Genomic DNA, 461373 nt, shown 5'->3' with positions numbered 1-461373 from the left:
GATAATGACCACCTGCAGGATTTCATTAACAAAGTAGCTGCTATTGAGGGAGTGCACCAGACCAAAACTGCTATTTATTTTAAGGTGTACAAATATGCCCAGCCGGATGTAGGCCTGGTGCATGGCGATGAATAGGCACTGTTTTACCAACCGGGCGCAGGCCGCGTGACCGCGAATAAAGTCCCATTTTTAACAAGGTGTAAACAGCCCATTCCGTAACTTGTCATTCATGGCACCGGACAACAAATCTCCACATATCCTCAATACTTCCGCGAACCTGCTGGGGTTTTGCCTGATTGTGCTCACGTCCATCAAAGTGGCCAAGTTTAACCAGGCCACTATCATTGATGACCTTACCGGCGTGGCCTCCCTCCTGCTGATAGCCAGTTGCCTGCTGTCCTTTCTTTCCATGCGCGCCTCCAAGCGGGAAAATGCCCGGAAAATGGAGCTGGTGGCGGAATACATCTTTCTCGTGGCGCTGGTGTGCCTGGGTATTACCATTGCACTGGTGTCATTTAATTTGCTGGCATAAGCCCGATACGCGCTACAGGAGATAACACCCGGGCCTCCCGCAATTTCACGAAGCGCAAATATTAATTGACGGAATATCGCGGTCCTCCAAAAGCCTTATCCTCACCAAACCAGCTATGGTAGCGGATCTGCCTTTCCGGCACACCATTGGTCCTGCATTGGCAAAACCATTTTATGCTACAAACCAGCAAACGCCTGCTGCAGACAGGCTGCCTGATCTGCGTATTCCTGCTCGGCACCCGGGCCGCTACTTTTGCCCAGGTGGCCGCTCCTTCCAATGGCCAGTTACGGCTTACCCCCACGGAACTTACCGCCCTGCATAGCAAAGGCGCACTGGCACCAGGGTCCAGCAATCATGCGGGCATCGAGGAGATCGTCCTGTATGGCGATCCGGCTAAGCCAGGGCTCTACACCATTCTCCTCAAAATTGGCCCCAACACAAAGATCGCCGCCCACCTGCACCCGGACTTCCGTACGGCCACGGTAGTTTCCGGCACCTGGTACTTCGGGTACGGCGATAAGTTTGATGCAGCAAAGCTGAAGCAATTGCCCACGGGTAGCGTGTACACGGAAGTAGCCGGGCAAAATCATTTTGCCATGACCAAAGGGCCGGTAATGGTGGAGATCACGGGCTATGGCCCCTCCGGTGTAACGTATGTGAATGCAACGGATGATCCTACCCGGAAATAAAGGGTGGTGATAAATGAACAGCACCGGGCTGTTCCCCTGCAAATGCATGGATCATATGAAAGAACAGCTGCTGCTTAAACCAGGACTTCCGGCGGCAACCTGGCAGCTACAGCACTTCGCCCGTAAAAATGTGCTAGTCTTCCCCACTTTTGTGCAAACAACCAGCCTGCACGCGGCGGTAAATTTGTGTTGTCAAAACAAACGACGCACAATTATGTCAAAAACAATTCTCATTACCGGTGCATCCCGCGGCTTCGGTAAGTTATGGGCAGATGCTTTTCTGCAACGCGGTGATAAGGTGATTGCCACGGCACGCAACCTCAAAGACCTGCAAGACCTTTCCGACAAATATGGACAAGCCCTGCTGCCCCTGCAGCTGGATGTAAACGACCGCGCCGCCGTATTTGCCGCGGTACAAAAAGCGCAGCAACATACCGGCCGCATTGATGTGCTGATCAACAACGCCGGCTATGGCCTCTTTGGCGCCGTGGAAGAAACTACGGAACAGGAAGCCCGTGCACAAATGGAAACCAACTTCTTTGGCCTGCTCTGGGCATCGCAGGCAGTACTGCCCATTATGCGGGCACAAGGCGGCGGGCACATTATCCAGGTATCCAGCATCCTTGGCCTGGTAACCCTGCCGGTGCTCGGCCTTTACAACGCCTCTAAATTCGCCGTGGAAGGTCTCAGCGAAACACTGGCCACGGAAGTAAAACAGTTCGGCATCCATGTAACCATGATAGAGCCAAATGGCTTCACCACGGACTGGGCAGGCGCTTCCGCCGCCAGCACTACGCCTATGGAAGAATACGCAGGCTTGCGCAAGGCCTTCAGCGACTCCGCCACGCCGGATAGTTTTGGAAATCCTGCGGCTACTACGCCGGCAATCCTTAAATTAGTGGACAGTGCGCAACCACCACTGCGCCTGCTACTGGGCAAAGTAGCCCTCCCCTTTGCAAAAAGTGTGTATGAAGCACGCCTGGCCGAATGGGACCAATGGCAGGAAGTGGCCCACGCCGCACATGGATGATATCCTTTACATTTTTAACCGGTACGTATGAGACATTATAAAAGCCTGGCAGTCCTTCACGAGGAAAACGGCTTCCCGCCTGTGGAAAGCCCGCTGGTAAGCCTGTACCGCTGCGACAACAGCTGTACAATGGGCAACCGGGAGTTTACCAGTGAATTTTACATGGTAGCTTTCAAGAAGCTCAAATCCGGCGTAATCCGTTATGGGCGTACGCGCTTTGATCATAGTGCCGGTTCCATGATATTCCTGCGCCCCCACCAGGTCATTGAAATGAAAGAGCTGGAACTGGAAGAAGACGGCTTTATGCTGTTCTTCCACGAGGACTTCCTCACCGGGCACCCCTTGCATGAGGCTATCCGCAAGTACCACTATTTTGATTATGAGACCAACGAGGCCCTGCATCTCTCTGCCAAAGAAGAAGAACTGGTATGGGATATCTTCAGCAAGCTGGAAACGGAGTATCATAACAACGTGGATGAATACAGCCGCGAGATCATGCTGGCCAATATTGACACCCTGTTGAAATATGCCCAGCGTTTCTATAAACGCCAGTTCATTAACCGCACCGAAATAGCCGGCAAAACAGCTACCCGCTTTAATGAAGCACTCGCCAGTTACTTCACCAGTGGGGATTTCCAGGAAAAGGGATTGCCTTCCGTACATCACCTGGCCGCGCAACTTCACCTCTCGCCCCGTTATCTCAGTGATATATTAAAACAGGAAAGTGGTAAAACAGCCCTGGAGCTGATCCACATGTACCTGGTATCTGAAGCAAAGAACCTGCTGAAGAGCAAAGATCAATCCGTGGCGGAGATAGCCTACGCGCTGGGGTTTGAGAACCTATCTTATTTCTCCCGCCTGTTCAAGCGGGAAGTAGGACTAAGCCCGGTGCAATTCAAGAAACAATTACTCAACTGATCTTCACAAGCATCATGAGATCATGGCCTGCTGCTTTTGCGGCAGGCCTTTTTTTGTAACCCGTTTTTAAAATTTGCAACATCGTGTCCTTTACTTTTTGTTTAAAGAAGATGGCTTCCGGATTTAAAATTGCAATTGCAAAGTCATTCCATTTATAGAATCATAAAACAAAAACGACCTTCTATTGCAAAACCGCTAATCCATCTATTTTACCGTTTAAATGCATATTTACCTATTCATCCCTGTTTTTGACCGTTTGTAAGACCTGGGGGCCGTCCTCTCGATTTTTAAACCGCTGGTCCCACCTGCTGTGAATGGAATGTTAAAAGCGCTCTATCTTTACATGGTCAAACAAAAAAAGGAGCTAGTCTCCAAAGCAAAATGAAAAACGTATTCAGCGTTTATATTAAGGCCCACCTCACCTGACTCCCAAGTCCCAGTACTCAAGCCCGAAAGAAACTTTCTGTTACTTAACCAGCATTTTCATTACACATGAAATCTATGCAGATGGATTACGCACCGCGTAATTCAATGGAAGCTTTGCGCCAACCACCGTGGTGATGAAGCTTGCTGTGCAGCCAGTCCGCAAAGCTGCTATTCCTTACACAGACTGACAACGCAAAAAGCAACTGAAAAGGTTGTCCTGGCGGAGCTATGCCCGCAGGTCAACGATCACTCACATACTAAAACACAACGCCATGGCCTCATTTGGTAAAAAGCTCCTTTCTGCCTTCGTAGAAATGGAAGACAAACCGCAAGACGGACCGCTGCCGGATCTGCAACCCGGCACCGCCCCCGCTGTACCTGCCGCACCCAGGCGGGCTACACAAGATGTTGCAACGGGAGCGCCGGTACGCAAACAAGTAACGGGTGAAGCGGCCCAAAAGTACCAGGAGCACTTTAACCGCCTCTTTGCGGAAGCGCGCCTGCCCGGCCCGGGCTACCTGGAGTTTTCCAGGATGACCGCCGCCATGCAGTCCATCGCTGACGAGAAAGCCCGCTTCTGCGCTGCATTTGCAGGTCTGCAGGTACAGGGGCTGGACAAGGAAAAGCTACTCAGTTCCGCCCAGGACTACCTGCAACTACTGGCATCAGACGCGGTGTCTTTTCACCAAACTATTGATGCCGCGCTGGATGAAAAGGTAAAAAGCAGGAAGGCGGCCATTGAAGATGGCAAAGCCCGCATCCAGCAGCTCTCCCGGGAGATCATGCAGTTGCAGCAACAACTGCAGCAACAGGAACAGGAAGTAGCCGAAAGTGAAGCAAAGCTGGATACCAGCGCCGCCGGCTACAATGCCGCCCTGCTGGCAGAGAAAGATGCATTGATGAAAAACATTGAAAAAATTAATCAACACATCCTTTAAAACAACTACGATCATGAAAGCACTTACCGAAAAAGTAGTGAAAACAAACTGGCTCTCCGAGCCTAAAAATGTGGCGACAGCGATGGTCGGCATTGCACTGCTGGCGGGCCTCACGTACGGGTTTACCCTCTATGTACTACCCTGGCTGATCACCGTTACCTGGAACCTGGTGAACCTGCTGATAGGCGGGGTGGTGCTCACCTTTTTGCTGATGCTGTTTTCCAGCAAAGGCTTCTGGCGGGCGCTCCGCTACTTATCCTCCTTCATTGCAGACTACACACTGGGGCTGGTGATAGAGCTCAATCCCTTTGCCATCCTGCAGGCTAAAATTGAACAGGGTTATGAAGACCGTAACACGCTGTTCAAACAAACGGCACGGCTGAAAGGCAAGCAGAGCGAGTTGATGGACAAACTCAGTGAAAAGGAAAAAGAACTGCAACTCAACATCCAGAAGGTGAAGATCCTGCAGCAGGAAAACCCGCACAACAACCAGGTGCATCTCTACGCCAACAACGTAACCCGCTGCAAGGAATACATCGACAACGTAACGCCCATCGTGGGTGACCTGAACAAGCTGGTAACCTTTGCAGATGCGGCTTACGAAGAAAGCGGCATCATGCTGGAAGACGCGAAGCTGGACCTGGAGGCCAAGAAAGACCTCTACTACTCCGTGACCACCGGCCTGCACGCCGTAAGCAGTGCCATGAAAGCCTTCAAGGGCGATGATGGCCTGAACCAGGATGCGGAAAAAGCCCTGGCCCTGCTGAAGGTGCGTATTGGTGAAAAGATAGGCCACATCAGGTCTGCCATTGCAGTGACCAGTCACTTCATGGACGACAAGGTACTGGAAGACAAAGCCAAGTCTGCACAGGCCATTGCACTGATCAATGGTTTTGATATGCAGTCCGACTTTAACTACACCCGGCAATCGCTTAATAAGAATGCGGATGGCGGGCACCTGAAAGGGGTGTCTGTACCGGACCGGTACAAAGGACTGCTGGACTAACGGGAACGGATATACAAAAACAATGTCCAACACCAGGGAAATTATACACTCAAAAAACACTTAAACGCTCACTTATTAAATCAAACTCACTATGTCACTTAAATTAAAACCTGCCGGTAAATTACTCATCATTATCACCGTAGTAGCCACGGGCGTCCTGGGCGTAAGATGGTACCAGGGCCGGCCCAAAGCGGTAGGCAACGCCGTGGAAGTGGGCAAGGTAACCCTGCCCGATGCCCCGGAAGCCTCCCTGGGCAGCAATGCCCAACAACTGCCCCTGCCAGATGATAATCCCGCCTCCAATGGCGGCACACAGATCACCTGGTTGCGCATGGCGTGGAACAGCCAGTTCTCTGCCATGTATGCTAACGGTGGCGTACATACGACAAAGCATTCGCTCTTTGACCAGGCCAAACTGAATGTTACTTATGTCCGCCAGGATGACTGTAACAAACAGATGGCAGACCTGGTGAAGTTTGCACAGGCATATAAAAGCGATCCTAACACGCCCGGTGTACTGATCACCTTCATGGGCGACGGTATGCCTGCCTTCATGACCTCATTGTCTAAAGAGCTGGAACCGCTGGGCGCCGAATACCAGCCGGTGATCATCCCGGTATCGCATGGCAAGTCCTTCGGGGAAGACCAGGTGATGGGCCCCCAGGGCTGGAAACAGGACCCGAAGAATGCGATCGGTAAATGCGTGGCCGGTGTGCTCCGCGACGGTGACGTGAACATCCTGCTGAAATGGGCCGGTGACAACGGCATCAAAGTAAACCCGGATGAAACCACCTACGATGCTACAGCCATCAACCTGATCGCTGCAAACGACTTCCTGGATGCGCCCAACAAGTACATTGCCGGGTATACCGAAAACCGCAAGATCGTGGTGAATGGTAAGACCACCGGCCGCGATACCACCGTGGGCGTGGATGGGGTAGCCACCTGGACGCCCGGCGACGTGAACGTGGCCCAGAAAAAAGGTGGCCTGGTCACCATTGCCAGCACCCGCCAGTATGCATCGCAGATGAGTAACCAGACCATCGCGATCAGGAAGTGGGCCAACGACCACCGCACGGATGTTGAGAACATGATCATTGCCCTGGCCCAGGCCGGAGACCAGGTGCGCTCTTACACGCAGGCCCGCGAGTTTGCCGCAAAGGTGAGCGCCGCCGTGTACAATGAACAGACGCCGGACTACTGGCTGAAATACTTCAACGGCGTGGAAGAAAAAGATATGCAGGGACTGAAAGTGAACCTGGGTGGCTCTGCGGTATTTAACCTGCAGGATATGGCCAATACCTATGGCCTTGGCACCGACAAGATAGACCGCTACAAAGCTGTGTACAATACGTTTGGTAGCCTGATGGTGAAGATGTACCCCCAGCTCATGCCGGCTTACCTGCCGTATGAAAAGGCCGTGGACAAATCTTTCCTGTTCTCCGTGATCAGCAATCACCCGGAACTGCTGGAAGGTAAAGCCATCGAAACAAAATATGCCAGTGAGATCACGGACAAAGTGTCTTCAAAATCTTACCACATCGAGTTTCAGACCGGATCCGCCGTTATTAGTCCTGCTTCTTACAAGCTGCTGGATGAGATCTTCCAGTCGGCGGTAGTAGCAGAAGGTTTGAAGGTGGGCGTGTATGGCCACACGGATAACGTGGGTACCGACGCCACCAATCTTCCCCTGTCTGAAAAACGTGCCGGTGCGGTGAGAGATTACCTGGTACAAAAAGGTATCACTACTGACCGCGTAGAGGCCAAAGGTTATGGTGCCAGCAAACCCGTAGCCAGCAACGCTACCGCGGAAGGTAAGGCCCAGAACAGGCGCGTGGAAATTGTATTGGGTGAGTAATGTTAAACTATATGAAAAAATTATTGCAACCCTTTGCGGTTATCAACAAACAAACCTTTGCCATCATGGTAGTGCTGCAGGTGGCTGCAGCACTCGCCATCTGGCAAACCAGTGCCACCGGCCTGCTTCCTGCGCCCAGCCACATTGGCGGCGCCCTGCTGAAACTCTCCACCAGTAAGCTGCTCATCGATAACGTGCTGGTGAGCCTGGGGCTTACAGTGCAGGCCATGTTCTATGCCATCGTGATCACGCTGCTTTTCTGCTACCTGTCTGTGCTGCCGTTCTTTAAGAGCATGGCCCAGTTCATTGTGGCATGCCGCTACCTCACGCTGGCGGGTCTCATCTTCGTATTCACCCTGCTCACCCACAACGGCAGCAGCCTGAAACTGTGGCTACTGATCTGCGGCATTGTGCCCTTCTTTGTCACATCTTTCCTGAGCGTGATCGTACACATCTCCCACGGGGAATATGACCTGTGCAAAACGCTGGGATACAGTAACTGGCGCACGCTCTATGAAGTGATCATCGTGGGCAAGGCGGATAAAGTGCTGGAGATCCTGCAGCAAAACTTTGCCATTGCGTGGCTGATGATCACCATGGTGGAAGGCCTGAACATGAGTGAAGGCGGCATTGGCGCACTGCTGATCAAATACAATAAATACAATGACCTGACCAATGTGCTGGCCCTGCAGGTGGTGATCTTTGGCATAGGCCTCCTGTTCGACTTCCTGCTGGCACACCTGCGCCTGTGGTTATTTCCTTACACCCGTTTAACTAAATAATGATGACTCCTCATAGTAAAGAACAAGTATTGCTGCGCGCAGAACATGTATGCCTGGATTACGACGGCTATCATGTATTACAGGACATCAACTTCAGCATCCGCAACATTGTGCGCCCCGGCGTGGAGCAAGGCCAGGTGGTATCGCTCCTGGGCCGCAGCGGGATGGGTAAAACCCAGCTTTTCCGCCTGCTGGCAGGTTTACAAAAACCTACATCCGGCACCATCAGAATAGAAAATGATAAAGAAGTAAAGGCCGGCGATATGGGCGTGGTGTTCCAGCACTACTACCTGTTTGAGTGGAAGACCATCTACCAGTCGCTGATGATGGCGGCCCTCCAGAACCCTGCACTGCGGGGCAATGAGCAAGACGCCATTGCCAGATGGGCCGGCGCCTTTGACATCACGGAGAGCCTGCAGAAGTACCCGCAACAGCTTTCCGGCGGCCAGCGCCAGCGCGCCAGCATCATCCAGCAGTTGCTCAAAGGCAGCAACTACCTGCTGATGGACGAGCCCTTTTCCGGGCTGGATGTATGTGTGCTGGACAAGGTGGTAGACATGCTGCTGCAGGTATCGGTGTCAAATGAGTTAAAAACCCTGATCATTGTATCTCACGACATTGAAACCTGCGTGGCTATCTCGGACACGGTGTATATCCTGGGCAAGACTGCCGAAGGGGAAGGCGCCACCATCAAGGGAGAGATAGACCTTATAGGACGGGACCTGGCCTGGAACACGGACATCCGTCGTCACCCTGCGTTCCGCGATACATTGGAAGAGATCAAAGCCGGCCTTTAACATCTGTTGTTTGTACCCTATGCTCCATAAACACCGCGCCCCGCTTCTTGCTGAAGCGGGGCGCTTTTATTAACCATTAATGGTTCAACTGTTCATTGATTCTCCGGTGCCTGGCGGAAAAGATTGAGGGTAAGGCCCACCTCAAAAGCGCCATCCACGTACGTTTTCATGCCGCCTGTCTGCGAGGTGTACATGGCGTGCACCATCACAGACTGTTTGATATTAAAACCAACGCCGGCCGTCACACTCTTGGAAGTGTGGTACAGGGCCATCATATTCACCACGTTATTCAGGAACACAAGGTTTACACCCGCGTCAAAGATAGGCTGGTAGCCCCTTACACCGCGGTAGGCTATTTTAGGTTCCAGGCTGTTTACCGCACCGCTTTCCGGCAGGAAGCGGTAAGACAATGCGGCATAGTACAGCGTGCCGCCATCCACGGTTTTATCATCGCCGGTAAAAAGGCTGCGCACGTTGGGCAGGGCCAGTTGTGCGCCCAGGTGCTCACTGGTGTACGCCACCCCAAACTCCCCTTCAAAATAGTTATCACGGCGGTTGTAACGGCTGATGGACGGATCATCCAGGTCTCCATTCAGCTTGGTTACATCCAGGTGTTGCAGGTCCAGCGCCAGGGACAGGCCAAAGCTCAGGTGCGTACCCTTCTCATCGAGCGGCAGGTGGTAGGCATAAGTAAGGCCTGCTTTGGTGCGGTCTATCAGGCCTGCCTGGTCACTCATGAGGTGGAAGCCAACGCCCACGCGGTCTGTAGCCCGGTAGTCGGCCGTAATGCTTTGCGTGACCGGGGCCCCTTGAATGCCGGCCCACTGCTTACGGTACGCCACATTTATATGCAGCCCTGTATCCAGGCCCGCCATGGCGGAATTGGCCAGGTACTGGTTCTGGAAATACTGGGTAGCGGAAGGCTCCAGCAGTGCTTCTGCTTTATTGAGCGACTGCGCCAGGGAGGCGCTGCCGCAAAAGGCGGCCAATAAAATGCCCAACAAGAGTGAACGGATAGAGAATTGCACGTCTTCTGGTTTTAATTATTTTTTGATATCCCGCACAATGGTAACAAACCCTTTTACCGGTTGCTGCCCCTGCACATTGATAACATAGTAATAGGTTCCTTCTGCCAGCGGGTCGCCATTAGCGGTACCACCCCAATCGTTGTTGTAATTGCGGGTATAGTACACGATGCGGCCGGCGCGGTCAAAGATGGTGATGTCGTAAGTGCCGTAGTTCTGCAGGTTCGTTACTATCCAGCGGTCATTGCGGCCATCCCCGTTCGGCGTCAGGAAGTTGGTAGCCGTGATCTTCGTATCGGGTGCGGGTTTCACACGCACGTTGTAAGACGCGCTGCTGGTGCAGCCATTGCCGGTGCTGGCTGTTACCATGTAGGTAGTATCCTCACTGGGCTGCACGTTCAGCTGGCGGCCTTCTGCGCCGGTGTTCCAGGCATATTGGCTGGCGCCCGGTGCATCGGCAGTAAGCGTGAGGGATTCACCCTGGTTGATCTCTCCCTCCTTGTCTGCGGAGATGCTTACATCCGGCAGCGCATTAATGGTGAGGGCAAAGGTGACACGCAGGCTATCCACACCACCATTGGCCGTACCGCCATCATCTTTCAACACTACCGTGAAGTTCACTTTACCGGTGGTATTGGGTTTCAGGGTGTAGGAGATCAACCCACTGTTATTGATGGTCAGCGCGGTAAAGAAGTCTTTATCTGCGCTGATGGTGTAGGTAAGCTGCTGGCCGGCTTCTACAGGCGAGCCGCCGGTGAGCTGGATACTTTGCTTGGCTGGCACCGCGCAGGTTTGTTTATCCGTCACTGCATCCAGTATGGGAGCCTGGTTCACTGCAGCGGGTGCAGGTGTTACACTGATATGTACTGTGGCCGGTGCGCTGGTGTTAAAGCCATCGCTTACCGTTACGGTGAGGGTTACGGTGCTGTACACTTTGGCATCCAGCAGGGTTACATCCTTCACGGTGATCTCACCGGTATTGGGATCGATCTGGAAGGCGCCGCCGGAATTATCGCTGGTGATGGTCCATTGCTGCAGGGTACCGGTGCTGGCCGTGGCGGTGAGCGTGCCCACAGCAGTGCCCACAGGGCTGTGCTCTACCGCCTGGAAAGCCGGTGGTGTATTGATCACCGGTGCCGGGCTACCCACGCTGATGCTCAGGGTATTGGAAGCGGTATTGCCATTGCCACCTGCGTTCTGGGCCATGTTTGCCGGCAGGTTAATAGTAATGGTACCGCCGCCGCCAGGTGTGATCAGCAAGGTGTAAGTTTTGTTATCCGTGGTTTGCAGGTTGCTGCCGGTTGCATTTACAATGGCAAAATCTGCCGCAGTAAGGCCGGTCACAGCTTCGCTGAAGGTGATGGTGATCGTGAACGGCGCACTGCCGGTGCCGGTACCGGTCAGCACCACGGAGGGGCGGATCGCATTCACAAAAATATTGCTGGTGCTGGCCGCGTTCTTCACGGTTACATCCGCATTATTGCTGTTTGCATCGGTAATGGTGCCACCATTCAGGTTCAGGGAGGTGGTAAGCGCTATACCATCCATATCATAATCACCATCCACCACGGTGTAATTAAAGGTGAGCACACCCGTGCCGGAGCCGGATACCAGTGTAGCCTGCGCGGTTTTGGCACCGATAATAATATCCAGTGAGGGTGTGCCCGTTACGTACACGCCTTTATTGAATGTAACGCTGAATGACAGTACATCACCGCTGTGGTAGGTATTGTCTGCAGGCACATTCACCTGCGTGATGTAAGGCGCGTTAAAGTCTACCATGGTGCTCACGGTATTGGAAGCCGTGTTGCCATTGTTGGCCGCGTTCATGGCCACATCTGCCGGGATGTCTATGCTCAGGGTACCTGCCGCGCCGGGTATTACCAGGGCTGTGTACACTTTGTTATCTGAAGTTTGCAGGTTGCTCACCGTGGCATTGGTCAGCACAAAATCGCTGCTGGTAAAGCCGGTCACCGCTTCGCTGAAGGTGATGGTGATAGAGAAGGGCGCGGTTACCGTGGGCGCCGGGGAAGAGATCACCACCGTGGGATGCGCGGTATTGACCAGCACATTGGCCGTGGAGGCAATATTGTTGAGCGTAAGCACGCCATCGTTGCTGATGCCATCCTTGATGCTGCCGCCATTCAGTATGAGTGCGGAGCCCAGGGCAATGCCATCCATATCCAGGTCGCCATTCTGCACCGTGTAGGTAAATACCAGCAGGTTGGTGCCGCTGCCACTTACGTAACTGGCCTGCACCGGCTGGGTGCCAATAATGATGGGCAGTTTAGGCGTGCCCGTTATCGCTACATTTTCGCTGTAATGCACGGTAAAGGTGAGGACACTACCGGCGTTGTAGATATTATCGGCCGGTACATCCACCTGGGTGATCACGGGCACCGCCAGGTCTGCGGTTACCGTAAGGATATTAGAAGCTTTGTTGCCGGCGGCCTGGGTGTTCACGGCCACGTTGGCAGGCAGTTGCAGGGTCAGGCTGCCGTCTGCTACCGGCGTTACGTCTACCGTGTATACAATACCGTCTGTAGTAGTAAGATTAGTGAGCGTGGCATTGCTTACCAGGAAGTCTGACAAGGTAAGGCCGGTCATGGCTTCACTGAAAGTAATAGTGGCAGTGAAGGAAGACGAGATGGTAGCAGGGCCACTGATCACCACCGTGGGGAGGTGGGTGTTTACCAGCACATTGGTAGTGGAGGCTACATTGTGCAGGGTAAAGTCTGCGTCACGCGCGGCCGCATCGCGGATCGTGGCGCCATTGGGCAGCAGGCTGGTTGCCAGGGAAATGCCGTCCAGGTCCATTTGTCCATCCAGCACGGTGTAGCTGAAAGTGAGTATGTCCGAGCCCGTTCCACTTACATAAGTGGCCAACACCGTTTGTGTGCCAATGGTAACGGGCAATGCCGGCGTACCGGTCACATTCACCACTTCACTGAAATGCACCGTGAACGTGAGATCCTGGCCGGTAGTATACGTGCCATTCACCGGCACATCCACCTGGGTGATCTCGGGCACCGGCAATGTTATATTCACCGAGAGTGTATTGGAAGCCTGGTTGCCACTGCCAATACTGTTCTGCGCCACATCGGCCGGGAGCATCAATGTAAGGCTGCCATCCGCCGCAGGCGTAACATCTACTGTATAGGTCACATCATCCGTAGTAACCAGGTTGGATAAGGTGCCGTTGGTCACTGCAAAATCAGACAACGTAACGCCAGTCATCACCGCGCTGAAAGTAACCGTGGCCGTGAAAGTGCCGCTGGCCGTAGCAGGTCCGGTGATCACTACCGTGGGATGGCTGGTGTTTACCAGCACGTTGTTAGTAGCGGCTACGTTATTGAGCGTAAGGTTTGCATTATTGGTGGCTGCATCCTGGATGGTGGCGCCATTGGGCAGCAGGCTGGCTGCCAGGGCTATGCCGTCCAGGTCCATCTGCCCATCCAGGATGGTGTAGGCAAAGGTGAGCGCAGTGGTACCAGCGCCGCCGGTGTAAGCGGCCAGTACGGTCTGTGTGCCAATGGTGATGGGCAAGGCGGGGTTGCCGGTCACATTCACCACTTCACTGAAATGTACGGTGAAGTTAAGCACCTGTCCTGTTTTGTAAGTGGCATTGGCCGGTACATCCACGCTGGTCACTGCGGGCGCGCTTACGTCCACGCTGGAGCTCAGGGTATTGGATGCGAGGTTGCCATTGTTGCCCACATTCACAGCAATGTTTGCCGGCAGGGAGATGGTCAGCGTACCATCAGCCGTGGGCGTTACCAATACCGTGTAGGTAATGCCGTCTGCAGATTGCAGGTTGCTGAAGGTAGCACCGTTGGGGGCGGAGAAATCCGTAACAGCCAGGCCGGTCACCACTTCACTGAACGTAGCCGTGATGGTAAAAGGCGTATGTGCGCTGGCCGGTGCACCGGAAAGCGTTACCGTGGGATGTGCGGTATTCACTTTTACCCCGGTGGTGTTGCCCACGTTATGCAGGGTCACATCCGCATCGTTGCCGGCGGCATCGCGGATAATGGAGGTACTGATGTCCAACGCAGTGCCCAGGGTAATGCCATCCATATCCTGGTCGCCATCCTGCACCAGGTAGGCAAAGCTCCACGTATCCGTGCCGGTACCACCGGTGTAGATAGCTTCGCGCGTTTGCCCCCCAATGTCGATGGGCAGCCCGGGTACATTGGTCACCACGGCGTTCTCACTGAAGTGCACCTGGAAGGTGAGCACCATGGAACTGTTGTACACCAGTGGTGCGGGCACGTCTACGCTGGTGATATAAGGTGCTGTAACATCTGCGGTGGTGGTAATGGTATTGGAAGCCGTGTTGCCGTTGTTGCCGGTATTGAAAGCGGCATTGGCCGGGATAGTCACAGACACGGTACCATCTGCCGCGGGCGTTACGGTGAAGGTGTAGGTTTTGCCGCCATCACTGCTCACCGGGGTGCCGGCGGTACCATTCACCAGGGTGACATCCGTGGCATCAAAGCCAGTCACTTTTTCACTGAAGGTAGCGGTTACGGTGAAAGGCCCTGTTACGCCGGGCGCCACGGGGCCCAGTGTTACCGAAGGTATGCGGGCATTTACCAGCACGCCGGTGGTAGCTGCCACGTTGTGCAGCGTAAGGCTGGCGTCGTTACCCAATGCATCCTGGAGAGTGCCTCCATTTGCAGCAAGGTCAGTACCGGTAGTTACACCGTCTGCATCATATTGATTGGGCAATACCGTGTAGCTGAAAACCAGCTGGGTGGTACCTGTACCGCTCACATAATCGGCCCACACGGTGCTGCTGCCAATGATGATGGGCAGCTGGGGCGTTCCGCCGGTTTGGTCCACGGTTACCGGTTCATTGAACGTAACAGTGAATTGCAGCTGCTCGCCTTGTCTATAGGTCTTATCAGCCGGGCCGCTTACGGCGGTCACCACGGGGCCTGCATTGTCCACGTTCACCGTGTACACATTGCTGGCCTGGTTATTATTGCCCACGGCGCTTTTTACTACATCCGCCGGTAAAGAGAGTGTAACCGTTCCCGTTACATTGGCCGGGAAGTTGAGGGTGCCGGTATAAGTGATATTGTCTAAGGTAGTCAGCCCTGTGAGCGAAGTGCCGGTCACGGTACCACCGAGGATGAACTTGCCGGCATCCACTGCACCCATTGCCTCGCTGAAGGTAATGGTCACATTTACGGAAGAAGCGGAAGTGGAGGGACCGGTAATGGTTACCGCGGGATGCTGTGTATTTACCAGCACGCCAGTAAGATCCGCTACCACAGCGGGATTTATCGTAAGGTCTGCATCATTGGTGGCAATGTCTTTGATGGTGCCGGTACCTGCATTGGCAGCTGTTACGCCTATGCCATCGGCATCATGGTTACCGTCTACTACCGTGTATTTGAAATAGAGCACGGAATCACCGGTGCCGGACTGGTATTGTGCCTGCACGGTGGTGCCGCCAATATTAAGGTCCAGGTAGGGCACGCCCGTTACATTTACTTTTTCGCTGAACACTACTTTGAAGGTGAGGTCCTGGCCGGCGATATAAGTTGCATTGGCAGGGCCTTCTATCACAGTGATGGCAGGCGCGGTGGGATCAAACTGGAGGGAGATGGTATTGGAAGCCAGGTTGCCGTTGTGACCAATGTTTTCTGCCTTGTCTGCGGGCAGGGTAATGCTTACCGGCTGGTCAGGTGTGGCGGGTACTACCTGGAAGGTGTACGTGATATTATCTGAAGTGGTGGGGGCATTAACGCTGCCGTTTACGATGGTAAAGTCAAACGCATCGAGGCCGCTTACCCACTCACTGAAGGTGGCGGTAACGTTAAAGGGCCCATTCACCACGGCGGGTGCGGCGGTGGTGAGGGTTACCGTGGGGTGGGTGGTGTTTACTTTTACGCCGGCGGTAGACGGCACGCCGTTCAGGGTGAGATTGGCGTTGTTATGGGTATCGTCCCCGATGGTGGCGGAGCCGTTGAGGCCAAGGCTATCTATGGTAATGCCGTCTGCATCTGCCTGTCCATCCAGGATGTGGTAAGAGAAGAGAAGTGCGCTGCTGCCGGTGCCGCTGGTGTAAGTAGCCTGTACGGGGGTGCCGCCAATGTTAAGGTATAGTACAGGCGTACCCGTTACAAATACATTTTCAGAAAAGTGTACCGTGAATTGCAGGGTGTTTGTGGCGTTATAATAATCATCAGGCGGTACATCCACACTTGTAATGGAAGGCGCAGTTTGATCTACGGTAGCAGTTAATACATTTGACGCAAAGTTGTAGTTGCTCTGAATGTTCGCCGCCATATTTGCGGGTATACTCACGGTCAGCGGGCCATCAGCAATGGGAGTTACTGATATGGCAAAAACTTTATGCTGGCCATCCACATTATCCTGGAAGGCACTAAGCGTGGCATTGGTCGCCGTAAATATACTTTGGGTAACCCCGATCATACTTTCCGGGGAAAAGGTAGCCGTAACGGTAAACGTACCGCTGACCTTAGCGGGCAAGGGATCAGGAGTAAGTACCACATGCGGAACTACACCGGAGACAAAATTACCCCAGGTATCGTCTGTTGCGCCGGCGGTGGACAAGTCCACCGGAGTGCCATCTGCCAGTGAGGTGATAGCCCCCGCAGGTGCCACCACTGCGGCTGCAAAAGGCAGGTTGCCACTATCCTGAAAATCACCATCCTGCACAGTATAATGCATCTCAAGCGACGTATTATCTGCAGGGTCCCTACCCACACAGACAAAGGTTCTTGAAGTGCCGTCTGACATACTTATATCAAGGGTAATGGGGCCCAGTCCCAGGTTGACGTTAATAGGTTCAGAAAACGTCACATACAACGGGATATCGGTTCCATAGTGGAAATTATCACCATAAACAGATACATCCGTTGTCGCAGGCGCCAGCAAGGCGTGGGGCTTTGCAGACGGCGCTGCCACATCATGCGGCATCACCGCATGCATCCAGCGTTGCAATGGATAAGGAGCAACAGCAAAAACATGTTGCACGCTCAAAAGCATGAACAATAGGAATAAAGGAAAATGCCGTGTAAAGGTTCTTTTCATAGGAACGGTACAAGGATTTAAAACTGAATACCGACATACAAGCGTACAGCCTATCAGGGGTGCATATTCATAGGATCATCATCACTTAAACATCTTTCTTCCGCGTTCACCTGGATAGTAAGCCCGGCCTTATCGCCTGTAGGGAGCGGTTCGGCATAGGATAGTCGGTTTTGCCTATCGTATTAACTTTTATAATAACTTGACAATGAATTAAATAGGGTAATTCCACGGGGGAATTGATTCTAAAGGTACTAGGAATTATTTAAAAAAGTAATAAGAATGAATGCCCGCCGGGCTCAAAAGGGCCTCAGGAACAGGGGGTTTTGGGCGAAATGTCCCTGTGGGCGCGGGATAGCAGGGATTGAAAAAATATTGAATATGTGGAAAACTTTTTCCGGATTTGTGGATAAGTCCCTAAGTGAATGGCTTGCAGTGCGATATCATGCAAAAAGGCCGCCGCCGGTGCGACAGCCTGGTGCATGGCAGGTTAAATGGTAAGAACTGTTTAAAAACGACAGGGCACATTGAAACGGTTACTGCATTTTGCCGCTGTTTTAAAAAGCATACAGAAGACCGGCGCAATGGCCGGTCTTGAACGGTTAGTATCGGGGTTATGATCAGTAGCCATGGTTTTGCACCAGCTTACCGTTGCTCAGCTGGATCTCTCTCAACGGAATAGGCAGGTAGTTATTTACACCATCTGTATAGCCCGGCAGCGTGGTGGCCGCCTTGCCGGTACGTACCAGTTCAAAGAAGCGCAGGTGATCGCCCAGGGCTGTTTCCACGCGCATTTCATGGTACACGTTGTCCAATGTTACGGTGGTGTAATCCGGCAGGATGCTCATATCCGTATTGCCGCCACTGGTGCGGGCGCGCAGCCTTACTTCATTCACCAGCTTTGTAGCGTGGGCCGCATCACCGTTGTGCAGGGCTGCTTCCGCCGTCCACAGCTTCACTACTTCCAGGCGGAAGATGCGTTCATTGGTAGGGCCGTCTGCCACGCTGCCACCAGCATTGAAAGGAATCTCGGCAGCAGGCAGCCAGTATTTTTTATTCCAGTACCCCGTCTGGCTGGTGGTGGTATTGGCCACCGAGCCATCAGAGAGCACATCACCGTTGGCGATCACGGTGGCTTTCAAACGGGGATCGCCTTTTTCAAAGGCATTCACCAGGTCCTGCGTAGGGGTTACAAAGCCGTACCCCCAGGTGTTGCGGGCGTTTTCCCACAGGTTAATGTTAGAGCCTACGCCCTTACCGGGAATGTTGGCCATATTGATCTCGAAGATAGAACCGGGATTGAATTCACCTGCGGTGGTGAACAGCTTTGCATAATCACCGGAAGGGGAATACTGGCCGGAAGTGATGATCGCATCCCCTGTCTGCTGGGCCTGCGTCCACTTCTTTTGCCACATGTAAGCATAGAGGAGCAGGGATTGTGCAGCACCGATGGTAGCCTTGCCCTGCTGGTCTGCCGTAAGGTCAGATGCTTTGGGCAGGAAGAGGATGGCGCTGTCTGCATCACTTTCTATCTGCGCCCACACCTTGTCGGGTGTTACCTGCAGTTGGTTATACTCGCCGGTTTCCAGGGGCTTGGTGATCAGCGGCACGTTGCCAAAAAGCTGCACCAGTTGCAGGTTAAAATAAGCGCGCAGGAAATAGGCCTGGGCCAGGATGTGCTGCTTTTCCTGCTGGTTCATGTCGATGGCCGGCACCTTGTCCAGCACCAGGTTTGCCAGGTAAACGCCGTGGTAATTGTATTGCCAGGCGCCTTGTACATAACTGTTATCCGGTTTCGTGGTGAAGAGCTTCAGCTGCTGCATCTCTGCTACATCGGAAGCGCCGCCACCGCCTTTTTCCGCGTCATCGCTCATGATATCGCCCACGGCAATGCGGGTATCCAGCGCAAAAAAGTTCTGCGGGCGCATGGCTGCGTACACTGCGTTCACCGCGGCCTCCGCATCGGCAGCAGTTTTATAGTAGGTGGAGGTGGAAAGATGCGCGGTAGGATCTTCATCCAGGAATTTAGAGCAGGAGGCTGCCGTAACAGCCAGTATGGAAAGTGCAAGTATTTTTTTCATGTCAGTAGTCTTTATAAGGTAATGTTTACACCGGCAGTGAGGATGCGGGGCTGCGGATAGTTCACGTTATCCTGGCCCAGGTTGAGGGTGCCGGCGTTACCGCCAAACGTAATACCGATCTCGGGATCGTAACCATTGTAGTGTGTAAATACAAACAGGTTCTGCGCAGATGCATACACGCGCAGTCCATTGATCTTCCACCGGTCCATCATCTTCTGCGGGAAGTTGTAACCCAGGGTCACATTGCGCAGGCGCAGGTAGTTACCGTTAGACAAATAATAACTGGATGCCCTTGCATTGTAGTTCGGATCTGCTGCGTTCAGGCGGGGAATGCGGTAGCTGGTACCTTCTCCATGCCACCTGCCCAGGGTTTCTTCTTCCATGTTGTAGTTGGAAATAAAAAAGCCGTTTGTATTGTACTTGTAAGACTGGTAGATCTTGCTGCCGGATACCCCAAAGAATGACAGGTTCAGGTCAAAGCCTTTAAAGCTGGCACCTGCGCTGAAGCCATACTGCAGGTCAGGCAGGGGACTACCCAGGAAGGTCTGGTCTTTATCATCGATCACCTTATCGCCATTGAGATCCTTGAAACGGATATCGCCGGGGGCAGCTTTGGGCTGGCCGGGATGCGCGTCTATCTCTCCCTGGTTCTGGAATACGCCATCTGCTACATAACCATAGAACTCCGCCACGCGGTGGCCGGCCATGGTCATATTGGGACTGCTGAAGATCTGTGCACCTTCGTTTTCCAGGCTCAGTACTTTATTATGCAGCGTAGCAAAGTTGCCGCCTGCATGCACATTAAAGCTGCCAAACGTGTGGTTCCAGTCCAGCTGGAACTCCAGGCCAGCGTTGGCCATGGAAGCCACGTTCGTGAGGGGGCCGGTGGAGTAGCCGCTTTCAAACAGGATGGGAATACGTAGCAGCATGTTATTCGTCTTCTTATCGTAGTAGTCCACGTAACCGCTGAAATCCTCCAGGAACTTGAAGTCCAGGCCCAGGTCAAACTGGCGCACCTGTTCCCATTTCAGGTTAGGATTACCCAGGCCTGCCGGTTCCGCGGTGAGCTGTGGATTGCTGCCAAAGGCGTAATAACCGTTATTGATATTGGATGCAAAATCGTAATAACCGGCGCTGGCCTGGTTGCCCACAATGCCCCAGCTGGCGCGCAGCATCAGGTTGTCGACGGCATGTGCATTGCGCAGGAAATTCTCTTTGCTCAGCGCCCAGCCTACGGATGCAGAGGGGAAATTACCGTACTTGTTGTTCTCTCCAAATTTGGAAGAGCCGTCGCGGCGGATGGTACCGGTGAGGAAATACTTCTGGCGGAAGTTATAATTCACGCGGCCCATGTAAGACAAAAGGCTCCAGCGCACCATGCTGCCGGCCACCGTGGGATTGGCCGTACCGGCATCCAGGTATTGCAGGTAAGCGGCATTGCCGGGCTGGCCCTGGTTAGCGCCTCTTACATAATCATAACTGTACTGCTGCGCGGAAATACCGGCCAGCACTTTTATTTCGTGATCTTCCGCAATGCGCTTTTCATACGTGGCGGTGTTATCCCAGGTCCAGCTATAACCTACCGCCTTTGATTGGGACAGGCTGGCAATAGGATTGTTCTGGGAGGCAGACACGTAGTAAGTAGGAGTGAAAGCCTTATCGTCTGCAAAGTTGAGATCAATGGCCAGGCTGGAACGCAGCGTGAGGTCCTTGACAGGCTTCACCTGCAGGTAGGTATTGCCTACCACAGACCAGTTGTTGTAAGGATGGTTTTTGGAAGTGTAGTTGATACTGGCCAGCGGGTTCTGAATATCAGAATAACGTGCGGGCAGGTAGTTGCCGGCAGTATCCTTTATGTGCACGGAAGGGTCCATGCTCAGGGCAGACAGGAGATCCACGCGGCTAGTAGCCCCTTCGCCCACCAGGATCTGTGTGCTCCTGGCCACAGAAATATTCTCCCCTACTTCCACTTTTTCTATGGGGCGGAAAGAAGAATTGAGTGTGAAGGAAGCACGCTTAAACGTAGAACCAGTGATGATACCATCCTGGCTGAAGTAGTTGCCGCTCATACGATAGGTAACCTTATCGCTGCCCCCACCAAAGGCCACATCGTAGCTCTGCACCGGCGCGGTCTGGAACATGGCATCCTGCCAGTTGGTGTTAGTGGTGTACTGCGCAGGATTGGTCCAGGGTGAGGCCTGGCCGGCATTCTTAAATGCTTCCGTGTTCAGCATGATAAAATCCTGGGTGTTCAGCAGCTTCAGTTTTTTCCTTACCTGCTGGGTGCCGGCGTAAGCATTCACATACACGTGGGAGTTATTGCGGCTGCCTTTCTTGGTTTCAATAAGTACCACACCGTTTGCACCGCGGGAGCCGTAGATGGCCTGGGAAGAAGCATCTTTGAGGATCTGCACGGAAGCAATGTTATCAGGATCAATGGCGTTGATGCCGTTGGCCGTGAGGGGTACGCCGTCCACCACGTACAGTACATCGGAATTGTTGATAGAGGTGAGGCCGCGCACGCGTACTTCCGCATTCTTACCGGGCGAGCCGGAGTTCTGCGTGATCTGTACGCCGGGTGTTTTGCCCTGCAGGGATTGCTGCAGGCTGGCAGCGGGTTGCTCTTTCATGGCATCTGCATCCACGGAAGAAATAGCGCCGGTCACCTCTCCCCTTTTCTGGGTACCGTAACCTACTACCACTACTTTTTCCAGGCTGGTGGCTGATACTTCCAGCTGTACGTTGATCTGGCGCTGGGCCCCTACGGGTATTTCTTTGCGGTTGTAACCAATGAAGGTGATCACCAGCACATCATTGGCGGATGCATTGATGGCAAAGTGGCCGGTGGCATCTGTTGTAGCGCCACGGGCGGGATTGGCCTTGAGTGACACGGTGGCACCGGGCAGGGGATGGCTGTTCTCATCCACGATGCGGCCGGTGATGGTGGAATCCCCGTAGAAGGCAGTACCAGTAAGGGTTCCGGCCTTAGTGGCGCCGGCAAGAACGAGCAGTAAAATGGCAAGTACATTAACCACCCGCAATACGGGGCGCAGGAAGTTGGCATAACGCCGGCGCTGTGAGGGCAGTAAGCCGGTTACATAGCAAGGATCGGTTGTGTGCATACAATTGCGATGTTTGATATAAAAAAACAGGTAGGAATAATGCGTGGACCTTTTCACTTCATAACATGATATGTGTATCTGCCTGCGCGCAACAGTGCGCATAGTGGGCAGGCATGGCTATTCCGGGCGGCAAAAAGCAAGGGCTTTCGCTGCAGTGCATAACGTGCGCGTTTGAATCAGTTTCGGCTGTTCCTATTGATAATGACACGGATAGGCGGAGGTTCCGCCATTGGGGAGGGAAAAAATTTCCAATCAACAATTTCCAACACCAGGGAAATCACCTGTTCCAAATTCGATTTTCCAGGAGGCGGGTTATCAGGCGGGATTAGCGTTGGGGCCGGAAATCATTGGATGTTGGAAATTGTTGATCGGGGAATTTGTTGATATGGGAAATTGTTTTTGGGGGACACCCCGCTACTGCGGGCAGTATTCCGCCAGGTAGGTCTTCAGTTCGCGGATCACCCGTTGATGTTTGTTAATGATGAGCACCAGCATGGCGGCCGCAAATACAAAGCTGATGCTGAATCCGGCCCACACAGATGGGTTGGTAAATGCGGCATGGTCATGCCTTGTTACCAGGGAAAGGACCATGATACCTATAAAAAACACCAGCACAAAACCCACTTCCAGGCGGAGGCTATGGCGGGCGTATTGCAGGAGTTGCTGCAGGCGCGGTTGTATGTCATCACTCAGTTCCAGCTGGTTTACATATTTAAATTTTTCCCAGTAAAAAATGATCAGCACCAGGTAAAGCGCCATGCATTTGGCAAACCCGGCGGCGGAATGCGGGTACGCAAAACCATCTGCGATAACGGGAAACACCATCACCAGCAGTAGCATGCTACCCAGCAGGATGGTGAGGATACGCTGGTACTTCATTCTCACCCGGCTGTGCAGGTCTGTGGTTTTGCTCTTTAGCAGCAGGGCTATGTATTCGGGGCTGTGTTGTTGCAGGGCATTGGTCTCAGTCTGCCAGCGGCCTTTTAAATCATCCAGTTCCATCATCAGGCGTTTAAAATGTTCTTTAATTGTTTTTTGATACGGTTGATCTTCACCCCTACGTTGCTTACAGCGATGCCAAGGATCTCTGCCATTTCCTGGTAAGTTTTCTCTTCCAGGTACAACAGCATGAGGGAGCGGTCAAACTTGTTGAGCGATTGTATAGCGGCTTGTAATTGCCGCCCGTACTGCACTTCCAGGCGGGATGCGTCTGTGGCCGGCAGTCCGGCAACTTCCGGTTTCAGCTCCTGCTGCAGCAGGGAGCGGCTTTGGCGGCGGAAGCCGGAGATGGCCGTATTAAGCGCCACCCGGTACATCCAGGTGCTTACACTGCTAGCCTGTTGAAAGCGGGGAAAAGACTTCCACAGTTGTAATATAATTTCCTGGTAGAGGTCCTCCGCATCGGCTGCACTCCTGGTGTACATCCTGCAGATCTTACCGATGAGGCCCTGGTGGGTATTGATAATCTCTATGAATTGCTTTTCCAAAAGTTAAATGCTTTTGTATAGTTAGTCGCCGGTGGGGAGGGTTTATTACAGGGGTGCCGGAATATTTTTATACATCGTCATAAAGATATTGACAAAAGCGCACCCAACCGTCCCTGGCGCCAGCTCTACGACGGGCTTTTAAAAAGCGGCTTCCCCGCAAAAGCCCTATATTTGACCCCTGTTTTACCACGCCGGCATGGCGTGCCTGAAAATGTGAAGATTATGCTCTGGTACCCGTACACGCAAATGAAGCAGGTGGACCGCCTGCCTAAAATGATAGCCGGCAATGGCGTGATCATGCAACTGGAAGATGGGCGCTCCCTGGTAGACGGTATCTCTTCCTGGTGGGCCGTGATCCACGGCTACAATCATCCCCGCCTGAATGCCGCCCTGGCTGCGCAAGCTGCCAGATTTGCCCACGTAATGCTGGGTGGCATGACCCACGGCCCCGCGCTGGAATGGGCCGCGGAACTGGTGCGCATTACCCGCCTTCCCGGGCAGGAAGCTGGCGAAGGCCTCCACCACGTCTTCTTTTCCGACAGCGGTTCCATCGGGGTGGAAGTAGCGCTGAAGATGGCCATTCAATACTGGAAAAACCTGGGCATACAAAATAAACACAAGATCCTATCCCTGCGGAATGGCTATCATGGTGATACTTTCAAAGCCATGGAAGTAGGCGACGACTCTGACTTTACCCGGGCATTTTCCGCGGTGCTCCACCGCGGCTATATGCTGGACATCCCCACCGGTGGTTTTGATGCCACGCCAGAACAGGTGCAGCCAGCCATAGACCAACTGGAAGCATTACTCAAAGAAAACCATGCCCACATTGCGGCCTTCATCGTGGAGCCTATTGTGCAGTGTGCGGGCGGCTTTCACATCTATTCTCCCCTGTACCTAAAGGCGGCACGGGCGCTCTGTACGCAATACGATGTGCTGTTGATATTTGACGAAGTGGCCACCGGCTTTGGGCGCACGGGAAAAATGTTTGCCGCGGAACACGCCGCCGTAACGCCGGATATTATGATCGTAGGCAAGGCGCTTACCGCAGGCTACATGGGCCATGCCGCCACACTCAGTACAGATGCGGTATTCAACAGCTTCCTGGGAAAAGATGATGAAAAAGCATTGATGCACGGCCCCACTTTTATGGGCAATGCACTGGCCTGCGCCGTGGGCCTGGAAAGCATCCGCATCATCGAATCAGAAAACTATCTGGAGAAGGTGGCACGGATCCATGCCATCATCCGCGAAGAACTGGATGCTGTCAACAGTCCCGCTATTGTAAGCAAACGCACGCTGGGCGCCATCGGGGTGCTGGAATTTGAGAACGCGGAACTGCTGGCGGGCTTCAAACCCTTTGCCATGGAAGAAGGGGTATGGTTGCGGCCTATTGGCAATATATTGTACCTGATGCCGCCTTATGTGATCAGTGAGGGGGAACTGCGCAAGGTAACGGGCGTAATGCGCAGGTGGGTAGAGAAGATTTCCGGGAAATAACTTTGTTATCTGCAATAATAATGGCCGTGCAGCATATCCGCTTGCACGGCCATTTAGCTTTACGGCGTTGTGATCTTCACTAATACTTTGCGCACCGTCACCGTATCACCTCCTACGCCAAAACTATCAGACCCACGTACGGAGAGCGTACCAAACCGCGCAAAGGCCCGTACATAGTAGGTTCCGGCGGGGAGGTCCGGCTGCCGGCATTTGCCTTGTGCGTCTGTATGCAATGCCGGCACAATGCTACCTGCACCGGTGGAATCGTCGGGGTTATTCCATAATGCTTTGTTGTTATACAGGTATACGTTGCAATTAGCCACCGGCGATTGATCCATATCTACCAGGTATACCTGCAGGCTGTTGGTCTTCACATTTGCATTTCCCAGCTGCAACACATCGCTTTTTATTCCGGCAGCTTCCAGCGTAAACGTGCCGGTACCGCTGAGGAGCTGGTTCTTACCCGCGGCAGTGGCATAGCTGTAATAGGTGCCGGGCGCCAGGTTCATTTTCAGCACGCGGCCAAACGCATCGGACTGCGCATGCCATACATTGCTGAGCGTATCCCTGTTATCGCGGGAAGCCTTGCTGGTAAAGAGGTATACATTGGCGCCGGCCAGGAAGGCGCCGGTACTGTCTACCGTCCGGTAAAATATGCCGTTCTGGTTATCCTGTGAGGGGTACAGCACCAGTGAATCGGATTGCCGGTCATGAATGCTGCTTACCGGGTAGTCTTTGCTGGCAGAGTAGTGCATCCCACTGCTGTCCATGGCGGCATACACGGTGTAGGCCTTTGCCGGATCTATGCCCTGGAAGCTGTACTGGCCGGCTGCATCAGCATTGACGGAGGTGAGGTAACCGGTATTATCGCTCGTATATTTCAGGTAGATGGTAAGCGGATGTACCTGCTGGTATGTGTAGTTACCGCGCAGGGTGTCGTAGACTAATACTTTCCCGCTCAGGGTAAATGGCCCTCCCAGGTCGCCCAGGTCTTCTGCGCCTTTCTTCACGCATGACAGCAGGACCATACCGGGTAAGAGTATCGTTAACAATAGCTTTCTCATATTACTTAAAGAAGGTTTTAATGATCTGCACAAACAGAATAGGATTTACCGTCACGGCGTAGAACGTACCGCCGCTGGCATAGCGGGTTTTGGTGTCTGTTACCTTGTTATTGGCCACTGTGTAGGCCATTTGTTTGTAATAGTTGTTACCCACGGTGAATGCCAGGCCGGGCACAATGTCGTAAGCGCCGCCCAGGTAAAAGTTGTTGAGTGGATGCAGCATATCAAACCCGCCAAACACACTGAGCCGCCGCAGGGGATAGCGGGGTATAATGCTGTTATCGCGGTTGTATGTTTTCAATGGGTACAGTTTGAAACCCACGATGGCGTTGGATGCATTGTCCGATGCGCTCACCCGGAAACCATTGCCGCTGGTGTCTATTGTGTTTGTAGAAACGGGTTTGCGGGCAATGGCAATACCCGCGGCAATCTGCGCATGGCGGAGTGCTCCGATCTTCAGGAAGGATTTGGCTACGTCTTTGGCGGCGGATGGTTTGGTAACGTCCTGTATGCTGATGCTATCGCGGAAGGGGGCTTCATATTTATCCAGGGCCGCTTGTTGTACGTAGGCGCTGTAATCTGTTGTGGTAGCGTCTTTGAGGGTAATGGGCTCCAGGTCATGGGGTAAAGCAAAACCATCTGCTTTTGCTGCCAGTAATACCAGCATATCCTGGGCAAGGCCGCCTACCGCACAATTTGCAGGCTTGCCACCGATAGGCCCTCCAAACACAGCCCCGGCACCACCTTTATTCGCCAGTGCCCGGGTAAATGCCTCCAACCCCGATACGCTGGTGGCAGACAAGGCGCTGGTAAAGTCCACCTTTGCCAGCAGTTCCGTAGCCAGTTTTGTAAATGCTTCCAGGTCATCAAAATCCTGTCTCTTTTCATCGATGTTCAACTTTACACTCGTGGGGGTGTTCTCCACCATCAACATCACTTTTTCATTCTCGGGCACCTCGGTCACCCTTTCCTTCGACCATTTGTTAACAATGAAGGTGTGCGCATTTTTATAGACAAGCCGGTATTTCACTGCGGCATCAAACTGCTTCATTACGGTAATGTTGCCCAGGGTGGAGGTATACAACATGCCGCTGTAAAGCTGGGGCACCCTGGCCAGCTTTGCCTGCAGCGTGGTGCTGGCAGCATATGCTTCATTTAAAGTGCTGAGCTTTGCAGAATCGTTCTTAATGCCCAGGCGCACGGTCCCGGCTTCCGCCTGCAGGCGGGACAGCGCGTCCAGGTTGTGCTCCCGGGCACGCAGTTGCGCAATACAGCTATCTATGAATTGCTCCCGTTCCTTTAACTGTGCCAGGTGAATGGTTCTTTCTTCAATCTTGTCTGCCAGCGTTGTCAGGGCATCTTCCGTGGGTACTGCAAATGGGTTCAGTGTCAGTACCCCTTTGGTGTACCACAACCAGCCCGTGAACCAGGCATTCAATTGCTGGAGTTTGCGCAAGCTGGTGTTGAAGACACTTGCACCGGGATCACCAATGTGAACCAGGCCGGAATTGATCTCCTCTGGGTCCACCTGCCGGATGCCTTCCAGCGTGCGTTTATACCAATCCACTACCGTTTCGTTGAAGGGATCATGCCGCTGCAATACGAATTTGTATTCATTCGCCGCGGTGGTGCTCTCTTCCAATTGCGCCTTGTAATCCAGTCCGCGGAAGGTTTTACCAGCATTGAAGTAAACATAATCGCCTGCACGGTATGCCCGTTTGAGATCGATGGCCACCAGCAGGGTGGCGCCATTGTATATTTTTACCTGGAACTGGCTATCCAGCATCCGCCGCACAAAATCGCCCGCCGGGATATATTTATTGGCATCCAGAACAGGCGCAGTCAGCTGCTGCTGCGACGTAACAAAATCTTTCGCCTCCATGGCGCTCACAATATCATCCAGGTCGCTTTTGTAGTTTGTGTATGCCGACCCTAACAGGCACGTATAAACGGTATTTACCGTGCCGTCTACTGTTTTTTGTGTTTGCTGCAGGTACTTCAGGAACTGGCTATTCTCTTTAACAAGATAGGCCATCGGCACCTTTACCTTAAATGCAACTTCTTTACGCTGTTTAAGCACCGCGGGGGGAAATGCAATGATCTTTCCTTCGCTGTCAAAAACGATCTGCATCTGCCCGCGGGGGGCCTTTTGCTGCGCTGCCAGCGGCTTGCAGCACCATAGGGACAGGAGGGTAATCAGGAAAATTTTTCTGGTCATGGGGTAAAAATGTAATGGGATAAAAATGATTAACCCTGGAGGACTCCGATATTGTTTGCCAGGTCGTTAAACGCGGTATCCGAGGGGCTTGTACCTTCCGCAGGCCTTATCCAGTCCGTTTTATTCAGGACCACATACGATTCATCATTATAGGCCAGGTAAAAATCCCAGCTCATGGTGATCTGTTGGCCAAGTGATATTGCAATAAAATAGTTTGGAAAATATCCTACAATGGCCACTGCATGCCCGCACCAGGAGCCGGGTGCAGCGTCGCCGGTGAGGGGGCCGGAAGGCCGCTCCCACTGCTGGTGGTCCTGTGCAAATTTGGGCAGTTGCAACCCTGCCAGGCAGCCGCCAAAATAGTGCACGCCCAGCTTTACCTTATCCACATCATTTGTAGTGATCTTAATGTAATCGTCTATGGATTCCCCGAAAAGCCCCGGTGACAGCCAGTTATCCAGGAACTTCCAGATCTTGCACCCTCCCCCGGCCTCCCTGGATTTATCATACGCCTTATTCACCGCATCCTGCGCGGGCGTTTTTAACTGCTGCTGTGCATTGGCTGTCCAGGAAGTAATGAGATGCGCTCCTGCAGCAGGCACGCAGAGCGGGGTGATTTCATTACCATAAGAAAGCCATCCATGCTGTGGCACTTTGCCCTGCCACATGGAAATAAGCGGCGGTGCAGGCAGCCCCGCCACGGCGGCATTAAACGCTACTTCCCGCTCCTCCCGGTTGTGACCATGCCCCGGTGGAGGATCTTCTGCCGGCAATTTGCCCAGGTTTCCCGGCACATTGCCTTGGGCATTGTCTGTTTTCAGCTTTTCTTTCAACAGGCTTTGCAACTGGTCTGCCAGCTTACCCGCATCCGGAGCCGGCGCAGGTGCCTGCGGCGCAGCAGGGGCGGGCTTTTCCGGCTGGGGCTTTGCCGCATCCTTTAGCGCTTTTAATTTTTGCTCCGCTGTTTCCAGGTCGGTTTGTTCTTTGAGATGGTTGATCTTAAAGTTGAAGAGCTGGGCGGGTATGGAGAAGATGGCTTTCAATACATTCACCGGGATAGCGGCAAATCCTTCCAGCTCACTGGGTTTGCTGATCGTGTTCTCTACCAGCATGCCGGCGTTGAACTTCGGCGCATACTGGTTCTTTACAAACGGCGCCCGCTTCACTGGCACACACAGGAAACTGGAATGATCCGGTACCTGTATATCGTATTTCACCAGCGGTTCGTCTGCAAATTCACCGCTTCCTTTTTCCTTTGTGGTTACGGAAAGGGTCACATTGCGCAAGGGCCGCACCAGCAGCCCGGTGTATTCCTTATTGGCAGCCACCTGCCGCTCCGGCACCTGGGGAATATCAAACCTCATGGAGGCATCTACAAACGCTTTGTCTGCATCCATGCCATCAATATGGATCATCCACTTTTTGATGTAAGTGGGCCCTCTCAGTTCACTGGAAAGGATCACAAACGTGTTGGTAAACTCCACGGTCTGGTCGGTGGATGCAGGGGGTGGTGCCTGTTCTTCCTCCTCCGCCCCTACCAGGTTTGCTTCCCGCTGCAATAGTTTGGCCGGCAGTTCGGTAAACATCCCGATGATATTGGAAATGCGCGCCTCCGCCGTTGCAGCTGCATTTTCCAGCAGCCCCTGCGCCGTAGCACTCATCTTTACCTCATCATTGGAAAACAAACTGGGTGCATAACATGCCAGCAGCCGCTGCCCGGTATCGGGTTGTATGATCACCGTGTTTTCCAGCTCCAGGGTGCCCAGCCATGTGTCCAGCACCGTGTTGTCGTCTGCCCTGCGCCGCACGATCACCTTTGCAGTGGCTTTCACCTGCAAAGCCGCCGTGGGCAGGAAATAGGGAAGATCTGCTGCTTCACCGCCTTCACTATCCGGGTCGCTTTTCTTTGTTTTAATAATGGCGCGTCCGGACCACCAGCTGCCGATCACATACCAGAGCAGTAAAATAACCGGGATAACGAGAACGAGGTACAAGATCGTTTGCGTGCTCATGAAACATAGTTTAGGGTTATGGTGTGGAATATTATGACAAGATCTCGGCGTATAAAGGCGGGTTCACCGTTTTCAATTGTTCAAAGATGGCGTTGAGTTGTACGCCCTTATTTACCCAGGCGGTTGTTTTGCCCTGGTACGACACATTATTTACCAGCTGGCTGGCTTTGTGCAACGCGATCACCTGCCAGTTGTCATTGAACACAGGCGAGCCGGAAGATCCCTTTTCTGTATCGGTGAAATACAACACATCGGGATATTCCTGTTTAAAAATATGATTGTTCCGGAAAGCTACTTTTTTGGAATACCCGAAAGGATGTTGGATGATATTGACCGGCCATGCACTGTCCGCCTGCAGCACCACGCGGTTCACATCCAGTTGCAGGGGTTTCCTGGTCACCGGTTGCTGCAGGCGCAGGATGGCATAGTCCAGTCCTGCATCTGCCGCGGCTATGGCGGCAATAGCCTGTGCTTCACTTGTTATTTCATCAGCATTATAGTCGAAGAACGCCTGGGTATGTGATCCCTGCAATTGAAAATCTTCCTTACCGGCCGTTGGTTCATTATCATTGCGTGCTTCTACCACGTGGTAATTGGTGATCAGCAAAGCGGGTGTAAGCAGCCAGCCGGTACCGGAATAAACAGCAGGATTGCCACCGGCAAGCACGGCAGGCTGCCCGTTGTCATAGCGGCGCACTTTCAGGCAGGCCACGCCCATGCCGGCATTCATCCCTGCTGCCAGCCATGCGTAAGAAAGCATTTCGTTACCGCTGATACTGCGCTCCTTTTCTATTTGCAGGATGGTGGATGTAGAAGGCGCCGGCAATACGGTAGCCGAACCAGCAGCCTTTGTACCCTGGCCTTCCAGCTTTGCAATGGCCCTGTCCACCGTGGCAGCAGCCGCTGGGAACAACCGTACATGACGGGCCGCCTGCTGCAACCATGCATAGAATGGAATGGTGCCATCCGTGAGGCGGGGTGTATCATTCAGCTGGATCACGTCCAGCTCCAGTTGCACCATCGAATGGTTGTGATCTGTGAATAACAACGCCCGGAAACCGGGATGCACTTCAGCCAGGAAGATCCTGCGGATACTGGCTTCATATCCAATTGTATTGTAGATAGCATCATTCAGGTCATTTCTTTCCTGCTGGTTGAGGTAAGGCATAAATGGGGTGCTTGACGGGTGTTATACTGAAAAAGATTGCATATCATCATCACGGTCCCTGGCCTTCACATCTATCCTGATCTGGAAATTGGGAGGGGGTGGGTTGGACGGCTCCGCCCCGGGAAAAAAGAGGCTGTCCGGGGGAAGCCCATAGGTAACTTTTGCCGCCTGCACTTCCGGCATCGTGGCAAAACGTTGCAGCTCTGCCGCCACCGAGGGATCATAATCATGGGCATAATATGATCCCAGCGCCTGTTTGGCCAGTGCCGCGGCTTCATCTTCGCGGCGCAACTGGTACAGCGCCCTTACCTTCAGCATGGTAAGCACTTCCGACCCTTTATCAAAAAGCGTATCTGGTAGTAGGTTCAAAGCACCTTCCGCGCGGCCGGCATTCAGCAGGTCTGCCACCTGCCTGGCGGTGTGGCGGTAACGGTCTTCCATATCCGCATTTTCCCAGATGGAAAGGTCTGCCCCTTCCATGCCGGCGCGCCCCAGCAGGTAGGCCTGCGCACGGGCAGGTAATTCATCCAGGTTGCTGAGCAGGAGGTTCTGTATGCCGTCCATCCACCGCGGTTCCAGGTCACGGGGCGATTCATCCAGTGAAAGCCGGTGGTAAAATTCTTCGGCCCTTTCCGCCAGGCCTTCTTTATCCTGGTAATATTGTACGGCGGCACGATGGATCACGGGCACCAGGTCTTTCTTCTCAGATTCCTGGATGAGTTGCAGCATCGCTTTGCGCACATCCGGCCGGTGGCGCAGCACATCCCGGTCTGATGGCATTACCAGCGATACTTCCTTTTTCAATTGGCGGAACAAGGTTTCCGCTGTTGCAAGGTCCGGCACCACAAGCCCGCAAGGTGCTGCCAGTACTTCGCGGATAACGGCCGGTGTAATGCGGCGCAGCACCATGCCGGGATACGCCAGTTTACGCACCTCCGGCACGTGGATATGATCCAGGATGCGGCGGTACAGCATACCCTGTAATTGTAGCGCTGCGATCTTCTTTACATCCCTGGTGGCAAATTGATCCCGGGCCTGTTTTACATCTTCTATTCCAAACTCTCGGGCCAGGCCGGCTGCCAGTTTCAGGGTAAGCGGGTTACCACCAATGATGGACACCAGGCGTTTGGCTTCCGCTTCATTGGCCACGCCGGCTTTTACCAGGTAGCCGGTGGCGGCTTCGTTATCCAGGGTATTCAGCTCCATCAGCAGCACATCCATATCTATAACAGGTGCACGGCCTGCGGCAATGGTCCTTACCAGCGGATGTTGTTCCCGCAGGCGTACCATAAAGTTGTAAAGCTGGCGCACATACTCCGCCCCGCGGTACTGGACTTCTTCAAAGGTATCCAGCACGATCACAAATGGCCTGGCTTCCAGCCTTGACATCTGCCGGGCCAGGGACAAAAATTCGGATTCAATACGGTCCAGGTCCAGCTCCTTTTGTACGGAAGCAGCCGCACTGCGCAGGTAGATGGCCTCTGATGAACCGGCCCCCACGCTTTCTGCCAGGGCTTCATTCCACGATCTATAAAATGCGGCAAACGCGCCCCCGATCTCCGGCACATCCTGGTACTGGATGGACAGCTGGCGGGCCGCTTCTATCAATAAAGTTTCCGGCTGCAAGGCATCCAGTTGCGGGCGGTCAAAGTCCAGGTATACAAACGGGAAACGGTCTTTGCGGTGGGCCTCCGCATGCTCCAGGATAAACTGGGCCAGCAGCGTGGACTTACCAATGCCGCCCATCCCGAATACCAGTAGGGGATTTTTACTGCTGGAAAAAAGATTGTCCCAGATGCGGCTCACTGTTTCCAACAGTCCTTTGGGCGGCGCCACCCCTACATATTTCCGCAGGTTGGCCAATTCTGTTTTTCTTCCGCGGAACAGGGACTGGAAGCTGCCATCCACATAAATACCGGTAAGATGTTTCAGCGGCGTAAGCATTTCGATGGTCTCTATCCGGTTGCGCACCGCGGCTATGGGCGGCAGGCGCAGTCCCGGCAAACCGGAAAGCCAGTCCGCTACCTTGCACAGGGCATGCAGGTCTTCCAGTTGCAGGGCGGTAAGCACGATCTCCTCTCCCAGCAGGCAACGCCGCAGCATGGATTGTAATTGTGCCCGGGTACCGGTGGGGTCAGATGGATTCAATGCCAGGGCGGCCTTTACTTTTTGTGCCTGCAGCAGCGATTGGAGCGCTGCTTTCCGGTAAGAGTCCTTCAGGGTAAAATATACTTTATAAACACGGGTGTTGCTTTCCATCACCGGTGCCGTTGCTTCATGCTGCAGGCCTTTATTCGCCACTGCGGAGGCTTCATACTGGCGGCTATCAGTGTACATATCACTATACGCTGCCAGGTACCGCAGGCAGGTATTGCGCAGTTCTGCTGTATCTGCCGCATCAGCTGTGCCAGGCAGGGGCCGGATGGTGGCGGGATCGTAGTAAGCGAGTACTGCCGCCGCCTGCACGTAACGTGGCAACGCCGCCGGTGGCGCGGGGGCTTCTTCCTTTCCGGGCGCAGGTGCCGCTGGCTGGCTTTGCAGGGCCGCCAGTCTTTTTTTTATCTCTTCCTGGCTAAGGTGTTCCGCCGCCTGGCCAGGTTCTTCCAATGTTTGCATACAACAGTGATATAAGGTCAGGAATTGATGATACCAATAGCAAAAGCAAGGGCTTTATCTGCCAGTTGCCGGGTGCGCGATGCATCATTGGGCACGTCCTGCAACACCGCATCCACCATATCTTCAATGCCGGCGGTGGCTATTGTTTTATTATAAAAACGGGCATAGTCTTCAAAATATTTCCGGATCTCATCCCGCTCTACCGGCTTGATCCTTTCCGTGCGCACGGTATTGAGATAATTCCTCACCGGGTGCTCAAACCCAAGCAGCACCAGGCGCATCATGTCCCTGCTTACTTCCGGGATGCTTTCTGTAGAGGCGATAGCTACCAGGCATGCGATCATCTCCAGTGTTTCCGCGGGGAGGAGTTGGACGCCGCCTCCCCCATCCAGGCCGTCCAGGATGATCACGCAGGTTTTGCCGGCCAGCGCCACCTGGTCTGCGATCACGCGGCACAGGTAATTGATCCAGCGGGAAGCCTGTTCTTCCTGTAGCTCCGGCAGCGTAATGCCATCAGCCACCCAGGAGGGATTCACCTGGTCCAGGATCAACCTGGCCAGGTCCAGCGGGCCAAAGCGGGTCACCGCCTGCGCTTTCAGGTCAATGTAAATACTGTTGAAATTAGCATGGTTCATGAACTGGCTGATATACTGCACATACAACACCGTAAAGGATTTCCCCGATCCTGCGGGGCCGGTGACCACCAGCACGCGGGTCACGCCTTCATAGTTGGGCTGGCGCAGCGGCCTGGAAAAACCTTCTACCGCCCTGCGGGTAATGCTGCGGTTCAGCAAAGGAAGATTGAGCCGTACCAGGATAGGGTCCCACACCTGGGGCGGAATATGGAACACCGGTGGTACCGCCGCGGTGATCCGTGCTATTGCATCATTAAAGATCTTCAGGTGCTGCCATTTGCGCATCAGTTGCACAATGAGGGCCGGATCTTCCATCCACGCCGATGCTTCACAATACGTGACAATAGACCATGCATACGTTTCCGGCAGGGGGTTCTGCACGATCTTCAGGCAATGTTGCTGCGGGATGACGGACATTAACGGTACGGGCCCGTTAAAAATAAGGGTCGCTACATTTTTGATCAGTTCAGTGCGCTCGTCAACGGTCAGAATACTATCTACCATGGCGGAAGGTATTTGAAGATTGGAGAGATGGGGTTTGTTGGGGTGTGTCTAACTGGTGTGAATATAGCGCTTTTTATGGAATACCAGCCGGTAAATCCGGCCCCTGTGCATAGCCATTTCTGGCTACACACGATGGGGTAGCTGCGTGAAAAACGGGACCGCTACGTTTCTATAAAGCGGGATCAGGCGAGTAATTTTTTGAGTGCCTGCTGGTACTGTTTTTTATTCGATTTCGTGATCATCACCGCATCGCACTGGTTAAAGCGTGCAAAGGCTTTGATGGCATCTGCCAGTTTACCCAGGGCTGCATCATCCAGTGGCACCGCTTCAAAGTGCAGGTTGTGGATAAGCAGGCAATGCTGCTTCCGGTCTGCCTTACTGTCCATGCGGGCTACAAAGGTATCACCTATCAGCACCGGCAGGGAAAAGTAGCCGTACTTGCGTTTGGCCGCGGGCACAAAACATTCTATCTGGTAATCAAAATCAAAAAAATCACGCAGGCGGTGGCGGAATACGTTCAGCACATCAAACGGCGATAAAATAAACGCATCGCCGGACAAGGTGATCTTCTTTCCTTTGTAGGCCGGCAGCATGTACAGGGGCGCGGTTTTCATACCTTCAATGGCCACGCGCAGCAACAGGCCTTCTGCCACCATTTTTTCCAGCTCCTGCTTTACCAGGTTGCCCTTCACGTGATGGGCCCTCCAGGCCAGTTCTTTGGCGTAGGCAATACCGAGGGCCTGCATTTCCCGCAGGATCACATGGCGGGCAAATGCCACAGGGTCTGGCAGGGTGGTGTCCGTATCCTGCGGCACCAGGTTGCGGGGCAGGTCATACAACCGGTGAAAATCAGCGTTGCGGGTCACCATCAATCTTCCATCCATGTAAAGCCGCTCCAGCGCTACTTTTGAAGGGCGCCAGTCCCACCAGCCGGAGCTTGCCTCACGGCGGTCGTTTTCAAAATCCTTCACCATCAGCGGGCCTTCCCGGCCTATGCGGTCCAGCACCTTTTGCATCAGATTTTCTTCCGCCGGTGTAAGCATCCCGCGGCTGGTGGCAAAGCCAGCCTTCACTGGCAGGGAAAAGCGGTAGTTGGCCATGGGCATATACCCCGCGTCCGATGTAAAAAATTCAAACACGCGCCCTTCCGCCAGCAGCCCTTCCAACCATGCCGGCTGGTAGTCCGGCACCCGGTTATAAATGGCATGGTGGTGGGCACGCTCCACCGTATAGTTCGTGTCTATCTGTACAAAACCCAGGTGCTCCAGGAGTTGGTACACCGCTTCCGGCCCCTTCCCAAAAGGAGCCTTGCGGGCCAGGCCTGCGGCATGCAGGATGATCTTCCGCGCCTGCGGCGGAGTAAGGAGAATGGTATCCATGATTTACCCCTGCATTTTAAGCAATTATCACCGGATAATAAAAGCGCTCGCTGGAAGAAACTTTATTAAATGTCACAAAAACACTTATTTTTAGGGCTATCAACTTTTGTTATGAGATCATTCCACGTACTTCCCTTATGTGCACTGGCACTGTTGTGTGCCGTATTGCCGGCGCAGTCCCAAATTAATTCCGTAGCACAAGTTCCGCCCATGGGATGGAACAGCTATAACTGTTTTGGCTCCGCGGTGCATGAAGACGAAGTAAAGGCCAATGCGGACTACATGGCGCAAAAGCTGAAACCTTACGGGTGGCAGTACATCGTGGTGGATTTTCTCTGGGCATATGATAATCCTCCCGGCAGCAACATTGGCAGCATTCCGCAGCGCCAGCTGGAAGACGGCTCCCTGGTGCCCTGGCTGGCCATGGATGCCTGGGGGCGCCTCCTCCCCCATGTCAATAAATTTCCTTCCGCCTTTGGTGGCAAAGGCTTTAGCCCGCTCAGCGCCTACGTGCATGGCCTGGGGCTGAAGTTCGGCATCCATATTATGCGGGGCATTCCCCGCCAGGCCGTATGGGCCAAAACACCGGTGCTGGGTGCGCCCGGCATTACCGCGGACATGATTGCCGACACCAGCTCCACCTGCACCTGGAACAATCATATGTATGGCCTGGATATGCGCAAACCCGGCGCCCAGCAATACCTCAATAGCCTGCTGGCGTTGTATGCACAGTGGGAAGTGGATTTCATAAAGGTAGATGACCTCTCCCGCCCATACAGTACTGCGGAAGTAGAAGGCTACCGCAAAGCCATTGATGCCTGCGGCAGGCCGGTGGTGTTCAGCCTTTCCCCCGGTGCCACACCGCTGGAGATGGCCGCGCACGTAAAGGCCCATGGCAATATGTGGCGCATGGCAGATGATTTCTGGGACAACTGGGCAGAAGTGCTGCACATGTTTGAACTGGGGGCGGCCTGGCAGGGCAAGGGCGATGCAGGCCACTGGCCGGATTGCGACATGCTGCAGATCGGGAAGCTTTCTAAACGCGGGCCTGTGGGGCCTGAGCGCTACAGCCGCTTTACAGACAATGAACTGTGCACACACATGACTTTCTGGAGCCTGTTCCGCTCCCCGCTGATGATGGGTGGCAACCTGCCGGAAAACCGGCCCATGGATGAAAAGCTGCTCACTAACCCCGAAGTGCTGGCGGTAAACCAAACCGGTGCGCACCCCCGGCAGTTACTCAAAACAGCGGATGTACTGGTGTGGGTGTCTGATGCAGCAGATGGTAAAAGTTATAATGTGGGCATCTTTAACCTGCGGGATAGTGATGCCAGCATAGCCGTGCCACTGGCGGCACTGGGCGTTAAAGGAAAAGCACTGCTGCGCGACCTGTGGCAGCACAAGGACCTGGGCGCCGTGAAACAATACCGCGTGCCGGTGGGCGCACATGGTGCAGTGTTATTAAAATGCACGCCTGCGGCGCCGTAAAGTCACCTATCCTACAAAAGAGAAGGGCGGCCTCAAATTGCTTCCCTGGACCACCCGCGCCAGTGGCAGCACACCACCACCCAGCCGGCCGGCGACTGGTATGGCACCGCAAAAATAGTACTGCTAAAGATGCTGTTAATTTGTTCATGTAGTTCCATTCACGTTTGGCCAGCCACTTTAGCAGAAATGTAATGCCAAAAATAACATGGGCATCCCCAATTTTGCCCCACCTGTATGTTTTTTCAAAAATTCGTTCTAAGTTGTAGGCACATTTACGGGATGTGCACCGCTTCCCGGAGGTCGCCGGCCGGCAGATGATTGTTGGCATGGCAACTACATTAAGTACCACGTCATGAACCACTACCAATCCCTCAACGACCAGGCGTTGGCCGGATTACTTCAAACCGGCGACCGGCAGGCCTTCACGGCCCTGTACAGCCGTTATTGGGAAAAGATGGTCATCGTGGCGTATGTAAAACTCCAGTCTACCCAGGATGCAGAGGAAGTAGTGCAGGACCTCTTTGTAGACATCTGGAACCGGCGGGGCAACCTCCAGCTCAGGAACAGCTTTCACACCTACATCAGCGGCGCCCTTAAATACAAGATCTATACTTTTATTGGCAGGAAGAACCAGGAACTGGCCCGCAGCGGCAGTCTTGCCATGGAAGACATTTGCCGCAATACCGAAGAATGGCTCTCCTACGAAGCCTTACGGGAAGACCTGGAAAAAGCGGTACTGGAGCTGCCGGAAAAATGCCGGCTGGTATTCCGCCTGAGCCGGGAAAACGGGCTCTCTAACCAGGACATTGCCAACACCCTTTCCATTGCCCCCAAAACCGTGGAGAAGCACCTCACCAAAGCGCTCTTACACCTGCGCACCGCCCTCAAAAGCTTCTTCTTCCTATTCCTTTAAATTTTTTTTCCGCACCACTACGGGTAACTGCCTGTTTTGCCAGACTATATTATAGCAGCCTGGATTTAATCCGTCCACGCATAAAAATGTAGTATGGATACGCAACCTTCACCGGAACAAATAAAAACCTGGGTAGAAAACTTTCTCGCGGGCACCATCAGCGAGGCAGACCGGCAATCGCTGGAAGCGTGGTTCAGGACCATGCCTGAAGGGCCTGTGGAATGGAAGGATGCGGCAACAGCCCGTGCCGGCCAGCTGGAACAGCGGATGTTGCACGCCATAGACGCCCGGATCAACCGGCAGGAACACCGCCTGCGCTACCGGCACCGAAGACGCGCCCTGCTGGCATCCGGCCTGCTGCTGGCCGTTGCTGCCGGTGGATGGCTGCTGATGCAGACCTGGCGCCATCCCGGGAAAACCGTGGCCCAAAAGGCTGCTATTGAGCATGATGTACAACCAGGTTCCACTGTTGCAACCTTGCTGTTGGCAGACGGCAAGGAAATAAAACTGGATAGCACACATACGGTAAACGTAACCACCATGCAAGGCCGGATCTGCCTGTTGAACCAACATGGCAATACCACCTACGTAGGGAACATTCCCGGCAAAGCTGCCGGGAACACGCTCACCACCCACCGCGGGGAGCAAGCCCCCGCAGTGACGCTACCGGATGGCACCAAAGTGTGGCTGAACGCCGCATCCACCCTGCATTTCCCGTCCACTTTTGCGGGCGGGGCGCGGGAAGTGGCCCTTTCCGGCGAGGCGTATTTTGAAGTAGCAAAAGATGCCGCGCACCCGTTTATTGTAAGCACTGCTTCCGACCGGGTGGAAGTACTGGGTACCCACTTTGACGTAATGGCCTATCCCGATGAACAGGTGCAAAAAGCCACCCTGCTGGAAGGCAGCATCCGGGTGCGCCGTGGTGGCAACAGCGCTTTGCTGCACCCCGGCCAGCAGGCCAGGACCAGCGCAGGCGATGCGATCAAAGTAAGCGAGGTGGACCCGGACGAATCCGTAGCCTGGATGTACGGGCGGCTGCCCCTGCGCAAGATGGACATTCCTTCTTTTATGCGCAGTGTATCCCGGTGGTACGATGTAAACGTGGCGTATGAAGGCCCGCTTCCTACGGCCACCTTCAGCGCCATGCTGATCAAGGACGTTCCTTTATCCCAGCTGCTGGTAGCGCTGGATGCCAATGGCGTGCATTGCCGCCTGCAGGGAAGAACGGTGATCGTAGGCCAGCATCCGTAATGAACATCAACACATTTAATATCATATTTGACTTAGTCCGGTAACCAATTTCGTTTCATTCACCGGTTACCGCTTCCACAGCGGTAACCGGCATCGTCCACTTTCATCCATACGGTATACATCAAACACGCTGCATACAACTGCCAGTTTCTTTCGTCCATGTAAGGAATCCTCGTAAACTGATATCCATCAACACACACGTTAAACGGACCACCACGCTTAGACGACCCTGTCTTTTGCTGCCAGCGCTATGCCCGCTGGGGTAAAGGATGTTACCACTGTTATGAAATTATTTTACGCTTTTAAAACCGCTGTTATGACCACGTAGAAAAACATCACTCCCGCTCTGAAACGAAAAAAACCGGTAACGGCTGGAACCCGCTACCGGCGTAATCGTATGGTTTATCACAAAGTATAATCAACGTCTCAAGCTGATTAGTAATCCCCTATTCAAAACCAAACTTTTCAAAAGTATGGAATATTTTCCTGTACGCAAATTCCTGACAGGTGCCGCCCGCTGGTACCCAAAAGTCTGTAAAGCAATGCGTTTAACGACATTCTTAATGCTGGTTTCCGTGCTACAGCTGCATGCAAAAACAGAAGCTCAAAACATCAGTTTCTCCGGTACGAATGTCTCAGTGGAAAAAGCACTGATGGACATAGAACGTCAGACCCACTATGGCTTTTTCTGGAACGACCAGCCCGTGGGCGCCGCGCCCCGCATCAGTGTGCACTTTTCCAACTACACCCTGCCCCAGGCCCTGGATGAGATCCTGAAAGGCCTGCCGCTTACTTACCGGATAGAGAACAAATTTGTATACATCGTGCCGCGCAACCCGGCACCGCCGCCAGTGCTGCCTGTGCCGGAATTCACCATCCACGGCACTGTTACAGACTCTGTGAAAGCGCCCATTCCCGGCGTTACCATCATGGTCAAAGGTACCTCCCGTGGTACGGCCACCGGTGTGGATGGCAGCTATACCCTGGTAGTAAAGAAGGGCGATGTGCTGCTCTTCAGCCACCTGGGTTACATTCCCAAGGAAGTGGTGGTAGGCCTGCAGGAAGTCATCGATGTGCAGCTTACGCCGCAGGCCAATTCCCTGAACGACATCGTGGTGATCGGGTATGGTACCCAGCAAAGGAAAGATGTAACCGGCGCCATTGCCGCCATTGGCCCCAAAGAGCTGAAACAAAGCCCCGTGGCCAATATCAGCAACGCACTGGCCGGCCGGCTGCCGGGCCTTATCACCGTGCAGAATAGCGGGGAGCCCGGCGCAGACGGATCTGCCCTGTATATCCGCGGCTTTGGTACCACCGGCAACAATTCACCCCTGGTGCTGGTGGATGGGATCCAGCGCGATTTTTCCAGCATCGATCCCAATGAAGTGGCCAACATCACCATCCTCAAAGACGCCGCCTCCACCGCCATTTACGGCATCCGTGGTGCCAATGGCGTGGTGCTGGTAACCACCCGCCGCGGCACCAATGCCAAGCCCAGTTTCAACATCACCGCGCAGAACGGCTGGCAATCCCCTACCCGCCTGCCGGAATACGCCAATGCCTATGATGCGCTGACCCTCTTCCGCGAAGGCCTGGTCAATGATGGGCTGAGCACCACGCAGTACACAGACGAGATCCTCAACCACTACAAAGACCGCAGCAAACCTGCGTATGAATACCTCTATCCCAGCGTGGACTGGCTGGGTACCATGCTGAAGCCTTACTCCACGCTCACCCAGGCCAACCTGAATGTAAAGGGCGGTAACGACTTTGCCCGCTACTTTGTATCCATGTCTTACCTGCGCCAGAATGGGCTGTACAATTTTGAGAACCAGATCAAGCAGTACGACATACAGGCGGTGACCAACAAGTATAACTTCCGCTCCAACATAGACCTGCAGATCTCCCGCGACCTCTCCATGGAACTGAACCTGGGCGCCATTGTAAGGGACCGGAACTACCCCGGCACCAGTGCGCAGGACCTCTTTACGGCCATGAAACAAACACCCTCCTGGTGGTACCCGCTAAAGAACCCTGATGGCTCTGTACCAGGTACGCCCAACCTGAGCGCCTCGCCTTACGCCCTGCTCGTGAACTCCGGCTACCAGCGCCTGTTTGAAACCACCCTGCAATCTACCGCGGGCTTCAAATGGGATATGCACCGCCTGGTGGAAGGCCTCAGCTCCCGTGTACGCCTTTCCTTCGATAACCTCAACTACCGCAACGTAGCCCGCTCCCTGAGTGGCTCCACGTACAAATACAACCTGCTGCCCGGCGTGGAGGCAGACACCGTGACCGACCTGGCGGCGAATGGAACATACCAGACCATCAACCAGGGTAATGGAACCCTGGACTACCAGGTAACCGCCAATGGCACCCGGCGCACCACGCTGGAACTGTTCCTGAACTACGACCGCAGCTTTGGCAAGCACAATGTGCATGCCGTGGCCGTTTACAACCAGTCCAGCTATTTCGCGGATGTATCCAGTGACCAGTCCAACGCGATTGCAGGCCTGCCCTACAAATACGATGGCCTGGTAGGCCGTGTGTCTTATAACTACGACAACCGCTACCTGGCGGAATTGAATGCGGGTTACAACGGTTCTGAAAACTTTGCAGCCGGTAAGCGCCTCGGCTTTTTCCCGGCAGTATCTGCCGGCTGGGTCATCTCCCAGGAACATTTTATCCGGGACAATGCTTCGTTCAATTTTATCAATAACCTGAAGCTGAGAGGCTCCTATGGCGTGGTGGGCAATGACCAGATAGGCGGTGCGCGCTTCCTCTATCTTACCGCGTGGACCATTACCAACGGCGGTTACCAGTTTGGTGTGAACCACGATGGTAATTCCAACAGTGGCGCCAATGAAACACAGATCGGCAACCCGGATATTACCTGGGAAAAATCGAGGAATGCAGATGTAGGCCTGGATATAGACCTGTGGAACGGAGGCTTGTCTATCAGTGCAGACTATTTCAAAAACCACCGCAGCAACATCCTGCTTACTTCACAGCTCATCTCCGCCACCCTGGGCCTTACCAACATTCCGCCTACCAATGGTGGTGTGATAGACAACCATGGCTATGAGATCTCCGTGGAGCACCGCAAGGAATTCCGGAAACAGGGTTACAGCATCCGCTTCAATGCGTCTTACGCCCGGAATAAGATCCTCTATTATGCAGAGCCCCCTTACACCGGCCGCGAATGGCAGGCCGTAACCGGCACGGAAGTGGGTAGCCAGTATGGGTACACTTCCCTGGGCCTTTACAGGAACGCGGACGATGTAGCTAAAAGCCCCGACCAGTCTTTCTTTGGCCAGGTGCAACCCGGTGATGTGAAATACAAGGACCTGAACGGGGATGGTGTGATCAACAGCCTGGACCAGGGTTACCTGCCGGGTAAAGTGAACACCCCGCGCAGCATTTTGGGCCTCAGCCTTTCTTATCACTATGGCCCGCTGGATGTGAGTGTGTTCATGCAGGCCGGCCTGGGTGGCACGGTGATGACCACCGGCGCCGGTATTTTCCCCTTCTCCCGCTTTGCCGGCGTGCTCCAGGACGTGATCAACAACCACTGGGTGGCCAGTGCTCCTGACAAGAACTACGAGTTTCCGCGCATCTCCTCGCAGGACAACGTGAACAACCAGCAGACCTCCACCTTCTGGCTGAAGTCCAGCGACTACCTGCGCCTTAAAACTTTTGAGATCGGGTATTCCTTTCCCAAATCCATGCTGCGCCGCATCGGCTTTGCAGATGCCCGCGTTTTTGCCAACGGCATCAACCTGATGACATGGGACAAGCTGAAGATCTTTGATCCCGAGATCGCCAACGGCGGCACCGGTACTTACCCGCAACAAAAAGTTGTAAATGCAGGCCTTACGTTCACCTTCTGATCCAGGTTCCTTTTACCTGCGCTACATGACTTGACTAAACTTTTTAAAGTATGAAACGCTTTACATATACTGCCCTTTTCATCCTGCTCGGCGCACTGGTCTTCTCCTCCTGTGAGAAGTACCTCAACGTGGTGCCGTCAGAAACCATTTCCAGTGCCGATGTGCTGGATAATATTGTGAATGCAGAAAAGATCTGGACCCGGCTGTATGCCACTACCCTGCAGGACTTTGGCCTTACAGAAACCGGTGGTTACAACGGGGTGCTGCTGGATGCCTGCACGGATGAATCCAAGAACCACTGGGAAAGCCCCGGGGAACTGGCATTCAACTCCGGCTCCTGGAGCCCGGTGAGCAACGCACTGGATAACTGGACCTCCGCTTATCAGACCGTGCGCCTTGCCAATATCTTGCTGGAAAACATTGACCAGGCAAAGATCCCGGCAGATAAGATCAGTTATTACCAGCCGCGCATTCCCGGTTATAAAGCAGATGCACGCTTTCTCCGCGCCATGCAATACTTTGAGCTGATGCGCCGTTATGGTGCGGTGCCCCTCATCACCCGTTCTTACAACGTGGCCGATGCCGCCGCGGCCAGCGGCCCCCGCACATCACTGGATTCCATTGTGGACTTCATCACTTCAGAATGCGATGCAGTGGCGGCCGTACTGCCCCTCACTTACAATGACCAGCCCAGTGAAGTAGGCCGCATCACCAAAGGAGCTGCCTTGTCACTTAAGGCCATCACCCTGTTATACGCAGCCAGCCCGCTGTTCAACGGCAACACCCTGTATGCAGGCATCAAGAACCCTGATGGCAGCCAGCTGTTCCCGCAGGCATATGACGTTAATAAGTGGAAACGTGCTGCAGATGCGGCTAAAGCGGTACTGGACCTGAACATTTATTCCCTCAACAATCCCAACCCGGCCAACCCGATCGATAACTACGCGCAACTGTTTTACTCCAGGGAATACAACGAGACCATCCTGCCTTTCATGCGCGGCAGTGACCGTAACACAGAACAGGTGTTCCTGCCCAACGGCCAGGATGCGCAGTCCTGCGGTGGCTACGGCAAGCTCAGTGTGTTCCAGACCATGGTGGATGCGTATGAGATGAAAAACGGCCTGCCCATCACCGATGCCGGTTCCGGTTATCAATCCACCGGCACCTTTAACGGCCCGCTGTGGGACGGCAAGGCTTACCGCCAGTGCAGCAATATTTCCAACATGTACAAGGACCGCGACCCGCGTTTCTATGCCACCATCTTTTTTCAATATGAGTACTGGGACTCTGCCAGCCATAGCCGCCCGCTGAAGTATGCCTATTTTGGTGGTGCAAACGGCGCCTGTGATGGCTGGCCCAAATCCGGCACCAACTGTGAAACCGGCTACGGCTGGCGGAAATGGATGAACCCCAACGTAAACCTGAGAAGCGGTAATGGTACTACCAACCGCAATTACCCGGTGATCCGCCTGCCGGAAATATTGCTGGCTTATGCAGAAGCGACCAATGAATTCCAGGCGGCACCTACCCAGGATGTTTATGATGCGGTGAATAAAATACGCGCCCGCGTATCCATGCCTGCATTGCCCATTACCGCGGAAGACCGCACCAAAGAAGGCATGCGCAAACGCATCCGCAACGAATGGCGCGTGGAATTTGCTTTTGAGAACCACCGCTTCTGGGATGTGCGCCGCTGGCTGATTGCCAAGCAGGTGGACAATGGCCCGATGTACGGGCTCAATGCACGCCCCAGCCAGGCGGAGTTACAGGCCACCGGGCTGGATGAGAACAGCGAAGCTGCCGGGGTAGCCGTGTTCTACAAACAAACGGTAAACCAGAACCGCGTGTTCACGGACAAACATTACCTCTTCCCGATCCCGCAGATCGAAGTGAATAAAAATCCTAACCTGGTACAGAACTACGGCTGGTAGAGCGCTTATCCAGTCTTACACAGGCCGCAGCCCGGGCAATGGGAGTTTCCCGGGTTTGCCGGCCGCTTCTTCCACAACACATGAAAAAAATGTTCTCCTGGCTGCCGCTGGCCATTTGCCTCGGTATGCCCCTGACAACCCGCGCCCAGTACCAACCCCTGGCAGCGGCAAAAGCCATCGTGCAGCCCGAAAAGCAGGTACGCTTTACCGTCCTGGCAGATGGTATGGTGCGCATGGAATGGGACAGCCTTGGCCACTTTACAGACCAGGCTTCCTTTGTAGTAGTGAACCGTAAATTACCGGTGCCCGCTTACACGCAGCAGCTACAAGGCGAATGGTACACCATCCACACCCCGCTGCTGACACTGCGTTACAAAAAAGGCTCCGGCCGTTTTAATGCAGACAACCTGGAAGTCACCTACGAGCAGGAAGGCCGCCGCCTGCAATGGCGCCCCGGCACCCCACAACTACAAAATCTCAAAGGCACGTACCGCACACTGGACCGCTACGATGGCAACCTGCTGGACGGCAAAACGCCCATGCAGCTGGAAGATGGCATACTGGCCCGCGATGGCTGGACGCTGATCGATGACAGCCGCAGCTTCCTGTTTGACAATGCGGCCTTTCCCTGGGTAGACACCACGGCCCGCCATAGTGGCCAGGACTGGTACCTGCTGATGTATGGCCATCATTACAAGACGGCATTGCAGAACTATGCCGCCATTGGCGGCAAGGTGCCGCTGCCACCACGCTATGCCTTTGGCTACTGGTGGTCGCGGTACTGGCGATATTCAGATGTGGAGCTTCGCCAGCTGGTGGACAATTTCCACCGCTACAACATTCCACTGGATGTACTGGTGATAGACATGGACTGGCACCAGCAGGGCTGGACCGGGTGGACGTGGGACAACAGCCTGTTCACCTCCCCGGAACGCTTCCTCGAATGGACCAACCAGCAGCACCTGAAAACCACACTGAACCTGCACCCCGCAGATGGTGTAGGGCCGCAGGAGCGCCAGTATGCTTCGTTTGCGAAGGCAAATAATTTTGATACCGCAGGGCATCATGCCATCCCCTACATGGGGTCCAACAAGCGCTTCATGCAAACGCTTTTTGATACCATTCTCCGTCCTTATGAAAAACAAGGCGTTGATTTCTGGTGGCTGGACTGGCAGCAGTGGCCGGACGATCCGCAGGTACATGGGCTTGACAATACCTGGTGGCTTAACTATGTGTTCTTTACAGAAAAAGAAAAATATGGCCAGCGCAGGCCTTTGCTCTACCACCGCTGGGGAGGATTGGGCAATCACCGCTACCAGACCGGCTTTTCCGGCGATGCCACTATCTCCTGGAGGTCACTGGCATTCCAGCCTTACTTTACCAGCACCGCATCCAATGTGCTGTATGATTACTGGAGCCACGACATAGGCGGGCACAATATGCCGGAAGGTTTTAAATCCCTGGATCCCGAGCTGTACACCCGGTGGATGCAATACGGTGCGCTGAGCCCCATCTTCAGAACACATTCTACTAAAAGTGCCTTGCTGAACAAAGAGATCTGGAACTTCAGCGGTGCGTATTTCAATGCGATCTACAACGCCATCCGCTTACGCTATACCCTGGCACCTTACATCTACACGATGGCACGCCAGACGTATGACTCCGCCCTGGCCATTTGCAGGCCTTTGTACTATGAACACCCGGATGACGACAGCGCTTACCACTTCACCAGCGAATACTATTTTGGAGATGATATGCTGGTAGCGCCCATTGGCAAACCAGCCGACAACGGCGTGTCCAAGGAAACCGTGTGGCTGCCTGCCGGTAATGACTGGTACGAATGGCATACCGGCACCCTGCTGCATGGCGGGCAAACCATGGCGCGGCAGTTTTCTATTGACGAATACCCGTTGTATGTAAAAGCAGGCGCCATTATTCCCATGAACCGGGATACGGTGAAACAACTGGATGGACAAACCGCCGCTATACAACTGGGCATCTTCCCTGGCGCCGCCGGGAAGGGCCGCCTGTATGAAGATGACGGGGACGACCAGCATTATGCATCCCAATATGCTGTTACCAATTACACCACCGGCATGGCCACCGGCGGAGCATTAAAACTGCAGATCCAACCGGTGAAAGGTCACTTTGCCGGCATGCGCACCATCCGCGATTATAAGCTGTGCTTTTATGGGCAGGCAATGCCCGAAGCCGTGGTAGTGGCGGGTAAGCGCTTACCTTATGCATCTACCGGCAACGGGGCACGCTGGTATTACAATGGCCAGCAACTCTGCGTAGAGGTATACCTGCCCGGTGTGAATGCATTGCAAGGGCAAACGGTATCACTGCTGCCAGGCAATACCCCCGCGCCAGACATCAACGGGCTGCCCGAAAAAATGAAACGGCTGTACCAGGCATCGGAAGCTTTAAAGTATACTAATGCCTACGTGGTAATACCGTACCAACTGGCACAAATGGAAGAACTGCCGCAGGCGCTGTCCTATTATCCCGGACGCTATGCACAATTGATCAATGACTTTAACCGCGGCTATGCCCAGCTGGATGCAATATTGGAGAAAGCGGGCGGCATCTCTGCCAATGAGAAGGCTGCATTTTTGCAGGCTGCAGGCAAGTGAAATGACGCTGTTAAACAATAGTAAAGGAGGGCGTTGGCCCTCCTTTATAGATTTTTGATCAGGAAACCTAGTCTACCCTGATCTGTCCGGAAAAATAGGCTGCCGCAGGACCATATCGCTGACACCAGCGCAACTGACATCCCACACCAGGGAGATAACTAAGCATTATATAATTGTTCATAGTATGGCCAACCGGTAGCTGCAGTTTTAAATGCAGGCTGGATTTTATATGCAGGCTCAAAAGAAAAGCTAATAATGAATATTGACTATTTTTTTTCCAATTCTGCAGGCATGGCGATTTTTGCAGGATCGATCTGGCCTGATAAAGAATTCAAAAAGGCAGTGATCTGCCTGGCCTGTTCGCTGGATAAATTCCTGTTTAACTGGGCCTTGCCCATGATCTTCACGGCGGAATCCAGGTCAGCTATGCTTCCATCATGGAAATAGGGAAATGTACCGGCCACACTGCGCAATTGAGGCACCTTAAAAATATCCTTATCCTGTTCCCGGTGTGTCACCTGCTTTCTTCCTTCGTCGGCCATCGGGCCCATTGTCAGGGTGCGGTAGTCGGTTACCAGTCCGAACTTTTGCATCATAGAACCACCAATGCCAACTCCGTTGTGGCAACTGGAGCATCCCGATTCAACAAACAGCCTGAGCCCTGATTTCTCCTCCGTGGTTAAAGCCCTCGTATCTCCTTCCATATAGCTGTCAAAGCGTGACGGAGTCAGAAGGGTTCGCTCAAAGGCGCCTATTGCCTTCTCCAGATTTTTGTACGTCACCGGTTTTTTCTCACCGGGAAATGCCGCTTGAAACAAATCCTGGTATAATTTAATTGAGCTTAGCCTGTTTATTAAAAAACCCTCGTGGGGAATAGCCATTTCTGCTGAATTTAATATCGGCATACCGGCTTGTTCTTCTACATCGGCAGCCCGGCCATCCCAAAACTGCATATTCTGCAACGCAGCATTAAAAACCGTTGGCGAATTCCTGTCCCCCTTCCCGCCGGCATCGCCCACCGATGAAGGCAGGTTGTCCACACCATAGGTTTGGAGGTTATGACAGGAATTGCAACTCTGGGTTCCTGTCTTGGAAAGCCGGGTATCGAAAAACAATACTTTTCCCAGCCTGATCTTTTCAGGCGTTAAAGAATTGGTTTTGCTTTCTGCGATAGTGGGTAATCTCCTGAAGGTATTACGTGCAAGCTGCATCAGGGAATCTTCGTACGGATCATTAGCGACCGGCTTTTGCTTTCCGGTGTGTTCCCCGCAGGAAAGCACAAGAACAATGGCCCCAATGCCCCAGATCAGTCCTTTCATGACGCTTGATTTTTAAAGAAGATACCGGGAAGAACACCTTGTCGTAATTCCATAATTGCCTTCTTCCGCTTAGCAGCATCTCCATCGCGCTTCGCCGGCAAATGCCTTATTCGCCAGGCTCCCTCACCTTCTTGTTGACAAATAATATTTCAAAGTTCAGACAATCCAGGCAAACCCGCGCTGCCTGCGACGGTTCGTATACGTAAAGGAAATTCCCAACTTTTCGGGAGATGCACAATGATCACAATCATCGGACAGGCTGACAGGTGGCCACATTGGGGACTGTATACATCATATCGTTTGCCGGTATGCAAGTCCCCATTTGGGTGCACAGCTCCCGTTAGGATATCTTTTTATCGAAGATGTATCCTACCAGTGCGGTAACAGCCATAGCACAGGTACCCCAAAAAGCAATCCGGAGAACGCCTTTCAGGATACTGGAGCCACCTGTTCTGGCTGAAATGGCGCCTAAAATCATGAGGAAAACAATTGCAAAACCATATTGGTAATAAACCATTGCGTCGATCGGCGCGAAAATGGCGACAAACAGCGGCAAAACCGCACCAGATAGAAAAGATGCGAAAGAAGCAAAGGCTGCCTGGATGGGCTTGGCTGCTGTAATTTCATTTATTCCAAGTTCGTCACGGGCATGGGCCTGTAAAGCGTCGTGCTGCATAAGTTCCGCAGCAACTTGAACCGCAAGATTTCTCGAAAGTCCCCTGTCCTGATAAATTTGAGTCAACTCTTCATGTTCAACTTCCGGCATTTCTTCCAGTTCCTCCTTTTCCCGCTCCAGGTCCGCCTTTTCTGTATCGGCCTGCGAGCTGACAGATACATACTCGCCGGCAGCCATTGACAGGGCACCTGCTGTTAACCCGGCAACAGCGGAAAGAATGACCGTTGTTCTCCCGATGCTGGCGGCAGCCACGCCAATAACAATACTGGTAGTAGACAATATGCCGTCATTGGCACCGAGAACGGCTGCCCGCAACCATCCCACCTTAGTTACATTGTGGCGTTCCATCTGCAGTTGTGCTGTCTTCATGAAAGTTAGATTTTGGATTCCGGGATATAGCTATTACAACGGTGCCTTCCATGCGGAAAAGGGAAGCCATACCCAACAGGAGTAGTAATTTAATAAATATTTTCTTTGCCAATCACTTTCTATAACCCATAAATTTCATCGCCATCTAAACAATGCCGGTCATAGCTCCTCCTGATGCCCATCATTGTTCTTAAAGCAGCAGGGACCTACTTTTAACATAGTTATGGACTTGGGGCAGGTCTTCCGTCAATTGGTAAGCATGATCAAGCATTGGCCGTGAGACAAGGGTCTGCATTCAGGGCCATCCGGGTTGGGAACCGAATTCATCAGCAAGGCAATGCTATACCATGACCGGCATTTATTAACCTGCCGGAATCATTTGATAATTACAATTAGCGCTATTTCCATCTTCATCAAATTACGGAGGGTAGTAACATGAAAAACTATATCATTCTCTCTTTCATCAGGAAAATCTATAGTGGAATTTTTCCTGTTCTATTATTTGCAGCGCCAATTCTTGCACAAACTAACGACAAGAAAGAAGACTGGCGGAACTACAACAGAACGTATGAAGGTGACCGGTATTCACCATTAAAGCAGATCACGCCAGCCAATGTGGGCAAACTTCGTTTGCTGCATACCTTTGATTTGGGAAAAGATGTAAGCAGCATGCAAACCGGCCCCGTGGTTATCGATGGAACAATGTATTTCACCACGGATACGGTTACATATGCCATTGATGCATCAACGGGAGATCTTATTTGGAGACGGGTAAGGCCGGTGCAAAATCCTGTTGGTTATGGCGCTAACCGGGGAGTTGCCTATTCGGATGGCAAGCTATTTCGTGGTGCCTCCGATGCGCATGTTTTTGCTTTGAATGCTAAAGACGGCGAAATTATTTGGGATGTACCCCTTGATGTTGCAGGCCCAGGTGTCTCCATTCCAATGGCCCCTCTGGCCTGGAACGGAATGCTATTCATAGGAAATGCCGGGGGAGATAATGCAGGTGTAACAGGCCATATGTATGCCCTGGATGTCAACGACGGCCATATGATTTGGGAGTTCAATACAGTGCCTGATAACGGGCCTGCCCGTGAAACCTGGCCGGCAGCCAACAATGGTGTCCCTGTAAGCGGCGGGGCAATTTGGACTTCCGTTTCTCTGGACACTAAAAACGGAGTGCTTTACATTCCTGCCGGCAATCCTGCACCCGACTTTGATATAGCGCTCCGCGAGAATGGAGAAGAACTTTATTCCAATTGTGTAATTGCACTGGATAGCAAGACCGGCCGGATGTTGGGTTATATCCAGTTGGTAAAAAAAGATAATCACGACTGGGACGTAAGTTCAGCCCCTGTGGTTATTGTTACAAAAGGGGGAAAACAAATTATAGCTTCGGCTAATAAAAATGGGTTATTATCTGTATTGGACCGGAGTGCCATTGCCCTTAATTCAGACGTGATTGACCCTTCCGGCACACTTAAATTGCTCTACGAAGTGCCAACTACAGTGCGTGAAAACACAGACATTCCGCTTTCCAGGGAAAAATTCGTTCGCTTCAAACCTGGCATTTTAGGTGGCTCTGAATGGAATGGCTCAGCTTATCATCCAGGCCTCGACTTAATTTATACCGGCACAAATGACTGGGCAACCGCAGTAAAACTTTTACCAACAGATTCTGCCCGAATGACACCCGCGCAAGGCGGATATTACTTTGGAGGTGCCATGCAATTTGATCCTCCTTCTGAAGCCAGGGGATGGGTAACCGCCTTTAACGCAAAAGACGGCAGTGAACGATGGAAATATCAATCCCCTGCGCCCATTCTTGCCGGTGTTACGCCAACAGCAGGTGGACTTGTTTTTACCGCCGCACAAAATGGTGATGTTTACGCGCTGGATGCACAAAACGGCAAGCTATTATGGCATGCATCAACCGACTTACCGAACGGCGGCGGTGTGATTTCTTACTCAGTAAAAGGAAAACAATACATAGCGGTGGCAGCTGGTATGAAAGCGCCATTGTGGCCCAAGCCTTCTAACGCAAGCAGAATTTTCATTTATGGCCTTTGACCTTTTTTCAGGATGATTCACAGCGATTTCCGCTGCAATGATCATTGAAAAAGGACTCAATATATCAGCATCGATTTAGTTACAGACGTCCCTTTTCTATTTCGTGTACACCCCGTTACTCTTTCCCCGCAGTGGAAAAAGAATACGGGAAATCTTTTGCAGTCGTGCCCTTATTATAATTGGGCACCGCGCTCATTTTAATGTCCAGGCACCCGCCTTGCCAGGTATACGCTGTAGTAGTACGGCTTCACCGTTTCCGCTTTGTGGGAAAACCAGCTGGCCCTTTCTTCTTCCCGGAACTCCGCGTGGCCCGTGACCGGCATCAGGGAAAACACGCCGTAATCATTCATCCAGGGCGAGGGCTGGTGGGTTTGTTTAAAACCCCTGATCTTGTCTGCATGATAGGTATACTGCCATCCATCCCCATCACGGCCGGTTTGGGGTGTCCACATGTTCATGCCCCAGGGCAGGCCAATGGCGGGATAGGTGTTCCCGTTAGACAATTCAAATTTGGAATCGGTGCCCATCAATGGGTTCACCAGGTCCGGCAGGTCTTCCTGCCCATTCTTCAGCTGTGCAAAACAGCCTGCGGACAGCAACAGGGCTGCACACAGGCTGTAGGCTTTTCGCATGGTCAATGCTTTCAAAATGTTTCCGTTGTTTGTGGGTTTAATAATACAGCAACACCCGCCATTCTTCCATCTGGAACTTCACACCGCCCCCGTTATTCTTGCTGATCAGCACGCGATATAGCTTGTGCGGCTGGTTGTCCGGCTGGTTAAGCTCAAATTTAACGGTTTGATAGCGGGCGGAGAATAAAAAATTACTGCGGTCGTCCAGGGTGACCCATGTTTTCCCGTCATCATCAGACCCCTGGAATTTCCAGGTGTTGGCATCCCTTTCCGGGGCGTCATTGCCGGAGGTTAGCGTGTAGGCGCTCACCACCTGCGGTGTTTCGTAAGCGAGCTGCATCCAGAAGCTGGTGGTATTGAACTTGTCCGTGTAGAACTTGGTGGTGTAATCGTTGTCCACCAAATGGGAAGAACCTTCTTTTGATGCAGCACCGGCGCTGTTTTCATTGCTCACGGAAAGCGTGCCGCCTGCTGTTACGTCGCGGGAGCGGATCTCCAGCGAGTCGATCCTGAAATAAGCGGTACGCAGCATTGTATCCACATTCCCGGAAGACACGCTGGCAATGCGGACAGGCAGCAAATATCCCGTGCTGGTTTTAAGTTTGGAAGGATCAATGGAGAGGGTCAGGGGTGCGGAGGCAGTCTGGCCTTTACTGATCGTGGCGGTCAGGCCGGATACCGTATAGGCGCCCCGGGGGAAAGCCACGAAGTGGTAATTCTGGTACGCATTATCACTGTTATACTGCGCAATCAGGCTGGTATCAATGACAAAGTTTACCGTAAGATCACTGCCGGCGCCATGGAAGCCACCCACTGCCGCACCAAACGTAGCGCTTTGTATGGAGTCCACTTTAAAAATAGTAAGCTGCGACCGGTCTGAATAAGCAGCTGGCATATACACTACGCCTTCACTGTTGGAATAAAGGGCGTCTGATTTAACACAGCCCGCCACCATGGCCGCCAGTGCCGCTACCGTCGTGTAGCAGCAGCTGGCGAAGGTTTTATTGTTAAATATGTTTCTCATTGCTGTTTTACTTTTTTGAATGTGGATACGTGGTCATTACCATCCGGGATTCTGTACCAGCTTTGCATCTTTCCGTACTTCGGAGCTGGGGATGGGCCACAGGTAATCGCGCTGCTGGAAGCGGATATTCTGTACCAGTGTGCGCTGGTAGAAATCATTGCCACTGCCGTAAGCGTTCATGCCGTACACCGGCTGGTTCAGGTAAGTGGAAGCCAGTTTCCACCTGCGGAGATCAAAGTAACGCACCTCTTCAAAGGCCAGTTCCACCTGTCTTTCATGCTGTATCAGTTCCCTTACGCCTTCCTGGCTGGTGGGAGGGGCAACCTGGCCGCTTTCCGTGCCATAGCCGGGCACACCAGCCCTTGCGCGCACCAGGTTCACGTATTTGAGAATGTCTGCATTGCCCGGGTCATATTCATTGAGCGCTTCTGCATAGTCCAGGTAGATCTGTGCCAGGCGCAGGTAACACCAGCCCCTGTTGCTGCGCGACTGTGTAATATTCTTGCGCACCAGGTAACCGGTGGCGGAAAAGTCGGTGCTGCTCTGTACGCGGCCGGATGAACCATTGTAGCTGAAATCAGATATTACTTCCGTGGCACTGCTGCCCTGGTCCAGCCACAGGCCTTTGTTGTAGGTCACTCCTACATAAAAACGCGGTTCCCGGTTCACCCATTGGTTGAACGTGCTGCGCGCCTTTACATCATACGGATTTTTGAAGTCGGTAAAGCCTGTCTGCTGGTAACCCGAGGTCGCATCCGTAATAGGGAGGCCATTCTTCATGAAGTAGGCATCCACCATGGATTGGTTCACGGAATAAAAACCCAGTCCTACCGTCACGTTCAGGTAGCCTACCAGTTTGGGGCTGGCCTGATTTACATAAGAGCCCACCGTAGTGCACATGGATTTACCAAAGATCCATTCGGAATTCCAGTCCGTGGTCACTACATCGCGGCAGGCCTTGTAGGCGGCATTGAATGCATTGGTATCAGTTACGGTATACAGGCTGTAAGTAGACGGCACAAATTCATCAATGAAACCCTTGGCCGCATCTGCTGCCAGTTTCCACTTCTGCTGGTCATAGGCCTGGTTGGTAAGCGGCGTACCATCCTGGTTCTTCAGGGTTGCCAGGGATGGGTTGCCATTGAACAGTGGGCTGGCGGCCAGCATGAGCACCTGTTCTTTGTACGCCTTGCAGATGCCGGTAGTGATCCTGCCGTATTCATTATTTAGCGGTCTTTCCGGCAGCTGTGTGGCGGTTTTGGAAGAGGTGATCTCCATGTAGGCTGTATCCAGCTGGCGCGAAATGTAATTAACGCAGCTGTCAAACGGCGTTCTTTCCTTAAACAGTTCCGCATCCGTAGCATCCGCCGGTATCACGTCCGGCAGGATCACCACCGGGCCGTATAACCGCAGTAACCAGAAATAGAAGATAGCGCGCATGCCCCTGGCTTCTCCTTTGTAGTGGGCTTTCAGGTAATCGCTCACCTGCGCAGGATTAGCACCGTCTATCTTGTTGATAAAATCAGTGGCCGTGCGCACGGGTTTGTAAAATTCCGGCCACAGGTACTCAAACGTAGTGAACGATGGCGAAAGGGTGCTGAACATAAAGTTCGTGGATGTAAATTCCGGATGGGAGAAATAGTTGGCATCATCGCAGATGTAGTTGAAATAGCCGCACCGTCCTGCATTGCCCGTCCGGTTGTTCACGTACGGATCGGGAATATTGGCATATACCTGCGCCAGGTAATCGTTTACGTTGGCAAGGTTGGCAAAGATAGAATCTGCTGGTAGGGAATCGTTCGGAATGTCGTTCAGGAACTTTTTGCAGGAGCCCAGGGCCAGCAAGAAAAACAGGCCTGCAAAAGCGGACAGGAAATAATTTTTTATGTTCATGATGATCATTTTAGAAGTGTGCCTGGAAACCGATGGAGAAATTTCTGGTGTTAGGATAGCTGTCGCCGGTACCGGTATTCAGCTCAGGGTCCCAGAGTTTGAAAGGGCTCCAATAAAACAGGTTGATCGCGGTGAAATAAAAGCGCGCATCCTGGACGCCTAATTTTTTAAATACCTTGCCCTTGGGAAGATTGTAACCCATGTCCAGTGTTTTAAAGCGCACCACGGAAATATCCTTTACCCACCAGGTGCTGTTCACGTTGTTATTGGCATTCGGTGAAGCGCCATAACCCAGCCGTGGGTAAAATGGGTGTGTAGCATGGTTATCTTCCGTCCAGCGGTCTTCCGCGTTGGCAAGCAGGTTGTTGTCTACCCCACCGGCAAAGGGCGAGCGGGCAATGCCGGACAGCATGCGCCTGGCGCCCTGGAGGGCCTGGAAAAAGGCGCTCAGGTAAAAGTTGGAATAGTTAAAGTTAAAACCCATGCCCACGGTGATCCTGGGCACATCTCCTGTATTGATCGTTGTCTGGTCATAGGCATTCACCACGCCATCGCCATTCAGGTCGCGGTATTGCAGGTCGCCGATGCGGGGCGTGCCGCCTATGCCGGATTGATCGGCATGGTTATCAATTGCTGCCTTCGACTGGAAGATGCCTTCTGCAATATAACCCTGGCTGGCATTGATGTTCTGGCCCCTCGGATCCAGGTAAGGCGCTTCGTAGGGAGCAGCGCCGTTTTCCAGCAGCTTATCCTTGTTGTAAGAAAAGGTGGCTCTCATGGAAAAGTTCAGTTTACGGGCAATCTCCATGGGCGCCAGTTCCAAGGTTCCGTCAATGCCCTTGTTGATCGTTACACCATAGTTGCCATCAGGATTGTACTGCAGGCCCGCAAAACCCGGGAAATTAGCCCTGGTAAGGAATACGCCGGTCCTGTATTTGCTGAACCAGTCCACCGTCAATGACAATTTATTGTTCAGGGTCTTCAGTTCAAGGCCCACATCCTGGTCGTGCGATTTGGCCCATCTTACATTAGCGCCATAGTGGCTGATGTTGATAGCGCTGGTATAACTGGAGCCGCTGTTGTTGCTCGGCGTACCAAACGTTATCCCATTGGCGCCGGTGGTGATGGTGGTGAGGTAGTCAAAGCGGGTACCGCCAATAGCGCCGGAATAGCCGTTGGAATAGCGGACCTTGAAGAAATTAAGCACCTGCGTTAAAGGCTGGAAGAAGGCTTCCCGCGACAGCACCCAGCCACCGCTGAAGGAAGGGAAAAACCCGTACCGGTTCTCCGGTGAAAACACCTGTGACCCGGTAAAGCCGCCGTCAAATTCCGCCAGGTACCGGTCGTCATAAGAATAGGTAACCCTGCCCGCGTAGTTCTGGGTGCGCACGGGGATCGCATCGGTGTAGGTAGTAGCCGTGGGGTCGGGGATGCTGCGCTGGTTATAAACGATAGTACCGCTTACATTATGCAAGCCAAAAGAACGCACGTACCCCAATTGCCCTTGCAGGCTGAAATTGCGGGACTGGTCGTTCGCCTGTGAATACACCAATGCGTCAGAGCGCAGCAATACCTGCTGCAGGTTCAACGAGCCATCATCCTTGTAAGGTATGCCCTGGTTGAGGTAATAAATGCTGCGCGACTGCAGCCGTTTTTGTGTATTGGTGTTGTCCACGTCAAAAGCAAAGAGGCCATTGACAGACAACCCTTTTGTAATAAACCCCAGGTCCTGGTCCAGCCCTACCGTGCTGGAGATCCTGGATTCAAAACTGTTCTGGTAGCCGCTTTGTGTAATATCCGCATATGGGTTGGGTGAGGGTGTGGTCCCCTCTGCAATGCCCGATACCAGGTTACCCGGGTACATCTTGGGATACATTACAGGATTGGCCCGCATGGCGTCTGTAAAAGCAGAAGTAGCGCCACTGCCCGGCTGGTTAAATTCAGCCACAAACCCATTAAGGCCCAGGTGGAATGTGGTGGTCTTGGTCCAGTTCATATCCACGTTCGAAACAAAATTATAGCGCTTATACTTGGTGGCTGCATCATAATTCTGCAGGCCGTCTGATTTCAGCAACGATGATTCCTCGTAGTAGGAAACAGACGTATAGTATTGTGTATTTTCCGAGCCACCCGTAGCACTGATGTTAAGCGTGCGGTTGTGGGCAATCTTGTTCAGGATGGATTTCATCCAGTCTACGTTCGGGTACACGTTGTGATCAGCACCCGGAGCAAGTGTACTGTCTATGTAATCCTGTGAATAGGCCGGTTGCAGGCTGGAAGCGGCCATCGCTTCGTTTCTCAGTTTCATATACGTACTTGCATCCGCCATCTTGGGCAACTTGGTAAAGGAGGTGACCCCTTCCATGTAATTGGCCATCAGCGTTCGCTTGCCCGGCTTTCCCCTTTTGGTAGTGATGATGATAACACCGTTGGCACCTTCCGCACCATACACCGCGGTGGCAGATGCGTCTTTCAGGATGGTAAAAGACGCGATGTCCTCTGCCACAAGATCATCCAGGCTGCGGCCCTTCACCCCGTCTACAATGATCAGTGGATGGGAGTCGTTACCGGTACCAAACGTGGAAATACCACGGATCCAGATATCAGCGGCATTGCTGCCCGGCAGGCCGGAACGCTGTACGCCTACCAACCCGGACACACGCCCGGCCAGCATGGTACTGAGGTTAGCCACCGGGTATTTCAGTTCTTCCGCATTGACAGTGGACTGCGCGCCGGTAAGGGTTATTTTCCTTTGCTTGCCATAACCCACCACCACTACGGCGTTCAGGCCTGTAGCGGTATCCCGGGCGATCATCTGTACCAATACAGAAGACCCGCCGGCTTTGATCAGCACATTCCTCATTTCATTGGGTTTGTAACCCAACGCTGTAAAATCCAGGGTGTACAAAGAATCCTGGTACAGGTTATTCACCTCGAAAATACCCAGGCTGTCGGACGCCGTGGACACTACCACATGGCCGTTGCCATTCCGTACATCCACGTTTATACCGGGGAGGTATTTACCAGCTTCACTGGTCACGATCCCTTTAAGCTTGCCCGTTTTCCGCTGGGCCTGCGCCGGCACAACGAATAAGCCAAACAGCAAACACATAAAAGCACCGGCACGGAGTCCTGTCTTTTTAGTTGCTTTTCCTTGAATAATAGCAATAGGCGGTCTGCCCGCTGAATGCAGGAATTTCATTTTCCGTTATGAATTTTTTAATTAGTGAATGATGATCGCATCTCCCTGGATTTCAAACTGGAGATTATTGGATATACAGATCAGTTTAATAGCATGCTCAATGTTCGGCTGGTTGGCCAGGTTACCGGTAAATAATTTGTCGTTGATAGCGTCGGACTTATAAATGATTTTTTTACCAAACCGTCCTTCCAGTGTTTTGAATACGCTGGCGAGGCTGGCATTCTGGAAATCCAGGTTGTAGCTGGCTTTACGCGCAGGCTGCGGTCCTGCTGGCTTAGTGGCCTTTTCCAGCTCCGTGATAACAAAGGTTTCATGCAGCTTATCCATGCTGAAAAGCTGGCCTGGTTGCATCACCACATCGTCATGCAAAGTACCCGGATGCGCTTTAAGGGAATGGATCAGCACCTTACCTTTTAACAATTTCACGTTTACCGTTCCCGGTTGGTCATGGATGTAAAAGATGGTGCCCAGGTCCCTTACTTCCAGTGGCCCTGCTACCACAGAGAATGGATGCACCGGATCGTTCTTTACGGTAAACGTAGCAGCGCCTTCCAGGTAAACTTTCTTGTTGTGTATAAAGTCGCGCTGGTAACTGACATAACTTCCCGGTTCCAGCGCCACTTCGCTCCCATCCGGAAAAAGCTGGTTTACCACATGGCTTTCCTGGTTAAACAAAGTGTCCATTGCAGCAGGGGCGTATACAGGGGCCTTTGCTACCATATTATTAGTATGCCGATAGTCAAGCAGCTTCCATAGTCCAAGCGATCCGCCACCGATCAATAACACGGCAGCCGCTACGCGGATCGTCCGTTTCCAGTTCCTGTGGGGCACCATGCGGATAGCCGGGTGCTGGCCGGTCCGTTCGAGCAATTGCTGGTAGGTGGCGGCTTGCTGTGCAGGATCTGCCGCGGGCATGCCTGTTGCAGACTGGAATTCCGTTTCCAGGTGCTGCAGTAAGGCGCTTTCATGCGCGGAAAGCAGATCAAGGATCCGCTGCTTTTCCTGGGGAGAAGTGGCCTCCTGCAAAGACTGTAATAACTTTTCTATTTCCGCTGTTGACAACATACTTACACCTTTAAATGCCTGGAATTGAAAAACTGGTACTACTTTCAATGTTAAGTAATTGTTAACAAGCTGATAAGCAATACCAAACGCTGTTTCCCGGGATTTCCCATAAAAAAAGATAGCATTTTACTTGCATTTATGCATGCTCCGCCAGTATATTGTGTGCTACATTAACCACGTTTTCTGTCATTGCCACCACTAATTTACCATTCCCGGCCGGGCAAAATTACCGGCACCAGTGTTCAAAATAATTAAATAGATATAAGTCCCAGGCAATGGGAAAGTGATGACTGCTTATTACGGGCTGCCAGCTTTGCACTGGAAAAAAAGCGCGCCGCGTGGTGGTTACATTTTGTTCATGAAAGGATAATACAACCAAAAATAACGGGTAAGAATAGATTTCTAATTTTACAATCTTAAACCGCAGGCAGGAAGTGAGGAAAATCGTCTTTACAGATAACGGAGCTTTACTGGAAGGTCTCAGATCCGGTAAGGAAGAGGTCTTCCGGTATCTATTTGACAAGTACTATTCCGCCATCAGCAGAAATATCCGCAAACTGGTTGCTGATGAAAGTGCCGCAGAAGACCTGCTCCAGGAATGCTTCATCACTTTATGGGAAAAAAGAAATGACCTGGCCGATGGCGTAGAACTGGGGGGATGGTTGTTCAATACCAGCTATTATAAATCGATGTCTTACCTGCGCAGCAACATCCGGCGCACAGTTGTGAACCAGGCTTCTTTTCCTGAAGATGCCGGCATAGAGGATGGTGAGCGGCAAATGGAAGCCACGCATGTTTACCAGCGGCGGATGACCCTTCTGAATAATGCGATTGCGGCTTTACCGCAGCAAAGACAAAAGGCGGTGATCCTGTGTAAGGTACAGGGAGAGCCGTATGAGAAGGTGGCGCAGGAAATGAATCTTTCCGAGGCTACGATCCGGCAGTATGTGAAGCTGTCGATGGCTGCATTGAGAGGATCACTGAATCATGAATAGCGGGCCTGTACTTCCGGGCAGGTAAATAAAGCACACTTTACGTAATAAAAACGGCCAGCAGGTAAGCCCTGCCGGCCGTTTCGGTGTCATATCTTTCACGGTACCAGTTACGCTGCGGGAGTCCACGCTGTCTTAGGCAGCCTGTATCCCTGCTGCCATACAAGGATTTACTCAAGTCTAACCGGCAGCCTTCTGGTCCAGCACAATCCACCTGTTGATGCTGTTATCAGCACCTTCGAGCACCACTTTATAAAACCTGGACGGCAGGTCCTTTACGTCAATACTGGCATGCTTTTGCTTTAATGGCCACTCACCCATTAGCTTGTATTGGTCTTCCCCACCTGTTTTCACATTATTGGTGGTGCTAACCCATATCTTCACTTTCGTATTCTCATTAGGGCTTAGTGGCACCCAGTTCACATCAATCTTGCCTTGTATATAGTTAGCATCCATGTGGATAAGGCTCACCTTTCCAATAAAAGGGATGCCATCCAGCTCCCGGTTCACGGCTACCGGTATGCTGATGCCCATGAACCTGGCAATTGTGGGGTATATGTCTACCACCCCCGGCATAAAATAGTTAGGATAAGCATTGATGGCAGGGTTGCTCGTTAATATCCAGGTAGTGCGCTGGCGTGGTGATTGTCCTCCATGTCCTTTACCGTTGGATTCGGTCCTCCCATGATCGGTGGTCATAATGATCATCCAGTCTTCCGGGTAATGCTTCTCCCGGTACTGAATAGCCTCCCACACTTTTCCCATTTGTTCATCAAACATCCGGACAGCTGCTGTGAGCTGGGGAGAATCACCATATTTATGGCCCATATCATCTGTGTACTCAAGGTATATCCAGGATAGGTCCGGCGCCTTTTGCAAAATGCCTTTTACAGCATCGGCGGTAACCTGCTCATCTATCCGGTGCATAAATGTCCGCCCCTCTTCATCATGTGGAAAACGGACGGTATCCAACTCATAACCATCCGCATGTTCATCCACATGGATCCCCCCGGTTTGCGCCAGGCCATCCCCTACCAGCAAAGTCCGGTTGTCGGTCCAGGTAGAATAAACGGCTATCTTTTTGGCCGGATACTGGTCCTTCAATAAGCGGAAAATAGTAGGATAATGATAATCAGGTGACTGGTTATAATTGTCCCAGACATTGTGCTTATTGGCCCAGGTGCCGGTAAGAAGGCTATTATAGCCCACTGCGGAAATGGTAGGCGTTTCTGAGTAAGCACCTTTTTCCCCACCTACATAGGCCCTCATATAGTGCCCGGCCTTTGAGATCTTATCCAGGTTAGGGGTCTGTACACTTTCCAGGAAGTCAGCGGGAACGCCATCCGTGATAACAAATACCACCTTTCTGGCACGCTGCGCATGGGTAGTAAGGGATAGGCCCGCCAGGCAAAAAAATAAAATGCAATACTTTTTCATGCTATGTTCTTAACTTTTGATCCGGTATAAACAGTTAACACAGCCGGGCCGGCACGAACTCCGGCCCGGGCTGCAAAACACTACCTCCTATTCATTCTTGAGCAGCCACATTACCCCGTTGATATCGTCTCCATTGGGAAATTGTGCTTTAACGGCTGCATTTACATTATCCCCGTTATTATTATATTCATCAGTGGGGTACATCCAACGGACCGGCACCTTCCCATCATTGAGCATGCCACTTCCCGCGGTCTCAAAAACGGGTATGCCCGTTCTCCTCTGATTGTAGAAAGCTTCCCAGCCTGTATTCATAAACAGGGCTATATACTTCTGCGTTACAATCTGGGAAATGGTCTTATCTCCCTGCAGCTGCACTACCGGTTGCTCCAGGTAATGCTGTATGTCTGCATCTGTGTACCCCGTTCCTTTGTAGTTGGAAAACTGCATAGCCGCCTGTACACCATTTTTATAATATGCATTGGCATCCCCATCGATCCATCCGCGGGCGGCGGCTTCCGCCAGTGTAAACTGCAGCTCAGCATAACCGATAGCCACAGAGGGTTCATTGACCGGATCATAGGCATAACGGCGGTTGATCTGTGATGCTTTACCGTCTGTCATCAGCTGTACGTTGGTAGACAACGGTGCGCTACCAGCCATTCCTGCATATGCATTAAAGTTTCCCGCCGGGAGGCCGGTAGCCGTTGCAGGCATCCCGTAAACGAACAAACGGGGATCATTGTATCGTTTCAGCATGCTTACAAAGGAACTATCCAGATAATAGTCCGTTTTCATGCTGTTGTTATTATAATAAGGATAGCGGTTATTGTTGATATCATAGAAGGGGAGTGCAAGGTTATCGCTGTTGGAGCCAAACAACGGGTACTTCGCAGGGTCTGCCACGATCTCCCGGAACCTTTGTTTAACCAGCAATTGTGTGTTACCCTCCTTCGCAGAAAGGCTTATTAGCACCCTTAAACTAAAGGCATTGATTGCTTTTTTCCATTTACTGATGTCTCCATTGTAAACAACATCGCCATTGATATCCCCGCCATCGACAGACAGAGAATCGCTTGCTATTTTCAGGTCGTTTAAAACCCCCAGGTAAATATCCTCCTGCTTATCGTAAGCCGGCCGTATGGCGTCCTGGGAGAGATCATCATTCATAGCCCGCATCATCTGGGAATAAGGCACATCTCCGAAAGTAAGGGTTAACCCGATGATATAATAAGACCGGAAGAACTTACCCAGGTAACGGTAGTTCTGCTTTCCTGTCCTGGCAGCTTCCTGTTCCATTTTTACCACCTGGCGGATACTTCCGTATGCATCAAACCCACTTCGCTGCCAGCCATAATACTGATTAAGATTAACGCTTTCTGTATAAGCCAGGTAGCGGGATGCAAGCCCCGCCTGCGGAGAAATGCTGGATAAGGCATTCTGTTCAATCGTGGTTAATAAAAGCGAGGGGTCTGCCTGCGTAGGCAGGTTAGGGTTTATCTGGTATGTTTCAAACCGCTTGCAGGAGACCTGACACAACAAGCCCGCTGCCACCAGGAGTGCAAAAAGTAAATATCTTTTATTCATAATGTCAGACATGATTGTTGTTAAAATTTCAGGTTCAGATTCACTCCCACACTTCTTAAGGAGGGAGTTTGCAGGTTATCGCCTTCTGCATCCGGATCAACATTGGGCAGCTTAGCAAACATCAGCAGGTTATTGCCAATGAGGGATGCGGACGCGGATGAGAATACCCGCGTTCTTTTAAGGAAGGCAGGAGAAATGTTATAGGTCAGCACCACCTCCCGTAATTTTATATAAGTACCACTATAATAGAAGTAATTATAAGCCGGCGCATCATTCGTGGAGGTCATGTAAGAAACATAGTTAACAGGCGTTTTATTCGGGGCATATGTCCGGGTATCCGACAGGATGTTGCCGTGGTTATCATACTGTACATTGCCGGATGTAACAACAACGCCTTTCCCCACATAGGTCTGTAATCCCTGGTAAGCCTCGTCTCTAAAATGATTGGCAGTGGCGGGCGAAGAACCACCCCAGATCATTTTCAGGTTGGTAGTGGAATAGATAAGTCCACCCAGCCGGCCATCCATCGAGCAGGTTAATGTAAACTGCTTATAGTTGAAGCTGTTTTGCCATCCGTAGATCCATTTGGGATCACCGTAACCAACAGCGCGTTGGTAGGCATCGCTCAGCGGCATCCCGTTCGAGCCGTAGATCACCTGTCCATCAGGGGTAGTCTGGTACACCCCGGTAAATATCTTATCACTTCTCTCGCCCACTTTCAGGTTATCCTTATACCCATCCAGGCTATAAGTGGCCTCCGTAAGCCACCTGTGGCTGTTGCTGACATTAAAGCCGGTCTGCCACTGGAATTGTGATGTCTTAACCGGCACCAGGCTAAGTACCATTTCCCAGCCCTTTCTTTTGTATTCATCCGCATTGACCAGTCTTGTTCCGTAGCCACTGGCCAGCGACATACCTACGCTGGCAAAATTATTGTACTCACGGTTCTGGAAATAGGTGAGGTCCAGGTTCACCCGGTTCTGCAGCAGTCCTATTACCAGGCCGGTCTCCCACGATTGGGTGGTAGACGGTATCAGGTGCGGGGAGATCAGCTCAGCGCCCCAGGAAAGGGCCGGCACGTTATTCCATTTGTTGGCAAGGGAATACGTTTGAATGGAGGCGTAAGGGTCATTAGCATCAATGGCGCCGCTATTTACCTGCGACCAGGATCCCCGTGCTTTAAGAAAGGACACAGCAGCAGGCAGTTTTAAAACATCTGACAACACCACTGCACCTGTTACAGAAGGATAGAAAAACGAATTATTCCGCACCGGCAAAGTAGACACCCAGTCGTTCCTTCCTGTAATACCTAGATAAATGAAATGATATAGCTCGGCGTCCACCATCCCGTATAAACTTTTGATCTGTTTCTCCTGCAGGGTATTCTCGCTGTACAATGGATTGGTTGAATTGCCAAGGCTATAAAACCCGGGAATAGTAAGGCCATCGGTGCGGGAAAACAGTCGCCGGTAGTTGCTATACTGGTTGGCACCACCTGCACGGGCAGACAGGCTAAAGTTCTGACTGAAATCGTGTTTATAACTGAGGATGAAGTCGGAAGTGATATCGAAATAGCCTTTCTTGGTATAAAAAAGATTTCCATTGGAGATGCTGCTGTAGCCAATATAGCTCTTGGGCTCCTGGGTAGTTTCATCTGTTCCATACTCATTTATGCCCGTACGCAACTTGGCACTGAATGAGGGCGAAATATCATAGTTGAGCGCAAAGGAACCAAACACATTGTCCTTACGGTAGCCCTGCAGGTACTGGTAAGCCACGAAATACGGGTTATTGTACCACGAATTGTTATAATTCTTCTGCTGCAGGCCTTCCTTGCCTTTCACCCAGTAATTTTTGAGGTCCCTTATATCTACGTCTGCACCGGTCCAGAGCACCAGATTATACAGAATATTATCCGGTCCGTAACCTGTGGTGGGGTAGTTATTGGAAAACTCCCTGTTATAGGAAAGCCGCCCGTCCACGTTCAGTCTTTTGGAAAGATTGTAGTTACCAGACACCGAAAAAGATGCATTGTTCATGCTGGTATTGGGCATCACCCCTTTCTGGAAGATCTCGCCAGCAGATACCCGGAAAGTACCTTTGTCGCCGCCCCAGGTGGCAGACAGGTTATTGGTAGAAAGCAGGCCAGTGCGGAAGAAGTTCTTGAGGTTATTCTTCCCCCTTGAAACCCAGGGAAGCGGCACCAGTTTCCCGGTTGCGGGATCAACGGGGCTGTTGTACTGCGGCGTTTCAAAATAGCCGCTGGGGGTGGTAGGATCTTTCTGATCCAGCTTGGGGCCCCATAGCCATCCGCCACCTTCTGTACCACCGCCGGATCCGTCTATGTAAGCATATTTGCCATAGTTACCATCCCCGTATTCCGTCTGTACTTTGGGAATACGAAGGTAGCCGGTCTGCAGGAGGGTGGAAGAATTGAGCTCTACCTTCACGTCACCTTTGCGCCCGCGCTTGGTGTTATACATAATGGCACCATTTTTCCCGATTGATCCATACAAGGCGGCAGCAGAAGTTCCTTTCAGGACTGAAACGCTTTCGATATCGTCCGCGTTGATCTTAAATGCATCTCCTTCCAGATCAGGTATCCCATCGATAACAATAAGCGGTTTTTGACCGCGGAGGGATACGGATGGTGCCTGGAAGAAGTCGGTTGTGTTGGCAATATTCAAACCGGCCACCTTGCCAGTGAGGCCACTCATGGCGGTAGGTGCCTTTACTTTTTCCAGCGTTTCACCGCTTACCTGTTGTACCGTGTAGCCCAGTGATTTCTTCTCCTTGCGGATACCCAGGGCTGTTACCACTACTTCATTCAGCTTACGGCTAGTATCGGCCTGTAATGTAATTTCATAGGAACGCTCATCATTTACCGTGAGCATTTTCTCCCGGTAGCCCGCCGCGATCACCAGTATGAGGTCTCCCTTTCTGGCCGGTACAACAAAAATGCCTTTGTCATTGGTAAATACGCTGTCAGAGCCGCTGTTCGGGTTAAAAACGCTTACCCCTGGTATGGCCTCACGGTGCTCATTCATCACCACCCCCTGCAACGGCGCACGCACAGTGGATGGCGCGCGATGGGTGGCGCCGGTGTTGTCCTTTACAACAATAGAACTGCCATTCACGGCAAAAGAAACCTGCGCCAGGCTCTCTATCTGCGTCAGGATAGCCCGGAGATTACTGTTGAGCAGGTTCAGGGAAACTTTCCTGTCCAAAATAGCGGTTTCACCAACACAAACAAAGTTGTAATCCGTTTGCATTTCAATAGCGTTGAATACATTCCTCAGCGGCTGGCCACTGGCCTTTACTGAGCAGTTGACCCTGGCTGTCTCTGTCACCCCGCTCTGGGCCAACACTGGTGAACAAAAAAATGCTAGCATGAGTGAAAGCATCGCACTGGTGCATCCTAACCATCTGCAATGAAGGTAAATTTTCTGGTGCATAAGAAAATACTATCTGTTATAAGTTATAGTGAAGAATACCGGTAGTTCCATGCAGGCAATATCCTCCCTGTTCATGCGCAATACATGAAAAAAAGAGATAGCTGGTTGTTACTTGTTTTTGTTCCTGTTGAAATTGTAAATAGCTCCCTTCTTTAAAGGCAATGCAATACCTGATCATGTCTTGCACATGAAAAAAGAGAACGTCGTCAATTTGCTGTTATGACTATTTTTTCGCCGAGATGTAAATAGAGTCCTTTCCTTTCAGCTGATATGCTACACCGGCCAGTTTGATCGTTTCCAGTACCTCGGGTAATGGCCGGTCACTGAACTTGCCCCATATCCTGCAATTTGCGGCGCGCTGGTTCTCAAACACCAGGTGCACGCCATAGACTGCCTGCAGCTGTTCCGCTGCTTCAGATAAAGTAATATCATTGAATACCAGCTCCCGGCTCATCCAGCCGGTAATATTATCGTTAATTCCAATCGGACGCACCTGTACCTGCTCCTTGTTTTTATCCAACACCAGCTCCATTCCCGGCTGCAGCATATGCTGCTGTCCATGGCCGCCACGCACATTTACCCGGCCCTCTACCAGGGCCACCGTTATTTTATCCCGGTCCGGAAAAGCTGCAATGGTAAAGGCAGTCCCCAGTACCTCGGTCAGCAACGTTCCGCTTACCACTGTAAAGGGCTGGTGGGGTCTCTTGCTTACTTTGAAAAAAGCCTGCCCATCCAGACGCACCGTACGATGCTGCTCATCAAAAACCTCCGGATAACTCAACCTGCTGCCTGGGGAAAGGCACACCATAGATCCATCACTTAATGTAAGCGTAGTCTTTTCCGCGGCTACAATCGTCTTCTCCCGTGATCCCGGCGTTATCTCAGGCCTGGCAATAAACATCCACAATAAGCTGGCTGCCACTGCGGCCCCGGCCAGGGAAAACCCGGCTATCTTAAATATCCTGGTGTTTTTGGTGCGGCGAAGGGGTGCTGGCACAGGGTCTTGTAAGAATTCCCTTTCCTCCTGCTGCAACCTGGATTTAAGTGATGCGAACGCTTTGCCCGTTTCTGCAGCGCCATTATGCTGGCGACCTGCCGAAAGCCAGACAGCCTTGACCTCTTCAAATAACTGCCTGTTATCTTTCGACGCCATGAGCCACGCTGCCAGCCACTCATCCTCTGCAATGGTTGTATTGAAAGATAAATGCCTGGTTATTAACAAATAAATTTCCGGCTCACTTAGCTGCATATAATATTTGAAAGATTAAGGAAAAGCCCTCGTCCTAAAAGACGAATTAAAAGAAAAGGATCATGACAGGGAAATCATAATTAACAATCTATTAACAAATCACATTAAGGATGGGAGGCGGTATATTGTTTCTTCAGGAACCGCAAAGCGCGGTACATTTGGGTTTTAACAGTATTCACAGATATTTCCAGTACCGATGCAATCTCTTCATAACTAAGCCCTTCATCCCGGTTCATCCGGAAAATGAGGCGGGCCTGGGTAGGCAGCAGTTCTATCAACGTGGCTATCTGCCGGTCAGTTTCTTTATAGTATAGATTCCTGTCAGCTATCTCGGTTCCGGCAAGAGGAAGGTCATCAAAACCGCCGCACAAGATTACAGGTGCCAGGTTTTGCTTCCGCAAGTTGTCTATTGTTTTGTTACGGACAGCGCTATACAGGTAGGCAGAGAGCGATCTTTTTATAGTGAACCGGGAACGGTTCAGCCAAAGATAAGCGAATACGTCCACCACAATATCCCTGGCATCTTCTTTCATATCAGGGATAAAACTTGCAGAGAACTGCACCAGGCTTTCGTAATGCTTTGTGAATAACGCTTCAAATGCTTTTTCATCACCTTCCTGGATGGCCCTAAAATATGATTGCTCTATGAAGGGCATATTGTACGGTTGATTTGCAAAGATATAGCCTCAATATTAACAGAGCATTATCAAATCGGATCAAACGTTTGATAACCCCCTTGAACACCGGCCGTCCCGGTCCCATTTTACTATTGGGCCCATGCCCCGGTCCAATCCGATATTACAACAACCAGTAAACGACTGATGATAACATCCTTGCCCTTCACAATATATATAAAATAATTATGCGAAAAGTTCACCATGGCGTTTAGCGGTATTTTGCCGAATATTATGAAATATGAAAAACAGAGATGAGAAACGAGGCGCCGAAATAACGAGACAGTATCTTGACCTCTTAGACCGACATATTGATGACGTTATTAGTGGCAGCGTGCCAGAGTTTATGAAACTCAATGAGATTGCCCGTGAACTTGCCATATCGCACAAGCATCTGACCCATATTGTTCAAAAAGAAAAGGGACATCATCCCTGCTATTTCTATGATGCCAAAATCATTGACAAAGCAAAATATCTGCTGGCAGGTACCGATATGGCGATCGCAAAAATTGCCACAACGCTGACATATGATGCTTCCAATTTTTCAAAATTCTTCAAGAAATGGACCGGGGAAACACCGGGTATGTTCAGAACGGCCGCCCAGAAAAAACAGTGAGGTTCACCCTAATGATTCCACTTCTAATGCCCATAAATCCGCATCTGCACCAGGTGGTCTTACTGATATTAAAGACATCGCACCATTAGTTAAATTCCTGGTTGCCGATGGTTGGTGGGTTACCGGCCAGGCCATCTTCGCAAATGGCGGCTATACAACAAGATAGTTGATGCAACGAGACGAAGCATGCTATCTCACTTCAGTCTGTAAAAAGCAATTCCGCTCCTGATAATTATTAATGGCTGTACTTATTAAGATATGCTATCTCCGGTCCATTGTCCACTGCTAAATATGAATGTTAGCATTTCCAACCTAAGAGCCGACCTTGTGCAAATTATTTCCCAATAATTTTCTTACGATGTACAATACCCCAATCCGAGAGGCTGCTGATAATATTCTGTAACGTATTGCCGTGCGCTGTCAACTCATATTGCACCGATATGGGTTGTGTATCTAAAATAGTCCGTTTAATCAACTGGTTCGTTTCCAGTTCTTTTAATTCTTTACTCAGCATCCGGTTGGACACCCCTTCCACATCATTCAAAATATCGGAAAATCTCCGTTTTCCATAACAGCAGATAGACGAGATAATAGCGATCTTCCACTTTCCATTAAGTGCATCCATCGCATCCTGAACAGACCTCATTCTCTTTTTTTGTTCCTCCTGGAACGCTGTGATTTTACAACCCATTGTTACTTAGTTACACCTGTTATACTATTACTTTTCGGCACAAAGTTACTAAAAATAACCTGCGGAATCTACCTTTGCTGCACAAACATTAGAACTATGGATAAATTAAAAAACAAAGTAGCAGTTATTACCGGTGGTAACAGTGGTATAGGATTTGGCATTGCCCAGGAATTTAAAAATGAAGGGGCTAAAGGAGTTATTGTGGGCAGAAACCCGGAAACCTTAGCCGGAGCTGCTGCTCGACTTGGGGCTGAATTTATAGCCATCAATGCGGATGTAACCAGCACCACCGGGCTGGATAGCATGTTTAAGGAAACAGCTGCAAAATTCGGTAAAATAGATGTGATCGTAGCCAACGCGGGTGGTGGAACTATAGGAACAGTGGCAGATATCAGCGAAGCTGACTATGACAAAACGATGGACCTGAACCTGAAAAGTGTATACTTCACTGTTCAGAAAGCCTTGCCTTATATGAATGATGGTGGTTCTATAATTCTTATCGGATCAAACGCAGCGCATCGCGCTTACACCTCATTCGGGCTGTATGGTGCTGCAAAAGCGGCGGTGATCTATTTGGCAAAAGCATTCTCAAACGATCTTTTAGATAGAAAGATCAGAGCAAATGTGATCACACCCGGTACAACAGATACGCCGGCATTTGACAAGTTTGTTCCCGCAGAACAAATTGAAGCTGTAAAAAAACACTATGCAGGTGTAATGCCGATAGGCAGGATCGGGCAACCGTCTGACATTGGTAAAATAGCGGTGTTCCTGGCATCCGATGACGCTTCATTCATGCTCGGTGCGGAACTCCTTGCTGATGGGGGCATGACCTATCTGGCTAAGTAATTGCCGCAACCACCGCACGGGTTTGCAGTGATACCATTTTATAATTAAATTAATTTTCAAGATGAGTAAGTTAGAAAATAAAGTAGCCATAATAACAGGTGCATCAAAAGGAATCGGCGCAGCCATTGCCAAACACTTTGCTGCCGCAGGTGCAAAGATTGTTGTTAATTATGCTTCCAGTAAAGAGGATGCAGATAAGGTCGTAAAAGCCATCACCGATAATGGTGGTACAGCCATCTCAGTACAAGCCGATGTATCAAAAGAAGCTGATGTGATCAGGCTGGCTGAAGAAACAAAAAAAGCCTTCGGCACCCTGGATATCCTGGTTAATAACGCGGTTGCACAGGGATACGCCCCTATAGAACAAATATCAGCAGACGCCTTTTACCAGAGTTACAGCGTTAATGTGCTAGGTCCTATACTCACTATACAAGCAGCATTGAAATTGTTTGGGGATAAAGGCGGCAACATTATCAATATCAGCTCGGGTGCAAGCAAATATCCTCTTCCAGGCGCCTCATTGTACTCATCAACTAAAGCGGCATTAGACGCCTTCACGATCGCTTTATCAAAGGAACTCGGTGGCAGGAACATTCGTATCAATTCCATATTGCCGGGTGCTACTGATACGGAGGGCGCCCGTAGTGCAGGGGTCACTGAAGGCAGCGACTATGAAAAAATGTTCATCGCCAACACGCCGCTTGGGCGCAGAGGCCGGCCTGAAGATATTGCCAAAGCTGCGGTATTTCTGGCTTCTGATGATGCAGGCTGGATCACCGGCGAGCAGATTTCCGTGTCTGGTGGTATGTATGGCTTCTAATAATTTATAGCAATGAACTAGCCGGTTTGTAAAATATAGCCGGTACATTATTGAAATTACAAGTGATAGTCGATTGCTATTTGAATAAAAAAAGCCGTCCTTTTTGAAGTGCCCCCAAAAGTGTCTAACTTTTTGGGGGCACTTCAAAAGTCACAACCGCTTTTCTTTTCGCATCATGCTAAGAAAAGCCGGCGTGATGCCCAGGTAAGTAGCAATGTGTTTTTGTGCAATGCGGCTTTCCAGCCCCGGGTAAAGTTTCCGGAATCCGAGGTAGCGTTCCTCCGCCGTTTGGGATAGGTTGGATGTGATGCGCTGCTGGTACAGGTCAAAGCCATTTTGTGAGAGGATACGGAAGAAGCGTTCAAATTTTGGCACCTCAAAAAACAGCTCTTCCAGCTGCGATAATGACATATAGTATACCTCGCTGTCTTCCAGTGCCTGTATGGCGTTAACTGCCGGCTTTTCCTTAAAGAAGCTCACGATATCACAGGCCCACCAGTTTTCGGGATAAAAACAGATGTTGTGCTCCATGCCTTCCTTGTCAGTATAAAACATGCGCAGGCAGCCCCGGTTTACAAAATAAATATGCCGGTCAATGCCCCCGGGTTGCAGCAGGAAGGTACGTTTGGACACCATTTTCTGCTGCAATAACGCAAGCACTTTCTCCTGTTCACCAGGAGAAAGTGCTATGTGCATACCAAAATTTGACAGAATTAACCGGTGCATAGGCCAAGATAAGCATTTATAGCTCAAACGGCGTGGTCATATACAAATGCAGGGTGTCTGTTGCTGCCAGGCGGTACGGATCGGCAATGTCGCGATAGACATCGCTTTCTGCAATTGTTTTAAATGCGCTGGCGCTGGGGTATTCTACCAGTAAAATTGCATCCCAGGCTTCGCTTTCCGGCGCGAGTATGCTGGCTGCTACGTTGCATGCCAACCTGATTTTCACATCATTAATGCCTAATTTTTCAGTAGCCTTCCGAAAGGCCGGAAGATATGTTTCAAAGTAATACTTCCGGTCTTTAAATTTCAGCATGTTGAGCATGAGTACAGGACCTTGCACTTCTTCAAATTCAGGTAATTTCATGGTGTTGTTTTATGATGATTAAAAAAGCCAATCATTCCTCCACATTTTCTATGTTTTCCATGCAGCAAAGGTCGCCGGCGGGCGCCGGAAAAAAGTTCAACTGGTTGAAGATTTTAAAATAGTAATTAAGAGAAGCGTCGTGTTTCTGGCAAACCAGTGTTCCTTCCAGGTGAGCGGAGGTTCTCCGGAGGGTGTGGTAGCAGAAGCGTAGCAAACACAGAACCATGTTTTCTTCGTACTGGAGAGTATCAATTTCAGCGGGGTCAATTGTTTCATGCGTCTGTTGCTGGTGAACCAACATCCCAACGAGGATTACCTGACAGGGCCCATATTGGTAAAATAGGATCCTTATGAGAGCAAATCCTATAATTTATATCCCTGCTATATTACTTCCTTTCCTGTTCTGGCCAGTGGTACGGAACGCGAGACCGTTTTGGTTTCCAGGGCCGCTAACATCAGGGATGAAAACATGATTACCCTGCATATAGGCGACAGGTTGGGAAAAATACAACTGGAGCTGCCCATTTCCGGTGTATTGTACAACCAGCAGCTAAATATTGAAAGAAGCGAAAAAGAGTAAACTGTGCTTAGCGGCAAAGCCTCACCAAAAATCGAAACCTGTGGCTCCGCCGTTTGTAACCTATCGTTTGTCCGTACCAGGCAAGCGGCTGCGGCCCATTATTGATGCAATGGCTAACTGGGCTTTCCAGGATATGAAAGCGGCGGCACGCCTGAAAAGTAAACAGGCTACCTGACTGGTACATACAGCCGGGCTGTTTTACTCCTTCAGTAATGTTTCAAAAAACTGGTCAATGCTTTCTATTGCACAACCAAGCAGATTGGCAGATTCACCCAACTCGGAAGAAACAATCTGTGCTTTTTCACGTATCTGGGTCATGCAATACGTATTAATTGCCTGCAACATGGGTATGGTAATATATTGCTTAGCTGCAGCAATTCTTCCTTCCAAAATAACCAACTCGGGGTTGAAAATTTGAATTAGCGTAGAAATGCCTTTACCCATACTGGAACCTATATTGGATAAGAGCCTGATGGCATACAGATCTCCCTTGTTTGCCGCTTCAACAATTAGTCTTGGTTCTATTTTATCAATCTCTTTGTTGCTCAATTCACTTAAAATAGAATGCTGTCCCGATTCAATGCCAACCTTTGCCATCTTTGCCAAAGCAATTCCGGACGCAACTGTTTCAAGGCATCCATGCTTGCCGCAATAACATAGGTCTCCATTATCGGCAAAGGGTATATGCCCTATTTCTCCTGAGAAGCCCGACGTTCCTTTCCTTACCTTGCCATCCATTATAATTCCAAGGCCTACACCCCAATCCATTAAAAGTACCAGCACATTTTTCTTCCCTTTTGCTTTGCCGCATCTTAATTCACTGAGTGCGGCAGTCTTTACATCATTTTCTATACTTACCGGTACACCAAAAAAAGATTTGCAATAATCTGCCAAAGCTTCCTGGTCGTTATTGCCAACCAGGTGACTAAGGTTTTCACCGGTTGCTGAATTAACCAGGCCAGGCATGCTTATACACACATGCACCAATTTGTTTTTGGGAATGCCGGTTGAAGCAATTAGTTTTTGGGCCTGTTTCAGAATATTTTCCAAATTTTCCCTGTTCTCGGGAAGTATATAGGGTATGGAAACCTTATTTCCCTGCAATGTCAATGTATTATCAAAGACGGCGATATGCGTCATAAACAATTCAATGTCTATGCATAGCACGAAGAATGATTTTGGCACCAGGCCAACCAAATCTGGTCTGCGGCCGCCAAATGAATCTCCTACACCTTTTTTTTCGATCCATCCGGCATTGGATAGCTCAGCTAATAGTTTCAATACAGTGGGAGCGCTTAAGCCCACTTCTTTACAAATATTGGGCGTAGAGGCCTTTTCCGATTCGAACAAATATTTTAAAATCTGGATTTTATTCAATCCATTTTTCCCTTCTCTTTTCAAGTTCTCCAGGGGCGGTTTGTTGTACGGACTTTGTTTGGGCATGAAGGATTCCGGTTTAGTTCAATGGCATAGTGCCACTTGCAGCGATAAACTTATAAAAATAAATAATTAAACAAAATCAAAGTTACATTAAAATTTTATAGAAGTTGGTTAATTGAAGCATTTTTTAATTGATTTATGATTTTTATTAAAAAATTAACTATGTTTATTTAGTTATTATAAAAAATACTAAAACTGCCGATGTATCTAAAACATTTTAGTTATCACCTATTCCACAGAATGTACTTGGAGCAGAAACCAAGCTGGAGCAAAACAAAGACTGGGACGGAACTTTTGACCCGACAATTCATTAATATTTTCAAACGATTTTATATATAAAAAAATCAAAAAAATGAATAAGGACTACTCCGCCCGTAGAGAATTTTTAAAAAAACTCGGGCTTTCTTCAGGTGCTTTAATCGCCGGAAAATATGCGGAAGCCTTTGCCCGCAGCAATAGCGACAGCTACATTATCCGGTTGGGCAAACAACAACGTATCTCTTCCGGCGACAATCTGCAAATTGCTTTAATCGGCGCAGGTGGAATGGGTTCAAGTGATACCGATACTGCGTTGCAGGTGCCAGGGGTAAAGCTGGTGGCTGTATGTGATTTGTACACAGGCAGGCTCGAAGCGGCAAAGAAAAAATGGGGGAACGATATCTTTACAACAAAACATTATAAAGACATTCTTGACCGTAAGGATATTGATGCAGTGATTATAGCTACTCCCGATCACTGGCATAAACAAATTTCAATCGATGCGCTTGGCGCGGGCAAGCATGTTTATTGTGAAAAGCCCATGGTTCATTCCGTAGATGAAGGTCCTGCTGTTATTGCAGCCCAAAAAAGTTCAGGAAAAATATTCCAGGTAGGCAGCCAGGGCGTATCATCGCTAGGCAATGAAAAAGCCAAACAATTGCTCAAGGAGGGCGCTATTGGCGAGCTCAATTATGCAGAGGGTTTCTGGGCAAGGCGCGATCCTGTTTCTGTTTGGCAGTACCCTATCCCGGATGATGCGTCTGAACAAACCGTTAGTTGGGAAACGTATATCAGCAATACTGTAAAAAGGCCTTTTGATAAAAATCGTTTCTTCCGCTGGCGCAATTATACCGATTATGGAACAGGCATGGCGGGAGATTTGTTTGTACATCTTTTCTCCAGCCTGCATTTTATTACAAGTTCGCTTGGGCCGGAACGCATTTACTCAACTGGCGGCCTACGTTTTTGGAATGATGGCCGTGAAGTTCCCGATGTATTGCTTGGCTCTTTCGATTATCCTAAAACGCCGGTACACCCCGCTTTCAACTTGTCATTGCGTTGCAACTTTGTAGATGGCACAAGCGGTACCACTTATTTAAAGATGGTTGGCAGTGAAGGCTCCATGGATATAACCTGGGACGATGTAGTATTAAAAAGAAACAGTGCTCATGAAGAAGATCCATTCTTAAAAACAAAAGGAAAACAGGGTGATGCAAGAAAAAAAATACTGCCGCCTAATTCGATTACTTACAAGGCGGAAGAAGGTTACAAGGGCGGCCCGTATGACCATATGTTCAATTTCTTTTCCGCTATCCGAAATAATGGGGAAGTAGTCGAAGACGCCGTATTCGGTTACCGGGCAGCTGCTCCCGCACTGCTTTGTAATGATAGCTATCATCAAAAAACGGCTATTTCCTGGAACCCGGAAGCAATGAAAAAAGTTTAGTTCGAAAGGATAGATGTCTCAAAATAAACTAAAAAGCACTTCAAAAAACTAAAATGAAAAAATCAATCTTAACGCTTGCAACGCTTGCATTTTGTTTCTCCCTTTCCTGTTCATTTGCCCAAAAAAGCGGGAAGGGGAAATGGATTACGCTTTTTGATGGCAAAACGCTACAGGGCTGGCATGGTTATAACAAGGGTGGTGACCCGGTAAAAAACTGGAAAATAATTGATGGGGCGCTTGTCTGCCTTGGCGCTGCACCGGACGCGTCAGGTGGCGACTTGGTAACAGATGGTCAGTACGACAATTTTATTTTAGAATGGGATTGGAAGGTAGATAAGGGAAGTAACAGTGGCGTAATGTACCATGTGGTGGAGAATAAAAAGTACCATGCCCCTTACGAAACCGGCCCTGAATACCAAATAATCGATGATGTTAATTTTCCTGAAAAGTTAGAAGAGTGGCAAAAGACCGGTGCCGATTACGCTATGCACCTTGCAGGAGCAAATAAAAAATTAAAACCTGTAGGTGAATGGAATTCAAGTAAAATTGTTTTTGACCATGGGCGTGTAGAACATTGGCTGAACGGAGAAAAAATTGTTGCTTTTACTGCATGGGATAAGGATTGGAACGATAAAAAATCAAACGGGAAATGGAAAGGTTACCCTGATTATGGTGTAGCTAAAAAAGGCTTTATTGCCCTGCAGGATCATGGAAACAAAGCCTATTATAAAAATATCAGGATAAAAGAATTATAGGTATCGTGTTATCCAATAAGCTCGCCAGGATTCAACCAATTTGCCTGGTTCGGGGCTGTCTCAGACTTCGAGACAGCCCTTTTTTATTTCAGGTACCTGATGGAGAAAATTTTCATACAGGCGATTCTCAGAGCCTTCATTTTACTTATGAGATTTCCCCGTCTACCGGTATGGAAGGGCGGCATATCTAATACTGTAAGATGACGTTATCATACATGCGTTCCAACATTTGGCTATTTGACGGGAGAAATCATGCGCTCTACCCGGCCCAGTTTTCCGTTTACATCCATACCTTCCACTACGATCCGGAAAACATGTGTAAAGTCGTTGTTAAAGAATTTAATCCGGATAGTTTTCTGACGGGCATTCGTCAGCACCACGGGCGCCCAATAAAGCGTAAGCCTGGTATCGGGATCCTTAGTCAACGTATCTGATTGTGTATAATCCGGTGCATAGAATTCCTTGAGATTGTCATAACCATGAACTGTCAAAAAAGGGAGGCTGTCAGTAGCTTGTTCTTCCAGCTCACTGCCTTTCTTGGTGTATATTACAATGGCCGACCCGTTCAACGGAGCGCCAACAAACGGAGCTGGAAAGGCTTTAATATAGGCAATATCCATCATAGGGACTCCTTCAGCGTCCGCGCCAGGCATTTCATCCACGAACAAGGTGGCGTAGTTGATAACCGTAGAGCGGTCGCGGGCAAAGTAGACACCACCGCCATCTGCAACCAGGCCGGGAATATGGGCCTGCAGATAGCTGAAAATATTCAGATAACCAATGGCGGACTTGTCGTGGCTTACATCCAGCGCATAGACATTCATGGCGCCGCTACCTTTAAAAAGCTGGTTCTTGACATAAAAGTCATCCATTTGCTCCAGTTTCGTTTTCTTGTGCGTCTTCACGGTAATGCCCGTTAACAAATGACCGGAGGCCATGCCGCTAGTCTTGAACAGTTGATAATCTGCTGCCAGCTGACCGTTAATATCGGCCGAAAAAGGAAAATGGCTTTGCAATAATTCCCCGATATCGCTGGCCTTCATCCGGGCATCTTCCGGTTGTGCCAAGACCAATGCTGTATTGGACTGGCTCTGTTTATTGCCGGGTATTTTATAATATAATTTCGTGCTGTCAAACAGAAATACCTGGGGTAGATTAAAGTGTCCTTGTTCATCCAATGGTACAAGCATAGATTGGGTAACCCCATCGATGTGCTTTAATACAAAGAAAATGCTTTTCAGGCCCTTTATGTGGCTTGCACGCAGTTGTTGCAAGCTGCCAGACAACGTCAAGTAGGTGCTGTCAATGTTATTTCCCGGATCTGCATGCCCCGCCGGATGTTTGTACCTTCGCCATCCGTGGGTAAGCATTACCAGATCCAGCCGGGCCGCGGATACCGCTGAATCACCCTGGAAATAGGATGCCGCATTATATACTGTTCCCCTGAGCTCTCCTGCCAGCAAAAGGTCTGAAAAAATACTGCAAGCGCGGGCGCTGTCCTGCCCCAAGGTCCCGTCTGTAATCGCAACGGACAAGTTGGCGACATTGCTGTCCGGAAGTGTCAGTAACATCTCGTTCATTCCCCGTTTTAAATAATTAGTTTGCTCCATCGCTAACTGAATAGCAAAGGTGTCTGCCGCCATGTGATCGATAAAACTTAATCGTTCAGCCAATGGCTGCCAACTGGCAGAATAAACGGTGATTACCATTCCTCCACTTCTAAGGTCTTCCGTTGGAATAAGCCCGGTAATGGCACTTCCGCCGCTCATACTTGCTGTGGCCTTATATATGACACCGCCCTGAAAGGTTGCTATCACATGTACAACCTGCAAATCCGATGGAATACTTAAGGAAGGTGTAATCGTAAAAGCTTTGCCATTTGCACTATCGAAAACATGTAGCCCGATGCCGATTGACTGAATTGCTGGTAAGGCTGTTACTAGCTCCGATCCATTAGGCGTATGCCAGACAGCCGTATAAGAAGCGCCCTCGTGAGGTGTAAACATAAAATCACCCATTCCTTGATGCTGCGTTTCAAAACGCGCCACCTGATCACCACTATCATTGCGGATGTAGCCGCTGCCAGCAAGCGGTATGCCGCCCTTACCGGTCGCTATAAAAGCAACCGTAGCTGGCACCCCGTTAATCATCTCTCCTCCTTCCGGGAAAAAATCAATCCGGGCCGGGCCGGTCAAAACCGAACGTTGTGCCGGAACATCCTCCTGCAAAATAGGGACGCTATGCTGATAACTTGAGGCTACGTCCTGATGCAGCAACCGTTTGGTATAAGCAATAACATGCAGCCCTCCATACCGATAAGCAGCCGGGATGCTGAAATGGCCGGCCGTTATGCCACTTTCTGATATCGGCAATATCAAATGCTTTATAACCGCGCCACTGTCATCTACCATTTCTACGTATAGGTTTCTGCTCAGGATGCGAGACCGTCCCTGTTGCCGTAGGTACACTTTAAACCACATCATTTCACCTGGGGCATAGACTGCCCTATCAAAGTGAAAATGTATGGCTTCCAATGGTTGGGCAGGTTGGGGCAACGTATCTACAGACTCGCCTTTTGCATATGTGGCAAAGCAAACATCACAACTGGACAAAAACAGTAAAATAAATACGATTTTATACATAGCTAGTGGCGCGGGTTTAAATTGGAAATTCGGACCTGCTGATTATTGCGGCGAGATTATCACCGACGTACAGTCAGAATGCGATGTAATGACCGCTCCAATTGGTATCGATCCAAGGCAATTACAGTTACCTAAGTCATCATTCCCACACTGGCCAACACCATTGCCTGTCTTGGTGGTAATGGACATTGGAGACGATGAAGTGTACTTATAAGTGCACAATACGCCTATGGCATCTGCAGGGCAACCCGTACCAGTGGCGGCCCCAGCTACAATTCTACGCAACTACTCTTTGGATAAGGCCTGAAAATCATCGAAATTTAGATTCAATTTTCTCATTGTATGAAATTTTGGGTGAAAAAGACTCGTTATTCGAGCAGGTACTTCAGGTCGGCGAGAACGTATGTCTCCGGAAGTTGGTGACCATTTAAAAAGAAAGTAGGGGTATGAGTTATCTTCATTGACTTGCACCACGCATTCATTTTCCTGATATTTTCATGCTGTAGCGCAGGATCGCTCTGTAGCGGAAACCTGGAGGCAAAATCTTTATACGCTTTGCGGGGATTTTGGTACCAGGTATGTAGTGCATCCTGTACCGTAGCGCTTTTGTAATCTGCTTGCAAAGCCAGGAAATGTGCCACCGGCGTGGTTTTAGGATCTTCCAACTCGCCACTGGCAGTAAATATTACCTGTAACGCGATATCTGGACATTCTGCCAACAGCGTTTCAACCTGGGGATGCACCTTTGCACAGGGATCACAATAAGGATTACACACTTTCAACAAAGTATGCTTAGCCGTTGCACTGCCCAGCCGGACACCCAAATTTCCCACACCGGCTATCACCGGCTTGCCGGCAGATAGTAATACATTAAAAACGGCAGTATTATATTTAAACGCTTTGTAACGCAACTTATAGTCCTGCAGCGCGCTTACCTGCTTCGAAAATGAGACGAAAATGCTGATGCTGACAAAGAACAAAAGGAATGGCGCAAATAGCCGCACCAACCACCCGGCATCAAAAGCGAATATCCAACTGATATCAAGCCATCCACCAATTAGCGCGTTTATAAAAAGCAATACCATGATCAACTGAACGGAAAGACACAATACACACCATTGCTTTATCACGCGTCCCTGGTAATATAGCGAATAAAAAACATACAACAGAGCGCAGGCATTGGAGCAACCCAGCATCGAAAGCTGCGTCTCAGCAGCTGAACCATATATCAATAACGTAACGAGGCCTCCCCAGTAGTAAGCCGCGCCAATCACGCTCCAATGTATCCCGAAAACTGTTGCACCTGCTTAATGTAGTACTGATGCACAGTTCATCTTTGTACCGTATGCGCACAGTTGTTCCAGCGTAGGGTTATCCCCATCTATTTGATGCAGTAGCAGCAAGGAACAAATAAAAGCGCCCATAGCATACAACACCACATATATTCCAAATGCAAGATTGTGGCGTCCTCCCCGGTACATCACAAAAACATCTACCAATAGGGCAGTTGACAACAACCCCATCCCAAGGAATAGCGCCAAACTACGCCCCGGCAGCGGGATGTGCGAGGTGGCGGCTGCAACTGCCTGCGGTTTATCTGCAGTTTCTATTAGTAGCGTAGCACCGTTCGTTCCCACCCAAAAAACGCTTGCGGGTACGGTGCGCTTCCGATGCGTAGTTGGATGTATGTAACTTACCTTGCCCTTATCATTTGCGATGACCAGCACAAATAAATCTCTATTCTCCACGCGTTGCAACATGATAAAAGGTGCCGGTAGCTGTCCCAGCTGCTCCTGCTTTACCACCAACCCTGTGGTGGCGATGCCCAATGCATTTAACACCTCGCTAACAGCCAGCATGCTGTCGGAATAAGGATGTTCATTCAGTACCTTTCTCACAAAATTTAAGGTAAATGGGACCTTCAGTGCCTCGCAAACGTGAACAACAATTGTTTCACAATTCTTCAATGGGTCAAGCAAATGCTTTAACGAATGAACAAGCTTCATCAAAGTTAGTTTTTGGGATATTCCAAACGGGGGAAGTTGTGCTATCTGGATCAGCACGTAACCAAATAAAAGTAGCGGTTAGACACATCACCTGCATCAGTCAAACGTTTGCGCAAAATTGTTAATTCCAGGATTGGCTAACATGACACACCGATTTAATGATGCTCTTCGCGAAATGACTATTTAAGTTAATAACTATCCTTAATGATATCGTTGTCGCCTAGAAGGCACGGTGCACACCCGTGATGGTATGTTCTCTTTAAATTTCCTATCTCTACAGCTATAATTGGAAAGATTGCCTTTTGTTCTTCGGAAATAGGACGATGTTGTCAATCAGCTAAAAACAATTAAACAGTTTCCGAGCGGCCTTTATACCTTCCGTGTATTCCAGGCCATAGTTATGCCGGTAAAGGTCCGCGCCACCTATAAAATGGGTCAGCTGATCGTTTGCAAAACAGTAATCCTGGATGAGATGCTTTTTCATAAGAAAGTGGTTTGAAGTGAGGAATAGTTTTCACCTCACTCCGGCCACTGGCGACCAAGGCCAATACTGACGGCATATAAATACGTGGCGGCCAACGCTGGCCCACCCCTACCATCAGTGCAGGATATCCCCCTGCCCACTTCCCGATGCTTTATGCTGCCGGCTTGTTGGCCGCCCAGAGCCTGGGGCCGAATTTTGTGTAAAACTGCGACTCCTCTGTAAGTCCCAAAGACCGTTTTTCACTACATCCGAAGAAAATAGATTGCTTCCTGGGGTTCTTTTATCGTTCATTTTAAGATAGCCGAAAACACCAATGCCAATAATAGCGGCAACTATGGTAATTGCAATCCAGCTTTTGTTCTTGCGGGTTTCTGGGTAAGGGGCGTATGTTTTGTTAAAGTATGCTTTAGTAATTCTGTTAAATCATCTGCGTATAGCCGTTATCAACATAGGCCAGACCTGTATAACACTGGAATAAGAAGACATTTTTCACAGCATCTAACCTTTCGTTGTCAAAAACTTTATTTTCAATTTTTGCCAATTCATTTTCAGTTAAGAAAATTGTCTGTGTAGCCTTTATGGTTATTTTATGCCCCATGAATGGATTATCCTCTATCCATTGGTTACTGATCGCAGAATTGATAATCCTTTTTAAATTTTTCACATACTTGGCAGCGCTGTTGTGGTTGCACTTGCGATAAGTTTTAAGATGGTGTTCAAAATCTATCAAAAATTTGTTTGATAGGTTGTAAATTAAGAAGTCATTTTGTGAGAGCTTTACTTGAAGAAACTCCTTAACTAAGTTTTCTAAGGTCAAAAAACGCTTATAGGTAGCCAAGGCATAGTCCTTTCCAATCAAATCATGCATCAGGGTATTGTGTTCTTTTATCATCCCCATTAGGTTTTTAAACTCCACATCATTGCCTAGCATCCTATTTTTCGACATTTCTGCGGAAAACTCGATTCCCTTTTCTAAACAGTCCTTTACGGTAGTATTAAAGGCAGTACTGTATTCATGAAGTTTTTAGATTGCCAACTTCATATTCAGGGTCCTTTTTGCCCTATTTCCTGCCGATTTGCCTGCCAGTTGACCGCCGAGATATAAATGCCAGTTGATAACTGAACTACGTCCTCCCCAATTGAAAGACGCATATAGATGGGCACTTTCCAGGTCTACAAACGAAAAAAGGGCTGCTGCATAGACGCAACAACCCTAATAAGGTGGTTATGAACAATTTTAAATATTCATAACTAGCTGAAAATAAGTATAAAGTGGAGCTGGCGGGAATCGAACCCGCGTCCAAACATATCCTCCAAAAGCTTTCTACATGCTTATTTCCGCATTAGTTTGTCGGAACCGTGCCAGGGGCAGAACAAACCAGCCCGGTCCTTATCCGTTTGAGTTTCAGCTTTCACTCACAGAAACCATGAAAACCTATCCTATTGTGGGTTTGATTCGGCGGCGGGAGACGCATAAGGCCACATCATCCGGCGGCTATAATGGGTACCTAATTTAATTAGGCAGCCATGGCAAAGTTAGATTCGCCATTTAGAGTTTGGGTATTCAGATTTACGTGCTAATTATCCAACGCACGGCATGCTTACACTTTCAAAGACCTATGCTGTCAAAACCAGGCAGCCCCAATTTTTTCAGGACACCAAAAATACGAAATATTCCCGTCATAACAAAGAAATGACCGGCATACCATCGTAAACGCTGAAAGACCCCTTGAAAGAAATGACCGGCATTCCGTCGTAAACGTTAAAAAGCCACCAAAAAGAAATGACCGCATACCACCAGCCATTCCCCACCATAAACGTTAAAAAGCTCAAAATACCCCCCTCACAAAAAGAAATGGCCGGCACACGGCCGGCCATTTCATCAATACGCTCCAAATTCCACCCTAATGCCGGGTGATCAGTTTATAAATATCATTACCATTCGCAAACAACAACAGCCCCAGCAGGATGATCATCCCCACGTATTGTGCATACTCCATGAACTTCTCCCCGGGCTTGCGGCCGGTGATCACTTCATACAACAGGAAAAGCACGTGCCCCCCATCCAGTGCCGGGATAGGCAAGATGTTCATAAACGCCAGGATAATGCTTAGGAAGGCCGTCATCTGCCAGAAAGAGGCCCAGTCCCACACCGGCGGGAACAGGCTGCCAATGGTCACAAAACCACCCACAGATTCTGTAGGTTTAATACCCTTGGCTACGAAGATCAGTTTCAGCTGCAACACATAATTGTTCAGCGAAGTACCCACCTTGCGCACACCGGCCGGCAGCGATTCAAAGAAAGAATAAGCAATATGTTTGGGCTGGAAGTACTCCTTCATCAACGTAGTATCCATGGGCGATGCAAAGCCAATGCCCATCTTGCCGGTGCTATCCAGCTGCACGGGCACCTGCAGGGCCTGGCCATTACGCAGCAAGCCCACGGTAACCGTTTCCGGTTTTTTATTATACAGCTTCATCGTATCCAGCAAATCACCCACAAATGCAGTGGTGGCACCATTTACAGACATTACACGATCGCCCACCTTCAGGCCGGCTGCCCTTGCGGGAGACTGCTCACCAAAGGTATCTATCACGGCGGGGGTACGGGGCAGCAGGATCGTGGCTTTGTTTGCCACCACCTGGCCCACAAAGGTGTCCGGTACGTTGATCTCTACCTGCTCACTGCCACGCTGTACCTGGATGGTCTTGGCCTGGTGCAGCACTACATATCCGCCCACGCGGCTAAAGTCTTCTATCACTTTATGATCCACGCTCAGGATCTGGTCCCCGTCGCGCAGGCCTATGCTGCGGGTCAGGGAATCCGTCTGGATGCCGAAAGTAACTTTATCATGTGGCAGCACATCTTCGCCCCAGTGCCACAGCATCATGGCGTAGATGAGGAAAGCCAGGATCACGTTCACCGTTACCCCGCCTATCATTACAATGAGGCGTTGCCAGGCCGGCTTGGAGCGGAACTCCCAGGGCTGGGGCGGCAAGGCCATCTGCTCCTTGTCCATGCTCTCATCTATCATACCGGCAATTTTCACATAGCCACCCAGGGGCAGCCAGCCAATGCCGTATTCCGTATCGCCTTTTTTGTATTTGAACAGGGAAAACCAGGGGTCAAAGAACAGGTAGAACTTCTCCACTTTGATCTTGAACAGCCGGGCAGGGATAAAGTGGCCCAACTCATGGAATACCACCAGGATAGACAAGGATAAGATTAACTGTCCAGCCTTAATTAAGATCTCTTGACTCATTTAATTGTTGCGGTTACTACGCGTTTTAAAGGTTTGGAACGGAAAAATATCCGTTTTTTCTTATATAACCGGGGATTGCCCCACAAATATATTGTTAAATTACGATTGCGCTTATCAGCTTGGTAGCGTGCTTGCGGGCAGCCTGGTCGCTCTCGTAGTAATCGTTCAGGGACGGCTTTTCAATGAAAGGCACCTTGGTCATCACCTCCTCTATCACTTCCGTCATCTGCAGGAAACCGATCCTGTTCTTCAGGAATGCCAGCACCACTTCTTCGTTGGCTGCGTTCATTACGCAGGCAGCATTCCCGCCGGCCTTCATCGCCTCTACGGCTATGGCCAGGTTGCGGAAGGTTTTGGTGTCTGGCTGCTCAAAGTTCAGCACCGGGTAGTTCTTGAAGTTAAAGCGCGGAAAATCATTCTCCAGGCGGTCGGGGAAGCCCAGCGCGTACTGGATGGGCAGCTTCATGGAGGGCAATCCCATCTGGGCTTTGATGGAGCCGTCGGTAAACTGCACCATGGAGTGGATGATGGACTGGGGATGAATGATCACCTCGATCTGCTCATCCTTCAGGGCAAACAGCCACTTGGCCTCGATCATTTCCAGGCCTTTGTTCATCAGCGTGGCAGAATCTATGGTGATCTTGGCACCCATGCTCCAGTTGGGATGCTGCAGGGCGTGGTCTTTCTTTACATTGATCAGGAAGTTCGGCTTCTTACCCAGGAAAGGCCCGCCGGATGCGGTAAGGATCACCTTTTCCACCTGGCGCAGGGGCTCGCCCAGCAGGCATTGGAAAATGGCGGAATGCTCAGAATCCACCGGCAGGATGGCCACATTCTTGCGGCGCGCCATCTCCATTACAATGTCGCCGGCTACTACCAGGGTCTCCTTATTGGCCAGGGCCACCGTAGTGCCCTGCTCTATGGCAGACAAGGTAGGTGCCAGGCCGGCAAAGCCCATAATGGCCGCCAGCATTACATCTATGGTATTCCAGGCAGCCACTTCCACCAGGGATTTGGCCCCGGCAAATACTTTAATGCCCTTGTCAAACAGGGCTGCCTTCACTTCTTCATATTTCTTCTCGTCCCCGATCACCACCGCATTGGGGTTGAACTTCAGGGCTTGCTCTATCAACAGGGTTGCATTTTGCTGGGCGGTCAGCACCTCCACGGTAAAGCGGTCCGGATGCGCGGCAATTACGTCCAGCGCCTGTATGCCCACAGAGCCGGTGGAACCGAAAATGGCAATGCGTTTCTTCATGGAAAAAAGTTAATGGTTAATAGTAAATGGTTCATCGCATGCGGGTGTTCCACAGGTAACCACCACCATTAACGTTCAATGATTTTACAAATGGACATGCCGGGAAAGGCCCCAGCACGTTTCTCAATTAAGTTTCAGTTTCTACGATCCAATGATCCGGCAATCTAACAATTAACGGCTAACATTCAACCATTAACGCACTACATATGCTTCCAGCTCATCTGCCAGTTTCCGGTCATTGCTCAGGCGGGGCACCTTGTTCTGGCCGCCCAGTTTGCCAATGGACTTCATATATTCAATAAAGCCCTGGCGACGCACCGGCCTTATTTTCAGGGGTTGCAGGATATTGCCCGTCAGCAGGTCGTCATAGTAAATATTCTTGCCGCGCATGTTCTCGTCCACCTTCCGGGCAAAGTCGGCCAGGTTTGCCGGGGCATTCTCAAACTCCACAAACCATTCGTGGTAAGGCAGTTCTCCATCCACCTGCACACGGGGCGCCACGGTAAATTCTGTGATGTGCACGCCTTCTTCCCTGGCGGCCTTCATGAGACTGTACTCCACTTCTTCCCCGATCACGTGCTCTCCAAAGGCGGAAATAAAGTGCTTGATACGGCCGGTCACAGCTATACGGTAGGGGTTGGTAGAAAGGAACTTCACCGTATCTCCAATATTATAGCCCCACAAGCCGGCGTTATTATTTATTATCAACGCATAATTCACCCCAACTTGTACATCTTTCAGGGAAATACGGGTGGGATTTTCGTTAAAGATCTCGTTGGCCGGGATAAATTCATAAAAAATGCCGGAATTGGTATTGAGCAGCAGGCCCTGGTGTTCCTGGGTGTCCTGGAAGGCAAAGAAGCCTTCAGAGGCCGGGTAGGTCTCAATAGTAGCGATGGGCTTGCCAATGGAGGCCATCAGCTTGGCCCGGTAGGGCTCAAAGTTTACCCCGCCGTAAACGATCACTTCCAGGTTCTTGAAAATATCCTTGATCAACTTGCCACCGCTTTTCTCGATCAGCCGGTCAAAGTACATCTGCATCCATGGTGGAATGCCACTGATCAGCGACATATCCTGGTGATAGGTCTCCTCCACGATGGCGGCCAGTTTGGTTTCCCAGTCTTCAATGCAATTGGTCTGGTAAGAAGGCAGCTGGTTGGTACGCAGGTAGCTGGGCACGTGATGGTTCACAATGCCACTCAGGCGGCCGGTAGGAATGCCTCCTACCCTTTCCAGTTCGGGCGACCCGGAGAGGAAGATCATTTTCCGGTCGGCAAAATCCGTACGGCCGGTCTCCGACATATAATTCAGCAGCGCATTGCGGGCTGTATCCATATGATTGGAGATAGAATCTTTAGAGATGGGAATGTACTTGATCCCACTGGTGGTACCGGAGGTCTTGGCCAGGTAAATGGGCTGCCCGGTCCATAAAATATTGTGTTTCCCTTCTTTTATCTTTTCGATATAGGGTTTAAACAGTTCATAATCCCGGATGGGCACTGCTTTTATAAAGTCGTCGTAGTTGCGGATATCATCGTAGTGATGGTCTTTCCCAAATTCGGTCTTCTTACCGGTTTTCACCAGCTCCTGCCAGATTGCTTCCTGGTCTTCTACCGCCCGGTGCATTTCCTTCCGGAGTTTGGCACTCACAATGGAAGCAAATGGTTTGGCCAGCAGTGATTTGAACTTCATGCCCGTTAATTTAGAATAATGTATACGGACCGGGCAACGCTCATGCCCGGGTACGTTTGTAGCTTTTATAATGGCCCTGGCCCGTTGGCAGGACCAAAAGCAAAAGTAAAAAAATTGCGATGCAACAGGGGCAAGATACTGCAATTTCTCCCGGATTACCAAGGCTTCGCGGGTAAGCTACTGGTATTCACGATGGTACGGCGCCTGGAGCAAGTTTTTATTTTCCGGGAAAGCTTGTATCTTTATGTTATCACCCCCGGGCATATACCTTCCACGCCCCGGACCCTTCTTTTTGGGGCCGAAAAAGTTTGTTATTTACAAACTATTCAATACCTTTGCAGGAAATTATTTTTGGATTACTATGTTTGCAGTTGTAAAAATCTCAGGTCAGCAATTCAAGGTTGAAAAAGACCAAGAAATATTTGTACAGCAACTTTCCGGCAAAATCGGCGATAAAGTTGAATTTGCGGAAGTTCTGCTGGTAGACAACGGCGGTAAGCTGACCGTTGGTACTGATGTAAAATCAGTGGTTAAAGCAGAGATCCTTGCCCATGTGCAGGGAGATAAGGTGATTGCCTTTAAGATGAAACGCCGTAAGGGTTTCCGTAAGAAAGTTGGTCACCGTACTCATTTTACCAAGATTAAGATCAGCGAAATCGCGTAAATTTATTTATACAAGTTTAAAAAAGTTATTTCCAGATGGCACATAAAAAAGGTGAAGGTAGCGTTAAGAACGGTCGTGATTCCCAGAGCAAAAGACTGGGTGTAAAGGTATTCGGTGGCCAGATCGCCGTTGCCGGTAACGTTATCATCCGCCAGCGTGGTACTGTTTATCATCCGGGTCAGAACGTAGGCATTGGTAAAGATTTTACCATTTTTGCCCTGACTGATGGTGTTGTTGAATTCAGAAAAGGTCGTGAAAACAGGACTTTCGTTTCCGTAAAATCATTTGACACCACTGCCCAGGCGGAAGCTTAGGAACAGTGTTTGCCATAAAGTTTTTTTTAATACCCAATTTTTTTACTAACCCAAATTCAAAAAACAATGGCAACAATTAAAAAAGCAGCTGCTAAAAAAGCTGCGCCTAAGAAAAAAGCTGCAGTGAAAAAAGCTGCTGCTCCCAAGAAAAAAGCCGCTGCTAAAAAAGCTGCTGCTCCCAAGAAAAAAGCTGCTGCTAAGAAAGCTGCTCCTAAAAAAGCCGCCGCTAAGAAAGCTGCTCCTAAGAAGAAAGCTGCTGCCAAGAAAGCCGCTGCTCCTAAAAAGAAAGCTGCTGCTAAGAAAGCCGCTCCTAAAAAGAAAGCCGCTGCTAAGAAAGCTGCTCCTAAAAAGAAAGCCGCCGCTAAGAAAGCTGCTGCTCCTAAAAAGAAAGCTGCTGCTAAGAAAGCCGCTCCCAAGAAGAAAGCTGCTCCTAAGAAGAAAGCTGCCGCCAAGAAAGCTGCTCCCTCAGTTGAATCTAACGGCAATTCCTCTAGCGAGTCTTCTTCTATGTAAGATCGATCTGCAACTCGTAATGATAAGCTTCCCGTCGCAAGATGGGAAGCTTTTTTGTTGGTATCTTGCACCCATGGATAATAGCACGATCGCCGACAGCTTTTCCCTGCTGTCTAAACTCATGGACATTCACGGGGAAAACTCCTTCAAAGCCAAATCCTTTGGCAGCGCCGCCTTCACCATCGACAAGCTGCCCCTGCCCCTCGAAGGCATGCCACTGGAAGAAATGAAAAAGATCAAAGGCATAGGAGAATCCCTGCTCAAAAATATACAGGAACTCCTGCTTAGCGGACGCCTGGCCCTCCTCGATAACTACATCGAGATCACCCCGCCCGGCATCATGGAAATGCTGAAAATCAAAGGCCTGGGCCCCAAAAAGATCGCTACCATCTGGAAAGAACTGGAAATAGAATCCCTCGGGGAACTGCTCTACGCCTGCAACGAAAACCGCCTCTCCCTGCTCAAAGGCTTTGGCGAAAAGACCCAGGAAAGCGTAAGGCAGGCCATTGAATTTTATATGGCAAACCGGGAACGCTTCCTCTATGCTCAGGTGGAAACCTTTGCACTGGACCTGGAAAAGCAACTCAGCAGCTTCTTTGCCCCTGCCGCCGTATCGCTCACCGGCCACTTCCGCCGCCAGGAGCCTATCATAGATGAAGTGGAACTGGTCATTGCCCTGCCGGTAGCCCGCCTGGAAGAAAGCCTGGTGTCCATGAAAGAATTTTCACTGGTAACCAGTACGGATGAGATGCTGGTGCTGCACCACGAGCAAAAGGTAAAAGTGAAGATCTTCTCCGCCACAGAGACCAACTTTGCCACTACCCTGTTCCATACCACCGCTACCCCGGCCTTCCTCGAAGAGTTCCGCGCCGCCGGTGGTGATACTGCTACTGATTGCCATACGGAAGAAGAAATCTTCAGCCGCTCCCATATCGCTTTCCTGCCGGCCGCCCTCCGCGAAGGCATGGGCGAATCGCACAAAGCCAAAGGCTTGTCCGCCTGGCCGGAACTTATCCAGCCCACGGACATTAAAGGCATCATCCACTCCCACAGCACCTGGAGCGATGGGCAGCACGACCTGGAGCAAATGGCCACCGCGGCCGCCCAGCAAGGGTTTGAGTACCTGGTGATCAGCGACCACTCCCGCACCGCGGTATATGCCAATGGCCTCTCCATAGAGCGCATCCAGGCACAGCATGCCCAGATAGAAGAACTGAACCAACGCCTGGCGCCTTTCCGCATTTTCAAAAGCGTGGAATCTGATATCCTCGGTGACGGAAACCTGGACTACCCCGATGAGGTGCTGGCCACCTTTGACCTGGTGATCGCGTCCGTACACGCCAACCTGAAAATGACGGAGGACAAGGCCATGGCCCGCCTCATCAAAGCCATCGAAAACCCTTACACCACCATCCTGGGCCACATGACCGGCCGCCTGTTGCTGAGCCGCAATGGCTACCCGGTAGACCACGACCGCATCATAGATGCCTGCAAGGCCAATAACGTGGTGATAGAGCTCAATGCCCACCCGCGCCGCCTGGACATAGACTGGCGCTACATTGCCAAAGCCCTGGACAAAGGCTGTCTCATTTCCATAGACCCCGACGCCCACAGCATAGACGGCTTTGCAGATGTACGCTACGGCGTACTGGCAGCCCAGAAAGGAGGCCTAACCAAACAACATAACCTGAGTAGCTTCAGCGCCCTGGAACTGGCTAAATGGTTAGATTAATAATTGACAATCCTAACAATATCATACAATGACCTTCATTTATATCGCTGACCCGATCTGTGGCTGGTGTTATGGCTTCACCCCTGTGGTGCAGCAGCTGCAGCAAAACCACCCCGACATGCAGTTTGACGTGCTCTCCGGCGGCATGATCACGGGCGACAACCGCTACCCTATTGAGCGTATGGAACAGTACATCCTCAAAGCGCACAAACAGGTGGAAAGCCTGACGGGTATTGAATTTGGAAAAGCCTTCCTGGACGGGCTGCTGCTCTCCAAGACCTACCTGCAGGACTCTGAAAAGCCCAGCACCGCCATTACAGTGTTTAAGCAGCTGAAGCCCGCCCAGGCAGTGGATTTTGTACATGATATACAGGTGGCCTTTAACTTTGATGGCAAAAGTCTCAACGATGATGCTACCTACCGGGAACTGGCCATCAAATACGGCCTCGATCCAGACGCCTTTGTAGCAGAGATGAACAGTGACGAAGTGCGCTATGCCACCAACCAGGAATTTGCCCAGGTGCAAAGCTGGGGCATCACCGGCTTCCCTGCCGCTGTGCTGGCCACAGACAAGCAATACTACCTGGTGGCAAAAGGCTTTACCCCACTGGAGGACATTGAAGCCCGCATACAGAACATTTTAAACGAAGAGGCCAACAGCTGATGAACTACCATATCGCCACCTTACAGGATATACCCACCATACAGGCCCTGGCCCATAAGATCTGGGCCCGCACCTATGCGGAAATCCTTTCCCCGGCGCAAATGACCTACATGCTGGATATGATGTACGGCACTCCTGCCCTTGCCGCACAGATAACGGACGATCATTATACCTTCCTCGTATTCCGGGAAGAAGACCAGCCCGCAGGCTATGCGGCGTTCAGCCCACATGCGGAGCAAGGCGTATACAAGCTGCACAAGATCTACCTGGATACAGACCTCCAGGGAAAGGGCCTTGGTAAAACCATGATGAACACCGTAAAAGATCTGGTGGCGGAAAAAGGCGCCCACACCCTGGAACTGGATGTAAACCGCCATAATAAAGCACTGTACTTTTACAAAAAGCAGGGCTTTGCAGTGGTAGGTGAAAAGGATACCCACATTGGCAATGATTATTATATGAATGACTACGTCATGCGCATCCCGTTATAACACGGGATTTTTTTGAAAGGGCCTAAAAAATAAAAGCCTGGTAGCGAATACCAGGCTCGTTTCCCAAGTTAACCATTAAAAGACACAACATCTTTAAGAATATCTCTCGAAAGCTTCTATTAATTATTTATGGTGGCCAAAAGCCAGTTAATCATTATTCCCGAAACAGACACATGACAATCTTTTCCGTTTCGCTTCTAATACATCTACGTCCCTGAAATCACTTTGGATTGCCCCTTCCCTAAATTTTTTTTAAACTTTTTCCTATTTGAATACCATGCCGGCTTGGGCTTATCACCCGTTTTTTTGTGGAGTTAATTGCTAATGTTTTGTTATTACCACAAAAATTAATACCGGGCTGCGGGCTAAAAAAAACCCGCACCTGGTAAGGCGCGGGATCTGATCTGCATGATTCAAGCAGGTGTATGTATAGCTTGACTTGCCTAAAAATAACGGGGGGCCACTACTTTAAACTTATTGAAAGAAAACCGGTAGTTCAGCATCAACTCATGCGATCCACCCTGCATGCCCAGCAGGTTGTTGGACAAGGGAAAATCATAGGCATATCCTACCTGCAGGTTTTTAGTAGCCTGCACCTGCATGATGGCATTCACGATCTTTTCTGAACGGTAAGAAGCGCCCGCCCATACGGTATTCTTAATGAGGAAATTTGCATTCAGGTCATACTGGAAGCCATTGCCGTACACCTGGCGCAGCATCGCATTGGGCTTAAACTTCAGGTCATCATTCACATCAAAAAGATAACCCGCCTGCAGGTACCAGCGGCGCTGGTAGATGGTGGTTTCCGCTTTCTTACTGTTGGCCAGCGACCGGAATGAAGGTGAAGAAAGGCCCACGTAAAAACGCTCTGTAAACAGCATGAACCCAAAGCCCACATCCGTGCGTGAATACGTGAGGTTCTTGGCATATACGGGGTCTGATGTATTGAACTGCTGGTCATTTTCATGAAACTGTGCCATGCCTACTTTGAGGCCCAGGGCCAGGTAGGTCTTATGGTTCAGCATTACCCTCTGGGATACATGCAGGTTCAGCGCCGTTTGCGTTACCGGCACCACGTTTTCTGTAAGGCCGGTAAAGCCCAGCGTGGTCCCGGATTGATGCACCGGGCTGTAAAAGCTGAACGCGGCCGTCTTGGGCGCCCCTTCTATACCTACCCACTGGTCCCTGGCTACCGCGGTCAGGTTGGTAGATTCATCCATGGAACCATAGGCAGGGTTGATCACAATGCCGTTGAACATATACTGTGCATATTGCGGGTCCTGTTGCTGCTGCGCACGCACCGGTTGTGCCCCGGCAGCCAGCAGCACCGCACCCATAACGGCAAGCAGGCATCTTTTCATTGGAATAGTTTGAAATTGATTGATACGCTTAAATATCTTCCCCATCATTACCTTCTTATCACTACAAAGCCGGTATAACGTTCCTGCTTGCCGTGGTCGTTAATAATGATGATATAGTAGTACGTTCCCTCCGGCACATTGCCGCTCCCATTCACATTGTAACGGCCGGCGAAGTTGTTGTCCAGGTTATCGTAGTTGCGCGTATGGAACACGGTGGCGCCCCAGCGGTTAAATACGGTCACCTCGTTTTCGGGGAACTTATTGATGTTCTCTACGTACATGGCGTCATTACCCACACCATCACCATTGGGTGAGAGGGCAGGATGTACGCGGATCTTGCGGGTAGTATCATCGGTCCAGCGGTTGGGGCCAATGATCGCCATCGCGGTATCCGGCACGCCGTTGTTATCGCGGATGAGAATGTCTGCAAAAGCGGCGGTATCACTGATGTTCCAGTTCACGGATTTCATCGCCGAACTTACCTGGTCCAACGTGAAGGTGGCCGTTACATCTTTGAACACATCATCATTCAGGATAGGTACTACGTTTACCACGGCTTCCGTTTCGAAGGCCGGTATCACCACGGTGCCGGGCAGCGCATGGTAATCAGCATCCGGGGCAGCATCGCCGGAAGCGGCGTAGCTTACCTGCACGTCCTTGGCCACGCTCACCCTTGCATCTGCAAAGCGTATGCGGAAAGCACCGTTGCTGGCGGGCTTGCGGGCATCACTGATCTTCTCTATCACTATTTTGCGGGCTTCTGCTTTAGGGCCGGTAGGCGCATTTTCATCATCTGTAATGGTCATCACCGCCGGTGTATTATCTACCAGGATGGTGCCGCTGGCGCTGGTGGCGGTTACCACGGTAGCGGTAAGTTCTCCATCACCCTGCAGGATGTAATCGTCCTTGATCACTACGGGCACGGTTATACTGCCGGCACCCGCGGGGATGGTTACCTGGGTGGGTGGTGTTACAAAATTGGCTGTGGCGCCGGTGTTGTCAATATTCAGCGTTACGGTAATATCAGCAGCAGCTACAGTGCCGGCAGGCAGTTGCACGGTGAATGCACCGTCTGTAGCCGGTTCTGCGGCATCCTTCGTTTTCACGATCTGCACCGTAAGCTGGATCACAGTGAGGATGTCTACCGTGTTACTATTAGTGATCGTATAGCCGGTGGCGTTACCTGCCAGCACCAGGGCTACAGTGGTTTCGTTTAGGTTGTTGTTCAGCGTTTGCAGGGTAAAGCTGGTGCTGCCGGCGCCTGCGGGCATTTGCAGGGCGGTGGGCAATGCATTGTAGTCGGTAGTGGCAGCGGTGGTGGCACCCGCTGCGCTTACCGCTATATTAAAGGCCTGTGCGGTAGTAATGCTGGTGTTTACAAAGCTGATGGTCACTTTGGTGCTGTGGCCTTTGATAATGCTGCTGCTGTCTATTGTGATCTGCAGGGCAGTATTGGCCGGGTCAAGATGGGTAGCGTCATCGATCTGCACGTCCGTACTGGTCACTGTGAGGCCGGTGCTGGTACCAATTATGCGCAGCAGCTCAGCAGGTTCCAGGATATTATCCATGTTGGCATCCAGGGTGATGCTGGCACTGCTGCTGCCGGCGGGGATGGTAATGCTGGCAGGCAGGCTGTAATCTGCGCTGCTGGCGGTGGAAGCGGCATTGGCCGCCAGGCTTATCACCACATCCTGCGTAGCAGTGACGCCGGTACCCAGGCTGGCCGTTAGTTGTACGCTATGGCCTTCCAGCACACCAGCCGCACTGCTGCCCAGGGTCACTTTACCACTTACCGGGTCGGCAGCGGTGGCATCTGCAATGTGCAGGGTGGCGCCACTCACCGTGAAGCCGGCGGCTGCCGCGGCAATGGTAATGTTTTCATTATTGCCAATCACCTTGTCGGTTGCTGCCTGTGGCAATGCAACGGTAACGCTATGATCTCCGTAAGCAAAATGTACGCTGTCTGTAGGCCATGCTATTACGTGCGCATGACTGGCCAGGTCACTCACCGCCTTGATGGCGAATGCCAGGTCCCTGCCGGCTTTCAGGCTACCCGGCAGGGCCAGGGTAAGCTTAGTAGCAGCGCCTCCTTCTGTAATGGTGCTGGCATCCAGGATAAGGGCCAGGCCGCCCAGGGTGGCATAGTTATTATCCGCAACATCCAGGTCTGCATTGCTCACGGTGTAACTGCTGAATACGGGATCCACCGCGCTGCCACTCACCTGCAGGTGCATGGTCTGCGGACCGTATACATAGTTATCCGTCAGGAGTTGCATGGTTACCACCGTATCATTACCACTGCCCAGGGTGATGGGCGCAGGCAGGGTGTAACTGGCCGCCGTAAGCTGGGAAGCCGCAGTGGGCGCGGTGTTCAGCACAATGGGCAACTCCGTGGTAACCCCGGCCGGCAGTGATACCGTGAGCGGGCGGCTGTCACCTTTGGTCCAGGTGGTGGGCGCAGCGGGCGTTAGGGTGATCACGGTATTGGCCGGGTTGTTATGGGTAAGGTCTGCAATTTTGAAGGGTACATCCGGAACGGTGATGGCTTGTCCGCTGGTCACCGTGCCTGCCAGCTTCATGTACTCATTGCCTTCCAGGATCAGGTCTGTATTGGCTTGCAGCACATCTGCAAAAGTGTGGCTGTCCTCACCCGCGGGGATGGTCACCATGGATTGCAACAACGTATAGTCGCCGGGGTGAGTGGTGCTGTCCACCGCGGTAAACCGGATGGTGAGCGGCTGCAGCAGGATCAGGTTGTTCTCTATCTGTACCCCGATCTGGCTCTTGCTGCCTTCATCCAGGCTATTGCTGGCGTAGAGGTGCAGGCTCATTGCGCTGCCAGATTGGTCCTGGATATGCAGGATGCCGTCGCTCACCGGGAATGCGCCAGTGGCGGAGAAAGTTACATCTTCATCGTTGCCTACGTACTTATCTACCGTGGTGCTTACATTGGCAATCGTAGCGGAGGAAGTCCCGGCCGTAATGGTCACCGGTGTGGCAGGTGCGGTAATCCCGTGTGTGCCCAAAGTAAGGCTGCCGGCTGCATTTACGGTAAAGCTCATGTCATGGCCCGCTACCAGGTTATCCGGCAGGGTAATGGTCATGGTACCTATGCCACCTTCCGCCACTGTATCATTACTGATCAGCACCGGGTGTTGCAGGGGATAATTATTATCTGTTTCATTCACCGTTACATTGTTGATGCTAAACGGCTTCACGGCGTCACTGGCGCTGGCGTTCAGTTTCAGTTGGTACGTCAGGGGCCAGAAGAGCACTTTATCACTTGGGAAATGGAGCGTGGTACTGGTACTGTTACCCGTTGCCAGCACAACCGGGTTACTGCCCAGGGTGTAGCCACTGCTGCTTACGGAAGAAGTAGCATCGTAACCAAGATTGATACGGATGGGCACCTCCGTGGTAATGCCGGTGGGCAGCGCAATGTTCAGCGCAGTGCCACTCCCCTTCTGCACTATGCCGGCGGCGGGAGTCACGGTCAGTACGGTATTGGCTGCATTGTTATGGGTAAGATCATGAATGGTAAGGTCCAGGTCAGCCACGGTAGCCGTGGGATAAGCAGGCAGGCTGCCTTTGATCTTCAGGGCTTCATCCGCCTCCAGCACCGCATCGCTGTTTGCCTGCAGCACCCCGGTAAAGGTTTTGCTGGTGCTACCGGCGGGCAGGGTAAGCGTGGATTGCAATAACGTATAATCGCTGGCGGTAGTGGTACCGCTGTTCACACCTGCCAGGTTAATGGTAAGTGGCTGCAGCAGGATAATACCATTGTTGATAGACACCGTTACATCCACCGGGCTGTTATCCTCATCCAGCGTGGTTTTAGCAGCAGTCAGTGTGATATCCAGGGAAGCACTGGTGGCATCCGTAATGTGCAGGGAGCCGTTATTCACCGGTGCCTCTGCAGGGGTGCCCAGGGAGCCATTGTACGCAGCGGTAAAGGTGATGTCTTCATCATTGCCAATAAAGGCATCCACCGGTGTACTGAGGGTGGCAACACCGGCAGTGCCGCTGCCCGTGGGGATCTTCACGGCCGCAGGTGCAGTAACAGTATGTTTACCAAGCGTGATCCCGTTTGTATAAGCAAGGCTGAAATCCAGGTCCCTGCCGGCTACCAGGTTATCCGGCAGCGCCAGCTGCAGGGTAGCCGCCGGGCCACCTTCTGTAATGGTGTCCTTGCTGAGCTGCAGGGGATGCGCCAGGGGCCAGTTGTTATCAATAATGGCCACCACCACATTGTTAATGGTGAAATTTTTCACATCGTCATGCGCATCTGTAAGCAGTTTTACGGAACGGGTGGCCGGGCCATACACGATCTTGTCCGCATTGGCCTGGAAGGTCACCGTAGTGCTATGACCGCTGGACAGCACCAAGGGGTTGGGAAGGTTCAGGGTATAGGCGTTACTGGCGGCGCTGGAGGCAGCATCATAATTAAAGTTGATGCTTACCGGCACCTCCGTGGTAACGCCTGTGGGCAGGCTGATGGTCAGGGTGGTGGTATTACCCTTGGCCAGGGCACTGGCGGCAGGGGCCACATTCAGTACTACGTTTGCAGCGGAATTGTGGGTAAGGTCATGGATGGTAAAGTGCATGTCAGACACCGTTGCGGCGGGCTGGCCCACCACGTTGGCGGTGATCAGTAATGGCTCTGTATCTTCCAGCACCAGGTCACTGTTTGCCTGCAACACGCCGGTAAAGGTCGTGGTGTTCGTGTTTGCCGGCAGTGTCAGCGTATCCTGCACCAGCGTAAAATCAGCCGCCGTGGTAGTGCCGCTCAATGCGGGTACCAGGGCTACCTTAATGGGTTGCACCAGCTTCCTGCCACCGCCCAGGGTAAGCGTTAAACCGGTGGGCGTGTTATTTTCTGAAAGTGCAGTGGTGGCAGGTACCAGGGTAATGTTCAGTGTTGCATCGGTGGCATCGCTGATGTGCAGGGTGCCACTGGTCACCGGTGCATCAGCGGGTGCGCCGGTACCGGTGTAGGTAGCTGCATAAGTTACATTTTCATCATTCCCCACGTACACATCCACCGGGGTGCTGATGCTGGCAATGTTTGCACTGCTGCTGCCACTGAGGATCTTCACGGCACCGGGTTGCGCCAGCAGGTGTGCACCAGTGCTGATGCCGTTGGTATTACTTACGTTAAAGTCCAGGTCCCGTCCGGCTACCAGGCCATCCGGCAGGGTAATGGTATTGGTATACGCGGCACCACCTTCCGTAATGCTGCCATTGCTGATCACCAGCGGGTGTACCAGCGGCCAGTTGTTATCACTAACGGTGACGGATATACTATTTATAGTCACGCTGCCGGCGGCATCAGTGGCTGTTGCATCCAGGTTCAGGCTGTGCAGGGAAGGGCCGTATACAATATTGTCAGTTTTTGCCGTGAGCGTTACGGTAGTGCTGCTGCCGCTGCTGATCACCACGGGATTGCTGCCCAGCGTGTAGGCATTGCTACCGGTAGTGGAAGTATTGTTCCAGGTAAAGGTGCTCTGGATAGGCGTTTCCGTTGTATAGGGCGATGCCAGTGCAATAGTGAGCGTAATGCTACCGCCCTTCTGCACATTGGTAGCGGAGGGCGTTACCGTGAGCTGTGTGGCGCCGGCTACGCTGTGTGTTTTATCCTTAATAATGAATGGCAGGTCTGCAATGCTTACTACCGGCCCGCTGGTCACCGTGGCGCTGAGCTTCAGGGTTTCATTGACCTCCAGTACATTGTCCGTCTTCGCGGTGAGCACGTTGCTGAAAGTCTTGCTGCTGGTGCCCGCGGGCAGGGTGAGCGTAGTGGTGTTCAGTGTAAAATCGCCATTGGTAAGCGTGCCCGCCAGTTGCGGGGTAAGCGTGATGGTGAGGGGTTGTAATAATTGCATGCCGCCGCCCAGGGTCACCGTTACATCGCTGCTTTGACCTTCATCCAGGCTGGACGTGCTGGCGGTAAGTGCAATAGTGAGCGCACTGGCGTTTGTAGCATCTTTAATATGTACGCCACCAGGGGTAACAGGTGCATCTGTTACATTACCGGTGCCATTGTATGCGCCGGTAAACGCAATGTCTTCATTATTGCCAATGATCACATCGGCAGGCACCGTAAAGTTGCCGATGCTGGCGGAAGTGCTGCCAGCGTTGATCTTCACGGTGGCGGGCACCGTGAGGGTGTGCTTACCGGTTGTAAGACTGTTGGTAGCCGTAATATTGAAACCCAGGTCCCGCCCGGCTTTCAGGCCATCTGGCAGGATAATGGTGGCGGCGTAAGTGCCGCTGCCTTCTGCAATGGTGTCTTTGTTGATCACCAGCGGATGCGCCAGGGGCCAGTTATTATCGGTAATGTCTGCCCGCACGCTGTCCATGGCAAAAGCGCCTGCAGGCAGGGCGCCATCCGTTACCGCACCGTCCAGGCGGAGGTGGCGGGTAAGCGGGCCATACACCTCCAGGTCCGTGTTAACATGCACGGAGAAAGAAACGCCGGTGGCACCGGAATCTATTTTCAGCGGCATGGCCGGCAGTACCAGGTTGCCGGCGCCTACTTCGGAAGTAGCATTGGGTGTAAGGCTGATGCTGATAGGCACTTGTGTGCTCACACCGGCAGGAAGGCTTACGGTCACCGTTTGGGTATTCCCCTTGGTCCATGCGGCTGGCATGGCAGGCGCGCTGATGATCAATGCCGTTTGTGCGGGGGTGAGGCGGGTCTTGTCCGTGATGGTGAGGGTATCTGCAACCACGTTCACCGTAGCCCCGGTGGCAGTGGCATTTACATAAAAGGTCTCATTGCCTTCAATGATCGCATCGGTATTGGCAGTAATGACGTTTGGAATGGTTACGTTATTAGTGCTTGCCGGCAGCGTGTAAGTAACGGTATTAAGCGTGGCATCGCCGGCAGAGGTAGTACCATTGGCCAGGCTGAAAGTCACGTTCAGTGCCTTGGTCAGCGTTTTGTTGTTGTCCAGTTCTATTTTGAGGCTGGTGGTTTGTCCTTCCTGTAATGCATTGCTTACCGCGGTGATAGTGAGGGTAGGCGGCGGACCGGCCACGGTTTTGTCTACGATGTTCAGCGTATTGCTTCCATTGTTTGCCACCGGCAGGTTATTCGCTGCCGCGGTGAAGGTCACGGTTTCATCATTGCCCACAATGCCGTCATCAACGGTGCTCACCACGGCAAAGCTATCCACGCTATGGCCGGTGGTGATGTGTACAGAATCCGCAGGCATACCGGTCAGGGTATGCTGGTCGCTGGTGAGGTTACTGCTGGTGCTGATGGCAAAGGCAAAATCGCGCCCTGCTACCAGGCCATCCGGCAGGCCCACCCACAGCGTGGAGGAACCGTTGCCTTCATCAATGGAAGCAGCGGTGCGGCCTGCTATGACCGGGTGGGCCATGGGCCAGTTCTTATCATTAATGCCCAGGTCTATGGCATTGAGCGTGGTGTAGATATTACCGGCACTGTCTTTCGCGGTAGCATTGAGCACCAGGTGTTTTACCAGCGGGCCGTATACAATGCTATCCAGGCGGGTGTTATAAGTTAGGGTGCCGGAGGCCTGGCCACTGTCTATGCGGAGCTGCAGCGGCATGGAATAGCTGCTGGGATCAGCGGTGGTGGCGGCATCCTGGCTAAGGGTAATGTTAATGGGGATGGCGGTGGTGATACCGGCAGGCAGGCTGGCGGTGATGGTCTGGCCGGTGAGGCCTTTATCCACGGTGGCAGATGCGGGCCCCAGCGTGAGTTGCATGTTTGCCGGGATGGTGTGGGTTTTGTCTTTCAGCATGAAGACGGCATCTGTGGTACTGGTGCCATTCTGCCCCATGATCTGGCCATCGGCGCTGATGTGCAGGGTGTCATCCCTTTCGATGATGTTATCTGTTACCGTGGTAAGTGTAAAATCCACATGGTCAGAGCCGCCTGGTATCACTACCGTGGGGGGGATGCTGAAGCCGGAAGTATGGGCCAGGGAATTAAGATGCAGGTTGATGGTAAGATCGGAACTGGCGGTAACACCGCTGGGCAGTGAAGCGCGCACCGTTGGGTTATCACCTTCCTGGATAGTGGTGTTCAGCGGGGTGAGGCTGATATCACGGGGCTCATCGTCTACGATCACCACGCGGCAGGTATCATGGCCTCCATCTACCTGCAGCATACCGTAGTTGGATTTTAGCTGCAGTTTTACCGCACGGTTGTACTGCAGGATATTATTGCCGGTGATAAAGAATGAATCCAACGGGATCTTGATCGTATCGGTTGGAGTGCTATTGCTAAAAGCCTTGATCAGTGTACCGTTTGACAACTTGTAATCTGCTGCGGTGCCAGCCTGGTTACCATCCAGGTTTGCCACCGGGATGGACACGCCATCTATTTCCAGCATGAGGTCTGCTGTCAATATTGCTGGCAATGCGGTGGCACTGGTGATGTAGAGCATATTGCCCGTGTATTGCACATCACCGCTATTCCCTTCTCCCACCTTGACCGTGGATTTAAGGAACCCTATCTTAGGAGGCTCGCTACCAAAGGTGGTAGGCGCATTCCCTACAGGTGTGGCATCAAAGTCATTGGGGGTGGTGCCGTAACCGGTAAGCATCCGGGTGCTGATACTGGGACGGTGGTAACCATCAGCGCTGGGATCGGTCCACTCCCATTTATTATCGCCCATAAAGTTGTCAAAAAACTTATTGGCGGAAATACCCACATAAGTACCGGCTGCTGGCGCAGACTGAATACTGTTAGGCAGTAGCTGGAGGATATTTTCCTGTAGCGTCATCCGGCCGGTCTCATTGCCTACGAAGTAACTGCGGAATCGCTGCTGGCTGCCATTATTGGACCCACCATTCATCTTAAGCACATGGCTGCGAGGAGCAGGTATACCGGCGCCACAGGAAGTGCTGCGGTAGGCGGCTACTACAGAGGGATTAGGGCCGTCGCCATCAGACTCAGAGGATTTATAACCTATTACACATTCGCTATTCGCCAGCGCGGTCAGGTCAGTCAGATCAGCACCCATCACCACGCGTTCTGTTTGGAAAATATAGATGTCAGAATCTACCAGGTCGCCGTTGGTAAAGTAAAGCAGGTAGTTGGTATAGAAGTAGTTATTGTTCTTAACATATTCCAGGATAATGGTATAGTAAAAATCTGTAGCCCCAGACCGGAAGTTGTCCTGGTGGGCCTTACCCATGATCTGTACCTTCCAGGGGTTACCTGCGGTGCCACTGCCATAAATGGGCGATACCCAGGAAGGCTGCAGGGCAATGAGGTTATTTTCATTAGGATCGGGAACACTGTTATAACCATCTGCAAGGGCAATATATGTCTGGGGGCCCCGTATGTTATGTGGAGTGGTCTCCCAGCTCATTTTATCACTCCCCTCATACGTTTCCCGCTTCCCGTCACGGTACACATGATAACTCCCATCCGCATACACCTCTATGCGCAGCCCCGGATCACCGGTACCGCCCCCCGTAGGATTAATAATGCGCACCGGCGCCTGCGCCGCAACCGGCACCGCACCCAGTAAACCGCATAACAGGAAAAGCAGGCCAAGGCCCCAAGCGTGTACAACGCTGCTGATAGCACATTTGCTTTTCATAGGATAGGTAAGGAGTAACATAATTTAATGCGTTAGCCACCCGGCACCCCCGCTATTTCTCCCCCTCACGCTCCTGCCCGGAATGGATTCCTGATCTGATAATTTCGGGTATAGGCCTATGCTTGCAGTCATATGCGGTCCCGTGACGCTAAAGTTGCAGGCTACTGTGCATAGTGAAAAACCAATCCTATACCGTGGAGTTTCTTCTTGTACGACCGATTATGAGCGGGCCCAATACCCCTTCCCGATGCTTCTTTGATAGCAGTATACGACTGAAAACAATTAAAGTTAATATTATATAATTTATTGTGCAAATATATAAATTATCACGAATTAACTGCAAAAATGTTAATAACGCATAATTATAAAATAATATTTTACTGAAAATCAATACATATGATCAACCGGCAGGGTTGTGCACATTTGTGGATAAGCCCGCCATAATGGTTGAAAAAATGGCGTACCTCCTAAAAACCTGGCAGGATTGATGACAAAAAAATAACGGAACAGGGGTGCATAACACCATTTTGGGATTATGATAACAAGGGGAATTAAGGTAGATTTGCACCAAATAAAATACGAATGTCTACAATAGCTAAACCAAACATTGATTTTAGCCTCCCCTACAAGGTTAAGGACATGTCCCTCGCTGCATGGGGACGTAAGGAAATAGAACTGGCAGAAGCAGAAATGCCAGGCCTGATGTCACTGCGCGAAGAATATGGTGCCAGCCAACCCCTGAAAGGCGCCCGTATCGCCGGCTGCCTGCACATGACCATCCAAACTGCTGTACTGATCGAGACACTGGTAGCCCTGGGCGCTGAAGTGCGCTGGAGCTCCTGCAATATCTTCTCTACCCAGGACCACGCCGCCGCTGCTATTGCCGCTGCCGGTATCCCGGTATTTGCCTGGAAAGGCCTCAATGAACAGGACTTCGACTGGTGCATTGAACAAACCCTGTTCTTCGGTGGCGAAGACCGCCCCCTGAACATGATCCTGGACGATGGAGGTGACCTCACCAACATGGTATTTGACAAATACCCCGAGCTGATCCAGCACGTGAAAGGCCTGAGCGAAGAAACCACTACCGGCGTACACCGCCTGTATGAGCGCATGAAGAACGGCTCCCTGCCCATTCCTGCCATCAACATCAACGACTCTGTAACCAAATCCAAATTCGATAACAAATATGGCTGCCGCGAATCCTGCGTAGATGCGATCCGTCGCGCTACAGACGTGATGATCGCTGGTAAAGTAGCTGTAGTAGCCGGTTTTGGCGACGTAGGTAAAGGTTCTGCCGAATCACTGGCAGGTGCCGGCGCCCGCGTGATCGTAACCGAAATAGACCCCATCTGCGCCCTGCAGGCTGCTATGGAAGGTTACGAAGTAAAGAAAATGGCAGACGCCGTGAAAGAAGCAGATATCATCGTAACCACCACCGGTTGCCGCGATATCATCACCGGCGCCCACTTCAAAACCATGAAGGACAAAGCCATCGTGTGCAACATCGGCCACTTCGATATCGAGATCGACGTAGCCTGGCTGAACACGAACTATGGCAACACCAAAGTAGAGATCAAACCGCAGGTAGATAAATACACCATTGATGGTAAAGACATCATCCTGCTGGCAGAAGGCCGCCTGGTAAACCTGGGTTGCGCTACCGGCCACCCCTCCTTCGTGATGAGCAACTCCTTCACCAACCAAACCCTGGCCCAGCTGGAACTCTGGCTGCACGCCGACAAGTACGAAAACAAAGTTTACGTACTGCCCAAACACCTGGATGAAAAAGTAGCCCGCCTGCACCTGAAAAAGATCGGTGTGGAACTGGACGAACTGACAAGCACCCAGGCAGAGTACCTCGGCCTGCCGAAGGAAGGTCCGTTTAAGCCGGATTATTACCGTTATTAAAATTGTCTTAGGTACCAGGTCTTAAGTATTAGGTACTAAGCTTTGATAACATATTTACTTTTAGCGCCGGTCTTATGGTCGGCGCTTTTTTATTTATGGCAATCCTATCGCCAGGCACACAATTGAGACAGCGCAAGTACCAGATGTGAGACTTGAGACTTCGGCCCCAAAATGCAGGACCTAAGACCTAGGACCTAGGACTTAAGACTTAAGACTTAAGACTTAAGACTTAAGCCCCCCAGGCCCAGGGCACCTAGTACAATTTCCCTTACCTTTGCACCATGACCAAGCTCAGTGTAAACATCAATAAGATCGCCACCCTGCGGAATGCCCGCGGTGGCAACCTCCCCGATGTGCTGAAAGTAGCACAGGATATTGAACGTTTTGGCGCAGACGGCATTACGGTGCACCCCCGCCCGGATGAACGCCACATCCGCTACAGTGACGTATACAATCTGAAACCACTCTTGAAAACGGAATTCAATATTGAAGGCTATCCCTCACGCGCTTTCATGAAAATGGTCATGGAAGTAAAGCCACATCAATGCACCCTGGTCCCCGATCCGCCAGATGCTATCACCTCTAACACCGGCTGGGATACCATCACTTACCAGGACCAGCTGCGCGATGTGATCGGTGAGCTGAAAAGCGCCGGCATCCGCGTATCTATCTTCCTCAACCCGGAAGTACGACTGGTGGAAGCCGCCAAATCTTCCGGGGCAGACCGCATAGAACTCTACACCGGCCCCTACGCAGAAGAATATACAAAAGCACGCACCCAGCCACAGAACCTGGCCCTGTTCAACGATTATAAGAACACCGCCAAAGAAGCTACCAGCTTGGGTTTGGGCATCAACGCCGGCCACGACCTGAACCTGGAGAACCTGCGCTTTTTTAAACTGCACATTCCCCAACTCGCTGAAGTCTCCATCGGCCATGCCCTCATTGCAGATGCGCTTTACTATGGACTGGAAAACACCATCCAGTTATACAAACGCCAGTTGCAGGACTAACGGTTACGGATATACGATATAACAAGATGCCCGCAAATGCTGATTTTGCGGGCGTTTTGTTGTTATGCACGTTACGTTTGTTATTCCCCGGTATTCATCTGCCCCTTTCCCCAGGTACGCATAGCGTCAATAATAGGTAATAATGAAGCGCCCAGCGGAGTAATATGATACTCCACCCGCGGCGGGCTACCGGCAAAGGTTTCACGGGTGATAATGCCATCCGCTTCCAGCTCCCGCAACTGGTTGGTAAGCGTTTGTTTACTGGCTTCCGGCATCCCTTTCTGCATCAGGCTATAGCGGTTTTGCCCATTGCGCAGCAGGTGGATGATCACCGGTTTCCACTTGCCCCCAATGATGTTCATACAATATGTTACCGCACAATTGGTAGGATTGAAATCTTTTAGCTTCCGTGCCATTGCTTTTGCCATTGGTCTAAAATTTTAGCCTATGCCTGCTTTGTAATACCTGGGCAATGTAGCTAGATTTGCAACGATCTCAAAAACATGACATGCAACCACGCTCCCAGCCCACGGGCCATATGAAGGTACATTTTGCAGACCTGGACCTCCTCGTTGTCACAGACGGCGCTGAACAGTATGCGCCGGAAGAATTTGCCCCCGGCGTTCCTCCGGAACAAGTGCAGGACCTCCTGCTGGAACTGGGTATAAGCCGCTACCAGTTTGTATTGCCCAGCAATATCCTGGTGCTGCGCCACGCCGGCCGCGTTATTTTGTTCGACGCCGGCAACGGCCAAATGAATGGCCCCCAGGCAGGCGTGCTGCCCGCAAACCTGGCAATGGCGGGTATCTCCACGGAAGATATTACAGATATCCTCATCTCTCACATGCATTCCGATCATACCGGTGGGTTGTTTGACAAAGCAGGTAACGCCGTATTTCCCAACGCCCGCATCCATGTATCCCAGCAGGAATACGATGGCTGGATGAGTGACACGCTGGACCTTTCCAAAAGCAGGAAACCGGATGCAGGTGCGTTGCAATCCATGCAGCACCGCATCCGCAACAGCTTTGCGCAGATGGGCAGCGCCTTGCAATGCTTCTCCCCCGGCACACCCCTGTTTGAATGCATTACGCCCATCCTGGCCGCAGGCCACACACCCGGCCATTGCATGTTCGAGATAAGCCGGCAGGGACAATCCTTCCTGCACCTCTGCGATATTGCACATGACGAAGCCCTGCTCTTTGCAAAGCCGGAATGGGGCACCATCTTCGATACGGATTTTGATATGGCGGCGCAAACAAGGCGCAGGGTACTCTCCATGCTGGGCCAAAGCAGGCAACCGGTATTCGGCTACCACCTCCCCTGGCCGGGCTTTGGCCATGTAAGCCGCCAGGAGCAAGGCTTTCGCTGGATGCCACTGCGCATACCCAGCCCGCAATGGCCGGTAATGTTATGAACTGCTATGGTAAGGAAATCACTTCGTAAAAGTGTTGAGCGCAATATTGATCCCCAAATGATTGAAGGCTGCGCTGCGCTGGTAGTAAGACCGGGCGTAGCGCAATTGTATTTTACGCGTTACCAGCGCGGCCCCAAAACTGAGTCCACTGGCGCCTTTGGCGTCTGTAAGCGCCAGCTCCTGGCGCCGCAGGTAGTTGTACGCCCCCGTAAGCTCCAGGTACTTGCCAATGTTCCATTGCACCGCAAACACGGCATGGCGCATGAGCTTATCCACCGCGTGCCCTGTTGCAGCACTGTCCTCCGCCGGATCTGCATAACGCACATCAAACTGGTAGAGATGATGCAGGGTAGCGGAGAGCTGCAGCGGCACATGCGCCAGTTGTTTTGAAATACCCAGCTGCAGGTCAAAGGGCAAAGGCTCCCCTTCCCCCGGCACGTAGCTTTTCAGCTGCCCGCCCATGTTGCGCGCCACCAGCCCTATTTGCAGCCCATGTATGCTGTCCTGGTAAGCCAGGCCCACATCCGCCAGCAGGCCGGATGCTGCATACGCCCCATAGCGCGAGCTTACAAAATGCAACGTAACGCCATAGTGCCACCGCTCCAGGTACTGGCGGGAGGCGCTTACCTGCGCATTCAGATCGCGCGCGGTAAAACTGCCCTGGATGGTGCCGGCAGCATCAGTTTGGGGCATGCTGCCGTAATTAAGATATTGAATGCCGGCGGCAAAAGTGGTCTGTAATTTTGAAGCATAATAACCGCCCATGGCATGCCCGTACTTCACATCGGCAAAATAGGCAGCGTAGCTGGCCGCCAGCTGGCTGGTCATCTCCGGCCGCAGTAGCGCAGGATTGAGCAGGGAAAGGGTAATGTCACTGTTATGCTGGCTTACATTCACATTGCCCAGCGCCGTGATCTGCGGCGATGCCGGCAGGTCCAGGAAGGCAAACGCGCTCTTCCCGCCCAGCACCTGTGCACGCACAACCACGCCCGGTCCGATAATAAGCAGCAATAAAACAATATGACGGTACATAGTGGGATACTTGGGGCCGGAAAATACAAAAATTGTACAATGTACAGCGTACAACGTACAACGTACTATCTAAGCGAATGATCGAAAAATTGTACAATGTACAGCGTACAACGTACAACGTACTATCTAAGCGAATGATCGATATGGACAATAATATACGCCATACGTTGTACGCTGTACGTTGTACGCTGTACGCTGTACGCTGTACGAAAAATAGCGAAGCCACTTCCTCCGGAAATGGCTTCGCTAAACCCTTAAAACAATCAACATGAATCCCGGGCACTTACTCCGGGTACCAGTTGCACCTTGCCGGCCAGCAACGGACGACAATGTTTTGCACTACTTCTTCTTTAATAACGCCAAATCTACCACTTGGTTCATTTGACGCACATAATGGAATTTCATGCCTTTGATATAGTCCGGGTTGATCTCTCTGATGTCTTTTTCATTTTGCCAGCAAAGGACCACTTCCTTGATGCCGGCCCTTTTGGCTGCCAGGATCTTTTCCTTGATACCACCTACCGGCAGCACCTGCCCGCGTAGCGTGATCTCGCCGGTCATGGCCAGGTAGGGCTTCACGCGGCGGCCGGTGAAGGCGCTGGTGATGGCCGTGAACATGGTGATGCCTGCACTGGGACCGTCTTTCGGTACCGCACCTTCCGGCACGTGGATGTGCACGGTCTTTTGCTGGAACAATTTAGGATCGATCTTATATTCTTCCGCATGGGCCTGCAGGTAACTGAGGGCCGTGCTGGCAGATTCCTTCATCACGTTACCCAGGTTACCGGTAAGCCGCAGCTCTCCTTTGCCGTCACTGAGACTGGTCTCTATGAAGAGGATATCGCCACCCACATAGGTCCAGGCCAGGCCCACCGCCACGCCGGCGGGGTTGCCCAGGGTATAGATCTCGTTAGAGTAACGGGGCTTGCCCAGGATGGTTTCAATGTGGCCTTCCGTCATGGTGTCCGGCACTTCTTCTTCCAGGGCCACATCCTTGGCCAGGCTGCGCATCAGCGATGCAAACACACGGTCCAGTTCCCGCACGCCGCTCTCGCGGGTATAGGATTGGATGGTCTTGTCCAGCAAGGCATTGCTGAATTTGATCTTCAGGTCTTTGAGCCCGTGTGCTTCCTTCTGCTTGGGCAGCAGGTGGCGCTTGGCTATCTCCACTTTTTCTTCAATGCTGTAACCACTCAGTTCTATCACTTCCAGGCGGTCGCGCAGGGCGGGGTGGATGGCGTTGATGTTATTGGCGGTAGCAATGAACAGCACCTTGCTCAGGTCATATTCCAGCTCCAGGTAGTTATCGTAAAAAGAGCTGTTCTGCTCAGGGTCCAGCACTTCCAGGAGGGCGGAGCTGGGGTCTCCACGGCCATCGTTCCCGATCTTGTCTATCTCGTCAAGGATCATCACGGGGTTGGAGCTTTTTACCTTGCGGATGCTTTGCAGCACGCGGCCGGGCATAGCGCCGATGTAAGTTTTGCGGTGGCCGCGGATCTCACTTTCATCATGCAGGCCGCCCAGGCTCAGGCGCACATACTTGCGGCCTATAGCGTTGGCAATGCTGCGGCCCAGGGAGGTTTTACCAATACCGGGAGGGCCTACAAAGCACAGGATGGGAGATTTCATGTCCCCCTTCAACTTCAGCACGGCCAGGTATTCCAGGATGCGCTCCTTGATCTTATCCATGCCGTAGTGGTCATTATCCAGTATCTTTTTTGCCTTTTTCAGGTCGTAACTATCAGCGGTATAATCTTCCCAGGGCAGGTCCAGCATGAGATCCAGGTGGTTGTATACCACGGAGTAATCCGGTGTGCTGGGGTGCATGCGTTCCAGCTTCTCTGCACCTTTCTTAAACAGGTCCTTGGCGGCGGCGGGCCATTTTTTTTGCTCCGCTTTACGCAGCAATTCTTTTACCTCGCGGTCGTTGCTGTCGCCCCCCAATTCTTCGCGGATGCTTTTCAACTGCTGTTGCAGGAAGTATTCGCGCTGCTGTTTGTCCAGGTCTGCCTTGGTTTTGTTCGTGATCTTATTTTTCAGTTCCGCCAGTTGCAGTTCTGTTTGCAGCAGCTTCAGGAGCAGTTCCGCGCGGGTGCGCAGGTTGTTGATCTCCAGCAATTGTTGCTTATCTCCCAGCTCTGAATTGAGGTTGCTGGACACGAAGTGCACCAGGAACGCGGTGTTCTCAATATTCTTCAGGATAATGCTGGCCTCTGAAGGCAGGTTGGGTGAGAGCTGGATGATCTGTCCCGCCAGGTCTTTGATGGAGGAAATGTAAACATCAAACTCTTCGTCTGCAGCAGCAGGCGGCTCATCCTGGAGAATGTCTATGCGGGCTTTGAAATATGGGTCATCAGCTGTGATCTGTTCAATGCGGAAGCGTTTGCGGCCCTGGATGATGATGGTAGTGCCGCCGTCCGGCATCTTGATCAGCTTTACAATGCGGGCCACGGTGCCTACCTGGCTCAGGTCTGCAACGGTGGGATCTTCAATGGTGCTGTCTTTCTGGGCCACCACCCCTATCAGCTTATCGGTTTTATATGCGTCGTTTACGGCTTTGATCGATTTATCACGGCCCACGGTGATGGGCAGTACCACACCGGGAAACAGTACGGTGTTCCGCAGCGGCAGGAGTGCCAGCTCATCGGGGATCTTCTCTTCTTCGGCTCCCTCTGTTTCTTCATTCAGCGGAATGATCGGCATGAATTCCATCTCCTCTTCCGAATTGCCTAAAAAAAAATTGTTCATCATATATGTTTAAAGCAGGCCGGACAAAGTGTCATAATGTTAGTAAAATCAGCCCTTCTTTCTATGTTTCCTGCTATTGGTCAAGTATAGTGCCAGAGGCAGATTGTCAGCCTGTGTTGGTGAGATGCTACTGGTTCCGGTATGCGTTGTCCGTGCTACAAGGTAAAGGCTGGGCGCCAATTCTACTAAGGTGTGCATAAAAAAGAGCATCCACGACAGATGCTCTTTTTCTGGAAATGGTCACTAAAAACTTACTAGAGGGTAACCCCCACACCCAGCTGGATGGACTGGTTGCGCCATTTAGACTGGTCTGTAGCCTCGCTGAAATTGTTCATATCAGACAGGCCTACACAGTAACGCGCGCTGATGTTGACGATGGGCAACTGGAACCAAAGACCGCCCACTACGCCAAAGTCGCCGGATTTAAACGCATCCTGTGATGCTTTGATCACGTTCTTGTTGCTCATTAAAATGCTGTACTGGGGGCCCAGTTGCAGCTTAACGCGGGGTGTGCCCAGCGGGATGTTCACCATGATGGGAATGCTCAGGTAATTGAGTTTGATCTTTTGCCCGTTGGCATCCGACTGGATGTTTTCCCCATTGTAAATCTCGCTGAAATTATCCACGGTACGGGTAGTGCTTTGCGAGAAAACCAACTCACCCTGTACACCAAAACCTTTTACTAAATTGATCTGTGCAAAACCACCTAAATGATAACCCAGTTTAAATGCATCGTCATAACCGGTACCATCCAGTTTACCCAGGTTTGCACCTCCTTTGATGCCCCACTTAAAGAAGCCTGTCTGTGCTTTTACGGCAGACAAAGAGGTAAGCGCCAGCACTGTCATGGCGAGAAACAGTTTTTTCATATCGGATTGTTTTTATGGTTACTAACACGCAGGCAAAATGTGTGCTAAAATTTTTGTTAAAAGATTGGGACAGGAGAAAGGTAAATACCGGTAAATGGAATTGATTGGAATGCTGTTGCTTAGCAAACATGTAAACCGGAGTGAAAACGGGAAAGCATGGTAATTATTGCAGTAAAGGGACATAAAGGCTGTAACACAATAACAAACAGGGGGCGGCGTTGCACTGTTTCCCGGCTATAAGGTTACAGCAACATGTGCCGTGAAGTAGCCGGAAATACCATTGTCCGTGGTGTTGGTAAGCAGTTTGAAAACCGTGTAAGAAGGTACAATGCTTACGCGGCCAATGATGTAAGTGAAATGCACACTTATATCCACTGCGCGGGCTTCAAACGCGGTGGCAATATCCCTGGACTCCTGCTTGGTAAGCGGCCCAGGTGGCGGGGCAATGGTCTTCCGCCCTTTTTCAGATTGCATAAGGTATTGAATGCTTTCCAGCTCACTGTAATAGTTAGCCGTACCGGCAATAAAGTTGAGCGAAGGGGTGATCAGCACCGCATCATTCCGTTTGGCAATATCCAGGAACATAAAATCGTGGCGCAGGGATGCAATGAAGTTCAGGTCCTGCCCGTGCGTAACACTGTAACGGTTGCGCAACAGCCGGTCTTTTTCAGTACCCCAGCCCAGGTCCGCGATGATGCCGGGTTGCAGCCACCATTGCTGGTATACGAAATAGGCAAACAATTCGTTAGTAATGGGAGTGGGCATGATATCCTCCCGCGATTTCGTGAACAGGTATTTGGTATAATTCACCCCTGTTACAAAGTTGCGGTTTTTCGTATAGTCGTAACCGGCACTGAGGTCCCATTCAAACCAGGGCTTATCATTTGCATTAAAAAGATAGTAAGTGGAAATGCCTGCATTGAGGCCGCTTTTGTGAAAGTAGGTCACCCCCGGCGAAAGGTAAGGTTTGAGCACCAGGTCTGTATAGGTATTGTTCTTCCGGTCGTAAGCGGGATTATTGCCGTAGCCAAGGCTGAATACCAGGTTGCTTTTTTCCGTGCGCCTGATCATGGAATCCAGGTCCTTTTCCAGTTCGGCCAGGGTTTGGCCGCACACGTGGACACTACAGAACATGCATAGTACAAGGAAACTACAATAGCGCATAGCAAAGTGGCGATCTTAGTTACCCGCAAGATAAGCAATCCCATAGCGCGGTAAGGCCTGCTAAGGGCTATATAATCGAATTTTAATGCCACTTTAAGGTTAATGAATTGATAGTCAACAGGTGCACCCGGGGAGCCATGCGGTAAACCGGATGAAAATTGCGGTAAAGCCGTTACACCAGCTCTATCACGGTGATCTCCGGCAGTATGCCTACCCGGCCCGGGTATCCTAAAAAGCCAAAGCCGCGGTTCACATAGATCTTCTGGCTACCTTCTTCATACAGGCCGGCCCATTCCTTATACACGTACTGGGCGGGGCTCCAGCGCAGACCGGGGATCTCCACGCCAAACTGGAAGCCATGGGTATGACCAGCCAGGGTAAGATCCACGTCGCCGTATTGCGGGCGCACTTCAGCGTCCCAGTGAGTGGGGTCGTGGGACATGAGGATCTTGAACGGCAGGTGCTCTGTGCCGGCATAGGCTTCCTTCATTTTTCCATATTTGGGAAAGTGGCCCAGGGCGCTCCAGTTCTCAATCCCCAGGAGGCCGATCTGCTGGCCCTGGCGCTCCAGCACCACGTGCTCGTTCATGAGCAGGCGCCAGCCCAGCTTTCCGTGGATGGCCTTTACATCCTCCAGGTTCTGCTCGCGCAGGGCACTGTAGCCGTTGGCATCGCGGTCCGGCCAGTCGTAATAGTCACCGTAATCGTGGTTGCCCAGGGTGGAATAGATGCCCATGGGGGCTTCCAGCCGGTTAAACACGTTCATGTAGTCCTGCATTTCCACCGCCCGGTCGTTTACCAGGTCGCCGGTGAAGAGGATGAGGTCTGCTTTTTGCGCCAGGATCATGTCTACCCCACGCTGCACCGCTTTTTTGTTGGTAAAGCTGCCGGAGTGGATATCAGACACCTGCACAATACGGAGGCCTTTGAAGGCGGAAGGCAGGTTGGGAAAAGACAGGCGGAGCCTCCGGAGCTGGTAGTCATAACGGTTGGAAAAACCATACACCAGGGTGCCAAAGAGGCCCCCGCCCAGCAACAGGCCCAGGCTGGTAAGGAACTTGCTGCGGGAAATGCCCTGGCCGGTGGTGGCCACCGGGGCGCTGGTACCCGCTTGCCGGAAATGGGCAATGACCCACACAATGCCACGGCGGATGTCGTCCGTCAGCAGGAAGATGGTGATGATGAGCTTGGCGATCACCAGCCCCAGGATCACGAAAGTGACCACGGAGCGCACCGCCGTGGGCCACTCCTGCAGGTTCACATAGGAACGCAGGCCCCAGGTCAGGACGCCGGCCAGTGAAATGATCCAGTAAATTACATACACGGTAATGCGCACACCGGCGGATGCATTGTTCAACAAGGCCTTAAACGCCTGAAACACATACAGATCAAGCGCCAGCATCATTACCAGTACCCAGGGAGAAATTCCACGCATAGCAGTCTTACAGTTTTTCTGAAAGCGAATTTATGGAGGGAAGACGAATGGGAAGGGATTTTATTGTAGGTTGTACATTGCAGCTTCCAATGTGCACATCCCCCACCCGGTTGTGTATAAATAATAATACCGCGCCGGCAAACATTTACCTATTCTCTGTATTTTTGTCCGACCGTGGATGTTATATAAAAATTTTTCTATATGAAGTTTACCTATTACGGTCACTCATCCTTTGCGGTGGAGATCAAAGGAAAGAAGATTGTTTTTGACCCGTTCATTTCCCACAACGAGCTGGCGAAGCACGTGGATGTGAACACCATTGAGGCAGATTATATTTTTGTAAGCCACGGGCACGAAGACCATGTAGCCGACCTGATAGCCCTGGCCAAACGGACCGACGCTACCGTGGTAGGTTCTTTTGAACTGGCAATGTGGGCCGCCAAGCAGGGGGTAAAGAAATACCATCCCATGAACACGGGTGGCAAGTGGAATTTTGATTTCGGGGCTGTAAAGTGTGTGGTAGCGCACCACTCCAGCGGCCTGCCGGACGGAGCGTATGGTGGCAGTCCCATGGGTTTTGTGTTCATCACAGACGAAGGTAATTTCTACTTTGCCGGCGATACCGCCCTTACCTTTGACATGGAGCTTATTCCCCGTTTTGCTACTTTGAACTTTGCTATATTGCCGATAGGTGACAACTTTACCATGGGTGTGGAAGATGCCATCATTGCATCAGAATTCATCCAGTGCGATAAGATCGTGGGGGTACATTACGACACCTTCGGCTTCATCAAAATAGACCACGAAAAAGCCAAAGCCGCCTTTACCACCGCAGGCCTGAACCTGCTGCTGCCGGCTATAGGAAGCACCATAGAGATTTAGTTAAATGTTAATGGTTAAACGTTAATCGTTAAATGCAGCGGTTCACATTTAACAATTAACCATTAACCTTATCCGCTATACCTAGAAAACCACGAAACACACATCAATTTTACAATGGCAAGAATCATTGCAATCGCTAACCAGAAAGGGGGCGTAGGGAAGACTACCAGTGCTATTAACCTGGCCAGCAGCCTGGCGGTACTGGAATACAAAACATTGCTGGTCGATGCAGACCCGCAGGCCAACAGCACCACCGGCCTGGGTTTTGACCTGCGTAATATCCAGCAAAGCCTGTACGACTGCATGGTCAATGACGGGCAGGCCAAGGATGTGATCCTGGAGTCTGACACCCCTAACCTGAAGGTACTGCCTGCACACATCGACCTGGTGGGCGCAGAACTGGAACTGATCAATCATCCTAACCGCGAACGCGTGATGAAGCAGGTGATAGACAGCGTACAGGCAGATTATGATTTCGTAATTGTAGACTGCTCCCCTTCCCTGGGCCTGATCACCGTGAACGCCCTGGTGGCTTCCCACTCCGTGATCATCCCCGTGCAGTGCGAGTTCTTCGCCCTGGAAGGTTTGGGCAAGTTGCTCAATACCATCAAGATCGTACAGAGCCGCCTTAACACGGAACTGGAGATCGAAGGCATCCTCATGACCATGTACGATGGCCGCCTGCGCCTGAGTAACCAGGTGGTGGACGAAGTGAAACAACACTTTGAAGAAAGCGTGTTCAACACCATCATCCACCGCAATACCAAACTGGGTGAAGCGCCCAGCTTCGGTAAGTCTGTGATCATGTACGATGCGGCCAGCACAGGAGCTATCAACTACCTGAACCTGGCCAAGGAAATCCTGCAGAAGAATAACATGACCATTATTCATTCCGATTCAAAAATACTTGCAACAAACGATGAGCAATCCGAGTAAGAAAGAGGCGTTGGGAAAAGGTATCCGTTCGCTGCTGCAAAATATTGACACTGATCTGAAACAAACCGCCGGCGCCCTGAGTGATCAGGCCCTGCAGGCCGCTACCGGCATAGAACGGATAGCCATAGACAAGATCGAAGTGAACCCGAAACAGCCGCGCCGCGACTTTGATGAACAGGCCCTCCAGGAACTGGCCTCTTCCATCAAACTGCACGACGTGATCCAACCTATCACCGTATCCCGCATCGATGGAAAACGCTTCCAGCTGATTGCCGGTGAAAGACGCTGGAGAGCCTCCAGACTGGCAGGCCTGAAAGACATCCCGGCCTACGTGCGCCAGGTGAATGACCAGGAACTGCTGGAACTGGCCCTGCTGGAAAACCTGCAGCGCGAAAACCTCAACGCTATCGAGATCGGATTGAGCTACAAACGCCTCATGGAAGAGTGCGTGCTCACCCAGGAAGAAGTGGCAGACCGCATGGGCAAAGAACGTTCCACGGTAACCAACTACATCCGCCTGCTGAAACTGCCCCCGGACATCCAGGTGGCGGTGCGCAACGGCTCCCTGAGCATGGGCCATGCCCGTGCCCTGAGCGGCATCGAGAACGTGGAAAAGCAACTCTTCATCTTTGGAGAGATCATCAAGAACGAACTGTCCGTGCGCGCTACCGAAGAACTGGTGCGCAAGGTGAACCACATTGACAAGGGCCATGTGAAAAAGCCCGTTAAGAACCTGGCCCCCGCTTACCAGAAGATCGAGGACAACCTGGCCTCCCACTTCGCTACCAAGGTAAAGCTGGAACGCGGTAAGAACGGGAAAGGCAATATCCAGATCGAATTTTATTCTGATGAAGAACTGGACGCCATTTTGGAAAAAATAGATCTATACCGTGCAAAATAACCGGAAGGTAACCCTCCTCTTGCGTGTGCTCTTTGCCTTGCTGCTGCTGGCCGCCTTCCAGCGCCCCGCCGCGGTAATGGCCCAGGATACGGTGCGCCCGGAGACCAAACTGCGCATCGGCGCACAGATGGCCCAACAGGACAGTGCCAGGAAGCACCCCCAGTTGATAATATCTGATAGTGCCAGAACCGCCCAGCGCGATTCCATCCGCCTGGAAAAAAAACGCCTGCACGATCCGCGCAAAGCCGCCTTTTACAGCGTGGTGCTGCCGGGCCTGGGACAAGCGTATAACCATGAATACTGGAAGATGCCCCTGGTGTATGCCGCACTGGGCACGGCTGTGGGCGTATTCGTGTTCAACTACAAGGAATTCGTGGACTTCCGCAATGCTTACCGCATCCGTGTGGCGGGCAATCCCGGGGTAAAGGACAAATACTACGACATTTACCCGGACGCCAACCAGCTCAAATACATCCGCGATTATTACCGGCAGTATGTAGACTACTCCGTGCTGGGTTTCATCGTAGTGTATGGCCTCAACATCGTGGATGCCACCGTATTTGCCCACCTGAAGCAGTTCGACGTGTCGCCGGACCTGAGCATGAAAGTAATGCCCACGCTGATCAATAACCGCACCCCCGGCATTGCAGTGCGCATTTCCCTCGGTGGCGGCAAACCGGCCTCCAGCTACACCGCCTACAGCCGGTTCTGATTTTCATTTCTTTTATCATTCACCTACGAAACAAATACTTAGCATACCTCATGAAGATTGCATTGATCGGTTATGGTAAAATGGGTAAGGCCATTGAGACCATCGCCCTGGCCAAAGGACACGAGATCTCCCACCGCATAGGCAGCAGTAACCGGGAGTTGCTGGAAAAAGATTCCCTGTCGCAGGCAGATGTAGCCATAGAATTTACTACGCCGGAAACAGCCTATCCTAATATCCTGAAGTGTTTTGAAGCCAATGTACCCGTGGTATGCGGCAGCACCGGCTGGCTGGAGCACCTGCCCCAGATCAAGGCCCTTTGCCTGGAAAAGCACCAGGCCTTCCTGTATGCCAGCAACTTCAGCATTGGTGTGAACATCTTTTTTGAACTGAACCAGCGCCTGGCAGAACTGATGGCCAACCAGCCCCAGTACGATGTGAAGATGGAAGAGATCCATCATACCCAGAAAAAAGACGCCCCCAGTGGTACCGCCATTTCCCTGGCAGAGCAGATCCTGGCCAAGGTATCCCGCAAGAAATCCTGGATCAATGACCAGCCACCCGCCATGGACCAGCTGGCCATCCTGAGCAAGCGCATTGACCCCACGCCCGGTACACACACCATCACCTACACATCCGAAATTGACGATATTACCATTACCCATACGGCCCATTCCCGCCAGGGATTTGCCGCCGGCGCCGTAGTGGCGGCAGAGTGGCTACAGGGCAAGAAAGGTATTTTCACCATGAAAGATGTACTGGACCTTTAATCGTATCTTTGTGTAACGTTAATCGGTTCAGTTTGGCCATTTTTGTTGATTGTCAGTCATTTACTGTTTATATTCCCTGTAGGCTTACTGGGGCACAGTCAGGGTATGGTTACAACCTCCCGAACCGGTTATCCGCATAAAATACAATCAATCGTATGTTATCAAAGAAAACGCAGTACGCTTTTCATGCGCTCATACACCTGGCCGAACAGGCAGACAAGGGCCCGGTGCTGATCTCTGAGATTGCACAGGAGAAAAATATTTCCATCAAATTCCTGGAGAACATCCTGCTGGAGTTGAAGAACGCCGGCATCCTGGGCAGTAAAAAGGGCAAAGGCGGGGGTTATTACCTGCTGAAACAGCCCAAGGAGATTGCCCTGGCCAGGATCATCCGCCTGCTGGACGGTCCCATCGCCCTGCTGCCTTGTGTGAGCCTGAACTATTACGAACGCTGTGAGAACTGTAAGGACGAAGCTATCTGTGGGCTGCATGAAGTGATGAGTAAAGTGAGGGACGCCAGCCTGAAGCTCCTGGAAAACAAGTCTTTAAAAGACATCCTCACCCGGAACGTCCCCCTGCCTAAACTGAGCTAGGAGATCGCCGCGGTGAAAAGAAATACTGGTTTAAAAGGGCTGCCTGCAAAGGCGGCCCTTTTTATTTTATACGGTGCCGGGCTGCGCTGTACATTGGTTGACATGATGGCCGCCGCATGCCGCAGTCCCTCTTTTAAATTTAGTCTATAGTTTTTATAGGTTTTATGTATTTTTGTACCATTCGATCCATGCCGGCCCTGCACGCAGCAGGTACCCGGCAGCTGAAAAGGAAGTGACATGACTGCAATTACCACCACCACACTTGCAAACAAAGACATTCCGGAAGCTATACAGTGGCTTTGCGACCAGTTCCCTGGCGCTGTGGCCTTTTCCACTTCCTTCGGACAGGAAGACCAGGTGATCGCCGATATTATCTGGAAACACAAACTGCCCGTACGCGTCTTTACCCTCGATACCGGCCGGCTTTTCCAGGAAACCTATGATCTCATAGACCTGACCCGCGCCCGCTACCAGCAACCCATAGAAGTGTATTTCCCGGACACTGCCGCCGTAGAGCACCTGCTGCGCGAAAAGGGGACCAACAGCTTTTATGACTCCGTGGACAACCGCAAGGAGTGCTGCCATATCCGTAAGGTGCAGCCCCTGAACCGGGCCCTGGAAGGCGTGAAAGTCTGGATCACCGGCCTGCGCGCCGAACAATCCGACAACCGCCACGACATGCCCCTTATCGAGTGGGATGAAAAACGCGCACTTTACAAATACAATCCGCTCATAGACTGGAGCTTTGAGCAGATGACCACCTACCTGGCCGAGCACCGTGTACCTTACAATAAGCTGCACGACAAAGGCTTTGTCAGCATTGGCTGCGCCCCCTGTACCCGCGCTATAGAGCCGGGCGAACATCCCCGCGCAGGCCGCTGGTGGTGGGAGCTTTCCAAGAAAGAATGTGGCCTCCATGCCTAAGGCAATGGTATACAACCTGTAATTATATTCAGCACTTCATGCCCGCACGCACTGGCGGCTGGCACTCAAATAGACTTCAATGAGCAATAAAATTCAATGGCAATTTCCCCAGGCCCTGGAAGACGAGGCGATTTATATCCTGCGGGAAACAGCGGCACAATTTGAACGTCCGGCCATCCTGTTTTCCGGTGGTAAAGATTCCATCACCCTGGTACGCCTGGCCCAGAAAGCCTTTGCACCCGGCAAGATCCCCTTCCCTTTGCTGCATGTAGACACCGGGCATAACTTCCCCGAAACCATCAGCTTCCGCGATGAACTGGTAAAGTCACTCGGTGTGGAACTGCAGGTACGCTACGTGCAGGACAGCATAGACCAGGGTAAAGTGCAGGAAGAAACCGGTAAGTACGCCAGCCGCAACGCCCTGCAGACCGTAACCCTGCTGGATGCCATTGAATCACTGAAATACGATGCCTGCATAGGCGGCGCCCGCCGCGATGAAGAGAAGGCCCGCGCCAAGGAACGCATCTTCTCCGTGCGCGATGAATTTGGCCAGTGGAACGCCAAAATGCAACGCCCCGAATTGTTTGATATGCTCAATGGTAAGATCAACATGGGCGAGAATGTGCGCGTGTTCCCCATCTCCAACTGGACAGAGCTTGACGTGTGGAACTACATCCGCCGCGAGAACCTGGCCATCCCTTCTATCTACTACAGCCATGAGCGCCAGATCATAGAACGGGATGGCATGTACTGGCCTTACTCAGCATTCCTCAACACGGTGGATGGCGAAGTACCCTTCACGGGCCGCGTGCGCTTCCGCACCGTAGGCGATATGACCTGCACTGCCGCCGTAATTTCCGAAGCCGGTAAACTGGAAGATATCATCTCCGAGATCCTGGAAGCCAAGATCTCCGAACGCGGCGCCCGCATTGACGATAAACGCTCCGAAGCCGCCATGGAGAAACGTAAGCAGGCTGGCTATTTTTAATCAATTAACAACCGACAACAATGGAAGTACTTCATATAGCCACCTCCGGCAGTGTGGATGATGGCAAAAGCACACTGATAGGCCGTTTACTTTACGATACCAAGTCCATTACACAGGACAAACTGGAAGCCATCCACGCGGCCAGCAAGCGCAAAGGACTCGACTTCACCGACCTGTCTTTGCTCACAGACGGCCTGGTAGCAGAGCGTGAGCAGGGCATCACGATTGACGTGGCCCATATCTATTTCTCCACGCCTACCCGCAAATACATTATTGCCGATACACCCGGCCATATTGAATATACCCGCAACATGGTGACCGGCGCCTCCACCGCGCAGGCATCCCTCATCCTGGTAGACGCCCGCAAAGGCATTGTGGAACAGACCTACCGCCACTTCTTCATTGCCAACCTGCTGCGCATTCCGCACCTGGTGGTGTGCGTGAACAAAATGGACCTGGTGGAGTATAGTGAAGCCCGCTTCAACGAGATCGTGGCCGACTTCCAGCACCTCATTGCACAGGCGCCTTTCAAGGAACAGGAGATCAAGTTCATCCCCATTTCCTCTTTGTATGGCGAGAACCTGGTGACCCGCACGGAAAAACTGGGCTGGTACCAGGGCGACACCCTGTTGGAATACCTGGAAACAATTGAGGTGGATGCGGCCGACAACCAGCATCCCGCGCGCTTCCCGGTGCAATACGTGATCCGCCCCCGCACTACGGAATACCACGACTTCCGCGGCTTTGCCGGCCGCGTGGCCAGTGGTCATTTCAGCGTAGGTGATGAAGTGGTAGCCCTCCCCTCCGGTAAGACCAGCAAGATCAAAACCATCGAAAAGTTTGAGCAGCAACTGCCTGTAGCCAACACCGGCGACAGCGTAGTGATCACGCTCGAAGACGAAATAGACATCAGCCGCGGCAACCTGCTGGCCAAAGCCGGCCAGGCCCCCCGCGAACTGAAAGACATCACCGCCAACATCTGCTGGATGGACCAGCAAAAACTGGTGCCTGGCAAAACCTACCTGCTGCAGCACGGCGTAAACCGCCTCAAAGCCAAAGTACAAGGCGTGCAGGAAGTACTGGATGTAACCAAGAACGAGATCATTGCCGACAAAAAAGAGCTCGGCCTGAACGATATTGGTAAGATCTCGCTCAAAACCGCCCAGCCAGTCTTCGCAGACACCTACGCTGCAAATCCTGCCAATGGCGCTTTCATTCTCATTGATGAATTCAGCAATGCTACCGTGGCAGTGGGGTTTGTGATATAGAATTGTACAACGTACAGCGTACAACGTACAACGTACGGTTTAAGATATTAAAACAAAAACGCTTCGATGAATAACATCGAAGCGTTTTGCATTTAACGGTTGGCGCTTGTGATAACTTTATCCGCAAATTATTTTTGTGTATGATATTCGCGTAGATCAGTCGTTGTACGTTGTACGCTGTACGTTGTACGCTGTACAATTTTATTTCTTCAAATTCTTCAACATATCCACTGTCATTTTCTCCAGGTCAAATTCATGCTTCCAGCCCCAGTCCTTACGGGCGGCTTCGTCGTCAATGCTGCCGGGCCATCCGTCTGCGATTTGCTGGCGGTAATCCGGCTCATAGCTGATCCTGAAACCCGGGACGTGCTTTCCTATTTCAGCGGCTATTTCTTTCGGGGAGAAACTCATAGCGCCGAGGTTATAGGAGGAGCGGATCTTGATGTTTTCTTTGGGTGCTTCCATGAGCTCAATGGTGGCGCGGATAGCGTCCGGCATGTACATCATGGGGAGGTAAGTATCTTCCTTGAGGAAGCAGTTGTAAGATTTGCTTTCCAGCGCATCGTGGAAGATCTCGATGGCGTAATCTGTGGTGCCGCCGCCGGGAGCAGATTTATAACTGATGAGGCCCGGGTAGCGGAGGCTGCGCACATCAATACCGTAGCGGTGGTTGTAGTATTCGCACCAGCGCTCACCGGCAAACTTGCTGATACCGTAAATGGTAGTAGGCTCAATGATAGTATGCTGCGGCGTTTCGGTCTTGGGAGAGTTAGGGCCGAATACAGCGATGGAACTGGGCCAGTACACTTTATCGATGCCCTCTTCCTTGGCAATATCGAGCACATTGAGCAGGCTTTGCATGTTGATATGCCATGCCAGCAGCGGGTTCTTTTCGCCGGTAGCGGAGAGGATGGCCGCCAGCAGGTAGATCTGGGTGATGTTATGGCGGATGACCAGCACGTGCAGCATTTCCTTGTTCATCACATCCAGCGACACGTAAGGGCCGGAACCTTTCAGCAGTTCATGCTCTTCCCGCAGGTCAGACGCCACCACGTTATTGTCTCCGTACATCTTGCGCAGTGCAAGGGTCAGCTCTACGCCGATCTGGCCGCAGGCGCCGATCACCAAAATCTTGTCTTTCTTCATACGATCCAGTTAAAGGCCAAATTTACTTGGTTGTGTAATATTAATGGCCCACATTAAGATTTTAGCATGGGCGCCACAGGTGTTTACATTGGCGTAACAATACGGGCAATGCGGGTTTACCGCCTAAAACCCGGGAAGTGGCTACCGGTGCGGGTTCCAGGGGAAGGAACCGTGATACATGCAAAATCAGCTTACAGTTTCATGACAATCACTGCTATACACTCTTACCGCGCTAGGCATTCCCCTTAAAATCAACTAATTTTGCAAAAACTTAAAGGAGATCCGCCATGGAACAATTAAAAGAACTCTTCAAAGATCAACAATATAACCCCGATAACTTCTTCCTCATTGCAGGCCCCTGCGTGATCGAAGACGAAGAACTGCTCAACACCGTGGCAGACCGTGTATCCAGGATCTGCAAACGCCTGGAAATCCCGTATATCTTCAAAGCTTCTTACCGTAAGGCCAACCGTACGTCTATCCATTCCTTCACCGGTATTGGCGATGTGGAAGGGCTGGACCTGCTGCAGAAGATCGGTCAAGACTTTAACCTGCCTGTAACTTCCGATATTCACTCTGCCGCGGAAGCCGCCATGGCCGCTGCTTACGTGGATGTGCTCCAGATCCCGGCATTCCTTTGCCGGCAAACAGACATCCTCATTGCCGCAGCAGAAACCGGCAAAGTGGTGAACGTGAAGAAAGGCCAGTTCCTTAGCGGGGAAGGCATGAAGTTCGCCGTGGAGAAGATCCGCCAGGCAGGCAATAACAATATCCTGCTCACTGAGCGTGGCACCACCTTTGGTTACCAGGACCTGATAGTGGACTACCGCAACATTCCCATTATGAAAGCGCATGGCGCCCCGGTGGTAATGGATTGTACCCACTCCCTGCAGCAGCCCAACCAGGCGGGCGGCGTTACCGGCGGTAACCCGCAACTGATAGGCACCATTGCCAAGGCAGCCATTGCTACCGGCGCAGATGGCCTTTTCATAGAAACCCATCCCGTGCCTGCAAAGGCCAAGAGCGACGGCGCTAACGTGCTGCAGCTGGACCTCCTGGAACCCTTGCTGGAACAGCTGGTGGCTATCCGCAAGGTGGTGGCCAAACAACAATAAGGACCAGTAAGAACATAGCAAAAAAGGCTGCGGGACGATCATCCCGCAGCCTTTTTTTATGGGTACATAACACAGGAATTCCACGTATATTTATAATACCCCGTTGGGCACAAAGGCCCGTGCGGCATAAATATTGTTGCTTTTTTTTGAAACCAAAAACGTCCCCTTCCATGATTAAAATTCAAGATCTCCGCGTAGGTGATACGGTGGTGGCCCAGTACGATGGCGTACTGAAACAAGGCACCGTAACCGACATCAATCACGATGAAAAACAAATCAGCGTAGTTACGGACGAACAGGAGTTCTGGTACGACCAGCAGGACCTTTTCCCCATTTCACTGGGTGAAGAGCAACTGGCCAAGCTGAAATTTGTGCGCAATGATGCCATTAAACAGGGCGCCCAGTACGAGCGAGGGCCTTTCATCATCCGCTTTTATGTTAAGGATGGAGAAAAGCACGCCGACCTTCAGTACCGGGATGAGATCCGCGAGTTAAAGGGAGACCTGAATGTGAACACGCTGCAGAACCACTATGCGGCCATGACGAATTTCCACCTCGACTGATCCGGGAAAACATTAGGGCAACAAAAAAGCGAATCGTACACCACAACGTTGTTTGTGGAGAACGATTCGCTTTTTTATTTGTTGAAAAAGTGCGTACAGGGGAATGTTCCGGGCTAACATCCTTTTCTTACAGGGAGCGGAGCGGGTTCCGGCGATCATGAAGGATGTAATGCTTCATGTTCATCCAGAAAGCAAGGACCATATAGATCACCACCGGTGAGCCCATGGTGAGGAAAGAGATGTAAATAAAAAAGAGCCGGATGCGGGAGGTGGCAATACCTAACCTCGCCCCTATCGCGGAGCAGACGCCAAAGGCCTGCCACTCTACGAATTCTTTTAAGCGGTTCATATGTCAAATTTATCGAATTCCGGTCAGAAATAAAAGGAACCCCTATGCAGAAACCGTGCCTTCCCGGGCAGGCCTATAGATAGTTTATATATAAGTGAATAAATTACTATGAATCTGGTTTATAACTGGTTCACTGTGAGGGAACTAGGGGAACGGGTGTGGCGTGAATACCGCAACAATTGCAGCTTTTAACCTTGCAACAACGAAATTTTAGTTAATTTCGCGGTGCAATTTATTTCATCGTTAATATATTTTTTATCATGGTGTTTGACATAGACGTAATTAAAAAAGTGTATGCGGCCTTACCGGGTAAAGTGGAAGCTACCCGCAAGATGCTGGGTCGCCCTTTGACCCTGGCCGAAAAGATTTTATATGCCCACTTGTACGCACCGACCACCTCCGCGTTCGAAAGAGGTAAGTCTTACGTAGAATTCGCACCAGACCGCGTAGCCATGCAGGACGCCACCGCACAGATGGCCCTTTTGCAATTTATGACCTGTGGCCGCGATAAAGTAGCCGTTCCCTCCACTGTGCACTGCGATCACCTGATCCAGGCCAAGACCGGCGCTGTAGAGGACCTCAACACCGCCCTCGACACCAACAAAGAAGTATACGAATTCCTCTCCTCCATCTCCAATAAATATGGTATCGGTTTCTGGAAACCCGGCGCCGGCATTATCCACCAGGTAGTACTGGAAAACTATGCCTTCCCCGGCGGTATGATGATCGGTACCGACTCCCACACGCCTAACGCAGGCGGCCTCGGTATGCTGGCCATCGGCGTAGGTGGCGCAGACGCGGTAGACGTAATGGCCGGCCTGCCCTGGGAACTGAAAATGCCCAAACTGATCGGCGTGAAACTGACCGGCAGGCTGAGTGGCTGGGTGTCTCCGAAAGACGTGATCCTCCGCGTAGCAGGTATCCTCACCGTTAAAGGTGGTACCGGCGCTATCGTGGAATACTTTGGCGAAGGCGCAGACAGCCTGAGCGCTACCGGTAAAGGCACCATCTGTAACATGGGTGCTGAGATCGGCGCTACCTGCTCCGTGTTTGCCTACGATGAGAAAATGTCCGGTTACCTGCGCGCTACCAGCCGTGAAGAACTGGCAGCCCTCGCCGACGGCGTGAAAGAACACCTCCGCCCCGATGAAGCAGTATACGCAGATCCTTCCAAATATTATGACCAGGTGATCGAGATCAACCTGGACGAACTGGAGCCCCACGTGAATGGTCCTTTCACCCCGGACCTGGCCTGGCCCATTTCCAAGTTTGCACAGGCAGTAAAGGAAAACAACTGGCCCGAAAAGCTGGAAGTAGCCCTGATCGGTTCCTGCACCAACTCCTCTTACGAAGACATCAGCCGTGCAGCCTCCCTGGCCAAGCAGGCAATTGATAAGAACCTGGAAGTGAAATCCGAATTCACCATCACTCCCGGTTCTGAAATGGTACGCTACACCATTGAGCGCGATGGCCTGCTGAACACCTTTGACCAGATTGGCGGGGTGGTACTGGCTAACGCCTGCGGTCCCTGCATCGGCCAGTGGGCCCGTCACATCGACGATCCCAACCGCAAGAACTCCATCATCACTTCCTTCAACCGTAACTTTGCAAAGCGTAATGACGGCCTGGCCTCTACCCACGCTTTCGTGGCGTCCCCGGAGATCGTGACTGCCCTGGCCATTGCCGGCGACCTCACCTTCAACCCGCTGACCGATAAACTGAAAAACAAAGCCGGCCAGGAAGTACTGCTGGATGAGCCCTCCGGTTATGAACTGCCTCCCAGGGGCTTTGCAGTGGATGATCCTGGCTTCCAGGCACCCGCCGCAGACGGTAGCTCCGTACAGGTGATCGTATCGCCCACTTCTGACCGTCTCCAGCTGCTGGCACCCTTTGCCGCCTGGGAAGGTACCGACCTGAAAGGCCTGAAACTGCTGATCAAAGCGAAAGGTAAATGTACCACTGACCACATCTCCATGGCAGGTCCCTGGCTGAAATACCGTGGCCACCTGGATAACATTTCCAACAATATGCTGATCGGTGCGGTGAACGCATTCAATGATAAAACAGACACCGTGAAGAATGAGCTGACCGGCGAATACGGCCCCGTGCCCGCCACAGCCCGTGCTTACAAGGCTGCCGGCATTGGCTCCGTAGTGATCGGTGACGAAAACTACGGTGAAGGTTCCAGCCGCGAACACGCAGCCATGGAGCCCCGCCACCTGGGTGTACGTGCGATCCTGGTGAAATCCTTCGCCCGCATCCACGAAACCAACCTGAAAAAACAAGGTATGCTGGGTCTGACCTTTGCTGACAAGGAAGACTACAACAAGATCCAGGAAGATGACACCATCGACATCCTGGGCCTCACTACCTTTGCTCCCGGCACGCCGCTCACCGTGGTACTGCACCACAAAGACGGCAGCTCCGACAGCATCACGGTGAACCACACTTACAATGAACAGCAGATCGGCTGGTTCAAGGCAGGTGGTGCACTGAACGTGATCCGCGCAGAAGCCGCTAAAAACAAAAAATAGTTTTTAACAGCAGATATTTACAGCAGGAAGGCTGGCCGTAACAGTGGCCGGCCTTTTTTGCGCCCGGCAGGTAAGGCTATGGCCGATACGCGCTACCTACTAATCGGGCAATGTTGTATCTTTCTACGGATAATAATTATGCTTACCGGAAACGTTATGAACCTTTAAACAATAACCACGCAACTATCATGAAAAAATTAACCGTGCTTGCTTTGCTGGCCGGGGTGCTTGCCCTGGCAGCTTTCAAAACTGCTAAAGTGAAAAAAGTAGTCTTCTTCGGCGATTCCATTACCCAGGCCGGCGTAAATCCCGGCGGCTACATTGACGTACTCAAGAAAACCCTGGCCCAGGAGGGCAACAAGGGCTACGACCTCATTGGCGCCGGCATTGGCGGCAACAAGGTGTATGACCTCTACCTCCGCATGGACACAGATGTACTGGCTAAAAAACCCGACATCACCGTGATCTGGGTGGGGGTGAACGATGTATGGCATAAGTCTATGTTTGGCACCGGCACTGACCCGGACAAGTTTGTGAAATTCTACAACGCCCTGATCAAAAAACTGCAGGACCATGGCAGCAAGGTGGTCGTAGTGACCCCTGCTTCCATTGGTGAAAAACATAATGGCGAAAACAAACAGGATGCAGACCTGGACAAATACAGCGAAAGTATCCGCCAGGTAGCGGCAGCGCAGCACATACCGTTAGTGGACCTCCGCAAGTTCTTTACGGAATACGAAGCCGCCCACAACACCAGCGACGTGGAAAAAGGTGTGCTCACCGTGGATGGCGTGCACCTCAACGAAACGGGCAATAAGCTGGTGGCAGAGCAGATGTGGAACGTGATCAAAACCGTACAATAATCTTCCCGCTCCTTATTGTAAAAGCGGCCGTTTTGCAAGTAAAACGGCCGCTTTTATTTCATCCCTATCCACATGTGATGGCGAGAGGGAAGTAGAGGCAGGGCTAGCCCTTCCTATGCCGCTTCACGAAAAACCGCTTTGCTATGCTCACACGCAAATTGCCCGTGCCGTATGTTTCGTACGCATTCGCCGCCGCTACACTATTATGCAGCCCAAAATTTTCCCAGTGAATGCCGGCAAAATAGCGCGCAGAGTTGTAGCCGATAGCCGCGCGGAGATTGGTATTCCAGCCAAAGCCCGCGCCCCGTTCCCGCACGCCATCAGAAAACTGAGTGGCGCCGGTATTGATGCCCACTCCTACCTGCGCTACCAGCGTGGCAAAGAAATGCTGGCGGTATACAAAGGTGTAACCATACCCGCCTCCTGCTGTGATCTGCCAGTGGCCGGTGCGGTCATAGGGCCGGGTGGACAGGTAGCCTTCATCCTTCATATTGGCAGGCACCAGTGAAGAATCACCATGTACGTTTACAAACATGGTGGAAACCGCTGCTATCCAGGATCCGGCACTTTTCTTCTGCCAGTCTACCTGTATGCTGTTAGCGCGGTAAGAAAATTTTTCATCGTTGTCGATGTAAGTGATGGTGCCTCCGGCTGCTATGCTCTGTATATCCGGGCGGCGGGCGTGCTGGCCATCCTCCACGTAATCTTTGATGGTGCCTTCAGGATTTACGAGGTAATAGCTTTTATAATACTGGAGGTAGATGTCAGCTATCCAGCGGCGCAGGTAGACGTGCGTTTGCAGGTCCAGGTATTTAGGTTTGCCGTATTTTTCTTTGAGGCCGTTGTTGATGAACGGAAAGTTAAAACCCAGGTTCAGTGCAAACGTGCGGTAGTTGGCGCCCACCCCGATATTGAAGGGCGTGTTGCTGAAATAGCGGAATTTTTGATTTCCTCCCCGCTCATGTACTGCAAAAGCACCATACTTCCGCGATTCATACAAACGGAAGGTAAACTCGCGGGAATGATCTTCCACATAACTGGTATCATTCTTTGTAAGCGCCCATTTGGGCCAGTGATGCCGCTGGGCCATGGCCAGCGTGGTACAGCCGCAAAGCATCGTCACCAGGGCTATATGTTTCAGTGGGATGTGCATGCGTCTTTTTAGCGAAAGCATTACAATATACAAGCCAAACCGGGCGTGCCAGTTCATTTCGGCAATTCTATCACCTCCAGGTCCTTGATATTACCACTGTCCACCACGAAGCGCAGCAACGTTTTTACCTTGTGCCAGCCCTGTATGCCACATGCCCCGGGATTCATATGCAGGAGGCCCAGTTGGGGATCGGGCATTACTTTGAGGATGTGGGAATGCCCGCAGATAAAGAGTTTGGGCGGATGTTGCAGCAGCTGGGCGCGGATGCCCGGCGCATATTTACCGGGGTAACCACCTATATGGGTCATCATCACGTCCACACCTTCCACGGTAAAGCGCTGGGTTTCGGGGTAGCGCTGTCGCAGTTCCGGCCCGTCTATATTGCCCCATACCGCACGGAAAGGCTTGCCCAGGGCCTCCAGGGCGTCTGCCGTGGCGGAATCTCCCAGGTCGCCGGCATGCCATATTTCATCCACCGCGGCAAAGTGCCGCTGTACCAGTGGATGCAGATAGCTATGGGTATCCGAAAGCAGGCCTATCTTTTTCATAGCGACAAAGGTAACGGCCTAAAACAAATGAATGCTTTTTTATATTTTGTACAGGAAAAAACGGTCACACCTCCTTCATGAAAGCCACTTACCAATTCACGGGCCGCCTGCTGATCTGCTGTGCAGACAGGCCGGGCATTGTAGCGCGCGTGTCTCAGTTCCTATACGCCCTGGGCGCCAATATCCTGGACGCCAGTCAACATAGTACCGATCCCCGCGAGGGGCTTTTCTTCATGCGCATGGAATTCCACCTGGAAAACAGTACCAGCGACCGCCACGCGTTTGAAGCTTCCTTTGCCGAAAGTGTAGCAAATCCCATGCAAATGGATTGGCGCATTGACTACCCGGACCACCGCAAGCGCATGGGCATCTTTGTATCTGCCTACGACCACTGCCTGCAGGAACTGCTGTGGCGCTGGCGTAGCGGGGAGCTGAAGGTGGATATACCCCTGGTGATCTCCAACCACGAAAGCCTGCGGGCGGAGGTGGAAAGCTTTGACATTCCCTTCCACTACCTGCCGGTAACCAAAGAAAATAAAGCGGAGCAGGAAGCCCAGGCACTGGCCCTGCTGGCCAATACGGGCATCGATTTCATTGTACTGGCACGTTACATGCAGATCCTCTCCCCCACCGTGGTGGAGCGTATGCCAGGCCGCATCATCAATATCCATCACTCTTTCCTGCCGGCCTTCGCGGGCGCCAGGCCTTACCTCAATGCGTACACCCGCGGTGTAAAGCTCATTGGCGCCACAGCGCATTATGTAACCAATGAACTGGACGAAGGGCCTATCATTGAACAGGACGTGGCCCGGGTAAGCCACCGTCACTCCGTGGAAGACCTGGTCATGCTGGGCAAGGATATAGAGCGCCAGGTGCTCACCCGCGCGGTGAAGGCGCACGTGGATGACCGGGTGATCGTGCATGGCAATAAGACCATCGTATTTTAAAATAAAAAAAGGCGTGAATCATCACGCCTTTTTTATTGTTAGTTAACCTGCTTGTCTATCACCCTTCCGATGCCCCTGCCGGCTGTGGCATAGCTTTCCTGTAGCCGCTCACCGGTATCCCAGTCATTGCCCCAGAATGCATTTCCGGGTGCATTGTCCACCTTGATGCGGGCGATCACCTTGGAAGGATCAGCTGTTTCTACCAGCAAAGCTTCCCCGTCCACGGAAGCGCTTTTGCGCATTACGCCTACGTTAAAACCAGGCTCTGTGGAAGTGGTGTGGAAGATGAGCGTATACTTGGCATCTTTGTGGGTGCCGGCGTCCATGCCACTGGCTTTGGAAAGCAGTTCATTGAACTTAGGCTCAAAACGGCCCTCGCGGTCTGCTACCCACGATTTGGCCCAGGTATCGCCACGGCCGGGTGTTTTCTTGTTGAGGTCATCCGTCTTTTGCTTTACGTAGTCGGCTTCTTTGGGAAATTTTCCTACGCTCATATTGTCGTAGGTAAATTGCGTGTTGATGATCTTTTCTCCTTTCAGTGCAGAAAGGTCTCCTTCGGTTACTTTAACTTTCTGTGAAAAGGCAGCCATTGTAAAGAGCATGCCGGCCAGCATCAGCGTGGCAATTTTTGGTACACGGTACATAGCGTTGGGGTTTTAGCGCCATGAATTTACCATATAATCAGTAGCACTCCAAATATTCAATACACCAGCCCAAGATAAGCACTGGCCGTTTCAAACACCAGGGCCGCGGCCAGCTTGGCCGTGCGGTTATCGCTGTCATAACCGGGATTCAGCTCCGCAATATCCGTGCTGATCACTTTACCACACTGGAGGATCTGCCGGTAACACTGCAGGGCCAGCCCGGTGGGCAGAATACCATTGGGGGCCGGGGCGCTTACCCCCGGCGCATTTGCAGCACTGAATACATCCAGGCAGGTAGTAAAATAAATATGATCTACGCCGGCTATAAAGTTACGTATAGTCTTTAACGTTAGTTCCGTTTTTGAAAAATGGAATGCATCTGCTATCACGTACTCCACCCGGTGGGTATGGGCCAGCTGGAAGAGGGCCTGGGTATTGCCCATGGGCTGGATGCCCAATGCCAGGTAGCGGAAAGGGCGGCCGGCGGCCTGGCTTTCCGTGGCCAGCTGCCAGAAACCCGTGCCGGAACTGGGCCCTGCGGCATCCGGCTCCCGGATGTCAAAATGTGCGTCAAAATTGATGAAGCCCAGCGTGGGCATGGCCTTCACGGCTTGTTGTACATCCGAGGTATGGGGGGTGTTGTGCAAGGCCTTTGCTTCCAGGAACTGCTGCACGCCGCAGGCATGGCCGTACATGATCTCATGCCCACCACCCAGCAACAGCGGCCTGTAACCCGCTTCCAGCAAGGATTGTACGGCACGTTCCAGCGTGGCCTGTGCGGCTTCCAGGTCCCCGTCTTCACAGGTAACATCGCCTGCATCTACCAGGCGGAATTCGCCGGTGAAGTGCATCGGCAGGCTGGCGCAGGCGCTGCGCAAGGCCTGTGGGCCTTTCACAGCACCCACCCTGCCTTTGTTGCGACGCACGCCTTCATCACAGGCAAAGCCCAGTAAAGCCAGCCCTTTCTCTCCGGTTGCCAGCGGGGGCAATGCTTGCTGGCGCAGGTCCACCGGCAATACCACCTGGTGCCAGCGCAGGTAAGGCGCGGAAAAGCCATCTATGCGGCCGGTCCAGGCCTGTGGGGGACGGTAGTGTTTCATATCCACCTGATTTATTTCACCAAGATACCCTCTTTCCAAACGTGCTGCGGCTTCATTTTACCCTGGTAATAAAGAATGTCGCGGTAATCTGCACAAGGGTAAGATTGCATATCGGCAAACCAGCCGTAACGCAGTACGCCCCGGTCTTCCAGGCCCAGGGCATGTGCCGCGCGGATGGTAAGGCCTGCCAGCACTTCTGCTGCGGACAGCTTTTCTGCCGCGCTTAGTACTGCGGCTTGCATCAACAGGTCACCCATGGGGGCAGAGCCGGGATTCCAGTCGCTGGCAATGGCCAGGATGGCACCCGCATCCAGCAGGCGGCGTGCCGGCGCGTACTGCATACCCAGGCCCAATGAAGCCCCCGGCAGCACGACCGCTACCGTATCTGCACCACCCAGTGCCCGGATAGCCGCGTCATCACTGGCTTCCAGGTGATCTGCACTCCGTGCATGCACCGCCACGGCCAGTTGCGCACTGCCGGCGGTAAACTGGTCTGCATGCACCGTAAGGTCAAAACCCAGGCTGGCGGCGGCCTCCAGGAAAGGCATGGCGGCTGCGGGGGAGAAAGCGGTTTGCTCTATAAAAATATCCACGCGGTTACTGAGCCTTTCCTGCTGTACCTGTGGCAAGAGGTCTGCGATGATCCACTCCAGGTAGGCCTTTTCATCGCCCTCAAAATCTTTGGGCACCAGGTGGGCGGCCAGGCAGGTACTTACCAGCGATGCCTTGGTATGCACGCCTGCATCGCGGATAGCGCGCAGCATTTTCAACTCCTGCGCTGCATTGAGCCCATAACCGCTTTTTACTTCTATCGTGGTCACGCCTTCCTGCAGGTGACGGTTGGCCCGCTGTACCACCAGGGCCGCCAGTTCTTCCTGCGACGCCGCCCGTGTCTGGGTTACGGAGCTCCAGATACCGCCACCCGCGCGGGCTATGTCCAGGTATGACTGGCCTTCAATGCGCATGCTGTAATCACGGCTGCGCGTACCGCTGAAGCAGATGTGCGTGTGGCAGTCGATGAAGCCGGGCAGCAGCACCTGGGGCGTGTCAATAAAATGCAGCTCCGCATCCGGGTACTGTGCTTTCATATCCTGATAGCCGCCCACATCCACCACCCGCCCGGCCGCTACCAGCAGGCCACCGTGCTCCATGATGCGTAAATGACGTTCACCCAGCGGGCCACGTATAGGCATATCCGTTAGTGGCAGGATCTGTATAAAAGGACCGATCAGTTGCATGGCTGTTTTGCTTTAAAGTTGAAGGCCGAATTGTTTGCCCACTTCCGCGGCTTTCTCATAACCCGCATCTGTATGACGGAAAATACCTAACGCAGGGTCATTGAACAACACCCTTTGCAGGCAAGCCTTTGCACGGTCTGTGCCATCTGCCAGGATCACCATGCCGGCGTGCTGGGAATAGCCCATGCCTACGCCACCGCCGTGGTGGAAAGATACCCAGGTGGCGCCGCCACCAGTATTGGCCATAAGGTTGAGCAGAGGCCAGTCGGACACGGCATCAGAGCCGTCTTTCATCGCTTCCGTTTCCCGGTTGGGGGAGGCTACAGAACCACAGTCCAGGTGGTCACGCCCTATTACGATGGGTGCTTTTACCTTGCCTGTTTTTACCAGCTCGTTAAACAGCAGTCCTGCCTTTTCCCGCTCTCCCATGCCCAGCCAGCAAATGCGTGCCGGCAGCCCCTGGAAGGCGATCTTTTCCTTTGCCTGTGTAAGCCAGTTGGCCAGGGCCTTGTTCTCCGGGAACAGTTCCATCAATGCACGGTCTGTGGTATAAATATCTTCGGGATCACCGGAAAGGGCCACCCAGCGGAAGGGGCCTTTACCTTCGCAGAAAAGCGGGCGGATATAGGCGGGTGTAAAACCAGGAAAATTGAAGGCATTGGCTGCCCCACCTTCTTTGGCAAACTCTCGGAGGTTATTGCCGTAGTCAAATGTTACAGCACCTTTAGCCTGCAGGTCCAGCATGAAATTCACGTGCCGGGCCATGCTGCGGATAGACAGGGCACGGTAAGCGGCGGCATCCTGCTTACGCAGGTCTGCTGCGGCTTCCAGGCTAAGACCATTGGGAATATAACCATTCAGCGGATCGTGTGCGGAAGTCTGGTCCGTGAGGATATCGGGAATGATATTGTCTTTCAGCAGACGTTCCAGCAGGTCGCCGGCATCGCTCACCAGGCCTACAGACAAAGGCGTGCCGCTGGCCTGTGCCGCCTTTACCCAGGCAATGGCTTCTTCATAGCTGTGGGTCATCTTGTCCAGGTAGCGGGTATGGATGCGCTTTTGCAGGCGGGAAGCATCCACGTCTGCACCCAGGAACACGGCGCCTGCCATAGTGGCCGCCAGCGGTTGTGCACCGCCCATACCACCTATGCCGGCCGTGACCAGCAGCTTACCTTCCAGGTTACCCCCAAAGTGCTGGCGGCCGCATTCCATGAAGGTTTCATACGTGCCTTGCAGGATGCCTTGCGTGCCGATGTAGATCCAGCTGCCGGCGGTCATTTGCCCGTACATCATGAGGCCTTTGGCGCGCAGCTCGTTAAAGTGCTCCCAGGTGGCCCACTTGGGCACCAGGTTACTGTTGGCCAGCATCACGCGGGGTGCCTGCGGGTGGGTACGTACCACGCCTACGGGCTTGCCGGATTGTACCAGCAAAGAATGCTCTTCATCCAGCGTAAGCAATACTTCAATGATCTTTTGCAGTGCGTCGCGGTTGCGCGCTGCCTGGCCTATGCCGCCGTACACCACCAGTTCATCCGGGTTCTCCGCCACTTCCGCATCCAGGTTATTGAGCAGCATACGCAGGGGGGCCTCCGTTTGCCACGACTTTGCATGCAGCTGCATGCCACGCGGGGCTTTGTAATGCGGGTGTGCCGCGTAGGTCTTAATAAAGTCCAAACTGTTCATGAGATGCATTGTTTAAGGTGATATGATGTTGGGCGGCTACGGTATCGGCTATACGTACCAGCGACTGGTCTGCAATAATCTTTTGCAAGGCGGCAATATCATAGGCAAATACACGGTCCTTGTCCGCAAAGCTTACCTGCTGGCGGGCGTATGCATGCACCGCTTCCAGCACGGGGCCGGATACCAGCGGGCGGCGGAAATCCACTGCCTGCGCGGCATACAGCAGTTCTATGGCCAGGATATACTCCAGGTTATCGATCACCTGGTTTAGCTTACGGCCACTGATGGAGCCCATAGACACATGGTCTTCCTGGCCCAGGGAAGTAGGTATGCTGTCTGCGCTGGCGGGGAAACAAAGCGTTTTATTTTCTGTGACCAATGCGGCCGTGGTATACTGGGGGATCATGAAGCCGGAGTTGAGGCCTGCATCCGCAATGAGCAGTTTAGGCAGCCCAAAACGGCCTTCGATCATCATGTAGCAGCGGCGGTCGGAGATATTGCCCAGCTCTGCAGCCGCTATGGTGGCGTAATCCAGGGGCAGGGCCAATGGCTGGCCGTGGAAGTTGCCCCCGCTGATGGTGTCTTCCGCGCTGAAAATGATGGGATTGTCCGTCACGGCATTCAGCTCTATGGTAGTAAGTTCTTTCAGGTGCAGCCAGGCCGTGCGGGAGGCGCCATGTACCTGGGGCATGCAACGCAGGGAGTAAGGGTCCTGCACGCGGCCACAGTCCGCATGGGAGTACATGATCTGCGAGCCAGCGGTAAGGGCATGGAGGCGGTGGGCCACGTATTGATTACCCGGGAACGGCCGGATGGCGTGCAACCTGGGATCAAAAGGTTTTGACGTGCCCATAAGGCCTTCCAGGGAAAGGGCGCCTATGATGTCTGCCGCTTCCAGGGCATTGTGCAGGCGCTGCACCGCCCTTACTGCAAAGGACAAAATGAACTGGGTACCGTTGATCAATGCCAGGCCTTCTTTGGGCCCCAGCACCACGGGCTCCAGCCCTTCCTGCTGTAACACGGCAGCAGCGGGCGTTTGCACGCCTTTGTACCAAACCTGTCCCAGGCCAATGAGCGGCAGGAAAAGGTGGGATAAAGGGGCCAGGTCGCCGGAGGCCCCTACAGAGCCTTTTTCCGGCACCAGGGGAATAATGTCATGATCAATATGCCAGCAGATACGCTCCAGGGTGATGGGGTTTACGCCGGAGTAGCCCTGGGCCAGGGCCTGCACCTTGGTGATGAGCATGAGCTTTGCCACCATTGCGGGAATGGGGGCGCCCACACCTACACAGTGGCTTTGCAGGATGTTGTATTGCAGGGCGCGCGTATCTGCTTCGGAGATCTTGGTATCGCAGAGGGGGCCAAAGCCGGTATTGATGCCATACACGGTGGTATGCTGGGACACGATCTCGTCCACGTATTGTTTGCTTTGGCGGATGCGGTCCATCACCTGGGGCGTGAGCACGCCCCGGGCGCGGCCTTCTGCCAGGTCAAGGGCCAGGCCTACGCTCAACGTATCAGTGCCGTAACGGAATGTTTGCATAACTAAGCAGTGGTTGTTTGGGTGTATGATGAAAGATGACGGGAGATGCGTTCAGAAAGGGACACCTCGTCCAGGCTTGCTTCCAGGGCGGCGATGCCGGCCAGGATGCGGCGGCTTTCTGCATGCTCACCGGCCATTTGTTCCATGGCGGCCGTTACCGCTTCCCACACAGGTTCCAGTTGCAGCAGCAAGGCCTGGCCTTTTTTGGTGAACATCACTTCCTGGCGCCGCCCGTCTTCCTTACTGGCCTTCGTGGTCACCCAGCCCTTCTTCCGCAGGCTGGTGACCAGCTGGCTAATGGCGGAATGTGACACTTCCAGTTCATCTGCAATGGCTGTGAGCGACAGCGGCTGATGCCTGGACAGCAGATAGAAGACCGGGAACCAACTGGCATCAAAGGGAATGCCCTGCTGCTCATAAACTTTATTGACCTCGGAGAGGAAATACTCGCTCAGGCGGCGCAGGCGGCTGCCAAAAACGAGGAACCCAAGTGATGGATAGAAGGGCATGTACGTGAAATTATATAAGTGCTTATATATTTTAAAGCGATATTACGGAGGGGGCGGGATTTTTCCAAAAAAATCAGGTTTGAAAGGAGCATGTTGCGCCCCGCTGCGGACAGGTAATCCCTGTAGGGAGGTGCCGTGGTGGTCACCAGCACACCGTCTTCTGTTTGCGGGTCCCTGCCAATGATCCCACGGCAGGAGCAACAAAAAAGACCCTCGAAGGCGCTTGTTTAAAACGCCCCGAGGGTCTTGTATGAATCATTTAAAAAGAAACTTATTTCTTCCTTACATCAAACCAAACCGGGTTGGTATTCTCCGGGTCTCCATTGTAGTTGATGAACAACTCTTCTCCTTTCTTGATCTCACGGCGGGTAATGATGCTCATGGTCTCTGCTTCAAAGTCCATCTCATAGATGCAGTTCGGATCATAAGAGTGGTTGTAGATGGAGCAGTAGCCCAGTGCTATGCAGGAACGGGTTTCTCTTGCTCCCCAAAGGAAGATGTAGTTATGCAACTTGGTTTTATCCGCAATGGCCGTATCGTCGTAAGACAGGACCAGCACTGGCGACGTTTCGATCCGGGTACCGGATGCAATTCTTTCTTTTGTAAAAACGCCACGGCCTCTGCCCTTGGACTTCAAGATTTGTAAATACGGTTTGATCATAATAAAAAGTGTAGTAATAAAGCGAACAGATGGCAAGTTAACGAAACGCCAATGCTTATTCAAAAGTTAATACAAAAAATATACCTGGCCCGGACTTGGTAGCTTTAAATGCTTATTTTCGCCACCGGGTAAAACTGATATGGAAAACGAAGCCTTACTGGAAAAATTTGAAATACTCTTGCAGGAGCGCAACTTCCGGGAACTTACAGTGTACCTGGATGACCAGCTCATTACCGACATTACCGAACTGATTCGGGAAGTGCCGGAACAGGCTTCCACCATCATCAACAACCTGTCCATATCCCGCGCTGCAGCGGCTTTCCGCATCCTGGACTTCCCCGACCAGGAAGATGTCATCAAGTCGTTGCCCGCCGGTAAGGTAGCAGAACTGCTCAATGAATTGCCCGCGGATGACCGTACGGCCTTCCTGGGTGAACTGCCCAGTGCCGCGCTCACAGAGCTTTTGAAGCTGCTGGACCCTGAAGAACGCAAGATCACCCTTTCCCTGCTGGGATACCCTGAAACCAGTGTAGGCCGCATCATGACCCCGGAGTTCCTCTCCGTGCAGGAGCAATGGACGGTGCGCCAGGTGCTGGACCATATCCGCGAACATGGCAAAGATTCCGAGACCATTGACGTGATCTACGTGGTGGACAGTACGGGTAAATTATTGGACGATTTCCGCATCCGTGAGTTCCTGCTCGTATCGCCCGATACCGCAGTGAACACGCTGATGGACGACCGCTTTGTATCCCTCCATGTGATGGATGAACAGGAAGAAGCCATCCAGGTGTTCCGCATGGAAAACCGTGTAGCCCTTCCCGTGGTAGATGATTCCGGCATTATGCTGGGTATTGTGACCATTGATGATATGCTGTGGATAGCCAATGAAGAACACACCGAAGACGTACAGCGCATTGGTGGTACCGAAGCCCTGGATGAGCCTTACCTGGACATTTCCCTGTTTAAGCTGGTGCGCAAACGTGCCGGCTGGCTGGTGGTGTTGTTCTTAGGTGAAATGCTCACCGCCACGGCCATGGGCGTTTTTGAAAACGAGATCGCCCGCTTTGTAACCCTGTCCCTCTTCATCCCGCTCATCATTTCCAGTGGGGGCAACAGCGGCTCCCAGGCTTCTACCCTCATCATCCAGGCCATGGCCCTGGGCGAAGTGACCCTGGCAGCATGGTGGCGCGTAATGCGCCGCGAGATCTTATCCGGCCTGCTGCTGGGCAGCATCCTGGGTATTGTGGGCTTTACCCGCATCATGATCTGGGAATCCATCTTCCATAGCTACCATGGCCACGGCCTGTTGCTGGGCTGCGTGGTAGGCGTATCGCTGGTGGGCGTAGTGCTCTGGGGCACGCTTTCCGGTTCCATGCTTCCCCTTGTCCTTAAGCGCCTGGGTGCAGATCCCGCCACCTCCTCCGCTCCTTTTGTGGCCACCCTGGTGGACGTTACAGGCCTTATCATCTACTTTACGGTGGCCTGGCTCCTCGTGTTCCACGGGGGCACTAATGCATTTTAGCGCTGTACAAGGTACCTTCCTAGTACGTTTTCACGGTGCACAGTACCGTGTCCTGCTTCTTATACACAGTAAACAATTCATCGTATACATTCTCCGGCACAGAATCCACCGGGGGCCTGGCTTTGAAGCTGCGCAGCATGGGCAGCAAAGCAGGCCGGTGACCAATGACGAGCACCCGTTTACCCCAGTCGCCATGGCGGGTAAGCTCATACAGCAGGGATTCGCCGGAGCTGTCTGCATTAAAGAACACGGTATCTGTATGCAGCGCTGCACGCAATGAGTCTGCAGTGGCGATGGAACGCTTGAAGTGGGTGAAGTAGATCTTGTCGATGGCGGAATCGCGGAGCAGGCGGGCCAGCGCACCGGCCTGGCATTGGCCTTCCGGGGTAAGCGTAGAATCGAACCCGGGATAATTTGCCGCATGCCTTACCACGAAGAAGGTGCCGGTAAGGAAAGTGCTATCCTCCGCCACGGGCACAGCCTCCCGCGGCGGGGCCGTTTCCTGGCAGGCCGCGAGCAAGGCAAATAAGCATATGGGCAGGAGGCGGTACATAGGATCAAAATCGTACAGCGTACAACGTACGGCGTACATTGATAGTTGCTTTGGTTATATTTACTGTACAAGATACAATGTCTTGGGCGCCGTGCAAGCATTTATTTTGCCGGCTACAACAACCACCACCTTCATTTTTACCGATATCCGTACATTGTCACACAGCCCGGGTGCGGGCTTTGGTACGTTGTACGCTGTACGTTGTACATTTTAATAAAACAACCAAAATGAAACAATATCTCTCCCTCCTGCTTTGTGGCGTGGGCCTTGCGGCCAGCGCGCAGCAGGCGCCTACCCTTACCGTTGAAAAGATCATGCAGGATACGCGCTGGATAGGCACTTCGCCAGACCGGGTATTCTGGGGTACGGACAGCAAAACCATTTACTTTAACTGGAACCCGGAACAGGCATTGGCAGACTCCCTGTATGCCACGCCTTATAACCAGGCAGCTCCCGTTAAAACCGCACCCATGGACCGTGCCCGCCTGATGGCCATCCGCCGGGGACGTTATAACCAGCCCCGCACCGCCATTGCCTATAACCTGAATGGCGACATCTATCTGCTGAACCTGAAGACCGGCAGGGATACCCGCATTACCCATACCACGGAATATGAGAACGACCCGGTGTTCAGCTTCAACGACCAAAGCGTGGTGTACACCTCCGGTGATAACCTCTTTGCCTGGGACATGGCCGATGGTGGCACGCGGCAGTTGACCGACTTTACCAAAGGTGAGAAGCCGGAGACCAAAAAACTGAACCACCAGGAACAGTGGCTGCATGCACAGCAACAGACCCTCTTTGACATCATCAAAGACAAGCAGGAGAAAGCTGATGCAGCCAAGGCCTTCCAGCAAAGCGTAAAGCACGACACCCTGCGCACCCTCTACACCGGCGACCGGGAGGTGGAGGAAACCCGCATCAGCCCGGATGGGCGCTACGTGATGTACCAGCTGCGCAAACCCGCTACCGGCGCACAATCCACCAAAGTACCCAGTTTTGTAAGCGCCAGCGGTTTTACCACAGACATTCCTTCCCGCACCAAAGTGGGTGACCCCCAATCCAGCTACGCGTCCTTCATCTATGATCGCGTAAAGGACACCGTATATCCTGTCATCACCAAAGATCTACCGGGCATCCACGACCTGCCGGACTTTGCAAAAGACTACAGCCATTATGATACGGTGCCCCGTGGTGTCATCGTGCACGGGCCTTACTGGTCGCCCGGCGGTACCTATGCACTGGCGGATATTTTTTCGCAGGACTTTAAAGACCGCTGGCTGGCAATCGTGGACATGAACACCGGCGCGGTAAAGAACATAGACCGGCAGCGGGATGAAGCCTGGGTGGCCGGCCCCGGCATAGATGATCCCGAAGAATATGGAGATGCTTCCCTGGGCTGGCTGGATGACCATACCTGCTGGTATATGTCGCAAGCCAGCGGGTATGCGCACGTATACAAAACAGATGTGACCAGCGGGCAGCAAACAGCACTCACCAAAGGCAACTTTGAAGTACAGGAGGCCACGCTCTCCCACGATAAAAAATTCTTCTACCTGCTCACCAACGCCGTACATCCCGGTGAAAAACAGTGGTACCGCATGCCCGCCACCGGCGGGGAGCCCCAGCGCATTACCACCATGACGGGCGCCCACGAGGTGAGCATTTCCCCGGATGAAAAATGGATCGCTTACCGCTACAGCTACACCAACAAACCCTGGGAGCTGTACGTACAGGAAAACGTACCAGGCAGCAAACCACGGCAACTTACCTTTAAAGCACAGTCGGACGCCTTTAAAGCCTACCCCTGGCGCGATGTGCCGGTGATCACTTTTACCGCCCGCGACGGCGCCACCGTGTATGCCCGCCTGTACAAGCCGGATGCGGCGAAGAAGAACGGGGCTGCCGTGATCTTTGTGCACGGCGCCGGCTACCTGCAGAACGCCCACAAATGGTGGAGCTTGTACTTCCGAGAATACATGTTCAACAACCTGCTCACAGACCTGGGCTATACCGTCATGGACGTGGATTACCGCGGCAGTGCAGGTTATGGCAGCAAGTGGCGCACGGGCATTTACCGTTACATGGGTGGCAAAGACCTGGACGATGAAATAGATGCGGTGCATTACCTGGAGCAGGAACAAGGCATTGACAAAAACCGCGTGGGCATGTACGGGGGCAGCTACGGCGGCTTTATGACGCTGATGGCCATGTTTACCAAACCCGGGGAAATAGCCGCGGGCGCGGCTTTGCGCTCAGTAACAGATTGGGCCCATTACAACCATCCCTACACCGCCTCCATTCTTAATGAACCTTATACGGATAGCATTGCTTACCGTCGCTCTTCCCCCATTTACCATGCAGCAGGACTGAAAGGCCACCTGCTCATGTGCCATGGCATGGTGGACACTAATGTACATTTTGAAGACATTGTACGCTTGTCGCAACGCCTCATAGAGCTGCACAAGGACAACTGGGAGCTGGCCGTGTACCCGGTGGAAGACCATGGGTTCACTACGCCCAGCAGCTGGACGGATGAATATAAACGCATCTTAAAATTATTTGATACCTACCTTAAATAATTTACAGGCACATCACATGAAACGCAGCGTCCACGGGCGCTGCGTTTTTGTTTGAGGGCCATTGGTGATAATAAATTAACTCCAGGCTATACTGTTTTGGCATACTTTTTTCTCCCATCCCGCCGCGAACCATTCTTTTAAAACCGGATTTTGTATGCCTACTTGATGGAACCCGATACAAGGACTTCCCATTTTTTATTAGCATATTGCATCTTCTACCACTAAAAATAATAACCATATATGTGTGGAATCGTCGCATACATTGGGCAGCGAGAAGCTTACCCCGTAGTCATTAAAGGATTAAAACGACTGGAATACCGCGGTTATGACAGTGCCGGCGTGGCGCTGTACGGCAAGGAAGGCCTGCAGGTATACAAGAAAAAAGGCAAGGTAGCAGAGCTGGAAGACTTTGTTGCCGGCAAGGATGTTAACGCCCACATCGGCATAGGCCACACCCGCTGGGCCACACACGGCGAGCCAAGTGACCGTAACTCCCACCCCCACAGATCACAGGATGGCAAACTGGCCATGGTGCATAACGGCATCATCGAAAACTACATGCAGCTGAAACAGGAGCTGATCAACCAGGGCCACACCTTCTCCTCCGATACCGATACGGAAGTACTGGTACACTTCATTGGCGAGATCAAGAACAGCAACGGCTACTCCACCGAAGAAGCCGTACGCGTGGCGCTGAAACGCGTAGTAGGCGCCTATGTGATCGTGATCATTGATGAAGATGACCCCGGCACCCTGGTTGCCGCCCGCAAAGGCTCTCCCCTGGTAATAGGCGTGGGTAAAGGCGAGCACTTCCTGGCTTCCGACGCCTCCCCCATCGTGGAGTACACGAAGGAAGTGGTGTATGTGAACGACTATGAGATCGCCATTATCCGCAAGGATGAACTGATCCTGAAGAACATTGCCAACGAGATCCAGAGCCCCTACATCCAGAAGCTGGACATTGAGCTGGCAGCCATTGAAAAAGGCGGCTACGACCACTTCATGGTGAAAGAGATCTTTGAACAACCGCAAACCATTTACGACAGCCTGCGCGGCCGCCTGGATGCCAAGAAGGGCACGCTGACCATGGGCGGCATCCGTGAATACGCCAGCCTGCTCAAAGAAGCCCGCCGCATCATCATTGTAGCCTGCGGCACCAGCTGGCATGCAGGGCTGATCGCAGAATATATCATTGAAGAGCTTTGCCGCATCCCGGTAGAGGTGGAATACGCCTCCGAGTTCCGCTACCGCAATCCCGTGGTGGGCAAGGGCGATGTGATCATTGCCGTATCCCAGTCCGGTGAAACGGCAGACACCCTGGTGGCCATGGAAAGCGCCAAAGAAAAGGGGGCCATCATCCTGGGCGTGTGCAACGTGGTAGGATCCTCCATTGCCCGCCTCTCCCACGCCGGCGCCTATACGCATGCAGGCCCGGAAATAGGCGTAGCCAGTACCAAGGCTTTTACCGCACAGCTGGCGGTGCTTACCCTCATTGCCCTGAAAGTGGCAGAAGAAAAAGGCAGCATTACCCAACAACGCTTCCAGTACCTGCTGGATGAACTGGACAGCATCTCTGAAAAAGTGGCTGCCACGCTGAAACTGGATGACCAGGTGAAACGGATCGCACATAAATATAAAGATGCGCGCGACTTCCTGTTCCTGGGCCGCGGCTACAACTTCCCCATTGCGCTGGAAGGTGCGCTGAAGCTCAAAGAGATCTCTTACATCCACGCGGAAGGCTATCCTGCTGCGGAAATGAAGCATGGCCCCATTGCCCTGGTAGATGAAAACCTGCCCGTGGTATTTGTAGCCACCCGCGATTCCAACTACGAAAAAATTGTATCCAACATACAGGAGATCAAAGCCCGCAAAGGCAAAGTGATCGCCATCGTCACAGAAGGCGATACCAGCATCCGCAGCATGGCAGATGACCTCATTGAGGTGCCGGCCGCAGATGAACTGGTAGCGCCGATTATCTCCGTAATCCCCTTGCAGCTGCTGGCCTATCACATTGGCGTAGCAAAAGGGTTTGACGTGGACAAGCCGCGTAACCTGGCGAAGTCAGTTACCGTAGAGTAGGTTGATAGTTAATTGTTAATAGTTAATCGTCGTTTTGTTGTTTGCGCGTGTGTTTCTGTTATGTCTTACTGGTAAGACGAGGGCAGATATACGCTAACACAATGAAACGACGATTTTTTTATGCCATCAACAATTAACCACCGGCCATTAACGATCACCCATTAACTATTAACCATTAACGAAAAACAAGCATGAACCGGATAGAAAAACGCCCGCTCACGGAGCTGGGATACAACTTCGTGGATGCTGCTTATCTTCCCAAGGGGAAAGATGAATATTACCTGCGCGACCAGCAATGGGGGCGCCAGGGTGTGTACCGGAAGCTCACGGCACAGGAACTGGAGATCCTGGTGCGCAATGACAATACATCGGACGACTGGAACAACATCATGGTGTCTAATGAGTTCAACCCGCAACTGGTGCAGCACTGCCACTTCTATGGCATGGTGCGCATCGGCAAACTGGAACCCTACTTCCTCGAATTCCGCAACCTGCGCCTGGCTGTGGGTTTGTACAACAGCACCATCACCTCCTGCGACTTTGGCGACAACGTGGTGGTACATAATGTGAACTTCCTCTCTCATTACATCATTGGCAATGAAGTGATCCTTTTCAACGTGAATGAAATGGAGACCACGGACTTTGCCAAATTTGGTAACGGCATCATTAAAGATGGCGAGTCTGAGGAGCGCCGCCTGTGGATGGAACTATGCAATGAGAACGGCGGGCGTAAGATCCTGCCCTTTGATGGCATGCTGCCGGGCGACGCCTACCTGTGGACCCGCAACCGTGATGACCAGCAGCTCATGGACCAATTCCGCATCCTCACCGAAAAGCAATTTGACAAGCGCCGGGGCTACTATGGCATGGTGGGCGACCGCACCGTGATCAAGAACTGCAAGATCATCAAAGATGTAACCATCGGCTCTGACGCCTACCTGAAAGGCGCCAATAAACTAAAGAACCTCACCATCAACAGCCGCCCGGATGAAACCTCGCAGATAGGGGAAGGTTGTGAACTGGTGAATGGCATCATTGGTTATGGCTGCCGCATTTTTTACGGGGTAAAGGCAGTGCGTTTTGTAATGGCCTCCCACTCCCAGCTGAAATACGGCGCGCGCCTCATCAACTCTTACCTGGGCAATAATGCCACCATCTCCTGCTGTGAGGTATTGAACTCCCTGATCTTCCCGGCACACGAGCAACACCATAACAACTCTTTCCTTTGCGCGGCCCTCGTCATGGGGCAGAGCAATATGGCGGCGGGTGCCACCATTGGCAGTAACCATAACTCCCGGGGTGCAGATGGTGAGATCATTGCCGGGCGCGGGTTCTGGCCGGGCCTGTGCGTGAGCCTGAAACACAACTCCCGCTTTGCCACCTTCACGCTCATTGCCAAGGGTAACTACATGAATGAGCTGGATATTCCCTATCCATTCAGCCTGGTGATGAACGATGAGCATGACAACACGCTCAAGATCATGCCCGGCTACTGGTTCCTGTACAACATGTATGCACTGGCCCGCAATGCCTGGAAGTATATAGACCGTGATAAACGCAGCAACAAGATCCAGTACATAGAGTATGATTACATGGCGCCGGACTCCATGGAAGAACTGCTGCATGCCCTGCCCCTTATAGAACAAGCCGTGGGCGAAGCCTGGTACCTGCAGGAAAAACAGGAAGTACCCGGCGCAAAAACCTGCATTAAAAAAGGACAGGAACTGCTGCTCCACGACCCGGCTACCGTGGCTAAAATGAATATCTACGCCAGCAAAGTGGAAAACAGTAACCGCAAAGCAGCATTGCTCAAAGTACACCGCTCCTACCCGGTGCTGCGCGAGATCGTGAACCTGTATGGTGTGCGCAATATCCTCGCTTATCTTGCCAAGCAGCCGGATGCCACCTTTGCACAATTACAATCCCTCGCAAAGACCGCCAAACGCGGCCCCTGGCAGAACGTCGGCGGGCAGCTCATGCGCGAAGCCACAGTGGAAGACCTGAAAAACCGCATCCGCAAAGGCAAAATAGGCAGCTGGCTGCAACTGCATGATGTATACAAACAGGAAGGGGCCGTTTATGAATCGGAAAAACTGCAACATGCCATTGCCTGTATGATGCACCTGCACGGCGTCAGCGCGGATGGCTTTACACCTGCCTTCCTGAAACAATGTATGGAACAATCTGTGTACACCATGGGCAACCTCACAGAAGGCATTTACCGCAGCCGTGAAAAAGACTACACCAATCCTTTCCGCAAAATGACCTACAGCAGCCAGGAAGAAATGGATGTAGTGATCGGCAAGCTGGAAGACAATGGCTTTATCCGGCAGACCATTGCCGGCCTGAAAACATATAAAAAAACGGTGAAGGAGGTGAGCAAGAAGTGGGCGCTGTAAAATGTTGTACCTTGTGCGCTGTACATTGCACAATTTCAGATGGAAAAAAAACGCTGTCCCTGGTCTGAGAAAGACCAGCTCTACATGGACTATCATGATAAGGAATGGGGCACTCCCAGCCACGATGACCGCCACCTGTTCGAGATGCTGAACCTGGAAGGCGCACAAGCGGGGCTGAGCTGGTACACCATCCTGGTAAAGCGGGAAAATTACCGCAAGGCATTTGACAACTGGGATGTGAAAAAGATCATCAGATACGACGATGCCAAGATCGCCTCCCTGCTGGAAAACCCGGGCATTGTGCGCAATAAGCTAAAGGTAAATGCAGTGGTGAAGAATGCACACGCTTTCCTGGCCGTGCAGAAAGAATTTGGCAGCTTTGATAAATATATCTGGGGCTTTGTAGACCATAAGCCACTGCTGCATAGCCGCAAAAGCATGGGAGAAGTGCCCGCTAAAACAGCCATCTCCGATGCCATGAGCAAGGACCTGTTAAAACGGGGCTTCAAGTTCGTAGGAAGTACGATCTGTTATTCCTTTATGCAGGCGGTGGGGATGGTGGATGACCACGTGGTCACCTGCTGGAAGCATCACAAAAAACATTGAAACAACAAAAAACGCAGCTTGGACGGCTGCGTTTTTTTCTGGGAGAATCTCAATTTGCTACAATGTGAGAACTATGTAAATGTTTAAGCGTTGCCCCAATAAAAAGGCCTCAGCCAGGAGCTTCTGAAAGTATCCGCCAGGTCTTCCCCTTTTGATATTTCCAGCTTCACGTGTGCTACTCCTTTGTGCAGGAAGCCCAGTTCCCGGGCAGCCCGCTGCGTAAGATCTATCATGCGGTGATTGGTCCGCGCCAGCCGGTCTGTGATGCGCACAAACACCGTTTTACCATTCTGCTCATTGGTTACTTTTACTACGGTACCCAAGGGCAGGGTGTTGTGTGCCGCCGTAAATCCCTGGTTGCTGAAGCGTTCACCGTTTGCGGTACGGCGGCCGTTGAATTTGTCTGCATAGAAACTGGCCACGCCACTACTCGCACTTTTCTTCAATTTGATGGGTTCCCCGTGCACAAAGGGCAGGCGCAGCAATAAGCTGAAAACCAATACCCCGGCCCGCTTGAACCATTTCAAGTATGTCCGTTTCATAACACCGGAGGGCCAAACACTGTACCAAAGCGGGCTTCTAAATGTTAAAATTGAGAGCAGGCACTGCTACTGCGGCGTGGCAGGATCAGCCAGCGACTTGTCGTTCAGCAGTTTGTAATCCGTGAGGGTATTTAAAAAAAGATATAGCTGGCGCTGCTGGCCGGCGTCCAGGGGGATGCCATTTTGCAGCAAAGGGTCCAGGGTGGCAGACCGCACAATGCCATGGTCATAGTGGGCAAACACATTGTAAATATCGAAAAAGCGCCCATCGTGCATGTAGGGTTGGGTGCGGATGATATTGCGCAGGGAGGGCACCTTGAACTTCAGGTAATCATCCTGGCTTTTAGTGATGCGCATGCGGCCGGAATCGTTCAGTGCGGGCTGCACGGGCAGCCCATTGTTGCGGAAACTGCCATCTGTAAACAAGGGCTCTTTGTGACAGGCGGCGCATTTCTGCTGGTAGAGCTGGTAACCTGCGGCTTCTTCCTGGCTGAAGGTAGCCTTACCCGCCATCACGCTGTCATAGCGGCTGTTAAAACTATTGAGCGTGGCCACAAACTGGATCACCGCATGAAACATGCGCTGGCTGGTCACTTCCTCGGTACCAAAAGCCGCTTTGAACATTTTTTTATACTGCGCGTTTCCCTGCATGTTTTTCAATACCACAGGCAGGTCCTCTCCCATTTCATTATGATCCGTAAGCGGCGTAAGCGGCTGCATATCCAGGTTGATCACACCACCATCCCACATAAAACTTTTGCTCCAGATCATGTTAAAGATACTGGGCACCGTGCGGGTGCCAATGCGGTTATACACGCCGTGGCTCAGCGCATGATCGTAGTGGCCAAAGGCTGCATACTGCTGGTGGCAAAAGGCGCAGGACACCTGGCTGTCTGCCGATAACTTGGGATCGTAAAAGATGGCCCGGCCCAGGGCAATGCCTTCCTTCGTAAGCGGGTTCTGGGAAAAATCATATTGCACCGGCGGGAAATTATCCGGCAGTTCCAGCTGATACGCGTGTGGTGCAGATACCAAGGCATCATCATGCCGGCACGCGATGACCAGCACGGCCCAGCAGGCTGCGATCAGGAGAGCAACTGCTGTGGCTTTACGGATCATGGGGTGGTAATGCTGGTGATGGTGAACATCTGCTGGTAATTATCCGCCACTTTCACGGCGTCTGCATCAGGCTCCATGGTGCCATAAAATTTAGCGAAGCTGATCGCATTGGGCACATTGAACCAGCGGTACAGGTCCGCAGTGGCTTTTACCAGGTGTGCACCGCCAGCCCATACCTGGGGCTGCGCCAGGGGCAGACTTACGGAGCGGATGGTATTATAAGGCGCCTGGAAGCCGCCAATATGGAACTGTAAAATATGGCCCGGCGCGGTGGACACGGGGGAAGTGCCTTCAAACTTGGCATTGATATACCCGCTGTTCCAGCTCCAATACATGCCATTCACCACATCCAGGGCACCATCTTTCGGGCCGCCTGCCTGGGTAAGACTGTCTACCCCGACCAGGAAATTCAGCGCCGCATACGCATCGTTCGGCACACCGGTAATAAGCAGGGTACGGGAGTTGCTGTCTGCCTCATTCACGAGAAAATACGTGTTTGGTAGCGGGGTCACGGAGCCGGTAGAAGTGGTCAGGGAAAAGTTACTGAGATAGTAACGGAAGGTAGTAACGGTAAAGGCTTCGCCAATGGCATTATGATAGGTGCTGTCTTTGAGCACAAGCGGGTGGCCGTTTACAACGCTGCTAATGGAAATTTGAATAGAATTGTTCCCAAACCTCCTGTTATCAGAACTCTTGGAACATCCCGCCAATGCGAGAATGACTAAGCAGCATAGCCAGCGCCTCATAGGAATAATCTTTCGCAGAAAGTTACATCCTTAAATGCAAAGCGCCAAGCCGTCTGCATAAAAACACAAAAGCATAACCCGCAGCTAACAAGCAGCTTACGGCTTATGCTTTTGCACCATAAATTCAGCAATCATTATTGGAAGGCCACCACGTGCTGGGTAGCGCTCCCCAGGCCGTCTATGCCCAGTTCTACCACATCACCAGGCTGCAGGTACACCTGGGGGTTCATGCCCAGGCCTACACCCGCGGGAGTGCCGGTGGAGATCACGTCTCCCGGGAGCAGTGTCATAAACTGGCTCAGGTAAGCCACCAGGAAAGGCACGTTGAAGATGAGATTCTTTGTATTGCCGTCCTGCATGGTTTTGCCGTTCACTTTCAGCCACAGGCGCAGCTGGTGTACATCGGCTATTTCATCGGGCGTGGCCAGCCAGGGGCCCAGGGGGGCAAAGGTGTCGGCACTCTTGCCTTTCACCCATTGACCGCCGCGCTCCATCTGCCAGGCACGCTCACTGTAATCATTGTGCAGGCAGTAGCCGGCCACGTATTGCAGCGCTTCTGCCTCATTCACATACGTTGCTTTTTTCCCGATCACGATGGCCAGTTCCACTTCCCAGTCTGTTTTCTGGCTGTTCTTCGGGATCACCAGGTTATCGTCAGGGCCTGCCAGGGCGGAAGTGCTTTTGAAGAACACGATGGGCTCCTTGGGAATGGGGGCGCCGGTTTCCGCGGCATGATCACTGTAGTTCAGCCCAATGCACACGATCTTGGAGGGGCGCTGGAAAGGTGCGCCCAAACGTGCAGCTGCAGGCACTTTGGGGCAGGCAGCAGCGTTAGCCGCCAGCCATTCCGCCAGGCGGGCCACGCCATTGGTCTCAAAAAAACGTTCGCCAAAATCTTCGCCAAAGGCGCTTACATCCAGCATGCCATCGGCCGTTGCTACACCCGGTTTTTCTTGTCCCGGTAATCCAAACCTGATCAGTTTCATATGCTATTTTGATTGTACAGGCTCCGTCCGGTCTGTGGCCGAAGCACCGTTGAACTTGTTGATTTGTTTGAGCCGCAATTGCCCGGCATCCACCTGGATATTATACAAAGGCACAAAGCGGCCGTCCTGCAGCACGCCGTAGGACACCTCTTCCGGCTTGTCTGTGCCCAGTACACCCGCATTGAGCGTGTGGGGCACCAGCAGGGTATCTGTTTTGGAAACTGCGCCATAGGCCACCGTCATCACCACATGGTCCGGCTGCACCTGTTTGGTCTCTATCACCAGGTCTTCCAGCACGGAGCCGCTTTGTACACGGCGGCGCAGGCTTTTCACCATTTTACGGCCAATGGAATCTGCCGCGTAGAGGCGGTCTGCATAATCGCTGATGCGCATGGGCGGCGTACCTACCTGCAGGATCTTCAGGTCTCCCTCCTTAATGCTGGCGTGGAAATAACGCGGCTGCATGTTCTTTTTCATCACCGCGATATAGCAGCTGGTAGCGGTATCCCATACAAACTTATACAGTTCCGCGGTGTCCATCGCATTGGACACCGGTACGGAAAATACTTTTTCGTTCTGCTGGCCGGCAATGTTAGCCTTGATGGTCACCAGTTGTTCTTCCTTGTCCAGGGAGCCGATATTGACCTGGACATTACCCCCGGCCGGCACCGGCAGGAAGTTGGAATCCTTATCAAAATATGTATCCGTGCTGGCGCTGGTCCTGGCAGGTTGCTGGCTGCAGGCGGCCAGGATGAACAAAAGTGGCAGGATGAGACCTAAATTGTAACGCATGTTTGCAAAATGAGATGAGGACTATCACAGGGGGTTTTTACCTGTATTACGCCAGCCAAAATACAAACAAACTGCAATTTGTCCAGCGCCCTTGCATTTTTAACGAAGCGTTAATTGTTGAGCCGGATAAAGCCCCCGTCTATCGGGTAGTCCGTACCGGTGATAAAACCAGCCTGGTCAGAGCAGAGGTAGAGGGCCAGCCAGGCCACCTCTTCTGGCTTGGCCATGCGGCCTATGGGCTGTGACTTGCTCAGCTTTTCAAACATTTCTGCCTCGCGGCCGGGATAGTTTTTGGCAATGAACCCGTCTACAAAAGGCGTGTGCACCCTCGCGGGCGATATACAGTTGCAACGGATGTTCTCTGCCAGGTAATCCCGTGCCACGGAGAGCGTCATGGTCAGCACCGCGCCCTTACTCATGGAATAAGCAAAACGGTCTGTAATGCCCACGGTAGATGCAATGCTGGCTACGTTGAGGATCACACCGCCCCCTTGCTTGCGCAGTTGGGGAATGGCGGCAAACATACAGTTGTACGTGCCTTTTACATTTACGCTGTATACCCGGTCAAAATCAAATTCTGAAGTGGTTTCCAGCTTGCCTACATGGGCAATGCCGGCACAGTTTACAAGGATGTCTATACCGCCAATGGCTTCCATGGCCTTGATCACCTCTGCCTGGTCGGCCACGTTGCAGGCATATACTTCTGCCTTGCCACCTGCTTTCTCAATGGTTTCAAGGGTGCTCATGGCAGCAGTTGCATTGAGCTCCAGGATATGCACCTGCGCACCCCGGGCGGCAAACACCGTAGCGATGGCCTGGCCTATGCCGCTGCCACCGCCGGTTACCACGGCCTTTTTCCCATTTAACTGAAACAATTCCATAACGCGAAATTTTATGTGGGCAAAATACTTAATCCGCTGGCCAGTCAGCAATTGTTTTTTGCCGAAGGCTGATGATTTTTTAACGGGCTGAAAAAATAAAAGCAAGCGGGGTTGCATTCCAGCATTATGGGTTGTATTTTACATTGCTTTTTGTTTTCAGCCCATCAATTTCAACCAATCATTATTTAATCAACCAGTATCCATTTTCAGCAAACGCTTGTTTTCAGCAAAAAGACAGCATTTCATTTTTAACCAACCAAACGAGCGAATCACCGGGGTCGTTTAGGTAAACCCATTTTTATGCATTCCTTTTTACACAAAGCTGCCTTGTGCATGGCATTGCTGTGCGCAACGGGGGAAGTGTGCGCACAAAACATCCTGCGGGATGGCGGCACGCTGACCACTGATTTTGAACCGGCCGACCCTGCCCAGGGTATTTCCAAACTGGCGGATGGCAACACTGCTACTTCGTACATAGCGCCAGCCAGCCAGCAGATCCACATCACCTATCAAAGCGACCAAGTGAGTGAAGTACTGCGCTATGCCATTACTGTGGGCACAGATTCCCTGGCCCGCAATCCAGCCGGCTGGATGCTCTTTGGTGCGCCGGATGGCAAAGCATGGACCGCACTGGACGCGGAGTTTGGCATATCCTTTACCGCGGGTGAACGCAAGGTTTTTAAGATTGCGAGCCCGGTACCTTACACATCGTACCAACTTATTATCTTCTTCAACAGCGGCAGCCCCGTTACCGAGATCGCGGAGCTGGAACTGATGGATTACTCCAATGACCTTACCCCGCCCGTGCCTACAGCCAAAGCACAGCGCCAGGATGTAGTGATCCGATGGAGCAATGCCGGCAATGAAAAAGCCAAAGGCATGGTGATAAGCCGCAGTGATGACGGCATCCACTTTGTAACGATAGACACCGCTGCCCTGCCGGCCAAACAATACACGGATGCAAACGTGCGCTCTAATGCACTGCTGCTCTACCGCCTGCGCGTACTGGATAGCAACGGGGTGTCCAAACCCTCCCCAACGGTATCCGCAAGATCCAACACCCTGGCGGATCTGCCCAGCCTGAACCGCTTTGCCGACAAGCGGGTGTATGACACCTGGAACATCCGGAATGCAGAAGGCATACAACAGGCCTTTGATGATAACATCTACACCAAGTTGTACTGCTACCGCAGCTTTGACAACCTTACCTATGTGCTGGATGGGGGCGCTACCGCAAAGCAATACGCTGTTACTTCCGGCAATGATGCGCCGGAGCGTGATCCATACGACTGGGTGCTGGAAGCTTCTGCAGACAGCAGTAACTGGACGCCGCTGGACACCCGCCACATGGAGTATTTCATAGACCGGCACCAACGCAAACTGTACCCGCTCACCAATACCAAAAGTTACAAGTACTACCGCCTGCGCATCCTTACCAGCATTGGCGGTAATGACCTGCAACTGGCGGACTTCCAGCTGATGGGCGATGGCAACGGCCAGGTGAATAAAAACAAGCCCGCAAAGCCAGGCCTGTTCCAGGTGTACGGCAACTCACCCTACCAGCTGGCCCTGTCCTGGACAGACAGTGCGATGAATGAAACGGGGTACGTGTTGCAATATTCCGCAGACAGCCTGCACTGGAACAGCGAAGTGGCGCTGGATGCCAACAGTTCCGCATACTTCCACCGCCACCTACATCCTATGACGCAATATTATTACCGCCTGCGCGCAGAAAATGCCTATGGTACTTCTGCGTGGGCCTATGCCAGCGCACGTACCGTACCGGATGCACCACCAGCCACCTGGCAGGAACACTGGTATGAGCACCGCGCCCTGCTGGACCGCGTGTATATGAACAATGACATTGCCATGTACTTTGACTACGCGGTGGACCGCCAGCAAAGCGAGTGGACGAAAGCCTTCTACACCTCCGCGTGGCAGTATGTAAAAAAGAACTACGGCTCTTTCTGCGATCCGCGCCTGTACGTGGTACTGCATAGCATGCCGCCCACCAGCATTTACAGTGGCGGGCACCCCTCCGTGGTCTTTGATTCATCGCACGACTACCGCAACGTCACAGATGTAGCGGGCAACTGGGCCGATACCGGCAACTGGAACCATGGCGCCAGCGTGCACGAGATGTGCCATATCGTGGAAGGATCTGCTGATGATGTATGGGGATCGCCTGCCTTTGGCCTCTGGGGCGACAGCAAATGGGCGGAGATCTTCGTGTATGACGTGTACAACCACATGGGCCCTGCATACGCCTACCTGAAAAACGACCTGTACACGCAGATGCAGACCCAGTACGATGATTTTCCGCGCAAGAACACGCAGTGGTTCAAGAACTGGTTCTACCCCATCTATGACCGTTCTGCAGATTCCAGCCAGGCCCTGTCCCGGTATTTCCTCCTGGTATCGCAATACTTCCCGCAGCATGACGGGGCTTACTCCAAGAGCATGAACATGGGCGAGTTTGTGCACTTCTGGAGTGGCGCTGCAGGCTATAACCTGAAGCAACAGGCAGATACCGCTTTTGGCTGGACAGACCAGCTGGAGATCCAGTTCCAGCAGGCACGCATTGACTATCCCTTCACCTACCCTGACGAAGCACCGGTGAAAACACCGCCGTCTCAAAATGGCCATGGTGGCGCAGCTCCCTGCAAGTACCTCTACCCCAATCCTGCTTCCGGCACCATCTACCTGGATGGCCCGGACCCCAGTGAAAATTACCTGGTAGATGTATATGCACTGAACGGGCAGCGCGTGCTGCAAACCCGGGCCATGGGCAACAACGTGCCGTTGAATATTGCATCCCTGCACAATGGCATTTACCTTTTTGTGGTGAATAGTAAACGCAGTGTGGCCTTTACCAGGCTGGTAGCGGTTTTCAACAAATAAGCCACCATTTTCCCAAGGCAAATAAAAAGGCCGTCTTCCTTTGCGGAGACGGCCTTTTTTACGACTATAAAGTTTGGCGTTTAGTAGATCTTGTTCAGCGCGTCCACGTAAGCGTTTACAGAAGCATTCACGATGTCGGTGCTGTAACCGAAGCCGTAGAACGACTGTCCCTTGTGCTGCACGCGCATGTTCACCTTGCTCACATCCGCACTGCCACCGTGCATGGCCTGGATACTCAATTCATCGATCTCGATGGTGTCTTTGATGATCTCCTGGATGGCGTTGATCGTGGCATTCACAGGTCCATTGCCGGCGGAGCTGGCTTCCTTCTCCTCCCCGTTCACCTTCAGCCGCACGGTGGCCATGGGGCGCAGCGGATCGCCACACACTACCTGCAGCAGGGTCACTTTGATGGCCTTATCGTCGTAGTTGTTGCTATCACCATCGCCCATCAGTTCCAGCAGGTCACTGTCGGCAATTTCTTTCTTTTTATCTGCTACTACCAGGAAGCGGTTGTACACTTCGTCCAGGTTCACTTTATCCAGCTTGTAGCCCAGGCGCTCCAGGTGGTGCTTCAGGGCATGACGGCCGCTGCGGGCGGTGAGGATAATGGAATTGGAGCTGATGCCTACATCTTCCGGGTTGAGGATCTCGTAATTTTCGCGGTGCTTGAGCACACCATCCTGGTGAATGCCGGAGCTGTGTGCAAAGGCGTTGCGGCCCACGATGGCTTTGTTGGGCTGCACAGGCATGCGCATCATATTCTCTACAGACTTGCTGATCTCGTAGATGTTCTTGCTCTGGATACCGGTGTGGTAACCCAATGCATGGTGGGTTTGCAGGATCATGGCCACTTCTTCCAGGGAAGTGTTACCCGCTCTTTCACCAATACCGTTAATGGTACATTCCGCCTGGCGGGCGCCGTTCATGATACCGGCAATAGTATTGGCGGTAGCCAGTCCCAGGTCGTTATGGCAGTGTACAGAAATAATGGCTTTATCAATGTTCTTCACATGGTCTACCAGGTATTTGATCTTGGCGCCATACTGGTCCGGCAGGCAGTAGCCATTGGTGTCCGGGATGTTTACCACGGTGGCACCGGCGGCAATCACCGCTTCGATCATGCGGGCCAGGTATTCATTGTCCGCGCGGCCGGCGTCTTCTGCGTAGAACTCGATGTCTTCCACGTATTTCTTTGCATACTTCACAGCGTCTACCGCACGCTGCAGGATCTCATCCCGGGTGCTGTTGAACTTGTACTTGATATGCATGTCAGACGCACCAATGCCGGTGTGGATGCGTTTGCGCTTAGCGTATTGCAGGGCGTCTGCGGCAGCGTCAATGTCCTTGGTGTTAGCGCGGGTAAGTGCGCAGATCACGGGCTCAGACACGGCTTTGGATATCTCCACCACGCTCTGGAAGTCGCCGGGGCTGGAGATGGGGAAGCCTGCTTCGATCACGTCTACACCGAGTGCTTCCAGTTTTTTGGCAATGACGATCTTTTCTACGGTAGTGAGCTGGCAGCCCGGCACCTGCTCACCATCGCGCAGGGTGGTATCGAAAATATATACACGATTCTTATCGCTCATAGTTGCTGTATTTATGTCGGTTGATCGGAATGGTAAGGAGGCTTAGTTCAGGTTTTCCAGCACCTTGGCACCCATCTGGTCAGTGCTCAGGTACAGGTCGTTCGGCGTATGTTTATTGGCAATGTCCATGGTCCTGTAACCCTGGCGCAGCGTGGCTTCCACGGCCTTGATCACGCGGGAGCTTTCTTCTTTCAGGCCAAAAGAAATGTCCAGCATGAGGGCAGCGGAAAGGATAGACGCCAGCGGGTTGGCAATGCCTTTACCGGCTATGTCGTGCGCGGAACCGTGAATGGGCTCATAGAAACCAATGGTATCGCCTACGGATGCAGATGCCAGCATGCCCATGGACCCTGCGATCTGGGATGCCTCATCGGTGAGGATGTCGCCAAACAGGTTGGCCGTGAGCACCACATCAAAGCGTTTGGGATCTTTGATCAGCTGCATGGCGGCGTTGTCAATGAACATGTGTTCCGTTTCCACATCGGGATATTGCCTGGCCACTTCCTGTACCACTTCGCGCCACAGGCGGGAGGCTTCCAGCACATTGGCTTTATCTACAGAGCAAAGTTTTTTGCGGCGGGTCTGCGCGGCGGCAAATGCTTTGTGGGCAATGCGCTCTACTTCATAGCGGTGATAGATCATCAGGTCAGACGCGGTGTTGCGGTCTTCGCTGCGCTTCTTTTCCCCGAAATATACGTCGCCGGTCAGCTCACGGAAGAAGAGGATATCTGCACCCCGGAGGATCTCCGGCTTGATGCTGGAAGCTTCCAGCAGTTCATCAAACAGCTTGATGGGGCGCAGGTTAGCATACAGGCCCAGTTCTTTCCTGATCTTCAGCAGGCCCTGTTCGGGTCTTACTTTCAGCGTGGGATCGTTATCGTATTTCGCGTGGCCAATGGCACCAAAGAGAATGGCATCACTGCGGCGCGCCTTTTCCAGGGTTTCATCGGGCAGGGGATTGCCGGTGGCTTCAATGGCTACGTGGCCCATCAGCGCTTCTTCGAAAGTGAAGTTGTGGCGGTAGTTGCTGGCAATGGCCGTCAATACTTTCTGTCCCCAGGTGGTTACTTCTTGTCCAATTCCGTCCCCGGGAATGACCAGGATCTTTTTGTCAACGCTCATTTAGATTGCTAGATTGTTGGATTGTCAGATTGTTAATGTAATCGTTGTACGTTGTACGCTGTACGTTGTACGCTGTACGATTTTAAAAATTAAATTCCCGGGTGGCTTCGTACGCTTCTATGTCCTTTTTCAGGCTGAGGATGTAGTCAATGTCATCATAACCGTTCATGAGGCAGGCCTTTTTGTACGGGTTGATGTCAAAGTTTTCCTGCTCACCGGTGGATACGATCTTTACAAACTGGTTTTCCAGGTCTACTTCCAGCTGTGCTTTGGGATCGGCCTCCACGGCGGCAAAGATCTTTGCCAGGAAATCATCGCTCACCTGTGCAGCCAGTACAAAGTTGTTGAGGGCATTGCCTTTGAAGATGTCTGCAAAAAAGCTGCTGATCACTACTTTAAAACCGGCATCGGCAATGGCCCAGGCGGCGTGCTCACGGGAGCTGCCGCAACCGAAGTTCTTAGCCGCTACCAGGATCTCGCCGCTGTAGACCGGGTTGTTCAGCACAAAATCCGGTTTGGGCTGGTTGTTGGCATCATAACGCCAGTCGCGGAACAGGTTTTCGCCAAAACCCTCACGGGTGGTGGCTTTCAGGAAACGGGCAGGAATGATCTGGTCCGTATCGATGTTTTCAATGTTTACCGGCACTACGCTGGAAACGAGGTGTTTGAATATTTTTTTCATGCTTTGTAATGATCTTGAATTTTTGTCTTAGGTCGCGGGGCCCGGTACATAAGACCGGAACCATTTTTACAATTTCACTGCTTCTACGCGCAGGCGGTGGTAGTCTGCGTACAGCACCCCGTCTTTGAGGAGGTGAGGTACCACCAGGTCGTTCACTTCCTGGAGGATCTTTTCTCTTTCGTCTTCCGGTACGTGGGTAAGGAAGCCGGCACCAAACATTCGCAGCCACACCGCCACGCCGTTTTGGGCGTCGCTCAGCTGGGTGGGGCGGTCAAAATATACTACGCGGTTCACCCGGAAGCCTGCATTTTCCAGCACTTTGGTATACTCGGCCACGGAGGGAAAGTACCAGTAAGGCTCGTAGGTGTAGCCATGTTTGGTGAGCACTTTTTTGAGGCCGGCCAGGATGGAGGCAATGTTATCCTTCCCTCCCATTTCCAGCACCAGGCGTCCACCGGGCTTCAGTGCGGCGTACATGCGGGCGGCAGCTTTCTTCTTCTTTTTTACCCAGTGCAGGGTAGCGTTGGAGAAGATAGCATCCACCGGCTGTTCCACCGTGAATTTGGTAATATCCGCCACTTCAAAGTGCACATTCGGATAGTGGTCCTTTGCACTGGCAATCATATTGGCCGATGCATCCAGCCCCACTACCGAAGCCCCGCTCTCCGCGATCTTCGCAGTGAGCTCACCGGTGCCGCAACCCAGGTCAATGATCTGCTCACCGGCCTTGGGCTGCAGCCACTCCAGCAGGCTTTCGCCATATTGGAAAACAAAAGCGTGCTGGTTCTTATATAAATCTGCGTTCCATGACATGTTGATAAAATTTGGCTCAGGTCCCAGGTTTTAGGTCCCAGGTACCTTTAAAACATCAAGTAATTGTTTCGCTTGCCGGTACCTAGGACTTAGGGCATAAGACCTAGGACCATTTTACAGCCACTCCCTCACATCCGTCACCTTACCCGTGATGGCGGCAGCAGCGGCGGTCAGGGGGCTGGCCAGGAAGGTGCGGGCGTTGGGGCCCTGGCGTCCTTCAAAGTTGCGGTTGGAAGTGGAGACACAGTACATGCCGGCGGGGATCTTGTCCTCGTTCATACCCAGGCAGGCGGAGCAGCCGGGCTCACGGAGGTGGAAGCCCGCGGCTTCAAAAATTTCATGGATGCCTTCAGCCTTGGCCTGGGCTTCTACCTGCTTGGAGCCGGGCACGATCCATACGGTCACGTCGTCGGCCTTTTTCTTGCCTTTTACAAATTCGGCTACCATGCGGAGGTCTTCAATGCGGCTGTTGGTGCAGCTGCCGATGAACACGTAATCCACTTTCTTGCCCAGCAGGCCGGTACCCGGCTGCAGGTCCATATATTCCAGTGATTTCCTGAAAGACGTTTTTTCTTTTTCGTCCAGGGCTTCCACGGCGGGAATGTGCTGGGTGATGCCAATGCCCATACCCGGGTTAGTACCGTAGGTGATCATGGGCTCAATGCTGGCCGCATCAAAAGTGAGCACCTTGTCAAACTGGGCGTCCGCGTCAGAGTACAGGGTTTTCCAGTAAGCCAGGGCCTTGTCCCAGTCCGCGCCTTTGGGGGCAAACTCACGGCCTTTGAGGTAGTCAAAAGTAGTATCGTCCGGGGCGATAAGGCCGCCGCGGGCGCCCATTTCAATGCTCATGTTGCAGATGGTCATGCGGGCTTCCATGGAGAGGCTGCGGATGGCTTCACCGGCAAACTCCACGAAGTAACCGGTACCACCGGCGGCAGAGATCTGGGAAATGATGTAGAGGATAATATCTTTAGACACAACGCCTTTTTTCAGCTGGCCGTTGATCTCGATTTTCATGCGCTTGGGGCGGTACTGGAGAATGCACTGGGTGGCCAGTACTTCTTCTACCTCGGAGGTACCAATGCCGAAGGCAATGGCGCCAAAAGCCCCGTGGGTACTGGTGTGGCTGTCGCCGCACACGATGGTCATACCCGGCAGGGTGATGCCCAGCTCCGGGCCTATCACATGCACAATGCCCTGGTACGGGTGCCCCAGGCCATACAGCTCTACGCCAAATTCGGCAGTGTTACTGGACAGCATTTCCACCTGGTGGCGGCTCAGGGCCTCCTTGATGGGCAGGTGCTGGTCTACGGTGGGTACGTTGTGGTCCGCCGTGGCGTGGGTCTTGGCAGTGCGGTACACCGGCAGGCCGCGCCGGCGCAGGCCATCAAAAGCCTGCGGGCTGGTTACTTCATGGATAAAGTGCGTGTTGATGTACAATACGTCCGGAAAGCCAGGCTTGCTGACCACGACGTGGGCATCCCAAATTTTGTCTACCAGTGTTTTTCCCATCTTCGGTAATTGCGTTTATAAGGTGGCTTTAGCTAAAATCGCTAAATTTGTTATCTATGAGTTCTTTAACTCAAATCTAATCACCAGCCGTAAGGGACTGCTCCCTATATTTGCTGTTTTTACGATTTTTAACCACGTTCCATTTTAGCTAACCAATTGTAAATTAAGAATTTACATCACTTAATAAACGATGTCCAACAGTCAAAACGACGCACTCTTCATATTAATAAAAACGCTAACGAAAGCCGAAAAGCGGAATTTCCAGTTGGCCTTTAACCGGGACAATGCCAAGGAAGACGTGCTTTTCATCCAGTTATTCAACGTGCTGGATAAGCTTAAGGACTATGATGAAGACGCCATTCTCCGGAAAATACCTGACATAAAAAAACAACAGCTCTCCAACGTAAAAGCCCACCTGTACAAGCATTTGCTCATGAGCCTCCGCCTGCTGTACAAGCAGAAAGATCCCCTCATTGAGCTGCGGGAACAGCTGGACTATGCCCGGGTGCTGTACAACAAGGGCCTGTACAACCAAAGCCTGAAGCTGCTGGCCCGCACCAAAACGGCCGCCAATGAGCGCGGGGAAGTGATGCTCTGCTACGAGATCATTGAATTTGAAAAACTCATTGAAGGCCGCCATATCACCCGCAGCCTGGAAAACCGCGCCGAGCAGCTTTCCGAAGAAAGCCAGGCGGTAGAGCACCAGCTGGCCAATATCAGCAAACTGTCCACCCTGGCCCTGCGCATGTATGGGCTGTACCTGAAACTGGGCCATGCCCGCGGCAGCGAGGATGCCAACGAAGTGATCACCTTTTTTGAAGAGAACAAGCCGGAAGTAAAGACCGCTGAGCTCAATTTTTACCAGAAGATCTACCTCTACCAGGCCTATTCCTGGTACTACTATATTTTGCAGGACTTCCTGCTCTTTTACCGGTACACGCAGAAATGGGTCAACCTTTTTGACGAATACCCTTCCCTGCTGCAAACCGATGTGGGCCTGTACATTAAGGCTATGCACAACCTGCTTACGGCGCATTTCTTCAACATGAATGAGCACAAATTTGTGCAGGCGCTGCACGAACTGGAATCATTCATCGAAGCCAATAACGAAACCTTCAATGAAAATACCCGTACCACCGCGTTTGTATACCTGTACACGGCAAAGCTGAACCATCACTTCCTGGAAGGCACGTTCAGCCAGGGTTTAGAGCTGATCCCTTCTCTGGAACAAGGCATCGTGGAGCACCAGTTGAAGCTGGACCAGCACCGGGTACTGGTGTTCTATTACAAGATTGCCTGCCTGTATTTCGGCAGCGGGGATAACAACAATGCCATTGTGTACCTGAATAAGATCATCAACCTGCGCATTGGCAACCTCCGGGCGGATATACAATGCTTTGCGCGCATCCTGCACCTTATTGCGCATTATGAGCTGGAAAATTACAGCCTGGTGGAATACCTCATCAAATCTGTATACCACTTTATTTCCAAGAACAAGGATTTAGGCCAGGTAATGGAAGAGATACTGAAGTTCCTGCGTAAAAATATCTATGCCAATCCGAAGGCGCTGAAGGAGGCCTTTATTGACCTCAAAGAAAGGCTGGTGCTTATTTCCAGGAATCCTTATGAACGCCGCTCTTTCCTGTACCTGGATATTATTTCCTGGCTGGAAAGCAAGATCAGTGGCCAGCCGGTGCAAACCGTGATCCAGCGCAAGTTCCTGACGAAAGAGCCGCGGATCTAAATCCACCGGCTTGGGATCTTCCTGTGCCTTCATTGCTTAATGTACGGGCACTTCCTTTACCACTACGTGTTTCACATTCTTCCGGTTATAGGTGTAGCTGATGTGTACCAGTCCATCCTGTGCCTGGATCACAGCGGGGTAGCTGTATTCATTGGTATCATTGCTTCCGTCTTCCAGCACCAGCACCTGCTGCCAGTGCACGCCATCTTTTGACACCGCCACGGCCAGCTTGCCCCGGCTATTGAACCATTCCCGGCCCTGCATGGTGGGGTTGTACACCAGCAGCTGGGTACCGCTTTTGAGCGTCACGGCATCTGTGCCGGAATTGGGATTGGGCAGCGTGGTGGGCGCCAGCTTGCCCCAGGTAAGGCCATCGTCATGGCTCCATGCCGTCATAATCTTATCCTGGTTGCTGCGGCACAGCACCTGCAGGTGATGGCCGGGATATTGTAAAATGCTGGGCTGGATCACCTTTGCGGCATTGGCCGTATCAATGGGGATGAACTGCCAGTGCCGCCCTCCATCCGTTGACCGTTCTATATGCGCCTGCCAGCGCTGCTCCGATACCTCCACGCTGGACGGCGCCAGGATAGTGCCATCCGCCAGGCGCACCGGCTTGTTCTTAACAGGCCCCAGGATGCCCACCGGCAGCGGGTTTGCGGCGCCCCATGTCTTACCATCATCTGCTGAAGTTTTGAGCATGCCCCACCACTCCCTGGGGTTTGGGCCTACTTTGTAAAACAACCACAGGATGCTATTGCCTGGTTTGAATAACACCGGGTTCCAGCAGGGATAATTGCCACTACTGCTGTCCGCCGGGGAAAGGTCGCCCCCCTTGCCTACTCCCGGGGGAAGGCTGCCCCCTGCGGAAACGCCGGTTGCCGGGAGCATGCCATCCGCTACTTTAACAGGTTGCTGCCAGGCGCCTTTTTCATGGTGGCTGGCCCAGATAGCCACACCGGCCGCGCCCTCATGCGCACCGCCAAACACCGCCAGCAGCAGGCTTCCCGGGCGGGTTTCCAACAGCGTGGAGGCATGGCATTGTGCAAAAGGAGGATCAGTAAAGACCAGTTCTTCTTTCACCTTGATAAACCTGCTTTGTCCCAAAACAGTAACAGGCAGGAGGCATAAACAGAGCAACAGTGGCTTCATGACATATATTTTCAGACGCGCTTAAAATACATAAATAACACAAAAAAGGCTGCCCCCTTCCGGAAAGCAGCCCTGTCTTCAACCCTACAGCTACAAATTATAGGTAAACCCGTTAATGCCTGTTTTCATCCCAGCCTCCGCCCAGTGCGCGGTACAGGCTTATCACGCCTTCCAGTACCTGCCGGCGCTCATCCGCCAGGGAAAGCTCTGCTTCCAATACGCCTTTCTGTGCCGTGATCAGCTCCAGGTAGTTTGCATAGCCGGTGAGGTAAAGATCATTCACCGTAGACACTGCGTCTGTCAGCTCCGCTACTTCCTGTTGTTTCAGGGCAAATGCCGCACGGCGGTTGCGTACCTGGTGGAGTTGTGTGACCACTTCCGTAAAGCCCTGCAGCAATGTTTGCTGGTAGCGGTATAAAGCCTGGTTTTGCTCCGCCGTGGCGATGGCATGGCCTGCTTTCAATTTGTTTTGTGCAAAAATGGGCGTAGTAAGCCCTGCCAGCGCACCCGCTGCCACAGAGCCCCCGTCAAAAAGCAGGTTAGCGCTGAAGGCGTTCAAACCCAGGTAGGGCGTAATGTTCAGCGAGGGCAAAAATGCTTTGCGGGCGGCGCTCACATTGGCTTTTGCCGCTACCAGCTCCAATTCTGCCTGTTGTATGTCTGGCCGGCGGGTAAGCATGGAAGCAGGCACGCCGGTTTGCAACGCACCCGGTAGTTCCTGCTTAAAGAAGGTGGTATCCCGGGCAATATCCTGCGGGTAGCGGCCTGCCAGCAGGTTGAGGGCGGCTTGCTCCGTTATAATGGCCTGCTGGGTGGCGTATTGCAGGGCCTGCGTGTGCAGCAGTTGCGCCTTGAACTGGTGCACGGCCAGCTCCGTAGCACGGCCAGCTTCTTTCTGTACTTTTACTACCTCCAGTGCAGCTTGTTGCAACACGATATTCTTCTGCAGTACGGCCAGCTCATTATCCAGCGCCAGCAAGCGGTAATAGTGCGTAGCCACTTCTGCTACGATGGCGGTAACACCATACTGGCGGCCCTTTTCTGTGGCCAGCAGCAGGGCGGCCGCAGCCCTCTTTTCATCCTTCAGCTTACCCCAGATATCCAGCTCCCAGCTGCTGCGGAAGCCAATGAAATAATCCCAGGTAGGACTGGTGGGGATGCGCTGGTCCTTATTGATATTGGACGACAGGTTTGTATCATAATTGCCCACACCATTCATAGTGTAGTCACCGTAACGGTCTGCCGCGGCAGAGATCCCGCCATTCACAGAAGGCAGCAGGGCCGCGCGTTTCATGGCCAGTTGCGCCTGTGCAATGCGGATGCGTTCCTGCGCTATCCACAGGTCAGGATTATTATGCAGGGCGGAATCAATGAGCGATACCAGCTGCGGGTCTGTAAAAAAATGGCGCCAGGAAATGCTGGCAATGGCAGCGGTATCAGCCGATGCCGGGGCCCCTGTCGGAAAACTGTCCGGCAGGGACTTTACCACCGGCGTAGTGGCCGGCTGCGGCATCTTGCAACTACCTGCCAGCAGCAAAGCCGCTAGCAGCGTTATATATGCAGTTGTAGATCTGGTCATGCGTGATGTGCGTTAATTTTTGCGGCCTTCTTCTTCTTGCCCATGCTGGCGAAGATCACATAGAGACCTGGAATGAGAAACAACCCGAACACGGTACCGATCAGCATGCCGCCCGCGGCGGCAATACCAATGGAACGGTTGCCCATGGCCCCTGCCCCACTGGCCACACAAAGCGGTACCAGCCCGGCAATGAAAGCAAAAGAGGTCATGAGGATGGGGCGTAAACGGGAAATAGCGCCTTCCCTGGCCGCTTCCAGGATACTGAGCCCGTGCGACCGGCGCTGGATGGCGAATTCCACGATGAGGATCGCATTTTTACTCAGCAGGCCTACCAGCATTACCAGGGCCACCTGCGCATAAATATTGTTATCCATGCCGGTCATCTGCAAAAACAGGAAGGAGCCGAAAATGCCTGCAGGCAAGGATAAGATCACCGCCAGCGGCAGCAGGAAACTTTCATACTGGGCCGCCAGCAGCAGGTACACAAATACCAATACGATGAGGAAGATATACACCGCCTGGTTGCCGGAAAGGATCTGTTCCCGCGTCATGCCGCTCCATTCATAGCTGAAGCCGCGGGGCAGTTTTTTAGTGGCCAGTTCCTGGATGGCCTCAATGGCCTCGCCACTACTATAACCGGTGGCCGCATCGCCATTTATCATGGAGGCGGTGTACATGTTATAGCGGGTGATCTGCTCCGGCCCAAACACGCGCTCCAACCTGATGAAGGTAGCGTAGGGCACCATTTCCCCCTTGTTGTTCTTCACGTACAGGTTCAGGATATCTTCCGGCTTGCCACGGTATTGTGGCGCGGCCTGCAGCATCACTTTGTACATCTGCCCAAAGCGGATGAAGTTAGTAGCGTAATAGCTGCCCAGCAGGGTTTGCAGGGTGCTCATGGCATTGTCAATGGTCACGCCTTTTTTGGCGGCCATCTCCTGGTCCACGTGGATAAGGTACTGCGGGAAGTTAGGATCAAAGCTGGTAAAGGCGCTGCCAATGCGCTTATCCGCCCGCATTGCGGCAATGAAGTCATTGGTCACCTTGGCCGTTTGTTCCAGGCTTTCACCGCGGTTCTTATTCAGCAGGCGCAGTTCAAAACCACTGGCATTACCAAAACCGGGCACCGTAGGGGGTGCAAAAAATTCCACGGTGGCATCACTGATATGTGCTGTTTTTTTGTACAGCTGTTTGATCAGCTCTTCTACGGATTCCTTCCGGTGCTCCCACATCTTGAGGTTGATCATGGCCATGCCGTAAGAAGCACCGGTGATGTCACTCATCAGGCTGTAACCCGCCAGGGTACTGGTATTTTCCACCACCTCCATTTGCGATGCCACGGCCTGTATATCATCCAGCACTTCTTCCGTACGTTCTACCGTGCTACCCGGTGGGGTGGTTACGTTTACGTAGATCATACCCTGGTCTTCCGTAGGGATGAAACCACCCGGCAGTACTTTTCCCAGCACGGCCACGCAGATCACAAAGAAGCCAAACATGGCCATGGTCACTGCCTTACGGCCGGCTATACGGCTCACCAGTTTACCATAACGCCTTTCTGTTTTATCATAGTTCTTGTTGAACACGTTGTAAAAACGGGTGAGCAGGTTTTGCTTCCGGCTAGGATCGTGGCGCAGCAACAGCGCGCACAGTGCTGGTGTAAGCGTTAATGCATTGATACCGGAGATCACGATGGAAATGGCCAGCGTAAGCGAGAACTGCCGGTAAAACACCCCCACCGGGCCGGATAAAAATGCCACGGGGATGAACACGGCGGACATTACCAGGGTGATGGTGATAATGGCCATGGTGATCTCTTTCATGGCAGCAATAGTAGCTTCCAGGGGTGGCAGGTGCTCCTGCGTCATCTTCACGTGCACGGCTTCCACCACCACGATGGCATTGTCCACTACGATACCGATGGCCAGCACCAGTGCAAACAGGGTAAGCATGTTGATGGAAAAACCCAGCAGCTGCATAAACGCCAAGGAGCCTACCAGCGCTACCGGCACCGCCAGGGCAGGGATCAGCGTGGAGCGGAAGTCCTGCAGGAAAATAAACACCACGATGAACACCAGGATAAAAGCCTCCACCAGGGTGCGCAACACCTCATGGATACTGGCGTCCAGGAAGCGGGATACATCGTAAGCGTAGTTCAGTTCCATGCCCGGTGGAAAGCTGGTGGTCTTCAGCTCCTCCATCTTGGCCTTGATGTTTTCAATTACATCACTGGCATTGCTACCCGGCCGCTGCTTGATCATGATGGACGCAGACGGGCGCCCGTCTGTCTTGGACGTCATGTCATAGCTTACCGTCCCAAACTCAATATCAGCAATGTTCTTGAGGCGCAGCACAGAGCCATCGGCATCTGCGCGCAATACTACGTTCTGGTATTCCTCCGGTGTGCTGAACTTACCGGTGTATTTAAGGATGTATTGTTTTACGGCATGGTCTTTCCCGGAGTTTTCTCCTGCGGTACCCGGTGCAGCTTCAATGTTCTGGGCACGCAGGGCAGTAATGATCTCATCGGTGCTGATGTTGTAAGCCAGCATACGGTCCGGGTGCAGCCACACACGCATGGAATACTCGCGGGCACCCATGATCTCGGCAAAGCCCACGCCGTCAATACGCTTCAGCTCCGGCAGCACGTTGATGTCTGCGTAATTATAAATGAACTCTTCGTTCATGCTGCTGTCCCTGCTCATGATATTGAGGTAAAGCAGCATACTGTTCACTTCTTTTTCTGTGGTTACACCGGCTTTGATAACTTCTTCCGGCAGCTCATCGAGCACCGTGGTGACGCGGTTTTGTACGTTCACCGCGGCACGGTCGGGGTCTGTGCCTACCTGGAAGAATACCTGTACCAGGGTGGTGCCGTTGTTGCTGCTCACAGAGTTCATGTAGGTCATGCCGGGCACGCCGTTGATAGCGCGTTCCAGCGGGGTAGCCACTGCCTTTGCACACACTTCCGCATTTGCACCATTATAATTGGCAGTGACCACCACGCTGGGCGGCACGATATCCGGGAACTGCGCAATGGGTAGCGTAAGCAGTGCCAGCACCCCGAGCAGTGTTAATATGATAGAGATAACCAGGGATAGGACCGGGCGTCTGATAAATGTTTCGACCATTAGCTAAAGCAATTTCCAAATGACAATTTCCAATCTCAAAGCAGTTACAGGTAACCGTTTTTATTTCATCGCAATCGGCTTCGGAGCAATCACCTGCCCGTCGCGCACCTGTTGCAGGCCTTCGTACACGATGGTTTCGCCTGCCTTCAGGCCGGATTGTACGATGATGAGGTCATTGACACGGCTGCGTGGTTCTATGTTGCGCATTTTTACCTGGTTATTTTTATCTACCAGGAATACGTAGTTTTTATCCTGTATTTCAAAGACGGATTTCTGCGGGATGAGCAGCACGCTGTCTGCCCTGGTGGTGAGCTTTACCTTGCCGGTGGCGCCTTGTTTCAGGAGTTTACCGGGGTTGGGGAAGCGGGCCCGGAAGGCGATGGAGCCGGTGCTTTCGTCAAATACGTTTTCCATGGTTTCCACCTTGCCGGGGTAAGGGTAAATGTCGCCATCCGCGAGGACCAGTTGCACATCGTCCATATCCGGCTGGGCCTTTTGGTGCTGCACGTAGCGCAGGTATTCGTTTTCGCTGACATTAAAGTAGGCGTAGATGGCATCCAGGTTGCTCACGGTGGTGAGCAGGTTGCCTTCAGATACCAGGCTGCCGCGTTTGAAGGGAATGCGGTCTATCACGCCATCAAAGGGGCTGCGGATATCCGTGTAGGAAAGGCGGATGGCGGCATCCTGCTCCTGGGAGCGCGCCTCATTAATGCGGGCCTGGGCGGCGGCGGCCTTGGCTTTTGCCAGGTCATATTCAGATTTGGCGATCACGTTCTTGTCTACCAGGATCTTTACACGCTTCATTTCCAGCTCCGCGGTCTCTGCTTCGGCTACAGCGCTGGCCAGTACGGCTTTGGCGCGGGCAAGCTGGGTCTGGTATTCAGAATTTTCGATGGAGAACAGTAACTGGCCTTTTTTTACGGTCTGGCCTTCATCTACGAGGATCTTATCGATGAAGCCGGGCGCCTTGGCACGGATCTCCACATGTTGCAAGGCCTGTATGTCCGCCACGTAGGCTTGCTGCAGCACCGTGTCGGTAGCCGTTACCCGCAGTACGGGCAGGGCCAGGGGCCGCTCTGCAGATTCTGTATTCCCCTTCACCTTGCAGCCGGCGAGGGCCAGCATAGCCAGTACCGGGACCAGTCCATTCTTTATCATATATAATTTTATTTAATAGATCCAATCTTTCAAATGTGTGGAATACAAAGGCAAACGGGAATTTGCTACCCCTGAATATTGCAGCATAGGCACTTTTGAAGCATGATTTTAAATCCTCCGCAATGTATCTCCACGGAGTTAGACGGGGATTAATGACACATTAAAATGAGATTAGAGGCCTTTAATTTTGTACCCGGCCCCCTAAATTTGGAGGTCAGATAGTACCAGGTAGCCATTTTCAATAGCGGGGAAATCACAGGTCCAACGTCAGGTTCCAGGGCGTAGGCGGTAGTGCGGCATCGGCAAAAAGCCGACCCCGGGCCTTACTTGCATCCGCAGGAACTCCCGGAATAGAAACCCGCTTTGCTATTGAAAATTGAGCCCCGGAACTTATTTGACATTGGAACTTGTTTTTTGGGAAATTGCCTTGATATTGGAAATTGTTCCTTGGAAATTCCCCTGACGTTGGAAATTCATTTTAAATGGAAGCAGGCAACATATTAATAGTAGAGGACGAGCGCAAGATCGCAGATACCCTCAAATACGGGCTTTCCGAGCACGGGTACGAGGTGGAAGTGGCCTACGACGGGAAGATCGGGCAGCGTATTTTCGGCGCCCGCGACTTTGACCTGGTGATACTGGACATTAACCTGCCCGGCGTGAACGGATATGACCTGTGCCGCTACATCCGCCAGAAAAACAACAAGGTGGCCATCATCATGCTCACGGCACTGAACACCCTGGATGACAAAGTGGAAGGCTATGAAAGCGGGGCCGATGATTACATGGTGAAACCCTTTGAGTTTAAGGAACTGCTGCTGAAGATCCGGGTACAACTGAAGCATGTGCTGCAGCAGCAAACGCCCATGGGCAATACGCTGAAGGCCGCCGACCTGGAAATGAACCTGGACACCATGGAAATAAGCCGCAGCGGACAAAAGATCAACCTTACGCTGAAAGAATTTCAACTGCTGGAATACATGCTGCGCAATAAGAACCGGGTGCTTTCCCGGGTAGACATTGCCATCAATGTGTGGGACACCGACTTTGACAGCAATACCAATGTGATAGATGTATATATCAGTTACCTGCGCAACAAGATAGACCGGGAGTTTGACCACAAGCTGATCCAAACCCAGGTGGGCACGGGCTATATCCTCAAAGAAAATGCATCGTAAATGCCGGTAAAATTCAGGATCACCTTCTTCTTTACGGCCATCGTGTTTGCCATCCTGCTCATCGTGTGCCTGTCCATCTACTACATCGCTTACACAAACCGCAAGGATATCTTTGACGCGCGGCTGGTGAACCGTGCCCGGACCACGGCCCGCCTGCTGGACCAGTCGGACATTTTCGGGGAAACACTGATCCAGAAAATTGACGCGGCCACTTCCGTGTCTATGATGAACAAGACCATTGCCGCCTATGACTACCAGGGAAAGCTGATCTACGAGTATACCGACAAAGGCGCTACCCCCTTTCCCGTGAGCAAAAATATTTTAGCGGCGGCCCAAACCCGCAATGAAGTGTACTTTAACGACGGCCGCAAAGAAGCAGTGGCTTACCATTTCCAGGAGGGCAAAACCCCGCTGATCCTCGTAGCGGCAGCCTATGACGAGGATGGATGGGACCATATGGAGCAGTTGCACTTTATTTTGCTGCTTTGCTTTTTTGGCGGCATTCTCATTACCATTGCGGCAGGATATTTATTCTCCACCCGGCTGCTGCGCCCCATCCGCAAAATGGCTGATGCCGTGAACGACATCAAAGCGCAGAACCTTACCCAGCGCATCCGCACCGGCGACCGGAAAGATGAATGGAACTACCTTGCGGAAACACTGAACGTACTGCTCAACCGGCTGGAAGAAAGTTTTGCCACGCAGGGCCAGTTCATTGCGAGCGCCTCACATGAACTGAGCACACCCCTCACTTCCATTTACAGCCAGCTGGAAGTATCCCTGCAAAAGGAACGCGGCGCAGAAGAGTACCGGCGCGTGATGCTTTCCGTGCGGGAAGATGTGCACAAACTGAACCAGCTCACCCACTCCTTGCTGCAGTTTGCCAAAGCATCCGGCACCCCGGCAGGACTGGACATTTTCCCCGTGCGCATTGATGAGATCCTGTTGCGCATGCCGGGAGAGATCAGTAAGATCAGTACAGATTACCATGTAAAAGTGGACTTTGTAGCGCTACCCACGGAGGAAAAAAAATTGCTGGTGCTGGGCAATGAAGGATTGTTATTCAGCGCCATCAAAAATATTGTACTGAATGCATGTAAATATTCCGACAACCAAACGGCTATCCTGGAACTCAGTGTTACCAAAGATATACAGGTGAAAGTGCGCAACAGTGGCAAAGGCATTGCGCCGCAGGCGCTGGAACAGATCTTCCGGCCTTTTTACCGGGCTGAGGAAAACCGCGCGGAGAACGGGTTTGGGCTGGGGCTGCCGCTGGCGGCGCAGATCATCAAACTGCACCGGGGCAAGATCAAGGTGGATTCTGTACCGGATAAGGAAACGGTATTTACCCTGATCCTGCCGACGGCTACTGTTTGATCTCTTCCTCCATCACTGGCTCATAGCGCAGGAACTGGCGCCCAAATACCCCAATGGAAGCCGCTACCAGTAAGGCCAGGCAGAGCAAGTACTGGTAAGCCAGGATCATGAACAGGGTTACAAAAAAGATCCCAAACACCCAGCGCATATAACTCTCTTCTCCCATACGCGGGTAGAGCAACAGGCTATGCAGCAGCATGCAAAGGGCTACGCTGTAACTCACCACTATCCACATTTGCGGGAAAGCCCCTACCCTGGCGGTATGCACGCCCAGCAGCACAAACTCCGGCAGCAGCAACACCACATAAGTAAGCCATAACTGGCCATAGCGGCGGCTGAGCGGGATGGGCAGGTTGCGCATGAAAGTGAGGGAAAGGTCTTCAAAATAACGGTAGCGGAAGATAACGATGGCGTGCAGCCCTACCATTACCAATACCCCCAGCATGAGGGCGCGGGTATCAAAACTGGCATCGGACATGAAGTGGAAGGTGATCATAAGCACCGCAAAAGAAGCGGCCTTGGTGGTCCACACCAGGCGGGGTTGATTGACCACCAGTTCAAAGGGATAATACAGCCAGGAAGGCTTTATCCAGCGCCGGTTCAGCCACCGCAACCAGCGGGGTACGGCCGCTTCCAGGTCGGCATTGCGCAGGCGGCGCGTGTAGAGGAATACCGGCCATATGCACATAGCGGTATTAAAAACGATGGTCACAGCCAGTGGTATCCATGCATGTAACCTCACGGCCACCACGCCAGCCACCGCGTTGTACACCAGTACCGGCAGGTAAATGGAAAACTGGATCCACAAGGCCAGGGCACGCTGCTGACCGGCCGGCAATACACCCCATGTTTCGTATACCAGCGCAAATTGCGGTGTTACAAAAGTCTTCATCACAAAAGACACGCACTTGTACCCATATGCGCCCCAGGTGAGCAGTACCAGCGCCAGGAAGTCCCAACTGGTCAGGAACCCTTTCATGAGGCCCACGTGAAAGCTCACTAAGCTACCTCCGTCCACGGTACCAAACATCAGGTAGAAGAGCACCAGGAAAAAAGCGGTGTTGCGCACATAAAAGCGCCCGATGAACATTTTATGCAGCGCTATCATAAACGGACCATGGTTTTACCTGCCACCTGCAGGGTGCCGGTAAGTGGCACCCCATCTTCTTCCAGGGCCTGGTGGGTAGTGATCATGAAAGATACGCCCTGCGCATGCACGCGGTTAATGAGGCTGTACATGGCCTGCACGGTGGCCGCGTCCAGTGTGATCAGCGGCTCGTCCAGCAGGATGAGGGAAGGATTGCCCAGGAAAGCCAGGAGTAGTGACAGCTTTTTGAGCATGCCGCTGGAATAAGTGCCTACCGGCGTATGCAGGTAACTTTCTGCATGCAGCACCTGGGCCAGCTCCTTTGCATCGATAATACCGGGGCCTTTGGTGCGCTGGTAAAGCGCGATGAGTTCACGGCCGGTGAGAAATTCCGGGTAGAGGGGCTCTGCTACGGCGTAGTTCACTTTTTTACGGTAGGCCACGGGTTGTTTGCGGCTATCAATGCTACCACTGAGCAGCACCTGGCCTTTGAAAGGCAGCAGGCCTGCCATCATTTTAAGACAGGTGGTCTTGCCGGCGCCATTGGCACCCTGCACCCAATAGATGCCGGCCTCCAGCGACAACCGCGGGATGCGGAGGGCCAGTACATCGCCATAATATTTTTCGACCTGGTTAAACGCGATCAAGGGATTTGTAGTTTGGGGGGCAAGGTACAAAAACAAAATGCTCGGCGGCGTGGTTACCGTAAGAGCGTAACGGTTCCCTTCCGCAATTGCATGGAAGAATCATCCATTGCCTGGTACTGGAGGACGTACACATAAGTAGCCACATCCGCAAGGCTGCCTTTAAAGGTCCCGTTCCATCCCATACCCGGATCATTGCTTTCAAACAACAGATTACCCCAGCGGTTGTACACCGAGAGGTGATAAGTTTTGAAAGCACAATAGCTCATGTTGGGCATGAAAATATCGTTGTGCCCGTCCCCGTTTGGAGAAAATGCATTGGGAATTTCCAGCTTGCAGGAGCAATCCCGTACCCCCAGCAGGATGGTATCCTTTACCGTTTTGCAGGCAGTGGTCACTTCCACGATGTAGTGGCCGGGCTGGCGTACCACCAGCTGCTGGGTGGTGCTTCCGTCCTGCCAGCGGTAGGTGGCCGGCGTGCTGGTAAAAATACCGGCATCCAGTACAAAAGGTTCATTCATACACATGTGCTCCAACTGGCTTTTCCCATCTGTGGAAAGATCATAGGTGATGCGTACGGTATCCGCGTTGGCGCAGCCAAAATTATTGAGTACCTGCACCCAATATTTGCCGGTCTGGCCTACAGTGAATGTGGAGGCAGTGGAGCCATCCTGCCATAGGAAGCTGGCGCCTCCACTGGCGCTGGCGTCGAGCACCACCGGTTGTACGGTACAATAGGTGGCATCCTGCCCAAGGTCTACCACCGGCAGGGCACTATAGCTTACATTAATAGCCACGGTGGTTTTACATCCCTGGCGGTTTGCGGTAACGCTGTAGGTACCAGCGCTGCTCACCGTATAAGAAGCATTGCTGCTGCCATCCTGCCAGCGGTAGGTTACCCCGGTCGCGGCAGCGTTGAGCAACAAAGTATTGCCTTCGCAAAGCGTGGTATCGGGCCCAAAATCTACTACGGGATAAGCCACGGTGGCCACCAGGACGGTATCTGAATTGGCACAGCCATTCAGGGTTTCCCGCAGCCAATACTTACCAGCACCGGATACATTGAAATTATCTGCCGTGCTCCCGTCCTGCCAGAGGAAATCGGGGCTGCCGGTGTAAGCGGTTTGCAGTACCAGGGGCAAGCCCTCGCAAAGACTGGTGTCTTTACCCAGGTCCACTACCGGAAGCGGGTTGTAGATTACGTTGATATCATCTGTTGTTTTACATCCGGAACGGTTTGCTGTAACGCTATAGGTGCCGGCACTGATTACACTGTAAGTGGCAGCGGTGGTCCCATCCTGCCAGGCGTAAGTAACGCCGGTATTCGTAGCATCCAGTAGCAGTTCGCTGCCTTCACAAAGGGTGGTATCGTTGCCCAGGCTTACCACCGGGTAAGCGATAACAGCAACATTGATCGTATCGGACACCGCGCAGCCGCTGCGCGTTTCCCGTAACCAGAACTTACCAGCGCCAGGCACGTCAAAATTATCAGCGGTGCTGCCGTCCTGCCACAGGAAAGTGGCCGTACCGGTGTACACCGGCTGCAGCTTCAGGGGCTGGCCGGCGCAAAGATTGGTATCCTTACCAAGATCAAGGGTAAAGCCGGGCGCATAATCCACTTTGATATTATCTGAGGCACTGCATTTATCTTTGGTTACCGTTACAGAATAGGTACCGGCACTGGACACCGCGTAAGTAGGGCTGATGGAGTTGTCCTGCCACAGGAAAGTAGCCCCTGGATTTTTAGCATCCAGCTGGAGCGAAGCCCCATTGCAAAGTGTAGTATCAGCTCCAAGATCTACTATGGGCAGCGGGGTAAAATTAGCCACAGTGGTATCATAGCGGGTACAGTTGTCAAACGTGGCCTTCACCCAGTACTGGCCACTTTTGGTAATGCTGTACTTTGGGCCCGTGGTGCCATCCTGCCACTCATAAGTTACGCCGGCCGCAGTGGTCACGTCCACATCCAGTTTTTCCCCCTCACAAAGATCATATTCTTTTTTACCCAGGGACGGGTACAGGAAAAAGCTTTGCACAAAATTGGGGAACCCAAGGCGCCCACGGCCAGATCCCAGGTCCACCGCGTTATTCACATAATTACAACCGGTACCTACCACATCCGGGTTATTGACACAACCCAGGAATTGATAGCCATCTTTTGAAACATAGATCTTTTTATCAGGTGCCAGTTGCACGCAGGTTTTGCCTTCATATCCGTTCCCCACATTCTTTACAGATGCCTCGATCGTGGAAGAAATACCGGAGCTGAGATCGAACTGGTAGAGTGTGGCATTGCCATAAGAAGCAGTGGCATACAGCACATTACCAGAAGGGGAAAATTCAAGGCTATAGGCATCAAACAGCTGGTTGCCGGTAGCCACGGTTACGGCATTGCTCACAATACCGGTCTGGTTATCAAAATCAAACAGCTGGATGGTGATATCTGAAGTAATATCCGGGTGCCCCAGTTCAGCGGCCAGTTTTTTCCCGTTTGGAGAAAACTTCAGGTAGCCGTAACGGTTGGTGCCCTGGTATACCATACCCACAGAAGATACCACCGGCGTAGGTTGCAGGCCGGCATCGCTGAGCAGGTAAGCGTCAAAATTATTATTTCCCTTTTCATGGGTGATGATCCAGACGTTACAGTTGCTCCCGGAATACACGGAGGTTACCTGCTCACGTACCTTGCTGTTGATCAGCACATTTTTGGTCACCACGTCACCTTTCCCCCCATCCTTGGACATATCCACGATGGAATACTGGAAGCTGCCGGAGTCGTTCTGCCAGTCGTCTACCGTGAAAAGGTAATAGAGCGTTTTGCTTTGTGGTAAAGGAACAATAACGGCGCTTTGAGTGGCAATATCCTCCCCTCCAAGGCCGGTACCATTGGGCATGGGTTGGTTACTGGCGTTCCAAACGGTGATGCCATCGGTATAGAACATCAGGTTACCGGAGGGATCGGAAATGGAGGCACAGCCCTCACGTTGCTGCATGGCAGAGCCGGACACAGCCTGGGGGGCACCATTGTTGAATGTAATGGCTGCATGATCACCAAAAAACCAGTTGTTGGATTGCTTTTGGGCAACAGCACAGTAGGGAATAAATCCCAAAAGGATAGCAAAAATAGTGCGCAAACGTTTCATAGAAGGGACCAGGTATCCCGGGGCTAAAATCAGGATAACGGCGCAAAGATAATCAACAGACGCGGATGTGCACATTTTATGTGGATAACTATCCAGCCGGTAGCGAAATACGGAAAGCCGGAAAGAAGAAAACCGGTTTTCGTGGATTATCCGCCCCTTTCCCAGCAAAACTCACCTTTTCGTATTGATTCCAAATACTTTGCCGGGACTGCCCGGTTGCCAATATTCTTTATCCACACCTGTTAGCAACTTTACGGTTAGCGAATCCCCTCGAATTCTACATTTGCATTAATCCAACGAATTTACCGGATGACTCCTCTCCACGCTTCCCTTCACCCGCAAGCGTTTAGTCACGTCACCCTTCTTCAATCATAAGTAATTGATTATCAATAAATAACGGATTAAAACATAATTGCTAAACTTTGGATGGGCACTAAAACACCTCCTTCACCGAAAGCCATTTAACGATATGCAGCAAGAGCAGGAAATACTATTGAGAGAGAATAAAGACCGCTTCGTTATTCTCCCGATCAACTATCCCCGGGTATGGGAAATGTATAAAAAACATGAAGCCAGTTTCTGGACAGCCGAAGAAATAGACCTGAGTGGCGACATGAAAGACTGGAACTCCCTGAACGACGGTGAGCGTCATTTTATCAGCCACGTACTGGCCTTCTTTGCCGCCAGTGATGGCATCGTGAATGAGAACCTGGCCGTAAACTTCATGAGCGAAGTACAGATCCCCGAAGCCCGCTGCTTTTATGGTTTCCAGATCATGATGGAGAATATCCACTCTGAAACATATGCCCTGCTGATCGACACATACGTAAAAGACCCGGCAGAAAAGAACCACCTCTTCCATGCCATTGACACGGTACCTGCCGTGACCAAGAAAGCCCAGTGGGCACTGCGCTGGATAGAAGGCGGCAACTTTGCAGAACGCCTGGTGGCCTTTGCAGCCGTAGAAGGTATTTTCTTCAGCGGCAGCTTCTGCTCCATTTTCTGGCTCAAGAAAAGAGGCCTGATGCCCGGCCTGACCTTCTCCAATGAACTGATCAGCCGCGATGAAGGCCTGCACTGCGAATTTGCGTGCCTGCTGTACTCCATGCTGCAAAATAAACTGACGGAAGAACAGGTACACCACATCATTGGCGATGCAGTAGCGATTGAAAAGGAATTTATCACGGACGCATTGCCGGTGGACCTCATCGGTATGAACGCCCGCCTAATGGCACAATACATCGAATTCGTTGCAGACCGCTGGCTGAGTGAACTGGGTTATACCAAAATGTTTAATGTTACCAACCCGTTTGATTTCATGGAAATGATCTCCCTGCAAGGCAAGACCAACTTCTTTGAAAAACGCGTGGGCGATTACCAGAAATCCGGCGTGATGGGTGGCCAGAAGGATGCGCAGACCTTTTCTTTGGATGAAGATTTTTAATATGGTCCTAGGTACCAGGTCTTAAGTCCTAAGTACCAGGCAATGCAAAATTGAAGCGATGCCGTCTTTAGAGTTTATATCTTTAAACTCAGACGACATGAACAAGTATAAAAATCTGGTTGTTTGGAAAAACGGAGTGGATTTGTCATTAATTATATACAAGCTTACAAGGACATTTCCTGCGGATGAAAGATTCGGGCTCACTTCCCAATTGCGACGATGTGTGGTTTCCATTCCAAGCAACATTGCAGAAGGCGCGGGAAGAAATTCAAATGCTGAGTTCGCACATTTCCTTGGTATTGCAAGTGGTTCTACCGCAGAACTCAGCACACAATTACTAATTGCTGAAAAGCTGGGTTATGTAACGACCGCTCAATTTGATTTTTGTGAGAGAATAATCACGGAAATACAAAACCGGCTTTTCAAACTTCAGGCAACATTGAAAAATTAACGATCAATTAAGATACCAGGGCCTAAGACTTAAGACCTAGGACCTAGGACAAAATAATTACTAACCTCCTAAATTATACTCACGATGTTTGTAATAAAAAGAGACGGGCGTAAGGAGCCTGTTAAATTTGATAAGATCACTGCCCGCATTGAAAAGCTGTGCTACAGCCTCCATACTGAATACGTGGACCCGATCGATGTGGCAAAGAAAGTGATCACCGGCCTGTATGATGGCGTGACCACCTCTGAACTGGATAACCTGGCCGCAGAAACCGCTGCCTCCCTCACTACCAAACACCCGGACTATGCCCTGCTGGCCAGCCGCCTGGCGGTGAGCAACCTGCATAAAGAAACAGAAAAGTCGTTCTCCAAAACGATGAAAAAGCTCTACGAATACGTAGATCCGAAGGTGAACAAACCTGCGCCATTGCTGTCTGATGACGTATATGAGATCATCATGAAACACAAGGATGTACTGGATTCCAGCATCATTTATGACCGCGACTTTGCCTTCGATTACTTTGGCTTCAAAACACTGGAACGCTCTTACCTCCTGAAGCTGGATGGCAAGATCGCAGAGCGCCCCCAACACATGTTCATGCGCGTGGCCGTAGGCATTCACAAGGAAGATATTGAGGCAGCGGTGAACACCTATAACCTCATGAGCGAACGCTGGTTCACCCACGCTACGCCCACCCTGTTCAATAGCGGTACGCCCAAGCCGCAGATGTCCAGCTGCTTCCTGCTCACCATGCAGGACGATAGCATTGACGGTATTTATGATACGCTGAAACAAACCGCCAAGATCTCCCAGAGCGCCGGCGGCATTGGCCTCAGCATCCACAATATCCGCGCTACCGGTTCCTACATCAGCGGTACTAACGGGACTTCCAACGGCATCATTCCCATGCTGCGCGTATTTAATGACACCGCCCGTTATGTAGACCAGGGCGGCGGTAAGCGCAAAGGCGCCTTTGCCATTTACCTGGAACCCTGGCATGCAGACATCTTTGAATTCCTGGACCTGCGCAAGAACCACGGTAAAGAAGAAATGCGCGCCCGCGACCTGTTCTTTGCCCTCTGGGTGTCTGACCTGTTCATGAAGCGCGTGGAACAGAACGGCAAATGGAGCCTCTTCTGCCCCCACGAAGCACCCGGCCTGCACGAATGCTGGGGCGAAGCATTTGAAAAGCTGTATGAGCAATACGAAAAAGAAGGCCGTGCGCGCAAAACCATCAACGCACAGGACCTCTGGTTCGCGATCCTCGATGCGCAGATTGAAACCGGCAACCCCTACATGCTGTATAAAGACGCTGCCAATGGCAAGTCCAACCAGCAGAACCTGGGCACCATCAAGAGTTCTAACCTCTGCACGGAGATCATTGAATATACAGACGCCAACGAAGTAGCTGTGTGCAACCTCGCCTCCCTGGCCCTGCCCCGCTACATCACCGAAGGCAAATTTGACCACCAGAAATTATACGACATCACTTACCAGGTGGCTATCAACCTGAATAAGATCATCGATAATAACTTCTACCCCGTGGAAGAAGCCCGCAGAAGCAACCTGCGCCACCGCCCCATCGGGCTGGGTGTACAGGGCCTGGCGGATGCCTTCATCCAGCTGCGCCTGCCTTTTGAATCGGAAGGAGCCAAGCAGCTGAACAAGGACATCTTTGAAACCATTTACTTTGCAGCGTGCAGCGCATCCAAAGACCTCGCGGCAAAAGATGGCCACTATGAAAGCTATCCCGGTTCCCCCGCTTCCAAAGGCATCCTCCAGTTTGATATGTGGGGCGTAACGCCCTCCAGCCGCTGGGATTGGGATGGCCTGAAAGCAGAGATCAAGAAAGTAGGCCTGCGCAACTCCCTGTTGCTGGCGCCCATGCCCACCGCATCCACTTCCCAGATACTGGGCAACAACGAATGCTTTGAGCCGTACACTTCCAATATCTACACCCGCCGCGTACTGAGCGGTGAGTTTGTAGTGGTGAACAAGCACCTGCTGCACGACCTCGTGGAACTGGGCCTGTGGGACAATGACATGAAAAACAAGATCATCGCTGCCAATGGTTCTATCCAGCATATCAACGAGATCCCGTCTAACATCAAGGAGCTGTACAAAACCGTTTGGGAGATCAAACAACGTACCCTCATCGACATGGCGGCCGACCGTGGCGCTTACATCTGCCAGAGCCAGTCACTGAACCTCTTTGTAGATACACCCACTACCGCCAAGCTTACTTCCATGCACTTCCACGCCTGGAAGAAAGGCCTCAAAACCGGCATGTACTACCTGCGCACACAAGCTGCTACACAAGCCGTACAGTTTACCGTGGAAAAACAAGGCGGACAGCAGATCCAGCCCGTGGTTACCGGTGCAGGTACCGCGCCCGAAGAGCAGTTTGCAGAAGGCGCCGTGTGCACCATGGAAGAAGGCTGCGTAACCTGCAGCGCATGATGCCGTGTTTTATTTTGGAACGATAAAATGAAAACAGCCGCACCACAAAATGGTGCGGCTGTTTCTTTTAGGGAAATGCCGGGTATAAAAAAACTGCGTGGTGTGCGCAGTCTTTCTGTTATAATAATACCGGTGTTTTATTCCTCTTCTTCCTGGAAGCCCCACTGTTCCAGCAGGCCGTCAAACTGTGCCTGGGGCAGGCTTTGCCGGCTGTACATGCCGGCCGCCGTGCGCTGGCGCAGCCCCTCATACAGCGTTACCGCGCACGCCACGGAAATATTGAGGGAGCGGATCATGCCCATCTGCGGGATCACAAAATTACCATCCGCGTAGGCCCGCATGCCCTCGCTCACGCCATCGCGCTCAGAGCCAAATACCAGCGCCATGCTGCTGGTAAAGTCCAGGTCGTACATACTTTTAGCATCGGAAGAAAGATGCGTGGTATAGATCCTTTCGTACCGTTTGCGCAGCTCCGCCACACATTCGTTCAGGTCCGTATATTGATGTACTGTCACCCATTTCCGGGCGCTGGACGAGCTCTTAAAGCCCCAGTTCTTGTGGCGGGCGATGCGCGTATTGCAAATAAAAATATCCTGGATGCCCACGGAATCTGCCGTGCGCATTACCGCCGCAATATTATGCGGGTCTTCAACGTTTTCCATCACTACGGTAAGCCCGGCCTGGCGCTGGCGCAAAACCGTGAGCAGCCTTTCCCTTCTTTCTGGTGTCATCAGCAAAATCAGTTTTTAGACGCCGCTAAATTACGGAATATCGGCCACAAGCTACTGAATGGCATTTCCTTATAATCCATTAAATATTTCCAAATATTTACGTGTATCTTAGATTTATATTGACAAACCTATCATACCATAATGTTAAAGAAGATTCTCAAGATCGTACTGATCGTATTCGTTGTACTCATTGCAGCCGCCATCGCCATCCCCTTTTTCTTTAAGGATAAGATCCTGGCCAAGGTGAAATCTGAACTGAATGATAACCTGAACGCACAGGTGGATTTCAAGGACATAGACATTTCCCTGTTCCGCCATTTCCCCCGCCTGGCCGTGGGCCTGGAGGACCTGCAGGTGATCAACAAAGCGCCTTTTGCCGGCGATACCCTGCTGTCTGTAAAAAAAATAGACGTGGCGCTGGACCTGATGAGCGTCATCAAAGGCAACAAAATGGAGATCTACAATGTGAGCCTGGAAACGCCCCGTATCCACGCCATCATTGATAGCACGGGCAGGGCGAACTGGGACATCACCAAACCCGATACTGCCGCCACGCAAAGCACGGACACCAGCAAGAGCAATTTTGCCATGAACCTGCAGCGCTACAGTATCTCCAATGCCTACATCAGCTACGATGACCACCAGGGGCACATGTCCCTCATCATTGATGGACTGGACCACAGTGGTAAAGGAGATTTTACCCAGGACAAATTTACCCTGGCTACCAGCACTACGGCAAAGGCAGTGACCTTCTATTATGGCCTCATCCCCTACCTGGATGCTGTGAAAGCCTCCCTGGATGCGGATATCCAGGTAGATAACACGACCAGCACCTACACCATTCCGCAGAGCAAAATGCACCTGAACAACCTGGAAGTGGATGCTGCCGGCAATTTTAAGATGCTGCCCGCCAGCGCCTACGGCATGGACCTCACGTTCAAGAGCGCCTCTACCCAGTTCAAAGACCTGCTTTCCCTCATCCCCGCCATTTATGCCAAGGATTTTGATAAGATCAAGACGGGTGGTACCGCTACCTTCGATGGCTTTGTAAAAGGTACCTATTCAGAAAAAGAAATGCCTGCCTTTGGGCTCAATATAGGGGTGCAGAATGGTTTCTTCCAATACCCCGACCTGCCCAAACCCGTGCAGAACATCCAGCTGGCACTGAAAATAGCCAGTCCCGATGGCGTGCCGGACCACACGGTGATAGACCTCTCCAAAGCCCACCTGGAAATGGACGGTACCCCGCTGGACCTCCACCTGCAGGTAGCCACCCCGGTGTCTGACATGTATGTGGATGGAGGCGCCAAAGGGAAGCTGGACCTCAGCAAGTTATCGCAATTTGTGAAGCTGGAAGGGGGTACCCAATTGAATGGCCTGCTGGACGCAGATATGAGTGCCAAGGGCCACCTGTCTGCTATTGAAAGAAAGGCATACGACCAGTTCTATGCTGCCGGTAGCCTGGGCATTCACAACATGCTGTACAAAAGCAAAGATTATCCCGATGGTGTAAAACTGAATGCACTGGAGCTGACGTTCAATCCCAAAAATGTAAGCGTGCCCACCGTGGATGCCGAATACCTGGGCAGCCACTTTACCGGCAACGGGGAGATCAATAACCTGCTGGCCTATATGTTTAAAAACCAGGCGCTCAACGGGGCCTTCAGCGTAAATGCAGACAAGATCAACCTGGACAAATTCATGGCCAGCACCGGCACCACGCCGGCCACCACCAGCAAGCCTGCCGATACCGCGAACGCAGTGCCTTTTGCCGTGCCCGCCAATCTGGACCTGACCCTCAAAGCCAGCGCCGGCAACGTGCATTACGACAAGCTGGATATGAACAATGTGAGCGGAACCTTGCTGGTAAAAGATGAAACCGTGACCCTGCAGGATGTGAAAAGCAATGCCCTCCAAGGCACACTGGGCATGAGCGGCAGCTACAGCACAAAAGCAAGTAAGATAAACCCGGATATGCACTTCAACTATGATGTGGAAAAAGTGGATATCCGCGAGACCTTCAATGCATTTAATACTGTACAGAAACTGATGCCCCTGGGTCAGTTCCTTACCGGTAAGATCACCTCGCAAATGAGTGTGGATGGTAAGCTGGGCAAGGATATGATGCCGGTGCTTAACAGTTTGAACGGCAATGGCAGCCTGTTGCTGATAGAAGGCGTGCTGCAAAAATTTGCCCCGCTGGACCAGGTAGCTGCTACGCTGAATGTGGCCCAGTTGAAAGACATTTCCCTGCGCGACATCAAGACCTATTTTTCCTTCAAGGATGGCCGCGTAGTGGTAAATCCGTTTAACATTGTAACCAATGGCATCCGCATGCAGGTGGCGGGCTCCCACGGCCTGGACCAGAGCATGGATTACAATATGCAGCTGGCCCTGCCCCGCACCATGCTGGGCACGCAGGGCAATGCGCTGGTGGATAACCTGGTGTCCCAGGCCAATAACAAGGGCATCCCGGTAAAACTGAGCGACAGCGTGCACCTTAACATTGCCATGGGCGGCAGCATGCTGAAACCCGCCATCAAAACAGACCTGAAGGAGACGACCAATAACATTAAATCCCAGGCCACGGCATTGGTCCAGGCTAAGGTGGACAGTGCAAAAGCTACGATCAAGGATTCTGTGAATGCCGTGAAGAACCAGGCCGTAGCCGCTGCCAAAGACCAGCTGACCAAACAGCTGCTGGGCAACAAAGACAGCAGCAAGCCTGCCAGCGTGCAGGACGCAGGTAAACAAGCTGGGCAAACACTGAAAAATACATTGGGTGGCCTGCTGAAAAAGAAAGGCAACTAGCGCTCTATCCTGCAACAATTGCAAAAAGGCACGCTGTCATGGCGTGCCTTTTTAATTGCCCCGGGGCCAATATCCCGGCACGAAGATGGTGGAAATGTCTGTAAATGACCGTACACTCCTACCTGCGAATATTTTCTACAAAATCTGTTGATTAATTTTTCAAACCTTACCTGCCGGTACTGCTGAGATTTTTGAATGGAGAGAGATCATTTCGTTTCTCCCCAGATTCTTCTGAAACAAAAAATTTCATCTCCGGTTAACAAGTTGTTAACCGTCGCCTTATTTCGAAATTGTACCTTTTTCCAAAATATTTTGCAACTCTAGTTCCCTGTGGCCAGAAAAAGGATACACTTAGTTTACTGGATCCTCATCATTTGTTGGTTCGTCATTTTATTGGATTGTCATTTTTATTATCTCTTAATGTTCAGCGTATGAGAATAAAGCTACTAGTACTTTGCTTGGTTATTAGCAAAATGGCTACTGCCCAGGGGCCCTCTGATGCTGCCACCGTGAACAACGGTATAGAATACGTGACCCCTATTACCGGAAATGTGTTTGAGAATAAACATCCTTTTTACCAGAGTGATCATTTTTCAGAGGGTGAGATCACCTATTTTGGCAGGCATTACACGCATATCCTGCTGAAATATGACCTGAGCCTTGACCGGGTGGTCACCCTTTATGCAGACGGCCGCACGGAGATCATTCTCTACCCTGAGCAGATAGACAGCTTTACCGTATATGATCAAACATTCGTAAAACTCCCCGATTCACTGGGCCTTCCCAAAGGATTTTACGCCCGCATTTTAACAGCGCCGGAATACACGTACTACGTACGCTACACGAAGTCCATTTCCCACCAGGTATACATGGATGGCGCATTCTACGACGTAGTGCATGACCACCACTATGATTATATTAAAGTGGACAATGCGTTCCACTCCTTTAAAAGCCTTAAAGACCTGAGCGAACTGCTCAACGTTAATAAAAAACAAACCAAGATCTTCCAGCGTAACAATCCGCTGGAAAGTGACGATGCACTGGCATCCACTGCCCGCTATCGCGAATACTGTATGAATGTGGCCCGTTTTTAACCGCCCCTTCTCATTTTTATAACTCCAGTACAATGAAACCACTCCTCGCATTGTGCTTGTTGCTGATTCCAATAAGTGTGGGCGGGCAGGGAAGAACGGCTATATTGGACCAACAGGTCACATTTGACATTAATGCCGGCCACCTGGAAGACATGGCCACCCAGATCAGGCAGCAAACACAAAGCACTTGCTATTACATCCCCGAAATTTTTGACACCCTCAGCATAAGCCTGAAGGGTAAAATGAAAATACGCGATGCTTTTGAGAAGATCTTTCCAAAGTCGTCCCATATCTACGTGAACGCCGATCCCAATGGCAATATTTACATTACCCACAACCAGGAACTTAGCATGACCATTGGGCAAAAGGGCAACTATACCAGCAAAGGCCGTCCCCGTAAAGCCCCGGCAGGAAAAGGTAAATACCCCACTGCCCCACCCGGTGAAGTGGCACCCGCCACAAAATCGTTCGTAGACTTCGATGAAAATAAACTGTTTACCGTAGGTACCGTCAATAACAACCTGGGGTATGCCACTATTATCGGCTATGTACGCCACCGCAACACGGGTGAAGGCGTAGGACACGCCTCCATTTATATCTCGGACATACCCGGTGCCAAGGCCATGGCAGACAGCTACGGCTATTTTACCATCACCCTTCCCAAAGGCCGGCATACGCTGATGATCAGTTGTGTAGGCCTCAGCGATGCCCGCCGCCAGATAGACCTGCGGGGCAATGGGCAACTGAATGTGCTGATGCATGAATTTGTTACCAGCCTGCGCACCGTAACCGTGGGCGGAGGCAAAACCAACAATATCAACTCCCCTTCCATGAGTGTGAACCGCATGGACATTAAAACCATCCGGCAAATACCCGCCTTGCTGGGAGAAGTGGATGTGCTGCGTGCGGTACAAACCCTACCGGGCGTTACCGCTGCCAGTGAAGGCACTACCGGGCTCAATGTGCGGGGCGGCAATGTAGACCAGAACCTGGTGCTGCTGGATGGAGCCACCGTTTACAACCCGTCTCACTTCTTCGGCTTCTTCTCCGGATTCAATTCTGACCTGATAAAAGATGCCGAACTTTATAAAGCCAGCATACCGGTACGCTATGGCAGCCGCCTGTCTTCCGTGCTGGAAGTGCTGACCCGCGAGGGCAACAACCAGCGGTTTGCCGGCTCCGGCGGCATAGGACCGCTCAGCGCCCACCTTACGCTGGAGGGCCCCATTGGTCGCAAAACCACGTTGCTGGTGGGTGGCCGCACCACCTACGCTGACTGGACATTGAAGCTGCTGCCGGACCAGTACCAGGATAGCCACGCCAATTTCTACGACGTGAACCTGAAACTTTCCAGTGAACTGGATGAAAAGAATAACATCTATGTATCACTGTACAATAGCGGCGACAGGTTTAAGCTCAACGGAGATACACTGTACCGCTATGGCAATATTAACGGGGTGCTGAAATGGCGTCACCTGTTTAATAACAAGCTCTATGGCAACTTCAGTGCAGGAGCAGACAACTACCAGTTTGCCATGTCCAGCACGGCTTTGAAACTGAATGCATTCCGTTACAAATTCGATGTATCACAGTTCCACGCCAATGCAGACCTGGTATACACACCAAACAACCAGCACCGCATAGAAATGGGATTTTCTTCCCTCTATTACAAACTACACCCCGGTAGCCTGGAACCACTGGACAGCAGCCTGGCACTGGAAGATAAGCAGGATGCCGAACAGGCACTGGAAAGCGCCCTGTACATCAGCGACCAATACACGATCAACGATAAATGGTCCGTAGAAGCCGGCCTGCGCTACTCCATGTTCAACTACCTGGGACCGCATGTGCAATACAACTACCCGCCCGGCCTGGAAAAAACGGAAGCTAACCTCCTTGACTCCACCACATATGGCACCGGTAAGCTGATCAAAACCTACCATGGCCCCGAGCCCCGCGTATCCCTCCGCTACAAACTGGGCGATAACAGCTCCTTAAAAGTTGCTTACAACCGTACCCGCCAGTATATACACCTGCTCACCAATACCACGGTGGTATCGCCCACAGATACCTGGAAGCTGAGTGATAAATACATACAGCCCCAAACAGCCGACCAGGTGTCATTAGGTCTGTACAAAAACCTCCACGATGATATGTACGAGGTATCTGTGGAAGGCTACTACAAGCGGTTACAGCACGCCCTGACCTATAAGAACGGCGCCGTGTTGCTGCTCAATCATCACATTGAAACAGATGTGGCCAATGCCGTGGGGAAGGCCTATGGTGTGGAGTTCCTGCTGAAAAAGAGTGGTAAACTAAATGGATGGATCAGCTATACTTATTCCCGCACCCTGCTGCGCATGGACGATCCGCAGGTGGCAGACAAGATCAATGGAGGCCAGTACTACCCGGCAGACTATGACAAGCCGCATGTACTGAATGTGATTGCCAACTACCGGTTCTCCCACCGCGCGGCCGTATCGCTGACTTCATTTTACAGCACGGGCCGGCCTATTACCTTACCGGTAGCGCGCTATTACTACCAGGGCTCTTACCGTGTTTATTATGAAGACCGCAACCAGTACCGCATCCCGGATTATTTCAGGACGGACCTCTCTGTAAACCTGGAAGGCAATCATAAGATCAAAAAACTGGGCACCAGCTCCTGGACACTGGGTGTGTACAACCTGTTTGCCCGCAGGAATGCATATTCCGTATACTTTGTTTCGGAAAATGGCAAGACAAACGGGTATAAGCTATCCATCTTTGGGACCGCCATTCCCTTTGTGACTTATAATTTCAAATTCTAACTATCATTTTTATCATCATGCGTTTCCGTCTCTTCGGGTTGGCCCTGTTTTTTGCGTTGGGCTGCAAAGACCCTTACACGCCAAAGGTGATCAGCGGCAACAGGAATTACCTGGTGGTAGATGGATTTATTAATGCAGATGCCGGTTCCACCACCCGCATCCGCCTTACCCGCACCACCAACGTGAATGATACTGCTTCTGTAGCCGCAGAACATGGGGCCAGTGTAAGCGTGAGCCAGGATGGCAACACCTATGTACTCACAGAAACCGGCGACAGCGGATATTATGAAACCTCCGCTATACAACTTGTTGCCGGCAATTGCCAGCTGCATATACAAACGGCTGACCAGCAGGAGTACCAGTCGGACAACATACCGGTGCTGACCACCCCACCGATAGACACCGTTTACTACGCGCGCAAAGCAGACGATGGCGTACAGATCTACCTGGATACCCATGATCATTCCAATACGATAAAGAATTTCCGCTGGGACTATGATGAAACCTGGGAATACCATCCTCCTTACGAAAGCAGCATTTTATACGACTGGTCCAAGCGCATACTAAGCATGCGCAGCAAGACAAACAGGGACAGCCTTTACAATTGTTATGAAACAGGCTATTCGTCAAACATACTGATATACTCCACCCAGGCCCTGTCTGAAAGCCAGGTAAGCTTATATCCCATTGCCTACATACCCTCGGGCTCAATAAAGCTGAGCGACATCTACTCCATTCACATAAAAGAATATGCCATCAGCGATGCCGCCTATGATTACTTCAACGCATTGAAGAAGGCTACACAGGACATAGGCAATGTTTTTGGCCCGTTGCCCACCCAGCTCAAAGGCAATATCCACGCAGTGAACAATACAAATGCGGTAGTGATTGGATACATGACAGCATCTACGGTAACGGACAAACGGCTGTTCATTTACCACAGTAACCTCACTTCCTGGAAATATTCGTTTGATTACGATACTAAATATGTCAGCAATTACATGGGCTTCCCCGGATATGATACACCGCTGGATGAACAATCGGTCTATTTCATGACCACCCGGTCGCCTTGTCCGGACCTCTCAACGCCCCAGCCCTGCTCCGATCTTTACAGCGCTTGCTGCGCCAGGGCCATCCCGGTATTGAATGGCCCGAAAGGCCTGCAATACTGTTACGATACCATCTGTGTAGACTGCATCTTCTGGGGCAAAGGAGGGCGCAAGAAGCCGGATTATTGGCCTAACTAATCGTATTATTTTCATGAGAAATAAACACTGCATATTGCCATGGTTCCTGGTTGCCTTGTCCCTGCACGCAGCAGCCCAGATCCCCAATGCAAAGAAGACCTACCGGGAACAAGCCTTCCTGCATACAGACCGGAATTGCTACCTGGCCGGGGAAACCGTTTGGATGAAAATGTACACCGTGAATGATGATACGACAGACGGATTTCACAGCGCCATTGGCTATATAGACCTGTATAATGAAAGCAGCAGGATGCCCTCCATACAGGCAAAACTACTGCTGGATAGCCTCTCCCATGCTGCCGGCACACTGGAAATACCGGACAGCCTGCCCACCGGCAGCTACCGCCTGCGGGCGTATACGCGCAACATGGAGCAATACGGGTTATTCTATGAAAAGAATATCCGCATCGTCAATACCTTTGAACCAGTGCCCCGTTTACAAAAGCAGAAAGGCCTGCCCGCACCCGTTGCCTACCACCTGCAGGCCAGTACCAATGCGGGGCATTTTGGCAAGCGCCAGCCGGTAAAGATCACCATCAACAGTTTTGACGATACGCACGCACCGATCGTGGCAAATCTTTCGGCTGCCGTATACCGCATGAACGCACTCCAAAGCCTGGACAGCCCCGACATACGGCAACTGGCAGTACCACAGCAATCGCACTACCTGAGCAAGGACACCTTTCACCTGCCGGAGCCTTACAACCAGGTGCTCACCGGCCGCATTACCGATAAGAAAACCGGCGCCCCCCTGCAGGTACCTGTAATGATCACCGTCACCGGGCAAAGCCCCCGGTTTTACTGCATCCCTGCCACGCGGGATGGCGATTTCAGCCTGGATCTGCAAGGCTACAGCGGCAATGCAGATGTTATTGTGCAAGCCTACACGCCCACTCATAATGGCTACCTGGTAACGGTATACAGCCCCTTTACAGACTTCACACCACCCAGGACACCGGCATTTTTTACGGAAGAAAACAATGACAGCAGCCGCACCAGTGCGGCTATGGACGCCAGTTTGCAGCGTCAGCTCCTGGAAGACCATATCGGTGCCCAGGTATGGCAAACCTTTTATGGCGACAGCATCCTGCCCGCCCCTGCGCGGTTCCGCGATACCACTTTCTTTTTTACCAAACCGGAAGAAGAAGTGATGCTGGATGATTATACCCGCTTTACCACCGTGGAAGAAGTGTTCCGGGAGTTCATTAAAACCGTGATGGTACGTAAATATGGTGACACCCTGCATTTGCATGTACTCAATAGCCAGCTGGTAAATCCAAAATTCTTTGACACGGATCCCCTCATCCTGCTGGATGGCGTACCGGTGTTTGACAATAAGCGCATCTTTGCCCTCAACCCGCTGCAACTTCGCAAAGTATCTGTAATGGCGCACAAAGCCTTTTACCCAGGCGGGGTGTTTAATGGCGTGGTCAGCATACAGACCTACGCCGGGGACATGGCCGGCTACAAGCTGGACCCCAATGCGATGGTGGCAGACTACAGCGGCACCGAGCTTCCACTGCAATTTTATGTGCCCAACTATGCCCGGAAAAATGTGCCCAGCATGCCGGACCAGCGCAATACCCTTTACTGGAACCCTGCCGTGCAGACCGATAGCAACGGCAATGGCGCCATCAGCTTTTACACCGGCGATGAACCGGGTGTCTACTGCCTGGTACTACAAGGCTTAAGTGCCCAAGGCAAACCTTGCTATACCTTCAGCACCTTCACCGTAGAGTAGCATTCCTAACCATTAACATTTCTGCACCTGCTATTACGGCCGGATAGGCATCCTATGCTTTCTACACCCCCTTGGTATTCTCCCAAAATATTTTTCGCCATTAACAAATCATTAATAATCTCATATGAAAATCTATGGACCTTTATATGGGTTAAACAAACAAGGATGAAAGTCTCCGCCCCTTTTCAGGGGCGGTTTCTTTATCTGAAATCAATCCCTTTCATCTGCCAAAACCCGCTACTACATTGTATTTCATAGGTATAGGATAAAAGGAGAGCTGCCCATTCTTGGGCGGCTTCTTCGTTTGGGGAAAAGCCCTGTTTTATGGCACGCTTTTGCAGTAACTTCCGGAAAAATCCCCGATCATGAGCAACAGTTTACAGCAACAGGTGGCCATAGTGACCGGCAGCAGCAGCGGCATAGGCGAAGGTGTAGCCCTTGCCCTGTCCAGGGCCGGAGCCACCGTGGTCATTAACCACTCCCACGCAGGCAGCCGCCCCGAAGCCGAAGCCGTACTGGCCACCATTAATAGCTGGAATGGAAAAGCCACCATCATACAATGTGATGTAAGCAAGGAAGAAGAAGTGCAGCACCTGTTTGCCGAAACCATCCGGCAGTTTGGTACGGTAGACATCCTGGTGGCCAATGCAGGCCTCCAGCAGGATGCGAAACTCACAGAAATGACGCTGGAACAATGGAATAAAGTGATCAGCATCAACCTCACCGGGCAGTTCCTCTGCTGTCGCGAAGCCATTAAAGAATTCCTGCGCAGGGGCATTGTACCGGAGCGCTCTGCCGCCGCAGGCAAGATCATTTGCATGAGCAGCGTACACGAAGTAATTCCCTGGGCCGGTCATGTAAATTATGCAGCCAGTAAAGGTGGTATAAAACTGCTGATGCAAACCCTGGCACAGGAATATGCCCCTGAGAAGATCCGCATCAACAGCATAGCACCGGGCGCCATCCGCACCCGCATTAACCACGAAGCCTGGGACACCCCGGCGGCAGCCCAAAAGCTGCTGGAGCTGATCCCCTACGGACGCATAGGAGAAGCAGCAGACGTGGGTAAAGCTGCCGTATTCCTGGCCAGTGATGATAGTGATTATATTACCGGCACCACGCTCTTTGTAGACGGTGGTATGACCCTCTACCCCGGCTTTGCCGATAATGGTTGAAGCCCCGGAGTGGAGGCTCCTGTTTAAGACTGGAAAGGGCCAAACAGCCCGGGTATTAAAGCCCGGCTGTTCAGCCCAGATTAACAACAATCAGTATTTAGTTTAGAAATCCCTCCGGGCATCCCGGATGTCTTCCCGTTTGTACCATTTGTTTACCAGCGACAGCGTGAAGAACGCCACAGCGCTGATGATGAAAATATATCCAGCCAACCCCAATACCCGGAAAAACGACTGCATGTCCCAGTCGTTCAAAATAGCGGCCTGTGATAAAACGGCCAGTAATACGCCCGCTATGCCTGCGTAGGCTGCTATCTTGTTCATTGCGGTTTCGTTTGGGTGGTGGAAGGATAGAAGGATTCATGGGGGAATGATCAAATTAAATGCCTGCACTTGATGCGTAGGCATACGCATTTCATGGCTTCGCTGGTTTGGGGAAATAGCGCTACATGCGGGACCTACGGCTGACAATAATTTTCATCATATTAAAATGTTTAGTAATAACAAAAAAGCATCCCGGTCTTGCAACTGGAATGCTTTTTAGCCATGTTATTTTAAAATGATTAAGCTCTGCCGGAGTGGATGTGCTTTTCTGCGTGATAAGAAGAGCGTACCAGGGGGCCGCTTTCTACGTAGTCCAGTCCCATAGCGTAACCAATTTCACGCAGCTCCGCAAACTCGTCCGGGTGTACAAAGCGTACTACCGGCAGGTGGCGGGGCGTGGGTTGCAGGTACTGGCCCAGGGTCACTACATCGCAGCCATTATCATACAGGTCTTGCATTGCCTGGATCACTTCTTCCTTGGTTTCGCCCAGGCCCAGCATGATACCGCTCTTGGTGCGCATGCCCCCTTCTTTAAGGCGGCGGATCACTTCAAGGCTGCGGTGGTATTTGGCCTGGATACGCACTTGTTTGGTAAGGCGCTCCACGGTTTCCAGGTTGTGCGATACAACCTCAGGTGCTACGTCAATAATACGCTGGAGATTTTCCCATTGCCCACGGAAGTCGGGGATCAGGGTTTCCATGGTGGTATCCGGATTGAGGGAACGAACGGCCTTGATCGTGTTAGCCCAGATGATGGAACCGCCATCTTTCAGTTCATCACGGTCTACGGAAGTGATCACCGCGTGTTTTACCTTCATGAGGTGGATGGCCTCGGCTACACGCTGGGGCTCATCCCAATCTACCGGTTCCGGGCGGCCGGTGGCCACTGCGCAAAAGCCGCAGCTGCGGGTGCAGATATTGCCCAGGATCATGAAAGTAGCCGTGCCGGCTCCCCAGCACTCGCCCATATTGGGACAGTTGCCGCTTTCACAGATTGTATGTAATTTATGGGTATCCACCAGGTTGCGTACCTGGCGGTAGCTTTCGCCAATCGGTAATTTTACTCTAAGCCAATCGGGCTTTTTCACCCTGGTCTCCGTTGAAGTAGCTGGGACACAGGCAGACACCTTTAGTTCTTCCATCGCTGATCCTTTCTTTAAGCCGCTAAGTTAAATACTATTTCTTATTCCACCATTTCCCAAACTGCAGCCCCAAAAAGGCATTGAAAAAGAACTTCTTACCGTCACGGTCTGCCATGATCTGTACATCTTTGGTGTAATATTCAGCATTCACCCCGATCTCCAGGGCGCTGATCAGGCGGGTAGAGTGGGCCCAGTCGAACCGCATACCGGTTTTACCATGTACACCGGGTACAAAACTCATTTCGCTCCACCCCTTGGTAATGCTGCCGGCACCGTAGATCTCGTTGGGATCATTCCACTGCTCGTCAATAGCCGGGGAGTATTTTACTTCTATCACACCACGGTTACCATCCACAGGGTCAACCATTTTCACGTAATAGGGGCGCAGCATGCCCAGGGAAAGGCCGCCGTAGTAGAAGTAGGTCACTTCCACGCCATTCTTGTTAGCCCGGCTGCCTATAAGCTGGCGCTGGCCTATGCCCAGTTTAAACTGGTAAAAGTTATTGATCTTGCCCAGGATGTAAGAGCGCTCTGAATAGCCAAAGCCATTGGGGTCTATAGCCCCGGGCTTGCGGTCTTCCTTGGGGTCTTTCTTCTCTGAAAATTCTACCTGGTAAAAGTTAACCGTTTTGCGGTTCTTGCGCCGCCCCAGCTCAAATACGCCGGTCCATCCGTCTGTATTCACACGTGCCCCGATCCCAAACTCTTTTTCATAGTCGTTGACCAGTTCCTCTCCTTCCCGTAAAGGCCTTGCTTTTTTAGTCCCCTTCTTGACCGGGTGCGTTGTGGTTTGAGCCGTGGAAGCTGTAACGATACCGGATAACAATAAGAGTAGGTAGATTTTTTTCACGTGCGGGCTATTTTTTTATAAACGCTTGGTGATGCTTATATGTTATATGCAATTATACAAACGTACAGGATTTTTTGATACCCTGTATCAGGCATTGGCATGGCTTGCACCTCCTGGGATCGCTGAAACCATGACACAGGTAAAGCGCTCCCGGCCCGCATTTGTTACAACTGCGGAAAAGGACTGCCCTGTATGGACAATGGAAATACAAACCGGTTTAACCACCAGCAAAAGAAACATATCACCACGGCCACGCCCCCACGCCCGCCCCTACCGCCGCTGCTTCACAAACTCCACGGCCTCCGAGCTGCTGGATTGCAGGATCCGCGCGCCAATAGCGCATTCCAGGCATCGCCGCTCATCGCAGTAATGCTGCTTCAGTTGCAACAGGGCCTGGCTGTCCGCCGCTGTTTCTGCAATAATACCCAGCGTTTTCCAGCCACTGATAATGCGGTTTTGCTCCGCCGGCATTTCCTGGATCCAGTTCATGGCCCGCTCCTGCAGCTCTGGTACAGCCCTTTGCTGGCCTATCCAGTACAGCAGAGGCAACAGGGTATTGATCATGATATTGTGCACCAGTTGCCGGCCTGGCAGGAGCGTGCGCGTTACCGCCACATCAAAGCGGTAATGGGTTTCCCAGTAAGCGGAGGGCTGCACATGCAGCAGGTTTTCCAGCTGCCGGCTGTCTTTTGCTTCCACGATGCGGGAAAACAGGTGTTCCCGCTGATGCAGGAGGGCAGCCAGCATGGCCACGCGCAAGGTGGGAAAAGCCGAAGGCCGCATGCGCAGCCATTTCCAGGCGTGGGCGGGCATGGGCTGCAGTTTGTACTTTCGCCGCAGGTGGCGGTACTCCCGCTGCAGGCGGCGGGGATAGTCATCCGTAAATGGTGCTTCCAGCATGCCCGCCTGGCCAAAAAGCAGGGCTTCCATTGTTTCCAGTGATACATTGCTGCGGCGCAGGCTACGCAGCGGCAGGGACTGGGCCAGCAACAGGAAGGCACCGGCATTTACCGGCTGCCCAAAGCCCTGCGCCAGGCCCTGGTAGCAGGTTTCCTCCCAATCCTGCCGGGTTTGTTGCAGCCAGCCCTGCAGGTCGGTGGTTTTACGGTCCCAGCGCTCCAGCAGCAGGCGGTCTATCCAGCTTCTCCAGGTGAGCGGGGTAATGCGCTCACACTGGCGCCCGCAGGGCACAAAGTCCTGGCTGTGGCGCAGCTGCTCATAGCGCGCCAGTAACAACTTTGAAATGCGCGACTGCAGCACCACACAGGGCATGGAGGCCATATCGGCATCCAGGTCCTGTTCAAAGACAACATGCAGGATCACACGGTCATAGCGGGGGTCCTGCTGGTGGCGGTGACGGTACCAGTCGGAAGCCCGCAGGTGGATCTCCACGTTGCCTGCCCACAGGGTGCGCCCGATGCGGATGCGGGCGCCGGAAAAATCGGGACCCGCGTGGCGGTTCCACGCCCCGGTGGTGATCACCTTTACCGGCTCACCGGCCGTGGTGCGCAGGTCTTCAGCATTGTAAAGGCGGAATTGCCAGATAAATTGAAGCAGGTCTTCGGAGAGCGGCGGCGCCGGGCTAACAGCTGCTGGCATAACAAACTGATTTTTAGGTTTACAATACAATGCCTCAAAGTTTTCTCATTTCCCCCAGACTTTTGTAAATATTACGTTAATGACCCGCCCCTAAATATTTTGAAATTAATACCGCACCCCCTACCTTTGCACGGCAGTTCTTAAACATTACTTATCCAGAAAGGCGGAGGGACTTGGCCCTGCGATGCCTTAGCAACCATCCTGCGCAAGCAGGAAAAGGTGCTAATTCCGGCCCACGGTGCAGATCGCGGGATAGATAAGTTGGCAGAGATTTTTATCCTCCTACGATATTTTGTAGCTCTTCCAACTCCCGGAAGGGCTTTTTTTATGCCCCCCACTTTCCGGGTGAACCGATGCCAGCACCTGCCAATAAAACTTTTCAACCTGCATGAAGCCAGCCACCCATCTCATTCACAGCATACCGGTAGACGAACTCACCGGGGCTATTTCGGTGCCGATCTATCAAACATCCACCTTTGTACAGGAATCGCCCGGTATCCACAAAGGCTTTGAATTTTCCCGGGCCAATAATCCTACCCGCAAGGTACTGGAGCAACTGATCTGTGAGCTGGAAGAAGGCCACGCAGGCTTTGGCTTTGCCAGCGGCATGGCCGCCATTGACGCGGTGCTCAAGCTGCTTAAGACCGGCGACGAGATCCTGGCAGTACAGGACACCTACGGCGGCATTTTCCAGATGTTCAACCACATGCTGGAGCGCTTTGGCATCCTCGTAAAGTTTGTAGACACCACCGATCCGAATAATATCCAGGCGCAGGTAACGGACAAAACCCGCATCATCTGGCTGGAAACGCCCACCAATCCTACTTTACAGATCTCCGACATCAAATCGGCCAGCAAGATCGCCCACAAGCAGGACATCCTGTTGGTGGTAGACAATACCCTCTGCACCCCGCTGCTGCAAAAGCCCATCCCCGCCGGGGCAGACATTGTGATCCACAGCGCCTCCAAGTACCTGGCAGGCCATACCGATGTACTGGCAGGCCTGGTGGTGGTCAATTCAAAACCGCTGGCAGACCAGCTCCGCTTCACCCAGAACATTTCCGGCAGTATTCTCAGCCCGTTTGAAGCCTGGCTTACCATCCGGGGCATGGAAACCCTGCAGCTGCGCATAGAGAAGCAATGTGCCAATGCCATGGTCATTGCACAGTGGCTTACCACCCACCCGGCAGTGGAGAAGGTGTATTACCCGGGATTGGTTTCACACCGTAACCATCATATTGCTAAAAAACAGCAGAAACAATTTGGCGCACTGGTAAGCTTTACGCTGAAGGAAAATAACATCAAGAACGCCATCCGCATTGTAAATGCCACCCGCCTGTTTAAACTGGCGGAGAGCTTTGGCGGCGTGAAAAGCATGCTGGCCCACCCGGCTACGATGACCCACCGCAACATACCCGAAGAGCATCGCAAAAGGGCCGGCCTGGCAGACTCCCTGATCCGCCTCTCCATTGGCATTGAAGACGCGGAAGATCTCATCAACGACCTGAAACAAGCATTAGATAAACTGAGCCAGCCCGCTGGTAAACAAACTACCGTTTTACAATAGATTATGGAACAAAAAATCATCAATTTAGGCATCTTTGGATTTGGTGTAGTAGGACAAGGTTTATACGAAGTACTGAACAGAACAAAAGGCATTAACGCCCGCATTAAAAAGATCTGTATTAAAGATCCCAACAAGCCACGTCCTATAGACAGCCACTATTTCACTACGGATAAGAATGAGATCCTCAACGACCCCACGATTGATGTGGTAGTAGAACTGATCAACGAAACAGATGCTGCATTTGATATTGTAAGCACGGCGCTGCGCAATGGCAAAGCCGTGGTAAGCGCCAGCAAGCGCATGATAGCCGAGAACATGGAAGCCCTCTACAACCTGCAGGTAGAGAACAAAGTGCCTTTCCTGTACGAAGCCTCCAGCTGCGCCAGTATTCCCATCATCCGCAACCTGGAAGAGTATTACGATAATGACCTGCTCAATGCCGTGGAAGGCATTTGCAACGGCTCTACCAATTATATCCTCACCAAGATCTTTGAAGAGCGCCTGAGCTTTGAAACCGCCCTGCAACAAGCCCAGGACCTGGGTTTTGCAGAAACAGACCCCACCCTGGATATTGAAGGGTACGACCCCAAGTTCAAGATCGTGATCCTGCTGCTGCATGCTTTCGGCACATTTGTGAAACCGGACGAAGTCTTCAACTTTGGCATCCATCACCTCAATGATTTTGACATCCAGTTTGCCCGCCAGCGTGGCTGCACCATCAAGCTGATAGGCGCAGTGCGCCGGCAGAATGGCAACGTGTTTGCCTACGTGCTGCCCCACCTCATCCGCGAGCACAACCTGCTTTTTGATGTGTACAATGAATACAACGGCATCCTGCTGGAAAGTGCCTTCACCGATAAGCAATTCTTTGTAGGCAAGGGCGCCGGCGGCACCGCCACCGGCAGCGCAGTACTGAGCGATATTTCTGCCTTGCTTTACAACTACCGGTATGAGTACAAGAAGATCCGCCAGAATAACCAGCCAAACTTCACCAACGATGTAGTGCTGAATGTATACCTGCGCTACAGCGCCCCCGAGCAGGTGGACCTTGACAAATTTGAAAGCATTTCCGAAAAATACGAGTCCCCCACTTTCCGCTACGTGGTAGGTAAGATCAACCTGAAAGACCTCCGCACATCCAAGTGGCTGAAAGATAAAAATGTGAATGTGCTGGTACTGGAATAACCAGCAAATGAAAAAGCCTGCAACGTGAATTTGCAGGCTTTTTCATTTATCAGTTATTTGATCCCTACCACTGCTCTAACACTGTCACTACTGCACTCACCGGCAGCCCCATTACGTTGTAAAAACAGCCATCTATCCTGTCTATGCCCACGGCACCTATCCATTCCTGGATGGCATACGCCCCGGCCTTATCATACGGCTTATATTCATCCACGTAAAAGGATATATGCGCCGTGGTAAGTGGTTTAAAATGCACCGATGTAGTCTTGGAAAACGTGTGCTGGCGGGCTCCCTGGCGGATCACCACCCCGGTGATCACCTCGTGGGTGCGGCCGCTCAGCCGGGATAAAATGCGGATGGCATCGTCCCTGTCCTGCGGTTTACCAATTACCGTGTTATCAATGATCACCACAGAATCTGCCGCCAGGATAATGTCATCCGGCGCGCAGATATTGCGCACGGCATCTGCCTTTTGCAGGGCAATGTGCACCGGCACTTCCGGCAGCGGCATGTCTGCAGGAAAAGTTTCTTCAGTGGCCACCACCCGCACTTCAAACGGGATATGGGCCTGCTCCAGCAACTGCTTGCGCCGGGGCGATTGGGATGCCAGGATAATACGTGGTCCTTTGTACATGAAAAGCGGATAATTATAGCAGGAACTTAAAGAAAAACATGGACAGGATACCCGTGAGCATGATCAGCTTCACCAGGGTGCTGATGCGGTGGTAATCCGCCGGGGTATTGGCTTTACGTAGCAGCAGGTAGGCATAGGCCACCGGCAGCTGCACCATTAAAAACAGGTACGCCATGGCCCACAACCAGCCTAGGGTGGCTACACGTACCTGGGCCAGTATGATCAGTCCTTCTGTGCCCAGCAGCAGCCCGTAACACAGGCGCTTGGCGGCTTTCACGCCCCATACAATGGGAATGGTACGGCAGCCGTCCTTGGCATCGCCAATCATATCTTCGAGGTCTTTCACGATCTCGCGTACCAGCGAGATCACAAAGGCAAACACTGCGTAGCTGCCGATGATCTGGATGAGGCGGCGCCCCAGCGGGGAAATGATGGCCGCAAAACTTTCGTAGATCTGCTTCTCATATAAGCCTATCACCAGCACGGCCAGTCCCGTAAGCAGGGAGATCACCACATTGCCAATGAGCACCTGGCGCTTAAAAGAAGTAGAATAGAACCACAGCAGCAGGGAACAAAGCACTTGGGTAAAACCCAGGTAGATCTGTCCTATCCGCGTAGCCACCACAAAGCCGATGGATACACCGGCCAGGTTCAGGATGGTATGCCAGGCCATGGCCCAGCGGCGGCTGATGATCTTATCCAGCACCATCTTGTGGGGCTTGTTGATGATGTCTATGTTGATGTCAAAATAGTCGTTGATAATGTACCCCGCCGCGGCAATGAACACGGTACTGGCGCAAAGCAGCCAGAAGCCCGTCCATGTAAGAGAAGGTATAACGCCCTGGCTTTCCAGCACCGGCGTTACCACACAGTACTGCAGCAGGAACTGGGTGAGTGCTATGTAGATCAGGTTGGGATAACGGATCAACCTGAGAAAGGCTTTCAGCAGTTTCATGTGGTGTATAATTTAGATGGTCTTCCCAGGGCTAGCGCTACCTGGATGCGATGTGTTCGTCCATCATCCACTGACCATTAAGTTTCAGGACCTTTTCGATCACATCGCGCACGCAACCCTGTCCACCGTTCAGCGGGGAAATGTATTTGCAGATGCTTTTTATTTCCGGCACTGCGTCTGCAGGGCAGGTGGGCAGGCCGGTGAGCTGCATAGGCCAGTAGTCCGGGATGTCATCGCCCATGTAGAGCACTTCATCCCATTTCAGGTCATTTTCCGCAGCATAGTCCTGCAGTTGTTCCTTTTTATCAGCCACGCCCTGGTAAATATCCGTGATGCCCAGGCCTTTGAGACGGGCCAGCACGCCTTCAGATTTACCGCCGGAGACGACCACAATGCGGTATCCCATTTTCACAGCCAGCTGCATGGCATAGCCGTCTTTGGTGTTCATGCGGCGCGATTGCTCGCCACTGGGCAACAATTGCACGGTGCCGTCTGTGAGCACACCGTCTACATCCAATACAAAGGTCGTGATGGGCTTAAAAAGCGAAAGTAAGTTCATGCGTTGATCTTAGTCCGCCGCAAAAGTATCGTTTAATGCATTAAGTAGTATGTAGTAAGTATTATGCAGGGAAATTGTCTTAGGTCCTGGGGCCTAACTGCCTAATACCTACTTAATGCTTACTCCCTGCCCACGCGATAAAACTCCGCAATGCTGGCAGACAACACTTTATACACCTCCAGCTGCAAAGGCTTGTCTGCCAGGAGGCTTTCGTGGAGGGCCATGGTATGCTGGTCTCCGCGCAGGGCCGGGCCAGTCTGTACGTTTTCCGGGCCAAATTTTTCCAGGCGGTCAAAGGTTTCCCGGATAATAGGCTGTAGCAGGGAAAAATCCAGGCCCTGTTCCTGGCAGCGCGATTTGGCCAGGGTGAGCAGGTGGTTGGTAAAATTATTGGCCAGTACGGCCGCCAGGTGCAGTTGCAGCCGGTGCGCAGAATCCGCCTGGGTTACCCGGGGCGAAATGCTTTGGGCCAGCGATTGCAGGCGCCGCAGGGTATCCTCGTTGGATGCTTCAATAATGATGGGTATTTCCGGGTAGTTCTTATTTTCCTTGCGGATAGATTGCAGCGGGTACACCACCCCCGTGTGGGTGGAAATGCGGCCAATGGCGCTGAGCGGCACCGCCCCCGCCGTGTGGGCCACCATGCGCCGGCCCAGCCGCAACTCGTCATTGAGGGTAGCCAGGGCATCGTCCGCCACGCACAGCAGGTACACATCCGCCTCCATATTTATATTAAGCAGGTCTGTGGTCCATTCCGCATTCAGGGCATCCCCCAGGGCCTGGGCATGTGCTTCCTGGCGGCTGATCACCTGCTTTACCACATGCCCGTTCAGCCTTAGCTGCTGGCCATAACACCAGGCAATATTGCCCGCACCAATAATAACAATGTCCATGGGAATTTACAGATCGGTTAAAAAACGTGAATAAGTGCCTGGCCTCCGCATTGTCGTTCCGTCTTAAAAATAGGCAGCCTCAATTTAAGTCATAATGTGCATCTTTATGGTGAATATTACCTTATTATATTTATTTGAAATATCTGCCGACCAGCAACATTCATTAAATTTACAATGTATAATTCACCCAGGTAGCGTCCCTAACGCCCCGTATTTTTTAGTTACATACATCTTTTATATACTTGCAGAAATCGCATGGGATGAAATAATCTCAAAAAAATGCGTATTTAGTGGCAAATAACAACGGCAGTTACATGGCAAAAAACTTAGTTATAGTCGAGTCCCCCGCTAAGGCAAAGACGATAGAGAAGATCCTGGGCAATGATTACGACGTGCGTTCCTGCTTCGGTCACATCCGTGACCTGGAAAAGGATGCAATGGGGATTGACATCAATAATAATTTCAAACCCAAATATATTATCCCGGACGATAAGGAGAAGGTGGTGAAAGAGCTCAGGAAGATGGCCAAGGATACCGATGAGGTATGGCTGGCAACGGATGAGGACCGCGAAGGGGAAGCTATATCCTGGCACCTTTGCGAAGTCCTCGGTCTTGATCCCTACTCTACAAAACGTATTGTCTTCCACGAGATCACCAAACCGGCCATTGAGCGCGCCGTGCAGCAACCCCGCCTGGTGAACATGGACCTGGTGAACGCCCAGCAGGCCCGCCGCATCCTGGACCGTATCGTGGGTTTTGAGCTCAGCCCGGTGCTGTGGCGCAAAATGAGCATGCGCAATTCCCTCTCCGCCGGCCGCGTACAGTCTGTAGCCGTACGCCTCATCGTAGAGCGGGAGCGGGAGATCAACGCGTTCAAAAGCGTAAGCACCTTTAAAGTAGAAGCCTATTTCACGGCAAAAGATATCAACGGTAAAAGTGTAACCTTTAAGGCGGAAGGCCCCTCCCGCTTCAAGAGCGCGGAAGATGCTGAGAAATTCCTGCAACAGTGCGTAGGCGCGGCCTACAGCGTGCGGGATATCCAGGTAAAACCCTCCCGGAAAACACCCGCCGCCCCCTTTACCACCTCCACCCTCCAGCAGGAAGCCAGCCGCAAGCTGGGCTACAGCGTATCTAAAACCATGCTACTGGCCCAGAAACTCTATGAAAGCGGCCAGATCACCTACATGAGAACGGACTCGGTAAATCTTTCAGAAACGGCCATGACCGACCTGAAAGCCGCCATCATCAAGAATTATGGCGAGAAATACCACCAGGAACGCAAGTTCAAGAACAAAAATGAATCGGCCCAGGAGGCGCACGAAGCCATCCGCCCTACCTACGCTGCAAACCAGACCGTGGAGGACTCCGATACCAAGAAATTATATGAACTGATCTGGAAACGTACCCTGGCCAGCCAGATGGCCGACGCCGAACTGGAAAAGACCACGGCCAAGATCGCCATCTCCACCAATCCCGAAGAGCTCACCGCCAGCGGCGAGGTGCTCAAGTTTGACGGCTTCCTGAAACTCTACCTGGAAGGCCGGGATGATGAAGATGAAACCGACGAGGAAGAACAGGAAGGCAGCCTGCCCCTGCTGGCGGTAAAACAGCAGCTGGACCTGCGCGAAATGCGCGCTACCGAACGCTTTAGCCGCCCGGCCCCCCGCTACACGGAAGCCTCGCTGGTAAAGAAGCTGGAAGAACTGGGCATTGGCCGCCCCTCTACCTACGCGCCCACCATCACTACCGTGCAGAAGCGCGGCTACGTGGAAAAGCGGGATAAAGAAGGCGTAAAACGCACTTTCCGCATCCTCACCCTCAAGAAAGATAAGATCACCCAGGCAGAAGACCAGGAGAACACCGGCGCTGAAAAGGCCAAGCTGTTCCCCACGGATCTCGGCATGATCGTGACGGACTTCCTGAACCAGTATTTTAACTCGGTAATGGACTATAACTTCACGGCCCGCATTGAAGGCGAGTTTGATGAAATTGCCAGCGGTAAGAAGGTGTGGAACAATATGCTGAAGGACTTTTACAATCCTTTCCATAAGGATGTGGAAAACACCCTGGAGAATGCCGAACGCGTAAAAGGCGAACGCCAGCTGGGCGTGGACGAAGCCACCGGCAAGCCCATCGTGGCCCGCATGGGACGTTATGGCCCTATGATCCAGATCGGTAAGGTGGAAGACGAGGAAAAGCCGCGTTTTGCCAAGCTGAAACCCACCCAGAGCATTGAAACCATTACCCTCGACGAGGCCATGGAGCTCTTCCGCCTGCCCCGCAACCTGGGCCAGTTTGAAGACCAGGACGTAACGGTGAACATTGGCCGCTTTGGCCCTTACGCACAGCACGACAAGAAATTCTATTCCCTGAAAAAGGAAATGGACCCTTATACCGTAGAACTTGACGAAGTGGCCCCTCTGATCGCAGAGAAGCGCGCCGCCAAGGATGAGCGTACCATCAAGATTTTTGAAAAAGAAAAGATCCAGGTGCTCAGAGGACCGTACGGCCCCTATCTGAAAGTAGGATTGAAGAATTACAAGTTGCCGAAGGAAAAATTGGAACATCCGGAACAACTGACCGTAGAGGAATGTAAAGCTATCATTGAAGAAGCCAAAGCCAATCCGCCGAAGAAAAAAGCACCGCCCAGGAAGAAAAAAGCGGAGTAGCCGCAGTGGCATGGCCTGCATTGGCACATTACCTGCATGGGGTAAAGTGAACATGCATGTGCTTACACAGCTGGCTCCCGCAATTTTGTAAGCTTTGCCAATTTTCAGCCACATGAACGAGACGAAAGAACTAAGTGCACTGTTTCACCTCCTGGACGATCCCGACCAGGAAGTGTATAACACAGTGGCCAACAAGATTTCATTGTACGGCAAACAAATAATCCCTAACCTGGAGAACCTCTGGGAAACGATTATTGACGAATCTGTGCAGGAGCGCATTGAGCTCCTCATTCACCGCGTACACTACGAAGACCTGCAACAATGCTTCCGCGACTGGCTGCTGCAGGATACACCGGACCTGCTGGAAGGCGCCATGCTGGCCGCCAATTACCAGTACCCTGATATGGAAGCCCGGCGCATTACCACCGAGATAGACCGCATCAAGCGCAATATCTGGCTGGAACTGAATAACTACCTCACCCCCCTGGAGCAGATCAATGTGCTGAACAGCATGATCTATAACTACTTTGGCCTCAAGGGCGAGGAAGTTTCCTACCAGCGCAAATACCAGTTCTTCATCAACCAGGTGATAGACGCCAAACGCGGCAACCCCGTGACCAATGGTATCATTTACCAGGCCCTCTGCAGCATGCTGGACCTCCCGGTGTACGCAGTGCGCATCCCCCGCCAGTACATCCTGGCCTACTTTGACACCTTCATAGATTTTTCCTACCCGGTAAATCCCGAGGACTATAAGATCATGTTTTACATTGATCCCATCCAGGGGCAGATCTACACCCAGCAGGATGTAGATACTTACCTGAAGCGCATCAACGTAAACAAGGACGACGCCTTCTTTAGACCGCAGACCAACCGGCAGATCATCAGCTTCCTCCTCCGTGAAATGGCCAAGTGCTTTAACGACACCAAGGAAGTATACAAGCCGGATGAACTGCAAAACCTGGCGGATATTATTACCGAAGATTAGGCTTTAAAAACAATTCCCCGGTTCCCGGGGCAACATTATCTTATAAAAAAAGAGACCACCTTTCCGGGTGGTCTCTTTTAAGTTTATAACCCTTTGAAACACTAGTCTTTCTTCGCGGTGGATTTCTGCATTTGTGGTAATGACTGGCCTATCAGGTCGTCCATTACGTTTACGGCTTCATCCAGGTACATGTCCTTGGTGCGCACTTTCAGCCATTCCTTGTTGCGGGCCAGTTTCATGGTGTCATTGCCATATTTTTCCAGGTCTACTTTCAGATTCTGGATGTTCAGGGCCTTCAGGCTTTCGCTGGCATTGTCATATTTTTTGAGCATGCCCGCGTTCTTCTTCTGCTCTGCCTTGAACGATGCTTCATCCAGAGAGTAGGTCTCCTGCTTGTCCATGGCCCTTACCGCGCTGATGTTTTCCTGCAGCAGCTTAAAGTGCTGGTTGCTTTCCAGGCGAAGCTCGCTTTTCTTACGCAGGGTGTTTACATCCACCGGGTACATCCAGGGGGTGTAGGTAGCCTTCGGAATTTCATCATATGCCAGGGCATCTGTGTCTTTGCGTTCTGCCACATCATAGTAAGGATCTGGCAGTACCACGTCAGATTCCACGCCTTTGCGCTGGGTAGATCCCCCGCTGATGCGGTAGAACTTCTGGATGGTAAGCTTAATGGCGCCCAGGCTGCCGCCTATGTCTGCCTTATTGGGATAGAAGTCGTCCAGGGAGAACATACGCTGTACGGTGCCTTTACCAAAGGTGGACTGGCTGCCAATGATCACGGCGCGTTTGTAATCCTGCATGGCAGCGGCCATGATCTCGGAAGCGGAAGCGCTGTATTCATTGACCATGATGGCCAGGGGACCATCGTACTGTACAGATTTATCACGGTCGCGCAGGGTGGTTACGTCATTGCCGCGGCCACGCACCTGTACGATGGGGCCTTCGGGGATGAAGAGGCCGCCCATGGTCACTACGTCAGAGAGGGAACCACCACCATTGAAGCGCAGGTCCAGGATGATGCCATCCACTTTTTCTGCTTTCAGTTTGGCAATTTCTTTAGCCACATCTTCCGCGCAGCGGTGACCGTTGCGGTCCTGGAAGTCATTATAAAATTCCGGCAGGTAAATGTAGCCTATCTTATGGTCGCCATTGATGATGGCAGATTTGGCAAAGGTTTCATCCGTGGTGATCTCGTCGCGCACCAGGGGTATGTCTTTTATGGTACCATCCACGCTTTTCACCGTCAGTTTTACCACGGTGCCTTTTTCACCACGGATCACTTTTACGGCGTCTTCCACGGCGTAGCCGGTAATGTCCAGGGGCTCTTTGTCTCCCTGGGCCACTTTCAGGATCACGTCGTTGGCTTTGAGCTGGCCCTGTTTGGCAGCAGGGCTGCCGGGTACAATGCTCACGATCTTGATGCGGCCATCTTCCTCTTTCAGCTGGGCGCCGATGCCGTAGAACTTGCCGGCCATCTGCTCTTCAAAGTAGCGCTTCTCATCCGGCGGGAAGTAATCGGTATGGGGGTCCATCGTGTTGGTGATGGCATTCACATAATAGCTGAAACGGGCATTATCATCTTCCTTGTTTTTCAGGCGGTCAAAATAACGATCGTATAATTTCTTTACTTTTTCGCGGGCTTCAGCTTCCAGCTGGGCATCTGTTTTCACTACCGCGCCGGGCTTGGTCTTTTCCTTTTCGCGCACATCCTTCAGGTCTTCCAGGTTTTCCAGGGTACGGTACTTCAGGATCTTGCGCCAGGCTTCACGGCGTTCTGCCTCCGTTGCAGGGTAGCTCAGCTTGTCAGGGTCCAGGGTCACGGTTTCCGGCACCGAGAAGTTGAACGGTTTGGAAAGCAGTTCCGGGTAAATGGCCGCCACTTCCGCTACGCGTTTCTTGATAATTTCATTGCTCTTGTTGAAGAACAGTACCGGTTCACCACGCAGCTCGTCATCAATGTGGGTAGACAACGGTGCCAGTTCCGCGCTGTCTGAACGCAGGAAAAATTTCTTTTCCACGTCCAGGGTCTTCATGTATTTATCAACAACTTCCTTGGAAAATGCGTCGTCAATGGGGCGGGGTTGGTAATGACCTTCTTTGAGTACTTGCCCGATCAGGTTCATGATCACTTCGTATCTGCCGGGAGGCTCACTGTGTCCGTACTTGCTGAATGCCAGGATGCCTGCAGAAATGCACAGCAGCGAGGCGGGAATGATCAGTTTCAATCTCATATACAATCCTTAAAAAACGTTCAATCAAATATAATCTAAAAGGCACCCCGGCGCGGCGGACGGCCGGCCTATTTAACAAAATATTACAAGGGCGGCTGCTGTAGCTGTTTTGTGGCCAATTTTTATGCCATCCATAAAGATAAACATTGGCCCTGATTTTCAATAATGTTTTTCTTGAATATATTGTGGGGTCAGTGGCAATGAGGCTCCTGTTTCTCCTGGTTTTGTGTAGTTTTGCGCTAAAATTTTTCAGCCTTGGCTTCCGCACCGTCAGACATACCGTCGAAAAACGACCCGTACGCATCGTTACGCTCCCGTGAATTCCAGTTTTATTTAGTGATCCGTTTCGCCCTCGTTTTTGCGCTCAACATGCAGTTTGCCGTAGTGGAATGGCGCGTGTATGAGCTTTCCCACGACCCGTTCTCCCTGGGCCTTATGGGCCTGGCGGAGGTGATCCCTTCCGTAGGCCTGGCCCTTTTTGCAGGCCATATTGTAGACAAGATGGAAAAGCGGGGTATGCTGCTTAAATGCATTATTGGCTACCTGTTCATCAGCATGGCATTATTTGCCCTTACCTGGAAGCCCATTACCCAGCATATCACAGACCATATGGCCCTTACCGGCATTTACATCCTGGTGTTCATCGGGGGTATTGTGCGGGCGTTTGTAAGTCCTTCTACCTTTACCCTCATGGCCCTGCTGGTGCCGCGGGAGCAATATGCCAATGCCGCCACCTGGAGCAGTTCTGCCTGGCAGATAGGCGCTATCATGGGGCCTGCGCTGGGAGGTTTTTTCATCCACTGGTTTGGCGTGCATGGGGCCATGTTTGCCGTGGTGCTGGTGTTCATCCTGCCATTGTTCAGTCTTTTGCAGATAAAGCCCAAGCCCGTGTATTACCACCCTAAGGATGGTGATGTGTTTAAAAGCCTGGGCGAAGGCATGCGCTTTGTGTGGAATACCAAAGTAGTGCTGGGTGCTATGGCCCTGGATATGTTTGCCGTGCTCTTTGGGGGTGCCGTGAGTATGCTGCCCGCCTTTGCCAAAGACATTCTTCATGTAGGCTCAGACGGATATGGCATGCTGAGAGCCGCGCCTGCCATTGGTTCCACCATTACCATGTTCATCCTGGCCTATTTCCCGCTGAAGAAAAAACCCGGCATCAAGCTGCTGGCTGCCGTGTTTGGGTTTGGATTGTGCATGATCGTATTTGGCCTGTCTACCAGCTTTTACCTGTCCATCTTTGCCCTGTTCCTGAGTGGCGTGGTGGATGGTGTGAGCGTGATCACCCGACAGACCATCCTGCAGCTCAAAACGCCGGATGAAATGCGGGGGCGCGTGGCGGCGGTAAGCTCCATGTTTGTAGGATCGTCCAATGAGCTGGGCGCATTTGAAAGTGGTTTTGCCGCCAGGGCCCTGGGGCTTGTAACCTCCGTGGTGGCGGGTGGCTGTGTTACCCTGGGCGTGGTGGTCACTACCTACATTATCTCCCCTGCCATGCGCAAACTGGACCTGAAAGCGTAGCGGAAAGAAATTTCCAAATAACAGTTCCTCCAAACAATAAACCCGGATCTAGTGGCCTTTGGTGTCCTGGATCCGGGTTTGTTATTTTTCAGGATAGTGAACGGCAATGCTCCTGTAAGATGATTAGCTGGCGGGAATGGGTCTTTCCCTACTGGACGATCTTTTTCAGCCGGTCCAGTACGTAGAACACGGCCGGGCAGATCACCGAGTTTTCCGCGGTGATGTTAGGTCTTTTTACAAAATCGTAACTGTCTGTGTAAGGATAGTTCTCGCAATCGCCGGGGCGCACATCGTAAACACGGCACTTGTTGTCTTCTTCCAGGAAAGGGCAGGGTGAGAATTTGGTGACATAATCCTCATCGCTGTCTATGCGCAGGTAGGTGTCAATAAAGTCGCCCTCCTTCATGCCCAGGTATTTGGAAATACGTTTAATATCCGGCTTTTTAAAACGGGGGCTGATGGATTTGCAGCAGCCCGCACATTCCAGGCAATCGATTTTGGAGAAGGCTTCCTCGTGCAGATCAGGTAAATGTTTCTCCACGCCTTTACCCTTGCGCCCCTGCAGTTTGGCCAGGAACTGCTTGTTCTGCTTCTGCGCTTCTACCGCCCGCTCCTGCCAGTTTTCTAAAGATTTGTCCATTGGGGGCAAAGGTAGGAAATTGTCTCAGGTCTTAGGTCCTAGGTCTTAGGTACTTTCCAGGCTTAGGGCCTAACTTAGGACCTGGGATTTAAACCCTAAAGTTTAAGACCTGGGACTTAAGACCCAGGGCCAGGACCTAAAGGCCCAGCTCCCGGGACTTCCCAAACAATCCCATGACAATCCCTGTGCCTGCAGCCCGCCATTTATCAACCCAGTATCCCCAATGGTGCCCAGCCCTTGGCCATTGGGGAAAACTATGTTAATTTTGCACATTCTTTCATATCATTACCTGCTTCTCATAATGGATCTCTTTGCACTACAACAAAATGAATTCGAAACCCGTCACATCGGGCCGAATGCCGGGGAAACTGAACAAATGCTGCAAACTACCGGTGAGCCTTCCCTGGAGGCTTTGGTAGACAAGACCGTACCGCCAGCCATCCGTATGCAACACGCCCTGGACGTTCCGGGCGCCATCAGCGAAAACGATTACCTGCACCAACTGAAAGAAATTTCGCTCAAGAACCAGGTTTTACGCTCCTACATCGGCCAGGGATATTACGACACCATCACGCCCAGCGTGATCCTGCGCAACATCTTTGAGAACCCGGGATGGTACACCCAATACACGCCCTACCAGGCGGAAATTTCACAGGGCCGCCTGGAAAGCCTGCTGAATTTCCAGACCGCGGTAAGCGACCTCACCGCCCTGCCCATTGCCAACGCCTCCCTGCTGGATGAAGCTACCGCCGCGGCAGAAGCCATGATCATGTTCTTCAACCAGCTGAACAAGGATCACGACCACCTGACCCGCCCCCGCTTCTTCGTAGACCAACATACTTTCCCGCAAACGCTGGATGTGCTGGCCACCCGCGCCAACCCGCTGCACATCGAGATCGTGACCGGCGATTACAAAACGGCAAAGCTGGACGACAGCTACTTTGGCGCCCTGCTGCAATACCCCAACAACGTGGGTGCTGCAGAAGATTACCGCGCATTCATTGACCAGGTGCACAGCACAGGCGCGTTTGTAGCCATTGCTACAGACCTGCTGGCGCTTACCCTGCTCACCCCTCCCGGTGAACTGGGCGCAGACGTGGCCCTGGGCGTGGCCCAGCGCTTTGGCGTTCCCCTGGGCTTTGGTGGTCCGCATGCTGCATTCTTTGCCGTGAAGGACGATTTCAAACGCGCCATACCTGGCCGCATCATCGGTGTGAGCGTGGATGCCCAGAACAACCGCGCCCTGCGCATGGCCCTCCAAACCCGCGAGCAGCACATCAAACGCGAAAAAGCCACTTCTAATATCTGTACCGCCCAGGCCCTGCTGGCCAATATGGCCGCTATGTATGCCGTATACCACGGTCCGCAAGGCCTGAAAAATATTGCCAGCCGCGTGCACTTGCTGGCAACCACCCTGGCAGAAAAACTGCAGGCACAGGGCATCCAGCTGGAAGCCACATCCTTCTTTGACACCCTGGTGATCAAAGGCCAGGATGATGCAGCCATCAAGGCCAAAGCAGAAGCAGCGGGTATGAACTTCCGCTACCTGCCCGGTGGCCAGATCGGCATTTCCCTGGATGAAACCACTACCATCAGCGATGTGAATGACATCCTCGCAGTATTTGGCACGCCGGCCCTTTCCGGTAAGCCTGCTGCCCCAACACAGCTCCCTGCTTCCCTGCAGCGTACCTCTGCTTACCTTACCCACCCGGTGTTTAACACCCACCACAGTGAGTCCCAGATGATGCGCTACATCAAGATGCTGGAAAATAAAGACCTTTCGCTCAATACTTCCATGATCTCCCTGGGATCCTGCACCATGAAGCTGAATGCAGCCACGGAAATGATCCCCCTGAGCTGGAGCCACTGGAGCAAAATGCATCCCTTTGCCCCCAAGGCACAGGCAGGCGGCTACTACCAGGTAGTACAGGAACTGAGCGATTATCTCTGCAAGATCACCGCGTTTGATGCCTGCTCCCTGCAGCCCAACAGTGGCGCCCAGGGCGAATTTGCAGGCCTGGTAGTGATCCGTAACTACTTCCAGAGCCGTAATGAAGCACACCGCAACGTGATCCTCATCCCCATCTCTGCCCACGGTACCAACCCCGCATCTGCAGTGATGGCCGGCTTTAAAGTGGTAGTAGTGAAAGCCCTGGAAAATGGCTACATCGACGTGGAAGACCTGAAGGCCAAAGCCGCGCAACATGCAGCTAACCTGGCCGGTATCATGATCACCTACCCCAGCACCTACGGCGTATACGAAGAAAGCGTGAAAGAGATCTGTGACATCGTGCACCAGCATGGTGGCCAGGTGTATATGGATGGTGCCAACATGAACGCCCAGGTGGGCCTCACCGCTCCGGGCCTCATTGGCGCAGACGTATGCCACCTGAACCTGCATAAGACCTTTGCGATCCCGCATGGCGGTGGTGGTCCCGGCATGGGCCCCATCTGCGTGCGCGGCCACCTGGCGCCTTTCCTGCCCGGCCACGTAAGCCTGGATGGCACACAGCCGCACGCCGTATCGGCAGCGCCTTTTGGCTCGGCTTCCATCCTGCTCATTTCCTACGCCTACATCCGTATGCTGGGTGCTGAAGGGCTGAAGCAGGCGACCCAATATGCCATTCTTAATGCTAACTATATGAAGGCCCGCCTGGAAAAGGATTACGAGATCCTGTACACTGGTTCCAACGGCACCTGTGCACACGAGTTCATCGTAGACCTGCGTCCCTTCAAGGCTTCTGCCGGTATAGAAGCGGAAGATGTGGCCAAACGCCTGATGGACTACGGTTTCCACGCGCCCACCATGAGCTTCCCGGTAGCCGGCACCATCATGATAGAGCCCACGGAAAGTGAAGACAAAGCAGAACTGGACCGCTTCTGCGATGCCCTGCTGAGCATCCGCGAGGAGATCCGCGCCATTGAAAACGGTACTGCAGATAAGGCAAACAATGTACTGAAACATGCACCGCATACCCAGTTTGTGATCACGGCTGATGAATGGGCCCGCCCCTACAGCCGCCAGCAGGCTGCCTTTCCGCTGAGCTATGTGAAGGAGAACAAGTTCTGGCCTTCTGTAAGCCGTATCAACAATACGTATGGCGACCGTAACCTCATCTGCACCTGCGAACCGGTAAGTGCATATGAAGAAGCGACTGCATAAGGAGATTGTATTTTAGTTTGATAAACAAAAGTGGCTGCCGCAGAAGCAGCCACTTTTGTTTTTATGGTGGTGGTTCTACGCCCCAATTCCCCGCATCCCACGTTCAGGCCAATTCTGTGCGCCAATTCCAACTACAGGGGTAGTTAGCCTACTACAGCCCTACAAATCAATACATTATTTTTCAGCGATATATAAAAATTAAACAGTATTTAAATATTTTTCATATATTAGCACTGAAAAACCTGGAAAACCGAAAAACCTATTTAACTATGTCTTTTATTACACCAGAGGAGAACTTCCTGCTGCAGGCCGCCCTGCGCCGGAATAAATCCCGCATTATCAGCTTCGCGCTCATTGGTATAGCGCTGTTGACCGTAGCTGCCTTTGCGCCGTCCCTTATTTCCAGTCTGACCCATTCAGATGAAGCCGCAGCCGTTTCTTATGCGAATTTCTGGTTCTGGGCCTGGGTACTGGCGTTTGACATTGCCCTGGTTTTCGCATTGATCAAGGTCACCGACGTACGTTACTGGGCTATTAAAAAAGACCTGGTAATGCTGGAAAAAGAGACCATGGAAGCGCCGATTGAGGGCGTGTATTATGAAAACAATGGTACACAGACCAATTTCATGCTGCACCTGGCCAACAATAAGAAGAAGACCTATTATTATATGAACGGCGAAGTAAAAGACTTCCGCCGTGGAAATACGCTCAACATCACCTATGCCAAGCAATCACGCGTGATACTGGCAATCAATAACCCGGTACCGGCCATGCCGGAAACCAGTGCAGCAGTAGCAGAGGCCTGAGAGAGGAAAACCTTTTAACCTGACATGTTCCAGTTCCTATGAAAACAATGCTTCGCGCAATCGTCCCGCTGCTGGCCGGCTTCATGCTGATCAGTGCCTGCAGGAAAGAAGATAACGGGAAAGGTGGCAACACCCGCCAGGATACCGCTTATATGCTCACCAGCATTCATCGCAATGGAGTGATCATGGACAGCCTGGTGTACGACCAGCAGACCCTGTTGCTGAAGACGATCATCTCCCCTGCGGCCGATGGCAAAAGCATTTATTCCAGGCTGGAATTTATTTACAACAAGGATAACAAAGTACAGCGCATTGCACATTATAACGGGGAAGGACAGCTTTACCTGGCCGATTCCCTTTCATGGAACAGTGGTGGATTTGCCGTGTACACCGCTGCTCCCGGTGTGGCCTTCTCAGACAGTACCCAGTACACATTGGATACAGAAGGGCAGCCCACCCAGATCGGCAGCAAGGACACTGTAACTTCCCAGCTGTATGAGGCGCGTATGCTGAATTACAGCCTCCTGCAGCTGAACAACGGCAACACCGTACGGGTACAAACCAACAGCTACCAGGGTAACGCTGGCGGCTATACGACCAGCAGCCTGGAAACGGTGATGACCTACGATACAGGCCTCAATCCTTTTTACCGCCTGTACCGCAACTGTCCCTTGCTGGTAGACTACTGGCAGCCACAATTGGACTACGCTTTTGATGCGCAGAACAACCCGGCCACCGCCGCCGTGACACAGGACACTTACAACGCCGCAACTGACACGCGTAACAGCGTGATAGACAATACTGACTTCACGTACGTATATGACAGCACCTCGCATTACCCGCTGGAGCAACGGTACGCACTGAAGGTAACGAACGAGAACGGACCGCACACAGAGCAGTACGTGATCCAATTTAATTATGCAACCATTGTTCAACACAAGTAACTCCTACGAACCGATTACACTAACTTGATGGGCCGGGCGTTTTCGCCTGGCCTTTTTACATTTCACCACCTACCCCCGCCCAGGCCCGCTGGTCATCCCCTTTTTTGAAAAACCGGCCCGCCTTCCGTAAATTACCAGGATGAACATCGAAACCTTCCAGGACTTCTGCCTGGCCCTGCCGGGCGTTACCGAAGAATTTCCCTTCGGTGAGGAAACACTTGTGTACAAAGTATGCGGAAAGGTGTTTGTGCTGAGCCATATAGACACCTTTGAAACCATGAACCTGAAAGCCGATCCCGAAGACGTGACCGAGCGCCAGGAACGGTACAGCGGCGTACACCCCGCGTATCATATGAACAAAAAACACTGGATCACCGTGGAGACTAACGGTGACGTATCAACGAAACTATTGCTGGAGTGGATAAAAGGGTCCTATGACCTCGTAGTGAGCAAACTGCCGCAAAAAGACAAAGCTGCCCTTCAAGCCAAAAATCCAAAATCTAAATAAGCAAGCGCAACACTTTAAAATCAACAAGTCTATGAAAAAATGGCTCCTGCTGGCTGCTTCAGCCATGCTGTACGTGCACGCACATGCACAGGAGATCGACTCTGCCTGGGTCACTTCGCATTATGTAAAAAAAGAGATCATGGTACCCATGCGGGACGGGGTAAAACTGTTTACTTCCGTGTACCTGCCGGTAGACAAATCCGAGAAGCACCCCATTATTATGACCCGTACACCTTATTCCTGTGCACCATATGGCGCTGATAAATTCAAGGAATGGTGGAAAATGTCTAACAAGAACTTTCTCAAAGAGGGCTACATCCTCATTACGCAGGATGTGCGCGGGCGCTGGATGAGTGAAGGCACATTTGAAGATGTACGCCCCTTCAATCCCGGCAAAAAAACAAAACAGGATATTGATGAGGCCAGCGATACCTATGACACCATTGACTGGCTGGTAAAGAATCTGGAAAACAATAACGGCCGCGTAGGCATCTACGGCATTTCCTATCCCGGCTTTTACAGCACCATGGCGGCTTTGAGCAATCATCCCGCCCTGAAGGCCGTGAGCCCGCAGGCTCCGGTGACAGACTGGTTCATCGGGGATGACTTTCACCACAATGGCGCCTTTTTCCAGATGGATGCATTCTCTTTCTATCCCAGCTTTGGCGCACCCCGCCCCCAGCCTACCACGGCAGGGCCTAAAGGTTTCCAGTACACCACGCACGATAACTACAAATTCTACCTGGAAGCGGGCTCCCTGCCTGGCCTTACAAAACTGATGGGCGATAGCATTGCTTTCTGGAAAGACCTGATGAACCATGGCACTTACGATGCCTGGTGGAAGGCCCGTAATGTGCGCCCCTACCTCACTGCCATGAAACCCGCCATGCTGGAAGTAGGTGGCGTGTTTGATGCGGAAGACTGCTTTGGTGCGTGGAATGTGTACAAGTCCATCGAAAAGCAGGATGCACATGCGAATAATAAGATCGTGATGGGCCCCTGGTACCACGGCGAATGGGCCAGTGCAGACGGTACCCATCTGGGCAACGTGCACTGGGGCAGCAACACTTCCAAATTTTACCAGGACAGCCTGGAGTCTGTATTCTTCAACTATTATCTGAAAGATGAAGGCACAGACAACCTGGCGGAAGCTACCATCTTCTTCACCGGCGAAAACCAGTGGAAACACCTGCCCAAATGGCCCCCGGCAGCTATGCAGCCCACACCGCTTTACCTGCAGGCCGGCAATAAACTCTCCTTCAGCAAACCCACTGCCAGCAATAGTTTCACCGGCTACACCAGCGATCCTGCAAAACCGGTGCCCTATGTTCCGGAAGTACACATGACCCGCACCATCAGCTACATGACGGACGACCAACGTTTTGCAGAACGCCGCCCGGACGTGATCACCTTCAGCACGGATGTACTTACAGATGATGTAACCCTGGCCGGTCCCGTGGTGGCAGACCTGGTGGCGAGCGTAAGCAGCACGGATGCGGATTTTGTGGTCAAGGTCATTGATGTATTCCCGGATGATTTCAAATACGAGCATGAAGCACCCACAGAGCATCGCCGCCTGGTATCCAGCACCTACCCCATGGGTGGCTATGAAATGCTGGTGAGAGGAGATGTGATGCGCGGCAAATTCCGCAACAGCTTTGAAAAGCCCGCCCCCTTTGAACCGGGCCAGCCTACGCAGGTGAAGTTTACCCTGCCGGACGTAGCCCATACTTTCCTCAAGGGCCACCGTATCATGATCCAGATCCAAAGCAGCTGGTTCCCGCTGGTAGACCGCAACCCGCAGGTCTTCACGGATATCTACCATGCCGCACCGTCAGACTTTAAAAAAGCAGAGATCAGAATATTCCATGACGCGGCGCATGCTTCCAGCATTATACTGCCCATCGTAAAATAAAATTTTCAACCTGCCATTTCCAGGCGCCCGGAACTTGAAACCTCGCGGGAACCTGGAAATTGCTATTTTGCAGCTACAACTACCTAAAACATGATAAAACGTTTTCTATTGCTGGGCGCCCTGGGACTGATGACCACTGCCGGTTTTGCACAGACCAAGCCCAAGCCCAAAGCAGCCGCAACTGCGAAGAAGCACGCCACTGCTGCCCCTATATTAAAAACACCGCTCGATTCCGTAAGCTATGCGATTGGACAGGATCTGTTCAATACCTTTAAAGCCCAGGGAATGGAGCATATCAATATCGCGATGCTCTCCCGGGCCTTGCAGGATGCACAGAAAAATGCAACACCATTACTCACAAAAACAGAATGTGATATGTCTATAAGCAATTATTTACAGCAGCTGAAAATGGAAAAGGTGAAAAAGAACAAGGAAGCCGGTGAAAAATTCCTTGCTGAAAATAAAACTAAACCCGGTGTAGTAACCCTGCCTGACGGCCTGCAATACCAGATCCTCAAAGAAGGTACCGGTCCTAAACCTACCATCAATGACAAAGTGAAGACCCACTACCACGGCACCCTCATTGACGGTACCGTATTTGACAGCTCCGTGGAAAGAGGGGAGCCCATTTCCTTCCCGGTGAGCGGCGTGATCAAAGGCTGGACAGAAGCCCTGCAGCTGATGCCTGTAGGCTCCAAATGGAAACTCTTCATCCCTTCAGACCTTGCCTATGGCGACCGCCAGGCTGGCCCCAAGATCGGCCCTGGTTCTGCCCTGGTGTTTGAAGTAGAGCTGATCTCCATCGAGCAGTAATAAGCTTTACAACCACGCATAAAAAACGCTTCCCGTGCAACAACAGGAAGCGTTTTATTTTTTTTAAGATCCGTACTTCAAAACTTTATTTCCATACGCGGGGAATGCGTTGCTCCTGCAGCATCAGGTCTGCCAGTACCATGGCCGTTACGGCTTCCAGTACCACCGGCACGCGCAGTGCTATGCACAGGTCATGACGCCCTTTTACGCTGAAGGTTTCCACTTCACCGCTTTTAACGTTGAGTGTGTGCTGCTCCTTGGGCGTGCTGGACGTGGGTTTCACGGCAATACGGAACACCAGTTGGTTACCATTGGTAATGCCGCCTACTACACCGCCGGCATGGTTGGTCGCAGTTTTACCTGTCTTATCAAGGATGGGATCATTGTGTTCCAGTCCCTTCATCTTGGCCGCCGCAAAGCCGGCGCCAAACTCGATGCCTTTCACTGCCGGGATGGCAAACACTGCATGCGCGATCAGTGATTCCACGGAATCAAAGAAAGGTTCGCCCAGGCCTATGGGAAGCCCGTCCACCGTGCATTCCACGATGCCACCTACAGAATCCTTGGCAGCAATGGCTGCTTCCAGTCCTGCTTCGGCATCGGCAATGCCGCCTACTTCCGTGATGCGCGCCGTCACGTTGATCTTATCGCCCAGCAGTTTTTTGGCAATCACGCCGGCTGCTACCAGGTTCAGGGTAAGGCGCCCGCTGAAATGGCCGCCACCACGGTAATCTTCATAACCACCATACTTTTCAGTGGCCACAAAATCCGCATGCCCGGGGCGGGGAAACTCACGCAGCTTTTCGTAGTCCGCGCTGCGCGTGTTATTATTCTCAAACAGGATGGTGATGGGCGCACCGGTGGTACGGTCGTTAAACACGCCGGATTTAAGGTGCGGCAGGTCATCCTCCTTACGCGGCGTGGTGCCACGGGAGCCACCCTTGCGTCTTTCCAGGTCCGGCAGGAAATCTTCTGCGGTGAGGGGCAGGCCGGCCGGCACCCCATCAATGTTCACACCCACACTGGCGCCGTGCGATTCTCCAAAAACGTTTACCCGGAACAAACGGCCAAATGCATTCATTATTCTCTTGTATTAAGTAATAGGTAGTATGATTAAGCAGCCTTATTTAACAGCTACTTCGCTTACGTTGCCACCCAGCTTTTGCAGGTGCTCAAAGAACTCGGGATACGATTTGTTGATCGCTTCCGCGTTTTCAATGATCACATCTCCATCTGCGGTAAGGGCCGCCACCGCGCACGCCATGGCAATGCGGTGATCGTTGTGGGAGTCTACCACGGCGCCTTTCAGACCGGTACCACCATGCACGGTCATCACATCTCCATCCAGGTCTATACGGATCCCCATCTTGCCAAATTCTTCCTGCAACACCACACCACGGTCACTTTCTTTGTGGGCCAGCCGGCTCACACCGGAAATCTTCGTAGTGCCGTTACAGTTAGCCGCCAGTGCTACCAGCGGGGGGAAGAGGTCCGGGCAGTCCGTGGCATCAAAGGTAAAGCCTTTCAGCGCAGCCTTTGTAATGTGCACGGTGTACACACCGGGCAGTATCTGGGCGCCGGCGCTTTCCAGCGCATCCAGGATGGCCTTGTCGGATTGTGCAGAATGAATATTGATGCTGTTCACTTCCGCCTTACCCGCTACCGCAGCGGCAACCAGCAGGAACGCAGCCCCGCTCCAGTCGCCCTCCACGCTGTAGTCCGTGGGCTTGTAGGTTTGCCTGGCGCCAAAGTGGAATTTTTCAAAATTCTCATTCGTCACCTTCACGCCAAACAACTCCATGAGCTGCAGCGTAAGATCAATATAGGGCTTGCTCTTCAGGTCTTTTACGGTGATGGTCACGTTCTCTGCTACGGCACCATAAGCCATGAGCAGTCCGGTGAGGAACTGGGAGCTAAGCGATCCGTCGATCTCGATATTTTTAGGGTGCAGCGGGCCTTTGATGAATAAAGGCAGCTTACCGCCATTCGTCTTCGTTTCCACATCCAGCTGGGGCAGCACCCGTTCAAAGAAGTCCATGGGCCTGGTGGTAAGGCTGCCATGACCGTTGATGGTAATACCCAGCGGTGCCAGTGCTGCAATGGGTGTAAACATGCGGATGCCGAGGCCGGACTCTCCACAGTTGATCTCATCGTAAAAAGGTTCCACGCCTTTGCTGGAGATCTCATAGTGATCAGCCTCACGGTGCACCATGGCACCCAGGTTCTCTGCTACTTCCAGCGCGGCCAGGCAGTCGTTGCTCAGGCCGGGATTGCGGATGATCGTTTTACCCTTGCTCAGCAAAGCCGCTGCCACAGCGCGTTGCATGGCGCTCTTGGAAGGATTTGCTGTCACCGTGCCTTTGATCACGGAGGGTGATACCGTTACTTGCATATGCGTAAATTCCTCGTAGGATGAAATGATAAATAAGTTTTTCTACAGTTTTTCCAGCAGCTGCTGAAGCTCCGTAAGCAGGATAGGCTCTGTGGTGGCCTGCCCTATGCGCTCCAGCAGTACGAAATGGATGAAGTCCTTTTCGCGCTTTTTGTCCAGCCTGAAAATGTCGAACACCTGCTGTTTGTCAGAAGTGAGTTTCACCGGCAGCTGGTAAGCCTGGAGCAGGCGCACCAGTCTTTCGGTTTCCGCTGCGGGAAAACCCTTCTTCATTTCAGACAGGCGCGACGCTGCCACCATGCCAATGCTCACTGCTTCTCCATGTCCAATATGTTCCAGCTTCTCCACCGCATGGCCCAGGGTATGCCCAAAGTTGAGCCAGCGCCGCACGCCAGTCTCAAATTCGTCTTCCAGTACAATGCGGGTCTTGGTATCTACAGAACGCTCCACCAGGTATTGCAGCACGGCTACATCTCCCTGTAAGGCCTTGTCCACGTTGGTTTCCAGGAAGTGGAACAGTGCTTCATCCTGGATGCAGGCATATTTAATGATCTCTGCAAAACCGTTGTGCCATTCCGCCGGCGGCATGGTACGGGGCAGCGTATAGTCAAAAAGGATGAAGTCTGGCTGGCGGATGGTACCCAGCAAATTTTTGTGCATGCCCTGGCTCACCCCATTCTTGCCACCCAGGCTGGCATCTACTTGTGCCAGCAACGTGGTGGGCACAAAACCAAAGGGTACGCCGCGCATGTAAATGGCAGCCACGAAGCCGGTCACGTCTGTGCACATGCCGCCACCAATGCCTACCAGCGTGGTTTTGCGGTCGGCCTCCAGTGCGGCCAGTTGGTCTATCAACTGGCCCACTACAGCCATATTCTTATTGTCTTCCCCGGCCGGCACAATGATCTTTTTCCATCCTGCCAGTTGGGAAGCGTAATGCTGGTCCACGTGCTCATCCACCAGCAACACACTGCGCTGGGGGTTCACAAATTTGTCCAGGTCGGCCAGGGCCGCACCCAGGTGATATTGCGTGGTATGCTGCGAGAACCGGTGCGATACAGTTTTCATCATACAAAAAATTCGATCGGATTATTGTTCGTTCATCACGCGGTTCTGGCGGTTGATAGACTCCAGGTGCACCGCGTCGAAGTATTTCACGATGAATTCTTTGGTAAGGCCCACTTTGTCACCTTTTTTCACCGCGCGGTCCAGTATCTCGTTCCAGCGGTTGGTCTGCAGGATGGTGATGTTGTTTTCCTTCTTGTACTGGCCGATCTTTTCTGCCACTTTCATACGGTTACCCAGCAACTGGATGATCTCGTCATCGATCTGGTTGATCTGTGCGCGCAGTTTGTCCAGGGCAGAGTTGAATTCGGCCTTGTCGCTGTGCTCGCGGCGCCACTGGATACCGTCCAGCAGTTCTGCCAGGCGCTCAGGTGTGATCTGCTGTTTGGCATCGCTCCAGGCGTGATCAGGATCCACGTGTGATTCGATCATCAGACCATCGTAATCCAGGTCAATGGCTTCCTGGGCCACGTCCTGCAGGATATCACGGCGACCGCTGATGTGGCTGGGATCGCAGATGATGGGCATGCCCGGCAGGCGGCGTTTCATCTCGATGGGCAGGTGCCACATGGGTGCGTTGCGGAATTCAGTATTGCCGTAGCTGGAAAAGCCGCGGTGAATGAGGCCCACCTTGGTGATGCCTGCGCGCTGTACGCGTTCTACGGCGCCCAGCCACAGTTCCAGGTCAGGGTTGATCGGGTTCTTGATCAGTACCGTGGTGTCCACGCCGCGCAGTGCGTCAGCAATTTCCTGTACGGAGAAGGGATTCACCGTGCTGCGCGCACCGATCCACAGTACATCCACGCCAAAGTGCAGGGCATCTTCTACCTGCTTGCCGGTAGCCACTTCCACAGTGATAGGCAGGCCGGTAAGCTCTTTTGCTTTCTGCAGCCACACCAGGCCTTTAGTGCCAATGCCTTCAAAGGAGCCGGGGCGGGTACGGGGTTTCCAGATGCCGGCGCGCAGCATGTCTACTTTACCGGTTTTAGCCAGCGCCAGGCAGGTAGCCAGCGTCTGTTCTTCTGTTTCTGCACTGCAGGGCCCTGAAATGATCAGCGGCTTTTTGTCCGAAGCGGGATCGGCGAATTTGGTCTGTGAAAGGATCTGTTCCATGATATTTTGTAATGTTTTAAAGTTACGGATTTTATGAATGATCAGCGGGAATGCCCGCCATTGTTGCCTTTGATGAAATGTTTATTTGAGTATTTTCTTGATCTTATTGGCCCGCTGGATCGCTTTGTAAAATGAATCGTAATCCTCATTTTCCAGCAGCGCCTTCATGGACTGCAACTGGTGGATGTGCTCATCCAGTACGTCCAGTACATTGTTGCGGTTGTGCTTAAAGATGGGCACCCACATGTCCGGCGAGCTTTTGGCCAGGCGCACGGTAGATTCAAAACCACCGCTGGCCAGTTCAAAGATGCGGCCTGCTTCCCTTTCCTTTTGCAGTACGGTCAGCGCCAATGCAAAAGAAGTGATGTGGGAAATGTGCGATACATAGGCCGTGTGCAGGTCATGTTCTTCTGCGTTCATGTACACGAGGCGCATCTGCAACTTGTCCACCAGGTCTTCTGCTATTTCCACTGCATCTTCATCGCTGTGTTTTACATCGCAGAGCACCATGGTCTTGTGCAGGAACAGGTTGGGAATGGCGGCATCCGGCCCCGAATATTCTGTACCTGCCATGGGGTGGGCGGCTACGTAACGGCCGCGGTTGGGATGGTCTTTTACCAGCTCCAGTATTTTTTCCTTGGTAGATCCTACGTCCATGATCACCTGTTTAGTGGCTTTGTCGAGCAACTGCGGCAGCAGTCGCAGTACCCCGTCTACCGGGATGGCCAGGATCACCAGCTGGCTTTGGGCAAATGCTTCTTCCAAAGGCATGCTGGTATCGATCAGTCCCAGTTCTTTGGCGCGCACCAGGTTGGCTTCGTTATTATCCACGCCAATGATAGTGGTGGCTATTTTCTGTTCGCGCAGGCTGATGGCCAGTGAGCCGCCGATGAGGCCTACGCCGATGATGGTAATGGTCATTGTTGTTTTGCTTTTTTGATCCGGCTGATGGCTTCTTCAAACACCTTTTCGTCCTTGCACAGGCTCACCCTGATATAGCCGTTGCCGTTAGTACCAAAAATACCGCCCGGCGTAATGAATACGAATGCTTTCTGTAATACCTCATCGCTTACCGCGTAGCCATCTGCATAGCCGGCGGGGATCTTTGCCCATACGAAGAGGCCTACCTGTTGCGGATCGTACTGGCAGCCCAGTACATCCAGCAGTTCCATTACTTTTTTGCGGCGGCCCGCATAGATGGTGTTCAGTGCATCGTACCAATCCTTGCCCAGCTCCAAAGCCTTTACTGCAGCGGCTTGTACGGGCTGGAACATCCCGGAGTCCATATTGCTTTTGAAGCGCAGTACTTCGGTGATGTACTCCTCTTTCCCTACCAGCATGCCCACGCGCCAGCCGGCCATGTTAGATGATTTGCTGAGTGAGTTCAGCTCCAGTACCACGTCTTTGGCACCGGGTACTGCCAGCAGGCTTTGGGGCTGATCGTTCAGGATAAAGCTGTAGGGATTATCATGGCAGATCAGGATATTATGTTGTTTGCCAAAGGCTACCAGCTTCTCAAAGAAAGCAGTATCTGCCCTGGCGCCGGTGGGCATGTGCGGATAGTTCACCCACATCAGCTTTACCTTGCTGAGGTCTGACCTACCCAGGGCATCCAGGTCCGGCAGCCAGTGATGGGCTTCGGTAAGGTCATAGTCTACCACCCTGGCGCCGCTCAGCTCCACGGCAGAGCGGTAAGTGGGATAGCCGGGATTGGGCACCAGCGCCTCATCTCCCTCCTGCAGGTAGGTCATGCAAATGTGCATGATACCTTCCTTGGAACCGATCAGCGGCAGCACTTCTGTATCAGGTTGCAGCGTTACGTTGTAGAAGCGCAGGTACCAGTCCGCAATAGCCTTGCGCAAAGCGGGGATGCCCTTGTAGCCTTGATAGGCGTGGGTATCCGGTCGGTGGGCCTGGGTGTTCAGGGCCTCGATCACGCTGGCATGCGGTGGCAGGTCGGGGCTGCCTATGCCCAGGTTGATCACAGCCTTACCTTCCGCATTCAGCTGGTCTATTTCCCTCAGCTTGCGTGAAAAGTAGTATTCCTGCGTTCCTTGTAATCTTTTCGCTACGGTGATCATCATGTCTGCTTGTTGTAACGGTTCAGTATTGCTAAAAATATTATTCGCTATTCAATCCTTGTACTGCCTAATGCGTATCTCCTTTCTGGTAAATTCCCAGCACCTTCATGCCCGGCGCGTCTTTCAGGATCACCTCCTTTGCTTTTTCAAAATGCGCCAGGTCGTTAAATTCCATGTCGGCGTGGAAGTAATAGTTCCATTGTTTGGCCGGGATGGGGAACGACTGGAGCTTTGAAAGGTTGATGCCAGCATCTGCAATACTGGTCAGTACCTTGGCCAGGCTGCCTATGCTGTGGTCTGTTTCAAAATACACAGAAGCCTTGTTCGCATTTTCCGCGGGGGCCACCGGTACTTTGGAGATGGCCAGGAAGCGGGTATAGTTATTCTTTTCCGTCTGTATGTTCGGCGCAATGATATCCAGCCCGTAAATCTCTGCCGCCAGTTTGCCGGCAATGGCAGCGGTGCTTTTCAGTTTTTTGCTGTGCACATTTTTGGCGCTGAGGGCTGTATCTTCTGTTTCTACCAGTTTAATGTGGGGATATTTTTCCAGGAACTGCAGGCATTGCAGCAGCGCCATGGGGTGTGAATGCACTTCGCGGATATCGTCCATCGTTTGCCCGGGCAGCACCATCAGGTGTTGACGGATCTGCAGGTATATTTCACCGATCACGTGCAGCCCTGAATTTTTGAGCAGGGTGTAGTTGGGTAAAATGCTGCCTGCAATAGAATTTTCAATGGCCATGATGCCTGCATCCACCGTCTTTTCCGTCCTTACTTTCTTCACCAGTTCTCCAAAAGAGGCGCAGGCCTCAATGGTAGTATCTTTTCCGTAATAGCTTTGCGCTGCGATCTGGTGAAAACAGCCTTCGAATCCTTGAATGGCGATACGCATAGTGTATAGTTAAATTGCTAATGGTGGTTTTTAATTCGTTGCTTCAACAACCAAATACCCCGTGAAACGAAAAGGGGCCGCCGCAGTGCGGGACCCCTTTATTTTCGCTGAAAGATTTTTAGTGCTTTAGTTTTTACAAAAGAGTCCCGGTCTTCCCTGCAAAGAAGAAGTAATAGAAACCAAAGTAATAACCGAAAGACTTTTGTAACATAAAAACGATAATGACTTAAAACAAAAAAGGCCCCCTTTCTCAGGAGGCCTTTGTAACTTCTTTTTTATATATACTTACAAACGACCTCCTATTCCTGGAACCAGAAATAGTAAAAACCAAAGTAGTTAAAGGTCACCTGTGAAGTCATGTGCGATTTGAATTGTGATACAAAAATACGCGCCGCTTTTAAAATTCCAATAGCCAAGGCAGAAATTTATATATTTTTCAAAAAATACTTCCCTCTACCCGAAAACTTTCAAAGATATAGGAAAAAATGCATGCTTTACGTGGCAAACAGGCAGTACGCCGTGAAAAGTAAGGCACAAAAAAAGCCGCTGCAATAATGCAACGGCTCAAAAATATATTTCTTACGAAATTATTTCTTGGTAGAATCAGCTTTAGCAGCAGCAGTGTCAACGGGAACAGCAGCAGCAGTGTCAGGCTTAACAGCAGCAACGGTAGAATCTACAGTGGTAGTAGAAGTAGCGGTAGAATCAGCAGTTTCGGTTTTAGCACCAGAACCGCAAGATACTGCAAATACGCCCAGAGCGATAGCGAAGAAACCAACTTTCAGGAAATTTTTCATCGTACTATGTTTTAAGGTTTAAAGTTATTTATTCTTTATACCGGCATTATCAAAAAGGTAACCCCGGGTAACCCAACTTTTTTTAAAAATTTTTTTTCTGCTACTTTGGGTTACAAAAAGGTCTAAACCAGTATTAATAATCAGATACCATAGTGAAGCATCAACCGCACATAGAAAGGGATAAACTATTACTGGAAGGATTGGTGAGCAATAAGGATAATGCATTGGAAATCATTTATTTAGAAAATTTTCCCGTTATTCTTCGCATGATTTTACAACACCGCGGCACGGAAGACGATGCCCGGGATGTGTTCCAGGATGCCATGATCGTATTGTTTGAAAAGGTGCAACGGGGTGATTTTACCCTGTACAGCCAGCTCAAAACCTTTCTTTACTCCGTGTGCCGCCACCTGTGGCTGAAGAAAATGCAAGGCCCCCAGCCGGTAGCACTGCTGGAAGGCCATGAAGAAAGCCCGGAAATAGAGGACGCCCTGGAAGAGAAAAAGCGCAAGGACGAGCAGTTTCACGTAATGGAAAAGGCCATGAGCAGCATGGGCGAGCCGTGTAAGACCATCCTGGAAGCGTATTATTTACAGAAACGCTCCATGCAGGAGATCGCTGAGAAATTTGGCTACACCAATGCGGAAAACGCCAAGAACCAGAAGTATAAATGCCTGATGCGCCTTAAGAAAATGTTTTTTGACCAATATAAAAGATAAAGGAGGAGTGCCGTGAAAGATGATCTGAACCTCATTAGGGAAATTGAACGCTACCTGGAAGGGGAAATGAGCGAGCAGGAGCGCAGCGCATTTGATGCACTGCGCAGGAAAGACCCGGCGGTAGATGCCGAGGTGGCCCGCCACCAGTTATTCCTCCAGCAGTTCAGTGATTATGGCCGCCGCCAGCAGTTACAGGACAACTTACAGCGCATTCACAGTGCTATAGATATGGACCGCCTGCGTGAAGCAGTGGCGCCCGCGGGTACGGCTTTGCCCGCATCCGGCAAGGTGATTTCCTTCCGCCGCCGCGTATTTACCGGCGTGGCAGCCGCCGCCTGCATTGCGATCGTGAGCTCCCTGGGCACCATCGCCTGGACCCAGCACTACGCCCGCCACAATACCAATGCCCAGTACGAGGACGTGCGCCGCGTGCTGAACACCATCCAGCGTTCCCAGAACGCCATCATCAATGATATTAACAGTAAGAACCGCGCCCCGCTGAACCCCGGCAATTACGGGGGCACCGGCTTTGCCATCTCTGCCAAGGGTTACCTGGTGACCAACTACCACGTGATCAAAGGCGCAGATTCCCTGTACGTGCAGAACAGCAAAGGCGAGTTCTTCAAGGCCATCACCGTGATGGAAGACAATACCAGCGACCTGGCCGTGTTAAAGATCTCCGACTCTACGTTCAAAGGACAGCCCCTGCCCTACTCCATCCAGCCCCAGAAGGTAAAGCTGGGTGAAGAAGTGTTCACCCTGGGCTACCCCCGTGATGAGATCGTTTATGGCAAGGGTTATATCAGCGCCCAGACCGGTTTTAACGGCGATACCGTGGCCTACCAGGTGTCTATCCCGGTGAATCCCGGCAACAGCGGTGGCCCCCTCATCAATAATAAAGGAGAAGTAGTAGGCATCATCAGCGGCAAGCAGACCACTGCAGACGGAATCGCCTTCGCGGTGAAGTCTGCCAACCTGAAACGCCTGCTGGAAAAGATCCCGAGGGATAAGGTGAGCCGCAAGGAATGGAGCGGCCATAACCACCTGGACAACCTGGAGCGCCAGGACCAGATCTCCAAGCTGGAAGATTATGTGTACATGGTAAAGGTGTACAACAGCCATTGATATTTTTTTTCTATACTGATACAGTAGAACGGTGCATCATTCTGGAGGTGCGCCGTTTTTTTATGGCCTGCGGCCAATAGCAGGGCCCTGGCCGGCATCATCCCCTCCAAAATGCGAAGCGGCGCACATCCCCACCGGGATATGCGCCGCCTTTTTATCACATTGGCCGCAGGCCGGAAAACTAATCTTTCTTGATCCAGGCGTGATACTGGTCTGCTATCCAGTAAATAAATTCCTCGCTGGGCTGTACGCGCAGTATCTCGTACTGGGGCCGCACCTTTTGCATGAAGCGCAGCAGGGAATCGCCCTTGAGGCCTGTGACCTGGCTTACCAGCAAAGGCGTGTAGCGGGAGTCAATGTATTTTTCACGCTCGTTCTGCACATAGATCTTCTGGAACTTGCGTTTTTCCTTTTCCTTTTTGGAGAAGCGGGTAATGGGGCTGAAGGAAACACCAAAACCCTCGGGGGTGGAATTGCCCGCCAAAGGAATATCCTTGGCCTCGATCCAGGGCTGGAACTGGGCGCGCCGGTCCATGGAGTCCAGCTGGTAGGGCGTGTATTGTGATTTCACCTCTACCCCATGCAGGAAACGCTCCTGTTTGGAGAGCACGATATTCCGGGTGAGGGTGCCTGTGCTCTGGTTTACCGCGAACGTGTTGGTAATGTAGCCCACGAAGGAAAAGACCAGGCTGTCTCCGCGGTGGGCCTCTATGCGGTAAAAGCCGCCGGCATCAGCGTAATTGCGTTTCCCGGTTGTTTTATTGAGCACGGACGTCCCGGGCATCACCAGTTTGTTCTCATCCTGCACCATGCCGGTCACGGTTACCTGGGCTTTTGCCTGTACCAGTGCCATGCTGGCCATGCAGATCAATAGGGCTGTTTTCAGTCTTACGCTCATATAATTGGTATAAATGTCAGGGGGATTTCCACTGCGTCAAAGGTCAGCCTTTTACGCATACAACAATAACACAATTTTGACACAGGGATTGTATATTTTCTATGAGCATAGAAAGAAACAGGCCCAAACAAAAAGATCTCCCGACCAAATGGCCCGGGAGATCCTGGTATAAACAAATAAGGATGTACCGTGTTAAATGCTGCTGGAGCCGCGTATCACTGCCAGCAGGATGGCTATGATGGCCAATACCAGCAGGATGTGGATCAGGGCACCGGCGGAGTACACGAAGAACCCCAGCAACCAGCCGATGATCAGGATAACGGCGATAATATAAAGAATGCTGCCCATGGCTATAAGTTTTTATCGTGCGTGTTAAGAATAGCAATGACTTCCTCGCGGGTCTTACCCAGTTTTTGCTGGAGCTTTCCAATCAATACATCTTCTTTGCCTTCACTGTACAGCAGGTCATCATCGGTAAGTGCTGCGAATGATTTTTTGAGGCGGCCTTTCGTTTCATTCCAGGCGCCTTTCAATTGTAGCGTGTCCATATTTCAGTGTATGTTTTAAGATATGGTGAACAATGAGAAACATGCAATGGCCTTGCGTTTGGCGTAATCCAAAGAGCGTGCCAATGGAAGCGTACAGCGTACAGCGTACAGCGTACAACGTACCAGGCACCGGGGTGAGTGTGCTCTGCTATATATTGTTGCTGCCACGCCCCACCGCAATAAAAAGGCGCAAAGCCGGCAGGACCAGCTTTGCGCCTTTACAATGTTGTTTATGATCTGAAGCACCGTACGTTGTACGCTGTACGTTGTACGCTGTACGCTGTACGATTTTCCTACAACCTGATCTTATATGTAGTACTGAACGTTTTACTCTCACCCGGGGCCAGTTGTACCAGGCCTATCTTATTATTGAATGCATCCGGGGCACCGCTCAGGTTTTCTACCGCAATGCTGCGGCGGTGGGGCGGTGTGTACACCTGCAGTACAGGATAGCTGGCATCGGGATAGAACTCGATGGAAAGTTTTTTGGCGGGATCGTGCAGTATGGCGGCAGGGCCGGAGATACTGAGGTCACGCAGGAAGGAATTATCCAGCTCCACACCGGTGAGATTGCGTTTTGCCGCAAAAGTATTGTAAGGCAATAGCTGGCCGGTGGGCAGTAATTTTTCATTGAACTCTACGAGGTGAGTAGCGGCAAACTGTAGCTCCAGTGCATCAATGCTGCCGCCGGTGCTGAAGTAGGGATGCCATCCGTCCATCACCGGGATGGCCACATGGCTGTGGTTTTCCAGTGTGGTGGTCACGGCCAGTTGGTTGTCCGGCAGGAGGCGGTATTCTACCAGGCAGTCGTAGTTGAAAGGATAACCTGCGTCTTCTGCGCGGTAGGTGTATTGCAGATTGATGGCGGCTGAGGCGTCATTGGCCGCTTGCTGCACCAGCTCAAATGGCACATCATAGAGCAGGCCATGGATGTCGCTCTTTGCAATGGTGTAGGTCTGGCCGTTCCAGTTGTACCGGCGGTCCGTCATGCGGCATGCAAAGGGGCTGAGCTTAATGTTCTTAAAACTGCGGGTAAGGTCTGCCTGGAGATCTGCGCGGTCTTTGTAACTGTCTATCACGTTCAGCGGGCTTCCATTGTACTGCACTTTAAATGCATGCAGTAATGCACCGTGTGCAGGCACCACCTGTACTTCCGTGCCGTTGTTGTCTTTTAAAACGATGATATCAAATCCATCCTGGGATACCTGAGAAATGCTAAATGCCACGGTAATTGTTTTTTTGCGGATGACCAAATTAATAAAATATTTCAAATAGCACCGGGGATAAAACACGGACAGTATGAGCTACGCAAGCGTTTGTGTAATTTATAAAAGACAACATCCGCTTCCGGCATTTCCGGCATTGGAAATCGGTATAGCGGATGTTGTTATGTTTAAACCAGTTATATACTTACCAGAAAATGGTGTAGAGCGCAGTAAGCAAACCAACGATCAGTAAAGAGATCACCAGGAAAGGTGTGGATGGTTTGAACATCTGTGCGTCCACTTCCAGGCCGCGGGGATTGTTTTTGCTCTTGGGGTCCATGAGGGAAATAATGATCATACCTGCAATACATACCACGAACACGATGCCCATACGGTCCAGGAACGCGATCTCAAAACGGCCACTGTCGGGGTTCAGCTTAGACCAGCCGGAAGCTGCCAGGCCGGAAAGGTCTGCAAATTTAGGCAGCACTTTCATGACGATAGACAACAGGAAGCCACCGATCATGGCAAACATGGCAGCGCCGGAGTTGGTGCGTTTCCAGAAGAAGCCCATGATAAACATTGCAAAAATACCCGGCGATACAAAGCCGGTGTATTCCTGGATGAACTGGAAACCACCTTTCTTATCGATACCCAGGAAGGGAGAGATAATGATGGCCAGGATCATGGCCACTACCACGGTGATACGGCCTACCACCACGATCTTCTTTTCATCCGTAGTATGATATATTTTCTTGTAAATATCCAGGGAGAAGATGGTAGAGATACTGTTTGCCTTACCAGCCAGGGAGGCTACCACGGCGGCCGTTAAAGCCGCGAAGGACAAGCCTTTCAGGCCGGAGGGCAGGAGGTTCAGTAACACGGGGTAAGCGTGGTCCGGGTTCTGATCGGCGCCTACGCCGATGCCTTCATGGAACATCCCTTTCTGATATAGCACATACGCTGCAATACCGGGTATTACCGCGATGATGGGCATGAGCATTTTCAGGAAACCGGCAAAGAGCAGGCCATTGCGGGCCGTCTTCAGATCGGCACCCAGTGCACGTTGGGTAATATATTGGTTACAGCCCCAGTAATTCAGGTTCACGATCCACATACCGCCTACCAGCACAGACAGGCCGGGCAGGTCGAGGTAGTTGGGATTATTTTTGTCCAGGATCATGTGGAAGTGATCCGGTGCCTGCTGCATGAGCAGGTGAAAGTTGTTGAATACACCGGTGGTGTTGTACTGCTGGCCTACCAGGCCCAGTGCCAGGTAAGTAGTGGCCAGGCCACCCAGGATGAGGAAAAACACCTGTATTACGTCCGTGAAACCGATCACCTTCATACCACCCAGTGTGATCACCACGGCAAAGAAGGCCAGTGCGATCATACAGACCTCGAAGTTGATGCCGGACACGGTGTTCAGTGCAATAGCACCCAGGTAAAGAATAGAAGTAAGATTCACCACCACGTACAGCAGCAACCAGAATACGGCCATGATAGTGGCCACTGTTTTGCCATAGCGCTGCTCCAGGAACTGGGGCATGGTATAGATCTTGTTCTTTAAATAAATAGGCAGGAAGAACACCGCCACGATGATCAGTGTGGCAGCAGCCATCCACTCATACGTGGAGATGGCCAGCCCCATTTTAAAGCCGGAACCAGACATGCCGATCATCTGTTCTGCAGAAATGTTAGATGCGATCAGCGATGCGCCGATGGCCCACCAGGTAAGGGAGCCCTCTGCCAGGAAAAAGTCCTTACTGTCTGAAACAGCCTTTTTCTTCTTGTTATAAATGTAAATACCGTAACCTGCTACGATCAAAAAGTAGATCAGGAAAACGATGTAATCCTTGGTGTGCAATAGGTTCTGCTGCATAGTATTAATTCAAAAACGTGGGTGTGATGTTATTTTACGTGGTGACTGTTGTTTTTTTTAACGCGGATCAAGATAGTAAAGAAAAACGATTAAACGTACCAATTACGCTTAAATTTATAAATTGTCAACATGACACTTTATTTACTGGTTCCAAAAGTAATTAAAAACGGCAATTAAAATAGTTTTTTTCAAGGAACTATGCAAACGTTAGCATAGAATTTACTGAGATGTTTATCCAGTGCGGGGCAGGAGGAAATGAGCGGGTTGGCCTGCTTGTTTTGCACCAGGATGTGACGGAGTATAGCAGGTTGGCCTGTTTGTTTTGCACCAGGGTGTGACGGAGTATAGCAGGTTGGCCTGTTTGTTTTGCACCAGGATGTGACGGAGTATAGCGGGTTGTGCCCATTTGTTTTGCTCCAGGATGTGACGGAGTATAGCGGGTTGTGCCCATTTGTTTTGCACCAGGGGGTGGCCGGGTATAGCGGGTTCTATCCATTTGCGTTGCACCGGAGGCAATGCGGCGTAAACATTATCCATCTGTGCTGCATCAAAACGTATAGGATTCCCGTTCTGCTTCCGGCAGCATCATTTCCGCCAGGCGCTCCCCTACCGCGCTGCCAATGGCCACGCCCATCCCTCCCATGCGCACGCCCAGGAAAACGTCCGGTGCTTTTTCTTCGAGAATAGGTTGCTTGGTGGCGCCAAAAGCCATGATGCCGGTCCACCGGTTGGCCACCGGCGCCGGGCGACCGGGCAGGATCACGTTATGTAGCTTATCCTGCAAGGCTTGCTGTATGTATTCATTAAGGGCAAAATCAGTGGTAGCCTCTCCCGCAAAATCCAGGTTGCGCCCCCCGCCCAGCAGGATGCGCCCGTCTATCTCCCGGAAATAAAAGTAGCCTTCCTCCATATGGAACACTCCTTTGAAAGGCAGGCCTGGTATAGGTTCCGTGATCAGTACCTGGCCGCGGCCGGGCTGCAGGTCCAGGTCGGGAAAAAGCGTTTTTGTAAATGCATTGGTACAAAGTGCCACGGCTTTTGCCTGCAGGGGCACGGGGGGCAAACCACTGGCGCTTACCTGTAAGCGGACCCCCTGCGACAGGTGCTCCAATGCCTGTACCGTGCACCCGGTTTTTATTTCTATGCCCTGCTGCAGCGCCATATCCACCAAAGACCGCATCATGCGCCCGGAATGCAGGCCGCCTTCAAAATTATTTTGCACCAGCCCTGCAATGGACCGGGGATTGAAACCAAAGTCTTTGATCTTGTGTGAGCGCAAACTAAACGCAGGGCCATTGAGCACGGGCATAAGCAATCCGTTCACTTCCTCCAGGCGGTCCAATGCCTGAAGCGATCCTGCATCCAGGAGCTCATAACTGCCGCTTTCTTCGTACCCGGTGGCTGCATCGCCCAGGCGGGCCCGTAACAACCGCAAGCCCTCCCGCCGGAAAGCCACGAGGGACGCCACTTCCGCGGCGGGCATGGTTTCCAGGTCAGCCAGTATTTCGGTAAGACTGCCTATGCAGGCAAAACCTGCATTGCGGGTGCTGGCGCCGGTAGGCAGCACACCTCTTTCCAGTACCAGCACCCGTGCCCTGGGTGCCCGGGCCCTGAGCCCCAGCGCAGTGGACAATCCCACGATGCCGCTACCCACCACGATGTAGTGGTACTGCAAAAAACTTTCTTGTTCCCAGAAGCTTAACATACCTGTAAATTAAGGCATTGGCGGCAGTTCCACCCGCCCGCGGAAAAATTAACACATCGCCCTGTCAACGCTTAACATTAGAATAACATTAACCGATTACATTTAATTCCCGATCAGTAGCCTAATTGCGCAAAACATGTCTGATAGCCCTTCCAAAACATTGTTCGACCGTTTCTTTGCCGAGCATAACGACAAGATCTACCGCTTTGCGTTCAAGTTAACCGCAGACCACAGCAGGGCACAGGAGATCACGCAGCAATGTTTTATCCGGTTATGGGAGAACATTGAGCAGGTGCGCCCGGACCAGGACATCTTCCCGTTGCTCTTCGTTTACACCAAAAACCTCGTGATCGACAATTCCCGTAAGCTGTACCGTGAAAAAAAGATGCTGTCTGAAGCGGCGCGCAACCAGCCGCCGGAGGCCCAGGAAGACGCCTCCCCCCTGATGATGAAAGAGTACGAAAGCCAGCTGGAGAAGGTGATAGAACGGATGCCGGAACAGCGGAAAGCGGTGTACCTCCTGAGCCGCAGGCTGGGCTATACGCACAAGGAAATTGCAGACCGCCTCTGTATTTCGCCGGCCACCGTGAAGAACCATCTTACCATTGCCCTGCAATTTATACGGCGCGAGTTGCTACAGTATTACGATATGCATTAACCCTGTTCAAACTTTTATACCATGCGCATTCCCCGTTGTTCGTGGTTAGGCCTGTTAGTACTGGCGGCCTGCCAAAAGAAAGATATTGTAGCCCCGGTGCCTACCGGCCCGGTAACACAGGCGGAAGTAAATAAGTGGGTACTGGATAGTATGCGGTATTATTATTTATGGAATGATGGATTGCCGGGAAAAGCGGATACCACACTTAGCCCGCTGAACTGGTTTGCCACCCTGCGCCGCAGCGACGACCCATTTTCCTTATTGTACAACAGCACGGACCCCTCTACCCTTCAACGTTATTTTCTTTACACTTATGGCATTGACTTCAGTGTGATCAGCTGGCCCGCTGCCCCGGGTGGTGCGCTGGGCGTGATCAAGCAGGTGGTACCTGGCGGAGCCGCTGCCATGGCGGGCTTGCAGCGGGGGCAAATGTTTACACATATTAATGGTACCGCGCTTACTACCAGCAATGCCGCTGCATTGAGTGATGCCTGGCTGGGCGGCACACAAGTCACATTAAAACGCGCTGATTCCACCACGGTGGATGTATACCTGGCCGGTAATTATGAGTACCCGGTGTATCACACCCTGCTGCAAAGCGGTGGCAAAAAAGTGGGCTATGTTTTTTACGACGCCTTCAATGATGATCTCAACAACTCCCTGGTAGCCACTTTCAGCGATCTTAAAACGGCGGGTGTACAAGAACTGGTGCTGGACCTCCGCTATAACACTGGTGGCAGCCTGAGTGCCGCGGCGGTGCTCACCGCACTCATTGCGCCTAACGTGAACGCCAATACGAATTTCCTGCAATTGTCCGGCAACGGGCACCTTGGTACCCGGTCCAGCAGCTTTGCCAATATTATGGCATACCCGGAGCGCGGGCAGGCGCCGGTATTTTCCAATGTGCAACCGGCCCAACTTGCATTGCCCCGTGTGTTTATCCTTACCACGCATAAGACCATCTCTGCGGCGGAGCTTACCATCAATTGCCTGAAGGCATATACGCAGGTGATCCAGATCGGTGAAACCACCTATGGAAAGGACAAGGCCGCGATCGTGATCACGGACCAGCGGAGTGTAAAGCGGCTTAACTGGGTACTGGAGCCTCTCACCTACCGGCTGTTGAATGCCAAAGGTAGTGGAGGCTATACTGCTGGCATTGCCCCGCAGTATGTGCTGGATGAAATGGGCAGCTTGCCCTTGCGGGCGTTTGGCGATCCGGCAGATCCCTTGCTGGCAAAGGCTTTGGGGCTGATCAGCGGGAACGGGCGCAGTGGATCTCCTGCTACTCCGCAAGGGCCGCCTGCCATTTACACCCCGTCTGCTCCGCATACACAGCTGATCGTCCCGGCGAGGGAGCACTAGTGGTACTGATGCACGGGCTGCAGTAGTACCGGCAAGGGTTTAAAAAGGGCGCGTTCTAAACAGAATGCGCCCGTTGGGTAAGGTCCTAGGAGAATATCAATTTTACGCAGTTTGAGTATAAACATTTGCCGGACGGCCATACGCTCATTTTAATCGCCCGGTATCCACCCCGGCATGCACGTCGTGCAGTTCCAGGGTCACCTCTGTAATACGTGTTTTGCTGCCTACGCCCAGCAGCAGCAGGCCACCGGGGAAATTATTTACATTATCATCTTTTCTGTAAACTATACGCACATGTTCCAGGGCTCCCGTGCTATCTGCAGGGTAGGTACCCCCATAGCTAAGCTTTTGCCCCGCTACCCAATTGGCTTTATCATAAATATCCTTTTTGCCAGCCGGTGCGTTCCCTAATAAAATGATGCCTCCTCCCTTTCCTCCGAGGTAAAAATTTACCGGGAAACGGCCGGTTCCCCTTGCCACCAGTTTACTGCCTCTCGTTACGATGATACCAGATCCACCACCCTGTGCCGGCGGCAGCGTGTATATCTCCGCGCCCGGTTCAATGGCCAGGGAAGCGTCATTGGTCACATACAGCCAGCCTTTAATGAACCAGGGGTGTGTGCCGGTAAGCAGGGTGGGTTGTGTAACTATGGCTGGCAAGGTATCCGACAGGGGTACTACCTGCATTACCGTAACCTCCTTCCGGGCGGTCAGCTCATCCTTTTTACAGCTGCTTACCAGCAGCACCACTGTTGTAATCAAAAGGCCTGTGTAAAAACCATTGCTGATGGATCTAAGGAATTTCATAACCATCTTATTGGTGGGGGAAAAAACAATGAATGATCCGTTTTATATGGAATTAATTTTTTCTGTTTTGTAACGCCCGTCTAAAAACTGATGTAATTGGGGTACACCATACCATCTATATCCGTATATAGCTGGTCAATAAAGAAAGAGCCTCCCGCGCCTACGAATACAGGGCCGGGCGACAGCGCTGCTTTGGTATCTGCATTGAGCACTTCTGCAAAGTAATTATTGCTATTGCCGGATGCATCAAACCCCGGAAGTGAGTAAGTAGCGGAAAGCTTACCCGGAGCAAGATTCTCCAGCGTGAACAGTTCCTCAAACTCACCGGTTGTGTTATTCATTACGGATACTTTTACGTCCACCGGCACCTTTGCCCCATCTATCTTTACGGAGTTCTGGAAGTTGAAATAAGCGGTATCCGGCGCATAGGGCTGGGTATTTAGAAACCCACTTATCCCAATGTCTGTTGCATATACAAATTTGAAATCCAGCTGGCCATCCTTGGGTACCATGATCAGCGTATCCGCAATCAGGGTATCTGCATCCAGGTCAAAAACCTGCAGCTTTCCTGCTACTCCGGCAGGAAGCAACTTGCCTACAAGGCCGGTAGGTATTGAATCGCTTTTAAATATGGCGCCTATAACGGGTGTATTGGGATAGGGCACCACACTGAAGGTCACTTTCCCATAAAAATGAAGGTCACTTGATACTTCGCCTTTTCTACAGGCGGTTGCTAATAAAACAAATAATAGAACTCCTAAGATTGAATAACGCATCAGATATTTAATTTAGAAAAGGTGTTGTGCAAGGCAAACAGCCCTGCACAACACGGTAAAGATTATTGCAGTCTTACCCAGGCCGGATGGTCTGAAGTACAGGCGGGAGCATTGTTCTTGGTCCAGTTGGTACCATTGGGGAATGCGCCAGCCACTCTGTAGGTAGCACTGGTGGGGATGAAGTTGCTGATGTTCGTATGCGTAGTGAACAGCGGCAGGATGGTGGTGGGGCCAGATACAGTTACATCGTTGTCACCGGCTTTCATAGTGTACAGTGAGAATACACCGCTGAATTCTTTGGTATAACCGTACTGAACACCGCCAGCGGAAGTGTAGCCTGTAGCAAACAGCTTATTAGTAGTAGAAGTACCTGCAACATATTTGCTGATGGTATTAGCACCGCTTGCAGGCAGCGTTGTATCCATATCCCAGCCTTCATTGTAACCCAGGAAGATAGAGCTGTCGATGGTGAACTCCGCATTTCTTCTGATATGGGCAGCACGGCCATAAGAACCGGCGCCGGAGGGAGCGCTGTTGGTAACTGCAGCACGGGCAGCAGTGGTACCTGCGATGGTTACAAATTTGTACTTGGGATGCGTGAACGGAGTGCTAGCGCTGCCGGTAGCGTCGTTGTCGCTTTCAAAGCCATTAGACTGGCTCTTGTCAGCACGGTTCTGATCAGCCAGGCCCAGTGCATAGGTGATAGAACCTACGAAACCGTTGTCGGTATCGAACATGTCGTCCAGTGCGTCAACAGAGATCAGGTGGGAGCAGTTTACAGTGCCACCAAACCATTCGAAAGAGTCGTCGTTTGATTTGAAAGCTTCCACATAGTCGATAGTAGTACCATCACCTACACCAGCCAGGGTGAGGGCGTTGATTTCCTTGTCTACTACCTGTGCATAACCAGCATACTCAATACGTACATACTTGAGGATACCGGAATTGTCGTGGGGCAGGCTGCCGCCAAAAGTACCGTCTACACCAGCGGGGGGAGTAACACCTTCCACAACGGTAGTGAGCGGAGCGTTGGTAGGTGCCTGGCCCAGCAGGATGATACCACCCCAGTCGCCGGAGCGGGGAGCAGTAGCAGTACCGGAGTTAGCAGAAGTAAATACGATGGGGTTTGCAGGGGTACCAACTGCTACCAGTTTGGAACCTTTGGTGATGATCAGCGCACCACCGGGTACACCGCCAATGGTGGTATCGCCTACTTTACCTGCGATCACCGCACCAGCGTCGATGGTCAGGGTGTGGTTACCGGTCACCCAAACCTGGGCACCCAGGATGTAACGTTTGGTGTTACCCAGGTGGAGGTCAGCAGTGATGTTGCCAGTGATGGTGCTGTCGGTAGCTTTGGTGGTAGTGCTATCGCAGACAGACAGAACCAGCGCGCCAGCTACTGCGGCATGGTTGTTTACGTTGTTGTCCTTTTTACAGGAAGAAGCCAGGATAACGCCTGCAAGGGTCATTGCAGATAAGGCGGAAACAATGATGGACTTTTTTTGCATTTTTTTGTTTTTTCAAGGTTAAAACTGAGACACCTGATCAGGGTATTATAAATGGATACGCGTATACTGTGTTAACTATAAACCGATCTGCACATTGCATTAAAAACGATAACTGATAGTGGCACTATATGTTTTTCCGGGGCTTGCCTTATAAACAATATAGTCCTGGCCTTTCTGATAGAGCAATTCTTTTGTAGTGGGGTCTCTTTTCCCGTTTTGGGTATCGCCGTTGTCGTTATAATTATTCCGGTAAATGATGGAGTAACTGTTGAGCAGGTTGGCGACATTCACTTTTATTTCCATTTTCCTGTGCAGGAGCAATACAGCTACCTGCGCATCGAGCGAAGTAAGCGGGCGTTCAAAAATGGAAAGCTGGTAAGGAATGGCGGCGCGGAAAGTACGGTTGGAGGTGTAGTTATAATTCACCGTTACATTTACCGGGCTCCAGTCAAAATTAGTACCAGCGTTGACCAGGTAATTGCTGGCGCCGGTTTGCGGGCGTTTTTCCTCCTTGCCGGTAATTTCCTCCACCACTATTTTCCTGGGGTTGAGAGAATCTGCTTTAAAGCCATATTTAACCAGTGGCACCACCCGCGCATCCAGGTAGGTAAAGTTGCCATAGAGGGTAAGGTGTTCCAATACCGGCACTTTGGTAAATGCAAACGACTTACGCATTTCCACTTCCACACCATAATTCTTAGCCTGTTTATTATTGCGCAGGGAGTATAGTTCAGAAGTACCATCCTGGTATATTTCCATCGGGTATTTCAGATCCTTGTAAAAGCCTGACAAGCTCAGTATTTCACCGGGGTTAGGGTACCATTCGTAACGGAGATCATAGTGACTGATCAAGGTAGACCGCACGTAATCGCCGAGGTACACGCCTCCCAGTTCAAAGTCGTACTCCCGGAAAACAGAGAGCTCACGCAGATCGGGGCGGATAATGCTCTTTGCATAAGCTGCACGTAAGTTCATGGAGGGCGTCAGCGCATACACCAGGTTAGCGGAAGGAAAAAGGCGGAAAGGCTTTTCAATATGCTGGATGGCGGAGAAATCCAGGTCATCTTTCCCCCCATTCGCTGCAATCAGTGCCTGCTTTGCACTATCCAATGCACTGCCGATCTTGTTCAGGTCATAATATTCACCACGCACACCCCAGATCAGCCTGAATTTACCGATCTTATTGTCCAGCATCACATAGCCTGCATGCTGACCAATAGCTGCGCGAAAGTTATCGCCATACTGGCGGTCAAAATCAAATTTCAGATCATAGTCAGCAGAGAAAGCCTGTGAGATCGGTACAAAAATGCCGTTATTGTTAAACTGGGAATATGAGCGCACTACGTAAAACGACCGGTCTTTGTAAGCACCCCAATAGCCTACCTTCAACGAGTTTTCAAGCGGCAGGTTCCCGATATTGAATTTAAACGGTGTTGCGTAGCTCAACTCCCAGCTGGTATTGCGCTCCAGGGCCCTGTTCCACTGGCGTAGTGAGCCCATGGCGAGATAAGGGGCGTTACCCGCATCAATATTGTAATTATAAGGCGCTGTGCTGTCTGGCTGCAGGTAATCGTTCAGGGAAATGTGGTTATCCGGGCGCAGCTTATCCAGGCGCAGGTAGCTTACCATAGCATTCAGTTTTGCCCCCCGTTTATCCAGCGCCCATTCTGCTTTTAACTGCGACTGCCAAAGATTTGTTTGCGTGGTAATATCATAATAACCCCTTGAGTTAACACGGGTATTATTCACCGCACCACCACCGCCAAAAATAAATGGCTGATCCAGGTTGCGCAGGTAAAGGGTTTGCAGTGACATGCGCATGCCGGCACTGCGATAGCCCAGGCCCAACGTGGCTCCCAGGTCAGTATTAAACCCATAGCGCTTCCCGTTAAACAGCACTCCCTGTGACGCATCTACACCGCCGAGGGAATAACCGTTCTGCGCCATTACGATATCCTGTGTAGCAAAATTATTACGGTACCCGGCGGAAGCCATAATACCCATTTGACGGCTCCCCTGTTTAAAAACATGTCCTGCCGATAGCTGGTAATTTTGAGAAACAGGTGCCTTCATCGCGGCAATGCCCCAGTTATTATTCACTGCTGAAACATTTTTGCCACTGGCGTCAAACCGCTGGAACATTTCCTTGTTGCTTTTATAATCCAGGCTCCCCATAAAATAACGGCTCTTGCCTGGTAAAGCGAGGTAGGATTGGTTGTCCAGGCCTACGGAATAAAAATCCTTCCCGGTGGTATTGTCATTGTAGCTGGTGCCTGCCTGTACGTAAAGAAAATCAGACGACGGTATATCCAGCGTGGTTACTTCCACGGAGCCGCCGCCAAATTCGGCACTGTGATCGGGTGTCAGTGTTTTAACTACCTGTACATTTTCCACGATGTTGGTAGGCAGTATATTAAAACTAAAGTTCTTGCGGTTCAGTTCCGTGCTGGGCATCACCTGGCCGTTCAACACCGCCTGGTTGTACCGCTCACTCAAGCCACGTACCACCACGTATTTGTTATCCATGGTAGATACCCCGCTTACCCGCTTCATCACCTCCCCCAGGTTTTTATCCGGGGTACGGGCGATCTGTGCAGCACTGATCCCATCTGTCATTGCTGCATTATTCTTCTGCATCGCATACAGCCCTTCCACCGAAGCCTTGCGGTAGCTGGCCGTTACGGTCACTTCTTTCAGGCGGCTGCCACTATTGCGCAGCAGTACATTCAACGGCGTATTAGCGTCTTCGCGCACCACCACATCAGTAACTCTTTTAGTTTCATAAGAGAGGAAGCTATAAGTGATCGTATAATTACCCGGAGGCAGGTTCAGCTCATAGGTGCCATCCGCCTGGCTGATAACACCTCTCCCGCCATCTACCAGGATGGTTACACCCGGCAGGGGCTCGTTCTTATTGTCAACTATTTTCCCGGTGATCTTTCCATCTTTGGCGGCCACGCTTTCCTGGCGGCCACGGCGCAGTGCAATGGTGCTGCCATTTGTCATTTCAATATCGATCGGTTCATTTTCATCCAGGTAACGTAACACGTCTGCAATAGAATGGCTGTTAAAGTGAGGGGCACTTACTTTACAATGCTGGAGGTATTCGGGATCGTAGATAAACGTGTACTTTGTCTGTTGTTGCAAAGCCCTTACCACTGCAGCTGCCGTTGTATGCTCCATTTGCAGCTGTACTTTATCATTCAATGACTTATAAGATTGTGCGGCCAGTACCGCCGGGCAGATGCCCGCTACAAACCAGGCCAGGAAAAGCATATTTTTGGACATAGCCCTTCCTGTACAAAATCGATTTGTAAATTTTTGCATACCTTCGTTCTTTGTTTTTTCAAGTTAAAAATGACTACCGTACCGGGATGTTTACCCTGGTAGTGAGCACTGTTTCAAGGCAGTGCTTTTTTATTTGGACCTTCTTTATTTTTCGCTGGTGGCTTGCCGTTGTGATCTTCAATGTTTATGAATCAGGTACGTGTTTGCGTTTACCTGGGTGTACGTGAAACCGTGTACATATTTTAAAGTGGCTATTACATGCTCCAGTGACTGGCCGGCGCTGAACGTTCCCGATATCTTTTTATGCGCCAGCAGGCTGTCTTCCAGGATAATATGGCATCCATACCGTTGCTGCAGCCTTGCAAATACATCATTCATGTCTACCTTGTCAAATATGATCTTTCCCTGCTTCCAGTCTACCACCTCCGCCTCGTGGAAAAGGGCCACGGTGGCGCTTCCTGCGGGAGAGAACAACAGCCGCTGGCCGGGGAGCAACTCCCTGCGGAACTGGTGTGCCGCATCGGTAGTGCTCACCGCTACCCTGCCTGTAAGCAGTGCCACTTCTATGCTGCCATCTGCATGATTGGCGGTGGAAATATTGAAGGTGGTGCCCAGTGCCATGGTAGTGATATTACCTGTGTGCACCTGGAAGGGATGTGCTGCACCGGGGGCGGCTTCAAAGTAGCCTTCGCCCGCCAGCCACAGCTCGCGGTTATCAGTGTTGTAACCTTCATTATAAATAACGTGTGAATAAGCATTGAGCCACACCACAGAACCATCCGGCAGGTGGTAGCGTTGCAGTTCCCCACCCTTGTTGGACAAAGTATCCCAGGCCTGGCTGGCCAGGGCTTTGTGGCCATTGCGCCCGGCACCCAGCATCCAGGCGCCCGCCGCGCCTATGATCAGCAGGGTTACGGCCGCGGCTATACGATACCAGTGAGCAGGTTGGGTACGGGGCAGTTGTTTTATTTTGGGGTCTGTCTCCGCCTCGCGCCACGTTTGCATCAGCAGGGCATCCAGCTCCGGGGTAGTCTCACTGGCCAGGTAGCGTTCTACCAAGGCCTGCTCGGCTTCCGTGCATTCCCCTTTAAAATACTTTTGCAAGAGTGGCTGTATGTCCATTTTTATGGCGGCGTTTTGAGTGGCCCGACATAAAGAGTACGCTTGCAGGAAACGGGGTTCCTAATCAATTTTGAGGCTTAACAATTCGGTAATATTGGGGCTAACCGGCGGGTTTATTGCTTCTTTATGCCATTATCCAGCGCATACGCATTAAAAGCAAGAAAGCGCAGCAACACAAAGTACAGGAAACTGTACACCAGCTGGGTACCTACAAACTCCCACTTCTCCAGCAGGCAGCTGCCCAGGATGAGCACCATCATCAGCACGGCACCCACTACCAGGGTAGCACGGGTAAGCCAGCCCAGGATGAGTAATGCCCCAATGATAAATTCCAGGAAAGGCAGTACATGGGCAAACGGCGTTACCAGCGCTGCCGGGAGCACGCCGTCAAACATTTTCACCATCCCCCCGGCAAACACTTCCAGCTTGGGAATACGCACCAGCCCATGCCCCATCATAGCCGCGCCCATCGTGATACGTAGCAGGGCGTAAGACAACTGTTCATTCGTAGTTTTCATATCACAAGATTAATTGAATCGCAAAGCTAACGGCTCCTCCGCCGGCCCGCTGGTATAATTTTATGAAAAAATGGTATGGTCCCAAATGCAGCAACGCCGCATTATACAAGATAAGCATCCTGTACAAAACGGCGTTCTGTTTTACATGACCATATGGCCCGGGCTATTTACACCAGGTACCCAAACAGGTCATCATTCTTATTCAGTTCTGTGTAGTTCAGGTGATAGCGCTGCATGTTAGCGATCAGTGCCTCGTAATCTTCCCGGTGCTTCAGTTCAATGCCTACCAGGGCGGGGCCGGTATCCTTGTTCGTTTTCTTGATGAACTCAAAACGGGTGATATCGTCATCCGGGCCCAGGATATGGTTAAGGAATTCACGCAGGGCACCGGGGCGCTGTGCAAAGCGTACAATGAAATAATGCTTCAGTCCTTCATACAGCAAAGACCTTTCCTTGATCTCCTGCATGCGGTCTATATCATTGTTGCTGCCGCTTACCACGCACACTACCTTCTTTCCTTTGATCTGTTCGGCCATATCGTCTAAAGCCGCAATGGACAAGGCGCCCGCAGGCTCTACCACGATGGCGTCTTCGTTGTATAGCTTCAAAATGGTGGAACATACCTTGCCTTCCGGAATGGTCAGCATTTTGTCCAGCACGGTTTTGCAAATTTCGTAGTTGAGGGTGCCTACCCTTTTCACGGCCGCTCCGTCCACAAAGCTGTCAATACCGTTGAGGGTCACGGGGCCGCCTTCGGCCAATGCCCGCGTCATGCTGGGCGCGCCTTCGGGCTCCACCCCTATCACCTGGGTAGCAGGGCTGTAAGTTTTGAAGTAGGTACCAGCGCCTGCGGCCAGTCCGCCGCCGCCAATGGGCACAAACAGGAAGTCAAAGTTTTGCTGGTCTTCCAGGATCTCCACCGCTACGGTGCCCTGGCCCGCAATTATTTTCGGGTTATCAAAAGGGGGAATGTAGGTCATGCCATTGGCCCTGGTAAAGGCCTGTGCTTCGGCAGAGCAGTCGTCGAAGGTATCACCCACGAGGCGGATCTGGATATTGTCGCCGCCAAACATGGTCACCTGCCGCACTTTTTGTTTGGGGGTAATAATAGGCATGAACACCACACCCTGTATGTTCAATGCCTTGCACGCATAGGCAAAGCCCTGCGCGTGGTTACCGGCGCTGGCGGTGGTTACACCCTTGGCCATCAGCGCGGGTTCCAGGCTGCGGATCATGTTATAAGCGCCGCGCAATTTGTAACTGCGCACGATCTGCATGTCTTCGCGCTTCAGGTACACATCGCACTGGTAACGGCGCGATAAGGTAGCACTATAGGTAAGCGGGGTGCGGTTTACCACGGGTTTCAACAGCGTGGCCGCTTCCTTTATCTGTGCTACGTCTACGAGGTTCTCTACTAACATATGAAGTCAATTTCCAGGAAACAATTTCCAATATCAGAACCTGAACACCAGGAACTGTAAAATAAAAGCCGGAAGCACAATGCTACAATCACCCAAAGGCCTTGCAGCATTGTACTTCCGGCATAATCATCGAAGTCTATAAATGTTTTGCCAATTGAAATTGGAAATGGTTCAATTGGAAATTATCTATTTACCAGGACGCAGCTTACGTACTGCTGCACCTGCCTGCCACATTTCGCTGTCGCGCAGTTCTTTCAGTTCTGCGTCCAGTTTTTCGCGGTAGTCAGGCGTGCTGTTGGAAGCAATAGAGCGGGCAGCTTCTTTACCTGCGGCCACGCTGGCATACAGGTCTTCAAATACCGGCTGGGTAGCTTCCTTGAATTTCTTCCACCAGTCCAGTGCACCGCGTTGTGCAGTGGTAGAGCAGTTGGCATACATCCAGTCCATACCGTTTTCTGCTACCAGCGGCATGAGAGACTGGGTGAGCTCTTCTACGGTTTCGTTGAAGGCTTCAGAGGGGGAGTGGCCATTTTTGCGCAGCACTTCGTACTGGGCAGCAAAGATGCCCTGGATACAGCCCATCAGGGTACCACGTTCGCCGGTCAGGTCAGAGTATACTTCTTTCTTGAAGTCAGTTTCAAACAGGTAGCCGGAACCTACACCAATACCAAGTGCCACTACGCGGTCTTTTGCTTTACCGGTGGCATCCTGGAAAATAGCGTAGCTGGAGTTCAGGCCCTGGCCAGCCAGGAACAGGCGGCGCAGGGAAGTACCGGAGCCCTTGGGAGCTACCAGGATCACGTCTACATCGGCCGGGGGCACAATGTTGGTCTGGTCTTTATAAGTGATACCAAAGCCATGGGAGAAGTATAATGCTTTACCAGGCGTCAGGTGTTTTTTCAGTGTGGGCCACAGGGTGATCTGACCAGCATCAGACAGGAGGAACTGGATGATCGTGCCTTTTGCAGCGGCTTCTTCAATCTCGAACAGTGTTTCACCGGGTACCCAGCCATCAGCTACGGCTTTATCCCAGGTTTTGGAATTTTTACGCTGGCCAATGATCACGTTAAAACCATTGTCTTTCAGGTTCAGTGCCTGGCCGGGGCCCTGCACACCATAACCAATGATTGCAATCGTGTCATTTTTCAGCACTTCTCTTGCCTTTTCCATTGGGAATTCTTCCCGGGTGACTACTTGTTCCTGTACGCCTCCAAAATTGATGGTTGCCATGAATTTTTAGTTGTTTAAATGGTTTTAAAATGAGCGGCGGCGTGTGTTTATGTTGAGGCCTGCCGGCTGATCTTAAAAGCTGATGTTAAAAAAAAGGATTTATTGCGTGTATGCGTTTACGTTATAGCTCCGCCTGTTTCAGGGAGAGGTCTTTCAGGTGCTCGTGGAAACGGCGGCTCCATTTCACAATGGCCACGCGCCCGCTCTTGGAGTACTCTATCAGCCCATACGGCTCCAGTTGCTTCAGCATGCTCAAAAGTTCCTGCTGGTGGCCAGTTTTCTCAATCACCACGTAATCTGCGGTGATGGTGAGAATGCGGGCATTGTTATCGCGGATGAGCTGTTCAATGTTGTGGTTATTCAGGTTGCGCGTAGCGATCTTGTACAACGCCAGCTCCTGGTATACCACTTCATCTTCCTCGTGTACAAAGGCACGGTGAATTTCAATGAGCCGCTCTATCTGGCCCACCACCTTGTCCAGCTTTTCGCGGGTAGACAATACGGTGATGATGAATTTATAAACACCCGGTATTTCCGTTTCAGCGGTAGTAAGACTGGTGATATTGATCTGGCGGCGGGTAAAGATCACCGTGATGCGGTTGGTGATCCCAATCCGGTCTTCGGTGTAAACCGTTACTGTATATTCTTTTTGCATAAAGTCAGTGTTGTGAAGTAGTTAATCGTTAACCTTTTCCCTAGTCAAGGCGGATCTCTCCAATACCGGCGCCGGTGGGCACCATCGGGAATACGTTCTCTTCTTTTTCCACCACCACTTCCAGCAGGTAAGCGCCTTTATGCGCCAGCATGGTATCTACCGCAGCGTCAATCTCATCGCGGCTGCTCACCTTTTTGGCCTCCACAAAGAAACCTTTGGCGATCTGTACAAAATCAGGGTTGATCATTTCCGTGGAAGAGTAGCGCTTGTCGAAGAAGAGCTGCTGCCACTGGCGTACCATGCCCAGGAAATTGTTGTTCAGGATCACGATCTTCACACCGATCTGGGACTGGTTGATGGTGCCCAGTTCCTGTAAGGTCATCTGGAAGCAACCATCGCCGATGATGGCCACCACTTCTTTTTCCGGTGCGCCTACTTTAGCGCCCATGGCGGCCGGCAGGGCAAAGCCCATGGTGCCCATACCACCGGATGTGATATTGGTATTCGGATCGCGGAACTGGTAGTAACGGCTTGCCACCATCTGGTGCTGGCCCACATCTGTAACCAGGATCGCCCTGCCTTCCGTTTTTTCGGAAATGCGGCGGATCACTTCCGCCATGGTAAGGCCTCCTGCTTTCGGATGCAGTTCGTTCTGCTGTACCTTTTCATATTCCAGCTTATCCCCTTCCCGGAAAGAAGCCAGCCATTCTTCATGTTTTTCAGCGTTCACCAGCGGCAGCAGGGCTTCCAGCGCGGCTTTTGCATCGGCATGCACCGCAACGTCTGCCTTCACGATCTTGTTGATCTCCGCTGCATCAATCTCAATGTGGATCACCTTTGCCTGGCGGGCGTACTTGCTTACATCACCGGTCACGCGGTCATCAAAGCGCATACCCACAGCAATGAGCACATCGCATTCATTGGTATTGATGTTTGGCGAATAATTGCCGTGCATACCCAGGTAACCCACGTACAGCGGGTGGCTGGTAGGCACCGCGGAAAGGCCCAGCAATGTAGAGGCGATGGGAATGCCGGCTTTCTCTGCCAGCGCTATCAGCGCTTTTTCCGCACCACTCAGCAATACGCCGTGCCCGCACAGGATGTAGGGACGTTTGGCATCGTTGATGGCCAGTGCTGCCGCTGCGATCTGCTCCTGGTTCAGCTCCGGCGTAGGGCTGTAACTGCGGATGTAAGAGCAGGGCTTGTATTCAAAATTAGTAACGGCAAATTGTGCGTTCTTGGTAATATCTACCAGCACCGGGCCGGGACGGCCGCTGCGCGCAATGTAGAATGCCTTGGCAATGGCCGGCGCAATGTCTTCCGGGCGGGTCACCTGTATGTTCCATTTGGTAATGGGCATGGTGATGCCGATAACGTCCGTTTCCTGGAAGGCATCGGTGCCCAGCAAAGCGGCTGCTACCTGGCCGGTGATGCACACCATCGGGGTAGAGTCTACATAGGCATCAGCAATACCGGTTACCAGGTTGGTAGCGCCAGGGCCGCTGGTGGCAAACACCACCCCTACCTTACCGCTGCTGCGGGCATAGCCCTGTGCAGCGTGTGTAGCGCCCTGTTCATGGCGTACCAGGATATGATGTACGGTATCCTGGAAATCATAGAGGGCATCGTAAATGGGCATAATAGCACCACCGGGGTAACCAAAAATGGTATCTACCCCTTCTGCCACCAGTGAGCGGATCACCGCTTCTGCACCGGTTATATTTTCAGCAACGGCTGGTGCCGATGCCGTTGTTTTAGGCTTCGTCGGTAACACATCCTTCTGTTGCATCTTTTACGGATTTAGCATATTTAAATAAAACTCCTTTCGATACTTTCAGCGCAGGCGCCGTCCATTGAGCGCGGCGTGCAGCCAGTTCAGCATCAGAGAGCAATACGTTCATGGTGTTATTCACGGCATCGATTTCAATAATGTCATCGTCTTTCACCAGTGCAATGCCACCGCCTTCAAATGCTTCGGGTACAATGTGGCCTACTACAAAGCCGTGTGTACCGCCTGAGAAACGTCCGTCGGTGATCAATGCCACGCTCTTGCCCAATCCTGCCCCGATGATAGCGGAGGTAGGTTTCAGCATTTCCGGCATGCCCGGGGCACCCTTTGGGCCCACGTAGCGAATGACGACGACATCTCCGGCTTTTACACGGCCGCTCTGGATACCGGCTATCAGTTCAAACTCTCCATCAAACACACGGGCGGGGCCTTTAAAGCGCTCACCCTCTTTACCGGTGATCTTCGCCACAGAACCCTTTGTGGCCAGGTTGCCATACAGCATTTGTATATGCCCGTTTATCTTCAGCGGCTGTTCTACCGGAACGATAATATGCTGGGCTTCGAAATCGATGTCCTTTACGTCTTCCAGGTTTTCTGCAATGGTCTTGCCGGTTACCGTGAGGCAATCACCATGCAGGTAGCCTTTCTTCAGCAGGTACTTCATTACCATGGGCACCCCCCCTGCGTTGTGCAGGTCTTCCATCAGGTATTTACCGGAAGGCTTCAGGTCTGCCAGCAGCGGGGTACGGTCGCTGATGTCCTGGAAATCTTTCAGGGTGAACTGGATGTCCACAGACTTGGCAATGGCAATGAGGTGCAGCACCGCGTTGGTACTACCGCCCAGGGCAATCACTACCGTGAAGGCATTCTCAAACGCCTTGCGGGTCATGATGTCGCGGGGCTTAATATCTTTTTCCAGCAGCAGGCGGATGTATTTGCCTGCGGCAAGGCATTCGTCTTTTTTGGCCTGGCTCAGCGCAGGGTTGGAAGAGCTGTAGGGCAGGCTCATACCCATGGCCTCAATCGCAGCGCTCATGGTATTGGCAGTGTACATACCACCGCAGGCGCCGGCGCCGGGGCAGGCATGCTGTACAATGCCTTTAAAATCTGCTTCATCCAGGTTGCCCGCCAGTTTCTGGCCCAGGGCTTCAAAAGCAGAGATGATGTTGAGGTCCTGGCCCTTGTATTTGCCAGGGGCAATGCTGCCACCGTATACCATCAGGGATGGGCGGTTCAGGCGGCCCATGGCCATGAGGGAGCCCGGCATGTTCTTATCGCAGCCGGGGATGGTGATCACCCCATCATAGTACTGGCCTCCGCAAATGGTTTCAATAGAGTCAGCGATCACGTCACGGCTCACCAGGGAATAGCGCATACCCTCTGTACCATTGGCCATGCCATCGCTTACGCCAATGGTATAGAAACGCAGGCCTACCAGGTCATTGGCCCATACCCCTTCCTTCACAATATCCGCCAGCCCGTTCAGGTGCATATTACAGGTGTTGCCATCGTATCCCATGGCGGCAATACCCACCTGTGCTTTCTTCAGGTCTTCTTCCGTAAATCCCAGTCCGTAGAACATAGCCTGTGTAGCAGGCTGCGTCGGGTCTTGTGTCAGTAGTTTGCTATACTTATTGAGTTCCATTTGCTGTTTATTTCAGGTACCAAATTACCCGGCAATGCCGGTTAGGTCAAATCGGATATTTTACCATTCCCGGCATTCAAAACCGGGCATTTTTTGCGGAAATAAGCCATGGTGGCTCATTTCAGGTATGCTATTTTACGGGATTCAAGGGGTGTTTCCTATTTCCGGGTTTTCATTTCCGGGAAAACAGGGAGGTCATAAGTGCCGGCGCCCGGTATTTCTTCCTGCCGGCGGGCCGGTATTGGAAAAGGAAGTCCCTGTTTCATCTCATCACAAGATCAAACGCACAAAACAAAATTCCGGACGGAGGTAAATTTTAGTGTTCCCGGTTACACCTTGCCGCATGGACGTTATGGAACCAGGAAAACCAGTTGATAGTTATTACGACGTAAGAAGAACGTCCGTGTTATCGGGAAATTCCGGCCGGCGGGCAGCACGCCTTAACGGCAATGCATACACCGCCGGCCGGGTGGTTATACAACCGCAGCGGATTTGGGCTGGTACTTTTCAGTGAATTCCTGTTCCAGCACGCGGGCCTTGTAAGCCTTCTGCAGGTATTTACCCAGGGAGTCTGCCCAGGGCTTGGCAAAACCCTGGCCGTCCAGGGAATCCCAGCCTACTACTTCAGCAGCGGTACCGCAGTAGAACACGCTGTCTGCAGTGCGCAGCTCTTCGATGGTAAACAGTTTTTCTTCGATGGGGATGTTCAGTTCTTTGCAGAGCTCAATAACGGTGGCGCGGGTAATGCCGGGGAGGATGTTGCCGGGAGGAGGCGTGAAGATCTTGCCGTCTTTTTCAAAGAAGACGTTGGCACCGGGGCCTTCTGCTACGTAGCCGTTCATGTCCAGCAGCAGCGCTTCGTCATAGCCTTTTTCCTTTGCTTCCTGGGAGGCCAGGATAGAGTTTACATACAGGCCGGCAGATTTGGATTCGATCTTGAATGCTTTCGGGTTCGGGCGCTGGTAAGACGATGTGGCTACACGCAGCAGTTTTTCACCCAGGTAAGCACCCCATTCCCATGCGCAGATCAGTACTTCCGTTTCAGAGGCCGCTTTCAGCGTCATGTTAGGCGGGCAGAAGGCCAGCGGACGGATGTAAGCTTCTTCCATGTTGTTACGGCGGAGCACTTCGTAACAGGCTTCGATCAGTTCATCGTTATTGAACGGGTACGGGATGTGTATCAGTTCGCAGGAGCGCTTAAAACGGTCAAAGTGTTCCTTTGCCTTGAAGATCTTAACTTCTCCCTTTGCGGTTTTGTAAGCGCGGATGCCTTCAAAAACTGCATAGCCATAATGCAGTGACTGGCCATAGAGATCGGTGCTTGCTTCGGTCGCTTTCAGATACTGACCATTTAGATACAGGATGGTGTTTTGGTCGTAATAACTATACATATTTATTCAGGTTGTTGTTTGCGAATGAAATTACAGGCATAAAAAAAACCTTCCTCGGTGGGAGGAAGGTTTGTCTATATCGTTGATATGAGTACACGGTGACCTATCCTCCAAATTGGTGGCGAATAATGACAATGACTATCACAACGAGGCTTATAGCCCAGTTTAATTCGGGAACGATGTGATTGAGTTTTATATTGTCTTTATTTACCCACATAGGAGGCATCGCATTTCACGACTTCTACAAAAGTATAGCCCGTTAGAATAAAAAACAATAACCTTTTAAATGTTTAGATAAATATCAAATAACCGGGATTTTCTTTCGATTATTTAAAATTCATCGGCTTTTACTGCCTATCTTTTAACAAAAACGCAGTTTTATTTCCAAAGGTTGGAAGGATATTCGCCGGCGGCTACCAGTGCATGGAGGCTGGCCTGTACGCCGGGCGCATCTTCTTTGTAGGTAACACCAAACCATTGCGCGCTGGTGGGAAGGATCTTCACTACGCCCTTGCCATGAATGAAGTTATCTATCACGATGGGGATAAAAAATTCCGATTTGGGCTCCTGTCCTTTTTCCTGCAGGAAGCTTTTGAACAGCTCCTGGCTCAGGGGGAACACGGAAGGCGCAAAGCCCCAGAAGTTCATGGACACGGGTGTTTTATCGCCCAGGGGATGCTTGCCGGTAGCGTCTTCATACACGATCTGCTCACCGTCCTTGTACACCTTGGTACGCTCGTTAATGGCGGCCAGGTTGCCTTTGCCATCATCCGCACATACCCCGCGCGATACGGAGCCATGCTCACTGATGGTCTTGCCCAGTTCATACCCTGCTACGCTGTACACATCGTCCTTGCAGCCATCCTGCAGGAATTTCGCCATTTTCTCAAAAGAGTCGCGGCCATAAAAATCATCTGCATTGATCACGGCAAAAGGCTCATTGATAGCGTCTTTTGCGCAAAGGATGGCGTGGGCGGTGCCCCAGGGCTTGGTACGGTCTGCCGGCATAGTATAGCCATCCAGGTAGGCATCCATTTCCTGGAATACATAAGCCGTTTCTACCCGGCCCTTGAGCTTGGGCTCAAAAATATCTTTGAAATCCTGTTCGAAGTCCTTGCGTATAATGAAGACGATCTTACCAAAACCTGCGCGGATGGCATCGTAAATAGAGTAATCAATGATAGTTTCTCCGCCGGGGCCAAATTGCTGGATCTGTTTGAGGCTACCATAACGGCTGGCCATACCAGCGGCGAGGATCAGTAAAGTAGGCTTTTGCATTGTGTGTTGTTGACAGTTTACGAGGTTCAATCATTCCCGGTAATACCGGGGGCTAAATTAAAGGATTAAATTGGTTTTGTTGCCACGCGCCGGCGGTCTGGCAGCTGCCGGAAGTAGCGGCGCAATGGCGGTTTGTGCTTTATCAAACACCTTGCCTGAAAGCGCTGCTAAACCCTTTTAGCCATGCAAGCCTTGCCCAGCCTACATCTGAGCCCGCTATTCAAAGCCGCAGTGGCACCGCAGTTCCTGCTGGTTTAAGAAAAGATTATTTTTGCCGCGGCCTGGATTTTTTTTTCCACATAAAACATTGAACTACAAGCGTTCATCATACGCTTATTCTGTGATGATCTTACCGGAAATACCCATACTACCCATTAGTAAAGTGCAGCCAGACTGGCTACCGGCGGGCCTTTGCGCAGATATGCTCCGGCTGGACCAGTTGCATGCCGCCATTTCCGGCAATAAGTGGTATAAGCTGAAACGCAACCTGGAAGCGGCTTTGGCCGGAGGCAAAACCGGCCTGCTCACCTTTGGCGGTGCCTGGAGCAACCACCTGGCGGCCACCGCTGCTGCCTGCCACGCAACAGGCCTCCGCAGCATAGGCGTGGTGCGGGGGGAAAGGCCCGCCACGCTGAGCCTTACCCTGCAACAGGCCCAGGCCCATGGGATGGAACTGCAATTCATTTCCCGGGAAGCTTACCGTACCGTAAACCCGGCAGAGTGGGGTGCCCGTTTCCCGGAATATTTCGTGGTGCCGGAGGGCGGCCATAATGCGCTGGGCGCCCTGGGCTGCGAGGATATTCTAAAAAGCGCCCCGGGCCTGGATGCCTACACCCACCTCCTTTGCGCCGGCGGCACCGGCACTACGCTGGCAGGTCTCATTAACAGCGCAGCGCCCGGGCAAACCGTCATAGGCATCCCGGTGCTGAAGCAGGCGGAGTGGATGGAGGCCTCCATCCGGGAACTGCTGCGGCCGCGGCATACACCGGTAGCGTGGCAACTGCATTACCAGTTTCACCAGGGTGGTTATGCGAAGACCTCCCCTGCCCTCTTTGCATTCATGAATGATTTCCATGCACAAACGGGCATTCCCCTGGATATAATTTATACCGGTAAAATGGGGATGGCCTTCCGCGGGCTGGCCCTGGGCGGGCACTTCCAGGCAGGCAGCCGTATATTGCTCCTGCACACGGGCGGCCTGCAGGGCAATCTTTCCCTGCCTCCCGGCGTTCTTTCATTCCACTGACACCACACTGGAACCATCGCTGCCGGCAGAGACCGGAAATACCCGGTTTCTCACATTATTTTGCACGGCCGGGTGTTATTGATTAATGAACTGTAATTGTATTTTTGCGACCGTATGAAGCAATTAGCGAGATTAGCCTTATTAACCAGCATGATGTTCTTCATCCTGCTCACCGGCAAAGCACAACAAGACGATACTCCCTCAGGCCCTACACCACCGGTGTTGCCTAACTTTTCCGCCCTCATTAAAACCGGCAAGATCCAGCTGGACTGGCTTTCGGGGTTCAGCAACGTGAAAGAGATCGGCATCCAGCGCTCCCTGGATAGTGTGCTGAACTTTTATACCATTGGCTACGCCAGTGAGCCGGCCTCCATGCGCAATGCCTACCTGGATAACAAACCCCTGCCCGGCAGTAACTATTACCGCCTGTTCATCCTGCTGAAGAGTGGCCGTTATTTTTTCTCCAACGTAGTGCTGGCCGTGGCGGATAGCACTATCAATGCGTCGGACAAGCTCACCGCGCCGGATGTAGGCCCGCCCCCGGTAGCAGGTGGTGTGCAGAAGGCCCCGCAAACCAATGCGAGCCGCCCGCCGCTGGCTACGGTGACGCCCAAGGTAGAGGAAAAACCGGTGTGGAAGCCATCGAACTATATCTACACTACGGCGGATGGCAATGTGAACATTAAACTGCCGGATGCAGCGAGCAAGCAATACATGATCAAATTCTTTGAGCCGAATGGTACCTTCCTGTTTGATATCCCGAAGATCACGGAACCATCACTGATCCTGGAGAAAGCGATCTTCCTGCATGCGGGGTGGTTTGCGTTTGAGTTGTATGAGGGTGGAAATCTGAAAGAGAAATGGACGTTGTTTATCCCGTTGAACTATAAGAACTGAATAGGTGCGGCCACGGTTTCGTGGCCGCATTTTTTGGGCCTGTTCACCATTACATAGCCTGGCATTGCCTGCAGCAAAACGCCGGCGCAGGCATTCACCTGCAACATTTTTACCCCACCATCTCCGCTTCAAACACCTCCCCTATAAATTTCACCAACAGCGCCTGTACCCCGGCCATGGGCACTTCCCGGCCCAGTTCCTGCTGCAGGGAAGTCACGGCCTTATCGGTGATGCCGCAGGGCACAATATTGCTGAAATAGCGCATGTCGGTATTCACATTCAGGGCCAGGCCATGCATGGTTACCCAACGGCTGCAGCGCACGCCCATGGCGCAGATCTTACGTGCGCGGGGGGTGCCTACGTCCAGCCATACGCCGGTTTCGCCGGCGGATCGCTCGCCGGCCAGGCCGTAGTGGCCCAGGGTACGGATCACGGCTTCTTCGAGGAAACGCAGGTACTTGCCAATGTCGGTGAAGAACTGCTCCAGGTCCAGGATGGGGTAAGCCACCAGCTGGCCGGGGCCGTGGAAGGTAATGTCGCCACCACGGTTGGTCTTTACGTATTGGATATGGCCTTCGGCCAGTTGGGCCTCGCTGATAAGCAGGTTGCTTTCATGGCCGCTCTTGCCCAGGGTGTACACCGGCGGGTGCTCTACCAGCAGCAACTGGTGAACCGGTAAAGTAGCGCCGGCTTCGCCGGATGCCATGGCCCGCTTGGCGGTGACGGCCTGCAGCAACAACTGCTCCTGCAGGTCCCACGCGGGCTGGTAATCGATGCTTCCTAAATTCCTGACTACGATCTTATTCATATGAAACGCCACAAATTTACGTCTTCCCGCTAAAGTTCTACCTTTGCAAAAATTTAATACATGAAGGACGGCCACTACGAGCTGGATGATGAACTGGAAAATGATGCCGACACGGAGTCGGAAGGGGAAGTCGTGTTTGAGCGGCTGAACTTTACGGTAGACAAAGGCCAGGAACCCATCCGCATCGACAAGTTCCTGCAGGCCCGCATAGAGAACGCTACCCGCAATAAGATACAACAGGGCATTGATAATGAGATGGTACTGGTCAATAACAAGCCGGTAAAATCCAATTACAAGATCCGCCCCCAGGACCATATCATCGTGTTCTCCAACAAAGACCCGGAGAACCAGGAGATCCTGCCGGAAAATATTCCCCTGCCCATCGTGTACGAGGATGAGGACGTGCTGATCATAGACAAGAAACCCGGTATGGTGGTACATCCCGGCTGTGGCAATTACACCGGCACCCTGGTGAATGGCCTGGCCTATTACCTGGGCGAAGACAAGACCTCCCCCATTCCCATGAACGCGCGTTTTGGGCTGGTACACCGCATTGACAAGAACACCAGCGGCCTGCTGGTGGTGGCCAAGAATGAAAAGGCCATGAGCGACCTGGCCAAACAATTTGCTGACCACACTGTGCAACGGCGTTATATAGCCCTGGTATGGGGCGATTTTGAGGAGGATGAAGGCACCGTGGTGGCGCACGTGGGCCGGCACCAGCGCTTCCGCAAGATCATGGATGCCTACCCGGAGGGCGATTTTGGCAAAGAGGCCATCACCCACTACAGGGTGCTGGAACGATTCAATTACGTGACCATGATAGAGTGCCGCCTGGAAACCGGCCGCACCCACCAGATCCGCGTGCACATGCAACACATCGGCCACTCCCTGTTCAATGATGATACCTACGGGGGCAACCGTATCCTGAAAGGTACCATCTTCAATAAATACAAACAGTTTGTAGACAACTGCTTTGAAATAATGCCCCGCCACGCCCTGCACGCCCGCACCCTGGGCTTTGTGCACCCGCGCACCAAGCAGTTCGTGCATTTTGAAAGCGCCGTGCCGGATGATTTTACACAGGTGGTGGAACGCTGGAGAAGGTACATTGCCGCCAGGCCCCTGGATACGAACGGATAGGCGTTCCCGCCCGGGCCTTTGATGCGCCACCAGGGCAATACATGCTCCCGCAAAACAATGGAGGCGGAAAAACTTCCGCCTCCATTGTTAAAACCAAAAAAAATTATGACAAATATTAAAACACCGGTTAAAAAAAGAAAGCAACAGGGCTAGCTCCTACCCTTCGCCCTATTGCCTCTGTGGGCAGCCATGGTTGCCCATGACCACTACCATCAAAACTACCAAGCTCACCCCAGCCAAAAGCTAATAAGATGTTAACAGTGGCAAATAGCGGCCTTTTAAGATGTTTTGTCACATTATGTGAATATAAAATCTGTTAAAAAAGTAATATATATCCACCGATTTGGACTACCTTACGGTTCCATAACCATTTCTACAGAAAGGCCTGATGATGCATCACCCTGTCAAACCACTATTGCTGCTACTGCTGCTGCTCGTAAGCGTTCCTATCCCGGCGCTGGCAACGGATCACAGCAGTACACACCACAACACCCGTCGCATTGACGATCCCTTTAGCTTTAGCACCACCTGCTATGGCGACTCCGTACGCTTTACCATCACCGATACCTCCACCATCACCGCTGTGGTGTGGGACTTTGGCGATGCAGCCTCCGGCACCGCCAATACCAGCACGCTTAAAAGGCCCTACCATACTTTTTCCGGCACCGGTACTTTTTCCGTAACGCTCACGGCCACCCACGGCGCCACGCAAACTGTGACCCAGCAGGACATCACCATTGTAATGCCGGTAAACACGCCGCCACTGGGCCCGCAGGACCTTACCTTGTGCGAAGGCACTCCCTACACGCTCACTGCGCCCTCCGTGCCCGGTGCCACCTACCAATGGCAGGATACGGTGACCACCACGCCCACTTACAACGTCACCAAAGCAGGCACATACTGGGTAAAGATCAATGGCTGCCGGGACCCGGACTCTGTAAACATCTTCTTTTCCAAAATACCGGTGAACTTCGGCATTGGCACCGATGAAACCCTCTGCCCCGGCCAAAGCATGTACCTGGATGCCACGGTGAACAATGCTACTTATGAGTGGTACAAAGACACGCCCGGCGCCCCGGTGATCGCCACCACGCCTTCTATCAATGTAAACACCACCGGCCATTATTATGTAAAGGCCACGGTACAGGGTTGCGGTGATTATACGGCCGATGCCACCATCACCATAGCACCCGGCCCTCCCGTACCCGCCGGTAGCTTCCTGGGGCCGGACACCATGTTGTGCCCCGGTGAAACCCGCACCTTCACCGCCAGCCTGCCCGGGGCCAGCCGCTGGCGCTGGAACACCGGCGCTACCCGGCCTACCATCACCGTATCCAATACCGGCACCTACAGCGTATTTGTAGACATTCCCGCCCCGCTGGGCGGCTCCTGCAGCGTGATAGACAGCGCCAAGGTGGGCAACTACGTGATCGGTAAGCTGGACCTGGGAAGTGATACCACCATCTGCAAAGGCAATACCCTGGTGCTTTCCGCTGATCGCGGGATAGGCACCTACCTGTGGCAGGATGGCTCCCAGCAGGCGGTGTATTACGTAACGGAACCGGGCTACTATTTCGTGGAAGCAAAAATAGCCCGGTGCATCCCCCTGCATGATACGATCAAAGTGAACATTGACGATACGCTGCGCATTAAACTGCCGCTGGATACCATGCTGTGTAATGGAGAAGTACTGCAACTGGTACCCCGCGGTGCCGGCGCCAGTTACAAGTGGCAGGACAGCAGCACGGTGAGCACTTTCACGGTAAATAAAGCCGGCATTTATGCAGCCGTGGCAACCAACACCTGCGGGCGCTCCGTGGATTCTGTTACGGTGTATTACCAGAACTGCGATTGCCAGGTGATACTGCCCAGCGGCTTCTCTCCCAATAACGATGGGCATAACGACCGCTTCTTCCCCGTGTACCGCTGCCCTATTACGGAGTATTCACTGAGCGTGTACAACCGCTGGGGAAACCGGGTGTTCTATGCCAACGATCCAGGCGTGGGCTGGAATGGCCTGCTGGACGGTAAACTGGCGCCTGTAGGGGCTTACGCCTGGGTGTTGCAATACCGCAACCCGCAAACCGGCCTGATGGTAACCAAGACCGGCAGTGTGGCACTGATCTACTGATTAAAAATTACCGGATACTAAAACGGCCCTTCGCATGTTACGTGCGTAAGGGCCGTTTCCCGTTATAGAGCGGATTGACCATCCATAAGTGTTAATTACAGTCTGCCGGGCGCTGCCCGCTGCCAGCCGCTTTTGCTGCCGGTATCATATCAAGATCCGCATTGAGCACCATAGTGCGCAAATCGGGTGGTGGCTGCACGGCCTGCATCAGCACGTACAATTCCATATCGTGCAGGCAGGACTCTACAGCACTGAGCACTTCCCCTGAATATTGCATGGCGGCTTCCACTTGCTGTATCTCCTCCTCTGTTGCCAGCCCGCTTGCATACATCTCAATAATTCCGGATGAGATGAATTGTTTTACGTCCACGCTTCAAAATTTATAAACGTTCTTCCTCGCAACACGTCATTGTGCTGCGTATGCCTTTTTGAAATGGGTAATGGGTGAATAAGTCCTTGTTGGCAATTAAGTGTTGATCAATTGAGGACGAAACTGGTTCTTAATGTTGTTGGCATGTTTATGTACGGCAAGGCGTAAGCGCTGGTTTTTAAAGGTTTTGTTAACGCGCCGCCTGAAAAAACGCATTCGAGGGCACTTTTTGTACTCAATAAATTGATAAACAATTATTTATATGCTGCAAAATGATCGCAGCAGCGCCTGGTACAACGTTGGAAAAAGATAAAGCGGAAAACAGTTAAACCGCATCGCCGGCAAGCCCTGCATAAAAAAAGGCCTGCAGTTTTTCACTGCGGGCCTTGCTATGTTTAACAGGTAAGATCGTATTTATCAACCGCCTACTTTGCCCATCACAAACATCTGGGTCAGCGTGGGACTGTCTGCACCGCCTGCTTTTTCCAGTGTTACGGCAAAGGCCTGTGCACCGCTGACCTGTTTCATTTTCTGGAGGCCTTTCGCCAGGTCGCCCACGCTGAACACACCTGCACTTACTGGTTTGCCACCTACAATGGCCCACAGCTGGTACTGCTTATCTGCAGCGGGTACCGGCAGGTTTTGCGACAGCAGGTATACTTCCTGTGACTTCGCATTCCAGTAGATGGTGGCGATATTACCTTCATGACCTTTTACGCCCGGCATCCTGATAGCCTGGTAGTCCGGGTTGCGCATGAGGGCCAGTTCGTCTTCGGATTGCTGGAGTTTGGTCTGGTAAGTTTCATGGGCCTTGGTCAGGTTGGCCTGGGCCAGGAGCAATTCATCGTACTTGCCTTTAACAACCGTGTAATTGTTGAAATACACGTAGTTCATGGCAAGGCTGCCCATGAGTAAAATAAGGCACGCTACAGCCGCAACACGCCACCTGGCATCTACCAGGTTGTGCACCGGGGCGCCATTTTCACTGGCATCCGGCTGGGATGAATTGGGCATAGGGGTCACCGGGGTTTGGTGATCAACGGTGGAGGCGCCATTGCCATTGGCGGTGGCATTGCCTTCCGCAGCAATGATGGCCATAATACTGGCCTTCACGGAGGGCGGGGGCACTACGGCACGCAGTCCTACATACAGCTCCATATCCTGCCGGCAGGCTTCCACCTGGGCACGCACCTCGGGATACTGGGCCATGGTAGCTTCCACTTCCTTTGCATCAGCGCTGGGAAGCAGTCCTACAACATAGCTTTCAATAATGCCCGATGATATGTAACGCTGTACATCCACTGGTTATACGATTTTGTTTCTATGAGTTTTTTAAAATGTTCCGCAGTTGTATAATAGCGTTCCGCATCCTCGTTTTCACGGTGCCCAGTGGTATGTCCAATACTTTTGCGATTTCTTCCTGGGTACAACCTTTGTAATAGGCCAGGTCAATGATCACACGTTGATCTTTATTGAGCTTTTCCAGCACTTTCACGAGGCCGATATGATCCACGGCCTGTGATACTGCCAGGTGATTGGTGTAAAAATGGATATCATCGCCAATGTCCTGCACCTTTTGCTCCAGTTTATGGGCTTTGGAGCGCAGGGCGTCAATGGCGGTATTCCGGGTTATGTTCAGCATCCAGGTAAACAAACGCCCTTTCTCTTCATCATAACGGTCAATGCTACGCCATATTTTGAGGAAAACTTCCTGCAATACATCGGCGGCTGAATTTTCGTCGTTCAGCACTTTCAGGGCTACGCCAAACAGCGCAGGGGAATAATGATCGTAGAGGTAACCAAATACCTTCTCATCCCGGGCTTTGAGGCCATGGACCAGTTCAGCTTCAGTGTATGTGAGAGTGGAGCCCAAAATAGGTATGGAGGTTAATTAGAATACTATCCTAAAGTAAACCAACTAATTTATATGACAAAAAAAATTATTTATAGAAAGTCATCTTGTAATCCACGCTCACTTTGCCCTTGGTGATATCATCCAGCTTGCCTTTAATGAGGCGGCGTTTGATGGGCTTCAGGTAGTCGATGAATAGCTTGCCGTCAATGTGGTCATATTCATGGAAGATCACACGGGCGGTTACGCCGTTAAAGGTAGCTTCGTGGGGCTGGAACTGCTCATCTACCCAGCGCAGGGTCACTTCCTCGGGGCGGTACACGTCTTCACGCACGCGGGGAATGCTCAGGCACCCTTCGTTATAGGGCCATTCGTCGCCGGCGGAGTCCACGATGTGGGCGTTGATAAACACCTGTTTAATGCCCTTGTCATCGGGATAATCTTTCTTTTCATCTTCTTCCAGGTTTTCAATGATCTGGAGGCTGTCTACCACGAATAAACGGATGGAACGGTTGATCTGGGGTGCTGCCAGGCCCACGCCATTAGAGGCATACATGGTTTCCCACATATTGGCGATGAGGTCCTGCAGGCCCGGGTATTCGGGCGTAATGTCTTCTGCTACTTTTCTCAGAACCGGGTGCCCGTAGGCTACGATTGGGTATATCATTGTGCTTTAAATTCTTTTAAACGTTATGCTTTTTTGCGGCCGTATCCCCGGCGGGCCGGGGGGCGAAAGATCTTTACCAGGGAAATCCACCTTCCCAAAGGAAGCTTCCATCACCTGTACTGCAGGTATTCCTGCAAAATAATGGTAGCGCTCACCTCATCTACCAGCGCCTTGTTCTGCCGGTCTTTCTTCTTCACACCACTATCGATCAAAGAGCGGACCGCCATTTTAGACGTAAAGCGCTCGTCCATTTTCTTCACCGGTATGTCGGGGAAATTCTTTTGCAGGATGCGGATGCATTCCTGCACCAGGGCGGTGCCGTGGGTGGCCTCTCCATCCAGGTTCTTAGGCTCTCCTATCACAAAAAGTTCCACGGGTTCCTGGGCAATATATTTCCGCAGGTAAGGGATCAGTTCGTGGGTGAGCACCGTGGTAAGGCCCGATGCAATGAGCTGCAGGGGGTCTGTAACCGCCAGTCCTGTACGCTTTTTCCCGTAATCAAGTGCCAGTATACGCATAGATCAGAATACAAAAAGGTCTGCAATGGTGAATGCCGCAAATACCACGCTGGCAATGCCGTTGGTGGTCATAAAGGCCAGGTCCACCTTACTCAGGTCATTGGGCTTTACCAGGGCGTGCTGGTAAATGAGCATGCCAATGTACACCGCCGCACCTATCCAGAAGATCCAGTGCATGCCGGCCACCAGGCCCAGGGTGATCACCAGGGCAGCTGCCGCTACGTGCAGGATCTCGGAGAAACGCAGCCCACCGGCCTTACCCAGCCAGGCGGGAATGGAATTGAGGTGCTGCTCACGGTCAAATTCCTCGTCCTGCAGCGCGTAGATGATATCAAATCCTGATACCCAGAACAGTACAATGCAGCTGAGTATCAGGGGTACCACGTTAAACTGGCCGGTCACCGCCAGGTAAGCCCCGATGGGCGCCAGGCTAAGGCCCAGGCCCAGTACCAGGTGGCACAGCGGGGTAAAGCGTTTGGTATAGCTATAGCCCAGCACTACTAACAGCGCCACGGGCGCCAGCAGGAAGCAGGGCAGGTTGATGAACCAGGTGGTAAGCAGGAAAAGCACGCAGTTGATGATCACAAACAGCAGGGCACTTTTTGCGGGGATCACACCGGCCGGGATCTCGCGGCGCGCGGTGCGGGGATTGCGGCCGTCAAACTCCGCATCCAGCCAGCGGTTAAAGGCCATGGCGGCACTCCGGGCAAACACCATGCACAACACCACTTCCAGCAGGAGTATCCAGGAAAAGCGGGCCTGCCCGCGCACCACGGCCATGAAAAAGCCGATGAGGGCAAAAGGCATGGCAAAGATGGTGTGCGCAAATTTTACAAGCGACAGGTATTTGTTAATGGTACGGATCATAAAATCTAGCTTCGGTCTATCTTGAGTTTTTAACGTTTCCATTTGGAGAAAATATCCCACACCACTATGCCGGTGCTCACGGAGATGTTGAGTGAATGTTTCATGCCCAGCTGGGGTATTTCAATGGCCCCGTCCACTACTGCCATCACGGTGGCATCCACCCCGCTCACTTCATTGCCAAATACCAGGGCCAGGGGCTGCTCCCCCGGTACAAATGCGTCCAGCATTTCACTGCCTGCCACCTGCTCTACGGCCAGCACTTTGTAACCTTCGGCCTGCAGTTGCTGCACCGCCTCCAGCGTGGTGGGAAAATATTCCCAGGTCACCGTATCCGTAGCGCCCAGCGCAGTTTTATGGATATCCCGGTGGGGCGGCACCGGGGTGTAGCCGCAAAGCGCAATTCCCTGCAGCAAAAAAGCATCCGCCGTGCGAAACACGGACCCCACATTGTGCATGCTGCGGATATTGTCCAACACCAGCACCAGCGGCGTTTTATCTGCCGCCCTGAACTCAGCGACCGACTTACGGCCGAGTTCTTCCATCGAGAGTTTGCGCATAGTCTGCAAAGGTAAGATAATGCAGGGAGACTTTGGAGTCCGGGGCCCCCAGGTCCTACGTCCCAGGTCTTGGGTCTTAAGTACCAGTCGTTGTTAGCTTCCTGCCAATGATGCTTTGTGGATAAATTGTGAGCAATAAATCGATGCAACAACCACCAAAGCCGCGACTGCGGCGGATGCGGCATCCAGGCACAACACCACTTCCACGAAAGGGGCGTAGCTGAGACCCAAGACCTGGGAACACAGGGCCCGGAACCTCCATTCTAGGGCCCGATCCCCTATATTTGCCCCATGGCAAAATCCAAAACGGAAGAAACCCCGCTGATGCAGCAGCATAAGGCGATCAAGACACAATACCCGGATGCCGTGCTGTTGTTCAGGGTGGGCGATTTTTACGAAACATTCAATGAAGATGCGATCATTGCCGCCCAGGTACTGGGCATCACGCTCACCAAGCGTGCCAACGGGGCGGCTTCCCATATGGACCTGGCAGGATTTCCCCATCATGCGCTGGATACCTACCTGCACAAGCTGGTGAAAGCCGGCCACCGCGTGGCCGTGTGCGACCAGCTGGAAGACCCGAAATCTGTAAAAGGCATCGTAAAACGCGGGGTTACCGAAATGGTGACACCCGGCGTGGCCGTGAATGATAAGCTGCTGGAAAATGGTTCCAACAACTTCCTGGCCGCTGTGCATTTTGGCAACGGCATGACCGGCGTGGCCTTCCTGGATATTTCTACCGGCGAATTTTTTATTGCCCAGGGCAACCTGGAGTACGTGGACAAACTGTTGCAAAGCTTCCGGCCTGCAGAGGTAGTGTTTGCCAAGCAACAGCAAAAGCATTTCCGCCAGGTATTTGGCTCCAAATTCTACACCTACACGCTGGAAGAATGGATCTTTACCAGCACCTATGCGGATGAAGTGATCCGCAAACATTTTGAGACGCACTCGCTGAAAGGCTTTGGTATAGAGGGTTTGAACGAAGGCATCATTGCTGCCGGTGCCGCCCTGCACTACCTCCGCGATACCGAGCATCCGCACCTCCAGCACATCACCTCCCTGCAGCGCATAGACCAGGATGATTTCCTGTGGATGGACCGCTTCACCGTGCGCAACCTGGAACTGCTGCAAAGCAGCGTGGAAAACGGCCATACCCTGCTGAAGGTGCTGGACAATACCGCATCGCCCATGGGCGCCCGCCTGCTGAAGCGCTGGATCGCCTTTCCCCTGCGCCAGCAAACGGCTATCAACGAGCGCCTGGACGCCGTGGAATTCCTGATCAGGGAAAACGACCTGTCCCGCCAGCTGCATCATCACCTTAAACAACTGGGCGATATTGAACGGCTGGTATCCAAGATCCCGCTGAAAAAAATAAATCCCCGCGAGGTGATGCAACTGGCACGGGGCCTGGAACAGGTGCAGGCCATCCAATCGTTACTGAAAGGTGTGGATAATGCCTACCTGCAACGCCTATACGAAAAACTGGACTGCTGCCCACCCATGCTGGAGCGTATCCTGCGGGAAATGAACGAAAACCCGCCGGTACAAACCCACAAGGGCGACGTGATCCGCCCCGGCGTGCATGCAGAGCTGGACGACCTGCGCAAGATTGCCCACAGCGGCAAAAGCTACCTGCTGCAGATCCAGCAAACCGAGTCTGAAAATACCGGCATCCCCTCCCTGAAAGTGGCCTTCAACAACGTGTTTGGCTACTACCTGGAAGTAACCAACACGCATAAGAACAAGGTGCCCGCCACCTGGATCCGCAAGCAAACGCTGGCCAATGCAGAACGCTACATTACGCCGGAGCTGAAGGAATATGAAGAGAAAATTGTAGGGGCGGAAGAAAAGATCCTGGCACTGGAGAACCAGCTGTTTGACGCACTGCTGCAAACGTTGCAGGATTTCATTGCCCCTATCCAGCAAAACGCGCAGATGCTGGCCAGGCTGGATTGCCTGCTTTGCTTTGCCCACAACGCGGTGCAGTACAAATACCGCCGCCCCACCCTGTCTGACGATTATGTGCTGGACATCCGTGATGGGCGCCATCCCGTGATAGAACGCGGCCTGCCGGCGGGTGAGCAATACGTGGCCAATGATATTTTGCTGGACAAAGACCTCCAGCAGATCATCATCCTCACCGGGCCTAACATGAGCGGTAAATCTGCCCTGCTGCGGCAAACAGCCCTCATCACCCTTATGGCGCATATGGGCAGCTTTGTGCCGGCCAGCAGTGCGCACATAGGGCTTACAGACAAGATCTTTACCCGCGTGGGCGCCTCTGATAACCTGAGTGGTGGCGAGTCTACCTTCATGGTGGAGATGAACGAAACGGCCAGCATCATCAACAACATCACGGCCCGCAGCCTGGTAATACTGGATGAAATAGGCCGCGGCACCAGCACCTACGATGGTATTTCCATTGCCTGGAGCATTGTGGAATACCTCCATGATATGACGCCCCACCAGCCCAAAACGCTGTTTGCCACCCATTACCACGAGCTCAATGAACTGGAAAATAAACTGGGCCGCTGCAAGAACTATCATATCACCAACATGGAAAGCGGCAACAAGGTGATCTTCCTGCGCAAACTGGCCAGGGGCGGCAGTCGCCACAGCTTTGGGATACACGTGGCCCGCATGGCCGGTATGCCCCCGCAGCTGCTGGACAGGGCCAATGAAGTACTGGCCCAGCTGGAAGAAAAACACATTGAAGCGCCGCTGCAGCACAACATCAAAAAAGTAGCGGAAAAGCAAACGCGCATGCAACTCAATATTTTTGATGCGCACAGCGACACCTTCCGGGATATACGCAGTGTGTTGGAGACGGTGGATATTAACAGGCTAACGCCGGTGGAAGCGCTGATGAAGCTGAACGAGATTAAAGGCATGCTGTAACAGCGCATTTTATAAAAGCAAGACAGGGAACAACTGTAAAGGGATACCCGGCTATAAAAGCCCAAAACGGGGAACGTCTGTAAAAAGAAGTTCCCCGTTCCTGTTCAAGAAAAAAGCCACCACAAAAATGCGGCGGCCGTCTCATTCACATAGTTTCCGTTATGAAAAAAAGTTTGCGGGGCGGATGAAACAAAATCGATTTAGCACACGAACTTAGTTATTTTCCGCGAATTAAAATGCATAAGGGTTATCCTTTTTGCTAAATCGTTTTATTTGACTTCCAAAAAATATATGTTTTACAGGTAATATATGTAGCGAAGGCCCTGCAAATCCTCACTCTAGCCGGTAAAACCGTTGCTACAGCAGCTAAAAGAAACAATGAAAAAAAATTTTATCCCGCTTGTAATGCCCGCCGGGCGCTGGTTCCGGCTTACACAAACGTGTGAGGTCCCTGCTAGAAGGCGAAGGAAGCCGCAGTGGCGGGGTTATCCAGCTTCGTGCTTTTGCGCTCCCCGCCTACGATCACATGGATCATATTGATCTGCTCGGGGTGCTCCTCATAGAGGATATCATCTTTGAGCTGCACCTGCTTCACATTCCCTACGTCCCCCGCTACCAGGTAACACCAGGCAGCTTCCTCCTGGATCTCGTAGCCCAGGTACTTGGCCGCCACCGGTTTGCCGTTCACAGTGATGGTGAGGTGTTTGGACAGGTAGTCTGCCACCAGGGCATCCACCGCTTTTTTATCCGCGGGGTGCAGGATATCCACCCGGGTCTTATACCTGGTTTTCAGCGCATTTTCCAGGTCGTCATAGAAGATACGGCAACTCACCTGCAGCTCTTTCTTTGCCGCATCATGGCGGATTTCCGTAACACTCACGAAGAAAGGATGGAACAGTGTCAACCACGCCGGCACCAACCATTTACATAATAATAGTCCCATTGAACGCTAAAAATTTGAATTATTACGGCAATCTTTTTATCATTACCAAAATTAGACAAATACAAATATAGGCAATGCAGGAGTTTGGATTGTATTTTGAGACGGGGTGGCAGCATATCCTGGATTGGCGAGGTTACGATCATATTCTATTTGTGACGGCGCTGTGTGCGCTTTACCTATTGCAAGACTGGAAGAAAGTACTGGTGCTGGTCACCGCCTTTACCGTTGGGCATTCCATTACCCTGGCGCTAAGTGTGTTAAGCTATTTGCACGTCAACCGAAACCTGATCGAATTCCTGATACCGGTTACCATTCTGATCACGGCATTTTCTAACATTGTCCGGAAGCCCGCTTCGCCTGCGCGTGGCATTCCCGGTTATTCGTCTAAAACAGGACGGCTCAAAATGACATATGCCGCTTCCGCAAAAGGTGGCGTGCAGCTGAATTATTTTTTTGCCCTCTTCTTCGGGCTCATACACGGACTGGGGTTTTCCAATTACCTCAAAAGCCTGCTGGGCACCGGTACCAATATTGTGCAGCCTTTACTGGCCTTTAACCTGGGACTGGAATGCGGGCAGATCGTTATTGTTATTTGCGTATTGCTGCTGGCCGCTTTGGTTACGGGCGTATTCCAGGTATCGCTGCGCAACTGGTGTTTCTTTATTTCGTCGGCCATCTTTGGCGTAGCCCTGCAAATGGTGATTGAACGCGGGTACGTACTGGCCACTGCCAACTGATTTTTTTTAGCGCAACATAAAAGCACTCAACCACATCTAAACTCTCGAATTGCTTATGACAAAAAGAACGCTATGCCTCGCCTTGGGGATAAGCGCTGCTACATGGGCCCATGCACAGGATATCATGAACAATCCTGGATCTAACCATGGTAACCGCTTTGAGCAGCTGGGTACCATCCTCCCTGACCCGAATGGCTACCGCTCCGCGTCCGGGGCGCCCGGCCCGCAGTACTGGCAGCAACGCGCTGACTACGATATCAGCGCTACCCTGGACGATATCCACCAGCAACTGACCGGTGCTGAAACCATTACCTATTACAACAATTCACCGGACCCGCTCTCCTACCTCTGGCTGCAGCTGGACGAGAACGAACATGATCCGAAAAGCGATAACAACAGCTTTGACGGCAGCAAAATGCAGGATAAGCTGAGCATGCGCCAGGTAAATTCCCTCCTGGGCAAAGGAGGCGAAGGCCTGGGCGATAAGATCCGGTCTGTGACGGATGCCGCCGGCAACAAGCTGTCTTACACCATCAACCAGACCATGATGCGCGTAGACCTGCCCAAGGAACTGGCGCCCGGCCAGAAGATCACCTTCAAAGTGAACTGGTCCTACAATATCTCTGACCGCATGGTGGAAGGTGGCCGTGGTGGCTATGAATATTTCAAGGAAGATGGCAACTACCTCTACACCATTACCCAGTGGTACCCGCGCATGGCCGTGTACAGCGACTTCCAGGGCTGGCAGAACAAACAGTTCACCGGCCGCGGTGAGTTTGCCCTGGCCTTTGGCAACTTTAAAGTACGCATGACCGTACCCGCCGATCACGTAGTGGGTGGTACGGGTGAATGCCAGAACTATAAGGAAATGCTGACGCCTGCACAGTTCCAGCGCTGGCAGAAAGCACAAAGCAGCAATACGCCGGTGGAAGTGGTGACCCTGGATGAAGCGAAACACGCCATGCAGAACAAAGCCACCGGTACCAAGACCTTTGTATTTGAAGCCCACAATGTGCGCGACTTTGCATGGGTATCTTCCCGCCGCCTGGTATGGGATGCCATGGCTGCAAACGTAGATGGCAAGCACGTAATGGCCATGTCGTACTACGGCCCTGAAGCCTACCCGCTTTACAGCCGTTACTCTACCAAGGTAGTGGCGCACACCATCAAAAGCTACTCCAAACACACCATCACTTATCCTTACCCGGTGGCTATTTCCGTAGAAGCTTCCAACGGGATGGAATACCCGATGATCTGCTTCAACTATGGCCGCGCGGAGAAAGACGGTACCTACTCTGAAGCCGTGAAGAATGGTATGATCGGCGTGATCATCCACGAAGTGGGCCATAACTTCTTCCCCATGATCGTAAACTCTGATGAGCGCCAGTGGACCTGGATGGATGAAGGCCTGAACACCTTCTGCCAGTTCATGGCGGAACAGGAGTGGGATAAGAACTATCCCTCCAGCCGCGGCCCTGCCCACAAGATCGTGGACTACATGAAGCTGCCCAAAGACCAGCTGGAGCCCATCATGACCAACTCTGAAAACATCATCGGCTTTGGACCCAATGCTTATGCAAAACCCGCCACAGGCCTCAACATCCTGCGGGAAACCATCATGGGCCGTGAGCTGTTTGACTTTGCCTTCAAGACCTACGCACAGCGCTGGGCCTTCAAACATCCCACCCCGTCTGACTTCTTCCGCACTATGGAAGACGCCTCTGCGGTGGACCTGGACTGGTTCTGGAGAGGATGGTTCTACAGCACAGAGCCGGTAGACATTTCACTTGACAGTGTGAAGCTGTACAAACTCAACACCCACAATCCTGACGTGGAAAACAAGATCCAGCAGGCAGCCTACGACCAGAATGCCGTACACATTGCCAACACGCGCAACCGCGCTGCCGGCGTACCTTTCACGGTAGACCAGGACACGGCCCTGCAGGATTTTTACAGCCACTACAACCGCTTTGCTGTAAGTGAAGACGACAAGGCTGCCTACAAGAAATTCTACGACGGCCTCACGCCGGAAGAGAAAAAACTGTATGACAGTAACAAGAACTTCTACGAGCTGACCTTTACCAACAAAGGCGGCATGGTAATGCCCCTCATCATTGAGTGGACCTTTGCCGATGGCAGCAAGGAAGTGGACCGCATCTCTGCTTACATCTGGCGCAAGAATGAAAACCAGGTGAGCAAAGTGTTTGCAAAAGACAAGGAAGTAGTGGCCATCCGCCTGGACCCCTACCGTGAAACGGCAGACATTGACGAGAGCAACAATGCTTATCCGCGTACGGTACAGCCCTCCCGCTTTGAGCTGTTCCGCCAGGAGCAATTGCCCCGTGGCGCCAGCGGCGGTGGTAACCCCATGCAGAAAGCGCAGGGTAAATAATACAGCAATTTTTTAGCATAAAGCGGCTGCCTCTTCAAACGGATGGCAGCCGCTTTTTTTATGGCCCACCGGCACCGCTTTTAAAAATTGCCGGCATGTTGTATTTTGAGCCAAACGAAACTACGCTCATGATCAGAAAAATATTAGCCACCCTCCTGCTGGCCGCCGCCTTTATCAGCGCCCGCGCAGCCAGTGTGGACACGGTGCTGGTGCCCAGCGCCGCTATGCACAAAAATGTAAAATGCGTGGTAATAGCGCCCGCCCACGTAAAATCGCTCAGGGGCCTGCACGTGGTATACCTGCTCAATGGCTATTCCGGCAATCACAGCGATTATGCCCGCCACATGGCGCCCTACCTGCGGGCACAGGCAGATGCACACCATTGGATCTTTGTATGCCCGGATGGGAATAACAGCTGGTACTGGAACAGCCCTGTAGACAGCAACTACCGCTATGAAACCTTTATCAGCACAGAACTGCCGGCTTATGTGGATGCACATTACGCCACCATTGCCAACCGTACCGGCCGCGCCATCACTGGCCTGAGCATGGGCGGGCATGGCGCCCTGTGGAATGCCCTGCGCCACCCCGATATGTTTGGTGCCGTGGGCAGCATGAGCGGCGGCGTGGATGTACGCCCTTTCCCGCAAAACTGGGAAGTGGCCAAACGCCTTGGGCCTTTAGATACCGCTGCGCACAACTGGGATAAATGGACCGTGATGGAACAGGCCTCCAGCCTGAAGAACGGGCAGCTCGCCATCATCTTTGACTGCGGCGTGCGTGATTTCTTTTATGATGTGAACAAAGCCCTCCACGCCAAACTGCTGGCCATGGGCATTCACCACGATTACATTGAACGCCCGGGTGAGCACAACTGGGAATACTGGGGCAACTCCATCCAGTTCCAGCTGCTCTTCTTCTCTCATTACTTTGACAATGCCGCTGCGAAATAATTTTTTGCCTTGCTGCTATATCCAACAAAAAGTCCTGCCACGCGTGGCAGGACTTTTTGTTTTGTGTATGCTAACGGTTTATGACAAAGGCGTGGTTAGTGCGGCTTCTTATCCCACCACAGCGGCGTGCCACCCGTATCCGGCCCGCCCAGCAGGGTCACCGCCTTGGCCACTTCCGCGGCGTTGATATTTCTTTCCTGCAGCGGGAAGTTGATGCGGCGGATCTGGATCCTGGTGTCAATCGTATTATTGCTAAGGTTGTTCACCACGGGGAATAATTTGGGATAACCGGTGCGGCGGTATTCCGTCCATGCTTCCTGCCCTTCCGGGAATACGGCGATCCATTTCTGGGTAAGGATGCGTTCCAGCTTTGTTTCAAAAGTGGCCGCATCGTCCCACTTGATCGTGATGGCTGTGGTAGCCGGCGCATTGTTCTCCGCGTTCTTCGGGTCTACATAGGCCAGGGGCTTGCTGGTGGCATCGGCAATATAATCCGGTGCTTTTTCTGCAACCTCCCACTGGGAGAAAGAAGTGGTGATCCCCTTTTCATACAGCTCCTGTACGGTGCCTCCCATATTGGGCCAGCCACGCAGCGCGCCTTCCGCGCGGAGGAACCATATTTCAGCGGAGGTCATCAACTGGATTGGCGCATCCGGCGCAAAGGTGTTGGCCGTAACATAAGCCAGCGTGGAGAAACCGGTGTAGCCAGGCTTGGCGGTAACGCTACTGCCTATACGTATACCCTTGTATTTGCCACCCAGGCCACCTTCCGTGGTAGGGTCAAAGAACAGGGGCAGGCGCGGATCGTTATATCCCACCAGGAAGGATTCCATACTGGCGTTCATGCTAATGTCTGTCCAGGCGGAAGTGATCGTATTCAGCGGGTGTTTGATCCCGAAACCACTTACCATCACGTTTTCCTTGGGCGATTCCAGCAGGCCGCCATTATCCGGGTTCACTGCTTTTGCTGCTTCTGCTTTGCCGCGGGCTTCTTCCACATACGCCAGGCGCAGGGCCAGGCGCAAGCGAAGGGAATTGGCAAACTTCAGCCATTTGCTGTAATCCCCGCCAAACACCATGTCAAATTTTTCAAACGGCTTTTTGCCGGGGTACTTTGCCATGTAGGCTTTCAGGTTGGTTACTGCGGTATCCAGTTCATCAAAGAACTTATGGTATACCGTGGCCTGATCATCGTATGCAGCGGTGGTAGTGCTTTCACCATAGTGAGTGTACGGGATGGGGCCATAAATATCTGTAACCCGGTGCATGCCTTCCACTTTAAGGATGAGCGCTATGGCCCAGAAATCCGGCGCAGCCTCGCGGGCGCCTTTGCGGGCCACCTGGGCCACAGGGCCCATCACATGCGCATAGGCAAGGCTGAAGGGATAACCGTTCCAGCCATCCACCAGGGAGTAGTTCAGGTTATTGATATTGCCACGGAAGGGATCGGGGCTCATCATGTAGCCGGAGTAACAGTCTGCAATAAGGTTTTGCTGCAGCTGGTACTCCCAGGTGGTATTGTTGAAATTATAGTAAATGGAAGACTGTATTTCCGGGAAGTAAGCGCCAATGTACTGGAAGTCCGGCTTCAGCTCGTCTTCGCTGAAAGTGGTATTGTCCGTATTGTAGGCTTCAAAGCTCTTTGTACAGGAAGCCAGGCCCAATGCCGCCACCAGTGCGATGATCCAGGCAAATGGCCGGCGGCTGATATAGCTGATATTCATGATTGCGGATTAAAAAGTTTACTTAAAAAGAAACATTCAGGCTGGCACCAAAACTGCGTACGGCCGGCACGCTGAATGCGTCCACACCGGAAAGACCGTTGGCGGTAGACATGGTGATATCCGGATCGTAGGGAGCGTCCTTGTGGAAATAGATCAGGTTCTTGCCGATCAATGAAACGCGGATACTCTTTACAAAACCATTACCCAGGGCTGCACGCGGGATGGTGTAACCCAGTGCCAGTTCACGCAAACGCACGGTAGTGGCGCTGTACATGTACTCACCACTTACCCCGTCACGGCCGCCGATCACGCCATACCATTTCTGTGCATCAATGGTGGTCACGGGTTTTCCATCCGGGCCCACGCCATTGATCTTTACACCGCCGGCTTGGCGAGCATCGGCAGTAACCTGTGATACACCGTATTTATCCAGCACACCTTGGGTGGTAGACATTACCTGGCCACCAAATTTGCCATCCACCAGGAAGCTGAGGGAGAATTTGTGGAAGGAGAAACTGTTGTTCCAGCCCAGTGTCCAGCGGGGATTGGGATTGCCCACAAAGCGGGTATCCGCGCTTACCAGGGGCAGGCCATCAGAGCCGATCTGCACACGGCCGGCGCTGTCTTTCAACAGGATCTTCCCATAGATATCGCCATAGGAATGACCGGGCACCAGGTAAGATTCATACGTGTTGGAACTGGTGAGCTGGAACTTGTCAATGCTCGGTGCCAGTGACAATACCTTGTTGCGGTTCAGGGCAAAGTTCACATTGGTGGTCCAGCTGAAATCGTGGCTGCTCACCAGGTTGTAGCCCAGCATTACTTCCACGCCCTGGTTCTGGATGTTACCTGCGTTTACAAACATATTAGCGTAAGTAGCACCGGCGGGTGCGGGGATCTGGAAGTATTGGTTTACATCATTTGTTTTGTAGTAGGTCACATCAAAACTCAGCCTGTCACTGAAGAAACGCCATTCAGTACCTACTTCTATTGCATGGCTCATTTCCGGTTTCAGGTCCGTGAAAGGCGCGGTGGAGTTAAATGCAATAGAAGAGCCATCCGTGCTCAAACCACTTTGCAAGTGGGTCTTGTAAGGTGGTACGGAGGTTCCCACCTGGGCCCAGGTGCCCCGCAATTTTGCATAGGTGATGGCGGCCGGCAGTTTAAACAACTGGTGCAGCATGAGGGACAGGCCCAGTGAGGGGTAAGCGTAAGAACCATTGGGCGTGTAACTGAGGTTGGACGACCAGTCGTTGCGCACACTAGCATCCAGGAAGATCATGTCTTTGAAAGAAAGGTTAGCGCTTCCAAAGAGGGATTGCAGCTGGTTATGATTGTTGGGCACACTCTGGTAAGCGCTGCCTTTGGCCATATTCTGCACAATGAATTTATTGGCGATGGTGAGGCCGCCGGAATAAGAATCCGCTTTAAACCCGTTGGTAAACTGGTCGGTGATGGCAGTACCCGCCAGTGCCGTGAGTTTAAAATTGCTGCCCAATGCTTTGTTGAACGTAAGGATAGCGTCGCCATAAGTTTGGGTGGTGGTAAGGTTGCTGGTGATGTAACGGCCGTTGCCACTGGGCTCCAGCACGGGGTGGGTGCCTGCGTAGAACTGCCCGTCATACGTGTCGTTGGTGCGGTCTATGTTACCGCGCAGCTGCAGGGAAAGGAAGCTGGTAAAATCATATTTGGCGCTGGCGCTGAAGATGGTGCGGTTCCTGCGCGCCTGGCTGTTATTGCGGTTAATGATCCAGTAGGGGTTTTGCTGGATGTCTTCGTTGAAAGGCCAGTTCTGGAGATAAATATTGCGCGAGGAATCGTACAACTCAAAATGGTTGCGGTAAGGCGAAAGATCCAGCCCGCGGGGAAACAGGTAAAGACCGGTGAGGGGGTTAAAATACAAGCCTGTTACGGGCGCATTTTCCAGTTTCTGGATCACGGCATTGGCGCTTCCTTCCAGGGTCAGTTTGTTATCCAGGAAATGACCGGTTTCGCGGAAGGTGATGTTATGCCGGCCCAGGTCATTGGTGGGCATCACGCCACTGGCGTGCGTATTGGCGTAGGAGAAATAAGTCTGGTGTTGTTCATTACCGCCGGAAATACCAATGCTGTTCACAAAAGTGTTGCCGGTTTTAAAGAAGTCTTTGAGGTTATCATGCGCGTTGGTGATGGGCGCACCCCAGCTGTAAGTGGACCCTGGCTCACTCTGCCCGTATTCATTTTGCAGCGCCGGCAGCATGGTGGCTTTATCCAGGGTAAGGCTGGAACTGATCTCCACGCGCGATACGCCGGCTTTACCTTTTTTGGTGGTGATGAGCACCACGCCATTGCCCGCCTGGCTACCGTACAATGCCGCGGCAGAAGCGCCTTTCAGCACGGAAATGCTTTCAATATCGTCCGGGTTCAGGTTGGAAATACCATCCCCACCATCACGGCCTGGAGAGTAGTCGGTACCGCTGCCATCACCACCCCAGTTACTGTTAGGCTGCTGGGTGGTGAAGTTGGTAATCGGTATACCATCTATCACATACAAAGGCTGGTTAGAGCCCTGGGCTGATTTCAGGCCACGCAGCACTACTTTTACAGAACCACCCACGCCAGAGCTGCTACGGTTTACCGTGATGCCGGCGGCTTTGCCAGACAGGGAGTTCATAATGTTAGCGTCTTTCACGGTAGACAGTTCTTCGCCACCTATACGCTGGGTGGAATAGGTCAATGACTTGGGCGTGCGTTTGATGCCGAGGGCCGTTACCACCAGCTCATTCAGCCCGGTGGCATTTTCCGTGAGCACTACATCTCCCAGGTCGCCGGCTCCTACCGGGATCTCCCGGGTCTGGAAGCCCACGGAGCGGAACACCAGCACATCACCGGCATTGGCATCGATCTTAAAACTCCCGTCTGCGGCGGTCTGCGTACCTTTAGCGGTGCCTTTGATCATCACCGTAACACCTGGTACTGTGTTGCCTTTTGCATCACGCACGTTTCCCTTCACCACTTTGTCCAGGGCTGCGTTGTCCATCAGCGTTACGGCGTTGAGAGGGTTTGCCGTACGCGCCCCCACAATGATCTTATTGTTCCTGATAGTGAATGAAAGGCCGGTTTGAGTGGAGAGATTATTCAGCACTTCTTCCAGCGGGGTTTTATTACAGTTAAGGCTTACCTTTTTTGTAAGGTCCAGCCCTGTTTTATCATAATGGAAATTAAGACCTGTTTTGCTGGTGAGGTCATCCATCACCTCCTGCAGGGGTCTGTTCTTCACCTGGATGCTTACGTTGATGGTCTTCACATCCGTTTGGGCAGCCGCGGTGGCCGTCAATGGCAGGCCCGCAGGCGAGAGCCCCATCAGGAGCGTCATGGCCAGGCAGACCGGAAGCGATCTTAGATTTTTTTTCATATTGGTTGAACTTTGTTAGTAAATGAAATGTATGGATACATGTGCAGGAGCACGGGCATACCAGGGGCCTTATACGCGGTGAAACGCAATACGGGCACAGGTCTTTACAGGTAATAAAAATGATCTCGGGCACTATGCGCCGGGGCGCGCTGTCAGCGGGGGCATAGCGGAGGCAGGGCCTGCCATCCGGTATAGCCGGTAAATAGAAACAATAACTTGATCTTGGTTGACGATAGCTGGATAAACAAATCTTAGCGCTTCATGATAGCCTTCCTTTGGTACTGTAATCTGTTAGTAGACGTTGCATAAAGATGGAAGTACCATCCTGTTGTAAAAAAATTTTTAATCCCGGAAATATACCGTGTCGTTGCTGATCCGGTAGGTGATGTTCTTGGTAAGACAGATGGTCTCTACCACTTCCTGCAGGCTTTCATCTTTAAAGAAACCCGTGTATTCCCATGCCTGCTGGTGGCTTTCATTTACAATGGTTACCCCGTAGCGGTTCTCAATCTCGGTTTGCACCTGGGGAAAACTGGCGTCTTTAAAAATGAGGAAGCCCTGCTTCCACCCTATGATCTCTTCTTCTTTTGCAAAAGAATTTTTCTGCGCCGCGATGGCTTTGCAGTCATAGTCCAGCCGTTCACTGGGCAGGAGTACAATGGAGGCATCGTGCCGGAAGGAGGTGCCTTCCACTTTCACTTTGCCGCTCAGCAGGGAGATGGTGATGCGCTGCTCTCCGCCGTAGTTGCGGATGTTGAAAGCAGTGCCCAGCGCCGTGGTGGTCAGCTTGCCGGATACTACGCTGAAAGCGCGGGAAGGATCTGTAGCCACTTTAAAATAAGCTTCTCCTTCATCGAGGTACACCTGTCTTTTGTCTTTGGGAAACTGCAGGGGATAGCGCAGGCGGCTGGATGCATTCACTGTTACTGTACTGCCGTCTGCCAGTGCTACCTGTTCGGTGCTGCCCCTGCCGGTGGTGATGATCATAAAACCATGGTCCACCACGCGGCTGCTGTGTGCCGGCAGCTCTACCCGCGTAGATACGGAAGCCGCTACCACTGCCGGTTTGCGGGCTCCGGTGCTGTAAAATATAAGAAGGCCCAGCAGCAGGCAGGCGGCTATACTGCCAAGGGAAATGAGCAGTGTTTTGCGGTTACGGGGCTCCGCTTCCGGCAGCACGTATTGCAGCTGCATTTTTACCTCTTCCAGTTGCGCGTGCAGGGTTGCTTCATCGATCACATGGGTACGGCGGCTGTTAATATTATCGAACCATTGTTCCACCACCTGCGTTTCCGCCGGTGTGCAGGCCCCGTCCTGGTAGCGCGCCAATAGTGCTTTGATCTGTTCCGTATCCACTGGGTTTATTTGTCAGTATTCAGTTGTCGTACATGGAAGGTTGAAGTACCATGTACACTTAATATTTTTTTCGTGCAGGCGTTACCGTTGCATAAAGTGCAACAGCAGCAGCCAGAGTAGCAGGTCTGTTTGCGCGTAGCGGTCCCGCAATATTTTCAGTGCTTTGCTGATCTGGTTCTTCACCGTTTGCTGGGAAAGGGCCATCCGTGCTGCTATTTCCTCTATACTGCGGTGCTCAAAGCGGCTTAGCATAAACGCCTCCTTCATGCGCTCCGGCAGGTGGTTAATGCCTTCCAGCACACGCTGTGCTTTTTCTTTATGTTCCAGGCGGTCGGAAATAAGGTGGGGCTGGGTATCAAAGTGCTCTACCAGCTGCTGCAGGTAACGGCGGTAGCGGTCTTCGCGCCGGTACAGGTCTATGATCTTGTGCCGGGCGCACTGGTACAGATAGGCCCTTAGCTGCGTGGAAACTTCAATGCTGGTACGGTTTTCCCAGAGGTAGGTGAAAATATCCTGCAGGATGTCGCGGGCTGCGTCACCGGTGTCGGTTTTACTGCAGATGAAGAGGAACAGCGGCTGGCTGTATCGGTCGTAGATGGCGTTAAAGGCTGGCACCTGGTGCTGGCGCAGCAATGTTAGTAAATGCCGGTCGTCGTATTGCTGGTACATGCAATTGCGCGGTCAGTTTTGGTTGATAAAAACAAAACCCGGTATTGCAGCTTCTACTTCAATTAAAATTTGATTTAGATTCTACAACACCGGATCCTGACTTTGGTCTATTCGTAAAAACACTTAAGAAATGGAAAAAGGGGTTAAACGGTTGTTTTTCAGTTGCTTTTCAAAACGTGAAACCTAATAAAGACAAACGGCGCCGATCAGCTATGACGGCGGGCGACTTTAGCCGTCAGGGCCTGTAAAGTATAAATTAATTTACATTTTTTTAACTTTTTTTCTCAGATTTTAACCAGCATCCTCCGGGAACGTTTCCGGACGGCTACTTTTCCACTATGCTTCTTTAAGGCGCAGCTCCTGTTTGTACTCCTTGGGGGTTTTGCCCACGATCTCCTTGAAGAAGCGGTTAAAATTGGAGAGGTTCTTAAACCCGCAGCTGTAGGCAATTTCGGCAATGCTCCAGTCTTCTTCGGTAAGGCGCTTGCAGGCGTGGCCTATGCGCACCTCGTTGAGAAACTGCACAAAGGATTTCTTGGTGCGGTTTTTAAAGAAGCGGCAGAACGACTGGGGGGAAAGATTGGTAATGCTGGCTACGTCCTGCAGGGAGATCTCGCGGGAGAAATTATTCATCACATATTTAAATACCTCGTCTATCTTGTGGTTGTCCTTGGCATTGTAAGCGTGGGAATAGCCCGTGCTGGCCAGGAAGTAGTAATCCCGGGTTTCCGAGAGGATCTTCAGGATGTTCAGCAGGGAGATAATGCGGTCCAGCCCCTCTTTCCTGGGCAGGGCCAGTATTTCCTGTTTCAACAGTGCATGGGTGGCGCCGGTAATCTTCATGCCGCGCTGCGCGCGATGGAAAAGCTCCGTCATGGCGCGGGTTTCCGGCAGGGCGTAAAACTTATCCCCAAAAATATCACGGGGAAAATAGATCACCACGGAGCGGGCCCGCAGGCTGTCATCCTGCTGGTAATAACTTTCCTCGTTGTACCACACGTGCGGGATATTGGGCCCCAGGAACACCATGTCGCCTACATCGAAACTTTCAATGCTGTCGCCCACGATACGCTTGCCGTGACTTTCGGTCACGTAAACAAGTTCACACTCCGGGTGGAAATGGAACGGCGTGTTAAAATAGGCGTCTGCGCGTTCCACAATTGTAATCTGGTTATCGGCAAAAGCCCCCACTTTGATCAGTATGGGTTTCATGCAGGTTGCGATTTAGGCTAAAGTTAGCGGTGTTATATTTTGGTTGAAATGGTGGTACGACGTGGTAAATACGCTCAATGTCCAGGTATGCCTTTCGGACGGATTTTGTCCGATGCTTTTCCAAATTATAAAAATTTGGTTAAAAAAACACAACCGGGATAAATTTATTAAAAATATATAGGTAGTGAAACAATAAAATACAAGATAAAAAAAATGCAGTCCCATGGTTAGGTGCACGCATGTTTATTTTTGTATCTTAGTTTGGGCTAAATCGATTAACTGTACTTAATGAAGGGAATCTCAATCAAAGATATAGCAAAGCAGGCAGGCGTATCGCCTACCACCGTATCTTTTGTACTCAATGGCAAGGGCAAGGAAAAGCGTATCAGCGAAACGGTGATCAAAAAGATCAGCAAGATCGCTGCTAAGCTGAAGTACAAACCCAACCAGCTGGCCCGGGGGCTGCGCACCGGCAAGACCAAGACCATTGGCCTCATCGTGGAGGATATTGCCAACCCTTTCTTCAGCACCCTGGCAAAAGTGGTGGAAGACGAGGCGGACAAATCCGGCTACAAGGTGTTGTACAGCAGTACGGAAGACAACCTGGCCAAGGCGCAGGGGCTCCTGGAGGTATTGAAATACCGCCAGGTGGATGGCTATATCATTACCCCCACCAAGGGCCTGGAAAAAGATATTGAAACCCTGCAGGAAACCGGCAAGCCCATTATCCTCATAGACCGTTACTTCCCCAATGTAGCCACTAACTATGTGGTGCTGGATAACTACCAGGGCGGCTTTGATGCAGCTACCCACCTGGTGCAGCAGGGGTATAAACACATTGGCATTGTAACCACCACGTCCAGCCTGGTGCAGATGCGCGACCGTTTTAACGGTTTTGAAGCCGGCCTTAAATCACTGAATGTGCCGTTGCAGAAGCAACATATTAAGCGCATGCCCTTTGACCAGCAGCGGCCTGCCTTCATTGCAGAAATGAAGAAGTTCCTGCAATCTGTTCCAGCGCTGGATGCCATCTTTTTTGCTACGAACTACCTGGGTATTTACGGTATTGAAGCCATCCGCTCCCTGGGCCTGCAATTGGGCAGGGACATGGGTATGATCAGCTTTGACGACCACGATATTTTCCGGTTAAATACGCCTTCTATCAGTTGCGTGGCGCAGCCCATCGAAGAAATGGGGGCACATATTGTAAAGGTGCTGATGGATGAGATCCAAAACCCTACAGAAGAGCGGCACCACGTGGTGCTGGGGCCTTCGCTGATGATCAGGGAGAGCACAGAGAAACATTAGGATAGCCAACAACCAGGGAGTAGCTTCCCGCAAACTGCATATTTCCCCCAGCTTTCAAAATCCTTTTTGAAATAGGCCACAATTCATACCTGAATTTTATCTATTTCCGGTTATCCACAAATTTCACCGGCTTCCGGCTCCCTTCGGGAAACTGCCGCTTCATGATCTCCGACATGGGATGATACTGGATCTCCGGGATCACACGCAGCTTGCCCTGCAGGTAAGAGCGGATGCGGCGGTCCGTATCCTCACTCTCCGTAACCACCGCCAGGTGCAGGGTGATATCATCCGTGCCCAGGTCGTTGGAAAATACTTCCACGATAAACTCTTTCACCTCCTGCATATCTGCCAGCAGGTCAAAAAGCGCCGGCGGGTATAGCGTAGTGCCCTTGTATTTCAGCATTTGCTTCTTACGGCCTATCACCGGCGAGAGGCGCAGCGTATGGCGTCCGCAGGTGCAGGGCGTATTTTCATAGCGGCATATATCGCCTGTCTTGTAACGCAGCAGGGGCATGCCTTCCACGCCCAGCGTAGTGATGGTCACTTCCCCATCCTGCCCCGGTGCCACGGGCTGGTCGTGCTCGTCCAGCAATTCCACGTAAAGCAGTTCCGGGTGGTGATGCCCGCCCACACCGGCTTTGCACTCGGTGAAGGCCGCCTGCATTTCCGTGGAGGCATAAGTGGAATACAATTGTATATTCCAGGTATCGGTGATCTTTTTACCCAGCACATTGTACGTGAAATCCTGGTTGCGGATATTCTCTCCTATGCAAATGGCTTTCTTTACAGAACTGGCATTTACATCCATGCCATGCTCCTGCGCATACGCCAGCAATTTTATAATAAACGAAGGCACCGCAACGATGGTAGTAGGTTGTATGCGCTGTATATTTTCCCATTGCATGGAAGGCACGCCCGGCCCTACTCTCAGCACACCGGCGCCCAGCTTGCGGATGCCCGTGTAATACGCCATGCCGGCCATAAACTGGCGGTCCAGTGTGAGCATGAGCTGGTACACATCTTTATCCGTGCCGTCTGCGCAGCAGAAGGAAATATATTCGTTGTAAGCCAGGCGTTGCAGGTCACGGTCTGTAAGCGCCATCACCACGGGGCGGCCCATGGTGCCGGAGGTGGTAGTATACTCTGCGATCTTGCGCTTATCCACGCACAGGAATTCCCAGTTGCGCTCCTGCAGTTCGTCTTTGGTCACCGGGGGAATTTTGGTCAGGTCTTCCAGCGACTGCATACTACCGGGCACTATGTTATGCCGGGCAAACCAGGATTTGTAAAACGGCGAAAACTGCGCCAGGTAACCGATCTGGCGCAGCACTTCCCTTTCCTGGAACTGCCGGATAGCGGCAGCGGGCTGTAATTCTATATCCGGGATGTACATGGTCTTGGAGATTATGGAACTTCCACCAGCACCACCGCAGTGGCCATGGTAGCGGTGTGCGAGAGGCTGATGTGCAACACGTGATCTGCATAGGCTGTGGCACTGGTCCCCAGCAGGTGGAGGGTAGGGCGGCCTGCTGCATCGTTGCGCACCTCTATTTCGTAAAACTGCAGGCCGCTTTGCCCCCAGCCGGTGCCCAGTGCCTTTAACAGGGCTTCCTTGGCGGCAAAACGGGCGGCATAACTTTCCGCAGGCTGGGCCTGTTTTTCACAATATTCAATTTCCAAAGGAGAGAACACCAACTCGCGGAAGCCCCGCCCCTGCGTTATCTTCAGCCGGATGCGCGCCACCTCCACGATATCAGTGCCGATGCCTTTGATCATTTGTTCTGCTTTTCAATTTTTTGCAGCTGCGCGCGGATGTGGTCTTCCTCGTTCTTTGTGGCGATCACTAACGTTAACGCATGCTCGTAATAACCCTTTGCAGCAGCAAACGCTTTATGCTTAAATGCATAATCACCCGCCAGCACATAGGTGTGATAGTAGGTAGGGTTACTGTGGATCAGTTCCTGCACATCAATATCCTTCCCATTCTGGATGTCTGCCCTGATGGCACGGTAGCGCTGGAACAGGCGGAAAGTATCTGTTTGCAGGAAAGGGTCCGGGCCTATGCTGGCCGCACTGTCATACACCTCGTGGTCTGTTTGCAGGCCGTGCATGTCAAAGATGGTATGCAGGTCATACGCCGCGTACTGGCCCAGCTGCCAGGGCTGGGTGGATACCCATACCTTCAGTTGCTTCGGTTCAAATACGATGGAGTGGTGCGCGATAAACTGGTTGATGGCCTTTTCATTGCCCACGCCAATGTCTGCATTGTGCATACCAAAACGGTCGCGGAGTATGTCTACTGATTTTTGTACAGTGTTGGGGCCTTTTTCCTGCAGCAGCTCCATCAGGCGGTTGTATCGGTATACAGACGCACTGCGGGCTTCCTGCTCTTTGTTGGAGGCCAGTTTCTTCAGGGTATCGCCCTGGAAGTGATTGGTGCAGGTGATAAAATCTGCCTTGCTGTCCGGTTCATACAGGTCCATGCTCTCCGGCGTTTTTTCAATTATCACGGCTTTGTTATCTGCTGCGGAGCCGATGAGGAAGGACTCTGACACGAACATCTTGCGGCGCTGTGCAATGGCCCACGCTTCTTTAATATTGCCGGCGTACTGCAGGATCTCCCGGGCCACCAAAGACACGGGGGTGGCAGATCCCGAAGGGATGCTGGTCTTATCCGCATTGATGGTCACTGTAAGGCCCTGGTCGTTCATGCCGGACACGCAGCCCACAAAGCCTGCCCAGGTCACGATCATGAACTTGTGCCCTTCGCTTGGTTTATAAAAGGCTACTATTTTATCTTCGGCAAATTTATCACCCACGTAAAAATCAAAGTTGCGGCCCACGATCAGGCTACTGTCGGCGGAACGGCTGTTCCAGGTGGCAAAGGAGGTGCAACCCACCAGCGCCATGCTTTGCAGGGCGTGGCCGATGTCATGCGCCGCATGGTAGTTCATGAGGCGTTCATAGTTAGTGCCAATATAGCCGTAGTGGGAGGATGCTTCAAACGAAATACCGTAGATCTCTTCCTTGTATTCTTCCGGCACATGCTTGTCCAGGTCACGGTTAAACCAGCCAACAAAATATTTCAGGAAGCGCAGGTAGAAAGGAGAAGGGATCATGCGGTTGATCTGCTCGGAGAAGTGGTCCTCCTGGCGCTTTACCAGCTCGGAAGTCAGCTTGCCATACGCCACCCCGCGGTCAAACGGCTTGCCCTCCACGTACATTTCATACAGGCCGGTTTTGCTCTTCCGGAACCAGTTATTGCGCAGCACATAAGCGGAACTGTCCAGTGCTGTACGTTGTTCCTTCAACGCAGATTCGTCGGCTATTTCGGGCGGGTCCATGCGGGCCACAGACACCACGTAAATGACGAGCATCAACAGCAAAGCCAGGAAGCCTCCCAGGATAAACAGCAGTACGCGCAGGATCTTAGCCCCTATACTTCTCTTCTTTTTCATAGTCTAATGTTGCTTAATGGCGTCCAGCAAGGGTTCCAGGCCAATGATCTCTCCACAGGTCATCAACGCGCTCATGGTTACGCCCATAATGCCATGCAAGTTCAGGTTTTGCCCGGTAAGATACAAATTAGAAAGCCGGGTGCGGGCTGAGATAAACGTTTTTAACGTATCGTGATAATCCTTTTCCACCCCATACATGCTCCCGTCTGCCGTGCCCAGGTAGTCCCGGTAGGTAAGCGGGGTAGCCGCATAGGTGTGCAGGATGGCCGCTTCCAGCCCGGGAAACCGCTCGTACACCCTGCGCAGCAGCTGCGCCGTTTTCCGGGCCTTGAAAGCCTCGTACGCTGGTCCCCGGTCCCCCGGATGTGCCGTGGTGTTCAGGGTATCTTTCCAGGGTTCCAGCTCCGCGGCATGCATGTAGGTCATGATGGTCACATTATCCGCATACGGCATGGCGGCCTTGCCCGGCGGCACAAACATGGCCCAGGTAAGCGGCCAGTTGTCTTCCGTATAGTCAATGCCTTCCCAGGCATTTTCTTTCGTATGTGCGTAATAGTTGTAGTTAAGATACGGGAATGTATGCGGCTTCAGGGTGATGTTCAGCACAAACGCCCCCGGCGAGTTATCCAGCTCATAAATACGGGTCTTGTAGGCCGGCCGCAGCAGGTTGCTTTCCGTCATCCGCAGGGTTTGGGCCGGGTGTGCATTGGAAATGTACAGGTCTGCTTTTACGGGCGTACCATCTGCCAGGCGCAAATGATCCACCCGGTCGCCCTCCCCTACAATGGCCTGTACCGGCGCATTGCGGTAGATCTCCCCGCCGTGGGCGCGGATCACCCGGGATAACAGCTTGCCGATCTGGGAGCCTCCATCCACGCATTTGTAGCTGCTTTCCAGGTAACTGTTGGTCACCAGGGCATGCACATACAGCGGGGTTTTATCCGCCCGGCCGGCATACAGCAGGTTATTACCCGCCAGCACCTGGCGCAGGCGCTCATTCTGTGTAATGCTTTCCAGGAACCCTGCCGTGCTGAGGCCCAGTACGGATTCCTTTTCCGCATAACTGCCCAGGCGCAGGTTGTACAGCGGGAACTTGCTGCACACTTCCCTGATGGTATGGCAATAAGCGTCCAGCGCGGCTTCTTCTTCCGGGAAATCCGCCAGCAGCGTAGCCTTGAACCGGTCGTAACCCTGGGCCAGCTTGTATTCCTTGGCTTCGTTGCCAAAGTTGATCACATCAAATCCATTCTCATCCATCTTCTGCAGCTTCAACTGGTCCATGATGCCCAGGTAGCGGAACACCTCGTGGAGTGATTGCCCCTTGTCCAGCCCGCCTATGTAATGCACCCCGGAATCCAGGATGGCTTTGTCGCGGCTGAATGTTTGCAGGCAACCGCCTATCTGTTTATTTTTTTCGTATAGGCGTACGCGGTAGCCCTGCTTTGCCAGTATGGCACCGCAGACCAGCCCTCCCAGGCCACTACCAATTATAGCTACAATAGGTGTACTCATGTACGCAATCAGGGGTTATGCGTGATGATGAAAATAAGGTTAGACAAGTGTTTTCCGTTATCGATCGTTTCTACTGTGGCTCCCAGTTTTCCCGCATTGGCGCGCAGCTGTGTGCCGGAAAAGAAGGAAAGTTCCTGGGCTGTTTTATTAAATCCTATCACCTTGGTCGAGAAAAATTCCGTGAGCCGGGTGCGCTCATGTCTTTGTTGCAGGTCTGCATCCCCATCCCGGAGAATGATGCGGCCACCGGGGCGCAGGTGCTTTAAACACTGCTCCAGCAGCTTGTATTGCGCACCTGGCGTGAGGTAATGCATTACATCGCTGAGAATAATGGCATCGTATGCTTTCCAGTCAAAGTTGTTGGCATCGGCGGCCAGGAACTGCAAATGGCCTGGTCTCAGGTACCCATGCCGGGCCACCTGTATTTTTTCCTCGTCATAGTCTATGCCGGTAATGCGGCGCTCATTTGACAAAAAATACAACATATAATCCATAAACCCATACCCGCACCCGATGTCCAGGATCTCACCCTGGCGGGGCAGCAGCGTGTTAAAGATGCTATAGTTACCTTCCATGGCCGTTTTCACGCGCATATACCATTCCAGCACCGGTCCTTTGTACAAGTAATTGGAGATAAGTTGCTTGCGGAAATATGCAGGCGTTTCCGTGCGCAGGCACAGGTCCGCGTATTGTTGTTTGAAATACTTACTGATGCTTTTGGTCCGTGCTGCGTACCCATCTCCCCAGCTCATATCTGTGGCTTTGATACGCGGGAGGTACTCCACCGTGATCTGCCCGTCCTTGAGCAGGAAATCATTCTTGGACATGGTATAGGCCGTGCCATGCAGCACCATGGGCAGGATGTCCAGGCCCAATTGTTCCGCAATGTAGAAAGCGCCCTTATGAAAACGGCCAATGCTGGCATCCGCGGAGCGGGTACCTTCCGGGTACACCACGATGGAGTACCCATGTGCCACCTGTTCCCGCAGGCGTTCTATGCTATCTTCCGCCCCATCTGCCACCGGGTAGTAATCCGCCATACGCACCACCGCCCCAAACACGGGCGAGCGCCACACCCATTGATTGGTGAGCAGGATCACCTTGGGGTGTAGCATGGTGCTCACCAGGATGTCCAGGAAAGACTGGTGGTTACTAATGATCACGGCGGGTTTGCTGTAATCTTCGTTCGCAGGATTACGCACCACCTTCTTTACGTTGGCCATGATATAAAGCAAAGAGTGGGTAAAGTTGGACAACAGGAAATGATACACATATTTGCCCCTCCATTTACCAATGATGCGCAGCTTCACCAGCAGCCAGCCTAGCACCGTCATAAGCAGGGAGCCCACTACAAAATAAGTGAAGGCAAACACAGACTTTGCCCAGCCGGTGAGCGTCCATGGCATGCGGCCTTTGCGCACCCGGTTAGTGATCAGCCAGTTAAACAGGAAGGGGATCATCACCTGCGAGATCAGCACCACGCTGCCTATCCCGATGATGGAGATCAAAGCAATGGAGCGCAGGGACGGGTGCTTTGCAAAAATAAGCACGCCCAGCCCCAGCACTGTGGTAATAGCCGATAAGAAGATGGATGACTTGAAGGACGACAATTGCCTGCGCCCGGTCTTATACTCCTGCAGCAGGCCATCCATAATGAAGATGGAATAATCATCACCCAGGCCAAAGATGAAAGTGGAAAGGATGATGTTTACAATATTGAACTTGATACCAAACAGCCCCATAATACCCAGGATCCACACCCAGCTGATCAGCATGGGAATGAAGGTGATGAGCGTTAATTCTATGCGCCCGTAAGAAAGCAGCAGGGCAAAGAATACCAGCAGGGAAGTCATCCAGGCAATGCTGTTAAATTCACTGTTGATCACGCCCACCAGCCGGTTTGCCGCATACTGGCGGTCCAGCACCGTGGTGCCGGGCAGGTGCTCCAGCGCGGTGTATACGGCCTGTTTATCTGCGGTAGCCACTTTCAGCAGGGTCACCACGCTTACGGTGCCATGTTTTTCTATAATAAAATCGCCCAGGCTACCGGCCTTCAGTTGCTGCAGCGCCACCGTGTCCAGCAGGGTAAATGGCTGGTCCAGCAGCTGTGCAAATGCATCAAAAGCAGCAGGGCTGAAGCGGTAAGCGGCGCCCTCCTGGCGCAGGTGCGCGAGCAGTTGCTGCTTCTTTTCAGGCGTCCAGTAAGCATTCCACCGGTCTATGCGGGCTTGCTGTTCTTTACCAGAGATCAGCAGGGCGCCCACGCCGGCATATTTTTTCACAATGCCTTTTGCCTGCAGGCTATGCACCATGGGCATCATGCGCTCACTGTTTTCCAGCGCAGCTTCCAGGGTGTTCCCTTCGCTCACGACGTAAATGGACTGTGCGGTATAGGCATTGATATCGTTGAGTTGCTTTTCCGCTTTCTGCAGGGCGGGCGTCATGAAGTTCATCCGCATCATATCGCTTTCAAAACCTACGCGGCCGCTGGTAAAAAAGAACACGATGGTGAGCAGGAAGATCACGCCCACCAGGTACTTGTTTTTCTCCGGGTGGTAAGCAGAAAGCTGGTCCAGCCAGTTGTGCTCCTCTTCATGCGCATGCGCCACCGGTTTTTCCTGCCGCCCCATCACAATCCAGTGGGGCAGAAAAATGAGCGAGAACAGGCAGGCGCCCACCAGGCTGAATGCGGCAAAAAAGCCTACATCCTTCAACAGTGGCGATTGAACAAACTGGAGGCAAAGGAAGCCGCCGATGGTCGTGAAGCTACCGATGGTCATGGGCTCTGCCAGGTCACGGATCACCTCGCGGATGTCGTGCAGGTGGCGGTAGTGGTTAAATACGTGCAGGGAGTAGTTCACCGCAATGCCCAGCACCACGGAGCCCACGCCCAGTGCCACCACGGAAATATGTCCCTTGATGAGGTACACCACCGCCATGGAAAACAGGGCGCCAAACACCACGGGCAGCATCACCAGCACCGGCGCCCTTTTCTTTTTGAAGAACAGGGCTATCAGCACCACCAGCAGCGTCAGTGTAATGCCCTGGGTAAGCAGCATGTCCTGGCGCAGCTGGCGGGCATTCCCTTCAGACACTGCCGTGGCCCCAAAATAAGACGCCGCTACCGTGGGATGTTCCTTTTCCACCTGTCCCAGTGTGGCATCCAGGGCTTTGAGGAACTGGCTGTTCTTACCGGTTTCACTGGCTACAAATGCCGGTGAAATAAAGATCATCAGGTGACGGTGATCTTTGGTCATTACGTAGCTATCGTACAGCTCAAATTGTTCATCATATTGCAGGCGTTGCAGCTTCTTTATACCCAACCAGGAAATGCCTACGGGGTCCTGGGCAATGGCCTTCTTCAACACCAGGCCTGCGGGCGAGATCAGTGTGCGGTAATCATAGGCCAGTTGCCCCTTCACCGTTTCCGGGGCTATCATGGAGTCTATTTTCGTATAGTCGTCCGGCTCCAGGAAAATGGGCAGGTGCCCGCGTATGAGATCCATCAGGCCCAGTACCGCAGTATCGGCCATCTGCGCCTGCATGGTTTTGATATAGGGTGCCAGGTGCGCATTGGCACTGTCTGCAAATGCGCCGGCAAAGGCCGTGAGGCTGTCCGGCTGGGGCGCGGCCGTGCTGTCTTTGAGGGAAACAGTGAGCACCAGTTTGTCTGCAAACTTACTGTCCTGGAACACCTGCTGCAGCTTGTCCAGCCGTGCTTCATGCGGCAGGATCTGTGTGATGTCCTCCTCCAGTTTTATGCAGCGCGCCAGCAACCCCACCACCAGGAAACTAGCGATAGTGGCTATCCACAGCAGGAGGCGCCTGCGCTCAAAGAAATTATAAATGGCAATAAAAAGTGTGCTCATAGACGGTGTACAATGCAGTGTGCCTGCTTACGCGCTGACCCGGGCCGGCTTACGGAACACGGCCAGGACCAGGTAAATGATAACAGTAGTGAGCAGCCCGGCCAAAATGGCCAGGGTAATGCTACCGGTAATATATTGCAACAGGTTTTCCTGGATGGTATGCATGTTCAGCCCCTTGCTGAACAGCAGGTCCGTGCGTTCTTTCACCCAGATGCGGCCCATCAGGAAACTACCAAAGATAATGACCGGCACCATAGGCGGAAAACTGATATGGCTGCACATAAAGGTAATGCCCCGGTTCAGTTTAAACACGGTAGATACCAGGATGGCAGTAAGCATTTGCAGCCCCCAGATAGGCAGGATGCCGATGCACACCCCCACCCCGGCCGAAACGGCCTTGCGGATATTAGACTCCCCGGGGCGCAGCATTTCATCCCGCCACATTTTCTTCCAGTTCTCCTTCCGGCTGAAATAAAATAAAAAGTTGCGGGGGTGGATGTATAAAAATGCAATGGTGACCAGCACGGTATTTAACACGCTGATACGGGAAAAATCGCGGAAGGGGCGGAAGTGGGAAATACGCTCCCCCGGCGGCGGGTAATATACTTTCACAGGTGCCCAGTCTATGTTAATGCCCCTCCACACACAGCGTACCATCACTTCTATTTCAAACTCGTACTTGCGGCACACAAACCACATCTTGCGCATACGGTGCAGGGGGTACAGGCGGTAGCCGGATTGGGTATCGGGCATTTTCTTCCCGGTTTCCACGTAAAACCAGAAGTTGGAAAATTTATTGGCAAATGTATTCTTGCCCGGCATGTTCTCCTGCTGCAGGTTGCGGGCGCCTATGACCAGGCTGTCGCGCTCCCCTGTTTGCAGGCGCTCCAGGAACACCAGCAGGTCTTCTGCAAAGTGCTGCCCGTCCGCATCTATAGTAATGGCAAAATCGTACCCCGCGGTGATGGCGGCTTTGAAGCCCTGGCGCAAGGCCCAGCCCTTGCCACGGTTAGGCACGTAGTTCACCACCCGGATGCCCGGGAAGCCGGCCAGGATCTGCGCGGTGGCGTCAGTAGCACCATCGTTTACCACGATGATATTTTTCGTATAAGCCTGTACGTTAGTGACCACGCTGGCCAGCGTGCCGGCGTTGTTGTAGGTAGGGATGATCACGCAGCAGCGGAGTGCCTGGAACTGCTCGTGGTATGTGGGCTGGTTGGCGTCCATTGTTGCAGTGGATAGGCTTAGGATGTTTGGGTAATAAAGTTGCCCTGGAATTTGAAGAAAACGGTTTCCCCATGGCGGATGTTGGCATTCACTTTCCAGCTGGCGTCGGGCTGTGCATCGTACTGCACGCTGATCAGCACTTCCGGTTGCCGGGTGGGATCAATGAAATGGAGGAACTTTATGTTGCTGCCATGGCGCAGCAGGGTGTCCTGCGCGGTGCCCCGGTCCAGCAGCTCTTTCACGATCTGCATCATACACACGCCGGGTACCACCGGCCTGCCGGGAAAGTGCCCTTCAAAAATGGGATGGGCGGGGTTTAGCGTCACGGTCACCGTGATGCTGTTATTGCCCCTTTCTTCATGGGTGATGATATAAAAACTATTTTCTAACATGATCTTCTTTTTAAAACTGCTGCATTCAATCCTTTGCCCGCTGGGTCTTTTGTAAGGTGATATTGAACTTAAACCGGGTGTGGTGTACGCTGATGCTGTCTGGTGTGCCTTGCTGGTAGTGCCACATCTTCACGATCACCACCGGCTTTTTGGCGGATGATTTTTCAATGCGCACCAGCTGGTTGCAGGCCGTATCGGTAATGAAATAATTATTTCCCTTCTCCGTGGGCACCGCTGTGTATTGCAGCCCATTGCCCGTAAGCACCCTGGCCTGGCTAAGGTCCGGGTGCAGGAGCACCAGCTCAAAATCCTTGCGCAGGGTCTTTACCACCGCAGGCTTATCCATTTTGTCAAACACGTAGTGCTTTACAAACGCCCCGCTTTTGGTAAATTCAAAATCAAAGAACTTAAATCCCATTTCATTAGCAAATACCAGGCGCATACTGCTGTCTGGCATTTGCTTAAAAAAGAGCAACCCACTGAGGTGGTGCTTCAAAATATCCACCTGGGTGCTGTACAGCTGGTTGCTGAACTGCGGTGCAAATTTCTCAATGCAATGTGCATCGCGCTGCGGCGCAGGCTGCAGGCTTTTGTACTGGGAGCGGCAGGCGCCCAGCAGCAGCAGGGCCGGCATCCATCGTTTACCTGGTCGCAAAAACGGCATCCGGAATATTTACGTTCACTTGTTTGTGTACAAAAGTGATCGTGGTATTGTCGCCGGAATTTTCCTGCATCACGATCTTGCTTACGCCATAATCTTTTTTATCCACGGTAAGTGTAATGGTCCTGAAGAAATCCTTCAGGGCCTTGCTTACCGGGGTAAGTTCCAGCAGGTAGGTGCTGCCATTTTCCAGGATGCGGCTGGTAAAGTCTGCATTGTCCAATACGGTGCCCTGCACACAATCTACCGTGATCTTGTTCACCTGCTCAAATACCTTGTTGGATTTTGCAGAGATCTTATTTTCTTTCTGGCTGTCTTTTGTCTTAATATCCTTGCCATTGATCACCAGCAGGTAGTAAGAAGGCGTACTGTATTCCATACGCACTTTGTTGTCCTTCTTAAACCAGAACCTGCCTTTGGAAGTGATCTTATCTGCCAGCATGCTGAGGTCTTTTTCCTGCACAAAATCACTTTCAATGCTTTGGGTGCCTTGGGCGGTCTTTGCAAACTGCTGCCGGAAGGCCGTTGCATCCGCCACCGGCTTGTAGCCCGCCTGGGCACTGGTTTTCAGCGCGGCAAAACAGCAAAAAATCATTATCCACCAGTTACGCATAGGGTGCTTCATTTATCAATTTATCCAATCGTTCTATTACATAACCACGGGCCCTGATCGCTGTGATCAGTGCCGGTAGCAGCTGCGCTGTTATAGCGCAGGTATCGTGCAGCAGCAGGATGGCGCCAGGTTTTAACTGGCCCAGGATGCGCTGTTGTAATGCATCTGCATCTTTGGCCACCGTATCCAGGGAACGGATGTTCCAGCCTACGGAAACATACCCGCCCCTGCTGATGGCGCGCGCCAGGTTAGGATTGGTAACCCCGTATGGCGGGCGAAACAGCCTGGGACGGCAGTCAATGACCGCTTCCACGGCATCGTCTGCCTGGTGCATGTCTGTAAGCATGCGGGTACTGCCAAACATATCGAACCAGAAGTGGTGCGCGTAACTGTGGTTACCCACAACATGTCCTGCCTCGTATATGCGTTGCAGTAAGCCCGGGTTGGCTTCGGCATTTTTACCAATGCAGAAAAAGGCCGCAGGCGCCTCCGCTTTAGCCAGTATGTCCAGCACCACCGGGGTATACTGTGGTAAAGGCCCGTCGTCAAACGTAAGGGCAATGGCCTTGCGCCCGGTGTTACCACTGCACACAGAAGGCACAAAGAACCGCGCTTCAATGCGCATGGCACCGTACGCCAGCACCCCACTCCAGGCCAGTAAGGGCAGCACATATGCCCACCACGGCAGCGCCTGCACTGCGGTAGCATATGCGATCATGCAGCAGTACACCGCAAACACGATCAGCTGGTCTTTCCTAAGCCGGGGCCTCAGCATACCGTTAATAAAATTAAGGAATGGTGAGAGCCCATGTGGTGATTGTAAATCAAAATGTTGTTAATTTTTGAAGGCAGTTTTCCCTGCAACACCAGCTCCGGGGGCGCCTGTTGCAGGCTTAACACCCTGTTGGCCAGCCACATAGCAAAGGCCGATGCGGTAGGGTATTCCCCACAGGCCTGTTTAAAGCCCAGGGCGGGCTTACCTGTCCCCATGGCCGTGTACCAGGCATCCGCAGTGCCATCCTGGCCCAGCACCAGCAGGTCTATATCTGCCCAGCCAAGGCCGGCAGTAGCCAGCAATTGGTCGCGTGCGCGCAGCACTGCCGCAGTATCTGCGGGTTTATACACCGTTTGCACACCTGCCAGGCAGGCACTGGCCGCAGGCCCCTGCACGGTCCCCAGCACAAAAAACGCGGCCCCTTCCCCATCCACATGATGACGGAACAGGCCAAAGCGCTCCAGGATGGCATGGCTGAAATGAGTGATCTCGTCCAGGCCGCCCACCAGCAATTGTTTTGCAGTGCCTTCCCGGAGGATCATCGTGGCATCCAGCAGGGCACTTTCAAAGGAGTGGCCCCGGTGCACAAAAGTATTGTTGTACGCGTGGCAGCCCAGCAGCAGCGCTACCTGGCCCCCCACGGTGTTATGGGTACTTTGAATGAAGGCGGTAGGGGTCAGCATCTGCTCCTCCTGCTCCACCATTTTTTTGATGAACACACCGGTATCATCCAGGCAGCCATAGGCTGTGCCGGTAATGATGCCATCCGGCTGCCACAGGCCGGCTTCCTGCAAGCTGAGTTGCGCGGCGCCCACGCCCATCTTTATCACCCGGCTCATACGGCGTATCTGCTTAATATCTATCCACTGCTTGTAATCAGGGTCCACCACCTTGCGGCGGTTACCCTCAGCAGGGATAAAGGATGGCCAAAATGCAGCGCCCGCCGCAGTTTCCTGCGGCGATACTGATCCGGTGCCGTTGATGAATATTTTCATGTTAAATGTCCTATGTCTTAGGTCTTAAGTCTCAGGTACCGGGCTATTTGTTGGAAAGCCCCCAGGACCATTCACATCATTTGCTAAACACCAAACTGGAACAATTGCCGCCAAAACCAAAGGAATTGCTCATTACATGCTCCAGCACGTTGCCCTTGCTGAAAGTGGTGGCCGGCGCAAAAGGCAGCTCTTTCATCCGGGTGGTAAATTGTGCATTGGGGTAAATAATACCATCGCGCACGGAGAGGGCGGAAAATACCGCTTCTATGCCGCCGCTGGCGCCCAGGGTGTGGCCCGTAAAGGATTTGGTAGAACTGGCGGGCGGCAGCTTGTCGCCAAAGAGGCGCGCAATGGCCATGCCTTCACTCAGGTCATTGTTCTGGGTGCCGGTGCCGTGCAGGTTAATATAGCCAATATCACCTGGGAGCAGTCCTGCCATTTCAAGGGCACCCTGCATGGCCAGGTAATTGCCGGTACCATCCGGGCTGGAGGCCGTTTGATGATAGGCATCATTGGCATTGGCAAAGCCACTCAGCCTACACCATGTATGTTGCAGGGTAGCCGCTACCGCGTCAGACACCAGTACCACGTAACCCGCGCCCTCGCCCAGGTTCAGCCCGCGGCGGGTATCGTCAAAGGGGCGGCAGCGTTCCGTGTCCAGGATCATGAGCGTATTAAAGCCGTTGAGTGTAAAGCGGGTCAGTGCATCCGTGCCACCCGCTATTACCACATCGGCCAGGCTGTTCTTAATAAGGCGTGCCCCGTACATCAGCGCATTGGCGCCGCTGGAGCAGGCCGTGCTGATGGTGGTTACATGATGGGTGATGCCCAGTGCATCCGCCGTTATTTCGGTAATGGTGCCACATTCATGCTGGCTTACACCGCGCAGGCGCCCACTCGCAGGATTGGCCAGGAAGCCGGGGAAGAAGTCTTCAGTTTTGTCCATGCCCCCTACCGTATTGGCAGAGACGAAAGCCGTGCGGTAATCCCGCACGTCCCCCAGGCCGGAGGAGGTCCACGCCTCGCGGGCGGCTACAAAACTGAGCATGGCAGTACGGCTGGTATGCGCGGGCAAGCCGGTAAGCACGGCCAGGTGCTCATTATCCGCCTTCACTTCCACCACGGGAAATTGGGCCGCGTGCGCGGAATGCAGCACCTGCATGCGGGCCATGCCCGGTTGCATTTGTGCAAACGCCTGCAGGCACTCCCGTACCTGTTGCCCTATACCGCAGATCACGCCACCACCGGCTATCCAAGTAGGCGCAGTACTCATGCCTGTGCCGCCTTTTGCTCGGTAATGAATTGGGCAATCGTGCGCACCGACTGGAAAATACGCGGTCCATCATCCGGGTTGGCCACGCGGATGCCGTAGTGCTGCTGCAGCAGCACAATGAGTTCCAGTGCGTCGATGGAATCCAGTCCCAGCCCTTCTTTGAAGAGGGGCGCGTCATCGCCGATATCTTCCGGTTTTACTTCCTGCAGGTTCAGTTGCTCAATGATCTGTACTTTCAGATCGGCTATCAGTTTCTCCATTTCCATTTGCTATAGTTTGATATAGATGTTGCATTGCTACCGCGGTAAACGGGATGGCCCTTTCGCCAGCCTGGTTTTCTACCAGGTATAGTGCGGCGTCAAAGCGGTCCTGCATTACCTCTACCCACCCGCATACACAGGCGGTAACGGCTTTTTCATTGAATAATTCCTGCACATACCCGGCCAGGGATGCCGTATCAAAACGGTCCTGCACAAAGAAGACATTCTCCCCTTTGAAACCATGGCGTATGCAGATCTCGCCCATTACAATATTGGGCAGGGTGTATACAAATAAAGCCGGGCTGGCTATATCCTTCACCGTGTCGTAATAGCGCACGTCGGTATCCAGGCTGCTGCTCCGGTTGGCCAGGGCCAGTCCTACACCGGGGGCTGCGTGCCGCTCCAGCAGCGGGTTGGCGCCGAGGAGCACTTCCGCCGTGAGCCATCCCAGTTTACTCAGCGCATCCATTTTGTGAAACTTGGGATAGGCACTGCCCAGCTGCTCGTAGCCATAGCGCAGCAGGGTTTGCAGGTCGCCCGCGGGATGCTCCCATTGGAGCTTCCCATTGCGAAACACGCCCTGTGGCCGTACGGCGCTGGTAGCGGTAATATATGCCGATGCATTATCCAAGCGCATTCAGTTTTTCGGTAAGTTCTATTTTACGGGCCAGTCGCTTGGGCTCTGTGGCATGGCCGGTCACGTACGGGTTGGTCCGGTCCCACACATACCCCGCCAGTACACTGCAGATCTGTTCTTTCACCGCCTGGTCCGGGTTTTCGCAGAAGAAAATGGTGTCCAGCGTGCCTTCATACCAGGCCATCACATAGGAGCGGAATACATTCACCCCATGCTGGGTGGGCTCCATGTATTCTTTTTCCCAGTCCACGGGCTCGCCCTGCAGCTTACGGATCACCAGTCTGGCAGCCGTTTGGGCAGACACGCAGGCGAGGGTAACGCCGGAAGAGAAAATGGGATCCAGGAACTCCGTTACATTACCAGTGAGCACAAATCCATCCCCGTAAAATTTATCGGTAGTGGCAGACCAGGATTGCAGGATGCGGGGCTCAAACACGAGCTCCACGTCCTTGAAGCGCTCTGCAAAGAAAGGCTCCGTAGCGATCATGGCGCGGTATTGTTCCTCTGGCGTGCCGGGAAACTGGTCAAAGAATTCGGGGTTGCCTACAAAGCCCAGGGAAGTAACACCCGTGCTGAAGGGGATGATCCACACCCAAACGCCTTTCTGGTGTACCACCGCGGTAATGCGGTTGGGTTCCCCATCCAGGTGGCGTTTTTTATCTACCGTGTGCGCAAAAAGCGCCTTGCGCGATTGCAGCTGTGAGTGCTTCTCCAGGTTAAACATCCGCGGGATCACACGGCCATAGCCACTTCCATCCACGATGAAGCGGGCTTCTATCTCTTTCAACTGACCGGTTGCATCTTCCACGGTGGTCACAGAATCTGATCCATTAAAGCGTATATCCGTAACCGTAGTTTCGTATTCCACCGGCACGCCCATGGCTTCCACGGCGTCTGCCAGTGCTTTGTCAAAGGTAGCGCGTTGCACCTGCCAGGTCCAGGTCCACCCGTTGGTAAATTGTTCTTTAAAGCTAAAGTCGCAGACCTTGCCATTCTTCACGAACTTGGCGCCATTCTTTTCCTGGAAACCACAGGCTTTAATGGCGTCAATGAACTTTGCTTCCGTAAGCGCCTCCATACAGCGGGGCAGCAGGCTTTCGCCGATCACGAAACGGGGGAAGCGCTGCTTCTCCACGATCTTCACCTTATAACCCGCCTGTGCGATGATGGAAGCGGATACGGTACCAGCCGGGCCGGCACCGATTACGAGCACGTCTACCTTTTCTTTTTGCATTGTATTAGGGTTTGGGGGTTTTAGGTCCTACGTCTCAGGTCCTATGTACCCTGCTTTGGTATATAGATTTGTGGATGTAAATCATCCTGCAATGGACGATGCTTAAGACCCTGGACCTAAGACCTAGGACATTTTCTCGCACTGCAGCAGCGTATAGCTCATCCCTACCTGGTCATTCTCCTCCACTACCTTAAGGCCGGCAGCCTGTACGCAGGCAATGAAATCGTCAGAATGGTACATCTGGCTGTTGCCATTGGCCATGGCTGTGAAGTAGAGCGAGGTTTGCTGCAGGCAGTAAGCCGCGCTTTTAAACACCTGGCGGTTCCAGAAGGGCTCCAGGATATAAATGCGCCCCCGCTCAGAAAGCACAGCGGCACAGCGTTTCAGGATAGAAATGATCTCTGCTTCGGAGAAGCAATCCAGGAATTGGCTCATCCACACCGCATCAAACTTTTCTGCCGGGAAGGGCCGGTGCTCATCCAGCACATCTGTAGTGAAAAAGCTTACGCGGTCTTCCACGCCGGCGGCTTTGATCTTTTGTTCCGCAAGGCCCATCTGGCCGGGCAGATCCAGGATGGTCACTTTCACATCCGGATCAAAGCCGGTGCAGGCCAGGGCCCACTTGCCTGTGTTGCCGCCCAGCTCCAGCAGGTTGCGGGGCTTGCGGGAAAACACGATGGGCAGGGTTTGCGGGTAAGCAATATCGGAATAATAGTGATCGAAGTCGAACCAGCTTTTGCCAATTTCCGGGGGCAGCAAAGACAGGCCGGGGTAAATGGTTTCCCAGGGCCCCAGTTCCCGCAGGCCGGCCGGTTTGCCCGTCACCAGGGCTTCTTCCAGGTGGTCCATGCCGCGGTAGCAGATGTCCTGGGTAAAGTCCATGTTAATGCGGGTCAGTTCATCATGCAAAATGAAGTGACCCATCTTGGTGAGGGTGTATTTCTTATCGTTGATGAGCAGCAGTTCTATACCCAGGCCGGCTTCTACCAGCACGCGCACGGCGTACCTGGTGAGGGTCAGCTTGGCCACGATATCTTCCAGGGTAATGCCTTTGCGCCCGGCATCGGAAATGATCTTCAGGATACCCAGGTTGCGCAGTGCGCGGGTGGCCTGGAACGCCACCGGGGCAAAGGCCAGTTGCAAGGCGGCTTCCTTGGCCTGCAGCGCGGTTTTTGTTTCTTTGGAGAAAAAGTTCATGTTTAAATTACTGTCTTAGGTCTCAGGTCCTAGGCCCTAAATACCAGGTTTTATATGCATGATCATTCCTTATTGAACGAGCTGCACGCTGAATATTTTTTTATCTCTTCTCAAACACCATTGCCGCATTACATCCCCCAAAACCAGAGGTGGTTTTTATAAACCGTTTTAATCCTTGCTGGTAGCGGGTTTCCGGGTACACATCCAAAGGCTGGCTTACGCCCAGGGTAGTGAATCCCAGGGTGCCGGGCAGGCAGTTGTCCATGAGGGCATGCATGCTCACAATGGTTTCCAGCAGGCCGGCGGCGCCCAAAGTATGGCCGTAATAACCTTTCAGGCTGTACACGGGAGCATGGGTAATACCCGCCAGGGCAAAGGCTTTGGACTCCATCTCATCATTGTACGGGGTGGCCGTGCCGTGGGCGGAGATGAAGTCAATATCGTTGGGTTCCAGGCCAGCACTGGTCATGGCTTTTTGCAGGGCCAGGGCCAGCTCCGCACCGGTGCGCGAGGGGCCTGAAATATGGTTGGCATCATTGCTGGAAGCACCGCCCAGGGGCCGTACTTTATTGGTGGCAGACTGGCGGCTGGCATCGTTGGTCAGTACCAGCGTGGCAGCGGCTTCGCCCAGGTTCAGGCCTTTGCGTGCCGCATCAAAAGGCAGGCACCTTTCATCGCTCAGGGCGTGGAAGGATTGAAAACCAGACACTACAAATTGCGTTAAAATATCGGCTCCTGCAATCACAATGTGATCATAGGCGCCGGAAAGCAGGAGGCGCTTTGCCATGAGAATGGCCAGCAGCCCGGAAATGCAGGCATTGCTCACCACCTGTGGCGGGTGTGCCGCGTTAAAATACCGGCCTATGCGCAGGGCCGTATCGTACAGTTGCATTTGCTCCAGGGCCTTCCCGTCGGGTAGCTGGCCGGCATGTTGCTCCAGCCAGTCAATATTGCCTTTGGTAGTGCTGAGCAGTAGCAGGGTACGGGGCTGCGATAACCGTATATCCGTTTGGGTGAGGGCCTCCGCGATGGAGGCAATGACCAGCTGTTCAAACTTTGAAGCACCCTGCACCTGTACGCCGGCGGTGTAGGCCACCAGTTGTTCCGGCAGGATGGCGCCCACCGGCAGGGGCGCTTCCGCACCCGCCAGCAGCAGGGGGTTTACCCCGCTCACACCCTGGCGCACGGCCGCATAGTTCTGCGCCGTGGTGGCCCCCAGGGGGGAAATAATATTGTCCGCCGCTACAAACACCTCATACATAAACTCAAATTAGGGCATGTTCTTTTTTCCATGCTTCAAAAAACGCCGGCGGAATAAGTTGCAGCGTTTGGGTTTCTTTATCCAGGAACACCTGTACAGACGATCCCGTGGCCACCACTTCCAGGGTACGGGCGTTGAAGAGGGTATACTCAAAGCGGACCTTGGCCGCAGGCGTAGGAATATAGCGCGTTTCCACGATCACACTGTCGCCGTAACGCAGGCTGCGTTTGTAATTACAATCCACATGCACCACCGGTACGGTATACCCCTTCTCATAAATATCCAGGTAACGCAGCCCATAGCGGTTGCCAAAAGCTTCCCGCCCATCCTCCATGTAGCGCACGTAATGGCCATGCCAAACGATGCCCAGGGGATCCGCTTCGTTAAACCTTACTAAAATTTCCACTCTTTCCGTCAACGGTGCCTGCATAATAATTGATAAGTTCCTAAAAAAACGGCTGGTCCCTTGTCATATACATGCCATGGAACAGGCCGGGGCAGCGGGTCTTAGCTGTTGGCAGTTTCCCACTTCCTGTAATCTCCTTTCTTAACGTTCTGGAGCGTTTTATAAATAAGGTTCAGCCAGTAATTGCGCACGCCAAAGCCCTGGGGCTCATGTACATAACGCTGGCTCAGTAATACTTTCTTTTTATCCAGGTCCACCAGCACCACGTACAGGGAGCCTTTCTTCTGGCCCTTGTCCAGGCCTTCCATCACAAAGAGCAATCCTACGCCCTTGCCACTGTAATGGCTGGCCACTTTCTGGATGTCTGCCTCTTTCAGGCGGTCAAAGTCCGCACTGTTATCTGATTTCAGCTTGCTTTCATCAAGGGCGGCATTAAGCTTTGTTACCTGGGCCAGGTCATTGGTCACCGGGTGGTTGAAAGCCTCCACGATGTCAAATTTCTTGCTTTCATTAACGATCACGTCGTTAAAACTGGGCACGGTCCTGTCCCTGAAATCTGCTGCATTCAGCGCCGTTTCACCCAGGTAGCGTGCCTGTGTAAAATCCGCACCCAGGTAAGTGAGCTGCTGCGATTTGTCGCCGAAGAATGCCTTCAGGGTCTGTGCCTGCACAGCCACCTGGCACAATACGATGGCGCAGGCAGCCAGTAATACTTTTTTCATACGGTGTTTGAGGTTAGATGGTGAATTTTGATAATTGCCCTGCAAAATACAAATTCAATCGGCAAATAAGGATGTGCAGGTAACCATTCGGTCATAAACCGTAGGGTTCCGGCTGTTTTACGGGAAAATACGCGTGGGTGGAAAAACGCTCCGCCGTGGTGGCGCCGGGCCGGGTAAAGTTGGTCTCCCGCGGGAAGGTGGTCATAGGTAAGGCACAGGTGGCCGGGGCCGGCATCAGGGATTAATGAAGATCTTCAGCTCACAGCTGGCCACCACGGCGTTGTCCAGGCTCACTTTGGCCAGCACGGAAGTGGCGTTGAACACGGTATTCTGCACTTCAATGTGGGTATGCAGCGTAGCGCCTGCGGGAGGCAGGGATTTGATCTGCAGGTCCTTCACCGCGCCAATGAAACCTACTTTCACCGGCTCGTTCAGGCGCAGGGCCAGGTAGCCGGCGTGGGCAGCGGCTGTCTGGGCCATGTTTTCCAGCAGGCCGGAGGGCGAAAATTTTCCGCCGTTCAAAAAGATATTATCCGCGGCAATGGTGAGCGCCGTGTCGGCAGTGCGGTCTGTAGCGCCGCTCAGCGTGTCTATCATCACCATGGGTGGGCGCTGAGGGATGTATTGAAGAATGTCCATGTAAAAATAAGTGCCGTAAAATTATAACGGCGTTCCGTAAAAGCCTAGTGTGTGGCGGCTGTTTTTTTCGGCCCGTCTTCCTGCCAGAAATCGTAATAGTTAAACCACTGCTCCGGGTACTGCCGCACCTTGGCTTCCAGGGCCTGCACAAAATCCTGCACGGCTTCGTTCACGCCCTCCTGGCGCCGCCCATTGTAACGCCGGGCCGGGGTAGCGGAGAGATGGTAATGCGTGGGGCCCTCCTTGAAGGCAAACACCACTGATACCGGTACCTTGAACGTGGCGGCCAGCAGGAAAGGCCCTGCCGGGAAATCCGCATCGCCTCCCAGGAAAGGCATGCGCACGGTCTTATTTCCCTCCACAAAACGGTCTGCATGCATGCACACCAGCTCTTTTTTGCTGAGGGCATCATTGATGGCGTAAATGTGGGACAGGTCATTCTTAATGACAATGATATTCACATTGCGCTGGCCGGTCACAGATTCCATATAGGCCTTAATGCGCTCATGCTCCCCGTCAAACATTACGATGTGGATAGCGGTTTGCAGGCGTTTGAAAAGATGGCCGGCCACCTCCCAGTTGCCCGCGTGGGCGCTGAGCATAATGCCGCCCTGGCCCTCCGCGATCATTTCCCGCAGGTGGCTTTCTCCGTCAAATTCAAATGTGAAGGGACTGGGCATATCCGCCATCACCACCACTTTGTCAATGATGGTCTGCCCAAAGAGATAGTAGTTCCGGTACACCGCGCGGATGCTGCGCCAGCGGCCAAAGTGCATACGATGGCGGAAATACCGGTAACTGTATTTCGAAGACTGTCGGGAAAATAAGAAATAGTAGAAACTCACCACGCGCAGCAATGCATAGGCCGGGTATACGCCTCCTGCACGCAACAGGTTGATAAAGATGCGGTAGCCCAAAGGAGTGCCTTTAGACTTTCCTTCCCATGCGGGCATTATACCAGTTCTTTTTGTTTCAGCCGGTTGATCACGTAATCGTAAAAATCCTGGAAAGTGACAATGCCATGGAAGTCTTCCGGTTTCACCTTGAAACCGAAGTTACTTTCAATGACTACCACCAGGTCGATGTAATCAAGGCTATCCAGATCCAGCGTGGCTTTCAGGTCTGCTGCTGGGGTGATCTTTGCCGGGTCTACTTCAAATTCTTCAACCAGGAAAGCGTTCGTTTGTTTTATGATGGCTGCAACTTCCATAAAGTGTGATCCAGATATAGGTTAAGCGATGAAAAAAACGGTGATGTATGTCGGTGTAAAATTAATAATATATCGGCGGTTTTGCTCCGTCATGGTGTTACGCGTTTGGGATATTACCTGGCATTGGTCTTATCTGTTTCTAATAAATTGTTTCGTCAGGAGCGTGCAAATTAAAAATTTATTTGCGAATCCCCCGGTTTTCCTGCCATCTCAGCAGGAAAGGGATAAATATATGCAAATATAAAATTTATAACTAACAGATAGTAATTTAATTGCACACAGCAAGTTTTCGCTCACCCGGAAGAAACCTGGCGCGTTTTCAATGCGATAGCAGGTTTTTTTTCAGCAACAGGTAGCGGTAGCGGATATCACTGTACACAATACCGCCCAGCAGGCAGCCCACAGCCAGGTACAGCACCCGGGTATGGAACTGCAGGTACCCGATGCCACCCAGCACGCAGCCCAGGAAAAAGAAAGTAATGATAGCAAAGCGGAGTTTTATGGAGGCTAACAATTTTTTGCGCTCTTCGGGGCGGCGGTAGAAAAGCAGGCGGGAAAGTTCTATGCCCAGGTCTGTAAACAGCCCGGTGAGGTGGGTGGTGCGCACCACTGCATTGGAAATGCGGGTCACCAGTGCATTTTGCAGCCCCATGGCAAACAGCAGGGTGCAGGCCACCAGGTGATTGGCATTTGTACTGTGCCCGAACACGCCGCTGGCAACTAAAAACAGCAGCGCCATTTCGGTAAACACCGGTACCGCATTCATATACCGTGCGGCTACCTGCGCGGTGATCTCCACCAGGCAGTTGGACACAAAGGCACCGGTTAAAAAAGAAAGGATATACACCAGGAAAATAGATGCTTCACTGAAACCGCCCCTGACCAATCCGTCAGCAAAATAGGCGAAGTGGCCGGTCACATTGGTAGTGAGCACCTGCACGGCAAAGAAGCCGGTTACATTCACAATACCTGCTACAAAAGATAACAGGGCAGCCAGTTTCAGGTTGTGTACCGGCCTCCTGCCCTTGCCGCGGTGTCTGAACATAAAATACGTTTTAGATGGCAATGCCTATTCTTTCCACTTCCGCACAATGAGGGAAGAATTGGTACCGCCAAATCCGAATGAGTTGGAAAGGAAGGTATCAAATCCCTGCTGCAGTGTATCCGTAACGATGTTCAGGTTTTGGGAAGCCTCATCGGGATTTTCAAAGTTGATGTTGGGCGCTATGAAATCATTTTGCATCATCAGCATGGAGTACACGATCTCGCTGGCACCTGCCATCCAGCATTCGTGGCCGGTCATGGACTTGGTGGAGCTGATGGGTGGGCGCCACTGGCCAAACACGGCATCCAGGGCCTGTGCCTCGCTGGCATCGCCGGCCGGGGTGCTGGTGGCGTGGGCGTTGATGTAGCCGATCTCACTCCCTGAAATGCCGGCATCCTGCAAGGCGATCTGCAGGGAGCGGGTGGGCCCGTCTACCGTGGGGTTGCTGATATGGCTGCCATTGGAAGAAAAACCGTACCCGATCACTTCTCCCAGGATGGTAGCGCCCCTGCGCCGGGCAGATTCCAGGCTTTCCAGGATCACGGTGGCAGCGCCCCCGCTGGGCACCAGGCCATCCCGGTCCCGGTCAAACGGGCGGGAAGCCTTTGCCGGTGCGTCTTCCCGGGTGGAGAAGGCCGCAATGGCGTCAAAGTTGCCCATAGACAGCAGGTTGATCTCCTGGGCGCCCCCGCAGATCACGCAATCCTGCATGCCATTGCGGATAAACATATAGCCCAGGCCTATGGCGTGGGAGCCGCTGGCGCAGGCCGCGCTCACGCTGAAGTTCACCCCACGCAGGCGGAAAATGGTGGCCAGGTTCATGGTCACGGTGGAGTTCATGGTCTGGAACACAGAGCCAGAGCCCACCATCATGGTATCTTTCTTTTCCCGCATGATGTCATTGGCCTCGATGGTCGGCTTGGCCGAGCTGTCGTTGCCATACAAAATACCCACGGGATATTTTTCCATATAGTCTGCTTCGATGCGCGCGTTTGCCAGCGCTTCGCGGGTAGCCATGTAGGCAAACTCCGCCTGCTCCGGCATCATCAGGCGGGCACGCCGGTCCAGGAAAGGCTTCAGGTCAGGCCTGTCCACATAGCCGGTCAGCCCGGAGCGGTATCCAAACTCCTTCCGGGCCGGGTCCAGCACAATGCCGGAACGGCCCTTGAACAATGATTCACTAACCGCGGCCAGGTCTTTTCCTATGCAGGAATAAATTCCCAGGCCGGTGATGACTACTCTCTGATTCATAATCGTAAAACCGCTCAATGGCATAGCGGCCTGATAAAGTTATAAAAACTGTACAACGTACAACGTACGGTGCCATCCCATTGAAACAGCGTGGAATCAATATAGGTCATTATACATTGTGCATTACACGCTGTACGCTGTACGTTGTACGCTGTACGCATTCTCAGGTATACAAACCGCCGTTGATAGAAAGCACTTCGCCGGTGATATAGCCGGATTCCCTGCTTACAAAAAACGCTACGGCGGCGGCCACTTCTTCGGGCGTACCAAAGCGGTTCATAGGCACTTGCGCAGCCAGTTCTTTTTCATTCAGCTCCGCGGTCATGTCCGTGGCGATGAAGCCGGGGGCTACCGCGTTCACCGTTACACCGCGCTTGGCCACTTCCTGGGCCAGGGCCTTGGTGGCCCCTATTACGCCGGCCTTGGCGGCGGAGTAGTTGGTTTGTCCCGGCAGGCCTTTAATGCCGCTCAGGGATACCATGTTCACAATGCGGCCATACCTTTTCATGAGCATCCCGTTGATCACCAGCTTGGTCACGTAAAAGAACCCATCCAGGCTGGTGCCCAGCACGTTGCGCCACTGCTGGCTGTTCATCCAGAACAGCAGGGAGTCTTCGCGGATGCCGGCATTGTTTACCAGCACCTCTATCTGTTTGTCTTTATTGGCTTCTATCCAGCCGCCCAGTACCGTGTTCACGGATGCTTCATCCGCTACGTCAAACTGCAGCAGCACACCGTCTGTACCGGCAGCACGCACAGCGGCCAGGGTTTCTTCGGCCGCGGCCTGGTTGCCTTTATAGGTGATGATCACCTGGTATCCCATGGAGGCCAGCTTCACACATACCGCCCTGCCTATGCCCCTGGACCCGCCGGTAACTAATGCGTATTTCATGCAATGATTTGTTGGATTGATACTATGCGTTAAAGGCCAGCGGAAGGTTACGCAGCAGGTCCTTCACCTGCCGGATATCTTTGTAACGCGGTGCGTCTTCCACAAACACCGGGAATACCTGGCGGATCTGGCTGTACACACCGTGTGTAAAGGACGCCAGGCGGTGCTGGCACTGCAGGTAATCCACGGCCTGCAGGAGCGTCATCATCTGGATGCTCAGCACTTCATAAGCATTTTCCACCACCTTGCTGGCAATGAGGGCCGCATTAGTACCCATACTCACAATATCCTGGTTATCGTTATTATTAGGAATGCTATGCACATACATTGGGAAAGACAGGGTCTGGTTTTCCGCCACGGTGCTCACCGCGGTGAACTGCACCCCCTGCATGCCAAAGTTGAAGCCCAGTTTACCCAGGTTCACAAAAGGCGGGAACTTGTGGTTCAGCTTTTCATTGAGCAGGTAATTGAGCTGGCGCTCACTCAGCATGGAAAGCTTGGTGATGGCTATTTTCAGCTTGTCCATTTCCAGGGAAACATAGTCGCCGTGGAAATTACCGCCGTGGAACACATTGCCGCGGTGATGGTCCACCACCGGGTTGTCGCTCACGGAGTTCAGCTCTTCCACCACCAGGCGGCCGGCCTGCTCCAGGGTATCAAACACGGGGCCCAGTACCTGGGGCACGCAGCGCAGGGAGTAGTATTCCTGCACCTTGTCTTTAAAAATATCTTCTTCCAGCTCCTTGTACAGGTGGTCCGGGCGGTGGCGTATCATCTTGCTGCCGGCCAGCACGGTGCGCATCTGGCGGGCTATTTCATTCTGGCCCACGTGCTTTTTCACGGCATTCAGTTCGGCGGAGAAGTGATCATCAAAGGCTTCCACTACTTCATTGATCATGGCGCTCATCACGGTGCTCCAGTGCAGAAGGCGCTTGGCTTCCAGCACATTCACCAGGCCTATGCCGGTCATGGCGGAAGTGCCATTCAGCACGGCCAGGCCTTCGCGCAGGTGTATTTTAATGGGTGTAATGCCCAGGCGGGCAAATACGTCGGCAGTAGCTTCAATTTTATTTTCGTATAATACTTCCCCTTCACCAATAAGCACCAGGGCCAGGTGGGCCAGCTGCACCAGGTCGCCGGAAGCGCCCACGCCGCCGTGCTCAAACACACACGGATATACGTTTTTGTTGATCAGGTCGCGAAGCAGCAGTACAATGGAGGGATGTACACCGGAATAGCCCTGCATCAGGGTGCTGATGCGCGCTATCATCAGCGCTTTGGTATGGATGGGCGACAACCATTTGCTGGCGCCGGAGGCGTGGCTGCGGATCAGGTTATACTGCAGCTGCAGGGTATCCTCCTCGCTCACCTTGTATTGGGCCATGGGCCCAAAACCTGTATTGATGCCATAGATCAGCTTCTTCCCGGAAAACTGCTTCAGAAAATTGTGGCTGTCCTCCACATTCTGCAACGCCGCTGCTTCCAGTTCCAGGCTATCACCTTCATATAAAATCCTGTAAACTTCTTCCAGCGTAAGCGGCTTGCTACCTAAAACGACCATTATATTACAAATTATATTATTTGATTATGTGATAAGAGCTCAAAAGTAGTGAAAAAAAACTCACCCTTCTTCTACAGCCCCCTCTCCCACTGTTACCAGGATCTTATCGATGCGGTGGGCGTCCATATCTACGATCTCGAACGTAAAGCCGCGCCACTCCAGCTTTTCGCCGGTTTGGGGTATGTGTTCCAGGCGGTACAGGATAAAGCCGGCAAGGGTATCAAATTCCTGCTCAAATTCGGCCATCCAGTCGGCCCGGTCAAATTCTGAGAGGAAGTCATAGAAAGGGATCTGGGCATCTACCAGGTAGCTGCCGTCTTCCCGTTTGAACATCGTGTATTCCGCTTCCTGGCCGGTCTGGGGCATGTCGCCCACGATGGCTTCCAGGATATCATTCAGGGTGATCATGCCCAGAAAAGTGCCGTATTCGTCCACGATAAAAGCGGCATGCACCTGGGTTTCCTTGAACTTTTCCAGCACCTCGTAGGCGGAGTTGTGCTCCGGTACAAACAGGGGCTTTTTCATGAGGGTTTGCAGGCTGCCGCCAGCTTCCGCGGAAAACAGGTCTTTCAGGGTGAGCACGCCCTTGATGTTATCAATGCCGCCATCGCACACCGGGTACACGGAGTGCAGGCTTTCAGTGATCTTGGTCTTGTAGTCTGCTTCCTCATCGGTAATGTCCAGCCAGTCCACGTCTGTGCGGTGGGTCATCAGGGAGGTGATGTTACGGTCGCCCAGGTAAAATACCCGTTCAATGATCTCCTGCTCCGTTTCCTCGATGGTGCCGGAGTGGGCACCTTCGTTGATCATGGCCTTAATGTCTTCTTCCGTTACCGGGGCGTCGTCTGTCTTGAAGTTGAACAGGCGCAGCACCAGGTTGGTGCTCAGCGTGGCCACCGCCACCAGCGGGTAGGCCAGGCGGGAAAGCAGGGTCATAGGCCTTGCCATGGACTTGGCCACCCCTTCCGGGCGGGCCAGGCCTATGCGCTTGGGGGCCAGTTCTCCCAGCACGAGGGAAATATAAGTAGCGCCCAGCAAAATGAGGGTGATCGCCAGGAAATTGCTGTAGGGCTGTAAACGCGGGAAAGTGGAGGAAAGCCAGTTGGCCAGCGGGGTTTTGAGGGTTTCACCGGCGTAAAGGCCAATGAAAACGCCTACGGCGGTAATGCCTATCTGGACGGTAGAAAAAAAGTTGTCCGGGTTGTTGGCCAGCCGCAGGGCGGCCTTTGCTTTTTCATCCCCTTTATTAGCAGCGTGCTCCAGTTTGTTCTTACGGGCGGAGACCAATGCAATTTCCGCCATGGCAAACAGGCCGCTGATTAATACGAGGATGATGATTATGACGACTTCCATAGAGAGGTTAAAAATAAAAAATTATTCAAATATCATGGTAACAAATGCCAGCAGGATGCCCCCGGCAATGGCGATGACCTTACGGCCGCTGATCTCATGATACCTGGTGCCACTTTCAAAAAAGATGGTGGTGGCAATATGGATGAACGCACCGATGACCAGGGCCACCACGTACGCGAAATATTGTTCAATAGCCAGGAAATGCAGCCCCAACTGCCAGGCCAGGATGGCTGCGGCAGGAGTTACCAGGCCAAAACCTACCAGGATGGCCCAGAGCCTGCGCCGGGCCACCCCCCCGTGCAGCATCACCGTCATCAGCGCCAGTGATTCCGGCAGCTTGTGCATGGCCACTCCCAGCATAAGGGAAGGAATGGTGGCCGGATCATGGTAGCGGAAGCCCAGGGGCAGCCCCTCCATAAAGGCGTGTATGCTCAAACCTACCAGCAGCGGGGCCATGGCAATATGATGGTGATGGGCGCCGCCCTCTACAGGCACATGGGTATGCCCATGCTCCATGCCATGCGAGAGCTGCGCCAGCGCCACCTGTATGAAAAAGCCCAGCACCACGTAAACACCTGCCCGGTCGCCCAGCTGGACAAAGACCTCTGGCAGCAGGTGCATGATGGTAATGCCAAACAGGAAGGCGCCCGTGAAGGCCAGCAGGTACACGGCAAAATTGCCCGTTTTCCCTGCCCGCAGGGCAATGAGCCCGCCCGCAAGGCTGGCGGCAAACACTAATATGAGAAAGCTCCAGTTCATGCTACGGCCGGTTCCTGGATAAGCCCGATGCGGCGGTTAAAAACAGTGGAGGTCAGCCAGCCAATACCGGCGCCCAGGATGCCCCCGGCCAGCACGTCAAACGGGTAGTGCACCCCCACATACACCTGGCTGTAAGACACGGCGGCGGCCCATACAAAAAACAGCCAGTTGTACCGTCCAAAGTAAGGCCACAGCGTCACAAAGCAGAACAAGGCCAGGGCAAAATGGTTGCTGGCATGGTTGCTCGTGAAACTCCCGCTGCTGGGGCAGTACGGCACGCGCTGGTGCATGAAAAAGGCCACTGCCGCATCGTGGCAGGGGCGTAGCCGGCCCACCGCCCCTTTCAGGAAAAGGCTGGTCTGGTCGGAAATGGCAAAGGTGATGATGAAGAACATGCACCACCACAGTCCCCGCAGGCGGAAATTTATCAGCGCAAACAGGGCCAGGAACAGGTACAGTGGTGCCCAGGTATAGGGCTCGCGCAGGAAAGGCGCCAGCCAGTCCATCACCGGGCTTGACCACTGGTCATTGACATAATAAAAAATCTTGCGGTCCAGTTGTATGATCGGTTCCAGCATCCTTATTGTTTTTCCGCCAGCAAAATGAGGCGGGGAGAGTGTTGTGCAGAATAGGCGTTAAAATAATAGTCCCCGAAGGTGTCCAGCAGTTTCAGGCCCTGCAGGGCAAACATCCGTTCAAAATCCGCGAGGGTAAATGCATTCACACATTCCGTAAAGGTGGCCCGGGCCGGTTTTTCCCGGTCCAGGATCCTGATCTCCTTGATGAATTTATGATCTTTTACGGCGCGGTGGATGTCAAAAACCACCCGGTCCTTTTCCAATACCTCGTGCGGCACCAGGTGGGCCTCCACAAAAGTACTGTTCAGGTAATCCAGCATGAGCCTCCCTCCCGGTTTCAGCGCCTGTGCAATGGTGCGCAGCGCGTTATTATTTTCCCGGGGGGTGGCAAAATATCCGAAGCTGGTAAAGAAGTTGAATGCTACGTCAAAGTAATTGATGCGGAAAGGCAGGCGCATGTCGTGCTGGTAAAAATGCAGGTGGTCGTTTTCCCGCTTTTTGGCCGCCAATATGCTCTCAATGGAAAGGTCTATCCCGGTTACATCAAAACCCCGGTCGGCCAGCAACTGGGCGTGCCGCCCTTTGCCACACGCCACATCCAGCATAAAACTGCCGGGCCTGGGCCGCAGGTAAGCGATCAGTTTATCGATGAATGCAGCCGCCTCCTTTTCATCCCTGTTGCTGTACAGCAGGTGATAATAGGGAGAATTGAACCAGTCCTTGAACCATTGTTTCGAGACTTCCATGCTGGAAACCGTTAGTCGTTAAAGGTTAATTGTTAATGATAAAACCGTAAGCGAAGATACGGGCGGCGATCCGAAGCTACAACCACTATTAACGATTAACCTTTAACCATTAACCCTTTTTATTATTGAGCATCAAATATCGGGTGCTTTCGTAAAAACCATGCGTTAAATTCTCAAGATAACGCGCGGTATCCGGCATTTGGGCTTTGATATCCACCTGGGGGTTGCCTTTCAGGTCATAAAGGGCAGTGCGGGGAGAGTTGGCCTGGGTCTCAAAAAGATATTGAGGGCCTATCACGGCGTAGTATACGGCCTGGTTGCGCACATAACTGATAAATTTGTACGGGTGCACATGCGCGCTGTCAAAGATATCTGTACCCAGTGTATAGTTTTTATACGGCATGCCCACCATGCCCGCTGCCGTGGGATACATATCCAGCAGGCTTACCGGGCTGCTGATACGCTGGGGCTTAATATGCTTGGGACTATACATCATGGCCGTTACATGCAGGCCACCGGTGGCCATTTCAAACTCCGGCAGCGGCATGAAGCTGTAAGGATTGAGCACGCAGTTGTGGTCTCCGAAGAAAATGAAAATGGTATTATCCAGGTAGCCGCTCTTTTGCGCCAGGTCCATGAGGTGACCAATGTTGTAATCTTCATACCGTACCGCGTTAAACTGCCCCATGCTTACAAAGCCGGAGGCCTTGAACTTTGCCGGGTCCACATCCTTGCTTTCCAGTTTTTTGAAATCGCCGGCGCCGGAAGTGGTGGTGTAGGGCGGGTGGTTATCGGCCAGTTGCAGGAAGGCGATGAAAGGTTGCCTGCGGTCATTGGCCGCTTTGAAAAGATCGTTGGCCTCCGTTACCAGGTCGTAATCGGAAACACCCCATACATCCGCCTTTGGCGCCTTGTAGTAGCCTTCTTCAAAGATCTTGATACTGTCCACGTTATTGGTGAATACCGCGCGGATATTGGCCCAGTTGGTATTGCCACCCAGCAGGTAGTATTTCTCATATCCCTTGAACTGGTCCATCACCACGCGCTGGTCTACCATGCGGGGGTGACGGCTGGCGGTTTTCACGTGGGTGATATCCGGCAGGCCGGTGGTAACCCCGTACACGGTCTTGGCCGTGCTGATAGCGGGTACATAAAAGTTTTCAAAGGTGATGCCCGCGTCTGCAATGCGCTTCATATTGGGCGTGCCATTCAGCGGGTTATTGAACACGCTGGTGGGCGCCGCCCCGGTGCTTTCCATCATTACCAATATCACATTCAACTTGGGCTTGCTGGTATCGCCGGCGGCCGTGCGCACAAAATTCAGCAGCTCATCGTTCGGTTCATCCACATTCAGGTAGCTGGCCATGGTAGGGTAAAAGCTGCGGGTTTTCTTCGCATCAAACGTATCGTCATTCACGGAGAGGTTGCTGATAAAGTACAGCACCGGGTTCAGGGCCAGACTGGTAATGGCGTTATCGCGGGTGAACATGGCCTGGCTCCAGCGCAGGGGGAAGTAGGCAAAATTGCCATAAATGCCCGCGGCAAATACCAGTACAGAGGTCACGATCCAACTGGCGTAGCGCCCTTTGCTCAGGGAAATGGCCGTGGTATGGGCCTGCCTGTAAAATACCCTGCGGAAGCCCCACCAGGTAAGCACAAAAAAGGCCAGCACGCCCAGGGCCCAGCGCACCACGTGGTAGCTCTGCCAGAGCATGCGGGTGTTATCTGCCTTTTCCCCGTTGGCGGCAAAGCGCAGGATGGAAGGCTCCAGGCGTACGCCCAGGTAGGCATACTCGCCCAGGTCCAGCAGGTAAAGGAGCAGTAGTCCCAGGTATATGATAAAGAGGTAAATAAAATGAATGCGGCGGATGAGCGGCTTCACGAAGAACTTTTCCCGGGCAATGAGCGCCAGCAGCAGGAGCGGCGCCATCACGATGAGCACCAGACGCAGGTCAAACTTGAGGCCCAGGTACCAGGCCCTGGCCACGTCACTGCGGTTTGGATCAGTAGTATTGAAGCAGAAGAAATAAAATATGGCCCTGAAAAAGATCAGGAGGAGGTAGAGATATGCGGATTGAGCGAATACGTAGCGGACGTACCGGGGAATAGCCCCCCATAATTTTTTCATGGAAAAAATAAGGATTTGTTAATCTTAAAATGCCTGCAAAGATAGGGATAAAGCGGGGGTTAAAGCACAGCAGTAGGGTAGATACATTAGAATCTGATTAAATAATACATAACATTTTATCATGATACCAGCGTTACCGGGGAGCAGCCCCCCAGGTCCGGGATAAGCGGAGGCCCTGGACTGGATAAAGTTCCTGATGGTCCGGTGGAAAGCCTGCGCAATGCCCGTGACAGTCCGGTGAAGGTTTTTTCCCGCAACCGTTTGTTCACCGGGGATTTTTCAATAAATTATAAATATCCAGATGTGAAATAATCTAAAAATCATTTTCAATTCCCGGTCGCATCACAATGAACGCGGGCGTACTGCGTTTTAAGCACCTGGGAATAGTACCAGTCATTCATCAACTTTATTATCTTCGCAGTCCTTTAAAATCCAAAAATTTGGCACTCATCAAATCAATTTCCGGTATTCGTGGTACCATCGGAGGCAAACCAGGCGAAGGCCTGTCCCCGGTGGATGTAGTAAAATTTACCGCTGCGTACGGCACCTGGCTGCTCCGCCAGCAGCCGGAAAGCAAGAAGATCGTGATCGGCCGTGACGGCCGTATTTCCGGCGAAATGGTGAAAAACCTGGTAGTAGCTACCCTCAATGGCCTGGGCCTGGATGTGGTAGACCTGGACCTGTCCACTACCCCTACCGTGGAAATGGCCGTGAAGTGGGAAAATGCCGCCGGTGGCATTATCCTCACCGCCAGCCACAATCCTAAAGAATGGAATGCACTGAAACTGCTCAATGCCGAAGGTGAATTTATCTCCGGCGCAGACGGCGCCGCCCTCCTGGAAATAGCCGCCAGTGAAGATTTCAACTTTGCAGACGTAACCAAGCTGGGTAGCTATGAACGCAATGAAAGCTACCTGCAAAAGCATATTGACGCGGTGGTAAACCACCCCCTCACCGATGTGGAAGCCATCAAAGCCCGCAAGTTCAAGGTGGTACTGGATGCCGTAAACTCTACCGGCGCCATTTACGTACCGGCCCTGCTGCAGGCCCTGGGCGTGGAATGTGAAGTGCTGTTTGGCGAAGTGAATGGCCGCTTCAGCCATAACCCGGAGCCCCTGCCGGAAAACCTCACCGCTCTTTCCAACGCGGTGAACAAAACCCAGGCAGACCTGGGCATCGCGGTAGACCCGGATGTGGACCGCCTTTGCTTTGTGTGCGAAGACGGCAGCATGTTTGGCGAAGAATACACCCTGGTGGCCGTAGCCGACTACATCCTGGGCAAACGCAAGGGCAATACCGTGTCCAACCTCTCCTCCACCCGCGCCCTCAAAGACGTGACCCTCCGCCATGGCGGGGAATACTTTGGCGCAGCCGTAGGGGAAGTGAACGTGGTGGCCAAAATGAAAGAAGTGAACGCCGTAATAGGCGGTGAAGGCAATGGTGGTATCATTATGCCGGACCTGCACTACGGCCGCGACGCCCTGATCGGCATCGCCCTGTTCCTCAGCCACCTGGCCCAGTCCCAGAAGAGCATCGGCGCCCTGCGCCGCACTTATCCCGACTATTTCATGTCCAAGAACAAGATTGAGCTGGACAAGAGCGTGGATGTGAAAGCCATTTTTGAAGAGATCAAAGCCAAATACAGGAACCAGCCCCAGAACACCGTGGATGGCCTGAAAATAGAATTTGACACCGACTGGGTACACCTGCGCACCTCTAACACAGAGCCCATTATCCGCATTTACGCCGAGAGCCAGAATGCCACCACGGCAGACAATATCGCCCGTAAGATCATGCAGGATATCAAGGAACTACTGTAGCAGGGCCGGTAACCGGGTAACCGGATATCCCGGTTGGCCTCCGCTTACCCGGTACCTGGTACATATTTAAAAGGAGCCGTTAGCTGGAATGGTGAAAGTTTGTAATTTTGTTGCCGTTACAACAAAATTCACCAACCAGGCCAGCTAACCGCTCCTTACTTTTTTTATAGAACCAACCAACCACCATGAAAAGAATTTATTTCGACAATGCCGCCACCACGTCGCTGGACAAGGAGGTGCTGGATGCAATGTTGCCCTACATGACGGAAAAATTTGGCAACCCCTCTTCCATCTATTCTTACGGCCGTGAGTCCCGCCTGGGCGTGGAAAATGCCCGTAAGTCCGTGGCGAAGATCCTGGGAGCCAATCCCGGCGAGATCTTTTTTACCAGCGGGGGCACCGAGAGCACCAATACCGCCGTGCTGGCCGCCATCCGCGACCTGGGTTGCCGCCACATTATCACCTCTCCCATTGAGCACCATGCCACCCTGCACACCACGGAGTATTACCACAAGACAGAAGGCATCCGCCTGAGCCATGTGAAGCTGCTGCCCAATGGCCATGTGGACCTGGAAGACCTGCGCCAGCTGCTGGCCTCCTCCCCGGAAAGAACGCTGGTAAGCCTCATGCATGCGAACAACGAGATCGGCAACCTGCTGGACATGCAGGCGGTGGGTAACCTCTGCAAGGAGTTTGACGCCATTTTCCACTCCGACACTGTGCAGACCGTAGGTCACTATCCGTTTGACCTGCGCAACACCTATGTGCACTTCATCAACGGCGCCGGCCACAAATTCCATGGGCCCAAAGGCGTGGGTATACTCTATATTAACGAAAGCCTGAAGATCACGCCGTTTGTACACGGTGGTTCCCAGGAGCGCAATATGCGCGCCGGTACTGAAAACCTGTACGGCATCGTAGGTTTTGCCAAAGCCCTGGAACTGGCCACCCGTGATCATGAGGCGCACAGCGCACAGATCAACGATGTGCGTATGTATATGGCAGCGCAGCTGCAAAAACATATCCCCGGTGTTACTTTCAATGGCGACCTGTTTGGCCGCAGCCTGTACACCGTGCTGAATGCTTCTTTCCCCAAAACAGAAAAAAGCGAGATGATCCTGTTTAACATGGATATTGCGGGCATCTGTGCTTCCGGCGGCTCCGCGTGTACGTCCGGCGCGGATATTGGCAGCCACGTGATTGCGGCTGTAAACCCGGATACAGATCGTATAGCCGTGCGTTTTTCTTTCTCCAAGCAGAATACGAAAGAGGAAGTGGATGAAGTGGTAGCGAAGCTGAAAGAGATCCTCTGATGTAACTTTAAAAAACAGCAAAGCTGTGTTAGAAATAGTTTCACTAAGCTTTTCTAACACAGCTTTGCTGTATCTCCTTTCTATATGACATATTCTGCACCGAACCAGCCCCTAAAGATCATCTGGAGGTCCGGCTGTCCAATGGCCTATGTCATTTGGTGACTTTAACCACCGTTCTCCCCCAAAAACTTTACTTCCATACACTTCTGCCCTATCAAAATTCTTCAAAATGGAATTATGGAATAAGGCTTCAAATACCGTAAAGCTGTCCATACTAGACATCCCGATATTTTGAGCAAGAATAAAATAAGGAACGAACCTGAATGCATTGAATGTAGTTGTTATCAATTTATCGGTAAGATTAAAAGTGTCCGCATATTCACCAGACGGTGATATCGTTATTAAATTTAAACTTTGATAACTTCTTTCACTTACCGTTACGTAACTTTCATCTACTCCCAAAATAGTATAGTATGGCCCTAGTAAACTGAGAAAAAAGTGAATTTTTTTTATTCTAAGAAAATCCTTCATTCTAAACTCTTCCAATAAAAAGTATCCACTATAAGAAGGCTCTGCATGAAACGTCGTTCCGACAATTTTCCTCCCGAGCTTATCGCCAATAGCAGACTCGAAAGGGACCCATGTTTCCTCAAAAAATGTATTCTTAGCCTTCTGCGAAATGACTTCATTCCACCTTGCATTAGCCGGATAGCCAAAATACAAGTCACCCGTCCTTACTTTTGAAAAGTCATAATAGTCTTGGATCGTCTTTTCCAACGGACTAAAGTCATATTTATCACTATTGTAATGTAGCATGAAATCGTATTAACAGTACTTTGCTTGATTTATCGGCACTGTTCCTTGGCACCCACCAGAACTTAATACAGCTCCAGTGCCGGATTCAAGGCCCGCTGACAACGATATGTTTTGGTTGATAAGTTGTTTCATTCTCATTATAATGGCAGCTTGCCTGGGCAATAGACTCCCTTCTTGAAGTTCACTAACGAGATCTCTGATTGCAGCATTATAACCTTCTATCAAAGCCGTTGACGCCTGACTTCCATTTGCGAGCTTATAGTTTGGTATTGTAATGCAACTTTGGCCAAACTCAATGTTAAAAAATTCCCCTTTCGGACCAACCAGGGAGACGCCAATTCCATCTACTTCAGCGGTAAAGCTATTTCCAATTGTCGCGAAATTATAAACATGGTCATCACACAGATGGCTTTGAGCAGCCGCAGATGCATCTTCGGCTGTTTCCCACTTATTCAAATCACTTGCCGAGCCGGCGCCGGTTCCCCCACCTCCACCAGAACCACCGCCTTCCGGACAAACCGAATATGCGTATGTCACAGAAACTATTTCCTGTGTTTCGAGATCTATGACAACATAGTACCAATCGTCACATGCAGGCGCAACGTTCTCTGTCCGGCTACTTCCAATTGACGAGTTAGCAAGCAACCACTTTGTCTTCAAACTTGCACCCGAAGCCAAGTTTCTCTTTCCACTCATTTGGCCACTACGATATACCAGCCCGTTAATAAAAGCACGATTAACCATTGAGATTGAAATCTCGCCTGTAAAATATCCAATTCGAACGGAATGGGTTAACGCACCTTTTATTATTTCAGCAGCTTCTTCAATTTTCTCCGTGTCAGGGCTGCTTATATTTACTAAATCGCCATTTAAAACCTTGCCATCCTGATCAAAAAATAATGCCAGAAAATTAGCAAACTTGCTTGTATTCAATCTATAAACTACTAGCGACCTGGAAGAATCGAAATTGGTCGATGCACCATCAGACAGTATACTACTCTTAAGCGAATCTATCCAAGATTCGTTATTTTTAAATACCTGCTTCTGTTCGTCAAGCCAGGACAGTGTGGCCGAAAGCTGAATTTGGGTGTGATAAGCTGCCTGTTTCTTGCAAGAGTTGAAAAAAAACACTGTAAAAAAGATCGCAGCGCACAAACTGCTGGTTCTAAATTTCATGGGGACATTTTGAGGGGTTAAAAAATCGAACAAACTCAAATTAAGATAACTATTAAATCAATTGTTAAGGATTAAAATATTCTTAAAAAATATTAGCTTCGATCCTTTCCCGTTTCCTCACCTTCCAATCCTCCATCCCAAACATCTCATCCCCCACGATCGGCACATTCTTTATCGCCCCATCCTTACCCCGTTCTATCTGCAGCACATCATTAAAAAGCGCTTCAAACACAGAACAGGGGCCATTCCCAGCCGGCAGTTCCAGCCCATCCACCACCTGGCCCCACACCTGGAACGGCAGCAGGCGATGATCCGGGAAGCGCTGCTTCATCATTTTCAGCAACGTGTTGGCGTAGTCTGCATACTCGTTTTCCGGCGATACCGTGAGCAGGTTATAGGTGAAATAAGACGTGCCATTCACCGTTACAGCACTTTGGTCTATGCCTGCTATTACGCTGAAAGGGCCCAGCATGCTGGCAAAAAAGCATAATAACTTACGGCGTTCAAAGCCCGGGCCCTTCACTTCTTCCAGCACAATGGCGGCTCCGTAGCCAGCATCTTCCCCGTAGGTGACGTCTTCCACGGGCAGTTGCAGGCGCGTTGAAACCTCCTGCTGGAAAGGCTTCCAGCGGCTGTCGTAAAAACCGCTGTTGAACTTGCGGCCAATAAGTGCCTTGAGCTTCAAGGTGGCAATGTGCTCTTCATAGCGCTGTCCTTCGCTGGGCGCAATGCCAATGGGATAATAGAATCGCAGGGCCCGGATCACTGCGGAATAATCAAAACGGCCGGTGTTGTAGCGTAACATAACAATGCTTTGTGAATGAGTGTGTGTATTTTTTTGCATAAAAGTACCCTTCACCGTAAAAGGCGGCATCCGCTGAAACACAGGCGGATGGCAGCTTTTCGGCTGTCCGGTCTAGTGTACCCCGATTTAGATCTGCTTAGCTGTTGCGGCTGATAAGTTCATAAAAGCGATCGCGATAGCCCTCACTGATGGGAATGGGCTGGTTTGCAATCATCACGGTGTTTCTTTCCACCGAGTTGATTTTATCGAGCGATACAAGGTAAGAGCGATGCACCCGGATAAATTTTTCCTGCGGCAATTTGTTCTCAAATGATTTAAGACTGCGCAGGGTGAGCACCGGCTGGTTCTGTGTATAAATTTTCGTATAATCTTTCAGGGCTTCGATGAACAATATATCTTCCAGGTTGATCTTGATGATCTTGTATTCTGTTTTGATAAAGATGTAATCATTAAGCTTACCATCCCCGATGGTGGCAGATGACGGCGCTTTTTCCTTTGACAGGTATTCCTGCACCTTGGTCACGGATTTGAGGAAGCGCTCAAAGGAAATGGGCTTCAGCAAATAATCGATCACATCCAGGTTATACCCGTCCAGGGCATACTGTTCGTATGCGCTGGTAAAGATGATCAGCGGCGGGTTCTTTAGTGATTTCACCAATTGTATACCATCAATATCCGGCATTTTTATATCCAGGAAAATAAGGTCCACCCGCTCTTCTTCCTGCAAAAATTTAAGGGCGTCTGCAGCCCGGTTAAATTTCTGCACCAGTTGCAGCGCAGCAGATTTTTTAGCATAATCTTCGATGATCTCGAGCGCCAGTGGCTCATCATCCACCGCTATACATCGTATCATGTTTCAGCACTATTTTTAGATCTATGATGAATTTATCTTCCTGCTCGCCTACGTACAATTGATGGGCGCCGGTGTAGCCCAGTTCCAGTCTTTTCACCACATTGGCCAGTCCTATGCCTCCTCTTTCAGATACCCGTTGTTTAAACAGGCTGTTGCTCACCTGCAGGTGCATTTCATCCCCCAGGATATCCAGGTTAATGTTGATGAACGAGGGCTCCGCATAACTGATTCCGTGCTTGAAAGCATTCTCCACAAAGGGTATCAGCATCATGGGCTCTATGAGCAGGCCCTCCGGATCACCGTTCACCAGGTACTGGACGCGGATGTCCTTGAGCAGGCGTAGTTTCTGTATTTCGATATAATTTTCCAGGTATTGCATTTCATTGATCAGCGGTACCCGGTTCTCGTTAGACAGGTAGATTACGTAGCGCATAATGCCGGACAGCTTCAGGATGGCGTCTTCCGTTTGCTCCGATTTTTTATGGGCCAGGGAATAAATAGTGTTCAGGGTATTGAAGAGGAAATGCGGGTTGATCTGGGACTTGAGAAAACGCAGTTCTGCATTTACCTGGGCCAGTTCCAGCGCCTCCTTCTGTTTTTCGGTATTGAACCACTCCAGCGCTATTTTAATAAAGCCGCTCATGAACAGCATGAGCAAGGCAAACAGGCTGGATTTGCGCAGCACTTCCACCAGGAACACATTGCCCGAAAAGAAGCGGCGCTGGGCGGGCACATCTGTGCTGTAGAGGCTATCCCGCAGGCTGCGCTCCATGAAAGAGGGTGGTGCGTAAAAACTATCGCCCACCAGGGACTGGCTCACCAGCGGCTGGCCGTCCTGATTCTGTAATAACGGGGTGTGGCCGGCCGGTGTTACATGCGGGGCCGCACGCTCGTATTGCATCCCGATGAGGCGGGGCTTATTGGTTACATTTTTAAAAAACACATATTCCACGGCCGCCTGCTGTACCACGATGATACCCACCATGAGCACCACCATCCCCAGGTAACGCGGCAGGTGCTTGCGCACCAGGAAACGCGGAATGAGCAGGTAAATATTTACATAAAACAGCGCAATCAGGAAAAGGGCATTGATCAATTCCTTGAAAAAGAAAGATGAATCCTGCACCTGGATGCGGTAAATGAAAAACGGGAAAAAGAAAAAGCAAGCCCATGCCGCTACCTGCAGCAAGATAACGACGATCTTATTCTGGATAAATTGCTTATAGTGGATCATGGGTGAGAATCGCCCAAACTTACACCTTTAACCCTAACGGATTTGTTAAAGTTCCTTAAAGAGGCCTTAAACATATGTTAAAATGAATCCTATATGTAGCCTGGGGAGGGCCACCATTGCGGGTTAGGGAGAAGAAGCAGCCGCAGCGGGCGGGTGGGGTTAGGGAAAGAAGCCACTGCTGGCGGTCAGGGATGTTTGATACCCAGGGAGTCCAGGTCATGCACGGTCAGCGTGGGTAACTCGATGGGTTTTGCCACAAAACGGCGCGCCATGCAGTCACCTGTTTTCTGTGCATCTTCCAGGCTGGCAAAGGCATATTTGCCCTGGATAGCCGGGATGCAGGCCTGGCGGATCACGGTATCGCCGTCCACCAACATATAAAAACCGAAGGCCCCGGGGCGTTCCGGCCATTCAAAAGCCCTGGCGGTCACCTCGTGGCCGGGCCTTTTAGCATGGTGCCTGTTGTTCCTGACCAATACAAAGATCAGGATCAACAGGCTGCCAGCAAAAAGTATCCAATTCGTTCTCGTCATTAGTCGTTCGCAGTCAGCGTTTCGTTCGGTGCAAACCAGTACATATCGGTGTACAGGGAGTTAGTAGACTGGGAAGAACCACCACCGGCAATGTAACCGTGGTTGTTCAGGGTAAAGCCGAATGCGCCATAGCGGGCATTACCTTCAAAGTCAGACTTCTGTGTCCACTGGTCAGTTTTGTAATCATATTCCCAGCAGGTCTGGGTAGAACCACCGTTCTGGCCGGTAGCGATATATCCTTTATCACCGATGGTGAAAGCAGCACCGTAAGTACGCACGATGGTAGTGTACTTGTCATCGTAAGAATCTACGCTGGAGTTGGTGATATCCCGGAGTTTGTGCCAGGGGTTCACACCTGCCTTGAGACTGTCCGGGCTCATTGCATAGAAGTCGGTAGTAGTGGTACCGCTATTGGACATACCTGTAGCAAAATAAGCAATGTTATTGAGCACAAATACAGTAGCACCGTAGCGGGGATCACCGTTATATTCACCATAGCCTTTAGTCCAGGTGTTGGAAGAAGTGTTCAGGTAATAAAAATCCTTCTTGGCAGCCGGGGTAGAGTCCTGGCCGGAAGTCAGGTAACCCGTGTCACCAATACCAAAGCCGGTAGCATAGCGGCGTTTAGTTCCGGGCAGGTCCTGGATACGGGTCCAGGCGCCGGTTTTGGGATCGTATTGATAGAAATCGTTGTAATAGTATTGACCGTCATAGCCAGTACCTACGTAACCTTTGCCACCCGCACCAAAGGCGGCCGCAGCCCAACGGGGAGCACCCGTGAAGTCGGCGATCTGGTTCCACGTATGGTTTTTAACTTCATATGTCCAAAAGGCAGTTGTACCTACGTTGCCGTCAAAGCCAGTACCATAGTAAGCGCTGTCACCCACTACAAAACCCGCAGAGAGAATCCTTCCCGCCGGGAGGGAGCCTACTGATCCATCCTTGTGCCAGTTGCCCAGTTTATCATTATTATCACTTTTGGAGCAGGCCACTGCCGCCAGCAACAACACGAGCCAAGAACCTTTTAATAACCGCATAGCTGAATTTTAATTGAATTTTTTAAGGTGTTCAAAATTATTGGTGCTTACATTAGCCTTCTAGTGGAAATAGATGTAAGCTTTCATTTCCGCCGTGAAATTACGTTTTTTATCTTCCAAAGCTAATATTTTTGCGGCTGGCAGGGGTGCCATAATGCAAATTTTAAAAGATACACTATTAATATTCATCGATAAATTACCGTAATTCGCATAATTAAAAGCGAAAGGGTACCATCCCTGATTGAAATTGCGCTCCATGAATTTTGCCAAGTACCGTTCATTCCAAAGCAGGCGGTTTTACAACACCTGCATGCTTATCATGTGCATTTTGCCCTTGACGGCCATCGTTTCGTGCGATAAGACACCTTTTCAATACGACGGGTTGATTGACCCGGAACATCAGACGAATTACACACTGGTAGATTCGCTTACGTGCGCCCTCAGCACCTACCAGCTGGACTCCTTGGTGACCTCCGGGTCGGCCACCATCCTGACCGGCGAGTACACAGATCCCAATTTCGGGACCCTTACCGCAGGTTCTTATTTTCACCTGGAAACACCGGCTACCACTTCTACCACCATCGACAACAACGTGGTGTACGACTCCACCGAATTTGTGCTGAAGCCCAACCACTACTTCTACGGCGACAGTATGAGCGTGCAGACCATCAATGTGCACAAGCTTACTAAAAAGATCCTGCTGCCCACCACGCAGACGGCCTTGTATAATAATGAGACCTGGCCTTACGATGCCACGCCCCTGGGTACCTGGAGCGGCAGGCTCCGCCCCAGCGTGGACTCCATTATACATATAAGGCTCCCGGACGCCATCGGCCAGGACTTCCTGGACCAGGCACGCCGCCATACCGTGGCCCTCACCAGCCAGGCGGATTTCCTGAACTACTTTGGCGGCATTTCCATCCAGACTACCAGCCACAACGGGCAAAATATCATCATGGGCTTCGGCGGGTCCGATACCACCGCTTACCTGCGTGTGCACTACCACCTGCGGGACCTTGTTTCCACTCCGCAGGCCCTCACGTTCAAGATCACGGATAACCAGCTGCAGTTCAACTCTTACAAGTGGAACCGCACTGGCACCCCCATCGGGAAAATGGATCAGATCCCCTATCCTGGCCTGAACAAGTACCGGTCTATCAGTTCCAACGACCTCGGCCATGTAGCCTACATACAGCCAGCTACCGGCCTGGTAGCCCGCCTGGATTTCCCTACCCTGCCCAACCTGCTGAACTATGCGAAGTTCACGCATGTGCTGAAAGCCGTGCTGGTCTTGCGCCCGGTGAACAGTTCCTATTCTGTATTTACCCTGCCTCCCAAACTGACACTTTGCGAGGTAGACCGCGATAACCACGTATTAGATACACTCACTTCACCCACGGGTGGCACCCAGTATGGGAACCTGGTGATAGACAAGCTGGCGAGTGAACAAACGGCTTATACGTACGATATTTCCAACTTTATCGCCAACCAGATCGCTGTACAGGGCGGCCCGGAAAATATGCATGGCCTGATGATCATGCCTAACCTGGGCGATTTCCGTGCCCGCACAGACCGGATCCTCCTCAGCGATGCCAAGCATAGCACCGCCACCACCAACAGAATGACCATTCAGGTTTATTACCTAAACTACCAATAATAAAAGGCCGTAATCATCGATATGAATATTAAAAAGATCTTAAGCGTTGGCGCAGGTTCCGTGTTACTGCTGATAGGACAACAGGCAGTGGCGCAGAAGGGAGCGAATTCTTTGTACTCCGCATTTGCCATCGGGGACCTGGACCAACATGATTACAGCCGTGGTTTTGGTATAGGTAGTTCCGGTATGGCCCGGCAATCCGTAGGCTTCCTGAATGAACTCAACCCGGCCTCCTATGCTGCCGTGCCCACCCAGAACTTTATGCTGGAAGGTGCGCTCAATTTTAAAATTTCCGACTATAAGAGCACCCAAACCAGTTCTACCGGCGGGGATTTCCAGTTCCGCCACGTAGCTTTCGGGTTCAATGTGGTCCCTGGCCGCTGGGGCTCCGCAGTAGGTTTTTCACCTTACAGCTCTGTAGATTACAGTCTGAGTGAAAATAAATCCATTGCAGGTGCCGCCACCGATCTGAAGGCTACGGTGGAAGGCTCCGGTGGGCTGAACCGCATCTATTGGTCCAACGGGGTACGCGTTACTAAGAACCTGTCACTGGGTATTTCTTCCGCTTTCCTGTTTGGCCCTATCAATGCCAAAGAAACCTTCAACGATAATATCTCCAACGGGTCTATTTATTCACAACGCAGCGAGTACGCTTACAACGTGAATTTTACGGGTGGCGCGCAGTACCACGCCAAGTTGTCTAAAAAATGGAACCTGGGCCTGGGGGCAACCTACCGCTTCAAGACGCCGCTCACGATGCGTCCGAAGATCACCATCAACAATTCATCTGACCAGACCCTGTTTGAAGACGACCTGGCCAAGGAAGGTTTCACCCTGCCGGTGGAATATGGAGGTGGTTTCTCCCTGTCTAATGACAAGCTGACCATCGTAGGGGATGTGCGCCGCCAGTTGTGGAATGACCTGAACAAGACCACCACTTACCAGTTGAAGGATGCTACCCGCATTTCCGGTGGCCTGGAGTATTCCCTGACCAAGACCTATTATAATGGCGCCATGGAAGGTATCCTGCTGCAACTGGGTGGTAGCCACAATGAAAGTTACCTGAGCATTGACGGTCATAATATCACTGACAACAATGTAACCGTAGGGGTGTCCATTCCCAAGGGCTACATTCTCCGCTACTCCCTGGCCATGGAAATAGGCCGGCGTGGTACCATGGCGGGGGGCCTGGTGCAGGAAACATATGTGAATGCCGTGTTCCACCTCACCTTCCGTGACCTGTGGTTCATTAAGCGCAAGGAGTACTAATTATGTGAATGTCATCAATACAATGAAAGCCGCCTTTGAGGGCGGCTTTTTTTATAGGTTCATCCGGTGAAAATGCATGTCAGATACGGAGATGTCCCGCCCTGGTACCTGCTGTTTGCGCGGCCACATCCGCTCCCCGCAAAAAATGCTGGAACCACCTCCCTGAAGCCTTAATAGTACGCTGCTGGGTCTCAAAATCCACGTGCACCAGCCCAAAACGCGCCCGGTAGCCTTCCGCCCATTCAAAATTATCGGTAAGGGTCCAGGCAAAATACCCCTCCACCGGGATGCCTTCCCTTTTGGCCCGCAGCACGGCGCCCAGGTATTCCCGGAAATAATCAATACGCTGCTGATCCGGCACATTACCCTCAGCAATCAGGTCCGGGAAGGACGCTCCGCCTTCCGTAACGATGATCTTCTTCACCCCATCATAAGCGGCAAATTGTTTCAGGATATTGTACATCCCCTCCCCGCTGATCTCCCATCCCAGCCCTGTAAGCGGCACTTGGCGGCTGGAGGCCTTCACCTCCGACATTTGCACGTAAGGCATGAAGGCATTGAAATGCACGGTAAGTGGAAAATAGTTCTGGATACCAATGTAATCAAAGTCGAACGCCAGCTTATCCCAATCGCGCCAGAGGGCGTAACGCCGCTCTATTTTATGCAGCAAGGGAAAGGCATCTGCCGGGTAACCCAACCCCAGTGCGGGCTCTATGAACAAGCGGTTAAAAAGCGCATCTGCCCTTGCAGCGGCCTGCAGGTCCTGCGATTGCTGCGTATAGGGCACAATGTGGGAGCAGGAATACGTGGTGCCTATCACGGCATCTTTCACCATTTCCCGCACCACGGTGCCACCGGCCGCCTGGGCCAGGGCCACATGATGCACGGCCGGCAGGAAGTAGGACAGGCCAAACCTGCCGGGAGCATGTACGCCCAGCATATAGCCCAGCGAAGTGAAGCCAAAAGGCTCATTGAGGATGATCCAGTTCTTCACTTTATCACCATACTCGCGGCAGCACAGGCGGGTAAATTCTTCAAAGGCAAACACGGTGCCCCGGTGGGTCCAGCCGCCTTTTTGCTCCAGGGCCTGGGGCAGGTCCCAGTGATAAAGGGTCACGTAAGGCTCCAGGCCCATTTCCAGGCATGCATCTATCACGCGGTGGTAAAAGGCAATACCGGCATCGTTAATAGCGCCGGTGCCCAGGGGAATAAGGCGGGTCCAGGAAATGGAAAAGCGGAATACGGAGAAGCCCAGTTCTTTGGCCAGGCGGATGTCTTCGCGGTAACGGTTGTAAAAATCAGTAGCGATATGCGGATGGCTGCGGTCCCTGATCTTGCCTTTTTGCTGGCTGAAAACGTCCCAGATAGAACGGCCTTTGCCATCCAGTGTTGCGGCGCCTTCATTCTGGACCGCGGAGATGGCCACGCCCCACTTGAAATCATCGCCAAAATCCTGGCGGGTAAAATGTTCCGGGAATTGATGCATTTGTACGATACGGACAGGCATGTTCACCTACCTGCCATAACCCTGCATTTTACGCCAGTTTAGCGGGATACAGGCATTATATTATTGTTAATCCTGAAACACAACTGCACCGGAGTGAGGCCGGTGCGGTTTGTGTACGATCAGCGGATCAGGAATGAAGTGCCGTGGTTGTTTTTACGGTATGCTGTCTATTTTCTATAAATGGTACGGGCAGTTTATTGTTTGTTACCGGTGGATGCGGGTGCCTGGGAACCCTTTTTAGTGGTAATGAGGATCACGCCATACTTCGCCCTGGGGCCATAGATGGCAGTTGCGCCGGCGTCTTTCAGCACGTCAATAGACTGGATATTGTCCGGGCTGAGGCCAGACAGCGCTTTCGTGTCTGCCGGTTTCCCGTCAACAATGTATAGGGGTTCTTCCCCCGGCTTCCCGGTCCCTATCCGGATGGCTCCCTTCCGGCCCAAAACGGTGTCCCGTATTTCTTCGCCGCGCGGTGTACCATATCCTACGATCATGATGCGGGGAGCGCCGGTATCCCCGGATTGCAGTGTGGTAGCGCCTCTTTCGGACATCGTGATGTTATCACCCGTAATGGTAGCGGCGCTGCCTCCGTTACCCGGCATTACCCGGTCTTCTGCTACAAGGACATCACCTTTCATCGTGAACGTCTGCCCGTTTTTTGTGTTTTTGTCCCCGGACACCTTTGTACCGGTGGGCTCCTGCTTGTCTTTGGACTGGCCGTCTTCTATGATCTTCGGCGTTGCTGTATCTGCGGGCGTTGAGCGCAGCGGTGCCGTAAGGCTGATGATCTTGTCTTTTACGGGCATGAGGGCAGCCTTGCTGGCATTGAGCACCAGTACCAGCGCCATTGCGGCCACCACGGGTATTGTATAGCGCAATACCTGGTATTGCGGTGAGCGTTGCTTGTTCATCATTTTGATCCTGTTTTTAAGAGATGAGAAATTGAAATTGTTTGCGATGGCCGTCGCAGTTGGGATCCCATTAACTTCTAACAGACTGTATTGATATTGTTGGGCGTTCATGCCTTCCCGCAGGATGGTGCGGTCTGTAATGAACTCCAGGTTTTCGCGGATGGCGTGCTGCAACAGCCAGGCTGCGGGGTTGAACCACGCAAAGACCTGCACAACAGCGCCCAGCATTATATCCAGTGTATGCCACTGGCGCACGTGCACCGCTTCGTGGCGCAGGATGCCGGGCAGCGCGTGGGGCGCATGCAGCGCGGGATTGAGGTATATGTTCCTGAAAAAAGAGAAAGGACTTACGCTTTGCCGCAGGGTGTGCACCCGGTATCCGTCTATTTGCGCTGGCTGCGCACTGCGGTGCAGGCGGCCCAGCGACAGGAGCTGTAATATAAAGCGTATAGCCATTACCGTTACCCCTATCCAGAATACCGTGGTGACAATATCCCACGCAAAGGGGCGTGCAGGCTTGGGCGCGGGCAGGGATGGCAGGTAAAGTATCACCACCTGTTGCAGCTCTTCGTGCTTCATCAGCAGGTCGTTGACGGGTATCAGTGGCAGCAGCAGCGCACTCAAGGCGCCGCCCAGCAGGAACCAGCGGTTACCTTTCACGAAGGTGAGACGGTGCAGCACCGCGTAGTGAATGCCGCAGAAGATAGCCAGTGCCAGGTTTGCTTTGAACAGGTAGACGAGCAATGCAGGTATCATGATCAATGGATTTATTTGTTTTCAATAAGCCGGATGATCTCTTTGAGCTCTTCCGGGCTGATTTTCTTTTCCTTCGCAAAGAAGGTGACCAGTGATTTGTACGAGTTCTCGAAGTAATCCTTCACAAACCCGTTCATGAACTTTTGTTTGTAATCTGCCTCGTCTACCACGGGCGTGTATTCGTGCACGTTACCTACTTTGCGGCTGGTCACAAAACCCTTTTTCTCCAGGTTCTTGATGGTGGAGGCCAGGGTAGTGTAAGGTGGCGCAGGATCTGCGTGTGCGTCAATGAAGTCCTTGATAAATCCGGGCCCGGATTTCCAAACGGCCTGCATCGCGGCTTCTTCTTGCTGGGTGAGTTTTTCCATGGTAAAAATGATTCACTGGAACAATATTACGACAGTTTCGTAGAACTACGAAATTTTCGTAGATATTTTTTTTGTAACATTTTTTGATGCCTGTTTTTTGGGGGGCATGGAGGCGTTATGGGACAAATATTCAGCTGCTACTGGTATAAAAAAACGCCCCGGGGCATCCCAGGGCGCTTCTCTTGCTAATACATTTTATGCTTTAAAGGGCTGCAAATGCTTATTTGCTGGCCAGTATTTCTTCCAGTTTTTTATCCAGGGCATCGCCGCGCAGGTTCTTGCCAATGATCTTGCCATGCGGGTCCAGCAGCAGGTTCTGGGGAATGGCGCGGATGCCGTATTGCTCAGCCACAGCATTCTTCCAGCCTTTCAGGTCAGATACGTGGGTCCAGGACAGGCCGTCTTTGGTAATGGCCTCTTCCCATTTCTCTTTATCGTCATCCAGGGAAATACTCAGGATCGTAAAGTTCTTGTCTTTGTAGGTATTATAAGCTTTTACCACGTTCGGGTTCTCTGCCCGGCAGGGGCCGCACCAGCTGGCCCAGAAATCCACCAGCACATATTTTCCCTTGAAAGCAGCCAGGCTCACCGTCTTGCCGGTAGTATCCTTCTGGGTGAAGCCCAGGGCCTGCTGGCCAATGGCGGTTTTGCGGGCCACGGAAAGGCGTTCTGCAAATTCTTTTGCGGAGGGCAGTGCTTTTACAGCCGGCGCCAGTTTGTTAAACACCGGCGTCACTTCTGCCACGTTAATATCATACCCGGCATAGTTGTTCATCACGAACATGGCCACCGGGGAGGCCGGGTTATTCTTGAGGTAATCCGCGTAGATCACTTTTTCAGCGGCATCCAGCTCTTCAAATTTAGATTCCAGCGCCTTCATGCCGGCAGTATCCTTTTTATTATACAGGTCGCGGTACTGGCGCTGCAGGTCTTCTGCCTGGGCGTTCACATCTTTCAGCTTGTTTTCCACATCCTCATAGGCTACCTGCGCTTTAGAGCCCGTCACGGTGGCTTTACTGATAGAATCGGTGGTGGTAACGTTGATAGTTCCCTTGTCCAGGAAAAGGCTCAGGCGGTCGCGCTTGTAAGGATTGAGGGGATCTACCGGCGCATTGGGTACGGCTCTAAAGGTGATCATGGCCATGGAAGGCTCTATGATGGTGCCCTTGAACGTAAAATGACCTTGCACTACATCCGTGCTGTCTATCACGTTCTCCCCGCCACGGCGGGTATTGAAGTAGGCTTTGAGCCCACCTTTCTGCTCAGTTACAGTGCCCACGATCACAAAAGGATGGCCGGGATTGGTTGGTTTGGTTTTAGCCTGCGCAAAAAGCGACATCGGGCTTAAAAGCACCGCGGCTAAGGTCAGTTTATTCATTTCTCTGATTAGATTTTACTCAGTTACAAATTTGTTGAAAGCAAGCGGGAATTGCAATCGGATTATGATAAGCGGTGTGTCCAGGACCTGCCGGAAGGCGGGCAGGCATTGATTTTCAGGTAAGTGTGCCTGGAAGGCATAAAAAAACCTGCAGGATGGTACTGCAGGCTTTCCTATTATGAGCATGCGTTTTTACTTATTCAGCAATTCTTCCAGCTTGGCTTCCAGGGCGTCCCCGCGCAGGTTGCGGGCCACGATCTTGCCATCGGGGCCTACCAGCATGTTAGCAGGGATAGACTGGATACCGTACTGCACCGCCACGGAATTTTCCCAGCCTTTCAGGTCAGATACCTGTGTCCAGGCCAGGCCGTCTTTCTCAATGGCGTGTGTCCAGGGGTTTTTATCCTTATCCAGGGATACGCCCAGGATGGTGAAGTTCTTGTCTTTGTATTTGTTGTAAGCCGCCACCACGTTGGGGTTCTCTGCACGGCACGGCCCACACCAGCTGGCCCAGAAGTCTACCAATACGTATTTGCCACGGAACGATTTGAGGGACACGGGTTTGCCGTTCACATCGTTCTGGGTGAAGTCGTCTGCCTCCACACCAATGCCGCTCAGGCGGGCGGCGTGCAGGTACTTGCCAATGGCCTCGCCGTATTGGGATTGCTGCACGGGCTTATCCAGGGAGGTGAACAGCTGCTCCATCTGCTGGGGGTCCACGCGGTTGCGCAGCTCATTAAGCATCAGCCATACGCTGGCCAGGTTATGCGGGTGTTTTTCTACGAATGCCACCCCGGTCTTGGTCACTTCCGCGCCAAAGGCCTCTGCTTTTTTCCGGAAAGCTTCTTTGGCCGCTTCATCATCACCACGGATGCCGCGGGCTTCTACGTTGAGTTGCTGCGCCTGGCCAATCAGCGGCTGGAATGCCTGCTGGTAGGCTTGCATGGCTTTGGCATCTTCATCGCCTTTAAAGCTTTGCGCCACGGGGAAAGTGGCTGCTTCCGCATTCACCACTACATTTTCCTTCCCGCTGGTGAAGAGCATGGGCTGGTCGTTATCCTGGAGAATGAGGGCGTAGATGGCTTTTTCCTTGCCTTTCACGGGCATGGAGAACGATTCGTCGGCTTTGAGGGCTACGCTGTCTTCCGGCGTGTTGCTTTTATCGTTGTAGAGGTAAATGGTCTTCCCATTTCCCCCTTTAATCTTCCCACTTACGGTTTGCTGGCAAAAAGCAGCGCTGCCACACATTAAACCAGCTGCTACGAGGACAATTTTTTTCATGAATACGGTTTACTTTATGCGGCAATATAGCTAATATTCCATCTATGAAATTGCCGCTCCTGTAGTTTTTAACCTTTCTTTTGACGCCCCTCCAGCACTTTCACAATGTCGTTCAGCTGGTAGCCTTTTGCATTCAGGAGAATGAGGTAATGGAAAAGCAGGTCGGCCCCCTCGTTGAGGAACAGGGCTTCGTTATCGTCTTTGGCTTCAATCACCAGTTCTACAGCCTCCTCGCCCACTTTCTGCGCAATCTTGTTAATGCCTTTGGCAAACAGGCTGGCGGTGTAGGATTTCTCTGAAGGATTGGCGCGACGGTCTGCAATGGTGCGTTCCAGCTGGTACAGGAAATTTTCGTTCACGTTATCCTCGTTCCAGCAGGTGCCGCTGCCGGTATGGCACACGGGGCCCACGGGCTGCACGCGGATGAGGAGGGTATCGTTATCGCAGTCTACTTTCACGTCTTCCAGCAGCAGGAAATTGCCGCTTTCTTCACCCTTGGTCCACAGGCGTTGTTTACTGCGGCTGTAAAAGGTCACTTTTTTACCGGCCAGGGTCTTGTCCAGGGCTTCCTGGTTCATATAGCCCAGCATCAGTACTTTCTGGGTGCGGGCGTCCTGGATGATGGCCGGCACCAGGCCATCGGGCGATTTTTGGAAATTCACTTGCATGATGAGCGGTTAAAAGCGGATGTTCACACCCTTGTCGTATAAATAATTCTTAAGATCGGGAATGGTGATCTCATTGTAGTGGAAAATGCTGGCAGCAAGGGCTGCATCTGCCTGGGCCACTTCAAACACCTGGTCAAAGTGCTCCATGGTACCTGCGCCGCCGCTGGCTATCACGGGCACATTGAGCTGCTGGGAAAGTTGTGCGGTAATGTCCAGTGCAAAGCCTTGCTTGGTGCCATCATTGTTCATGGAGGTCAGCAGGATCTCGCCCACACCACGGTCTACGGCCTCCCTGGCCCAGTCCAGGGTGAGGCGGTCTGTTTTTACACGGCCCCCGTTCAGGTACACGTACCAGTTGCCGTCTTCAAACTTGGTATCAATGGCCAGTACCACGCACTGGCTGCCAAATTCCAGGGACAGCTCATTGAGCAGCTCCGGGCGTTTGAAGGCGGAAGTATTGACAGAGATCTTGTCTGCACCGGATTGCAGCAGCACCTGCACGTCCTCCACGGAAGCAATGCCGCCACCCACGGTAAACGGGATGTTGACATGGCGGGCAATGCGGGTCACCAGCTCTGACAAGGTCTTTCTTCGTTCATTCGTAGCCGTTATATCCAGGAATACCAGCTCGTCTGCGCCCTGCTGTGCGTACAGTGCACCCAGTTCAATGGGGTCGCCGGCATCGCGGATGTTCTCAAAGTTCACCCCTTTTACCGTGCGCCCGTCCTTGATGTCCAGGCAGGGAATAATGCGTTTGGTCAACATAGCATTTAATGATTTGTGCGGATAAATTGTTTCAGCTCCTCCGTGGTGATGCGGCCCTCATAGATGGCCTTACCCACGATCACGGCGCTGCACCCAATTTGCTGCAGGTCGTAAATATCTTTCAGCTGCGCCACTCCGCCGCTGGCTATGAAGTACAGCTGCGGAAAGGCTTCCAGTATGCGTTTATAAAGGTCCAGGGAAGGGCCCTGCAGCAGGCCGTCCTTGGCCACATCTGTGCAGAACAATTGCTGCACACCGGCTGCAGTACGGTCTTTCAGGAAATCGAAAATAGTTACGTCCGTGGTTTCCAGCCAGCCGCTTACGGCCATCTGTTCCCCTTTCACGTCGGCACCCAGCAGGATCTTTTCCGCGCCGTATTGTTTTACCCAGCCATCAAAAAGGGAAGGCTGCTTTACTGCCACGCTGCCCACGGTGGCCATGGCTGCGCCGCTTTCAAAGATGATCCCGAGATCCTTTTCCGTCTTTACGCCCCCCCCAAAGTCTATGACCAGCGCGGTTTTGCCGGCAATGGTTTCCAGTACTTTCCAGTTCACCACCTGTCCTTTCCTGGCGCCATCCAGGTCTACCAGGTGCAGGCGGCGGATGCCCATGTCTTCAAACTCCCTGGCCACTTCCAGCGGGTGCTCATTATACACTTTCTGCTGCGCATAATCACCCTGGGTGAGACGCACACATTTGCCATCAATGAGGTCTATGGCGGGAATAATTTCAAACGGCTGCTTTGCCGTGTTCAACGGGATCTCCATCCGGCAGTATGTAATTTGTTCTTTTTCAAAATAATCCCCTGCCTGTACAAAACCCAGGGGCGTATAAAAACTTTGGGCGGTGTTACGGGCGTGGCACCACAACAGGGTTACCCCAGAAGCGCCGGCCACCTGTGCAAAGTGGTGCAGCAGCATTTTGCCATACCCCTTACCCCGCTTATCCGGTGCAGTGGCCAGTTTGCGGAACTGGGCGGAGCTGCCGTTAATGAACAGGGAGCCCACCGCCACCAGTCTTTCCCCTTCAAATACGCCATAGTGGCGGCCCTTGTCGTCATTTTCCACCAGCACTTCGTGCAGGTCTTTACTGGGGTACAGCACATCCCGCCGCAATTGCAGTGTATCCGTTACCGTTATCTCCCTGATGCTTGCGCCCATCCTGCTTACAGTTTCAAAAAGTTCTCAATGATGCGCTGTCCATGCTCCGCGGATTTCTCCGGGTGGAACTGCACCGCATAAAAATTATCTTTTTGCAGCGCGGAGCTGTAGTTGATCACGTAGTTGGTTGTAGCCACCGTATGCGGGCTGAGGGCGGCATAATAGCTGTGTACAAAGTACATGTAGCTGTTTTCCGGCACATGCTCAAACATAGTGCTGTACAGGCCTGTGATGTTGTTCCAGCCTATTTGCGGGATCTTCAGTCCATTAGGCACCGGCGATTCAAATTTCTTTACCTCCACGTCAAAGATGCCGAGGCACTGTGCATCGTTCTCTTCGGAGTGTTTGCACAGGAGCTGCATGCCCAGGCAGATGCCCAGCACGGGTTGTTTCAGGCTGGTGATCACCTGGTCCAGCTTATGTTCCCGGAGGTATTGCATGGCGGTACTGGCCTCTCCCACCCCGGGAAATATCACCTTATCGGCAGCCATGATCTCCGCCGGGTCGTCTGTGACCACGCCGGTAGCGCCTATCCGTTCCAATGCAAACTGCACGGAGCGGATGTTGCCGGCGTTGTATTTTATAATAACTGTTTTCATATGCTAAGCAATGATTCCCTGGATAAAGGTCTTTACGGTAGCTGGCAGTGTGCCATTGGCATTCCCGATGGCTTTGATAAACGCGGTGCCGATAATGGCGCCGTTGCTGTGCGCGCAAGCCGTTGTAAAAGTACTTTTATCTTTAATGCCAAAGCCTATCAGCACGGGGTTTTTCAGCTGTAATTGCTGTAATTTCTCGAAGTAGGCCGCCTGGTCGTTCATGTTCTTATCCTTACCAGTGGTGGAGGATGAGGACACGGCATAGAGGAATCCCTGGCTGGCGGCATCCAGTTGGCGGATGCGGGCTTCGCTGGTTTCGGGTGTTACCAGGAAAATGAGGTGCAGCCCGTACTGGTCAAAGGTGGTCTTGTACTCCGCCTCGTATTCCGCCAGTGGCAGTTCCGGCAGGATGAGCCCATCCACCCCAACTTCCTTACAGCGCTGGCAAAACGTTTCCACGCCCATTTGCAGGATCGGGTTCAGGTAGCCCATCAGGATCACCGGCAGCGTAATGGTGCTGCGGAAGCCTTTCAGTTGCTCAAACAACTTGGCAAGGCTCATCCCGTTCTTCAGCGCACGGGTGCTGCTGTCCTGGATCACCGGCCCATCGGCCAGCGGATCAGAGAATGGCATGCCTAGTTCAATGAGGTCTGCACCGGCATCCTGCAGTGCCTGCATTACCGGTAAAGTGCTCTCCAGTTCCGGGAAACCCGCCGTGCAGTACACGTTAAGCACATTCTTATTTTTCCGGGAGAATAATTGGTCTATTCTGTTCATAAAAACTGTATTGCGTACAACGTACAACGTATAACGTACTTCTGCTGGAAGCCCTGTCCCTGTTGTATTGTACAGTTCTCAAATTTCATGTTTCACGTACGTTGTACAACCATTAAAACTTATCCAAATTCCTGATATACGTCTCCATGTCCTTATCACCACGGCCGCTAAGGCATACTACTACCACGTCTGCGGGTTTCAGGTCCAGGTCTTTCAGCTTGGCCACTGCGTGGGATGATTCCAGCGCGGGGATAATGCCTTCCAGGCGGGTAAGCTCAAAGGCGGCTGCCAGGGCTTCATTATCAGTAGCACTCAGGAACGTACCGCGGCCACTTTCGTATAAGTGGGCGTGCATGGGGCCTATACCGGGATAGTCCAGGCCTGCGGAAATGGAGTACGGCTCCGTGATCTGGCCGTCTTCACTTTGCATGAGCAGGGTTTTGGCTCCATGGATAAGGCCTACTTTTCCCAGCACGGTGGAAGCGGCCGATTCGCCTGTTTCATTACCATGCCCGGCTGCTTCTACGGCTACTATTTTAACAGAAGGTTCGTCCAGGAAATGGTAGAAAGTACCAGCGGCATTACTGCCGCCGCCTATGCAGGCCATTACGTAATCCGGTGTTTCACGGCCTTCTTTTTCCTTCAGTTGTTTGCGGATCTCTTCACTGATCACAGACTGGAAGCGGGCCACCATATCGGGGTAAGGATGCGGGCCGGCGGCGGTGCCCAGGATGTAGTGGGTATCCACCGGGTTGTTGATCCAATCGCGGATAGCCTCATTGGTGGCGTCTTTCAGCGTTTCGCTACCGCTGGTGGCGGGTACTACCGTGGCACCCAGCATTTTCATACGGGCTACGTTGGGGGCTTGTCTTTTAATGTCCACGCTGCCCATGTACACTACGCATTCCATGTTCATAAGGGCGCATACGGTAGCGGTGGCCACGCCATGCTGGCCAGCCCCGGTTTCTGCAATGATGCGCTTTTTGCCCAGGCGTTTGGCCAGCAGGATCTGGCCAATGGTGTTATTCACCTTATGCGCACCGGTATGGTTCAGGTCTTCCCGTTTCAGGTAGATCTTTGCTTTGTATTTTTCAGACAAGCGCTTCGCTAAATACAGGGGGGAAGGGCGGCCTACATAGTCGGTGAGCAGCTGCTGGAACTCGGCCTGGAAGCCGGGATCACGGAGAATGTCCATGTATTTTTGCTGCAGCTCTTCCACGTTCGGGTAGAGCATTTCAGGAATATAAGCACCTCCAAACCGGCCATAGAAGCCATTTTCATCGGCCTGGTAAGGAGAGTGAAAGGTATTTTCAGCAATCTTCATTTGCTATTGATTTTGAGTTGAGGAAAGGGCTCCTATAAAAGCCTGTACAGCGCTGAGATCTTTTACGCCGGGGGCCGTTTCAAAACGGCTGTTTACATCTACCGCATACAGGTGTGGCCATCGCAGCGCACGCAGGGCACCGGTTTCTTCCGCGCCAATGCCCCCACTCAGGAAGAAAGGCACGTCAAAAGGATAGGTGTCCAGCACCGCCCAGTTAAACTGGTGGCCTGTGCCGCCATAGGCAGCTTTACTGGCTGTATCAAAAAGAAAATAATCCACGATGTGCGCATAGGGCTTCAGTGTGTCCCAGTTAACGGTATCGCCTATACGGAATGCTTTGATCACCGGCACATACTGGGCCAGGGTAGCACAGTACTCGGGGCTTTCGTCCCCGTGCAGCTGCACCAGTTGCAGGCCGTAGCCGGTCACTTTATCCAGCACCCCTTCCAGGGTTTCATTGACAAACACCCCTACCCTGGCCAGTTTGGGTGCGGTTTTCTTTACATCCGCCCCTTGCAGCAGGTGGCCCATGTAGCGGGGAGAGCGTTCATAGAAAATGAGACCGGCATAGTCTGCCCCAAGCCTGGAAAGTGTTTCCAGGTCTTCCAGCCTCGTGATGCCACATACCTTTATTTTCATTTGGATGTTGTTTGTGCCAGGGCGTTCACGAAATCATTAAAAGCCTTGCCGGGATCTTCCTGCTTCATGAAATACTCGCCCATTAAAAATCCTTTGAAACCCGCGTTGCGCAAGGTCACAATGGTATCTATATTGTCAATGCCGCTTTCCGCCACCTTCAGCTTATCCGCCGGCAGTTTTGCCGCCAGGGCTATAGAGCGGTCAATGTCCACGTTAAAGGTGACGAGGTCGCGGTTATTGATGCCCACCATATTCACATGCTCAGACACCTTGTCCAGCTGTGCTTCCGTGTGCATTTCCAGCAGCACTTCCATGCCCAGGTTATGGGCCACGCCGGAGAGGTGCAGTACTTCTTCTTTGGTAAGGCATTCTGCGATGAGCAGGATCACATCCGCCCCGATGGCGCGGGCTTCGTAAACCTGGTATTCATCCACGATAAAATCCTTGCGCAGGATGGGGATCTCCACCAGGGTGCGCGCCTTGGTAAGGTCTTCACTGCTGCCGCCAAAGAATTTATCATCCGTGAGCACAGAAAGCCCGCTGGCCCCGCAGTTGGCATAAGCCTGGGTCACTTCTTCCACGGAGTTGCGGTCATTGATCACACCCCTGGAAGGCGACTTGCGCTTGTACTCTGCGATGATGCCGGACTTCTGCGGTTGCTGTAAGAAATTAACCAGCGAGACCACAGAGCGGTTGAACAAAGGCGCATTTTCCAGGTCACTGATCGTGCGTTGCTGTTTGGCAGCCGCTACCACCGTACGTTTGTAAGCCACTATTTCCGCGAGAATGTCTTTCATAATCCTTTATAATTATTGCAAAGAAATCAGTTTGTTAAAGGCTTTGTGGGCAGCCCCGCTTTCCAGCGATTCGATGGCCGCCTGGAAGCATTCGTCATAGGTGGAATACCGGCCCATGCAATGCAATCCCATAGCGGAATTGGCCAGTACCACGGCATTCTGTGCCCAGCTGCCTTCGCCTTTCAGGATCTTCATGAAGATCTTAGCGGCATCGGCCACGGTATTGCCCCCAAAAATATCTTCCGGCGATACGCGGCGGCGACCCAGTGCTTCCGGGGTGCAGTCCTGCTCCCCTTTACGGTCTATCACCTTGGTATCGGCCGTCAGGGATATTTCATCATACCCATCCAGGCTGTGCACGATCACAAAGTCCTTGTCGGTTTGCTGGAACAGGTAGTTGTACACGCGGGCCATTTCCAGGCTATACACGCCAATGAGCTGGTGCTGCGCAAAAGCGGGATTAACCAACGGCCCCAGCATATTAAAGAAAGTGCGCACGCCCAGCTGGCGGCGTACACCTGCCACGTTCTTGAGCGCAGGGTGGAACAGGGGCGCGTGCAGGAAACATACGCCTGCCTCTTCCAGTTCTGTTTTCAGCTTGGCAGGATCGGCCTTAAATTTATACCCCGCACTCTCCATCAAATTAGATGCCCCGCTCACGGAAGACACGCCATAATTGCCATGCTTGGCCACCTGGCCTCCCGCACCGGCTACGATAAAGCAGCTGAGGGTAGAGATATTAAAAGTGTTCTTGGCATCGCCACCGGTACCTACAATGTCCAGCACCGCGTGGCCATTCAGGTCTACCGGCACACAAAGTTCCAGCAATGCATCGCGGAAGCCCAGCAGTTCATCGATCGTGATACTGCGCATGAGGAACACGGTCATGAAGGCGGCCAGTTCGCTTTCGTTGAACACGCCGGCAGAGATCTGGGTGAGAATGTCTTTTGCCTGCGCGCGGCTGAATGTTTTATGTTCAAATAAATAGTTGAGTATCTTTTTCATCGTTCGGTTTGCACTAAAAATGGGATAATTACATTTTACTTAAAATCCTTGCTGTATCAGGCTTTCAGCCAGTTACGCAGGATCTGCTCACCGTGGGGCGTCAGTACACTTTCCGGGTGAAACTGTACACCGCTTACGTCATAACGGGTGTGCTGCATCGCCATGATGAACTGTTCATCATCTTTTGCCGTCACCACCAGTTCTGCCGGGATGGTCTTTTCATCCACCACCCAGCTGTGATAACGTCCTACCGCAAAGCGGTCTGGCAGGCCTTCAAACAGGCGGCCGCTGCGGTCAATGATCGCTACATCTGTAGCTACGCCGTGGTATACATCCTTGAGGTTAATGAGGTCTGCCCCAAAAGCCTGGCCTATGGCCTGCAGGCCCAGGCACACGCCAAAGATGGATTTACTGGGTGCATATTCTTTGATCAGCGGCAGCAGCAGGCCTGCTTCTTCCGGGATGCCCGGACCGGGGGAAAGGATGATCTTATCATAGTCTTTCACCTGTTCCAGGGGAATTTCATCATTGCGGAACACTGTCACTTTCTGCCGGATGATCTTTTCAACCAGGTGCACCAGGTTATAGGTGAAGGAATCGTAGTTGTCAAATACCAGGATGTTCATATCAGATCGTTTGTGCCAGCAGAATGGCTTGTTTCAGTGCATTGAGTTTATTGTTCACTTCTTCCAGTTCGGACGAGGCCACAGACTTGGCCACCACACCGGCGCCGGCCTGGTAGTACAGGGTATTGCGCTTGCTCAGCATAGAGCGGATCATGATGGCGTGATTGAACTCACCATTGAACCCTACAAAGCCGATGCAACCGCCGTAGAAGCCGCGGGCCGTAGGTTCATACTGGTCAATGATCTGCATGGCGCGGTACTTGGGCGCCCCGCTCAGTGTGCCTGCGGGGAACGTGGCTGCCAGTAAGGAAAAGGGATTGGTATCTGCGGGGATCCTGCCGGTCACTTCGCTCACCAGGTGGATCACGTGGGAGTAGTATTGGATCTGCCGGTCTTTCTCCACCTGCACATTGGTAGCATTGCGGCTCAGGTCATTGCGGGCCAGGTCCACCAGCATCACGTGCTCTGCATTTTCTTTCGGGTCTTTCAACAGTTTATCCGCCAGCACCTGGTCCTGCACGTCATCGCCGGTACGGCGGAAAGTGCCTGCTATAGGGTGTATGGTGGCTTTACGATCCTTGATCACCAGCTGGGCTTCGGGAGAAGAGCCCATCAGTTTATAATCGCCGTAATCAAAGTAGAAGAGGTAAGGTGAGGGGTTGATGGAACGGAGGGCGCGGTATACATTGAATTCATCTCCTTTGAAGGAACGCTGGAAGGCTCTTGATAACACTACCTGGAATACATCCCCACGGTAGCAGTGTTGCTTGCCCTGCTCTACCATCTGCATGTAAGCGGCGTCGTCCATGTTACTTTCTTCTTCACCTTCGGTCTGGAAGCGGTAGGTAGGTGTGTCCTTGTGCCGGATCAGTGCTTCTATCTGTTCAAACTCGCTATCTACGCCGGCCACCTGGTTTTCACAGAGGTACATTTCATCCTTGAAGTGATTGATCGCGATCACATACTGGTAGAAGCGGTAGCGCATGAGCGGGATGGCGGCATCTGTCTGCTTCTGCTGGTTGAAGGAGATCTTTTCAAAGAACTGCACGGAATCAAATGTGCTGTAACCAAAAAGCCCTTCTGTAAGGCGTATGGGCGACTGCTCGCTGAAGCTGAAGCTCTTTAGGAAGGCTTCCAGTTCATTGAGCACGGATTGCTTGTCTTTGAGCTGCTTCTTCTCCACCGGCTGGTTCGGGTATTTGAATTCAAAGTCCCGGGTGGAGCTCACTTCAATACCGGCAATGGGTTTGATACCAATATAGGAGAAACTGTTCTCGCTGGCCCGGTAGTCCGTGCTCTCCAGCAGGATGGTACCGGGAAATTTGTCGCGCAGCCGCAGATAGATGCCCACAGGCGTAAATACGTCCGCCAGCATTTGCTTGTACCTTGTTTTTACCTGAATGATCCGCATAGTAGTAAGGGTTACTAAAAGTTGACGTTGAGCTAAAAAGAAAAAGGCTCGCTGTGTTAGCGAGCCTTTCTATTATATCCTGAAAATAGACATAGCACTGAACACAGTTATCGAAGATCGATCCTGTGCCACCACCAGTATTTATTTGTCATGTTATTTTGCATAGCGAGAACAAATATGGAAGGTTTTTCCCACAAATGCAAATTTTTTTCAAGAAATAGCACGCTTGTGGCACAGGTCCCCTTACAGCACACCTTTGGTGCTGGGCAGCTGCATATGCATAGGATCGCGGCGCACGGCCATTTTTATCGCTTTTGCAAAAGCTTTGAAAATGGCTTCTATTTTATGATGTTCGTTCTGCCCTTCAGCTTTGATATTCAGGTTGCTGCGGGAGCCGTCGGAGAAGGATTTGAAGAAATGGTAGAACATCTCTGTTGGCATTTCTCCTATCTTCTCACGGGTGAAGGTGGCATTCCACATCAGCCATGCACGGCCGCCAAAATCAATGGCTGCCTGCGCCAGGCAATCGTCCATAGGTAACATGAAGCCATAACGCTCAATGCCCCGCTTATCGCCCAAAGCCTGGGCCATGGCCTCTCCCAGCGTAATACCGGTATCCTCAATGGTATGGTGCTCATCAATATGCAGGTCGCCTTTGGCTTTGACCGTAAGGTCTATGCCGCCATGGCGGGCTATCTGCTCCAGCATGTGGTCAAAGAAACCCAGGCCCGTGTGGATGTCTGCTTTGCCGCTGCCATCCAGGTTGAGGCGGATGGTGATGTCTGTTTCCTTGGTGGTGCGTGTATGCGTTACCGTTCGGAGGCCCAGTTTCAGGAACTCGTAGATTTTAGCCCAATCCATAGATTCCAGTGCAATCACATTGCGCAGGCTGTCCACCTCTTGCTGCGTCAGTTCCGCCTGGCCCAGGCCATTGCCTTCATTGAGCCAGATGGCCTTAGCACCCAGGTTCTGGGCCAGTTTCACATCCGTAATGCGGTCGCCGATCACGAAGGAATTTTTCAGGTCGTACCCTTCTCCGAAATATTTGGTGAGCATACCGGTACCGGGCTTGCGGGTGGGTGCATTATCCGCGGGGAAAGAGCGGTCAATACATTCTTCGGAAAAGATCACGCCTTCGTTTGCAAAAGAACGCATGACGAATTTATGCGCAGGCCAGAACGTATCTTCCGGGAAGCTGGGCGTGCCCATTCCATCCTGGTTGGTCACCAGTACCAGTTCATAATCCAGCTCCGCGGCAATCTTGCCCAGGTAGGTAAATGCTTTCGGGTAAAACTCCACTTTTTCCAGGCTATCGATCTGGTAAGTAGGCGGTACTTCTTTGATCATGGTACCATCGCGATCGATGAAGAGGACACGTTTCATTAGCTTGTTCAGTTATTGGATTGCTAGATTGTTGATGGTTAAAAAGCGCTGATAGCCGCTACCAGCGTGGCATTTTCATGGGGCGTGCCCACGGTGATGCGCAGGCAGCCGGCGCAAAGCTCTACTTTACTGCGGTTGCGCACAATGATACCCTGCTCCACCAGGAAGTTGTAGATACCATTTGCATCGATGGTTTTTACCAGCAGGAAGTTGGCATCACTGGGATAAATACGCAGCACCTGCGGCAACAGCGACAGCCGGCTCACCAGCAGGTCACGTTCCTGCACGGTTTCTTTGATCCATCCGTTTACCTGCTCAATATTGCCCAGGGCTTCCAGCGCCAGCTCCTGCGTGGCCTGGCCTACGTTGTAAGGAGGCTTCACTTTATTGAACACATTGATGATATCCTCGCTGGCGAATGCCATGCCCACGCGCAAAGCAGCCAGGCCCCAGGCTTTGGAAAGGGTCTGCATCACCACCAGGTTCGGATATTCCGTAAGCTCCTGGATGAAAGAACGCTGGCGGGAAAAGTTGATGTATGCTTCGTCTATCACCACCACGCCATCAAAATTGCTCAGGATCATTTCAATATCATCCCGGTTCAGGGCATTACCGGTCGGATTGTTGGGAGAGCAGATAAAGATCAGCTTTGTATTGGCATCAATAGCCGCTTCTATGCCTGGCAAGTCCAGCTGGAAGTCATCGGTGAGGCTCACTTTACGGATGGTCACATCGTTAATGTTAGCGCTCACTTCATACATTCCATAGGTGGGCGGGCAAAGGATCACGTTATCTGCACCGGGGGTGCAGAAAGAGCGGAAAAGCACGTCTATGGCCTCGTCGCTGCCATTACCTATGAAGATATTCTGGGGCGGTACCCCTTTGATATCCGCCAGTTTATATTTCAGTTTCCACTGCATCGGGTCCGGGTAGCGGTTGTAATTTACCGGCAGCGGGGAACCAAAGCTGTTTTCATTTGCATCAAGGTAAATGCTGGCCTCTCCTTTAAACTCATCGCGTGCGGAGGAGTAGGGAGTAAGGCGTTTTATATTATCTCTGAGTACCTGGTTCAGGTCAAACATCGTCGTATAAATTGAGTCGTTGAATTAATAGTTCAGGCGGATGGTCACGGCCTGTTTATGTGCATCCAGGCCTTCCGCAGCCGCCATCAGTTCAATGGTCTGGCCTATCTGCTGCAGGCCTTCCCTGCTGAGGCGCTGGTAAGTGATCTTCTTTAAAAAGCTATCCAGCGATACGCCGCTGTAGGCGCGGGCATGGCCGTTGGTAGGCAGGGTGTGGTTAGTGCCGGAGGCATAGTCACCGGCGCTTTCCGGGGAATAGTTGCCCAGGAATACAGAACCTGCATTGATCACTTTATCAGCCAGCATTACATCATCCTGGCAGGCAATGATGAGGTGTTCCGGTGCATATGCATTGAGCAGGTCCATGGCTTCCTCCATGTCTTTTACCAGGATCATGCGGCTGTTGTCCAGCGCTTTGGAGGCGGTCTGATGTCGCGGCAGTTCCTGCAATTGTTTTACTACAGCGGCTTCCACATCTTTGATCACCTGCAGTGAGGTAGTGACCAGCAGCACCTGGCTATCAGGGCCGTGCTCCGCCTGGGATAAGAGATCTGCCGCCACAAAGCCGGGTATGCAGGTCTCATCTGCCAGCACCGCCACTTCCGAAGGACCGGCGGGCATGTCGATAGCGGTACCGGCCTTGTTCACCAGCTGCTTGGCAGCGGTTACATATTGATTGCCGGGGCCAAATATCTTATACACGCTGGGTACGGTTTCCGTGCCATACGCCATAGCGCCGATGGCCTGCACACCCCCTATTTTAAATACCTTTTCAATGCCCACGGCCTGCGCGGTGAAGAGGATGGCGTCGTTCACTTTGCCTGCGGCATTAGAGGGCGTGCACAGGACCACTTCGCGGCAACCCGCTATAGCAGCGGGAATGCCCAGCATGAGGATCGTGGAGAACAGTGGTGCGGAGCCCCCGGGAATGTAAAGGCCCACCTTGTCAATGGCCACGGATCTGCGCCAGCATTGTACGCCGGGCATGGTTTCTATCACCTGTGATTGTTCCTGCTGTGCTTTGTGAAAACGTTCTATATTCTGTTTGGCCTGGAGAATGGCCTGTTTGAGGGCGGGGTCTAAATTGGCGTTGGCTTCGGCAAATTCTGCGGTGGATACCTGTACATTTTCCAGCTCCACATTGTCAAACTGTTTGGCATAGCGCTTCACAGCTGCATCACCTTCCTGCTGCACTGCCTGGAGAATGGCCGCCACCTTACTTTCCAGGGCGGCGGTATCCATTACAGGGCGCTGCAAAAGCACGTCCCAATCTTTTCTATCCGGGTATTGAACGGTTTGCATGGATCGGATTTTTAAATGATCATTTTTTCAATGGGCACTACCAGTATGCCTTGTGCGCCTGCTTCTTTGAGACTTTCAATAATGTCCCAGAACTCATTTTCATTCAGCACACTGTGTACGGAGCTCCAGCCGGCTTCTGCCAAAGGCAGTACGGTAGGGCTTTTCATGCCGGGCAGCAGGCTGATGATCTTTTCAAGGTTATCATTCGGTGCGTTCAGCAGGATGTATTTATTATTCTTGGCCTTGCGAACGGCCCGCATGCGGAACAGCAGTTTGTCCAGCAGCTGCTGCTGCGCGGCAGTGAGGTCCTTATTGGCCACCAGCACCGCTTCACTTTTCAACATCACTTCCACTTCCTTCAGGCCGTTCATAAACAGCGTGGAACCGCTGCTTACCAGGTCACAGATAGCATCTGCCAGGCCAATACCGGGGGCTATTTCCACGGAGCCGCTGATCTCATGGATCTCAGCCTGCACCTTATGTTTCTTCAGGTAATCTGCCACGATCACGGGATAGGAAGTAGCAATGCGCATGTTGTGCAGGTCATTGATACCATTGTATTCCACGTTCTTGGGCACTGCAATGGAAAGGCGGCATTTACCGAAGCCCAGCTTCTCCACGATCTTTACCTGTTTTTCCTTTTCAAATACCACGTTCTCACCTACCATACCAATGTCGGCCACGCCATCTTCAACGTACTGCGGAATATCGTCATCGCGCAGGAAAAAAAGTTCCAGGGGAAAGTTGCTGGCTTCGGTTTTCAGGCGGTTCACGCCATTGTTCACGTCAATGCCGCACTCTTTCAGGAGTTTCATGGAATCGTCGTGCAGGCGGCCCGACTTCTGTACTGCAATTTTTAACTTGGCAGACATAACTGGTATTTGTTTAAGGTGTTTTTTTAAATGGCTCCCGGTAGCACCAAACAAAAAGGGCCTACCGTTGCGGTAAGCCCTTGAATGTCAATATATTGTGCAGCACAATATCATCCCAGCCTACCGTTTGGTAAGATATGATGGTGATGATGGATGTGCACGTTTGCTTTCATGATGGCACAAAAGTAATAACTATTCTCAACTATCAAAAGATTTTTTCATTTTTTAAAACTCCTTCAGGAAAGACGGCGGTTGCTTAACATTTTGCTAACACCGGAGCCCATGGCGCGCCTTACTGCCTACCTGCCTTCATCATATCCGCCGTCTGGTAAAGTACTTCCGGGATTTCCGCCAGCGTGGAATAATGTACCTTCTCTCCCAGCCCATAAAATTCCTGGAAGCTCATGATGAGCGGCCGCCATTTATCGGGATCAATGCGGTTGGGATGCCCATCCATCATGAGTTGCGGCAGGGCGTGCACCCGGAGCATGCGCAGTTCAAAGATGAGGATCCTGCCACGCAGGTCCGGGTCTTCCAACCCGGTAGTGTGCACTGCTGCAAGCGATGCCTCCAGTTGCACCGGGCATTCCAACACCCGGGGTGCTGCTACCAGCTGTCCTGCCTGCGGTGTAAGACCTGCCGTTTCAAACTTGCGGGGCTCATAGCGATAATCACGTTTTAGTTTGGCGGCCGGCACGGGATTGCTACCGGTGGTCTTGGCCAGGCGGTTCACGGCAAAAGCTTCGTTTACCGAGGGCAGGTTTAGTACACACTGGCGGGTACGCAATAAATTCTCTGCTGTTTTAGCGCTGGCGCTTACGCCGATGATAGCCCGCCAGCCCAGCCAGAACACGGAGGAAATGGGTGCCAGGTTATAGGTATCGTCTTCATTACTGGTACCCACCAGGACCACCGGTGTGCCGAAATACAAAATAGACGGTGTGCAAACATGATGCATATAATAAAAGGTTTTAGAATGGCCGCTGTTACTGGTGCAAAAGTTCAACATCCGGCGCAGGTGTAAAACCCGATTCTTGCTATCTTCCAAAACCTGCTGCTATGGCGCACTGCGCGGCGCACCCAAAAACAGAGCCGGCACAGGTTTACACCTGCACCGGCTTTGCATCGATACTGTCCTATGAAATTCATGTCCCGGATAGCTGCGTGCCTGGTAATAAGCACTATTGTCAGCTTCCTGCATATAAGACTGCCATGGAAGGCTTTCGTTTAAAACCCCGGCGTTAGGATTATGTTAAAGGGAGAACCCTTACCTTTAGCCCGTTGTAACCAAAATCCTCGTATGGACCTCGAACAATTCCGGCGGCATTTTGAAGCAGGACTGATCTCCGAAGAAAGCCTCAAAAAAGTAACCCTTGCCGAAACAAACCGCCACTTTTCTGTCCACTGGGAACTGAGAACACTGCTCTACCTGGGTGTAGTGTTGCTCACCACTGGTTTGGGCATCCTTATTTACAAGAACATTGATTCTATTGGACATGAAGCGATCATCACGGCCATCGCAGTGGGCTGTGCTGCCTGTTTTTATTATACGGTAAAGCGCAAGCCAGCCTTTGCCTGGAGCAAGGTACAATCGCCGGACACTTTTTATGACTACATTGTATTGCTGGCTTGTACCCTGCTGGTAACACTGGCGGGCTACCTCCAGTTCCGTTATACTTTGTTCGGCACGCATTACGGGCTGGCGCTGTTTCTCCCGATGGCGGCACTTTTCGTTTGTGCGTATACGTTTGACCACCTGGGTATCCTGAGCATGGCCATCACCGGCCTGGGTGCATGGGTGGGCGTGGCACTTACACCACTGGACATCCTGCGCAATAATGCCTTTGATAACCCAGTGTTCCTGTTCAAAGCCATTGCCCTGGCGGTGCTCCTGGTGCTACTTGGCCGGGTTTCCGGCACAAAGCAATGGAAACCGCATTTCGCTTTCACGTATGAGCACTTTGGCATCCACCTTTTCTTTATTGCCACCTACGCAGAGATGATCCTGGAAAGGCCTGGCCATTATGCATGGTTCCTGCTGCTGGCAGCCGGCGCGGTCTACGTATACTGGCTGTCCATGCGCAGTCATTCCTTCTACTTTCTCACGCTTATGGCATTATACAGCTACCTGGCCGTATCTACGATCATTATGCAAGTGTGGGATCAATATGTTCCCAAAGGCGAATGGGTAGGGCCACTCTCCTTATTGTTCATGTACTTTATTGTTACCGCCATACTACTGATCCTGTTACTGGTACGCTGGCACAAAAAACTGAAACAAGATGATCGCATACCATAAGCAGCAGTTGGATAACCGGGCAATACAGGAAGACGTCGTCGCGGCCTTCCGGCGCAAGGCCATTACAGCGGAGGAAAAACAGGCTATCATAAATGCATATCCCACCAGGGGGTATTCTCCTCATTTTGCTATCCGCGTAGGGCTGTTTGTGCTGACGGTTGTAATTGCCATGTGCGTGCTGGGCATTGGAGCGCTTTGCATGATGAGTGGGCTTGACAGCGAAGCTGCACTGCGCTCCCTGTTGATCATAACGGGACTGGTTGCTTATGGCGGTATGGAATTTTATATCAGCCAGGGGCACTTTCATTCCGGTGTGGATGATGCGTTGCGGTGGACGAGTGCAGGGTTATTGCTGGCGGGCATGGCCCCGTTTGAGCGTGATACAGAAGCTACCCTCCTGGCGGTAAGCTGCGTTTTAGCAGGCTTATTCACCTTGCGCACGGCAGATCCGCTGATGGCAGTAGCGAGTTTTCTCTCGCTGCTGGGCAGTGTTTTATTTTCCCTTCACCAGGATATAGCAGGCCAGTCCACGCTTCCTTTTACAGGAATGGCTTTATCCGCCATTGTGTACAGCGCGATGCGTTACCTGCATCACAAGCCGGCCTGCCGTTATTACAAAGGAGTATTCCCCTGGGTGCTTACCGCCAGCCTGCTTACCTTTTATATGGCAGGCAATTATGCGGTGGCAGCCGCCATGACCGGTAATCCGTACGAGGGCAATGCGCCGGCCCATATGCCCTTTTACTGGACATTCACCGCATTAGTGCCCGTCGTGTATATCTTCCTTGGCATCCGTTTTAAAGACGCCATCCTGCTGCGTACCGGGCTGGGACTGGTGGCAGCGGCCATCTTTACGGTGCGCGCTTATTACCATGCGTTGCCACTGGAATGGGCGCTGGTGATAGCAGGGGCCGTATTGATCTTTATTTCATATATGCTGATCCGTTACCTCAAAACGCCCCGGCACGGCTTCTCCGATGAACCGGGGGAGGACGCTTCCCGCTTTACAAAGCTGCAACTGGAATCATTGATCATCTCCCAAAGCATGCAAGCCCCCGCTGCACCGCAGGATCATTTTGACTTTGGCGGTGGCAGCGGAGGCGGTGGTGGTGCTGGTGGCACGTTCTAAGCCATGGTGATTTTATTCCTGCCAGCCTTGTAGCCTGCTGCAGCATAGTAGAGGATAAATAAATACAAGGGTAACATGATAATGTAGGCATAACGGCTGGCATGGCCGGTGGTAAAACCTGCATCGCCCTGAAGACCATCTACCAGCTGACCATACAACCACGGAAATATAGCGCCGCCGGAAATGCCCATGATCAGCATGGAAGAGGCGGTCTTGGTGAATTTTCCCAGGTCTGCCAGTGCCAGTGGCCAGATGGAAGGCCACATCAGGGAATTGGCCAGTCCAAGCATTGCAATAAAGGCAATGGAAACATAACCATTCGTGAGCACGGCGCCTATCGTAAAAGCCACGCCCAGTGCGGCGCTGATAAGCAATGCCTTTTGTTGGGAGAGATAACGCGGGATGGTTACTATGCCAATGATGTAACCCACCACCATAGCACCCAATGCACAGGCGGTGAAGTACTTGGCCTTTTCAAGGCTGATGCCAAGGGAGTTGCCGTATTTAATAATGGAGTCACCCACCATCACTTCCACCCCTACGTAAAAGAACAGCGCCAGCACACCGAGCACCAGGTGCGGGTACTGGAATACACTGGTTTTCTCTCCCACTGCGGCGGTGCCGGTTTGCTGCTCCGTATCCAGCTTCACTTCCGGCAGGTTAGAATAATAGATCATTATAGACAGGGCTACCAGCACTACCACGATCACTGTATAAGGCAGGATCACCTTGGCCGCCATGGCATCCAGTTCTGCAACCTTTGCCGCGGGCGACATATGTACCAGTGCAGCCTTCAGGTCATCTGCTTTTTCCAGCACTACGGCACCCAGCACAATGGGTGCCAGCACGCCCGCTACTTTATTACAGATGCCCATAATGCTCATGCGCCTGGCTGCGCTTTCCGCAGGCCCCAGGATGGTGATGTAAGGATTGGAGGCCGCCTGCAGTACGGTGAGACCAGTGGCCTGGATAAACAGCCCGATGAGGAATAACGGGTAGGCGCGGGCCAGGGCAGCAGGTATAAACACCAGCGCACCAATGGCCATGATGAGCAGGCCTACTGCCATGCCGTTCTTAAAGCCAAAGACCTTCAGGATCCAGGTAGAAGGGGCGGCCATCACCACGTAAGCAATGTAGAAAGCGGATGTAACGAGGAAGGCCATGGCGGTAGACAATTCACAGGCGATCTGTAAATACGGGACCAGCACGGAATTCATCCAGGTCACAAATCCGAAAATGAAAAACAACATGCCGATGATGGCGATAGGATTGATCCCCCTGCGCATGGTGCCTTGCGCAGACATGGTTACTGAATTCATAAAAGCCGCTGGTTTTGGTTGAAAGAATAATTGAAAAATGAAAAACAATAGAAACACACGGATTGCATTACTGCAAGATCAAATACAGGCCGCACATTCAATGTACAGCTTAAAAACGGCAAATACACGCCATTTATTAGAAAATTTCAAAGATAAATCGACTAAATGCGCTTTTTTCACCAAAAATTTTCTAATAAATGCGAATTATTTTTAACGCAAACGTTCGCGCCAGCGTTGGCATTTTTGAATTTTTCCAAATTCCAGGCCCGGATATACACTTTATAAAACGTATTTTGTACATTTATTAACCACAACCGTCGGAAACTATTAGCAATTCATTTATCAATCTTATTCGTTACCAATGAAAAAGCACCTTGCACGGCTGGGTTATTCCATGCTGGCTGTCACGTTATGTAATTCGGTGTATGCACAAACCGCTACTGTAGTTGCCAAACCATCCAACGCCACTTCCAATGCTTATTATGTGAGCAACAAGGCGCCCCTGGCACAACAGTATTTCGTAAAACTTCCTGTCACCGCCATCACACCCGGCGGCTTTGTACGCAAGGCCCTGGAGCTTCAACGCGATGGCCTGGCCGGCAACCTGGGTGAGATCAGCATCTGGCTTACCAAAACAGACAATGCCTGGCTGAATAAAGAAGGCAAAGGCAAGTACGGCTGGGAAGAGCTCCCCTACTGGCTGAAAGGCTACGGCGATATGGCCTACGTACTGCACGACGAAAAAATGCTGAAAGAAACCAAATTCTGGATAGACGCTGTGCTCAAAAACCAGCGCGATAATGGGGACTTTGGCCCCAACGTGGAGAAAGGCCCCGGTAAGCGCGATCTCTGGACCAACATGCCCATGCTCTGGTGCCTGCAATCGTACTACGACTATTCAAAAGACCCGCGCGTACTGCAGCTGATGACCAAATATTTTAAATGGCAGCTCTCCATCCCGGATGATAAATTCCTGGAAGACTACTGGGAAAACAGCCGTGGTGGCGACAATATGTACAGCGTGTATTGGCTGTATAATATTACCGGTGATAAGTTCCTTCTGGACCTGGCCACCAAATTAGATAAGAACACGGCTAACTGGCGCCAGGCCAGCAACCTGCCCAACTGGCATAATGTGAACATCGCGCAGTGTTTCCGTGAACCGGCACAATACTACCAGCAAAGCAAAGACACGAACGACCTGCATGCCACGTATAACGACTTTTACCTGGTGCGCAAAATTTACGGACAGGTGCCAGGCGGTATGTTTGGTGCCGATGAAAATGCCCGCAAGGGTTATGATGATCCCCACCAGGCGGTGGAAACCTGCGGCATGGTAGAGCAGATCACTTCTGATAACATGCTCACCACCATTACCGGGGATCCGCTCTGGGCGGAGAATGCAGAAGATGTGGCTTTCAATACGCTTTCTGCCGCGTTCACACCGGATTACCGCGCACTGCGCTATCTCACGGCGCCGAATATGATCATCAATGACGGCAAGAACCATGCACCGGGCATTGCCAATGAAGGCCCGTTCCTGATGATGAACCCCTTCAGCAGCCGCTGCTGCCAGCATAACCACGGTGCAGGATGGGTGTACTACTCGGAGAACAGCTGGATGGCCACCCCGGATAATGGCCTGGCCGCACAGCTTTACTTTGAAAACAAAGTAAAGGCCAAAGTGGGCAATGGTAAGGAAGTAAGCATTACCCAGGCTACCCACTATCCTTTTGACAGTGATATTGAAATGACGGTGAACACCGCATCTCCCGTAGCTTTCCCGCTGTACCTGCGCATCCCTGAATGGTGCAGGGGCCCGGTGGTAAAAGTGAACGGCAAGGCACTGGATATTGCGGCTAACGCAAACGGCTATATTAAAATTGACAACAAGTGGAAGAATGGCGATAAGGTATCCATCAACTTCCCCATGGAATTGACGGTGCGTACGTGGGATCGTAATAAGAACAGCATCAGCGTAAATTACGGCCCGCTCACCTACTCCCTGAAAATACAGGAAGACTACACCAAGACCGATGGCCGCAATAACGCACAGGGCGACGCCGGCTGGCAGCCTGGCGCTGATCCGCAGAAGTGGCCTTCTTTCGAGATCCATCCCGGCTCTGCTTGGAATTATGGACTGGTGGTAGACAAGGCAGATCCGTCCAAATCATTCAAAGTGGTGAAAAAGGCATGGCCTAAGGATAACAATCCCTTTACCAATGCCAACGCACCCATAGAGTTGATCGCCACAGGTAAGCAATTGCCCGGCTGGGGTATTGATGAACATGGGCTGGTAGCGGTAGTGCCGCAAAGCCCTGTACAGACCAGTGAACCGGCAAAAGAGGTGACGCTGGTGCCAATGGGTGGCGCACGATTGAGGATCTCCGCATTCCCCGTAGTAGAATAGGATTGTGGATTTTTGGTATAAACTTAAATGGCTGCATGATGATCATGCAGCCATTTTTTTATTGGGTTAGTAATTTGAATAATGCAGTATTGAGATAGAAATTATCGCGCCCTACTTTGACCTTGCCCAATATCTTGTCGTCTACCAATTGTTCCAGGTTATAGCGCAACATCAGGTCTCTGATATTTCCAACCAGCAATACCCCCTCTTTTGCAGCGGGCGTGATAAAGGCCGCTTGCTGTACATCGCTTTGATATATCTCATCAAAAGTTGCAATAATGTTTTCAATGGCCGAACTGTCTTTTGCCTCTTGCAAGGTGAGTGTCTCTAAGATGATGTTCTCGTTTGGCAGGCTGCTGATGCCCCCTTTAAGCTCTGCCAGGGCCTTGTGCGCCACAGCCGCCTTTTTAAAGGACGGTCCTGGTTTCCAGCTCAGCCTGCAATGGTAGCGGCATTATTGTATAGTCACCCATATCCAGATATGTGTCAAAATCACCTGCTTTCGTTTTCCTTTCTCTACCTCCATCCCCCGCCCAAGCTCCTGTACAAATTCACTACCGCCTGCAACTGCTGCAGCTTGTCGCTCACGTGATTTAGCTGTGCGGCCAGCAGGCTTTGTTCAGAAGTAAGTACGTCCGTATAATTTGTGGAAGATGTGTATTTCAATAACTCCTTCGTGTACTCCACCGCCTTTTGCAGGTAATCGATCTGGTGCTGGCGCAAGGTCATTTTTTCGGATGCCGCTTCATAATTGTACAGTGCATCAGACACCTCCTGTCCCGCGGTAAGCAAGGTTTGTTTAAAGGAGATCAGCGCCTCGACCTGCTGGGCTTTGGCTACTTCCAGGCGTTGCCTGTTCAGTCCCTGGTTAAGGACAGGCTGGGTAAGCCCACCCACCACGCTGCCAAACAACGCCGGCGCGTTGAAAAAATCGGAAATGCTGGTGCTGTACATGCCTCCCTGTGCCGTAATGGTAAGCGATGGGTAAAAATAAGAACGGGCCACGTTCGTCAGTTCAAAATAGTTGCGGTATTGATACTCCGCTTCCTGCACATCCGGCCGGTTTGCCAGCAGCTGTACGGGCAGGCCTACACGAAGATCCTGGTACACCGCCTGGTCCATCAGGCTATCCCGCGCAATCGGGCCAGGATTACGCCCCAGCAACAGGCTGATGGCATTTTCCGTTTGCCGAATGGATTGCTTCAGGTCCGGGATGGTTACTTCTGCGGCATAGCGGTTGGCTTCACTTTGCACTACGGCGGCCCCGGTCACTACATCACTTTCCTTGAGGGTCTTCATCGTGGTTACGTCCAGCTTGCGGTTCTCCACCGTTTTGGTAGTGATCTGCAATTGGGCATCGTAGCCCAGCAGCAGGTAATAGTTAGTGGCAATGTCAGACACCAGCTGTGTCATCACGGCGCGGCGGTAGGCTTCACTTTGCAGCAAAGCTGCCAGGGTAGCGCGTTTAGCGCTGCGGTATTTTCCCCAAAGGTCTGCCTCCCAGCTGCTGTTGGCGCCCAGCTGGTATTGTTCATTGTGTGCCGCGTTGGTATTGGTAGGCTTTTGTAAGGTGGCCGTGAGCCCCGCGGACAGGGTGGGGAAAAAGGCATCTTTGCTCTGGCGCAGGTTTGCCTGGGCAGCGCGCATGCGGGCCATGGCCACTTGCAGATCCAGGTTATGCGCTATGCCCTCCGTAATGAGCGACTGTAATACCGTATCGGTGAAAAGCTGCTTCCATGGCAGGTTTGCCAGGTTGGTACTATCTACCGTGCGCGTAGTATCTGTTGTCTGCGTACTATCCCGGTACAATCCTGTGCTCACGGCTTCCGATGGCGTGTGGTAGGGTTGGGCCACCTTACACGCTGCCCCCAGTAGCAATAAAAATATAACAAGTGCCCATTTCATAGTTGCATGCATTGAAAGTTTAAGAATGTGCGGGTGCCTGTTGATCGCCGGTTGTTTCATCATCATCTGCTTCAAACTTTTTCTTTTTCCTGCTCCGCAATTTTTCCTGCAGTCCCTGGAAGATCACAAACAGCGTAGGGATCACGAACACGCCCAGCAGGGTACCAAACAACATCCCACCAATAGCGCCGGTACCGATGGAACGGTTCCCCTTTGCCCCTACCCCGCTGGCAAACATCAGGGGCATAAGACCAAACACAAAGGCAAAGGAAGTCATTAAAATAGGCCGCAGGCGCGCCTTTCCACCTTCTATGGCCGATTCCAGCAGCCCCATGCCCTTGGCCCTGCGCTCTACCGCAAACTCCACGATGAGGATCGCATTCTTTGCCAGCAGGCCTATGAGCATGATCAGTGATATCTGCACATAGATGTTATTATCCAGGTTAAAGATCTTTGCAAAAGCATACACGCCGGAAAGCCCTACCGGCAGGGACAGGAGCACTGCAAAAGGCAGGAGATAACTTTCATACTGCGCGCTCAGTAACAGGTATACGAACAGGAGCGAGAGCACAAACACATACAGCATCTGCGAGCCTGCGTTCTGCTCCTCGCGGGAAATACCCGAGTATTCAAAACTATAGCCTTGCGGCAGTGTTTCACTGGCCACCTGCTGGATGGCCTGGAGCGACTGGCCCGTGCTGTAACCCGGGTTGGGAGAGCCATTCACAGAAATGGAGGAGAACAGGTTAAAGCGGTTCATACTCTCCGGCCCAAAGATGCGCTTCATGGTGATAAATTCCGTGATGGGTGCCATACCATTGGGCGTTTTAACCGAGATGCGGTTCAGCCCCAGCGTAGTAGAACGGTAGTTGGTATCGGCCTGTATGATCACACGGTATTGCTGTCCAAATTCATTGAAGTTGGACACATAAGAACTACCGTAAAATGACTGCATGGCGTTGAGCACATCCGTTACCATAATGCCTGCATCCTTACATTTGGCCACGTTCACATCCATTTCGTATTGCGGGAAATTGGGATTGAAAGAAGTGGCGGCATACTGGATCTCCGGCCGGTCGTTCAATGCTCCCAGGAAGGCCTGGCCCACTTTATAAAACTCATCGACGGAGTGCGCGCCCCTGTCCTGCAGTTGCAGTGTAAAACCGCCACTGGTACCAAAACCCGTGATGGTAGGCTGCTGCATGAACACCAGGCTGGCCGGGTGGAGGTAAGCCGTGCGGGCCGTCAGTTGTTTGATAATATCATCGTCACTCACGCCTTTACGCTCGTCCCAGGGTTTCAGGCGGATGATGATAAGGCCATACGCACTACCCGTACCGGCAATGAAGTTCTGGCCCAGGTTGCGCAGCGTACTTTGCACTTCCGGGATGGTATGCGCAATGCTGTCTACCTGGTTCTCAATGGCCGTTACCCGCTCCATGGACGATGCCGGTGGTAGCGATACATTGGCATAAATGATACCCATATCCTCCTTCGGGACAAAGCTTGATGGTGTGTTATTGAGCAGGAAATAAAACAACCCGCCAAAGAACGCCACTGCTATCCACACCAGCCATCGCTTGTGCGACAGGAAGGTCACGGCCTTGCTGTATTTATCTGTCATGGCGTTATAGCCGGCATTAAATGCTACGCCAAATCTTTGCATGAGGGTACGCTTCTCCCCTTCCTTCCCGTGATCCGGTGGCTCGAGGAAAAGCGCTGCCAGCGCTGGGCACAGCGTTAACGCATTGACAGCCGAAATAATAATGGCAATGGCCAGGGTGATCCCGAACTGCCGGTAAAATACCCCTGCCGATCCTGTTACGAACGTCACTGGCAGGAATACGGACACCATCACCAGCGTGATGGCCACGATAGCGCCGGCTATTTCGCTCATGGCATCTTTAGCCGCCTTTACCGGTGATTTATAACCGCTTTCCAGTTTTGCATGCACAGCTTCCACCACCACGATCGCATCATCCACCACGATACCGATAGCCAACACCAATGCAAACAGGGTAAGCAGGTTTATACTGAACCCAAACAGATACAAAAAGAAGAAAGTACCAATGATGGACACCGGTACGGAAATGCCGTGGATAATGGTAGAGCGGAAATCCTGCAGGAAAATGAAGATCACCAGGAACACCAGCAGGAAACACTCGACCAGCGTATGTACCACTTTATCAATACTGGCATCCAGAAACAGGTTGATGTCCACCATATAAGTGTAGTGAATACCGGCCGGGAAGCTTTGGGATGCCTGTTCCAGTACTTTCTTACAATCGTTGATCACATCGCGGGCATTGGAACCAGGGGTCTGGTTGATCGATATACCCACCGATTGCTTGCCATTTGTAGTGGTAAAGCTGTTGTAAGTCTGGGAGCCCAGTTCCACGCGGGCAATATTTTTTAAACGCAGGTATTGTCCGTTGCCAATAGATTTAATGATGATGTTCTCAAACTGGTCTACCGACGTGAGGCGGCCGCTGTAGCGGATCACATACTGGAAGCTCTGGTTATCATTTTCACCAAACTTACCGGGGGCTGCGTCCACATTCTGTTCCGTCAGTGCGTTGGACACATCGTCCGGCGTAACGCCGTATACGGACATTACATCCGGTTTCAGCCAGATGCGCATGGAATAGGTCTTGGCAGAACCAAACACGTTGGCCGCGCCCACGCCATTCACACGTTGTAACTGCGGGATGATGTTGATGGCGGCGTAGTTCTGTAAAAAGGTCTGATCGTACTCCGGCTTATCACTGTAGATGGACATGATGAGCAGGTTACTGGTTTGCTGCTTGCGCACGGTTACGCCTACCCGGTTTACTTCCTGTGGCAGCAGTGCGGTGGCAGCGGATACACGGTTCTGCACATCTACCGCGGCCTGGTCGGGGTCCCGGCCCACATTGAAATAAACCTGGATGGTGCCCACACCATCATTGGTAGCGGTAGACGTTACATAGGTCATTCCTTCCACTCCATTGATCTGCTGTTCCAGGGGCACAATCACGCTTTTCTGCACCACGTCTGCATTAGCACCACTGTATGTAGTAGATACCTGCACCGTGGGTGGCGCAATGTCGGGGTACTGGGAGATAGGCAGTTTTACCACACCCAGTACACCCAGCAGTACAATTAATATGGAGATCACCGTGCTTAGCACGGGCCGTTCTATAAATATTTTCAGCATCACTCTTGGCTTTGACTGGCTTGGAATACACGTTGGAGGCTGTCTGCATTGGCAGGCTTGGCAATGATCTTCGTACTGTCTTTAAGGTTATTACCACCTATCAGTACCCGGTCGCCATTTTTAAGCCCCTGCTGCACGATCATAAACTGCCCGTCGTTACTGGGCACGCCCACAATGGCGGTACTTACCACCATATCATTGGGCAGCACCACGTATACAAAGCGCTTGTTCTGCAATTCATACGTGGCGCTCTGAGGCACGAGCATGGCGGTATCAATAATGCGGGGCAGGCGGATGGTGGCACTGGCCCCACTGCGGATAATGCCGTTCGGATTAGGGAACAAAGCCTTGAGACTGATGGTACCGGTTTCTGTGGAGATAAGCCCACTGGCCGTTTCTACGCGCCCTGTTTGCGGATAGGGCGAACCGTTTGCCAGCACCAGGGTGGCGGGCGGCAGCTGTTTCAATTTGTCTTCCCAGGTATTGCCTTTGAGGCGCTGTGACAGGTTGAGGGATTGTTTTTCGTTCAGGGAAAAATAGGCATACACATCGTTGATGCTGGACAGCATCGTGAGCGGATTGGTAGTAGTGCTGCTCACCAATGCCCCTATTTTATAAGGTATGAGCCCTATTACCCCGTTCATGGGGGCACGCAGGTAAGTGTAGCCCACGTTCGTCTGCGCATTGGCCAGATTGGCCTTTGCCTGGGCCAGTGCGGCCTCCTTGGATTCCAGCGTGTACTCGGCCGATTTTAGCTCGTAAGCGCTTACAATGTCTTTTTCTACCAGCGGCCTTACCTTCTCCACGTCCATGCGGGCGGCATTCACATCGGCCACAGCACTTTTAATGGCGGCATTAGCGGTTACCACGGCCTGTTCATACACCGGATTGCTGATCTTAAAGAGCAGTTGCCCTTTGGTTACCGTGGCGCCTTCATTTACATAAATGGCTTCCACATAGCCGTCTACTTTGGGGCGGATCTCAATGACCTGCTGGCCTTCAATTACGGCCGGGAACTCGTTGAAGATGGTGGCCCGTTGCGGTGATACGGTAAGCACCTGGTACACTTTGGAGCCGCCTTTCTTATTATTGTTGCCCTGCTTTCCTTTGCAGGCCGGCAACACAGCGGCCCCACACAGGACCGCACAGGCGATGGTTGCATGTAATCTCATTACTGCGCTTTTTACTTTATGTTTCGGCGTACTTTATCGGCAGGCAAAGAGAAATGATTGGTAGAACAGCGGTAGATACTGTATGCCTGCTCTTATAAAGATACATAATTATGGTGTCCGTTTTAATTCCATTCTAATCCTGTTCTAATGTAACCCCAGCGCGGGTTTCATTGCTCCGCAACCTACACAATTTTTGCACCAGCAGCCGGCATGGCATAGTTATTTACTGTTAAGCAAAAAGAAAAGCCGCTACAGGAGCGGCTCTTTTTCTTGGGGCAACAAACGGATTTATCAACCGAAACAATTTCACTTCCGGAGGGGCGGCGTGATGGTAAACCCAACGTCGCCATGGAACCAGCGGGCTGCCTGGCCAGCCAGCCAGAGGTAATAATCGCTGCCCAGGTGGGATGGAATGCCTACAAACTGCCCATCTCCATTCCCGGGTAGCTGATCGCTGGTATTGCATTTAAAAATGGCCGTGCCTTCATTCACTTCGTCAAACATGGCAATGTAGAGCTGCTTTGCACCTGCATCGTGGCAGGCGGCCACCTGCTGCCAGAAGAAGCGGCCGTCATCGCGGGGAATGCTGGTGGCCTGCGGGCCATTCATATTCCGCCACGAAAAACCGGGAAAGGCCAGTGGCACATAGTCAACCCCGTTCGCCTTGCACCAGGCCATATCTTCCGCCAGGAGCGACTGGAATTCCGGATAGCTGTCACCGTTATACCGCCCCACAAACCAGGGAGCCACCAGGTCTGCCTGCCGGATAATGCGGTGCAGTGCACTGTCTTTCACCGCATCGCTGCCCAGCGTACGCCAGTAAGTGGGCACGCCCAGCATAATGCTGAAGCCCCGCTGCTTTATGCCCTGCACTAAACTATCCGCCTCCACGAAGCCGTAACGCCGGTGGTCATTGAACCCAATGCCCCATACCACCACCAGCGGCTTATTGCGGTGATGCAGGTAAGTACCGTGCTGCAGGTCGTACCGGTGGGAAAGATCATCCAGGTCGCGGAGCACAACAGCACATTCACCTGGCTGCATACCACTGAGATCATACATGATGCAAATGGCACGGTCATACCTGCGGGATGCGTCCATGGCATTATCCAACACCTTGTTAAAGTGGCGCCGCCCGCTCTCATTGCGGATCTCCGCCACAAAGCGCTGCATGAACACACCGTCAATACCATAATCTTTCATCCACTTGAAATGCAGGAACACCGTTTCCTTATCATAGGCGCTGAACACGCGGGCCGTGCTGCCATCTGCATACTTAAAAGGCGTGGCGTAGGTTTTTTTGTATTCGCGGACATCCGGCCAGAGATCTATTTCACAGGAGCCGGGCGCAAATACCCCCCGCCTTGCATAGTGATGCCACCCGCGCCCGGCGCCATCTTCGGGTGTATTGAACCATCCCTGGTAACCGGCCATTACCAGGCCGTTGTAACTGGGATAACGAATGACAGTATGCGCGGATTGCGCACGCATACTGCCGGTTAGTGAACATAAGAACAAGATAGATACGATGATCTTCATAGTATACGCATAGTTTCCGTAATATAAAATGCAACAGGCACTTATTTGCGCCTGACGCTGCCGGGCTTAGGTGCGTTCTCATTGCCCAGGGTCTGTACTACTTTCTGAATGGTGCCATCCGGGTTGTAGAACAGCTTATCCACGCACACGGAGCGCAGCTCGCCTACGTGGCCGGACAATACGGCATTATGATAGAATGCCCACCACTGGCCTTTGTACTCCACGATGGAACCGTGATTGGTGTAGCAATCCGTGGGGTCCATGTAGATGCCCTGGTAGGTCCAGGGGCCCAGCGGGCTTTTGCTGGTAGCATAGCACATCTGGTTATACTTGCCGTCCTTATCATGGTTATTGGAATAAGAAAGATAGTAAGTGCCTTTGTACTTATGCACCCAGCTGGCTTCATGAAAATCCACCAGGCCTTCCATGGGCTTCATTTCTCCATCCACCTCCATCATGTTGTCTTTCAGCTTGCCGCCGCGCGCTTTGGCACCGCCACCATAGTAGAGATAGGCCTGCCCATCGTCATCCACAAACACGCAGGGATCAATGAGGCTCTCCAGGCCCTTGATGTAGCCCTGCACTTTAAAATCCTTTGCAGGATACTTGCTGGTGGCCACCCCTATCTTCCAGGTGCTGTTCCATTCCGTACCGCTGGGGTGCGGGAAATAAAAATAGTACGTACCATTCTTGTAGGCACAATCCGGCGCCCACATAAAACCGCCTTCCTTGCGGCCCCAGGGCACCTGGCTGGCTTCCAGGATCTGGCCTTCATCTTTCCAGTGGATCATGTCATCCGTGGAAAACACGTGGTACTTATCCATCAGATCGCACCCGCGAGGCGGATCAATGTCGTGGGATGCATACACGTACAGGCGGCCGTCAGCCCAAACGTGTGCCGACGGGTCCGCGGTGTACATGTGCGTTATGAAAGGATTTTTCTGTGCAATGGCTGCCTGTACAAACAGCAGCAGTATGGTGATAACACGCAGTCTTCTCATGGCAATAAATGCTTGTTTTAATTACTTAACGTCTACCTGGAAAATCTCGGAAAGGTTGCTGGATTTAAAGCTGTCGTTGAAGCGCACGCCTACCCTTGCGTAGTAGGTGCGTCCACGTTTCAGGTTACGGATCTTCAGCGTGAAGGTCTTGGTGGCCATCGTTTCGTTCCAATCTGCGTTGATAGATTCAAAACAGCGGATCTGTTCACTGCCATCCAGGCTGCCATCCGTGTATTGTGAAATGGTGGCACCAGCACCTACATACTTGTCCACATTAATGTAAGAACGTACATCAATGATCTGTGGAAGACCTGTCTTTACGGGCGGATCAATTTTAAAATTCATGGTCAGCGTGGTAGTATCCAGCTGCCAGGTAAGGCCCGTGATATGCGCGTAAGGCGTAATAGTGAAGTCATGACTGGTCATGCCGTTAATATCCAGTTCTATCGGATCTACCGGCCAGAATGCCCCACCATAGGGCGTTACACGGTAGTGTCCTTTAAACAGCTGGGAATCTTCAAACGTGCCATCCGGCTTTGAAGGAATATATTGCGGCGTGGGCGTAGCGCTCCAGCTCAGCTCTTCCAGCTTTATCTGCATGCCGCCAGTCTCGGTGAGCACGTTTGATTTACCACCAGCGGTAGCATCTACCAGGTTGCCCTGGAAGCCGGAATCAGGGCCTGCCAGGTTATCGGTCTTGGTGCAAGCCATCATGGCCAGCAGGGAAAGGCCCAGGAAAATGGATGCGGTCTTTTTCATATCAGGAGCAATTAATAGTTCGGATTATTAGGATACAGGTTGGGATTCTTACCCAGCTCTCCGCCGGGAATGGGCTCGTAGTACCACTTCTTGTCGAAGGTGTAGGAGCGCTGGTAAGGTTCCACTTCCCGCAGGAAGATGTATTTTTTCTCGTCATACACATAGTAAGGCAGCAGCGCGTGGTACTTGGTATTGTCCAGCAGTTTGTCTGCAATGCGCCAGCGACGCAGGTCCCACCAGGTATGCTTTTCAAAGGCCAGTTCTATGAGGCGTTCATTGCGTACGGTATCAATGGTGATGGTGGCTTCATTGGCGGCAGGCGCACCGGCACGGTCGCGCAGCAGGTTGATGGAGGCCGTGGCATCTGTCTTGTTACCCAGTTCCATGGCGGCTTCCGCACGGTTGAGCAACACTTCTCCGTAGCGCATGTCTATCCAGCTTTGCGTGCTCATATACAGGCCGCAGGCAGACTGATCGCGATTGTAGTCCACGTATTTCCTTACATAAAAACCGGTACGGGTCAGTTCATCACCGCCGGTCCATACGCCGGTGAACCCGATCACACGGATACCGTTCGGATCATTCTCCGGGTACAATTGCGCCGTGGAACCGGAAAGGATACGGTCTTGCGCATTGGGTGGATTAGTGCCCAGTTCCGCAGCGGCAGTACCCGTGAAATGTTTGTAAATGCCGCGCTGCACATCAAACGTACGGCCACGCAGCGTAGCGCCGGGGAAGTAGATAGTAGCCAGCAGGCGGGGTTGCAGGCCCTGCATCAACTCCGCCGTGGTATTGAAGCGGCGGGGCGTACCATCTGCATTGGTAAGCGGCAGTGCACCACCAAAACGCTCCACCAGTTCCATGGTAGGATAAGCGCGGGAAAGGCCATCCGCCGTCATGTAACGGCAGGTCATCGTGGCATCCCAGCTATGGGCGGTATTGGTAGTAAGGGAATAATCCTTCACGAGGATGTTCTCCACGCTGGAGGGGTCCAGGAAGGCATCCACGTAATTCTTCACTTTATCGGGATAGCCTTTTTTGTACAGGTCATATTTACCTTCCAGCAATTTAGCGGCATCAAATGCCTGCTGGAAAAATCCATTGGCATCTGCCGCAGGAATGCCTACAAGGCCCTGGTTGCGGGCATCTCCGGCCACGTAATTTACAGAACCATATTTGGCAATACAGCCCGCATACAGCATGGCCCTCGATTTCAGCGCAGCGGCCACGTAGCGGTTTGCGCGGCCACGCACGCTGGTTTCCGGCATCAGCAGGTAAGCACTGTCCAGGTCTGAGCCAATGAATTTCCATACATCTTCTTCCTTATCGCGGTGCACCTGCAGGTCTTCAATGCTCTGGGCAGGATAGTTCTGCACCTGTTTGATGATGGGAATACCACCATATCTTTTGGCCATTGCAAAATAGAAGTATGCACGGCAGAAGTAGGCTTCACCCAGCCAGCCATTGACCTTGGTCTGGTCAAAATTCTTTGCATTGGCCGGCAGGTTCTCCAGCAGGTAGTTCACCGTGCGGATGTTATCGTAAGGCCAGTAGCCAAAGCCCTGGGCGCCATCACCGGTACCACCGTATGGGCCGCACAATTCCCCGCACAAAGCGCCGGGGTGATAGAACTGTTGCCAGTCGCGGCCAAAGCCGGAACCTTCCGGTTTGTAGAAAAAATCTTCAATGGGCAGTGCGCGGTACAGGGTGGCCATGTAGGCAGTCACCCCCGCTTCGCTGTTGAATACGTCCTTATCCTGGATCACGTTCAGCGGCGCAAGGTCCAGGCTGTGGCAGGCTGCAAAGTAAGTGCCTGCAAAAGCTATTGATAGTATATATAAGATCTTCTTCATGTTGTTCCAGTTTAGAAAGTAACGTTGGCGCCTATACTAAAAGTGCGGTTGTTCGGGTACTTGTACCCACCCAGTGAGGCGCTCCAGTCCGCGCCATCCGCCACCTTACCGGGGTGTTCCGGATCGGCATACTTCAGTTTCGTGAAAGTGAAAAGGTTGTAACTGTTCACATACACCCGCAGATTGCCAATGCCCGCGCGGCTCAGCAGCTTATGCGGCAGGGAATAGCCTAGCTCCAGGGTCTTGATGCGCATGTAAGACGCGTTCTGCACCGCCTTCGTACCTTCTGCAATGGGCGAGCCCATGGCCGGGTAGTAGCCGGGTACCCACACCGTGTTGGGATCAAATTCATCCGCCTTCGGATCGGCGGTATGCCAGCGGTCCAGGAACTGTACCAGGGCGCTACGGTTATACATCAGGGGCTGGGCCAGCTGCTCATCATACTGCACATAGAACTGTGCAGCGCCTTGCAGCAGCACGTTCAGGTCAATGCCGCGCCATGCCGCACCAATATTCACACCATAGTTTACCATCGGGATGTCGCGCACCGCAATGGGCACTTCATCTTTGGCGTCTATCACACCATCGTGGTTCAGGTCCTGGTACCAGTAATCGCCTGGTACGGCGCTCTGGTTACCGCCACCGGCATTCACATCGTGATTGTAGATCTGGTCATAACTGGTGTATTGCCCGCCATATTCCTTGCCCCACCAGATATTGGTATAGCGGCCGGACTGCTGGTTCTTCCAGTTCTCATAAGAGTTACCTGCGCGGGTTTCAATGCGGGTACGCCACATGGTGCGGGTGGAAGCAATGTTAGCACTGATGTTATAGCTGAACTCACCGATGTGGTTGCGATGGCTCAGCGTTACTTCCAGGCCCCGGGTACGGTCGCTCTCCAGGTTTTCCAGGGGCAATGCGGTGCCCACGGTACCGGGCAGGGTGGCATTCCTGCGGGCCAGCAAGCCGTCGCGGTTGCGGATAAAGTAGTCGAAAGACGCGCCCAGCAAGCCTTTGTACAGGTCCACGTCAATGCCCATGTTCAGGGTAGTGGCGGTATACCAGGTCAGGTCCGGGTTTACGGCGCCCCTGGATTGCAGGCCATTCACGTAGTTGCCGCCAAAAATATAGCCGGATGCGGGGTAGTTATAACCGGAGATGTACTGGAAACCAGCGGCACCATCGTCACCGGTTTTACCATAAGAGGCGCGCAGTTTCAGGTTGCTCAGCACATTGGGCGATACGAGTGAGCGCATAAAATTTTCCTCGCTCACGCGCCAGCCGGCTGATACCGCGGGAAAGAAGCCCCACTGATTACCGGTTTTGAATTTGCTGGAAGCATCATAACGGAAGCTGAAGTCCATGATGTACTTCGTATTGAAATCGTAACCCACGCGGCCCACCACAGCTTTCGTGGTCACTTCACTGAGGCCGTTGGGGTCCTGGGTCGCCTGCTGGTTCACGTCATCACCGGCAAAGAGGTAGGGAATGCCCAAAGAGAACTGGCGTTGCGCCGCAAAGTTGTCATTCGTGGTATAGCTTTCTTCATACAGCAGCAGGCCGGATACATTGTGCTGCTGTGCAAAACGGTGGTTATAGTTCAGCGACAACTGGAACAAGGTGGATTGATTATTCCAGTAGCTGCGGTTCACCGTGGAAGGCGAGTTCACTAACGTAGGCAGGTATACGTTGTTCTGGCGGTCGTAGTCATACAGGTTATAAGCGTTGCGCACCTGTGTATTGTCAGAGATGTTAGTACCGTAATTGTACATGCCTTTAGCCGTAAGGCCCGTAATGCCCGGCACATCATACTCCAGGCCCAGTTGCGCCTGCAGGTTCTTATTCTTGTAGGTTTGCCCGCCCACAATGTCGGAATTGGTGATCACCACGGGGTTGGCGTTATCCGGTTCAATGTGCGGGTAGTTCGGGTCACCGTTTGCATAGATCTGGTCCGTAGGCATAGCGCTCCAGGTATATTTGAACATTTCCCATACACCGCGGCCACCGGGTTGATTCTTGGTATCCAGGTAGGCAGCTGTGAGGATCTGGGCACGCAGGCGGTCTGTAATGCGGGCATTGATATTGGAACGGAAATTCCAGCGGTTATAATTCATGTCACCGCTTTTGAACATCCCATCCTGCTTAAAGTAGCCCAGGTTGAAAAAATAATTCACCTTTTCACTGCCGCCGTTCACACTCAGCGTGTGCTGTGTTTCCGGCGCAAAATCGCGCATGGTGGCCTTTACCCAGTCAGAAGATTGCAGGGTACCGTCCTGGTACAACTTGATGTTGTCATCAGAGAAATACGGCGCCGTCATGTTCACATAGTTCTGGCCAAAGTCGCGGCGCTGCGCCTCATTCTTCAGCATCATGAACTGCAGTGCATCCACGCCCTTGGGTGCGTTGAGGAATTGCTGCCAGCTCTGGTTGATGTTGTAGGTAATATCAAACTTCCCGTTGGGATTACGGCTGCCTTTGCGGGTGGTCACGAGGATCACTCCATTGGCCGCGCGCACGCCATAAATGGCTGCGGTAGCGTCTTTCAGCACGGAGATATTATCGATCTCGTTAGGGTCCATGCGGGCCAGGTCGCCACTGCCACGGGGCACGCCATCAATTACGATGAGGGGGTTGCCGAAGCCACGGATATCAAACACGTTGTCGAACGCGCCGGGCTCACTGCTCTTTTGCAGCACGCGCATGCCGGGCACTTTCCCGGTGAGCATGTTGATCACGCTTTCATTTTTGGTCACCGCTACTTCACTGCCTTTCAGCGTGGAGATGGCGCCGGTTACGCGGGCCTTGGCCTGGGTTTGTCCATACCCGATCACCACGATATCACTCAGGCTGCTCACGTTAGGCTGCATGCGGATCTCGATGGTGGCCTTATCCCCCACCACCACTTCCTGCACGTTGAAGCCAACGTAAGAGAATTGCAGCACTGCCTCTTTATCAGGTACGGTAAGCGTAAACTGGCCGTTGGTATTGGTGCTGGTACCGGTGTTGGCGCCTTTCACCCGCACATTCACACCAGGTAGCGGCGTACCGCTGGCGTCGGTTACGCGGCCTGTCACCGTCACCGGTGGTGCGGCGGGTTCCGGCTTTGAAACGGCGGGCTTGTTCTTTAATACCACGGTTTTACTGATGATGTCAAACGAAAAAGGCTGGTCTTTCATGCAAAGCACTAACACATCTTCCAACGCGGCGTCTTTTACATGAATGCTCACAGGACTGGCGCCGGCCAGTGCCTGGTCGTTATAGAGAAAGTTATACCCGCTTTGTTTATGTATTTCCCTGAACACCTTTTCCAGCGAAACGTTGGTACCAGACAACGTGATCCTTTGCTGTGAGAAGCCAGTGGCGCTGGCTTGCAGGAAAACAGCAATGGACAGGAAGAATGTTAATTTCATAACGAGGATCATTTTTGGCAGGCAAAGCACAGGCATGCGCCTCCCTTTGCATTGTGCGTACAATTGCATACATTAGAGGAGTTTACGTTTTGAATTAATAATTCTGGCGAGAATGTTAATACGGAACTGGACTTGCCAGGAACACTTCGACCTGTTCCTGGTTTTTTTTGCGTGGAAGTTTACGTTTTCATGTGTGGCGGAATTAGGAATTGTTTGGCTGATAAATGCGTTTTTATTTCATAACGGTGGCTGTTTTCTGATCTACGCTGAAATGTACGTTGCCGGCCAATTGCAGCATCTTAAATACTTCCGATACGTTTACATTCTTGCTGATATTGCCTGAGAGATAAATGTTCAGATCGTCTTTATAGTTAATGTCCACATCGTACCAGCGCGACACCTGGCGCATGATCTCGTGCAGGCTGGTATGGCGGAATGCAAACTCCCCGTTCTTCCAGGCAAGGGCCACTTCCAGGTCTGCGGGCCGCACCAGTATTGCTTCCTGGCCCAGTCCCCCTCCCGGCGGGGAGGTTTCCAGCACCGCTTCTTCACCGGGTTTTAACCTGGCTTCGTGGTGCGCACTGTTCACCTGCACGGCGCCATCCACCAGGGTGGTGCGCACTGCTGCTTCATCTTCATAGGCCATCACGTTAAAGCGTGTGCCCAGGTCCTTGATCTCCAGGCCGTTCACCTGCACCCGGAACGGTTGTTTGGCGTTGTGGGCCACTTCAAAATAAGCTTCCCCTTTCAGTACTACTTCCCGCACATCGCCGGTAAAGGCGGTGGGATATTTTAAAGAAGATGCCGCATTGAGCCACACCAGGGTGCCATCCGGCAGTGCTACCTGGAACTGGCCACCACGGGGTGTTGTAAGCGTATTGTATGTAACCGGCGCGGCAGCGTTTTCACTTTTATACGCCAGCGATCCGCCCTGCTGGTGCACCGCTGTGCCACCCTGTTGCAGTACCTGGTGCCCGGTACTATCCAGCGTTACCTGGGAACCATCGCCCAGCGTAAGTATGGCCTTGTTGGAACCAGGAGCCGCGTCATGTGTGCTAGTGGTATTGCCTGCAGTGACAGGCGCAGGCGCACGCCGCTCCAGGCACCAGTACATGATCCCCGCGCCCAGTGCCAGCAGTAGCATGGCCGCGGCAGCGTACTGTATGTTAAAAAAAGGCCGGCGCCGTATTTCCTGCGGAGGGGTAACGATGCGGTGAAACATGCGGTCCCAGTCTACCTCCCTCACGCTTTCGTCCGCGTCCATCCCACCAAATTGCTCATCCAGCAAGGTTTGCAGTTCCTCGTCGCTGGCGCCGGGAATGGCCGTGTACAACTCTTCCAGTTCCTCCCGCGAAATGCGGTCTGTAAAATACTGTTGCAGCAGGTACTGCAACCGTTCTGGCTGTAGGGGCATGTCCAATTTTTAGTTGAGTGTATAAACGGGCTACTGCCCGCTGTATATAATGACGAATGTGGAAGCACACCATAACCGGGTTTTTGAAAAAATATTTTTATCCGGGGTTGTGGCTGTAAAAGAACCGGGGGACGACCCCAGAAAAGCAACCCGCAAATGCCGGCCATAGGACCTAAAACAGGCTGCCATGGCCGCATTGCGGTCGTATCAGTTTAGCTATAAATGGGAAGAGGTTATTTGAAAAGATATTCCCAGGCAGTGATCCAGAAGACCAGGGCCATGAGACGGGAATGCTGGCGCAGGAAGGTACGCACGTATTGCAGTACTTCCACCAGTATATTGTTGATGCGGCTTTTGGAAAGCCCCAGTTTCTCTGCGATCTCCAGCTGGCTTAGTCCTTCGCGCCGGCTAAGCTGGAACACCAGCTGTTTCTGCTCCGGCAGTACATGCAGGGCTTCCTCTATCAGCCGGTTATACTCCCTGGCCTGCAACTCCTGCTCCAGGCTATGGTCTTCCTCACCGGCAATGCGGCTCCACACCTGGTCCAGCAAATGCTGGTCCCTGGCGGCTTTGCGCAGGTAGTCCAGCGCCTGGTTGCGTGCAATCACATAACAATAGCGGCCCGGCTTTTCAATGAACGGCAGGCTTTCCCGATGATTCCATATCTTCAGGAAAGTGTCCTGCACAATCTCCTCCGCATCCGACCTGGATTTAGTAAGGCGGAGCACAAAAGTGTAGAGCAGCGGTGTGTAGTGATCGAAGAAACAGCGGAACGCATCCTGGTCGCCCTGCGCGATCCGGTGCAATAATACAGGTTCATTATGTAAAGCGGTTACATACAAGTGCGACGTGGAATTTGAGATAAAAATAGGGAAAAAGCGGATATAAACAAGCTAAAAATGCCAACGTTTGCACTATGCGTTTTATATGGTGAAAATTTTCATTTTTCAAATGGAATATTTTCAACTACCTTCACTGGGAACCCAAATCACTACACCATGGCCCTGTCCACTTCCCGCGGAAAAAAGGCGGCCTCCGTAACAAAAACAGCCACCACACCCAAGCCGAACAACTTAACCTGGATCAGGAATGACAAGCATGGGCAGCTGAAAGGCAAGTATGATAATATTACCGGGCCACTGCAGGTGATCGTGCGCGTGGCAAGGGCCGGCGTGGACACAGACGTGTTCTACAGCTTTGCCAGCATGGTGGACATGCCCGACAAATTACTGGCGGAGATGATCAACATGACAACCCGCACCCTGTCTAATTACAAGGAGCAGCAGAAAATGCTGGAACCCACCAAGGCAGAGCATTTGCTCAAAGTCATCACGTTGTTTAAAAAAGGGGAAGAGCTGCTGGGCAACCTCACGGAAGTTAAGAACTGGCTGAACAAACCCATGTGGAAATCCAAAGAAAAGTATATTGACTGGCTGCATACACCGGGTGGCGTAGACCTCGTATCACAGGAGCTGGATCGGATGGCAGAGGGCTACTCACTTTAAATTATTCCGCGCATGTTAGTCTACAGGATCGTACATAAAAAGTATGCGGGGCAATTATATGCCAGCGGGTTCAGTGGCCGTTTTAATTCAGAAGGAAAGAAAGTGATCTACACTGCCGGCAGCATTGCACTGGGCATGCTGGAAAACCTCGTACATCGTAATGGTGCGGGCTTTAACGAAGACTTTCGCATCATGGTTATCTATGTACCGGATACATTGGAGGTGCTGTATATCCAGAAGCAGGACCTTCCCAAAAGATGGAACATTGACCACGACTATACACTGACGCAGCCGCTGGGCGACAGGTGGTACGATGAAGGGCGCTATCCTGTGTTAAAGGCGCCTTCCGCTGTAGTGCCGCAGGAGTACAATTACATATTGAATATCCAACACACGTTATTCAAAGAGATCAAACTGGTAGATACCTTGCCATTCTTCGCAGACAAGCGCATAGACGATATCATCACCCACTACAAAAAATAACCATTCCAATAACAAGGCGGCAAGGTGCAGCACAGTCCTCCATCTTGCCACCCTGCCCCTACTGTACCACCACATATTTCTTTTTCATTTTATCCAGGTACCAGACCCCCAGTACCATCAAGACCAGCACCACGGGCGTTTCCACCGTTTGCGCCACAGGATAGTGTGTAGCCACCTTGGCAATGAATGCAGAGATAAGGCAGATACCAAATCCCGCATAGATCCACTCCCGCACGCGATCCGGCGTTTGGGGAAACAATAACAACATGGCGCCGGCGATCTTGGCCAATGTAAGCTCTATCCTGAAATATTCGGGAAAACCGAATGCGGCAAAGGCCTCTGCATGCGTACCGGAAAACCAGGCACTGAATAACATAAAGAAACTGATGCCCCCCGTAATTGCCCAATAAGGCCATGCATAATTTTTCATACTGTTTGTTTTATCAGTTGAATTTGAAAACACTTAATACAATGATGATAGCAAAGCAGGTAAGCTGCACCGCATGGAACCAGCCCAATGGGCGGCGCATGCCCGCTACCTGCTGTACACCGCTTTCATCTTTCACCAACCCACGCAAACGGGCCGCCAGCCTGCGCCCCACCAGGATGCCATTGGCAATGATGACCAGCACAATACCAAACTTAACCCGGAACCACACCTGCTCTCCAAACACGCCGCCGGTAAGCGCCATCATACCCACGCCGGAAAGAATGAGCAACAACATACCGGTAATAATGAAAGGCTGGAAAAGCGACTGCACCTGCAACACCGCCAGCCCATCTTTAGGCGCCGCCTGGAAACGCCGCCAGAATTTTCTGAACACTACGTAATCAATAATGGTAGTTCCTGCCAATAACGTGAGGCCGGTAAGATGCAGCACCAGGGCCAGCGGGTACAAGGTCTGAAGGATCATACAAGGAAAGTTTATTTCGTTACCGTATTATTTTCGTCAAAAGTATAACGATTTCGGTATAAATAACGGTTTTCGAAGCAATATTTTTATATTTACAACGAATCCGAAATAAATAACATGAACAAAACCGTAGCCCTGGTAAATGAGTGGGGAAAATTTGAAGCCCAGCACCCCGATGGCAGCCTTGAAGATTTTTGCCGGCACTACCTGGCCCACCAGGAGCAGCAGCAGCCAAAAGGCAAGCTGGTGGCGGGTGTAGTACCAGATGTTCCGGACGGTCTATTGTTGAAGATCATTGGGCGCATTCAAAAACTCAACCTTTATTATGCGCACCTGGCTTTGAAGGAAACCGAAGTAAACCAGCTGGAAGAATTTGGTATGCTCACCTATATCCACCAGGAAAAACACCCGCGCAAAACAGACGTGATCTATGCGAGCCTCTTTGAGTTGTCCAGCGGCACGGATATGCTGAACCGCCTGAAGGCAAAGGGCCTCATTGAAGAGCAGGAGGATAAGGAAGACAAGCGCAGCAAACGCCTGTCACTTACGCCGCGGGGGGAAAAGGTAATGGCGAAATGCAAGGCGCGCATCCTGCGCAATGCAAACATGATCATGAAAGACCTGAGCCAGGACGACAAGCTGTTGTGCATCCAGCTGCTGAGAAATGTGGAGATAAAGTTCTCTGCCCTGTGGCCCACGCACCGGAACAGTACGTTTGAAGCAGTATACAGGGAAGTGATGGAAGCATAAGTACTTTTATTTCACATGCTCCGGGCGAATGCCCATGCCAATGAAGCGCGCGGGAATGCGGCGCAGGTAAGGCCACCGTTTCAGGAGGTGCAATACCCATGGGAAATTATTCCCGGCACTGCAACGTGGATGGGTGAATGGTATACCATACCGGCAGGCCCTCCGCTGGCAATGCAACAGGTGGTATGCAGGCTGCGGAGCTCAGGATTGTTGCTCATACACACCCAGGAGTTTAACCGGTGCACGTAATTTCCAGGAGGCCGCCAGCATGGCTTTGAGGCCGGTATCGTCTATTTTGTTCATACGCACCAGCACGTAGGGTTCATAGTTCAGGTAATGATCCGTGATGTAAAATATATCCGGCTGGCGTTTCATAAGTGCGTTACGGTTTGTGGTGTGCACCACCAGGCTCACGCCGTCTTCTTTCATGCGGGCAAACAATTTCTTCTTTACGAAAAATGCCGGGGTACCATAAGAGGTGGCCTCCTCCACGCCAGGCAGATCCTGCACCAGGTTGCGTAGTCTTTCCAGGTAAACAATGCTATCGATGTTCATGGAAAAGTATTTACCTGAATGTACAGAAAAAAGAGGAAATGGAGGAGTGGGGAAATGCAGGAGGATGGTACGTTTGCGAAGTAAAGTAATCGTGTACTTGCCCTATACAGGCACTCCTTACGATACGCAAGCGTAATGTCATTTGATAAAGCGGTACCAGTCGTTGCTTAGTTCTTGATAGTGAGCCGCCGCATCTTTACAATTTGTATATGGTGCGACCAGGAATGATTTACGTGCTCCAGCCACCATGCCCCTGGATAGGATTGCATAATAAAAAGCAGGCCGTATCTCGTAGGCATCCGTTCAACATCTTCTCCACATTTTCCTAAAAAAAGCTTAAATTAAACACCAGACTTGACCATCATCCTCATGAAACTCTCAACACCCTTATCCCTTCTCGTATTGTGCCTATTCCTCTGCGCTTCGGAGAAGAGCGTAATGGCACAATCCGCCACGATCAGGCAGGAACAGCAACATTTGCTTTCTATCAAAGACAGTATTGCGTTTGCCGACAAGCTTAATCGCATCGGTATGCTGTTTTATATGAAAGACATTGACAGTTGCTTTTATTATGGCATGACGGCAAAAGCGCTCTCGGCCCGGCTGCGATACACCAAAGGTGAAACCGACGCTGATAATGTGATCGCAGCAGCATTGTATTTCAGAGGACTTTATAAGGAAGCGCTGGAGCTGTTCAATAAATGCCTGATCTCATACCGGAAAATGGGTGATTCTGCCAATGTTGCCCAGGTAGTCTCTAATATGTCAACTGTCTATACGGACATAGGGGACAGCGTAAAGGCTGTCAGCTTCGGCCGCCGGGGCTTCGAGCTCGGGCAGCAATTGAAAGGTGACAGCATCCAGACCCTGCTCTACCTCAACTATTGCCTGGACAATCCACAGCTCCCGGAGGATACGATCAAATATTACCTGGCTAAAGCACGGGCTAATGCGGAGAAGTATAATGATCAGCCAATGCAGTCACTGGCTATGCTCATGCTTCCCACGTACATGGTCGCTAACAATCGCATAGACGAAGCACTGCCCCTGATCAGGGCTGCGCTTGATCACTCCCGCAATACTGGAATGGAATACCTGGAGATCAGTTTGCTGATACTGTATGGAGATTGTCTGCAAAACAAACCAGACAGTGTACTGGCGTACTATACACGTGCCTACGAAATCGCGGAGAAAAATGGCTATAAGAACTTTAGCCTGCAGTTATTGAAAGTTATCCTGGCCAACACGGAACTGATCGGCAACAAAGACCAGATCATCCATGTACAAAAACTGCTGGCATCCGCACTGGAGGAAGACAATAACAATCTGAAGAAATTCATCGGTGATTACACTGTTTATAGTGCTATCAGGGAGAAGAACCATTTACTGGAAGTCGGCAACCGGAACAAACTCACCCAAATATGGATGCTGGCAGGCATCTGCGCTACCACTATACTGCTGCTGGCTTTTATTTACTACCTGTACCGCCGCTCCCGCCATATGAATAAAATCATCTCAAGCCAGTTCCAACAATTACAGCATACAATGGCCGCACTTGAACAAAGCCAGGCAGACAATACCCAGATGCTTAAAATAGTAGCACATGATCTACGCAACCCCATAGGTGCCATGACATCTATCGCCGACCTGATGTTACTTGACGGACCTCGCAGCGATAATGACCGTATGATGCTGGACCTGCTCAAAACCTCCGGCGAAAATTCACTGGAACTCGTGAACGACCTGTTGCTCATGCATACCCGCTCCGAAGAATTATTGATAGAGTCGGTGGACATGTACGAGCTCCTTGAATATGGTGTAAAGCTGCTGGACTTCAAGGCAAAGGAAAAAATGCAGCAGCTGATCCTGACGGCAGTACACGTGATCATCCATGTTAACCGGGGAAAGATCTGGCGTGTGATAAGTAACCTCATTACCAACGCCATCAAATTCAGCCCCAATGGCGCCCGTATCCAGGTGTCGCTGGAGGCGAAGCCAGACAAAGTGCAAATCAGGGTGCAGGATCAGGGAATCGGGATCCCAGAAGACATGAAAGACAAAATATTTGATATGTTCACCATATCACGTAGAGCTGGTACCGCAGGAGAACAGTCTTTTGGTCTTGGATTATCTATTTCCCGGCAGATCATAAAAGCGCATGGCGGTACCATCTGGTGCGAAAGTTCTCCGGGTAATGGCAGCACCTTCTATATTGAGTTGCCGAGGACTACGACCTGAATACCTTATAAACAAGTCATGGAAATTTAGCAGACCAGGTGCACCGCCACCAAATGCAGGGGATCTTCGCCGGAGTAGTTAAAGGGGGGGATGTTTCCCTGTATTTATATCTAATTGAAGGTTCAAAAAATCTGCATCAGAACAGGTTAAAAAAATTGAAAAGCTATGGTGAATTGCAGAAAAACAAAAAGGCCACGCTAATGCGTGACCTCGAAAATTCAAATTAAGAAAAATCTTAACTATTTTTTGTTGCCCCAAGTGGACGAATTTTGAGTCAAATAACATTGATTATTAAGAAAATAAGGTAAATCAAAGCTTTCTAAAGTAGCAGAATCTCCAATTCGAGGAATTAAAAATTCAGCGTCTATTAGCAACCGCCACACCCACCACCGATACCTTGACCACCCATGGCCACCACCTGCCGGGTCGTTATCATCGGCACCATTCCCCCCACGACTATACGGCGTTTGCAATGGACTTTTTTATGGCAGCCAGAGTAGCATCTGGATCATTTTGGCAGAAGCTTTTCCCGCCCATCACCCGGGAGCCTGTCCTGACATTTTTAGCTGCCCACCGCATCACCATGAGTGATACCATCCGCACCTGTGACCGGATTTTCAACACCGCCCTGGATGCCCATCTGATACCCAGGGCCTACAACCTGGAACTGGTGGACCAGCTGCGAAACAGCCAGATAGAGCACATATTTTTTACCACCAGCGTTGATACCATTGCGGAAAGCTTCAAAAAAATGGACCATGCCCATTAGAAATTGGGGTATGATCCTGAATCAATTTTTAACTATTTTCGAAGGACGGGTAAAAATATAACCCACCCTGTTTACCTCGATTTTTAAACTTACACACTTAGTGAAATAGTCCCAAATATTCAAAGAATTGATTTCTATTTAACATAATGTAAATCATACAAATATTTAAAAAATTGGCTTTTAAGTTATTGCATACCGTTTCTTTGCCCAATTAGGGCGATATAAAGACTTTTTGCAACAATTTTTCAACATTGGCTGATCTAAAATTTTCGCAACCACGGTTGGCAAAAGTGTCATTAAAATCTTTTCCAGGAAGAAATAGGCCCGCTACCGCGGGCCTATCTATATTCTTTAAAGACCTGCTCCTTTTAAGCCAGTCTGAAAATTTGGCCTTGTCAGACAAACTAAGGGTTTAACTGTGTGAGCGAAATGTTTGCATGTATTTTGGCCCCATTCAGCATTGGCTGGTTCTGTACTTTAAATTGAACCATATAATAAGTAGTAAAACTTCCATTAGCAACATGCAAAATTTGTGTTTCCCGACCAATGATATTTAGATTAAGGGCAGCAGTAGAACCAGAAATAGTACCAGTCTGATGTAAATAACCCCAACTTGTTGGAAATGCTGGCATGGTAGCTCCCGCATAAAGAAAATCGGAAGAATTTATTGTTGCAGGAAGGCCAAAAGAGAAGATCGCGTTATAAATACTTGGAAAGGCCAATTCGTATAAATTCGGAAAACTCCATGTTAGGTTAAAAATCTGACCACCTTGTTGAGAAAGCGGAACAGTGGTGTTCCCATCATCCCCATCACTGTATACATCCCCCTGGCTTTGAGGAGTAACAGTTCCTTCGATTACTTTAGCGCTTGAACCAAAACCTGCTTTATGTCTGGATTCCATTAAGGTGATAAAATCACTGATTTTTATCCCTCGATCAATTGAAGATCCAGGCTCAGATGTAAATTTGGCGCCATAATGTTTTGCAATAGAATCGACCTGAATCAATGTAAAGCCGTCAATTAAATCATCCTTATGGGCTGGAGCTGATTTGTCATTCTTTGAACATCCGATAAAGAGGGACAAAGACCCTGCAAACAAATAAATGAAATATTTCATATAAAATTTAAATTGTGAAAAGCTTGGCGAAGTCAGTAAGAGGCTACATGTACAACGTGAATTCTCAAATGATTAATTTTAATCAATTTGATGAGGGTTGCAGTAAAATTTTATGTTTGCTCTGAAAATTATGTTGTTGGATATATAATATCTTATAATGGTTTTTGTAAAATGAATCAATTACTGCTTGTCCGGCATCTTGTCCTGAATATTGTGAAATTTCTATTGAATCTGGTGCAAGCGCTGCTGCTCGCTCCAATTCTTCAAGTCCTATTTTGATTTCCTTCCGTGTTCTTGATGGTGTGTTAGCATCTGGAATAAATTTGATTCTGTAAAGAGATTGGATCCTTTTAATTTCACTTGCCTGATATTCTTTTGTTGACTGGCATGAAATACAAAACAAGTATAAGATTGTTACAAACAGGGGAATTCTCAAAATATTAAATTTTAAACGTTCAGATTTGTTGTAAACGATAGATAACATTTGCTACAACATTATTTACAGGGTTACATTTTTAGGTATGCTACAGACTTTTTTAATTACTGATTGTAGCATTAATGGTCTTTTCCACGAATTGAAGATAATAATTTAAAATACATTTTCAATTGTCTAAGTCAAAATATTTAATTCCCTTCTCTAATGGCCATGGCCTATTAAAGTTCCTGCAGTGTAGTAAAACCTATAAAGACGTTGCACTCTATAGGGCATGACAATGAAGAAAATATTTTATACAGAAGTAAAGAGCCCCAAATTGATGAAACGATAAATGCAAATAAAATAGCTACTTTGAATGTAGAAATATTAGCAGCTGAAATTGGGCTACTGTAATTGTTCGGTTTTTCCCCAAATCAATGCTATATTCCTTATGCAGGACATTCTTGTTAGTGTCGATTTCATAGAGATCACCAAATCGTTGGTCTGTAACCATTTACTCTTTTATCCTTTGGCGTTAAGTGATGTGTGTTTTCGGATGAGGGCTGAGGATAATTTATGATTCGTTCCCGGTTTACATCAAGTGTTGCTGAAGGAAATATATCTGTAAAAGGCAATACGTTAATCTTCCCTGTTTTGGGATCAATGGCAACCTTTATCGCCTGACTAACATTTACGATGTCGTAGTCCATAATTTTTAACCCAGCTTCCTCAACTAAAGGAACACTTGCATGCTGTTCGAAAAATACTGTCGGAACGCCGCTTTCAGCGTCGATGCCAAATTTTCATTTTGCAGTATTTTTAGCTTGTTTTCTTTTTCTTACTTGGTGCGGCAATTACATCAATAGGTTTCAAATTACAATATGGGCTAATGATGGAATCCTGATTCAACGTGGGATCAGGGATCAGGGACCATGATTTGGTTACAGTTGCATGCCAAAAATATTCCTGCTTGATATCATCGGACATTTACCTTTTGACCAAAAGACCACAATCTTCAATTAAATTAATCACAATGCTTGCTTAATCAATTTGAGGCAATTTTTTTTACAAAATTTCCTCAAAACTTTGCGCAATTATTCTCAGCTCACTCCCCGTGGATGACGTTTTAATCACATAGCAATGTAGAATTATATTGTCATTGAGGCCATTCCATTTCTTACGAAATGTCTTGATGTCCTCACAGTCATCAGCCTCCATATATCCATCATCTATTGATTCTGGGGCAATTACCCCAAAATTCATCCTTGCATTTAACTGAAAAACATCCCTAAACACTATTGAAGACTGGGGCTTATCATACCAGTCAATGTGTACGGTTAATATAAATGCTTTTCATAACAGAGTCATGCCAATAAAAGTCATTGAAGTTCATATGTTAAATTATCTGCTGTTTCGTGTTGAGTAAGCTAACCAGAACACATTACCAACCACCTCAGACTATCAATTTTTCCTTGGTTGATAACTTCTATTATCGGTTACGCTCGAGATGTGCTAAACAAGACTCCTGAAACGTCATCTGCGATATTTCGAATCTAGTTCCTTTAACCAGCCTGTCGAATTCACTACTTTTACATCGTCTAGCTCAATAAACAAACATCCAGGACATTTGACTCTTTGATGTTCAGGATGTAACAAAACAATCAATTTATTCTGATTAATGACTAAAAAATCATAACAAACCGTATAAGGCCAGACTGTTCGCCATCACCATTTAGCATCACGTTTTTCAAGTCATCCACAGTAAATACTGACTGCTTTAAACTTAGCTTTTTGTATACCTCCCTATATTTATCAATAAGATTATCCAATTGAAGATTTAAAAAATCAACATCAGGATATTCGCGACTTACATTGCCGGATTTCTCGTCAAAGTACTTCGCCGGAATACTTACGCCGGTTGACATTTCAGCCTTATTGCCGCCGAATTGCAGTCGAAGATAGATAGTATTTTCACCTTTTTTGTTGAATTTGGCTTTATTTAACCATAGTTTATAAGAAGCTCTTAAAGCATTCATTTCCAATCTTTTGATGGGCTAAAAAATTTTGTAAAAAATTGAAAAGCTATGGGGAATTGCAGAAAAACAAAAAGGCCACGCTAACGCGTGGCCTCGAAAATTCAAATTTAGAAAAATCTAAACTATTTTTTGTTGCCGAACCTGGATTCGAACCAAGACAAACAGAGTCAGAGTCTGTGAACCAGATTTTTTATTATTGTGATGCAGTACTTTACGTTTTCACATTTTATTTAATATGCAGACAATCCTGCAAAATTATTGACGGTTATATTGACCGTGCAAGGAGGCCTGTAATCCCTTTATTTGTTATAAAGAGCGCTATATTTGCTGTCCCAAGTACGCAGCTGTCCAAACATGCTATCTATTCTCAACATCGTTTCCGCAAACACATCACTCACTACGTCGGTGTTTTCAATTTTAACTACTGTTCCAGACATACATACCATTACCATTCCCTTAGCAGCCCCCATTTCTGAGTAGTCAATATCAGTGGCTACTACTGCATTTCCGCCCATTTGCAAGGCCTTACTTCTAAGTTGCCTATAGCATAGCAATTCTCCTTCTGAAATCTTTTTATTGTATGCACCGGATTGCATCCCAAAGAAGTCAGTCCAGGAAGCGCTAACTTCAGTTAAGAATCCGGTACCTGAAGTACTTTGACCCGTAGCCATGCCAATGGTGCGATAATTCCATCCCATAGGTGACGGTGCCGTCACGATGGGCATTATTTCAGATTGCTTAACAATTTCTTCGGCCAGTTGATCCCGTCTTTGTCTAAGTTCTGAGATCGCGTTGTAAAATGCATCACTCCGGCAGCTCGCGCACGCTTGCTCCTTTGGAGTATTCGTCATTTCTGCTATGAGCTCACATTGTGAGTCTTCAAGTAATTGGTTTACACCTAAGAACCCATCCTTTATTTTGGCACCACATCGGGGGCAAGATGCATGATTTGACATATAGGGAGGAAGTTTTGAATGTTAACAACTTTATCCACACGGTAGGCTATGCGCAGATTGACTGCGTAATGGCCGCGTTGATTTGCTAAAAAAATTAGTATTTTAGAGTTTTACCCACAATACCTGTAGTAATGAAGAAGAAGAAAAGGAAGACCATAAAGCCCCCTAATCCACGTCCGCTTGCCGTATTGGCCCCTAAACGCTTAACCGTTTATTTATCGCCGCTTCCAATTCTCCAAGGACAGATACCGTTGGCAGATTCCGTTGATGAGCCAAAATCTCCGCGATCGCGCTAAGTGATACTTCCTGGCGGGCCTCAATTCGTCTTAACGCTGCACCGACATCCACCACGACATAGCCCTCGGCCGCCTTCATGTTTCTTGAAGCAACTAATTTTTTAAGCTTCGCCAACAGTTTGGGATTACCTCCTTTGGATAGCTGTTGAGCTATGTAATTATCACTATATGCCAGTTCCTGTTCTATTTGGGACCTGTCAAATCCTTGTGATTTTAAAATATTCAATAATTCCTCGGTTTCTTTTTTGAGATCCATTTAATTGTTTTGAGCAATATTGAAGAAAATCAAAATTTTCCTTGAGCAACCAGATTTGTTTTTTAGATTGCTTCAAGCAACATATATTTGCATTGTACACATCGATAAACACAATGAGCAACGCAAATGTAGTAAAAAATAATAATACGGCTATCAATATGAAGCCATTGGCTGAGGAGGAGTGTAACAAGTTGGCGGCCGTGGTATTGGGATACGGCAAGTTGCTCCAGGCCAGTGAAACAATGGCTTTGCCGAAAAATACTATCAAGCGGGCGATAGCGGGTATGAATCTGACCCCAACGACCGCCGCAAAGATCCGCTCATTCCTTAAAACCATCCCTGATGAGCAGTAAGGAACAACAGCTACTGCTCACTGAGCTGGAGGCCATCAAGGTGCGCTCAGCGATGCTGGCCAGTGAGCATAATAACATCGTCAACAAAGTAACACAGCTAATAAATGCCCTGGCGCCTGTCCAGGCGCCGGGAGCCCGCAAGGGCCGCAGGAGACGCGGAGCGACTGACGAACAATTGGCCAAGCTGCGCGCAAACATCCTCGGCAAGATCACCATCAAAGCATAAATCACCATGAACAACAAGCCATCCCTTATTTCCGCATTAAAGGCGGCCGCCCTTGCCATGTCTGCTGCAATAGAAGCCATGGACAATGAACAGCCTGAAATCGTTGATGTTGGAGACGATTCCATCCGTCTGCACGAAGCCGGTTATGCCGGCCATTACGACGAGTACATTGAGATAATGTGCTATCGCCCCAGCCAGAACGCCAGCTACGTATACAGGGCGCGTTGGGAGGTTTCCTATATGCAAGAATGGGCTGCTGAGTGGCTGCAGGTGGGAGGCGATTTTAGAACATGGTGGGAAGACATGAGCTGGTCTGATATGGTGAAGAACATGGAAGAGTTCATTCGGCAGCACGGTGTGGATGAGTTGATAGACCGGGACTACTCTGAATGGCTTGCTAAAACCGTCATTTCATAGGTATAAGGATAAGTAGGAATAGCCGGGAGTAATCCTGCTTCCGGCTTCCTTTTAAACCTGCACCTTTTTTCATAACTCTTTAACTCCCTTAACTAATGGACATTTTAACTGCATTCAACAACTATTTCAGCCAGCCTACCACTGTAGGTGAATACGTGGCAACTGGCCTACAGCTCATTGGTTACTCGCTAATTATTGCTGGCGGCATCATCTTCATTGTGGAGCGCGTGAAGCGCTGGTGGATCCTCACAGAGCCGGCACGTGTTGCCCGCGGCATCAAGGCCATGGAGCGCGCCAAGCGCACGAAGTACGCGCTGTACTATTGGAGCAAGGAAACACGTCACGTGCTAAACGTCATCTTTAAATGAGCGCGGCCGATGCACACCGGGCCTTCGTTGAACAGCAGGAACAAATTGCGAAGGTATACTTCTTCCTGGGTGTACTCGCCCTGCTCCTTATCGCGATGATCTTCCTGGCGTTCATACTCGTGAAAGCAGGAAAGAAATATGACCAGCATGTTGAGAAATATCCCAACCTGCTGCCAAAACAGGAAGACCGCGAAAGGAACAATTGACGCATTTTTCATAACGTGGAAATACGACAACCCCGGCGGTGGTCTCGCCGCTGGATTCATTTTCATTCACTTTTTTATTTCATAAAACATGGCAAACCTGAAAATTGAAATCAAAAGCATCTGGGGCTCTGTACTGTTCTCTTATGAGAAGGAAGACAATACCGTAAAGGATACAGTAGAGGAAGCTGTTAAGCAAGGCGCATCCCTGGACGGCGCATCCCTGTACGGCGCATCCCTGGACGGCGCATCCCTGGACGGCGCATCCCTGGACGGCGCATCCCTGCGTAACGCATTCCTGGACGGCGCATCCCTGCGTAACGCATCCCTGCGTAACGCATCCCTGGACGGCGCATCCCTGGACGGCGCATCCCTGGACGGCGCATCCCTGCAGCCGTTTAAGGCAGACCTCTATGAGATCCTTGTTCATGCTATCCCTGAAGTCTCTGATTTGAAACAGGCCATCATTGACGGTAAAATAGATGGTAGCGTCTACCAGGGAGATTGTGCATGCCTTGTAGGTACTATTGCAAACGCCCGCCGTGTGGATTACGAAAAGATGGCTGGCATTATGCCACAAGCTTCTCGCCCCGCTGAAAGACTCTTTGCCGCCATTAAGAAAGGCGATACTCCTGAAAGCAATGGCATTGCAAAGATCGTTTTGGATTGGATCGAAGAATTTGAGCTATTCGTCTATCCCAAACCGGCTACGCCCGCTCCTGATACTACTCTTTCCTCATCATAAACAAAGCACCTCGCCCGGATGGCGCGGGAAACGGCCAAAAGCTCTGTTGGACAGGGAGGTGCTTTCCCGGAAGCTATACGGGGTTAAGCTGTAGCCGTGAAGCAACACGTAAAAACTAGCGAAAGGGCCGCCTGTCCTTGGCAGCCGGGAGAGACCGGCAAATGGGGAGATAACATGAGTGGTTAATGTACAGGAGCGTATGCCTGGACGGAGGTTCGAATCCTCCCCTCTCCACGAACCATACAGAAGAAGGCCGAACTGCCAGCCGATGTTTGAGCAGCAATTGCAAGTGCCGCAAGAAGATGCTGGAAATACCACGAAGCTAGCACGTAGTGGAAGGCCGCATATGGGGCGCGGTGCCTGTTGGTCTTTGGGGTTCCAATAGCGCGGCCTACACCTCGAAGGGTGAGCGCTCCACTTTATGTGATACCGGATTCCTGCGAGTGTCTTATGCCGGGGCACAGCCGATACCACGGCAGCAGATTTACTTTTAAACATATCGCATGCACAAATACCGCGAAATGCATCCTGCTGATCCCGATGAGGAAGAGGATGACGAAGAAGGCGCCGAAACATAGGCGCAACAAAGTATAGCAACGGACAGGGATAAGGCCTGGTTAAACGCTTCACCAGGCCTTATTTTAAAAGGATCTCATCTTACCCAAAAGAAAAAGCCGGGCGTGATCGCACCGGCTCGTCAATAAAGCAAAAATTATATCGCTAAGATATGGAAAATTCAAAACAACAACTCCTGCAACTAATCAACAACGCCAGGCCTGCTGAGCTTATCGAGGCACCGGTGGTGGCTGATCGCTTCAAGGACCTCTACAAGGTAATACACGGCATTCAGAATGACACCGCAGTGGCTGCCTACTACGAAGCGGAGAAATTCCATTTCCTCAAAATGATCAACGACAACCCGAACCTGGCAACCTGCTCCAAATTATCCATTTATGGTGTGTTCATGGATGTAGCGGTATCCGGCCTGTCGTTCGACCCATCCGCCAAGCACCTATACGTAGTACCATACAACATTAATGTGGGCACAAAGGATAATCCCAAATGGGAAAAGAGGGCGGCCCTGCAAGTATCTGGATATGGTGAATTGCTGTTGCGTACCATCCAGGGCCAGATCAAGCATGCTGATAATCCAGTCTTGGTATACGAGGGTGACAAGTTTATGTATGGTACCAGCCGTGGCGCCACCTTGCTTGAACATACCGTAGCGCTGCCCCGTACGAGCAACAACATCCTTGCTTGTTATCTCAGGATCACCCGCGCTGATGACACGGTGGATTACAAGGTAATGTCCATGGAAGAGTTGCAGGTATTGCGCGGCTTCAGCAAGGATTCAAATAGCGTTGCATGGACCAAGGGCATTGCCGGCATGATGGTGGCAAAAACCATCAAACACGCCTTCAAAACTTACCCGAAGATCCGCCTCGGTGAGTTCAGCCGGCTGGAAAGTGAAACGGTAGATACCGAAGCCGATATTATTAACGGGCCGGATTACGGCTTGCCTGCAGGTGATCCGGTGGGCTCATTCCTGGAAGATAATTCCAAACCGCCTGTAGACATAGCGCCTACGCCGTCTGATGAACTCGATTTCTAACCCCTAATCCCTTATCAATGTCTGAACAAGTAACTATATACAACAAAGCAATTGAAACTTTCCGCGGTGGCGGGGAAATCCTCCTCGCCAACCAGGGCATAGTTTCCAAGGCGCTCACTGCTGGCAACGCCATTCTCGGAAAGATAAATGCAAATGGCGGTAAACTGGATGCTGGTCTAGATCAGTTGGTGAATGACTACCTGGTAAAGATCGGCCAGCGCAAAAAGGAGATTGAAGAAGCCCGCAAGCCCATCACCCAGATGATGGATGAAATGAAAAAGTATTTCACTGCAGAAGAGGCAAAGCTGGATGTAAAAGGCGCCGGCACCATCCCCGCGCAGCTTCAGCAGCACAGAAATGAATATGCAAAGGAACAGGCTGAGCTGGAAAAACAGCGCCAAGAAGAAGCCGCGCGCCGTGCTTCCAAAGAGCGTGAGCGAGTGCAGTTGGTAGCAGACGTTGAGACCCAGCTTAATAAGCACTTCAATGATCACCTACTATCGTATAAGCAGCGCATGCATACAGGGTTCAACGAGATCACCCTGGAAAACTTCGCTGACAAGGAGCGCAAACTGGCGGATATTCCCTGTCTGTACTCCCTGGATCACTACCAGTCTTTCAAGCCCACTCTGCGCCCTATTCAGCATAACCACGATGAACTGGCAGGCATCATCACTGGAGTGGATCTCTTTGCCAACTTCTCTGCCATTTTCAGCAGCGAGGTGGAGGAACTGAAACAACAGTTCATTGACCGTCTCCCATCCAAAAAATCAGAATTGGAAGCCCTGGCTGCTGCAGAGAAGGCACGCCAGGAAGAAGCGGCTCGCGCTGCTGAAGCTGAACGCCTGCGGCAGCAGGAGATCGCCAAAGCAGAAGGTGAACGTAAGCGCCAGCTGGAAGAGGAGGCCCGCGCCGCTGCAGTTGCTGAGAAGGCACGTCAGGAGGAACTGGCGGCTGAACAGCGTCGGCTGGAAGAAGACCGCCTGCGCCGTGAGCAGGAAGAAGCTACCCGAATGGCCCAGGAAGCCAAAGAAAAAGAAGAGAAGGCAGCCCAGCAGATTGAAATGAACAAGGCCGCTGGTGAGACCATGGCGCTCTTCGATGCTGAGGCCAGCCTGGCCGAAGGGGCTGAGGCGCCGGAGACTCGGCAGGGCTTTGAGATCAAAGTACTGCATGCTGCCGGCTACGTTCAGATCTTTCAATTCTGGTTTGAAAACGAAGGCAAAGGCCTGGGTATTGACAAGATTGGAAATACAAAGATGGATCAAATGAAGGCCTACTGCGAAAAGCAGGCCCATAAGAACAGTACTGTGATTGAAAGCAAGTTCCTGCAATATGTACCCACTTACAAGGCAGTTAATCGCAAAGCAGTTAAGTAGCATGAAAGACCCTTACTACGGCCGCCCGGAGGTATCCAACAGCGACCTGTCAATGATAAAGAAGTACTGGCAGCCACAGGGTATTATTTACGACCTGGAACAGGCTTATAAGTTCGGCACACTGATCGACTGCATGATCACTGAGCCTCATAAGGTGGATTATTTCCGCTTCTCCTGCGCCGGTGAGCAATATACCAGGGAAGACTTTGAACGTGCTGAACTGATGAAAAAGGCTTTCTATAGGGATCCACTCTGCGCAATGATGGCAAAGCGGTCTTCTTTCCAGAAGGTAAGCATCAGGCAGAATTTCGGCATCGACTATAGCCGGTTTTCATTCTCTCTGGATGTCAGATGCAAGTGGGATTTGTTCATCGACGAGTACGACATGTCAGGTGATATAAAAAGCACCACTGCTACCTCGCAAAAGCAGTTCGAGGATGCCGTGCGATATTTCGACTACGACCGCCAGCGCGCCTGGTATCTGGATATCGAAGAACGGAGCAACGACATGCTCATAGGCATTAGTAAGGTGAACTTCAAAGTATTCAAAGTGCCGGTGAAGCGTGGTTCAGACCTGTATAAATCCGGCAGAGACAAATACCAGGAACTGGCTTTCAAACATGCATACCTCTTTGACGATATACGCAATATCAGAATCTCAGCATAGCTGCTTCCATAATGGCGGACACCCGGAACAATATGCTGCTGTGGGCGATATCGTTACCCCGGTTGCTTATCACGGCAATGTGTGGATCGTGGAGCTCAATGGCAGACGCTTTCCAGTCAGGACAGAATTTATTATCAATCTTTCAATCATAACACTTAAAACATGGGTAGAAAAAGAAAAGTAAGCGATCCGGGAGGCAAGTTCCTCTCCGACAGCACCCGCCTGGGCTTAGAACGCATTGAACGGGCCAACCAGGAAGCAAAGGCCATCGAGGTGCGCAGCGGGAAGCTGAGCGGCATCTTCTGTCATTACGAGTACCTGCACACCGTGGCAGAAAACACAAAAAATAAGATTGGTGTAAAGAGCGAAGTGCCTATGCACGAAGACCTTCCACGTGCCTTTTCCAAGCTGAACGTACACCTGGCAGTAGTCTGCGAGGAAATCCGCCCAGACGAAATCCCGGACATCGACGACCTGCCTGTTTGGGATGCAGATCCTGACCTCACAGAATCCGACCAGGATCCGCTGGCCGTACGGTTGAACCGCTTCCATGTTACCGCCTTCCAAATATCTGGCACCGGGGAAAATGAAGGTGTGATCCTCACCGGCAGTAAGAGGCTGTCAACCGGCGAGCTGGTAAGCCTGCAGACCCCCGTTGTGCGTTGGAAGTCTGAGTATGCTTTTACCAATGAGCTGCACATCGCGGTGTTTGACCTGGTCACCGAGATTGAAGAATACAATTCAGGTAAGCAGGCCCCCCAGCGCCAAATGGAAATGGATTTCGGCGGCTTTGAAGATGGGGAGGACTTATGAGCCGCGTGAAAGCGGGTATCCTGGATGACGTGCTGAAGGAGCTACGGTCAGCAAAAAAAATCCATCCAGGATGGCCCGATCACATCGTCGCCCGGGCAGCGATCGTGGCGGAAGGGGCAGGGGAGTTGTTAAAGGACGCACTGCAGGCGAAGTATGAACCTGGAAAGGCAGGACTGTCACTCACTGATCAACGGGCCGCCATGCGCAGGGAAGCCGTACAAACAGCCGCTATGGCTATCCGCTTCATTGAAGTACTGGACGCAGAAGAAATAGCAAGAGAACCAAAATTACCAGACACCTGACATGGACATTATAGAACATCCTTCTGAATTTCACATCAGCATCGGCTTTAACCAATGGTTCAAGCGCAATACGCAGGCCGTAAAAGCTCTGCCAGATCGCCGCTGGAACCCGGTAAAGAAGGTATGGATTATACCTGGACATGCCCGCAATGCCGTGTACGAGCTCCGGAAGACACACCATGCAAACATTCGGCTTGCTGCTATGTTGGCTCCCGAGCAGGTTGGTGAGATTGCCCCCATGCCCGATCTGGAAGTGGAGCTGCCCCTGAAGGCAGACCTGCGCCCTTACCAGCGCCAAGGCATTGCCCGCGGCATGCAACTACGGCGCCTCCTGGTGGGTGATGAGCAGGGCCTGGGTAAGACACTCCAAAGCATAGGCATTGTGGTTGGTATTGAGGCTGCTTTAAAGCAGGCTTCTTTCCCCTGCCTGGTGATCTGCCCGTCGTCCACTAAGATGAACTGGAAGCGTGAATGGGAGAAGTTCTCCAATAAGCGCGCAATGATCCTCGAGGACAAGGTAAAAACAACCTGGCATACCTACTGGAATGCCGGCATGTCCGATGTGTTCATTACCAATTACGAGAGCTTGAAAAAGTATTTCGTGACCAGCGTGCCTGCCAAACAGAAAGGAGAGCGCCTGCTGGCCAAAGAAATTGAAATGCGCAGCACGATCTCCCTATTCAAGTCAGTCATCGTGGATGAGAGCCACCGGTGCAAGGACGCCAGCACGATGCAGGCCAAGCTGGTGCTGCGCATGTGCCACGGCAAAGAAAACGTCCTGCTTCTATCTGGTACGCCGGTTGTGAACAAACCAATCGACCTATTTCCACAACTGGCCATAATGAACCACGCCGGTACGTTCGGTGGCCGAAAGGACTTTCTGGACCGGTTCTGTGAGGGTGGCCGTGGTGCCAGCAACCTAAAAGAACTCAACTTCCTGCTGAATAAGTACTGCTTCTTCCGCCGGGAAAAGAAGGACGTGGCCAAGGACTTGCCAGAAAAACAGCGCCAGACCATCGTGTGCGATATCACTACCCGCATCGAGTATAACCGCGCTAAAAACAACTTCATGCAGTTCTTGAAGGATAACGGCTGCGATGACCGGGAAATCGCCCGAAAGATGAAGGGTGAGATCATGGTGCAGATGGGAAAGCTCAAACAGATCTCCGCCCTGGGCAAGATGAACGAGGTACAGGAATTCACCCAGGAGATCCTGGATGCCGGCGAAAAGCTCATCCTGTTCTGTAGCCTGCACCAGATAGTTGATAAGTTAAAAGAGCTCTTCCCCCATGCGGTAACCATCACCGGCCGTGACGACATGGTATCCCGCCAGCGTTCCATTGACTCTTTCCAGCAGGATCCCAAATGCCAGCTCATCATCTGTAACATCAAAGCAGCCGGCGTGGGCATTACCCTCACCGCTTCCAGCCGCGTGGCCTTCGTTGAGTACCCCTGGACATACGCGGACTGCGTGCAATGTGAGGACCGTGCACACCGCATCGGGCAAACCAACAATGTGATGTGCACCTACTTCCTGGGAGGTGACACAATCGACGAACGGCTGTTCGAAATCATCCAGGAAAAAAAGACTGTTGGTAATGCCATCACCGGCGCCACAGATACTATGGAAATGGCCATGGTAGACAAAATGCTTAACCTTTTCAACATTTAAAGTATGCGTATAGAAAAAAACATCACGCTCCAGCAGGTAAAGAAAACAGGCAGCACCACGGTGTATTATTCTGCTCATACATTGTGGTGGACTGATGATCCGGACGACCTGCAACATGGTCCTGTTCCGCTGGACGTCTATGGCTCTCCCCTGTACCAGGGTGAGCTGGATATCTTCCTCCGGAAGGCCCAGACAAAGCCCGAGCACTATGGTTCCCATGGCCTCACTACTCTGATGGCTGCACATCATAAAAACATGAAACCGGAAAAGGACGATGATCCCAAACTGCGCACCAGTTGGGCAGCGTTAAACCGGGTGGTACACCAGCAGGCGGAAGCCAGCGCCACCGGATTCCAGCTTCTCTCCTAACAGTCAATATTACCATATGGATCAGGCAACACTTGAAGCCAGGTATAGATCACTGGTTCACCAGGCCACAGAGGTCCGGAAATATCAAAAGCGGTACTTCCAACACCGCGCCAGTTCGGACCTGGAAAAGGCCAGATACCACGAACGGCAGTTGGATAAGCTGCTGGCCAAACAGAACGAAGAACAGATATCACCACAGCAGCAGTTGTTTTAATGAAGCGGAAAGACGATACACTCAGCAATTTTATACCTATCAATCGTAAGTTCTTTAACCATGCATTTTGGAAGGAAGAACGGACGTTCTCGAAGTCGGAAGCTTGGCTGGACCTTTGCGTCAGCGCAAGATTTGAAGAATCGGAGGCCACTGAGCTGATAGGCGGGAAGCTGGTTTCTTGGACAAAGGGACAGTTACCAGCTTCCCTACGATACTTGGCTGAGCGATGGAAATGGAGTAAGAACAAGGTGGACGATTTCCTACTACTCCTTGAACGTGAGGGCATGATATGCCGACTGGCCGTAAACGGCATCACGATCCTTTCACTGGTAAATTATTCCGTCTATAACGGTTCAGGACAGCAAAAAGGACAGCAAAAAGGACACGCAAACACAACACAGCACTACATTTCATCAAACAGAGAGGACAGTGAAAAGGACAGCAAAGGGGACAAGCGAGGGACACCGGGGGGACAGCAGGGGGACAAAACTAATATAGAGAATAAAGTAAAGAAAGAAGAAATAAATACCGGCACTGACGTGCCTGTGGGTGTGCCTACTGGTACTTTGGATAAATTCAAGGCCTTTCAGGACTGGATAAAGACCAACGCTCCCCGCGTGGCACAGATGAAAGAACAGCTTACCCTGCAGCAGTATGTGGCCCTTCACCAAAAAGTAAGCAAGGACCAGCTTAAAAACCTGCTGCTAAGCATGCACAATTACGAGCCGCTGCTGCGAAAAAACAGAAGCGTTTACCTGACGATCATCAACTGGTCAAAACGAGACTATAACCAAGAAATACCCGTTAAAAATGGACCTGGACCTGCGAAATCAACAGAACAGTACCTGGCAGAAAGGAAAAAGCAAGAAGAACATACACTCAGGCCGCCAGAACGCTGATCTAACCAACATGGTCTACGGCAAGGTGCCGCCGCAGGCCCGTGACCTGGAAGAAGCCGTGCTGGGAGCTATCATGCTGGAGAAGGGAGTTTTCGACTTGGTAGCCGGCGTGTTCACCAACCCGGATGTGTTCTACGTGGAAGCCAATAAAAAGATCTTCCAAGCCATGATCCGGCTTTCTGCCGCCTGCATACCCATAGACATAATGACTGTGGTGGAGCAGCTCCGCTTCATGGGAGAACTGGATGCCGTAGGAGGGCCCTTTTACGTGAGCCAGCTTACCAACGATGTGGTCTCTTCAGCCAACCTGGAGGCCCATGCCCGCATCATTTTCCAGAAGTTCATGGCCCGGGATCTGATCCGGATATCGGCTGAGACCTTACAGGATGCATACGAAGATACCACCGACGTGTTTGACCTGCTGGACAAGACGGAAGCGAAGCTCTTTGGTATATCCGCCGAAAAGGCAAAGACCGATAGCAAGCATATCATATCCGTATTCGACAAGCAGATAACCCAGCTCAAGGCCCGCATGCAGGCGAAAGAGGATATTACCGGTGTACCAAGTGGTTTCCATTCCCTGGACCGTATCACCGCCGGATGGCAACCTACGGACCTCATTATCCTGGCTGCCAGGCCTTCCATGGGTAAGACAGCTCTGGCACTTAACCTGGTGCGCAACGCGGCCCTGCATCCAACAAAGCCCACCGGCGCAGCCATATTCTGCATGGAAATGAACAGCGGGCAATTGAATGACCGCATAGTTTCCGCCGAAAGCGGTGTAGAACTGAAGTTTATCACCCGCGGCAAGCTCACAGAATCCGAGTTATTCCGGGTAGAAGAGTGCCGCGCCGTCTTCGCCACCGCTCCCCTATTCATCGATGATACACCGGCGCTCACGCTGTTTGAGCTGCGCGCAAAATGCCGGCGCCTGGTTAAAAACCATGGTGTAGGCCTGATCGTGATAGATTACCTGCAGTTGATGGGCGGCGGTGATGACCAGCGCAGTGGTAACCGGGAGCAGGAGATATCCAGGATATCCCGCGGCCTGAAACAGATGGCCAAGGAATTGCACGTGCCGGTTATTGCCCTCTCCCAGCTCTCACGCGCCGTTGAAAACCGAAAGGAAGGCAACCAGCATCCGCAGCTCAGTGACCTTCGGGAATCGGGCGCTATTGAGCAGGATGCGGATATGGTGCTCTTCCTCTACCGGTCTGACTACGGCAAAGAAGCAAAGGACGTGGATCCTGCCCTGCGCAACGACGCCTCCCTGAAGATCGCCAAGCACCGTAACGGGGAGCTGGACACCATCGCCCTGCGCACCAACCTGGCTATTCAAAAATTTTATGACCTCACGGAGGTGAATGATGCCGAGCGTAGTTCCAGGTTCATACCATTCAGCGAAGCAGAGAAAAGATATTCCATAGACGTGCCGCCGGCACCGGCTGATGGCATTGATGACCTACCGTTTTAAACTACTCATATGCAAACAGACATCAATCATCCTGCAAATCCTTTAAACAAACAACCGGATCCAGCAGAAAGAAGGACACTTTCTGGAGAAGGATTCTTTAAGTCCTCTTGGCAAAATGGCGAAACGAAGCGCGAGAAGTGGGCCGCGCAGTTCATGGCGGCACACCTTTCAGCTTTTAACAGTTTCCCTCCTGTGCATGTTTTAGACGAATATGCCAGGGAGTCTGTGAAGGCGGCCGAAGCCCTCGAAAAAGCATTGAACGAACGGCAAAATGAAAGCAAATGAGCAACGAACAGCAGTCATGCCCCGGAGCATATTATCAGCCCCTCTTCAACCTGATGGAACAGGAACATGGATTAATACTTTTGGAATCGCAGATGATAGATATTATACGAGTTGTGGAATCCATGAAATCGAAGCCAGGAAATAACGAACAGCAAAAGCCGATCACGGCAGAAGAATTTTTAAAGCAACACCACGGTACATACTTGCCCTACGACGACATCCCACATATCATGCGGCAGTACGCCGACCAGCAGACCGCGCAGCTGCGGCAGGAAAACGAACAGTTGAAGCGGTGGAAACAAGAGCAAATTCAACTGTTCCATCCGCTGTTTGACTGGGTAGACGAAAATATACCAGTTGAATTGGGCCGTAGCCGCGTTACCGCGCTGTGCGAAATGAAGGCGGAAAACGAGAGGTTACAGCAGGAACTGCAACAGGTGAAGGCGCAGCTGGATGAATGTTCTCATTTTTTAAGGCAATGTGTTGAATACTTCGATGGAGACATGCTTGAAAATTTTAAGGATGCAGCTGAAAAGTTCCTTTCCTCCATTACCAAATAACCCGCGCCGGCCGGCAGCCGGTAGAATAGTATGAAAAGGAAAAGGATATTGGACGTGACCGCAGGCAGCAAAAAAATGTGGTTCAATAAAAAGCACCCTGATACCGTATACACTGATTTCCGCGATGAGGATATCACCTTGTTCGATGGAAGGATGCTCCAAGTCCGGCCTGATGTGGTGGCCGACTTCCGGAGCCTGCCGTTTCCCGATGAAAGTTTCCACCTGGTGGTGTTCGATCCCCCACACCTAAAAGAACTCGGCGGAAAGTCAGTAATGGCCCAGAGCTACGGGGTGCTATTTTCCACCTGGGAGACCGATATCCGCGATGGATGGCTGGAATGCATGCGGGTCTTGAGGCCGAATGGCACCCTAATCTTTAAGTGGAACGAATTTCAAATCACATTGAACCAGGTACTGGCTGTTATACCAGGTAGCCCCCTGTTTGGCCATACATCTGGCAAGCACGGACGCACCAAGTGGATGGCATTTATAAAATAACCCGCGCCGGCCGTATGCCGGTAAGACAGCTATGAGCATATTGGAACAAAAAACGCAGGAGGCGGCAGAACGCCAATTGAACCACCACATTTATAATGAGGACATTGAAAGTGGGGAATCACCCTATGAGTCATTCAGGATTGGGTTTACAGATGGCGTCGAATGGGGGCGCGGCCCGGAGGCCTGGATAAGCGTCGAGGATGGGCTGCCGGATAAAGAAAAAGGTAAAAATTATTCAAAGTTTTACCCAGTAGTATCCGAATGTGAATTTTACGCTGCTGCATATGATTTTGATGCAAAAGACTGGTTTGATAGGAGCGGGGAAGAAGTATTAGTTACTCACTGGCAGCCGATGCCGCAATTGCCAAAGAAATGAAGAAATCAAAGATAGGCTGGGCCATCAAAAACAAGCACGGCGACTTGCTGATCCACACGATAGAACCGTACCGCAAAATGTGCATCGAAGAGTTCACGCGAATCAATAAACAAACTTGGCCCGATTTGAAGAAGCTGGGAGCACAGTGCGTAAAAGTTAAAATCACAGAATTATGACCTACGAACAACGTTTACACGCCCTGGCCGAGGAAATGGCCGCAGGCGCATTTGAAAGGGCGATACAAGAAGGTGTTTTTGAAATGGAGCCATGGGAGGGATTTAATTATCGTAACAATTGGATTACGACGCATTTACCATTTGCCCGCATTGCCATGAAGCACATGGCGGAGGAATGGAAGTCCGCGTACAATTATTTTTACAATTTCATCGATGAACCGGGTGTCGGACCGGATTTTACAGAAGGATTACAAGAACGCGGCCTCGTGCCGGTAAATTATGAACAATGAAACTACAAGATCAAGTTTGCACACTGGAGCAGGGCAAGCGCCTGGCTGAATTGGGTATTACAGCATCACCGAAATGGATGTATTTTAATTGCCACCCACATAGTGGATTGTGTCTTTCAGAAATGCCTAATCGTCATATGGCAATTTTAACAGGACATTTCCCACTTGATCCATCCGAGTATTCGTTGACACCCGCATTCACCGTGGCCGAGCTGGGGCAGATGCTGCCGGATCAAATCACACAATATATCCGTAGGGAGAGCAATAACTGGTGGGTAGGATTAGGCCCGTTAATGGCTGCCAGTTCATCGGAAGCCGATGCCCGGGCCCAGGCATTAATCTATCTCCTCGAAACCAACCAACTCACCGCCGATGAGGCGAACAAAAGACTGATGCAATAACGTTGCAAAAATAGTTTGAAAAAAGTTGCCACTTTACGGGTACCCGTAAGGCCAGGTCATAGCACTGTTCGATCTTTGTTATATCAAAATCAAACAACATGAAAAATGAAAAAATAGAACAACTGCAGGCCGAAAACCAGAGGTTGAAATCTGAACTCGAAAATGTGGAACGCATCTATCTGGACGACTACAACAAGATCTGCCAACATCGGGACGAGATACTGATGAAATTGGAAGACCTGGAGCCAGAAGCCGCGGCGTACAAAAACACCCTGAACCAGTTGCTCAGCAAACTCCTCTTCCCGCCTCCTGGGGTTATTTGGACTGGCACCGGCGAAGAATCACTGGAAGATGTCATCGAAAAGGTGACAGCCGACAACCGAATCAAAGTAGCCACATATTCGCCAAAGCAAAAGGCAGGTGTGGTTTACCTCCGGCCAAAAGAGTAAAACAAAAAAGCGCCTGGTTTAACAGCCAGGCGCCTATTTAAACATAGTGCGATGAAGGGACCGAGAATGACCCTGAGGGATATAGAGAGTAGTGCCTGCGGCCCATTGAATAAATCGATCATCCAAGAGTGCCGCAAAGCGCCCAAACAGCCCAAGGGCGACTGCCCACCCGTGCAGCGCATGTGGTCACAACTCGCCGCCTGGTCCTTGGCTACCGGCATCCCAGTCACCCGGGAACACCGGTTCCACCCGGAACGGAAGTGGCGGTTTGACTTCGCCCTGGTGGACCACAAGATTGCCATCGAATACGAAGGCATCATGGCAGGCAAGAGCAGGCATACCACCATTTCCGGATATACCGGTGACACGGAGAAGTACAACGCCGCCGCGGAGCTGGGGTGGACCGTGCTGCGGTTTACAGTAAAGAATAGTAGGGAGGTAATAACGGTTCTTGAGAAAACAATAAAGGGATAGCGTAAACTATCCCTTTTGCAGGTTACCGTCTCTTACGGCCGGTCACAACATAAAGTTGGGGTTGGCTTGCCGCTTCACTGCCTGACAAAGGTACGGTTTTGTCGGCTCACGAACGTACATAACCACCGGTTATAAGCTTGATCCATTTCGCTACCTTTACATTATGGCATTGAACGAGAAGCAGAAGCGATTTTGTGAGGAATACCTGGTGGACTTGAACGCCACCAAGGCCGCCATACGGGCCGGATACTCCCAGGCCACCGCATACTCACAGGGCCATGACCTCCTGAAAAAACCCGAAGTCCAGGCGTATTTGGCAGAAAAGCGCAAGGAATTGCAGGAGCGAACCGGCATTACCGTGGAACGAGTGCTCAGGGAGTATGCCCGCATTGCCTTTTTTGATCCATCCTCCCTTTACACAGTGGATGGTGGCTTAAAGCAGGTGCGTGACCTGGATGCCGACACGGCGGCGGTGATCGCCGGTGTTGAGGTACACGAAGACTTCGTCAGCGATAGCCCGAACAAGGAAGCAATAGGCCAAACCAAAAAAGTGAAGTTCGTGGACAAAATACGGGCCCTGGACAGCCTTTCCCGGCACCTGGGGTTGTTCAACGATAAAATGGAACACACGGGCAAGGATGGCGGCCCAATTCAAACAGAAACGATAATTAGGGTAGTGCGTGGTAAACGAGATAGTGCTGGAGCTGGACAACCTACTCCCCCATCAACAGAAACTAAAAAACGAGGCAAAAAGGTTTAACGTAGCCTGCTGCGGACGCCGGTTCGGTAAGACCGTCCTGGCCATAGATCTGCTGCTGGAACCTGACCGAGAAGATAACGGTGCCCTGGCCGGCTATCCGGTGGCCTATTTCGCCCCCACGTACAAAATGCTTATGGAAGTATGGCGGGACGTGGTGGATGCCTGCAAGCCCATTATACGCACCAAAAACGAGCAGGAAAAGCACATTGAACTTATTACTGGCGGCGTTATCGACATGTGGTCCCTGGATAACATCGACAGCGTTCGGGGCCGGAAGTATAAAAGGGTGATCGTGGACGAAGCCGCCATTATCCCATACTTGAAGGATGCCTGGCAAAAGGTGCTCCGACCCCTTTTAACGGACCTGGAGGGCGATGCCTGGTTCTTCTCCACCCCCAACGGGAAGAACTTCTTCTTTGAGCTATACGGCAACAAAGAGAAGTTCCCGGATAAGTGGATGTCCTGGCAGCTGCCCACCAGCTCCAATCCGAAGATCAACCCTGCAGAGCTGGAAGAATCCCGCGCCACGTTGCCTGCACTGGCCTTTGCCCAGGAGTACCTAGCGCAATTCGTGGTGGATAACCTCACCCAGTGGCTGTATGCCTTCGATGAGCCCAAGCACGTAAAAAAGCATCTCCCATTCATCCCCAGCCTACCGGTATACCTGGCTTGGGACTTCAACCGGGAGCCGTTATCGTGCAGCGCATGGCAGTTTTCCCAGATACTGGGCCAACCTTCCAGCTTCATTCACTGCATCCGGGAGTTTGGCGGTAACATGCAGATAAAGGAGCTGTGCATGCATATCCGCTCCACTTACCCGGCCAGCATCTTCTTCGTTACTGGGGACAGCTCCGGCAATAAGGGCGATGTGGCATATGAAAGCCGGCACGATAGCGCATACTCCCTTATCGCCTCCTACCTGCAAATTGGCCGCCGGCAGCTACAACCCAACACCAGCAACCTGACGCACGAGAACAGTCGCCTGCTGATGAACACCATGTTTCAGAATTACCCGAACCTGTACATCGACGGCACCCAGTGCCCGAACCTGATCAACGACTGCAATATTGCCACCGTAGACCCGGATAAGCCACATGCCTTATTAAAAGACCGTAAGCTATACAAAATGGACTATTTCGACGGCAGTAGGTATTTCTTCCAGAAATACTTCCAGGCCTTTGCCCATAAACGCTATTTCAAAGTAGTAGAAACAACCAAAGATGAAGACAGACTTCGCCAATGATCCATCATTCCGCCCGGCCCACCTGGCCGCCGACGGCACCAAGCTCTACGAGCCTACCACCAACCTGGTGCTCTACACCTACGCCAGCGACACCCAGTACCATATTTCCCGGTACGTCGCCGCTTCCGCCATGGAGAACTACTGTAAGTGCGGCATTACCCCCGAACTGCTGACCGCCATCCTGGATGCGATGGAAGCATCCGTGAATGCCAATAAGCTGGCCGATGTGGCCGTGCTGGTGAACAACCTGCGCTACCGCACCAGATACCCGGTTGACGAGGATGCGGCCCTGCGCCTGGCCATGATATTCTTCTTCCACCCAGGAGAGGATCCCAACAAGGTGGAAAACGCCTGGACGGCCCGCAAAGTAGCGCTGGTTAAGGAGGATCCAGCAGCCCATGCTTTTTTTACGGAATGGGGCATGCTAAACTCGTTAACATACAACGAATTGCACAAGGGCAGTTCCCCAAGCAGTTCAAGCCAGCGGGAGGCCGACCTACAGGCGCTGATACCACGCCTGTAAGTGCCCAGGTGGATAAGGTGTACTGGGATATCAACCATGAAGCCTTGGTCATGGCGCAGGGGGACATACAGAAGGCAGACTACCTGCTGGACTGCACCTGGTACGAGTATTTTACCCGCCGGGAGCAGATGGGCGATTATGTGGAGTGGTACAACGAGCAGATGAAAGCGAAATAGCATTACTTTTGTGCATGTAGGTGCGCGATCACCTAAAAAACATCGTAGTAGGCCTTCTTTCCTGCCTTTATCTGGAAGGATCACCCTTCCACCCTACTACGACATGGGAGACATCATAGACGTTGTTACACGCCTTTCATACGAGACCAACCCTACCGGCCTGCAAACTGCCCTTAGCCTGGTTACCAAGAACAGGGAAGAGATAGAGCGCCTTGAAAAGGAGGTTAAGCAGTTGGGCGCTGACTATGCCAGGACCGCCGCTACTGACATCCAGACGCGCCAGAAGATCATGGACCAGATAAACGCCCACCAGCGTACCATCAAGGGACTGAATGCGGAAATAGATAAGGAGATCGTAAGCAACAAAGAGCTCTCCGCGGTCCTGGAAAAGGAGATTGGTACCATTGGGTTGTTGACGAAGAAGCTGGAGGTACTGGAACGGGCCCGTAAGGAAGCCACCGATCCGGCGGACATTGGACGGTATAACCAAGCCATCAAACAAGCGCAGGAAGAGATATCGAAGCTCAAAAACCTTACCCCACCTCCCCAGCCTGGCCAACCTACCCCGCCCGCACAACCCGGCAATAAAGCCAATGTATCGGGCGTGTATGCAGGTCTGAATAATATCGTGAGGGATGCGCCCTTTGGTATTATAGGTATCTCCAACAACATTACCCAATTGACCGACGCATGGGCCCTCCTTGGAAAGGAGACAGAAAAGACGGGTGGTGCAACAAAGGCATTCTTCTCCGGACTGCTTGGATCTGGTGGCATCGCCTTGGGCATATCCCTTATTACCACATATCTGACAACCCTGGCGCAGAAGTATGGAAGCCTGGGTACTGCAATAGACGTCTTAACCGGTGAAATGACCGTGGAAGAAAAGGCACATGCAAACCTCATTTCTACACTGGAAAAAGGCGCACATCAGTATGCCAGTGCTGTGGAAAACGTAGACGAGCTGCGCAACCATATCAAACTGGCAAAGGATGGCTTCATTGATAAGGATAAGGTGGTCAAGGAGTACAACGACACCATCGGGCGCACGGTTGGCCAGGTAAAAAGCCTGGATGAAGCGGAACAGAGCCTGGTAAAAAACGCCGATGCCTATCTGAAGTTCATGTTCCTTAAAACAAAGGCAACAGCCGCCTACCAGCTGGCATCTGAAGAGGCGAAGAAATCAGTCGTGGAACAGGCTAAGACCGATAAGGAATCCGTAGACTATATATTCAGCGGTGCGTTGCAATCTTCGGATACGGCCGTTGCGAACCTGGCCAAGAAAAATGCGAAGTCAAACCGTGATCAGGCTTCAAAGGAATATGAGGAGAATCAAAAGGCCTATGAAAAGTTTGCAAAGGAGGCGGAAGATGCCGCCGCCGCTATTTCAAAGAAATATGGCTTCAATTTCTTAGAGGATAGAAGGTCCAGCGGAGCAGAGCACCAGATTGAAAACGTGTACGCCCAGAAGCTGCAGGAAATGAAGGCCCAATTGGCAGCCATCACTGCAGCCACCTTCCAAAGTGATGATACCATCACTGCCAAGGTGAGGGAAAGCATTGCCAAAACCAACGCGGACATTGATAATTTGCTCAAAGACAAGAAGCTCACCACTCCGCAGGCGGCTATTCTAAAAGCACTGGCCGGCGATATAGGAAATGCCCAGCTCTCCAAAGAACTCACCGAATACCACGATAAGATAATCGATGCACAGCGGAAACTAAATAGTGAGCTGGCAAGAATGGCCGAGGAAGACGCGGATAAGCATGTGGCCCTTATCGTGGACGATTTCGACCGGCAAAACGCCCAGATAGATAATGACCTGGCAAAGCAGAAGGACGTATATGCCAGGGCTCTGGATGACATGCTGAAAGAGAACGAGGATAAGCGTAAGGAAGGGCTGCTGGGCCGTGACCCCTTCTCCAACGATGTCATTGCCCTGGCGAATGCAGCCCGGATACGGATCATTTTCGGTAAGCTGCTGGACAACTTGCAGGCTGATGCCGATCAGAAGAAGCAACGCCTGGCGCTTTCCCTGTTCGATATCGCAGGCACCTTCGATAAGACATACTATGACGGATTCCAGGCACAGATATCCGAGCAGTTGGCGCCCAACATAGAGGCCCTTACCAAAAGGTTCCTGGATGGCGAGATCACTTATAAAAAGTATCAGGACGAGCTTACCAAGATCACCGAAGACGGGGAGGCGAAGCGCCGTCAAATCAATCTGCGGGCACTCCAGGATGAACTGGATCTGCAGGAGCGAAAGTTGCAGGCTGCGAAGCTTACTGCTACCTCCGATGATGAGCAGAATGCCATTCAGGATAAAATAGCACAACTGCGTAAGCAGATTGCAGATCTGCAAGCCGAGATAGCCAAAGCCACTGGCCAGGCCCAAAACACTGTCGATACCAAGGACAAGGAGCGCCGGGATAAGACCATTTCCGGATTTAGAACTATGTCAGATGCGGGAGTAAGTGCGTACAGGACCATATTGCAGGCCCAGATAGACCAAGTGGACAGGTCCATATCCATCGAACAGCAGCGTGTAGATCGCGTACAGGCTATTGCTGATCGCGGAAATGCCAAGGCCTTACAGCAGGAAGAACAACGCCTAAACCAGCTCCAGAAGCAGCGAGAGAAGTATGCACGTGCCATGCTGGCCATAAATGCGGCACAGACCCTTTCCGAATCAGTGCTGGCCATCGCTTCAGCGGCTGGTGAATCAGGCGCCGGTGCCATAGTGATTGTTCCTGCAGTGATCGCGGCGCTGGCGGCGGGCTTCGGGATCGTCAAAGGACTGGCTGGGGATAATACAGTGAACTTGGCTAAGGGTCGCGTTGGACTGCAAGGGCCAGGCACTACCACCAGCGATAGCATCCCCGCCAACCTTTCCCGCGGGGAATCCGTGATCACCGCAGATGCTACCGCTCACCACCGGAACATCCTGGAAGGGATGAACAAGGGTACCAGGTACGAGCTGATTGACCGGAACCGTATCGCTGCCGTGCAGCTTGCACCGGTACCCACCCTGCAGCGCACGCCCATTAACGGCATCGTGCAGGCACCAGGTGCTGGCGGCATGGGCAACACCAAGGAAGTGGAAAAGCGCCTTGATCGCGTGGAACGGGCCGTCCGCGCCATCCCGGGGACAGTACTACACCTGGATGAACACGGCCTGTCCGCCCGGGTAACCCAGGTACAAGAACGTAACGAAAAAATGAGACGCCTGTGAACCTACGCATATACCTCCGTCATTACCAGCTCTATGATGCAAATAATAACCCGGTGTACTACGATGGTACCGGGCCTACGCAGTTACGGCAGTTCATCGGGCCCGTGCCCAACCATGAATACGTGGAATACACTGACGACTTTGACGGCCTGGATAAACTGCGCCTTTCCTGGTCCGAGAACGAAACGGACCGTGGCGATAACGTGCAGGCAGGCCTTTCGAACAGCCTTACTGCCATGGGCGATGCTTACACCTTCATCATGGACTGGCTAAATGACCACGTGGCTGCCCCGCTCAACGCCATAGAGGCCGTGATTGAGGACTACGGCTGCGGCAAATATGCTTCCTTCCTGATCAAGGCCGACGGAATAGCTTACTGCGATGATGGCAAATGCAACGTGGATGTTAACCTCAAGCAGGCTGATGCCCCCTGGTCCTGCATTGAAAAGACCCTGGTTACCGATAACTGGCAGGGCTGGTTCCCCACGGCGGCCGAGCCGCTGAACGCCGGCAAGCAACACCCGCGTTACACCTATTGCGATGAGTTCCGGCCCGCCTTCTTCCTTGGCCTGCTTTTCTCCTGCATATCCATGATCGCGTTACCAATGTACATCCTATCGGTAACCCTTGTACCGGTGGTGCTGGCCATTATCACCATTGCATCGGTGATCATCCATAAGCTGAAAAAACTGCGCGACCAGCTCAAAGACATGACAGGCTGGGGGCCGGTAACCCATGCCATCCAGAACATGTACCTGAATGCCGCCGGCTGCGGCCGGGAAATGCCTTCCCCCCTGGTGCGGGACTACATCGCCAACGTATGCGATAAATGCGGCATCAAATACAGCAAGGAAACCATTCCAATGCTGTTTGACCCTACCAGCGACTACTATAACCTGACCTGGACGCAGTCAGAGATACAGAAGGGGGTGAAAAAAGACAATACAGACCAGTTCTGGATTGAGGCGAACGATCCGTTAATTACACTGGACATGCTCTTAAACAAGCTGAAAGACGTGTTTAACGCGAAATGGCGCATTGCAGGTAACGTGCTTTATTTCCGGCGCAAGGATGCATTTGATCCGGGCCTGCTTTATGACTTCACCACCGAACCCGATAAAAGCAAGCTGGTGACCTTCACCTGTTACGAATGGAATGGAGATAAGAAGCCAGCATACGCGAAAGCGGGCTATACCCAGGATGCTACTGATACCGTGGGCAACGATGCCATTTCCCGGTTCAATACTTATGTGGAGTTCAATAAGCCAATCAACCCCATGCTGGAAGGCGAGATGACCAAGATCAACCAGTTTTCTCCGGCGCGCTTCCGGTTTGACGGCGTGGGCCCGGATTACATCGAGGATGCCGCCAAAAGCATGATAGATCTCACCGGCAACCTGCTGGAGCTGATCACCCACAATTTCCGGGATGCCTTCCATACGGTGGATAAAGGCGTCCTGCTGGTAAAGGATGACAAGTTTGTCACGCCCAAGCTCATTATCTGGGATGGCCGCAGCTACCGGGATGCCCGGGCCATAGGTACCTATGGCTGGGGAAGGGATGGTGCCAACAACTTCCCGCAAAAGAACCCAGTATATAACACTGATGGCAAGGATTACGCCCAGGTGCACGCCTCGGACATCGGGCGGAGTGACACCTGCGACCCGGTTTGCTTCGGCGAGTATTCCACGATTTGGAATTACCCCATGGTTTACGATGAAATGTTCCTGGGCAACCTTTGGGACCGGTTCCACCAGATAGATGATCCCCGGGTGAACCCGCCCATGAACAAGAATTTCACCGCCGTGCTGGCCTGCTGCTGCGATGACCTGCAGCGTATCGGCGTGATGGGTGATACCAGCCAGGTAAAGATAAACGCCAAGGTAAAGATCCGGGATAAAGGCTGGTTCCCATACGGCCGGGTGGAAAGCATTGAGGTAAGCTACGATCCAACGGCCAGGGATGGCCGCACTATAACGCTAAAAGGAAAACAATGATACTGCACAAGGATTGCATGCCGATATACCGTTTATGGCTGGATAAGCCCTTCTGCCAGCCATTCGTATTCCCATGGGAACTGATGCTGACGGACCATTTCGGTTGTGAGCAGTTGACCACAGCCACCTTCACACTGAAAGTGGAGTTCCTTTTGGACGATGATTCCCCCGGTACCGACATTACCAGCAGCTTTGCGATCGCCTTGGGCCTGGATGCCGATAACAAGAACGTGTTTGTGGCCCAACTGAAGGAATACCCGGAAAATATGCCCAGCAGCTTCCGCTTGCAGGTAACAATTAACAATGGGGACAATGTGGTATACCAGCAGAGCACCGAAGCCTGGGCCTTTGTCAATGACCAATGCGTTACTGCCTGGACAATGCCAAGCGGTGACTGGGGCCGGGTGGTGGCCGGGCGCCTGGTGGTCAATGGCATCCGTTACGCCGTGGATGCAACCGGCGCCGGCCTGCCTGATGGCCTCACCTTTGGCGTCAACAGCGTGCGGGGTGAAGTATCCCTGGGAGCGGATGCCGGGTTTGTGTATGAGATCTATGGCGAGGATGCCACCGGCGCAGAGATCCTGTTTACGAATATGGGCACAGTGTGCGGCAATGATGGTCGGTGTACCAACACCACCGTGCTCCTGGAGGGCGTCTTTGACTGTAATGCGCCTGATGGGCGGTTTACCGGCAGCGTGCTGCCCCTGGGGGATGATTTCGCAGATGATGTGCGGTACCGGTACATGACCAGGTTAAAGGCTGATCTCCTGGAGCTGGCCACCGGCATCACGCGCACCATTTCCTACAACAACAGAATCCAGCGCACCGAGTGGGCGGATAAATACCAGCTCATTTCCTACCAGCCGCTTACCACCTGGCAAAAGAATGAAGTGGAGACCATCCTGAAGGGCGGCCGCATCTTTATCCAGGGCGTAGAATATACCTTCGACAACCAAACAGCGTTTGACCGGGAAGGCATAGCCGGTACCACCGGCTGGTGGTTGAAACTGGAATTGAGCAAGTTTACAGGACGCAAGGAATACTCCTGCGAGGTGGTTTGCCTTACCTGCCTGAAGCCAAGCCTTGATGCGCCCATCATCCAACCAGTGGCATGTGATCCAATAACCAGCCTGCAGGCGACCACCGCGGCCAACGAAGACGGCACCGTGGACCTCACCATCAACGCCAGCAACTTGACTGGTGCCACTCGCTTCCACATTGGCTACCGCGTGGCCGGTACGACAACATATACCTACATCTCGCCGGATCCTTCCACCCTGCCGGTGACGGTGCCAAGCCTGGCCAACGATGACTACGAGATCGTGGTGACCAAAGTAATGGCCGAAAGCAGCTGCCCGCCGCAAACCGCTACCTCCAACGCCACCAACCTAAATCCCTTTGATTACCTGGTAGTGCGTTACATCTGGGGTACAGGTGCTGGTCGTGACCTGGACACGTTCACCGGCTTCATTGATACCGGCACGGCCTACGACAATGACTGGGTGGGATATGGCCAGGGAGATCCCAAGGTACCGGCAGGTGCGGCGGATACTGCAGCGTACTTGTATTGGGCATCAGACAACACCCAGAGCGGCGTGGAAGCCGTGCTGATGAACCTCAAGCAGTTTGTCCAGGATAACGTCGGCGTGGCAAACGAGATCCACGTGCGAATGAATGCCGTATGGTATGCCCAGCACCTTACCGGTGATGTGCAGGTGCAGCTCACCACCTACCTGGGTGGCGTTATGAGCCGGTCAGGATTTGACTTTGTAAACACCGGCGGCACCCAGGTGGACCAGGTAACACTGCAGGCCAATGTCAGCGCTCAAAGTACAAGCGCCAACATCCTGAACTCAACGGATGTGGCCATTGTGAAGTATAACAAGAACACCAAAGCAGCTACAATCACGCTTGTATGACCAGAACCGTAACACAGACCTGGGCCGCGGTGCCCCGGGCCACACAATATGAGGTGCAATACCGGGTGATAGGCGATCCCACCTGGTCCGCCTCCATCTTCACCAATACCAACAGCATCGACCTGCAGTTGGAGGAAGGCCAGTCCTACCAGATACGCGTGCGCACCATCTGTGGCAGCGATACCAGCGATTGGGCGTATGGCGGCATCCCCGTTTACTCCAATGATGCGACCTGCCCGGCGCCTACCGGGGTGCAGGTGGAACAGCAAGGGCAGAACTTCGTCTTTACCTGGCTGCCAACCAGCTCCGCAACCGGCTGGAATTTCCGGTACCGGGTAACCGGGCAGCTGGCATGGACCACGCTCACGCTCACCAGCCCCACTGTCACGTTAACGGGCCTTGTCGTTGGCGCATCTTACGAGTACCAGGTAAACACCGTGTGCAACGGCAGCACCACCAGCGATTGGGGCAACACTGGATACTTCTCCGCCGGCAGCAGTTCCGCCACGCAGAGCTGTCCCATTTCGTATGAGGAAGATGAAGACTTCAGCGGCACGCTGATAGGCCGCAAGGATGGTTCCAACATTGTCACCCTCTCCGGTAACCTGGTATACGGCGCCAGCCTGCCCCCAGCAAGCGGGGACTTCATAATTGCCGGCCAGGTAGCCCTTTGCTGTGCGCCTGCCGCTGATACCACGGTGCCAGTAAGCGCCCCCGGCTTTACCGGTGAGCTCACGATTAGCGCCTCCGGCCAACTGACGCTATACGTGGATACCTTCACTGGCTCCATGCCTATCACTATTGCCCTTTCCGGTCTTTCATACCAAGGGTTTACTGGTACCTGCCCACCGGTAACACCTGATGACCCCAATCCGCCAGTGAGCACCCAATTAAACGGCGTACTGTCCATTATGTGCAATGACCATGGCTGCAGCCAGCAGGGGAACCAAACTATATCCATCACGTTCCCGTCGGCAACGCCGGCAGCAGTCACCCTGTATCTTGGCTTCGTGGATCATGTGTCGTCTGGCAACCGTTATGCGGGTTCCGCTATCTTTACACCACCTGCCGGTGCAACGCCAAACACGTTCTACCCCAGTGCTACAGCGCCCTTTGTGCTCAACATACCGGCGGGTGTTACCGCCTTCACCAGCCCAGCAAATATTTACTTGATGGGATATGCAAACAACGTCAGTGCATCCTGGGTATGCCATTCCTGCCTGAATCCTATCAGTGATTTGTATGTGCGGGTGGCCAGTCCTTCAGGGTACACAGCCAACTTCACAAAGGGAAGTAGCAACTATAGTGGACTTACGCTGCATAATGTGTAAAAAGGTGTATTTTTGGGCAACAAACGTAGAGGGTACGACCCTCTTTTAATCCATCGTCGTAGGTCAATCCTCCCACCTCAGAAGCGGATAATAATAATCTCTTCAAACTACGACGATGGCTTCTCTCTGCAACGATGCTTGCGCAGATTTCACCCTCACAACAATTCTTTCCGCTGCCTGTAAAATCGATGAACGCAGGCGTGCTTTAAAGCGGATTGGATTTTACAAGTGTAACATCACCATTCCGGACACGCCTGACTGCGCTGCCCTTGCTACGCTCATGGCTCCCACTGGTGTAGGTGCAACTCCCGGCCTGGTGTTCTCAAATGAATTGCAGGACGTGGCTTTCGCAGATCCTACCACAGTGTCCCGCGAAATATCCGACACTCGGCCAGAGTTCATCAAAAAGGTATCACGTCAGTTAACCGCTAAAGATCGCATTGGCCTGGATGTAGACGCCGCTGGTGCTCCCGCTAAATTTTACGACTGGAGCTGGTGGAAAAATATTGATAACCTGGCTACCCAGCTTAACTTCCTGTTGCTGTACGATGATGGCACGCTGGAAATTCCCCGCGCTGAGGGTTCGCTGGTTGGCATGCCGGCAACTCTGCAGGTATGGCGCGGCCAGGAGAAGGTACAGGCAGGGTATATCGTGGACCTGAAATCGTTGTCCATCAACTTCCTTGGCGATCCACTGAGCTTCAATGCGCCTACCATTTCCCTGAATACATGTCCTGATCTGGCAGGTCTGTTTTAATCACTTCTTTCCTTCACAACGGGAGCGGAAACGCTCCCTTTTTGCTCTCCCATGGCTTTACTTACACCGCAAAAGGCGCAGGATCTTCTTAATGACGTATCAAAAGCGCCAGACAGCCAAAGCATTCTTCTGAAGAAGCGAAAGGATGTGTTTCTGGAAGTATCCCTACACACACGTGGGGTAAGACCATCTTTTAGGGATCTATCGGGTGACAACGGAGGGTATATTATCCCTCCACGTTGGGGTGGGAAAGAGTACCAGTATATCTTTGAAACATTCCTGATAAATCGGCACCCCCGGGAGGCAGACGTAACCAGACAATGGCGCCTGAGCCAGTACAGGCCGCATACCAAGGCGCCTTTTGGCATGCTCACCGATATCCTGCGTGGTGCGATATTCCAGGATAGCCAGTATACCCTTACGTTGCCCGACAAAGACGACAACGATTACATATGGGGAAATAACTTCCAGGGCATGAACCTGATAACCTATATGTCGGAAGTCGTGTTACCTGGTATTATAGAGGATCCCAACGGCTACATCGTGCGCATGCCTTCCAAACCATACTTCGACCAAACGGCAGACAGGCTGGAGATCATGATACTTTTTGTGAACAGCAAAAATATCGTATATGATGGCCCGGAAGACCTTGTGTTTAAGCACGGAGACTGGGGATATTGGCTTACGCCAGGCGCTATATTTAGATTTGATAAGGTGGACGGCGGCCAATACCGGGTAGATCCGCGCGGTTACTTTGCCACCATGCTGGGACACCTACCTGCATCCATAGCCGGAGGTCTGTGGAATAATGATGGCTACTACGACAGCTACTACGATAAGGCGATCCCCACTGCCAACGAGTATATTTCATCGTTCTCTGCAGAACAACTGGTGGACAAGGAAGCAAGCCATCCGTACATTACGCAGATAGCCGATGATTGCAAAGAGTGTCATGGATCCGGAGAGGTAAATTGGCCCGGTGAGAATGGTGAACCGCCGAGACTGAGGGCGTGCCCAAAATGTAAAGGCGAAGGTTTAACCAGCAACAACCCGGCGGACAGACTGAAAGTGCCATTCAGCGACTGGGAGAAGCTCAAGGATGGCGGTACTGTATTGAACAACCCGGATACTAATATCAATAAGTACCACAACGATAAGAACGGCAAGATCATGAGCGACATCCTCCGTGCGCTCAATCTGCTCAATATTGACGCTGCCCAGAGTGGGAATGCTAAGGCCATAGACCAGGAAAAGCTGTACATGTTCATCAGCACGGTGAGCAATAAGCTATTCGACACCATACTTTTTCCCACCATTTCTGATATCATTGCATTCCGCAATGTGAGGGCCACCGGTGATGGTAAGACCATGCCATACGTCTATGATTTCACACTGATAAAGCCTTCTCAATTCCAGATCAAAACGGCTGCAGATCTCCTTGATGAACTTATCAACAGTACCAAGGGGAACATTCCAGGTTTTATTCGGAAACGCCAGATAACCGAATATGTTGACAAGCGTTTTGCCGGTGATGATGTCTTCCAGAAAAAAACACAAGTCATTGAGCAGCTGGACGATCTGTTTGTATATACTGAAGATGAGCAGCTAACAATGATCACAACTGGGAAGGTGCAGAAAACCGATCTGATTTTTTCCCGTAACTTGCCCTCCATTCTGGACGAGATCAGCAGGGAGAAAGGCACCAGATATTTCAAGAATGCCAGTATTGACGACCTTAAAGCACTGGTTGACGCGAAGATGAAGCCCCTCCTTGTGGTAAAGAACTTCGCAGTCTTGGATGGTAATGGCAACCCAACGGATGTACAAAATCAGCCCAATAACTGAGTTATATGCATGGTGTGTGGCAGATCGTGAAACTACGAACTGGCCTAACATCAGAGATCGTGTGCACGTAATGCACCTGTATCGTGTAGATCGTTTTGTGAGTGATGATAAGCGCTTCTATCCATTTGGCGTCAGAGTACGGGACTTCAACGGAAACGAACTTGACCAAACCTTCTACATGCAACAGTTCCAATACGAGGAAATATTCCTGAACTGAATTACCGCATGGCCGATAACCTTCACGACGATATTGTTGAGCACCTGGACTGGATTCAATCCACGATCAGCCAGGTAGACACCAGCTCTCAGCAGGTGCAAAAGGAGCTGCTTGCCATGCTGCAGCAGCAGATTGCGCGTTTTGAGATCAAAGATGGACGCTTCATTGCCTCCCAGGATCTGCGCCAGCGCATGGTGATCATTGAGCAAAAGTTTGAGGACATCCTGACCGGGAAACTGTACACCAACGCTATCAAAGACTATCTTGGCACATTCTCCACCATCGCGGAAGTCAATGCCACCCTTCACCAGAATTACAATGATCTGCAGGTGAAAGCATCTCTGCTGGAACCGGCCCGCCGGGTTGTCTACGAGCAGGCCCGGGAAGCTATGTATGGTTCCGGAATCGACAGCCAGTTTAAGGAGCCGGTAAAGCACCTGCTTCTGCAAAAAGTGACCACCGGCGCCAGCATAAGTGACATGGAGAAGATCCTCGACCGTTGGACCACGGGAGACCTTTCCGGGCGCCAGGACACATTTGGAAAACCGTTGCCAAACCTTTCCCAGTATAACAGCCAGGTGGCCCGCGATACCAGCTACCAGTTCAATGGTACAGTGAACCAGATCATCAAAGAGGAATATGGTTTGGATGGGATAAAGTATGTCGGTGGTACTGTCCGAGACAGCCGCCCACTGTGCGTGCACCTGGTTAATCTTCGCAGAGACATCTCAAATGAGGAACTGGCTAAATTCCTTGAGGACCCAAATCTGAAGCCGGGCCGTATCCCTGGAACAACTGTTGAAAACTTCTGTACCTACCGTGGAGGTTACAATTGCATCCATGGTGCTTTTCCCATACGTATGCAGAGTAAATAACTTTTAGTTATCTTTGGATAACTAAAAGTTATAATAGATATGGAAGATTTGAAACTTGCGCCGAAAGACGCCAAGATTTACAGAGAGAACCCGGGGAAGACTCCATACGAACTTAAAGAACTCGGCCTCTCCAATCCTGCCTTTGAGCGCCTGATGGCACAGACAAGCACCAATGTAACAGTGATTGCTGATCCCAATTTGGAGGCGGAAAATGCATCCAACAATGGCGGGGAAAATCAGCCCGCCCTCCAGCCCCCGGCCAACGAGCCGCCGGCGCAGACTTCCCCCACTCCTGGCGCCCCTCTTCAGCCGTCCGCCTCCGCTCCGGCTTTGGATCCGAACAATGACGCGCCCGCGCAACCGTCGATTACCAATCCCCGCATCGGGAAGATTACCAATCCATCATCTTCCACCGCCAATTCAAGGCATGGAAATCTCAAGCCAAACCAGGTATGGGTACAGGGCCCGGACGGTCGCGTCAATCCCATGGGACGAGAATTTGCCGTGAGGTTGGCGAGACAAAATGCTGGCTACAAAATCATATAACACATGGCACCAAAAAAGAATACTAACACGTCAGATGCGGCACCGGAACAGGGTTCCAACGAACCTCTAATGCCGGCTTCCGCAACTCCCGCTCCTGATCCTGTAAAGGACGAGATTGGCTCCTACAAGCTTGCATACGGAGAAATATTGCTGGCAAGTTTGAAGCCTGATGGAAGTGAAGGTATTCCCTTTAAAGTCAGCACCTCAACTTACCAACAGTACTATCAGGACACAACCAAATTCGTAATAAAAAAAAACGCATAAAAACATATGGCAAAGTTCAAAATGACGGCCAAGCAGGCCCACGAACTTATCAAACAGCTAGGGGTGGATGTAGAAATTGTGGCAGATGATCAGGCTGATGCCGCGTTTAAATATGAAGATGCAATCACCGATGTAGACAACTCGAGATCTCCCATTATCAAGCCTACATTGGAGGCTGCGATAAAGGGAGATCTGACAAAACAACTTGCTGGAAAACATGGCGGCGATCTTCGCGCGCATCTTCGCCGGCTTTCCAACAATGTATTGAAGACTTCAGACCTGGAAGGCTTGAAGGACGAAGAAGCACTGCAGAAGTTCCTGGACACCATGCTGGGCCAAAAGGATAGCTCCTTGGAGGATATCCGTAACCAGATGAAGACCAAGCTGCAGGAAGCAGAAGATGAAATGAACAGGCGAGTGGCTGAAAAGGATCAGGCCTTGACTGCCCTGCGCAACCAATATAACGAGCGCGACATCGATGCTTTGCTGGAAACGGCGCTCACAGAAGTGCCTCGCACCGGCGGCAATGTAAAAACACAGGCATCCTTGGCAAAGGCTTATTTACGGTCAAAATTTAAGGACCACTACGATGAAACCAATCGAACCCTGGAGCTGCGCGATCTGGCCAATCCAGAGCGGCCCGCGCTCAAAGGAAATGTTGCTGTTCAACTAAATGACGTTATGACCGAGTTCGCAAAAGAAAGCGGCATCCTGAAAACGGATAATCGCACCGAAAACCCGAACGACCATGTAGACATGAGCAAGCAGACACACTCAGCTCCCGGCTTCTCTACCAACAATCAGGATTTGGACGCCCTGGGTAGTGCTATCATGAACCAATAATTTTTACAGTACGCGATAAAACGTTACTTTTGGTTTTGAAATAAACGTAGAGACGTCGTACTCTTTAAAAGAAGACAGTAGGTTAATACCGCGAGCCTTTAAGTCGGGTGATTCATTCACTTTATAACTTAAAGGCTATGTCTTTTAAAAAGGCACACCAGAGCATTCAAAAAAGCATCTGGCAATACGCTAAAAACGACTACGTTGGCGGCCTTCTCCGTGCACTGATCTCCGCTGCCGCCAAGAATACCAGAATACGCGCCCAGGATATGGGCTCTGAACCTGGTAAGAAACGCACTCTCAAGATCAATTATCTCCCCCCCAAATGTTCCGATAGCGGTTCTTGCTCTGACAATATCTGTGAAGGTGGTGTTAAGCAGATCCCGCAGCAGACATACCTTACCCTATCTCAGTGCGTTTCTTCAGATGTCCTTCTGATTGCTTTGGAAGACCTGCGCGACCTCGATGACCTGGGCGCCAATGAGTGGGCCATGGCCAATATCTGGGCCAGCCTGCAGGAAGTACGTGGCAAGCTGGAAACCGCGCTGATGGCGCTGTTGATAGCAAAACGTGGTGTGCAGCCGGATGGTTCGGCTTCCAAACTCGTTAACCTTATCGATCCGACTACCGGCCAACTGCGGCCCATGGGTATGTGGGATGTTGAACGTGCCTACGTGGATGCCCAGCTCTCCACTCCCTACGTAGTGGGTAGCGCGCCGCTGTATAACATCGAAAAGCTGCTGGAAATCGGCGCAATTAATTCCCTGGGTCAGGATATCAGCAAAGTAAAAGGTACAGACCAGTGGTACTACGATAAGCATATCAACGGGGCCATCGGCAACGACACCGAGAACCTTATCACTTTTGACCCGCAACTGATCAAATTCCTGCCGTTCAACTTCAACGTAGGCCGCTTTGCTACAGACCTGAAAGGGCTTGTTCCTGAACAGATGTTCAAATCAGGCCCGGACTGGCTGAAAAGCACCATTCCCGACCCCGCGACGGGTCTGCTGTGGGACCTCAACATTATCTACGACAAGTGTGAGGAAGTATGGCGCATCCAGTGGAAGTTGAACTTCGATCTGTTCACAATGCCGCTGGACGTTTGTGCTATTCAAGGCATGAACGGTATCATGCAGTTCACTACCTGCCCGCCTGCTCCCGTTACCTGCCCTGAAGACGGTGTTCCGAGTGGTGGCACAATTGCGGCGAAAATTTACCAGTATGATCCTGGCTTCACCTATCCGCTGACCGTGAACGACTTCACCATCGATGGTAACACGTTCCGTCCGCAGGTAGTATTGGCAAGCGATACTGACATGCTCAACATGTTCAAGAGCTTTGCCGGCGATGGCTTCAGCCTCAGTGGTGCCTACATACAGTACAGTGGTTACAGCGCCCGTGCAGGTCTCATCAACTCGACTGCCTACGCTTTCACACCTACTACCTGATCCTATCTATAACTGCCATAAGGGAGGCCACGGCCTCCCTTTAATTCTTCGTGCATGAACACCTGCCTGCAAAACATTGTATCAATAAATAGCCTCTGCCCTGGTGTTTCCAATGTGCCATCCACTTCCGGGTGGGATATCTGGCAGGCTGCTGAAGTGAAATACAAAGGCATTGCCGCGATCACGGATGAAAAATACATTCGTGGTATGAACGTGCTGAAGGCAGCACGGGACCGGGCCATCATGGAAGTTGAGAACGACTTCGGTAAGATATTGCTTGGGGAAGGTTATTCTACCAATGATTCCCTACAGTTAATTGATGCGGCAATATTCAATACCAACATCACCAATCCCGCAACATCGCTTGCACGCGGAATTACGATATACGGCGCGAAACCTTCATTTATCCGTAAGCTGAAAATATCTACAGTGTCTATCTGCCCTGTGCAATCTGTGGAAAGCATCAATTTGAAGGTATGGGATAACAACGTAGAATACACCTACCCTATACAGCTGGTGGGTGGCCAGGTAAACCAGTTTAACCTGGATTTCGTGGCTTCAGGCGACAAAGTGCGCATTACGCTGGATAACACCAACCTGGCTACATATAACGCCCAAATCATCTGCCGTGAGGGCTGCGGCGGCACATTGCCAAATGAATGTGGCTACGTGCGCGGCTGGAACGGCACCAATGAAATTAAAACGGAGGGATTCGGCATCTCCGCGGCTTTTGGTTGCACCTGCGACCTCTCTCAACTGCTTTGTGCCTGGTCAAAACAGTACATAGGAGAAATAGTGTTCTGGAAGATGCGGTCATTGATAATGGAAGAGCGCCTGTACAGCGACCGGCTGAATAACTTCACGATCTACAACAGGGAGGAAGCAGAAAAGAAGCGACAAGAGTTTGAGGCGACCTATATACAGAAGTGGAATGAGTTCGCCATGGCCGCACCGCAGCTCATGCTGAAGGTAAAAGAATCCTGCATCACCTGCAATCGTCCATCATTTAAACCCAACGTCTAAACCATGGATCTGGAACAATATAACACCAACCTACGCGAGCTGGCCGAAAGGACCGGTGAACGGCTTTCTGAGCGTGTTATCGTTGTTGCAGCTACCAACCTGCTGGCAACCATGAGTAACCGAGTGTTTCGGGATGGCCTGGACAGCGAAGGAAAGCCCATTGGGCAGTACAGCACCACACCCATTTATGTACCGAAGGAAAAGTTCATCCAGAAGGGCGCTTTTAAGGCCATCGGTAAGAACGGCAAGGATACCACCCGGGTTAAATACAGCGATGTAGCTACCAGGAAGGCGAAAAGCAAGCTGGTAAAGAAGGACTACTCTGACCGCACAACCATGTACCTGAAAGAAGGCTACAAGGAATTTCGCGAGATCCAGGGCAGGCCAACCAGCGAAGTAAACCTGCAAATGAAAGGAGACCTGAAGCTATCCTTTACCATGCAGAACGGTGATAACGAGACGCTCATCGGCTTCGATAGCGAGTTGCAATCCAAAAAGCGTAAGGGCTTGGAGAAGCACTTTAAGAAAGAAGAAAACACCATTTTCCCGGCTACCGCTGAGGAAAAAGAGATATACGCACAAGAGGTGGTTTCGGAGCTCAATCTTGTCACACGCGAATTGCTTGATAACATATGATTACAACCGATTTCATAGCACTCAAAGACTTTATCCTGAACAGGGCCGGTGTGTTTTGTTCTGGTTTTGCCAATGTTATCCTGGATGAAAGCACTGGCCTGATTGTTCGGGGTGACGGCTTTGAAAAGCAAGCTATCGGGATCGATGACCGCTATGGGAACTACTTCTATATCAGAAACGAGCCGGAGATCCGCTACACAGATGCCAGGTCACAGATAAGCGACACCAGGCGCTCCGTGGATGAAACCGTAAAGTGTTACCTGGTGGCAATTGTTGAAAATGCCATGCCGAAGGAACTTATTCAAATTCTTTTAGACTCCCTCCTGCAATATGGCGATAAAAGGATACGTCCGATCAAATCGATCAGCACGCGCGAAGCTGCAGTGGCAAAGGAATTTGCTAAGATTCCAAAAGAAGACCTGCAAAATGCGCTGCAGCACCTATACAACCGGCAGGTGGTAATCATTGAATTTGATTTCGTCACTACCTGGAATGCTGGGGAGTGCCTTCCCTCCATCACACCAAACACCAATTGTTAATATGGCTATTCTCGTTTTTATCATCATTACATTCTTTGCCTTACTGGCCGCAGCCAGCATTTTTCGCTCGCTCTGGATCAGTATCCAGCAGGGGCATTGGCTGGGCAAATGGCAGCAGCAGCTGCGCACCTGGGACCTGGCCGGCAAAACCTTCTGGCACAATGCCCTGGGTGGCTGCGCCGTGTGTACGTCGCACTTTGCAGCGCATGCCCTGGGTTTGCCCTATCTGGCATTTATTCTCTTTCAGGATTTTGTACACATAAACTTTATATGGATATTCTTTATCTACCTGGGTTATGTGTATCTGAGCACCACCGTGAACCAATATTTCATCACCAAGCTATTCAAATGAGCACGCTCATCTCGCAATGCCTGAACTACGATAAGGCGGCCCTGATGGACTGCCTAACCGGCGTTACGGCTGCTACCCCGTCCGGCCCGGCCGTTACAGCAGGGTTATTGTCTTCTTGCCAGGATTATGACAAGAAAGACCTGCTGGAATGCCTCACCGGAGTAGGGGACGTTTGCTGCTTTGTGGTAGGCATTGAGGGATGTGAGCTGCTTTTGGATGGTGAACCATTTTCAATATTCGACAATGGCTAATTGTGCAACAGAGTTACGGGATGCCGCGGCCACCAGGGTGCAAGACAACTGCCCGGATGATACGGAGCTGGTCATGTTCGTCGGCGCCACTGGATACTTCTTCCGCACCTGGCAGAAACTGATCAGTTGCATAGCCACAGCCGTTGCCGCCCTTATCGGCACCGTGCCGGATGACTGGGAGCTGGTGATCACAGGCACCTTGATTGGAAAAACATACTACCAAAACGATGACCTAAAAAACAAGCGGTACCGCCTATATCGCGATGGACTGCTGCTGAACTCAACGCAGTACTCAAAGAACAGCTCTACCGGCACGTGGGAGCTTATAGACGGCGCCGTCCTGGAAGAAGACTCAGTATTCACCGTTATATATTACTAATATGAAAATAACATCCATATTTATACTTACATTTCTTCCCCTTTTCGCCTTAGGACAAGGGATATTAAACCAGATACCTACCAGTAATGAATATGTAGGTATTGGTGGTAAAAAGTGGCTTTTGTTGCCTGACGACACTTTGATCACTACAGCCACCAATGTAAGCCCAGAAAGACAACTGGCAATGAAAAACGGTTCGATTTACCGGTATTCAGCGCTTCTCCACCGATGGGTAAAGCAGGCAGACAGTCCTTCTCCAAATATTCAGTTGGTGGGATCAAATGGTAGCGCGGATCTAATAGATAATTCGCTGCAATTCGCTACTCGAACACAAGGAACTTTCGTGAACAGGCAAGCTGGGTTGCTCTCATTTTTATATGACAGTTCCTTTACTGTTTTGTCTCCAAATGGTATCGGCTGGGAAGGTAATTTGATCGGCCTAGGATTTGATGTAGCGTATGACCCTGCACTAAGTAAATACGTAATGCTTTACTCGTCTTGGAATGGAAATGGAGATGTCAATATTGGCACAGAAAGCATTGGTGCGGCTACTTCAACAGATCTCTATAACTGGTCAAAATATAACGAGAATCCCGTATTTCAATATAGTGCCACACCAGGTACATTCGATAGTGCAGGAGTAACATTTCCTCAGGTCATTTTCGATCCAACCGACAGTACATGGCATATGTATTACGTGGGATTTCCCAATTTGGGGTTTGAGAAAGGACAATCGAAGATTGGTCATGCAACTGCGAAAAGTCTTTTAGGCCCCTGGACACGTAGTTCCACTCCCGCATTAACTGCACCTGCTGGTTTTCTGCAAAACGGAGACTATATATTTCGCCCTTGTGTGGCTAAATATCGTAACAAATATTATATGTTCTTCAATGGAGGACCGTATGGTGATGAACGGCTTGGTTACGCTACCAGCAGCAGTGCTGCTGGTCCTTGGACTGTTTCAGATACTACTCTATTCACTTCTAACATCGCCCCATGGAATGTGGATGCTTTTGCTTCTGATCCCGAACTACTTCAACAAGGAGATTATTTTTATCTATTGTATTGGGGGCGCGGGCCATCTTCCAGCACAAACTACAATATAGGTGTCCTGTGGACTACTGTTGATAATTTTCCAAACGGATGGAAACCTTATTCACAACCTATTACTTTTCCGGGATCGTCAAACCTTGCATTACGTCCGCTCACTGTTATACGTGATGGAAAGACATTCATGTTCTTTAGCAATGCTACGTTAAGCACTGGTTCTATAAAAATGGCATATTATAATAATGACAGATTGCCTTCCTTGATCAAAACAAGCAGGTTATATACAGATGCTTTTAATTATCGTGCTTTGCAAACAAATGTGCAGAATTCCGGCAGTTTCGCCACTTGGGATTTCTTATTTAATGGCGCTCGCAGGGCGTATGTCGGGTTTAACAATACCAACAGCACACTTACGCTGGGATTAGCCACTGGATCGGCCGGTGGAGAGACGGAGACCCCCGTAATAACATTGACCCCTGGTACTATTCAACTCGGAAGCGTAAAAATAATTACCGGTTCTGGATCGCCTCAAAGCGTAGTTTCTGCGCCCGTTGGAAGTATATTTCTCCGAACGGATGGCGGTTCAACCAGCACATTGTATATCAAAGAATCTGGTTCCGGAAATACTGGGTGGATTGCAAAATAGATAAGTAACATGCAAGATCATTTCAAACCGACTTACTGGTTAATTGTGGGCCTGGCCATTGCGGTTATAGGGTATCAATTCTGCATATCCTTCCTGCCAATACCAAAAGAAAATATTCGCCTCGTCGACACTGGGCAGGGCATCCTGCTGGGGTCCGTGTTGACTGCCGGTATATCCTGGCTGATAGGCGGTAGTCCATCTTTAAAGAAAACGCCACCCACAGGAACTACCACCGCCGACATTAGCGCAACGATCACGCAAGAAGAAAAAAAGGAGGGATAAATGGCGGAGGTGAATGCAAAAAATATCACCATTTCTATTGCTCAGCTGGTGGTTATTGTGGGATACGTTGCCACCTCAATATGGCAGCTTGCAACCATCAATGCTAAAGTATCTGGATTGGTGGACGACAGGGTGAAACAGGCTGAGGTTCAGAAAACTACCGATGGTAAAATACAGAAGAATACTGATGACATCCAAGAGGTACAGGTATCCCAGGCGGACCTACGCAGCCGCGTCACCACGTTGGAGCAAACAGTGCAGAAAATAGAGGATAAAAAATAAAACAATGTGCAGGCTCACTACCATCTGTTTCCGTGAAGGGGACACCTTCAAAGAGAGCATCCAGGCTACGGATGCAAATGATGACCCCATTGATTGGTCATTGATCCCTGACCTGGCCGCCGCCTTCCGGGATCTGATTGGAAACATCGTGGCCATTTTCAGCATTGGCGCAGGCCTGCAGGTGAATCCCGATAACTCAACAGAACTCTGGTTGATGAGCACTGAAGAGACCATGGCGCTTTGCCCACGGGAGTATGAGTATGACCTGAAGCTCCCTTTCTCTGTTAACATCATCACCCATTCTCCAACCGGCATCGTTAAGGTGCTCAAAACAGTAACGCCATGACCGATATTAAATTCAAAGTCGCCAGCGTAGCTCAAAACGCTGGCGACGGGCAACAGGGGCCGAAAGGTGATCCGGGAGAATCTGCCTATCAGATATGGTTGGATGCCGGCAACACCGGCACTGAAGCTGACTTCCTTGCTTCTTTGAAGGGAGAAAAGGGAGATCAGGGGGAGCCAGGTGAAAAAGGCGACCCGGGGGATGCAGGACCACAGGGTGATAAAGGAAATACTGGTGATCGCGGTGCTGACGGTAATACGGTGCTATATGGCGCTGGTGCACCTGCTGCGGGCACCGGCGTTGACGGCAATTTCTACATTGACACCACCACGCATACGATGTATGGTCCTAAAGCCGGCACTTGGCCTGCCGGTACCGGCCTTATTGGCCCCAAGGGCGATCAGGGAGACCCAGGCACACCTGGCACAAATGGAGATGACGGCGCCGCCGGGAGATCTATACAGGTGTTTGAGCAGACGGATGAACCCGCAGGTAGCACTTATTTCCCGGGGGATTTATGGATACAACCGGCATAACCATGAGCAACGTGAAAATACATACAGGCAGTGCTTGGGCTGACGCCCTTGACCGCAGCGCGAAAGTGTACAACGGATCCGCATGGCTGCCGCTGAAGGCAGGTGATTATGTGCGCGCTACAACAGCCTGGCGTCAGATCGGCAGCACTACGCCAATTCCCCAGCGCTTCTTTGGTACCGGCGGTCCGGACGATAATGTCTACGATGCAGCCAGTGGGCAGCGGCAATGGACATTACTACCGGGCGGGGATAATGGAACTGAGCTATTACCTCTTTTGGTATTCCTGCACGGGGTTGACCAGGGAGGCTCTGACATTAATAAGGTCCTGGAGGATGGTTTACCATTGGTTATATCCGAAACCGGCCAGTTGATGAAGTGTCGTGGGGCTGCTCCGCAGTTGCCTGCAGGGTCATGGACTGAGCATCTTGACCTTATTGATAGTTGCATAGCCTACAATATCTCCAACTATAACGTAGACCAGAACCGCATTTATTTATGTGGTCTTTCGGACGGTGCTGCGGGCGTGATCGCAAAGGTCATCCAGCAACCGACCCGGTTTGCGGCCTATGCAATCAGCTCTCCGCCATCCAACGGCATGGCCGCCAATGCTTCATTGATCAAAGATATCCCCTGTATCATCATACAGGGCCTGCAGGACCAGCGTGTAGGCGTTGGGAACGTTGCTGCTGCCGTAGATGCACTGGCGGCAGCCAACGGCCGTATCGCTCCCCAGACGCAGTTCCATTACGACGGTGATCACAGCTACCGGGAATGGAACCAGCACATGTTCGATTTCGCCACGGCAACCAACTTCATGAGCCTCACGTTCGAGGACTGGCTGCTCCTGCATAGCCTGGATCGTGTCCAGGAAGCCGGAAACTACGTTACATATGCTGAGGGTACGCAGGACTACCTGCACTACCTGGCCGCCAAACACGTGGTAGATATGCTGCCTGCAAGCAGCGATAAAACAGCGCTGGAGGCTCGGTTGTCAACACTACAGACTACGCTGGAAGTCGGCAAGACGCACCTGGTGCTGGCCTTTGGAACAAGCGCCAACCCGGCTACCGGCAACTACACCAGGATTACCGCTACCGATACGGGCACCACGGTTAATGCGCTGGTTGATACGAATGGCAATCCAACAGGCATTTCGTTCGTATGCCAGTACACCCAATGGCCCGCGGATCTCCCGGGCGCAGGCCCCGGTAGTTACCATGGCCTACCTGGCGGCGTCTTTCTCCAGTCGCGCAGGGTATACGCCTCCAATACATGGAATTTCACCGGACTACCCGCCAACGCGACCTGCCGCGTGGATATTTTCCCTTTCTACAAAACGGAGAGTGGCACCGCCCATTACGGGATCACTGGTACCATTGGTGGCGTAACAAAGAACTCCGTGGGTGATGTGTACAACGTCCTGGATTACCTCACATGGGATGGCGTTGCCGCAGACGGATCTGGGGTACTCTCGATGGCACTCAATGCGCAATACCCATCCAGTAGCAATGATGGCGGCTTGTGTGCAATTATGTTAACAATCAATTCTTAATATGAAACTAAAATTACTACTGCTGTTATCGCTTATCGCCGGTACAGCAACGGCGCAATTCACAACATTTCAGAGCCCATCTACACAGTGGGCGTTGCCGGCATTCCCTGACAACACCGTGGTGTTTACGCCCAAGGAGTACAAGGATAGCGTGACCAAGTATTATCCCACTATCATCTACTTCCACGGCACTGGCGAGGCGGGTACCGACGTGAATAAGCTCACCAGCAATTACCTGCTGGGCCGCATCAAATCAGGCTGGGAGCCGCAGGCCACGAATCCCGTAACGGGCAAGTTGGAGAAGTTTATCGTGATAGCCGTGCAGGACGCCGGCGGGTGGTCTCCTTACCCGGCAGCCATGCGGTATGCTTGGAAATACACGGTGGCAACTGCCATGAAAGGGCTGCGGGTAGACACCAACCGGATATACACAACCGGCCTTTCATCCGGCGGCCAGACCTCGGTAATGTATGCCTGCTGGGATTCCACTTTTGCCGGCAAGATAGCGGCCGTGGTGAGCTTGTCGCCGGCAGCCCTAGAAGCGCAGGCGGTGCAGAACCTGCCGATGTTCGCCAAATACAACACCCCGGTGTGGTTTATTTCAGGTAGTACAGATGGGAACACAGACTATGCAAAAGCGTACACCACCACCATCAATAATGCCGGCGGCTATGCCTGGACAACGGTGTACCCTGGCGGGCATGGTGGCTGGGATGCAATGTACAACGGTACAACCACCCGGGTGGTGAATGGCAAGACGCTCAACATCTACGAGTGGATGCTGCTTAACAGCCGCGGCCCGGCGCCGGTTGCCCCGGTTGACACTACGACCACGCCGCCGGTTATCCCGACAAAAAAATTACTCATTACGATTAAAGTATATTCCGATGGGACTACCGAAAACATTCCTGCTCAGTAGCCTGGTGATCCTGGCCGGCTGCTCGACGCTGAATAAGCACAAAACGGTTACCCGCAGCACCAGTGATAGCACAGGCAGCAGCCACGTGTCGGCAGACCTGCAAGTACACAGCGTGACCAGCGTTAAAGCTAGCCGGCCGGTGATACTGGCCCCGGACAGCGTGCACGCCTACGGCGTCTTTCTGCCGGTAGACAGCGGCATTGTTCACCTCATACATATTACCAATGGCAATATCACGATGGATGTCACGGCGCAGCGCCAGCCCGGCGGCGGTATTAAGGTGGATGCCGCCGCTACCACGCCGCAGAAAACGGTTCTGGCGCCGGTTGATAGCATTTATACTGTGGACAGTGTGTCGCATAACACTCAGCGTACAGCGGCTACTGTGCACCAGGAAACGCTGGTGAAGGATAAGCAGGTGGCGCGCAGCGGTGTGCCCTCCTGGGTGTGGTGGATAGCCGGCATTGTGGCCCTGGTTATTGGGGCAGCGCTCATTTACAAACGAATTAAAAGCAAGATACCATTACCATGACGAATGCATACACAGATAAGCCATTCCTGCCCTATATGCGCACTTCCGTTGAGATGGGGGCAGTGGTTAAATACCTTCAGGGCCTGGCCGTGCCAGCGGAAGTAAAGCGTGCGGCTTACATCATGTTCCGAAACGAAAGCGGTAACGGCCGGTCGGGAGTAAATAACAATTACGCCGGCGTGCAGGCGGATGGTGCGCGGTGGCCGGAAAAATGGGACAACCGCATCCAGGGCGTTGTGAAGAAGGGCGAGAACGGTACAGGCAATCAACGACTATTTGTCGCCTTCGGCTCATGGCAGGACAGTGTTGATTTCCTGGTGGACCGGGTGGAGCAGCGCGGCCTGTACGTGGGAGGTACGCCACATCTGATATTGCACATGCGTATCGATAACGAAGTGGAACTGTCCGACGCCTACCTGAAAGAGTGGGTGCACGGTAGTGCGAAGTATATGCCTACAGACAAAGAGCGGAATAACTTCGCGTCAATGTATAAGCAATCAAAAGAGTTATTCTTATGAATAGGAAGGAATTAAAGAAACTTCTAATTTTCTGCGCCGTTGGAGCGGCCTGGGGGATCATCGTTAGCGTTCTTTATTTTTTCTGCATGCATGTCTTGAAATAGATAAGAAAGGAAAAAGAAAACTACCACAATAATAACGTCTAACACAAATGCTAACCCCAAATATGAAACGACTTGGCGGTCTGATATGATAATATCAAGGAATTTTTTGTTTTCTGCCAAAGGAATAATTGATTGGCATTGCATGAGCGCATCAACGTGACCCCTATAATAAAACACAATACCCAGCATAATTGGCAAAGTTACATTGGCGAAAATCAACGACACCTTGCGGCAAATTGGTGGGTGTTTATAGCTAAGATAGGCAAAGCCAGTTACAAGAAGGCCTACCAACGTTGTTACCAGAGTGGTAATTAGGGATTCCATTAGGGTTCAGGGTTTACTATCAAATAACAAAAAATCCTTGTTAAAGTACAGATTTTGGTTGATATATGCACGGCCGGGGATTGTTCCCTGGCTTTTTTATTACGCAGATACCATGCGCAGCGACACCTGATATTCGTCCTGCATCCGCAGCCAGGCACGTATAAAGGTGCTGGTTAAAAGCCACTCTTCCCAGAGTGGTTTTTTTATGTCCCGGAGGGCCTGAAAAAATATTTCCTGTTTTTTGAAAAAATAATTTGTTTTTTCAAAACATAGTCGTATCTTTACTTCATCAAACAACAAACACTATGTACGTTATCAACTTAAAATATGGCATCGGAGAAGTGAAAAGTGTGGATGGCAAGATGGGTATTGTTTTTTGGGAAGAAAAGAACCGCACAGAGACTTACCTGCTTCCCGAAACTACCTTCGCCACATATGAAGAGGCTGAAAAGGCGCTTGACGAACTGGAAACCAAGGCCAAGCACCTTGGCGTTGAACAAGCCGCTGAAATGATGGCTAAAATAGCCCAAGAGGATGCTAAAATAGCAGAGGGCAAGGCAGCTATTGCCCGGATTGCTGAAGGAAATGAAGCAGCAAACAAGGCATTGAAATCAAATCTTTTTTAATATTAAAGCAATCAATCACAATCAAATCAAACAAAATGAACAAGTACATCAACCAGGTGATCATCAACGGAGTAGCTTACACTCATATCATTGAAGCCTCATCCTACAAAGAGGCGCTGGAAATCAATAAGCAAAGAAAGGTAGATGCAAAAAGAAATGGCCGTAAAATAGTTGGCCGGTTGGTAAAAAATTAAGCGACAAAAAAATAAAGCCCCGGGTAATCACTCCCGGGGCTAATTGTTAAAGCAATCACAATCAGTGATCATGGCAAAGATAGAACAAAATAGGTTCCTTTTAGCGGAAGATCCGCAACGCCCGCAAGCCGGACAGTACATTCTGCACACGCAGTCCCCCATATCGCTTATCCGGGTTCTGAGCATGGACGATGATGATCCGGTAGCCGGTGATAGCTATGTCAGCAAGGATTATCAATATGGAAGGGACGAGGTATTCCAGCTCGTTGTGATGAAATTTCATGACAATATTGTCGAGTTCAACAAGGACGACGAGCCCCAATTAACGGCCCTGCTGGACGATGCTTGGGCATGGTACCGTGCCTATCTGGTGTGGGAGGACCAGCAGAATGGATAAGAAAAGAAAGCCCGGCAGCGGGGGCGCCAGGGTAGATGCCGGGCGGAAGTCAGCCGCGGCCCTGAATATAGAAAAGCGCCAGCAGTACCCCCTTACCGTGCTCCCATCCATTATGGCCGCCTTTCGTGCGAAGTATGGGCGTGGTGCCAGCCGGAGAATTGAAGAGCTAATTCTACAGGATATATTAACTGATAATTAACATCCTACAAATAATATTTTCCTACCTTCAGATGGGTTAACAAACAATGAGATTACCGGCCGCCTATTCATGGGCAGCTTTTTCGTTGCCATGGATCCCGGGCGTGGCGGATTTCGATGCGCAACGGATAATTGCTTTCATCTCCGTTCAGGAGGAATGCAATCAACTCCATTCCCTCCATATCCACTATGTTGTTTGGGTTCATGTGGAACACCCAATATCCATCTGACAATATCACCGTGCCCAGGTGCCAGTATTTGTTAACATCCGGGTTCTCGTAGTAAGAAATGTCATAACCGCTGCCGCCACCTGGGGGCTGGCCAATTCTGAGCATCTGGCGGTTGTCACCGATGTGAAGCTCGATTTCAAAGTCTCTTCGCATATACTAACATTTCGCGAGATCAACAGAAAGGGTTGCTCACTGCTGCCGCCCGCCAGTTCTTGCGCTCGGCATTCTTTTGATCATACACCTGCTGCAGCATCTTTTCGCTGGTATGGCTCATAATATCCGCAACCTCTTTTTCGGCCTGCTCAATGCTGGTTTCTTTTGACAGGGCATCCATCATTTCTTCCGTGTTGAGGTGCTTCAGGGAATACAGATCCTTTTCTATGCCCAGGTCACCCTTAACGTATTTCTTCCAGCGACGGCCAACCTGATCGGGCCGTATTGTACTTCTATCGCTTAATATGCCAGGTTTGAGTAGCCGCCCAAACAAGTTCACCGGCGTACCAGGATGCTTTGCGCGGACGGCATTGCACTCCTGCAATACTTCTTGCCATATAGGTAGCGCTATGGTTTTAATAGGCTTCCTGGTTCTCACTGGCGATCCTTTCCGCTTCCGAACGGTAACCCATACGGTTTGGTTCTCCAGGTCAACATCAGTGTCCTTCACCTCTATCAGTTCGGTTTCCCTGGCCCCGCTGTGAAAGAACATTTGGACGAACCGCCAAAATCGGTAATCTCGTTCCTTCAGGTGGTCGCCTATCTTCTTGCGCTCTTCCCAGGTAGGCTTCTCCCGCGGTGGGCGTACGACATCTACCTTATCAATGCCGGCAGTGGGATTGTTTTCCAGGCATTCCAGGGTGAGTAATGGTTTGATGATGCCAGATAGGTATGCCTTGTACATGTTGCGGCGGTTATCGCTCCATTTGGGATTGAGCTCTGCACACTTCTCCAGGATGAGCACCAGGTGCCGGCGTTTCAGCTCAGAGATCTTCAGCTGGTCCAGCTGCAGGGCCCTGGCAGCGTCTTCCACGCCGCGGATAATGCTACCGATGTCATTTACTGCTTTGGGCGCGTACACCTTTCTTTTAAGGCCAAGCCATAGGGCCGGGATTAACGGCGTGTCCACATCCGGTATCAGGCCGTTGAGCGATTCCAGGTACTTATGAGTACTGAGTGTACGATCATCGACCGGGTAATGTATTGGCGCTGGCGCTGGCGGGAGGGTTGGTTCTGCATCTGGCACTTCAGCCTCCAACATCGTTTTGGTAATGGGATTGTAACCTTGGTTTTCCAGCAGATCCCGCTGCAGATCACACAGCTGCTGCATCAGTTGCTGACGGCTATCAAGATCCTTCACGCGGTTAATACCACCCTTACGGCGAACGGGGAAGCCATTCGGATAGCGGTCCTTAAATGCCGGGTCATGAAAGTAGTATTCCATGTACCAAGTTTTTTTGATTGAAGCACGGGAGGTATTCCAGTTGGCGGGTACGATGTTGAACTCGCTGTAAGAACAGCCGTTGGGTAACATTTTCATCTTTGCTTTTATTGACGTTTTTAATGACGAACAACAAAGCATCACAGCTAATAAATGGGGCTTTAATTTATAAAACCCGCTACTGTTGCGGGTTTCATTTGTTGCCGAACCTGGATTCGAACCAAGACAAACAGAGTCAGAGTCTGTCGTACTACCGTTATACTATTCGGCAATGCTTTTTCCGTATTGCGGGATGCAAAAATATGATTTTTCCCAATAACAACAAAAGAGATTTCAATTTTTTCCCGGCATCCCCCGGAAACGGCTACCACAGCGGCATCCTCGTCAAAAAAAAATCTTCCAGCTAGCAAACCCAGCCCTGGGAAGCCGCCTTCCTGCCGTTTGTAGGCCGGGACCGTTGTTTGCAGAATGCCCATTGGGCACCGCGGCAAATAGTGGTAACTTGAAACAAATGTTTATCCAATTACGGTCCATATTCCAGCGCATCCTCTCCACCACCTGGGTGGGGCACCTCCTTTTCTGGGTGTGCTACTACATATACGACGGGCCCATCGCCTCCACCATAGAAGTAGTGCCGTACAAACGCATCTGCTCGGCCGCCATCGCCTTGCCGGTGAAGATCACCGCCACCTACGTAACGCTCTACCTGCTCACCCGCTACCTCCGGGAGCAGCCCCGCAACCGGCGCCTGCTCTACCTGCTTTTCCTGTCAGTGACCGGGTTTGGCATCTGTGCAAGACTGGTGAGTTACGAGATCGTGTATCCCAATTTCTACCCGGATTGGGCTACTGTGCAGCCGCTGTGGTATGTGCCCAAGATCATCATGGAAACCTTTGGCGTGTACTCTGTAGTGGCCCTGGTAGCTACAATGCATTTCATCAAACAATGGTATGTAAGCCAGAAAGAAAAACAGGTGTATCAGCACGAAAAGCTGGAGGCAGAACTTAAATACCTGAAAGGGCAGATCCACCCGCACTTCCTTTTCAACACCCTTAACAATCTCTACGCCCTTACCATCGATCAGTCGCGGAAGGCGCCGGAAGTAGTGTACAAGCTTTCTGAGCTCATGAGCTACATGCTGTATGAAAGCAACAAGCCTTTTGTACCGTTGCAAAAGGAGATCGCCTATATTGAAAATTATATCGTGCTGGAAAAGATCCGTTATGAGGACAGGCTGGATGTGTCATTGAATGTACTGTCAGATGTAAGTGGGTACCTGATAGCGCCCCTGCTCATCCTGCCCTTCGTGGAAAACAGTTTCAAGCACGGCTTCAGCAACGATATTGGTAATATCTGGGTGCACATTGACATCCTGGTAAACGATGCACAGCTGATCATTAAAATAGAAAACAGCAAATGTGATCCGCCCCTGGAAAAGTCCGCCCATTGCGGCATTGGGCTTACCAATGTTAAAAAACGGCTGGACCTGATCTACAAGGACCAGTATTCCCTGCAGATCTTTGATGAAGAATCTTACCTCGTGATCCTGAAAATAGCGATATGAAATGTCTTGTTGTAGATGATGAACCCCTGGCTATACAGCTGCTGCAAAATTACATACAGCGCGTGGATAGCCTGGTACTGGCCCGCAGTTGCAACAACGCAGTGGAGGCCCTGGCCTGCCTGCAACACCGGCAGATAGACCTGCTTTTCCTGGATATCCAGATGCCCAAGATCACCGGCATAGAGCTGCTCAAATCGTTGTCTTACAAACCCAAAGTGATACTCACTACTGCTTATCGCGATTACGCCGTGGAAGCCTTTGACCTCGATGTAGTGGACTATCTGCTGAAACCTATTTCCTTTGAGCGCTTCCTGCGCGCAGTGAGCAAGGCCCTGGGCAGCCAGCTTTCCAGCCCCGCGGCAGACCCGGACCACCAGCTCCTGCATTCATTCAACGAATCTTACATCTACCTGCGGGAAGAAAAGGAAATGGTGAAAGTATTGCTCAAAGACATTATTTACATTGAAAGCCTGCGCGATTATGTGCGGGTAAAAACCATGCAAGGGCAGATCATTACCTATAACAAGATCGGCTACCTGGAAAAGAAATTGCCGGAGCACAAATTCATCCGCGTGCACCGTTCTTACATCATAGCGCTGGAAAAGGTAACCACCTTCACCCCTGCCCTCGTAAAGCTGGAAAACGCCATCAGCCTGCCTATTGGCCGCAATTACAAGAATGCCACCGTAAAGGCGCTGAACCGGTTCAATATCCTGCAGTCTAACGGATGATCAAGCGCCTTGCAGAAACAATGCTGCTGCGCCATACAAAGGGGCCGCTTCTCCCAGGCTGGCCAGTTTTATCTGCGTGGGAATACCATATTGCTGTAGTGCTGCTTCCAATGCGGGCCCGAAGAGGAAATAACTATTGGTAATATTTCCACCCAGCAAAGCCAGTGCCGGCGGCACTTCCAGCAGGGAAAAGAATTCCGCGAGGTTGCCGCCAAACTCGCTGAACAACTGCCGGGCCGCTCCATCATCCGCCGCCCGCATGGCAATGGTCTTTACATCAGCAATAAGCGCATTAGGCTCCAGCACGGCATAGCGCTGCACCAGCCAGCGGCTGCAAAAGTAATCTTCCGCACGCGTGCCACGGAAAGGAAAATCGTAGTAATGCGCTTCCTGTGCTATACCCTGTGCAGCCACGGAAGAGCCAAAGCCAGTGCCGAGCGTGAAGCCCATTAGCTCCTGCGCTCCCTGCACGGCGCCTGCCAGTAACTCCCCTTGCAAAAAGCAGCGCGCATCATTGGCCATACGAATGGACTGTAAATCCAAACGCTGCATCAGCAAGGTTTTCACGTTCTTCCCATACAATGCCTCATACTTGTGGAATCCCTTGATCAGGGAGATACCCGTTTCATAATCAAACGGGCCGGGCATGGCAATGCCCAGTGCCTGTACATCTGCGCCCTGCATGCTTCGTTGCATTACTGCCGCCCAATCATCCAGGATGATGTTCACCCCGGCCTGTGCACGCACGTGGCCACGGTGCAGGGTATCCTCCAGCAGGCGGCCGGATGGCAGTTCTACCAGGGCAGTGGTGATGTGAGTACCGCCTATATCAGCCACCAGTACCAGCGGTGGTGTTAATGCATGAGGTTCCAATGTTGTTGTATTTGTTCCAAGGTTTGCCCTTTGGTTTCGGGTACCATCCTGTATACAATAATAAATGCTACTACGCAGAAAGATGCAAAGAACCAGAAGGTGCCTGCAGTACCAATGCCGCTCAGCAGCATCGGTGTAAGCTGCCCTACTGCAAAATCCGCCACCCACATCACCAGGATGCTGAGGGAAAGCGCCTTGGCGCGGATGGCATCCGGGAAGATCTCTGCAGCGATCACAAATTTCAACGGTCCGATGGAGAAGGCAAAAAAAGCCAGGAACGCCAGCACGCAAAGCAGCAACAGCACGCCGCCTGTATGCCCGGTATAAAAACAGATGCCGGTACAAAGCAAGGCCACCATGGCACCGGCGGTGCCCCAAAGATACAATGGCCGGCGGCCCAGGGAATCTACTTTCCAGATGGCAATGAACGTGAATAATACATTGGCTGCGCCGAAAAACAGCTGGCTCAGTAAAGAATTATCCAGGGTAATGCCGGCGCTGTGCAGGATGGTAGGCCCGTAGTAAATGATGGCATTAATGCCGCTGAACTGTGAAAAGAATGGCAGCAAAATACCTATCAGCAGGGGTTTGCGGTATGCCGGCGACCAAAGCATGCGGTAACCGCCATCATTCACTTGGGGCAGGTCTTTTTGCATCAGCCAGCGGGGACTTTCGGGTATCCATACAATGCCCAGCAGGAAAAGCGCGGCGGGCAGCATAGCCACGCCAAACATCTTACGCCATACCAGCATACCTGGCAGGAAGTCCTGCCCATGCTGCAGCAGTAAAATATTGCTGCCATATGCCACAAAAATGCCGATGGTCACTGCCAGTTGGTAAAAAGTAACCAGGCGGCCACGGTTGTGCGCCGGCGCTATTTCAGAAAGATACAGGGGCACCACACTGGAAGCAATACCCACCGCTGCCCCGCAGCAGATGCGTGCCACGATGAGCAGGCTGAAAGGCTCCAGCAGCGCACATCCCAGGGCAGAGAGCAGGAAAAGTAAGGCGGCAAAGAAGAGCAGTTTCCTGCGCCCCAGCCGGTCACTGATGTCACTGGAAAAAAGTACGCCACCTATGCACCCGGCCAGGGCGGAGGAAACAAACCAGCCTTCCTGTGCAGGATTAAGCTGGTACTGTTCTTTTACAAACGGCAATATGCCCGATACCACGGCCATATCAAAGCCAAACAACAGGCCGCCCAACGATGCCACCACCGTGGCTAATGTGAGATTACGTGGAACATGAGATTGCATACTTACATGGATAAAAGGCGGTCAAAAATATAGTGGTGCTCTTTCAGATAGGCGCTCACCAGCTTGGCCGGGCGGGCACCTTTATTGACCACCCGGCAATGCCCGGCAGCAGCGGGGATCACAAAGGTTTCCGCATAATGGTACACGGTTTCAACGCCACCCGTTTGCACTGTTATGTTATCGCCTTCCACCAGCATCATGATCAGGCAGGTGTTATTTGTCGGAATGTCTACCACGGTTTCAAACTCAAAGCGCTGCACAGCATAGAAATGATCCGGGTGCGTGGAAAGCTGCAGCAGCTGCCAATCGGCGCCGGTGGCTACCACGCTTTGCTTTGAGATCAGTTCTTCCTGCACCTTACTGCCCTGGCGGGTGAAATCCAGGTTATCAAATGCCTCGGGAATGCTGATGGGACGTGGCTTTCCATCGAGGCCCAACCTTACCCAGTCATACATTTTGAAAGTGAAGATGTAAGGGGTGGCACTGATCTCCAGTACCAGGTTGTCTTTACCGGCGCTGTGCACAGTGCCATTGGGGATCAGGAACAGGTCGTGCTTTTTAGCGGAATGCTTTTGTACATATTGTTCTATCGCTACCGGCTGCCCGCTTTCCTGGCTGGCTTCCAGCACCCCGCGCAGCGCGTCCCTTTCTACTCCCTGCCGGAAGCCCAGGTACACCGCAGCCTCCGGCTTGCAGTCCAGGATGTAATAGGTTTCGTCCTGGGTGAAGGTTTCACCAAAATGCTGGCGGATGTAATCAAAGCGCGGGTGGCATTGTATAGAGAGGTTGCCCCCGTCAAAAGTATCCAGGAAATCAAAACGGATCGGAAATTCATAGTGGAAGATCTCCGCATGCTTACCCAGGATAGCCTGGTTGGCGTGGTACATCAGCCATTCAAAAGGCAGCTCCAATACTTGCCCGTCACTTTCAAACACTACGCCGTTTTCCGGTACGATCATTTCAAAAGACCAGGCATAGTTCACCTCCTCTTTGGGCAGGTCTGCAATGTGCGCTTTCATCCATTGCCCGCCCCAGGCACCGGCTTCAAACCAGGGCCGCACCCGGAAAGTACTGGCTGCAATATGATCTATTCCCCGCAGCAGGTCCGGCTGGAAGGCCCAGCTGACGTGGTCTCCCCACTGTGTATCCGCAAAGATGGCAATGCGGGACAGGATGCTTTGCTTATGCGCATCCAGCACCGGCCAGTCTACAAAGTAGTAGCGCTTATACATCTCCCCAGCCTGCTCCGGCACATTGTTGCCCAGGTTAGTGGTGGCGCCGGCCCGCATGCGGTATTGCAGTTCATTCTTCGGAATATCAAAATACACCACCGGTGCCGCAGGGTGTAGCAAGGCTGCACCGGTGCCGATAACCAGCTGTAAACCGCCAGCGGGCAGCGTTTGCTGCGGTTCAAAAAACTGGTGCAGGGCCAGTTTGCACTTGGTGCCCCACACGTCACCCCGCTGGCCCAGGTAAGGTGCTACCATATTTTGAACGGTAGCCACACTTTTCAATACGGGTTGCTGCCAGTTTACGGCAACGCCCAATGACTTCAATTCAGCGGAAAGGTTCTCCTGTACTGTTTTCCAGCAGATACCCACGTAGCCATCCAGGCACACGGTTTCCTGGGTAGACAGCCATTGGGCCAGGGAGGCATAGCCGGTATGTATCTTGCCGGCGCCTAAGGCGTGCACGGGGTACATGTTGTAACCGCCTGCAGTAGTGGGTTTCAGAGTTGCCGGCAACAGTCGCTGACTGGTTTGCCGCAGGTTTGTTTTCGCTTGCATCCTAGATCTTTTCTACGCGCAGCATCAACACGCCCTTACCGGGAATGCTGAAACTATCGCCCATTTCTTGTTGATTTAATTCCAGCAGGTTGCACTGCCTTACTTTCAATGTGCCGTTATCCTTTGCTGTAAAATGTACGGTGGTAGCGGTTTCGCTGGCATTCACCAGTTGCATGACCACACCGTGGCCATCTGCCGCAGGGTTGATATTTTCCACGTAAGCGGTGCCTGCCTGCAGGTCAAAGAACAGGTTTTCCTGCGCAGGCCCTGCAGCTGCCGCTACGATCATGGGTTGATGGTTTTCCAGGCCGGTGGCATTCACCGCTGCCGCATCGTACGCTTTGTGCACCTGCAGGTAGTAGTGGAATGTTACCGGGCCTTCCTGGCTGTGGCGGAAATTGGTGTGCCACAGGTTATTCATGGCCCAGCTGGCGATGAGGGGCTGCTGGTCCGTGTATGTGCGCCACAAGCGCGAATGATGCAGACCGCCCAGCAGGCCTGCTGTGGGGTACTGGCCTATCTCGAACAGCGGCGCATCCGGGCTGCTCCAGGTAATGCCTATGTCTTTGGAAGACACATCCACCCAGCGCTGCAGGGTATACCAGTTGCGGTTTGCAAAGGGCAGCTGGTCACTTTCCGCCGTAACGCTGTTCCAGGGAATATTGTAGCGCACCTGTGCGCCTTTCACCGCAAAGGGAAATACAAAGTGCAGGCTTTCTTTATCACCAATCGCTTTTTTATCTACGGTATTGCTGATCTCTACCCTGTCCAAACCCGCTACCAGCCGTACCTCCCGGGTGAGCGACGTAGTGCCGGCGGCAGGGCCGCTTGCTTCCAGGCTTACTACCAGGGGGCCATTTTCCTTCACCCGGATATTGGCATGCCGTACTACCTGCAGGCCGCCCACGGAGTCACCTACCAGGTAATCATATTGGTTCAGTCCACCGGAATCGGCCAGGTTCGTATTGTTGCCGGTCTTTTGCAGGCGGGTGATGTTGCCCGTTTGCCGGTCCAGGGTGAGGGTGTAGATGCCATTGTTCAGCGTATAGCCGTTTATGGTAGCCTCTGTTTTTACAAATGCCTTACCTGGTTTGATAAAATAACGTTGCTTGGAGAAAGGCGCCTGTTCTGTTACAAACACCAGCTCCCCGGTGCTAAGCCGCTGCGAGGGCAGCTTACGGCCGCCGGCGTCTGTTACCAGGTCGCCGGCCTGGCTGAGCGTGGCGGGCACCGTAACCAGGGCGCTGCGCTGGTAAGCCAGGGTATTGTATACATCCACGGCATTGGCCACGGCCTGCTGGCCCGCTACGCTGGCTTCCAGCAGGGTTTTCGTCTGCGACTGCGCCTGCAGGGCAAAGTTTTGTTTATAGTGCCATTCTGATAACACCTTGGGATCATTGGGCTCAGACACGCTGTTGTAAGCTCCCCAGGTATGCTCATTGAACATCACCATGTTCACGAAGGCGTTGTGAAAATCCGCCGCAGGAAAAGCATCGCGGCCACGGATGGCCCAGATGGCGCCAGCCTGCTGCAGCTGGTCTGCTGCGTTGCGGTTAATGGCCGTTTCCTTTGCGCCAGAGGATACCCCGTCTGTCCAGTACTCCGTGTAGTCTCCCTGCACCGTTGGGATCTTATCCCGGTACTTATTTTCAAAATCACGGAAGAACTGTGCCGTGGAAGTGATCACTAACTGGGGGGAAGCATAGCGCTCATTCCACGCCTTCACTGCATCCGGCAACTCGGGATCTATAGGCGCATTGTCGCTCATGGCCCAGGTGAGCAGGGTCATATCATACGCAAAATGCTTTTGCTGCAGGTTATCCAGGTAACCAAAGATCCACGGGTTCAGGAAATTTTCCGAAGGCTTGTTGGTATAATAAGGCTTGGGATCGGCCACTGTAAAGAAGTTGGGGATCTTATCGCCTTTCAGCATGTAACCAATGGAGTATGGAGACGACTGCCAGAACAGCAACTTTTGTTTACCGGAAGGAGAAGCCCAGTAGAATGGGTTATCCCGCAGGTTGTCCGCATCGCCAATACGGTCTGACGAATTGGGTGCGCTCAGGAAATATTTAATGCCGGTAATATCACACTGCGCGCTCAGGCCCCAGGAGGCACCCGGCACGTCTACCTGCATCATGGTATGCAGCTCCAGGCCCTGTGCTGCGGCCAGTTGCAGGCCGGTCTGGAACTGGTGCATGAGTTGCACCGGGCTGGTAGCGCTGGTGTTTACGTTGCCATAAGAAGCATCAATATTGATCCATCCTTTTTTTACGGCGTTCCAGAAGGCTGCTTTTTTCCTGGCATCCGCCCGTTTGAGGTAGTTATCCACTACCCAGATGGCTTCCGTGTTCCATTTATAACGGGCACCTTCGGGGTAGTCCTGCGTATGTTCGGCAATTTTAATGGCTTCGTCGATATTGTTCATGTGGATGGCCATCACCTTCTCCTGCACATCGGTATAGCCCACATCCACATGTGAGTGGGGCAGCAGGTATACCTTCCATTGCCGGGCCGGGGGGACCAGCACGCGGGCCGTATATTCATTACCGTTAGTTACAAACCTTACTGCGGCCTGTGCCATCTGGCCGGGATCAGCGCCTGGCAGCGGCAGCTCATAATATTCCAGCCCGTCCGGGCCGGGAGCGATATGTATGCTGTCCAGCGCCCCGTTCCAGGTTAGGTAGGCAGTACCTTCTTTATAGTCTTTGCCTCCATGGAATTCCAGCCTTACCATGCGCGCGGCCTGGCCATGGTAGCGGAGATAGGCTGGCGTAGCTTTTAGTCCTATGCCCGTAAAGGCTTGCTGGGCATGGGTTTGCAGGCAGAGGACGCAGCAAGCCGCCCACCCTATAATTGCTTTCATTTGAATGCTTGGTTTTAATATGTACAAACATACGTACATACTAATTAGTTTCATAATCTTTTTTGGGGTAATGGGGCGGTGGTGAAGGAAAAAAGTTTAGCGGGTGGAAAACAGGTGTTGATTCGAAAGGGGTATTGGAAAACAAAAAAAAGTCCTCCCTGGAAAGGGAGGACCGCTCGCTATGAAAAGGTCTTAGAAGCCGGGATTATTCGGCAGCAAGTTTGGATTTACATCAATTTCCTGTTGCGGCACCGGGAAGAGCCGCTGGTTTTCTGAGAAGGTAGCATTGTACACCGTTTTGTGGCCAACGAAGTTGTCCCAGTTACCGGTTACATCATTGTGCACTTTCAGTGTACGCACCATATCAAACCACATTTTATTTTCAAAGCACAGCTCAAAGTAACGCTCCAGCCATACTTCTTTTTCAAATGCATCCTGGCTCAAAGTGCCCAGGGGCGCCAGGTGTGCACGTTTGCGGATATCGTTCACCACTTTGATGGCCTGTGCGTTAGGACCACCTTCTGCGCGGTTGCTCGCTTCTGCGTACATCAGTTCCACATCTGCCAGGCGGTAGATCGTGTAGTTCAGGTCCGACTTGGTGGTGTTCACTACTGCCACGGAGTCAAACCATTTGTAAATGTAAGGCGTGCGGAACTTCACTGTATCACTGCCTTTGGAGCTTTTGTATTTGCTGTAGAAGAATTGTCTTTCGTCCAGGCGATGGTCTCCCGCCGGGAAAGAAGCGAGGAACTGCGGCGTGGGATATACCGATCCATATTCATCAGAATACTTGGAAATGCCCGAGTAGTTAGGAATGGTCAGCGGTGTAAGCGGGTTAGTAGACGGTACGGACGCCGCATACTGGATCTGGAAGATGAATTCCTGGCTGTTCTTATTAGCCGGGATGGTCATATCATGGTAGTCATTAAAAAGATTATAACCGCCGTTGTCCAGCACGTTCTTGGAACGTTTGGCAGATTCTGCATAATTAGCAGCCCCCCCATTGATCGCAGCGCCTGCATACGTGAGGTATACATCCGCCAGCAATGATTCCACCATGCCTTTAGACACGCGGCCATTCACATCCCGCCAGGGAAAGTTCACCTTTTCTGCTTCCAGCAGGTCGGGGATGATGATATTATCGTAGATGGTCTTCGCATCGGTACGTTTTAACTTCAGTCCTGCGGAGCTGGTGGGTGTTTCACTCACCATGGGCACCGCACCAAACATGCGCACCAGGTAGAAATAGTAGAACGCACGCATGGCATGTGCTTCACCCAGCAAAGCTGTTTTGGAGGAATCGTCAATGCCGGTCACGCGGGGCAGGTTGCCCAGCGCGGAGTTGCACGCACCTACGCCCTGGTACAGGTGCTGCCACCAGGTGTCCATGTAAAAGGAAGAAGCGCTGTAGCTCAGGTTCTGGAACTGTGCAAAACCGGTTTGTCCCAGGTCACTGTTAGACTTGCCCGTGGCAAATTCCATCAGGTTCCAGGTGTTACCACCATAAGAAGAGTTCTGGCCGTTCAGCAGGCCTTGCATGTCCTGGTAGCAACCATCCGCAAAGGCACGCGCCACCTTCATGCCGGCCAGCGGCGCACTGGGGCTGATGAAGCCCGTTGGATTTTCTTCCAGGAATTTTTTACAGGCACTCCCCATGAGTAGCACTGCAATAACGAGGATATGTTTAACTGAGAATTTCATGTTGTAATTTTTTGAATCCAAATAAATTAATACACCCTTAGAAGCCTACCTGCACACCCAGGTTCCATACGCGGGGACGTGGATAGGAGAAGAAGTCCAGGTTCTGGGAGAACGCGTTGTTCTGACCTACGGTCGTATTGTAAGTATCTACTTCAGGATCGTAACCAGTGTACTTGGTGATGATAAAGAGGTTCTGTACGCTGGCATAAACACGGAACTTGTTGATGTGGGAGCGGGTCAGCACAGCAGAAGGCAGGCTGTAACCCAGTGCAAAGTTCTGGCCGCGGATGAAGGAACCATTTTCTACCCACCAGGTATCAAAGTGAGAATCCTGGGTGAATTTGTAGCTGCGCACCTGGGCTACCATGCCGGTCTGGTGATCCGGGGTCCATGCATTCAGTACCGTTTTCAGGCTATTGGCCAGGGTCTGGCGGTCTTCTGAAGAGTGCTTGAAAGTAGCAGCAGTATTGATGCCTTGCACAATGCGGATATCAAAAGAGAAATCCCAGTTCTTGTAGTTCAGGGTACTGGTAATGTTGCCGGTCCATTTCGGAGTGCTTTGGCCAATGATGCTGTAGTTTACGCTACCGTCTTTGTTATACAGGTATTTGCGGTCGCCGGAGTGCAGGCCATGAGACGCTGCTTCTGCTTCTTCTGCTTCGCTGTAAATACCGAGACGGGTCATACCGTAGAAAGAACCGATGGGCTCTCCTACACGCAGCACGTTGGTCTGGCCCAGGAAGTTGGGACCGGGGAAGATGTCTGCATTACCATCATTAAGCGCCAGGATCTTGTTCTTGTTATGGGAAAAGAGGAAGGTGGTGCTCCAGGTAACGTTCTTTGTTTTTACGTTCACAGTATTCAGTGCTACTTCAATACCGGTGTTCAACACGGAGCCCACGTTCTCATACAGGTCTGCCTCACGCATACCGGCGCTCCAGGGAATGGGCGCCTGCAGCAGCAGGTCCTTGGTTTTGCGGTGGTAGTAATCCACGTTCAGGTTAATGCGGTCCTGGAACAATCCCAGTTCGATACCTGCATCCGCCTGCACGGAACGTTCCCATTTCAGGTCTGGATTACCCAGGTAGTTGGGCAACAAAGTAGGCTGGCTGGCGCCTCCAAGCACCACGGTGCTGGCAGAGGTTTGTGCTTCAGATTTGTAGGAAGGCAACTCTGAGTTACCCGCAGCACCAAAGCTGGCGCGTATTTTCAGGTTGGTGATGCCTTTCACATCTTTCATGAAATCCTCTTGTGACACACGCCATGCAGCGCCCAATGAGGGGAAGAAACCATATTTGTTGTTCGTGCCAAATTTGGAAGAACCATCGTAACGTGCCGTACCGGTAAACAGGTAGCGGTCTTTAAGGTTGTATGTAACGCGCGCAAACTCAGACTGCATGCGCCACATACCGTCATTGCCATTGATGGAAGAACGTACTGCGGCGGCATTCAACGCATGCCATGCCAGGAAGTCTGTTACAAAGTTCTGGCCTTCCACGTAAGCATATTCATTGGCATACTGCTGGAATGAAATACCCAACAGGGCGGTCATGCTGTTGTTGGCATTGAATTTCTTATTGTAAGTAAAGTAGTTTTCAGACTGCCAGTATTTATAAGTATTGGTAGTGATGCTGGCCTGGCCGCCCTGGTCCTGAGACAGGTGAGGCAGGTCCTGGCCGGAGTAGAAGTTGTTCTTTTCTGAAGTGAGGCTGAAACCAAAGTCAGATTTGAAATCCAGCTCCGGTGTGATGTGGAACAACAGGTAAGCATCGCCCAGGCCCAGTACCCTGTTATTGATAGTGTAGCGGCTCTTGGCAATGTGCACCGGGTTAGGGCCACCTTCGAGGCCATCAATGTCATTGTTGCCTGCCCAGGTACCATCAGGATACTTGATCGGTACAATGGGAACCTCTTCCGTTACCATGCGCGGCACGTTCAGGGAGCCGTTGGCGTCAGACACCAGGTTCTGGCGGCTGTTGATCACAGAAAGGCTACCACCTACCTTCAGCCATTTCTTAATATCGTTGTCCATCGTGAAACGGGCAGAGTAACGTTTGAACCAGGAGTTCACCATGATACCATTCTGGTCCAGGTAGCCGAGTGACAGGCTGTATACGCTCCGCTCGTTACCACCCTGGAAGTTCAGCTGGTGCTGGGTGGAGATAGCCGGTTTGTAAGTTTCCTTTTCCCAGTTGGTATTATAAATGGGTTTGTCGTTCTGGTCAAACAGTTTGGGGAAGTTGATGTGGTTGAGCTCCTTGGGAGGCGTCCAGGTACCGCCGTTCGGGTCAAACTTGGTATCGTTTGCAAAAGCCTGGTTGTAGACCTTTACAAATTCTTCAGAATTCAACGTAGGCAGGTGGCGGTAGTTTTCAGCCAGGTTCACGTTACCATCGTAGGTCACGGTGGCATTGCCGGCGCGGCCACGTTTGGTGGTGATGATGATCACACCGTTTGCACCACGTGCACCGTAGATAGCGGTGGAAGACGCGTCCTTCAATACTTCCAGGGATGCGATGTCATTCGGGTCGAGGGAGTTACCATCCACACCGATCACCCCGTCCACTACATACAGCGGATCAATGGCCAGGTTGATGGACCCCAGGCCGCGCACGCGCACCTTGGCAGCAGCACCGGGGGCGTTGCTGTTCACGCTTACGTCTACGCCGGCCACTTTACCCTGCAAGGCCTGGCTTACGTTAGGCACGGGCTTGTCCATGAGTTGTTCTGCCTTTACCGTGGCTACCGAGCCGGTAAGGTCGGATTTCTTTACCGTACCATAACCGATCACCACCACGTCACTGATCTGGTTCACTTTGGGCACCAGGGCAATATTGAGCGTAGTGGTCTGCGTTGTTACCGGGATGTCCTGCTGGTCGTATCCTACGTACGATACCTGCAGGGTGGCCTGGCTGCCGGGAATGGTGAGGGTAAAATTACCATTGGCATCGGACATGGTGCCGGTGTGCGTGCCCTTGATCACCACAGACACACTGGGTAGTGGCGTGTTGTCTTTGGCGTCGGTGACCCGGCCACTGATTTTGTGCTGGGCCATTGCATGCAGGGAGAGCAGCAAGCATGCAAGTGCATAGACAAGTTTTCTCTTCATAACGGGAGTTTTAGATGATGATATGATATTGTGGTACTGAAATTGGCAATACAAGCCCGGCCGCGCCGGGCAGTGTGTGTGCGGGCGCAGCGGGTAAATGGAATGACGATATGTGTCGCTAACGTAGTGTTGTTACTGTGACGACGTTTTTTAAGGTTTAATGTTTCAGAAACTGGTCTCCCTGCTGCTACTGTTGAATGGCTGACGGGCTATAACACGGATCTGTGCTACATTTCTCTCAACGGATTGCCGGAACACGCGGTTTCGTGTACTGTTTCGGATCAATGAATTTATTGATGGGTCCCGGGTGCCCGGGACGTGTAAAACCGTTACACGCGTGATGCTGTAATTAGTTCCAGGTTTTGCCGGCGGTTGTTGCAATGACGGCCTTTGCGTGTGTAACTGCTTACTGTTTTGCTTTGCGCTGAACGTGGCTTTTGACAATGTTTTAGAGAGCTGTTTTTGCGCGATACGGTTTTTTGTACTACTGTTTTGCTTGTGAATACTGTTTTGCTTGTGAATTACTGTGTTTCCTTTGTGACTTACTGTTTGTTACCGTGGATGGCGGCGTTGCCGCTGTAATGTGCTTTAGTAATAATATACAGCGGCTGCGCCTGATGATCTTTTGTTTCGAGGTTGTTCCGAGGCTTTTCGTCTTAACGTGATGCTGGTTATCGAATATATACGTAATAGTTATGCGTGTTGTTTTGCCCATTGCCTGAGCTGGGAGATGGCATCGTACAGCACACCGGCCTCTCCCCTAAAGTCTCCCGAACCTTTAGGGGCGCCGGTTTCCACATCATACCACTCATGAAATCCTTTTTGTTCAAGCGCACGGTCTATCATCGGCGATAATTCGCTGTACGCTTCTTTCACGAATCCGTTTGCGGTAAGGGCTTGGATCATGCGGCCGCCAAACCAGGTCCAGTCGCCTGCATTCTGGTATACGTACGGCTTCATGTTGGGAAACTCTTTTTCGGGGTAAGGCGGGTATACCGTTATCCCGATAGTGGCATATTTTTCTTTGGCCGCAGCGGCCAGCATCTGCCGGTTGATGGCGGCGATCTCCGCTTTGTTGTGCAATCCCGCCAGCACCGCGCAGGCGGTGCCACCGGTGTACAGGATGGCAGCTTCGTTGAAACCAGCAGAGAAAGGGCTTCCGTTTAAGTACAGGTGGGGTAAATATTTTTGCGCTTTCGATTGCCAGAGGTACTGGCGCACGTGCCTGCGGATGCCCGCTGCTACAGTATTCCAGTCGCGCCGTGGTTTGTATCCCCTCGGCAGTATGGTGTTAAAGTCGTGCAGGGCGATGAGCAGCATGGCATTGTCATAAATATCGATCGCCCATTTGGTATGTTCATTAATGCGGACACCCCATCCTTTTTCCGGTTGCACATCACCCCAGTCTATCGTAGTAGCGCCGGTGACCAGGCCATATTTTTCAGACCAGCGGTCTTTCAGCAAATATGCAAAAGCATCTTCCAGGCGGGCCAGCACTGTTTTACCACCTATCGTTTCATGAAGGATGGAAGTATCGCCGGTGGCATCAATATACTTTTTAATGGCCTGTACCAGGGACGACTCCTGGTCTGTTTCCACGGTGTTCTTATGGGCAGCCCATCCCGGCGCCAGGTCGGAGTAGCGGTATTCGTAGCCCACATAGGCCTTTTCCTTCGGGATGAATCCGTCTACGATGTTACCATCTTCGCCCTGGAGCTGGAAGAAACGCAGCAGCATTTCTTTCACTTTTTCCTGCGGGGCTACCTGCAGGGAGCCCCGGATGAAGGTGTTAAAATCCCGGATCCATACTTCCCCATAGGAGGTGCCGGCCGCAAAGCCGGTGAGGAGGCGCAGTGCCCGGGCCTGGATGGTATCCAGCCGGCTGTCCTGCAAAATCGTTTTAGCCAATACCTTTAAAGAATCGCCTGCCACATTATTAGTAAGTACTGCAGGATCTGGTATAATAGTGTATGTAGCACCCTGAATTGGAGGAGGTGTAATATCCTTTACTTGCAGAATCGATTTAGTAAAGGGGCAAGTGAAATCCGGTGCCAGCGCCTCTTCACTATTGAGTGTAATGGCCAGCCCATGCGCACGGTTGTGTGCCAAGGTCAGCCCATGCTCACCACCGTGAGGTAATGCATTCAGTTTATATGGAAGATGGTAAATGCTACTGTTTGTTTTCCCTGCACACGGCTGATAAAATGCACACCCCCACAACAAACCAACAGCGGCGGCTTTGGTCGTAAAATTCTTCATAACGTGGCTTTATTCGGGCCCTGGATATATGTACAAACATATGTACATAAATCAATTTTAACAAATTTTATTGAAGGTTTTTTACATCTGGTTTACTAAATCGATTTTGGAACACATTATCAATGGATTATACAGTTTTAGAATTGGTAACTAGTGCCAGACAGTCAATCAAAATCGTGGAAAATGATCATACATATTAACCAGAAAACACACACGCAAAGCAAAAATTCCCGTGATTTGCACTATGAACTTTAGTATTGACCACAAAAACCCACTCCCACTACATATACAGGCCGAGAACCTGATCCGGAACCTCATTAAAGACCCGCAATACGCCGGCGGAAAGTTCTTGCCCAACGAGATCCAGTTGGCAAAGCAACTTGCTATCTCCCGGTCCACCTTGCGGCATGCCTTAAATAAGTTGGTATATGAGGGATTGTTGGTACGCAAAAAAGGCGTCGGTACTAAAGTCGCAGAACCCGCTATCAGTTCTAAATCCAAGAATTGGCTCAGTTTCACCCAGGAAATGCAAGCAAGGGGCATTGCCATAAAAAATTTCGAGCTACACGTTACCTGGGTTAATCCTGATGACAATGTAGCCAATTTTTTTGAGATCAACACAGCTAAAAAAGTGCTAAAACTGGAGCGCCTTCGCGGTAAACAGGAAGGCCCCTTCGTATACTTTATCTCCTACTTCCATCCCCGTGTAGGCCTCACCGGTGAAGAAGATTTCAAACGCCCCCTGTACGACATCCTCGAAAAAGAACAACACGTGGTGGCCACCCTCTCCAAAGAAGAGATCTCCGCCAAGGCCGCCGATAAATTCATTGCCTCCAAACTCGAAGTAGAACCCGGCTCCCCCATCCTGCTGCGCAAACGCTTTGTATATGACCAGGGCGACCGCCCCATTGAATACAACCTGGGTTATTACCGTGCAGACAGTTTCGTGTACACCGTGGAAAGCAGAAGAGAGTAGTCCTTCCGGCAAAAATTCGCACAAACGTTTGCACTTCGACAACAAAGCGGGATGGTGTAAGTTTAGGCTACAACCATAAATTTATCACCATGAATCGCTACGATCGTAGAAAGTTTATAAGAGATACTGCCCTCGCAGGCATCGGCATTTCACTGCTGCAACCCGCCAGCCTGTTTGCCAGCATGCGTAAAGACCGTGTACGCATTGGCATGATAGCCGTGGGCCTGCGCGGACAAAGTCATCTTGCCAACCTGCTCCGCCGCAACGACGTGGACATCATCGCCATGGCAGATCCTGATAAAGATATGATGGCAATGGCACAGCGGCATGTGACCAAAGCCGGTAAGAAGGCCCCCATTGAATACACCAACGGCCCCTATGATTATAAGAACCTCCTGAAACGGGATGATATAGATGCAGTGATCATTTGCTCCCCCTGGGAATGGCACATCCCGCAAGGCATTGACGCCATGAAAGCCGGCAAGATCGTAGGCATGGAAGTATGCGGCGCACAAACACTGCAGGACTGCTATGATATTGTAAGCACTTACGAGAAAACAAAAGTGCCGGTGATGATCATGGAAAATGTTTGCTACCGCCGCGATATTATGGCAGTGCACCACATGGTAAAGCAAGGCATGTTTGGAGAGATCCTGCACCTGCAGGGCGGATACCAGCACGACCTGCGCGGCGTACTGTTTGGTAATGGCAAAGACAACAACAGCCTTGACTTTGGTGAGAAAGGCTTTAGCGAAGCCAAATGGCGCACCAACCAATACCTGCACCGTAATGGCGATAACTACCCCACGCATGGCCTGGGCCCGGTGGGCACCATGATAGACCTGAACCGCGGCAACCGCCTCACCCATCTTTCTTCCGTATCTACCAAGGCCCGCGGCCTGCACCGTTACATTGTAAAGAAAGGCGGTGAGAACCATCCCAACGCCAAGGTAAAATTTGACCAGGGTGATATTGTAACCACTTCCATCCAGTGTGCCAACGGTGAAACCATCGTGCTTTCACTTGATACCTGCTCCCCGCGCCCGTACAACCTCGGTTTCCGCGTGCAGGGCACCAACGGTATCTGGCAGGAGTTTGGCTCCGGCGGACTGGATACCGGCCACATTTACCTGGAAGATGTAAGCCCGGATGACCGCTGGGAAAACACGAAAGATTACCTCACCAAGAACGACCACCCGCTGTGGGCGCGCTACGCAACAGATGCTCAGGGCGCGGGCCACGGTGGCATGGACTTCTTCGTGGACAACGCTTTCATTGAATCCATTAAACGCAACGTGGAGTTCCCACTGGATGTATATGACCTGGCTACCTGGTATGCCATCCGTCCCCTCAGCGAAAAATCTATCCAGGAGAACGGACAGGTACAGGCCATCCCCGACTTCACAAAAGGCGCCTGGAAAACGCGCAAGCCCATCTTCGGCGTAAGCGACGAATTTTGATTTGAGACGAAACGGTTATTATTTTTATACCCCGCCCTGCGTGTCCACGTGGGGCTTTTTTGTGCCCGGTAACACCTTGCGTATGCGATCAGGCCCGGTACAATTAAAAGAGCCCCGCATTGCTGCAGGGCCCTTTTACCACGTTGCTTTACTTGTTGCTGTCTAAAACGATTTTGCTGCTTAAACCGGAAGCTGCAACATCTTCCGGATCATATTGTTGAATGTCTCTTCTTTGGCGGAGAGCTGCTCCAGCAGTACCAGCTGGTTATTGGCGCGTACCAGGTTATGACCTTCGTAACGGGCGCCATAATAGCGGTCGTTGTTCAGGTGGTCTGTGAGGAAGCGCAGGGCCTGCATATAGATCATGAACTTACCGGCATACACCAGGTGGCGCAGCTCCGCCTGCGTGAGGCTGTGCTTCATTTCACTGAGATAGCCGTCTACAATGGCCGTGAAGTAGTGATCGCGGATCTCTATCTTGCTCAGATCTGCCTCTTCCTCCGTAACCGGCGAAAGATAGGTGCGCAGCATATCACCCAGGTCGCTGATGAAATAACCGGGCATCACGGTGTCCAGGTCTATTACGCAAAGGCCTTTCCCTTTTTCATCAAAAAGCACGTTGCTGATCTTGGTGTCATGGTGCGTAACCCGCAATTTGAAATCCTGGCTGACCCGTATATGCTCATACGTTGTAACAATGCCACGGAACTGCTGTGCACGGATGATGCTATCCCGCGAAGCGGCAATGCGGTCCTTATCCCCCTGCAGGAGGGCGGTTTCAAACTGCTGGTAGCGCAGGGAAAGGTCATGGAAGCCTGCCAGGGTAATGCGTAGCTCAGCTGCAGGAAAACCTTCCAGCAGGTGCGTAAAGCGGCCAAATTGCTTGGCGGCTTCATAGGCCTTGGCGGGCGAGGTCACTACGTCATATGCCACAGAAGGGCCTATGAAGGGCATGAGACGGAAATAGCCGTCCTCGTCACGTACAATGGTATTGCCGTCCAGGGTGGTCAGTGGCTCAGGGAAGATGTAACCGGGCACATGCTCCCGCAGGTATGCCGCCAGGGCACTGAGGTTGAGGGCAATATCTTCCGGGTTGGTAAATACATCCTGGTTGATCTGCTGCAGTATATAATCACGTTCTCCGCCGGGGCATTCCACTTTCCAGGTGTGATTGATCAAACCACTGCCAAAAGGACGCACCTTGCACTGTGCTGCGCTCAATCCGTATGCTTTCAATATCGACTGCAACATGCGACAATTTGAATTGAATAGTCTATTGATAATTTCCGCATCAAAGGTAATACCCGCGGGTATTGCCCGTACGTGCAAACGCTTGCGCGAAATATGCTCATTGTAATTGGTTCATGCATTTTGCAAACAATTATTGCAGGATTATGTTCAGGGGAACACGAAGCATCACACATAACGGGGACGACTTGCTCGAAACGCCTGGGAAAGCTGCATTGGTTGATGGTAACCTTTAAATTCCTTCTTTTTTATCACAATTTATAATCCTTGCCAGGGCGGGGCCTTCACGCAAACGTTTGATTTTGGCTGCAAACGTTTGCGCCAATTTCGCAAATTCCCTACATTTGAACCACACGTTATTCCTTCCACCCACTTACGGGCATCTTAAACCTCATTCTTCTAAATCCTTCTTCATGAAAAACACAAAGATCATTTACTGGATCACCACCAGCATTATTTTCCTCTTTGAGGGGGTCATGCCTGCTGTTTTCGGCACCAGCAAAACCGCCATGGATGATGGCATCCTGCACCTGCAATACCCGCGCTATTTTGGCATCCTGCTCGTGGTGTTCAAGGTGATAGGCGCCCTGGTGCTCATCATCCCGGCATTCAAAGGGCGTATCAAGGAATGGCCCTATGCAGGCTTTACCTTTGTGATGATCAGCGCCTGCGTATCTCACACCGTGGTAGACGGTTTTGGCGGGCAAAGCATTGCCCCGCTGGTAGGCCTGGCCATCCTCTTCACTTCTTATTTTACGTACCACAAGATCAATGGGTAACTCACATTCCCACGCCGTATATAACCCGTTATGCGCGCAGTCAGCTTTCGTTGCGCGTATGTTTTTTACGGATTATCCGGCCCATGCAGGGCTACGGGCCATGCAAGTACACATTACAAACGTCCGGTGCGTTGCCGTTAAAGCAGCAAAAAGGCTCGGCTAAGCAGAACTGGGGAAGTTAATACCGGTGTGGTAATGAAGATTTACCATTGGCGTGCACCCCGTTTTCCTATACTATTTAAACGGTAAGCAATGGGGAACCGGTGTCACAAATTAGTGCGTTCATGTGCTAGAAAAAAAAATAATTCCGCTATCCTTTTCGTCCGGAACGGTCATATTTTAGTTAATGACCGGTTAACACGCCAGCTCCCATTTCTACTGGTTATTTAAGGATGCCCTTCTTTACCGCTCATCCAGCACATTGGTCCCGGCAGATTTTTTTTATTATTTTTCTTTCCTGTAAAAATCCCACTGTTATGAACCGTGCTTTCCTGTCAGCAATAGCCGTACTGGCATTGCTGCTGTTTACTAACAACCGTGCCCAGGCACAATCACCCGCTAACCTGCCCGCCCGCTGGGACGAACTCACAGCCAGCGACTGGCCCAGGGCGATGGAGAAGTCTTCCCGCACTTGCATTTTGCCTGTTGGCATCCTCGAAAAGCATGGCCCGCATGCGCCGATCGGCTCAGACCTTATACAGGTACGCGAGTGGGCGGCCCGGGCTACCAAAAAAGAATACGCCGTGGTGTTTCCCGACTATTTTTATGGGCAGATCAATGAGGCCCGTCACGAGCCAGGCACCTTTGCCCTGCCGGAGCGCGTGGTATGGGATATGCTGGAAGCCACCTGCGACGAAATTGCCCGTAACGGGTTCGACAAGATCATCCTCGTAAATGTGCATGGCGGCAACCCGGAATTCCTGCGGTATTTTATTCAAACCCGCCTGGAAAAACGCCGCAACTACGCCGTGTACTTCTTTGTGCCCAGCACAGACTCCGCGTACAACAATACGCTGACACGCATGCACAAATCTGACCCTGCCGGCGACCAGCACGCGGGGGAAAGGGAAACCTCCGTGCTGCTGTACCTGCGTCCGGACCTCGTAAAACTAGACAGTGCCAATATTGAATCCGGTGTGAACCAGCACCGCCTCGCTATTCCGAATATTTACACCGCTATCTGGTGGTACGCAAGCTACCCGAACCACTACGCCGGCGATGGCAGCAAGGCCACGAAAGAAATGGGACAGTTTGTTACAGCGCATGTGATCAGTGACCTGGAAAAGGCCATCAAAGCGGTAAAGGCGGATACAAAAACACTGGAATTGCAGCGGGAGTATTTTGATAAGACGCATGAGGGCCAGTAAAGGGATTATGATCACCGCTTAGTGATGTGTTAAAAATACAAAGTCCCCTCACCAACAATATAATCACTCATAAACAAGGCTCTTTTTTTAAGCTCTCAGGCAATCGTTGTTTTGATTACAACAAGCATTGATTTGGTTAATTTCACGCGCTCCATTCATTCCAATTTTGCAGTGTCAGCATTCAATAATTAAAAATTGCAAAAATGGACACAAAAAAAGTATGGTTTGTAACAGGAGCATCCAAAGGATTGGGATTATCCTTAGTTAAAAAACTGTTGAGTAACGGATACCAGGTTGCCGCCACCTCCAGGACTGTTGAACGATTACAGCAGGAAGTTGGAACAGCTGCACATTTTCTGCCGTTGGAAGTAGATGTGACGGATGAACAAAGTGTAAGAAGCGCCATTTCAAAAGCCATTGACACCTTTGGTGGTATTGATGTGGTTGTAAACAACGCAGGTTATATACAATTTGGCACCTTGGAAGAATTGACCGACCGGGAAGACCGTCAAAATTTTGACACCAACGTGTTTGGTGCGCTGCATGTGATCAGAAGCGTTATGCCACATTTCCGCAACAAAAGATCAGGGCACGTTATCAACGTTTCTTCTATTGGAGGGCTGATCGGCACATTCCCGAGCTTTGGTATTTATAGTGCCACAAAATTTGCATTGGCTGGTCTTACAGAATCTTTATCTGTAGAAGCAAAAGAATTTGGGATAAAGGCAACGATTGTATATCCAGGGTATTTCCGCACTAGTTTTTTAGATAAAGACTCGCTTCGCCTTCCTCAAAATCCGATCGCCGGCTATACATTGGCAAGAAATTCTGAACAGTGGCACCAAACCGAAATGAATGGCAAGCAGTTGGGAAACCCTGACAAAGCAGCCGTTGCGTTTATTCAATTAGCGGAAAGCGAAACCCCGCCACTTCATTTCTTCATGGGAAGTGATGCGCTCGGAATGGCTTATAACAAAATTGAAGTGCTGCAAAATGACCTGGCCGCCAACGAAGCGCTGAGCAGGTCAACCGACTTTTAATTGCAATACCAAAAGCGATAGGGCGATCCAGGTTCTATCGCTTTTTCCTAATTTTGAGAAGGCCATGAAGCAAAAAAAATACATATTCAATACCATCAGCGACTTTCACAAAATAAGTGGCTTACCTAAACCCGAACACCCGCTGGTTAGCCTGGTGGACTATGGTTTGGTAGAATATCAGACCGGTGAAAAGGAGATCTGTTGGGTTCAGCATTTCTATTCCATCGGCTTAAAGCGATGCATGCCGCAAGGGAAATTCCGCTACGGGCAACAGCAGTATGATTTTGATGAAGGCCTGTTATCGTTTATCTCGCCCGGGCAGCTGATGCGTCTTGAGATAGACAACCCGTCCAATGCAAAACCAACAGGATGGCTTTTGCTGATTCACCCGGATTTTATCTGGAACACAACGTTGGCAAAAAGCATTAAGCAATACGAATTTTTTGGCTATGCCGTAAACGAAGCCCTTTTTCTCTCAGAAAAAGAAGAAGTTATTATTACAGACATCCTGCTGAACATTCAGCGGGAGTATCATTCCAATATTGACAAGTTTAGTCAAAACATCATCATTGCCCAAATCGAATTGTTGCTCAATTACTGCGAGCGTTTTTACCAACGCCAATTCATTACCCGGAAAAAGAGCAGCCATCAAATACTGGAACGACTGGAAAAAATCCTTGACGATTATTTTAACAATAGCGATCCAACATACAAAGGCTTACCCACGGCTCAACACATTGCGGGCCTGCTGAATGTTTCACCTAATTATTTGGGTAGCTTACTTAAAACATTAACAGGACAAACCACACAACAACACATTCACAACAAGCTTATTGACATAGCCAAAGAAAAACTCTCAACGACAACCCTGACAATAAGTGAAATCGCTTATGAGCTAGGTTTTGAACATCCACAATCTTTCAGCAAGCTATTCAAGACAAAAACGAAGCTCTCGCCGTTGGAGTTTAGGCAGTCATTTAATTGAATGGCAAAAGACACTTATCCTCGCATAAAAATTCCATTAATACCCGTCATTTTGTAGTAGTGTACAATTTGCAGGTCAATTTCGACCGAGCGTTGGGGCACCTTCTTTTCCATCTTATCTTTTAAAGTTAAGCGCGCCTGACATAGCTTATTTTATACTCATGTCTTTTTCTTCTTCTATGAATGATCCCATGCTGCTTCATTTCATGTCATCCAGGTAACATATGGTTAATATAGGGAACTTAATTTTGGAAAAATAAAATCTTATACCATGAAAAAGGCCCTGATCGCCGCGCTGTTGCTCGCCGCGGGATCTCATGGCTTCGCGCAGCAGAAGCCCAAACTAAAACACATGACGATCACACTTGTTGATAGTCATGCAACATTTACAGTGGGCCACAGGGCCAACAATATGTTCATTACCCGGGATGATACGGCCCAGGTTCAGAAACAGGTTGATCTGAACACGCATGTAAAGGCAAAAGAAGAACCGGCCGCCTATGAACAAATGTTAATGCGGCTCCTGAAGCCTTATTTTGACGAAGACTGGCAACTGGTGACCGCGGCTGTGGAATTTGTTCCTAGCAGCAATACCGAAGTATTCAGGTATTATTTGACCAAAGAAGAATAGCTGTTTGGCCAGGCCCGTCAAGTTGCTGTCCGCGTTTTGGGTCTTTCCTCTTGCCATACCCTGATTTAGCCGGTGCGCGTAATGCTGCGCGGAAAACAAAAAAAGGACGCACCGTTCTACTTTCGGGGTATCCATTACCCTTATTTATGCGGAGAGAAAAGGACAAAGTTCCGGAGCTTTTAGAAAGACTAATAAAATAAGCGGCGAGTGATCAGGCGTTAGTCCTTGATTTGCTTACAAGCTTCAGGGGTTTGCATACATGTTCCTGACCGGGCTTGCCGATCTTTGGATCATGGAAATAAAACAAATTGCATTGGGCAGCCAGGGTTTGGTTGTTCCCGTAATCGGCCTGGGCTGCATGGGCATGACAGGTTTTGAAGAAGCAAATATATATGGTCCCGCAGATGAGCAGGAAGCCATCGCGACGATCCACCGTTCGCTTGAGCTAGGCGGTAATTTTTTGGATACGGCCGACCTGTACGGGCCGCTGAAAAATGAGCAGCTCATCGCCAAGGCGATCAGCGGTAAGCGCGATCAGTACATTCTGGCCACCAAGTTTGGCTGGGAGATCGATGATAACAATAAAGTGACATGGGCTATCAATGGTAAAAAGGCCTATGTAAAGAAATCTTTAGAGCGTTCCCTAAAGAATCTCAACACCGACTACATTGATCTGTATTACCTGCATCGCCTGGATAAAAACACGCCGATCGAAGAAACGGTTGAAGCCATGGC

At 51.8% G+C, this 461373-nt stretch carries 388 protein-coding genes, 2 tRNA genes, 1 other RNA gene, 1 pseudogene and 1 riboswitch (2 of these 393 cut by a window edge); of the genes and pseudogenes, 170 read left to right on the top strand and 222 right to left on the bottom strand.

From position 1 onward, the window contains the following. From DCC81_RS13730 to DCC81_RS13685, 10 genes are all read left to right on the top strand, one after another. On the top strand, positions 1-135 hold the 3' portion of the coding sequence (locus DCC81_RS13730) for an Lrp/AsnC family transcriptional regulator (protein WP_240612984.1). The gene continues 363 nt to the left of window position 1, outside the view; only the last 135 of its 498 coding nucleotides appear in the window; the start codon falls outside the window, past its left edge; the stop codon is at positions 133-135. Between the two features lie 94 nt (positions 136-229). Continuing rightward, positions 230-532: a hypothetical protein gene (locus DCC81_RS13725; protein WP_108688238.1), complete on the top strand. Its 303-nt coding sequence runs from the start codon at positions 230-232 to the stop codon at positions 530-532. Positions 533-705: 173 nt separating this feature from the next. Beyond that, positions 706-1221, top strand: a complete 516-nt coding sequence (locus tag DCC81_RS13720) for a cupin domain-containing protein (RefSeq protein ID WP_205686330.1) — start codon at positions 706-708, stop codon at positions 1219-1221. Positions 1222-1435: 214 nt separating this feature from the next. After that, a complete protein-coding gene (locus DCC81_RS13715; protein ID WP_108687192.1) occupies positions 1436-2251 on the top strand; it encodes an SDR family NAD(P)-dependent oxidoreductase in 816 nt (271 codons plus the stop codon). Between the two features lie 27 nt (positions 2252-2278). Next, positions 2279-3169: a helix-turn-helix domain-containing protein gene (locus DCC81_RS13710; RefSeq protein ID WP_108687191.1), complete on the top strand. Its 891-nt coding sequence runs from the start codon at positions 2279-2281 to the stop codon at positions 3167-3169. 698 nt (positions 3170-3867) lie between these two features. Further along, positions 3868-4533, top strand: coding sequence for a hypothetical protein (locus DCC81_RS13705; RefSeq protein ID WP_133177664.1), 666 nt, complete (start codon positions 3868-3870; stop codon positions 4531-4533). A gap of 13 nt (positions 4534-4546) precedes the next feature. Next, positions 4547-5539: a hypothetical protein gene (locus DCC81_RS13700; RefSeq protein WP_108687189.1), complete on the top strand. Its 993-nt coding sequence runs from the start codon at positions 4547-4549 to the stop codon at positions 5537-5539. A gap of 91 nt (positions 5540-5630) precedes the next feature. Further along, positions 5631-7397, top strand: coding sequence for an OmpA family protein (locus DCC81_RS26005; protein ID WP_108687188.1), 1767 nt, complete (start codon positions 5631-5633; stop codon positions 7395-7397). Positions 7398-7408: 11 nt separating this feature from the next. Further along, positions 7409-8179 (top strand): ABC transporter permease, encoded by a 771-nt coding sequence (locus DCC81_RS13690; RefSeq protein ID WP_133177663.1) that lies wholly within the window; start codon positions 7409-7411, stop codon positions 8177-8179. After that, positions 8179-8976 (top strand): ATP-binding cassette domain-containing protein, encoded by a 798-nt coding sequence (locus DCC81_RS13685; RefSeq protein WP_108687186.1) that lies wholly within the window; start codon positions 8179-8181, stop codon positions 8974-8976. Before DCC81_RS13690 ends, DCC81_RS13685 begins: the two co-directional genes overlap by 1 nt. Before the next feature lie 92 nt (positions 8977-9068). On the opposite strand, the gene DCC81_RS13680 is transcribed toward DCC81_RS13685, so the two are convergent. The 6 genes from DCC81_RS13680 to DCC81_RS13655 all read right to left on the bottom strand — a co-directional run bounded on the left by DCC81_RS13680 (position 9069) and on the right by DCC81_RS13655 (position 23756). After that, positions 9069-10004, bottom strand: coding sequence for a PorP/SprF family type IX secretion system membrane protein (locus DCC81_RS13680; protein WP_108687185.1), 936 nt, complete (start codon positions 10002-10004; stop codon positions 9069-9071). A 15-nt stretch (positions 10005-10019) separates the two neighbouring features. Continuing rightward, complete coding sequence (locus tag DCC81_RS13675) at positions 10020-17069, bottom strand: Ig-like domain-containing protein (protein WP_108687184.1); 7050 nt, start codon at positions 17067-17069, stop codon at positions 10020-10022. 617 nt (positions 17070-17686) lie between these two features. Beyond that, positions 17687-19147 carry a RagB/SusD family nutrient uptake outer membrane protein gene (locus DCC81_RS13670; protein ID WP_108687183.1) on the bottom strand — a complete coding sequence of 487 codons (1461 nt, stop codon included), beginning with the start codon at positions 19145-19147 and terminating at the stop codon, positions 17687-17689. 11 nt (positions 19148-19158) lie between these two features. Next, on the bottom strand, positions 19159-22269 hold the full coding sequence (locus tag DCC81_RS13665; protein WP_165806574.1) for a SusC/RagA family TonB-linked outer membrane protein: 3111 nt from the start codon (positions 22267-22269) through the stop codon (positions 19159-19161). 414 nt (positions 22270-22683) lie between these two features. Beyond that, complete coding sequence (locus DCC81_RS13660) at positions 22684-23271, bottom strand: hypothetical protein (protein ID WP_133177662.1); 588 nt, start codon at positions 23269-23271, stop codon at positions 22684-22686. A gap of 2 nt (positions 23272-23273) precedes the next feature. After that, positions 23274-23756 carry an RNA polymerase sigma factor gene (locus tag DCC81_RS13655; protein ID WP_108687180.1) on the bottom strand — a complete coding sequence of 161 codons (483 nt, stop codon included), beginning with the start codon at positions 23754-23756 and terminating at the stop codon, positions 23274-23276. A 222-nt stretch (positions 23757-23978) separates the two neighbouring features. On the opposite strand from DCC81_RS13655, the gene bioA reads away from it, so the two are divergent. After that, a complete protein-coding gene (gene bioA / locus DCC81_RS13650) occupies positions 23979-25256 on the top strand; it encodes an adenosylmethionine--8-amino-7-oxononanoate transaminase (RefSeq protein WP_108688236.1) in 1278 nt (425 codons plus the stop codon). Between the two features lie 59 nt (positions 25257-25315). On the opposite strand, the gene DCC81_RS13645 is transcribed toward bioA, so the two are convergent. From DCC81_RS13645 to DCC81_RS13615, 7 genes are all read right to left on the bottom strand, one after another. Then, positions 25316-26320 (bottom strand): MSCRAMM family protein, encoded by a 1005-nt coding sequence (locus tag DCC81_RS13645; RefSeq protein ID WP_133177661.1) that lies wholly within the window; start codon positions 26318-26320, stop codon positions 25316-25318. 1 nt (position 26321) lies between these two features. Further along, positions 26322-28538 (bottom strand): hypothetical protein, encoded by a 2217-nt coding sequence (locus DCC81_RS13640; RefSeq protein ID WP_108687178.1) that lies wholly within the window; start codon positions 28536-28538, stop codon positions 26322-26324. A 29-nt stretch (positions 28539-28567) separates the two neighbouring features. Then, entirely contained in the window at positions 28568-30550 is a 1983-nt protein-coding gene (locus DCC81_RS13635; protein WP_108687177.1) for a hypothetical protein, read from the bottom strand. Positions 30551-30581: 31 nt separating this feature from the next. Beyond that, positions 30582-31718, bottom strand: a complete 1137-nt coding sequence (locus DCC81_RS13630) for a trypsin-like peptidase domain-containing protein (RefSeq protein WP_108687176.1) — start codon at positions 31716-31718, stop codon at positions 30582-30584. Positions 31719-31739: 21 nt separating this feature from the next. Continuing rightward, positions 31740-34334, bottom strand: coding sequence for an ATP-binding protein (locus DCC81_RS13625; RefSeq protein ID WP_108687175.1), 2595 nt, complete (start codon positions 34332-34334; stop codon positions 31740-31742). A gap of 17 nt (positions 34335-34351) precedes the next feature. Continuing rightward, a complete protein-coding gene (locus tag DCC81_RS13620) occupies positions 34352-35473 on the bottom strand; it encodes an AAA family ATPase (RefSeq protein ID WP_133177660.1) in 1122 nt (373 codons plus the stop codon). Positions 35474-35655: 182 nt separating this feature from the next. After that, entirely contained in the window at positions 35656-36852 is a 1197-nt protein-coding gene (locus DCC81_RS13615; RefSeq protein WP_108687173.1) for a winged helix-turn-helix domain-containing protein, read from the bottom strand. 111 nt (positions 36853-36963) lie between these two features. Between DCC81_RS13615 and DCC81_RS13610 the strand changes: the two genes are divergently transcribed. The 6 genes from DCC81_RS13610 (at position 36964) to DCC81_RS13585 (ending at position 48961) form a co-directional block, all read left to right on the top strand. Beyond that, positions 36964-38340, top strand: a complete 1377-nt coding sequence (locus tag DCC81_RS13610) for a glycoside hydrolase family 27 protein (RefSeq protein ID WP_108687172.1) — start codon at positions 36964-36966, stop codon at positions 38338-38340. A 352-nt stretch (positions 38341-38692) separates the two neighbouring features. Further along, positions 38693-39253, top strand: a complete 561-nt coding sequence (locus tag DCC81_RS13605) for an RNA polymerase sigma-70 factor (RefSeq protein ID WP_108687171.1) — start codon at positions 38693-38695, stop codon at positions 39251-39253. 93 nt (positions 39254-39346) lie between these two features. Then, a complete protein-coding gene (locus DCC81_RS13600; RefSeq protein ID WP_108687170.1) occupies positions 39347-40504 on the top strand; it encodes a FecR family protein in 1158 nt (385 codons plus the stop codon). A gap of 542 nt (positions 40505-41046) precedes the next feature. Further along, positions 41047-44394: a TonB-dependent receptor gene (locus DCC81_RS13595; RefSeq protein WP_165806573.1), complete on the top strand. Its 3348-nt coding sequence runs from the start codon at positions 41047-41049 to the stop codon at positions 44392-44394. A 50-nt stretch (positions 44395-44444) separates the two neighbouring features. After that, the gene (locus tag DCC81_RS13590) at positions 44445-46325 is read left to right on the top strand and encodes a RagB/SusD family nutrient uptake outer membrane protein (protein ID WP_108687168.1); all 1881 of its coding nucleotides are present in this window, start codon (positions 44445-44447) and stop codon (positions 46323-46325) included. A gap of 80 nt (positions 46326-46405) precedes the next feature. Further along, positions 46406-48961: a glycoside hydrolase family 31 protein gene (locus DCC81_RS13585; protein WP_108687167.1), complete on the top strand. Its 2556-nt coding sequence runs from the start codon at positions 46406-46408 to the stop codon at positions 48959-48961. Between the two features lie 266 nt (positions 48962-49227). On the opposite strand, the gene DCC81_RS13580 is transcribed toward DCC81_RS13585, so the two are convergent. Both DCC81_RS13580 and DCC81_RS13575 read right to left on the bottom strand, forming a co-directional pair. Further along, positions 49228-50280 (bottom strand): cytochrome-c peroxidase, encoded by a 1053-nt coding sequence (locus tag DCC81_RS13580; RefSeq protein ID WP_108687166.1) that lies wholly within the window; start codon positions 50278-50280, stop codon positions 49228-49230. Positions 50281-50620: 340 nt separating this feature from the next. Further along, positions 50621-51325 (bottom strand): VIT1/CCC1 transporter family protein, encoded by a 705-nt coding sequence (locus DCC81_RS13575; protein ID WP_108687165.1) that lies wholly within the window; start codon positions 51323-51325, stop codon positions 50621-50623. Between the two features lie 435 nt (positions 51326-51760). Here DCC81_RS13575 and DCC81_RS13570 point away from each other — a divergent pair, with 435 nt between their 5' ends. Continuing rightward, entirely contained in the window at positions 51761-53395 is a 1635-nt protein-coding gene (locus DCC81_RS13570; RefSeq protein WP_108687164.1) for a pyrroloquinoline quinone-dependent dehydrogenase, read from the top strand. Positions 53396-53592: 197 nt separating this feature from the next. On the opposite strand, the gene DCC81_RS13565 is transcribed toward DCC81_RS13570, so the two are convergent. The 5 genes from DCC81_RS13565 to DCC81_RS13545 form a co-directional block, all read right to left on the bottom strand. After that, entirely contained in the window at positions 53593-54027 is a 435-nt protein-coding gene (locus tag DCC81_RS13565) for a hypothetical protein (RefSeq protein WP_205686329.1), read from the bottom strand. Positions 54028-54064: 37 nt separating this feature from the next. After that, the gene (locus DCC81_RS13560) at positions 54065-55051 is read right to left on the bottom strand and encodes a DUF1735 domain-containing protein (RefSeq protein WP_108687163.1); all 987 of its coding nucleotides are present in this window, start codon (positions 55049-55051) and stop codon (positions 54065-54067) included. Positions 55052-55087: 36 nt separating this feature from the next. After that, positions 55088-56944, bottom strand: a complete 1857-nt coding sequence (locus tag DCC81_RS13555; protein WP_108688235.1) for a RagB/SusD family nutrient uptake outer membrane protein — start codon at positions 56942-56944, stop codon at positions 55088-55090. 10 nt (positions 56945-56954) lie between these two features. After that, a complete protein-coding gene (locus tag DCC81_RS13550; protein WP_165806572.1) occupies positions 56955-60056 on the bottom strand; it encodes a SusC/RagA family TonB-linked outer membrane protein in 3102 nt (1033 codons plus the stop codon). Between the two features lie 111 nt (positions 60057-60167). Next, positions 60168-61211 (bottom strand): FecR family protein, encoded by a 1044-nt coding sequence (locus tag DCC81_RS13545; RefSeq protein ID WP_108687161.1) that lies wholly within the window; start codon positions 61209-61211, stop codon positions 60168-60170. A 434-nt stretch (positions 61212-61645) separates the two neighbouring features. Between DCC81_RS13545 and DCC81_RS13540 the strand changes: the two genes are divergently transcribed. After that, on the top strand, positions 61646-62206 hold the full coding sequence (locus DCC81_RS13540) for an RNA polymerase sigma factor (protein WP_165806571.1): 561 nt from the start codon (positions 61646-61648) through the stop codon (positions 62204-62206). 177 nt (positions 62207-62383) lie between these two features. On the opposite strand, the gene DCC81_RS13535 is transcribed toward DCC81_RS13540, so the two are convergent. From DCC81_RS13535 to DCC81_RS13515, 5 genes are all read right to left on the bottom strand, one after another. Further along, a complete protein-coding gene (locus DCC81_RS13535; RefSeq protein ID WP_108687159.1) occupies positions 62384-63640 on the bottom strand; it encodes an alkaline phosphatase family protein in 1257 nt (418 codons plus the stop codon). 87 nt (positions 63641-63727) lie between these two features. Beyond that, entirely contained in the window at positions 63728-65236 is a 1509-nt protein-coding gene (locus DCC81_RS13530; RefSeq protein ID WP_108687158.1) for a SusD/RagB family nutrient-binding outer membrane lipoprotein, read from the bottom strand. Positions 65237-65244: 8 nt separating this feature from the next. Then, the gene (locus DCC81_RS13525) at positions 65245-68451 is read right to left on the bottom strand and encodes a SusC/RagA family TonB-linked outer membrane protein (protein WP_165806570.1); all 3207 of its coding nucleotides are present in this window, start codon (positions 68449-68451) and stop codon (positions 65245-65247) included. Positions 68452-68902: 451 nt separating this feature from the next. Next, positions 68903-69676, bottom strand: coding sequence for a FecR family protein (locus tag DCC81_RS13520; RefSeq protein ID WP_165806569.1), 774 nt, complete (start codon positions 69674-69676; stop codon positions 68903-68905). A gap of 356 nt (positions 69677-70032) precedes the next feature. After that, positions 70033-70584, bottom strand: coding sequence for an RNA polymerase sigma-70 factor (locus tag DCC81_RS13515; RefSeq protein ID WP_108687155.1), 552 nt, complete (start codon positions 70582-70584; stop codon positions 70033-70035). A 259-nt stretch (positions 70585-70843) separates the two neighbouring features. On the opposite strand from DCC81_RS13515, the gene DCC81_RS13510 reads away from it, so the two are divergent. After that, a complete protein-coding gene (locus DCC81_RS13510) occupies positions 70844-71218 on the top strand; it encodes a helix-turn-helix domain-containing protein (RefSeq protein ID WP_108687154.1) in 375 nt (124 codons plus the stop codon). Positions 71219-71552: 334 nt separating this feature from the next. Here the strand turns inward: DCC81_RS13510 and DCC81_RS13500 are convergent, their stop codons facing one another. Beyond that, on the bottom strand, positions 71553-71909 hold the full coding sequence (locus DCC81_RS13500) for a winged helix-turn-helix transcriptional regulator (protein ID WP_108687153.1): 357 nt from the start codon (positions 71907-71909) through the stop codon (positions 71553-71555). 96 nt (positions 71910-72005) lie between these two features. On the opposite strand from DCC81_RS13500, the gene DCC81_RS13495 reads away from it, so the two are divergent. Then, entirely contained in the window at positions 72006-72758 is a 753-nt protein-coding gene (locus DCC81_RS13495) for an SDR family NAD(P)-dependent oxidoreductase (protein ID WP_108687152.1), read from the top strand. A 61-nt stretch (positions 72759-72819) separates the two neighbouring features. Then, entirely contained in the window at positions 72820-73578 is a 759-nt protein-coding gene (locus DCC81_RS13490; RefSeq protein ID WP_108687151.1) for an SDR family NAD(P)-dependent oxidoreductase, read from the top strand. Positions 73579-73728: 150 nt separating this feature from the next. On the opposite strand, the gene DCC81_RS13485 is transcribed toward DCC81_RS13490, so the two are convergent. Both DCC81_RS13485 and DCC81_RS13480 read right to left on the bottom strand, forming a co-directional pair. Continuing rightward, a complete protein-coding gene (locus DCC81_RS13485; protein ID WP_240612983.1) occupies positions 73729-74274 on the bottom strand; it encodes a Crp/Fnr family transcriptional regulator in 546 nt (181 codons plus the stop codon). 46 nt (positions 74275-74320) lie between these two features. After that, positions 74321-74668 carry a hypothetical protein gene (locus tag DCC81_RS13480; RefSeq protein ID WP_108687149.1) on the bottom strand — a complete coding sequence of 116 codons (348 nt, stop codon included), beginning with the start codon at positions 74666-74668 and terminating at the stop codon, positions 74321-74323. A 557-nt stretch (positions 74669-75225) separates the two neighbouring features. Here DCC81_RS13480 and DCC81_RS26070 point away from each other — a divergent pair. After that, positions 75226-75423 carry a winged helix-turn-helix transcriptional regulator gene (locus DCC81_RS26070; protein WP_205686328.1) on the top strand — a complete coding sequence of 66 codons (198 nt, stop codon included), beginning with the start codon at positions 75226-75228 and terminating at the stop codon, positions 75421-75423. 23 nt (positions 75424-75446) lie between these two features. Here the strand turns inward: DCC81_RS26070 and DCC81_RS13465 are convergent, their stop codons facing one another. Beyond that, positions 75447-76691: an ROK family transcriptional regulator gene (locus DCC81_RS13465; protein ID WP_108687146.1), complete on the bottom strand. Its 1245-nt coding sequence runs from the start codon at positions 76689-76691 to the stop codon at positions 75447-75449. Positions 76692-77040: 349 nt separating this feature from the next. Between DCC81_RS13465 and DCC81_RS13460 the strand changes: the two genes are divergently transcribed. Together DCC81_RS13460 and DCC81_RS13455 are read left to right on the top strand one after the other, a co-directional pair. After that, the gene (locus DCC81_RS13460; protein WP_108687145.1) at positions 77041-78393 is read left to right on the top strand and encodes a Gfo/Idh/MocA family protein; all 1353 of its coding nucleotides are present in this window, start codon (positions 77041-77043) and stop codon (positions 78391-78393) included. Between the two features lie 53 nt (positions 78394-78446). Beyond that, positions 78447-79148: a 3-keto-disaccharide hydrolase gene (locus tag DCC81_RS13455; RefSeq protein ID WP_108687144.1), complete on the top strand. Its 702-nt coding sequence runs from the start codon at positions 78447-78449 to the stop codon at positions 79146-79148. A gap of 233 nt (positions 79149-79381) precedes the next feature. On the opposite strand, the gene DCC81_RS13450 is transcribed toward DCC81_RS13455, so the two are convergent. The 11 genes and pseudogenes from DCC81_RS13450 to DCC81_RS13410 all read right to left on the bottom strand — a co-directional run bounded on the left by DCC81_RS13450 (position 79382) and on the right by DCC81_RS13410 (position 90493). Continuing rightward, the gene (locus DCC81_RS13450; protein ID WP_108687143.1) at positions 79382-81790 is read right to left on the bottom strand and encodes an MG2 domain-containing protein; all 2409 of its coding nucleotides are present in this window, start codon (positions 81788-81790) and stop codon (positions 79382-79384) included. Positions 81791-82158: 368 nt separating this feature from the next. Next, a complete protein-coding gene (locus DCC81_RS13445) occupies positions 82159-82875 on the bottom strand; it encodes a DsbA family protein (protein ID WP_394337122.1) in 717 nt (238 codons plus the stop codon). Continuing rightward, positions 82867-83079 (bottom strand): annotated as a pseudogene (locus DCC81_RS26065) (vitamin K epoxide reductase family protein); the annotation flags it as partial. The pseudogene DCC81_RS26065 and the gene DCC81_RS13445, both read right to left, overlap by 9 nt. A gap of 18 nt (positions 83080-83097) precedes the next feature. Beyond that, positions 83098-83796, bottom strand: a complete 699-nt coding sequence (locus DCC81_RS13440) for a hypothetical protein (protein WP_133177658.1) — start codon at positions 83794-83796, stop codon at positions 83098-83100. 337 nt (positions 83797-84133) lie between these two features. Continuing rightward, positions 84134-84280, bottom strand: coding sequence for a hypothetical protein (locus DCC81_RS25565; RefSeq protein ID WP_165806568.1), 147 nt, complete (start codon positions 84278-84280; stop codon positions 84134-84136). Positions 84281-84698: 418 nt separating this feature from the next. After that, positions 84699-85172, bottom strand: a complete 474-nt coding sequence (locus DCC81_RS13435; RefSeq protein ID WP_133177657.1) for a site-specific integrase — start codon at positions 85170-85172, stop codon at positions 84699-84701. Between the two features lie 378 nt (positions 85173-85550). Then, positions 85551-85923: a transfer-messenger RNA gene (ssrA, locus tag DCC81_RS13430) on the bottom strand. A gap of 37 nt (positions 85924-85960) precedes the next feature. Then, positions 85961-86176: a hypothetical protein gene (locus DCC81_RS13425; protein WP_108687139.1), complete on the bottom strand. Its 216-nt coding sequence runs from the start codon at positions 86174-86176 to the stop codon at positions 85961-85963. Between the two features lie 8 nt (positions 86177-86184). Then, the gene (gene rseP / locus DCC81_RS13420; protein ID WP_108687138.1) at positions 86185-87543 is read right to left on the bottom strand and encodes an RIP metalloprotease RseP; all 1359 of its coding nucleotides are present in this window, start codon (positions 87541-87543) and stop codon (positions 86185-86187) included. A gap of 94 nt (positions 87544-87637) precedes the next feature. Then, positions 87638-88801, bottom strand: coding sequence for a 1-deoxy-D-xylulose-5-phosphate reductoisomerase (locus DCC81_RS13415; protein WP_108687137.1), 1164 nt, complete (start codon positions 88799-88801; stop codon positions 87638-87640). Between the two features lie 192 nt (positions 88802-88993). Continuing rightward, the gene (locus DCC81_RS13410) at positions 88994-90493 is read right to left on the bottom strand and encodes a GH3 auxin-responsive promoter family protein (protein WP_108687136.1); all 1500 of its coding nucleotides are present in this window, start codon (positions 90491-90493) and stop codon (positions 88994-88996) included. 244 nt (positions 90494-90737) lie between these two features. On the opposite strand from DCC81_RS13410, the gene rplU reads away from it, so the two are divergent. The 6 genes from rplU (at position 90738) to DCC81_RS13380 (ending at position 94871) form a co-directional block, all read left to right on the top strand. Continuing rightward, positions 90738-91157: a 50S ribosomal protein L21 gene (gene rplU / locus DCC81_RS13405; protein ID WP_240612982.1), complete on the top strand. Its 420-nt coding sequence runs from the start codon at positions 90738-90740 to the stop codon at positions 91155-91157. A gap of 35 nt (positions 91158-91192) precedes the next feature. Beyond that, positions 91193-91471, top strand: a complete 279-nt coding sequence (rpmA, locus tag DCC81_RS13400) for a 50S ribosomal protein L27 (RefSeq protein ID WP_108687134.1) — start codon at positions 91193-91195, stop codon at positions 91469-91471. Between the two features lie 66 nt (positions 91472-91537). Then, the gene (locus DCC81_RS13395) at positions 91538-91984 is read left to right on the top strand and encodes a histone (protein ID WP_108687133.1); all 447 of its coding nucleotides are present in this window, start codon (positions 91538-91540) and stop codon (positions 91982-91984) included. A 73-nt stretch (positions 91985-92057) separates the two neighbouring features. Next, a complete protein-coding gene (locus DCC81_RS13390; protein WP_108687132.1) occupies positions 92058-93716 on the top strand; it encodes a DNA polymerase/3'-5' exonuclease PolX in 1659 nt (552 codons plus the stop codon). Positions 93717-93744: 28 nt separating this feature from the next. Next, the gene (locus DCC81_RS13385; RefSeq protein WP_108687131.1) at positions 93745-94380 is read left to right on the top strand and encodes a DsbA family protein; all 636 of its coding nucleotides are present in this window, start codon (positions 93745-93747) and stop codon (positions 94378-94380) included. Continuing rightward, on the top strand, positions 94380-94871 hold the full coding sequence (locus tag DCC81_RS13380) for a GNAT family N-acetyltransferase (protein WP_108687130.1): 492 nt from the start codon (positions 94380-94382) through the stop codon (positions 94869-94871). The genes DCC81_RS13385 and DCC81_RS13380 overlap by 1 nt, the downstream gene beginning before the upstream one ends. 443 nt (positions 94872-95314) lie before the next feature. On the opposite strand, the gene DCC81_RS13375 is transcribed toward DCC81_RS13380, so the two are convergent. Beyond that, positions 95315-96232, bottom strand: coding sequence for a PorP/SprF family type IX secretion system membrane protein (locus DCC81_RS13375; protein WP_165806567.1), 918 nt, complete (start codon positions 96230-96232; stop codon positions 95315-95317). 47 nt (positions 96233-96279) lie between these two features. Then, entirely contained in the window at positions 96280-105816 is a 9537-nt protein-coding gene (locus DCC81_RS13370) for a T9SS type B sorting domain-containing protein (protein ID WP_165806566.1), read from the bottom strand. 582 nt (positions 105817-106398) lie between these two features. Between DCC81_RS13370 and ahcY the strand changes: the two genes are divergently transcribed. Then, positions 106399-107727 carry an adenosylhomocysteinase gene (gene ahcY / locus DCC81_RS13365; RefSeq protein WP_108687127.1) on the top strand — a complete coding sequence of 443 codons (1329 nt, stop codon included), beginning with the start codon at positions 106399-106401 and terminating at the stop codon, positions 107725-107727. 281 nt (positions 107728-108008) lie between these two features. Further along, positions 108009-108740 (top strand): pyridoxine 5'-phosphate synthase, encoded by a 732-nt coding sequence (locus DCC81_RS13360; protein ID WP_108687126.1) that lies wholly within the window; start codon positions 108009-108011, stop codon positions 108738-108740. Positions 108741-108820: 80 nt separating this feature from the next. On the opposite strand, the gene DCC81_RS13355 is transcribed toward DCC81_RS13360, so the two are convergent. Continuing rightward, a complete protein-coding gene (locus DCC81_RS13355; protein WP_108687125.1) occupies positions 108821-109168 on the bottom strand; it encodes a winged helix-turn-helix transcriptional regulator in 348 nt (115 codons plus the stop codon). An 80-nt stretch (positions 109169-109248) separates the two neighbouring features. On the opposite strand from DCC81_RS13355, the gene DCC81_RS13350 reads away from it, so the two are divergent. Then, positions 109249-110157 (top strand): MBL fold metallo-hydrolase, encoded by a 909-nt coding sequence (locus DCC81_RS13350; RefSeq protein WP_108687124.1) that lies wholly within the window; start codon positions 109249-109251, stop codon positions 110155-110157. An 18-nt stretch (positions 110158-110175) separates the two neighbouring features. On the opposite strand, the gene porQ is transcribed toward DCC81_RS13350, so the two are convergent. From porQ to DCC81_RS13325, 5 genes are all read right to left on the bottom strand, one after another. Then, positions 110176-111189 (bottom strand): type IX secretion system protein PorQ, encoded by a 1014-nt coding sequence (gene porQ, locus DCC81_RS13345; RefSeq protein ID WP_133177656.1) that lies wholly within the window; start codon positions 111187-111189, stop codon positions 110176-110178. 339 nt (positions 111190-111528) lie between these two features. Further along, entirely contained in the window at positions 111529-113940 is a 2412-nt protein-coding gene (gene lon / locus DCC81_RS13340) for an endopeptidase La (protein WP_240612981.1), read from the bottom strand. 251 nt (positions 113941-114191) lie between these two features. After that, a complete protein-coding gene (locus tag DCC81_RS13335) occupies positions 114192-114806 on the bottom strand; it encodes a porin family protein (RefSeq protein ID WP_108687122.1) in 615 nt (204 codons plus the stop codon). A 234-nt stretch (positions 114807-115040) separates the two neighbouring features. Beyond that, positions 115041-115940: a hypothetical protein gene (locus DCC81_RS13330; RefSeq protein ID WP_108687121.1), complete on the bottom strand. Its 900-nt coding sequence runs from the start codon at positions 115938-115940 to the stop codon at positions 115041-115043. Between the two features lie 202 nt (positions 115941-116142). Next, a complete protein-coding gene (locus DCC81_RS13325; RefSeq protein WP_108687120.1) occupies positions 116143-117405 on the bottom strand; it encodes a metallophosphoesterase in 1263 nt (420 codons plus the stop codon). A gap of 201 nt (positions 117406-117606) precedes the next feature. Here DCC81_RS13325 and DCC81_RS13320 point away from each other — a divergent pair, with 201 nt between their 5' ends. The 9 genes from DCC81_RS13320 to DCC81_RS13275 all read left to right on the top strand — a co-directional run bounded on the left by DCC81_RS13320 (position 117607) and on the right by DCC81_RS13275 (position 125376). Beyond that, positions 117607-118287: a metal-dependent hydrolase gene (locus tag DCC81_RS13320; protein ID WP_108687119.1), complete on the top strand. Its 681-nt coding sequence runs from the start codon at positions 117607-117609 to the stop codon at positions 118285-118287. Between the two features lie 114 nt (positions 118288-118401). Beyond that, positions 118402-119223, top strand: a complete 822-nt coding sequence (locus DCC81_RS13315) for a ParA family protein (protein ID WP_108687118.1) — start codon at positions 118402-118404, stop codon at positions 119221-119223. Beyond that, positions 119207-120124 (top strand): ParB/RepB/Spo0J family partition protein, encoded by a 918-nt coding sequence (locus tag DCC81_RS13310; protein WP_108687117.1) that lies wholly within the window; start codon positions 119207-119209, stop codon positions 120122-120124. Before DCC81_RS13315 ends, DCC81_RS13310 begins: the two co-directional genes overlap by 17 nt. Continuing rightward, positions 120114-120836, top strand: coding sequence for a DUF5683 domain-containing protein (locus DCC81_RS13305; protein WP_108687116.1), 723 nt, complete (start codon positions 120114-120116; stop codon positions 120834-120836). Before DCC81_RS13310 ends, DCC81_RS13305 begins: the two co-directional genes overlap by 11 nt. Positions 120837-120886: 50 nt before the next feature. Beyond that, positions 120887-121603, top strand: coding sequence for a 4-hydroxy-tetrahydrodipicolinate reductase (gene dapB / locus DCC81_RS13300; protein ID WP_108687115.1), 717 nt, complete (start codon positions 120887-120889; stop codon positions 121601-121603). 155 nt (positions 121604-121758) lie between these two features. Next, positions 121759-122196 (top strand): RrF2 family transcriptional regulator, encoded by a 438-nt coding sequence (locus tag DCC81_RS13295; RefSeq protein WP_108687114.1) that lies wholly within the window; start codon positions 121759-121761, stop codon positions 122194-122196. A 237-nt stretch (positions 122197-122433) separates the two neighbouring features. Further along, the gene (locus DCC81_RS13285; RefSeq protein ID WP_108687112.1) at positions 122434-123120 is read left to right on the top strand and encodes a phosphoadenylyl-sulfate reductase; all 687 of its coding nucleotides are present in this window, start codon (positions 122434-122436) and stop codon (positions 123118-123120) included. A 79-nt stretch (positions 123121-123199) separates the two neighbouring features. Then, positions 123200-124108 carry a sulfate adenylyltransferase subunit CysD gene (cysD, locus tag DCC81_RS13280; protein ID WP_108687111.1) on the top strand — a complete coding sequence of 303 codons (909 nt, stop codon included), beginning with the start codon at positions 123200-123202 and terminating at the stop codon, positions 124106-124108. Between the two features lie 20 nt (positions 124109-124128). After that, positions 124129-125376, top strand: coding sequence for a sulfate adenylyltransferase subunit 1 (locus tag DCC81_RS13275; protein ID WP_108687110.1), 1248 nt, complete (start codon positions 124129-124131; stop codon positions 125374-125376). Positions 125377-125577: 201 nt separating this feature from the next. Here DCC81_RS13275 and DCC81_RS13270 read toward each other — a convergent pair whose 3' ends face one another. Next, on the bottom strand, positions 125578-126522 hold the full coding sequence (locus tag DCC81_RS13270; RefSeq protein ID WP_108687109.1) for an NAD-dependent epimerase/dehydratase family protein: 945 nt from the start codon (positions 126520-126522) through the stop codon (positions 125578-125580). 287 nt (positions 126523-126809) lie between these two features. On the opposite strand from DCC81_RS13270, the gene kdsA reads away from it, so the two are divergent. Next, the gene (gene kdsA, locus DCC81_RS13265; RefSeq protein ID WP_108687108.1) at positions 126810-127637 is read left to right on the top strand and encodes a 3-deoxy-8-phosphooctulonate synthase; all 828 of its coding nucleotides are present in this window, start codon (positions 126810-126812) and stop codon (positions 127635-127637) included. Positions 127638-127807: 170 nt separating this feature from the next. After that, positions 127808-128200, top strand: a complete 393-nt coding sequence (locus DCC81_RS13260; RefSeq protein WP_108687107.1) for a hypothetical protein — start codon at positions 127808-127810, stop codon at positions 128198-128200. 127 nt (positions 128201-128327) lie between these two features. On the opposite strand, the gene DCC81_RS13255 is transcribed toward DCC81_RS13260, so the two are convergent. Next, positions 128328-128549 carry a PspC domain-containing protein gene (locus DCC81_RS13255; RefSeq protein ID WP_108687106.1) on the bottom strand — a complete coding sequence of 74 codons (222 nt, stop codon included), beginning with the start codon at positions 128547-128549 and terminating at the stop codon, positions 128328-128330. A 260-nt stretch (positions 128550-128809) separates the two neighbouring features. On the opposite strand from DCC81_RS13255, the gene DCC81_RS13250 reads away from it, so the two are divergent. Then, a complete protein-coding gene (locus DCC81_RS13250) occupies positions 128810-131083 on the top strand; it encodes an aconitate hydratase (protein ID WP_108687105.1) in 2274 nt (757 codons plus the stop codon). 188 nt (positions 131084-131271) lie between these two features. After that, positions 131272-131946, top strand: a complete 675-nt coding sequence (locus DCC81_RS13245) for an SGNH/GDSL hydrolase family protein (RefSeq protein WP_108687104.1) — start codon at positions 131272-131274, stop codon at positions 131944-131946. Positions 131947-132049: 103 nt separating this feature from the next. Here DCC81_RS13245 and DCC81_RS13240 read toward each other — a convergent pair whose 3' ends face one another. Next, positions 132050-133099 (bottom strand): DUF4421 domain-containing protein, encoded by a 1050-nt coding sequence (locus tag DCC81_RS13240; RefSeq protein WP_165806565.1) that lies wholly within the window; start codon positions 133097-133099, stop codon positions 132050-132052. A 53-nt stretch (positions 133100-133152) separates the two neighbouring features. Beyond that, positions 133153-133647 (bottom strand): metallophosphoesterase family protein, encoded by a 495-nt coding sequence (locus DCC81_RS13235; protein ID WP_108687102.1) that lies wholly within the window; start codon positions 133645-133647, stop codon positions 133153-133155. Between the two features lie 77 nt (positions 133648-133724). On the opposite strand from DCC81_RS13235, the gene purU reads away from it, so the two are divergent. Beyond that, a complete protein-coding gene (gene purU / locus DCC81_RS13230) occupies positions 133725-134594 on the top strand; it encodes a formyltetrahydrofolate deformylase (RefSeq protein ID WP_108687101.1) in 870 nt (289 codons plus the stop codon). A 38-nt stretch (positions 134595-134632) separates the two neighbouring features. Here purU and DCC81_RS13225 read toward each other — a convergent pair whose 3' ends face one another. The 7 genes from DCC81_RS13225 to DCC81_RS13195 form a co-directional block, all read right to left on the bottom strand. After that, positions 134633-135238: a hypothetical protein gene (locus tag DCC81_RS13225; RefSeq protein ID WP_108687100.1), complete on the bottom strand. Its 606-nt coding sequence runs from the start codon at positions 135236-135238 to the stop codon at positions 134633-134635. 56 nt (positions 135239-135294) lie between these two features. Further along, positions 135295-136338, bottom strand: a complete 1044-nt coding sequence (gene hutG, locus DCC81_RS13220; protein ID WP_133177655.1) for a formimidoylglutamase — start codon at positions 136336-136338, stop codon at positions 135295-135297. Between the two features lie 11 nt (positions 136339-136349). Continuing rightward, positions 136350-137576 (bottom strand): imidazolonepropionase, encoded by a 1227-nt coding sequence (hutI, locus tag DCC81_RS13215; protein WP_108687098.1) that lies wholly within the window; start codon positions 137574-137576, stop codon positions 136350-136352. Positions 137577-137588: 12 nt separating this feature from the next. Then, complete coding sequence (gene hutU / locus DCC81_RS13210; protein WP_108687097.1) at positions 137589-139259, bottom strand: urocanate hydratase; 1671 nt, start codon at positions 139257-139259, stop codon at positions 137589-137591. Beyond that, positions 139237-140802, bottom strand: coding sequence for a histidine ammonia-lyase (gene hutH / locus DCC81_RS13205; protein ID WP_108687096.1), 1566 nt, complete (start codon positions 140800-140802; stop codon positions 139237-139239). Before hutH ends, hutU begins: the two co-directional genes overlap by 23 nt. 2 nt (positions 140803-140804) lie before the next feature. Beyond that, positions 140805-141311 carry a MarR family winged helix-turn-helix transcriptional regulator gene (locus tag DCC81_RS13200; RefSeq protein WP_108687095.1) on the bottom strand — a complete coding sequence of 169 codons (507 nt, stop codon included), beginning with the start codon at positions 141309-141311 and terminating at the stop codon, positions 140805-140807. A 271-nt stretch (positions 141312-141582) separates the two neighbouring features. After that, positions 141583-141948, bottom strand: a complete 366-nt coding sequence (locus tag DCC81_RS13195; RefSeq protein WP_240612980.1) for an SET domain-containing protein — start codon at positions 141946-141948, stop codon at positions 141583-141585. A gap of 163 nt (positions 141949-142111) precedes the next feature. Between DCC81_RS13195 and mgtE the strand changes: the two genes are divergently transcribed. Beyond that, entirely contained in the window at positions 142112-143497 is a 1386-nt protein-coding gene (gene mgtE, locus DCC81_RS13190; protein WP_108687093.1) for a magnesium transporter, read from the top strand. Between the two features lie 19 nt (positions 143498-143516). Here the strand turns inward: mgtE and DCC81_RS13185 are convergent, their stop codons facing one another. Next, positions 143517-144089, bottom strand: a complete 573-nt coding sequence (locus tag DCC81_RS13185; protein ID WP_108687092.1) for a phosphoglycerate mutase family protein — start codon at positions 144087-144089, stop codon at positions 143517-143519. 188 nt (positions 144090-144277) lie between these two features. On the opposite strand from DCC81_RS13185, the gene DCC81_RS13180 reads away from it, so the two are divergent. From DCC81_RS13180 to DCC81_RS13160, 4 genes are all read left to right on the top strand, one after another. Beyond that, positions 144278-146632: a S9 family peptidase gene (locus DCC81_RS13180; RefSeq protein WP_108687091.1), complete on the top strand. Its 2355-nt coding sequence runs from the start codon at positions 144278-144280 to the stop codon at positions 146630-146632. A gap of 240 nt (positions 146633-146872) precedes the next feature. Then, positions 146873-148711, top strand: a complete 1839-nt coding sequence (glmS, locus tag DCC81_RS13170) for a glutamine--fructose-6-phosphate transaminase (isomerizing) (protein ID WP_108687089.1) — start codon at positions 146873-146875, stop codon at positions 148709-148711. Between the two features lie 191 nt (positions 148712-148902). Continuing rightward, positions 148903-151110 carry a DUF4954 family protein gene (locus DCC81_RS13165; protein WP_108687088.1) on the top strand — a complete coding sequence of 736 codons (2208 nt, stop codon included), beginning with the start codon at positions 148903-148905 and terminating at the stop codon, positions 151108-151110. Positions 151111-151149: 39 nt separating this feature from the next. Beyond that, entirely contained in the window at positions 151150-151716 is a 567-nt protein-coding gene (locus DCC81_RS13160; RefSeq protein WP_108687087.1) for a DNA-3-methyladenine glycosylase I, read from the top strand. 83 nt (positions 151717-151799) lie between these two features. On the opposite strand, the gene DCC81_RS13155 is transcribed toward DCC81_RS13160, so the two are convergent. The 6 genes from DCC81_RS13155 to DCC81_RS13130 all read right to left on the bottom strand — a co-directional run bounded on the left by DCC81_RS13155 (position 151800) and on the right by DCC81_RS13130 (position 156782). Further along, positions 151800-152243 (bottom strand): septal ring lytic transglycosylase RlpA family protein, encoded by a 444-nt coding sequence (locus DCC81_RS13155; RefSeq protein WP_205686327.1) that lies wholly within the window; start codon positions 152241-152243, stop codon positions 151800-151802. A gap of 81 nt (positions 152244-152324) precedes the next feature. Further along, positions 152325-153377: a cytochrome-c peroxidase gene (locus DCC81_RS13150; RefSeq protein WP_108687085.1), complete on the bottom strand. Its 1053-nt coding sequence runs from the start codon at positions 153375-153377 to the stop codon at positions 152325-152327. Beyond that, positions 153374-154123 carry an MbnP family protein gene (locus DCC81_RS13145; RefSeq protein WP_317047845.1) on the bottom strand — a complete coding sequence of 250 codons (750 nt, stop codon included), beginning with the start codon at positions 154121-154123 and terminating at the stop codon, positions 153374-153376. The genes DCC81_RS13150 and DCC81_RS13145 overlap by 4 nt, the downstream gene beginning before the upstream one ends. A gap of 134 nt (positions 154124-154257) precedes the next feature. Beyond that, positions 154258-155109 (bottom strand): fumarylacetoacetate hydrolase family protein, encoded by an 852-nt coding sequence (locus DCC81_RS13140; RefSeq protein WP_108687083.1) that lies wholly within the window; start codon positions 155107-155109, stop codon positions 154258-154260. Between the two features lie 3 nt (positions 155110-155112). Next, positions 155113-155901 (bottom strand): hypothetical protein, encoded by a 789-nt coding sequence (locus tag DCC81_RS13135; protein WP_108687082.1) that lies wholly within the window; start codon positions 155899-155901, stop codon positions 155113-155115. Between the two features lie 110 nt (positions 155902-156011). Beyond that, positions 156012-156782, bottom strand: coding sequence for an SDR family NAD(P)-dependent oxidoreductase (locus tag DCC81_RS13130; RefSeq protein ID WP_240612979.1), 771 nt, complete (start codon positions 156780-156782; stop codon positions 156012-156014). A gap of 300 nt (positions 156783-157082) precedes the next feature. Here DCC81_RS13130 and DCC81_RS13125 point away from each other — a divergent pair, with 300 nt between their 5' ends. Further along, complete coding sequence (locus DCC81_RS13125) at positions 157083-159683, top strand: T9SS type A sorting domain-containing protein (RefSeq protein WP_108687081.1); 2601 nt, start codon at positions 157083-157085, stop codon at positions 159681-159683. A gap of 80 nt (positions 159684-159763) precedes the next feature. Here the strand turns inward: DCC81_RS13125 and DCC81_RS13120 are convergent, their stop codons facing one another. The 5 genes from DCC81_RS13120 to leuC all read right to left on the bottom strand — a co-directional run bounded on the left by DCC81_RS13120 (position 159764) and on the right by leuC (position 165401). Then, positions 159764-161272, bottom strand: a complete 1509-nt coding sequence (locus tag DCC81_RS13120) for a 2-isopropylmalate synthase (protein WP_108687080.1) — start codon at positions 161270-161272, stop codon at positions 159764-159766. A 42-nt stretch (positions 161273-161314) separates the two neighbouring features. Further along, positions 161315-162394, bottom strand: coding sequence for a 3-isopropylmalate dehydrogenase (leuB, locus tag DCC81_RS13115; protein ID WP_108687079.1), 1080 nt, complete (start codon positions 162392-162394; stop codon positions 161315-161317). A gap of 82 nt (positions 162395-162476) precedes the next feature. Beyond that, a complete protein-coding gene (gene leuD / locus DCC81_RS13110; RefSeq protein WP_108687078.1) occupies positions 162477-163076 on the bottom strand; it encodes a 3-isopropylmalate dehydratase small subunit in 600 nt (199 codons plus the stop codon). A 66-nt stretch (positions 163077-163142) separates the two neighbouring features. After that, positions 163143-163889, bottom strand: a complete 747-nt coding sequence (locus tag DCC81_RS13105) for a methyltransferase domain-containing protein (protein ID WP_108687077.1) — start codon at positions 163887-163889, stop codon at positions 163143-163145. Positions 163890-164003: 114 nt separating this feature from the next. Next, positions 164004-165401 carry a 3-isopropylmalate dehydratase large subunit gene (leuC, locus tag DCC81_RS13100; protein WP_108687076.1) on the bottom strand — a complete coding sequence of 466 codons (1398 nt, stop codon included), beginning with the start codon at positions 165399-165401 and terminating at the stop codon, positions 164004-164006. A 190-nt stretch (positions 165402-165591) separates the two neighbouring features. Between leuC and DCC81_RS13095 the strand changes: the two genes are divergently transcribed. Beyond that, positions 165592-167145: a hypothetical protein gene (locus DCC81_RS13095; protein ID WP_108687075.1), complete on the top strand. Its 1554-nt coding sequence runs from the start codon at positions 165592-165594 to the stop codon at positions 167143-167145. 36 nt (positions 167146-167181) lie between these two features. On the opposite strand, the gene DCC81_RS13090 is transcribed toward DCC81_RS13095, so the two are convergent. From DCC81_RS13090 to DCC81_RS13075, 4 genes are all read right to left on the bottom strand, one after another. Beyond that, positions 167182-168297, bottom strand: a complete 1116-nt coding sequence (locus tag DCC81_RS13090; RefSeq protein ID WP_108687074.1) for a sialidase family protein — start codon at positions 168295-168297, stop codon at positions 167182-167184. Between the two features lie 112 nt (positions 168298-168409). Next, positions 168410-169876, bottom strand: a complete 1467-nt coding sequence (locus tag DCC81_RS13085) for an efflux transporter outer membrane subunit (protein WP_108687073.1) — start codon at positions 169874-169876, stop codon at positions 168410-168412. Further along, positions 169873-173007 carry an efflux RND transporter permease subunit gene (locus tag DCC81_RS13080; RefSeq protein ID WP_108687072.1) on the bottom strand — a complete coding sequence of 1045 codons (3135 nt, stop codon included), beginning with the start codon at positions 173005-173007 and terminating at the stop codon, positions 169873-169875. Before DCC81_RS13080 ends, DCC81_RS13085 begins: the two co-directional genes overlap by 4 nt. Positions 173008-173067: 60 nt before the next feature. Then, positions 173068-174165 carry an efflux RND transporter periplasmic adaptor subunit gene (locus DCC81_RS13075; RefSeq protein ID WP_108687071.1) on the bottom strand — a complete coding sequence of 366 codons (1098 nt, stop codon included), beginning with the start codon at positions 174163-174165 and terminating at the stop codon, positions 173068-173070. 482 nt (positions 174166-174647) lie between these two features. On the opposite strand from DCC81_RS13075, the gene DCC81_RS13070 reads away from it, so the two are divergent. Both DCC81_RS13070 and DCC81_RS13065 read left to right on the top strand, forming a co-directional pair. Next, complete coding sequence (locus DCC81_RS13070; RefSeq protein WP_108687070.1) at positions 174648-175343, top strand: response regulator transcription factor; 696 nt, start codon at positions 174648-174650, stop codon at positions 175341-175343. Next, positions 175344-176720, top strand: coding sequence for a sensor histidine kinase (locus tag DCC81_RS13065; protein WP_108687069.1), 1377 nt, complete (start codon positions 175344-175346; stop codon positions 176718-176720). Here the strand turns inward: DCC81_RS13065 and DCC81_RS13060 are convergent. The 3 genes from DCC81_RS13060 to DCC81_RS13050 are packed head-to-tail and all read right to left on the bottom strand — an operon-like array spanning position 176710 to position 181594. Further along, complete coding sequence (locus DCC81_RS13060; RefSeq protein WP_133177654.1) at positions 176710-177828, bottom strand: hypothetical protein; 1119 nt, start codon at positions 177826-177828, stop codon at positions 176710-176712. The two genes, DCC81_RS13065 and DCC81_RS13060, sit on opposite strands and share 11 nt — an antisense overlap. Continuing rightward, the gene (locus tag DCC81_RS13055; protein ID WP_108687067.1) at positions 177825-178454 is read right to left on the bottom strand and encodes an ABC transporter ATP-binding protein; all 630 of its coding nucleotides are present in this window, start codon (positions 178452-178454) and stop codon (positions 177825-177827) included. Before DCC81_RS13055 ends, DCC81_RS13060 begins: the two co-directional genes overlap by 4 nt. Positions 178455-178507: 53 nt before the next feature. Next, positions 178508-181594, bottom strand: a complete 3087-nt coding sequence (locus DCC81_RS13050) for a T9SS type B sorting domain-containing protein (RefSeq protein WP_165806564.1) — start codon at positions 181592-181594, stop codon at positions 178508-178510. Between the two features lie 469 nt (positions 181595-182063). Here DCC81_RS13050 and DCC81_RS13045 point away from each other — a divergent pair, with 469 nt between their 5' ends. The 3 genes from DCC81_RS13045 (at position 182064) to DCC81_RS13035 (ending at position 185949) form a co-directional block, all read left to right on the top strand. Next, positions 182064-183038, top strand: a complete 975-nt coding sequence (locus DCC81_RS13045) for a ribonucleoside-diphosphate reductase small subunit (RefSeq protein ID WP_108687065.1) — start codon at positions 182064-182066, stop codon at positions 183036-183038. A gap of 97 nt (positions 183039-183135) precedes the next feature. Continuing rightward, on the top strand, positions 183136-183489 hold the full coding sequence (locus DCC81_RS13040) for a four helix bundle protein (protein ID WP_108687064.1): 354 nt from the start codon (positions 183136-183138) through the stop codon (positions 183487-183489). Positions 183490-183573: 84 nt separating this feature from the next. Next, positions 183574-185949, top strand: a complete 2376-nt coding sequence (locus DCC81_RS13035) for a ribonucleoside-diphosphate reductase subunit alpha (RefSeq protein WP_108687063.1) — start codon at positions 183574-183576, stop codon at positions 185947-185949. A 137-nt stretch (positions 185950-186086) separates the two neighbouring features. On the opposite strand, the gene DCC81_RS13030 is transcribed toward DCC81_RS13035, so the two are convergent. Continuing rightward, entirely contained in the window at positions 186087-186680 is a 594-nt protein-coding gene (locus DCC81_RS13030; RefSeq protein WP_108687062.1) for a TrmH family RNA methyltransferase, read from the bottom strand. 141 nt (positions 186681-186821) lie between these two features. On the opposite strand from DCC81_RS13030, the gene DCC81_RS13025 reads away from it, so the two are divergent. The 6 genes from DCC81_RS13025 to DCC81_RS13000 all read left to right on the top strand — a co-directional run bounded on the left by DCC81_RS13025 (position 186822) and on the right by DCC81_RS13000 (position 197558). Beyond that, positions 186822-189491, top strand: a complete 2670-nt coding sequence (locus DCC81_RS13025; RefSeq protein WP_108687061.1) for an AsmA family protein — start codon at positions 186822-186824, stop codon at positions 189489-189491. Positions 189492-189949: 458 nt separating this feature from the next. Next, complete coding sequence (locus DCC81_RS13020) at positions 189950-190585, top strand: hypothetical protein (RefSeq protein WP_133177653.1); 636 nt, start codon at positions 189950-189952, stop codon at positions 190583-190585. Between the two features lie 32 nt (positions 190586-190617). Continuing rightward, entirely contained in the window at positions 190618-193395 is a 2778-nt protein-coding gene (locus tag DCC81_RS13015) for a TonB-dependent receptor (protein WP_108687059.1), read from the top strand. 17 nt (positions 193396-193412) lie between these two features. Next, the gene (locus tag DCC81_RS13010; RefSeq protein WP_108687058.1) at positions 193413-194642 is read left to right on the top strand and encodes a DUF4249 domain-containing protein; all 1230 of its coding nucleotides are present in this window, start codon (positions 193413-193415) and stop codon (positions 194640-194642) included. A 13-nt stretch (positions 194643-194655) separates the two neighbouring features. Beyond that, the gene (locus DCC81_RS13005; protein WP_133177652.1) at positions 194656-196383 is read left to right on the top strand and encodes a hypothetical protein; all 1728 of its coding nucleotides are present in this window, start codon (positions 194656-194658) and stop codon (positions 196381-196383) included. A gap of 365 nt (positions 196384-196748) precedes the next feature. Next, the gene (locus tag DCC81_RS13000; protein WP_108687056.1) at positions 196749-197558 is read left to right on the top strand and encodes an SDR family oxidoreductase; all 810 of its coding nucleotides are present in this window, start codon (positions 196749-196751) and stop codon (positions 197556-197558) included. Between the two features lie 102 nt (positions 197559-197660). Here DCC81_RS13000 and DCC81_RS12995 read toward each other — a convergent pair whose 3' ends face one another. The 4 genes from DCC81_RS12995 to DCC81_RS12980 all read right to left on the bottom strand — a co-directional run bounded on the left by DCC81_RS12995 (position 197661) and on the right by DCC81_RS12980 (position 201470). Continuing rightward, positions 197661-197879 (bottom strand): hypothetical protein, encoded by a 219-nt coding sequence (locus DCC81_RS12995; RefSeq protein WP_108687055.1) that lies wholly within the window; start codon positions 197877-197879, stop codon positions 197661-197663. 239 nt (positions 197880-198118) lie between these two features. Beyond that, on the bottom strand, positions 198119-199021 hold the full coding sequence (lipA, locus tag DCC81_RS12990; RefSeq protein WP_108687054.1) for a lipoyl synthase: 903 nt from the start codon (positions 199019-199021) through the stop codon (positions 198119-198121). Positions 199022-199055: 34 nt separating this feature from the next. Further along, positions 199056-199871: a hypothetical protein gene (locus tag DCC81_RS12985; RefSeq protein WP_133177651.1), complete on the bottom strand. Its 816-nt coding sequence runs from the start codon at positions 199869-199871 to the stop codon at positions 199056-199058. Between the two features lie 270 nt (positions 199872-200141). Further along, positions 200142-201470 carry a DUF2851 family protein gene (locus DCC81_RS12980; protein ID WP_108687052.1) on the bottom strand — a complete coding sequence of 443 codons (1329 nt, stop codon included), beginning with the start codon at positions 201468-201470 and terminating at the stop codon, positions 200142-200144. Positions 201471-201618: 148 nt separating this feature from the next. After that, a riboswitch (SAM riboswitch) is annotated at positions 201619-201733 on the top strand. Between the two features lie 125 nt (positions 201734-201858). On the opposite strand from DCC81_RS12980, the gene DCC81_RS12975 reads away from it, so the two are divergent. After that, the gene (locus DCC81_RS12975) at positions 201859-203037 is read left to right on the top strand and encodes a trans-sulfuration enzyme family protein (RefSeq protein WP_108687051.1); all 1179 of its coding nucleotides are present in this window, start codon (positions 201859-201861) and stop codon (positions 203035-203037) included. A 3-nt stretch (positions 203038-203040) separates the two neighbouring features. After that, complete coding sequence (locus DCC81_RS12970) at positions 203041-204222, top strand: homoserine dehydrogenase (RefSeq protein WP_108687050.1); 1182 nt, start codon at positions 203041-203043, stop codon at positions 204220-204222. Between the two features lie 64 nt (positions 204223-204286). Here DCC81_RS12970 and DCC81_RS12965 read toward each other — a convergent pair whose 3' ends face one another. The 4 genes from DCC81_RS12965 to DCC81_RS12950 form a co-directional block, all read right to left on the bottom strand. Then, the gene (locus tag DCC81_RS12965; protein ID WP_108687049.1) at positions 204287-204856 is read right to left on the bottom strand and encodes a Maf family protein; all 570 of its coding nucleotides are present in this window, start codon (positions 204854-204856) and stop codon (positions 204287-204289) included. 13 nt (positions 204857-204869) lie between these two features. Beyond that, the gene (locus DCC81_RS12960; protein ID WP_108687048.1) at positions 204870-205811 is read right to left on the bottom strand and encodes a geranylgeranylglycerol-phosphate geranylgeranyltransferase; all 942 of its coding nucleotides are present in this window, start codon (positions 205809-205811) and stop codon (positions 204870-204872) included. A 37-nt stretch (positions 205812-205848) separates the two neighbouring features. After that, positions 205849-206370 carry a KdsC family phosphatase gene (locus DCC81_RS12955; RefSeq protein WP_108687047.1) on the bottom strand — a complete coding sequence of 174 codons (522 nt, stop codon included), beginning with the start codon at positions 206368-206370 and terminating at the stop codon, positions 205849-205851. Positions 206371-206489: 119 nt separating this feature from the next. Continuing rightward, complete coding sequence (locus DCC81_RS12950; RefSeq protein ID WP_108687046.1) at positions 206490-207263, bottom strand: Rossmann-like and DUF2520 domain-containing protein; 774 nt, start codon at positions 207261-207263, stop codon at positions 206490-206492. Positions 207264-207577: 314 nt separating this feature from the next. On the opposite strand from DCC81_RS12950, the gene topA reads away from it, so the two are divergent. Next, positions 207578-209932 (top strand): type I DNA topoisomerase, encoded by a 2355-nt coding sequence (topA, locus tag DCC81_RS12945; protein ID WP_108687045.1) that lies wholly within the window; start codon positions 207578-207580, stop codon positions 209930-209932. Positions 209933-210044: 112 nt separating this feature from the next. Then, positions 210045-210920 (top strand): transglutaminase-like domain-containing protein, encoded by an 876-nt coding sequence (locus DCC81_RS12940; protein ID WP_108687044.1) that lies wholly within the window; start codon positions 210045-210047, stop codon positions 210918-210920. A 101-nt stretch (positions 210921-211021) separates the two neighbouring features. Here DCC81_RS12940 and DCC81_RS12935 read toward each other — a convergent pair whose 3' ends face one another. Beyond that, the gene (locus DCC81_RS12935; protein ID WP_108687043.1) at positions 211022-213154 is read right to left on the bottom strand and encodes a carboxy terminal-processing peptidase; all 2133 of its coding nucleotides are present in this window, start codon (positions 213152-213154) and stop codon (positions 211022-211024) included. Between the two features lie 255 nt (positions 213155-213409). Here DCC81_RS12935 and DCC81_RS12930 point away from each other — a divergent pair, with 255 nt between their 5' ends. Next, on the top strand, positions 213410-214675 hold the full coding sequence (locus DCC81_RS12930; RefSeq protein WP_108687042.1) for an MFS transporter: 1266 nt from the start codon (positions 213410-213412) through the stop codon (positions 214673-214675). 148 nt (positions 214676-214823) lie between these two features. Here DCC81_RS12930 and DCC81_RS12925 read toward each other — a convergent pair whose 3' ends face one another. Next, the gene (locus tag DCC81_RS12925) at positions 214824-215315 is read right to left on the bottom strand and encodes a YkgJ family cysteine cluster protein (protein ID WP_108687041.1); all 492 of its coding nucleotides are present in this window, start codon (positions 215313-215315) and stop codon (positions 214824-214826) included. A gap of 301 nt (positions 215316-215616) precedes the next feature. Here DCC81_RS12925 and gcvP point away from each other — a divergent pair, with 301 nt between their 5' ends. From gcvP to DCC81_RS25950, 6 genes are all read left to right on the top strand, one after another. Next, positions 215617-218478 carry an aminomethyl-transferring glycine dehydrogenase gene (gcvP, locus tag DCC81_RS12920; RefSeq protein ID WP_108687040.1) on the top strand — a complete coding sequence of 954 codons (2862 nt, stop codon included), beginning with the start codon at positions 215617-215619 and terminating at the stop codon, positions 218476-218478. A gap of 269 nt (positions 218479-218747) precedes the next feature. Further along, positions 218748-219284, top strand: coding sequence for a hypothetical protein (locus DCC81_RS12915; protein WP_108687039.1), 537 nt, complete (start codon positions 218748-218750; stop codon positions 219282-219284). Between the two features lie 47 nt (positions 219285-219331). Next, positions 219332-220228 carry a hypothetical protein gene (locus DCC81_RS12910; protein ID WP_108687038.1) on the top strand — a complete coding sequence of 299 codons (897 nt, stop codon included), beginning with the start codon at positions 219332-219334 and terminating at the stop codon, positions 220226-220228. A gap of 139 nt (positions 220229-220367) precedes the next feature. Beyond that, positions 220368-220736 (top strand): MmcQ/YjbR family DNA-binding protein, encoded by a 369-nt coding sequence (locus tag DCC81_RS12905; RefSeq protein ID WP_108687037.1) that lies wholly within the window; start codon positions 220368-220370, stop codon positions 220734-220736. Between the two features lie 31 nt (positions 220737-220767). Beyond that, positions 220768-222651 (top strand): CocE/NonD family hydrolase, encoded by a 1884-nt coding sequence (locus DCC81_RS12900; RefSeq protein WP_108687036.1) that lies wholly within the window; start codon positions 220768-220770, stop codon positions 222649-222651. Positions 222652-222741: 90 nt separating this feature from the next. Then, complete coding sequence (locus DCC81_RS25950; protein ID WP_108687035.1) at positions 222742-223464, top strand: FKBP-type peptidyl-prolyl cis-trans isomerase; 723 nt, start codon at positions 222742-222744, stop codon at positions 223462-223464. Positions 223465-223549: 85 nt separating this feature from the next. On the opposite strand, the gene DCC81_RS12890 is transcribed toward DCC81_RS25950, so the two are convergent. From DCC81_RS12890 to DCC81_RS12850, 8 genes are all read right to left on the bottom strand, one after another. Continuing rightward, positions 223550-224545 (bottom strand): chorismate synthase, encoded by a 996-nt coding sequence (locus DCC81_RS12890; protein ID WP_108687034.1) that lies wholly within the window; start codon positions 224543-224545, stop codon positions 223550-223552. 42 nt (positions 224546-224587) lie between these two features. After that, positions 224588-225856 carry a 3-phosphoshikimate 1-carboxyvinyltransferase gene (aroA, locus tag DCC81_RS12885; RefSeq protein WP_108687033.1) on the bottom strand — a complete coding sequence of 423 codons (1269 nt, stop codon included), beginning with the start codon at positions 225854-225856 and terminating at the stop codon, positions 224588-224590. A 42-nt stretch (positions 225857-225898) separates the two neighbouring features. Then, complete coding sequence (gene aroB, locus DCC81_RS12880; protein WP_240612977.1) at positions 225899-226927, bottom strand: 3-dehydroquinate synthase; 1029 nt, start codon at positions 226925-226927, stop codon at positions 225899-225901. A gap of 18 nt (positions 226928-226945) precedes the next feature. Beyond that, positions 226946-228034 carry a chorismate mutase gene (locus DCC81_RS12875; protein ID WP_108687032.1) on the bottom strand — a complete coding sequence of 363 codons (1089 nt, stop codon included), beginning with the start codon at positions 228032-228034 and terminating at the stop codon, positions 226946-226948. Between the two features lie 81 nt (positions 228035-228115). After that, entirely contained in the window at positions 228116-228955 is an 840-nt protein-coding gene (locus DCC81_RS12870) for a prephenate dehydrogenase (RefSeq protein ID WP_108687031.1), read from the bottom strand. Then, a complete protein-coding gene (locus tag DCC81_RS12865) occupies positions 228952-230118 on the bottom strand; it encodes a pyridoxal phosphate-dependent aminotransferase (protein WP_205686326.1) in 1167 nt (388 codons plus the stop codon). Before DCC81_RS12865 ends, DCC81_RS12870 begins: the two co-directional genes overlap by 4 nt. Before the next feature lie 64 nt (positions 230119-230182). Next, entirely contained in the window at positions 230183-231007 is an 825-nt protein-coding gene (locus DCC81_RS12860; protein ID WP_108687030.1) for a prephenate dehydratase, read from the bottom strand. 587 nt (positions 231008-231594) lie between these two features. Further along, positions 231595-231804, bottom strand: a complete 210-nt coding sequence (locus tag DCC81_RS12850) for a cytochrome C551 (RefSeq protein ID WP_108687028.1) — start codon at positions 231802-231804, stop codon at positions 231595-231597. 152 nt (positions 231805-231956) lie between these two features. On the opposite strand from DCC81_RS12850, the gene DCC81_RS12845 reads away from it, so the two are divergent. After that, complete coding sequence (locus DCC81_RS12845; RefSeq protein WP_108687027.1) at positions 231957-232523, top strand: RNA polymerase sigma factor; 567 nt, start codon at positions 231957-231959, stop codon at positions 232521-232523. A 12-nt stretch (positions 232524-232535) separates the two neighbouring features. Then, positions 232536-233648 carry a trypsin-like peptidase domain-containing protein gene (locus DCC81_RS12840; protein WP_108687026.1) on the top strand — a complete coding sequence of 371 codons (1113 nt, stop codon included), beginning with the start codon at positions 232536-232538 and terminating at the stop codon, positions 233646-233648. A 181-nt stretch (positions 233649-233829) separates the two neighbouring features. Here the strand turns inward: DCC81_RS12840 and DCC81_RS12835 are convergent, their stop codons facing one another. The 6 genes from DCC81_RS12835 to DCC81_RS12805 all read right to left on the bottom strand — a co-directional run bounded on the left by DCC81_RS12835 (position 233830) and on the right by DCC81_RS12805 (position 239886). Further along, on the bottom strand, positions 233830-234546 hold the full coding sequence (locus DCC81_RS12835) for a carboxypeptidase-like regulatory domain-containing protein (RefSeq protein WP_108687025.1): 717 nt from the start codon (positions 234544-234546) through the stop codon (positions 233830-233832). A gap of 192 nt (positions 234547-234738) precedes the next feature. Beyond that, positions 234739-234894, bottom strand: a complete 156-nt coding sequence (locus tag DCC81_RS12830; protein WP_108687024.1) for a lmo0937 family membrane protein — start codon at positions 234892-234894, stop codon at positions 234739-234741. A gap of 2 nt (positions 234895-234896) precedes the next feature. After that, positions 234897-235094 (bottom strand): CsbD family protein, encoded by a 198-nt coding sequence (locus tag DCC81_RS12825; RefSeq protein WP_108687023.1) that lies wholly within the window; start codon positions 235092-235094, stop codon positions 234897-234899. 293 nt (positions 235095-235387) lie between these two features. Then, positions 235388-236320, bottom strand: a complete 933-nt coding sequence (locus DCC81_RS12820; protein WP_165806563.1) for an aldose 1-epimerase — start codon at positions 236318-236320, stop codon at positions 235388-235390. Positions 236321-236504: 184 nt separating this feature from the next. After that, the gene (locus DCC81_RS12815; RefSeq protein ID WP_108687021.1) at positions 236505-238181 is read right to left on the bottom strand and encodes a sodium/sugar symporter; all 1677 of its coding nucleotides are present in this window, start codon (positions 238179-238181) and stop codon (positions 236505-236507) included. Positions 238182-238728: 547 nt separating this feature from the next. After that, complete coding sequence (locus DCC81_RS12805; protein ID WP_108687019.1) at positions 238729-239886, bottom strand: NAD(P)/FAD-dependent oxidoreductase; 1158 nt, start codon at positions 239884-239886, stop codon at positions 238729-238731. 136 nt (positions 239887-240022) lie between these two features. Between DCC81_RS12805 and DCC81_RS12800 the strand changes: the two genes are divergently transcribed. Continuing rightward, the gene (locus DCC81_RS12800) at positions 240023-240544 is read left to right on the top strand and encodes an RNA polymerase sigma factor (RefSeq protein ID WP_108687018.1); all 522 of its coding nucleotides are present in this window, start codon (positions 240023-240025) and stop codon (positions 240542-240544) included. 21 nt (positions 240545-240565) lie between these two features. After that, the gene (locus DCC81_RS12795) at positions 240566-241909 is read left to right on the top strand and encodes a S41 family peptidase (protein WP_108687017.1); all 1344 of its coding nucleotides are present in this window, start codon (positions 240566-240568) and stop codon (positions 241907-241909) included. A 144-nt stretch (positions 241910-242053) separates the two neighbouring features. On the opposite strand, the gene DCC81_RS12790 is transcribed toward DCC81_RS12795, so the two are convergent. From DCC81_RS12790 to DCC81_RS12730, 13 genes are all read right to left on the bottom strand, one after another. Then, the gene (locus tag DCC81_RS12790; protein ID WP_108687016.1) at positions 242054-242716 is read right to left on the bottom strand and encodes a hypothetical protein; all 663 of its coding nucleotides are present in this window, start codon (positions 242714-242716) and stop codon (positions 242054-242056) included. Positions 242717-242796: 80 nt separating this feature from the next. Continuing rightward, on the bottom strand, positions 242797-243396 hold the full coding sequence (locus DCC81_RS12785; protein WP_108687015.1) for a hypothetical protein: 600 nt from the start codon (positions 243394-243396) through the stop codon (positions 242797-242799). 158 nt (positions 243397-243554) lie between these two features. After that, positions 243555-245003 carry a hypothetical protein gene (locus tag DCC81_RS12780; protein ID WP_133177650.1) on the bottom strand — a complete coding sequence of 483 codons (1449 nt, stop codon included), beginning with the start codon at positions 245001-245003 and terminating at the stop codon, positions 243555-243557. Positions 245004-245102: 99 nt separating this feature from the next. Beyond that, positions 245103-248291, bottom strand: a complete 3189-nt coding sequence (locus DCC81_RS12775) for a TonB-dependent receptor (RefSeq protein ID WP_108687013.1) — start codon at positions 248289-248291, stop codon at positions 245103-245105. A 177-nt stretch (positions 248292-248468) separates the two neighbouring features. After that, positions 248469-249413, bottom strand: a complete 945-nt coding sequence (locus tag DCC81_RS12770; RefSeq protein WP_108687012.1) for a FecR family protein — start codon at positions 249411-249413, stop codon at positions 248469-248471. Between the two features lie 113 nt (positions 249414-249526). Then, positions 249527-249931, bottom strand: a complete 405-nt coding sequence (locus DCC81_RS12765) for a DoxX family protein (protein ID WP_108687011.1) — start codon at positions 249929-249931, stop codon at positions 249527-249529. A 167-nt stretch (positions 249932-250098) separates the two neighbouring features. Further along, entirely contained in the window at positions 250099-251352 is a 1254-nt protein-coding gene (gene ilvA, locus DCC81_RS12760; protein WP_108687010.1) for a threonine ammonia-lyase IlvA, read from the bottom strand. A 186-nt stretch (positions 251353-251538) separates the two neighbouring features. After that, entirely contained in the window at positions 251539-252582 is a 1044-nt protein-coding gene (gene ilvC / locus DCC81_RS12755) for a ketol-acid reductoisomerase (protein ID WP_108687009.1), read from the bottom strand. Between the two features lie 121 nt (positions 252583-252703). Next, positions 252704-253237 carry an acetolactate synthase small subunit gene (ilvN, locus tag DCC81_RS12750; RefSeq protein WP_108687008.1) on the bottom strand — a complete coding sequence of 178 codons (534 nt, stop codon included), beginning with the start codon at positions 253235-253237 and terminating at the stop codon, positions 252704-252706. A gap of 40 nt (positions 253238-253277) precedes the next feature. Further along, complete coding sequence (ilvB, locus tag DCC81_RS12745) at positions 253278-255026, bottom strand: biosynthetic-type acetolactate synthase large subunit (RefSeq protein ID WP_108687007.1); 1749 nt, start codon at positions 255024-255026, stop codon at positions 253278-253280. Then, positions 254992-256671, bottom strand: coding sequence for a dihydroxy-acid dehydratase (gene ilvD / locus DCC81_RS12740; protein ID WP_108687006.1), 1680 nt, complete (start codon positions 256669-256671; stop codon positions 254992-254994). Before ilvD ends, ilvB begins: the two co-directional genes overlap by 35 nt. Before the next feature lie 473 nt (positions 256672-257144). After that, on the bottom strand, positions 257145-258062 hold the full coding sequence (locus tag DCC81_RS12735) for a branched-chain amino acid transaminase (RefSeq protein WP_108687005.1): 918 nt from the start codon (positions 258060-258062) through the stop codon (positions 257145-257147). Between the two features lie 378 nt (positions 258063-258440). After that, positions 258441-259340: a sugar phosphate nucleotidyltransferase gene (locus tag DCC81_RS12730; RefSeq protein WP_108687004.1), complete on the bottom strand. Its 900-nt coding sequence runs from the start codon at positions 259338-259340 to the stop codon at positions 258441-258443. Between the two features lie 343 nt (positions 259341-259683). On the opposite strand from DCC81_RS12730, the gene DCC81_RS12725 reads away from it, so the two are divergent. Beyond that, a complete protein-coding gene (locus tag DCC81_RS12725) occupies positions 259684-260586 on the top strand; it encodes a 1-aminocyclopropane-1-carboxylate deaminase/D-cysteine desulfhydrase (protein WP_240613024.1) in 903 nt (300 codons plus the stop codon). Positions 260587-260736: 150 nt separating this feature from the next. After that, entirely contained in the window at positions 260737-261483 is a 747-nt protein-coding gene (locus tag DCC81_RS12720) for a hypothetical protein (protein ID WP_108687002.1), read from the top strand. Between the two features lie 109 nt (positions 261484-261592). On the opposite strand, the gene lipB is transcribed toward DCC81_RS12720, so the two are convergent. Further along, positions 261593-262291 (bottom strand): lipoyl(octanoyl) transferase LipB, encoded by a 699-nt coding sequence (lipB, locus tag DCC81_RS12715; protein WP_108687001.1) that lies wholly within the window; start codon positions 262289-262291, stop codon positions 261593-261595. 60 nt (positions 262292-262351) lie between these two features. Between lipB and DCC81_RS12710 the strand changes: the two genes are divergently transcribed. Continuing rightward, entirely contained in the window at positions 262352-263434 is a 1083-nt protein-coding gene (locus tag DCC81_RS12710) for an RluA family pseudouridine synthase (RefSeq protein ID WP_108687000.1), read from the top strand. Positions 263435-263822: 388 nt separating this feature from the next. After that, positions 263823-265565: a T9SS type B sorting domain-containing protein gene (locus DCC81_RS12705; protein ID WP_108686999.1), complete on the top strand. Its 1743-nt coding sequence runs from the start codon at positions 263823-263825 to the stop codon at positions 265563-265565. Between the two features lie 91 nt (positions 265566-265656). Here the strand turns inward: DCC81_RS12705 and DCC81_RS12700 are convergent, their stop codons facing one another. The 7 genes from DCC81_RS12700 to DCC81_RS12670 form a co-directional block, all read right to left on the bottom strand. Next, the gene (locus tag DCC81_RS12700) at positions 265657-265935 is read right to left on the bottom strand and encodes a hypothetical protein (protein ID WP_133177649.1); all 279 of its coding nucleotides are present in this window, start codon (positions 265933-265935) and stop codon (positions 265657-265659) included. 417 nt (positions 265936-266352) lie between these two features. Beyond that, positions 266353-267237 carry an anti-sigma factor gene (locus DCC81_RS12695; RefSeq protein ID WP_108686997.1) on the bottom strand — a complete coding sequence of 295 codons (885 nt, stop codon included), beginning with the start codon at positions 267235-267237 and terminating at the stop codon, positions 266353-266355. A gap of 19 nt (positions 267238-267256) precedes the next feature. Continuing rightward, positions 267257-267808, bottom strand: coding sequence for an RNA polymerase sigma factor (locus DCC81_RS12690; RefSeq protein ID WP_108686996.1), 552 nt, complete (start codon positions 267806-267808; stop codon positions 267257-267259). A 67-nt stretch (positions 267809-267875) separates the two neighbouring features. After that, positions 267876-268454, bottom strand: coding sequence for a peptide deformylase (gene def / locus DCC81_RS12685; RefSeq protein ID WP_108686995.1), 579 nt, complete (start codon positions 268452-268454; stop codon positions 267876-267878). Positions 268455-268564: 110 nt separating this feature from the next. Further along, entirely contained in the window at positions 268565-268972 is a 408-nt protein-coding gene (gene ruvX, locus DCC81_RS12680; protein ID WP_108686994.1) for a Holliday junction resolvase RuvX, read from the bottom strand. A gap of 3 nt (positions 268973-268975) precedes the next feature. Further along, on the bottom strand, positions 268976-269839 hold the full coding sequence (locus DCC81_RS12675) for a UbiA-like polyprenyltransferase (protein ID WP_108686993.1): 864 nt from the start codon (positions 269837-269839) through the stop codon (positions 268976-268978). Between the two features lie 29 nt (positions 269840-269868). Beyond that, a complete protein-coding gene (locus DCC81_RS12670) occupies positions 269869-270396 on the bottom strand; it encodes an RNA methyltransferase (protein WP_108686992.1) in 528 nt (175 codons plus the stop codon). Positions 270397-270687: 291 nt separating this feature from the next. Between DCC81_RS12670 and mutS the strand changes: the two genes are divergently transcribed. Further along, positions 270688-273294 (top strand): DNA mismatch repair protein MutS, encoded by a 2607-nt coding sequence (gene mutS / locus DCC81_RS12665; protein ID WP_108686991.1) that lies wholly within the window; start codon positions 270688-270690, stop codon positions 273292-273294. 454 nt (positions 273295-273748) lie between these two features. Here the strand turns inward: mutS and DCC81_RS12660 are convergent, their stop codons facing one another. Further along, a complete protein-coding gene (locus DCC81_RS12660) occupies positions 273749-274237 on the bottom strand; it encodes a DUF6702 family protein (protein WP_108686990.1) in 489 nt (162 codons plus the stop codon). 74 nt (positions 274238-274311) lie between these two features. Between DCC81_RS12660 and DCC81_RS12655 the strand changes: the two genes are divergently transcribed. The 3 genes from DCC81_RS12655 to DCC81_RS12645 all read left to right on the top strand — a co-directional run bounded on the left by DCC81_RS12655 (position 274312) and on the right by DCC81_RS12645 (position 278319). Further along, positions 274312-274974 (top strand): HupE/UreJ family protein, encoded by a 663-nt coding sequence (locus tag DCC81_RS12655; RefSeq protein WP_108686989.1) that lies wholly within the window; start codon positions 274312-274314, stop codon positions 274972-274974. A gap of 55 nt (positions 274975-275029) precedes the next feature. After that, positions 275030-277366 carry a M1 family metallopeptidase gene (locus tag DCC81_RS12650; RefSeq protein WP_108686988.1) on the top strand — a complete coding sequence of 779 codons (2337 nt, stop codon included), beginning with the start codon at positions 275030-275032 and terminating at the stop codon, positions 277364-277366. Between the two features lie 128 nt (positions 277367-277494). Further along, entirely contained in the window at positions 277495-278319 is an 825-nt protein-coding gene (locus DCC81_RS12645) for an alpha/beta hydrolase (RefSeq protein WP_108686987.1), read from the top strand. A gap of 95 nt (positions 278320-278414) precedes the next feature. Here the strand turns inward: DCC81_RS12645 and DCC81_RS12640 are convergent, their stop codons facing one another. The 5 genes from DCC81_RS12640 to DCC81_RS12620 form a co-directional block, all read right to left on the bottom strand. Continuing rightward, a complete protein-coding gene (locus DCC81_RS12640) occupies positions 278415-280043 on the bottom strand; it encodes a RagB/SusD family nutrient uptake outer membrane protein (protein WP_108686986.1) in 1629 nt (542 codons plus the stop codon). Between the two features lie 22 nt (positions 280044-280065). Further along, entirely contained in the window at positions 280066-283437 is a 3372-nt protein-coding gene (locus DCC81_RS12635; RefSeq protein WP_108686985.1) for a SusC/RagA family TonB-linked outer membrane protein, read from the bottom strand. 342 nt (positions 283438-283779) lie between these two features. Beyond that, a complete protein-coding gene (locus DCC81_RS12630) occupies positions 283780-284793 on the bottom strand; it encodes a FecR family protein (protein ID WP_108686984.1) in 1014 nt (337 codons plus the stop codon). Positions 284794-284874: 81 nt separating this feature from the next. Beyond that, positions 284875-285462, bottom strand: a complete 588-nt coding sequence (locus tag DCC81_RS12625; RefSeq protein WP_108686983.1) for an RNA polymerase sigma-70 factor — start codon at positions 285460-285462, stop codon at positions 284875-284877. Positions 285463-285798: 336 nt separating this feature from the next. Continuing rightward, the gene (locus DCC81_RS12620; RefSeq protein WP_108686982.1) at positions 285799-286674 is read right to left on the bottom strand and encodes an AraC family transcriptional regulator; all 876 of its coding nucleotides are present in this window, start codon (positions 286672-286674) and stop codon (positions 285799-285801) included. Between the two features lie 288 nt (positions 286675-286962). Between DCC81_RS12620 and DCC81_RS12615 the strand changes: the two genes are divergently transcribed. Next, positions 286963-287982 carry a LacI family DNA-binding transcriptional regulator gene (locus DCC81_RS12615; protein WP_108686981.1) on the top strand — a complete coding sequence of 340 codons (1020 nt, stop codon included), beginning with the start codon at positions 286963-286965 and terminating at the stop codon, positions 287980-287982. 100 nt (positions 287983-288082) lie between these two features. Here the strand turns inward: DCC81_RS12615 and DCC81_RS12610 are convergent, their stop codons facing one another. From DCC81_RS12610 to DCC81_RS12460, 31 genes are all read right to left on the bottom strand, one after another. Continuing rightward, entirely contained in the window at positions 288083-289375 is a 1293-nt protein-coding gene (locus DCC81_RS12610) for a phenylacetate--CoA ligase family protein (protein WP_108686980.1), read from the bottom strand. An 11-nt stretch (positions 289376-289386) separates the two neighbouring features. Continuing rightward, positions 289387-289758, bottom strand: a complete 372-nt coding sequence (gene acpS / locus DCC81_RS12605; protein WP_108686979.1) for a holo-ACP synthase — start codon at positions 289756-289758, stop codon at positions 289387-289389. Beyond that, the gene (locus DCC81_RS12600; protein ID WP_108686978.1) at positions 289755-291440 is read right to left on the bottom strand and encodes a C45 family autoproteolytic acyltransferase/hydolase; all 1686 of its coding nucleotides are present in this window, start codon (positions 291438-291440) and stop codon (positions 289755-289757) included. The genes acpS and DCC81_RS12600 overlap by 4 nt, the downstream gene beginning before the upstream one ends. A gap of 3 nt (positions 291441-291443) precedes the next feature. Beyond that, positions 291444-292952: a phytoene desaturase family protein gene (locus tag DCC81_RS12595; protein WP_108686977.1), complete on the bottom strand. Its 1509-nt coding sequence runs from the start codon at positions 292950-292952 to the stop codon at positions 291444-291446. Positions 292953-292960: 8 nt separating this feature from the next. Beyond that, the gene (locus DCC81_RS12590) at positions 292961-296821 is read right to left on the bottom strand and encodes a trifunctional MMPL family transporter/lysophospholipid acyltransferase/class I SAM-dependent methyltransferase (RefSeq protein WP_108686976.1); all 3861 of its coding nucleotides are present in this window, start codon (positions 296819-296821) and stop codon (positions 292961-292963) included. 27 nt (positions 296822-296848) lie between these two features. Beyond that, positions 296849-298048, bottom strand: a complete 1200-nt coding sequence (locus DCC81_RS12585) for a DUF2062 domain-containing protein (RefSeq protein WP_108686975.1) — start codon at positions 298046-298048, stop codon at positions 296849-296851. A 17-nt stretch (positions 298049-298065) separates the two neighbouring features. Continuing rightward, the gene (locus DCC81_RS12580) at positions 298066-298440 is read right to left on the bottom strand and encodes a hotdog family protein (RefSeq protein WP_108686974.1); all 375 of its coding nucleotides are present in this window, start codon (positions 298438-298440) and stop codon (positions 298066-298068) included. 25 nt (positions 298441-298465) lie between these two features. After that, complete coding sequence (locus DCC81_RS12575) at positions 298466-299104, bottom strand: hypothetical protein (protein ID WP_165806540.1); 639 nt, start codon at positions 299102-299104, stop codon at positions 298466-298468. After that, positions 299082-299696: an outer membrane lipoprotein carrier protein LolA gene (locus DCC81_RS12570; RefSeq protein WP_240612975.1), complete on the bottom strand. Its 615-nt coding sequence runs from the start codon at positions 299694-299696 to the stop codon at positions 299082-299084. Before DCC81_RS12570 ends, DCC81_RS12575 begins: the two co-directional genes overlap by 23 nt. 10 nt (positions 299697-299706) lie before the next feature. Then, complete coding sequence (locus DCC81_RS12565; RefSeq protein ID WP_108686971.1) at positions 299707-300489, bottom strand: polysaccharide deacetylase family protein; 783 nt, start codon at positions 300487-300489, stop codon at positions 299707-299709. Then, positions 300483-301484 carry a beta-ketoacyl synthase chain length factor gene (locus DCC81_RS12560; RefSeq protein ID WP_240612974.1) on the bottom strand — a complete coding sequence of 334 codons (1002 nt, stop codon included), beginning with the start codon at positions 301482-301484 and terminating at the stop codon, positions 300483-300485. The genes DCC81_RS12565 and DCC81_RS12560 overlap by 7 nt, the downstream gene beginning before the upstream one ends. A 76-nt stretch (positions 301485-301560) precedes the next feature. Then, entirely contained in the window at positions 301561-302757 is a 1197-nt protein-coding gene (locus DCC81_RS12555) for a beta-ketoacyl-[acyl-carrier-protein] synthase family protein (RefSeq protein ID WP_108686970.1), read from the bottom strand. Further along, positions 302754-303023, bottom strand: a complete 270-nt coding sequence (locus DCC81_RS12550) for a phosphopantetheine-binding protein (protein WP_317047843.1) — start codon at positions 303021-303023, stop codon at positions 302754-302756. Before DCC81_RS12550 ends, DCC81_RS12555 begins: the two co-directional genes overlap by 4 nt. Then, positions 302977-303648 (bottom strand): hypothetical protein, encoded by a 672-nt coding sequence (locus DCC81_RS12545; protein WP_133177647.1) that lies wholly within the window; start codon positions 303646-303648, stop codon positions 302977-302979. Before DCC81_RS12545 ends, DCC81_RS12550 begins: the two co-directional genes overlap by 47 nt. Further along, entirely contained in the window at positions 303641-304888 is a 1248-nt protein-coding gene (locus tag DCC81_RS12540; protein ID WP_108686967.1) for an NAD(P)/FAD-dependent oxidoreductase, read from the bottom strand. Before DCC81_RS12540 ends, DCC81_RS12545 begins: the two co-directional genes overlap by 8 nt. A 123-nt stretch (positions 304889-305011) precedes the next feature. After that, a complete protein-coding gene (locus DCC81_RS12535; protein ID WP_108686966.1) occupies positions 305012-306085 on the bottom strand; it encodes an SAM-dependent methyltransferase in 1074 nt (357 codons plus the stop codon). Positions 306086-306185: 100 nt separating this feature from the next. Next, the gene (locus DCC81_RS12530) at positions 306186-307346 is read right to left on the bottom strand and encodes a beta-ketoacyl synthase N-terminal-like domain-containing protein (RefSeq protein ID WP_108686965.1); all 1161 of its coding nucleotides are present in this window, start codon (positions 307344-307346) and stop codon (positions 306186-306188) included. 4 nt (positions 307347-307350) lie between these two features. Beyond that, the gene (locus DCC81_RS12525) at positions 307351-307776 is read right to left on the bottom strand and encodes an acyl-CoA thioesterase (RefSeq protein WP_108686964.1); all 426 of its coding nucleotides are present in this window, start codon (positions 307774-307776) and stop codon (positions 307351-307353) included. 77 nt (positions 307777-307853) lie between these two features. After that, positions 307854-308474 carry a hypothetical protein gene (locus DCC81_RS12520; protein WP_108686963.1) on the bottom strand — a complete coding sequence of 207 codons (621 nt, stop codon included), beginning with the start codon at positions 308472-308474 and terminating at the stop codon, positions 307854-307856. 234 nt (positions 308475-308708) lie between these two features. Beyond that, positions 308709-309113: a 3-hydroxyacyl-ACP dehydratase gene (locus tag DCC81_RS12515; RefSeq protein WP_133177646.1), complete on the bottom strand. Its 405-nt coding sequence runs from the start codon at positions 309111-309113 to the stop codon at positions 308709-308711. 44 nt (positions 309114-309157) lie between these two features. Then, on the bottom strand, positions 309158-310066 hold the full coding sequence (locus DCC81_RS12510) for an LpxL/LpxP family acyltransferase (RefSeq protein WP_108686961.1): 909 nt from the start codon (positions 310064-310066) through the stop codon (positions 309158-309160). After that, complete coding sequence (locus DCC81_RS12505) at positions 310066-310323, bottom strand: acyl carrier protein (protein ID WP_108686960.1); 258 nt, start codon at positions 310321-310323, stop codon at positions 310066-310068. The genes DCC81_RS12510 and DCC81_RS12505 overlap by 1 nt, the downstream gene beginning before the upstream one ends. Positions 310324-310642: 319 nt before the next feature. After that, positions 310643-311368 (bottom strand): YoaK family protein, encoded by a 726-nt coding sequence (locus tag DCC81_RS12500; protein WP_108686959.1) that lies wholly within the window; start codon positions 311366-311368, stop codon positions 310643-310645. Between the two features lie 24 nt (positions 311369-311392). Then, positions 311393-312619, bottom strand: a complete 1227-nt coding sequence (locus tag DCC81_RS12495) for a beta-ketoacyl-[acyl-carrier-protein] synthase family protein (protein ID WP_108686958.1) — start codon at positions 312617-312619, stop codon at positions 311393-311395. Between the two features lie 163 nt (positions 312620-312782). After that, positions 312783-313511, bottom strand: coding sequence for a 3-oxoacyl-ACP reductase FabG (gene fabG, locus DCC81_RS12490; RefSeq protein ID WP_108686957.1), 729 nt, complete (start codon positions 313509-313511; stop codon positions 312783-312785). Positions 313512-313533: 22 nt separating this feature from the next. Then, complete coding sequence (locus DCC81_RS12485) at positions 313534-315072, bottom strand: HAL/PAL/TAL family ammonia-lyase (RefSeq protein WP_108686956.1); 1539 nt, start codon at positions 315070-315072, stop codon at positions 313534-313536. Positions 315073-315132: 60 nt separating this feature from the next. Continuing rightward, the gene (locus tag DCC81_RS12480; RefSeq protein ID WP_108686955.1) at positions 315133-316425 is read right to left on the bottom strand and encodes a hemolysin family protein; all 1293 of its coding nucleotides are present in this window, start codon (positions 316423-316425) and stop codon (positions 315133-315135) included. 21 nt (positions 316426-316446) lie between these two features. Then, positions 316447-317184, bottom strand: a complete 738-nt coding sequence (locus DCC81_RS12475) for a ZIP family metal transporter (protein ID WP_108686954.1) — start codon at positions 317182-317184, stop codon at positions 316447-316449. After that, on the bottom strand, positions 317181-317762 hold the full coding sequence (locus DCC81_RS12470) for a phosphatase PAP2 family protein (protein WP_108686953.1): 582 nt from the start codon (positions 317760-317762) through the stop codon (positions 317181-317183). The genes DCC81_RS12475 and DCC81_RS12470 overlap by 4 nt, the downstream gene beginning before the upstream one ends. A gap of 2 nt (positions 317763-317764) precedes the next feature. Further along, entirely contained in the window at positions 317765-318508 is a 744-nt protein-coding gene (locus DCC81_RS12465; protein ID WP_108686952.1) for a class I SAM-dependent methyltransferase, read from the bottom strand. Positions 318509-318617: 109 nt separating this feature from the next. Next, positions 318618-320636, bottom strand: a complete 2019-nt coding sequence (locus DCC81_RS12460; protein ID WP_108686951.1) for an LTA synthase family protein — start codon at positions 320634-320636, stop codon at positions 318618-318620. Positions 320637-321076: 440 nt separating this feature from the next. Between DCC81_RS12460 and glmM the strand changes: the two genes are divergently transcribed. Beyond that, positions 321077-322456, top strand: a complete 1380-nt coding sequence (gene glmM / locus DCC81_RS12455) for a phosphoglucosamine mutase (protein ID WP_108686950.1) — start codon at positions 321077-321079, stop codon at positions 322454-322456. Between the two features lie 185 nt (positions 322457-322641). Next, positions 322642-323769 carry a cysteine desulfurase family protein gene (locus DCC81_RS12450; RefSeq protein WP_108686949.1) on the top strand — a complete coding sequence of 376 codons (1128 nt, stop codon included), beginning with the start codon at positions 322642-322644 and terminating at the stop codon, positions 323767-323769. 111 nt (positions 323770-323880) lie between these two features. On the opposite strand, the gene DCC81_RS12445 is transcribed toward DCC81_RS12450, so the two are convergent. The 7 genes from DCC81_RS12445 to DCC81_RS12415 all read right to left on the bottom strand — a co-directional run bounded on the left by DCC81_RS12445 (position 323881) and on the right by DCC81_RS12415 (position 330223). Next, positions 323881-324585 (bottom strand): hypothetical protein, encoded by a 705-nt coding sequence (locus tag DCC81_RS12445; protein WP_108686948.1) that lies wholly within the window; start codon positions 324583-324585, stop codon positions 323881-323883. 9 nt (positions 324586-324594) lie between these two features. Further along, positions 324595-325761: a hypothetical protein gene (locus DCC81_RS12440; protein ID WP_108686947.1), complete on the bottom strand. Its 1167-nt coding sequence runs from the start codon at positions 325759-325761 to the stop codon at positions 324595-324597. 82 nt (positions 325762-325843) lie between these two features. Further along, the gene (locus DCC81_RS12435) at positions 325844-326566 is read right to left on the bottom strand and encodes a hypothetical protein (protein WP_133177645.1); all 723 of its coding nucleotides are present in this window, start codon (positions 326564-326566) and stop codon (positions 325844-325846) included. A 136-nt stretch (positions 326567-326702) separates the two neighbouring features. Further along, the gene (locus tag DCC81_RS12430) at positions 326703-327419 is read right to left on the bottom strand and encodes a LytR/AlgR family response regulator transcription factor (RefSeq protein WP_108686945.1); all 717 of its coding nucleotides are present in this window, start codon (positions 327417-327419) and stop codon (positions 326703-326705) included. Beyond that, on the bottom strand, positions 327394-328653 hold the full coding sequence (locus DCC81_RS12425; protein ID WP_108686944.1) for a sensor histidine kinase: 1260 nt from the start codon (positions 328651-328653) through the stop codon (positions 327394-327396). The genes DCC81_RS12430 and DCC81_RS12425 overlap by 26 nt, the downstream gene beginning before the upstream one ends. 185 nt (positions 328654-328838) lie before the next feature. Further along, complete coding sequence (locus DCC81_RS12420; RefSeq protein WP_108686943.1) at positions 328839-329186, bottom strand: DUF4907 domain-containing protein; 348 nt, start codon at positions 329184-329186, stop codon at positions 328839-328841. Next, positions 329186-330223 (bottom strand): Kelch repeat-containing protein, encoded by a 1038-nt coding sequence (locus DCC81_RS12415; protein ID WP_108686942.1) that lies wholly within the window; start codon positions 330221-330223, stop codon positions 329186-329188. The genes DCC81_RS12420 and DCC81_RS12415 overlap by 1 nt, the downstream gene beginning before the upstream one ends. Before the next feature lie 319 nt (positions 330224-330542). On the opposite strand from DCC81_RS12415, the gene DCC81_RS12405 reads away from it, so the two are divergent. Both DCC81_RS12405 and DCC81_RS12400 read left to right on the top strand, forming a co-directional pair. Beyond that, positions 330543-331880 carry a DUF4270 family protein gene (locus DCC81_RS12405; protein ID WP_165806562.1) on the top strand — a complete coding sequence of 446 codons (1338 nt, stop codon included), beginning with the start codon at positions 330543-330545 and terminating at the stop codon, positions 331878-331880. A 21-nt stretch (positions 331881-331901) separates the two neighbouring features. Continuing rightward, positions 331902-333149: a hypothetical protein gene (locus DCC81_RS12400; RefSeq protein WP_108686939.1), complete on the top strand. Its 1248-nt coding sequence runs from the start codon at positions 331902-331904 to the stop codon at positions 333147-333149. Positions 333150-333228: 79 nt separating this feature from the next. Here DCC81_RS12400 and DCC81_RS12395 read toward each other — a convergent pair whose 3' ends face one another. The 21 genes from DCC81_RS12395 to DCC81_RS12295 form a co-directional block, all read right to left on the bottom strand. After that, entirely contained in the window at positions 333229-334656 is a 1428-nt protein-coding gene (locus DCC81_RS12395) for a GH1 family beta-glucosidase (RefSeq protein ID WP_240612973.1), read from the bottom strand. Between the two features lie 194 nt (positions 334657-334850). Beyond that, positions 334851-336323: a M56 family metallopeptidase gene (locus DCC81_RS12390; RefSeq protein WP_108686937.1), complete on the bottom strand. Its 1473-nt coding sequence runs from the start codon at positions 336321-336323 to the stop codon at positions 334851-334853. A gap of 11 nt (positions 336324-336334) precedes the next feature. Next, positions 336335-336691: a BlaI/MecI/CopY family transcriptional regulator gene (locus DCC81_RS12385; RefSeq protein WP_108686936.1), complete on the bottom strand. Its 357-nt coding sequence runs from the start codon at positions 336689-336691 to the stop codon at positions 336335-336337. Between the two features lie 220 nt (positions 336692-336911). After that, a complete protein-coding gene (locus DCC81_RS12380) occupies positions 336912-338069 on the bottom strand; it encodes a TlpA disulfide reductase family protein (protein WP_108686935.1) in 1158 nt (385 codons plus the stop codon). A 192-nt stretch (positions 338070-338261) separates the two neighbouring features. Next, positions 338262-339350: a TlpA disulfide reductase family protein gene (locus DCC81_RS12375; protein WP_108686934.1), complete on the bottom strand. Its 1089-nt coding sequence runs from the start codon at positions 339348-339350 to the stop codon at positions 338262-338264. 68 nt (positions 339351-339418) lie between these two features. Beyond that, on the bottom strand, positions 339419-340018 hold the full coding sequence (hisIE, locus tag DCC81_RS12370; protein ID WP_108686933.1) for a bifunctional phosphoribosyl-AMP cyclohydrolase/phosphoribosyl-ATP diphosphatase HisIE: 600 nt from the start codon (positions 340016-340018) through the stop codon (positions 339419-339421). A 9-nt stretch (positions 340019-340027) separates the two neighbouring features. After that, entirely contained in the window at positions 340028-340783 is a 756-nt protein-coding gene (gene hisF, locus DCC81_RS12365; RefSeq protein WP_108686932.1) for an imidazole glycerol phosphate synthase subunit HisF, read from the bottom strand. 5 nt (positions 340784-340788) lie between these two features. Then, complete coding sequence (gene hisA / locus DCC81_RS12360) at positions 340789-341943, bottom strand: 1-(5-phosphoribosyl)-5-[(5-phosphoribosylamino)methylideneamino]imidazole-4-carboxamide isomerase (protein ID WP_108686931.1); 1155 nt, start codon at positions 341941-341943, stop codon at positions 340789-340791. A 5-nt stretch (positions 341944-341948) separates the two neighbouring features. Then, positions 341949-342542, bottom strand: coding sequence for an imidazole glycerol phosphate synthase subunit HisH (gene hisH, locus DCC81_RS12355; protein WP_108686930.1), 594 nt, complete (start codon positions 342540-342542; stop codon positions 341949-341951). A 3-nt stretch (positions 342543-342545) separates the two neighbouring features. Further along, positions 342546-343319, bottom strand: a complete 774-nt coding sequence (gene trpA / locus DCC81_RS12350; protein WP_108686929.1) for a tryptophan synthase subunit alpha — start codon at positions 343317-343319, stop codon at positions 342546-342548. Between the two features lie 112 nt (positions 343320-343431). Next, positions 343432-344643 carry a tryptophan synthase subunit beta gene (gene trpB / locus DCC81_RS12345; RefSeq protein ID WP_108686928.1) on the bottom strand — a complete coding sequence of 404 codons (1212 nt, stop codon included), beginning with the start codon at positions 344641-344643 and terminating at the stop codon, positions 343432-343434. A 3-nt stretch (positions 344644-344646) separates the two neighbouring features. Next, positions 344647-345282 (bottom strand): phosphoribosylanthranilate isomerase, encoded by a 636-nt coding sequence (locus tag DCC81_RS12340; protein WP_108686927.1) that lies wholly within the window; start codon positions 345280-345282, stop codon positions 344647-344649. Further along, the gene (gene trpC, locus DCC81_RS12335; RefSeq protein WP_108686926.1) at positions 345279-346079 is read right to left on the bottom strand and encodes an indole-3-glycerol phosphate synthase TrpC; all 801 of its coding nucleotides are present in this window, start codon (positions 346077-346079) and stop codon (positions 345279-345281) included. The genes DCC81_RS12340 and trpC overlap by 4 nt, the downstream gene beginning before the upstream one ends. 12 nt (positions 346080-346091) lie before the next feature. Beyond that, positions 346092-347084, bottom strand: coding sequence for an anthranilate phosphoribosyltransferase (gene trpD, locus DCC81_RS12330; RefSeq protein WP_108686925.1), 993 nt, complete (start codon positions 347082-347084; stop codon positions 346092-346094). Positions 347085-347140: 56 nt separating this feature from the next. Continuing rightward, entirely contained in the window at positions 347141-347710 is a 570-nt protein-coding gene (locus DCC81_RS12325; protein WP_108686924.1) for an anthranilate synthase component II, read from the bottom strand. 1 nt (position 347711) lies between these two features. Continuing rightward, complete coding sequence (locus DCC81_RS12320; protein WP_205686324.1) at positions 347712-349121, bottom strand: anthranilate synthase component I family protein; 1410 nt, start codon at positions 349119-349121, stop codon at positions 347712-347714. A 243-nt stretch (positions 349122-349364) separates the two neighbouring features. Further along, entirely contained in the window at positions 349365-350504 is a 1140-nt protein-coding gene (gene hisB / locus DCC81_RS12315) for a bifunctional histidinol-phosphatase/imidazoleglycerol-phosphate dehydratase HisB (RefSeq protein WP_108686923.1), read from the bottom strand. Between the two features lie 38 nt (positions 350505-350542). After that, positions 350543-351586, bottom strand: coding sequence for a histidinol-phosphate transaminase (gene hisC, locus DCC81_RS12310; RefSeq protein WP_108686922.1), 1044 nt, complete (start codon positions 351584-351586; stop codon positions 350543-350545). 24 nt (positions 351587-351610) lie between these two features. Continuing rightward, positions 351611-352888, bottom strand: a complete 1278-nt coding sequence (gene hisD, locus DCC81_RS12305; protein WP_108686921.1) for a histidinol dehydrogenase — start codon at positions 352886-352888, stop codon at positions 351611-351613. 11 nt (positions 352889-352899) lie between these two features. Continuing rightward, positions 352900-353760, bottom strand: a complete 861-nt coding sequence (hisG, locus tag DCC81_RS12300) for an ATP phosphoribosyltransferase (RefSeq protein ID WP_108686920.1) — start codon at positions 353758-353760, stop codon at positions 352900-352902. A 292-nt stretch (positions 353761-354052) separates the two neighbouring features. Further along, positions 354053-354718, bottom strand: a complete 666-nt coding sequence (locus DCC81_RS12295) for a flavin reductase family protein (RefSeq protein ID WP_108688228.1) — start codon at positions 354716-354718, stop codon at positions 354053-354055. Positions 354719-355060: 342 nt separating this feature from the next. On the opposite strand from DCC81_RS12295, the gene DCC81_RS12290 reads away from it, so the two are divergent. Continuing rightward, positions 355061-356059, top strand: a complete 999-nt coding sequence (locus DCC81_RS12290) for a DUF2157 domain-containing protein (RefSeq protein ID WP_165806561.1) — start codon at positions 355061-355063, stop codon at positions 356057-356059. After that, complete coding sequence (locus tag DCC81_RS12285) at positions 356043-357188, top strand: hypothetical protein (protein WP_108686918.1); 1146 nt, start codon at positions 356043-356045, stop codon at positions 357186-357188. Before DCC81_RS12290 ends, DCC81_RS12285 begins: the two co-directional genes overlap by 17 nt. Here the strand turns inward: DCC81_RS12285 and DCC81_RS12280 are convergent. Then, positions 357185-358507 (bottom strand): sugar MFS transporter, encoded by a 1323-nt coding sequence (locus DCC81_RS12280; RefSeq protein WP_205686323.1) that lies wholly within the window; start codon positions 358505-358507, stop codon positions 357185-357187. The genes DCC81_RS12285 and DCC81_RS12280 overlap by 4 nt on opposite strands. A 361-nt stretch (positions 358508-358868) precedes the next feature. Here DCC81_RS12280 and DCC81_RS12275 point away from each other — a divergent pair, with 361 nt between their 5' ends. Then, the gene (locus DCC81_RS12275; RefSeq protein WP_108686917.1) at positions 358869-360917 is read left to right on the top strand and encodes a beta-L-arabinofuranosidase domain-containing protein; all 2049 of its coding nucleotides are present in this window, start codon (positions 358869-358871) and stop codon (positions 360915-360917) included. Positions 360918-360975: 58 nt separating this feature from the next. On the opposite strand, the gene DCC81_RS12270 is transcribed toward DCC81_RS12275, so the two are convergent. The 11 genes from DCC81_RS12270 to DCC81_RS12220 all read right to left on the bottom strand — a co-directional run bounded on the left by DCC81_RS12270 (position 360976) and on the right by DCC81_RS12220 (position 377972). Then, positions 360976-361314: a Fic/DOC family N-terminal domain-containing protein gene (locus tag DCC81_RS12270; protein ID WP_205686322.1), complete on the bottom strand. Its 339-nt coding sequence runs from the start codon at positions 361312-361314 to the stop codon at positions 360976-360978. A gap of 119 nt (positions 361315-361433) precedes the next feature. Then, complete coding sequence (locus DCC81_RS12265; RefSeq protein WP_240612972.1) at positions 361434-362822, bottom strand: efflux transporter outer membrane subunit; 1389 nt, start codon at positions 362820-362822, stop codon at positions 361434-361436. A gap of 19 nt (positions 362823-362841) precedes the next feature. Next, positions 362842-366018: an efflux RND transporter permease subunit gene (locus tag DCC81_RS12260; RefSeq protein ID WP_108686915.1), complete on the bottom strand. Its 3177-nt coding sequence runs from the start codon at positions 366016-366018 to the stop codon at positions 362842-362844. Next, entirely contained in the window at positions 366018-367190 is a 1173-nt protein-coding gene (locus DCC81_RS12255) for an efflux RND transporter periplasmic adaptor subunit (RefSeq protein WP_108686914.1), read from the bottom strand. Before DCC81_RS12255 ends, DCC81_RS12260 begins: the two co-directional genes overlap by 1 nt. A gap of 306 nt (positions 367191-367496) precedes the next feature. After that, complete coding sequence (locus DCC81_RS12250; RefSeq protein WP_108686913.1) at positions 367497-368729, bottom strand: glycoside hydrolase family 71/99-like protein; 1233 nt, start codon at positions 368727-368729, stop codon at positions 367497-367499. 41 nt (positions 368730-368770) lie between these two features. Further along, positions 368771-369730: a family 43 glycosylhydrolase gene (locus DCC81_RS12245; RefSeq protein ID WP_108686912.1), complete on the bottom strand. Its 960-nt coding sequence runs from the start codon at positions 369728-369730 to the stop codon at positions 368771-368773. 21 nt (positions 369731-369751) lie between these two features. Further along, on the bottom strand, positions 369752-370489 hold the full coding sequence (locus DCC81_RS12240; RefSeq protein WP_108686911.1) for a DUF3823 domain-containing protein: 738 nt from the start codon (positions 370487-370489) through the stop codon (positions 369752-369754). Positions 370490-370500: 11 nt separating this feature from the next. After that, a complete protein-coding gene (locus DCC81_RS12235) occupies positions 370501-372342 on the bottom strand; it encodes a RagB/SusD family nutrient uptake outer membrane protein (protein WP_108686910.1) in 1842 nt (613 codons plus the stop codon). Positions 372343-372353: 11 nt separating this feature from the next. Further along, positions 372354-375752 carry a TonB-dependent receptor gene (locus DCC81_RS12230; RefSeq protein ID WP_240612971.1) on the bottom strand — a complete coding sequence of 1133 codons (3399 nt, stop codon included), beginning with the start codon at positions 375750-375752 and terminating at the stop codon, positions 372354-372356. Positions 375753-375984: 232 nt separating this feature from the next. Further along, positions 375985-377166 (bottom strand): FecR family protein, encoded by a 1182-nt coding sequence (locus DCC81_RS12225; protein WP_108686909.1) that lies wholly within the window; start codon positions 377164-377166, stop codon positions 375985-375987. Between the two features lie 233 nt (positions 377167-377399). Beyond that, positions 377400-377972 carry an RNA polymerase sigma factor gene (locus tag DCC81_RS12220; protein WP_165806560.1) on the bottom strand — a complete coding sequence of 191 codons (573 nt, stop codon included), beginning with the start codon at positions 377970-377972 and terminating at the stop codon, positions 377400-377402. A 192-nt stretch (positions 377973-378164) separates the two neighbouring features. On the opposite strand from DCC81_RS12220, the gene DCC81_RS12215 reads away from it, so the two are divergent. After that, a complete protein-coding gene (locus tag DCC81_RS12215) occupies positions 378165-378671 on the top strand; it encodes a DUF2384 domain-containing protein (protein ID WP_108686907.1) in 507 nt (168 codons plus the stop codon). A 12-nt stretch (positions 378672-378683) separates the two neighbouring features. Beyond that, positions 378684-379154, top strand: coding sequence for an RES family NAD+ phosphorylase (locus DCC81_RS12210; RefSeq protein ID WP_108686906.1), 471 nt, complete (start codon positions 378684-378686; stop codon positions 379152-379154). Positions 379155-379212: 58 nt separating this feature from the next. Here the strand turns inward: DCC81_RS12210 and DCC81_RS12205 are convergent, their stop codons facing one another. Next, positions 379213-379584, bottom strand: a complete 372-nt coding sequence (locus tag DCC81_RS12205) for a DoxX family protein (protein ID WP_108686905.1) — start codon at positions 379582-379584, stop codon at positions 379213-379215. A gap of 13 nt (positions 379585-379597) precedes the next feature. Beyond that, entirely contained in the window at positions 379598-380068 is a 471-nt protein-coding gene (locus DCC81_RS12200; RefSeq protein WP_108686904.1) for a DUF2214 family protein, read from the bottom strand. Positions 380069-380185: 117 nt separating this feature from the next. Between DCC81_RS12200 and DCC81_RS12195 the strand changes: the two genes are divergently transcribed. Continuing rightward, positions 380186-380818: a MarR family winged helix-turn-helix transcriptional regulator gene (locus DCC81_RS12195; protein WP_108686903.1), complete on the top strand. Its 633-nt coding sequence runs from the start codon at positions 380186-380188 to the stop codon at positions 380816-380818. Positions 380819-381019: 201 nt separating this feature from the next. On the opposite strand, the gene DCC81_RS12190 is transcribed toward DCC81_RS12195, so the two are convergent. Then, positions 381020-381373 (bottom strand): MmcQ/YjbR family DNA-binding protein, encoded by a 354-nt coding sequence (locus DCC81_RS12190; protein WP_108686902.1) that lies wholly within the window; start codon positions 381371-381373, stop codon positions 381020-381022. 354 nt (positions 381374-381727) lie between these two features. Here DCC81_RS12190 and DCC81_RS12185 point away from each other — a divergent pair, with 354 nt between their 5' ends. Together DCC81_RS12185 and DCC81_RS12180 are read left to right on the top strand one after the other, a co-directional pair. Beyond that, positions 381728-383611, top strand: coding sequence for an ATP-binding protein (locus DCC81_RS12185; protein WP_108686901.1), 1884 nt, complete (start codon positions 381728-381730; stop codon positions 383609-383611). Between the two features lie 484 nt (positions 383612-384095). Further along, positions 384096-384380, top strand: a complete 285-nt coding sequence (locus tag DCC81_RS12180) for a uracil-DNA glycosylase family protein (protein ID WP_108686900.1) — start codon at positions 384096-384098, stop codon at positions 384378-384380. Positions 384381-384784: 404 nt separating this feature from the next. Here DCC81_RS12180 and DCC81_RS12170 read toward each other — a convergent pair whose 3' ends face one another. The 6 genes from DCC81_RS12170 to DCC81_RS12150 form a co-directional block, all read right to left on the bottom strand. Next, complete coding sequence (locus DCC81_RS12170; protein ID WP_108686898.1) at positions 384785-385498, bottom strand: hypothetical protein; 714 nt, start codon at positions 385496-385498, stop codon at positions 384785-384787. An 82-nt stretch (positions 385499-385580) separates the two neighbouring features. Beyond that, positions 385581-385982 carry a hypothetical protein gene (locus DCC81_RS25385; RefSeq protein ID WP_133177644.1) on the bottom strand — a complete coding sequence of 134 codons (402 nt, stop codon included), beginning with the start codon at positions 385980-385982 and terminating at the stop codon, positions 385581-385583. A gap of 419 nt (positions 385983-386401) precedes the next feature. Next, complete coding sequence (locus DCC81_RS25380) at positions 386402-386623, bottom strand: hypothetical protein (RefSeq protein ID WP_133177643.1); 222 nt, start codon at positions 386621-386623, stop codon at positions 386402-386404. Between the two features lie 972 nt (positions 386624-387595). Then, positions 387596-387949 carry an Arm DNA-binding domain-containing protein gene (locus DCC81_RS12160; protein ID WP_108686896.1) on the bottom strand — a complete coding sequence of 118 codons (354 nt, stop codon included), beginning with the start codon at positions 387947-387949 and terminating at the stop codon, positions 387596-387598. A gap of 299 nt (positions 387950-388248) precedes the next feature. After that, on the bottom strand, positions 388249-388905 hold the full coding sequence (locus tag DCC81_RS12155) for a heavy metal-binding domain-containing protein (RefSeq protein ID WP_108686895.1): 657 nt from the start codon (positions 388903-388905) through the stop codon (positions 388249-388251). Between the two features lie 195 nt (positions 388906-389100). Next, a complete protein-coding gene (locus DCC81_RS12150) occupies positions 389101-389457 on the bottom strand; it encodes a hypothetical protein (protein ID WP_108686894.1) in 357 nt (118 codons plus the stop codon). A 113-nt stretch (positions 389458-389570) separates the two neighbouring features. Between DCC81_RS12150 and DCC81_RS12145 the strand changes: the two genes are divergently transcribed. From DCC81_RS12145 to DCC81_RS11875, 55 genes are all read left to right on the top strand, one after another. Further along, positions 389571-389810, top strand: a complete 240-nt coding sequence (locus DCC81_RS12145; RefSeq protein ID WP_108686893.1) for a hypothetical protein — start codon at positions 389571-389573, stop codon at positions 389808-389810. Further along, on the top strand, positions 389800-390036 hold the full coding sequence (locus DCC81_RS12140; protein WP_108686892.1) for a hypothetical protein: 237 nt from the start codon (positions 389800-389802) through the stop codon (positions 390034-390036). Before DCC81_RS12145 ends, DCC81_RS12140 begins: the two co-directional genes overlap by 11 nt. Positions 390037-390042: 6 nt before the next feature. Beyond that, positions 390043-390453, top strand: coding sequence for a hypothetical protein (locus tag DCC81_RS12135; protein WP_133177642.1), 411 nt, complete (start codon positions 390043-390045; stop codon positions 390451-390453). Positions 390454-390548: 95 nt separating this feature from the next. Further along, the gene (locus DCC81_RS12130; protein ID WP_108686890.1) at positions 390549-390821 is read left to right on the top strand and encodes a hypothetical protein; all 273 of its coding nucleotides are present in this window, start codon (positions 390549-390551) and stop codon (positions 390819-390821) included. Continuing rightward, positions 390818-391027: a hypothetical protein gene (locus DCC81_RS12125; protein WP_108686889.1), complete on the top strand. Its 210-nt coding sequence runs from the start codon at positions 390818-390820 to the stop codon at positions 391025-391027. The genes DCC81_RS12130 and DCC81_RS12125 overlap by 4 nt, the downstream gene beginning before the upstream one ends. A gap of 88 nt (positions 391028-391115) precedes the next feature. After that, positions 391116-391769 carry a pentapeptide repeat-containing protein gene (locus DCC81_RS12120; protein WP_108686888.1) on the top strand — a complete coding sequence of 218 codons (654 nt, stop codon included), beginning with the start codon at positions 391116-391118 and terminating at the stop codon, positions 391767-391769. Positions 391770-391932: 163 nt separating this feature from the next. Beyond that, positions 391933-392003: transfer RNA gene (locus DCC81_RS12115), tRNA-OTHER, on the top strand. Between the two features lie 493 nt (positions 392004-392496). After that, complete coding sequence (locus tag DCC81_RS12110; protein ID WP_108686887.1) at positions 392497-393381, top strand: recombinase RecT; 885 nt, start codon at positions 392497-392499, stop codon at positions 393379-393381. 17 nt (positions 393382-393398) lie between these two features. After that, entirely contained in the window at positions 393399-394760 is a 1362-nt protein-coding gene (locus DCC81_RS12105) for a hypothetical protein (protein ID WP_108686886.1), read from the top strand. Between the two features lies 1 nt (position 394761). Beyond that, positions 394762-395427, top strand: coding sequence for a PD-(D/E)XK nuclease-like domain-containing protein (locus tag DCC81_RS12100; RefSeq protein ID WP_165806559.1), 666 nt, complete (start codon positions 394762-394764; stop codon positions 395425-395427). 162 nt (positions 395428-395589) lie between these two features. Then, the gene (locus DCC81_RS12095) at positions 395590-396240 is read left to right on the top strand and encodes a hypothetical protein (RefSeq protein ID WP_108686884.1); all 651 of its coding nucleotides are present in this window, start codon (positions 395590-395592) and stop codon (positions 396238-396240) included. Further along, the gene (locus DCC81_RS12090) at positions 396237-396542 is read left to right on the top strand and encodes a hypothetical protein (protein WP_108686883.1); all 306 of its coding nucleotides are present in this window, start codon (positions 396237-396239) and stop codon (positions 396540-396542) included. Before DCC81_RS12095 ends, DCC81_RS12090 begins: the two co-directional genes overlap by 4 nt. A 1-nt stretch (position 396543) precedes the next feature. Beyond that, positions 396544-398214, top strand: coding sequence for a DEAD/DEAH box helicase (locus DCC81_RS12085; protein WP_108686882.1), 1671 nt, complete (start codon positions 396544-396546; stop codon positions 398212-398214). A gap of 3 nt (positions 398215-398217) precedes the next feature. Continuing rightward, positions 398218-398583 carry a hypothetical protein gene (locus tag DCC81_RS12080; protein WP_108686881.1) on the top strand — a complete coding sequence of 122 codons (366 nt, stop codon included), beginning with the start codon at positions 398218-398220 and terminating at the stop codon, positions 398581-398583. A gap of 16 nt (positions 398584-398599) precedes the next feature. Then, complete coding sequence (locus tag DCC81_RS12075; RefSeq protein WP_108686880.1) at positions 398600-398797, top strand: hypothetical protein; 198 nt, start codon at positions 398600-398602, stop codon at positions 398795-398797. Beyond that, complete coding sequence (locus tag DCC81_RS12070; protein WP_108686879.1) at positions 398797-399696, top strand: hypothetical protein; 900 nt, start codon at positions 398797-398799, stop codon at positions 399694-399696. Before DCC81_RS12075 ends, DCC81_RS12070 begins: the two co-directional genes overlap by 1 nt. After that, positions 399608-401170, top strand: coding sequence for a replicative DNA helicase (gene dnaB / locus DCC81_RS12065; protein WP_108686878.1), 1563 nt, complete (start codon positions 399608-399610; stop codon positions 401168-401170). The genes DCC81_RS12070 and dnaB overlap by 89 nt, the downstream gene beginning before the upstream one ends. A gap of 9 nt (positions 401171-401179) precedes the next feature. Beyond that, complete coding sequence (locus DCC81_RS12060; protein WP_108686877.1) at positions 401180-401455, top strand: hypothetical protein; 276 nt, start codon at positions 401180-401182, stop codon at positions 401453-401455. Beyond that, positions 401452-402015, top strand: a complete 564-nt coding sequence (locus DCC81_RS12055; protein ID WP_108686876.1) for a hypothetical protein — start codon at positions 401452-401454, stop codon at positions 402013-402015. The genes DCC81_RS12060 and DCC81_RS12055 overlap by 4 nt, the downstream gene beginning before the upstream one ends. A gap of 30 nt (positions 402016-402045) precedes the next feature. Beyond that, positions 402046-402513: a class I SAM-dependent methyltransferase gene (locus DCC81_RS12050; protein ID WP_108686875.1), complete on the top strand. Its 468-nt coding sequence runs from the start codon at positions 402046-402048 to the stop codon at positions 402511-402513. Between the two features lie 31 nt (positions 402514-402544). Next, positions 402545-402889, top strand: a complete 345-nt coding sequence (locus tag DCC81_RS12045) for a DUF551 domain-containing protein (RefSeq protein ID WP_108686874.1) — start codon at positions 402545-402547, stop codon at positions 402887-402889. Positions 402890-403061: 172 nt separating this feature from the next. Next, positions 403062-403355, top strand: a complete 294-nt coding sequence (locus DCC81_RS12035) for a hypothetical protein (RefSeq protein ID WP_108686872.1) — start codon at positions 403062-403064, stop codon at positions 403353-403355. Beyond that, positions 403352-403756, top strand: a complete 405-nt coding sequence (locus DCC81_RS12030) for a hypothetical protein (protein ID WP_108686871.1) — start codon at positions 403352-403354, stop codon at positions 403754-403756. Before DCC81_RS12035 ends, DCC81_RS12030 begins: the two co-directional genes overlap by 4 nt. A 98-nt stretch (positions 403757-403854) precedes the next feature. Next, the gene (locus DCC81_RS12025) at positions 403855-404205 is read left to right on the top strand and encodes a hypothetical protein (protein ID WP_108686870.1); all 351 of its coding nucleotides are present in this window, start codon (positions 403855-403857) and stop codon (positions 404203-404205) included. Positions 404206-404256: 51 nt separating this feature from the next. Then, positions 404257-404679, top strand: coding sequence for a PDDEXK family nuclease (locus tag DCC81_RS12020; RefSeq protein ID WP_205686321.1), 423 nt, complete (start codon positions 404257-404259; stop codon positions 404677-404679). A gap of 163 nt (positions 404680-404842) precedes the next feature. Continuing rightward, positions 404843-405439, top strand: coding sequence for a terminase small subunit (locus tag DCC81_RS12015; protein ID WP_108686869.1), 597 nt, complete (start codon positions 404843-404845; stop codon positions 405437-405439). Continuing rightward, entirely contained in the window at positions 405360-406682 is a 1323-nt protein-coding gene (locus DCC81_RS12010) for a hypothetical protein (RefSeq protein ID WP_165806558.1), read from the top strand. Before DCC81_RS12015 ends, DCC81_RS12010 begins: the two co-directional genes overlap by 80 nt. Continuing rightward, a complete protein-coding gene (locus DCC81_RS12005) occupies positions 406660-407205 on the top strand; it encodes a hypothetical protein (protein ID WP_108686867.1) in 546 nt (181 codons plus the stop codon). Before DCC81_RS12010 ends, DCC81_RS12005 begins: the two co-directional genes overlap by 23 nt. 8 nt (positions 407206-407213) lie before the next feature. Then, positions 407214-407381 (top strand): hypothetical protein, encoded by a 168-nt coding sequence (locus DCC81_RS25560; RefSeq protein WP_165806557.1) that lies wholly within the window; start codon positions 407214-407216, stop codon positions 407379-407381. A gap of 103 nt (positions 407382-407484) precedes the next feature. Continuing rightward, positions 407485-410613 (top strand): hypothetical protein, encoded by a 3129-nt coding sequence (locus DCC81_RS12000; RefSeq protein ID WP_108686866.1) that lies wholly within the window; start codon positions 407485-407487, stop codon positions 410611-410613. After that, on the top strand, positions 410610-412610 hold the full coding sequence (locus DCC81_RS11995; protein WP_133177640.1) for a hypothetical protein: 2001 nt from the start codon (positions 410610-410612) through the stop codon (positions 412608-412610). Before DCC81_RS12000 ends, DCC81_RS11995 begins: the two co-directional genes overlap by 4 nt. Then, positions 412607-414529: a hypothetical protein gene (locus DCC81_RS11990; protein ID WP_133177639.1), complete on the top strand. Its 1923-nt coding sequence runs from the start codon at positions 412607-412609 to the stop codon at positions 414527-414529. Before DCC81_RS11995 ends, DCC81_RS11990 begins: the two co-directional genes overlap by 4 nt. After that, positions 414526-415860, top strand: a complete 1335-nt coding sequence (locus tag DCC81_RS11985; RefSeq protein ID WP_108686863.1) for a fibronectin type III domain-containing protein — start codon at positions 414526-414528, stop codon at positions 415858-415860. The genes DCC81_RS11990 and DCC81_RS11985 overlap by 4 nt, the downstream gene beginning before the upstream one ends. Positions 415861-415975: 115 nt before the next feature. Continuing rightward, on the top strand, positions 415976-416617 hold the full coding sequence (locus DCC81_RS11980; RefSeq protein ID WP_133177638.1) for a hypothetical protein: 642 nt from the start codon (positions 415976-415978) through the stop codon (positions 416615-416617). Positions 416618-416668: 51 nt separating this feature from the next. Beyond that, positions 416669-418462 carry a DnaJ-like cysteine-rich domain-containing protein gene (locus DCC81_RS11975; protein ID WP_133177637.1) on the top strand — a complete coding sequence of 598 codons (1794 nt, stop codon included), beginning with the start codon at positions 416669-416671 and terminating at the stop codon, positions 418460-418462. Between the two features lie 225 nt (positions 418463-418687). Continuing rightward, positions 418688-419554 (top strand): hypothetical protein, encoded by an 867-nt coding sequence (locus DCC81_RS11970; RefSeq protein WP_108686860.1) that lies wholly within the window; start codon positions 418688-418690, stop codon positions 419552-419554. Positions 419555-419593: 39 nt separating this feature from the next. Beyond that, entirely contained in the window at positions 419594-420100 is a 507-nt protein-coding gene (locus tag DCC81_RS11965) for a hypothetical protein (protein ID WP_108686859.1), read from the top strand. Positions 420101-420103: 3 nt separating this feature from the next. Further along, positions 420104-420364, top strand: coding sequence for a hypothetical protein (locus DCC81_RS11960; RefSeq protein ID WP_108686858.1), 261 nt, complete (start codon positions 420104-420106; stop codon positions 420362-420364). 6 nt (positions 420365-420370) lie between these two features. Beyond that, positions 420371-421207, top strand: coding sequence for a hypothetical protein (locus DCC81_RS11955; protein ID WP_108686857.1), 837 nt, complete (start codon positions 420371-420373; stop codon positions 421205-421207). Between the two features lie 137 nt (positions 421208-421344). Continuing rightward, a complete protein-coding gene (locus DCC81_RS11950; RefSeq protein ID WP_108686856.1) occupies positions 421345-422658 on the top strand; it encodes a hypothetical protein in 1314 nt (437 codons plus the stop codon). A 54-nt stretch (positions 422659-422712) separates the two neighbouring features. Further along, the gene (locus tag DCC81_RS11945; protein ID WP_108686855.1) at positions 422713-423681 is read left to right on the top strand and encodes a hypothetical protein; all 969 of its coding nucleotides are present in this window, start codon (positions 422713-422715) and stop codon (positions 423679-423681) included. Positions 423682-423684: 3 nt separating this feature from the next. Further along, a complete protein-coding gene (locus DCC81_RS11940) occupies positions 423685-424317 on the top strand; it encodes a hypothetical protein (protein WP_108686854.1) in 633 nt (210 codons plus the stop codon). Continuing rightward, positions 424314-424856, top strand: a complete 543-nt coding sequence (locus DCC81_RS11935) for a hypothetical protein (RefSeq protein WP_108686853.1) — start codon at positions 424314-424316, stop codon at positions 424854-424856. The genes DCC81_RS11940 and DCC81_RS11935 overlap by 4 nt, the downstream gene beginning before the upstream one ends. A gap of 1 nt (position 424857) precedes the next feature. Next, on the top strand, positions 424858-425208 hold the full coding sequence (locus DCC81_RS11930; protein WP_108686852.1) for a hypothetical protein: 351 nt from the start codon (positions 424858-424860) through the stop codon (positions 425206-425208). Further along, positions 425205-425459, top strand: coding sequence for a hypothetical protein (locus DCC81_RS11925; protein ID WP_108686851.1), 255 nt, complete (start codon positions 425205-425207; stop codon positions 425457-425459). Before DCC81_RS11930 ends, DCC81_RS11925 begins: the two co-directional genes overlap by 4 nt. Further along, positions 425452-425838, top strand: a complete 387-nt coding sequence (locus DCC81_RS11920) for a hypothetical protein (protein WP_108686850.1) — start codon at positions 425452-425454, stop codon at positions 425836-425838. The genes DCC81_RS11925 and DCC81_RS11920 overlap by 8 nt, the downstream gene beginning before the upstream one ends. 1 nt (position 425839) lies before the next feature. Continuing rightward, positions 425840-427534, top strand: coding sequence for a glycoside hydrolase family protein (locus tag DCC81_RS11915; RefSeq protein WP_108686849.1), 1695 nt, complete (start codon positions 425840-425842; stop codon positions 427532-427534). A gap of 9 nt (positions 427535-427543) precedes the next feature. Beyond that, the gene (locus DCC81_RS11910; protein WP_108686848.1) at positions 427544-427816 is read left to right on the top strand and encodes a hypothetical protein; all 273 of its coding nucleotides are present in this window, start codon (positions 427544-427546) and stop codon (positions 427814-427816) included. Further along, positions 427817-428098 carry a hypothetical protein gene (locus tag DCC81_RS11905; protein WP_108686847.1) on the top strand — a complete coding sequence of 94 codons (282 nt, stop codon included), beginning with the start codon at positions 427817-427819 and terminating at the stop codon, positions 428096-428098. It abuts the gene before it with no gap. A gap of 4 nt (positions 428099-428102) precedes the next feature. Continuing rightward, on the top strand, positions 428103-428444 hold the full coding sequence (locus DCC81_RS11900; protein ID WP_108686846.1) for a hypothetical protein: 342 nt from the start codon (positions 428103-428105) through the stop codon (positions 428442-428444). Then, positions 428441-428977, top strand: coding sequence for a collagen-like domain-containing protein (locus tag DCC81_RS11895; RefSeq protein ID WP_108686845.1), 537 nt, complete (start codon positions 428441-428443; stop codon positions 428975-428977). Before DCC81_RS11900 ends, DCC81_RS11895 begins: the two co-directional genes overlap by 4 nt. Before the next feature lie 11 nt (positions 428978-428988). Then, a complete protein-coding gene (locus tag DCC81_RS11890; protein WP_165806556.1) occupies positions 428989-430530 on the top strand; it encodes a carboxylesterase family protein in 1542 nt (513 codons plus the stop codon). A gap of 1 nt (position 430531) precedes the next feature. Beyond that, positions 430532-431449, top strand: coding sequence for a carboxylesterase family protein (locus DCC81_RS11885; RefSeq protein WP_133177636.1), 918 nt, complete (start codon positions 430532-430534; stop codon positions 431447-431449). Continuing rightward, entirely contained in the window at positions 431418-431981 is a 564-nt protein-coding gene (locus DCC81_RS11880; RefSeq protein WP_108686842.1) for a hypothetical protein, read from the top strand. Before DCC81_RS11885 ends, DCC81_RS11880 begins: the two co-directional genes overlap by 32 nt. Continuing rightward, positions 431978-432499: a hypothetical protein gene (locus tag DCC81_RS11875; protein ID WP_108686841.1), complete on the top strand. Its 522-nt coding sequence runs from the start codon at positions 431978-431980 to the stop codon at positions 432497-432499. The genes DCC81_RS11880 and DCC81_RS11875 overlap by 4 nt, the downstream gene beginning before the upstream one ends. 23 nt (positions 432500-432522) lie before the next feature. Here DCC81_RS11875 and DCC81_RS11870 read toward each other — a convergent pair whose 3' ends face one another. Next, positions 432523-432927, bottom strand: coding sequence for a hypothetical protein (locus tag DCC81_RS11870; RefSeq protein WP_108686840.1), 405 nt, complete (start codon positions 432925-432927; stop codon positions 432523-432525). A gap of 305 nt (positions 432928-433232) precedes the next feature. Here DCC81_RS11870 and DCC81_RS11860 point away from each other — a divergent pair, with 305 nt between their 5' ends. The 3 genes from DCC81_RS11860 (at position 433233) to DCC81_RS11855 (ending at position 434144) form a co-directional block, all read left to right on the top strand. Further along, a complete protein-coding gene (locus DCC81_RS11860; RefSeq protein WP_108686838.1) occupies positions 433233-433553 on the top strand; it encodes a hypothetical protein in 321 nt (106 codons plus the stop codon). A 35-nt stretch (positions 433554-433588) separates the two neighbouring features. After that, a complete protein-coding gene (locus tag DCC81_RS25555; protein ID WP_165806555.1) occupies positions 433589-433747 on the top strand; it encodes a hypothetical protein in 159 nt (52 codons plus the stop codon). A gap of 70 nt (positions 433748-433817) precedes the next feature. Further along, positions 433818-434144 (top strand): hypothetical protein, encoded by a 327-nt coding sequence (locus DCC81_RS11855; RefSeq protein ID WP_108686837.1) that lies wholly within the window; start codon positions 433818-433820, stop codon positions 434142-434144. A 266-nt stretch (positions 434145-434410) separates the two neighbouring features. On the opposite strand, the gene DCC81_RS11845 is transcribed toward DCC81_RS11855, so the two are convergent. The 3 genes from DCC81_RS11845 to DCC81_RS11835 all read right to left on the bottom strand — a co-directional run bounded on the left by DCC81_RS11845 (position 434411) and on the right by DCC81_RS11835 (position 436278). Next, on the bottom strand, positions 434411-434725 hold the full coding sequence (locus DCC81_RS11845) for a hypothetical protein (protein ID WP_108686835.1): 315 nt from the start codon (positions 434723-434725) through the stop codon (positions 434411-434413). Between the two features lie 19 nt (positions 434726-434744). Then, the gene (locus tag DCC81_RS11840) at positions 434745-436010 is read right to left on the bottom strand and encodes a tyrosine-type recombinase/integrase (RefSeq protein WP_165806554.1); all 1266 of its coding nucleotides are present in this window, start codon (positions 436008-436010) and stop codon (positions 434745-434747) included. A gap of 197 nt (positions 436011-436207) precedes the next feature. Further along, positions 436208-436278, bottom strand: a tRNA-Gln gene (locus tag DCC81_RS11835). A 240-nt stretch (positions 436279-436518) separates the two neighbouring features. On the opposite strand from DCC81_RS11835, the gene DCC81_RS11830 reads away from it, so the two are divergent. Continuing rightward, positions 436519-437571 carry a sensor histidine kinase gene (locus DCC81_RS11830; RefSeq protein ID WP_108686833.1) on the top strand — a complete coding sequence of 351 codons (1053 nt, stop codon included), beginning with the start codon at positions 436519-436521 and terminating at the stop codon, positions 437569-437571. Then, the gene (locus DCC81_RS11825; RefSeq protein WP_108686832.1) at positions 437568-438302 is read left to right on the top strand and encodes a LytR/AlgR family response regulator transcription factor; all 735 of its coding nucleotides are present in this window, start codon (positions 437568-437570) and stop codon (positions 438300-438302) included. Before DCC81_RS11830 ends, DCC81_RS11825 begins: the two co-directional genes overlap by 4 nt. Here DCC81_RS11825 and DCC81_RS11820 read toward each other — a convergent pair whose 3' ends face one another. From DCC81_RS11820 to DCC81_RS11790, 7 genes are all read right to left on the bottom strand, one after another. Then, entirely contained in the window at positions 438303-439175 is an 873-nt protein-coding gene (locus DCC81_RS11820) for an ROK family protein (protein WP_165806553.1), read from the bottom strand. Further along, positions 439157-440431: an MFS transporter gene (locus DCC81_RS11815; RefSeq protein WP_108686830.1), complete on the bottom strand. Its 1275-nt coding sequence runs from the start codon at positions 440429-440431 to the stop codon at positions 439157-439159. The genes DCC81_RS11820 and DCC81_RS11815 overlap by 19 nt, the downstream gene beginning before the upstream one ends. A 2-nt stretch (positions 440432-440433) precedes the next feature. Further along, a complete protein-coding gene (locus DCC81_RS11810; RefSeq protein ID WP_108686829.1) occupies positions 440434-442218 on the bottom strand; it encodes a class I mannose-6-phosphate isomerase in 1785 nt (594 codons plus the stop codon). Position 442219: 1 nt separating this feature from the next. Beyond that, positions 442220-445084 carry a glycoside hydrolase family 38 N-terminal domain-containing protein gene (locus tag DCC81_RS11805; protein WP_165806552.1) on the bottom strand — a complete coding sequence of 955 codons (2865 nt, stop codon included), beginning with the start codon at positions 445082-445084 and terminating at the stop codon, positions 442220-442222. Positions 445085-445276: 192 nt separating this feature from the next. Continuing rightward, complete coding sequence (locus tag DCC81_RS11800) at positions 445277-446785, bottom strand: RagB/SusD family nutrient uptake outer membrane protein (protein ID WP_108686827.1); 1509 nt, start codon at positions 446783-446785, stop codon at positions 445277-445279. Positions 446786-446822: 37 nt separating this feature from the next. After that, positions 446823-449894 carry a SusC/RagA family TonB-linked outer membrane protein gene (locus tag DCC81_RS11795; protein ID WP_108686826.1) on the bottom strand — a complete coding sequence of 1024 codons (3072 nt, stop codon included), beginning with the start codon at positions 449892-449894 and terminating at the stop codon, positions 446823-446825. Positions 449895-450587: 693 nt separating this feature from the next. Next, positions 450588-451802 carry a glucosidase family protein gene (locus DCC81_RS11790; RefSeq protein WP_205686320.1) on the bottom strand — a complete coding sequence of 405 codons (1215 nt, stop codon included), beginning with the start codon at positions 451800-451802 and terminating at the stop codon, positions 450588-450590. 595 nt (positions 451803-452397) lie between these two features. On the opposite strand from DCC81_RS11790, the gene DCC81_RS11785 reads away from it, so the two are divergent. Both DCC81_RS11785 and DCC81_RS11780 read left to right on the top strand, forming a co-directional pair. Next, entirely contained in the window at positions 452398-453129 is a 732-nt protein-coding gene (locus tag DCC81_RS11785; protein ID WP_108686825.1) for a GntR family transcriptional regulator, read from the top strand. Between the two features lie 89 nt (positions 453130-453218). Next, entirely contained in the window at positions 453219-454589 is a 1371-nt protein-coding gene (locus tag DCC81_RS11780) for a Gfo/Idh/MocA family protein (RefSeq protein ID WP_108686824.1), read from the top strand. A 180-nt stretch (positions 454590-454769) separates the two neighbouring features. Here DCC81_RS11780 and DCC81_RS11775 read toward each other — a convergent pair whose 3' ends face one another. Continuing rightward, positions 454770-455840: a phosphotransferase enzyme family protein gene (locus DCC81_RS11775; RefSeq protein ID WP_108686823.1), complete on the bottom strand. Its 1071-nt coding sequence runs from the start codon at positions 455838-455840 to the stop codon at positions 454770-454772. Between the two features lie 410 nt (positions 455841-456250). Between DCC81_RS11775 and DCC81_RS11770 the strand changes: the two genes are divergently transcribed. The 6 genes from DCC81_RS11770 to DCC81_RS11745 form a co-directional block, all read left to right on the top strand. Further along, positions 456251-456616: a DoxX family protein gene (locus DCC81_RS11770; RefSeq protein WP_108686822.1), complete on the top strand. Its 366-nt coding sequence runs from the start codon at positions 456251-456253 to the stop codon at positions 456614-456616. Between the two features lie 476 nt (positions 456617-457092). Beyond that, positions 457093-457983 (top strand): creatininase family protein, encoded by an 891-nt coding sequence (locus DCC81_RS11765; protein ID WP_165806551.1) that lies wholly within the window; start codon positions 457093-457095, stop codon positions 457981-457983. Between the two features lie 203 nt (positions 457984-458186). Then, on the top strand, positions 458187-459023 hold the full coding sequence (locus tag DCC81_RS11760; RefSeq protein ID WP_108686820.1) for an SDR family NAD(P)-dependent oxidoreductase: 837 nt from the start codon (positions 458187-458189) through the stop codon (positions 459021-459023). 64 nt (positions 459024-459087) lie between these two features. Further along, complete coding sequence (locus DCC81_RS11755; protein ID WP_108686819.1) at positions 459088-460008, top strand: helix-turn-helix domain-containing protein; 921 nt, start codon at positions 459088-459090, stop codon at positions 460006-460008. 270 nt (positions 460009-460278) lie between these two features. Beyond that, on the top strand, positions 460279-460638 hold the full coding sequence (locus tag DCC81_RS11750; protein ID WP_108686818.1) for a hypothetical protein: 360 nt from the start codon (positions 460279-460281) through the stop codon (positions 460636-460638). 292 nt (positions 460639-460930) lie between these two features. Continuing rightward, positions 460931-461373 carry the beginning of an aldo/keto reductase gene (locus DCC81_RS11745; RefSeq protein WP_108688224.1) on the top strand. It continues 562 nt past the right edge of the window, so 443 of the gene's 1005 nt are visible here — the first part of the coding sequence; its start codon is at positions 460931-460933; its stop codon lies off the right edge, out of view.

Source organism: Chitinophaga parva (assembly GCF_003071345.1).
In the GTDB taxonomy this organism is placed as follows: Bacteria; Bacteroidota; Bacteroidia; order Chitinophagales; family Chitinophagaceae; genus Chitinophaga; species Chitinophaga parva.
This window is presented reverse-complemented; position numbering and strand designations above follow the sequence as displayed.

Coding starts and splice junctions, on each gene's coding strand:
- DCC81_RS13725 (WP_108688238.1), top strand. CDS start 230: ATGGCACCGGACAACAAATCTCCACATATCCTCAATACTTCCGCGAAC.
- DCC81_RS13720 (WP_205686330.1), top strand. CDS start 706: ATGCTACAAACCAGCAAACGCCTGCTGCAGACAGGCTGCCTGATCTGC.
- DCC81_RS13715 (WP_108687192.1), top strand. CDS start 1,436: ATGTCAAAAACAATTCTCATTACCGGTGCATCCCGCGGCTTCGGTAAG.
- DCC81_RS13710 (WP_108687191.1), top strand. CDS start 2,279: ATGAGACATTATAAAAGCCTGGCAGTCCTTCACGAGGAAAACGGCTTC.
- DCC81_RS13705 (WP_133177664.1), top strand. CDS start 3,868: ATGGCCTCATTTGGTAAAAAGCTCCTTTCTGCCTTCGTAGAAATGGAA.
- DCC81_RS13700 (WP_108687189.1), top strand. CDS start 4,547: ATGAAAGCACTTACCGAAAAAGTAGTGAAAACAAACTGGCTCTCCGAG.
- DCC81_RS26005 (WP_108687188.1), top strand. CDS start 5,631: ATGTCACTTAAATTAAAACCTGCCGGTAAATTACTCATCATTATCACC.
- DCC81_RS13690 (WP_133177663.1), top strand. CDS start 7,409: ATGAAAAAATTATTGCAACCCTTTGCGGTTATCAACAAACAAACCTTT.
- DCC81_RS13685 (WP_108687186.1), top strand. CDS start 8,179: ATGATGACTCCTCATAGTAAAGAACAAGTATTGCTGCGCGCAGAACAT.
- DCC81_RS13675 (WP_108687184.1), bottom strand. CDS start 17,069: ATGAAAAGAACCTTTACACGGCATTTTCCTTTATTCCTATTGTTCATG.
- DCC81_RS13670 (WP_108687183.1), bottom strand. CDS start 19,147: ATGAAAAAAATACTTGCACTTTCCATACTGGCTGTTACGGCAGCCTCC.
- DCC81_RS13665 (WP_165806574.1), bottom strand. CDS start 22,269: ATGCACACAACCGATCCTTGCTATGTAACCGGCTTACTGCCCTCACAG.
- DCC81_RS13660 (WP_133177662.1), bottom strand. CDS start 23,271: ATGGAACTGGATGATTTAAAAGGCCGCTGGCAGACTGAGACCAATGCC.
- bioA (WP_108688236.1), top strand. CDS start 23,979: ATGCTCTGGTACCCGTACACGCAAATGAAGCAGGTGGACCGCCTGCCT.
- DCC81_RS13645 (WP_133177661.1), bottom strand. CDS start 26,320: ATGAGAAAGCTATTGTTAACGATACTCTTACCCGGTATGGTCCTGCTG.
- DCC81_RS13640 (WP_108687178.1), bottom strand. CDS start 28,538: ATGACCAGAAAAATTTTCCTGATTACCCTCCTGTCCCTATGGTGCTGC.
- DCC81_RS13635 (WP_108687177.1), bottom strand. CDS start 30,550: ATGAGCACGCAAACGATCTTGTACCTCGTTCTCGTTATCCCGGTTATT.
- DCC81_RS13630 (WP_108687176.1), bottom strand. CDS start 31,718: ATGCCTTACCTCAACCAGCAGGAAAGAAATGACCTGAATGATGCTATC.
- DCC81_RS13625 (WP_108687175.1), bottom strand. CDS start 34,334: ATGCAAACATTGGAAGAACCTGGCCAGGCGGCGGAACACCTTAGCCAG.
- DCC81_RS13620 (WP_133177660.1), bottom strand. CDS start 35,473: ATGGTAGATAGTATTCTGACCGTTGACGAGCGCACTGAACTGATCAAA.
- DCC81_RS13615 (WP_108687173.1), bottom strand. CDS start 36,852: ATGGATACCATTCTCCTTACTCCGCCGCAGGCGCGGAAGATCATCCTG.
- DCC81_RS13610 (WP_108687172.1), top strand. CDS start 36,964: ATGAGATCATTCCACGTACTTCCCTTATGTGCACTGGCACTGTTGTGT.
- DCC81_RS13605 (WP_108687171.1), top strand. CDS start 38,693: ATGAACCACTACCAATCCCTCAACGACCAGGCGTTGGCCGGATTACTT.
- DCC81_RS13600 (WP_108687170.1), top strand. CDS start 39,347: ATGGATACGCAACCTTCACCGGAACAAATAAAAACCTGGGTAGAAAAC.
- DCC81_RS13595 (WP_165806573.1), top strand. CDS start 41,047: ATGCGTTTAACGACATTCTTAATGCTGGTTTCCGTGCTACAGCTGCAT.
- DCC81_RS13590 (WP_108687168.1), top strand. CDS start 44,445: ATGAAACGCTTTACATATACTGCCCTTTTCATCCTGCTCGGCGCACTG.
- DCC81_RS13585 (WP_108687167.1), top strand. CDS start 46,406: ATGAAAAAAATGTTCTCCTGGCTGCCGCTGGCCATTTGCCTCGGTATG.
- DCC81_RS13580 (WP_108687166.1), bottom strand. CDS start 50,280: ATGAAAGGACTGATCTGGGGCATTGGGGCCATTGTTCTTGTGCTTTCC.
- DCC81_RS13575 (WP_108687165.1), bottom strand. CDS start 51,325: ATGAAGACAGCACAACTGCAGATGGAACGCCACAATGTAACTAAGGTG.
- DCC81_RS13570 (WP_108687164.1), top strand. CDS start 51,761: ATGAAAAACTATATCATTCTCTCTTTCATCAGGAAAATCTATAGTGGA.
- DCC81_RS13565 (WP_205686329.1), bottom strand. CDS start 54,027: ATGCGAAAAGCCTACAGCCTGTGTGCAGCCCTGTTGCTGTCCGCAGGC.
- DCC81_RS13560 (WP_108687163.1), bottom strand. CDS start 55,051: ATGAGAAACATATTTAACAATAAAACCTTCGCCAGCTGCTGCTACACG.
- DCC81_RS13555 (WP_108688235.1), bottom strand. CDS start 56,944: ATGAACATAAAAAATTATTTCCTGTCCGCTTTTGCAGGCCTGTTTTTC.
- DCC81_RS13550 (WP_165806572.1), bottom strand. CDS start 60,056: ATGTGTTTGCTGTTTGGCTTATTCGTTGTGCCGGCGCAGGCCCAGCGG.
- DCC81_RS13545 (WP_108687161.1), bottom strand. CDS start 61,211: ATGTTGTCAACAGCGGAAATAGAAAAGTTATTACAGTCTTTGCAGGAG.
- DCC81_RS13535 (WP_108687159.1), bottom strand. CDS start 63,640: ATGAAAAAGTATTGCATTTTATTTTTTTGCCTGGCGGGCCTATCCCTT.
- DCC81_RS13530 (WP_108687158.1), bottom strand. CDS start 65,236: ATGTCTGACATTATGAATAAAAGATATTTACTTTTTGCACTCCTGGTG.
- DCC81_RS13515 (WP_108687155.1), bottom strand. CDS start 70,584: ATGCCCTTCATAGAGCAATCATATTTTAGGGCCATCCAGGAAGGTGAT.
- DCC81_RS13510 (WP_108687154.1), top strand. CDS start 70,844: ATGAAAAACAGAGATGAGAAACGAGGCGCCGAAATAACGAGACAGTAT.
- DCC81_RS13500 (WP_108687153.1), bottom strand. CDS start 71,909: ATGGGTTGTAAAATCACAGCGTTCCAGGAGGAACAAAAAAAGAGAATG.
- DCC81_RS13495 (WP_108687152.1), top strand. CDS start 72,006: ATGGATAAATTAAAAAACAAAGTAGCAGTTATTACCGGTGGTAACAGT.
- DCC81_RS13490 (WP_108687151.1), top strand. CDS start 72,820: ATGAGTAAGTTAGAAAATAAAGTAGCCATAATAACAGGTGCATCAAAA.
- DCC81_RS13485 (WP_240612983.1), bottom strand. CDS start 74,274: ATGCACATAGCACTTTCTCCTGGTGAACAGGAGAAAGTGCTTGCGTTA.
- DCC81_RS13480 (WP_108687149.1), bottom strand. CDS start 74,668: ATGAAATTACCTGAATTTGAAGAAGTGCAAGGTCCTGTACTCATGCTC.
- DCC81_RS13465 (WP_108687146.1), bottom strand. CDS start 76,691: ATGCCCAAACAAAGTCCGTACAACAAACCGCCCCTGGAGAACTTGAAA.
- DCC81_RS13460 (WP_108687145.1), top strand. CDS start 77,041: ATGAATAAGGACTACTCCGCCCGTAGAGAATTTTTAAAAAAACTCGGG.
- DCC81_RS13455 (WP_108687144.1), top strand. CDS start 78,447: ATGAAAAAATCAATCTTAACGCTTGCAACGCTTGCATTTTGTTTCTCC.
- DCC81_RS13450 (WP_108687143.1), bottom strand. CDS start 81,790: ATGTATAAAATCGTATTTATTTTACTGTTTTTGTCCAGTTGTGATGTT.
- DCC81_RS13445 (WP_394337122.1), bottom strand. CDS start 82,875: ATGGTATTGCTTTTTATAAACGCGCTAATTGGTGGATGGCTTGATATC.
- DCC81_RS13440 (WP_133177658.1), bottom strand. CDS start 83,796: ATGAAGCTTGTTCATTCGTTAAAGCATTTGCTTGACCCATTGAAGAAT.
- DCC81_RS25565 (WP_165806568.1), bottom strand. CDS start 84,280: ATGAAAAAGCATCTCATCCAGGATTACTGTTTTGCAAACGATCAGCTG.
- DCC81_RS13435 (WP_133177657.1), bottom strand. CDS start 85,172: ATGATAAAAGAACACAATACCCTGATGCATGATTTGATTGGAAAGGAC.
- rseP (WP_108687138.1), bottom strand. CDS start 87,543: ATGAGTCAAGAGATCTTAATTAAGGCTGGACAGTTAATCTTATCCTTG.
- DCC81_RS13415 (WP_108687137.1), bottom strand. CDS start 88,801: ATGAAGAAACGCATTGCCATTTTCGGTTCCACCGGCTCTGTGGGCATA.
- DCC81_RS13410 (WP_108687136.1), bottom strand. CDS start 90,493: ATGAAGTTCAAATCACTGCTGGCCAAACCATTTGCTTCCATTGTGAGT.
- rplU (WP_240612982.1), top strand. CDS start 90,738: ATGTTATCACCCCCGGGCATATACCTTCCACGCCCCGGACCCTTCTTT.
- rpmA (WP_108687134.1), top strand. CDS start 91,193: ATGGCACATAAAAAAGGTGAAGGTAGCGTTAAGAACGGTCGTGATTCC.
- DCC81_RS13395 (WP_108687133.1), top strand. CDS start 91,538: ATGGCAACAATTAAAAAAGCAGCTGCTAAAAAAGCTGCGCCTAAGAAA.
- DCC81_RS13390 (WP_108687132.1), top strand. CDS start 92,058: ATGGATAATAGCACGATCGCCGACAGCTTTTCCCTGCTGTCTAAACTC.
- DCC81_RS13385 (WP_108687131.1), top strand. CDS start 93,745: ATGACCTTCATTTATATCGCTGACCCGATCTGTGGCTGGTGTTATGGC.
- DCC81_RS13380 (WP_108687130.1), top strand. CDS start 94,380: ATGAACTACCATATCGCCACCTTACAGGATATACCCACCATACAGGCC.
- DCC81_RS13375 (WP_165806567.1), bottom strand. CDS start 96,232: ATGAAAAGATGCCTGCTTGCCGTTATGGGTGCGGTGCTGCTGGCTGCC.
- DCC81_RS13370 (WP_165806566.1), bottom strand. CDS start 105,816: ATGAAAAGCAAATGTGCTATCAGCAGCGTTGTACACGCTTGGGGCCTT.
- ahcY (WP_108687127.1), top strand. CDS start 106,399: ATGTCTACAATAGCTAAACCAAACATTGATTTTAGCCTCCCCTACAAG.
- DCC81_RS13360 (WP_108687126.1), top strand. CDS start 108,009: ATGACCAAGCTCAGTGTAAACATCAATAAGATCGCCACCCTGCGGAAT.
- DCC81_RS13355 (WP_108687125.1), bottom strand. CDS start 109,168: ATGGCAAAAGCAATGGCACGGAAGCTAAAAGATTTCAATCCTACCAAT.
- DCC81_RS13350 (WP_108687124.1), top strand. CDS start 109,249: ATGCAACCACGCTCCCAGCCCACGGGCCATATGAAGGTACATTTTGCA.
- porQ (WP_133177656.1), bottom strand. CDS start 111,189: ATGTACCGTCATATTGTTTTATTGCTGCTTATTATCGGACCGGGCGTG.
- lon (WP_240612981.1), bottom strand. CDS start 113,940: ATGATGAACAATTTTTTTTTAGGCAATTCGGAAGAGGAGATGGAATTC.
- DCC81_RS13335 (WP_108687122.1), bottom strand. CDS start 114,806: ATGAAAAAACTGTTTCTCGCCATGACAGTGCTGGCGCTTACCTCTTTG.
- DCC81_RS13330 (WP_108687121.1), bottom strand. CDS start 115,940: ATGTTCTGTAGTGTCCACGTGTGCGGCCAAACCCTGGCCGAACTGGAA.
- DCC81_RS13325 (WP_108687120.1), bottom strand. CDS start 117,405: ATGCGTGGAATTTCTCCCTGGGTACTGGTAATGATGCTGGCGCTTGAT.
- DCC81_RS13320 (WP_108687119.1), top strand. CDS start 117,607: ATGAAGTTTACCTATTACGGTCACTCATCCTTTGCGGTGGAGATCAAA.
- DCC81_RS13315 (WP_108687118.1), top strand. CDS start 118,402: ATGGCAAGAATCATTGCAATCGCTAACCAGAAAGGGGGCGTAGGGAAG.
- DCC81_RS13310 (WP_108687117.1), top strand. CDS start 119,207: ATGAGCAATCCGAGTAAGAAAGAGGCGTTGGGAAAAGGTATCCGTTCG.
- dapB (WP_108687115.1), top strand. CDS start 120,887: ATGAAGATTGCATTGATCGGTTATGGTAAAATGGGTAAGGCCATTGAG.
- DCC81_RS13295 (WP_108687114.1), top strand. CDS start 121,759: ATGTTATCAAAGAAAACGCAGTACGCTTTTCATGCGCTCATACACCTG.
- DCC81_RS13285 (WP_108687112.1), top strand. CDS start 122,434: ATGACTGCAATTACCACCACCACACTTGCAAACAAAGACATTCCGGAA.
- cysD (WP_108687111.1), top strand. CDS start 123,200: ATGAGCAATAAAATTCAATGGCAATTTCCCCAGGCCCTGGAAGACGAG.
- DCC81_RS13275 (WP_108687110.1), top strand. CDS start 124,129: ATGGAAGTACTTCATATAGCCACCTCCGGCAGTGTGGATGATGGCAAA.
- DCC81_RS13270 (WP_108687109.1), bottom strand. CDS start 126,522: ATGAAGAAAGACAAGATTTTGGTGATCGGCGCCTGCGGCCAGATCGGC.
- kdsA (WP_108687108.1), top strand. CDS start 126,810: ATGGAACAATTAAAAGAACTCTTCAAAGATCAACAATATAACCCCGAT.
- DCC81_RS13260 (WP_108687107.1), top strand. CDS start 127,808: ATGATTAAAATTCAAGATCTCCGCGTAGGTGATACGGTGGTGGCCCAG.
- DCC81_RS13255 (WP_108687106.1), bottom strand. CDS start 128,549: ATGAACCGCTTAAAAGAATTCGTAGAGTGGCAGGCCTTTGGCGTCTGC.
- DCC81_RS13250 (WP_108687105.1), top strand. CDS start 128,810: ATGGTGTTTGACATAGACGTAATTAAAAAAGTGTATGCGGCCTTACCG.
- DCC81_RS13245 (WP_108687104.1), top strand. CDS start 131,272: ATGAAAAAATTAACCGTGCTTGCTTTGCTGGCCGGGGTGCTTGCCCTG.
- DCC81_RS13240 (WP_165806565.1), bottom strand. CDS start 133,099: ATGCACATCCCACTGAAACATATAGCCCTGGTGACGATGCTTTGCGGC.
- DCC81_RS13235 (WP_108687102.1), bottom strand. CDS start 133,647: ATGAAAAAGATAGGCCTGCTTTCGGATACCCATAGCTATCTGCATCCA.
- purU (WP_108687101.1), top strand. CDS start 133,725: ATGAAAGCCACTTACCAATTCACGGGCCGCCTGCTGATCTGCTGTGCA.
- DCC81_RS13225 (WP_108687100.1), bottom strand. CDS start 135,238: ATGTACCGTGTACCAAAAATTGCCACGCTGATGCTGGCCGGCATGCTC.
- hutG (WP_133177655.1), bottom strand. CDS start 136,338: ATGAAACACTACCGTCCCCCACAGGCCTGGACCGGCCGCATAGATGGC.
- hutI (WP_108687098.1), bottom strand. CDS start 137,576: ATGCAACTGATCGGTCCTTTTATACAGATCCTGCCACTAACGGATATG.
- hutU (WP_108687097.1), bottom strand. CDS start 139,259: ATGAACAGTTTGGACTTTATTAAGACCTACGCGGCACACCCGCATTAC.
- hutH (WP_108687096.1), bottom strand. CDS start 140,802: ATGCAAACATTCCGTTACGGCACTGATACGTTGAGCGTAGGCCTGGCC.
- DCC81_RS13200 (WP_108687095.1), bottom strand. CDS start 141,311: ATGCCCTTCTATCCATCACTTGGGTTCCTCGTTTTTGGCAGCCGCCTG.
- mgtE (WP_108687093.1), top strand. CDS start 142,112: ATGGAAAACGAAGCCTTACTGGAAAAATTTGAAATACTCTTGCAGGAG.
- DCC81_RS13185 (WP_108687092.1), bottom strand. CDS start 144,089: ATGTACGCCGTACGTTGTACGCTGTACGATTTTGATCCTATGTACCGC.
- DCC81_RS13180 (WP_108687091.1), top strand. CDS start 144,278: ATGAAACAATATCTCTCCCTCCTGCTTTGTGGCGTGGGCCTTGCGGCC.
- glmS (WP_108687089.1), top strand. CDS start 146,873: ATGTGTGGAATCGTCGCATACATTGGGCAGCGAGAAGCTTACCCCGTA.
- DCC81_RS13165 (WP_108687088.1), top strand. CDS start 148,903: ATGAACCGGATAGAAAAACGCCCGCTCACGGAGCTGGGATACAACTTC.
- DCC81_RS13160 (WP_108687087.1), top strand. CDS start 151,150: ATGGAAAAAAAACGCTGTCCCTGGTCTGAGAAAGACCAGCTCTACATG.
- DCC81_RS13150 (WP_108687085.1), bottom strand. CDS start 153,377: ATGATCCGTAAAGCCACAGCAGTTGCTCTCCTGATCGCAGCCTGCTGG.
- DCC81_RS13145 (WP_317047845.1), bottom strand. CDS start 154,123: ATGAGGCGCTGGCTATGCTGCTTAGTCATTCTCGCATTGGCGGGATGT.
- DCC81_RS13140 (WP_108687083.1), bottom strand. CDS start 155,109: ATGAAACTGATCAGGTTTGGATTACCGGGACAAGAAAAACCGGGTGTA.
- DCC81_RS13135 (WP_108687082.1), bottom strand. CDS start 155,901: ATGCGTTACAATTTAGGTCTCATCCTGCCACTTTTGTTCATCCTGGCC.
- DCC81_RS13130 (WP_240612979.1), bottom strand. CDS start 156,782: ATGGAATTGTTTCAGTTAAATGGGAAAAAGGCCGTGGTAACCGGCGGT.
- DCC81_RS13125 (WP_108687081.1), top strand. CDS start 157,083: ATGCATTCCTTTTTACACAAAGCTGCCTTGTGCATGGCATTGCTGTGC.
- DCC81_RS13120 (WP_108687080.1), bottom strand. CDS start 161,272: ATGAGCGATAAGAATCGTGTATATATTTTCGATACCACCCTGCGCGAT.
- leuB (WP_108687079.1), bottom strand. CDS start 162,394: ATGAGCGTTGACAAAAAGATCCTGGTCATTCCCGGGGACGGAATTGGA.
- leuD (WP_108687078.1), bottom strand. CDS start 163,076: ATGAAAAAAATATTCAAACACCTCGTTTCCAGCGTAGTGCCGGTAAAC.
- DCC81_RS13105 (WP_108687077.1), bottom strand. CDS start 163,889: ATGTCATGGAACGCAGATTTATATAAGAACCAGCACGCTTTTGTTTTC.
- leuC (WP_108687076.1), bottom strand. CDS start 165,401: ATGGGAAAAACACTGGTAGACAAAATTTGGGATGCCCACGTCGTGGTC.
- DCC81_RS13095 (WP_108687075.1), top strand. CDS start 165,592: ATGTCCAACAGTCAAAACGACGCACTCTTCATATTAATAAAAACGCTA.
- DCC81_RS13090 (WP_108687074.1), bottom strand. CDS start 168,297: ATGAAGCCACTGTTGCTCTGTTTATGCCTCCTGCCTGTTACTGTTTTG.
- DCC81_RS13085 (WP_108687073.1), bottom strand. CDS start 169,876: ATGACCAGATCTACAACTGCATATATAACGCTGCTAGCGGCTTTGCTG.
- DCC81_RS13080 (WP_108687072.1), bottom strand. CDS start 173,007: ATGGTCGAAACATTTATCAGACGCCCGGTCCTATCCCTGGTTATCTCT.
- DCC81_RS13075 (WP_108687071.1), bottom strand. CDS start 174,165: ATGATAAAGAATGGACTGGTCCCGGTACTGGCTATGCTGGCCCTCGCC.
- DCC81_RS13070 (WP_108687070.1), top strand. CDS start 174,648: ATGGAAGCAGGCAACATATTAATAGTAGAGGACGAGCGCAAGATCGCA.
- DCC81_RS13065 (WP_108687069.1), top strand. CDS start 175,344: ATGCCGGTAAAATTCAGGATCACCTTCTTCTTTACGGCCATCGTGTTT.
- DCC81_RS13060 (WP_133177654.1), bottom strand. CDS start 177,828: ATGATAGCGCTGCATAAAATGTTCATCGGGCGCTTTTATGTGCGCAAC.
- DCC81_RS13050 (WP_165806564.1), bottom strand. CDS start 181,594: ATGAAACGTTTGCGCACTATTTTTGCTATCCTTTTGGGATTTATTCCC.
- DCC81_RS13045 (WP_108687065.1), top strand. CDS start 182,064: ATGCAGCAAGAGCAGGAAATACTATTGAGAGAGAATAAAGACCGCTTC.
- DCC81_RS13040 (WP_108687064.1), top strand. CDS start 183,136: ATGAACAAGTATAAAAATCTGGTTGTTTGGAAAAACGGAGTGGATTTG.
- DCC81_RS13035 (WP_108687063.1), top strand. CDS start 183,574: ATGTTTGTAATAAAAAGAGACGGGCGTAAGGAGCCTGTTAAATTTGAT.
- DCC81_RS13030 (WP_108687062.1), bottom strand. CDS start 186,680: ATGACACCAGAAAGAAGGGAAAGGCTGCTCACGGTTTTGCGCCAGCGC.
- DCC81_RS13025 (WP_108687061.1), top strand. CDS start 186,822: ATGTTAAAGAAGATTCTCAAGATCGTACTGATCGTATTCGTTGTACTC.
- DCC81_RS13015 (WP_108687059.1), top strand. CDS start 190,618: ATGAAACCACTCCTCGCATTGTGCTTGTTGCTGATTCCAATAAGTGTG.
- DCC81_RS13010 (WP_108687058.1), top strand. CDS start 193,413: ATGCGTTTCCGTCTCTTCGGGTTGGCCCTGTTTTTTGCGTTGGGCTGC.
- DCC81_RS13005 (WP_133177652.1), top strand. CDS start 194,656: ATGAGAAATAAACACTGCATATTGCCATGGTTCCTGGTTGCCTTGTCC.
- DCC81_RS13000 (WP_108687056.1), top strand. CDS start 196,749: ATGAGCAACAGTTTACAGCAACAGGTGGCCATAGTGACCGGCAGCAGC.
- DCC81_RS12995 (WP_108687055.1), bottom strand. CDS start 197,879: ATGAACAAGATAGCAGCCTACGCAGGCATAGCGGGCGTATTACTGGCC.
- lipA (WP_108687054.1), bottom strand. CDS start 199,021: ATGGAAGAACTAAAGGTGTCTGCCTGTGTCCCAGCTACTTCAACGGAG.
- DCC81_RS12980 (WP_108687052.1), bottom strand. CDS start 201,470: ATGCCAGCAGCTGTTAGCCCGGCGCCGCCGCTCTCCGAAGACCTGCTT.
- DCC81_RS12975 (WP_108687051.1), top strand. CDS start 201,859: ATGAAGCCAGCCACCCATCTCATTCACAGCATACCGGTAGACGAACTC.
- DCC81_RS12970 (WP_108687050.1), top strand. CDS start 203,041: ATGGAACAAAAAATCATCAATTTAGGCATCTTTGGATTTGGTGTAGTA.
- DCC81_RS12965 (WP_108687049.1), bottom strand. CDS start 204,856: ATGTACAAAGGACCACGTATTATCCTGGCATCCCAATCGCCCCGGCGC.
- DCC81_RS12960 (WP_108687048.1), bottom strand. CDS start 205,811: ATGAAACTGCTGAAAGCCTTTCTCAGGTTGATCCGTTATCCCAACCTG.
- DCC81_RS12955 (WP_108687047.1), bottom strand. CDS start 206,370: ATGAACTTACTTTCGCTTTTTAAGCCCATCACGACCTTTGTATTGGAT.
- DCC81_RS12950 (WP_108687046.1), bottom strand. CDS start 207,263: ATGGACATTGTTATTATTGGTGCGGGCAATATTGCCTGGTGTTATGGC.
- topA (WP_108687045.1), top strand. CDS start 207,578: ATGGCAAAAAACTTAGTTATAGTCGAGTCCCCCGCTAAGGCAAAGACG.
- DCC81_RS12940 (WP_108687044.1), top strand. CDS start 210,045: ATGAACGAGACGAAAGAACTAAGTGCACTGTTTCACCTCCTGGACGAT.
- DCC81_RS12935 (WP_108687043.1), bottom strand. CDS start 213,154: ATGAGATTGAAACTGATCATTCCCGCCTCGCTGCTGTGCATTTCTGCA.
- DCC81_RS12925 (WP_108687041.1), bottom strand. CDS start 215,315: ATGGACAAATCTTTAGAAAACTGGCAGGAGCGGGCGGTAGAAGCGCAG.
- gcvP (WP_108687040.1), top strand. CDS start 215,617: ATGGATCTCTTTGCACTACAACAAAATGAATTCGAAACCCGTCACATC.
- DCC81_RS12915 (WP_108687039.1), top strand. CDS start 218,748: ATGTCTTTTATTACACCAGAGGAGAACTTCCTGCTGCAGGCCGCCCTG.
- DCC81_RS12910 (WP_108687038.1), top strand. CDS start 219,332: ATGCTTCGCGCAATCGTCCCGCTGCTGGCCGGCTTCATGCTGATCAGT.
- DCC81_RS12905 (WP_108687037.1), top strand. CDS start 220,368: ATGAACATCGAAACCTTCCAGGACTTCTGCCTGGCCCTGCCGGGCGTT.
- DCC81_RS12900 (WP_108687036.1), top strand. CDS start 220,768: ATGAAAAAATGGCTCCTGCTGGCTGCTTCAGCCATGCTGTACGTGCAC.
- DCC81_RS25950 (WP_108687035.1), top strand. CDS start 222,742: ATGATAAAACGTTTTCTATTGCTGGGCGCCCTGGGACTGATGACCACT.
- DCC81_RS12890 (WP_108687034.1), bottom strand. CDS start 224,545: ATGAATGCATTTGGCCGTTTGTTCCGGGTAAACGTTTTTGGAGAATCG.
- aroA (WP_108687033.1), bottom strand. CDS start 225,856: ATGCAAGTAACGGTATCACCCTCCGTGATCAAAGGCACGGTGACAGCA.
- aroB (WP_240612977.1), bottom strand. CDS start 226,927: ATGATGAAAACTGTATCGCACCGGTTCTCGCAGCATACCACGCAATAT.
- DCC81_RS12875 (WP_108687032.1), bottom strand. CDS start 228,034: ATGGAACAGATCCTTTCACAGACCAAATTCGCCGATCCCGCTTCGGAC.
- DCC81_RS12870 (WP_108687031.1), bottom strand. CDS start 228,955: ATGACCATTACCATCATCGGCGTAGGCCTCATCGGCGGCTCACTGGCC.
- DCC81_RS12865 (WP_205686326.1), bottom strand. CDS start 230,118: ATGATGATCACCGTAGCGAAAAGATTACAAGGAACGCAGGAATACTAC.
- DCC81_RS12860 (WP_108687030.1), bottom strand. CDS start 231,007: ATGCGTATCGCCATTCAAGGATTCGAAGGCTGTTTTCACCAGATCGCA.
- DCC81_RS12850 (WP_108687028.1), bottom strand. CDS start 231,804: ATGAAAAATTTCCTGAAAGTTGGTTTCTTCGCTATCGCTCTGGGCGTA.
- DCC81_RS12835 (WP_108687025.1), bottom strand. CDS start 234,546: ATGAGCGTAAGACTGAAAACAGCCCTATTGATCTGCATGGCCAGCATG.
- DCC81_RS12830 (WP_108687024.1), bottom strand. CDS start 234,894: ATGGGCAGCATTCTTTATATTATCGCCGTTATCCTGATCATCGGCTGG.
- DCC81_RS12825 (WP_108687023.1), bottom strand. CDS start 235,094: ATGGACACGCTACAATTGAAAGGCGCCTGGAATGAAACGAAAGGCCGC.
- DCC81_RS12815 (WP_108687021.1), bottom strand. CDS start 238,181: ATGCAGCAGAACCTATTGCACACCAAGGATTACATCGTTTTCCTGATC.
- DCC81_RS12805 (WP_108687019.1), bottom strand. CDS start 239,886: ATGTTAAGCTTCTGGGAACAAGAAAGTTTTTTGCAGTACCACTACATC.
- DCC81_RS12800 (WP_108687018.1), top strand. CDS start 240,023: ATGTCTGATAGCCCTTCCAAAACATTGTTCGACCGTTTCTTTGCCGAG.
- DCC81_RS12795 (WP_108687017.1), top strand. CDS start 240,566: ATGCGCATTCCCCGTTGTTCGTGGTTAGGCCTGTTAGTACTGGCGGCC.
- DCC81_RS12790 (WP_108687016.1), bottom strand. CDS start 242,716: ATGAAATTCCTTAGATCCATCAGCAATGGTTTTTACACAGGCCTTTTG.
- DCC81_RS12780 (WP_133177650.1), bottom strand. CDS start 245,003: ATGCAAAAAAAGTCCATCATTGTTTCCGCCTTATCTGCAATGACCCTT.
- DCC81_RS12775 (WP_108687013.1), bottom strand. CDS start 248,291: ATGTCCAAAAATATGCTTTTCCTGGCCTGGTTTGTAGCGGGCATCTGC.
- DCC81_RS12770 (WP_108687012.1), bottom strand. CDS start 249,413: ATGGACATACAGCCACTCTTGCAAAAGTATTTTAAAGGGGAATGCACG.
- DCC81_RS12765 (WP_108687011.1), bottom strand. CDS start 249,931: ATGAAAACTACGAATGAACAGTTGTCTTACGCCCTGCTACGTATCACG.
- ilvA (WP_108687010.1), bottom strand. CDS start 251,352: ATGTTAGTAGAGAACCTCGTAGACGTAGCACAGATAAAGGAAGCGGCC.
- ilvC (WP_108687009.1), bottom strand. CDS start 252,582: ATGGCAACCATCAATTTTGGAGGCGTACAGGAACAAGTAGTCACCCGG.
- ilvN (WP_108687008.1), bottom strand. CDS start 253,237: ATGCAAAAAGAATATACAGTAACGGTTTACACCGAAGACCGGATTGGG.
- ilvB (WP_108687007.1), bottom strand. CDS start 255,026: ATGCAACAGAAGGATGTGTTACCGACGAAGCCTAAAACAACGGCATCG.
- ilvD (WP_108687006.1), bottom strand. CDS start 256,671: ATGGAACTCAATAAGTATAGCAAACTACTGACACAAGACCCGACGCAG.
- DCC81_RS12735 (WP_108687005.1), bottom strand. CDS start 258,062: ATGTATAGTTATTACGACCAAAACACCATCCTGTATCTAAATGGTCAG.
- DCC81_RS12730 (WP_108687004.1), bottom strand. CDS start 259,340: ATGCAAAAGCCTACTTTACTGATCCTCGCCGCTGGTATGGCCAGCCGT.
- DCC81_RS12725 (WP_240613024.1), top strand. CDS start 259,684: ATGATCTTACCGGAAATACCCATACTACCCATTAGTAAAGTGCAGCCA.
- DCC81_RS12720 (WP_108687002.1), top strand. CDS start 260,737: ATGATGTTCTTCATCCTGCTCACCGGCAAAGCACAACAAGACGATACT.
- lipB (WP_108687001.1), bottom strand. CDS start 262,291: ATGAATAAGATCGTAGTCAGGAATTTAGGAAGCATCGATTACCAGCCC.
- DCC81_RS12710 (WP_108687000.1), top strand. CDS start 262,352: ATGAAGGACGGCCACTACGAGCTGGATGATGAACTGGAAAATGATGCC.
- DCC81_RS12705 (WP_108686999.1), top strand. CDS start 263,823: ATGATGCATCACCCTGTCAAACCACTATTGCTGCTACTGCTGCTGCTC.
- def (WP_108686995.1), bottom strand. CDS start 268,454: ATGATATACCCAATCGTAGCCTACGGGCACCCGGTTCTGAGAAAAGTA.
- ruvX (WP_108686994.1), bottom strand. CDS start 268,972: ATGCGTATACTGGCACTTGATTACGGGAAAAAGCGTACAGGACTGGCG.
- DCC81_RS12675 (WP_108686993.1), bottom strand. CDS start 269,839: ATGATCCGTACCATTAACAAATACCTGTCGCTTGTAAAATTTGCGCAC.
- DCC81_RS12670 (WP_108686992.1), bottom strand. CDS start 270,396: ATGCGCAAACTCTCGATGGAAGAACTCGGCCGTAAGTCGGTCGCTGAG.
- mutS (WP_108686991.1), top strand. CDS start 270,688: ATGGCAAAATCCAAAACGGAAGAAACCCCGCTGATGCAGCAGCATAAG.
- DCC81_RS12660 (WP_108686990.1), bottom strand. CDS start 274,237: ATGGGACTATTATTATGTAAATGGTTGGTGCCGGCGTGGTTGACACTG.
- DCC81_RS12655 (WP_108686989.1), top strand. CDS start 274,312: ATGCAGGAGTTTGGATTGTATTTTGAGACGGGGTGGCAGCATATCCTG.
- DCC81_RS12650 (WP_108686988.1), top strand. CDS start 275,030: ATGACAAAAAGAACGCTATGCCTCGCCTTGGGGATAAGCGCTGCTACA.
- DCC81_RS12645 (WP_108686987.1), top strand. CDS start 277,495: ATGATCAGAAAAATATTAGCCACCCTCCTGCTGGCCGCCGCCTTTATC.
- DCC81_RS12640 (WP_108686986.1), bottom strand. CDS start 280,043: ATGAATATCAGCTATATCAGCCGCCGGCCATTTGCCTGGATCATCGCA.
- DCC81_RS12635 (WP_108686985.1), bottom strand. CDS start 283,437: ATGAAAAAAAATCTAAGATCGCTTCCGGTCTGCCTGGCCATGACGCTC.
- DCC81_RS12625 (WP_108686983.1), bottom strand. CDS start 285,462: ATGTACCAGCAATACGACGACCGGCATTTACTAACATTGCTGCGCCAG.
- DCC81_RS12620 (WP_108686982.1), bottom strand. CDS start 286,674: ATGAAACCCATACTGATCAAAGTGGGGGCTTTTGCCGATAACCAGATT.
- DCC81_RS12615 (WP_108686981.1), top strand. CDS start 286,963: ATGAAGGGAATCTCAATCAAAGATATAGCAAAGCAGGCAGGCGTATCG.
- DCC81_RS12610 (WP_108686980.1), bottom strand. CDS start 289,375: ATGTACATCCCGGATATAGAATTACAGCCCGCTGCCGCTATCCGGCAG.
- acpS (WP_108686979.1), bottom strand. CDS start 289,758: ATGATCAAAGGCATCGGCACTGATATCGTGGAGGTGGCGCGCATCCGG.
- DCC81_RS12600 (WP_108686978.1), bottom strand. CDS start 291,440: ATGAAAAAGAAGAGAAGTATAGGGGCTAAGATCCTGCGCGTACTGCTG.
- DCC81_RS12595 (WP_108686977.1), bottom strand. CDS start 292,952: ATGAGTACACCTATTGTAGCTATAATTGGTAGTGGCCTGGGAGGGCTG.
- DCC81_RS12590 (WP_108686976.1), bottom strand. CDS start 296,821: ATGAGCACACTTTTTATTGCCATTTATAATTTCTTTGAGCGCAGGCGC.
- DCC81_RS12585 (WP_108686975.1), bottom strand. CDS start 298,048: ATGGACGCCAACCAGCCCACATACCACGAGCAGTTCCAGGCACTCCGC.
- DCC81_RS12580 (WP_108686974.1), bottom strand. CDS start 298,440: ATGTTAGAAAATAGTTTTTATATCATCACCCATGAAGAAAGGGGCAAT.
- DCC81_RS12575 (WP_165806540.1), bottom strand. CDS start 299,104: ATGCCGTTTTTGCGACCAGGTAAACGATGGATGCCGGCCCTGCTGCTG.
- DCC81_RS12570 (WP_240612975.1), bottom strand. CDS start 299,696: ATGATTTTTTGCTGTTTTGCCGCGCTGAAAACCAGTGCCCAGGCGGGC.
- DCC81_RS12565 (WP_108686971.1), bottom strand. CDS start 300,489: ATGCTGAGGCCCCGGCTTAGGAAAGACCAGCTGATCGTGTTTGCGGTG.
- DCC81_RS12560 (WP_240612974.1), bottom strand. CDS start 301,484: ATGAAAATATTCATCAACGGCACCGGATCAGTATCGCCGCAGGAAACT.
- DCC81_RS12555 (WP_108686970.1), bottom strand. CDS start 302,757: ATGAGTACTGCGCCTACTTGGATAGCCGGTGGTGGCGTGATCTGCGGT.
- DCC81_RS12550 (WP_317047843.1), bottom strand. CDS start 303,023: ATGGAAATGGAGAAACTGATAGCCGATCTGAAAGTACAGATCATTGAG.
- DCC81_RS12540 (WP_108686967.1), bottom strand. CDS start 304,888: ATGCAAAAAGAAAAGGTAGACGTGCTCGTAATCGGTGCCGGCCCGGCT.
- DCC81_RS12535 (WP_108686966.1), bottom strand. CDS start 306,085: ATGAACTTTTTCTCCAAAGAAACAAAAACCGCGCTGCAGGCCAAGGAA.
- DCC81_RS12530 (WP_108686965.1), bottom strand. CDS start 307,346: ATGTATGAGGTGTTTGTAGCGGCGGACAATATTATTTCCCCCCTGGGG.
- DCC81_RS12525 (WP_108686964.1), bottom strand. CDS start 307,776: ATGCAGGCACCGTTGACGGAAAGAGTGGAAATTTTAGTAAGGTTTAAC.
- DCC81_RS12520 (WP_108686963.1), bottom strand. CDS start 308,474: ATGAAAAAAGTATTACTGGCTGCCTGCGCCATCGTATTGTGCCAGGTG.
- DCC81_RS12515 (WP_133177646.1), bottom strand. CDS start 309,113: ATGGACATTCTTCAATACATCCCTCAGCGCCCACCCATGGTGATGATA.
- DCC81_RS12510 (WP_108686961.1), bottom strand. CDS start 310,066: ATGCCCGCATGGGAAGGAAAGTCTAAAGGCACTCCTTTGGGCTACCGC.
- DCC81_RS12505 (WP_108686960.1), bottom strand. CDS start 310,323: ATGGAAGTTGCAGCCATCATAAAACAAACGAACGCTTTCCTGGTTGAA.
- DCC81_RS12500 (WP_108686959.1), bottom strand. CDS start 311,368: ATGTTCAGACACCGCGGCAAGGGCAGGAGGCCGGTACACAACCTGAAA.
- DCC81_RS12495 (WP_108686958.1), bottom strand. CDS start 312,619: ATGAATCAGAGAGTAGTCATCACCGGCCTGGGAATTTATTCCTGCATA.
- fabG (WP_108686957.1), bottom strand. CDS start 313,511: ATGAAATACGCATTAGTTACCGGCGGGTCCAGGGGCATAGGCAGGGCG.
- DCC81_RS12485 (WP_108686956.1), bottom strand. CDS start 315,072: ATGGTCGTTTTAGGTAGCAAGCCGCTTACGCTGGAAGAAGTTTACAGG.
- DCC81_RS12480 (WP_108686955.1), bottom strand. CDS start 316,425: ATGGAAGTCGTCATAATCATCATCCTCGTATTAATCAGCGGCCTGTTT.
- DCC81_RS12475 (WP_108686954.1), bottom strand. CDS start 317,184: ATGAACTGGAGCTTTCTCATATTAGTGTTTGCCGCCAGCCTTGCGGGC.
- DCC81_RS12470 (WP_108686953.1), bottom strand. CDS start 317,762: ATGCTGGAACCGATCATACAACTGGACCGCAAGATTTTTTATTATGTC.
- DCC81_RS12465 (WP_108686952.1), bottom strand. CDS start 318,508: ATGGAAGTCTCGAAACAATGGTTCAAGGACTGGTTCAATTCTCCCTAT.
- DCC81_RS12460 (WP_108686951.1), bottom strand. CDS start 320,636: ATGAAAAAATTATGGGGGGCTATTCCCCGGTACGTCCGCTACGTATTC.
- DCC81_RS12450 (WP_108686949.1), top strand. CDS start 322,642: ATGAAAAGAATTTATTTCGACAATGCCGCCACCACGTCGCTGGACAAG.
- DCC81_RS12445 (WP_108686948.1), bottom strand. CDS start 324,585: ATGCTACATTACAATAGTGATAAATATGACTTTAGTCCGTTGGAAAAG.
- DCC81_RS12440 (WP_108686947.1), bottom strand. CDS start 325,761: ATGAAATTTAGAACCAGCAGTTTGTGCGCTGCGATCTTTTTTACAGTG.
- DCC81_RS12435 (WP_133177645.1), bottom strand. CDS start 326,566: ATGTTACGCTACAACACCGGCCGTTTTGATTATTCCGCAGTGATCCGG.
- DCC81_RS12430 (WP_108686945.1), bottom strand. CDS start 327,419: ATGATACGATGTATAGCGGTGGATGATGAGCCACTGGCGCTCGAGATC.
- DCC81_RS12425 (WP_108686944.1), bottom strand. CDS start 328,653: ATGATCCACTATAAGCAATTTATCCAGAATAAGATCGTCGTTATCTTG.
- DCC81_RS12420 (WP_108686943.1), bottom strand. CDS start 329,186: ATGACGAGAACGAATTGGATACTTTTTGCTGGCAGCCTGTTGATCCTG.
- DCC81_RS12415 (WP_108686942.1), bottom strand. CDS start 330,223: ATGCGGTTATTAAAAGGTTCTTGGCTCGTGTTGTTGCTGGCGGCAGTG.
- DCC81_RS12405 (WP_165806562.1), top strand. CDS start 330,543: ATGTGCATTTTGCCCTTGACGGCCATCGTTTCGTGCGATAAGACACCT.
- DCC81_RS12400 (WP_108686939.1), top strand. CDS start 331,902: ATGAATATTAAAAAGATCTTAAGCGTTGGCGCAGGTTCCGTGTTACTG.
- DCC81_RS12395 (WP_240612973.1), bottom strand. CDS start 334,656: ATGCCTGTCCGTATCGTACAAATGCATCAATTCCCGGAACATTTTACC.
- DCC81_RS12390 (WP_108686937.1), bottom strand. CDS start 336,323: ATGATACCTGCATTGCTCGTCTACCTGTTCAAAGCAAACCTGGCACTG.
- DCC81_RS12385 (WP_108686936.1), bottom strand. CDS start 336,691: ATGGAAAAACTCACCCAGCAAGAAGAAGCCGCGATGCAGGCCGTTTGG.
- DCC81_RS12380 (WP_108686935.1), bottom strand. CDS start 338,069: ATGAATAAACTGACCTTAGCCGCGGTGCTTTTAAGCCCGATGTCGCTT.
- DCC81_RS12375 (WP_108686934.1), bottom strand. CDS start 339,350: ATGAAAAAAATTGTCCTCGTAGCAGCTGGTTTAATGTGTGGCAGCGCT.
- hisIE (WP_108686933.1), bottom strand. CDS start 340,018: ATGCAAGTGAATTTCCAAAAATCGCCCGATGGCCTGGTGCCGGCCATC.
- hisF (WP_108686932.1), bottom strand. CDS start 340,783: ATGTTGACCAAACGCATTATTCCCTGCCTGGACATCAAGGACGGGCGC.
- hisA (WP_108686931.1), bottom strand. CDS start 341,943: ATGGGCGCAAGCATCAGGGAGATAACGGTAACGGATACACTGCAATTG.
- hisH (WP_108686930.1), bottom strand. CDS start 342,542: ATGAAAACAGTTATTATAAAATACAACGCCGGCAACATCCGCTCCGTG.
- trpA (WP_108686929.1), bottom strand. CDS start 343,319: ATGAACAGAATAGACCAATTATTCTCCCGGAAAAATAAGAATGTGCTT.
- trpB (WP_108686928.1), bottom strand. CDS start 344,643: ATGAAGATTGCTGAAAATACCTTTCACTCTCCTTACCAGGCCGATGAA.
- DCC81_RS12340 (WP_108686927.1), bottom strand. CDS start 345,282: ATGAAAATAAAGGTATGTGGCATCACGAGGCTGGAAGACCTGGAAACA.
- trpC (WP_108686926.1), bottom strand. CDS start 346,079: ATGAAAGACATTCTCGCGGAAATAGTGGCTTACAAACGTACGGTGGTA.
- trpD (WP_108686925.1), bottom strand. CDS start 347,084: ATGAAAAAGATACTCAACTATTTATTTGAACATAAAACATTCAGCCGC.
- DCC81_RS12325 (WP_108686924.1), bottom strand. CDS start 347,710: ATGAACATCCTGGTATTTGACAACTACGATTCCTTCACCTATAACCTG.
- DCC81_RS12320 (WP_205686324.1), bottom strand. CDS start 349,121: ATGCGGATCATTCAGGTAAAAACAAGGTACAAGCAAATGCTGGCGGAC.
- hisB (WP_108686923.1), bottom strand. CDS start 350,504: ATGAAACGTGTCCTCTTCATCGATCGCGATGGTACCATGATCAAAGAA.
- hisC (WP_108686922.1), bottom strand. CDS start 351,586: ATGTTTGACCTGAACCAGGTACTCAGAGATAATATAAAACGCCTTACT.
- hisD (WP_108686921.1), bottom strand. CDS start 352,888: ATGCAAACCGTTCAATACCCGGATAGAAAAGATTGGGACGTGCTTTTG.
- hisG (WP_108686920.1), bottom strand. CDS start 353,760: ATGTCTGCCAAGTTAAAAATTGCAGTACAGAAGTCGGGCCGCCTGCAC.
- DCC81_RS12295 (WP_108688228.1), bottom strand. CDS start 354,718: ATGCATCATGTTTGCACACCGTCTATTTTGTATTTCGGCACACCGGTG.
- DCC81_RS12290 (WP_165806561.1), top strand. CDS start 355,061: ATGGACCTCGAACAATTCCGGCGGCATTTTGAAGCAGGACTGATCTCC.
- DCC81_RS12285 (WP_108686918.1), top strand. CDS start 356,043: ATGATCGCATACCATAAGCAGCAGTTGGATAACCGGGCAATACAGGAA.
- DCC81_RS12280 (WP_205686323.1), bottom strand. CDS start 358,507: ATGAATTCAGTAACCATGTCTGCGCAAGGCACCATGCGCAGGGGGATC.
- DCC81_RS12275 (WP_108686917.1), top strand. CDS start 358,869: ATGAAAAAGCACCTTGCACGGCTGGGTTATTCCATGCTGGCTGTCACG.
- DCC81_RS12265 (WP_240612972.1), bottom strand. CDS start 362,822: ATGAAATGGGCACTTGTTATATTTTTATTGCTACTGGGGGCAGCGTGT.
- DCC81_RS12260 (WP_108686915.1), bottom strand. CDS start 366,018: ATGCTGAAAATATTTATAGAACGGCCCGTGCTAAGCACGGTGATCTCC.
- DCC81_RS12255 (WP_108686914.1), bottom strand. CDS start 367,190: ATGAGATTACATGCAACCATCGCCTGTGCGGTCCTGTGTGGGGCCGCT.
- DCC81_RS12250 (WP_108686913.1), bottom strand. CDS start 368,729: ATGAAGATCATCGTATCTATCTTGTTCTTATGTTCACTAACCGGCAGT.
- DCC81_RS12245 (WP_108686912.1), bottom strand. CDS start 369,730: ATGAGAAGACTGCGTGTTATCACCATACTGCTGCTGTTTGTACAGGCA.
- DCC81_RS12240 (WP_108686911.1), bottom strand. CDS start 370,489: ATGAAAAAGACCGCATCCATTTTCCTGGGCCTTTCCCTGCTGGCCATG.
- DCC81_RS12235 (WP_108686910.1), bottom strand. CDS start 372,342: ATGAAGAAGATCTTATATATACTATCAATAGCTTTTGCAGGCACTTAC.
- DCC81_RS12230 (WP_240612971.1), bottom strand. CDS start 375,752: ATGAAATTAACATTCTTCCTGTCCATTGCTGTTTTCCTGCAAGCCAGC.
- DCC81_RS12225 (WP_108686909.1), bottom strand. CDS start 377,166: ATGCCCCTACAGCCAGAACGGTTGCAGTACCTGCTGCAACAGTATTTT.
- DCC81_RS12215 (WP_108686907.1), top strand. CDS start 378,165: ATGGCCCTGTCCACTTCCCGCGGAAAAAAGGCGGCCTCCGTAACAAAA.
- DCC81_RS12210 (WP_108686906.1), top strand. CDS start 378,684: ATGTTAGTCTACAGGATCGTACATAAAAAGTATGCGGGGCAATTATAT.
- DCC81_RS12205 (WP_108686905.1), bottom strand. CDS start 379,584: ATGAAAAATTATGCATGGCCTTATTGGGCAATTACGGGGGGCATCAGT.
- DCC81_RS12200 (WP_108686904.1), bottom strand. CDS start 380,068: ATGATCCTTCAGACCTTGTACCCGCTGGCCCTGGTGCTGCATCTTACC.
- DCC81_RS12195 (WP_108686903.1), top strand. CDS start 380,186: ATGAACAAAACCGTAGCCCTGGTAAATGAGTGGGGAAAATTTGAAGCC.
- DCC81_RS12190 (WP_108686902.1), bottom strand. CDS start 381,373: ATGAACATCGATAGCATTGTTTACCTGGAAAGACTACGCAACCTGGTG.
- DCC81_RS12180 (WP_108686900.1), top strand. CDS start 384,096: ATGGCAGCCAGAGTAGCATCTGGATCATTTTGGCAGAAGCTTTTCCCG.
- DCC81_RS12170 (WP_108686898.1), bottom strand. CDS start 385,498: ATGAAATATTTCATTTATTTGTTTGCAGGGTCTTTGTCCCTCTTTATC.
- DCC81_RS25385 (WP_133177644.1), bottom strand. CDS start 385,982: ATGTTATCTATCGTTTACAACAAATCTGAACGTTTAAAATTTAATATT.
- DCC81_RS25380 (WP_133177643.1), bottom strand. CDS start 386,623: ATGGACTACGACATCGTAAATGTTAGTCAGGCGATAAAGGTTGCCATT.
- DCC81_RS12160 (WP_108686896.1), bottom strand. CDS start 387,949: ATGAATGCTTTAAGAGCTTCTTATAAACTATGGTTAAATAAAGCCAAA.
- DCC81_RS12155 (WP_108686895.1), bottom strand. CDS start 388,905: ATGTCAAATCATGCATCTTGCCCCCGATGTGGTGCCAAAATAAAGGAT.
- DCC81_RS12150 (WP_108686894.1), bottom strand. CDS start 389,457: ATGGATCTCAAAAAAGAAACCGAGGAATTATTGAATATTTTAAAATCA.
- DCC81_RS12145 (WP_108686893.1), top strand. CDS start 389,571: ATGAGCAACGCAAATGTAGTAAAAAATAATAATACGGCTATCAATATG.
- DCC81_RS12140 (WP_108686892.1), top strand. CDS start 389,800: ATGAGCAGTAAGGAACAACAGCTACTGCTCACTGAGCTGGAGGCCATC.
- DCC81_RS12135 (WP_133177642.1), top strand. CDS start 390,043: ATGAACAACAAGCCATCCCTTATTTCCGCATTAAAGGCGGCCGCCCTT.
- DCC81_RS12130 (WP_108686890.1), top strand. CDS start 390,549: ATGGACATTTTAACTGCATTCAACAACTATTTCAGCCAGCCTACCACT.
- DCC81_RS12125 (WP_108686889.1), top strand. CDS start 390,818: ATGAGCGCGGCCGATGCACACCGGGCCTTCGTTGAACAGCAGGAACAA.
- DCC81_RS12120 (WP_108686888.1), top strand. CDS start 391,116: ATGGCAAACCTGAAAATTGAAATCAAAAGCATCTGGGGCTCTGTACTG.
- DCC81_RS12110 (WP_108686887.1), top strand. CDS start 392,497: ATGGAAAATTCAAAACAACAACTCCTGCAACTAATCAACAACGCCAGG.
- DCC81_RS12105 (WP_108686886.1), top strand. CDS start 393,399: ATGTCTGAACAAGTAACTATATACAACAAAGCAATTGAAACTTTCCGC.
- DCC81_RS12100 (WP_165806559.1), top strand. CDS start 394,762: ATGAAAGACCCTTACTACGGCCGCCCGGAGGTATCCAACAGCGACCTG.
- DCC81_RS12095 (WP_108686884.1), top strand. CDS start 395,590: ATGGGTAGAAAAAGAAAAGTAAGCGATCCGGGAGGCAAGTTCCTCTCC.
- DCC81_RS12090 (WP_108686883.1), top strand. CDS start 396,237: ATGAGCCGCGTGAAAGCGGGTATCCTGGATGACGTGCTGAAGGAGCTA.
- DCC81_RS12085 (WP_108686882.1), top strand. CDS start 396,544: ATGGACATTATAGAACATCCTTCTGAATTTCACATCAGCATCGGCTTT.
- DCC81_RS12080 (WP_108686881.1), top strand. CDS start 398,218: ATGCGTATAGAAAAAAACATCACGCTCCAGCAGGTAAAGAAAACAGGC.
- DCC81_RS12075 (WP_108686880.1), top strand. CDS start 398,600: ATGGATCAGGCAACACTTGAAGCCAGGTATAGATCACTGGTTCACCAG.
- DCC81_RS12070 (WP_108686879.1), top strand. CDS start 398,797: ATGAAGCGGAAAGACGATACACTCAGCAATTTTATACCTATCAATCGT.
- dnaB (WP_108686878.1), top strand. CDS start 399,608: ATGGACCTGGACCTGCGAAATCAACAGAACAGTACCTGGCAGAAAGGA.
- DCC81_RS12060 (WP_108686877.1), top strand. CDS start 401,180: ATGCAAACAGACATCAATCATCCTGCAAATCCTTTAAACAAACAACCG.
- DCC81_RS12055 (WP_108686876.1), top strand. CDS start 401,452: ATGAGCAACGAACAGCAGTCATGCCCCGGAGCATATTATCAGCCCCTC.
- DCC81_RS12050 (WP_108686875.1), top strand. CDS start 402,046: ATGAAAAGGAAAAGGATATTGGACGTGACCGCAGGCAGCAAAAAAATG.
- DCC81_RS12045 (WP_108686874.1), top strand. CDS start 402,545: ATGAGCATATTGGAACAAAAAACGCAGGAGGCGGCAGAACGCCAATTG.
- DCC81_RS12035 (WP_108686872.1), top strand. CDS start 403,062: ATGACCTACGAACAACGTTTACACGCCCTGGCCGAGGAAATGGCCGCA.
- DCC81_RS12030 (WP_108686871.1), top strand. CDS start 403,352: ATGAAACTACAAGATCAAGTTTGCACACTGGAGCAGGGCAAGCGCCTG.
- DCC81_RS12025 (WP_108686870.1), top strand. CDS start 403,855: ATGAAAAATGAAAAAATAGAACAACTGCAGGCCGAAAACCAGAGGTTG.
- DCC81_RS12020 (WP_205686321.1), top strand. CDS start 404,257: ATGAAGGGACCGAGAATGACCCTGAGGGATATAGAGAGTAGTGCCTGC.
- DCC81_RS12015 (WP_108686869.1), top strand. CDS start 404,843: ATGGCATTGAACGAGAAGCAGAAGCGATTTTGTGAGGAATACCTGGTG.
- DCC81_RS12005 (WP_108686867.1), top strand. CDS start 406,660: ATGAAGACAGACTTCGCCAATGATCCATCATTCCGCCCGGCCCACCTG.
- DCC81_RS12000 (WP_108686866.1), top strand. CDS start 407,485: ATGGGAGACATCATAGACGTTGTTACACGCCTTTCATACGAGACCAAC.
- DCC81_RS11990 (WP_133177639.1), top strand. CDS start 412,607: ATGATACTGCACAAGGATTGCATGCCGATATACCGTTTATGGCTGGAT.
- DCC81_RS11985 (WP_108686863.1), top strand. CDS start 414,526: ATGACCAGAACCGTAACACAGACCTGGGCCGCGGTGCCCCGGGCCACA.
- DCC81_RS11980 (WP_133177638.1), top strand. CDS start 415,976: ATGGCTTCTCTCTGCAACGATGCTTGCGCAGATTTCACCCTCACAACA.
- DCC81_RS11975 (WP_133177637.1), top strand. CDS start 416,669: ATGGCTTTACTTACACCGCAAAAGGCGCAGGATCTTCTTAATGACGTA.
- DCC81_RS11970 (WP_108686860.1), top strand. CDS start 418,688: ATGGCCGATAACCTTCACGACGATATTGTTGAGCACCTGGACTGGATT.
- DCC81_RS11965 (WP_108686859.1), top strand. CDS start 419,594: ATGGAAGATTTGAAACTTGCGCCGAAAGACGCCAAGATTTACAGAGAG.
- DCC81_RS11960 (WP_108686858.1), top strand. CDS start 420,104: ATGGCACCAAAAAAGAATACTAACACGTCAGATGCGGCACCGGAACAG.
- DCC81_RS11955 (WP_108686857.1), top strand. CDS start 420,371: ATGGCAAAGTTCAAAATGACGGCCAAGCAGGCCCACGAACTTATCAAA.
- DCC81_RS11950 (WP_108686856.1), top strand. CDS start 421,345: ATGTCTTTTAAAAAGGCACACCAGAGCATTCAAAAAAGCATCTGGCAA.
- DCC81_RS11945 (WP_108686855.1), top strand. CDS start 422,713: ATGAACACCTGCCTGCAAAACATTGTATCAATAAATAGCCTCTGCCCT.
- DCC81_RS11940 (WP_108686854.1), top strand. CDS start 423,685: ATGGATCTGGAACAATATAACACCAACCTACGCGAGCTGGCCGAAAGG.
- DCC81_RS11935 (WP_108686853.1), top strand. CDS start 424,314: ATGATTACAACCGATTTCATAGCACTCAAAGACTTTATCCTGAACAGG.
- DCC81_RS11930 (WP_108686852.1), top strand. CDS start 424,858: ATGGCTATTCTCGTTTTTATCATCATTACATTCTTTGCCTTACTGGCC.
- DCC81_RS11925 (WP_108686851.1), top strand. CDS start 425,205: ATGAGCACGCTCATCTCGCAATGCCTGAACTACGATAAGGCGGCCCTG.
- DCC81_RS11920 (WP_108686850.1), top strand. CDS start 425,452: ATGGCTAATTGTGCAACAGAGTTACGGGATGCCGCGGCCACCAGGGTG.
- DCC81_RS11915 (WP_108686849.1), top strand. CDS start 425,840: ATGAAAATAACATCCATATTTATACTTACATTTCTTCCCCTTTTCGCC.
- DCC81_RS11910 (WP_108686848.1), top strand. CDS start 427,544: ATGCAAGATCATTTCAAACCGACTTACTGGTTAATTGTGGGCCTGGCC.
- DCC81_RS11905 (WP_108686847.1), top strand. CDS start 427,817: ATGGCGGAGGTGAATGCAAAAAATATCACCATTTCTATTGCTCAGCTG.
- DCC81_RS11900 (WP_108686846.1), top strand. CDS start 428,103: ATGTGCAGGCTCACTACCATCTGTTTCCGTGAAGGGGACACCTTCAAA.
- DCC81_RS11895 (WP_108686845.1), top strand. CDS start 428,441: ATGACCGATATTAAATTCAAAGTCGCCAGCGTAGCTCAAAACGCTGGC.
- DCC81_RS11885 (WP_133177636.1), top strand. CDS start 430,532: ATGAAACTAAAATTACTACTGCTGTTATCGCTTATCGCCGGTACAGCA.
- DCC81_RS11880 (WP_108686842.1), top strand. CDS start 431,418: ATGGGACTACCGAAAACATTCCTGCTCAGTAGCCTGGTGATCCTGGCC.
- DCC81_RS11875 (WP_108686841.1), top strand. CDS start 431,978: ATGACGAATGCATACACAGATAAGCCATTCCTGCCCTATATGCGCACT.
- DCC81_RS11870 (WP_108686840.1), bottom strand. CDS start 432,927: ATGGAATCCCTAATTACCACTCTGGTAACAACGTTGGTAGGCCTTCTT.
- DCC81_RS11860 (WP_108686838.1), top strand. CDS start 433,233: ATGTACGTTATCAACTTAAAATATGGCATCGGAGAAGTGAAAAGTGTG.
- DCC81_RS25555 (WP_165806555.1), top strand. CDS start 433,589: ATGAACAAGTACATCAACCAGGTGATCATCAACGGAGTAGCTTACACT.
- DCC81_RS11855 (WP_108686837.1), top strand. CDS start 433,818: ATGGCAAAGATAGAACAAAATAGGTTCCTTTTAGCGGAAGATCCGCAA.
- DCC81_RS11845 (WP_108686835.1), bottom strand. CDS start 434,725: ATGCGAAGAGACTTTGAAATCGAGCTTCACATCGGTGACAACCGCCAG.
- DCC81_RS11840 (WP_165806554.1), bottom strand. CDS start 436,010: ATGGAATACTACTTTCATGACCCGGCATTTAAGGACCGCTATCCGAAT.
- DCC81_RS11830 (WP_108686833.1), top strand. CDS start 436,519: ATGTTTATCCAATTACGGTCCATATTCCAGCGCATCCTCTCCACCACC.
- DCC81_RS11825 (WP_108686832.1), top strand. CDS start 437,568: ATGAAATGTCTTGTTGTAGATGATGAACCCCTGGCTATACAGCTGCTG.
- DCC81_RS11815 (WP_108686830.1), bottom strand. CDS start 440,431: ATGCAATCTCATGTTCCACGTAATCTCACATTAGCCACGGTGGTGGCA.
- DCC81_RS11810 (WP_108686829.1), bottom strand. CDS start 442,218: ATGCAAGCGAAAACAAACCTGCGGCAAACCAGTCAGCGACTGTTGCCG.
- DCC81_RS11805 (WP_165806552.1), bottom strand. CDS start 445,084: ATGAAAGCAATTATAGGGTGGGCGGCTTGCTGCGTCCTCTGCCTGCAA.
- DCC81_RS11800 (WP_108686827.1), bottom strand. CDS start 446,785: ATGAAATTCTCAGTTAAACATATCCTCGTTATTGCAGTGCTACTCATG.
- DCC81_RS11795 (WP_108686826.1), bottom strand. CDS start 449,894: ATGAAGAGAAAACTTGTCTATGCACTTGCATGCTTGCTGCTCTCCCTG.
- DCC81_RS11785 (WP_108686825.1), top strand. CDS start 452,398: ATGAACTTTAGTATTGACCACAAAAACCCACTCCCACTACATATACAG.
- DCC81_RS11780 (WP_108686824.1), top strand. CDS start 453,219: ATGAATCGCTACGATCGTAGAAAGTTTATAAGAGATACTGCCCTCGCA.
- DCC81_RS11775 (WP_108686823.1), bottom strand. CDS start 455,840: ATGTTGCAGTCGATATTGAAAGCATACGGATTGAGCGCAGCACAGTGC.
- DCC81_RS11770 (WP_108686822.1), top strand. CDS start 456,251: ATGAAAAACACAAAGATCATTTACTGGATCACCACCAGCATTATTTTC.
- DCC81_RS11765 (WP_165806551.1), top strand. CDS start 457,093: ATGAACCGTGCTTTCCTGTCAGCAATAGCCGTACTGGCATTGCTGCTG.
- DCC81_RS11760 (WP_108686820.1), top strand. CDS start 458,187: ATGGACACAAAAAAAGTATGGTTTGTAACAGGAGCATCCAAAGGATTG.
- DCC81_RS11755 (WP_108686819.1), top strand. CDS start 459,088: ATGAAGCAAAAAAAATACATATTCAATACCATCAGCGACTTTCACAAA.
- DCC81_RS11750 (WP_108686818.1), top strand. CDS start 460,279: ATGAAAAAGGCCCTGATCGCCGCGCTGTTGCTCGCCGCGGGATCTCAT.